We start from the raw sequence: 453151 nt of genomic DNA, 5'->3' as shown, positions 1-453151 counted from the left end.
CACGATCTTCATGACCGCGCCCATGGCCCGCGGCCCCTCGGCACCGGCCGCCTTCGCCTCCTCGACGGCCTGGGCGACGATCTGCTGGAGCTGCTGGTCCGACAGCTGCTGCGGCAGGTACGTGGCGAGGACCTCGCCCTCCGCCTTCTCCCGCTCGGCCTGCTCGGGACGACCACCCTGCGCGAAGGCGTCGGCCGCCTCACGGCGCTTCTTCGCCTCCCGGGTGATCACCTTCTGCACCTCGTCGTCGGAGAGCTCGCGCTTCTCCTTGCCCGCGACCTCCTCCTTGGTGATCGCGGCGAGCGTCAGCCGGAGCGTCGAGGAGCGCAGCTCGTCGCGCTCCTTGATCGCAACGTTGAGGTCATCCTGCAGCTTCGACTTGAGCGTGGTCATGGAGTCGATTGTCGCAGGTGCGGCGGGAACGGCGCCCCTCGATTTAGGGGGCCCCGGCCGAAGGACCGGTGCCGTCAGGGGATTTCGGGCACCGCCCGGACACGGGCAGCCGCCGGGGTCTGACACGATGGTCGTATGCGCGCGCGATACGGAGTCCCCCTGGGAATCACGGCGGCCGGTGCCGCCGGTCTGTTGTACGCGGCGGGCTTCGAGGCCCGCTCCTTTCGCCTCCGCCGGGTCACCGTCCCGGTCCTGCCCCCGGGAATGCGCCCCCTGCGTGTGCTCCAGGTCTCCGACATCCACATGGTCGGCGGTCAGCGCAAGAAGCAGCGCTGGCTGCGTTCCCTGGCGGGCCTGCGCCCCGACTTCGTGATCAACACGGGCGACAACCTCTCCGACCCGGAGGGCGTCCCGGAGGTCCTGGACGCGCTCGGCCCCCTGATGGAGTTCCCGGGCGCGTACGTCTTCGGGTCCAACGACTACTACGGCCCCAAGCTGCGCAACCCCGCCCGCTACCTGCTGGAGAAGGCCCAGGGCCGCCACGGGCTCAACGGCAACGCGCCGGCCGAGGGCGTGGTGCACAACCCGTGGGAGGACCTGCGGGACGGCTTCGACGCGGCGGGCTGGCTCAACCTGACCAACGCGCGCGGCGAGCTCAAGCTCGAGGGGGGCTCGGTGGAGCTCACGGGCCTGGACGACCCGCACATCAAGCGGGACCGCTACGCGCAGGTGGCGGGCGGCCCGTCCGAGGCGGCGGACTTCTCGATGGGCGTCGTACACGCCCCGTACCTGCGCACCCTGGACGCCTTCACGGCCGACGCCTACCCCCTGATCCTGGCCGGCCACACCCACGGCGGCCAGCTGTGCATCCCCTTCTACGGCGCCCTGGTCACCAACTGCGACCTGGACACGGACCGGGTGAAGGGCCTGTCCACGCACACGGCGCAGGACCGTACGGCTTACCTCCACGTGTCGGCGGGCTGCGGCACGAACCGCTACACACCGGTACGGTTCGCGTGCCCGCCGGAGGCCACGTTGCTGACCTTGGTCGGGCGCCGGGACCGGGAGGGGTAACCCGCACAGCCCCGCCCGCATCGCCCCCTATGTCCGTTTCTGCCAGCGTGGGGGCATGACCGCCCCGATACCCCGGGACATCCCGGACCTCCCAGCGATACCGTCCCCGCCGGCACTGAAGCCCTCCCCCGTGCCCGCCACGGCCGTCGTCACCCCGGTCCGCCGCCCCGCGGCCGCGGCCTTCCGCCTGCTGGTCGCCCTCGCGGCGGCCGCGGGCGTGACGCTCGAACTGCTCCTCGGCGACCCGTCCCGGGTCCTGAGCCACTTCGCGATCCAGAGCAACATGCTGCTGGCGCTGGTCATGGTCCTCTCGGCCCGCCGCGCATGGACCGCCCGCCGCCCCCTGCCGGGTGCCGTACTGGGTGCCACGCTGCTCTACATCGTCATCGCGGCCCTGGTGCACCACCTGCTCCTGGCGAACGAGGCGAGTCCGTTCTCCCTCACGGGCGAGGCCGCCGTCCCGACCGGCTGGCAGGCCCTCTCCCACGGGGTGCTGTACACGGTGACCCCGATCGCGGCGGTACTGGACTGGCTCCTGCTCACGTCCCCCGGCCGCCTGCACCTCCGCCAGGCCAGCACCTGGCTCCTCTACCCCCTGGTCTACCTGGCCTTCTGCCTCATCCGCGGCGAGCTGCTCCTCCCGGGCACGCCCGACCGCTACCTCTACCCCTTCCTGGACGCCGGCCAGGACGGCTTCAAGCGCGTCCTCGGCAACGCCCTCCTCCTGGGCCTCGCCTTCTACGCCCTGGCCGTGCTCCTCGTGGCCCTCGACCACGCCCGCCCGAACCCCATCCGCCACCGCGGGAAAACCGGATTTCGTCTCTAGCCACCGGTGGGCTAAAGTAAACGTCGTCGCCGCGACAGCAGCGACATCGGGGTGTAGCGCAGCTTGGCAGCGCGCTTCGTTCGGGACGAAGAGGTCGTGGGTTCAAATCCCGCCACCCCGACAGCTGAAACATCAGGTCAGGGCCGGTTTTCCTTCACAGGAAACCGGCTCTGACTCGTTCCTAGGGGCCTCTGGGGAGTGGATCAAGGAAATCCACTCCCCGAACGTCACACCTGACGCGCTCCCAGCAGCACATCGAGCGCGCGCACCGGTGACCGCGCGTGCATGGCAGACCGTGCCGCCAACGCCTCCTCCCACTGCTCGGTCAGCTCGCCCATGAGCCGGTTCCTCATCCGCGCCGTGATGTGCGAGTAGCGGGCTTGCACAGAGCCATCCTCGTGTCCCATGCGTTCATCCATGAGTTTGGATGGGGTCCCGAGTTCCTCCGTGATTGTCTTGTGGGAGTGCCTGAGCCCGTGCAGAGTGAGACCCCGTGAGATCGGCAGCCAAGATGCGTCGGTGCGGCCCGAGGCATTCCGTCCCCGCGCCGGCACCCCTGGCCACGGGTGCGCCAAGGCCCGCGCACGGCGCGGGCGCGCGCCGCCTCTGCGGCGCGGCCTGCCTTTGTCTTCGCCCCGACTGGCCGCGCCCGGCGGCGCGCTGGGTGCGAGCGGGCAGAGGTAGAGAAAACTCTCTGTGGCTGGGCCTTCGGCTCCACGCTTTAGGAGCCGCTCTCTTTCCGAACCTCGTGTGCGAAGTCAGCTGGTCAGGTATGGGATTGCAGCTGTCGCGAAGTTTCGGCTCGTTGCCGGTCGGGATGTTGCGAGGGTGTGGGGATGCCGTCGATGTGGGCGCTTCTGGAAGCGAGGCGGAAGGCCGCTGCGGTGCGAGGGGAGGAACTCGAAGCTGAACTGGAGCGGGTGCCGACGGACTTGGCGCACGCGGGAGAAACCTCAGGCGCCGGGTGATCGGTCTCGAGCAGTATCTGGAGGCGCTGCTGAGGAGGAAGCGCCCGCCGTGGCGGCTGTCGGGGCGTCGCGGAAGAAGCGGGTCGTACCGCGCCGTACCGTGCCTCACCGGGAGAACGCGGACTGTGTCGAGGACCTGTCGATGGACTACCAGACGGTGGCAGCCGCCGCGGCGGAGAGTGTCACCATCTGAGTCAACTTGGTTGCTGGCATGAGTCCTAGCGCTCGGCCCTCTACTAGGGTTTGGGTGACGAGGAACTCACCACAGTGGGGGACGATGGATGAGCGGCGGCAGGGCAATGAGAGTGGCAACGAGCACTCTTATATTTCGAACAGTCCTTTCTATGGCGATTGGTGCAGGGCTGGGCTTAGGTGTTTACGCCGTCAGTAATGCAGGAGGCACTTACCTTTTTGCCATCACTGGTGGGTTGACTGGAGCTGTTGTCGCTATAGGCCTCGATGCCTACCGCCGGGCTGGCCGCCTGACGGAAGTTCGCGTGACCGTACCTCAGCTCAGCGAACTTACTTTCGTAGTAAATAACGATGCACGTCAGGTTTCCTGGCAGCTATTCATCGAGTCCGTTACGCGCGTCTCGGTTCAGCCCCTAGATGACGATGAGGGACTACTGCGTGAAGCTCTCACTTCGCTTTACGGCCTTTTCGCGACAACGAGGGAGACGTTGAAGGTAAGTCGACCCTCCGTCCATGCGGGCGGCGGCCTCACTGTGGAGCATTTGGCGGTCAATTTTCTGAATGCGGAGCTGCGGCCCTTCCTGACCAAGTGGCACCCGCGCCTGCGTGCTTTCGAGGAGGGATTCCCACAGCGTCCAGAAAGCGAGTGGCCGCAGGCATCTGAGTGCCGCTCTGACCTGCGGAAAGTTCAGCTCAATGCCCGTCAGTACGTCCTTGCCTACGCGCGCCTGGCAGGCGTTCGGGATGCTCAAGCGATGATTGAAGGATCACAAATCGATATCTAAACCCAACCAACTGCCCATTCCAGGCAAGGTGAAGCACGTAGGTCGCCTAGGGTAATGATGTATGGCTGAGGGTGAGGTCACCCCCTTGGGTCTGGTCCTCCGATCGGGATGTCCAGTACCTAATGCTGCAGCACATATCAGGTGCCGCCTGTGTGTACACGAACCAGTTCGGCAACAAGCGTCTGAGTCGCTGGATCAGAGTGCCGCACCCGCATCCTAATTCGAGTGCCAGCTTTGAGGTGCCCCTTGAAGCTGCCGACAGGCACTGTTGTCATGGCGCTCCAAGGCTCCAAACGGACGCGCCAGACGTCGCCGACTCGACGCATGACGATGCCATCGACCTCAGAGCCGGCCCGCAAAGTGCGCAGGGTCACCTGTCCAGGGTCTTCGACTACCTGCTTCAGTGATAGGGCGACCTCGCCAGTGAGCTCATGGACCCCTACCACCACGAGTTCGCATCGGTCGCCGATCACTAGGCCGAACTCTCGGGCATCACCTCCGCCGTAGAACCACTTCCCATCCCAGGACAACTCGGTATTAAGGACCAGTCCTCGAATTCCTGAGGGTGATGCTGCCACCGTGTCTTCCTGTTGCGCTTCGATATCGAAGCGGATGCCATGGTAGAACTTCTCCACAACGGTTCCCCAAAGCCGCTGTCCCATCGAGAGGCCGTCAGGGAGCCGGCCGCCAGGGACATCACTTCGATCGGCGAGGCGAACTGAGATTCTCAGACCTTTGTCGCCCCCTGTGATGGTGGTGACGACGACATCGAGTTCCATATCTTCTTCGATCGCGTAACTTCTTACGCTGCGGTAACTGGGCACCCAGCCAGCGCTTGCTGGGAGGTCCTGTTTACCCAGCATCCCGAATACGCGTTCGTATTGAGGGACGGTTAGGCCTGCCGACTCGGTCAAGTCGAGCAGGAGCCCCGTCAGAGTCTTGGCAGTGATTTTGGCCCGTACCAACTGCCCTTCCACCAAGTTCCCTCTGCTGACGATTCCTCTGACCCGACTGACTGAGACACGCTGTTTCTCACGGTCGACTTGGGTTACCCGCACTCGCTGAAGCCCCGTAGGAACGCGTAGACCCGGACTCTCTGTCAAGCCAGGCATCTTGGCGGCACTGACGGGCATAAATGCAGTGACCGCGGGCTCCTCGCTGAGCCGTACCAGGTATCCATGCGGACCCACGTCAAGACGTATAGGCTTGGCCATCAGTTCGCGTCGACGCGTACGGGCGTCCTCAAGTCGGTCGAATACCTGCTGTTGCTCCCTAAGTTCGGGAGCCAGTTCATTTGCGTTCATCGCGCTCAGTTGGACAGCACGCCCATCGAGGCCCACGATTGTGACGGGGCCCTTCCCTGTGGTTACCGACTTGACCGTGCGGTCGATTTCGGAGATCACCTGGCCATCTGGTTTTCCGGACCATTCAACGCGGACGCTGACCGGGTGAGTAGCAGGTACACGGATGCCGATGGGGCGCAGCGCGGAGACCGGGCCAAGGGTCAGCCGGGTGCCATCGCGCGCGATGCCTATAATAGTCTGCGGCAGAAAATGCATAACATCGAGGAACAAGCCCTCGTCAGTCGCTCCGTCGGGCCAGCCGAGCTGGGGATGAGGAAGATCCTGAGCGCGGCAAAGTTGAGCCAACAGCCAGGCCGAGGGCGTACCGAGGAGTTCCTCGGGAAGACGTGTCATCGCTCCGGACGCCCATTCGAGCATGCGAAGGCGCCGCTCCTGGGTGATGCCCCGTACCACGCTGGCCAGTTCTCGGTCACAGGCGTCCAGGTAGTCGGCCTCGGTGATGTACTTCCACACAACGCGTTCCTCAAGGCGCAACAACGGAGATAGCAGATCCAGACCGTTTTGCATTGACGAGCGCAGTTGCGCCAGGTCGAGATCGACGCCCTCCTCCGTTAACGCCTCGCGCAGTGCATGGCGCAGTTCGGTTCTAGCTCCGCCGTGCAGTACGAAACCATCCGCGGCCACGCTCTCGACCAGATCGGACTCGCACAGCCGGGCTTCGACAGCAAGGCCGCCATGAGGCATCGTCGCGCGACGGACATCTCGTAGCAGAACGAATGGAACGAAGGATGCGGAGCTGATGAGGGCGGCCAGACATCTGACTTCGGGATCGCCTCGCATTGCTTCCGGAAAGCGGCGGACCAGGCCGTCGGCCAGAGAAAGTGTCACTGCTCGCACACCACCCACTGCTCTGGCCGGCGCAACATCGTTCGGTCAGGCAAGGCTCCGAACCAGACGGCGCGGGCATGGTGGCCATGCCTGTTCAGGGTGGCGATGAGGTGCTCGAACTCGTCAACTCTTCTGGCGGGATCAGGGCCGTAGAGCCCGGAGACGAGCACGACCGCGGTGGCGCGGCGAGGGAGTCGGTAATCTTCCCACTCCCACACAGGACCGGACCCGCACCCCTCAGAAAGCGTGTGGCGGAAGGAGATGCGGTCGAGACCAGAGTTGCCGTAGGTCAGCATGGCGTCGAGCAGGGCTTGAAGGTCGAGACTTAGTGGTCCGGTGAAGAGCCCGATGTCATGGACGATTTGAATCGGCAGAGCCACCCTGCTTCTTGACATGAGCGGTAACGTGCGAACTGGTTTCCGGGCGGCCAGTAGCCGTACGACCTTCGGCACGTCAATACGCCGGCCAGGCACCTTGCGCAGTAGAAGATCGCGAATCCGGCGCGCGTCCCAGGTCGCGGCGTACTCAGTAACGTGCTTTTGTAGCAGTGATGCGTGTTCTTCGGCGGTGAGCGGCCGTTCAATGCTGTCAGTTTGGGCATCGCGCGGTGTCTGGGAGACCTCCATACTTGGCAGGACATATGGGATTAGGCCACCGTTGCGCCCCACATTTTGTGCGGAGTTGGCGGCCGAAGCAGCGTGCCCCCAGTCCCAGGCGATTGCATCCTCAGAGGACCCATCGGTGATGGGATCCTCCCAAAAGTGATCAAGCGGCATCAGCCATGAGTCAGCTGACTCATCGACGTCACCCGATTCCGTCCTGGTTGGGCCTGCATCCACGATGAGTTGAGCCTCAAGGTCAGCATGTTCGTGGAGCACACTTTGATCGAGGCGATAGCCCAGGATTCGCAGAGCCGCCTCCAGATCCGCCAAGTGCCTGCGGGCAGCGAGTACGCGCACTGCATCGCCGTAGCTCATCTCCCCCTCCGCCCGGCGCTGCTCACCATGACGTAAATAGGTTTCTGCGGACGCTTGACTTCTCTACTACGAGCCTTTCGATGAGCTGCCACTGCTCCCTATCCGAGTCGTCCCCGAGCGTGAGCATGACGCTGATGAGGTCGAGGAACTCGGCGGTGCTTGCATGGTCCTTGGCGCTCTTGGCGAACCGACTTGCCAACTCCTGCACCCTCGCCGACAGTCCTGAATCCTGTGACACGGCAGGAAAGTGAAGTCTTGCGATCTCTTCGAGCCGTTCCGCGTCCGGCCCTTCGACTGCCAGTACCACGCAGCGGCGGACGAACGCATCGGGAAGGTCTCGTTCACCGTTGGTGGTGATGATGACCAGGGGGCTCTCCGGAGCCCGATCAGAACCATTTTCCACAGTTTCGTCTATATCTGTCACGTGGAACTGGCGGCTGCCCAGCGGAACGAGCAGACCATTGCAGAAAGAACTCTCCGCCTTGTCAATCTCATCGATCAACAGAACAGTTCCGGCCCCCTGCGGCTCATAGTCCTTGAGGTAGACAGGCATGCTGCACGGTCGGCTCACTGCCGCATCCTCGGCCGCCCCTCTCCTCGCGGCCGATGCGGGGTCCAACGCCCACCACAGGGGACCAGGATCGATGTAGTTGTGAAGAGGGGAAATTTGCTCCCCGACCGTGGCAAGCTGAGCGTCACGCAACCGAGCAATTACGTCCACATTCCAGAGGAGATCCTGGGGCGATGACTCGTCGGTGACCACGAACTCGAGGTAGGCGAAGTCGAGGATGCGTGCGACGAACCCGGCGAGGCTCGACTTGCCGCAACCTGGGGGGCCAGCCAGGAGTAATGGCCGGCCAGTGATCAAAGCTACTTGCACTGCTGTGATGATCTCGGGCGTGGGCGAGTAGACGGACCCGTCACGTCTGTCGCCTTTGCGTGGTTGTGGATGCTGAGGGACGTTCGCCATGTCCGCGACGGCACTCAGTAGTGCAGCGAGCTCGGGTGACACGTCACTCTTCACTGTCTACCTCGATCTTCTTACCGCCTGAGAGCTCTGACATTTCACTGACGAATCTCCTTGCTGCGCGCTCGTCCTCGGGGGGGAAAGGATCGAGCGCGGGCGTGATCGACGTAGCCGTCCACGCCGCTGACCCGGCATGATTCAACACGATCATAACGATCCCCGGAAATCTGTTCTGCAACTCCCGAGTGACTGCCAGAGTAGTCGCGGGATTGACGGTCTCGGAGCGTAGTACCGCGTACAACTGCTGGCCGGGACGCTGACGCAGCGCAGCCGTGACTTCTTCCGGCGGCGTCTCGACAGGGAAGTTCAGCTCCCTGCGCAACGTGGCATCGGACCGACCGACCAGGTCCTGGATGGTACTTTCGCCGTGGACATCGACTAGCCGTATGACACGCGCCCTGCGGTTGCCTGCTGAAGCTCGCCGCGCAAGCAGCTCTCCGAGCCAGAGACGACGGGTAGCAAGACTGACGGCCCGCCCTGTGCCCGATACCTCCACCGAAGCGGCCCGCACAGTGCGAGCTGCCTGCAGATGGGCCCAGAGAGGAAGCGCATGCTTCACGATCCGTTCCTGGAACTCTCGGGTGAGCTGATAGGCGATGTCTTCGACTACCTCGTGGACCAAGTCCCTCTCGGCAGACCAGAGAGCAGCGGCGATGTCCCACCCCGGTTCCGTCGACCGTTCCCACGCCGGCAGATCGAGACCCAGAGTCTCGGCTGCCCGCCGAAGTGCAGCGGGTGAGGCCTGCTCTAGGCAGAGAGCCACATCGTCAATCCATCTGTTCTCCGGAGAGTAGATGTCCCGCTCCCACGCAGCGGACTCCGTAGCCAGGTGCTTAACAATCATCTCAGCGGTTTCCCGCGCGGCCTGCTCGTTTTGGTCGTTCGAGGCATGAAGGGCCAGTTGAAGGTCGATGCCCGTATCTCGGCCTAGCGTGCTATCACGCACCTGCTCAGCTTCCACCTGCAGAAGCACAGGCACAACGTGCAGGTCATGCTCGACGTGTCGGAAGGTCAAGATATTGACCTCGCGGCGCATGTATCCCGCATCCAAGGCGTCACTATCAATGAGAACGACTGCTGCTCGACAGCTATTCAGTGCCCTGTAGATGGTGGGGTCGATGGAGTCGCCAGGACGAAGATCCCTGCGATCCCACCAAACAGAGAAGCCAGCGTCCTGTAGCAACTCCTCTAACTTCTTAAGAATCCCTGACAGATAGTCTTTGCGGATTCCCTGTGCTTTGAACCTCTCGGCCCCCAGCTCCTCCAACGTGCGTCGCCGGGAGGTGTGGCTCAGAAACACCATTCCGAGGCCGCCGGGCCGTGGAGCCCGCTCAGCGTTGCGCTGGGTAGGCAGCCCCTGTCGCAGACTGGAAGCCGTCACGAGTGTTCGACCAAGCTGCAGCACGGGACGATTTGCCCGACATACCATCTCACTCGCATACGCGACCCCCGTACCGTGTCATCCCGCGCGCCCGAGGCACACTCTCACCTCTGTGCGAAGTCTCCAGGGTAGCCATCCGGTCGCCTTGCACAAGCGATTCGACCAGATACGCACCTCCATGCGGGCCCCGCCCAACTAGGCACCTGTGACAGGACCCTAGCGAGCACTGGCCCGGTCGGGGGCCGGATGCACCAACCTCATCCAACTGGCGTTCGCCCTGACCTGAGCAGCGCATAGGCCACTCCCGGTGCACGGAGACCTGCGATGCAAGCAGCCGAATTAGTCGGCGGTCGGTAGCGCCGGACGAGCCGGCAATCATCAGTGGATAGGCCCGCGCCTGGACCTCTGCGGGACCCTCCGCGGGTTGCGGCACTGGGGGAACGCAGCCCGTCTGGCGCTCCGAGTGAGCACAGACCGCAGCTGGCTGTGGACCATTCGTGGACGGCCAAGGCGGGAACGAGCGCAGCAGCGCTGTTACCCGCATGAATGCTCGGGATGCAGGCAGCCTCCGGAGCCGTATGCAACCACGGCAGTGACAAAAGCCGTGACGGCAACGAGCACCAGCAGCGGATCTGTCCGGCCGTTAGTGGAGCCGAGACGGGCCGCGAGCGCATTTCCAGGCCCGTGCCCGCATCCCTAAACGCTTGGCCGATCTCGGGTCGGACTCTGCGTTGTGTCCCCCATATGCTCCCTGGCGCGAGGGCAGTGGTCTTTGGCCAGCTCAGCAAGTGGCGAGCTGGCCTGCTGTGGTCTCAATCCGCCCTCGATCCGAGCGCGTCCGATGTCGTCCGCTGAGGACCGCACCCCCCCCCTTGATCAGGTATGACGCAGGCTTTCGGACGCCCACGGACACCCCCGGACCAAGACCGGACAACTCGTAATGCGTAGGTCTAGTAGCGGACCGCACCTCAGGTCGAGCCCCGGGGAGTGGACGGGGAGTGGATCAAGAAAATCATGCCGCGCGGCTCCTAGGCCGACCAACGCACACCAAGCCCCTGACCTGCACATACATTCAGCGACCCTGGTCAGCGATCTTTCCGCATACTCTTCGGGACGAAGAGGTCGTGGGTTCAAATCCCGCCACCCCGACGCTGGTCAGAGACCACATACGGCTCTCGTATGTGGTCTCTGTCATGTTCGGGGGGCCAAACGAATTTGAGCAGGCCACCGCGTCGCCCTCTTCCTCGTCCTCCGCAGTCTCCCCTTCCTGCTCTTCGGCGAAAATGTCATCCATCGCTTCGGCACCCTGCGTGATCACGGTCCGGAGCTGCTTTCGGTAGACCGCCTCTGTGGTCGCCTGACTGCTGTGACCGACCAAGAGCGCGATCCGCTCCAGGGGGATGCCGTGGTCGGAGAGCAGGGACACGAAGCTGTGCCGGAGCTCCCGCGGGGTCCACTCAGGCTTCAGTCCGGCCTTCCTCACGACGGCCTTGAAGTCTCGCCGTGCTTGCGCACCGAACGCCACACCGCGACGTGGGGCGGGATGCCGGCCGTCGTCTCCAGGAAGACGTGATCCCAGGTGGGGGGCGCGCCTCTTCCGTGCGCACACCGCTGAGGAGCGAGAGCACCAGGTAGGCGTACAGCCGTGACGGACGCGCGGCGGTGAGCACGGCTTTCGCCTGCTCCAGGTTCAGTGCCTTGCTCGGCCGACCGGGGCGCCCCTCCGGCGCGGTGAGCAGTAGGGCGACGTTCCGCGCAGCCTTGTCTTCAGGTCCCGGATTTTCTGGCGAACTTCGGTCTTCGTCTTGCCGTACACCTTGGGTCGAGGTTCGCCAGTGGAAGCGCTGGGAGTCAGGCCAGATGCCGAACGAATTCTGCCAACCGATCATCGCGGCCCTCTTCGGCACCGTGACGCGCGCGCTCTTCCCGGCGCCCGCGCGACAGGACGGGGACAGGGAGATCCTGGCAGCGTCCGGCATGGAGACGCTGGAGATCGTGAGCCGCCTCAACCGGTCCGACGTCGACAACGCCACGCTCGATGCTCTGCGGATCACAGCGGACCGGCTCGCCTCGGAGTTCCCATTCATGCCGAGCGAACAGCTCCTCGTCTAGGGACGCCAGTGGCTCCGCCGTGTCGGCGAACTCCACACGAAGAGCCTCACACCCGCGCAGCACCGCGAGGTTCTCGCGTGGCTTGGTTCGCCCTCACGACCGGCGACTACCGCGGCGTCATCGCGGCGGCGATGGCCGGAGCCGAGACGGCGACTCACCACGGCGTGGCCGTGCAGCTCGCTGCCCAGGAAGCCAAGGCATGGGCGCGGCTCGGAGACCGCCGGCAAGTCGAGGCCACCTTGGACAAGGGGCGGCGAATGCTCGAGGGGATGCCGCACCCCGAGAACCTGGACGACCACTTCGTAGTGGACCCCGCCATGTTCGACTTCTACGCGATGGACTGCTACCGCCTGGTCGGTGAGGACAAGCTCGCGCGCACGCTCGCCGAAGAGGTGCTGAGGGTAGGAACGGACTTCGACGGCACCGACCGCTCGCCGATGCGTAACGCTGAAGCTTGCGTCACGCTGGGCGTCACGGCGGCACGTGAAGGCGACCTAGAGCAGGCATTGATTATGGGTGTGCGTGTCCTTGAAGGCGACCGCAAATCGGTGCCGCCGCTCATCATGACCAGCCGCAAACTCGCTGCCGAAATGCGGCGCCGCTACGCCGCAGAACCTGCGGCGCAGGACTACCTCAATCGACTCCACACCCTGGCAGAGGAGAAGCCCGGTTTCCTGCCGCGGTGAAGTCCTGACCGATGAGTTTTGCGCGCCGTGCTGGTCTGTACGCCGAATACCGACTCACGGGAGGCTGACGCCATGCGGAAACTGACCTTCGGCATGAACATGAGCCTGGACGGCTACATCGCCGCGCCCGGTGACGACCTCGGCTGGAGCGTGCCGAGCGACGAGCTGTTCCAGTGGTGGTCCGACCGGGTGGGCGCGACGGGCCTGGCGCTGTACGGCCGCAAGCTGTGGGAGACGAAGAGCTCCCACTGGCCGACCGCCGACAAGCAGCCGGGTGCCACACCGGCGGCGATCGAGTACGCCGGCCGCTGGCGGGACATGCCGAAGGTGGTGTTCTCCTCCACGACCAGCACGGTCGACTGGAACACCCGTCTGGTCACCGGCGACGCGGTCACCGAGATCACCAGGCTCAAGGCCGACGACGACGGCCCCATGGACATCGCCGGTGCCACACTCGCCGCGGCGGCCATGCGGGCGGGGCTGATCGACGAGTACGCGATCGTCACCCATCCGGTCCTGGTGGGCGGCGGCACGCCGTTCTTCACAGCCCTGGACAACTGGGTGAACCTGAGCCTGGTGGAAACCCGGACGTTTCCCGGCGGCGTGGTGCTGACCAGGTACGAGACCAGGCGCTGACCGCGCGACTGGCGTCCAGGGTCATGCCGCGTCGGAAGGTCGGTCGCCCTGCCTGATCACAGCTCTGACCAGCATCAAATGCAGCGTCACCGCAACTTCCCGGCGGGCAAAACAGGGGGCCGAACGTCACAGCCGCGATCGGACGGTCCTGGACCGTATTGGACAAGGTCGGAGCCGAATAGGCAGGCCGGCGACCCTCGAGGTGACCGGCTGGGCCCGGTCGCGGCGCAGGTGCGCGTGTGCTGTTCTGGAAGCAGCCGCAGGAGGCAACACCGATGCGTCGCAGCCGGACTTCCGCCTTCGTACCCACCCGGTCTCCCGCCCCCACCGGAGCGGGCGGGGGGTTGCTGCCCACGCGGGATCTCGCGGCCGCCTGGATCGTCGTCGTCCTGATCGCGGTGCCCGCCTGGGCGCTGACGATCGGACAGGCCCGGGACATGGGGGTCGAGCCCGGCACCATGGGGATGGCGCTGCCCCTGTTCCTGCTGCTCTGGGTGACGATGATGGCGGCCATGATGCTGCCGTCCATGGCACCGGTGGCCCTCACCTGGGTGCGGGGCATCGGGCGGCAGTCCTCGGGCTGGACCCGGGCCGCCCGCTCCATCGAGTTCGTGGGCGGATATCTGCTGGTGTGGACGGCCTTCGGACTGCTCGCCTACGCGGCCCTGGCCTTCACCGGCGGCGTGGTGGACGACCACCCGGCCGCCGGACGCTGGATCGGCTCGATCGCCTTCCTGCTGGCCGGCCTGTACCAACTCGGTCCCCTCAAGCACGTCTGCCTGCGGCACTGCCGCGACCCGCTGAGCCATCTGGTGCGCTACACCGGCTTCCGGCGACCGGCCCGCGACCTGCGGGTGGGCGTCCACCACGGCGCCTACTGTGTCGGCTGCTGCGCCGGACTGATGGTCGTCCTCATTCCGCTCGGCGTGATGAACGTGGCCGCGATGGCCGGACTGGCCTTGGTGATCTTCATGGAGAAGCTGTGGTCCCGGGGCTTGCTCCTCACCAGCGTCGTGGGCGTCGCCTTCCTCGTCCTGGCCCTGCTCGCCCCGTTCCAGGACTGGCTGCTGCCGGGGCTGCAGGGCTCGATGGCGTCGACGGACGGCATGTGATCACGCCTGTACGTGCCGGGACGAGAGGTGCAAGCTGGAGGGGAGGCCACCCTCCCGATCCCGGGAGCGGGCTCGGGATACGCGGTCTCGCCACTCCGAGTGAGCTCTTTCGGGCTCGGCAGGAGGGAAGCGAGATGACAGAACAGGCCACCACCGTCATGCGCTGGCACCTGGCCGGCGACTGGTTCGACGTGTGCAAGTGCGCCATACCCTGCCCCTGCACGTTCGCGCAGCCCCCGACCTACGGTGACTGCGAAGGCGTACTGGTCTGGCACATCCGGGAAGGCAACTTCGGCGACATACGGCTCGACGATCTCAACGTCCTGATGCTCGGCTCCTTCGAGGGCAACCCGTGGGCCGGCACGCATACCGATCCGTACGCCGCGGTCTTCCTCGACGAACGCGCCGACGACCGGCAGCGGGCTGCACTCGGGGCCGTCTTCGGCGGTGAGGCGGGCGGATGGCCGGCACAGTTCGGGGAGATGTTCCACCCCGAGATGCGTGGCATGGACATCGCCCCCATCCACGTGGAGATCGACGAGGACCTTGCCACCTGGCGAGCCGAGATCCCAGACCGTGTCACGGCGGCCGCCGAGGCTCTCACCGGCCCGACCACCCCGAACGGCGCACGTGTCCAGGTCCACAACGCCCCAGGCGCCGAAGTGGGGCCCGGCCAGATCGCCACCTGGGGCCGGGCCACCGTCGACCGCGCCGACGCATTCGGCTTCTCCTGGGAGCGCTCCGGCAAATCGAGCAAGCACTTCCCGTTCGACTGGAGCGGCCCTGGCTGAGGAGTCGGCTGCCCGGCCTCGTTGCGACACCGCTACTCCATCGACGCCCCTGTCACTATGCCCAGCAGCGTGAGTGTGACGAAGGCCGAGCCCCACGCCAGTGCGTGGCGTATGCAGCGGTACTTGGTCCAGGCCGTCTGGGACAGGACCGCCAGCTGGCTCAGGTCCCGGGAGACCGGGTCGGTGCGGCGGACCGTCCGTTCCAGCTGGGCCATCGACATCGCGAGTCTCGCGTCGCCGAAGTAGTGCGTGCGGGAGTGGTGGGGGTTTCCCAGCCGTGGGGTCACGGCCAGGCCCAGCAGGACGAGTGCCGGCACGCAGGCGGCGCAGCCCGCCCAGAGGAGGACCTGCGGGACCGCCGGGTACAGGCGCGGGACGATCACACCGCTGCCGATCGCGCCGAGCAGGGCGGTCAGGGCGGCGCCCAGGGACGCCAGCATCAGACCGGCCTTGTTGTCGGCCCTCACCAGTTCCTCACGAGCCTCGGACAGCAGGACCCTGGCGAGTTCCGCGCCGCGGTCGGTGCCGGTGGGTTCCGGGCCCGGGCCCGCATCGCCTCCGGGTGTGGTCATGTCCCCCTCCTCCTTGCCGTCGGTGTCGGGCGGCCGCCCCGGCGTGCGGGGCGGCCGTGGTGCGGAGTTCCTCGTGCGGGCGGGTGCGTCAGACCGCCGACGACCGGCGGATCTCGTCCTCCAGCGCGTTCACGGCCTGCCGGACCCGGATGTTCATCGCGGCCGTGTGCTCCCTGGACGCCGCCTCCGACTCGGCGCGGTGGCGCCGGACGTCCTGCTCGATGGCGTCCTGGGCGATCTCCAGGTTCGCCATGGCCCGGCGCTCGGCGAGCCGGACCTCCTCTCCGTGGATCTTGACCGCGCTGTTGCTCTCGCTGCTGAGCATCCGGTCGTACGCGGTGTCGCCGCTCATGTACTTCACCAGCACGGGAAGCATGTCGAGGAGCACGAACAGCAGGCGGACCAGCCAGATGCCCACGAACAGCACCGCGTTGCCACTCGCGAGTCCGTCGAGTGCCCGGATCCGTTCCAGGACACCGATCTCCTTCTGCTTCGCGCGTTCCTCGTCCAGGCGCCGCTCGATGCCGTCGGCGCGGTTTTTGAGGAACGCCCCGCGGGACGAGGTCAGCTGGGCCTCGATCTTCGAGATCCGGTTGTGCATGCCGGCGAGTCGCTTCTCGTTCTCGCTCGTGCGGTGCGTGGTCCGGTAGTCCTGTGCCTTGTCGCGCAGGCGCAGGCATTCCGAGGTCCGCTGGTAAAGGCCGGTCGCGGCGATGCGGATCAGCCGGCGGCACTCGTCGCGCACCTCGGAGTCGATGGCCTCCAGCCTGGTGGTGTCCCGGTCCACCCGCTTCTGCAGGGTGGCGGCGTCCGAGCGCAGGGCGCCCAGTTCCTCGCCCCGCTCGCCGGGCGTCGCACCGAAGGAGAGGACGTACGTCCTGTCGCACCCCTCGGGCACGACGGCCTGGGTCGTGGACGGCACGGGGTTGCAGCGGACCAGGTTCGTGCGCAACCGGTCGACGGCGTCCGTACGTTCGTCCGCGACGCGTTCCTCGATGGCCGTCTGGAAGATGCGCAGGACCAGCGGCTCGGCGATCACCACACCGAGCAGGAGCGCGATCAGCAGGCGGGTGAGGAGGGGGCCGGCCCGTCGCCGGGCGTTCGGCTGGGGGGTGACCAGCCAGCGGTCGAGGTTGAGTACGAACAGCATCCAGATGACCGTCGGTATCAGGGCCAGGAAGGAGACCCTGCCGAGCGCCTCGGTCGCGAAGTTCCACATGGAGAACGCCGCGATGACGGAGGTGCCGAGCACCACCCCGCCGAGGGCCGTGTACTTGCTCCGCTCGTACTTGACCCTGGCCAGCAGTTCCTCGTCGACACCGGTCAGGGCGCGCAGGCGTCGTGCGGTGTCGAAGCCGGAGAGGCGGCGGACGGAGCCGCCGACGGGGCCCTCTCGCCGATCGCCGCCAGCGGGTTCCTCCCGCCGATCGGCGGCAGCGGCCCCCTCCCGCCGATCGCGGGCGGCGGGCCCCTCCCCCGCGGTGCGGGCAGCGGTCCGGCCGTTCGCCGCACGAGGGGCGGCATCCTCGCCATGGGCCCGGTCTTCCGCGGTGCCGGAAGCCGTCACAGGGTTCGTCAGGAAGTCAGTCAACGAGATCGTCCTCGTCCGCGACGAAACCACCCTGCGCGTCGCGTGCCCCGGCCCGCCCCGCTGCCGCGCGACCGGGGCGCGCCGTCCCCGGCTCGACCATGCGGGTGCTGTCGGCGGCCGTTGCAATGCCGGGCACGGCCTGGCCGCCGGTCTCCCGCAGGACCTGGTCCAGGACCTGGTGATAGTCGACGTACTCGCTGCCGCCCATCTGCCGCAGCAGCGTCAGCAGCATGTCGCGGCGCATCTGCGCCTCCGCCGTTTCCCGCGCCTGCGCGTGGGCCCGGTCGGACGTCTCGGCCTTGTCGCGTCGGGCCGACTCCTCCTCGGTGATCCGGTGGATCCGGGCGGCCGCCTGCGTGACGTCGATCTCCTGCCGGGCGATGCCGAAGGCGTCGACGTGGTCGGACCCCTGGGAGAGCAGTTCCGCGATCCGCCGGGCGTCCTCGGTCTCGAAGTCGCGCTGGCCGCGCTGGAGTTCCCAGGCACGCCGCTCGTCGCGCAGCTTCTGCTCCCAGTCGCGCAGATCGTCCGAGGCGTGCACCTCGGCGCTGACGAACTCCACGCTCATGCCCGTGACCCGCGGCGGCACGATCGCGCTGTAGGCGGTCATACGGTGGCTGACCTCGATGCGTACGGCATTGACCTCCTCCACGCGGTGCCCGGCGCCCATCCTCGGCAGGTCGGAGTCGCCCATCAGGTAGGCACGCAAGGGAACGGCGACGTCGATGATGCCCTGCCGGGCGATCACGACCGGGTCGGTCACCTGGCAGGTGAAGGCCGCCCGCACCGTGAAGTTGTCCGCCTCGCTCATCGACGGGAGCGTGCGCTCGACCTCGACCAGTCGGGCCCGGGTGTCGACCAGGCTGACCGACGAGGCGTCGAGGACATCGGGGTGGGACGGGTCGAACACCATGCCCTCGGGGAAGGTGCGGTAGTTCCCGCCGACCCTGAAGACGTAGGCCGCGCCGGGCGGCAGGGGCGGCACGTCCTCGCGGCGGCGACGCCGAGACCACCAGGTCCCCTGGACCGTGGTCAGGATGTGCTCGGCGATGACCGGGTAGTTCACTTGCTTCGGCCTCCTTGAGCGGAAGGGAAGGGTGCGGTGGGTATGAGGCGCGCGGCGACCCGGCGGGGGTCCGCCGGCGCCCGTCCGCGCAGTGATCCGAGGAGCACCTGCGCCAGTTGGCGGGCGCCGGGGATCGCGTAGTCGGGGTGCTTCAGGGCGAGGGACAGGTGGTGGCACAGGGCGGCCCACTGCCGGCCCGTCATGGCGTTGCGCATGGCCTCGCCGAGTTCGTGTACGGCGCCGGTGACGGACGGGTCGTCCCGCAGTTGCACCAGCGTTCGGCACAGCGCACTGACCGCCCGGCTCCGATTGCCGCTGTGCAGTACGTCGGCCCACAGGGCGCCGAGGTGGCGGGCGCTGTCCGGGACGGTGCGCAGGAGGGCCGCGGTGACGGGCTCGGCGGTCTCCAGCCGGACGGCCTCCAGCAGTTGGACCGTGGTGTGCAGCGCGATCGATCTCTCCCGCGACCCCGGCCCCGTCCTGGCGATCACGGTCCGTACGTACCGGAGGATGAACAGGACGCGCTCGGGGTCGTGTTCGGCGGTCTGCAGGAGAAGGACCAGCGAACGGCGGGCCGAGAACGCGATCCGCTCCCCGCGCTGTGTCAGGAACCAGAGCCAGTTGAGCGCCTCCAGGCGGTACAGCGAACCCAGGCGGCCCGTCAGCGCCATGGCCGCTGTCAGGGCGCGGCCCTGGCCGCTGTTGTCCGTCCAGCTCAGGACGATGTTCAGAGCCTGCGGCGCGAGATGCTCGACGTCGCACATGAACTGCAGCGTCAGGGCGGCGGTGACCCGCTGGTTGGTGAGCCCCTCGGACCACACCTTCAGCAGGTTCTCGTCGACCTCGACGAGAGCGTGCCGGGCCAACAGCGCGACGCCGCGGGCCACCTCGGTGCGGGTGTCCAGATCGCCCCGCAGGGCGAGGTCGCCCAGCCACTGGCGCAGCGGGTACCAGAGCCCGTATCCGTACAGGTCGTGCAGTTCCGCGATGACGAGCTCGCGGACGCGCGACGAGGTGAAGACCAGGCGCCGCTCGCTGCGGCCGGCGTCCCGGCCCTGGCCCGGCCGGTGCTCGGTGGTCACGAGCCCCACCGCGCGCTCCTTCCACCGGGCCCGGGACTGCCGGGCCACGGCCCCGCCCGGCACCTTCCTCGTCTCCTCCTCCGCCTCGGCTGCGGGCCTCTCGCCGCTCTGCTCCCAGTTGCGCACATGAGCGGCGAGCGCGGCGCACTCCTTCTCGAACGTCCGCTCCGGCACTCCCTCCAGGAAGGCCAGGGCCGCGAGCGGGAGCAGGTCGTCGGCGGAGGGCTGCTGCCGGAACCACTCCTGGACCCGCTCCCGGTACCGGTCCCGGAGCGTGTCCAGCGCCTTCTCCGCACCCTCCCGGGGCAGGATCACGGCCGCGGCGACGACGTCCCCGGGCCGCCGCTGCTCACCGACCCGCTCCAGGAGTTCCTGCTCGGTCTCCGGTGCGAGGGGGGTGTGCGGCAGCATCTCCCGGCAGTGCTCGAACAGTTCCACGGGGTCCGGGGCACACCACGGCACGCAGTGGTCGCGCAGGGCCAGCCGCCGGCGCGTCGTGTCGGCCGCCGTGACGACCAGGTACGACCCCTTGCGGCGCAGTTCCTCGCTCAGCCGCCCGACCTCGTACGCCTGCACGGCCCGGTCGGGCAACTCGCCCACGTAGTCGAGGATGACGTATCCCTGACCCGGTCTGAGGTCACGCGACGCGGCGAGATCGGCGAGGGCGTTGGCGGGCGAGAGGCTGCGCAGCCTCGCCTCGTCGCCCAGGATCTCCCTGAGCAGGGCGAGGGAACCCGCGCCCCGGCCGCTGTTGTCCTGGCCGGTCAGCACCACGAGAGAGTTCTCGCGCAGCTTGTCGAGCGCCTCGTCGAAGCAGGGCTGCGGGGGCAGGTAGAACCGCAGGGCCCGGCCGGCTTCCTCGGGCTCGATGGTGCCCGGGGCGAGCCCCGGGGAGGAGGCGGCGCCGAAGCCGAACGCCGCTGCCGTGGCGTCGACGACGCCGTAGAAGTTGTTGTTGACGAGTTGGTGGACGCGGCGGAGGTCGTCGTAGCCGCGGTCGTCCTCCTCCCGTTCGTCCGGCTCCCTGCGCCGCCCGGGGGGCTGATCCGGGCTCACCTGGTCCGGGCTCACACCCTCGTCCCCGGTCTGCGGTGCGCTGCCGGTGTCGTCCGGCTCGGGCGGCTCGGCGTCCTCCTCGGGCGTGAGGACGGGCGGTATGCCCAGGCCGTCGTCCGGGGCCGCTGCCACGTCAGCCACCGGCACTCCCGAAGCCGAAGACGGCCCCTCGGGCGTCGACCGAGCCGGCGATGTTGGTGACGTTGATGTTGTCGCTGCGGTACTCGTTGCTGATGGCCGGCCCGCCCGCGGCGGCCGGCTCCGGCCGGTCCGCCGCGGGCTCCCCCGGCACCGGGGCCGCGTGCTTCCCCCGCTGCGCGGCCCCGGGCTCACGCGAGGCCACGGCCGGGGCGGGCACCCACAGCCAGGCAGTGGCCTCGTACTCCTTCACCTGCACGGTGACGCGGGTGAAGTCCTCGGTGGAAAGGCTCGTGTGTCCGCCCGCCACCGTGGACCGGAAGACGTCGTCGGACAACAACAGCGCCAGGTCGGCGTCGGGGCGGGCGGCCAGGGCGGCGTAGAGCGGCTGCGCGGCCAGCAGGCGCGCGGTGGCCACCACGGCCGTGCCGGCGAAGCCGTTGTCGGCCAGCTCCACCAACCCCTGGTGGACGACCGCCCGCAGCCGCATCCGGGCCTCGGGGACGCGCTGTGCGTTGTATTCGCGCAGTTCGGCGACGAGATGGCGAATGTAGTCGTCGACCAGCCGCGGCTCGGTGCCGTCCAGGGGACGCACCGCGAGCTGCTCGTCGCCCTTGCGCTGGATCTGCCACTGCGCGCGGTCCAGGCCGGCGCCCCTGGCGGCGGCATCGAGAATCCGCGGCAGGTCATGCTGGGTTTGGGACTGTCTACGGTCGTTCTTTCCGCCGTAGGCCTCTGCGTCCACGGCTATACAGGCGCAGGGGCAGAACCCGGACCACTCAACCACCCGATCATTCCTCTCTGGGCATGCCATGAGCGGACACCGCTCACGAAGTGCTGCCCGAGAGGCTAGGAGAGGGGGCGAGAAGTGATCCCGTACTAATACGGGTTGTCGGCCACGACTTTGGCGAATTCAAGCAGTTTCGGGACGTCACAGATGGTTATGTTGCGGTAACTGCGTTCCACCAGTCCCTTGGCTGTCAGTGCGGCCAGACTCTTTTCGGCCGTGTTGAGTGCGAGGCCGGCCAGCGACGCGAGTTCCCTCTGGGTGAGCGTCACGCCGAGGTCGCACCGTGTGCCGTCGCCGTCCGGCACGGGCTGGGCGTAGGCCTGGCTCAACTCGGCGAGGACCCGGGCCAGCCGGGTCATCGAGTCGTAGGCCTGGAAGTCGACTCGGCGCCGGTTGGCCCAGCGCAGGCGGGCGCACAGCATGTGGAGGATGGCCCGCATGGCGTCCGGGTGACGGGTGAGGAAGGTTTCCAGCGCCCGCATCTGGATGATGCGCGCGGTCACGTCACTGCACGCGACGACCGTGCCGGACCTGGGACGTTCCTCGAAGGCTGCCATCTCACCGACCAGGTCACCCGCTATACGGACGGCGAGCAGCATGTCGTAGCCGCTCTCCGCGCTGGCGACGACCTTCACGACTCCGCTCGTGATCAACAGGATGTGCCGGCTGTCGTCGCCCTGCTGCAGCAGCGCACGATGCGGTGGATAAGCGATCGGGGTGCCCTGCTCCAGGAGTTCTTCGCGTGTGACGTTCCGCAACCGGCCAAGAAAGGTGGACGGCGGCCACGCGTGATTCACCAGCACCTCCGACGGTCTCACTCCGCGGCGCGTCGCGCCGTTCAAGCCTGACCATGCTGCCGTCGAGTCGTGCCCCGGCGAACAGAAGGGAAGAGATGTGGCCTGTTCTCTCGCGTTCCAGCCTGAATTGACCGAACGGGCGTTCCTCACAGAACGACTGACCTGAATACCGGCGAGTAAATGAACTGCTGTCGGGCCGTTTTCGGCGCCTGGCGCTCGCGGCCCTCCTCTGGAGCTAGGACAGCAGCCCGGCCAGCGTCCCCGCCAGGGTGAGGGTGAGGAAAGCCGCGCCCCACGCCATCGCGTGGCGAATGCGGCGGTGCTTGGTGCCGGTGGTGCGGGTCAGGAGCTGGGGTGGGGTGTCGGCCGTCGCCGGGTGGACTCTGCCCGCCAGGCTCAGGAGGACCAGGGCCGGGGCGCAGGCCGCGCAGCCGGTCCAGAGGAGGAGTTGGGGGATCGGGGCGTACTGGGCCGGTGTGATGACGCCGGCGGCGATCGCGGTGAGGAGGGCGGTCAGGGCCGCGCCGAGGGTGGCCAGGGTCAGGCCGGCCCGGTGGTCGGCCTTCGCCAGTTCCTCGCGGACCGCCTCGGGCAGGAGCGGCCGGTCGAGTTCCGCCGTGTGCTCGCCTTGGAGTGTGGTCATGCGTACCTCGCTGGTCAGCGGTTTCTCCCGAGTACCCCAACGGGACTGTTTCACACGGCAGTTCAGGTGTTCCACGTCTCGTCGTACGGGTCGGGCGGTGTCGGGACCGGGCGGGAGCCGGTCACCTCCAGGTACGGGATCGGGCCGTTGTTGACCGGGTCCTTCGTGCGGCGGGGCGTGTAGGTGCCGGTGATCTCCAGCCAGGTGTCCGGGCGCAGGACGGGCGGGATGTCGCCCGTCAGGGCGATCTTGACCGGCTGGGCGTCGGCAGCGCAGCAGTTGAGGCCCATGCGGACCAGGTAAGGGGCGCCTGTCCGGTCCAGCGTGACGAAGCCGGTGATCTTCAGCTCGCGGTCGCGGAGGGAGCGGCCGTCGTCGTAGATCGCGCGGCCGGCGTAGTCGGCCACGGCGAGGCGCAGGGGCGCGTCGCCGGTGGGGAGGGCCGGGAAGCCGAAGGGTTTCGTCAGGGCCGTGCCCGTGTGCGCCGCGCTGTAGGAGCCCAGGGCCGGCGGGGCGACCAGGATCAGTGCGAAGACCGGGAGCGTGAGCAGCCAGGAGATGCGGGGTTCGCGGTGGTGGTGGTCGTGGGCGGGGGTGCTGCGGCGGTCGTACCAGAGGGTTGCCGCCGCCGTGGTGATGAGGGCCGCGCCTGCCAGGAGGACCAGGGGGCGCAGGCCTTCCTTGACGTAGCGCAGGTAGAGGTCGGTCGTGCCGGCGTGCAGGAGGGTCGCGCCGAGCAGGAAGAGGAGGGCCGTCTGGGCCAGGCGGTTCACAGCAGGACCGTTCCGGTCAGGGCCGATACGACGACGGCCAGGGCGAAGGTCGCGGGGGCGAAGCGCAGGGCGAAGGCGCGGCCGAAGGTGCCCGCCTGCATCGCGAAGAGCTTCAGGTCGATCATCGGGCCGACGACCAGGAACGTCAGACGGGCCGTCAGGGAGAACTGGGTCAGGGACGCCGCCACGAACGCGTCCGCCTCCGAGCAGATGGAGAGCAGGACGGCCAGGGCCGCGAGGACCAGGACCGACAGCACGGGGTTGTCGGCCGCGAGGCCCAGCCACTGCGCCGGGACCACCGCCTTCAGGGTCGCCGCGGCCATCGCGCCGACCACCAGGAAGCCGCCCGCGTGCGTCACGTCGTGGCGGACCGAGCCCCAGAAGGCCGGCCCCTTGCCCTGACCCTCGTACGACGCGCGGGCCGGGGTACGCAGCCAGTCGGTGCGGCCGAGGCGGTGCCAGAGCCAGCCCATCGAGCAGGCCACCAGCAGGCTCGCGACGAAACGGGCCAGGACCATCTCCGGGTTGCCGGGGAACGCCACGGCCGTCGCCGTCAGCACGATCGGGTTGATGGCGGGCGCCGAGAGGAGGAAGGCCAGGGCCGCCGCCGGGGTGACCCCCCGGCGGACCAGGGCGCCGGCCACCGGCACGGACGCGCACTCGCAGCCCGGCAGGACCGCGCCCGCCGCGCCCGCGACCGGGACGGCCAGGGCCGGGCGCTTCGGCAGGGCCCGGGCGAAGAACGACGGCGGCACGAACACCGCGATCGCCGCCGACAGCAGCACGCCGAGCACCAGGAACGGCAGCGCCTGGACGATGACCGCGACGAACACCGTCATCCAGCTCTGCATCACCGGTGCGGCCAGGGCCCCGCGGATCGGGTCCTGGAACATCACCGCCGTGAGCAGCAGAAGGGTCAGCAGGAGGGAGGAGTTGAGGTGCCGGCCCTCTTCTCCGCCGCCGTCCGCCTCGATGTCCTCGCGCTCAGCGCCGTCCTGCGGGGCGGTCTTCGTGATGGCCACGGGCCCGGTACCTCCGGTGGTGCGCGAGGGCATTCCCCATTCCCTCCCCTTGCGTACGGACGGCGACGGCGCGGCGTTCACGCAACACCGTCTTCTTCTGGAACCGGTGGTCCCGGTGAGGCAGTCTTCTCCTCGTGGGGAGCGTTCCGAACCAAGGCCAGCCGAGTGATCCGGCCACGCACATGATCGTGTGCGGTGACGACGGGCTCGCGCACCGGCTGGCCGCCGAACTCCGCGGTGTGTACGCCGAGCAGGTCACGCTCGTCGTACCGCCCTCCGGGAGACGGGTGCGTCAGCCCGTGGTCGGACGGGCCCGGGCCGCCTCGGCGGCGCTGCTCGACCGGGTGGTGAGCGCGGCCGCCGGCCGAGCGGGGGCGGGCGGTGGCGAACCGGCCTCGAGCGAGCAGGTCGTCGAGGCCGCCGAGGTCACCGAGGCGGTGCTCACCGAGGTGGGTGCCGACCGGGCGGCGGCGCTGGCGCTCGTCTACGACGACGACGAGACCAACATCCGCGCCGCGCTCACCGCCCGCCGGCTCAACCCCCGCCTCCGCCTCGTACTGCGGCTCTACAACCGGCGGTTGGGGCAGCACATCGAGGAACTGCTGGACCAGACCGCCGCCGTCGCCTCCGGGGACGGCCAGGGAGCGGGCCTCGACGCGTCGACGACGGTGCTGTCCGACGCCGACACGGCCGCGCCCGCGCTGGCCGCCACCGCCCTGGTCGGCACCAGCAAGGTCGTCCAGACGGAAGGACTCGTGCTGCGTGCGGTGGAACGGCAGCCGCCGCGGCCGGGCGAGGTGGCCGACCCGGGGCTGTGCACCCTGGCGCTGCTCTCGGCGACGAGCAACGACCCGGCCGGTGCGGACGGTTCCGAGGGCAGCGGGGAGCACGGGCCGCACCTGCTGCCGGACGAGGCGGCGGTGGCGTCGGCGACCGGCCGCGGGACCGTCGTCCTGGAGCAGGTGTCCTACTCCGGGCCGTCCCTGTCCGCCGGGCGGGGTGGTGTGCCGCCGTTCGCCTCGCTGTTCTCGCGGCGGCTGCGGTGGTCGCTGGCCGGGCTGGTGGGCTGTGTGCTCGCGCTCGCCGTCGGGTTGATGATCGTGACCGGCGAGCATCCGCTCTACGCCACGTACGTCACGCTGCTCGACCTCTTCGGCATCAACGATCCCGCGTTCCACAAGTCGACCGCGCGCCAGGTCCTGCAACTGCTGTCCGGGCTGGTCGGGTTGCTGCTGCTGCCGGTGCTGCTGGCCGCGGTGCTGGAGGCACTCGGCACGTTCCGCACCGCGTCCGCGCTGCGCAAGCCGCCGCGGGGACTGGGCGGGCATGTGGTGCTGCTCGGGCTCGGCAAGATCGGGACGCGGGTGCTGACCCGGCTGCGGGAGCTGCACATTCCCGTGGTGTGCGTGGAGTCCGATCCGGACGCGCGGGGGATGGCCACGGCGCGGCGGCTGCGGGTGCCGGTGGTGCTCGGGGACGTCACGCAGGAGGGGGTGCTGGAGGCCGCGAAGATCCACCGCGCGCATGCGCTGCTGGCGCTGACCAGCGCGGACACGACCAACCTGGAGGCCTCGCTGTACGCGCGGTCCGTGCGGCCCGATCTGCGGGTCGTGCTGCGGCTGTACGACGACGACTTCGCGACGGCCGTGTACCGCACCCTGCGGGCCGCGCATCCGTTCGCCCTCACGCGCAGCCGGAGTGTGTCGCATCTGGCCGCGCCCGCGTTCGCCGGGGCGATGATGGGGCGGCAGATCCTGGGGGCGATTCCGGTGGAGCGGCGGGTGCTGCTGTTCGCGGAGGTGGAGGTGGCCGGGCATCCGCAGTTGGAGGGACGGACGGTCGGGGAGGCGTTCCGGGCCGGGGCCTGGCGGGTGCTGGCGCTCAACACGTCACCTCCCGGGGGGCGGCGGGCAGAGGGCGAGGCGTCGGGTGAGGAACGCGCACCGGCGGCTTCGGGGCTGGTGTGGGACCTGCCGTCCACCTATGTGCTGGGGCCCGGGGACCGGGTGGTGCTGGCGGCGACGCGGCGGGGGCTGGCGGAGTTGCTGGGGCGGAGGAGGCGGGATCGGGCGGGGGCGTAGACGCCGAGCGGGTCCTGCGCTGCCCGGCGTCACGACATGCTCGGCGGTGCACTCAGGCCGGGGCGTTGCGCAACCCGGCGCAGCGGGGTGCCGCCCGCGCCCACCCGTGCCGCCCCAGGCGGCACGCATGCCCGCGGTTCACGGACGTCGGCTCAAATGCCTCTCCGCGAACTCCAGCTCCAGCCGCACCTGCTTGATCCGCTCGTCCACCACCAGCGAGCCGTGCCCGGCGTCGTAGCGGTAGACCTCGTGCACCGCGCCTCTCGCCTCCAGGCGCTTGACGTAGTTCTCGATCTGGCGGATCGGGCAGCGGGGGTCGTTGACACCGGCCGAGATGTAGACCGGGGCCTTGACCTCGTCGACGTAGGTGAGGGGGGACGAGGCCTCGAAGCGGTCGGGGACCTCCTCGGGCGTGCCGCCCATGAGCGTGCGGTCCATCGCCTTCAGCGCTTCCATCTCGTCGTGGTACGCCGTGACGTAGTCGGCGACGGGGACCGCCGCGATGCCGAGGGTCCACGCGTCGGGCTGGACGCCGAGGCCGAGGAGGGTGAGGTAGCCGCCCCAGGAGCCGCCGGTGAGGACGAGGCGGGCGGGGTCGGCGAGGCCGGAGGTGACGGCCCATTCACGGACCGCGGCGATGTCCTCGAGTTCGATGAGGCCGACGCGGTGCTTCAGGGCGTCCGTCCAGGCACGGCCGTAGCCCGTGGAGCCGCGGTAGTTGACACGGATCACCGCGTAGCCGTGGTCGACCCAGGCCGCCGGGCCCGCCGCGAAGGAGTCGCTGTCGTGCCAGGTGGGGCCCCCGTGGATCTCGAAGACCGTGGGGAGCGGGCCGGTGGTGCCCTGCGGCTTCTGGACGAGGGCGTGGATGCGGCCTCCCGGCCCCTCCACCCACACGTCCTCCACCGGCACCGAGCCGGGCGACTTCATGCCGGGCGGGTCGAGCACGACACCGCCCGTCGTGGAGCGCACCGCCGACGGCTCGGCCGACGAGGACCACAGGAACTCCACGCTGCCGTCGGGCCGGGCCGTCGCGCCGGACACCGTGCCCTTCGGGGTCGGGATCTCCGACAGGGTGCGGCCGGCCAGGTCGTAGCGGAACAGCTCGCTGCGGGCCTCGAAGCTGTGCGCGATGAGCAGGCCGCTGCCGTCCGGGTACCACTCGGCGCTGACGTCGCCCGGCAGCTCCAGCGCCAGGTCCGTCTCCTCTCCGGTGGCCACGTCCCACACCAGGGGCTCCCAGCGGCCGCGGCGCTGGTGGCCGATGAGCAGGCGGGTGTCGCCGTCGACGGGGGCGAAGCCGAGGACCTCCAGGCCCAGCTCGCGGGTGCCGCCCTCGGTGTCGTCGAGGTCGGCGACCGGCGTGCCGTCGGGGCGCAGGACGCGCAGCGCCGAGTGCATCGCGTCGCCGTGCTCGGTGTGCTCGATGGCGATGAGCGAGCCGTCGTGGGAGAGGTCGCCGACGCCGGCCGACTCGCGGTGGCGGTAGATCTCCACCGGGTCCTCGCCCGTGCGGACGAGGTGGATGGTCGTGCCGTCCTCGTCCGTGGAGCGGCCCACGACCGCCGTACGCCCGTCACGGCCGAGGGCGAGGCCGGCCGGGTAGGAGGCCTCCAGGCCCGCGGCGGCCGGTTCGTCCGCGCCGCCCGCGAAGGGCTGGCGGCGCCACACGCCGAACTCGTCGCCGTCCTTGTCATCGAACCACCAGATCCACGCGCCGTCCGGGGACAGCACGCCGTCCGTCGTGCCGTTCGGCCGGTCCGTCACCTGCCGCTGCTCGCCCGTCGACCGGTCCCAGGCGTACAGCTCGTACGTCCCGGTCGCGTTCGAGACGAACAGGGAGCGGTCCGGCGCGTCCTCCGCCCAGTCGGGCAGGGACACCCGGGGCGCCCGAAAGCGCTTCTCCCAGTCCGGCATCCGCTCCTGCTGTCCCGCCTGTACCTCTTGCTCGTGCTGGTCCCGCTGATCCCGCGCGTCGGACCCGTTGCTCTCAGTCATGGCCCCATACTGCACGCCCCGGCCGACAATTCGCTGGCGAGGTCCCCAGCCTGTGGATAACCTCCACCGGTCCCCCCTCCGAGCAGGCAGGAGTCGCACTCTTGTACTCACCCACCCCGGCGGACTGGAACGAGGCCAACCGCGCCCACTGGGACGAGCGGGTGCCGCTGCACGTCGCCGGTGATTTCTACGATCTCGACGCCTTCCGCGCCGGTCATGACCCCTTGCGCGACTTCGAGCTGGCCGAGGTCGGCGATGTCGGCAACCGCTCTCTTTTGCATCTGCAGTGCCACATCGGCCTCGACACGCTGTCCTGGGCCCGGCACGGCGCCGCCCGCGTCGTCGGCCTCGACTTCTCCGAACCGGCGATCGACCTGGCCCGCGGGCTCGCGCAGGACCTGGGTCTCGGCCCGGACCGTGCGGCGTTCGTCGCGGCGGACGTGTACGACGCGGCGGCCGCGGTTCCGGACCCGTCGTACGACATCGTGTACACCGGCGCCGGCGCGCTGTGCTGGCTGCCCGACATCGGGCGCTGGGCGGAGACCGTCGCGTCGCTGGTGGCGCCCGGGGGGTTCCTCTACCTCGCCGAGTTCCACCCGCTCACCGATGTCCTCGACGACGAGACCGGCACGCGGATCATGTACGACTACTTCGCCCGTGACGCCTGGGTCGAGGAGAGGGCGGGGTCGTACGCGGCCGAGGGCGCCGAGTTCACGCACAGCCGGCGGGTCGAGTGGCAGCATCCGGTCGGCGAGGTCGTCTCGGCGCTCGCGGCGGCCGGGCTGCGGATCGAGTTCCTGCACGAGCACGACGTGTCGCTGTTCCGGCGGTTCGGGAGCTTCGAGCGGCGGGACGGCTACTTCCGCTATCCGCAGGGCCGGCCGCGGATTCCGCTGATGTACTCGATCCGGGCCCGTAAGGACTGACCGCGGGCAGCGGTTCGCCGTCCGGAACCGGCCCGAGGCCCCGGCCCGTTGCCGACCCCCGCGGGCCGGGCCTGCCCGACAGCCCCGTACCGTGGGGGTGTGTACCGGTTTCTGCTGACGCCCCGATGGTGGGGGATCAACGTCTTCGTGCTGTTGTCCATCCCCTTCTGCATCTTCATGGGGTCCTGGCAGCTGGGCCGGTTCGAGGACCGTGTGCAGGACCATCGCACCGCGACCGAGCAGGTCTCCGAGGCCCGGCACGAGGCGCCCCGGCCGCTGACGGAGATGCTGCCGGTGACCAAGGCCACGTCCGGGAAGCTGGTCACCGCGCGCGGAACGTACGGCAAACAGCTACTGGTGCCCGGGCGGGAGCTCGACGGCAAGCCGGGCTTCTACGTACTGACGCTGCTGCGGACCGACTCGGGTGAGGCGCTGCCGGTGGTGCGGGGATGGCTGCCCGGGGCAGTGGACACGGCGAAGGTTCCTGCCCCGCCGGCCGGTGAGGTCACCATCACCGGGGCGTTGCAGGCGTCGGAGACGCCGGGGGACAACGGGGTCAGTGCCCAGGGCGGACTGCCGGCCGGGCAGACCTCGGCGATCAGTGCGGCGTCGTTGGTGAATCTGGTCCCGTACGACGTGTACGACGCGTGGGTCACCCTGTCCAAGGGTGACGCGGGGATGAAGGCGGTGCCGGCCGCCGCGCCGCCGGATTCCGGGCTGGACCTGAAGGCCTTCCAGAACCTGGGTTACACCGCCGAGTGGTTCGCCTTCGTGGGGTTCGTGATCTTCATGTGGTTCCGGTTGCTGCGACGTGAGGTGGAGTTCGCGCGCGACGCGGAGCTGGGACTGGTCCCGGACGAGGAGCCCGTCGCTGTGGACGCCGCCGTGAAGTGAGCGGCGTCTTCGCCCGGGCCGCCCATCGCCGCAGCGGCCCGAGACCAGGCGGTTACGACCCCGCCAGCACGCCCGTCCAGTACACCGTCCCCGCGCACGCGTTGGACACCGTCACCGAGCTCGCGCCCGAGCCCGTGGCCGGGGTGTACGTCACTGCCACGCTGCCGTCGACCGTGCCGTCCTCCGTGGCCAGCTGGGGGGCCGCGCCCGTGTCGCCGCCGGTGGAGGTGCCGGCCGTGGTCTCCGGGTCCTCCGACGGGGTCGGGTCCGGGGTGGGGTCGGGGCCGCCCACGCTGCCGCCGGGGGTGGGGCAGGTCTCGGAGGGGACCCAGGCGAACTTCACGTCGTAGCCGATGCCCGGCTGGAGCACCAGCTGGGCGGCCTCCAGGGACGGGTCGGGCAGCAGACCGGCCGCCGCGTCGCCGGCCGTGTGCCGGGCCGAACCGACCTTGCTGATGTCGGCCGCGCCCTGCGGCAGCGCGGTGACCGAGCCGGGGCCGGTGACCGTGCAGGCCGCGCCGGAGACGTTGGTGACGCGGAAGGAGCCGGAGACCGCGCCCGTGGAGTCGGGGGCGTTGCTGCTTCCGGCGGCGGGGCCGAGCTGGGCGGGGGTGCACGCCGGGATTCCTGCGGCGGTGGTGGAGGCGGGGTCGGCGCCCTGGGACGCGCCGGTGGAGGCGCCGGATCCCTTGCCCTTGTCCGTCTCCTTCTTGTCGCCCTTGTCCTTGTCCTCGGTCTTGCCGGAGGAGCCGCCCGAGGTGCTCTCGCCGCCGTCCGGGCCCTTGCCCTCGCTCGCGCCGCCCTGGGTCTCGGAGGCGTGCCCGGCGACCGACGGGTTGGCGTCGGAGCCGGTGGCGTTGGAGACGTGGACGAGGGCGGGGATGGCCGTGCCGATGAAGAGCGCGGCGGCGGCCATGCCGACGACGGCCTGGCGCTTGCGGGTCCGCCGCTGCGGCACCGCCTTCCGCAGATAGTCCAGGGTGCCGTCGCGCGGTTCCACCTCCTGCACCACTTGGTGCAGCATCCTGCGCAGGTCCAGCTCGTCCGAGTCGAGCCCGTCGGGGCTCTGGTCGTCGGGGCCGTGGTTCACAGTTCCGTTCCCAGCGTGCGATTGCTTCGGATCTTGCCCGTGCAGCCTTGTCGGCGCCTGCCACCCGTCGAGGCGCTCGAAGGGCTCGGGGCCGTCGCGCCCCTTGCCGCCCGCGCCGTTGCCGTCACTCATGCCGACGCCTCCATGGCGACCCTGAGCGCCGCGATACCGCGCGAGCCGTACGCCTTGACCGAGCCCAGCGATACGCCGAGCGTCTCGGCGACCTGCGCTTCGGTCATGTCCGCGAAGTAGCGCAGCACCAGCACCTCGCGCTGGCGGCGCTGCAGCCCCTTCATCGCCTTGATGAGGGAGTCGCGCTCCAGCTGGTCGTAGGCACCTTCCTCGGCGCTGGCCATGTCGGGCATGGGCTTCGACAGCAGCTTCAGGCCGAGTATGCGGCGGCGCAGCGCCGAGCGCGAGAGGTTGACGACGGTCTGGCGCAGGTACGCCAGGGTCTTCTCGGGGTCGCGGACCCGCTTGCGGGCGGAGTGGACACGGATGAACGCCTCCTGGACGACGTCCTCGCAGGAGGCCGTGTCGTCGAGGAGGAGGGCGGCGAGACCCAGCAGCGAGCGGTAGTGCGCGCGGTAGGTCTCGGTGAGGTGGTCGACGGAGGTGCCGGCCGCTACGCCGTCCTCTGCGCCGTCACGCTGATTGGGGATGCGGGCCGGCCGCGCTGCGGGCACGGGCGCGATCACCGGCATGCCACCGGGCGTACCGGCCATGCGGGGTCGGAGAGCCGCCGGACGGGGCGGTCGAAGGACCGTGCCGCGTGCCGCGCTGAAGTCGAGTACCTCTGCCACGCTTGTTTGACACGCTGACCCCCGTGAGGGTTGTACGTGCCGGGCGTCACTTTCACGCCGACCGTCTCCGTCGACGGTCTACCCGCGTCAGGCAGCACATCCGATGGTGCATCAAATGCCCTCATGCGTCCCGCTCTTCCCCTATGTCCAAATGTGAACGGACGTCCCCACGTCCGGTTCCAGGCGTCCCCACGCCTGATGAAGCGCTCCCACGGTCGACGGGCGACCGCAAAGACGCTCCCCGCCCTCCGCACGGTTGCGGAGGACGGGGAGGTAAATCCTCTGATGCCGAAGCGCCATGGACAAGTGGTCCGGACCATCGACCAGCTCACATGTCGTACACAGATCCTACAAACCGCCTATGACATCGGCCCGGGATTTCACGGCTCCGCGAAACTTCACGAAAACCCGGGCAGCCACCGGCTCAGGACAGCTCGGCGGCGACCAGCTCGGCGATCTGGGCGGTGTTGAGGGCGGAACCCTTGCGCAGGTTGTCCCCGCACACGAACAGTTCGAGCGCCGTGGGGTCGTCCAGCGCCCGCCGGACCCGCCCGACCCAGGTCGGGTCGGTGCCGACCACGTCGGCCGGGGTCGGGAACTCCCCCGCGGCAGGGTTGTCGAACAGCACGACGCCGGGCGCCGTGGCCAGGATCTCGCGGGCCTTGTCGACGGTGACCTCGCCCTCGAAGCGGGCGTGCACGGTCAGGGAGTGCGTGGTGATCACCGGCACCCGGACACAGGTGACGGCCACGGGAAGGTTGGGCAGGCAGAGGATCTTGCGGGACTCGTCCCGCACCTTCAGCTCCTCCGACGACCAGCCGTCCTCACGCGCCGTGCCGGCCCACGGCACGACATTCAGCGCGACCGGCTCCGGGAACGGGCCGGTGTTGTCCCCCACGGCCCGGCGCACGTCACCGGGATGGGTGCCCAGCTCCGTGCCGGCGACAAGGGACATCTGCTGGCGCAGGGTCGCCACACCGGCTCGCCCGGCGCCGCTGACGGCCTGGTACGAGGAGGCGACCAGCTCACGCAGGCCGAACTCGGCGTGCAGTGCGCCCAAGGCCACGATCATGGAGAGCGTCGTGCAGCTGGGGTTGGCGATGATCCCGCGCGGGCGCATCCGCACGGCGTGCGGGTTGACCTCGGGCACGACGAGCGGCACGTCGGAGTCCATCCGGAACACGCCGGAGTTGTCGACCACCACCGCGCCCTTGGCGGCGGCCAGGGGCGCCCACCGCTCGGCGACCTCGTCGGGGACGTCGAACATGGCGACGTCGACCCCGTCGAAGGCCTCCTCGCTGAGCGCCACGACCTCGGTCTCCTCGCCGCGCACGGCCAGCTTGCGGCCGGCCGAGCGCGGGGAGGCGATGAGTCGGATCTCGCCCCAGATGTCCGCCCGCTGGGACAGGATCCGGAGCATGACCGTGCCGACGGCTCCGGTCGCTCCCACCACGGCGAGCGTCGGACGTCCGGACCGGCCGGTTCGGTCGGGTCCGGCCATCAGCGGCCGGTGCCTCCGTAGACGACGGCCTCGTCGCTGTCGGAGTCGAGCCCGAAGGCGGAGTGCACGGCGCGGACGGCCTCGGGGACGTCGTCGGCGCGGGTGACGACCGAGATGCGGATCTCGGAGGTCGAGATCAGCTCGATGTTCACGCCCGCGTCGGACAGGGCCGTGAAGAAGTCGGCCGTGACGCCCGGGTTGGTCTTCATGCCGGCGCCGACGAGGGAGATCTTGCCGATCTGGTCGTCGTAGCGCAGCGAGTCGAAGCCGATGCCGGCCTTGTTCTTCTCGAGCGCGTCGATGGCCTTGCGGCCCTCGGTCTTCGGCAGCGTGAAGGAGATGTCCGTCAGGCCCGTGGAGGCGGCGGACACGTTCTGCACGACCATGTCGATGTTGATCTCGGCGTCGGCGATCGTGCGGAAGATCGAGGCCGCCTCGCCCGGCTTGTCCGGCACGCCGACGACCGTGACCTTGGCCTCGGAGGTGTCGTGCGCGACACCGGAGATGAGAGCCTGCTCCACCTGCTTTACCCCTTGCTTCGGCTCGCTGCTGACCCATGTGCCCTGAAGTCCGCTGAAGCTGGACCGGACGTGGATCGGGATGTTGTACCGGCGGGCGTACTCCACACAGCGGTGGAGCAGCACCTTCGACCCGGATGCCGCCAGTTCGAGCATGTCCTCGAAGGAGATCCAGTCGATCTTCCGGGCCTTCTTCACCACGCGCGGGTCGGCGGTGAACACGCCGTCGACGTCGGTGTAGATCTCGCAGACGTCGGCGTCGAGGGCGGCGGCGAGAGCCACCGCCGTGGTGTCGGAGCCGCCGCGGCCGAGCGTGGTGATGTCCTTGGTGTCCTGGCTGACGCCCTGGAAACCGGCCACGATCGCGATGTTGCCCTCGTCCACCGAGGTCTTGATCCGGCCCGGCGTGACGTCGATGATCCGGGCCTTGTTGTGGACCGAGTCGGTGATGACACCCGCCTGGCTGCCGGTGAACGACTGGGCCTCGTGGCCCAGCTTTTTGATCGCCATGGCCAGCAGGGCCATGGAGATCCGCTCTCCGGCGGTCAGCAGCATGTCGAGCTCGCGCCCGGCAGGCATCGGGGAAACCTGCTCGGCGAGATCGATCAGCTCGTCCGTCGTGTCGCCCATCGCGGAAACCACGGCAACCACCTGGTTGCCGTTCTGCTTCGCTTCCACGATTCGCTTGGCGACGCGCTTGATGCCCTCGGCATCGGCTACGGAGGAGCCTCCGTACTTCTGCACGACAAGGCCCACGTGCGCTCCTCGCTCAATCCGTCTCTGTCCGCTCATACGCATTCGTACCGCGGTCGGCTCAGTCTAACGAGCGTCCGAAAAACCCCTCCGCGATATCGCATGGTGAGATCTCGGACCGCCCGTCCAGAATCGCTCATGCCCATCTGGGCACACGCCACTCGGGAAAGTGCCCGGCGTCACAATCGCACCCGGTGCGCTCCCGGTCAGACAACTTTCAAGCACTAGGGTTCGGCTGTGCGCGTACTCCTGGTGGAAGACGATGAACCGGTCGCCGAGTCCCTGCGCCGTGGCCTCAAGCGCTACGGCTTCGAGGTCGAGTGGGTGAACACGGGCGAGGCGGCCCTCACGCACGAGGGTCCCTACGACGTCGTCCTGCTCGATCTCGGCCTGCCCGACACCGACGGCCTCGACGTCTGCAAGGAGCTGCGCGAGCGGGGCGACGTCCCGATCATCGTGATCAGCGCCCGCAGCGACGAGACGGACCGGGTGGTCGGCCTGGAGCTCGGCGCGGACGACTACGTCTCCAAGCCGTTCGGCGTCCGGGAGGTCATCGCGCGGATAAGGGCGGTCATGCGCCGCACGCAGCCGCGCACCCCCGCGGGGGCGCCCGACGCCGGCCCCGACCGCTACGGCACCCGCCTGACGATCGACCGCAAGGCGGCCCGGGTGCGCCTGGACGGCGAGGAGGTCGCCCTCGCGCCCAAGGAGTACGACCTGCTGGCCTTCCTCACCGAGGAGCCCGGGGCGCTGATGTCGCGCGAGCAGATCATGGAAGCGGTCTGGGACGCGAACTGGTTCGGGCCGACGAAGACGCTGGACGTGCACGTGGCGGCGCTGCGCCGCAAACTCGCGGGGGCGATCACCATCGAGGCGGTGCGCGGGGTCGGGTTCCGGCTGGAGATCACCGGAAGCACCGCCGCGGGCGGGAGCGGCGCCGTCTCATGATCCGCCAGCTCGTCCGCAGCTACGTCCTGCTCGTGGCGGTCGCCATCGCGCTGTTCACCGTGCCGGTGGCGTTCACGCTCACGGACCAGCTGCGGGGTGACACCAGGTCGGCCGTCCTGCGCGAGGCCGACGCCATGGCCCTGCTGCTGGGCGACGGCCGGGCCGCCTCCTGCCAGGCCCTGGAGGAGATGGCCAAGGCCTACGACGACGAGATCCAGGTGACCCGCACCGCGAACTGCCCGGCGGACCTGCCGCGGCCGGCGGCGGACGCGGCACTCACCAAGGCCCTGAAGGAGGGCACACCCACGACCGACTGGGGCTCCTCCGTCATCTGGGGCCCCGAGCTGGTGATCACGGTGCCCGCCCGCGCGACCGGCACGGACCGGGTCGTCGGCGCCGTGCGCGTCGTGTACTCGACCGACGAGATGACCAGCCGGCTGTGGAAGATCTGGGGCTTCCGGGCGGTCCTCGCCGTGCTCGTGCTCGGGGTGGCAGCCCTGCTCGGCGTCGCGGTGGCCCGGCGTCTGACCCGGCCGCTGCGCCAGCTCAACGACATGGCCAGCAAGTTCAGCGACGGCGATCTGACCGCCCGCTCCCCCGTGACGGGCCCGCCCGAGACCCAGACCCTGGCGCGCACCCTCAACCAGGGCGCCGAACGCCTGGACACCCTGATCGCGGCCCAGCGCATCTTCGTCGCGGACGCCTCCCACCAGCTGCGCACGCCCCTCACCGCCCTGCGGCTGTCCCTGGACAACATCGCCGACGGGGTGGACGACGAGTTCGTACGGGAGGACGTGGAGCAGGCGACGGCGGAGGTCGTGCGGATGAGCCGGCTGGTCAGCGGACTGCTGGTGCTGGCCCGGGCCGAGGCGAAGGTGACGGCGGCCGAGCCGCTCCCGCTGATGGACATCGTGCGGGAACGGCTCGCCGTGTGGAGGCCGGCCGCCGACGAGCGCGGAGTCACCATCGCGCTCAGGGGGAGTATCGACGGCCGGCCGTCTGTGCTGGCCAGCCCCGGTGCTCTGGACCAGATGCTGGACAACGTGCTCTCCAACGCCCTGGAGGTCTCGCCCGACGGCGGGACGATCACCGTGCGGGTGGAGCCCCGGGGCGATGTGGTGGGGGTGTCGGTCCTGGACGAGGGACCCGGCATGTCGGACGCCGAGAAGTCCCGTGCCTTCGACCGTTTCTGGCGTGGCCAGGGCCTGACCGGGAAGTCCGGCTCCGGCCTCGGTCTCGCCGTCGTCAAGCAGCTGGCGACGGACGACGGCGGCACCGTGGCGCTGACCGACGCTCCGGATGGCGGCCTGTGCGTGACGATCACGCTACGGGCGTCCCACCGGGGCGGCGGCTGACCCTGTTCAGCCCTGCGGCATCTTCGAGGAGTGGTGGTTCACGATCAGCCACTTCCCGTTCGGCTGCTTCTCGTAGGCGTAGGTGTAGCGGGCCTTGACCGTGCTCTTCGCGCCCGTGTCGTGGTCGGTGAGCTCGAACTCGTACACACCGGTGTCGATGACGGTGTCGCGGTCGAGGACGTTGACGACGGACTCGACCTTCGTGCCGAACGGCTTGTTCCGCAGGAAGTGCTCGAAGTAGTCGACGATTTCGGCTCTGTCCGTGCGGACCTGGTTGGAGACCGTCGGCAGCAGGACCGCGTCCTTCGCGTACAGGTCGGCGACCTTCTTCGGGTCTCCGGTCTGCAGCGCGGCGTTCCAGTTGTCGAACAGCCCGAGCACCTGCGCCTTGGTCACCGGCTTGGCGTGCTTCCCGGCCCTGCTCCCGGCGTCGGCTCCGGCGACCCCGGCACCGAGGGCGAAGGTGCCGGCGGCCAGGACCGCGGTGGCGGCGGCGACGGCTATGCGCCGGCGGGCGGGGTGAGAGTTCATGACATCTCCAGTGAGATCGAAGGGAGTCGGCTTGCCTCCGCGTCGGCTGCGGGGGAAGTGACTCCAGACTCGCGTCACACCGGCCAGGGGCCGTGCAGCCCGCATACAGGGGACGTACAAGGAGACTCCAAAACACACAGCGTGATGGGGAGGCCCGCCGCTACCGTCTGGGCATGGAGATATTGCGCTACGTGGCGTTCAGCACGGATCCCAAGGGCGGTAACCCCGCGGGGGTGGTGCTCGACGCGAGCGGGGTCGACGACGCGGTGATGCTGGCGACGGCGGCCGAAGTCGGCTACTCGGAGACGGCGTTCGTGGTGGAGTCCGGCGACGGCCCCCTGGACGTCCGGTACTTCAGCCCGCTCGCGGAGGTGCCGTTCTGCGGCCACGCGACGATCGCCACGGCCGTGGCGCACGCGGAGCGGCACGGCACGGGGCGGCTGCTGCTGCGCACCGCGGCGGGCCCGGTCACCGTCACCACGGACCGGACCGCGGACGGCGCCCTCGTGGCGACCCTGGTGAGCGTCGCGCCGCGTTCGGCACCGGTCGAGGAGGCCGACCTCGCCGAGCTGCTGGCGATCCTGGGCTGGTCCGCCGGGGACCTGGACCCGGCGCTGCCGCCCCGGGTGGCCTTCGCCGGGGCCTGGCACCCGGTCCTCGCCGCCGCGAGCCGGGCCCGGCTGGCGGACCTGGACTACGACATGGCCGCGCTCACCGCCCTCATGGCCCGCAGGGACTGGACCACGATCGACCTGGTCTGGCGGGAGTCACCCACCGTCTTCCACGCCCGCAACCCGTTCCCGCCCGGCGGTGTGACCGAGGACCCGGCGACGGGAGCGGCGGCGGCCGCGTTCGGCGGCTACCTGCGCGAGTTCGGCCTCGTCCCCACTCCGGCCACGCTCACCGTTCACCAGGGCGAGGACATGGGACGGCCGAGCACGATCACCGTGACGGTGCCGGCGGAGGCGGACACGGGAATCGGCGTGACCGGCACGGCCGTACGGCTCTGACCTACGGCGTCGCTCCTCGGGACCGGAGAGATGACGGGGTTCCCGGGAGCGGCCGAGGCACAAGTGCCGCCGCACGGAGCCTACGTGCGGCTCCCGGGCGTCAACCCGTGGAGCCGCACGGCTACTTCGCCGGGCGCAGTCCCAGCGGTGCGGCGATCTCCTCGGCCATGACGCGGCCCGCCTCGATCTCCAGCGTGTCGTCGCCCATGCCCTGGTCCGTGTCCAGGCCGTCGAGTTCGGCCAGGGGCTGGTCGAGGCGGACGTGGGCCAGGACCGACTGGAGGGCCCGCAGGCTCGCCGAGGCGGTGGAGCCCCAGTTGGAGAAGTAGGAGAACTGCCACCACCACAGGGCCTCCGAGGTGCGGCCGGCCCGGTAGTGGGCCATGCCGTGGCGCAGGTCCGTGATGACGTCCGTGAGGTCGTCGGAGATGCGGGCCGGGACCGGGGCCTTGCGGGGCTCGTAGGGGTCGAAGACCTCGGAGTAGACGTCGATCGGGTCCAGCAGGCGGGCCAGGTTCTCGCGGAGCTCGTCGACGTCCGGCTCGGGGCCCGAGTCGGGCTCGTAGCGCTCGTCGGGCACGATGTCCTCGTGCGCGCCGAGCCGGCCACCGGCCAGGAGGAGCTGGGACACCTCCAGGAGGAGGAAGGGCACGGCCGATTCCGGCTCGTCGCCCTTGGCGACCTCCGTGACGGCGACCAGGAAGCTCTCGATCTGGTCCGCGATCTGGACCGCGAAGTCGTCCGGGTTGTGGTCGGTCGCGTGCAGCGTGGCGTCAGACATCTAGGAGTCGTCTCCCCTCGAAGGCGCGGCCGAGGGTGACCTCGTCCGCGTATTCCAGGTCCCCACCCACCGGGAGGCCGCTGGCCAGGCGGGTGACCTTCAGGCCCATGGGCTTGATCATGCGGGCGAGGTACGTCGCCGTCGCCTCGCCTTCCAGGTTCGGGTCCGTGGCGAGGATGAGCTCGGTGACCGTGCCGTCGGCGAGCCGGGCCAGGAGCTCCCGGATGCGCAGGTCGTCGGGGCCCACCCCGTCGATCGGGCTGATCGCGCCGCCCAGGACGTGGTAGCGGCCCCGGAACTCACGCGTCCGCTCGATCGCCACGACGTCCTTCGGCTCCTCGACCACGCAGATGACGGCCGGGTCGCGGCGGGTGTCGCGGCAGATGTTGCACAGCTCCTCCTGTGCGACGTTGCCGCAGGTCGCGCAGAAGCGGACCTTCGCCTTGACCTCCATCAGCGCCTGCGCGAGACGCCGCACGTCCGTCGGTTCCGCCTGGAGGATGTGGAAGGCGATCCGCTGGGCGCTCTTCGGACCGACGCCGGGCAGCCGTCCCAGCTCGTCGATCAAGTCCTGGACCACGCCTTCGTACAACGGACTGCCCTTCCTGGGTCTTCGGGGTCGGTACGCACCGTCCCGTACGTACCGTAGTTGTCTGCCGCCTGTCCGAGGAAGGCGGTGCGCCGGGTCAGAACGGCAGGCCGGGGATGCCTCCGCCGCCCAGACCCTGCGCGAGCGGGCCCAGCTTCTGCTGCTGGAGCGTCTGCGCGTTCTCGTTGGCCGCCTGGACGGCCGCCACGACCAGGTCGGCGAGGGTCTCGGTGTCGTCCGGGTCCACCGCCTTCGGGTCGATCTTCAGGGCGCGCAGTTCGCCGGCGCCGGTCACGGTGGCCGTCACCAGACCGCCGCCCGCCTGCCCGTCGACCTCCGTCTGCGCCAGTTCCTCCTGCGCCTGTGCCAGGTCCTGTTGCATCTTCTGGGCCTGCTGGAGCAGCTGCTGCATATTGGGCTGGCCACCACCGGGGATCACGATCAGCTCCTTGCTCGGTACGGGTTTTCCCGCTCGGCACGAGCCTACGTGGTCGGGGCTGCCGTCGCCCCAGCACTCTTTCGAGTGAGTCCACCTCGCGCCCTATACCTGATCAAGGAATACTTCCGGGCGGAAAAGAGGCGAAAGCGACGCCTTCGCCACCCATTGGGAGGTAGGAAGGGTCGGGCGCGTTCCGGATGCGGGCTTTCGTCCATCGCGCAGCGTGATCGGTGGGTGAACCGTACGTGGTCATTCGTGGTCAGTGAGGAGTGCCGGGTGGGTCAGCCGGAGATGCAGCCCGAGGGGCCGCCTCAGGACGGGCGGGGCGAGCAGGCGGCGGCCGGGCTGCGGCCGGGCGATCTGACCGGGCGGGTCTTCCCGCTCGGGGACTGGGGCGAGCCGGCCCTCCGGCTGGACGAGCTGTACCGGTGGGTGGAGCGCGGGGCGCTGCGGACGGCGGCCTGGTATCTCGCGGACCGGGTGTGGAAGCGCCGGTGCGCGCGGGTGCTGCGCTGCGGAGCCGCTGCCGGGGCGGTCACCGGGGTCGCACTGCCCCTGCTGGATCTGACCGGGGTCGCGGGCGGCATCGCGCCCTGGGGGTGCCTGGCGCTGCTGCTGGGGGCGGCGTGCGTGGCCGTCGACAAGTACTTCGGGGTGACGTCCGGGTGGATGCGGGACGTGGCCACCGCGCAGGCCGTGCAGCGGCGACTGCAGGCGCTGCAGTTCGACTGGGCGGCGGAGAGCGTGCGCGAGGTGCTGGGACCGGCGGAGGGGACGGCCGGCGAGGCCGCCGAGCGGTGCCTCGGCGTGCTGCGGAGGTTCTCCGAGGACATGACGGAACTGGTCCGGGTGGAGACGGCGGACTGGATGGGGGAGTTCCGGGCGGGTGGCGCCGCGCCGGTGGGGTTGCAGACGGTGGTGTTCCCGGGGCCGGGGCGCGGGGCCGAGGTGGGGGTCAACGGACGGTTCGCGGTGCCTCCGGCGGGGGGTGCGCGGCCGAACATGCCTCGGCAGCGGCCGCCCGAGCCGCGGTGAGGAGCCTCAGCTTCCGCCGTCCTGCGCGCACAGCGTCAGGCCCTCCGGCGTCCAGCACGGCACGTGCCCGTGGGTGCGGATGACGTCCTGGCCGTTGCCTCGGGCGAGGTACGTGAGGAAGCTGGAGGCCAGGGAGTCGGCCGGGGGCCGGCCGTAGGTGTAGGCGTACTCGATCTCCCGGTACGGGTAGTCGCTCGTGCCGTGTTCGATCGCGTCGACCGAGGCCGGGTCGCCGTCCAGGCGCAGCGCGTGCAGGCCCTCGGCGCGGGCGGCGAGGTTGAGTTCGCTGTAGCCGACGGCGCCGGGGAGGTCGGCGACCGTCTCCAGCACTTGTTCGGTCGAGTCGAGCTCGCAGCGGATGACGGCTGCCGTGGGGTCGTCCTTGTGTACGCAGTCGACGGAGGAGTTGGCGATCTCGCCCCGGCCCAGCACCCGGCGCTGGAAGACCTGTCTCGTCCCGGAGTTGGCGTCCCGGCTGACGAGGTGCACGGGCAGGTCGGGGCCGCCGAGCAGGCGCCAGTTGCGGATCTCGCCCCGGTAGAGGCGCCGGACGTCGTCGGTCGACAGGTTCGTCAGCCGTACGTCGTCGTTGACCACGAGCGCGAAGACGGACACCGCCACCCGGTTCTCGCGCAGGTCGGGCAGGCCGGCGGGCTTGGGGCCATCGGACAGGGCCACGACCGGCGGGGCGCCCCGGGAGTCCCGTTTCGCCTGGGCACCGGCGGCCGTGAGCTCGCGTATCCCCGCCGTCGAGCCGTGCGCGTCCACCTCGATGACGGGGTCGCCGCCGCAGTCCCGCTCGTACTTCCCGGCCACCTCGCGCAGAACGGGCGCGAAGGCGGTCGAGCCGGTGAGGGTGAGGGTCCCGCTCGCGCAGCCGATCGGGGGCGGGGTGTCGTCCTGGGCGACGACGATCGCCGCCAGGGCGACCACGCTCGCCGTGAGCGCGATGGTGATCAGCCGCGCGGCCCGGCTGAACAGCGGGGGCGTGTCGTCCGGCGTGGCGCTGCGGTTGGGGTGCACCTCACCGTCGCGCAGGCCGCCGACCAGCCGGATCTCGTCACCGACGTCGCCGCCGGAGAGGAGGACGAGCAGCTTGAAGTGGTCGCCGCGGTTGAGCGGGACGCGCGGGATGCGCAGGGTGTTCTCGTCGTAGGCGAAGCCGCCGCCGGCGGTGAAGTGGTCCATGAGGTGGTCGGCGTCCGACGGCTGGGTGACGGAGACACCGCGGACGGTGCGGCCGGTGAACACCGCGGTCAGGCCGTGGAGTTCGGGGCCGGTGTAGTCGTCGCGGTCGATGCCCTGCGAGCCGTCGTTCTCGATGCGCAGCAGGACCAGGGTCGCGTCGGACATGTCGGGAGCCTCGTCGAACAGGCCGAGGCGGCGGTTGGCGCGGCCCGAGCGCACGTCGTCGCCGATGGGGTTGTCCATCTGCACGCGGTAGCCGACCCGTTTGCGGCGCGGTACCCGGCGTTCGTACCAGACCATCACGCCCGAGGCGATGATGCCGAGCAGGGCCGTGGCCACGGCCACGAGGTTCTCCGCGCTCAACCACTCCATCGTGGGTGCCCCCGCTGCCGCCCGGACGATTCGATCGTCCGGTCACCGTACGGCTGTGACCGCGCCTATCCGGTTTTCGTCGGCCGGAATTCGCCTGACGTTCAACGACCTCAGAGGCGAGGGGAGTTGGTCACTGCTTCGTGTACGTCAGCCGTTCCCCGCTGCCCGTGTTCACGCGCTGGAGCGTGCCGTCCGGGAGGAGGGTCACCTCGGTGGCCGCGCCCGGGGTGCAGGCGGTGCGGGGCTGGCCGACCTTCACGGTGGACGGGCCGATCTTCAGCGCACCGTCGGCGCCGGGTTCCGCGGTCAGCTTCCCCTCGAACACGCAGTGGTAGCTGCCGCCGCCCTTGGTCGGGCCGTCGGCCACGAGGGACAGGACCGTGTCGCCCGGTTCGCCCTGCTGGAGGGTGAGCGAACGGCTGTGCTCGCCGTCGGCGTTGTCGATGGTCGTGGTCCAGGTGCCGAGGTACCCGGTCGGGATCGTGCCGTCCGCCGGGGAGGGGGAGCCGTCCGGCTGCGAGGTCGTCGGCGAGGGGCCCGGTGTGGTCGGCGCGCCCGTGCCCTGTGTGGGGCCGGGGCCGCCGTCGGCCCGGTCGTCGTCGCCGCCCTGCATCAGCGCGTACACCGACCCGCCCGCGGCCAGCGCGACGACCAGGGCGATCACGACGAGCAGCGCGGTGGAACGGCCGTTCCCTCGCGGCGGCTGCGGCTGCGGGGGGCCGTACGGCGGGGTCGTGCCGTACGGCGGCGGGCCGTAGGGCGGGGTGGAGCCGAGGCCACCGTAGGCCGGGTGGGGCGGGGCGAGGCCCGGGGCGCCGGGCTGGGGGTGCTGCTGGGGGTAGCCGTACGCCGGGTACGGGGGCTGCGGCGTCTGCACCTGCGGGTGGGACGGGGCGCCCGCGCCCGGGAGTTGCCGGGGCACCGGAGGCGCGCTCTGCCCCGCGACCATGGTGGGCAGATGGTTCACCTGCGGACCCTCGCCCGGCAGACCCGGCGGGGGCGGGCCGGGGGCCGCGGCGGGCGCCGTCGCGGGGGCCGGGGGCAGCGCGGGGCGCGGCGACGACTCGTCGGCGGCGGGGGCGTGTTCGGGGGTGGGGCCGGGGCCGGGGTTCTCGTCGGGGCCGGGCCCCTGCCGGCCGGCAGCCGGCTCAGGAGCACCCGCTCCCCCGGCGGAGCCGGCCCCCTCCGGGTCCTCCGTGTCCAGCAACCGCACCGCGTGCCGACCCAGTTGGGCGACCAGTGCGCTCGGCAGCCACGGGTCGAGGGCGCGGCCGTCGGAGACGGTGTCGTCCGCGCCGGTGCGTTCCAGGACGCGGTCGAGGGAGGGCCGGGCGGACGGATCCTTGCGCAGGCAGTCCCGGACGAGGTCGGCGATGCCCTCGGGGACGCCCTCCAGGTCCGGTTCCTCCTGGGCGATGCGGAACATCAGGGCGTGCACGCCACTGTTGGCGGTGCCGAAGGGCAGGGTGCCGGTCGCGGCGTAGGCGAGGACCGAGCCGAGGCAGAAGACGTCGCACGCCGGGGTGATGCGGTCGCCGCGCACCTGCTCGGGCGCCATGAAGCCGGGCGATCCGACGAGCGCGCCGGTCCGCGTGAGCCCGCCGTCCGTCACGGTCTCCAGGGCGCGTGCGATGCCGAAGTCGATGACGCGCGGGCCGTCGATGGTGACCAGCACGTTGGACGGCTTGAGGTCGCGGTGGACGATGCCGGCGGCGTGGATGTCCTTGAGCGCGTGCGCGAGCCCGGCCGCGAGGATGCGGACCGTCCGCTCGGGCAGGGCACCGTGGTCGTGCCCGACGACCTGCTGGAGACTCGGCCCGGCGACATAGCCCGTGGCGACCCACGGCACCGCCGCCTCGGTGTCCGCGTCCAGCACCGGAGCCGTCCAGTACCCGCCGACCCGCCGCGCCGCCTGCACCTCCTGCCGGAACCGCTCCCGGAACTCCTCCTGCGCGGCCAGCTCCTCGCGCACGAGTTTCACGGCGACCGTACGGCCCCGCTCGGAGCGGGCCAGATACACGTGCCCCATCCCGCCGGCGCCGAGCCGCGCCAGCAGCCGGTACGCACCAATACCCGGTGGATCCCCGGGCCCCAGCTTCTCCATCGCTCAGCCGCCTTCCCCCCACACGTGAGCAACGGATCGAGAATAGTGCGGGGCCGAGGCGGGATGGCCTGGGCGAACTCTACGGTTCCGTAACAGGCGGACCCACCTGGTCGAGCACCTTGGACAGGCGTTCCAGCACCTGCACCGCCTCCGCCAGCTCCGTCTCCCCGAACGCCTCGGCCAGCCGGTCGGCGAACGCCGCGTGCCCGGGGTCGATCCGCGCGATCGCCGCACGGCCCTCCGCGGTCGGTGCGAGCAGCTTGGCGCGGCGGTGCGCCGGGTTCGGCCGGTACTCCGCGAGCCCCCGCTCCACCAGCAGGTCGGCGATGCGCTGCACGCTCTGCCGGGTGATGCCCATGGCGCGGGCGATGCCGGAGACGGGCAGCGGCTCGCCGAGGGCGGCGCCGAGCACCTGCCACCAGGCGGCGGTCAGCCCGGCGGGCCGGGCCAGCTCCTCCGCGATGCCGAGGAACTGGCCGTTGAGCCGGAACACCCCGAGGGCGCTGCGGCTGAGCAGGTCCTGACGCTCCCGGCTCACAGCGCGCCGGCCTTCTCCAGCACCGCGTACGCCGCCGCGTCGGAGTCGTGGAACAGCCGGTACCAGGCGTCCAGCACCTCACCGTCGTAGACCCCGAGCAGCCGGAGGATCTCCCGGGCGAAGGCGACGGGCTCGGTCGGGCCCGCGGTGATCAGGTCGCCGTCGGTGACGGCGTCGGCCTCGACGTAGCGGCCGCCGCCCGCGTAGCCGGTCGCGGCCAGATAGAAGGAGACCGCGCTGGTGTGGTCCCGGTCGTCGAGCAGGCCTTCCCGGGCGAGTCCGGCGGTGGCCCCGCAGATCGCGGCGACCGGGACGCCCGCGTCCAGGAAGGCCCGGGCCTTGCGGGCGAAGGGGGCGAGGTCGCCGGAAGTGTCCCAGAGGTCGGCGCCCGGCAGGATCAGCAGCGCGCTGTCCTCGGGGCGCAGGCCGTCCAGGGCCAGGTCGGGCTGGATGCGCAGGCCCCCGACACTCTTCACCGGGTCGGTGGACGGGCCGACGGTCCGGATCTCGTGGCCGGCGCGGGCGAGCTGGGCCGTGGCGTGGCCGGTCTCCCAGTCGGCGAGGGTGTCGTAGACGGCGAGATGGACGGGCTTGCGGGCGGTGGTGTTCATGGCTCCTCCTCGATTCCCGTGCGCTTATGACAGTATTCTGTCGAGAAGACAGCACGCTGTCAATACTGGCCACCCGCCTGGACAACCTGTCGGGGGGCCGCCGCCGACGCCAGACAGGCCGCCGATTTCACCGCCCTCTCCCCCGCACCTACGCTCGCCCGCATGACCCCTCAGCCGAACCCCGAAGCCGGCGCCGCCGTCAAGGCCGCCGACCGTGACCATGTGTTCCACTCCTGGTCCGCTCAGGAGCTCATCGACCCGCTCGCCGTCGCCGGTGCCGAGGGGTCGCACTTCTGGGACTACGACGGCCGGCGCTACCTCGACTTCTCCAGCGGGCTCGTCTACACGAACGTCGGCTACCAGCACCCGAAGATCGTCGCCGCGATCCAGGAGCAGGCGGCGCGGATGACGACCTTCGCGCCCGCCTTCGCGATCGAGGCGCGGTCGGAGGCGGCCCGGCTGATCGCCGAGCGGACCCCGGGCGACCTGGACAAGATCTTCTTCACCAACGGCGGTGCCGACGCCGTCGAGCACGCGATCCGGATGGCCCGTCTGCACACGGGCCGCCCGAAGGTGCTCTCGGCGTACCGCTCGTACCACGGCGGTACGCAGCAGGCCGTGAACATCACCGGCGACCCGCGCCGCTGGGCCTCCGACAGCGGCACGGCCGGGGTCGTGCACTTCTGGGCGCCCTACCTCTACCGCTCCCGCTTCTACGCCGAGACCGAGGAGCAGGAGTGCGCGCGGGCACTGGAGCACCTGGAGACGACGATCGCCTTCGAGGGGCCCTCGACCGTCGCGGCGATCATCCTGGAGACGATCCCCGGCACGGCCGGGATCATGGTCCCGCCGCCGGGCTATCTCGCCGGGGTGCGGGAGATCTGCGACAAGCACGGGATCGTCTTCGTCCTGGACGAGGTCATGGCCGGGTTCGGGCGGACCGGTGAGTGGTTCGCCGCGGACCTGTTCGACGTCACGCCCGACCTGCTGACCTTCGCGAAGGGCGTGAACAGCGGGTACGTGCCGCTGGGCGGGGTCGCCATCTCCGGCGCGATCGCGGAGACCTTCGGCAAGCGGCCCTACCCGGGCGGTCTGACGTACTCCGGGCACCCGCTGGCGTGCGCCGCCGCCGTCGCGACGATCAAGGTCATGGCGGAGGAGGGCGTCGTCGAGAACGCGGCCCGGCTGGGCGAGTCCGTCGTGGGGCCGGAGCTGCGGGCGCTCGCCGAGCGGCACAGAAGCGTCGGCGAGGTGCGCGGCGTCGGCATGTTCTGGGCGCTGGAGCTGGTCCGCGACCGCGAGACGCGGGAGCCGCTGGTGCCGTACAACGCGGCCGGTGAGGCCAACGCCCCCATGGCCGCCTTCGCCGCCGCCGCGAAGAAGAGCGGACTGTGGCCCTTCGTGAACATGAACCGGACGCACGTCGTGCCGCCCTGCAACATCAGCGAGGCGGAGCTCAAGGAAGGGCTCGCCGCGCTGGACGCGGCGCTGTCGGTGGCGGACGAGTACACCGGGTAAACACCTGTAAACCCGTCAGTAACCGACATCCTCGCGTCCCGTTCGAACGCGTAAGGTGGCGTGCTCGTAGACCTGCGTGTACGCGCACGCCACCCGAACGCGACGAGGGAGACGCCCTGACCATGCCCGCCAGCTCCGGCAACGGCGCCGTGACGCGCAGCACCCTGCGGCAGCAGATCGCCGACGCCCTTCGTGACGAGGTGCTGGCCGGGCGGCTCCAGCCGGGGCAGGAGTTCACGGTCAAGGAGATCGCCGAGCAGTACGGGGTCTCCGCGACGCCGGTGCGCGAGGCGCTCGTCGACCTGTCCGCGCAGGGTCTCCTCGAAGCCGACCAGCACCGCGGCTTCCGGGTCCACGAGTATTCGGTCGACGACTTCCGCGGCATGATCGAGGCCCGCGGGCTGGTCATCGAGGGGATGTTCCTCGCGCTGACCGAGGGGCGCCCCAACGCCGTGCGGCCCGACGATCCGCGGGCCGCCGCCGTCGTCGCCGGGGTCCGCAGGCGCGGCGAGGAGGCGCAGCGGGCCGCCGCGGCCGGTGATCTCACCGTCCTCATCGGCTACGACCTGCGCTTCTGGCGCGAGCTCGGCGCCTGCTTCGGCAACCCCTACCTGGCGGACTTCCTGCACCGGCTGCGTGTGCAGACCTGGGTCTGCGCAGTGCAGCACCTGCGCCGGCTCACCGATCTGCGCGGCGAGCTGTGGGCCGGTCACACCGAGCTGGTCGAGGCCCTGATCGCCGGCGACAACGACGCCGCCCGGGTGATCATCGCCGCGTACAACACGCACTCGCTCGCCCTGATCGAGCGGCTCGCTCCCGGATGACCCGCGTCGGCGCTGTCCGTATGGGTATGGGACATGCACGGCGGGAGCCGTGACCGTGCCGCACCGCTACCCTTCTTGACCACCGTGCTACCCGACCACCGCGCTGAGCGAGGAGCCTTCTTTGGCCTGTGACCTGTGGCTGGTACCGCTCGTCGACGTGTTGTGCCACACGCCGGACAACCCGTTCGCCGAGGAACTCGCGCAATACAACAAGGTGCTTGCCGAGGCCGGGCTCCCCCCGGTGCCGGTGTACCAGTACATGCCGGGCCTGTCCGGCGACGTCGCCCCCGTGGCGGGCTTCGACTACGACGCGCTGCACTTCCTGCGCCGCGCCTATCTGCTCCAGGTGTGCGGCCTGCCGGTGACGCCCGTGGACGAACTCGGCGGCGACTACGAGCAGTTGCTGGAGATGTTCGAGTCGACGGCGCAGCAGTCGCACCTGGTCTGGCACTACGACCACGCCGGCGCCTACGTACCGGTCGACTTCCCCAGCCCGCTCGCCGACGACGATCTCCTCGCCGGCGGTGGCCCGCTGGGTTCCTCGCACGCCCTGCTGCGGGAACTGGAGCTGGTCGCCCCGGTCATCGGCATCGACCCGGCCAACCCGCCGGCGGCCCCCCAGCCGCCGCTCGCCCCGACGGAGCTGGAGGAACCCGCGGTCCCCGCCCCGTACGACCCGAGTCCGTTCGCCCGTGAGCGGCACGTCTGGCTCGGCCTGCACGCGGCCGTGACCCGCAGCCTCGCCCAGGGGTCGATGATCGTCTTCAGCTGAGCCGACGGCTCAGCGCCCCAGCTGGGAAAGGCCCTTCTGCACGTCCTCGACGTTCATCACCGGCGTGTAGGTGATCTCCGCGCCGAGGTGGAGGAAGAACGGTTCGCTGAGCACCGGCATCTGCGAGCTGTCCTGCATGTCGAAGACCAGGAAAGCGGTGCGCTTGCCGTGGTCGGAGGTGAAGTAGGCCGCTTCGGGTTTGATCTGTTCCAGCGACTCCTGGAGCAGCTTCCCCATGGTGCCGTTCCGGATGGCCTCGTTGGCCTTCTCCGTGTCCATGCATGCCTTGAGCAGTACGCGCATCGCACTCACCTTCTCCTGGTCGACGCACGCGGGGGTATGGCTTCAGCGTATGCCCGTTCCCGGCAACTCTCCCTGCGAGACCACGCAGGCCGCCCCCCGTGTGCACGGGGGGCGGCCTGTGGATGCGGGTGCGGGTGCGGGTCAGATGAACGAGTTGATCTCGATCGTCTCGTCCCGGCCCGGGCCCACGCCGATCGCGGAGATCGGAGCACCGGACATCTCCTCCAGCGCCTTCACGTACGCCTGGGCGTTCTTCGGCAGGTCACCGAAGGACTTGGCCTTGGAGATGTCCTCGTTCCAGCCCGGGAGCATCTCGTAGACCGGCTTGGCGTGGTGGAAGTCGGTCTGGGAGTACGGGAGCTCCTCGACGCGCTTGCCGTCGATCTCGTACGCCACGCAGACCGGGATCTGCTCCCAGCCGGTGAGGACGTCGAGCTTGGTGAGGAAGAAGTCGGTCAGGCCGTTCACGCGGGTCGCGTAGCGGGCGATGACCGCGTCGAACCAGCCGCAGCGGCGGTCACGGCCGGTGGTGACACCGCGCTCACCGCCGATGCGGCGCAGCGCCTCGCCGTCCTCGTCGAACAGCTCCGTCGGGAACGGACCGGCGCCGACCCGGGTCGTGTACGCCTTGAGGATGCCGATGACCCGGCTGATCTTCGTCGGTCCGACACCGGCGCCCGTGCAGGCACCGCCCGCCGTCGGGTTCGACGAGGTGACGAAGGGATACGTGCCGTGGTCGATGTCGAGCAGCGTGCCCTGGCCGCCCTCGAACAGGACGACCTTGTCCTCCTCCAGCGCCTGGTTGAGGACCAGGACGGTGTCGGAAACGTACGGCGCGAGCTTGTCGGCGTACGCGAGCAGCTCCTCGACCACCTGGTCCACGGCGATCGCGCGCCGGTTGTAGAGCTTGGTGAGGATCTGGTTCTTGACGTCGAGGGCCGCCTCGACCTTCTGCGTGAGGATCGACTCGTCGTACAGGTCCTGCACGCGGATGCCGACGCGGTTGATCTTGTCGGCGTAGGTCGGGCCGATGCCGCGCCCGGTCGTACCGATCTTCCGCTTGCCGAGGAAGCGCTCGGTCACCTTGTCCACCGTCACGTTGTACGGCGTGATGATGTGCGCGTTACCGCTGAGGAGGAGCTTGGACGTGTCGACGCCACGCTCGTTCAGACCGCTCAGCTCGGAGAGCAGGACCGACGGGTCGACGACGACGCCGTTACCGATGACCGGCGTACAGCCGGGAGACAGGATTCCGGAAGGGAGGAGGTGCAGTGCGTACTTCTGGTCACCGACGACCACCGTGTGGCCGGCGTTGTTGCCGCCCTGGTAGCGCACTACATAGTCCACGGAGCCACCGAGAAGGTCGGTGGCCTTTCCCTTGCCTTCGTCACCCCACTGAGCACCGAGCAGCACAAGTGCGGGCACGCGCGTACACCCCTTCCGGGCGGGGCATGTCCATGGTCGAGGGCGAACGCGCAGGATCGCAGCCGCGTGCACCGCGACCGCCGTTGGCCGCCAACCGTCGGACCGGATGCCCCGGAATAGACGAAGCCCCTGGCGCAATAGCGCAAGGGGCTCTTGCACAAAGATGCTACCCGAGGAAGCGAGGCATGGCCGAGGTGGCGACTTCCGCGACGTCCGAGCAGCTGTTGGTGGTGGTCGATCCGGTCGCCCGTAAGTCGGACGGCGAGTCCGTTCGGATCGCGAAAGACGTGCTCGGCGCAGGTGCCGGCATGAAGCTGTGCCTGCCGGAGGGGCCGGAGGAATTCGCCCGGGCGCTGGCCCGGCGGGGCTCGCGGCGACCGGTGGTGGTGGGCGACGACCGGGCGCTGATCCGCGCGGTGGCGCTGCTGCACCGGCACCGGGAGCTGGCCGGATGCGCGCTGTCGGTGGTGCCGGTCGGGGGCACCCTGTCCCTGGCCCGGTCGCTCGGGGTGCCGACGGGGACGGTGGCGGCGGCGCGGGCGGTGCTCGACGGGGTCGAGCGGCGGATGGACCTGATGGTCGACGACAGCGACGGGGTGGTGCTCGGCGCGTTGCGGATACCGCCGCTGCGGCCCTTCCCGTCCGGGACGGGCCCGCGGTCCGCGCCGGATCCGGACGGGCTGCCGGGCCGCCCGTGGCTGCGGACCTGCCAGTCCCTGGTCCGGACGCTGGTTCCGGCGGGCCGCCCGTCCCGGCTCGCCGCCGCACCCGAGCCGGGGCCATCCCGGCTGCGGGTCGAGGTGGACGGGGAGACCCTCGTCGACCTGAACCAGCCGGTGGAGGCGGTGTCGGTGTCACCCGCCGCCGCGGGCGTCGCGTCGGTGGAGGTCAGACCGGTGTCGGTGGGCGCGGAGGCCTCGCCGCTGCTGGCGCAGGGCAGGACGGTGACGGTGTCCGGGGCGCACTTCCGCTACCGCGCGGACACGGTGGTGTCGGGACCGGTGCGGACCCGGACGTGGGTGGTGCGGGAGGGGGCGTGGGGGCTGACGGTGCCGGCGGGGCCGTGAACCGCACCGGCTGGTCATTCCTGCCCGAACGTCTTCTCCCGGTGCACGCGCCAGCGCTCCATCATCTCCACGATCTCGACCTCGATGAACTCGAAGAAGGCGAGCGTCTCGGCCATGCGGCGGCCGGCCGGGGTACCGGCGCCGAGGCTGGTGACGCCCTCGCGCAGGGCGCCTTCCCAGCGCTTGATGACGGCCTCGCGGTTGGTCAGCGCCTCGTACCACTGGTTGCCGTGCACCCGGTAGCGCTCCCGGCGCGAGCCCGGCTCCCGCTCGCGCGAGACCATGTGCGTCTGGGCCAGGTAGCGCACCGCCCCGGACACCGCCGCCGGACTGATCCGCAGCTGCTCCCCCAGCTCGGCTGAGGTCATCGAGCCCTCGTCGGAGGAGAGGAGCGCGGCGAAGACCCGGGCGGGCATCCGCTGCATCCCGGCCTCGACGAGCTGCGCCGCGAAGGACTCGACGAACCTCGACACAGCCTCCGCGTCCCGGTCCCTCCCGGCTGATTCCGTCATCCGCCCATCCTATCGATGATTTATAGGGTTCCTTAACTTCACAAATTTCTGAAGGAAGCGTACGTTCTGAAGCATGACGAAGGCCATCACCGTCTCCGGACTGCACAAGTCCTTCGGGCGGACGCATGCTCTCGACGGGCTCGACCTGGAGGTCGCCGCCGGCGAGGTCCACGGCTTCCTCGGCCCCAACGGCGCCGGAAAGTCCACGACCATCCGGGTGCTGCTCGGTCTGCTGCGCGCCGACTCGGGCGCCGCGCAGGTGCTCGGCCGCGACCCGTGGTCGGACGCGGTGGAGGTGCACCGCCGGATCGCCTACGTCCCCGGGGACGTGACGCTGTGGCGCAACCTCTCCGGCGGCGAGGTCATCGACCTCTACGGCCGGCTGCGCGGAGGGCTGGACGCCAGGCGCCGCGCGGAACTGATCGAGCGCTTCGAACTCGACCCCACCAAGAAGGGCCGCACGTACTCCAAGGGCAACCGGCAGAAGGTCGCCCTGGTCGCCGCGTTCGCCTCGGACGTCGACCTGCTGATCCTGGACGAGCCGACCTCGGGCCTGGACCCGCTGATGGAGGAGGTCTTCCAGGCTTGCGTCGAGGAGGAGCGCGACCGGGGCCGTACGGTCCTGCTCTCCTCCCACATCCTCAGCGAGGTCGAGGAGCTGTGCGACCGGGTGAGCATCATCCGGGGCGGCCGTACCGTCGAGAGCGGTTCGCTCGCCGAACTGCGCCATCTGACCCGCACCAGCGTCGTCGCCGAGCTCGCGGGCCCGCCCGACGGCCTGGCGGAGCTGCCCGGTGTGCACGACCTCGACGTGCAGGGGCACCGCGTCCGGCTCCAGGTCGACACCGACCGGCTGGACGGCGTCCTGCGGTCGCTGAGCGAGTCGGGCGTACGGTCGCTGACGTCGACACCGCCGACGCTGGAGGAACTGTTCCTGCGGCACTACCAGGAAGAAGCGGCCGAGGCCGGCGAGTCGAAGGCGGCGGCCCGATGACGGCCTTCGCGGTGCGGCCCGGCAGCTCGCGTCAACTGGCCGGGACGGGCGTCCTGTTGCGTTTCGCGCTGCGCCGCGACCGGCTGATGATCCCCGTGTGGATCGCGGTCAACGCCCTGATGGTCCTCTCCATGCCGGGCACGCTGGAGGGCCTGTACGGCACGGCGGCCGAACGCGCCGACCTGGTCCGGCAGATGGAGACCAACTCCTCGCTGCGCGCGATGGTCGGCCCGGTCTTCGGCGACTCGCTGGGCGCCCTGACGGCCTGGCGCGTCGGCATCTACGCCGGTGCCCTGGCGGCCGTGATGAGTCTGCTGGTCGTCGTACGGCACACCCGGGACGAGGAGGAGAGCGGCCGGCAGGAGCTGGTGGCGTCCGGGATGGTGGGCCGCCGGGCCTCCCTGACGGCGGCCCTGCTGGCGGCGGCGGTCGCGAACGCGGTACTGGCGCTGCTGGTGGCGGCGGGCCTGGCCGGCCGGGGCACGACCGGCGCCCTGGCCCTGGGGCTCGGGATCGCCGGGGTCGGGATGGTCTTCGCCACGATGGCGGCGATCGTCGCCCAACTGACGGAGAGCGCACGGCTCGCCCGCGGTCTGACGGCGGCGGTGCTCGGGACGGCGTTCGTCCTGCGTGCGGCGGGCGACTCGGCCACGGACGACGGCTCGTCGGTCCTGACCTGGCTGTCGCCGCTGGGCTGGCTGGAGAACGTGCGGCCGTACGCGTCCGAGCGCTGGTGGGTGCTGGCCCTGCTCGCCGGGGCGGTGGCCCTCCAGGGCTCGGTGGCCTACGCCCTGGCCGGCCGCCGGGACCTCGGCATGAGCTTCCTGCCGACCCGGCCGGGCCCGGCGTCCGGCCGCCTGGGCAGCGCGGGGGCCCTGGCCTGGCGGCTGCAGCGGGGCGGCGTGCTGGGGTGGAGCGTCGGCTTCTTCCTGGCCGGGGTCGTCTACGGCGGCATGACCGAAGGTGCGGCCGATCTGGTGGGCGACAACGACAACGCCCGGCGGATCTTCGAGCGGATGGGCGGCCAGTCGGGCCTGACGGACGCGTTCCTGGCGTCGATGGTCGGGATGCTGGGCCTGATCGCGGCGCTGTACATCGTGGCGTCGGTGCTGCGCCTGCACGGCGAGGAGACCTCGGGCCGGGCGGAACCGGTGCTGGCGAACGCGGTGGGGCGGCTCCGCTGGGCCGCGGGGCATCTGGTGATCGCCTTCGGCGGCGCCGCCCTGATCATGCTGCTGGCCGGGCTCGGCTTCGCCGTCGGCTACGGCAAGGAGGCCGGCCCGATCCTGGGGGCGTGCCTGGTGCAGCTTCCGGCGGTGTGGGTGATCGGCGGGGTGGCGGTGCTGCTGCACGGGGTCCTGCCCCGGGCGGCCCTGGCGGCGTGGGGCGTCGCCGGGGCGGTGCTTCTGATCGGCTGGGTCGGGCCCGCGCTGGATGCACCGCAGGCGGTGCTGGACGTCTCGCCGTTCGGGCATCTGCCGAAGCTGCCGGGCGGCTCCATGGCGTGGGGTCCGGTGCTGGTGCTGACCGGGGTGGCGGTGCTGCTGGTGGCCGGAGGGCTGGCGGGGTTGCGGCGGCGGGACATGACGACGTGATCGGTCGGCGTACCGCCGGTCATGGTGCCTCCCCTCGCAGGCGGGCGCCGGCGTGACGCGGTGCCCGCACCGATCGCGATCACCCCACCTCGACGGCCAGCCCCTCCAACCCCCTGATCACGAAGTTCGGCTTCCTCTCGGGCTCGGCAGCGAGCCGGAGCGTCGGTGCTCTCTCCAGCAACGCCCCCATCGAAGCGGCCAGTTCGATGCGGGCCAGGGGTGCGCCGATGCAGTAGTGGATGCCGGCGCTGAAGGAGATGTGGGGGTTGTCCGTGCGGGTGAGGTCGAGTCGGCCCGGGTCGGTGAAGACCTCCGGGTCGTGGTTGGCGGAGCCGAAGAGCATGGCGATCTCCGCGCCGCGGGGGATCGTCGTGCCGGCGATCTCGATCTCGTCCAGGACCCAGCGTTCGAAGAGCTGGAGCGGGGTGTCGTAGCGCATCAGCTCCTCGATCGCGGAGGGGACCAGGGAGTGGTCCGCGCGGAGGGCCGACAGCTGCGCCTCGTTGCGGAACAGCGCGTACCAGCCGTTGACCGTGGCGTTCACCGTGGCCTCGTGGCCGGCGTTGAGCAGCAGGACGCAGGTGGAGATCATCTCCTGCTCGGTGAGCCGGTCGCCCTCGTCGTGGGCCTCGATGAGCCCCGAGATGAGGTCATCGCCCGGCTCCTTGCGGCGGGCCGCGATCAGGTCGCGCAGGTAGTCGGAGAACTCGACCGACGCCCGGACCGCCCTCGCCGCCGTGTCCTCGGACGGGCTCAGCTCGTACATCCCGCAGATGTCCGCCGACCAGGGGCGCAGCGGGGCCCGGTCGGACTCCGGGATGCCGAGCATCTCGGCGATCACCGCGACGGGGAGGGGTTCGGCGACGTCCTTCAGCAGGTCGCCGCCGCCCGCCGCGACCAGCGCGGACGCCAGTTCGTCGGCCAGGCCCCGGACGTACGGCTTCAGCCGCTCCACCGTGCGCGGCGTGAACGCCTTCGACACCAGGCGGCGGATCCGGGTGTGGTCCGGCGGCTCCAGGTCGAGCATCCCGTGATCGTTGAGCGTGTGGAACGGCTCGTGTTCCGGCGGGGGCGCGGTGCGGCCGAACTCCTCGTGCGTGAACCGGTGCTGGTACGTCCGGCCGAGGCGCCGGTCGCGCAGCAGTGCCGAGACGTCCGCGTGGTGCGGGACGAGCCACTGGTTCGTGGGCTCGAAGTAGTGCACGCGGCCCAGTGCACGCAGTTCGGCGTAGGCGGGGTACGGGTCGGCGAGGAACGCCTGGTCCCACGGGTCGAATGCAGCCATGCCGGGACGCTAGCTCCCGAACCCCCTCTCTGACCAGGGGTGTTCCTTCACACGGCAGGGACACGACGGAGACGATCTTGCGACATCAAGATCATTAAGCTGGCCTGGCCGTGTGAGCGGCACGAGTCTTCGCAAGGAAATGAACTACATGACACAGCAGCGAGCCAAGCTCCGCACCCGCGTCCCCGCCCGTCTGGCCGCCTCGGCCGTGCTGGCCCTGTCGCTGACCGCCGGCGCGGTCGGTGTCGGCGCCCCGGCCGCCACCGCCGCCGAGATGCCCTGCAAGCCGAACGTCTACTACTACGTCTACAAGAGCAGCGGTGTGAACTTCCGCACGGGCGCCGGCACCGGCTACGCGTCCAAGGGCATCCTGCACAAGAACGACTGGGGCAAGAAGCTCGCCACCAAGGGCTCCTGGATCAAGCTGCAGCTCGGCCAGAAGTCCAAGAGCGGGCTGGCCAAGGGCACCACCGGCTGGGTCGCCAAGTCGTACGTCAGCGACTGCACGCCGATGCAGCTGGACTGATCCGTCCGCGTCGCCCCGGGGCCGAGGGCCTGCGGGGCGACGTCCCCCGGCTGTCCGGGACGGTTGCCCGCGCCGGGGCTGTCCCGCACGGCTGACCGAGGCCGGGGGCTATCCGGGCGTCACCAGCCGTGCCTCGTACGCGAACACCGCCGCCTGGGTGCGGTCCCGCAGGCCCAGCTTCACCAGGATCCGGCTGACGTGCGTCTTGATCGTCGACTCGGCGACCACCAGCCGCTCCGCGATCTCCGAGTTCGACAGGCCCTGCGCGATGAGGACCAGCACCTCGGTCTCCCGCTCGGTGAGATCCCCGTAGGCCCCCTGCGCCGAGGGCATCAGGCGCGGCTTCTCGGAGAGCTTGGAGAACTCGGTGATCAGGCGCCTGGTCACCGAGGGGGCCAGGAGCGCCTCCCCCGACGCCACCACGCGCACCCCGTCGGCGAGCTGGCGGGCCGAGGCGTCCTTGAGGAGGAAGCCGGAGGCACCCGCGCGCAGGGCCTGGTACACGTACTCGTCGAGGTCGAAGGTGGTGAGCACCAGCACCTTCGCCGCGCCGTCGGCGGCGACGATCTCGCGGGTCGCCTCGATGCCGTTCAGCTCGGGCATGCGGATGTCCATCAGCACCACGTCCGGGGTGAGCTCGCGCACCTTGGCGACGGCCTCACGGCCGTTCACCGCCTCGCCGACGACCTCGATGTCCGGCATCGCGTTCAGCAGGACCGAGAAGCCCTCGCGCACCATCATCTGGTCGTCCGCGATCAGGACCCGGATGGTCATGCGTCGTCCTCGCCCGGCAGGGCGACCGGCAGGAACACCGCCACCTCGTAACCTCCGTCGTCCGTGCCGCCCGCCGTCATCTCGCCGTTCAGCATCGACACCCGCTCCCGCATGCCCGTGATGCCGTGCCCGGCACCCGGCGAGGGCTTGACCAGGCTCGGGTTGGGCGGCGGGCCGTTGACTATGCGCAGCCCCAGGCCGCCGAGCACGTACCCGATCTCGACCCGGGCGGTGGCCCCCGGCGCGTGCCGCAGGGTGTTGCTCAGGGCCTCCTGCACGATGCGGTACGCCGACAGCTCCACGCCCTGCGGCAGCTCCCGCACGGCCCCCGTCACCGCCTTCTCCACGGTCAGCCCGGCCTCCCGGACGTTGGCCAGCAGCCCCTCCAGGTCGGCGAGCGTCGGCTGCGGGGCGTCCGGGACCTCGTAGTCCTCGGCGCGGACGACGCCCAGGACGCGGCGCAGTTCGGTCAGGGCCGCCACCGCGTTCTCCCGGATCGTGGCGAAGGCCTTCTCCAGCTCCGGCGGCGGGTTCTCCACCCGGTAGGGCGCGGCCTCCGCCTGGATGGCGACCACCGACATGTGGTGGGCGACGACGTCGTGCAGCTCGCGGGCGATGGTGGTGCGCTCCTCCAGCAGGGTGCGGCGGGAGCGCTCGTGCGCGGTGACCGTCTGCTGGGCGGTGACCTCCTGCTCGGCGTGGCGGCGGATGTGCCACACGGTGACGCAGAGCAGGATCATGGCCGAGAAGATCAGCATGGGGGCGGAGTTGGTGCCGTAGAGGTAGGTCGGGCCGATGCCGCTGTCCGCGATCAGGGCGTACAGGGCCGTCAGCGCCCACATCCACCCGGCCGTACGCGGCCTGGTGCGCATGGCCACGACCGTCAGCACGGTCAGGTGGCAGACGAAGCTGCCGGCGGCCCAAGGCCATTCGCCCCAGTTGCTGCCGAGCAGCACGGCCAGCGGCGTGGAGGCCATGGACGCCCAGAACGCTCCGACCGGACGGATCATGGTCAGCAGGACGGGGATCACCGTCAAGGGGCCGACCAGGAGCACGTGGCCGTCGGCGTCGGCGCCGGTGATGAGCAGGGTGATCAGGGCGGCCACGGCAATCAGGGCGTGCGGCGTCCAGGTCGCGTACTCCCGCAGGCGGCCGGGCAGCCGCCGGATGATCCGCCCGTCCATGCTCCTCCGCGGCAGCGGCCGGTAGGCGAACGCGTCGTGGATCAGGTCCTGCCGCAGTCCGCGCAGGGAGTCCACGGCCACCCGGTACTCCGGGCTGCGCGTTTTGGCCCCGGCCCCCGGCGGCGTGGTCTGCGTGTGAGTCGTCTCGGTCACGTACAGAACGGTATGCGGCCCCCGGCTCCCGGTCGTCCCCTTGGAGAGGGGTTCCTCGGCGTCCCCCTCAGGTACTACGGGGTCCCGTCGGCCACCCCTCAGTACCCCGACGGCCGCACCAGCCCCGACTCGTACGCGAACACCGCCGCCTGCGTCCGGTCCCTCAGGCCCAGCTTCACCAGGATCCGGCCGACGTGGGTCTTCACCGTCTGCTCGGCCACGAACAGGTGCCGGGCGATCTCCGCGTTCGACAGGCCCTGCGCGATCAGCGCGAGCACCTCCGTCTCCCGCTCGGTCAGATCGCCGACACGTTCCTTGAGCGGGGCGCGGGGCTTGCCGTCCAGCCGGGAGAACTCGGCGATCAGCTTGCGGGTGATGACCGGGGCGAGCAGCGCTTCCCCGGCCGCGACCACCCGGACCGCCTCGGCGAGCTGCTCCGACGACGCGTCCTTCAGCAGGAACCCGGAGGCTCCGGCGCGCAGCGCGTCGTACACGTACTCGTCGAGGTCGAAGGTGGTGAGCACCAGCACCCGCATGTCCGGGTGCGCGGCGGTGATGCGCTCGGTGGCCTCGATGCCGCCGATGCCGGGCATACGGATGTCCATGAGGACGACGTCCGGGGCGAGCTCCGCGGCCAGGGCGATGCCGTCCTCACCGTTCTTCGCGTCGCCGACGACCTCTATGTCGGGCTGGATGCCGAGCAGCACGGTGAAGCCCTGCCGGACCATCGCCTGGTCGTCGACGATGAGAACCCGGATGGGGTTGCCGGTGCCGCTCGTCATGAGGTCCCTTTCCTGGGGGCCGGGAGGTGGTCGGTGCCCGGGGCGTCGGCGGGCGGGATGTCCGGGAGGAAGGCGGTGACCTTGAAGCCGTCCCAGTGCCACGGGTGCGCCGTCATGGTGCCACCGAGCATCGCGACCCGCTCCCGCATGCCGAGCAGTCCGTGCCCCGCCCCCGTCGACGGTGGAGGCGGCCCGGTCGGGCGGCCGTTGACGATCTCCACCTCCAGGCCGTCCGCCTCGTAGGTGAGACGGACCGTGATCCTCGCGCCGGGCGCGTGCCGCAGGGCGTTGCTCAGCGCCTCCTGCACGATCCGGTACGCCGACAGCTCCACGCCGGGCGGCAGCGGACGCCGCTCGCCGTTGATCTCGGTGACGACCTCGCGTCCGGCCGCCCGGGTGTTCTCCACCAGCGCGTCGAGCCGGTCGAGCGTGGGCTGCGGGGCGTGCGGTGTGTTCTCGTCACCCGCGTCGGCGAACGGCTCCCCCGGCCCGGGGTGCTCCGAGCGCAGTACACCCAGCACCCGGCGCAGTTCGATCAGTGCCTCAAGCGCGTTCTGCCGGATGCCCGCGAGGTTCTCCCTGAGCTCGTCGGGCGGGTTCTCGACCAGGTGCGGGGCGACCTGCGCCTGGATGGAGATGACCGACATGTGGTGGGCCACCACGTCGTGCAGTTCCCGCGCGATGCGGCTGCGCTCCTCCAGCAGGGTGCGCCGGGTGCGTTCCTCGGCGGTGAGCGTGGTCTGCTCGACGAGCTCCGCGCGGGCCTCGCGCCGGCCGCGCAGGGCGGTGCCGAGTATCACGACGACGGTGAACAGGGAGACGGCGAGCACACCGGTGGTGTCGTAGGGTTCCCCGACCCACAGGCTCTCGAAGAGGTAGGTCAGGAGTGCGGTCACCGTCAGGGCCGCCACCGCCGCTCGGGTGGGCACCCGCAGCGCGAGCAGCAGCATGACGAACAACTGGGCGATGATCCCCGCGGCGGTCCAGGGCCAGGTGTAGGTCTCCAGGTCGAAGCCCATGCGGGTGCGCACCGTGACAGCGCCCAGGGCGAACGCCCCCAGGGACAGCCACCACGCCGGGACCGGCCGCCACAGCCCCAGGACCACGGCGCCGCCCTGACCGCCCGCGATCAGGAGGGCCAACCCGGAACTCAGGTGGCCGTTGTCCGTCATGTCGCCGCCGCCGCCGACCGTGATGCCGAACGCGGCCAGGCACAGCAGCCCGTGCGGCAGCCAGCGCACCCAGGTGGAGGGCGGCAACGGGTCCACCCGGACGGTCCACAGGTCCTGGCGCAGTATCCGCAGCCAGCCCATGACGCGCGCTCGCAGCGCGCGGCCCACCCCCGTGTCCGTCACGCGGCCCAGCCTAGACATGACGCGCCTTCGCCGCTGTTCCCCGGTCGGCGGGACGGTGTGCCCGCACCACCCGCGACCTGCGGCCCCGCCCGCCGCCGCCTGCCTCGAAGGAGCGGAAGGCGGACCGGCAGACCGCGAGGGCCAGCGCGAACACGGGCAGCCAGAGAAGGCGGGCCCCGACCCAGCCGAGGTCGTCGGGCCGGGTGTGCAGCCCGGGGAGCCGGCCGACGAAGAGGCCGGTGGCCGTGGTGGCCATCAGGGCCGTCTGGTGCCAGAGGAAGACGGTCATCGCGGAGAGGTTGACGCACGCCACCGCCGCCCACGCCACGGGCCCGCGCATCGCGTGCCGCAGCCGCTCGCGCAGCAGCAGGGCGAGACCGCACTGGGCCAGGCCGAACGTGACGACGGCCAGCGTCGGCGGATCCAGGTTGGACCTGCTCTCGCCCGGGACGCCGACCATGGCCGCCGGGTAGCCCGCCCACGCCACGAGCGCCGCGGTCACCGCCGCCCCGGCACCCAGCAGGACCCAGCCCGCACGGCGGCGCTCCAGTTCGCCACGGGTCCAGGCCCCGCCCAGCGTGTAGGGCACCATCCAGGCGGCCGCCACGTTCACCCAGCCCAGCCAGGAGGGGCCGCCGAGGCCGAAGCGCAGCAGGTCCACGTGCAGGACGACGGCCAGCGGCCAGAGCGGGTTGAGCCGGGCGAGCAGCGGGGTCGCCGCCGTCAGGCCCGCGAACACCACGAGGAACCACAGGGGGGACAGGGCCAGCTTCACCAGCGTGCGCACCGTGCCGAACTCGGTGCCCGACAGCAGCAGCGCGACGGCGGCGACCGTCCACAGGGTGAGGACGGCGGCGACCGGCTTGAACAGCCGGGACAGCCGGGCCGTCAGCCACTGCTGGTACGGGATCCCCCGGTCCCGGGCCGAAGCATGACTGCGGGTGGCGACATGGCCCCCGACCAGGAAGAACACGGCGAGTGTCTGGAACATCCAGGAGACGGGCGTCAGCCAGGGCATGTGCTGCAGCGGGCTCGCCGTGCGCAGGGCACGGCCGTCGGAGACCAGGGCCGTGACCAGCCAGTGCCCGAGGACGACGCCGAGGACGGCGGCGGCCCGCAGGGCGTCCACGGCCCGGTCGCGGCCGGGCGGGGTGGCCGCGCCGATGCGGCCGGCGCCTCGGCGCACTCCCTGCCGGATGGCGCGTACGCCGATGTCAGTCATGGGTCACCGCCTTGGTCTCGCCCAGGACGATCCGGGCCAGGTTGGTCAGGGAGGCCGTGCCGGGTCTGAAGTAGTCGCTGTGGCCGCCGTCGCCCGCCGTGAAGACCCGGGCGCCGAAGGCCGGGGAGACGGGGTCGGTGCCGAAGCCGACGGTGGTGCCGAACAGGTCCAGGTCGAGGTGCGGGACGTTCTCCACCCAGTCGTCACCGCCCCGGGCCGCCCAGACGCGGGCGCGGGTGTGCAGGGCGGCGGCGGTGTCCGCGCCGGTGCCGGGGCTGCCGACGAGCGCGATGTCGTCGACGGCGAGCCCGGCGGCCGAACGGCCGCAGACGACCGAGCCGTAGGAGTGGCAGAGCAGCGAGATGCGCGTCCCGCCGCCGGTCGTCGCGCGCAGGTCGGCGACCAGCGCGCGCAGGAGCGGGGCCGCCTGCTCCGCCCTGCCGGTCGTCGTGACCGTCGTGCTGACCGTGCCCGGCGTCTCGTAGCCCAGCCAGGCCACGACCGCGGTGCGCGTGCCCGCCGGGGCCTGCCGGGCGAGTTGCCGGTGCAGGGCCGCGGCGGCCGCGTGGAACCGGCCGTAGGTGTCGAGGCTGGTGTCGGAGCCGGGCACCAGGACGGCGACGCGGTCGGCCCGGGCGAGGTCGCCCAGGACCTCCGTCACCCGGCCGGAGCCGCGGCCGTCGAAACGGAGCAAGTGCCGGCGCGAGTGAGCCAGTTGACGGTCCGTCGCGGCGCGGTCCCGGTCGTGGTGGGCGGCGGCCGTGCGGGCCGCCTCGGCGGCGTTGGCCCGGTTGGCCGCGTACGCCCCGTCGAGCGTCGACGCGCTGAGGGGGGCGAGGGAGGCGGGGGCCGGTGCGGGGGTCTGCGGTCGTACGGCCCCGGACAGGGGGACGACCACCGCACCGGTGATGAGGGCGGCGAGCGCGCCTCGGCGCCATCGGCCGGCGCGGCGTCTCCCGCCGTCGGCACGGCGGTACTGCGGTGCGGACCCCATGGTCGTCCCTCTCCAGCGCACCCGGCCATCGGGTCTGCGTGGAAGGGAAGTTACGGAGCGGGGCGCCTCGTCCGCGTCCCACCGGGGAACTCACCTGCGGCGTAGCTCTCAGGTACTACGGGTATGACCGGGACCGCTGCTAGGGCTCCGTGGACGCTGTCGGGCAGCCGCTCGTGCCGCCGCTCACCAGGCCAGCTGCGCGATCTCCTCCACCACCACCGCGCACGCGTCCGCCGCCGGGTCGATGAGCGGGAAGTGCCCCACGTCCTCCAGCAGCGTCACCCCCACCATCTCTCCGGCCTTCGCCGCCGCCTCCGCGTACGACTCGGCGACCGCCTGCGGCACGTCGAGGTCCGTGCGGCCCTGGACGAGGGTGGTGGCGATGCCTGTGGGCAGCAGCAGCGCCGGGTCCGCGGACGGCTGGCGCTCCGCGAAGTGCTCGTCGCCGCCCAGGAGTTGACGTGCGGCACCGCGGCACACGTCCAGCTTGTCGGCGATCGCGAGATCCGCGATCGGGGCGAGGGCGACGACGCCGCGCAACGTCACCGGGCTGCCACCCCGCCAGGGCGAGTCGGCCGGCAGGACGTGCCGGGCGGCACCCCACAGCGCGAGATGCCCACCCGCCGAGTGCCCGGTGAGGACGGTACGGCGCGGGTCGGCCTGCGGCAGCAACTCCCGTACCAGCGCCGGAAGGGCGTCCAGCGCCGCGGCGATGTCGTCGAAGGTGTCGGGCCAGCGCCCTGCGACAGCGTCGTCGTCGCCGCCGCGGCGGTACTCGACACTGGCCACGGCGAACCCGCGGTGGGCGAGGAAGTCCGCGAAGGGGCTGATGTGACGCCGGTCGTAGGGCGCCCGCCAGGCACCGCCGTGCAGCACGACGACGACCGGGGCCGGCCCGGGGCCGCCCGCCCGGCGCGGCGCGAAGAAGTCGATCACCTGGTCCGGGTGGTCGCCGTAGGCCGCGGTGGCGTCGGGGTCGACGGGCGCGTGGGAGAAGACCGACTTCTCCTCGGCAGCGGCCCGTGCTGCTGCGACGTCGTCCGTCATGCTCCAACCTTCCAGCGATGAACCGTACGCGGCGGACCAGTTGAGGGTTCCAGCCGTTGGCCGGGACGGTACCAGGCGCGTGACGTGCGGGGACATGCGGATGTCACGCTCGGTGAAGGTCGGACGGGCCTGCCGTTCCGGTGACGGGGGCCGGGACACCGCACGGACGTCCCGGCCCCGCCGCCGCTCAGGCCAGCGTCTGCGCCAGCACCCGCGCCGCCCGCTCCACGTCGGCGAACCCGACGTACAGCGGTGTGAAGCCGAAGCGCAGCACGTCCGGCGCCCGGAAGTCGCCGACCACTCCCCGCTCGATCAGCCGCTTCATCACGTCGGCGGCGTCGTCGCAGCGCAGGGCGATCTGGCTGCCCCGCTCCCCGTGCGCCACCGGCGTCACGCACGCGACCCTGCCCTCGGGCACATGGGCCGCCACGCACTCCAGGAAGAAGTCCGTCAGCGCGAGGGACTTGGCCCGCACCGCCTCGACCGACACCCCGTCCCAGACCTCCAGGGCCGCCTCCAGGGCGAGCATCGAGAGGATGTCGGGTGTGCCGACCCGGCCGCGCAGGGCACCGGGGGCCGGTTCGTAGCCGGTGCGCATGCCGAACGGCTCGGCGTGCGAGTTCCAGCCGGGCAGCGGCGAGTCGAAGCGGTCCTGCAGCTCCCGCCGCACATACAGGTACGCCGGTGAACCGGGCCCGCCGTTCAGGTACTTGTAGGTGCAGCCGACCGCGAGGTCCACGCCGTGCTCGTCGAGCCCGACCGGCAGCGCGCCCGCACTGTGGCACAGGTCCCAGACGGCGATCGCCCCGGCCTCGTGCACGGCGGCCGTCAGGCCGGGCAGGTCGTGCAGCCGGCCGGTGCGGTAGTCGACGTGGTTGAGGAGGACGGCGGCTGTGCGGTCGCCCAGCGCGCCCGGCACGTCCGCCGGTGCCACGGGCCGCAGGGTGCAGCCGGTCATGCGGGCGGCGGACTCGGCGATGTACCCGTCGGTGGGGAAGGTCGTCGCGTCGACGAGGACCTCGTCACGGCCCTCCCCGGCCATCCGTACGGCACCCACGAGTGCCTTGAAGACGTTGACGCTCGTGGAGTCGCCCACGACGATCTGCCCGGGCGCCGCCCCGACCAGGGGGGCGATCCGGTCACCGATCCGCTCGGGCGCCGTCCACCAGCCGCTCTCCTCCCAGGACCGGATGCGCAGCTCGCCCCACTGACGGCGCACGACGTCCTCGACCCGCCCGGGGACCGCGGCCGGCAGGGCGCCGAGCGAGTTGCCGTCGAGGTAGACGACCGCGGCGTCAGCCGCATGATCAGGACCAGCGTCGAGAACGAACTCGGCACGCTTGCCGGCCAGTTCGTCGACGGCGTCCAGCTTTCGCGCGCGCTCCGCCGTCTCAGACATAGGACCGCGCCGTCCACAGCTCGGGGAACACGTTCTTCTGCGCGCGCTTCTCCAGCCAGGCCACCCCGGCGGAGCCGCCCGTGCCGGTCTTGGCGCCCATCGCGCGGCGGGTGGCGACCAGGTGGTCGTTGCGCCAGCGCCACACCAGCTCGGCGACATCGCTCAGCGCCTCGCCCAGCCGCGCGACCTCGTCGCTCTCGTCGCCCGAGTAGACGGCCGTCCAGGCCGCCTCCACCTGCGGCGACGGCTCGTAGCGCCGCGCGACGTCGCGCTGCAGCACGGCCTGAGGGATGTCGTGGCCGCGCCGCGCGAGCAGCCGCACGACCTCGTCGTACAGGCTCGGCTCGTGCAGCGCCTTCTCCAGCTCGGCGTGCACACGCGGCGCGCCCCGGTGCGGGACGAGCATCGACGCGGACTTGTCGCCGAGCAGGAACTCCATGCGCCGGTACATCGCCGACTGGAAACCGGAGCCCTCGCCGAGGGCGCTGCGGTACGAGTTGAACTGGGCCGGCGTGAGCTGGGCGAGCGGCTTCCAGGAGTGGTTGAGCGCCTCCAGCTCGCGGACGGACCTCTTGAGCGCGGCGATGGCGGTGGGGATGTCGTCACCCCTGAGCGCGCCTGCCGCCGTCTCCCACTCGTGGACGATGACGGTGAACCACAGCTCCATCACCTGGGTCGTCACCAGGAAGACCATTTCTCCGGGGTCGTCGGAGAGGGTGTGCTGGAGGTGGGTGAGCACGTCCGCTTTGACGTAGTCCTCGTACGGCGTCGTGCCGTGGAAGTCGAGATGCGGGGTCTCGGGCTCGTGAGCCTCGTGGGACATCGCTGTCTCCTGCGTATAACTCCGGGTAGCGGTCCGCCCCTGCCGAATCCGACACGGGGGCCCCGGTCCCCAGGGGCATCTTCCGCAATCGTCCCCCGAAACCGCAAGGCCCGCCTTTCGCGGACGGGCCTCGCGTACACGGACCGTGATCAGCCCAGGACCTGCGCCGCCGTCGGCGAGGAGTCCTTCAGGAACTGGGAGCAGCGCTCGTACTCCTCCTGCTCGCCGATCGCCTGCGCGGCGCGGGCGAGGGCGTGCAGGGCTCGCAGGAAGCCGCGGTTCGGCTCGTGCTCCCACGGCACCGGGCCGTGGCCCTTCCAGCCGCTGCGGCGCAGCGCGTCCAGGCCGCGGTGGTAGCCCGTGCGGGCGTACGCGTAGGACTCGACGGCCGCGCCCCGCTCGAACGCCTCGTCGGCGAGCTGCGCCCAGGCGAGCGAGGAGGTGGGGTGCGCACCGGCGACATCGACGGGCGCGGCACCCGACGCGAGCATTTCCCGCGGCCCGGGGTCGTCGGGGAGATGGGTCGGGGGCGGGCCCCCGAGAAGGTTCTCGTGAATGGACATGAGGTCAAGTCTGCGCCATGCCGACCGATGCAGCGCAGCGGGCGGGGGGATCGGCCGGACGGCTCTACGCCAGCCGCTTCCGCACCGGCTCACCCTCCAGCGGAGGCGCCGCCACACCGCCCTGCCGCAGGCACTCCGGCCGCTTGCAGTCCGGCGGCGGCCTGCGCACCACCGCGGCCGCGATCACCGCCCCCACCACCAGCGCCCCCGCACACCACCCCATCGCCTTCCCGAACGCCGCGTCGAAGGCGGCCGGCTCCCGGTACGCCTCCTCCCCCATCCCCGTCAGCAGCGGCAACGCCGCCACCGCCACCAGCCCCGCCGCCCGGGCCGCCGCGTTGTTGATGCCGCTGGCCAGCCCGGCCCGCGTCACGCTCACCGAGCCCAGCACCGTCGCGGTCAGCGGCGCCACCAGCATGACCAGGCCCAGCCCGAGCACCACCAGCGCCGGCAGCACATCGGCCGGGTAGGACGCCCCCGGCCCGACCCGCAGCATCAGCAGCATCCCGGCCGCGCACAGCAGCGGCCCCACCGTCAGCGGGATCCGCGGCCCGATCCGGTCGGCCAGTTCCCCGGACCGCGCCGACAGCAGCAGCATCAGCACGGTCGTCGGCAGCAGCGCCGTACCGGCGGCCAGGGCCGAGTAGCCCACGACCACCTGGAGCTGGAGCGCGGCCAGGAAGAAGAACCCGCCGAGGGCCGCGTACACGCACAGCGTGACGATGTTGACGGCCGTGAACTGCCGGGACGCGAAGATGTCCGGCGGCATCATCGGATCGGGCCGGCGCCGCTCGACGACCACGAACGCGACGGCCGCGGCCAGCCCGGCCACCGCCGAGACCGCCACCACCGCCCCGCCCCCACCGGCCTCGATGAGCGCGTACGTCACCAGCGCGAGGGCCAGTGCCCCCAGCACGGCCCCGAGCACGTCGAACCGCCCGTGCGCCCTCTGTCCCCCACTCTCGGCTTCGCTCGAGCGGGCGGTGCCCCCACCCGACTCGGGCACGTGCCGCAGGGCCACCGGCACGCACACCAGCGCCAGCGGCACGTTCAGCAGGAACACCCACCGCCAGCCCGGCCCGTCCACCAGCCAGCCGCCGACGAACGGCCCGACCGCCGCCCCGACCCCGCCGAAGCCGGACCACAGGCCCACCGCCCGCCCCCGGTCGTCGGGGTGGAAGGACGCCTGGATCAGCGCCAGCGACCCGGGCGTGAGCAGCGCTCCGCCCACCCCCTGCAGGGCCCGGGCGGCGATCAGCACGCCCGCGTTCGGCGCGATCCCGCACAGCAGCGACGCCACCGCGAACCACACCACACCGACGACGAACACCTTGCGTCGCCCGAACCGGTCCCCGAGCGCCCCGCCCAGCAGGATCAGCCCGGCCAGCGTGACCATGTAGGCGTTGACCGTCCACTGCAACGCGGACAGGTTCGCGTCGAGGTCGCGGCCGATGCGCGGCAGGGCGACATTGACGACGGTCGAGTCCAGCATGGCCATGCTGGAGCCGAGGACGGTGGTGAGCAGGACCCACTTGCCCCGCGGTGAGGCCAACCGGACATCGGGCATGCAGGGAGCATACGGAAGAGCCCGGCACCACAGGAGGTGCCGGGCTCGACGCGAGCGAACCGGGAACTACTTGATCTTCGTACCGGTCGAGCGCAGGTTGCCGCAGGCCTCGACGACACGCGCGGACATGGAGGCCTCGGCCAGCTTGCCCCAGGTGCGCGGGTCGTAGGTCTTCTTGTTGCCGACCTCGCCGTCGACCTTCAGGACGCCGTCGTAGTTGCGGAACATGTGGTCCGCGACCGGGCGCGTGAAGGCGTACTGGGTGTCCGTGTCGATGTTCATCTTCACGACGCCGTTCTCCAGCGCGGTGCGGATCTCCTGCTCCGTGGAGCCGGAGCCGCCGTGGAAGACGAAGTCGAACGGGGAGCCCTTGCCGAACTTGGCGGCGACGCCCTCGTTCAGCTCCTTCAGCAGCTCGGGACGCAGGACGACGTTGCCCGGCTTGTACACGCCGTGCACGTTGCCGAAGGACGCGGCCAGCAGGTAGCGGCCCTTCTCACCGAGACCGAGGGCCTCGGCGGTGCGGATCGCGTCGTCGACCGTGGTGTAGAGGGAGTCGTTGATCTCGTGGGTGACGCCGTCCTCCTCGCCACCGGTCGGGGTGATCTCCACCTCGAGGATGATCTTCGCGGCGCGGGCCTGCTCCAGCAGCTCCTGCGCGATGGAGAGGTTGTCGGCGAGGGTCTCGGCCGAGCCGTCCCACATGTGCGACTGGAAGAGCGGGTTCAGACCGGCCTCGACGCGCTTCTGGGAGAGCGCCAGCAGCGGACGTACATACCCGTCGAGCTTGTCCTTGGGGCAGTGGTCGGTGTGCAGCGCGATGTTCACCGGGTACTTCTCGGCGACGATGTGCGCGAACTCGGCCAGGGCGACCGCGCCGGTCACCATGTCCTTGCTGTACTGACCGCCCAGGAACTCGGCGCCACCCGTGGAGATCTGGACGATGCCGTCGCTCTCCGCCTCAGCGAAACCGCGCAGGGCCGCGTGCAGGGTCTGGGTGGAGGTCACGTTGATGGCCGGGTAGGCGAACTTTCCTGCCTTCGCCCGGTCCAGCATCTCGTTGTAGACCTCGGGAGTTGCGATGGGCATGCGTCCGCTCCTTGTATCTGCGGGTTGACGTACTGCTGTGTCTAACGGCCCTGACCTAGACCTTGGGGTGCGACGTCATCGTCGGCCCCATCTTTCCAGACTTGGCCGGAAGGTCCAGGCCACCGTCCACGCCCTGGTCAGTCGAGGCCCAGCTCGTCCTTCGAGAAGGCGAAGACATACGGCACTCCGGCCCCCTCCTGGATCTTCTCGGCGGCGCCGGTCGCCCGGTCGACGATGGTCGCGACGGCGACGACCTCGGCCCCGGCCTCGCGCACGGCCTCGACGGCGGTGAGCGGGGAGCCGCCGGTGGTGGAGGTGTCCTCGACGACCAGCACGCGGCGGCCCGCGATGTCCGGGCCCTCGACGCGGCGCTGCAGGCCGTGCGCCTTGGCGGCCTTGCGCACGACGAAGGCGTCCAGGCGCTTCCCGCGCGCGGCGGCCGCGTGCAGCATGGCGGCGGCGACCGGGTCGGCGCCCATGGTCAGGCCGCCGACGGCGTCGAAGTCCAGCTCGGAGGTCAGGTCCAGCAGCACCTGGCCCACCAGCGGGGCGGCCTCGCCGTCGAGCGTGATGCGCCGCAGGTCGACGTAGTAGTCGGCTTCCAGACCCGACGACAGGGTCACCTTGCCGTGCACCACGGCCTTGTCCTTGATCTGCTGCAGCAGCGCGCCACGAGTGTCCGTCATGGCGCCCAGCTTAGAGGCGGCGCCAGCTCCAGGTCGTCCCGGCCTCCAGCGGTTCCAGGGGCGTGACCAGGTGCGGCATGGTGTTGAGCCCGTTGGGCGGGCCGGTCTGCGGCTCCACGCACACGGCCGCCTCCTGCTCGTCGTAGACGACGACCCACTCCTGGCGGCTGGTCACCTTCAGCTCCAGCTGACCGGGCCAGGTCAGGGTCGCCTCGACGCCGCCGGGCATGCCGAAGCAGTCGTCCCAGGGGCCGGGCTTCGGGTCGAGGCGGTTGCCGGTGGGCAGGTGGTCCTCGCCGCGCTCCTCCTGCCAGGCGGGGGCGAAGTCGAGGGTCACGTCCTCGCCGCCGAGGTTCCGGTTGAACCAGGGGTGCCAGCCGATCTGCGCCGGGAAGGACGACTCGTACGTCTCGACGGACATGGTCAGCGTCAGGGCGTCCTCGGTGAGGGCGACGATCTGGGTGACGAGGCCCGGGTGGGGCCAGGGGTCGACGAGCTCGTACGTGAGGACGGCCTCGTCCGTGCTCCTGCGGGCGACGCGCCAGGCGCCGTCGCGGACGGTGCCGTGGATGGCGTGGGGCGGGGCGTTGAGGGGCATCTGCCGCACCGCGGCGCCGTCCAGGAACCGTCCGTCCCGGATCCGGCCGCACCACGGCACCATCGGGAAGCACCCGAACCGCTCACCCTGGCGGAGCAGTTCGACGCCGCCGATCCGCAGTCCTCCGACCCGGCCGCCGTTGCCCGGCTGCACGGTCACCTCCGCGTCACCCGCGGTCAGCGTGATGTCTTCGTCACTCACGGGACGACCCTACTGCGGTGATCAAGAGGGCCTCACCGGTTACGGGGTGCTTCGGCCATGTCCGCTCGGGAGGCGGGCAGGTCCGGATGCCGAGCGGCTCAGCGGCGTCTGCGCAGGGCCCGGACCGCCACGACGGCCGATGCCAGCGCCAGCGCGGCCGCCGGGGCTGCCCAGCGCAGCGGGCCCGGGGGCGTCACGGTCTGCGGCGCGGGCACGGGGGCGTACCGGCCGCGCGGCGGCGCGTGGTCCACTTCCTCGGCGCTGCGCCCGATCATGGTCCGCCGTGCGTGCGCCGCCTCGGCGATGTCCTCCTCGTCCTCCTCGTCCTCGGGTCCGAGAGAGGCGGGCGGGACGTCGGCGCCGAAGGCGGAGGGGCGTCCGGGGGCCGGGGGTTCCTCGGTGAGACCGGGGTCGGCAGGGGCCTTCTCCTCGGCCTCTGCCCCGGCGCCCTCGCCGGCCCCCACCGGGGGCGGCGGCGCCTCGTCGCCCGCGTCCGGTGCCGCCGCGGCCAGCTGCTCCGCGAAACGGTTCAGCAGCCGGGTGACCGCACCCTCCACCGCGTCCGCGGGGAGGTCCTTGATCCGTCCGTCCGCGGACGCCGTGCCGTCGTACACGACCGTGCAGCCGTCCTCGGCCTCGCGCAGGGTGATCCGCAGGGCGAGCTTGACCGAGCCGCTGCCGCGCGACTCCTCCGCCTCGCCCTCGACGGCGTACGCCCGGTCGTCCCGCCGGGACACCCGTACGGCACCCCGGTAGGTGACGGAGTGGCTGCCGACCCGGATCTTCAGCCGCCCGGCGACGGGCTCGGCGCCGGCGTCCTGCTGGAGCCCGGGAACAGCCCGGGCGACCCGCGCGGGGTCGTCCAGTGCCTCCCTGAGCCGCTCGGCCGGAACCGGAACGAACACCTCGTGCTCCATGTCGACGGACTCTACCCAGCACAGCCCGAAACGCACCCCCGCCTGAGGGATTCACCCCCGATCCACCCCCACCAGGCGTATCCTCCGGGCCCGCCCGACGCCGGACTCTCAGTACCGCGGGTGCACCAGCGTCGACGCCGGCAGCCCCCCGATCCGCGTCCTGCGCGCCGCCCGTTCCCCCGCGGCCAGGGACGCCTGTGTGAGGACACTCGGCCGCGGACCGTCCGGGTCGAGCCGCAGCCGCGGGTCGGTGCGGGCGGCCAGGACGAAACCCCAGCTCCGGGGCGCCCGGGCGCGGTCGGCGGGGGTGCGGCCCGGCCCGGCGGCGAAACCGGTGTGGCCGCTGCCCGTGCCGTACGGGGCGGTGCGGAGGCCTGCCGCGCGCAGTGTCGCCTCGACCGTCCAGTACGCCCGGGGGCCGTCCGCGACCGGCCCGGCGTGCACCACGAGCCGGCCGCCGGGGGCCAGCACGCGCCGCGTGAGGCCGTAGAACTCCTGCGAGTACAGCTTCGTACTCGCCGTGAGGCCCGGGTCCGGCAGGTCGGAGACGACCACGTCGTACGTCGCCGGGGTGGCTCCGCGCAGCCAGCCGAAGGCGTCCTCGGCCGTCACCCGCACGCGCGGGTCGCCGAACGCGTGCCGGTTCAGCGCGGACAGGGCCGGGTCGGTGCGGGCCAGCCGGACCACCTCCGCGTCGAGTTCGACGACGTCGACCCGGTCCACTCCGGGGTGGCGCAGCACCTCGCGGGTGGCGAGGCCGTCCCCGCCGCCGAGGATCAGCACGCGCGCGTGCGGCCCGCTCATCGCGGGGTGGACGAGGGCCTCGTGGTAGCGCAGCTCGTCGCGTCCGCTGACCCGCAGCCGGCCGTCGAGGAACAGGTCGAGGGGCCGCCCGTGCGTGCCGCCGGTGAGCACGACCTCCTGCACCCCGGTCTGGAGCGCCACGCGGACGTCCCCGCCGTACACCGCCTGCCGTGCGGCCCGTTCGAAGTCGTCGACCAGGAGGGCTGCCGAGGCGAGGGTCGCGAGGACGAGGGCGTTGCCGGTCAGCAGCAGCCAGCGGGCGCGCCGGGTCAGGTCGCGGCGGAAGAGGCCGAGGACCAGCGCACCGCCGACGACCGCGTTGACGGCGCCGGTGAGCAGCGCTCCGGTCAACTGCCCGAGGAACGGCAGCAGAAGGAAGGGGAAGGCGAGGCCGCCGACGAGGGCACCGACGTAGTCGGCGGCGGACAGGTCGGCCACCGCGCCGCCCGCGTCCTGGCGGCGGATGCGCTGGATCAGTTCCATGAGCAGCGGGATCTCGGCGCCGATGAGCAGCCCGGTGGCGAGGGAGAAGGCAACCAGCAGGCAGCGCGGCCCGTCGGCCCACCATCCGCCCCAGTCGCCGGTCCAGGCGAACACGGCGTACAGGGCCATCGCGCTGCACCCTCCGACGAGCGCGAGGGTGGCCTCGACGGCACCGAAGCCGGCCGCGGCGAGCGGGCGCAGCCGCTTCGCGGCGAGGGAGCCGATGCCCATCGCGAAGACCATGACGGACAGCACGACGGACGCCTGCGTGACGGAGTCGCCCATCAAGTACGAGGCGAGCGCGACGAGTTCCAGTTCGTACACGAGTCCGCAGGCCGCGCAGACGAACACGCCCGCCAGGACCAGGAACCGTCCGGTGCCGGGCCGCACGGGCAGTCGCGCCGGGGCGCCGGGGCCGCCCGGGGCGCTCCAGGACGGCGGGCAACCGGGCGGGGCGGGCGCGTGCGGCTCGATCACCCTGCGACGTTACGTCACGCCCCGACTGCGGTTCGTCACCCACACGTGTGGTGCTGGTTTACAGAGGCCGGAGAACGGTACGAGATTCGGTTCGCCGCATGCGGTTCGGTGGGCCGGGCAGCAGTCGGCCGGGGTCAGTTGAGGGAGACCGCCGCCGGCACCCGCACCCCCACCTTCGTGCGGGTCGCCACCAACTGCCCGTCCTGCGGGTAGGCGTGCCAGGTCCGCCAGTGCACCTGCCCCTCGTGGTGCTGGGCGAGCAGGGCCGTGAAGGCGTACGGGCTGCCGGGGAAGACGCCGACGAGGCCGTGCGGATGGTCGGAGACGAGGGCCAGCAACTCCTGGGCGCGGCCCGCGAAGGAGCCGGGCGAGAGGACCTCGACCCGGGCCGCGAACTCGTACTCCCAGTCGTCCACCCGCTTGGCGACGCCGAGCGGAAGCGGGGTGCTGCTGCCCGCGATGCAGGCCACCGTCTCGGAGCAGATGCCCCGCTCCTCCTCCAGCAGGACCTGGTGGGATGCGCCCAGGAGCCGCAACTGCAGTTTGGTGTCCGCCAGTTCGAGGTCGAGCGCGGCCAGTGCGGGAAGCGGCTCGCGCCCCAGGGCCCACGCGAGATCGGCCGCGCGCGTATCGGTGTAGGAGGTGTTCAGGGTCGTGAGCATGGATCAGGCTCCGCAAGCACACAAGGAGAGGGAGGTGGGTCCGCTGCGCCCCGGTCGCACCGGGGGAGGTCGGCCCGACGCAAGCCGGTCGGCCGGTTTCAGGAGGATGTGTCCGCAGGACGTCCGGGGGGCTGCGTCGGTGGCTTAGAGGGAATCATGAACGGTGGCGCTGCCACAGCGTTTTTACCCAAGTTCGTAGGGTTTCCATCCCTCAGAGGGCTCCACAGCTCACCTGTTCAACTACGGCGTGCGCCCGTGCCGGGGAGGCGTGCGCCGGTGCGCCGCGGCCCACGCCCGGAGCTGGGACGGACGGGAGCCTGGAGTCGGGACCTGCTCCCGAAATGACCTTTTGACGCCCGCAATTGCCGGAGGTACTGCCCGGGCCGGGGCTCGCGCGGCGGGAGTTGTCCTACAGGCAGGGGATATTGCCAGGATCCACCCGAAATCGCCCGACAGACATTCGACGGGTCGTCTGTCCGAGAACTCCGCACACGGCGACGCGGGGCCCGCCCAGGTGCGGACCCCGCGTTCGGTGGGTGCGGCTTCCCCGTCGTGAGGACGGCCGACGTCAGTCAGCTGCCTCCGCCACCGCAGCCACCGCCACCACCTCCGCAGGACGACCCGCCTCCGCAGGACGAGCCGCCGCCGGAGGAGCCGGAGTCTCCCCCGCCGGCCCACCAGCTGCCGCTGCTGCCGCTCGAACCGCTGGACGCCCACGCCCCGCGACGCGTCGTCCGTCCGGAAGAGTTCCTGCGGCCCTTGGAGACCAGCGCCCCGACCAGGACGACTCCGACCACCGCCAGGATGATGCCGACGACCATGGCGTCACCCTCCTTTCGTTTCCCCCGAAGCGGCCCCCCGTGGGCGCCTCGCTCTTGCGTGAGGCGGTGATGCCCGCCCCCCGAGCGACCCAAAGCAGAGTTGAGGAACTCCAGAGCTTCGGCGCAGGATGACCGGCATGACCTCCAGCGCGCGCCCCCTCCTGAACCGCCGGCTCGCCGAGTTCGGGACGACGATCTTCGCCGAGATGTCCGCCCTGGCCCTGAGCACCGGCGCCATCAACCTCGGGCAGGGCTTCCCCGACACCGACGGCCCCGAGGAGATCAGGGAGGCCGCCGTGCGGGCCCTGCGGGACGGCCGCGGCAACCAGTACCCGCCGGGGCCCGGCGTCCCCGAGCTGCGCACCGCGATCACCGCCCACCAGCAGCGCCGCTACGGCCTGGCCTACGACCCCGACACGGAGGTCCTGGTCACCGCCGGCGCCACGGAGGCCATCGCCGCCGCCCTGCTGGCCCTGGTGGAGCCCGGCGACGAGGTGATCGCCCTGGAGCCGTACTACGACTCCTACGCGGCGTGCATCGCCATGGCCGGCGGGCGCCGGGTCCCGGTCACCCTGCGGGCGCACGCGGAGGAGGGCCGCTTCCGCCTCGACCTGGACGAGCTGCGCGACGCCGTCACCGACCGCACCCGGCTGCTGCTGATCAACACCCCGCACAACCCGACCGGCACGGTCCTCACCCGCGCGGAGCTGGCCGCGATCGCCGAGCTCGCGGTGGAGCGGGACCTGCTGGTGGTGACGGACGAGGTGTACGAGCACCTGGTCTTCGACGACGCCGAGCACGTGCCGCTGGCGACGTTCCCGGGGATGCGCGAGCGGACGGTCACCATCTCCAGCAGCGGCAAGACGTTCTCCTTCACCGGCTGGAAGGTCGGCTGGGTGACGGCGGCCCCGGCGCTGGTCACGGCGGTGCGCTCGGCGAAGCAGTACCTGACGTACGTCTCGGCGGGCCCGTTCCAGTACGCCGTCGCCGAGGCCCTCTCGCTGCCCGAGTCGTACTTCACGGACTTCCGCGCCGACATGCTGGCCAAGCGGGACCTGCTGGCGGCGGGCCTGACGGAGGCCGGGTTCCGGGTCTTCCGCCCCTCGGGCACCTACTTCATCACCACCGACATCCGCCCCCTCGGCGAGAACGACGGCTTCGCCTTCTGCCGCGCCCTGCCGGAACGCGCCGGGGTCGTCGCCATCCCCAACGCGGTCTTCTACGACCACCGCGAGGAGGGCGCCCCGTTCGTACGATTCGCGTTCTGCAAGCGGACGGGGGTGCTGGAGGAGGCCGTGAAGCGGCTCAGCGCGGCGCTCTAGGCGCACCTGGCCGGCCCGACCGGCGACGGACGGTCAGGCCGGCCAGGTGCGCTCGATGCGGTCTTGTCGTACCGCGTAGGCGGCAGGACCGCCCCTGCTCACTGCACGGTGGATCGCCTCACGGTGGGCCTCGAGCCGTTCGACCATCTCGACACTGCGCAACTGCTGGTTGTCGAGGTAGAACAGCACAGCCTCACGCTCAAGGACGGGTCGGATCTCCAGATCCCGGCTCTTGATCCGGCCGTCCTTCGAAAGCGGCACCCATGACTGGTCGAGACCGTGCGCGATCCACTCCTCATCGGCGACGTCCTGTCCGTCGTCGGGGAAGACGTCACCGATGCGGTGAACGATCCAGCCGCACGCCCTCAACCCCTCCGCGACACGACGTCCGAGATTGCGGTCGAGGAAGAACTCAGGCGGCAAGGCGCACCACTGCCCGGCACAGCTCGTCAACCTGCTCGGGCGTCATGTCGAAGTCGTACGCGATGTCCTCGACGCTCTCACCGGCCTCCCAGAGGTCGGTGATGGCCTTGACCGCGACACGGTTCGCGGCCACGACGGGCGTCCCGTGTCCGAACCTCGGGTCGATCACGACGGGTACGGAGTCCGGGTACTGCCTCAGCCGCAGGCTGGAGGGGAAGTCGTCGTCGGGTTCCCAGTTCAGGTAGCGGAGGTAGTCGGAGACCACCTCGTGGATGGGCGCCTGACCGTCTCGGGCCCTGCGGAGATCCCCGAGGCCATGCTCGACGAAGATGTCCACGCCGTCCGTCGCGATCCGCTTCGACACGAGACCGTACGGAGTCGCGAAGGCGTCCCGTACGGCGCCGGCGGCTTCCCTGATCTCACTCATCCGAAGCCCGAGGGAGCGCAGCGACCGGAGGACGTGAGCCTCGGCGACCGCGATGAACGGCACCGAGGGCTGCCCCTTGCGCAGCGGCTCGACCTGATGGACCAGGGGCGCCCCGGCAGCCCTGCCCTTCAGCCAGGAATGGAGCGTCGACTGCGGGATCTCCAGGTAGGAGGCGGTTTCGGCGGGAGTCAGAAGTCCGTCCTTGAACCTGTCGACCATGCCCCACCTCCTCCTGCCGTATTGTCCGGTTCCGCGTTTCGCATCGTCGCACATCAAGCCTGCCACCCAGGGGCGAACGGCACACCCGCCCACCGGCTCAGCCCGCCGCACGCAGGCATTCCCCGGCGAGTCGGTCCCGGCAGCTCCGGCAGTGTCCGGGCCCCGGGGCGCGGAAGGCGCGCTCGCAGCCGTCGCAGGTCTGGAAGGGCAGTACGGCCGGGCGCTCGACGCTCGGGGGAAGCGGGGGCGGAGGCGGCACCGGCAGCGGCGTTTCCCGGAGGCGGAAGGCCAGGACGCTTGCCGGGCGGGCCCGGAAACGGTCGGGGAGCCGTACGGTCAGCAGCTCCGTGATCTCCCGCGGCCCGACACCGGCCGCCAGCCACTCGGCGACGGCCGGTGCCAGGCGGGCGGCCTCCTGCGCGGACAGGACCAGGCGGGGGTCGACCCGGCGCAGGGCGGTCAGTACGGCGACCGCCTCGGCGTCGGCGTCGGCGAGGGCGGGCGCCGGGCTGCCGGGCTCCTCAGGAGCGGGAGCGGGCGCCGCCTCCCGTCGGGCTTCCGGGACAGTGAGCCGCTTCCGTGGCCGGGGCTTCGGCGGCTCGGGCGGATCGTCCGGGCCCTCGCCGCGCGCTACGTCGTAGAAGTACGTCCGGGTGCGTACCTGCCCGGTGGGCGTGCGTTCGCGGCGGCGTTCCAGGTATCCGGCCGATTCGAGTTCTCTGAGCGCTCGCGAGATGAGGATCTCGCCCTCGCTGAAGTGCTCGCACAGAGCGGTGATGGTCACGGGGGAGCCGTCGGGCATCGAGGCGATGTACGCCGCGACGCCGATCGTGACCGCGCTGCCGCGTCGCTGGGCGAGGGCGTTGGAGATCACCGTGAAGTCGGCCGTGAGGCGGGTGCGTACGTGGATCACGCCGGTAGTCGGAGCTCCGGCGTCGGCGCGCAGGCGCGCGTTAGACTGCGGGTCAGCCATCGGGAAGTGCGTTCTTCCTGATCGGTCAGGCCCTCGTTCGGGATTGCCGTCCCGGCCGGGGGCCGTATCTGTTTGCGGTTGTCGCGGCGAACGTAACGGCCCGTTACCCGCCCCCGCAAGCCGGTCACTCGGACGGGTGACGCCCGCCTTCCGGCGCCGGGAGGGTGGGTGGGTGGGTAGTTCTTTCCCCGGTTCTTTCAGGAGGTCAGTGGCCTACCGGACCCTCGCGGACAAGGGCCCGGTGCGGCCTTCAACTCGCCTATGAAGGCGGCCCAGGAGGCGGCTTCGAAGCACAGCGTCGGACCGGCCGGGGCCTTGCTGTCACGGACGGGGACGACGGCCCGGAATCCGTCGGCCACCTCCACGCAGTCGCCGCCCGCCTGATTGCTGTAACTGCTCTTGCGCCAGGCGGCGTCGTTCAGATCGGGACGGGACATTCGAGCCACGGTAGTCGCCCTCCATCGTGGACCGGATCATGTCGAGTGACGTGACCGGGGGCAGGGCTGCCGCCCGCAGCCGATCGTAAATCACCTTGTAGCGACCGACGTTGACCGGTTCCTCGATGAGCTGGCCATAGTCCGCGCCCTCGGTGTAGGCCATCTCTGAGCCGTCCGGCAGGGTCAGGATCGTCAGCGAACCGCCCATTGCCTCGTGTCCGCCCTGGTCGAACGGCAGTACCTGTACGGCGATATGCCGCTCCATCGAAGCGTCGAGCAGACGCGCCAACTGCTTCCGCATCACGGCCTGGCCGCCGATCGGACGCCTCAGTACTGCCTCATCCAGGACCACCCACAGCTCTGGCCGTTCGGGCGAACTCAGCCGATCCTGCCGTCCCATACGGGCTGCGACGCGCTCCTCCAGTTGCTCTTCACTGTCCAGCAGGGCGTCCAGGCTGAGTACCGCCCGGGCGTAGTCCTCGGTCTGCAACAGTCCCGGAACCACGTGAGCCGCATACTGCCGGACGGCCACCGCCCGCTCCGCGTACTCCATGAACTTCCGCGACCAGTCCGGAAACGCCTCCCGGTACACATAAGGCCACAGCTCCACCAGCAGATCCTCCGCACCGAGTGCCGCGTCCAGCGCACGCGCCAGATCCAGCGTCGGCTTCGCTCCGGACGCGCGCTCGATCTGCGTGATCCGCGTGCTCACCACATGCGTCCGGTCGCCCAGCTCGGCCTGCGTCAGCCCCGCCGCCGTCCGGAGCCTGCGCACCCGCGCACCGAACAGTGCGGCCATCGACGCACTGGGGTCAATTCCGTTGGCCAAGGCATCACTTCCGTTCCTTACGGCTGCACAAGTAAGGCTGTGCCCTCTGTCGAGCGTAGGACGATCGGCCGACTCTTGAGCACGGAACGTGATGACTCGTGTGCGCAACGGAGCAGCTCGAGCTGACGGAAAGGGACGGACAGGCCGTGTTGACAGAAACCGCCACCTCGGGAGACATGCCGCAGCGTGAACTCCATTCGCTCTCGCTGCAGTTCCCCTCCTCCCCGCGCGGTGCGCAGCTCGCCCGGCGTCACGCCGTCCGATGGATGGGGGAACGGGGCCACCCGCCGGCGTCGGACGTCTCCTGCGCGGTCGCTCTCGTCGTCGGCGAACTCGCGGCGAACGCCGTACAGCACGGTCGGGTTCCCGGCCGGGAGTTCGGTCTCCGGCTCGCTCTGGACCGGGCCGCGGGCGTGCTGCGTGTCGAGGTCGCGGACGCCGCCTCCGCGAAGCGGCTGCCCACGGCCGCGCCCTCGTCGTCTCCCGATGGTGAGTCCGGCCGGGGGCTGCTCCTGGTGGACGCCCTGGCCGAGCGCTGGGGGTCGGTGTCCCGCCGCCCGGTGGGCAAGACCGTATGGGCGGAACTGTGTCTCGACGCTTGAACTCCCAGCCGGTTTTAGTGTCTCGCTGACGTCACCCCGTCGGCTTGGTGACAGGCCATGAAGTCACACTCTGCCAGGGGCCGCACTGATTGGTGTTCTGTGTGCCCTTGCACACGGTGAGGCTGCCGGTGGTCGTGAACGAGTAGGACCGCCGCACCTCGACGGGGACACTGCCCGGACCGCACAGCTCTGCCTGCTTGCGTGGAACGCCCGGCACGAGGTCGGCATGGAACTTCGTCCACAGCGAGTAGCAACCCTCGGCGGAGTTCGACAGCTTCCCTTTGATCACCAGGGTCGGAGTCGGGCCTGTCCCTTCGGTCCACCGCTCACCCGAGGCGGAAGCGGTGGCGTACTGGGCCGACCAGGGGACAGGACCCGACGCTCCGGCGCTCTCTGTGGCGACAGCCGAGGCCGCCGTGCCGAGCAGGACGGCGCTGATGCCCGTTATGACAGCAGCTCGGATATGTGCATGCATCGTGACCCCTTCTCGATTCACTGGGAGTGCGCTGTGCGTAGGTATTCCAGGCCGGTGCGGTCCGTCGCGTCGGGCGAACCGCTCAGGCGGTGGACCACCGTCCAGCGGCCGTCAGGCACGGCGCCGGCAAAGCAAGACGCCGTGCCTGTCGCTCCGTTGTGCCAGATCAGGGGCAGTGGCCCCGAACGTTGCCATCCGAGGCCGGGTTCCCCGAGCGAACGGTCGAGTACGAGGCCGGTCAGCACACGTGACAGCGTGCGGGGGCTCGCCCACAGGCCGCCTGCGGGCAAGATGGCTCCCGTCATGGTCCACGGTTTCACCCTGCGGCCGAACCATCCGGTCGGCAGCAAGCTGCTGTGCTGTGGCGGTCGGGCAGTCATGGCCTCTGGCGGCAGGCCGAGCGGGGACAGTACGTGCACGGCTACGAGCTCGTCGTATTCCTGCCCCGTTGCTGCGGTCAGTGCCGCCCCGAGCACCGCGTAGCCGAAGTTCGAGTACTCCTCGTGCTCCCCGGCGGGACCCTCGGTGAGCCGGTCGAAACCGGTGAGCAGTTGGCGCAGCCGGTCAGCAGTGAAATTCCGGTACGGGTCGAGGCGAGAGGTGCCCGGGGGCAGGCGAGGCAGACCCGAGGTGTGCTCGGCGAGGTGGCGCAGGGTGATGCCGGTTCCTGACGGGACGTCGAGCCATCGTTCGACGGGGTCGTCAACCGTGAGGACACCCTGCTTGGCCAGCTGCTGCAGGATGGTTCCAGTGATGACCTTGGTGAAGGAGCCCACCTCTGCGTACTTGTCGGGATCGTGTTTGCCGGTGACGATCGGAGCGGTGTGGGAGCTGCCGATGATGCAGGTGGGGACGCTGCGCATGGCCCTCACCTCGCAGCTTGGGGAACGGGGGCAGGGGCCGGGGTGTCACTTTCCGGTGCGTCCTGGTCGGTGACCGTCGGGATGCTCCCGGGCTGCTTCTGTGTCCAGCGTTCGCGGAGGGTCCGTGCCCTCTGGCGCGCGCGGGACAGCGCAGAGGAGAGGAAGATGAGGTCGCACGCGATCATCGTCAGGGCGAACGCGGTGAGGCCCATGAACACGCCGATGGATACATGGAACGCGATGGAGGCCGCCGCAGTCCACGGGCGCAAGCTGGGCACCAGGATCCCCATGGGGAAGTACACCAGGAACAAAGTGGTGCTGTAGGTGCCGAGAAAGACGAGTAGGTCGTTGTTGTAGACGAGGTTGGACAAACCTGGCAGCTCGAACTCGGGAACGCGCATGATGTAGAAGAGCGCGGTGCCGTCCTGCCACACATCTCCCTGCACCTTGTACAGACCACTCACCACGTACACGAGACACATCTGTACGGCGATCGCCACTACTCCGAGGTTGTGCAGCGGAACACCGAGTGCGCGCACGCTCCCTGGGAGTCGTCCGACGACACGGTCGGCGACTCCGCTCGAGAACGAGAAGTTCTGGTAGCAGTTCGTCAGGAGCAGAAACGGAATCACGAGTTGGGCGAGGTTGTCTCCCCCGTCCAGGAAGGCCGACTGCCGTTCGTAGAGCGACCAGAGGAGGATCCCGTGCGCCGCGAGAACCGCTCTGCCTCCCACTCCTACGGTCACAGCCAGGGCGGCGAGCACGCCGAGGTGGAAGACCGCTTCGAACCAGACTTCGGACGTGCTCCAGGCGTAGAGGCTGAAGCTTCCCTTCTCCTGGATTTGTTCGAGGAAGAGGCGGTGCGGCAGGACCGAATCGGCTCCCGGGCCGAAGAGGTAGCTCCGATCGCCGTAGTGGCTCAGGTAGTACATGAGCCCGACGAAGCCCAGCAGTGCACGGGTTCCTGAAACTCCCAGTGCGGCGACGGGTCGACTGGCAGCTGAGTCAATCGTCTTCCTGATGCTCACTGCAGTTCAACCGCCTTTTTCCACGGCAAGTCGTAAATGTCCAGCGTGCTCTTCGCTTGTGCGTTCTTTCGCTGAGACCACGGAGGAAGTTTCTTGATGTACATGCGCGCCTGGACAGCGGTCGGGCCCGCACCATCCGGGCAGACGTTGTTTATCCGGGTCAGCGCGAAACGAGACAAGGAGCGCTCGGCGTCCTTGTGCTGGCTCTTCTCGTAGGGCGTCAGAGGGATGTCACGCTTATCCTTTCCGCCCTTCGCCTCTGAGCCTTCGCCGTTCTCCTCTTTCTGCTTCTGACGGAGACGCCACAACAGGTCATCCGAATCGTTGAGCTGATTGAGCCCGTTGCTTACGAGCCGCACCGTACGAGAGGGGAAGAATCGGTCTTCCTGGGTCTCCTTGATCAAGGGGCCGGTCACATCGTAGTAATCCGTGACCGCACCGTCGGCGCACTTCGCGCGCACAACTATCCCTTGGTCGTCTTTCGTCGGATCAGGAGCGAACAGACTCCAGTTCTGCGTGAAGTACGGCTCCAGATAGCCGCTGATAACTCCATGCAGCTGAATCTTGGCTGGGCTGAGTGGCGCCTGAGAGAACGCCGCGATGGAGAAGTGGGCGCCCAGGAGGGCGGCACCAGCCAACAGTGCCGCCCTCTGGATGCGCCGATGGCGCATTGTCACCTGTCGAAAACAGTCGCCGCAGCGGAGGCACCGTCACCCGACACCTTGGCAGGCGGGGCGAACAGGCTGAAGTTGTTGGCAACCTGCCCCGCCTGGTTCGCGAGGGATCCCGCAGCGGCCCGCGCGTGAACGGTGGCCCGAGCGGCAGCACGGCCGGCAGCCGCGGCAGCACGGCCGGCAGCACGGGCCTGAGGCGCCTTCGGAGCGTCCTCGGTGGTGGCCTGAGCACTCAGGGCCCCGGTCGCCTGCGGCGGCGTGGAGGCCTGAGCGGAACCCTGCATCGACACGGTCAAGAACGTGCCGGCAATGGCCACGCCGATGACGGCAGCGGCATTCTTCTTCTTCATGTTTTCCCCTCTATTGTTTACTGCCTGATCGCCTGAGGGGAGAGCAGCGGTACACCCGAGATGTTGGTCAGACATCAATAGCGGCATGTTTGAAGAAGCTGGTCAGGCATCTTCGACCGCTCGCCCCCCGTGGACGAATCAGCCCTCCGACGAAGTCGGAAGATTCCTCGCGACACGCGCTCCGTATGTCAACCTGTTTTTGCAAGGTGATTCCCGGCGCTCGTCGCGATTCCTGATGATCTTATGGAGATTGACGCAGGCATCTCAAGGAGCGGTCACGTGATGATCATCACAGCGGCCTGGAATTAGACGTTCCGGAAGTCCCCGCCCGGCGGCCGCATCGGTCTGCACCTGTTGTCGCTGTGGCATGAGGTCAGGTGCCCGCATAAAGTCGCCGCGGATGACTTTTGCCGTCGGGTGGTTCCAAGTTCCGTCGGCTCTGAGTGGAAAATTTTGGGAGGACGCATGGAACACGATGCGATTGTGGTTGGAACCGGCCCGAATGGCCTTGCCGCTGCGGTCACTCTCGGGCGGGCGGGCCTCAAGGTTGCCTTGTACGAGGCCCGCACAACCATCGGAGGCGGGCTGCGGACGGAGCCACTCTTCGATGCCGAGATAGAACACGACATCTGTTCCGCCGTTCACCCTATGGCCGTTGTGTCCCCTTTTTTTCGTCAGTTCGACCTGGCGTCCCGGGGGGTGAACATGCTGTATCCATCCATCAGCTACGCTCACCCTCTGAAAAACGGACTCGCCGGCCTTGCTCACCGGGATCTGGAAGCGACCTGCGCCCATCTCGGTCCGGACGGTGAGCGCTGGCGTCGTCTCATGCAGCCGCTGGTCAACCACTCCCAGGAACTGGTCGACTTTGTCCTGTCGGGGCAACGAGGACTCCCGAGGAGCCTTGCCGTCCCAGCGCTCCTGGGTTCCCGCTTGCTTGCCCATGGCACTGCGCTGGCGCCCCACCGCTTCAGTACCGAGGTAGCCCGCTCGCTCCTCACCGGGGTGGCGGCGCACGCGGTCGGCAGACTTCCTTCCCTTGCCTCGGGCGCAGTCGCCATGCTCCTCGGACACCTCGCGCACGCCAGCGGCTGGCCGATCCCCGAGGGAGGCAGCGCTCGCATCGCCGACGCGCTCGCCGACGACATCACCGCCCACGGCGGAACCTTCCACACGGATCATCACGTGACCAGCCTCGATGAACTCCCCCGGGCGAAACTGGTGCTTCTCGACACAAGCCCCAAGACGTTCACGGAGATAGCGGGTGACCGGCTTCCGGCCGGTTACCGGCGAGGCCTGGCGCGATTCCGGTACGGGCCGGCAGCGGCCAAGGTGGACTTCCTCGTCTCTGAGCCGATTCCCTGGGCCAACCCTGACGTGGGGCAAGCCGCAACCGTTCATCTGGGGGGAACCCAGGCAGAGATGTTCGAAGCCGAGACGAAGGCTGCCGCCGGCATCCGACCTGAGAAACCGTTCGTTCTGCTGGTCGACCCCGCCTCGGCCGATCCGAGCCGCGCCAAACCGGGGCGACGACCTGTGTGGGCCTACGCACACGTCCCCAACGGTGACGCGGTGGACCCGACTGCGATGGTCACGGCGTGCATCGAGCGCTACGCGCCCGGATTCGCCGACACGGTGATCCATCGACGAGGGATCAGCGGTGCCGAGTATCAGGCCTACAACCCGAATTATGTGGGCGGGGACATCGGAGCAGGCGCGATGACTCTCTGGCAGTCCGTCATGCGCCCTGTTCCACGTTTCGATCCGTACCGCACACCGCTGACCGGTGTCTACATGTGCTCTGCGTCAACGCCACCCGGCCCGAGCGTTCACGGTATGTCGGGTTACCTTGCCGCGCTGTCAGCCCTCCGTCGCGAGTTCGGCATCCGTACTCCTCCGCACCTCGGGCCGCGGTGAGGATCCGCCGAGGCGGTGAGCAGGTCTCCCGCTCGCCGACGTCGGCCACCTCGTCCGGCCAGGACATCACCCGTCTGGGCCCGCACCCTGGCCGGTCGGTGTGCGGGATTATCCGGCGATCTCGCTCGGCTCGTCCTTGGATTTGTCGGGGTAGATCAACCGCACGCCACCGCCGATCACCAGGAAGCAGCTCAGCAACAGGGCGAAACGTGCGAACCTCGCACCGCCCTCCCAATCGGCTGAAGGACCCAAGACCAACCAGAACGCGAGACCTGCCCCCGCAATCAAAACCGCTACGCCCAGTAACCGGCGCACCCCTTGCCCCCTTCTTTGCGATCTTCAGTCAGCCGATCACTCTACTCACCGGAAACAACGGCGCAGGGCCGGGTCCGTCCGTGTGCGAAAGACAAACGGCGCGTACAGCGCGTACCTGCTCGTACGCGCCGACGCGCCGCTGCGGGGCCGGCTGAGGGTCTACTCCTCGTCCTCGGGCTTCTCCGCTTCGTTGATCTCCTCTTCAATACCGAGCTGCTCGACAAGCCACTTGTCGAACTCGATCGCGGCGCGCACCCAGCTGACCGTCGAGGAGACGAAGTGCTCCAGGCTGACGCCCATGCCGATCAGCATCTGGGCCTCGCCGATCAGGCGGACCGTGCCGTCGTCGTGCGTGTGGCTGTAGACCTTGGGCCACAGGGTCCGGCGGTTCCAGTCGTCGATCGACTCGAGGATCTGCGGCTTCGCCTCGATCTCGTGGGGCCGGTCGTAGAACGTCCGCACGGAGAAGACCTGCTGGTCTCCCTCTCCCCGGAACATGAAGTAGGTGCGGAACTGCTCCCACGGCGCCGCGAGGTCACCCTCGTCGTCGACGACGTACTTGAGCTCCATCTGGTCGAGGAGCTGCTTCACGAGGTCCTGATCCGGGACGACGGGGCCGGCCGGGCCGCCGGGCTGCGGCTCGGGCTGGCCCCCGAAGTTCGGAATCGAGGACGGGTCGATGGTCACCGTGAATTTCCCTTCGTACGGATTCCGCCATCCTCCCCCATGCGGGGAGGGGGGTGGCAAGCCCCGACAGACCCTGTCAGCCCTGGGCTGACACGATCCGGTCAACTGCAACCTCCGGGTACCCGGAACCGTCCTCCTGAGCAGCCGACGGAGGGGACGGTGCACATGCGGGCAGCGGACAGGGGCCATACCCGGTGGGGCATCGTCCTGCCGTTTCTGGCACTGCCGGTGGTGGTGCTCGGCGTCCTGATCATCGGCCTGTTCCTGTGGGCCTGGTCGGACGACGAAGACGCCACCCGTGCGGGCGCGAGGGCGACGGTCCCCTGTGCCGAGGCCCTGGCCTTCGGCGCCGCCGAGCGCCCCGCGAACGCCCGCGCCCACGACTGCACCGTGCAGCGGGGCATCGACACCGCGTACTCGGCAGTGCTGCGGATGCCGCGCGAGGACGTCCGCGACTGGCTGCGCGCGACGTACCCGAACGCCCCGAAGGCGCGCACGGGCGGCGGCTCCTGCGGGGCGCTCTGCCTCGACGTGACCCACGAGAACGGCCTGCCCGGCACGGCGGAGGCGCATGTGGTCCAGGTGAGGGTGGAGTACGAGAACGCCGAGACGGCGCTGGTGCGCTTCTCGGCGTTCACGATGTGACGTCCTACAGCGTCTTGCCCGTCCCGGGCCCGACCAGCAGTCCGTCCTCGAAGCGGTCCACCCGGACCGTGTCGCCGTCCTTGATCTCCCCGGACAGGATCTCCTTGGCGAGCCGGTCGCCGATCGCGGACTGGACGAGCCGCCGCAGCGGCCGGGCGCCGTACGCCGGGTCCATGCCCTCCTCCGCGAGCCAGGCCAGGGCCTCGGGCGTGATGTCCAGGGTGAGGCGCCGCTCGGCGAGCCGCTTGGCCAGGCGCTCCAGCTGGAGCTTCGCGATGCGCTCCAGCTCGGGCTTGGTCAGCGCGGCGAAGACGACCAGGTCGTCCAGGCGGTTGAGGAACTCCGGCTTGAAGGAGGTCCGCACCACCTCCAGGACCTGCTCCTTCTTCTCCTGCTCGCTGGTGATCGGGTCGACGAGGAACTGGCTGCCGAGGTTCGACGTCAGCACCAGGATGGTGTTGCGGAAGTCGACCGTACGGCCCTGCCCGTCGGTCAGGCGCCCGTCGTCCAGCACCTGGAGCAGGATGTCGAAGACCTCGGGGTGGGCCTTCTCCACCTCGTCCAGCAGGACGACGGAGTACGGCCGCCTGCGCACGGCCTCGGTGAGCTGGCCGCCCTCCTCGTAGCCGACGTATCCGGGCGGGGCGCCGACCAGCCGGGCCACGCTGTGCTTCTCGCTGTACTCCGACATGTCGATGCGGACCATCGCCCGCTCGTCGTCGAAGAGGAAGTCGGCGAGGGCCTTGGCCAGTTCGGTCTTGCCGACACCGGTCGGGCCGAGGAAGAGGAAGGAGCCGGTGGGCCGGTCGGGGTCGGAGATCCCGGCGCGGCTGCGGCGTACGGCGTCGGACACCGCGCGCACGGCCTCGGTCTGGCCGATGAGCCGCTTGCCGATCTCGTCCTCCATGCGCAGCAGCTTCTGCGTCTCGCCCTCCAGCAGCCGCCCGGCGGGGATGCCGGTCCAGGAGGCGACGACGTCGGCGATGTCGTCGGAGCCGACCTCCTCCTTGACCATGGTGTCCTTGGCGACCTCCTCCTCGGCCTCCGAGGCGGCCTCCAACTCCTTCTCCAGGGCGGGGATCTCGCCGTAGAGCAGCTTGGAGGCGGTGTCGAAGTCGCCGTCGCGCTGGGCGCGTTCGGCCTGGCCGCGGATCTCGTCGAGGCGTTCCTTCAGCTCACCGACGCGGTTGAGGGACTGCTTCTCCTTCTCCCAGCGGGCGGTGAGGCCGCGCAGCTCCTCCTCCTTGTCGGCGAGGTCGCGGCGCAGCTTCTCCAGGCGCTCACGGGAGGCCGCGTCGGTCTCCTTGCCGATCGCGAGCTCCTCCATCTTCAGCCGGTCGACGGCGCGCTGGAGTTCGTCGATCTCGACGGGCGAGGAGTCGATCTCCATGCGCAGCCGCGAGGCCGCCTCGTCGACGAGGTCGATGGCCTTGTCGGGCAGGAAGCGGGAGGTGATGTACCGGTCGGACAGGCTCGCGGCGGCGACCAGCGCGCTGTCGGCGATCTGCACCTTGTGGTGGGCCTCGTAGCGGCCCTTGAGCCCGCGCAGGATCGCGATGGAGTCCTCGACGCTCGGCTCGGCGACCAGCACCTGCTGGAAGCGCCGCTCCAGGGCGGGGTCCTTCTCGATCCGCTCGCGGTACTCGTCGAGCGTGGTGGCACCGACCATGCGCAGCTCGCCGCGGGCCAGCATGGGCTTCAGCATGTTCCCGGCGTCCATGGCGGAGTCACCGCCGGCACCGGCCCCGACGACGGTGTGCAGCTCGTCGATGAAGGTGATGATCTGCCCGTCGGAGTCCTTGATCTCGGCGAGGACGGTCTTCAGCCGCTCCTCGAACTCGCCCCGGTACTTCGCGCCCGCGACCATGGCCCCCAGGTCGAGCGCGACGAGCCGCTTGTCCTTCAGCGACTCGGGCACGTCACCCTTCACGATCCGCTGGGCGAGCCCCTCGACGACGGCGGTCTTGCCGACTCCGGGCTCACCGATGAGCACGGGGTTGTTCTTGGTCCGCCGGGACAGCACCTGCACGACCCGCCGGATCTCCTGGTCCCGCCCGATGACGGGGTCGAGCCGCCCTTCCCGCGCGGCGGCGGTGAAGTCGGTCCCGAACTTCTCCAGGGCCTTGTACTGGCCCTCGGGGTCTGCGGTGGTCACCCTGCGCTGGCCTCGCGTCTTCTGGAAGGCGGCCTGGAGCTTCTTGGCGTCGGCCCCCTGCTGGGACAGCACCTCGCCGGCCGCGCCGCCCTTCGCGGCGAGGGCGATGAGGAGGTGCTCCGTGGAGAGGTACTCGTCCCCCAGGTCCTTGGCGCGAGCCTGCGCGTCGGCGACGACGGCGAGCATCTCGCGGTTGGGCTGGGGCGGCGCGACGGTCGACCCGGTCACGCTCGGCAGCCCGGCGAGCACGCGCTCGGCCCCGGCGCGTACGGCGGCCTGGTCGGCGTCGACCGCGGCGAGCAGGTCGGTGATGTTCTCGTTGTCCTGGCCCTGGAGCAGCGCGAGCAGCAGATGGGCGGGCGTGAGGTCGGGGTGTCCCTCGGTCACGGCCCGGTTGCTGGCAGCGTTGATCGCGTCCCGGCTCCGGTTGGTCAGCTCGGCGTCCACGTTCGCGTTCTCCTCCTTGCACTGACCCGAACGGCTTGCACAAAGTTGAGTCTAGTGCACTCAAGGACGATTCCGGGAGGCTCGGGGGGCTAAGTTCCGGGGCATGGCGACCAAGTACTCCGTCGACCCCGGCGCTCCGGACCCGTCGTATCTCAGCTTCTGGCGGGAGCGGCACCTGTGCACCCTGACGACTCCCCGCCCGGACGGCACTCCGCATCTGGTACCCGTCGGGGTCACATACGATCCCGAGGCCCGTCTGGCTCGGGTGATCACGAACAAGGCGAGCGCGAAGGTGCGGTACGTGCGGGCGGCCGGGGAGCAGGGGGCGGCCGTCGCCGCCTGCCAGCTGGAGGGCCGCCGCTGGGCGACGCTGGAGGGCCGGGCCTTCGTCCACGACGAACCGGACCGGGTCGCCGAGGCGGAGCGGCGCTACGCGGAGCGCTACGGCAGGACCCCGTCGCCGAATCCGGCGCGCGTGGTGATCGAGATCCAGCTGACGCGGGCGATGGGGCGAGGTTGACCGAAGTGAATATCCACACCGGTGATCGACTGGATCCGGCCACCGGTGGATTGGGTCGATACCCGGAAATGTCCCTGGAAACTGCAGCGGCGTCACCGTGTTCAGGTCACGGTGACGCCGCTGCGGGGGGAAGCACCTGAGCGATCTGTTACGACGGGGGAATCGCGTCAGGCACTGCGGGGGGTGGCAGAGATGGTCCTCGGGGCAGGGGAGTCGGCCTCCACCTGCTGGTGGTCCCGTTGGTCCAGGTTCACAAAGATCATTCCGTACCGTACGGCACATCGCACTGGCTGCGGCGCCCCCCGAGGCCGCCGCAGACACCGGTACGCCCGTACGTCCTCGTCGTCGTCCCGCGTGACGACCACGGGCTCGCCGAAGACGGTCACCATCAACGAGTCACCACTGTGGGGGATGGCGGTGACCAGGTCGATGAAGTGCCAGCCGGAGCGGTAGGCGGTGGCCATTTCACGACGGAAGGAGCGATCGTCGGGTGGAGTGGTCACGGTCAGCTCCCGGATCCGGCTGCCCCGGAGCTCGGCCAGCTGCTGTTCTCCGCTCCGTGAGCGCTGTTCACGGCGACGGACGGCCAGCTGCTGTTCGCCCGAACATCGTCCTTCACATCGGAGAAGCCACTCAGCGCACCGAGGGCCACAACGGCGGAGAAGGCGGCGACAAGCACCGAGCGAAGCATTCTGTTACGCATAGTCGGCTTCGTCCTCACTTGAAGGTCCCCTTTTCCCCCGTCGAGTACGACGATGGCTCATTCGGGCACGTCATGGCCACACAATCGATGCATCATGTTCCTGCATGTTCAGGACCCTGGGGGGTGGAGATTTGGCATCGAATCGGACTAAGGAGACACATCCCCATGCGATGACCGAGTGGTGCGATGAGGGCGGCCGTCTGTATGCCGCCGCACTCCGCGCCGGACGCATCGCACGCGAGGACGTGGAGCCCGCTCCGTGCCTGATGGAGTTCGCACTTCTCCACCCCGACCCGGACGACCCGGGCTGGCTGCGGCCGGTGCCCCCCGCGGTCGCCCTGTCCCGGCAGCTCAACCCGCTGGAGCAGGAGATAGCCGATCGCCGGCGCACGGCGACCGGCCTCGCCGAGACCTTTGAGCCGTTCATGGCCCTGGGTACCCAGCTGGCCGCGAACAGTGACGCCATCACTGTGCTGGAAGGCGGCGAACGAATCAACGCCGCGCTCAACATGGCCACTTTGCAGTGCCAGGCGGAGATGCTCACCGTCCAGCCCACCGACCGGATGTCCGAGCGCAGCCTCCTGCGCGGTCTGGAGCGCGACCGGCCGCTGATCGAACGTGGTGTGCGCATCCGCACCCTGTACCAGCACACCGCCCGCTACAACCCCGAACAGCTGGCCTACGCCGCCCAGCTCTCCGACGGCAAGGCGGAGTACCGCACCATCGACGAACTCGTCGAGCGCCTGATCATCTGCGACGAGTCCGTCGCTTTCATCCCCGCCCGCGACGATCAGCAGGTCGCCCTGGAGCTGCGCCACCCCGGCCTGGTCCGCTACCTCATCAAGCTCTTCGAGTACTTGTGGGACCGGTCGGTTCCGCTCAGCACCGGCACACCGTACGAGACCGCCCGCGACGGCATCACGGAGATCCAGTACTCCATAGCCAAGCTCCTGGTCGAAGGACACGTCGACGAAGCCATCGCCCGGCGCCTCGGCATGAACGTGCGCACCTGCCGGGCCCACATAGCCAAGCTCGCGTCCGCTCTGGGCAGCGGCAGCCGTGCCCAACTGGGTTACCTCATCGCCCAGTCCGGCATCCTGAAGCAGCATCAGGAAGGAGCCGCCGGTTGACCTCGCGGACGCACCGGGAGCACGACGTCGACGACCTGTGCCCCGCGGGAACGGAGTTGTACGCACGGGCCCTGCGCGAAGGCCATGTGCCCGCCGAGGAGGCGCGCGCGGCACCCTGCCTGATCGACTTCGGCCTGCTGCACCCGGCCGCCCACGATCTGAGCCGCCTGGAGCCCGCCGCACCGGCTGTCGCGCTCCACCGCTTCCTGCGGCTTTCCGAAAGCCGGATCGCCCGGGAACGCCGGCGCGAGGAACGGCTCGCCGAGCTGTTCCAGCCGCTGATGCGGATCGACACCGGCCGTACCGGCACGGAGGACCCCCCGTCGCTCACCGTCCTCAGCGGCTCGGAACGCATCAACCGGGCCATCACCGAGGCCATGGCCGACGCGACGAAGGAACTGCTCTGCATCCAGCCCAACGCCCACTACAGCGACAAGCGCGGGCAGGCGGCCCACCCCGTCGCTCTGGCCCGTGACCAGGCACTGCTGGATCGAGGCGGCCGCATCCGCACGCTCTACCCGCACACGATCCGCCACGTGCCCATCGCCTTGGCGCGTTACGAGCAACTGCGCGGCGACGCCGAGGCACGCACAGTCGACGAGGTAACCGACCGCCTCATCCTCGTCGACAGCTCGGTCGCCTTCATCCCCGCCGACACGGACGCCGGCCTCGCCCTCGAGGTCCGCCACCCCGCCCTCATCTCCCACTTCACGACCACCTTCGACCGCCTCTGGCGCCTCGCCACCCCCATGCACCCGAAGGCCGCCCCCCAGCCCTCCCCCGACGGCATCACCCCCCGCCAGCACGCCATAGCCGCGCTCCTCGTCGAAGGCCACACCGACGCCGTCATCGCCGACCGCCTCGGCCTGAACATCCGCACCGCCCGCGTCCACATCGCCAAGCTCGCGGCGACGCTGGGGAGTCAGAGCAGGGCGCAGCTCGGGTTTCTCATCGGGCGGTCCGGGATTCTTGACCGGGAACGCTGAGAGGCGGGGAGGCGACGGCCCGCGGCGGTCCGTCCAGGCCCGCCTGGGCGATCCGCACGCCGAGCTGCGTACGGCTCGCGGCCCCCAGCGTCTCCGACAACCGGGCGATGTGCGCCCGGCACGTCCGCACGCTTATCCCCAGCCGCTCCGCGATCACCGCGTCCTGGTGCCCCTCCGCCAGCAGGGCGGCGATCGACTGCTCCCGGTGGGAGATGCCCTCGATGCCGGTGTCGGGGAGCGGGGCGGTGAGGGGAATGGCGAGGCGCCACAGTCGTTCGAAGACGGTGACGAGGTATTCGACGATCGCCGGGTGCCGTAGCTCCAGGGCCATCGTGCGGTCGGTGTTGGCGGGAATGAAGGCGACCGTGCGGTCGAAGAGGATCAGCCGGTCGATCACCTCGTCCAGCGTGCGCGCCTCCACGGCGTCGCCCATCAGCTCCAGATAGGTCAGCAACCCCTGCCCGTGCCGGGCGACATGCGTGTACAGGTCCCTCATCCGCACACCCCGGCCGCGGAGCGCCAGCGCCCGGTGCAGCCCCTCGGAGAGCTCCGCCTCGCGGCGGATGCCGCCGGGCTGGACCGTGAGCACCTCCGCCGTGCACGCCTGGGTCGCCTCGTCCATCGCGGCCTGGATCCGGGCGAGTCCGTCCAGGACCCGGATCGCCGGGCCCTCCGCCGCCGACGCGGCCGGCCGCACCTGGCGGCCCAGCCCCGCGTACCGCTCGACGGCCTCGACGGCCGAGCCCACCCGCCGCTGGCTCGCACTGACCTCGTCGTACATCCCGCGCAGCAGCCGGGTCATGACCTCCTGCGGGGAGGTCGGCACGAGCCAGTCCATGTCGTCGGGGTCCGGGTGCAGCAGGGCGAGTTCCAGCAGGCAGGGCACCGGTTCCGCGTCCCGGCGCGGCACCCGGCCGCGCCGTACGGCCCGGGAATACACGCGATCCCCGGTCTCGCACAGCCGGTCGGCACCATGGGGATGCTCATCCGCCCCGTGCCCGGCCATCGCCCATCCCACCCCCGGTTTCGCCGTCTTTCCGCAGCGCAACTATGCGCGGACCGGACGTGCTCCGCAACACGGCTTGCCGCGCCACGAGTACCGGAAACCACCGGTACGCACCGGTATCTCCGAGCCTCGGCCCGGCACATCGCGGCAGTAGACAGGGGTGGGTGAACCCGGCTCGCGACGCTGCTACTTCAGGCCGATGGCCCGGCACGCCGCCTTGTACTCGGCCGTGCAGATGTCCGACAGCTTGTAGACGTCGTCCGCGACCACCGTGTCCTTGATGTTCTCCTTGGTGAGCGCGACCACGGGCACGAGCTGCGCCGGGATGCCCTTGTCCGTGGGGCTGTCGACCTTGTCGCGGGTGAGGGCGGCGAACTGGATGTCGCGGCCCTGGACCTTGGCGACCGCCATCTCCGCGGCGTTCTCCGCCTCCTGCGGGTACGACTTGTACACGCTCATGTACTGCTCGCCGCTGATGATCCGCTGCACGGCCTGCAGCTCCGCGTCCTGCCCGGTGATGGGCGGCAGTTCGGTCACGCCCGCGGCCTTGAGCGCCTTGACGATGCCACCCGCCATGCCGTCGTTGGCGGAGTACACCGCCGCGATGTCGCCCTTGCCGATCTTCTGGATCGCGCCGGCCATGTTGGCCTCGGCGTTCTCCGGCTTCCAGTCCTTGGTGTCGAAGGACTCGGCGATCGTCACCTTGCCGTTCAGCTCGGACATCGCCCCCGCCTTGAACTGCTTGGCGTTCGGGTCGGTGGACGAGCCGTTCATCATGACGATCTTGTCGGAGAGGCTCGCGTTCTCGCCGATGGCCTCCAGCAGGGAGCGGCCCTGGACCTCGCCGACCAGCTCGTTGTCGAAGGAGATGTACGCGTCGATCGGGCCCTCGGCCAGCCGGTCGTAGGCGATGACCGGAATGCCGGCCTCCTTCGCCTTCGTCACGCCGCTCGCGATGGCCTGCGAGTCGACCGCGTCCAGCAGGATCACGTCGACCCGGTCGTCGATCATCTGCTGCATCTGGGCCGCCTGCTTGTCCGCACTCGCCTCGGCGTTGGCGTACTCGACGCGGCCCTTGTCGTTGGTGAGCGACTCGACCTTCGTCTTGATGATGGGGTAGTCGAAGTTCTCGTACCGCGTGTTCGCCTTCTCGGGCAGCAGCAGCCCCACGGTGATGTCGTTGCCCTTCGCCGGGCTCGCGTCGTCACTGCTCCCCGCCGCGTTGAGCACGCCGCAGCCGGCGAGCGTGACGGACATCGTGGCTGCTGCCACGGATATGGCGATACGACGCATGCGGAGCTCACTTCGCGTGTGATTCGGACGTGGGCACAGCTTTGGTGCCCATGTGACTGAAAAGCCAACGCGGCTGCGCCCCCCAGCGTCAAGCGGAACCACTTAACGAGATGGCAACACCACGCTCCGCAGCAGTTGTGAAGACTGTGCGGAATCGTCTTCAAGTGATGTGCACCACCTGGTCATCCACGGGAGACCCAGCGAAAACGGGCCAAGACATACGAAAAGGGCCGGGAGTTTCCTCCCGGCCCTTTCCCGGCCCTTTCACGGGCGCATGCGCGTCAGTCGGACTGCTGTTGCCGCTTCGGCCGCCACACCACCAGCGCGCTGGTCTGCTGCACCTCCTGGTACGGCACCAGGTCGCGGCGGTACGACGCGTGCACCGCGGCCTCGCGCTGGCGCATGGCCGCCGCCGCGCCGTCGAGCGCGTCCTGCATCTCGGCCAGCCGGGCCTGGAGCGCGGCGACCTGGTTCTCCAGTTCGATGATGCGCTTGATACCGGCCAGGTTGATGCCCTCGTCCTGCGACAACTGCTGGACGGTGCGCAGCAGCTCGATGTCGCGGGCCGAGTAGCGCCGGCCCCGGCCGGCGGTGCGATCGGGGGACACCAGGCCCAGCCGGTCGTACTGGCGCAGGGTCTGGGGGTGCAGGCCGGACAGCTGGGCCGCCACCGAGATGACGTAGACCGGGGTTTCCTCGGTCAGTTCATACGGGTTGCGTCGACGACCGTCCATCTGACTCATGCTCCCTTCGCGGCCTGGAACAGATCCGCCCGCGGGTCCTCACCCGCGGTCGCCTCGCGATACGCCTCGAGTGCGTCACGAGCCTTCCCCGTCAGGTCCTTCGGAACACTCACCTCCACGGTGACCAGGAGGTCGCCGCGGGTGCCGTCCTTGCGGACCGCGCCCTTGCCCCGGGCGCGCATGGTGCGCCCGTTGGGCGTGCCGGGCGGCAGCTTCAGCGTGACGGGCGGGCCGCCCAGGGTGGGCACCCGCACCTCGCCGCCGAGGGCCGCCTCGGTGAAGGTCACCGGGACGGTGACCGTGAGGTTGTCCTCCTTGCGGCCGAACACCGGGTGGGAGTCGACGTGCACGACCACGTAGAGGTCGCCCGCCGGCCCGCCGCGCTCGCCCGGCGCTCCCTTGCCGCGCAGCCGGATCCGCTGGCCGTCGCTGACGCCCGCGGGGATGCGCACCTGCATGGTCCGCGAGGACTTGGCCCGGCCGCTGCCCTTGCAGACCTCGCAGGCGTTCTCCGCGATCAGGCCGCGGCCCTTGCAGTCCGGGCAGGGGTCGGTGAGGGAGAAGCCCCCGCCGCTGCCCCGGGCGACCTGACCGGTGCCGACGCAGGTCGGGCACACGCGTGGTGTGCCGTTCTTGTCGCCGGTGCCCGAACAGGCCTTGCAGGGAGACTGCGACGACATCCGCAGCGGGACGGTCGCGCCCTCGATCGCCTCGGTGAAGCTGAGCGTGACCTCGGACTCGATGTCCTGGCCGCGCCGGGGGTGCGTACGCGTCCCCGGCCCGCCCGCGCCGCCGCGGTTGAACAGGCCCCCGAAAACGTCACCGAGTCCGCCGCCGAAGCCGCCGGCTCCCTGGCCGCCGCCCTGGGCGCCGCCTCCGAAGAGGTCGCCCAGGTCGAAGTTGAAGGAGCCGCCCGCGCCGCCCGGCCCCGGGCGGAAGCCGCCGTTGCCGAAGAGGGCGCGCGCGTCGTCGTACTCCTTGCGCTTCTTGGGGTCGCCGAGGATGTCGTTGGCCTCGGAGATCTCCTTGAAGCGCTCCTCCGCCTTGACGTTTCCCTTGTTGGCGTCCGGGTGGAACTCGCGGGCGAGCTTCCGGTAGGCCTTCTTGATCTCGGCCTCGGTGGCGTCCTTGGGGACGCCGAGGACCTTGTAGTAGTCCTTCTCGATGAAGTCCTTGGTGCTCATCCTCGACGCCCCTCCTTCCCTTCGTCTATGACGTCAGCCCTCGTCCGGGCCACCGCTCTCCTTGTCGTCGGCGTCGGCGGACTCGTCCGCCTTGACCGTCTGCGCCCCCGGCTGGGGTTCGGCCACGGCCACCCGCGCGGGGCGGATGGTGCGCTCGCCGATCCGGTACCCGGGCTGCAGGATCGCGACGCACGTCGTCTCGGTGACGTCCGGTGCGTAGCTGTGCATCAGGGCTTCGTGGATCGTCGGGTCGAAGGGCTCGCCCTCCTTGCCGAACTGCTGCAGGCCCATCTTCGCCGCGGTGCTCTCCAGCGACTCGGCGACGGACTTGAAGCCGCCGACCAGTTCGCCGTGTTCACGCGCGCGGCCGATGTCGTCGAGCACGGGCAGGAGCTCGGTCAGGAGGTTCGCGATGGCGATCTCCTTGACCGCGATCCGGTCGCGCTCGACCCGGCGGCGGTAGTTCTGGAACTCGGCCTGGAGGCGCTGGAGGTCCGCCGTGCGCTCGCTGAGCGCCGTGCGGGCCTGGTCCAGCTGGGCCACCAGAGCCACGTCCTGGCCCGTGTCCCCGGCCGGGGCCGCCCCCTCCTCAGCGGAGGGGGAGGCTGCCTTCGGCTCGGCGTCGTCGGAGGTGGCGCCGGAAGGGACGTCGGGCTGCTGCTCGTCGAAGCCCGGGGTCTCCTCCGTCACGCGGCACCGTCCTTCCGCTCGTCGTCCACGATCTCGGCGTCGACGACATCGTCATCGGCCTTGGCGTCACCGGCACCCGCGGCGCCGGCTCCGGCCGAGTCGCCTCCGGCGGCCTGGGCGGCGTTCGCGTCGGCGTACATGGCCTGGCCGAGCTTCTGCGAGACCGCCGCGACCTTCTCGGTGGCGGTGCGGATCTCGGCGGAGTCCTCGCCCTTGAGCTTCTCCTTCAGCTCGGCGACGGCTTCCTCGACCTCGGTCTTGATCTCGCCCGGGACCTTGTCCTCGTTGTCCTTGAGGAACTTCTCGGTCTGGTAGACGAGCTGCTCGCCCTGGTTGCGGGACTCGGCGGCCTCGCGGCGCTTGTGGTCCTCCTCCGCGTACTGCTCGGCCTCCTGGCGCATGCGGTCGACCTCGTCCTTCGGCAGCGAGGAGCCGCCGGTGACGGTCATCTTCTGCTCCTTGCCGGTGCCGAGGTCCTTCGCCGTGACGTGCATGATGCCGTTGGCGTCGATGTCGAAGGCGACCTCGATCTGCGGGACACCGCGCGGCGCCGGGGGCAGACCGGTCAGCTCGAACATCCCGAGCTTCTTGTTGTACGCCGCGATCTCGCGCTCGCCCTGGTAGACCTGGATCTGCACGGACGGCTGGTTGTCCTCGGCGGTGGTGAAGATCTCGGACCGCTTGGTCGGGATCGTCGTGTTCCGCTCGATCAGCTTGGTCATGATGCCGCCCTTGGTCTCGATACCGAGGGACAGCGGGGTGACGTCGAGGAGCAGGACGTCCTTGACCTCGCCCTTGAGGACACCGGCCTGCAGGGCGGCGCCGATGGCGACGACCTCGTCCGGGTTCACGCCCTTGTTGGCGTCCTTGCCGCCGGTCAGCTCCTTGACGAGCTCGGCGACGGCGGGCATACGGGTGGAACCGCCGACGAGGACGACGTGGTCGATCTCGCTGATGGAGATGCCGGCGTCCTTGATGACGTTGTGGAACGGCGTCTTGCAGCGCTCCAGGAGGTCCGCGGTCAGCTGCTGGAACTGGGCGCGGGTGAGCTTCTCGTCGAGGTGCAGGGGGCCCTCGGCGGAGGCGGTGATGTAGGGCAGGTTGATCGAGGTCTCGGTGGACGAGGACAGCTCGATCTTCGCCTTCTCGGCGGCCTCGCGCAGACGCTGCAGGGCCATCTTGTCCTTGCCCAGGTCCACGCCGTGGCCGGACTGGAACTGCTGGACCAGGTAGTCGACGACGCGCTGGTCCCAGTCGTCACCACCGAGGTGGTTGTCACCGTTGGTGGCCTTCACCTCGACGACGCCGTCGCCGATCTCCAGCAGCGAGACGTCGAACGTACCGCCACCGAGGTCGAAGACCAGGATGGTCTGGTCGTCCTTGTCGAGGCCGTACGCCAGGGCGGCGGCCGTCGGCTCGTTGACGATGCGCAGCACGTTCAGACCGGCGATCTCGCCGGCCTCCTTCGTGGCCTGGCGCTCGGCGTCGTTGAAGTACGCCGGGACGGTGATGACCGCGTCGGTCACCTTCTCGCCCAGGTAGGACTCTGCGTCCCGCTTGAGCTTCTGGAGCACGAAGGCGCTGATCTGCTGCGGGTTGAAGGGCTTCCCGTCGAGCTCGATCTTCCAGTCCGTGCCCATGTGACGCTTGACGGAGCGGATGGTCCGGTCCACGTTCGTGACCGCCTGGCGCTTGGCCACCTCTCCGACGAGCACCTCACCGTTCTTGGCGAAGGCGACGACGGACGGCGTGGTCCTGGCGCCCTCGGCGTTGGTGATGACGGTGGGCTCGCCGCCCTCCAGAACGCTGACGACGGAGTTAGTCGTGCCCAGGTCGATGCCGACCGCACGTGCCATGGTTGATTCCTCCAGCTGACTTGAGTGGAACGGACTCAAGTGTGCACGACGGCCCCCAACCGGTCAACAGAGCTGAGTCGGGCAGGCTCAACTCTTATCCGTTCCTTACACGCAATGGCGCTCCGACCTGCGGCGATACGCTGCGTCGAGGTCCGTACACAGGGACACGCGAAAGGGCGAACACGACCACGAGGGCCCCTCCCGCCACCCACCACAGGGCGCTGGCCCCGATCCGGCCGGCATGCGCGAGTACCCCGACGAGCATCGCGGACAACGCCCCGATTCCCAGCAGCAGACTCGCCCCCGGCGCGGTCAGCCCGAGCCGCCGCAGCCGATGCGCGAGATGGTCGGGCCCGCCGCGCAGCACGCCCCGCCCGGCCGACCGCCGGGACACCAGGACGAGCACGACATCGGCAGCCGCGACGGCGGTCAGCGCGAACAGGACCCCCGCGCTCTCCCCGACCCCGAACCCGGCCCGGGCGTGCACAGCCCCCACGGCGATCACGAACCCGGCGGCCATGGACCCGCAGCTCCCCAGCGCCACGCGCGCGGGGTACCAGTTGTGAAGCAGCAACCCGGTCAACGCGGCGGCCAGCACGCTCATCAGCCCCGCGATCCCGTCCATCACCTCGACGGCCGCACAGGCCGCCACCCCGAAGGCGGTGACGACCCCGACCGTACCCGCCAGCCCGTCGGCGTGATCGAGCCCCCGGAACCCGAACACCACCGCGACGACCCACACGACGGCCAGCAGTCCGGCCCCCAGCCCCGTCTCCCCGTACGGCACGACACACGCGGCCGCCACGGCCGTACCGGCGGCCAGCACCCGCCGCCGCAGCCGCCACACGTCACCGACGAGCCCGAGCAGAGCGACGGCACCCGCCGCGACGAGCACCCCCCGCGTCCCCTCGGGGGGCGGCGCGACTCCCAGCCACCCACCGGCCCCCACGACCAGCCCCGTGACGAGCACGACGGCCACGCCCCCGGACAGCGGCACGTCCCGCGTCCGCCGTCGCTCGACCAGCCGCAGCCGCAGCGCGGGGGCCCGCAGGACGGCCGCGAGCAGGGCGGTGAGGAGAAGGGCGGTGGCGGCGGCGGTGATCCCGTAGAGCACGGATATAAGTTAGGCGGGACTATGACATTTCGGTATGAATAACACGACGGGATCGCGATGAGATCCGACCGGATCCAGTCTGTTTCTGAGGCAACCCTCAGCGATTCAGATCACTGCCCACCCGGCTACAGTGCGGCGGAAGATGAGGGTAGTCTCAGACGGACTGCATAAGTTACCGCTTAGTAATTTCGGGGAACCCTGGAAAACACCAGGTCCCCCCGACGAAACCCCTCGCAGGCCCGAGGAGCCCCCATGCAACTCGCCGCGATCATCGTGTCGCTGGTACTGACCGTGATCGGCGTCGCGCTGCTCGCGCGCGCGATCGGCCAGTTCGTCCGGTATTTCAAGCTGGGCCAGCCGGTCCCGGCCGGTACCCGGACCGACAACCCCTACCAGCGCAGCGTGACCCTGGTGAAGGAGTTCCTCGGCCACACGCGCATGAACCGGTGGGGCATCGTGGGCGTCGCCCACTGGTTCGTCGCCGTCGGCTTCCTGACCCTCCCGCCGACCCTCGCCCAGGCGTTCGGCCAACTGTTCCAGGCCGACTGGGTGCTGCCGGTCATCGGTGAGTTCCTGCCGTTCGAGCTGTACATCGAGTTCATCGGCGTGATGACGATCCTGGGCATCGCGGTGCTCATCGTGATCCGCCTGCTGAACCTGCCGAGCCGCCCGGGCCGCAAGTCCCGCTTCGCCGGCTCCAAGGCGGGCCAGGCGTACTTCGTCGAGTACGTCATCCTCACCATCGGCCTGGCGATCTACGTGCTGCGGGGCCTGGAGGGCGCGCTCCACCACGTCGACCACTACGAGGCGTCGTACTTCGCGTCGTACCCGCTGGTGCTGGCCTTCAAGGGCCTGTCGGTCACGGCGCTGCAGAACCTGGTCTACCTGGTCGCGATGATCAAGATCGGCACCTCGTTCGTCTGGATGATCGTGGTGTCGCTCAACACCAACATGGGTGTCGCCTGGCACCGGTTCCTCGCCTTCCCGAACATCTGGTTCAAGCGCGAGGCGTCGGGCGGGACGGCCCTGGGGGCGCTGCAGCCCATGACGTCGGGCGGCAAGCCGATCGACTTCACCGATCCCGGCGACGACGACGTCTTCGGCGTCTCCCAGGTCGAGCAGTTCTCCTGGAAGGGCCTGCTGGACTTCTCCACCTGCACCGAGTGCGGCCGCTGCCAGTCGCAGTGCCCCGCCTGGAACACGGGCAAGCCCCTCTCCCCCAAGCTGCTGATCATGTCCCTGCGGGACCACGCGCACGCCAAGGCGCCGTACCTGCTGGCCGGCGGCGGCAAGACCATGGAGGGCGAGGAGAAGGCGTCCGAGGAGCAGCTGAAGGACGTGCCCGCGGCGGCGCTGGCCGAGGCCGAGCGCCCGCTGATCGGCACCGCCGAGGAGAACGGCGTCATCGACCCGGACGTCCTGTGGTCCTGCACCACCTGCGGCGCCTGTGTCGAGCAGTGCCCGGTGGACATCGAGCACGTCGACCACATCGTCGACATGCGCCGCTACCAGGTGATGATCGAGTCGTCGTTCCCGTCCGAGGCGGGCACGATGCTCAAGAACCTGGAGAAGAAGGGCAACCCCTGGGGCCTGGCGAAGAAGCAGCGCCTGGAGTGGCTCAAGGAGGTCGACTTCGAGGTCCCGGTCGTCGGCAAGGACATCGAGGACCTGTCCGAGGTCGAGTACCTGTACTGGGTCGGCTGCGCCGGCGCCCTGGAGGACCGCGCCAAGAAGACCACGAAGGCCTTCGCGGAACTCCTCCACATCGCGGGCGTGAAGTTCGCGATCATGGGCGGCGACGAGAAGTGCACCGGTGACTCCGCTCGCCGTCTCGGCAACGAGCCCCTGTTCCAGGAGCTCGGCATGGAGAACGTCATGGCGCTGAACATGGCGTTCGGCGAGGAGATGGACGACGAGGGCAAGGTGACGCCCGAGTCGGCGAAGCCGAAGTCCTCGAAGAAGATCGTCGCCACCTGCCCGCACTGCCTCAACACGCTCGGCAACGAGTACCCGCAGCTCGGCGGCGACTACGAGGTCATCCACCACACGCAGCTGCTCCAGCACCTCGTCGACGAGGGCAAGCTGATCCCGGTCACGCCGGTCGAGGGCATCATCACGTACCACGACCCGTGCTACCTGGGCCGCCACAACAAGATCTACACGCCTCCGCGCGAGATCATCGCCGCCGTCCCGGGCGTCCGCAACGAGGAGATGCACCGCCACAAGGAGCGCGGCTTCTGCTGCGGCGCCGGTGGTGCACGGATGTGGATGGAGGAGCGGATCGGCAAGCGCATCAACAACGAGCGTGTCGATGAGGCTCTGTCGGTGAACCCCGACATCGTGTCGACGGCCTGCCCGTTCTGCCTCGTGATGCTCACGGACTCCGTCAACGGCAAGAAGAACGACGGCAAGGCGAAGGAGTCCATCCAGGTGGTGGACGTCGCTCAGCTGCTGCTGGACTCGGTGAAGACGCCGGTCGTCCCGGAGGGCGACGACGACGGCGACGACGGCGAGCCGCCGGCGGGCACGGCGGACTCGGAGAACGCGCCGGAGCCGGAGCCGGTGAAGTAGGCGGTTCTCGCGGGTTGTTCTTGACGCCCCCTGTCCTGAGTCATCGGGCAGGGGGCGTCGGCATTCCCCCTACGGCTTACGGTCCCGGCTCTCGGCAACGAGGAGGATGTCCCGCAGCGCCTCGGTCAGCCGCTCGGCCAGGAAGCGCAGTTGCGTCTCGGTGGCGTTCGGGAGCATGTCGTCGGCGTGGGCGAGGAGCCGGACGCCCATGTCGAGTCGGGTCGCTTCGGCGATGTCGGCCAGACGGGACAGGCGCCCTCCACGGTCGTCGGTGATCAGGTAGCTCGTCTTGCCCTCAGGGCTGGACCAGGGCAGGAGACGCGCTTCGCGCAATCGCGGCCCCTCTTCCGGCTGTGTCGACTCGAAGCCCGCGCTCATCAAGCGGCCTCCGTCCGCTCGATCCAGTAGGGACCCGGCAGGTCCGGTCTCAAAGACACCATGGTCAGCTCACGACGCCTTTGGCGTTGTTCGTGAGCGGCGAGGTAGGGGCGCACGGTGACCGTGGAAGCGCCGTCGAGAAGGGTGTCCAGCCCGTACGGACTGCGCTGAGCGGGAAGTGGCGCCCGCTCCGGGAAAGGGGCGGCGGGCAGGGTCCGCGGTGGATAAGCGGTGGCGCAGCGTCTGCGGGAAGGCGGGGCCAAGAGGCCCACCCACACCAGGAGACGGCGGATAAGGTCGAGCACGTCATCAGCTCCGTTCGGCTTCGCTGGTGGCCACGCCCCCGGACGGCTCCACCCGTCGCGGGGGTTTTGCATTCCACCTCAAACGCGGTCTACCGCAGTCTACTGCGGTCGCGCGGTCTACCGCAGAGTTTTAGCGTCCACTGCATGAGTCCCGAGCTTGATCGCACCCGTCCCGTCTGGCGGCAGGTGGCAGCAGCCATCGCCGATCGCATCGCTGACGGGTCGTACCCCGTGGGCAGTCGGGTGCCGTCCGTTGTCGAACTGTCCACCGAGTTCGGCATCGCCGCCTCGACTGCGCAGAAGGCATTGACTCATCTCAAGACGGAAGGACTCGTCCGGGCCGAGGTCGGTCTGGGGTCGTTCGTCGCGGAGCGCCCCGAGAAGCCCGCGGACGAGGGAGCGTAGGCGGAGGCCCTGTTGCGCGCTCGGGCCTGGGGGCCTTGAATCTCGAACAGGCCTTTCAGGATCGTCGGTTGAGCCGGAGAGCATCGTGAGCACGAGCAGGTGGGTCAGCACCTCGATGCCGTATCTGACGCCCCGCGAGCGGGGGCAGGGCGACGCCTGGAGCGCGGACGCCGCAGCCCAGGGCCGACGCGGATCCCAGCGCGTCGTTCATGCCGGAGAGGTGCGAGCGCCTGCGGAAGTCGCCCGCCTCCTCGACGTTCCTGACGGCGAACCCGTCGTCGTACGACGTCGCCTGATCCTCCTCGACGACGAACCGAATGAACTGACCGACACGTACTACCCCATCGCCATCGCCCGAGGCACCCCGCTCGCCGGAACGGCGAAGATCCGCGGTGGAGCAGTCACCCTGCTCGCGGAGCTCGGCCATGTCGGCGCGCTGGTCAGGGAGGACGTAACGGCCGGCCTGCCGGATGAGCAGGAGCTGGAGGCTCTGCGGCTCGCACCTGCGGAGCCCGTCCTGCGCCTCACCAGGCTCACCTTGGACGGCGATGACAAGCCGATCCAGGTCGACCGTATGGTGATGCCCGCCCAGCGGCAGCAGTTGCGCTACGAGATCAGAATCGGCTGACCGGGCCCAAGGCCGAACCGGAGGCGCACGACCGCCGCTCAAGCACCAACGGATCGCGGCCGAGTCGCAGTACGAGTTCGTGCCGGAGTGACACCCCTTCCCGCCGGCTGGGAGAGCTCCGACCGTGCCGATCGATGAGGGCAGGAAGCCCTTCGGGCCGCGATGCGGGCTGGTACGCGAAGCCGGAGAACGGCGGCCCTCGCTGGGGGGTGCCGGCGCAGTGAGCGCGGCACCCCCGGGGCGTCAGCGGCCTACCCTCACGACCTCCGACGTCGCCGCGCGGAACGACTCCGTCTTGTCGAACTGCGCACGGTAGTAACCCCGCCGCCCGTCGGCGATGTCCGCCGAGAAGGCGTGCCCCTCACCGGACCAGTTGGCCCGCGCCGTCAGCAGGTCCGTCCACCGCTTGCCGTCTCGCGAGTACTGGATGTGTACCGGGATGTCTGCGGGCGTCCAGCCGTCGGGGAAGTCCATCGCGCCCTCGACGTGCACGCCGCGGTCCTGCGTGCGGGTGGCCGAGAACGACGTGAACACCGAGGCGCGCAGGACGGTGATCTCGGCGCTGTTCGCGGAGGCGGAGGCGATGAACGGGTCGTCGCTGTGCGAGGCCACGCGGAAGGTGCCGGTCTGCCCCGGGGTGTGGGTGAAGGTGGCCGACCTACCGTCGTTGTCGGTGGTGAAGTAGCCGACGCTGGTCCAGTCCGTGCCCGAGGAGGCCTCGTACAGGACACCACCGCTCTGGCCCTCGAAGGGCACCCAGCCCTTCGGGGTCTCGCGCTCCAGCGTGGCCGTGACGGTGACCTGCTGGCCGTAGTCGATCGTCCGGGCTTCCGCCGGGGTCTCGAAGGTCCAGCGCGTGGCCACCTGACGGATGTCGATCGGGGTCGACTCGGACTCGCCGTACAGGACGTACGGGTTGGCGGAGTCGTGCCGGTAGACGGCCTGGACCGGCACCGCGTCGTTCACGGTGACCGTGCCGGAGAAGCGGCCGTCCGCGTCGGTGCGGACGGTGTTCTCCGTCCAGAGGTCCACGTCGAGGTCAACCCGGTGGTCCGCCAGGGGCTTCAGCTCACGGGTCGCCGGCCAGCGTCCCTTCAGAGTGCCGTCGACGCGCACCTCGCGGTGGTCGGTGTCGATCTCCGTGCGGTCGGGACGCACGTCCTCGAACACCGCCGCGACGTAGTAGGCGAGAGTGCCCGCGGAGTTGTCGACGTCGCGGTCGCCGTCGGCGTCCGTGGCCTCGATGCGGACGGTGTAGCTGCCCAGGGCGGGAAGGTCGAGGGGCTTCTTCGTGCGCCATACGCCGTTGTCCGCTGTGCCGGAGACGAGGTCGAACGCGTCGTACTCCACGACGGCGACCTCCTGCTGCGTGGCCGCGGAGACGAGATGGGCCCTGATCCCCGTGATGGCGCTGTCGGAGCTGATGCCGACCTCCAGGGTGCCGAGATCGCCCGAGGCGCTGTGCGCGTACCGCACATCAGGAGCCTGCGCCTCCGCGGCGTTCGCCGCCGGAGTGCCGGTCACCAGGAGTGCCACGACACCGATGGCGGCCCAGGCCGCCCGAGTTCTGAACAAGGTCCCCCCCACAGGGATGCGTCGAAGCCGTGTCCACGGCTGAACGCCCTTTCTATCGCACCGCTTTGACGATGGTCGCGCGAGTTTCTGGCCTGGGATAACCACGGGTAACCGACGGCAGAGCGAAGTCGCGGTACAGGGGGCGCACACAGGGGCGCGCGATATTCGCGAATGCACGCGCGCCGAGGGTCCCGACAGGGCCGCCCCCTCCGGAGATTGTGAAGATCAGAAGCTCTCGCAGACCCTCACAACTTGCAGGTGAACCCGGCAACATCCCTCAATCAGCTGTGACTTCAACGGACTTCACATCTCAAATCAGTAAAGAGGGTTCCGTTCAGCGAATTATTGTTGAACCATGAAGGTCCACAAATAAGGGGGGTTTGTGAAGATCACCGGTTGCGCTTTGCGCATGGTCGGGCAAGGGGGCCCGGCACACCGGTGACGCGGTGATGGTGCAGTGACCCACGCCGCTTCTCACGCAGTACCACGCCACGGCCGCCTGCTTCAGGAACAGGCGGCCGTACTTCAGGGGTGAGGAATCCACCATGCACATATGTGTGCTGGGGCAGGGCTATGTCGGCCTGCCCCTGGCCGTGAGGGCCGCCGAGGTCGGGCACACCGTCACCGGCTACGAGCCCGACCGGGCGCGTTGCGCGGCGCTGGCCGCCGGGTCGTCGTACGTCGAGGACATCGGCGACGACAGGCTTCAGGCGGTGCTCGATTCGGATGCGTACTACGCGAGCTCCGACCCGCAGGACCTCAAGGGGTTCGACGTCGCCGTCATCACCGTGCCGACTCCCTTGACCGACCGCGCGCCCGACCTGAGTTGTGTCCGGGACGCCGGGCGCGTGCTCGCGGAGTACATCGAGCCGGGTGCCACCGTCGTACTCGAGTCGACGACCCACCCGGGCACCACCCGTGACGTGCTCATCCCGCTGCTGGAGGAGGGCTCCGGCCTCGTCGCCGGGCGGGACTTCCACGTCGGGTTCAGCCCCGAGCGCATCGACCCGGGCAACGCGGACTGGCGCCTGGAGAACACGCCGAAGATCGTCGCCGGGCTGACCGAGGGCTGTCTGCGGCGGGTGAAGGACTTCTACGACAGCGTCACCGACGTCACCGTGCCCGCCTCGGGGCTTGAGGAGGCCGAGCTGGCCAAGGTGTTCGAGAACACCTATCGGCACGTCAACATCGCGCTGGTCAACGAGCTTTCGCGGATGGCCCACACGCTCGGCGTGGACGTCTGGCACACGCTGGAGCTGGCCGCGACCAAGCCCTTCGGATTCACCAAGTTCCTGCCCGGGCCGGGCGTGGGCGGGCACTGTCTGCCGATCGACCCGGTCTATCTGAGCCACCACGTCAAGGCACGGCACGGGCAGACCTTCCGGCTGATCGAGCTGGCCCAGGACATCAACGAGAGCCAGCCGGACTATGTGGTGCGCCGGCTCCAGGACGCCCTCAGCAGGCGGTTCCGGCGGAGCGTGCACGGGGCGCGCATCCTCGCCCTCGGCGCCGCCTACAAGCCGGGCACCTCGGACGCCCGCCAGTCGCCGGCCGTCGAAGTCACGGACCGGCTGCGGCAGATGGGGGCGGACGTCACCGTCGTGGACCCCTATCTGCCGGTGGCGGACGGCGGTTGCCGGGACATCCCCTTCGGGTCGACGACCGCGGCGGCGACCGTCGGCGACTTCGACGCCGTCGTCCTGCTCACCCCGCACGGCGAGTTCGACCTCGTCCGGCTCGCCGCCGAGGCCGCCTACGTACTCGACACCCGCGGCGTCATGGCCGCCGCACCCCACATCGAACGGCTCTAGAGAGCCACGGAAGGAAAGAGGGACAACATGTACGGACAGAACGGTGTGGGCGCCGCGATCGGAACCGCCACGGGCGGAGCCGCCCTGGCCGCGACCGGAGGAACCGCGCTCGGGTGGATCGTGCTGGCAGCCATGCTCCTCGTGATCGGCGGTGTCGCGGCGTTCCGCATGGCGACCCGCGGCAAGCGAGTGACCGCTTGAGCGCGTTCCAGGGCCGTGCGCCGCGGGTGAGGCTCACCGTGGTGACCGCTGTGGTGGTGGCGGCTCTGGCCGCCGCCACCGTGGTGGTGCACATGCAGTCGAAGAGTCCGATCCTGACGTTCTACTGGTGGCTGGGCATGGCGGTGATCGTGCTCTGCCTGGTGTCGTTCCTGAAGGGCCGGTCCTTCACCCACCTCCCGGTCGCTCCGGGCCGGACGGTGGCGATCATCCCGGCGTTCGAGGAGCCCACCGAGAACCTGCACCGCACGGTGCGGTCGCTGCTGGCGCAGACCCATCCGGTAGACGAGATCCACGTCATCGACGACGGCTCGCGGCAGCACCCCGTCGAACCCTTCGAGCACCCCCGGGTCTTCTGGCACCGGCAGGAGAACAAGGGCAAGCGCGGGGCCCAGGTCACCGTGCTGCGGCACCTCCTGGAGCAGAACAAGCACTTCGAGTACGTGCTCACCATCGACTCCGACGGCGAGCCCTTCCCGGACGCGCTGGAGCAGCAGCTGCGCGCCATGAGCAACCCGCGGATCCAGGCCACCACCGGCATGATCTACATCCGCAACTTCGAGGAGACCTGGGTCTCCCGCGCCGCGGACATCGACATCGGCACCTCGTGCGTGATGATGCGCTCCTCGCGTTCCATGCTCGGAGCCCTGGAGACCACCTCGGGCGCCCTGGCCCTCTACCGGGCCGAGCTCCTCTACGACCACCTCGACGCCTACGAGGTGGAGTGCGGCACGGGCGACGACCGCTGGCTCGCCCTCAGGGCACTCATGCGCGGTGAGGTCGTGGCCGTCAACGAGGCCGGAGTCGTCACCGACATGCCGACAACCCTGGGGAAGACCTACCGGCAACGGCTGCGGTGGGCCCGCTCGTGGTGGTGGATGCTGCCGTTCGTGTACGCGCGGCTGTCGCTGAAGCAGCTCATATCGCCGACGTTCGGGCTGCTCCAGCTCGTCATCACGCCGGTGATGCTGGCCTGGATCGTCGTCATGTCGCTCCTGACGCTGGGCGGGCGGTACCACAACCCCGGCATCGCCCTGGTGTATCTCGCGGTGTACCTGGTGGTGCGCTTCGGCCAGTCCGGGCTCTACGTCCTGATGCGCCCGGACATGACCACCCGGCAGCGCTGGCACTCCTGGCTCGTCGGCACCCCGGCGGCCGTGTTCATGAACATCGTGCTGCTGTGCCCGACCCGCTACTGGGCCCTGTTCAAGCTGCGCGACAACGCCTGGCAGTCCCGGGGGCTGACGGCGAGGACGGCGCTGCCCGGGGCCGGTCGTCACCGTGCGGGTTCGAAGGACCTGCAGAACGCCTGAGGGGCACCCGTTCCCGTGCGCCCCGTCGGCGGGGCGATGAGTTTCGGGTGCGGGGGCGGTCCAAGGATGTGAGAGGGCCGCCCCGGCCCCCGCCCCATCGGCCCCAGGCCCCGGCACTGGCCCCGGCCCCGCTCCCCAGGAGCTGCGATGACCACCGTCGTGATGCACAGCGTCGTCTCCGTGGACGGCTTCATCGCCGACGCGAACGACGACGTAGGCCCCCTCTTCGACTGGTACGGCAACGGCGAGGTCGAGATCAACGAGTACGCCAGGGTGTCCCGGGCCTCCGCCGACTACGTGCAGCCCAGCATGGCCAGGATCGGGACGCTGGTCGTCGGGCGGCACGTGTTCGACATGACCAACGGGTGGGAGGGCGTCCCGCCGGCCGGTGAGCACCTGGTCGTCGTGTCGCACCGGCCTCGTCCCGTGGGGTGGCACCCCGAGGCGCCGTTCCACTTCGTCGACGGCGTGGCGGAGGCCGTCGCCAAGGCCAGGGAGCTGACCGGCCAGGACCGTGACATCGGGGTGGCCGCGGGCGACGTCGGCGGGCAGGCGTTCGCGCTCGGCCTGGTCGACGAGGTCGCGATGGACGTCGTGCCGGTCGTCTTCGGCTCGGGCAAGCGGTACTTCGGCTCGGTCGATGCCCCGCACCTGCTCGAGGACCCGCACGTCGTGATCCGGGGCGACCGGGTACTGCACCTGCGCTACCGGGTCCGGCGACAGCCGTGACGGTCTTTGCACAGTCCGAGCAGCCCCCGCACATTTACCGAACTCACGTACAACCCTTACGTCCCTCCGCGGGTCTCTTGATCGCCGACCACCCGTGAACGCCCGGACAACTCCCGGCGAACACGGACAGTCCGGCCCTCCATCGACTGTGGATGTCCGCCAGGCATCCCCCGCATGCAGCAGGAGACCCCGCATGCAGCAGCACGAGCGCCCCTCGGGGCGCCGGCACGCGCCCGCACACCCGTCCCGGCGCCGCCGCCTGCGGCTCGCCCTGGCGACCGCCGCCGCGGCCGCCCTGACCGGCACGCTGCTCTCGTCCGCGGCCGGCACGGCGACGGCCGCGGACGGCACGCACGCCCCACGGGCCGACTTGAACGACGGCAACGGCGCGGTCCTCTACCTGCCGTCCGACGGCGCGAAGATCACCGCCACCGGTTCGCGCTCCGTCTCCCCGAGCGACTCGGGCGTCTCGACCACGGGCTACCCGAACTTCGGCGCCAACTTCGCCGACTGAGCCACCCGGCACCCACCGAGCCACCAACGCTCGGCGGGCCACCCGGCACCGACCGAGCCACCGACGTCCGGCGGAGCCACCCCGCACCGACCGAGCCACCCGCGCCCGGCCGAGTCACCCCGCACCGCCCCAGCCACCCGCACCGGCGGAGCCATCCCGCACCCCGCTTCGGGGCCGGGCCTCCCAGGCCCGGCCCCTTCCCACCCGGAGCCCCACCTTGCGCAAGCGCACCCTCCTGCTGGCCGCCACGCTCACCACCGGCCTGCTCACCACCACCCCCGCCACCGCCGCCTCCGGTCTCGCCGGGGACTTCAACGGCGACGGATACCGGGACATCGCGGCCGGCGCCGCGTGCGCCGACGTCGGCTCGGCCTCCTGCGCCGGTGCCGTCGTCGTGCTGTACGGCTCGGCGTCCGGGGTCTCGGCCACCCGCAGGGCCGTCATCACCCAGAACTCCACGGGCGTGCCCGGCACCGCCGAGGCGGGCGACCTGTTCGGCTCCGCCCTGGCCACCGGCGACCTGGACCGGGACGGCTACTCCGACCTCGTCGTCGGCGCGAGCAACGAGAGCGTCGGGGACCGGGACGGCGTCGGCTCCGGCACCGTCCTGTGGGGCAGCAAGTCGGGCCTGACCAGCGGCAAGGGCCTGCCGCAGCCGTCGACGCTCTCCGAGTACGGCAACTTCTCCCGGGGCATCGCCACCGGCGACTTCGACGGTGACGGCGACACGGACGTCACGCTCACCGGCCAGAGCCACACCCGCATCTACAACGGTCCCTTCACCCGCACCGGCGGTCCGCTGAACAACCTCCGCGTCGGCGAGGTCGGCACCACCTTCGAGGTGTTCGCGGGTGACATGACCGGCGACGGAGCGGCCGAGCGCGTCTACCCGTTCAACGTGGACGGCGACACCGGCGGCCAGATCGACTACTTCAGCTGGACCGGCATGACGTACAAGATGGCCGATCTGCCGAACGCCGACGGCTACCCCGGCTCCATCGGCGACATCAACCGCGACGGCTACGGCGACCTCGTCCTCGGCGACTCCGCGGACCCGTACGACCTCAAGCCCGGCGGCCACAAGGGCGGCCAGATCACCGTCTGGTACGGCGGCCCGAACGGCCCCGACCCGGCCCAGCAGCCGACCGTCGTCCACCAGGACACCGAGGGCGTGCCCGGCGCGGGCGAGGCCGAGGACGGTTTCGGCGGCGCGGTGACCACCGGCGACATCAACGGCGACGGGTACGCCGACGTCGTGGTCTCCGCCCCGGGCGAGGACATCGGCTCGGCGACGGACGCGGGCTCGGTGACCGTGCTGTTCGGCTCCGCCTCCGGCCTGAAGACCACCGGCGTGAAGTCGTACACCCAGGACACCGCCGGGGTGCCCGGCTCCGCCGAATCCTCGGACCGCTTCGGTTCCGCGGTCGGCCTGACCGACGTGACCAAGGACGGCAAGGCGGACCTGGTCGTCGGCGTGTACGGCGAGAACTCCACGGGCGGCCTGTGGACCCTGCGCGGCTCCGCCTCCGGCCTGACCACGAGCGGCGCGCAGGGCATCACGACCACCGCCGTCTCCCTCAAGGGCAGCGTCGGCCTCGGCTCGGCCGTGGCCCAGTGACGCCCCGCCGACTCCCCCGTGAGGCACGTACACCCATGCGCACCCGCATCACCGCCGCCGTCCTCGCCGCGGCCCTGACCCCGCTCGCCCTCACCCTCTCCGCCCCCGCCGCGCACGCCGCGACCCCCGCCGCCCCCTACGACTTCAACGGCGACGGCCGCACCGACCTCGCGATCGGCGCGCCGGGCGCCACGGTCTCGGGGCAGGCGAGGGCGGGCGCCGTATCGGTGGTCTACGGCAGCACCAGCGGGCCGAAGAGCTCCACGCGCACCCTGCTGACGCAGAACACCGCCGGCATGCCCGGCGCCGCCGAGGCCGACGACGCCTTCGGCTCCGCGCTCGCCTCCGCCGACCTGAACACCGACGGTTATGCCGACCTGCTGATCGGCACGCCCGGCGAGGACGGCAGCGACAACAACGACGGCACCGTCACCATCGTCTGGGGCTCGGCGTCCGGCCTGTCCGGCGCCCGTTCGCTGTTCAGCTTCTTCAGCACCGACTACGACCGCTACGGCCAGACCCTGGCCGCGGGCGACTTCGACCACGACGGGGACACGGACGTCGCGGTCGGCTCCACCGGACCGGTGGTCCTCTCACTCGTCAGCGGCCCGATCACCCCGACGAGCACCCCCCAGGGAGGTTCGGGCTCGCACAGCAGCTGGTCCTCCTCGTCCGGCGTCACCCACCTCTCCTCCGGCGACATCACCGGCGACGGCCACCCCCATGTGGTCCTGCACGGCCGCGCCGCGAACACCGGCCACGCGACCACCGCCCTGGCCGACATGGAGATCAGCAACTACACCGACTGGCTGCAGAGGCTGCCCGCCGGCTACGTCTCCGCCGTCGGGGACATCGACGACGACGGCCACGACGACATCGCCGTAGGAAACGACCGGGAGACGTCGGCCGACCCGGCGGGCGCGCTCGGCGGCAAGGTCAGCATCGTCTACGGCGGACCGGAGGGCCCCGACCCGGACCGCGCCCCGCTCGTCCTCACCCAGGACACCGCCGGTGTGCCCGGCGCCTCCGAGAAGGGCGACCGCTTCGGCAGCGGCGTCTCGCTCGGCGATGTCAACGGCGACGGCTACGCCGACCTGGCGGTCGGCACCGCGGGCGAGAACAGCTCCGCCGGTGCCGTCACCGTGCTGTACGGCTCGGCGTCCGGCCTGACCACCAAGGGCGCCACGTCGTACAGCCAGAACACCGCCGGTGTGCCCGGCGACTCGGAGCAGGGCGACCGGTTCGGTGAGCGCGTCGCGCTCACCGACCACACCGGCGACCGCCGCGCCGACCTGTCCGTCTCCGCGCCGGGCGAGAACGCCGGCGACGGCGCCGTCTGGTCCCTGCGCGCCACGGCGACCGGCCCGACGACCTCCGGCTCGACGAGCTTCGGCCCGGGCACCACGGGCATCTCGACGGCCGGCGCCCCGGGCTACGGCACCGCACTCACCTCCTGATCACCACCACTTCCGACCGACGGGGATCCCGATGCGCAAGCGCACCCTCCTCCTGGCCACGGCCCTCACCACCGGCCTCATCGGCTGACGAACCAGGGAGACCCGCACGTGCGATCAGCCTGCCGGAACTCGGCGGGTCGCTTCCCGACCGACGTGCCCGGGGGTGAGGCCCGTACGGCCGAACCCTGACACCCCACGGACACCCAAAGTCCCTTCCCCTTAAGGGATGTCACAGCTCGGCCGCAAAGCCGGGCCCGGAAGCCCGGGCCCGGCACGCCACCGCCGGGGACCAGGTACGTTCGAAGACGTGGCTGGATTCAGGATCGGACGCGGCCGGAACAACGGCGCTCCTCAGACGCGACCGCACAACCCTCCGAACGGGCAGCAGACGCCGCAGGGGCCGTCGTACGGCTACCCGCAGGCGCCTCAGCCGTACCCGCAGGCGCCGCAGCCGTACCCGCAGGCGCCGCAGCCGTACGGCAACGGCGGCGGTCCCACGTGGCCGCAGCCGAACGCCGCGCACGGCGGGGGCTACGGCGGCCAGGGCGAGCCGGAGTACTTCGGCGACGGAGCGTACCCGCCCGGCCCGCAGGGTCCGCCCGACCCGTACGCGGCGAACAACCCGGGCCACACCCAGGCCTTCTCGGTCGGCGAGGATCCGTACACCCAGGGCGACACCTACCGCGCCGGCTCGGCGGCCGCGCCGTCCGGCCCGGTCGGCCCGCGCCTGCACTGGAAGGCCCTGATCCGGGGGATCGTCCTCGCCCCCAACCAGACGTTCCTCCAGATGCGGGACTACTCGATGTGGGGCCCGGCCCTCATCGTCACGTTCCTCTACGGCCTGCTCGCCGTCTTCGGCTTCGACGGCGCCCGCAAGGATGCGATAAACGCCACACTGTCGAACGCGGTCCCGATCGTCCTGACGACGGCCGTCGCGATGGTGCTGAGCGCGTTCGTCCTGGGCGTGGTCACCCACACCCTGGCCCGCCAGCTCGGCGGTGACGGCGCCTGGCAGCCCACGGTCGGCCTGTCCATGCTGATCATGTCCCTCACGGACGCGCCCCGCCTGGTCTTCGCGATGTTCGCGGGCGGCGACGCGATGTTCGTCCAGCTGCTGGGCTGGGCCACCTGGGTCGCGGGCGGCGTCCTGCTGACGCTCATGGTCGGCCGCTCCCACGACCTGCCCTGGCCGAAGGCCCTCGGCGCGTCGGCGATCCAGCTGATCGCACTGCTGTCGATCGTGAAGCTGGGCACGGTCTGAGAGACCGGCCGGCTACGCAGAAGGGGCTCCCCGTGGGGAGCCCCTTCTCCGTGTTTCCTGCCGTCAGGCGTCGAGCACCTGGTCGGCCCGCCGCACCACGGGCCGTTCGACACTCCACGGGAAGTTGATCCAGTCGTCGGTCCGCTTCCACACGTACTCGCACTTGACCAGCGACTGCGACTTCTCGTAGACGACGGCGCTGCGCACCTCGGCGACGGTGTCGAGGCAGAAGTCGCGCACCAGCTTGAGCGTCTTGCCGGTGTCGGCGACGTCGTCGGTGATCAGCACCTTCTTCTGCGAGAAGTCGATCACGTTGGGGACGGGGGCGAGCATGACGGGCATCTCGAGGGTCGTCCCCACACCGGTGTAGAACTCCACGTTCACGAGGTGGATGTTCTTGCAGTCGAGGGCGTAGGCGAGCCCGCCGGCCACGAACACGCCGCCGCGGGCGATGCTGAGGACTATGTCGGGCTCGTAGCCGTCGTCGGCGATGGCCTGCGCGAGCTCACGCACGGCGACGCCGAACTTCTCGTAGGTCAGGTTCTCCCGTACGTCACTCATGCTCGTGTCGCTCATCTTCGGGTCGCTCACACCTGGGTCCGGTGGAAGTTGAGGAAGGACCGGGAGGCGGTCGGCCCGCGCTGCCCCTGGTACCGGGACCCGTACCGCTCGCTGCCGTACGGGAAGTCGGCGGGCGAGCTGAGCTTGAACATGCACAGCTGCCCGATCTTCATCCCCGGCCAGAGCTTGATGGGCAGGGTGGCGAGGTTGGACAGCTCCAGGGTCACGTGCCCGCTGAAGCCGGGGTCGATGAACCCGGCGGTGGAGTGCGTCACCAGCCCCAGGCGCCCCAGCGAGCTCTTGCCCTCCAGCCGGGAGGCGAGATCGTCGGGCAGGGAGATGACCTCGTACGTGCTGGCGAGGACGAACTCCCCGGGGTGCAGGATGAACGGCTCGTCGCCCTCCGGCTCCACGAGCCGGGTCAGGTCGGACTGCTCGATGGCGGGGTCGATGTGGGGGTACCGGTGATTCTCGAACACCCGGAAGTAGCGGTCGAGGCGCACGTCGATGCTCGACGGCTGCACCATCGATTCGTCATACGGATCGATGCGTACGCGTCCGGCGTCGATCTCGGCCCGGATGTCCTTGTCTGAGAGAAGCACGCCCCGAGGATACGCAAGGCGCGCGGAGCGACCACAACCGGACGTCTCCGCGCGCCTTGCGCCTGGTGCCTATTGCTTTGTCCGTTACCGCTGCTACCGCTTCTGATAGCTGACGGGCACCACGCTCCGGAGCCGCGCACATCGCGGGCACCGAAGCAGCCGCCCGGGGCCGAGCCGCTCGGCCTGCTGCATCGGGAACGAAGCGGTGGTGAACACGTGCCCATCGGCACAACGGACGACGGTGCGCTCCATCAAGTCCAAGAGTCCCTTCCCCAAGAGCCGCGTCTGGCTGCTGCTTGCCTGACGACAAAAGCCACAGTACGGGATCAAAGGGACGGCCCTCGAGGCGGCACTCCGGTCCCGCCCGGACCCTCGCCGACGCCCCCACCGTACGCCCCAACTCCGGCGCCCCGCAGCCGCATCACCCCCCTGAAACGCCCTCAGGCCTCGCGGCACAAACACCGGAGGCCTGGCATGAGGTAGAGTGAGCGGGCATTCGGACACCGACTCCGATCGGCGTCTTACGCGGGTGTAGTTTAATGGTAGAACATCAGCTTCCCAAGCTGAGAGCGCGAGTTCGATTCTCGTCACCCGCTCCATGCGAAACCCCAGGTCAGCAGCCTGGGGTTTGTTTATTGTCAGACCAATTCGAGGGTTGCGTGCCCTCCATGTCCCCCTGAGTCGAAGCCAAGCGGCCCCCAGAGGGCTCCGAGGCGCCAATCCGGGCCCCTTCGCGTCGCGATGGCTCAAATGGCGAGACGGACGTTCAGCGACCTGGGTCACAGGGGGCGCGAATGGCGAACAAGTCGCACACGCAAAGGCCCAGTTCACGAACTGCCGCCCGCCACCGCGGTCAGGGGGTGACGCTCGCCGGCAGCCCCTTCGCGGCTCCTGCAGGCGCCGGCGTGCGCACCGCCCGGCTGCTCAGCGGTGCCAGGTGTTCGCCGTGGCCTTCTCGGCGGATGTGACCTTCACCGGCTCGGTGATCTTCACCGGTTCCGTGCCGACCGCGCTGTGTCGCTCCGCCCAGGACTCCAGGGCCGTACGGCAGGCGTGGTCGAGGTGGTGCAGGCCGGACAGGTCCAGCTCGACAGGGCGGTCCTGCGGAAGCGCCTCCAGACTGTCGAGAATCTTCGGCAGCCGCAGAAAGGTGGCGTTACCCGACAGGTAGACCTGGACCGGACCGGCGCCCTTGTCTATGACCTCCAGCTTGACGTGCGAAGCCTCCCAAGCGGTCTTGACGACCGCCAGCGCCAAACCGATGAGTACGCCTTCGAACATGTTCACGGCGACGATCGACACAGCCGTGACCACGAGGATGAGTGCCTCGCCCTTGTGGCCGCGCCACAGCGCCGCGATCTGACGGAACGGAATCAGCTTCCAGCCCGCGTGCACCAGGATGCCGGCGAGGGCGGGAAGCGGAATCAGGGCCAGTGCCCACGGCATCGCGGCGGCGAACAGCAGCAGCCATACGCCGTGCATCACACGCGACGCCTTGGTCTTCGCACCCGCGGCAACGTTGGCGGAGCTGCGCACGATCACCGCGGTCATCGGCAGCGCGCCGAGCACACCGCACACGGTGTTGCCCGCGCCCTGGGCGATCATCTCCTTGTTGTACTCGGTGCGCGGACCGTCGTGCAGCCGGTCCACGGCCGCCGCGCTGAACAGGCTCTCCGCCGAGGCGATCAGCGAGAACGCGATGATCGTGCCCCAGATGGCCGGGCCGGCCAGCTCGCCGAAGGCTTCGGCTCCGGGCGGCTGGATGACGCCGAGCAGACCATCCACCTGGACGGTCGCGACCGGCAGGCTGAGGGCAAGCGTGGCGAGCGTGGCCAGGACCACCGCCGCGAGGGCGCCCGGCACGGACTGCACGGCCTTCGGCAGCTTCTTCCACAGAACGATGACGGCGATGGTGCCCGCGCCGATCACGAGAGAGATCGGAGCCTCGGTGCTGCCCAGGGCGTCGGCGAACGCCCCCGGCAGGCCCACGATCTTGCCGATACCGCTCTCCGGGGCCTTCAGACCCGCCGCCGCGTAGATCTGCCCGGCGATGATCACCAGACCGATGCCGCAGAGCATGCCCTCGACGACGGAGACGGAAATCGCCCGGAACCAGCGTCCGATCTTCAGAATGCCCATGGCGAGCTGGAGGAGCCCGGCGAACAGCACGATCACGCCGAGCGTGCCCACGCCGAACTCGCTGACGGCCTCGAAGACGATCACGGTCATGCCCGCGGCCGGCCCGGACACCTGGAGGCTGCTGCCGGGCATGAGACCGGTGACGAGACCGCCCACGATGCCGGTGATCAGGCCGAGTTCGGCCGGGACACCGGAGGCGACCGCGATACCGACACACAGAGGTACGGCGACGAGGAAGACGACGACGGAGGCAAGGAAGTCCTGCCGCCGGTAAGGGTACTTGGAGAGCATGGTCACCGACTCCCATACAGGGCCGCCGTACGCAGTGCGAAAAGCTCGCAGGGCCGAGCACCCGTGATCGGAGCTGGTGCGACCCGGGAATCGGAGCAGGTGATGAACATGGCCTGGGGGGACTGGCCCTCGGCGGGGCGAGGGAACTCCTCGGGGCGCTGTCCGGATAAGCGGGCGTTGTCGATGAGAGGCTTCATGGTGGGGTGACCTCCTGGCGCGCCGTGGGGTACGCGTCGGACTTACCGGGCACGGGGGTGTGGGTGCTCTACGGCTCAGCAGCGGAAGACCTGCAGAGCGGCCGACGAGTGGGCTGCCGTCCATCTCGACGTGCCGTGGTCCGCGGGGCGGGGCGTGTTCGGCTTGGTCGCGGTCGACGTGCACGCCTTCATCAGCGGGCGTCCGGCGCTTCGAGGACACAACCGACGGCGCGGTGCCGGTCGCCGGTGCGCAGGGAAGCGGGCTTTGGCCTTGACGTGACGGGCTGTGCGCGCGGAGAGGAAAGGCGCCGTGGATTCGAAGCACTGGAGAGCGACCAGAGCGGCATTGAGAGCGAAACCACGGTCCGGAACTTCATATCTCGGAACATGAACCCCCCTCAAGGCAGCCCAATGCCTCTTGTATGTACCAATGGTCGGTCAAAGGCTGGTCAAGAACACGTTAACTGGACAAAGACGTTCGCGGGTTCAACTGAGCGTTTGCACGCCAAGAGAGCCTGAAAACAGAAGTGGACTGGCGCGAAGATGTCACTGTCAGGCAAGGAGCCCATCGCTGCACTGCCGGTTTCGTCACCGGGTCGCAGAGCGCTTGCGATGAGGGTCCAGTCGGTAGTCGGGACAGTCGCGGTTCTGACATGCGCCTGGGCCCCACACGGGAACGAATATGCCGAGGCTCTTGTGGCGATGGACTGCGGCCGGCACGGACTTCTTGCACGTCGGGCACACGTACGCTTCGGGCTTGCGCTTCGTTTTGACCATATTTTTACGATATGCCCGTACTGGCGGGTCGGGAAGTGCCCTTCTTCTGCGCCAACCCGAGCGCGAGCCGGCTCCGCCCTCCCCGCCCGGTGAACCGGCTGGAGGCTCAGGGGCATCCGTCACGGGCGGTGCGCTGGGCGTCTCGGGCTTCTCGGTGGCCGCGGAGGCGTCTTGTTCGTCGGTGGGTTCCAGATGGTCTGTGAGGGCCGGCCTCTTGAGGCTGAGCACCACGGAACCTGTCAGGACGACGACGATGACCGCGAGGCTGATCGGTGAGGGGATCTCCGGGATGCTGGGGCTGATCAGCTTGTGGGATGCCTGGAGGATGAGCTTGACCCCGATGAAGGCGAGGATGATCGCCAGGCCCTTGTTCAGGTAGTGGAAGCGGTCCAGCAGGCCGGCGAGCATGAAGTAGAGGGCCCGCAGGCCGAGGATGGCGAAGGCGTTGCTGGTGTACACGATGAAGGCGTCGTCGCTGACCGCGAGGACGGCGGGCACGCTGTCGACGGCGAAGATCAGGTCGGCGGCCTCGATCGCGGCGACAACCGCGAGCAACGGAGTCGCCATCCGTATGCCGGCTTCCTTGACGAAGAACTTGGCCCCGGCGTACTCGTCCCGCACCGGGATGAGCTTGCGGAGCATCCGTACGGCGAAGCTCTTGCCCGGGTCGAAGCTCTCCTGCTCGTCCTTGAGGAGCTTGTAGGTGCTGTAGAAGAGGACCGCCGCGAAGGCGAACAGCACCGCGGTGAAGCGGCTGACCACGGCCACGCCGAGGGAGAGGAAGATCCCGCGAAAGACGAGCGCGCCGATGACGCCGAAGAACAGCACGCGGTGCTGGTAGGCGCGGGGCACCTTGAAGTACGCGAAGATCACGGCGAAGACGAACAGGTTGTCGACCGACAGGCTCTTCTCCAGCAGCCATGCCGTCGTGTACTCGGTGCCCGCAGTGGTGCCGAGGACGAGGAAGACGACCGCGCCGAAGATCAGGGCGAGGCTCACCCACAGGCCGCTCCAGGCGGCGGCCTCCTTGAAGCCGATGATGTGCGCGGTGCGGTGGGACAGCAGATCCACCGCCAGCGACACGACCACCGTCGCGGCGAACGCCCCCCACAGCCAGAGCGGGACCTCAAGCACGCCGAACACCCTCACCATGGCCCGCGCGAATACGCCGGCCCTATACAGGAGTGTCCGGCATTGCGCCCCCGGGGGCATGCGGAGCGGGTGAGGCCGGCCGGAGCCCATGTGATCCGGACCGCGTCACCGGGACGGACGCGTTCCGGCCGTAGCGCACGCGCGGCATCACACCGCAGTCTGGAGTCCTCCGCCGGATCAGCCACGCCCCGAGATCGCCGGCAGTACCCGACGCCCCGGTGGCTGCAGGAAACGCGCCGGCAGGGCGTCCAGGCTCACCATGCCGGTGAGCCGCCGAGACCGTGGCCGTCACAGTGGTGGAGCCCGTCGACAACGCGATCATCGGAGCCCCTGGACCACCTCCGTATCGCCGAGCGGCTGCCCGGCTCGGCATCCGCAACGGCGACAAGCGCCCCCACCGTCCGCGGCTACGGGTGGAGGCCGGCCTCGCCAACGACGCGGATACCCGTCTCGTCCCCCGGGCGGACGGAGAGCCGGCCCGCGACCCGGATGCCGACCGAGGTGTCGTGGCCCTCGACGGCCACGGTGACCATGGCGTCGTGGCCGTAGTAGCAGACATCGGTCACCGTACCTCTGACCGCGCCCTCGGAGTGCGGGTCGGTGAGGCGGAGTTGTTCCGGACGGAGCAGGACCGTGCCGGCGCGCAGGCCGTCGGGTGGGGTGGCCAGGGGTACGGCGCCCAGAGCGGTGCGGGCTGTGCCGTCGCTGTCGACGGTGCCGGGGAGCAGGACGGCGTCGCCGACGAAGTCGGCGATCCAGGGGTCGGCGGGGTGGCGGTAGAGATTCTGCGGAGTGTCGCACTGCGCGACCCTGCCGTCCCGTACGACGGCGACGAGGTCGGCGGTGGACAGGGCCTCCTGCTGGTCGTGTGTGACGAGGATCGCCGTGGCGCCGGTGGCGCGCAGAGCCGCCCGGACGTCCGACCGCACTCCCGCCCGCAGCGCGCTGTCGAGTGCGTTGAACGGCTCGTCCAGGAGCACGAGTTGCGGGCTCGGGGCGAGCGCACGGGCCAGGGCGATGCGCTGTTGCTGGCCGCCGGACAGCTCGTGCGGCATGCGGTCGCCGTATCCGTCCAGGCCGACCAGTTCCAGCATGTCCTCGGTGCGGCGCCGCCGTTCGGACCGTTCGACACGGGTGAGTCCGAAGGCGACGTTGCGGGCCACGCTCAAGTGTGGGAAGAGGGCGCCTTCCTGGGGCACGATGCCGATGCGGCGCCGCTCCGGCGAGACATGGACGCCGGGCCCGCTCAGCAGCCGGTCCCCGAGCCGGACGGTGCCCGCCTCGCCGTGCAGGAATCCGGCGACGATCCGCAGCATGGTGGTCTTGCCGCAGCCGGAGGGGCCGAGAACGGCGGCCAACGCGCCTGATGGAACGGTGAGTTCGAGGCCGCGCAGGACGGGTTCGTCGGCTCCGTAGGACTTGGTGAGCCCTTCGACGTGCAGTTCGTTCATGTCCGGTGCCTGCCTAGGAGGTACGAGGGGACGGCGGCCAGCAGGATCAGCACGGCGGCGTAGGGGGCGGCGGCCGCGAAGGATCCGGCTCCGGTCTCGGTCCACAGCCGGGTGGCGAGGGTGTCCATGCCGGTGGGGCGCAGCAGGAGGGTCGCCGGGAGTTCCTTCATGCAGACCACGAAGGTGAGCGCGGCCCCGGCGGCCACACCGGGCGCGGCCAGTGGCACGGTGACCTCACGCAGTACCTGCCAGGGCCGTCGCCCGAGCGAGCGGGCCACGTCCTCCAGGACGGGCGGCGCCTGGAGCACGGCCGCGCGGGTGGCGGCCACCGCGACCGGCAGGAACAGCACGGCGTACGCACCGACCAGCAGCGGGAGTTGCTGGTACAGCGGGTACGCGTAGCGCACGGCGAAGAACACCAGCGCGAGCGCGACCGTGATGCCGGGCAGTGCGTGCCCGGCGTACGCCGCCTGCTCCAGCAGACGGGCGCCGCGGCCGCGATACCGGGCAGCGATCACTCCGACCGGCAGGGCGAGGACCGTGGTGAGGCCCGCGCCCGCCGCCGCGACCCCGAAGGTGGCCCAAGCCGTCTGCGCCAGTCCGCCCAGATCCCAGCCGGCCGAGCTGCCGACGGCCAGCCAGTAGCCGAGGGTGCCGAGCGGGAAGGCGACGGCAACGGCCACCACCGCCCCGCACCAGATCAGGGCGAGCGGTCGCAGGCGGCGGAGGCGGACCGGAACCGCCGGGCGGGCGGTGCCCGTGCCGGTCCTGGCGTGCCCGGCCCGGCCACGCGTGCGGGCCTCGGCGGCGACGAGCGCGATCGTCATGACCACCAGCACCACGCTGAGAGCGGCGGCGGGCGTGCGGTCGAAGGAGGCGCGGTAGGAGGTGTGGATGGCCCGGGTGAAGGTGTCGTAGCGCATCAGCGAGACCGCGCCGAAGTCGGAGAGCACGTACAGCGCGACGAGCAGCGCCCCGCCCGCGGCCGCCGGCCGCAGCTGCGGCAGCGTGACCCTGACGAACGTCCGCAGTGGCCCGTGCCCGAGGGATCGCGCGGCCTCCTCCTGTGCCGGGTCGATACCCCGCAGCGCGGCGGCGACCGGCAGATGGACGTACGGGAAGCTGACCAGCGTCAGGGCGAGCGCGGCGCCCCCGAACCCGGCGAGGTCCGGCTCGGCCGACAGCCAGGCGAAGGCGGCCACGTAACTCGGTACGGCCAGCGGCAGCGTGGCCAGCACCGACCAGGCACGGGCTCCGGGCAATGTGGTGCGCACGGTCAGCCAGGCCAGCGAGACACCCAGCACCAGACAGGCCGCCACGACCACGGCGGTCAGTCCGAGGCTGCGGCCGAGCAGGTCGAGCGTCCGCTCGTCGGCGACGACGTCCCAGGCGAAGGCCGGGCCGCGTTCCAGGGCGCGGACGGCGAGGTAACCGAGCGGCAGCAGGGCGAAGAGGGCGGCGACGCAGGCGGGGACGAGCAGGACCAGGGGCGGCCTGCGCCACGGCGACCGGAGCGAGCGCGCTGCGCGGGCGGGTACGCCCTCGCGCCCGGCCGGGGCGGCGGCTCCGATCGGGCCGGGGCCTCCGGTCGGGCCGGGGGCTCCGGTCGGGCGCGAGGGGGACGGCGGTGTGCGCACGGCCGGTCAGACCAGTCCGACGTCCTGGAGCATGGCCAGCGTCTCCTGGAGGGACTCCAGCTTGCCGAGGTCGATGTCAGGGGACTGGAGCGATTCGAACGCCGGCAGGCCTTCCACGGTGCTGGTCACCCCGGCGGCCAGCGGATACTCCTTCGTCCGGTCCGCGAAGTAGGTCTGCGCCTCCTTCGACAGCAGGTAGTCCACGGCCTTCTGGGCGGCCTCGCTCTGCCCGCCGTCCTTGAGGATGCCGGCGCCGGCGACGTTGATCAGCGCGCCGGGGTCCTTGCCGGGCAGGAAGTGCAGCTTGGCGTTGACCTTGTCCTCGCCCTTCTCCGCGACCCGCTCGTACCAGTAGTAGTGGTTGACCAGACCGAGGGAGACCTCGCCGGACTCGACGGCGTCCAGCGTGGCGAGGTTGTGGGCGTAGGTCTTGGCGCCGTTCGCCTTCAGGTCCTGAAGCCACTTACGGGTGACGTCGTCGCCCTTCAGGACCCGCATGCCGGTGACGAACGCCTGGAAGGAGGCGTTGGTCGGCGCGAAACCGACCTTGCCCTTCCACTCCGGCTCGACGACGTCGAAGACGCTGTCCGGGACCTCGTCCGCACCGACCTTGGCCGGGTTGTACGCGATCACGCGGACCCGCCCCGAGAGACCGACCCAGTCGCCGCCGGAGCCGCGGTACGTCTCGTCGACCTCGTCGAGGGTGCCCTGGGGCAGCTTCTGCAGCATGCCTTCCTTGGACAAGGCGCCCAGCGCGCCGGCGTCCTGGGAGAAGAACAGCCCGGCCTTGGTGCGGTCGCCCTCCTCCAGGATCTGCGCGGCGAGCTCCGCGCTGTCGCCGTAGCGCACCTCGACCTTGACGCCGACGGCCTTCTCCAACTTGTCCAAAAGTGGCTTGACCAGCTTCTCGTTGCGGCCGGAGTAGATGACGAGGGAGGAGTCGGCGCCCTCGTCCCCGCCGCCCTTGTCGTCGGAGCCGCACGCAGCGAGGGCGGGGAGCAGCAGTGTGGCCGCGACCAGCGCGGTTATCCGGCGAACCGAGGGGCGTCGCATGGTGTGTGCCTTTCTGCAGGGCTCGCCTTGACGCCGCCGGTCACGTCGGTGGAAGCGAGAGGCGCAGTCAATCTGTGGGTTTTCGGTGGCTTGATTGTGACCCCGCTATGAATAAGGTAAAGCTTACCTAAACGTCAAGGGTCCGTGGTAAGCGGACGTTGCTGCGGAAAGGCACGCCCCGTGCTTCACCCCTCCAGGTCCCTCCCGGCTCCGTCCCCCCGTCTCCCGCTCCTACCGGCTCCCCGCACGACGGGCTCACTCCGGCCGTCCGCCCTCCCGGACTCGCCTCCGGCGCCGCGAGTGCGGCCCGACGGCGTGCCGTTCGCGCGCGGACTCGCGGCGCACGGCGACCGCGTGGCGCTCATCACGCCGGAGGGAGGGCTGTCGTACCGCGAACTGGCCGAGCGGGTCGCCGTCACCGCCGAGCGCCTCGGGCCCGTACGGCGGCTGGTGCTGGTGGCCGGGGCCAATCGGGCCGACGCGCTCATCACGCATCTGGCCGCCCTGTCCGCCGGTCACCCCGTCCTGCTGGTCCCCGGCGACAGCGAGAGCACGCTCCGCTCACTGACGCAGGCGTACGCCCCGGACGTCGTGGCCCGCCCGGAGGCCGACGGGACGTGGGCCCTCGACGAGCGGCACCGCGGCAGCATCCACACCCTCCACCCGGACCTCGCCCTGCTGCTGAGCACCTCCGGCTCGACCGGCTCGCCCAAGCTGGTGCGGCTCTCCCACGAGAACCTTCAGGCCAACGCCGAGTCCATAGCCGCGTACCTCGGCCTCGACGACGCCGACCGGGCGGCCACCACGCTGCCCATGCACTACTGCTACGGCCTGTCCGTCATCCACAGCCATCTGCTGCGCGGCGCAGGACTGATCCTCACCGAGCGGTCGGTGTCCGAGCCTGCCTTCTGGGAGGAGTTCCGAGCCACCCGCGGCACTTCGCTGGCAGGAGTGCCGTACACCTTCGACCTGCTCGACCGGGTCGGCTTCGAGCGGATGGACCTGCCGTATCTGCGCCGCGTCACTCAGGCCGGGGGCCGACTGGCGCCCGAACGGGTCAGCCGGTACGCCGAGTTGGGGCGCCGCTCGGGCTGGCGACTGTTCGTGATGTACGGCCAGACCGAGGCCACGGCCCGCATGGCCTACCTCCCGCCGCAGCTCGCCGCCGAGCGACCCGAGGCCGTCGGTGTGCCGATACCCGGCGGCTCCTTCCGGCTGCAGCCGGTCGACGGCCATGGTCCGGACGTCGGTGAACTGGTGTACTCGGGGCCGAATGTGATGCTCGGTTACGCCGAGAGCCCGTCGGACCTCGCCCTCGGCCGGACCGTGGAGGAACTGCGCACCGGGGACCTCGCCCGGCGCGCCCCCGACGGGCTGTACGAGATCGTGGGCCGCCGCAGCCGGTTCGCGAAGATCCTCGGGCTGAGGATCGACCCGCAGCGCGTCGAGTCCCTGCTGGAGGAGCACGGGATCACCGCGTACTGCGCGGGGGACGGGGAGTCGCTCGCGGTGGCCGCGCTCTCGGACGCCGGTGAGCAGGCACGGATCCGGCGGCTGGTCGCGCGGGACTGCGGGCTCCCGGCCCGCGCGATACAGGTCTGGGCCCTCGACCGGCTCCCCCACCTGGCCACGGGCAAGCCCGACTACGAGGCCGTACGGCGACTGACGCGCCCCGTGCAGGAGGCGGCGCCCGACACGGGCGAGGATCTCCGCCGCCTCTACGCGGAGATCCTCGACCACGCCGACGTCACCGAGGACAGCAGCTTCGTCAGCCTGGGCGGTGACTCACTGTGCTACGTCGAGGTATCCCTGCGCCTGGAGGAGGCCCTGGGCCATCTGCCCACCGACTGGCACACGATGACGATCCGCCGGCTCCGGTCCCTGGCCGCGCCCGTGCCGCAGAGGGCGGAAGAACCCGGCGGCCAGGAGCCACGGCCGGTCACCCGGCCACCGTCCCCGGGACTCCGGGCGACGCTGCGATCCTGGACGACCCCGCAGTCCTGGAGGACCCGCCGGACTCTGGAGACCGGCATCGCCCTGCGCGCCGTCGGGATCGTCCTCATCGTCGGCTCGCACGTCCAGGTCTTCGACATCAAGGGCTTCGCCCACATCCTCATCTGCGTCGCGGGCTACAACTTCGCCCGCTTCCAGCTGACCGATGCGGGACGCCGCGAGCGTGTACAGCGCCTGGCGCGCAGCATCGCCCGCATCGCCGTGCCGAGCATGGTGTGGATCACCGGCGCGGTGCTCCTGACCGACTTCTACGACCCGGCCAACGCCGTGCTGCTCAACAGCCTGCTCGACCAGGGGAACGATCGTTTCGACTGGGCGTACTGGTTCGTGGAGGCCCTGGTCTACTTCCTCGTGGTCCTGGCCGCCCTCATGGCCGTACCGCTGCTGGACCGGCTGGAGAGGCGGTACGCGTTCGGCGTGCCGCTGGCGCTCACGGCCGTCGGACTGGTCGGCCGCTACGACCTGCTGGGCCTCGCATCCGCCCGCCCGCAGCTGAGCCCCACAGTGGTCTTCTGGCTGTTCACCCTGGGGTGGGCGGCCGCACGGGCGGGCACCGTGCGGCAACGGGCACTGCTGATGGCGGTGCTGCTGCTCACGGTGCCCGGCCTGTTTCAGGACCAGCCCCTGCGCACGACCATCGTGATCGCCGGACTGGTGCTGCTGATCTGGGTGCCGGCCCTGCCCAGCCTCGGCCCGCTCAACGCGCTCGCGGGCGTCCTGGCGAGCAACTCCCTCTACATCTACCTGACGCACTACCAGGTCTACCCCTCCCTCCAGGAGGACTTCCCCCTCACCGCCCTGTTCGCCTCCCTCGTGGTCGGCGTGGGCTACGCGGCGGTCGTGACCCGGGTGACGCGGACGGTCCGGTGGCTATAGCCGTGCCCCCGCGCCACGGGATGTCCTCGGCGGGACGAGCGTCCCTCCGGGCGAGACCAGACCCCCCGGCGCTCACCGGATCACGGTCGCATGATTCCGCACGTAAGCTCCGCCGTCGGCTGGCTCATACGTGCCTCGGTACGGGGTGGCGTGGCCGGGAGGCCGCATACTCGGTGATCGTTGCAGTGTCGTCAGGGCGATGGCTGCCGCGACCGATTCAGCGATCAGACGAGGAAGGGCATGGGGGACATGAGTAGTGCCAACCGGCCGATAATGCCGGAGTCGGTGGACAGTCCAGCTCTGCGGACGCCGCCGACGGGCAAGGCGGCGCGGTGGCTGCTGCGTCACCAGGTGCAGCCGGTGGGGCCGGCGGCCGGTGAGAGTCATGCCGAGCAGCACGCCTGGTGGAAGGTGATGTGCCTGACCGGCGTCGACTACTTCTCCAGCCTGGCCTACGTGCCGGCGATCGCCGCTCTGGCCGCCGGGGCCGTCTCTCCTCTGGCGACCCTGCTGATCGTCGCGCTGACGTTGCTCGGGATGCTGCCGATGTACCGGAAGGTGGCCAAGCAGAGCCCGCACGGCGCGGGATCGGTCGCCATGCTGGAGGATCTGCTGCCGTTCTGGTGGGGCAAGCTGTTCGTGCTGGTCCTGCTCGGGTTCGTGGCCACTTCGTGGATCATCACCATCACGTTGTCCACGGCGGACGCCTCCGTCCACGTGGTGGAGAACCCCTTCTTCCCCGCCGCGCTCCACGGCCACGAAGTCGCCCTGACCGTGGGACTGCTGCTGGTCCTGGGAGGCGTTTTCCTCCTCGGGTTCAGCGAGGCGGTCAGTGTCGCCATCCCGCTGGTCGCCGTCTTCCTGGCACTCAACGCGGTCGTCATCGCCGTCGGCCTGGTCCATGTCTTCACGACGGACGGCGCACTGTCGGCCTGGACCGACGCACTCGTCGACGGCGGGGGCGGCTTCGGCGACCTCGCCGGCCCGGCACTGCTGGCCTTCCCGCTGCTGGTGCTGGGCCTGTCGGGCTTCGAGACCGGTGTGAGCATGATGCCGCTCGTCGCGGCCGACGGTGCCGACGCCGAGCAGCGGCTGCGCGCCAGGATCCGCAACGCCCGCCGGCTTCTGACCACCGCCGCTGTGATCATGAGCGTCTACCTTCTGTCCGCCAGCTTCGTGACCACCGTCCTCATCCCGGAGAAGGAGTTCGAACCCGGCGGTGCGGCCAACGGCCGGGCGCTGGCCTGGCTCGCCCACGAGCATGTCAGTGAGGCGTTCGGCACCGCCTACGACATCAGCACCATCCTCATCCTGTGGTTCGCCGGCGCTTCCGCCATGGCCGGGTTGATCAACATCGTTCCCCGCTACCTGCCCGACTACGGTATGGCCCCCGAGTGGGGACGCGCGGTGCGTCCGGTCGTCATCGTCTACACCGCGCTCTGCATCCTGATCACCATTGCCTTCGACGCCGACGTCGACGCCCAGGCCGGTGCCTACGCCACCGGGATCCTGGCGATGATGGTCTCCGGTGCCTTCGCCGTGACCGTCTTCATGGCACGCAATCGTCGGCGCGCGAGTACGGTCGGCTTCGCCCTGCTCACCGCGGTCTTGCTCTACGCCTTGGTGGCCAACATCGTCGACAAGCCCGACGGCATCGCCATCTCCGGCTTCTTCATCATGGGCATCATCATCGTGTCGCTGATCTCCCGCGTCTCGCGGACCACCGAGCTGCGCGCCGACCGCATCGTCTTCGACGAGACCGCCCGCCGGTTCATAGCCGACACCCTCGCCCACGACGAGTCCATCAACATCATCGCCAACCGGCGCCAGGCCGGCGACTTCGCCGAGTACAGCGCCAAGGAACGCGAACAACGCGGCACCAACCCGGTGCCGGGACCCGCTGACGTGCTCTTCCTGGAGATCGACGTCGTCGACCCGTCCGACTTCAGCGAAACCCTCACCGTCCGCGGCGTCGAAGTCGACGGCTACCGCATCCTGCGCGCCGAGGCACCGGCCGCCCCCAACGCCATCGCCGCCATCCTTCTCGCCCTGCGCGACGCCACCGGCGTGCGGCCGCACTGCTACTTCGCCTGGGCCGAGGGCAGCCCCCTGGTGCACATGATCCGTTACTTCCTCCTTGGCCGCGGTGACACCGCCCCGGTCACCCGCGAGATCATCCGCAGCAACGAACCCGACCCCGACCGCCGCCCCGGCATCCACGTCGGCGGCTGAGCCCGTTCTCCCCCGCCGGGGAGGTGCGGCGGGCCGTCGGCCGAAAGGGAACAGGCGACTGACGCACTCTGACGACCCCGCCCGCCGTCTCCGGCGCATCCAGACGCACTGGAGCCGGCGGCGGGTGGTGTCGCGGATGGCGTGGGCGTCGTAGAGGCGGTGGAGTGCGGAGGTCTCGACGGCGGTCAGCCGCGGCGGAGCCGGGCGAGGACGACGCCCGGGCCACGACCGAGGGGGCCGGCGGCACCAGTGGCCGGTCGGCGAGGACGGCTCCCCTGAGCCAGGTGGCGTCAGGGTCCCGTCAAAGCCTTAGGTCTCGCCGTTAGAGAGCCGTCAATGACCGGCCCGGTACGGGCGAAGAGGCGCTTTCCTCGAATCGTCCGTTTCACCGAACCTCACTCCAGGAGTTCGCGATGGCCGATCCGGCCTTCGTCGTCACCGTGCTCGCGGCGTTCGCGCTGGTGGCTCTCGTCGCCAAGGGGGTGACGAAGCTGTGACCGCCGAGAACGTCGTCGGCCTGGTCGTGGCCGTCTCCCTGCTGGGCTATCTCGTCCTCGCCCTGATCTTCCCGGAGAGGTTCTGAGCTCCGATGAGTCCCGTACTCGCCGGCGTGCTCCAGCTGCTCTCACTCATAGCCGCCCTGGCTCTCGCCTACATCCCCCTTGGCACCTACATGGCCAGGGTCTACTCCTCCGACAAGCACTGGCGCGTGGAGAAGTGGATCTACAAGGGCATCGGTGCCGACCCTGACGCCGAGATGACCTGGCCCGCGTACCTGCGCGGCGTGCTCGCCTTCTCGGCCGTCGGCGTCCTCTTCCTCTATCTGCTGATGCGGCTCCAGGGCGTTCTGCCCGGCTCGCTGGGGTTCTCCTCGGTCGATCCGGCGCAGTCGTTCAACACGGCCGTGTCGTTCGTGACCAACACCAACTGGCAGTCGTACTACGGCGAGCAGACCATGGGGCACGTCGTACAGACCGCCGGTCTCGCGGTGCAGAACTTCGTCTCCGCGGCCGTCGGCATGGCGGTCGCCGTGGCGCTGGTGCGGGGCTTCGCACGCTCGCGTACCGGTGAGCTCGGCAACTTCTGGTCCGACCTGGTGCGCGGCACCGTGCGGATCCTGCTTCCGGGCGCGGCGATCGCCGCCGTCGTGCTGGTGGCGTGCGGCGTGATCCAGAACTTCTCCGGCATCCACGAGGTCGGACAATTCTTCCATGGGCACGGCATGGGCGGGTCGCAGCAGTGGAACGGCGGTGCGGTCGCCTCACAGGAGGCCATCAAGGAGCTGGGGACGAACGGCGGCGGCTACTTCAACGCCAACTCCGCGCATCCCTTCGAGAACCCGACGCCCTTCACCAACCTCTTCGAGATCTTCCTGATCCTGGTGATCCCGTTCGCGCTGACCCGCGCCTTCGGGGTCATGGTCGGCTCGGTCAGGCAGGGATACGCGATCCTCGCCACGATGTTCACCATCTGGCTGGGCTTCGTGGCCCTGATGATGTGGACCGAGTTCGCCCATCACGGCCCGGCGTTCCAGGCCGCGGGCGGGGCGTACGAGGGCAAGGAGGTCCGTTTCGGCGTCGGCGCGTCCTCGATCTTCGCGGTGTCGACCACGCTCACCTCGACCGGCGCGGTGGACTCCTTCCACTCCTCCTTCACCGGCCTCGGCGGCGGCATCACGATGCTCGGCATGATGCTGGGCGAGATCGCGCCCGGCGGTGTGGGTTCCGGCCTCTACGGCATGCTGATCATGGCGGTCATCGCGGTGTTCATCGCCGGGCTGATGGTCGGCCGCACGCCCGAGTACCTCGGCAAGAAGATCGGCACCCGCGAGATCAAACTCGCCGCCTGCTACATCCTCATCACGCCGGCGCTGGTGCTCGTCTTCACCGCCGTCTCCATGGCCCTGCCCACCCCGCCGCACTCGATGCTGAATTCCGGCGCCCACGGCTTCTCCGAGGTGCTCTACGCCTTCACGTCCGCGTCGAACAACAACGGCTCGGCGTTCGCCGGGCTCAACGCGAACACCGACTGGTTCAACACCATGACCGGACTCGCGATGCTGTTGGGCCGCTTCCTGCCCATGGTGTTCGTGCTGGCGCTGGCCGGCTCCCTCGCCGAGCAGAAGCCGGTGCCCGTGACCGCGGGCACCCTGCGCACCGAGAAGCCGCTGTTCACCGGCCTGCTGGTGGGCGCGATCCTCATCATCACCGGTCTGACGTACTTCCCCGCCCTCGCGCTGGGCCCGCTCGCCGAGGGGCTGGCGTCATGACCACCCGTACAGAGAAGCAAGAGGACTCCATGTCCACCGCCACCACTCCCACCCGGGCGCCGCACAGCGATGTACCCACCGGGCACAAGGAGGGCCGGATCGGCGCCGGCCTGTTCGACCCCGGGCAGCTGGTGAAGTCGCTGCCGGACGCCTTCCGCAAGCTCGACCCGCGGGTGATGATCAAGTCGCCCGTCATGTTCGTCGTGCTGGTCGGCTCTGTGCTGACTACGGTGTTCTCCTTCAAGGACCCGGGCGACTGGTTCGGCTGGACCATCAGCGCCTGGCTCTGGCTGACCGTGATCTTCGCCAACCTGGCCGAGGCGGTCGCCGAGGGCCGCGGCAAGGCGCAGGCCGACACCCTGCGCCAAGCCAAGACCGACACCGTCGCCCGCCGTCTCGTGGGGGACGCCGAAGAGCGGGTGCCGGGTACGGAGCTGCGCGTCGGCGATCTGGTGGTGTGTGAGGCCGGCGACATCATCCCGGGCGACGGGGACGTCGTCGAGGGTGTCGCCTCGGTCGACGAGTCGGCGATCACCGGTGAATCGGCCCCCGTCATCCGCGAGTCCGGCGGCGATCGCTCGGCGGTCACCGGTGGTACGAAGGTGCTGTCCGACCGCATCGTCATCAAGATCACGACGAAGCCGGGCGAGACCTTCATCGACCGGATGATCAACCTGGTCGAGGGCGCCGCACGGCAGAAGACGCCCAACGAGATCGCCCTGAACATCCTGCTGGCGTCGCTCACCATTGTCTTCCTGCTCGCGGTGGCCACGCTGCCGGCGTTCGCCGACTACGCGGGAACCCACCTGACCATGGTCGTGCTGATCGCCCTGCTGGTCTGCCTGATACCGACCACCATCGGCGCACTGCTGTCCGCGATCGGCATCGCCGGCATGGACCGGCTGGTGCAGCGCAACGTGCTGGCCATGTCGGGCCGGGCGGTCGAGGCCGCCGGTGACGTCTCCACCCTGCTCCTCGACAAGACCGGCACCATCACCCTCGGCAACCGGCAGGCCGCCGAGTTCGTCCCGGTGGGCGGCACGACGGAGGCGGACGTGGCGGACGCGGCCCAGCTGTCGTCACTGGCCGACGAGACGCCCGAGGGCCGTTCCATCGTCGTCCTGGCCAAGGAGAAGTACGGGCTGCGCGAGCGCCACCAGGGCGAGCTGGCACACGCCGCATGGATCGAGTTCACCGCTCAGACCCGGATGTCGGGCGTCGACGTCGACGGCCGCAGGATCCGCAAGGGCGCCACGGCCTCGGTCATCGCCTGGGTCGCGGAGCAGGGCGGCACGGTCGCAGAAGACGCGGACGGGATCGCGCAGCGTGTTTCCGAGGCGGGCGGGACCCCGCTGCTGGTCGCGGTGGACGACGAGCGGGGCGCCCGCGTCCTGGGCGTCATCCACCTCAAGGACGTCGTCAAGGACGGCATGCGGGAACGCTTCGAGGAGCTGCGCCGCATGGGCATCAAGACCGTCATGATCACGGGCGACAACCCGCTGACCGCGAAGGCGATAGCCGAGGAGGCCGGTGTCGACGACTTCCTCGCCGAGGCCACCCCCGAGGACAAGATGGCCCTCATCAAGCGCGAGCAGGCGGGCGGCAAGCTCGTCGCGATGACCGGCGACGGCACCAACGACGCCCCGGCCCTCGCCCAGGCCGACGTCGGCGTGGCGATGAACACGGGCACGTCGGCCGCGAAGGAGGCCGGCAACATGGTCGACCTCGACTCCAACCCGACCAAGCTCATCGAGATCGTCGAGATCGGCAAGCAACTCCTCATCACCAGGGGCGCGTTGACGACGTTCTCCATAGCCAACGACGTCGCCAAGTACTTCGCGATCATCCCGGCGCTGTTCGCGGCGGTCTACCCGGGCCTGGACAAGCTCAACATCATGGGCCTGTCGTCGCCGGACTCCGCGATCCTGTCCGCGGTCATCTTCAACGCGCTGATCATCATCGCGCTGGTGCCGCTGTCGTTGAAGGGCGTGCGGTACCGGCCGGTCAGCGCGGACCGCATGCTGCGGCGGAACCTCACCATCTACGGGCTGGGCGGTCTGATCGCCCCGTTCATCGGCATCAAGCTCATCGACCTGCTCATCTCCCTCATCCCCGGGATCGGCTGACCGTCATGAACAACTCCGCTGTGAACACCGCCCGGTTGCTCGGAGCGGGCTTGCGCGCCCTCCTCGTGCTGACCCTGGTCACCGGCGTGCTCTACCCGCTGGTCGTCACCGGCATCGCCCAGGGGCTGTTCCCCGGCAAGGCGAACGGCTCCGAGATCAAGGCGGACGGCAGGGTCGTCGGCTCGTCCCTGATCGGGCAACAGGGCTACAGCCTCGACTACTTCCAGCCGCGCCCGGCGAACGGGCTCGGCGAGAACTCGGTCAACACCCAGTACAAGCTGCTCCTTTCGGGCGCCACCAACCTGTCCGCCGACAACGACAAGCTCGTCAAGTCGGTGCAGGCGGCCAAGGCGAAGGTGGTCAAGGACAACTCCACTGCCGACCACAAGGTCGAGCCGTCCCAGGTCCCGGCAGACGCCGTGACGTCGTCGGGCTCCGGCCTCGACCCGGACATCTCCCCGGCCTACGCCGACCTCCAGGTCCACCGCGTCGCCGAACGCAACGGCCTGACCGTCGCCCAGGTGCGGAAGCTCGTCGACGACCACACCGAAGGCCGCACCCTCGGCTTCATCGGCGAACCCCGGGTCAACGTGCTCGAACTCAACATCGCGCTCAAGGACCTCGTGGCCAAGGCACGCCCATGACCCGGGTGCTCGTGGTGGAGGACGACCCGCAGCTCGTACGGGCCCTCGTCATCAACTTGCAGGCACGTCACTACGGCGTGGACGCCGCCCCCGACGGCGCCACGGCCCTCCGTCTGGCCGCCGCGCGTCAGCCTGACGCCGTACTGCTCGACCTCGGTCTGTCCGACATGGACGGCGTCGACGTCATCAAGGCCCTGCGGGGCTGGAGCCGGGTCCCGATCCTGGTCCTGTCCGCCCGGCAGGCATCGGACGAGAAGGTGGCCGCGCTCGACGCCGGGGCCGACGACTACATCACCAAGCCGTTCAGCATCGACGAGCTGCTGGCCCGGCTGCGCGCCGCGGTCCGCCGTACCGATGGCACCCCGCACGCGCCCGGGACGATGCTCGTCGAGACGACGGACTTCAGCGTCGACCTGATCGCCAAGAAGGTCGTCAGGGACGGGCAGGACGTGCGGCTGACCCCGACCGAGTGGCACCTGCTGGAGATCCTGGTGACCAGCCCTGGCCGGCTGATCACGCAGAAGCACCTCCTCCAGGAGGTCTGGGGCGTCTCGCAGAGCAGCAAGACCAACTACCTGCGCGTGTACATGGCCCAGCTGCGCCGCAAACTGGAGACGGACCCTTCCCACCCCCGTTATCTGATCACCGAGCCCGGCATGGGCTACCGCTTCGAGGGATGACATGGCACGCGGCAAGCTCCGGATCTACCTCGGCGCCGCACCCGGCGTCGGCAAGACCTACGCCATGCTCTCCGAGGCACACCGCCGTATCGAGCGGGGCACCGACTGCGTGGTCGCGTTCGTGGAACACCACCACCGCCCGCGCACCGAGGTGATGCTGCACGGCCTGGAACAGATCCCGCGCAAGGAGATCGAGTACCGGGGCGGCACCTTCACGGAGATGGACGTGGACGCCGTCCTGCGGCGCGCCCCCGCCGTCGCCCTGGTGGACGAACTGGCCCACACGAACGTCCCCGGCTCCCGCAACGCCAAGCGCTGGCAGGACGTCGAGGAACTGCTGGCGGCCGGCATCGACGTGATATCGACCGTCAACATCCAGCACCTGGAGTCACTGGGCGACGTCGTCGAGTCGATCACCGGTGTACGGCAACGCGAGACCGTGCCGGACGAGGTGGTACGGCGGGCCCACCAGATCGAGCTCGTCGACATGTCCCCGGAGGCCCTGCGCCGACGCATGGCGCACGGCAACATCTACAAGCCGGACAAGGTCGACGCCGCCCTCTCCAACTACTTCCGGCCCGGCAACCTGACCGCCCTGCGCGAGCTGGCGCTGCTGTGGGTGGCCGACCGGGTCGACGCCTACCTCACCCAGTACCGCAGTGAACACGAGGTCTCGGCCATCTGGGGCTCGCGCGAGCGCATCGTCGTCGGCCTGACCGGCGGCCCCGAAGGCCGCACCCTGATACGGCGTGCCGCCCGGCTCGCCGAGAAGGGCGCAGGCGGCGAGGTCATGGCCGTCTACATCTCCCGCAGCGACGGCCTCACCGCCGCCTCCCCGAAGGAACTGGCCGTCCAGCGCACGCTGGTCGAGGACCTCGGCGGCACCTTCCACCAGGTCGTCGGGGAGGACATACCGGCGGCCCTGCTGGACTTCGCACGTGGGGTGAACGCCACCCAGATCGTCCTCGGTGTCTCCCGGCGCAAGGGATGGCAGTACGTCTTCGGACCCGGCGTCGGAGCGACGGTGGCCCGGGACTCCGGCCCCGACCTCGACGTCCACCTCATCACCCACGACGAGGCGGGCAAGGGACGCGGGCTGCCCCTGCCGGGCGGCGCACGCCTGGGACGCTCCCGGGTCATCTGGGGCTGGCTCGTCGGAGTGCTGGGCCCCGCGCTCCTCACCGGGCTCCTCACCCGTGCCGTCCCGGACGTCGGCCTCGCCAACGACATGCTGCTCTTCCTGACCCTGACCGTGGCGGCGGCCCTGCTGGGCGGGCTCTTCCCGGCGCTGGCCTCCGCGGTGGTCGGCTCCGTGCTGCTCAACTGGTACTTCACGTCGCCCGTCCACACCCTGACGATCGCCGACCCGGAGAACATCGTCGCCCTCGCGGTGTTCGTCGGGGTCGCCGTATCGGTGGCGTCGGTGGTCGACCTCGCGGCCCGCCGCACCCACCTGGCGGCGCGGTTGCGTGCCGAGGCGGAGATCCTGTCCTTCCTCGCGGGGAACGTCCTGCGCGGCGAAACCACGCTGGCGGCGCTGCTGGAACGGGTCCGCGAGACGTTCGGCATGGAGTCGGTCGCCCTGCTGGAGCGGACCGACGAGTCGGCCCCCTGGACCTGCGCCGGCAGCGTGGGGCCCCGGCCCGCCGGGAATCCCGAGGACGCCGACGTCGACGTCCCGGTCGGCGACCGCATGGCCCTGTCCCTGCGCGGCCGCGTGCTGCCGGCCTCCGACCGCCGGGTACTGGCCGCGTTCGCCGCGCAGGCCGCCGTCGCCCTGGACCGCCAGCGCCTGCTGCGCGAGGCCGACCGCGCCAAGGAACTGGCCGAGGGCAACCGCATTCGGACCGCGCTGCTCGCCGCCGTCAGCCACGACCTGCGGACCCCGCTCGCCGGCATCAAGGCCGCCGTGTCCTCACTGCGCTCCGACGACGTCGAGTGGTCCGAAGAAGACCGGGCCGAGCTGCTGGAGGCCATCGAGGAGGGCGCGGACCGGCTCGACCACGTGGTCGGCAACCTGCTCGACATGTCCCGGCTGCAGACCGGCACGGTCACCCCCATCATCCGCGAGACCGACCTCGACGAGGTGGTGCCCATGGCGCTCGGCGGGGTGCCCGAGAAGAGCGTGGAGCTGGACATCCCCGAGACGCTGCCCATGGTCCATGTCGACCGGGGGCTGCTGGAGCGGGCCGTCGCCAACGTCGTCGAGAACGCCGTCAAGTACAGCCCTGAGGGAGAGAAGGTCCTGGTGTCCGCGAGCGCTCTCGCCGACCGGGTCGAGGTACGGGTCGTCGACCGCGGGCCCGGCGTACCGGACGAGGCCAAGGACCGCATCTTCGAACCCTTCCAGCGCTACGGCGACTCGCCCCGCGGCGCGGGCGTCGGCCTCGGCCTGGCGGTTGCACGCGGCTTCACCGAGGCCATCGGCGGCACACTGCACGCCGAGGACACCCCCGGCGGCGGCCTCACCATGGTGCTCACCGTGCGGACGGCACCAGGGCGGCAGCCACAGCAGCCGGACCTGCCGGTCGCGGCCTCACCCTGAGGGGCAGGGACTCGCTGTGGTCCGGCAGTGTGGCGGAAGGGCGGGCGGTTGACGAGGAACTTTCCCCGCTGAACGGAAAATCCGGCGACCCGAGGGGACCGCTCGACTAGGGTCGCGGGGGAGGTGGACACGTGTCCTGGCCATCCGTGATCGTTCTTGTCCCCGCGGAGCGACGCCCGTCGCTTGAAGGGCGAATCCGTTCCCTTGAGCTCGTGCCGGATCCCGCGACGGGCGACGAAAGGCTGCACCAACACGGGTACTCGTATTACATCGACCTCTCGGGCGGAATCCTGGCGGACTACGAGCCGGAGGAGCTCGAGCAGGTGAGGACCCGAATCGGCGAACCGTACGCGGTCTATGTGTCGTGCCAGTCCATGGACGCGGCCCGGGCCTTCCTCCGCGACGTCCTGCCTGGCGTGGACGGTCTTGTCGACACCAACCACCACGAGATCCTGCAGGCCAGGGACTTCCTCACGCTGGTGGACCGTTACCCCGGATGGGACTGGCGTCGCCAACCGAGCACAGACCTCCCATAGACCGGCTTACGTCGGCGTCCTGTCACATGCGAATCCGGAGGACAACTCCGATGGGGCGGCGTACGCCGACGCGGTGTCGGGGTACGCCGCCCTTGAGCGGGACGAAGTGCCGGAGGCAGTCCGCGCGGTCACTTCGGGTCGCGGTTGAACACCGCCTTCGACCAGCGGTAGCCGAGCGCCGCCAGGCCCAGGCACCAGACGATGGTGATCCACCCGTTGTTGCCGATCTCGGTGCCGAGCAGCAGTCCGCGCAAGGTCTCGATGGCGGGCGTGAACGGCTGGTACTGGGCGATCGGCTGGAACCAGCCCGGCATGGCGTCGACCGGGACGAAGGCGCTGGAGATGAGCGGCAGGAAGACCAGCGGCAGCGCGTTGTTGCTGGCTGCCTCGGCGCTGGGGCTGACCATGCCCATACCGACCGCGATCCAGGTGAACGCCAGGGCGAACAGCGCGAGCAGTCCGAACGCCGCGATCCACTCCAGGACCGTGGCATCCGTGGACCGGAAGCCGATGGCCACGCCGACGGCTCCGACGAGAGTCACGCTGACGACGGACTGCACCACGCTGCTGATGACGTGTCCGATGAGCACGGAGCCGCGATGGATCGCCATCGTGCGGAAGCGGGCGATGATGCCCTCGGTCATGTCCATGGAGACGGACACCGCGGTGCCGACCAGGGTGCCGCCGACGGTCATCAGCAGGATGCCCGGGACGAGATACGCGATGTACTCCGAGCGGTCGGCACCGCCACCTCCGATGCCCGCGCTCATCACGTCGCCGAAGACGTAGACGAACAGCAGCAGCAGGACGATCGGCGTGAGCAGCAGGTTCAGGGTGAGGGACGGGTAGCGCCGCGCGTGCAGGAGGTTGCGGCGCAGCATCGTGGAGGAGTCGCGCAGGGCGAGGGAGAGCCGGGCCGGGCGGGCGGGAGCCAGGGGGGTGCTCATCGGACAGCCTCCTTGGGCTGGTCGGTGCCGCCGGTGAGGGCGAAGAACACGTCGTCGAGGTCGGGAGAGTGCACGGTCAGCTCGTCGGCCTCGATGCCGGCGGAGTCCAGCCGGTCGAGGATGGAGCGCAGCTCGCGCTGGCTGCCGTCACTGGGGATCTGCAGCGCCAGCGCCTCGTCGTCCCGGGTGACCTCACGCAGCGCGGAGGCGGCTTTCTGGTAGGCGGACGGGTCGGTGAAGCGCAGACGGACATGCCCGCCGGGGATCAGCCGCTTCAGCTCCTCGGCGGTGCCCTCGGCGGCGATCTTGCCGTCGTTCAGCACCGCGATGCGGTCGGCTAGCTCGTCGGCCTCTTCCAGGTATTGGGTGGTGAGGAAGACGGTGACGCCGTCGGAGACGAGTTCGCGGATGATCTGCCACATGTTGTGGCGGGAGCGCGGGTCGAGGCCGGTGGTCGGCTCGTCGAGGAAGATGATCCGCGGGTTGCCGACCAGGGTCATGGCGATGTCCAGGCGGCGCTTCATCCCGCCGGAGTAGGTGGAGGCGGGCTTCTTCGCGGCCTCGGTGAGGTCGAACCGTTCCAGCAGCTCGGCGGTGACCTGCCGCCCCTCGCCCTTGGACAGGTGGTGCAGGTCCGCCATGAGGAGCATGTTCTCCTCGCCGGTGATCAGCCCGTCGACGGCGGAGAACTGCCCGGTGACACCGATCGCGGCGCGCACCCCGTCCGGTGCCGTGGCGAGGTCGTGGCCCGCGACCTGGACCTGTCCGCCGTCGGCGGTGATGAGCGTGGAGAGGATTTTCACGGCGGTGGTCTTGCCGGCGCCGTTGGGTCCGAGCAGCGCGAACACGGACCCGGCGGGGATATGCAGGTCGATGCCGTCCAGGACGGTCTTGTCGCCGTACGACTTGCGCAGACCGACGGTGGATACGGCGGCCGACGACTGCGGACCGTCACCCCGCCTAGGCGTGGGCATGACAGATGAAGGCATGGGGCCCTCCGATCGAAGGCTGAAGTGAGTGGGAGAAGGAGCCGGTTGACGATGTGGTGCTCAGGCCTTGGCGCGGCGGACGTCGATGTTGCCGTGCTTGGTGCGGGCGCGGAGCTTGACGGTGTCCTCGGCCTGCTCCGGGCTCTCGGACGCGGTCAGCGCGTTGCGCACCTGGCCGGAGTTCGAGCTGACGTCGAGCCAGGCGGCCGTGCCCTCACGGACGCCGACGTCGATGGCGCCGTAGTTGGTCTCCAACTGGACGGTGCCGCGGGCCACTTCACCCAGCCGCAGAGTGCCGTGGGCGGTGGTGGCGGTGACCGAGTCCTCGGCGCGCCGGATCTCGATGTCGCCGTTTGCGCCGCTCACCCGCAGCTCGCCGATCGCGGCGTCGATGGTCGTGGTGCCGTGCGAGTTCTTCAGGACGGCGGGGCCGTCGACGAGGCCGACGCGCAGACTGCCGGAGCTGGTGGTGATCTCGGCCCTGCCCTCGACCCGGTCCACGGTGATCGAGCCGTGCGACGCGGTCAGCTGGAGCGGACCCGTCGTGTCGAGACGGACGTCGCCGGACGAGGTCTTCACACTGACCTCGCCGAGCCGGCCCTCGCCGAGCACCTGGGCCCAGGCGCCGGTCATGTCGATGCGCGAGTCCGCGGGCAGTTCGACCGTCACATCGACCGTGCCGGTGCGGCCGAGCCCGAGCAGATTGCCCTTGGGCGTCCTGACGGTCAGTGCGCCGCCCGCGTAGGTGACCTCGGTCTGCTCGGCCGCCCGTACGTCCAGGTCCTTCTTCGGGTCGCGGGGCCGCACCTCGACGACGGTGTCGAGGCGGTCGCCCGCGGTGAACTGGATGGAACCGGCCTCCACGCGTGCGGTGACCGAGATCGGTTCGGGAGTGTCGAAAGAAGGCATGGCTGTCCCGTCCTCTTGAGTCCTTGAGCCGTCCCTGCTGGTGGGACGCGGTGTGGGTGAGGTGGTGCTGATGGGGGGCGCGGCTAGCGCACCCAGCCCGTGAAGCTCTGTCCGACCGTCTGAGCCTTCTCCGTCGCACGCGGCCGGGTGCCGCCGTCGACCGCGGCCGACACGGCGCGCACCAGCCACGCGTTGACCGACAGGCCCTCGCGGCTCGCGGCTTCCTCGGCGCGGGCCTTGAGGTGGGCCGGCAGGCGCAGGTTGACGCGGGCGGTGCCGCCCTCGTCGCCGTCGGTCGGGGCCGGGGCCTTGAGATGTTCGACGGGCGCGGCCGGCTCCGCGGGGGCGCCGCCGTCGGTGGGTGACGGTGTCACCACGAAGTCGGGGTCGAGCCCGCGCAGCCGTACGTCGACCGAGCCGGGGGCGAGTTCGCGGGTGATCTCGTCCATCGCGGCGGAGAGCACATTGAGCATGGTCAGGCGGGTCGCCGACTCCAGGGGCGCGATGAGCCTCTCGGCCAGCTCTCGGGCTTCCTCGCCGCCGGCTTCGGCGGCCACCGCGAGTTCGCGGCGGAGGTTGTCGACATACGGGGTGAGGTCCATGACGCCATCATGGCACCGCTATGGCATCACACGCAAGCCTGAGTGGCGCCTCATGCGGGGCGGGCTTGCGGATGATCGGCCTGAGCTGCGAAAACGCGGGTAGGGAGCCCCCGATTCATTGCGCGCCATGCACGCTCACGCGCTTCTGAGAACGCGGAATGGTGCCGGGTGACGCCGCCCGGCGCCACCGTGGCCTATATGGCGCCATGCGGATGATGCGCGAAGGCGCCCCGCCGCCTCTCGGTGCACGGCTGGGCCCAACTCAGTCCGGAACTCAGCGACATAGGGGCCCTCCGAGTCGCCGACGGGGCATCGGTGTCGGCCGGAGCGAATCTCAGAGCGGTGCCGGTCCGGTAGCAGCCGACGTTGATGCAGGCGCGCGCCGAAGCTGCAGCGAGCCCCTGGCCTGCACCTTCGCGACTGACGCCATCACGTGGCGCTATTCAGACTCGATATGACACCATCAATGTGCCATAGTGGCGCCATCGGCAGTGAACTCCTCGGCCGCGCAGGCCGAGGGGTGCGCGTTTTCGCGGAGTGAGCCATCAGAAGGGGCGGATCATGGAAACAGCACAGAGCCAGGAGCAGGCGGCGCCCGCCGCCTTCACCGCCTTCGCCCGCTTCGTGCTCTGCGGCGGCGGGGTGGGGATCACCTCCAGCTTCGCCGTGGCGGCCCTCGCCTCCTGGATCCCCTGGGCGCTGGCCAACGCCCTGATCACCGTGGTCTCCACGCTCCTCGCCACCGAGCTGCACGCCCGCTTCACCTTCGGCGCGGGCGGGCGCGCGACCTGGCGCCAGCATGCGCAATCGGCCGGGTCCGCGGCGGCCGCATACGCGGTGACCTGCGTGGCGATGCTTGTCCTGCATCAGATGGTGGCGGCGCCCGGTGCGGTGCTGGAGCAGGTCGTCTACCTGTCCGCCTCCGCACTCGCCGGTGTCGCGCGGTTCACGGTGCTGCGCCTCGTCGTCTTCACGCGGAACCGCGCGCAGGCCGCGCCCACCGTTCGCACCGCCCGTCCCGTGCACGCGACCGTGGCGGCCCCCACCGCGGCCCCGGCAGGCCCCGCGGTGCTCAGCTACGCCGCCTGACTGGTGCCACCGGGCGGCGTGCCGCGCGGGCCGTGGCCAGCGCGACCGAGGACCCTCGACCAGGTTCCACCAGGAAGGCAGCCCCCTGGTGCACATGATCCGCGTTCTGGCGATTGCCGGCACCTGCCGAGGGGAGCCGACCCCCTTGCGGGAGAGGGTGCTTGGCCGCAGAGGACCTCGTGTCAGAGCGGGAGGTCGTCGGGGAGAACCCGGAATGCCTTGTGCCGGCCCAAGGGACGTACGGCTCGGAAGTCCCGTCGGTCGAGGGTGAGGATCGCGTCGGTGTCGTAGTCGGCCGCGAGCGCCACGTTCACCGCGTCGGCGAGGTCCAGGTCGAGCGCGCCGTAGCGGCCTCGGACGGACTGGGCGGCGCCCAGGTGGTCCTCTGTGATCTCGGGCAGGACGACCCGGCCCCGGCTCATCCAGCGCCGCAGGTCGTCGACCGCGCTGACGGCGGCCTCGCGCCCCGACTCGCGCGTGGCCACGTGATCGAGTTCCGCCAGCAGGAGAGGTGACATGACCAGGAGACCGGCCGCAGTGTCTCCACGGCCGGGCCCACCCGTCGCTGTACGTCGTGAAACTTTCCGGCTCGTGGCAACCCTTTGCCGAGCCTGTGACCACAAGGAGTCGGATCCGGCCATCCCGGAGCTTGGATCCGCCTTCTTCTGGTGAACGGCATGCAAGGAGAACACCTCCCCATGAACAACCCCACGAACGGCGGGCGCCGCGGGCGTCACCGTCGTCGCTGGACCGCGACCGGTCTGCTGCTCGGCGTGCCCGCCCTCGTCGTGCCGTATCTCGTGTTCGCGCAGGAGGACTCGCAGGCCGCGACGGTCTACGGCGATGCCTACTACCGGCTCGTCTCCGTGCGCAGCGGCAAGGTGCTGGACGTCGACAGCTTCTCCACCGCCGACGGCACTCGTATCCAGCAGTGGACCGACCAGAACACCGCCAACCAGCAGTGGAGGCTCAGGCCCACCGGGGACGGCTACTACGAGCTGGTGAACCGCAACAGCGGCAAGGTGCTGGGCATAGCGGGCGGTTCGACCGCCGAGAAGGCCGCCGCCGAGCAGCAGACCGACAGCTCCTCCACCTCCCAGGAGTGGCGGATCGACGAGGTGAGCGGTTCCGACGCCGTCACCTTCACCTCCCGCAAGAGCGGCCTGGTCCTGGATGTCTCCGGAGGCTCCACGGCCCAGGGCGCGACCGTCATGCAGTATCCCGGCCGGCACAGCACCAACCAGCAGTGGAAGCTGGTGAGATCGGCCGGGACGCAAGCGGCCGGGGCCGGCACGGCGCAGACCACGGCCGCGGCCGGACCGTATGTGTGGAACAACGCCCAGGTCGTGGGCGGCGGTTACGTCACCGGGCTGGTGTTCAACCCGCGCGAGAAGGGTCTGCTGTACGCGCGTACCGACATGGGCGGCGCCTACCGCTGGGACGCCGCGGCCGAGCAGTGGATCCCGCTGACCGACTGGGTCGGCGAGAAGGACTGGAACCTGCTGGGCATCGATTCGCTGGCCACCGACCCCGTCGATCCCGACCGGTTCTACGCCGCGGCGGGCACCTACACCAACGGCTGGGCGGGCAACGCCGAGTTGCTGCGCTCCACGGACCGGGGCCGCACCTTCAAGCGCACCGCTCTGCCTTTCAAGCTGGGCGCCAACGAGCACGGCCGCGGGGCGGGCGAGCGGCTGGCGGTCGACCCCGCGGACAACGGCACCCTGCTGCTGGGCACCCGCAAGAACGGCCTGTGGCGCAGCACCGACCACGGCGCGACATGGAGCCAGGTCTCCTTGTTCCCCGTCAAGGACGGGGCGAGCAGCGGCGCGGGCATCGCCTTCGTGACGTACGGCCCGGCCGGCAGCAGGACGGTCTACGTCGGCGTCGCCGACAAGTCCACCTCCCTGTACCGCTCCACCGACGGCGGCAGCACCTGGCAGACGGTCTCCGGGCAGCCCACCGGCGAGATGCCGCAGCACGGTGTGGTCTCCGGTGACGGCTCGCTGTACCTGACGTACGCCGACTCCATCGGCGACGCGACGGCGGGTTCGGTGTGGAAGTACACGCCGGCCGGCGGGGCGTGGAAGAACATCTCCCCGTCCCAGGGCAACTACGGGTTCTCCGGTCTGGCCGTCGACCCGCGAAAGCCGTCCACGGTGATGGTCTCCACCCTCCACCGCTGGTGGCCGCAGGACGAGCTGTACCGGAGCACCGACGGCGGCACGACCTGGCAGGCACAGGCCGCGAAGTCGGAGCGGGACCCCTCCGGCGCGCCGTACGTCGGTACCGGCATCGGGCACTGGATGACCGCCATGGCCATCGACCCCTTCGACTCCGGGCACGTGCTGTACGGCACCGGCAGCGGCATCTGGCGCAGCAAGGACGCCGACGCCACCGACAACGGCGGCACCAGCCACTGGACCGTGGGGGCCCGAGGGCTGGAGGAGACCGCCCTGTTCGACGCGATCGCCCCGCCCGGCGGCGCCACCGTCATCTCCGCCATGGGTGACCTGGGCGGTTTCCGCCACGACTCCCTGACCAAGGTGCCCGCGGGGCGGCTGGACAACCCGATGATGATCACCAGCACCGACATCGACTTCGCCCAGTCCAACCCCTCGCTGATGGTCCGGGTCGGCCGTGGCGGCAAGCAGGACGGCGCCTACTCCACCGACGGCGGCGGCAGCTGGAACGGCTTCAAGTCCGAGCCGGCGGGCAGCGCCGACAGCGGCCAGGTCGCGCTCGCGGCGGACGGCTCCGCCATCGTCTGGACCCAGGCCGACCAGGCCCCGTACCGCTCGACCGACAAGGGGGCGAGCTGGTCGAAGGTCAGCGGCCTGGGCACCGGCGCCGCGGTCGTCGCCGACCGCTCCTCGGCCAGGACCTTCTACTCACTGGCCGACGGCACGCTCTACGCCGCCACCGACGGCGGCGCGACCTTCACCGCCCGCGCCACCGGCCTGCCCGGCGGCGAGCTCACGGCCGTCCCCGGCATCGAAGGGGACCTGTGGATCTCCGGCGGCGGCAAGGGGCTGCTGCACTCCACCGACGGCGGCCGGACCTTCACCACGCTCAAGACGGTGCAGTCCGCCTCCGCCCTCGGCTTCGGCAAGGCCGCGCCGGGCGCCGACTATCAGGCCCTGTACCTGATCGGCACCGTCAAGGACGTCACCGGAGTCTTCCGCTCCACCGACAAGGGCGCCACCTGGCTCCGCGTCAACGACGACGCCCACCAGTGGGGCAGCATCGGCGGGGTCGGCGTCGTCACCGGCGACCCCGACACCTTCGGGCGCGTCTACGTCGGCACCAACGGACGCGGCCTCCAGTACGGCGACCCGTCCTGACCCCAACGCACGAGCGGGGCCGCGGGCACAACAGCCGCGGCCCCGCCACGGCCCGGGCGCAGAAGTCGACCGGGCAGATGTCGTGCGGGAGTTGACGACCCTTCCGAGCGCAGGGGAACGGCGCGCGGAATCCGGGTCGGCCGGGGAACCCGACGCGCTGCGCCGTCGCGGTGTGAGACCTGCCCGGCGGGGAACCCGCCCGGAAAGAGGGCCTGCGCGGCCGCTGGCCGGCGAAGCAGACGTCGTTCTTGCTCCGCGGTCGCGCGATGCGCATCCGGCAATGGAAGAAGCGCATCCCTACCTACGGCCCGGTCCCAGCGGCTCCCGGGCAGCGCCGAGCCATCGGCCTCATCCGGGGAGAGCACCCTTCATGACCACGAATTCCATCGTCCGCCCCCCGCCCTCGGAGAGGTCAGGCAGCGACTTCGCCCGGCTGTCGAGGAAGATCGCCGATGCCGGCCTGATGGGCCGCCGTCCCGGCTACTACGCACTGCGGACCACCGTGGTCGCCGGGCTCTACATCGGCGGGTGGGCCACCGTCGCGCTCATCGGTGACAGTTGGTGGACGCTGACCGTCGCCGCTTTCCTGGCCGTCGTCTTCGGCCAGGTCGCCCTGCTCGCCCATGACGCGGCCCACCGTCAGGTGTTCCGCAGGCGCCGGGCCAGCGAGGTGTCCGGACGGATCGCCGGTGCCGGCATCGGGATGGGCTACGGGTGGTGGCAGGACAAGCACACCCGCCACCACGCCAACCCCAACCACGAGGACCTCGACCCCGACCTCGACCCCGACCTGCTGGTCTGGTCCCAGGATCAGGCGCGGGTCGCCACCGGGCTCCCCCGCCTGATCGGCCGCTGGCAGGCGTTCCTCTTCTTCCCGCTCCTGACACTGGAGGGCTTCAACCTGCACGTGTCGAGCGTGAAGGCGCTGGCCGATCGCTCGCTCAAGCACCGCGCGCTCGACGGCGTCCTGCTGTTCGCGCACTTCGCGGTCTACCTGACCGTCCTGTTCTGGTTGCTGCCCCTCGGTATGGCGATCGCCTTCCTCGCCGTCCACCAGTGCCTGTTCGGTGTCTATCTCGGCTCTCTCTTCGCGCCCAACCACAAGGGCATGCCGATCCTGAAAGGCGAAGACCGCCCGGACTTCCTGCGCCGCCAGGTGCTCACCTCGCGCAACGTGCGCGGAGGCCGGCTCACCGACGTCGCGCTGGGCGGGCTGAACCACCAGATCGAGCACCACCTGTTCCCCAGCATGCCCAGCCCCAACCTGCGCAGGGCACGGGCCATCGTCCGCCGCCACTGCGAGGACCTGGGCGTGGACTACGTGGAGACCGGCCTGGTCACCTCCTACCGGCTGGCCCTCGTCAGTCTCCATCAGGCCGGAGCACCGCTCCGGAACGCCCGGGTTCTCGCGTAGGGACGGACGTCGGGCGCGGATCGGCTCGCCGGTCAGCGCAGCCGGTCTCCCCTGGCCCGTCGCCGGTCGTCGCGGATCCGGTCCTGCCGGTCCCGGCGGCGGATGAAGTCGCCCGGTTCGAGATCGCCGTCCATGAGCCGCCCGATCACGAGACCGACGAGGCCCAGCCCCAGCACCAGCAGGAAAGCCCAGAAGTTGCCGAAATACGCGGCGAACCCCAGCGCCATTCCCGCGATCAAGCCCACCACGCCCCTGCTCATCACGCGCTCCTTCACCCTCCGGTCCGGCCATTCCTACTGCTCCCGCCTCAGCGCTCTCCGGATGAGCAAGTAGGCCCCAACAGCCACCAGAGCAATCCCTATGAGGATCAGCAGTGTGCCGAGGAAGATCAGGACCGTCCCGATCAGGATCAATATCGTCCCGATGACGATAAGAAACGCCGCGAGGACGGTCATGGTTGCCTCCTGCCCCCACTCGACTCTGACTCCTTCCCGTCCACTTTGTAAACAATTACGGATGAAATGGTGCAATAGGGCCTACGATGGCCAGTGGGTCAGTGCACTCTCACGTGCCAAGGCCCGGAAGGGCGGCCCCGGTGTGCAAACGCCGGGGCCGTTGCACACAGGCCCTGAAGGAGGTCCCCCTTCGGCCCGAGCCTTGTGCGGCGAGGGGCGCTCGGGGCGACATGCCGCCTAGGGCGTGATCGGCTCGCCATGACCCCGGAACGAAGGGAAGCGAGCAGCGATGACGGACGGGCGGCGGCCGGACAGGCTCGGGGTGGACCGGTCGGAGGGGTTCGGCGAGCGACTTTTGGGTGTGCTGCTGGACCGTGCCCACGAGATGCCGCCGGACTTGATCGCCCCACTCGTCGCGGAAGAGGTGGCCAGGGTCGGGGGGCGGGAGGTCTCCATCCTCCTGCAGGACTACGAACAGGTGCTGCTGGTGCCGCTGCCGGGCCGGAGGCTGAAGGTCGGCGGCCCCGAGCCGGTCGAGGGCTCCCCCGCCGGCGAGGCGTTCCTGAGCCTCAGAACGGTGGAGGTGCCGCAGGGCGGCAGTGTGCGGATGTACCTGCCACTGCTGGACGGCAGCGACCAGATCGGGGTCATGGCCGTCACCCTGGACAGCGTCGATGACGACGACCGGCGGCTGCTCCGCAGACTCGCCGGTCTGGTCGCCGACATGATCGTCACCAAGGACTCCTACACCGACCAGTTCTTCCAGGCCCGCCGCAGCGCCCCGATGAGCGTGGCCGCGGAGATCCAGTGGTCGTTGCTGCCCCCGCTGTCGATGACCGTTCCGCAGGTCGAGGTGGCCGGCATCCTGGAGCCCGCCTACGACGTGGCCGGCGACAGCTTCGACTACGCCCTCAACGGCGACATCCTTCACGTGGCCATGCTCGACGCGATGGGCCACGGGCTGGACGCGGCGACCATGGCGACGGTGGCCGTCGGCGCCTATCGCCACACGCGACGGGCCCACACCGATCTGTCCCAGGTGTACGCGTTCATGGACCGGGCCATCAACGACCAGTTCGGCCACGACCACTTCGTCACCGCGCAGATGATGATCCTGGACATCACCACGGGCCGGCTCCAGTGGGTCAACGCCGGCCACCCGGCTCCGCTCCTGATCCGGGACCGCGCCGTCGTGGACCGGCTGGACAGCCCCACCACACTGCCCGTCGGCTTCGGCGGCGAGGAGCCGGTGGTCAGCGAGCGGATGCTGCAACCCGGCGACCGGTTGCTGTGCTTCACCGACGGTCTGATCGAGGAGCACCAGGCCGGCGGGCAGCAGTTCGGCGAGGAGCAGCTCATCGACTGGACCAACCGGATCCTCCGCGACCGCACCGAGGTACGGGCGGTGGTGCGGGCCCTCTCGCACGCCCTGAAACACGAACGGGGCGGCACCACGACGGACGACGCGACCATCTTCCTCGTCGAGTGGCGAGGCGGCGGCGCCGACCACCTCACCGCCATCGACTGAGCCCGCCGTCAGGCGTTCCGGACGCCCCTGTCGGGCAACGCTGCCGGTCCGGTCCGACATCCGCGTCGCGCTGCCGGTCCGGTCAGTGCGGTCCGTCGGGTGACGGGCCGGGCGAGCCTGCCGGAGGGGTGGGGCTCGCTGTCTCACGGCCGCGCTGGCGGAGCCGCCCGCGTACGCCGGGCCCGGGAAGGTCGCGGCGGCCGGCGCCGCTCGACGCCGCCCTGCCTCGGGCCCTGCGCCGAGCCGACGGAGCCGGTCCCGTGACAGGCATCCCGGTATGGCCGTAGTGGACGCCGGCCATGCGGTCGCCGTGCTGCGAATTGAGCAGCCGGATGAGGAGCGCACCGACCACGATCATTCCCAGGATCACGGCCACGGTCACGAAGATCTCCATGGTCCTCACCTTCCCTTCGGCTGCTGCGGCATCGCGACGGTCATGGCCGACGCCTGTGGAGGCGCGGCCACGTCGCGGGACTCGTGCCCTCCTTCGGAGTCCCAGACCGCTTCGACGGCCCGGTCGGCGTCGCGCAGCATCCGCCGACGCGCCGCCTCCTCCATCAACCGGCTCGCGGTCGACATGCCCCGTGGGTCACTCGCGGCGGCCATCAGCCAGGCGGCCGTGTCGGGAGCCGTCAGCGGCGGGACGACCAGGAGGTTCCAGCGGCCCACGTGGTAGGAGAGCAACAGCAGTTCGTGCGGGTCCTGCTCGGCCAGGAACCAGCCCACGTTCACCACGTGCCCGGCGACGGGCACCTTGCGCGGGATGACCGGCCATGCGGTGGGATTCACCGTGACCCGGGTGATCCGCCCCCACAGCGGATCCAGTACGGCGGTCAGGGACGGCAGCTCCGCCTCGAGATCACGGGAGCGGGGCCACCAGGCGCCGTCCAGCAGGGCCGGTGCGGAGCCGACGGGTGCCAACGACAGTCGCGGAGAGAGCGGGGAGAGCCGGTCCTCGGCTTGGGTCGTCGGCGGGCGGGAAATGGTCGCAGTCATGACGCGAACCCTGCCCCGGGCCGACGGAGGTCGGCCCGGAATAGTGAATCGCCGAAAACGACACGGGCCTGAGAGCCGGTGTTCGAAATATCCTCGGTGATTCGAGCCTACTCCTCCCAGCGGCCCGACGGGCCGGGGTGCGCGGCGGAGAGCTCCTCTCACCCGGCAGGGTCGGAGGGCGCTCGCCGGATCGGCATACGAGCGGTCAACGAAGCTCCGGTGAAGGAGCGCCCGTCGGAGCGGCTCCTTCTTGTCCTCCGGACTGTCCTACGGCTTGCCCTACGACGATGGCGCCGCCCGGCGCAGCGTCCGCTTCCAGAACTCGGAGGGTTCCCGACCGCTGAGCGGGGATCCGGGTGGTCCTGACGTAGCCGTAGATCACTGAGGTCATCGCCAGGATGAGAAGGGGACCGGACACCTCCGGATATCTGGCCATCTCCATCGGCAGATAGCGGTACGACACCAAGAGCGCGGTGAAGACCGTGGTGCCGTAGACGACCAGCTGGATTCCCTGCCGGTCCCAGCCGCGCTCGAGCGAGCGCAGGGCAGCCTCGATGGTGAGCGCGAACACCACCCCGGCGACGAGATCCACGCCGTAGTGGTAGCCGAATCCCAGCGTCGCGGCGAGGGTGACGATCAGCCAGAACGTGCCCGCGAACCGCAGCATCCGTGGCGCCCTGCGGGAATGGATGAAGATCGCGACGGCCCACGCCGTGTGCAGGCTGGGCATGCAGTTGCGGGGGGTGATCCCGTCGTACGTCATCGGGTGCGGGACGGCGATCGACGGCGACGTGTGCGGCCACAGGTTGGCCGCCGCCCACTCCACACCGCCGGTGCCGGAGGCGCCCGGGCCGTAGGCGAAGACCGGTCCGACGACCGGGAACAGCATGTAGATGCCCGGGCCGAGAAGGCCGATCACCAGGAAGGTGCGCACCAGGTGATGGCTCGGGAAGCGGCGCTCGACCGCCACGTTGCGCAGCTGGTGGAAGGCGACGACCACCGCGGCCACCGCGAGCTGGCCGTAGACCAGTTGGAGAAGGTGGCTGCTGAACGGGTCGGTGGCCTCGACGATCCGGCCCGCCAGCCACGAGGGGTTGCCCAGGGCGTGGTCGGCGGTCGCCACGTACTGGTCGAGCACCGTCGGGCGGGTCTTCGCCGTGATGAACAGCCAGGTGTCGCCGGTCTTGCGGGCGGCCACCAGCAACAGGCCCAGCCCGACGCCCTTCAGCAGCAGGACGCGTTCTTGGCCGGTGCGGCGCGTGACGGCGACGACCGCGAAGCCCAGCATCACCCACAGCGCACCGGTGCCGAAGACGTGGCCGCCGTCCGTCCTGGCGCCGACAGCCCACCGCACCAGCAGGAGGACGATGTCGATGCCGATCGCGGCGCCGGCCGCCACGAACCGCTGGCGCCAGGTGAGCACCACCATCATCAACACCAGACCGCCGTACAGCGGCCCCGCCTTGGGGGCGAAGACCAGGGCCTTCACCTGGTTGGTGATCGGCCCCGGTTCACCGTAGCGACGTGCGGCGATCTCCAGCGCGATGAGGAATCCGCAAGCGACCACACCCGCCGCGACCCACAGCAGCGCGCGCCAATGGCGCCACGCGCCCCACGAAGTCATGCCGCTTATTCGCGAAAACACCCGCGATGCTCTGGCTATCAATCTTTTGGCCGATTCATCCGAATGGCTGGGCAGATGGAGAGCGATGGAGGGACCATCGCGAGTTCGAACATGCTATCGGAGCTCGGCGGCTGCTTCGGGGGGCATCGAGTGCACTGACGAGCCGGGTCAGCGAACTCGGTCGTAGACCATGGCGATCTCACCCAGCTCGCCGGTCTCCTGGCGGGTGAGCGTCCACGTCGAGGCCGGCAGGCCGTCGTCGAACAGCCGCTGCCCGCCCCCGGCGATCTCGGGCAGGATCAGGAGGTACAGGCGGTCGATCAGGTCCGCCGCCAGAAGCGGCTTGATGATGCTCGGGCTGCTGTTGACGAGGATGTCGCCCTCACCGGTGGTCCTGAGTTCGGCGACGACATCCGCGGCGGGGGCGTTCACCACGCGGGCGCGGTCCCACGGCGCTTCGGCCAAGGTGGTCGAGAAGACCACCTTTTCCGCGCCGGCCAGCCACTTCGCGTATCCGCGATCGCGGGGGTCGGCGGTCTCGTCTTCGGCGACCGACGGCCAATACCCCAGGAATCCCTCGGCATTGACCCGTCCGAGCACCGCCGTCGTCGCACCTTCCCAGATGCGGGCGAGGTGGTCCCGTGCGACCTCGGTGGTCACATAGGGCACGAACATGCCGAAATCACCGGGTCCGGCGGGACCGTGGTACCGCCCGTCGAGGGTGAGGCTCAGGTTGGCGGTCACCCGGCGGTCGGTCGAGTCGGTCATGTCGTGCCCCCCGTGTCGGTGATGTCGGTGTCGTGCGAGTCCGCGGCGAGGATCGCCGCGAGCTTGTCGAGGCTCTGGCCGAAGCCGATCTCGATGCCCGCGATGAAGTCCGCGGCCTCGACGGTGCTGCCGGTGAGCCGCCAGTGGACGTCGAGGTCGGTGCCGCTGCCGGAGGGCCGCAGGCCCAGTTCGACGTGGGCGGTGAAAGCGAGGCTGCCGTCGGGCAGCAGGGGGGAGAGCCGGTAGGCGAGCCCCTCATGAGGGCGCACCTCTTCGACCACTCCCTCGGCGCGCCCGGCGACCGGGCCGGAGCCGTCGGCGTCCTCGGCATCGCGGTACTCCTGGACGATCCGCCCGCCCTCTCGCGCCTCGAAGACCAGCTCGCCGACACGGAGGTCGTCGGGCGTCCACCAGCGGGCGAGAAGCGGGGCTTGCGTCAGGTGGCGCCACACCCGTTCGGGGCGCACCGGCAGCGAGCGGAGGAACCTGAACGAGCGGCCGTCGGCCCATCCCGGCTCCACCGCGGCGAGCCGTTCCGCGCGGAGGCCGAGCCCGTGACGGTCGTACGTCGCACGCGGATTTCCGGCCTCTTCCACGGTGTCGGCGAGTCGGCTCAGCACGGCCGCCAGCTCCCGCAAGGGAGCGGAGTGGAGGGCGTAGACGCGGCGCTGGCCGGTGCGCTGCGAGGTGACGACGCCTGCGCGCTCGAGGGTCTGCAGGTGCTTGGTCGTCTGCGGCTGGCGCGCCTCGGCGAGCTGCGCGAGCACACCGACCGGGCGGGGCCGCTCGGCCAGCAGCTTCACCAGCCGCCAGCGTGCCGGGTCGGCCAGTGCGGTGAGCAGTGCGTCCATGGCGGCGAGTATTCCTGACAACGAATATTCGCGTCAAGGAATATACCGACCCGCTAACGGGGTGGCCGCGTCGCCGGACGCAGTGGCGGATGAGGACCCGGCCCGCGCGAGATGTGACCTTCGTCGCGGGAGGGGCGCCACGGCACGTCCGCCGCCGTGCCGTCCGGCGACGGCGGTGACAGCGGCACATCTCCCGTCGGCGGAGGTCACAGGGCTGAGGCGCGGGAGTGCGACAGGAAGGTCCGTGCCCACGGAGACCAATATCTGTGCCAGCAAAATGAGAAATAGAAGCGGGGCCCGCCGAATATTCCTCGACCGCCGCCCGGGCCGGAATTTCCGGTCGGTGCATGGCCGATCGCACCGTGCTACTGTCGATCTCAGTTGCAGGTGTGGTTGCCAAAAGGTTCATTTCCTACGGGGTAATCATCACGGCGACACGGAATTCACGAAGGGTGAATTCCTGAAACCGCCTCCGAAGGAGAAACAAAATGGCTACTGGCACCGTGAAGTGGTTCAACGCGGAAAAGGGCTTCGGCTTCATCGAGCAGGACGGCGGCGGCGCTGACGTCTTCGCCCACTACTCGAACATCGCCACCCAGGGCTTCCGCGAGCTGCTGGAAGGTCAGAAGGTGTCGTTCGACATCGCGCAGGGCCAGAAGGGCCCGACGGCCGAGAACATCGTGCCCGCCTGACATCGGCGCTCGCGCATATTTCGCAGCTGGGGCCCGCACCTCTGGGGTGCGGGCCCCAGCTCGCTGTTTTTCACCGCCGGTCCGATCCGGCCGCATCTACTCCGGCTCGTCTCGAGATTCTCTGCGCCGCTCCTCTGCTGCGGGATTTCCTTGCTACGTGCCCATCAAGGAAGGTCCCGCATGAAGCGTGCCCACGCACCCCGCACATATGACCGTTTCGGAGGCGACGGCGCCGGCCGCCGCTCCGGTGGTCCGCGCCGCTCCAACGGCTACGGAAATCGCCGTCCCGCCCAGGGCGAGTTCGCCCTGCCGAAGACGATCACTCCCCCGCTGCCCGCCGTCGAGTCGTTCGCCGATCTCGACATGCCCGCACGGCTGTTGGCCACGCTCGGCCACGAGGGCGTGACCGCGCCGTTCCCGATCCAGGCGGCGACCCTGCCGAACTCCCTGGCCGGTCGTGACGTCCTCGGCCGTGGCCGCACCGGCTCCGGCAAGACCCTGGCCTTCGGCCTCGCCGTACTGGCCCGGACGGCGGGGCAGCGTGCCGAGCCGCGGCAGCCGCTCGCCCTCGTCCTCGTGCCGACCCGCGAGCTGGCCCAGCAGGTCACCGACGCGCTCACCCCGTACGCCCGCTCCGTGAGCCTGCGGCTCGCCACCGTGGTCGGCGGCATGTCCATCGGCCGGCAGGTCAGTGCGCTGCGCGGCGGTGCCGAGGTGGTCGTCGCGACGCCCGGGCGGCTCAAGGACCTCATCGACCGGGGCGACTGCCGCCTGGACGACGTCGGCATCACCGTCCTCGACGAGGCCGACCAGATGGCCGACATGGGCTTCATGCCGCAGGTCACCGCCCTGCTCGACCAGGTGCGCCCCGGCGGCCAGCGGATGCTGTTCTCGGCCACCCTGGACCGCAACGTCGACCGGCTGGTCCGCACCTACCTGCACGACCCGGTGGTCCACTCCGTCGACCCCTCCGCGGGCGCGGTCACCACGATGGAGCACCACGTCCTCCACGTGCACGACGCGGACAAGCACCGGACGACCACCGAGATCGCGGCGCGGGACGGCCGGGTGATCATGTTCCTCGACACCAAGCACGCCGTGGACCGGCTGACCACGCACCTGCTGAGCAGCGGTGTCCGCGCCGCCGCCCTGCACGGCGGCAAGTCCCAGCCCCAGCGGACCCGGACCCTCGCCCAGTTCAAGAGCGGGGACGTGACGGTCCTGGTGGCGACGAACGTCGCGGCGCGCGGCATCCACGTCGACAACCTCGACCTGGTCGTCAACGTCGACCCGCCCAGCGACCACAAGGACTACCTGCACCGCGGCGGCCGTACGGCCCGTGCCGGCGAGTCCGGCAGCGTGGTCACCCTGGTGACCCCGGCCCAGCGTCGCGGTATGAGCCGGCTGATGTCGTCGGCGGGCATCACCCCCCAGATCGCCCAGGTGCGTTCCGGCGAGGCGGAGCTGAGCCGCATCACCGGCGCCCAGGCCCCTTCCGGCATCCCGGTCGTCATCACGGCGCCGCGCGCGGAGCGCCCCCGTGGCGGGTCCGCTTCGCCCCGGGGCCGCCGGGGCCGCCGTCCCGCCGGCCAGGGCCGCCCCGCCGGCGAGGCGGCGCGCCCGAGGGCGCAGCGGCGGACCGGCTTCGGCTCGGCTGCGTAGGCAGAGCCCTGCGCCCGCCCGCCATCCCCTCTCGGCAGGAGACACCCATGACGCCGGTTCTGACGCAGCACCACGCCACGGCCCACGCACCTCGGATCCGTGACGACATGACGGTCGAGGTGGCGCTGTCGCTCATGGCCGGCGCCCGGGTCGACCACCTCGTCCTCTGCGACGGGGACGACCAGAGCACGGGCCTGATCACCCTGGCCCGGCTCACCGTCCTGAGGGACGCCCCCACCTACACGGACCGAGTCCGTCTCCGGGACATCCCGGAGGGGTGAAACACCGGCGGGTGACCGCCACCAGGAACAAGTGAGGGCCCTGCCGACGCGCGTCGGCAGGGCCCTCACTGTCGTGTCACCGCGCCATCCGTGTGACGACTGGTCCATCCGTGGACTCGTCCACGAGCTCGTCCTCGCGCCCGCCCGTGATCCGAGCCACAGGATGCCTGTGCCCACCGAACTCCAAAATCTATCTTTGTCAGGGTAGACATTGGCTCTCGCCGTGGTTAGCCTTCTTCTCGTAGACATGGTCAGACGAGACCCGAGGAAGGACGGAGGAGCAGACGCCATCAGGATCGCCCGGCCCGGCAAGCGCTCGGTCCGGGTACCGCAAGACCCCGGATTGGATGGTGGTCCCCGGTCACGCAGCCGCGATCCCCGCACCCCTCCCGAAGCCGGGCCGGGTAGCGGAAACAGAAGGTCGGCACAGCATGAGGGCCGACAGATGGTGTTGAATTTCCTTCGGGGCCCTGGTGCCGTACGGCACCAGGGCCCCTCGACGCGTTGTACTACGAGGTGACATGGCAGCAGCAGATACCCCGCTCAGCAATCGTCTGGACGACGACGACTACCCGGCCTACACCATGGGCCGGGCCGCCGAGATGCTCGGCACCACCCCAGGCTTCCTGCGGGCCATCGGTGAGGCCCGTCTGATCACGCCGCTGCGCTCGGAGGGCGGGCACCGCCGGTACTCCCGCTACCAGCTGCGGATCGCCGCGCGCGCCCGCGAGCTCGTCGACAGGGGAACCCCGATCGAGGCCGCCTGCCGCATCGTCATCCTCGAGGACCAGCTCGAGGAAGCTCAGCGCATCAACGCCGAGTACCGCCGTGCCGCGAACGAAGCCTCCGGCGGTTCCGCTCCCGTTTCGGGCTGATCACGTCGAAGCAGGCGGGGCCTGCCACCCGCTCCCCGAAACCCCAGGTCGGCGGCCTGGGGTTCGTTGTGGCCCCGGCCGACGCGGGATCCCCCGGGGTGAGTCGGCCCGTCCCCGTCATCAGGTCAACCGTCCCGGACTCTTGACTCGTAAAGCGGTAGTGGCGATTCTCGTCGCACACTTTGCGAGGTCATGACAAGGCACTGCGGGACCGGCTTCCGGCCCCGGAGCACCCGGTTCACCGACCGCGCGACCCGCCGACCGAGGGACGTGGGCTGTGACCAGTTCCGGACGCCCGTACCGCAGACGCAAACACGTCACCGTTGTGTCGCTGCTCCTGCTCGTGCTGTCGATCACGCTCGGCCCGACACCGAGTGCGGCGGCCGGGAACGACTGGTGGGAGCCGACCGCACGGCCCGCGCCGGACTCCCGGATCAACGTCACCGGCGAGCCCTTCACCGGCACGAACGCCCAGGGCGAGGTGCGCGGGTTCGTCGACGCGCACGACCACATCTTCTCCAACGAGGCCTTCGGCGGCCGTCTGATCTGCGGAAAGGCGTTCTCCGAGCAGGGCGTGGCCGACGCGCTCAAGGACTGCCCCGAGCACTACCCCGACGGCTCGCTCGCGATCTTCGACTTCATCACCAACGGCGGCGACGGCAAGCACGACCCGAACGGCTGGCCCACCTTCAAGGACTGGCCCGCGCACGACTCGCTGACCCACCAGCAGAACTACTACGCCTGGGTCGAGCGGGCCTGGCGCGGCGGGCAGCGGGTGCTGGTCAACGACCTCGTCACCAACGGCGTGATCTGCTCGGTGTACTTCTTCAAGGACCGCTCCTGCGACGAGATGACGTCCATCCGGCTGCAGGCCAAGCTGACGTACGACATGCAGGCCTTCGTCGACAGGATGTACGGCGGGGCCGGCAAGGGATGGTTCCGGGTCGTCACCGACAGCGCGCAGGCCCGCAAGGTCATCGAGCAGGGCAAGCTGGCGGTGATCATGGGCGTCGAGACCTCCGAGCCCTTCGGCTGCAAGCAGGTCCTGGACATCGCGCAGTGCAGCAAGGCGGACATCGACAAGGGCCTGGACGAACTGCACGCCCTGGGCGTGCGCAGCATGTTCCTGTGCCACAAGTTCGACAACGCCCTGTGCGGGGTGCGTTTCGACTCGGGCTCGCTCGGAACGGCCATCAACGTCGGGCAGTTCCTGTCGACCGGCACGTACTGGAAGACCGAGAAGTGCACCGGCCCGCAGGCCGACAACCCCATCGGCAACGCGGCGGCGCCCGCGGCGGAGGCCGAGCTCCCGGCGGGCGAGGAGGTCCCGTCGTACAGCGCCGACGCGCAGTGCAACGTCCGGGGACTCACCGATCTCGGTGAGTACGCCGTGCGCGGCATGATGAAACGCAAGATGATGCTGGAGATCGACCACATGAGCGTCAAGGCCACCGGCCGGGTGCTCGACATCTTCGAGGCCGAGTCCTACCCCGGCGTGCTCTCCTCGCACAGCTGGATGGACCTGGACTGGACCGAGCGGGTCTACGGCCTCGGCGGCTTCATCGCCCAGTACATGCACGGCTCCGAGGGCTTCATCGCGGAGGCGAAGCGCACGGAGGCCGTGCGCGACAAGTACGGCGTCGGCTACGGCTACGGCACCGACATGAACGGCGTCGGCGGCTGGCCGGGACCACGCGGGGCGGACGCGCCGAACAAGGTCACGTACCCGTTCAAGAGCGTCGACGGCGGCTCGGTCATCGACCGGCAGACCACCGGCGAGCGCACCTGGGACCTGAACACCGACGGCGCCGCCCACTACGGCCTCGTCCCGGACTGGATCGAGGACATCCGCCGGGTCGGCGGCCAGGACGTCGTCGACGACCTGTTCCGGGGCGCCGAGTCCTACCTCGACACCTGGGCGGCCTCCGAGCACCACGAGACCGGGGCGAATCTCGCGCGCGGCGCGACCACATCGGCCAGTTCCTCGGAGTGGAGCCTGTTCACGAGCTACCAGCCGCACCGGGCCGTCGACGGTGACAGCCGTACCCGCTGGGCCAGCGACTGGAGCGACGACCAGTGGTACCAGGTCGACCTCGGCTCCCCGCAGACCGTCGGGCGGGTCACCCTCGACTGGGAGCGCGCGTACGCGAAGTCGTACCGGATCGAGCTCTCCGCCGACGGTGTGAACTGGCGGACCGCCTGGTCGACGACGGCTGGTGACGGCGGGCTGGACACCGCGCGCTTCGCCGGCACAGCGGCCAGGTACGTCCGCGTCCACGGGCTGGAGCGCGGCACCGGCTGGGGCTACTCCCTCAACGAGGTCGGCGTCCACAGCGGCTGACACCCACGAGAGGGGCTCCATGGCACGGTTGCCGTCCGCCGAGCGGCGGCGACAGCTCACCGAAGCGGCGATCAGGGCGATGGCCCGGGACGGCGTCCCCAGGACGACGACCCGGTCCATCGCCGCCGAGGCGGGCGTCTCGCTGAGCGTCTTCCACTACTGCTTCGACTCCAAGCAGCAGCTGATCGAGTCCGTCATCACCACCATCACCGGGCACTACGTGACGGTGGTGAAGGAGGCCATACGTCCCAGAGCCACCCTTGAGGAGACCGTCCGGGCCGGGTTCCAGGCGTACTGGGACCACGTCCGGGCCCACCCCGACGAGCACATGCTCACCTACGAGCTCACGCAGTACGCCCTGCGCCAGCCCGGTTTCGAGCATCTGGCACGCCGTCAGTACGAGCTGTACGCCGAGGCGTACACCGAGCTCATCGAGCAGTTGCGGCAGACCATGGGCCTGCGGCTGCGGGTGCCCGTCCCCGTGCTGGCCCGCTATCTGGCCGCCATGACCGACGGACTGACGCTCAACTACCTGGTGCTCGGCGACGACTCGGCCTGGACGGGCATCCTCGACACCGTCACCGCGCACGTCGCCGGGCTGGTGCAGGAGAACTGACGGGAGCTTCTCCCGAATCGGTTGTCATGGGAACGCCCCGGAGGGGCATTCGAACAAAACAAGTCGAAAGTGAGGAGAGTGCGGCCCGTTCGGTCCGTGCCATCGACAACTGGGAGTTTCCCATGGCGAGTTACGGCAGTTCCTCTGCTGCGTCCTCCGGTTCGCGCACCAACGGCCTGGCGATCGCGAGCCTGTGCTGCGGCATCATCGGCCTGTTCTTCCTGAACATCGTTCTCGGCCCGCTGGCCATCGTCTTCGGCGCCGTCGCCCGCAGGCAGGCGTCGGTCAGGAACGGCGCCGGAATGGCGAAGGCCGGCATCATCCTCGGCATCGTCGACGTGGTCCTGTGGCTCGTACTCCTGGCCGTGGCCACCAGCAACGGCGGCTTCAGCTGGTACGTCGGCGGCTAGGACCTGACGTTCGGGTCAGGAGGCCGTCGTGGTCTTCTTGCGGGCCCGGTACGCGGCTGCCTTGATCTTGTTGCCGCAGGAGTCCATCCCGCACCACTGACGCCGCATGCCCCGTGAGCGGTCGATGTAGGTGCGGGTGCACTCCGAGTTCCCGCACTCCTTGAGCAGGGGCACGTCCGGACCGCTCAGGAGCTCCACGGCGTGGCGCGCCACCAGGGAGAGGGCCTCGTCCGGCGTCGACTGCGTCCATCGCCCCGCCGGAGTGAGCTGAGGCACGGCGGGCGGCGTGCGGGCCGCGTTGTTCACGACGGTCAGCGCCGTCCCGTCGTACTCCTCCCCCAGCCGGCGGGCGGTGACGAGCTGGTAGACCGCTTCCCGTACGGCCCTCGCCCGCTCGATGTCGGCCTCCTGGCCGGGGGAGACCGCGTCGACCAGGCCGGACTCCACGTACCACGCGGTCAGCCGGTCCGGCGTCACGAACATCTCGAAGCGCGCCGAACGGCGGGCTCGGAGCGTGGCGGCGAAGTCGAGTGCCGGGTTACCGCAGACGAAGACATGGTCGAGGTTCACGTCACCATTCTGACCGGTGACTCTGCCCCCGGCAAGCCTCAGAGGCGGTCGGCGTCGACGACGGCCCGCACGAAGGCGGCGGGCGCCTCCTGGGGCACGTTGTGGCCGCACACCGTGGCCTGGACCCCGGCCTTGTGCCAGGGCGAGCGCCGCGACGCCCTTCGGGTTTCGCAGGCCCGCGTCAGGTGTCGTACGGTCCGTCGCCGGTCGCGGTGTCGGGCCGGGCCAGGTCGGGGGCCAGGCGGCGGTAGGCGGCGCGGGCGTGGACGAGGCGGGCCAGGGCCGTGCCGATGAGGGCGGCGGTGAGCAGGCAGGCCAGCCAGGTGGTGTCGCGGTGACCGGCCCAGGTGAGGGCGCCTGCGGGCGGTATGGCGAAGCCGTTGAGGAACAGCCAGCACAGGACGGCTGTGCCGGGGGCGGCCGTGAAGCGTGCGCACAGACCCAGCAGGGCGGCCAGCACGGACAGCGCGGGCAGGGCCAGTTCCGGCCGGTCCGGCCCCACCACGGTGTTGAGGAGTGCCACCAGCACCAGTGCCCCGCCGCCGGCTCCGGCCCAGACCAGCGGCGTCGCCACGGGCTGCGGTACAGGTCTGACTCCGGTGCCCAGGGGCTTCCACTCGATCATGCTGGCGCTTCCTTCCGGTCCTCCTGGACGGAATTGTCCCCCGGTCTCCCCCAGCGGCTCCCGGGGTGCTCGCCAGGGTGCCAGCAAGCCCTCCTCCGGGAAACAGCCAATCCAGACAGCCGCCGGGGCCTCCGGCCGTGCGTGGTGGGGCGTTTCCGGGCTCCAACTGTGCGCTGAAGGCGCCTTCTTGGGCGGTTCGACGACGTTGGCCGGCGGTCGGCGGCCGGTGCGCCGGGGACGGGGGCGGCGAGCGGGTCACCAGCACGCCCGGGCCGTCGGCCGGACACCGCGAGGCGGCCCGGAACACCCCGGCGCGACGGGGCAACGGCGGGCAGGTGCCGTCCCCTTGGGCGCCTCGACGACCTGCCCGGTGCACCGGGCGGCGGGCTACGCGGCGCGCCGGCCCACAGTCAGAGCACCAGGACCGCCGGGCGGCCCGGTCGACGTCCTGGCGGGCACGCCGCCTGCCCAGGGCACCGCGGCATGCGGCTGTGGCTACCTCTTCTGCGCCCGGTAGCGCCTCATCAACGCGGTGATCCGCGCCTGGTCCGCCTGGCCGTTGAGCTCGGTCAGGAGGTCGTCGGGGCACAACTCGTAGAAGTCGCCCCACCAGCGGCGCCCCCGGTTGTCCCAGATGCGGTAGCCGCCGGGCACTCCCCTGGCCACGTAGCGTCTCCTGCTCACCGCGCCGACCGTACGCACCCCGGGGCCGGCGGGCCAGGCAATATCCGGACCGGCAGAACGAAACCCCGGGTGGAAGCCCGGGGTTGGTTCGTCCTCGCGTGCGCCGGTGATCAGACGAAGGCGCTCTCACCGGTGATCGACTTGCCGACGATCAGGGTGTTCATCTCGCGGGTGCCCTCGAAGGAGTAGATCGCCTCCGCGTCGGCGAAGAAGCGGGCGATGTCGTGGTCGAGGAGGATGCCGTTGCCGCCGAAGATCTCACGGCTCCAGGCCACGACCTCCCGCATCCGGGAGGTGACGAACGCCTTGGCCAGGGAGGAGTGTTCGTCGCGGAAGATGCCGGCGTCCTGGAGCCGGGCGAGCTGCACCAGCATCCCCCAGGACGCGGTGATGTTGCCGAGGCTCTTGACCAGCAGGTCCTGCACGAGCTGGAAACCGCCGATCGGACGGCCGAACTGGCGGCGCTCCCGGGCGTAGTCCAGGGCCAGTTCGTAGGCGCCGACCATGACACCGAGGGCCTGCCAGGCGACCCCGGCGCGGGTCGCGCGCAGGATCTCGGCGACGTCCCGGAAGGAGTTGATGTTCTGCAGGCGGTTCGCCTCCGGCACCCGGACGTCGGTCAGGGTGATCTCGGCGTTCTCCACGATCCGGAAGGCGAGCTTGTTCTCGATCTTCACCGGCTCGAAGCCGGGCATGCCCTTCTCGACGACGAATCCCTTGACGTGGTTGTCGTCGACGTCACGGGCCCACACCACGACGTAGTCGGCGAAGGTGGCGTTGCCGATCCACTTCTTGGCGCCGTTCAGGACCCAGGTGTCGCCCTCGCGCCGGGCGGTGGTGCGCATGCCGCCCGCGACGTCGGAGCCGCCGAGGGGCTCGGTCATCGCGAACGCGCCGATCTTGTCCATGGCCGCCATGGCCGGGAGCCAGCGGTCGCGCTGTTCCTGGTCGCCGCCGGAGTGGACGGAGTACATGGCCAGGCCGTTGTGGACGCCGAAGAAGGTCGACACGGAGGCGTCGGTGCGGGTCATCTCCATGGCGAGCATGCCGCTGAGGAGGTTGCTGACCGCGGGGCGGTGCTCGCCGTAGCCCTCGTACGACAGACCGGCCAGGCCGCTCTCGCGGAACAGGGAGATGAGTTGCTCGGGGAACTCGCCCTTGGCCCAGTTGTCGTTGACCAGCGGCTTGACCTCGTCGCGCATGAGCGTGCGGGCCTTGAGGAGGATCTTGCGCTCCTCGTCCGGCAGCAGCGACTCGTAGTGGTAGAAGTCCGCGGTCAGTTCGTCGGTGAGGGGGCCGACGGTCGGGGTGGTCATCTCAGTTCTCCTCCTTCTCGGTGCTGTCCAGGGCGGCCAGGACAGCGAGTTGCCTGCGGTCGCGCGTCTCGGTGAGTTCCGAGTACGTGGAGGAGCCGTAGGCCTTTTCCACGGCTTCGATGAGCCGTTCCTGTCGTTCCTCGTCGAGCGGCGGGGTGCCGCCGCCCGCTCCCGTCTGTTGCATCGACGCGCCGATGTGCGCGACCAGGTGCCGGTAGCCGCCCGGCCCACCGCCCAGGTGCGAGCCGAGGAACGGCCCGACCGTGGCCCAGCGCAGACCCAGCGAGTTGGTCATGACCTTGTCGAGGTCCTCGGGGGTGACCACGCCCTGGTCGACGAGGTACACCGCCTCACGGCTGAGCGCGTTCTGCAGCCGGTTGCCGACGAAGCCGGCGACCTCCTTGCGCTCGACGACCGGGGTGCGGCCGACCGAGGTGTAGAAGTCCACGGCCGCCCGCACAGCTTCCTCGCCGGTGCGTTCGCCGGGGACGACCTCGACCAGCGGGACCAGGTGCGGCGGGTTGAACGGGTGGCCGATCAGCACGCGGGCGGCGTCCTCGTCGGCCAGCTCCCCCGTGAACGCGGTCGAGGGGATCGCCGACGAGGAGCTGAGCAGCAGGGCGTGTGCGGGTGCCTCGCGGGCGAGGGTGGCGAACAGGTCCTTCTTGAACTCGGCCCGCTCGGGGCCGTTCTCCTGCACGACGTCCGCGTCCCGGACCGCGTCGGTGACGTCGGCCGCGATGTGCACCCGGTCGGCGAGGCCGGTCACGTCCAGGCCCCGGGCGGCCAGGTGCGGGGAGTACTGCGCCAGCGCCTCGGTGACCGCCTCGGCGAGGTCCTCGCGCGGGTCGCTCACCCGGACGGTCAGGCCGTGCGCGGCGAACAGGGCCGTCCAGGACAGTCCGATGGTCCCGGCGCCGATCACCGCGGCCGTACGGAAGGTGCGGGTCATGCCGCGGCTCCCTTCAGGTAGTCGTGGACCGGCTCGACGCCCGAGAGCGTCAGGTCGGTGAGGAGGTGGCTGGCTGAGACGACCTCGAGCACCGGCAGGTCGGCCAGCGGGGCCAGCACGTGCTGGAACAGCTGGAGCCGGGCGGGTCCGGTCCAGGCCTGCTTGACGGTGAGGTCGGTGATGCGGGTGCGGACGAGTTCCTGCACGCGCGGCACGCCGTCGTAGCCGGGGACGGTCTTGACCATGAACGTCGGCACGCCGATCTGCTCCTCGGCCTCGCGCCGGTCCAGCTCGTGGTGCTTGTAGCCCATGGTCGCGGTGGCGACCCGCAGGCTGCCGTGGTCGAGGGTGCCGACGAGCGCGCCGGAGTCCACGTACAGCGACGGGGAGCCGATGACCTTCGGGTAGGCGGCGACCTCGCGGCCGGAGGCGGTCGCCGGGAAGTTGTCGAGGTACATCGCGTGCAGGTACTCGCCCCGCTCGCCCTCGAAGCTGACGGGGATCGCCTGGCCGGCCTCGGTGTAGGGGCCGTAGCCGCTGACGTCGCCCATCTTCATGACCTCGAACCGGACCAGCGGCTCGTCGATCCGCAGCGGTTCGGGGACGACGGCCCGCAGGGCGTCGGGGTCGGTGCGGTAGACGACGTTGAGGTACTCGCGGTCGGTGAACCGCGGGACCATCGGCGCGAACGCCGGGCTGGTGAGCGGGGTGGTGAGGTGCTGTCGTACGTCCTCGGTCCTCATGCCGGTCTCACCGCCCCGTCCACCGCGCGGGCCGGCGCTCGGCGAAGGCGGTCATGCCCTCACGGACGTCGTCCGAGGACATCAGGGTCTTCATCTCCTCGCGCTGGAAGGCGAAGGCCTCCTCGTCGGACGCTCCGTCGGCGGCGCGGACGACGCGCTTGACGGCGGCCAGCGCGAGCGGGGCGTTGTCCGCGACCCGTTCGGCCAGCCGGAGCGCCTCGGCGACGGCCTGCCCCTGGGCGGTGACCCGGTTGGCCAGGCCCAGTTCGCCGGCCCGGCGCCCGTCGACGGGCTCACCGGTCAGCAGGAGCTCCATCGCGAGGTGGTGCGGGATGCGCTGCGGCAGCCGGATCACGCCGCCGCCCGCGGCGATCAGGCCGCGCTTGACCTCGGGCAGCCCGAACCGGGCGTCCTCGGCGGCGACGATCAGGTCGCAGGCCAGGGCCAGTTCGAAGCCGCCGCCCATGGCGAAGCCCTCCACGGCGGCGATGAGGGGCTTGACCGGCCGGGACTCGGTCAGGCCGCCGAAACCGCGGCCCTCGACCTCGGGCGACTCGCCGCGCAGGGCGGCCTTGAGGTCCATGCCGGCGCTGAACGTGCCGCCCTCGCCGGTCAGGACGCCGGCCCGCAGGGCGGGGTCGGCCTCCAGTGCGTCGAGTGCGGCGGCCAGCGCGGTGGCGGTCGCCGCGTTCACGGCGTTGCGGGCCTCGGGGCGGTCGAGGGTGATCAGCAGGGTGGAGCCGATGCGTTCGGTGCGCACGACGGGAGGTGTGGGGGTGCTCATGACTGTCCTCCTGTGGCAATCAGCGGGCGGTGGCGTCGAGTTCGGCGAAAACGTCCTCGGTGTCCTGGCCCGCGACCGGTGCGAGGCGGCGGATCGAGCCGGGGGTGGCGGAGAAGCGCAGCGGGATGCCGATGGTGCGGACCGTGCCCTCGGTCGGGTGCTCGACGGTGTCGAGGAGGTGGCCGTCGCGGACGTAGGGGTCGTCGTGGGCGCGGTCGAGTTCCAGTACGGGGGCCATCGGGATGCTGTGCTTGGCGCACACCTCCGCCCACTCCTCGGTGGTCAGCGCCGGGGCGCAGACCTCCAGGAGCGCGGCCAGGTCCTCGTGGTCGGCGCTGTCGATGGCGTCCCCGTTCACCCGCGGGTCCTCCGCGAGGTCCGGGCGTCCGGCGGCGGTGAGGAAGTCCCGGTAGTTCTGCGGGTTGTACGGCATGACGCAGGCCAGGCCGTCCTTGGTGCGCACCGCCTTGTGGCCCTTCAGCATCGACAGCGCGAAGCCGGTGGGGCCGGTCTCGGGCACGTGGGTGTGGCCCGCGAGGTGCTCGACCAGGTTGAACGCGATCAGGGTGTCCGTCATCGGGATCTCGATGAGCTGGCCCTGTCCGGTGTTGTTCCGGTGCAGCAGGGCGGCCAGCACGCTGTAGGCGATGGTCAGCGAGGAGACCTTGTCGCCGATGATGGTCGGCAGGTAGACGGGCTCGCCCAGCGCCCGGTCGGCGATGTCGACCAGGCCGGAGGCGGCCTGCACGGTCTCGTCGTACGCGGCGTTGCCGGCCCGGTCCGAGTCGCTGCGGAAGCCCTGGGCGTGCGCGTAGACGAGGCCGGGGTTGCGGGCGGCGATCTCGTCGTAGGACAGGCCGAGGCGGTGCAGGGCACCGGGGCGCATGTTGGTGATCAGCACGTCCGCGGTGTCGATCAGCCGCAGTGCGCGCTCGCGGTCGGTGTCGTCCTTGAGGTTGAGGGACACGCTGCGCTTGTTGCGGTTGACGTTGAGGTTCAGCGGGGTCATGCCCGGGGTGGTGCGGTAGTGGCCGACGCGCACGGTGTCGGCCGGCGACTCGATCTTGATCACGTCGGCGCCCAGGTCGCCGAGGATCTGGGCGGCGTAGGGGCCCATCACCACGGTCGAGAGGTCGATCACGCGGACGCCCTCCAGCGGGCCGGCGACGGTGTCGGTGATGTCCGTCATCGGTTTTCTTCACTCCTCGGTTCGCCATGTGTGTGTATCTGGAAACTAAGTTAGCGCGATACGCACGGAGAACGGAAGCGAATGGAATGACCGAATAACGAAAAGCGGTATGACCACAGTGGTCATACCGCTTTTCGTGAAGGTTTTCCGGTGATTATGAGTGGAGCGGTTCGGCGAACACCTCGCGGGCCGCCGCCACGACTTCCTCCAGGTCACCGCCGTGCGCCCGGTCCTTGCGCCAGATCAGCCCGGTCTCCAGACGAGGATGGAAATCGGAGAAGGGAAGAACGATGACATTGTCGAGACGGTAATTCTGCACGGGACTTCTGGGATCCAGCATCGAAATGGAGAACGCCAGGCCACTGGCCACTATTTCGGAAACTCCGTCGAGGGTGGCGCTGCCCAGTTCGACGCGCTTCTTGATGCCGAGTTCGGCGAGCTGCTGGTCGAGTCCGCGGAAGTACGCGTTGGTCACCGCCGTCGGGGATCCCGCGTAGGCGAGTCCGGCCAGTTCCGCGAGGGCGACGGACTCCCGCCCCGCGAACCGGTCCCGGGGCACGACCGCGCCGAGCCGCTCCGACATCACCGGCACCTGCTCCAGCGCCGGGTCGCCGCCGGCCGGGAGCCGGGCCAGGGTCAGCGCCAGTCTGCCGTCGCACACCGCGTCGACGAGCCGGTCGGTGCCGCCGGGCCAGCGCTTGATCTCGAACCGGTCGCTGACCCGCTCGGCGAGGGCGTCCATCCGTTCCCGCAGGTCGGGATGGACGCCGCTGGGGACGCCGAGCAGCAGGGTGGTCCGCGCCGGCCGGGCCGTCTCGTCCAGCCGCCACCGGATGGAGTCGACCTGCTCCAGCACCCCGCGCGCGATCGGCAGCAGCGCGCTGCCGGCCGGGGTGAGCCGCACGTGATGGGTGTCCCGGTCGAACAGCCGGTGCCCGACCTCGTTCTCGAGGTCCTTGATCCGCCGGCTCAACGGGGATGCGGCCATGTGCAGTTTGCGGGCCGCGGTGGAGAAGTTCAGTTCTTGGGCGACGGCGAGGAAGTAGCGCAGGTGCAGGAGCTCCACGGGATTCACCCTAACCGCTGTGACCGCGGGGCCTCGCCGCCCTGTCACCCGGGGAATTCGGAGATCCTGATCGGCGGCGGCAGGAGTTTTCGGGCGGGATCCGGACGCCACCGGGCCGTGCCCGTGCCGTCCCGTACGACCCGCCCGAAGGCCTGGTCGCCGAAGTGGAAGGCGAACGCGTGGGTGCGCGGCAGCAGGAGGCGGGTCAGAAGGGTCCGGCGGGCCTTCAGGACCGCGCCGGTGTCCGTGTCGGGGCCGGAGGGCCACTCGGGGTGGGCCAGCTGGGCGGGGGTGTGGAACGCGTCGCCGAAGACCAGGACATGGTGTCCGCCGGAGGCAGCGATCACGTAGGTGGTGTGTCCGGGGCTGTGGCCCGGGGTGACCAGCGCGGTGACGCCGGGCCAGATCTCCGCGCCGTCGCCGAACGTCCGCAGCACCCTCGACATCGGCACCATGAATCCGTCCCAGGACGGGGCACCGACCTCGATCTCGCGCCGCCAGAAGGGCTCCCATTCGGCGGCGGCCACCAGGTAGTCGGCGCGCGGGAACGCCTTGCGCGGTACCCGCTCGCCGTCCGTGCGGAAGCCCAGGCCGGTGTGGTCGGTGTGCAGGTGGGTGAAAGCCACGGTGTCGACGGACTCCGGGGGCACCCGCAGCCGGCGCAGGGTGTCCGGCAACGCGCCCGCGCGGGAGACACCGAGGGACGGGGAGAGCACGTTGCCGCCGAGTCCCGCGTCGATCAGCAGCCGCCGCCCGCCCCGCTCTACGAGCAGCCCGCCCGCCGAGGCGGCGATCCGGCCGGACCGGGTCAGCGCCTCGGGGTGGTCCCGCCAGTAGGCGGCGGGGACGGCGGGGAGGAAGCCCGTGGGGTCCAGCTCCATCGCGCCGTCGACGACGTAGGTGAGCCGGGTGTCTCCGACGGTGAGGGTACGGACCGCCGACTGGTCGTTCAGCGCGCCGGGGCCGGTGGAGGTGGAGTGGCCCGTGGCCGCGTGGGCGCTTTCCGAGGACGCGGCGTACGCGGCCGTGGCCGCCGTGCCGCGCAGGAGCGCGCGACGGGACATGCCGAGGGGGCGGGGGAGGTCGGTCATGAGCCTTCCTGGTACGGCGGTCAGGGCGCCAGCAGCGCTGCCGGGTTGAGTGCGGTGACGGCACGGACCTGGTGGGGCGTCAGCTGCGCCTGTTCGAACCAGCTCTCGCTGAGCGACAGCCACTCGGTGGGGTCCGGCTGGTCCGGCTGCCCGAGATCGGAGCTGAACACCACCCGGGGGTGGGCGCGTACGACGTCTCCCAGATGCCCGGCGTCACGGTGCCCCAGGAGCAACGTCAGGGCGGTGACCTCGACGTACACCTCCGGCACACCGGCGAGTTGGGTGAGGTCGGCGGGGGTGAGGCCGGTCATCGGATGCGTGGCGTGGGTCAGCAGCAACCGGGGCAGGTCCAGCCGGGCCGCCTCGTCGACCACGCGCAGGGTCTCCTCCCGGTCGCAGTGGCCCGTCGCCAGGACGACCGGGAGGTCCCGGGCCGCCCGGAGCACCTCGCGCACGGGACGCCGGAGCTGTCCGGTGTCGTCCAGGACCCGGTCGCCGCGCCACCGTTCGGTGTCCAGCAGCGGGTGGAAGGGTTGCCGGTGCAGCCGGGAGGGATGGGCGGGGCCGACGAGGGTGGGCAGGTGGACGACCAGCCGGGCGGGGCTGTCCTGGCCGTGGGTGTAGACGGCCTGTTCCACCACCCGGGGGTGCACGCCTCCGGCGAGGTCGTTGAGGACGACGGTGCCGGAGACGGGCAGCCCCTCCTGACGGGCCTCCCACGCGCTCGCCGCGGTGCAGCCCAGGTGGCTCTTGATCACCACCCAGCCGTCGATCCCGGCGTAGGCCCGGCCGGCGCCGCCGGTGGTGAGACGGCGCCGGTACAGGTCGGGGCCCGCGTGGTAGTGGACGTCCACCACCCGCCGCGCGAGGTCACGCATCGGCGGTCTGCCGCGCCGGGCCCTCCCACGGCCTCGCGTAGCCGAACGTCTTGCGGGCCTCGTCCAGCCGCAGTCCGGTGTCCACGGCCTCGGCGATCGCCGTCTCGGTCCGCTCGACGCGCTCGGCACGGCCCGCGACCTCGGCGGCGTGCGCCGCGGGCACGACGAGTACGCCGTTGTCGTCGGCGACCACGACATCGCCGGGGCGTACGGTCACGTCGCCGACGGTGATCTCCCGTCCGGTCGCGGCGAGTTCGACGCGGTTCTTGCCGCTGACCATCGTGGCGCCGGTGCTGAACAGGGGGTATCCGGCGGCCCGGATCTCGGCGATGTCCCGGGCCGAGCCGTGCACCGCGGTGCCGCGCACGCCGCGGCTGCGGGCCACGGAGGTGAGCAGCGAACCCCAGTTGGTGCAGTCCGTGCTGCCCGCGTTGTCGACCACGACGAAGGCGCCCTCGGGGACGTCGTCCAGGTAGTTCGCCGCGTTCCGGAAGCCCTGGCCGTCACCGTCCACCGGGCGGTAGGTGACGGTGTACGCCAGGCCGGCCGTACGGGCTCCGGGCACCCGGGCGCTCAGGCCCGCGAGGACTCCGCCGATGCCGAGGCTGTCCAGGGCGTCGGAGACGGAGGCGGTGTCGAGGCGGGCGAGCCGGTCGACGACGTCCTGGGGGACGAGGGTGCTCTCCGCCGATTCGGCTGTTCCCTCCTCCAGCCGGCCGGCGACGGCACGCGCCACCTCCCTGGTCCCCGACGTGCCGCCCAGGTCGTACGTGACGGTCTTACGGGCGCGGGCGACGGTGCGTACGGCGTTGCGCAACTCCTCGCCCGGCACGTCGAGTCCGAGGTGGCCGAGCATCTGGGCGATCGTGAGGAGCATCGCCATCGGGTTGGCCCTGTCCTTGCCGACCATGCCGGGGGCGCTGCCGTGCACCGGCTCGAAGTAGCTGCCGTGGTCGCCGATGTTGCCGCTCGGGGCGAGACCGAGTCCGCCCATGACACCGGCGCCGAGGTCGGAGAGGATGTCGCCGAACATGTTCTCGGCGACCAGGACGCCGAACCGTTCCGGCCTGCGGACCATCCACAGGGCGACGGCGTCGACGTTGAGGATCTCCGTCTCGATGTCCGGGTACTCCTGGGCGATCAGTTCGAGGCGCTCGCGCAGCAGGTTGCCGCTGTTGCGCAGGACCATCGGCTTGTCCGCGACCGTGAGCAGGCGCTTGCCGTGCGCCTCGGCGTGGGCGAAGCCGAAGCGGAGCAGGCGGTCGATGCCGTGGCGGGTCTGCAGGCGCAGGGTGAGGCTGGTGTCCTCCGGGCCCGATGCCGCCGCGTTCGGGTGGTGCCGTACGGCGTTCCAGAGCGGCTCGTCGAGGCCGTGGACGTCGATGCCGGCGTACAGGCCCTCCGTGTTCTCGCGGATGACGGTGAAGTCGAACCGGCCGCCGTCGAGGTCGGTGACCGGACGGATGTTGGCGTACAGGCCGAGGCGCTGGCGGAGTTGGAGGACCGGTGAGACGTACTGGAGTCCGGTGCCGCGCAGGGACGGGGCGAGTTCGGCCTCCGTCTCCCGCACGGGCTTGCTGGTGATGGCACCCAGGAGGCAGGTGTCGGTCTCCTCCAGCAGCTTCCAGGTGCGCTGCGGGACGGGGTCGCCCTCCTCGCGCCAGCAGTCCCAGCCGATGTCTCCGAACCGGAACTCCAGGGGCAGGTCCAGCTTTTCGACGGTGTCGAGCGCGGCGGAGACGACCTCCGGGCCGATGCCGTCGCCCGGGAGGACGGCGACGCTCTTCTTCGGGGTCGGCTTCATGTCAGTCCCTTCTCCCGCAGGAAGGCGCCGATGAGGGCGGACACTTCCGCGGGCTGATCGGTGTGGGGGCGCATGCCGGCCTCGGCGACGACATGCACCCGGTGGTGCGGGCCGGCGGCGGTGTGCCGCCGTGTGACGAGCTGCGAACGCCCGCCGACGATGTGCAGCAGGGGGCCGGGGTGCGCCTCGACGGCCGCGGCCAGATCGATGCCGCACAGCAGCCGGAGCCCCCCGTCGAGCCGCTGGGCCGGGGTCTGGTGGGCAGGGGGCGGGAGGTCGGCGGGGACGGCCGGGGCGGTGCCGCCTCGCACGAGACGGCCGAGGGCCGCCGGGGTGGCACCGGCACGCGCGAGGCGACCAAGGCCGTCGACCGCGCCGTCGACCACCACCCGCCCGTCGTTGCTCTCCGCGGGCCGATCACCGCCCGCCCGGCCGACAGCGGAGCCAACCCCCTCCGGGCGATCACCGCCCACCCCGTCGGCGGCGACTCCCGCCCGCGCGGCGGGGGTGTCGCCGGGGGCCGCCGGGGCGGTGCCGGCGCGCGTGAGGTGACCAAGGCCGTCGACCGCGCCGTCGACCACCACCCGCCCGTCGTGGCTCTCCGCGGGCCGATCACCGCCCGCCCGGCCGACAGCGGTGCCGACTCCCGCCGGGCGATCACCGCCCACCCCGTCGGCGGCGACTCCCGCCCGCGCGGCGGCTGCCGCCACGGCGGAGCCAACCCCCTCCGGGCGATCACCGCCCGCCCCGCCGGCGGCGACTCCCGTCCGCGCGGCGGGGGTGTCGCCGGGGGCCGCCGGGGCGGTGCCGGCGCGCGTGAGGTGACCAAGGTCGCCCACCGCGCCGTCGCTCCGGCACGCGGCATCGCCCTCGGCTGCCGTCCGCGCGGCGGTTGCCTTCGGGCCGGGGCCGGGGGGCGGGGGTGTGCCGTCCGGCTGGACCCTCTCGTGCAGCAGCGCGAGGGACGCCTCCGTGTGGCCGGTGGCCGCCAGGTCGGCGATCTCGGTGAGGCGGTGTTCCAGGAGCGCGTCCGAGCGGGCCGGGCCCGAGACGAGGAGGGCCGCCGTGCCGGGGGCGACGTACGGGAGGAGTCCCTGGGCCACGGCTCCGCCCAGGGCGTTCCCGCACAGCAGGTCGATGCGGCCGAAGGCGGGGAGCAGGGCCCGCCAGCGGGCGACGAGGTCGTCCAGGGTGCGTACGCGCTCGTCCCACAGGGAGAGCGTGTCGACCACCGTCACCCGGAGCCCGGCCCCCGCCGCCGTCAGCGTGTCGATGACCGGGGCGAAGAACGCTCCCTCGTCCCACGCCGGCGTGACGGGGGCGAAGACCAGGGCGTGGGCGTGCGCCGGGCCGGCGGCGGTCCGGGGTGGGTGGACCGCCGTCGGCACAGCAGTTCCGGTGTGGGTCACCGGGCGCCCGCGAGGGTGCGCGCGGTGGCGAGCACCTCGCCGTGCCGGCCCACCAGTTCCTTGCGGTGCTCCACCGGCAGGTCGTACCGGCCCAGCACCAGATCCGGCAGCGGCAGCGAGGGCGAGCCCTCGGGGACGTTCGCGAGGAGCAGGTCCGCCAGCTCCAGCACGGGCTCCAGGTTGAGGCGCGCGGCGGCCTCCGGGTCCGTGCGGTCCAGGTGCGCCAGCCACTGCTCGGCGATGAGGTTGCCCGGGCCCTTGCCCATGCCCTGGATCGAGGAGTCCATCCAGGTCGCGCCGGCGGCCTCGGCGCTGATGGCGTTGGACAGGGCGAGCCCCAGGTTGTTGTGGGCGTGCAGCCCGACCGGGCCCCCGGTGACCGACCTGGTCAGGGTGGTCAGGTGGGCGGTGTCCACCGGCGACAGGCTGCCGTTGGAGTCGGCGAGGTAGACGAACTCGGCACCCGCGTCGGTCGCGGCGGCCGCCACCTCGACCACGTCGCGGCCCGGCCACTGGCTGATCCGGGCGAAGTTGACGCCCACCGTGAAGCCGATGTCCCGGGCCTGGCGGATGTAGTCCAGGCCGGGCTCGTAGCCCTTGGCCGGCAGGATGATGCGGACGAGCCGCGCCCCGGCCTGGTACATGGCGGGCAGGTCGTCGCGGGTGATGTTCTTCGGGTGCAGGATCATCGCGACGTGCCGGGGGCCGACCTCCTGGGCCATCGCGGCGATGTAGTCGTCGTCGCCCCGGCCGGTGAGCCCCAGGCCGGGCATCGGGACGAGCGAGCCCTTGCGGTAGGCGATCTCGACCCAGTCGAACCCGGCCTCGACGCTCAGCTTCGCGTGCTTCAGGGCGTAGCCGAGCGGGAAGTCGAAGCCGTTGCGATAACCGCCGTCGCGGAGGGTGACATCGATGTTGACCATACTCATGGGGTCCTCCAGAAAGCTGACGTGAGGGTGTGTCAGGCGGACTGCCGGGCCTGGACCGCGTGGTGCGCGGCGAGCCGGCCGAAGATCAGCGAGCGCAGCACGGACGTGGCCGGCGGGTAGGCCTTGTAGAAGAGGCCGGTGGCCTCGCCGGCGGCGTACAGGCCGGGGATGGCCGTGCCGGACGGGGTGACGACGCGGGCGTCGAGGTCGGTGCGGACGCCGCCGTAGGTGAAGCAGATCGCGGCGGTCACCGGGACGCCGATGAACGGCGCGGTGTCCAGGGGCGTGGCCCAGTTGGACTTGGGCGGGGTGAGGCCGACGGTGCTCTTGCCGTCGAGGCGGGTCGGGTCGAACTCCCCTTCCCCGACACCCGCGTTGAACTCGGCGACGGTCTTCGCCAGTCCCTCGGCGTCGATGCCGAGCTTGTCGGCGAGCTCCTCCAGGGTGTCCGCCTGCTCCGGCGGTACGTCGCTGAGCAGCGAGTTCATGATGCCCGGGATGGCGAGGGTCTTGGCGTCGGCGATCCAGTACGCCTCCTGGTCCTGGTTGCGCCAGATCTCGTAGCCGACGTGCTCGAAGGTGTTGTCCCAGGTGTCGCGGCCCTCGTCGAAGAACCGCTGCATACGGCCGTTGACGAAGATGCCGCAGCTGAAGCCGTACAGCACCGCGTCGGCCTTGCTGGTGCGGCGGTCGACCGGCTCGGCGTGGATGCCGTCGAACTGGCCGGCCGTGTCGGCGCCGAGCTCCAGTGCCATGCGCAGGGCGTCACCGCGGTTGTTGGCGATGCCGGGCGCGATCAGCGGCAGGTCGCAGGCGCGGTCGCCGACGTAGCGGGTGAGCATCTCGGTGTTGCCCTGGAAGCCACCGCAGGCCAGGACCACCGCGCGGCCGGTCAGCCGCCGGGTGCGGCCGTCGGGGCCGCGCACCACGACGCCGTCGACGGCACCGTCCTCGGCGGTGGTCAGGCGCAGCGCCTCCGTCTCGTAGTGGATGTCGACGCGGGGGTCCTTCTCCAGGGCCGCGCCGAGGTGTTCGACGATGGAGGCGCCGCCGCCGCGGGGGCTGGCCGGCGGGGTCATGGAGGGGGTGCCGCCGTCGAAGGTGTGCGGCAGCGGGAAGTCGGCGTAGGCGATCTCGACCCCGTGCTTCTCCACGAAGGCGAGGGTCTGCGGGGACTCGCGCTCCACCGTGCGGCAGTACTCGACGTCGGCGAGGCCGCCGGAGACGCGGCCGACGTGCTCGGCCCAGTCGGTGTCGAGCCGCCGCTGCTCGTCGACGCGGAGGAAGGCACCGGTCCAGCGGGTGGCGCCGCCGCGTTCGTCCTCGGTGGACCGTTCGAGTATCGCGATCCGGGCGGGCGTCTCGCGCCCTTCGGTGGCCTCGGCGAAGGACAGGGCGGCCGACAGGCCGGCGGCGCCGAATCCGACGACGACGAGGTCGTAGGGGGCGGGCGTGGACGGGACGGTCATGGTTGCTCCTTGCGGTCGTGCGTGCCGGGCGGTGCGGTGCGGCGGGTTCAGCGGTTGGGGCTGATGACCCGGCTGGTGCGGTAGAGGCGGTACTTGGCGCCGGTCACGGTCTTCGCGAACTCCTGGTAGCGGCTGGTGAAGCCGGGGTCGTCGAAGATGGCGTTGAACCGCTTCTCGTCGGTCCAGGCCGCGAGGTTGATCACCGCGTCGCCGTCGACGCTGGTGAGCAGGCGGGAGCCGCGGAATCCGTCGGCGGTGGCGGCGACGTGCTCGACGGCACCGGCGAGGGCGTCGACCGTGGTGGGCGCGTCCTCGGTGGTGGCGACGTTGATGAGCAGGACGCTGTCGTCGGGGACGGCCGCGGTGACGACACCGGGGCTGGCGTTCTTCCCCTCGAAGGCGACCCGGTCGTACGAGGCGATGCCGAGCTTGTGCCACGGGTCGCTCTCGATGAGCTCCCGCACGGTGGCCTCGTCGAGGTCGGCGGTGACGATGACGGCACCGCCGTCGGGCCGGGGCCCGCTCAGCAGGATCCGTCCCTGGTCGGAGTGGTCCCGCAGCCAGGCCTTGTGCTCGGGCAGGTGCGCGGTGACGGTCTCGCGGGGCTGGAGGTAGGTGAGGGTGAGGACGTGGATCACGGGTTTTCTCCGGTGTGAGGAAGGACAGCCCGTCCGGCGGTCGAGGACGGGGCCGTTCAGGGCGATTCGGGTGGGGTCCGGGGCTGGGCCCGGGGGAGGTCAGGGCGTGATGCGCCCGGCGAGGCCGCGCAGGATGGACTCGGCCTCGGCGACCGTCTCGCGCACGACGCTCCCCGCCGGCCGGATGTCGTGGACCAGGTCGAGGACCTCACCGGCGAACAGCGCGCGCCGGCTCGTGTCGTCGCGGGCGACCGCCGCGGCCCACTCGGGCTCGATCTCGGCGCGCCGGGCGGCGAGTTCGGCGTCGCGGCCGGTCCAGGCGCGGGTGAAGTCGTTGCTCACCGAGCGCGCCTGGTAGACCTCGTCCCACGGGATGCCGCGTACGACGTCGAAGGCCCGGGTGTCGACGAGGTCCGCCGTGGCCCCGGAGACCAGCGAGGACTTGAAGCCGGGCGTGCCCAGCGACTCCTCGGTGACGGCGAAGCGGGTGCCCATCATGACGCCGTCGGCGCCGAGGGCGAGGGCGGCGGCCAGGCCCCGGCCGTCCGCGAAACCGCCCGCGGCGACGACGGGCACCACTCCCTGGGTGATGTCGAGCACGGCCGGGATCAGCGGCAGTGTCGCCTGTGTCTTGTGGTGGCCGCCGGCCTCGGCGCCCTGGGCCACCAGCACGGAGGCCCCGGCCTGCAGGGCCACGGCCGCCTGCTCGGGATCGTGCACCTGGACCACGACGTGGGCACCGCTCTCGGCGGCGGAGGCGACGTACCGGCGTACCTGGTCCGGGTCGCCGAACGACAGGGCGACGACCGGCGGGGCGTAGCCGAGCACCTTGTCCCACAGGCCCGGGCGCTCGTCGAAGGTGAACATCACGCAGCCGACGCCCCAGACGCCACCGGCCTGCGCGGCCTGCCCCACGTGTTCGTCGATGAAGGCGGGGTCGCCATAGCTGACACCGACGAGTCCCAGCCCGCCGGCGCGGGTGACGGCGGTGGTGAGCCGTCCTCCGGACACGGACCCCATGGGGGCACTGATGACGGGGTGGTCGATGCCGAGCAGTTCCGTCAGCTTGGTGGAGATCACGCTTCTCCCCTGTTTTCCCGGCCGCGGCCGAATGGATCAGGAATGAATCCGACGTCATTGGGAAATCGATCGGAAATTGCCGTGTGACCGAACCGCATTCGTGTCACATACAGGAGACTAGGTTCGGCGGATCTCGCCTGTCCAAGACCTAAACCGCGTAGTAGCCATAACGCTCCGGCTATGACGGAATGTGACCCTCCGGTAAGGTGACCTCGGAGTAAGTTTCCGCTTTCATTTCCTGCGGGGAAACACAGAACGGCCGGTCCGGAACAAGAAGTTCCGGACCGGCCGTCGGATGGGGCCGAAAAGGGAGATCAGGGGCGGTAGGGCCACCCGCACCGAGTGGCCACCCGGCCCAGGTACCGGGCCGCGCGGCTGCCGGCCAGGGCGGTCACGGCCAGCCGTTCACGGGGCGCGGAGGCGGTGGGCAGCGGGCGCCAGACGAGCCGCGGATCGTCCGTCACGGCCGCGCTCGGGCGCAGGGCCACCAGATCGCGGGTGGTCTGCAGGGCGTGCACGAACAGAGCCTGCTGGTCCTGGTCGACGGGATGCAGCACGGCCTTCCAGCCCAGCGCCGTCAGCTGCGCCGGCACGGCGTCGGCGTACCCGGGCGCGCATCCCTCGTCGTACCAGAGGAGGCGCTGCGTGGAGAGGTCGTCCCAGGTCAGGCCCGGTTGCGCGGCCAGGGGGTGCGCGGTGGGCAGGACGACGCCGAGCGGCTCGTCCCATACGACGGCGCGGGCGAGGTGGGGCGTGGTCACCGGCAGCCGCATGATCCCGAACACGATCTCGCCGTGCTCCAGCAGCTCGGGCTGCTCGGCCGCGCCCACCGAACGCATGCGCAGGTGCGGCCCGGGTCTGCCCCTGACGTGGTGGGCGCCCTGCCCGGCGAGGCCGTTCTGCACTTCCGCGAGAACCTCCGCCGGCACGCCTCCGCACACGCCGACGGACCAGAGCGCGGGGGTGGGGGCGGCGGCCGCGATGGCCGACCGGAGCTGGCCGGGGATGCTCTGGATCTCCCGGAGAAAGGCCCGGCCACCCGCCGTCAGTTCGACACCGCGGGAGCTGCGAACGAAAAGCGCGGCTCCTATTCGCTGCTCCAGCCGTTTGATCTGCTGACTCAGACTCGGCTGCGATATACGCAATTCTTTGGCGGCTGCGGAGACGGTGCCGGAGCGGACCACCGCCAGGAAATACCGAAGGTGTCGCATATCGAAGTCGTCGACATGTTCGGCATGGTTGACAGCGCGCTGAATCTCCTCCTGGTGCGACTCCTCGGGGGCCATGCCGAAGGCTGCCTGCCCGAGGGGGAACGGACCGATCCTTTCATCCAGCACACTCATCTGCTTCCCTCCGTCACTTCATGGCGACCGCGACCGCGGACCGGCCTGCGACCGGGCAGCGGGCGGCCCGGCGGACCGGGACAGCATCATCATGACAGAAAAAACCTTCGGGATGGAATTTTTTACGCGTCCGAAACGACAACCTCATCGCCCGGCCATGTCCCGGCAGCCCCCGCGATCACCGGCGAGCGCGTCGAGCAGGAGACGCCACACCGCCTCCCTGGTGGGGGCGCGGCCGTACTGGTCGTCACACTGCGAGGCGTGGAGAGCGCCGTGCAGTGAGGTCAGCAGCAGTTCGGCGACCAGGTCCGGCGGATAGGGGGCCATGCCGTCCTCCTGCTGCGCCCTGCGGACGAGGCCGACCAGATGACGCCGCACGTCCTCGAAGAGGTCCGGGGCCGCGCGGGCCAGACAGGGCAGGTCGCTGGCGAGCCGGAGGGCCGCTCTGAGCCGGATGTCCGAGCGCAGGCGCTGGGCGAGCTCCAGGACCAGTTCCTCCAGCACGGCACGGGCCGCGGCACCCGGCACGTCCCGGGCGTGCCGCATCTCCTCCCACGCCACGCGGGACTGGGCGAGCAGGGTCGTGGCGAGGATCTCCTTGGACGGGAAGTGCCCGTAGAGGGCCCCCTTGGTCATCCCCGTCCGCCTCGCCACGTCGTTCAGCGTGGCCTTGGCGTATCCCTGCGCCGCGAACTCCTCGGCCGCGGCGTCCAGCACCTTCTCACGTGTGCGCAGCGCCCTTTCCTGTTTGGCCATGGGGGGTGCCCTCCGGTCTTGATCGAGAGCACAAACATACCCCTGGGAAGGATTCCTTCGAGGAGACGAAAGTCGGCCGTACATCAGGGACTCAGGAAGGCCGGATCCTGCCGGTGGCCTGGGGCGGAACAGGGCGGTCGACCGGTTGCCGCGACGGCTTTTCCGGGGTGTGGACCGGTGTCCCCGGGGAGGGTCGTCCAGCCGAGCCTGGCGGCCTCCTGCCGCAGGGCGGGGGCGCCGCCGATCACGACCGGGTGGCCGACGGAGCGGAGCATGGGCAGGTCGCTGTCGTGGTCGCCGTACGCGTGACAGTCAGAGGCGCGGGCGCCGCGCTCCGCGAGGTGGGCCTCGACCGCGTCGGCCTTGGCCCGCCCGATCATCGGCCGGTCGATCTCGCCGGTCAGCAGCCCGTCATCGGTGACGGTCTGCGCGGCGCACCGTACGGCGGTGGCGCCGAGGTCCGCGGCGACGGCGTCCACGAGGGGGCGCAGGGAGCCGGAGACCAGCACGATCTCGTGCCCGAGGGCGCGGTGCCGGGCGAGGGCGTGCAGTCCGGCGGTCACGAAGGCGCGCTCGCCGCGGCGGTGGAGGGCGTACCAGTCGCGGGCGGCGGCCTGGAGGAGCGAGAGGGGCGTGCCCCTGTAGCGGCGGTAGTACTCGCGGTTGAGCCGGGAGCGGTCGGGCGGGCCGGCTGCCGCCGTGGACGGGGTCGCGGGCGGTGCCGGCTGCCTGCCCGTGCCCGCCGGGCGGCCCTGCCGAGTCGCCCAGAAATCCCAGAAGTCGAGCAGGCTCTTCGTGGCGACGAGGGTCTCGTCGACGTCGAAGAAGGCGACCGGGACGGCTGACGTCCGGGTCATGGCCGGTCACCTCCCGCCGGGGACAGGACCGCCTCCGCGTAGGCCCGGGCCGCAGTGTCCGGGTCCAGGGCGGCGTGGGCCGCGATGGCCGTGGCGTCCCGCCAGGCGCGTTGTACGGCGCTGTCCGGGGACTGGGCGCGCAGGCCGGAGGCGTGGAACAGCGCGTCGACCGCCTCCCGGCACAGGGTGGCCGCGGCCGTGGCGTCCCTGCGGTTCTCCGCGACCGCGAGCGCTGTGATCTCGCCCCGGTCGGCGCGCTCGGCCGCGCCGGTCAGGAGCAGACCGGCGGCGTGGATCCGCGCCGACGCCCGGGCCAGCACGGTGTGGGTCGCCGGGTGGGGGTGCTCGGCAGCGAGCCGTTCGCCGGTCCAGACGCGCAGGGCCCCGCGGGCGGCTCCGAGCAGCGGCGCGGCGAACATCAGCGCCGCGACCATGGGGTACGGCACGGTGTGGCAGCGGGCCGCGCCGGGCCTGCTCCGCAGGAGTGCGGCGAGCGTGTACGTCCGGTGCCGCGGAACGACGACCCCTTCGCACCGCACCGTGTTGCTGCCGGTGCCCCGCAGGCCCGAGGAGTGCCAGGTGTCCTCCACGGTCACCTGCGCGCGGGGGACGGCGAAGATCCGGTGCTCCCGCCCCTCCTCGCCGTCCGTCCAGGAGGCCAGCAGGACCCAGTCCGCGTGGTCGACCCCGCTGGCCGGCCGCCAGGCGCCGTCGAGGCGCCAGCCGCCGTCGACCGCCACCGCCGCGCCCTGGGGCGGTACCACCGCGGCGGCGATCCGCACGTCCGGTCCGTCCGCCCACACCTCGCCCTGCCCCTCGGGCGGGAGATAGGCGGCCAGCCGTCCGTGCGCGGCGAAGAGCGCGGCGCACCACGCCGTGGCGGCACAGGCCTCCCCCGCCTCCGCCACACCGGCCACCAGCGGGACGAACTTCCCCGCTTCTCCGCCGAACGGGCCGGGCACGAAGTGACGCGGAAAGCCCGCACGGGTCAGCGCGTCGACGACATCGGCCGTGAGGGCACGCCGCTCCTCCGCTGCCCGGGCGTCCCGGCGGGCGGTCTCCGTCAGGGCCGACAGGTCACGCAAGGGTGCGCGCCGGGCGGCGTGTTCCGGTTCGTCGATCAGCATGCGGCCCCCGTACGGCGGTGGGCACGGCCGGGCGTGCCGCACCGGATGCGGGCCCGGGCGAGCGTGCGGTCGCCTTGCGTGGCGGTCAGGCGGAGGAGGCCGGCGTGCTCGTCGTGCGGCTCCCCGGCCTCTGCCCCGCGGGGCTCCAGGCTGATGGCCACCGGCAGGTCCGGTTCCCCGAACGAGTCGTACGCGACGGCGAGTTCACCGATGTCCCGCACCCGGGCCGGGCCGGTGGCGCCCTGGGTGGCGGCGACCCCGGCCGCCTGGCGGAAGGCCTCCACGAGGGCCATGCCCGGTATGTGGTCCGACGGGTGGTCGAAGAGGACGGGGTGGCCGGGGTCCAGCCGCAGCCACCACCGGCCGGAGCGCTCCACGTCGGAGGCGAGGAGGACGTCGCGGTCGCGCCACAGCCCGACCCTGGCCGGTGGCAGCGAGGCGGCCCCGGCGGCAGCCGCGTGGGCCGGTCCGGACACCACGGGTGGCTGCGCGGCGCCGCGCTTGCGGAGGACCGCGTACCGGCGTGGCTCCATGGCCTCCCAGAGGACTCGCGCCCGGCCCGCTGCCCGGCCCGCCGCCCACACCGTCGCGTCCAGTTCCAGGCAGGCGCGGCGGGGGTTGCCGGTCGTACGCCGGCAACGCGCCAGAAGCGTCGCGTCGGACGAGGGCGGCAGCGGCTCGTCGAGTTCGACGGCGACCTCGCCGAGGACGAAGGGATGCCCGAGGGGGATGTCGTGGAAACGGTGGGACAGATGGATCGCCGCCTGCCGGGCCGTCTCGGCCAGCAGTACGGGGTCCAGGGTCCCCTCGTCGGGGCGGTCGGCGGTGATGAACTGCCCCCGGGGTAACCGGGCGGCGACCGCGAACCGGTCCTCGCCCAGGTGCCTCGCGTCGGTCAGGAGCACTTCCGTGGAGGCGGACTTGTGCACGGATTCGCGGGCTACGGGGCGGTCGTAGCGGAGCGCGCCACCGGGAGGTCCGGGGATGTGGAGGTCCGGCGGCGCGGCGGGGGACGGTACGCAGTGCAAGATTCTGTTCCCTTTCGGGTCGCGGAAGCAGGAGTGGGCCCGCTATGGTCCCGTCGTTCACGGGAAGCGACGCGAAAAAAGATACCTTCCAGAAGGTATAGAGCAGAGAATCGTTTTGAGCCAGTACGGCGGGAAACATTCCGTCCACCCCGGCCGAACACGTCAACCCGCTCCGGCTGAGGCCGCCGAGTCAGAGGAACCGAGCATGTCCGAGCCGCAGCCAGCCCTCGCCGGGTTCGCGCCGAGGAAATTCGTCACCAGGAGGGGGCCCGACCCCAAGCAGGAACGGTCCGCGCGCACCAGGTTGCTGGTGCTCACCGCGGCGTCCGAGCTCTTCGCCGAGCAGGGATTCCGGCACACGTCGGTCAAGGACGTGGCCGACCGCGTGAAGATGACGAAGGGCGCGGTCTACTTCCACTACCCCACCAAGGAGGCGCTGGCCGTGGCGGTGGTGGAGGAGCACTACGCCCGGTGGCCGGCGCTTCTGGAAGAGGTCCTGGCGGAGGGGTTCGGGCCGCTGGAGACGGCGGAGCGGATGCTGGCGCGCACGGCGGTGTCGTTCCGGGACGACATCGTCGTGCAGGCGGGGGCGCGTCTGCAGATAGAGCGCCCGCACATCGACGCCGAGCTGCCGACGCCGTACGTCGACTGGACCGAGCTCCTGGCCTCGCTGCTCGTCGCGGCGCGGGACGAGGGCCAGGTGCGGGAGGGCGTCTCGCCGGAGGCGGCGGCGCGGTCCCTGGTCTCGGCGTTCTTCGGCGCCCAGCACATCTCGGACGTGCTCAGGGGACGCGCGGACGTGGTGGAGCGCTGGACGGAGACGAGCGAACTGCTCTTCCACGCCATCCGGGCACACTGACCCGGGGCCTCGGAAGCGGCTCCGGGCGCCGGGGCGCACACCCGTGCGTGGCGGTGCTCCGCGGCCGAAGCCGTGGAGCACCGCCACGCGGGTACACCCGGGGACCCGGCACCGACGCCGTCCCGTCACGCCGAACCGTCACACCGGCTCGGACACCCGGCGGTGGCCGGAGAGCACGACGAGCCCGCCGACAACGGCGAGGCCCATCAGGACGGTGCCGAAGAGGGTCGCGCCGGTCGGCAGGCCCACCGCGTCCATGAGGTAGCCCGTGGACACCGGCAGGAGGCCGGCCGGGATGTAACCGCCCACGTTCAGCGCGGCGTTGGCCTCGGCGAGGCGCTGCGCCGGGACGGTGGAGTTGAGCAGCGACAGACCGCCGAGCTGGCCCATGCCCTGGCCGGCCCCGGCGAGCAGGGCGGAGGCGACGAGCAGCGCGACCGACGAGGTGTGCACGGCGGCGATCAGCGCGGCCATGCTGAGGGTGGTGCTGATCGCACCGGCGGTCAGGATGGTGCGCCGGGGCAGCTTCTGCACGGCGAACTGGACGCCGGTGGCGGCGAGGAACATGACGAACGCCATGGCTCCGGCGACGATCCGGCTGGTGGTGCCGAGCAGTTCGGTCAGCAGGGTGGGGCCGAGCGACAGCACGAAGGACGTGGCGGTGATGCCGGGGGCGAACACCGCGATGCCCAGGGTGAGGTGGATGCCGTTGCCGTGCGGCACGCCGGGCACGCGCACCCAGGCGCCCTTGCCGCGGGCGGCGGGACGGCGTACCGGCATGCGCAGCACGGCGAGGACGGCCGTCAGCAGCAGCAGCGCCTCGACGACGAAGACGGTGACGGTGGGGGCCGGCAGCGTCTCGGACAGCAGGCCGGCGAGCAGCGGGCCGAGGCCGGCCCCGAAGACCATCGCGCAGGAGGCCAGCAGCGCGGCCAGCCGCTTCCGCTCCGGGCCCGCCACGTCCGTCACGGCGGCCATGCCGGCGGAGACGACCGCGCCGACGGCGATGCCGGTGAACAGCCGGGCGACGATCAGCGCGGCGACCGTCGTGGCGGTCGCGAAGATCGCGCAGGCGGCCAGGGCGAGCGCGAGGGCGGGCAGCAGCACGGGCTTGCGTCCCAGCCGGTCGGAGACGACGCCCGACACGAGCAGCGAGCCGAGCAGTCCGACGATGTAGAACGCGAAGACGACGGTCAGGGTGCCCTTGGAGAACCCGATGTCGCGCTGCCACAGCACGTACAGCGGAGTCGCCGCGTTGGACAGCACGAAGACGGCGGTGACCGGCCAGGCCGCCAGCCACACCCACCAGGTGGGCGTGCGGGCCGCGGCCCGCTCCGGCGCCGCGGGCGTGACCGGCTCCGGCGGTGCGGCCTGCTGTTCGTCCACCGTCTCGGCGGACAGGGTCCGACTCTCCGACATGGGTTGCTCCCTCCGGCAAGCTAAGTACGAGTCCGTTCGAACTTAGCATGCAGTACGATTGAACTCGTACATAGGATTTCGGTTATAGGGAGCTGCCTATGTCTGCGACCGTTCGACAGGCGCCGGTCATCAAGGTGGTGCCGGAGCCGGAGAACCTGCCGGAACCGCTGCCCGAGCCGGCGGTCGGGGAGCTGCGGCTGGAGACCGTGCTGGGCGCGTTGAGCGACCCGCTGCGGCTGCGGATCGTGCGCAAACTCCTGCTGGAGTCGGAGGCGTTCGACCACTCCTGCGGCTGGTTCGGCCTCGACCGCCCCAAGTCCTCCCTGACCCACCACTTCAAGGCCCTGCGCGAGGCCGGCGTCACCCGCCAGCGCCAGTACGGCCTGGAACGCCGCAGCCATGTCCGCGTGGACGACCTCAACGCCCGGTTCCCCGGGCTGGTGGACCTGGTCGCGGCGTGGACACCGCCGAAGACGCCCTGAACCAGGGCTGGTTCACCCGGCGCGTGCGGCCGCCGGCCCGCTACGGTTCCGGGGTCGGGCAGCACGGGACGGGGGTCGTACGTCGCCATGGGCATACGCGGGGAAGTGCGCGGGTGGTGGGAGCGGGGGCGGGTGCTCGCGGCGGACAATCCGCTCCTGGTCGACATCGGTGTCGCGCTGCTCGTCCAGGGCGCGATGACCATGCCGTTCCTCGTGCCGCGCGCGCCGGGGATGCCGCCGGCGACCTGGGCCGCGTACGGGCTGAGCACGCTCACCGTCGTACCCCTGGTCTGGCGCAGGCGCGCTCCCGTCGCCGTGCTGTTCGCGGTGCTGGCCGCCAACGCGCTGTACCGGCTGACCGTCGACGGGCCCGGGCAGCCGCTGCCGTACACCGGGCTGGTCGTCGTCTACACCATCGCCGCGCTGTCCGCCCCGCGCAAACGGCTCCTCACCGGGCTCCTGATGGTGGTCGCCGTGCCGGTGGGGGTGTGGCTCAACACCCGCTCGGCGCGTGAACTGACCTTCTCCCTCTTCGTGTTCATCGCCGCCTACGTGTTCGGACGGCTGACCGATGCCCGGCAGCGGGCCCACCGCGTCGAGGCCGAACAGGCCGCCGCACGCGAACGGGCCCGGATCGCACGGGAGATGCACGACATCCTGTCCCACGCCGTGAGCCTGATGATCGTGCAGGCCGAGGCCGGACCGGTGGCCGTGCGGGCCGCCCCCGAGCGGGCCGAGGCGGCCTTCGACGCCATCTCCGCGACCGGGCGGGACGCCATGGCGCAGTTGCGTCACATGCTGGGGGTGCTGCGGGACGACGGTGACGAGAGCGACGGCACCGCCCCGCGCGAGCCGCAGCCCGGACTCGCCGCGTTGCCCGGACTTCTGGACCGGGTGCGCGACAGTGGGCTCGACGTGGCCTACCGGGCCGTAGGGGACGTCCGGCCCGTTCCGGAGGGCGTCGGGGCCACCGTCTTCCGGGTGGTCCAGGAGGCCCTGACCAATACCCTCAAGCATGCGGACGCGCGTACCGTACGGGTTCAATTGGCGTATAGGAGTGCTGAGTTGGAGGTCTGCGTGATCGATGACGGGAGCGGGTCGCGATCCGCGTCCCGTCGGGGCGGGCACGGGCTCGTCGGGATTCGTGAGCGGGCCGCGGCCCACGGGGGCAGCGCGGTCGCCGGACCGGGGGCGGGCGGGCCCGGGTTCGAGGTGCGGGTGCGGATTCCCGTCTCCGCGACGGCGGAGGTGGGGTCGTGACGATCCGTGTCGTGGTCGCCGACGACCAGGAGCTCGTGCGCAGCGGCTTCGCGATGATCCTGGACGTGCAGCCGGACATCGAGGTCGTCGCCGAGGCGGGTGACGGCGGCGAGGCCGTCGACGCGGTACGGCGGCACGCCCCCGATGTGGCGCTGCTCGACATCCGGATGCCCCGCACGGACGGCATCGAGGCCTGCCGCGCGATCAGCGCGGCGAGCCGCTGCCGGACGGTGATGCTGACGACCTTCGACTCCGACGAGTACGTGTACGAGGCGCTGCACGCGGGCGCGAGCGGCTTCCTGCTCAAGGACGTCCGCCGGGACGACCTGGTGCACGCCGTCCGGGTCGTCGCCCGGGGCGACTCGCTGCTCGCCCCCTCCGTCGCCCGGCGCCTCGTGGAGCAGTACACCCGGCCCGCCGCCGCCCGGGCCCGCCGGCCCGACCCCCGGCTGGACGTCCTGACCGCCCGGGAGCGCGAGACGCTGCTGCTGCTCGCGCGCGGACTGTCGAACGCCGAGATCGCCGCCGAGCTGGTGGTCAGCGACCACACCGTCAAGACGCACGTCGGCAACGTGCTGTCGAAGCTGGGCCTCAGGGACCGGATCCAGGCCGTGATCTGCGCCTACGAGACCGGACTCGTCGCGGCCGGGGATCCCCCGCCCGGGGCTCCCCCGGCCGGGGATCCCCCGCCCGGGGGAGCGGCCCGGGCCGGGTCCTCCCCCGCGTCGGCGAGGAAGTGACGCCGCAGGACCACCGGCGGGGGCGATCCGCGGGACGGCGCCGCTCCGGAGGATGAAGACGTCACCTCAACGTCGCTTCCTCGCAACGGAGTTCGCCATGAAGACCCGTACCGGCCTCCTGACCGCCGCCGCACTCGTCGTGGGAGTCGCCGTGGGGCCGTCCGTCCTCCCGGCGGCCGCCTCCGCGCCGGCCGCGTCCACCACCGCGCGACCGGCCGCGGGGCAGTCCCCGAACCCCGCCCTCGAAGCCGCCATCGCCGGCCTCCCCACCTCCGACGCCACCGCCGCGCTCGTCCGGGTCGGCGGCAAGGAGGGCACCTGGCACGGCAGTTCGGGCGTGCACGACCTGCGGAGCGGCCGGCCCGCAGATCCGGCCGCCCGCTTCCGCGCCGGATCCGTGACCAAGGTCTTCACCGCCGCGGTCGCCCTGCAACTGGCCCAAGAGGGACGGCTGGACCTCGACCGCAGCGCCCGCTCGTATCTGCCGGAGCTGATTCCCGCCTCGTACGAGGACGTCACCGTCCGGCAGCTCCTCAACCACACGCACGGCATCCCGGCCCCGGACTTCCCCGGCACCACCGTCGAGGAGGTGTACGCGAACCGCTTCCGCATCCACGACCCCCGGGACATGGTCCGCTCGGCGACGTCGAAGAAGCGTGAGTTCGCGCCGGGCGAGCGGCAGCACTACCTCAACATCGGGTACACCGTCGCCGGCCTGGTCATCGAGCGCGTCACCCACGACTCGTACGAGCGTCAGGTCGCCCGGCGGGTGCTCGGGCCGCTGGGGCTGCGGGGCACCTACTTCCCGGGGACGAACCCGCGCATCGTCGGGCCGCACAACCACGGCTACCAGACCATGCGGCTCGACGACGGCACGACCGGACTCCGGGACGTCTCCGTGTGGGGGTCGACGGACGCGTGGGCGGCCGGGGACATCGTCTCGACCACCGCGGACCTGGAGCGGTTCACCCGGTCCCTGTTCCGGGGGCGGATCGTGCGCGGGCCGCTGCTTCAGGAGATGTTCACGCTGCCGGACGTGACCGACTTCAAGACCGGCAAGCCGGCCGCCTACTCCGCCGGTCTGTCCATGAAGGTGCTGGGCGGGCGCGAGGTGTGGGGCAAGACGGGCGGGCGCTGGGGGTACAACGCCGCCGTCGCCTCCACCCGCAACGGCTCCCGCACCCTCGTCTACAGCGTCAACTCCACCGACGCCAAGGGCCAGGACATGAACAGGACCGCCGAGGCGCTCATGGTGGCCACCTTCGGCAGGCCGTGAGACCGCCACCTCACGTCGCCGGCGGCGTCGCCCGTACGAGGCCCGTCTGGTACGCGATGACGACCAGCTGCGCGCGGTCCCTGGCGTGCAGCTTGGTCATGGCCCGGTGGATGTGCGTGCGGACGGTGCGGCGATCGCGACGCCGATCATCTCGGCCGTGCCGCCCGGCCCGCCCTCGTCGGCCAGCGCGGTACCGCCCGCCTCGACGGTCAGCCCGGCGTCCCGCGCCTGGTCGACGGCCCGCTCCAGCCGGCTGCTGCTGGCGTCGGTGAGGTCATGGGCCCCGACCTTGTACGTGACCGTCGCGAAGGCCGTCGTGCCGTCCTTGCTGATCGTCTTCGCCCGGAACGGGTCGACGACGCTCGCGACCTGTGTGCCGTCGCCGAGGCCTGCCACGGTCTTCTCGATGGACTTCCTGTTCCCGGCGGCCGTGACCTTCTCGCCGCCCGGCGCGATGAAGACGACCCTGGCCGTCGCGCTGTCGGCCGTGGCCCCGGGGAAGCGCTGCTCCATCAGGTCGAACGCCTTCTGGGACTCGATGCCGGGCATCGAGAACTCCTCGTCGACGGCGCCCGGCGCCTTGAGGGAGCCCAGCCCCACGGCGGCCAGGACGGCCGCCCAGACCAGGGCGACGTACCAGCGACGCCGGTAGGCCAGACGGCCCGATCGATACAGGAAAGCAGCCACGGCAGGGGGTCTCCACATCTGGTGTCGGACGTCTGCCAAGCCTGTCCGTGGGCGGACTGTCCCGTCGTCGTGCGCCTGCCGACAATCCGCGGTACTCGGAACGCAGTACGAACGAGGGTCGGCTCCACCTCGGGTACGAGATTCCCGAGCCATCCGGCGCCGCCTGTGCTACCTTGGCTGGTGTTGCAGTTTTGGTTCCCAGAGACTTCGAGTGCTCTATCGACCTTTGTCGACGAGCACTCTTTTTGTTTCCGAGGATTTTCGGATCTCTCCGGAGGGTGATCATCACAGCGACCCCGAATCCGCAAAGTGCGGATCTCGGGTACTGCCCCCAAAGGGAGATACACATGGCAACTGGCACCGTGAAGTGGTTCAACGCGGAAAAGGGCTTCGGCTTCATCGAGCAGGAGGGTGGCGGCCCGGACGTGTTCGCCCACTACTCGAACATCGCCACCTCCGGCTTCCGCGAGCTTCAGGAAGGCCAGAAGGTTACCTTCGACGTCACGCAGGGCCAGAAGGGCCCGCAGGCCGAGAACATCGTTCCCGCCTGACGCGTACGCGAATGCCCTGAACCGGGGCCCGCACCCTCGCGGTGCGGGCCCCGGCTCGTTTTGCTCTTCTCCGGCTCAACTCTTGCGAATCCTGCGGCTCTTCGGTGCCGCCGCGCATTCCTCGACGCGTGCCGCATCGAGGAAGGTTCCTCTTGGACCGCACGGCTCGCAAGAACAACGGCTCCTCCCACTCCCGTGGCAACGGGTTCCGGTCCCGTAAGTCGGGCGGCGGGGGCACCGCTTCCCGTCCGGCGGGCGGTGGCCGCGGTGGGCGCCGCCCCGCCCCCAGCCGGGAATTCACACCGCCCGTCACCGTCACCCCGGCGCTGCCGGCCGTCGAGGCGTTCGACGACCTCGACCTGCCCGAGCGGCTGCTGGCCGCGCTGCGCGCCGAGGGGCTGACCGCGCCGTTCCCGATCCAGGCGGCGACGCTGCCGAACTCCCTGGCCGGCCGTGACGTCCTCGGCCGTGGCCGCACCGGCTCCGGCAAGACGCTCGCCTTCGGGCTCGCCCTGCTGGCCCGCGTCGAGGGGCAGCGCGCCGAGGCCCGGCAGCCGCTGGGCCTCGTCCTCGTGCCGACCCGCGAGCTGGCCCAGCAGGTCACCGACGCCCTCACCCCCTTCGCCCGCGCTCTGCGGCTGCGGCTCGCCACCGTCGTCGGCGGCATGCCGATCGGCCGGCAGGCGAACGCGCTGCGCACCGGCGCCGAGGTCGTCGTCGCGACGCCCGGGCGGCTCAAGGACCTCATAGACCGAGGCGACTGCCGCCTGGACCACGTCGACATCACCGTCCTCGACGAGGCCGACCAGATGACCGACATGGGCTTCATGCCGCAGGTCACCGCCCTGCTCGACCAGGTGCGCCCCGGCGGTCAGCGGATGCTGTTCTCGGCCACCCTGGACCGCAACGTCGACCGGCTGGTCCGCACCTACCTGCACGACCCGGTGGTCCACTCCGTCGACCCCTCCGCGGGCGCGGTCACCACGATGGAGCACCACCTGCTGCACGTGGAGGACGACGACAAGCACGCCACCACGACCCGGATCGCCGCCCGCGACGGACGCGTGATCATGTTCCTGGACACCAAGCACGCCGCCGACCGGCTGGCCAAGAAGCTGCTGGCCGTCGGCGTGCGCGCCATGGCCCTGCACGGCGGCAAGTCCCAGTCCCAGCGGACCAGGACCCTGGCCCGCTTCAAGGACGGTCAGGTCACCGTCCTGGTGGCCACCAACGTCGCCGCCCGCGGCATCCACGTCGACAACCTCGACCTCGTCGTCAACGTCGACCCGCCCGGCGACCACAAGGACTACCTGCACCGCGGCGGCCGGACCGCGCGCGCCGGCGAGTCCGGCACCGTCGTCACGCTCGTCCTGCCCCACCAGCGCCGCGAGATGACCCGGCTGATGGCCGACGCCGGCATCACCCCGCAGGTCACCCGGGTCCGCTCGGGCGAGGACGAACTGAACCGCATCACCGGGGCGCAGGAGCCCTCGGGCGTGCCCGTCGTCCTCACCCCGCCGGCCGAGAAGCCCGCCCCGCGCACGGGTACCGCCCCGAACGCACGGCGGGGCAGGCCGTCCAGGGGCCGCCGCCGCTGAACCGGCCCTCGGGCCCCAGCTGTATTGATCACGAGCGTCGTCAACGCGGGCTGGTCCTGATGGTGGCGAAGGCTTCCGTGTGTGGTGGAGGTGTCGAATCCTCACCGCACGGAGGCCTTCGTGTCCCACCGTGATGCCCGGCTGACCCGTTCATGGCAGACGGCTGCTGGTCGAACGTGTCCGCACCGGACGAGGCTGGGGGCGACCGGGCGACCGGAGAGGCCGGGTGGCGCGCGGCGCCCCCGGCTCCGCGGCCGGGAGGGCGGCGGTGCCGGGGGCGTCGAGGGCTGGACGGGGGGTCAGCTGCCCGTCACGTCCGTGATCTTCCAGCGCTGGTTGGATCCCGAGTTCGGCTGCCAGACGCCCACAGGGGCGCCGTCGTTCGTGGACTGGCCTCCTACATCCGGGAGTTGGCCGGTCGCCGCGTTCACGAGCGTCCACGTGCCGTCGCCGGTCGAGGACGCGATCCACTGCGCCGCCTCGTCGCGGCGGCCCTCGTCGGGTTCGGCGACCAGGGCGCCGTCGCGGATGGCCAGGCGCTTGTCCGCGCCGGTCTCGGTGAGGACGTAGCGCTTGCGGTTGTCCTCGCCGCGGATCTGCTCCACCCGCCACTGCTGACCGCTGGGGTCGGTGGCGTTCGGGGTCTTGATGACCAGGCCCGTGCCGTTGCCGGCGATGGTGAGGTCCTTGCCGCTCTGGACGCCGGTCAGGCGGTAGGTGTGGCCCTTGCGCAGTTCCGCCGCGTCCTTCGCGACACCCGAGACGCCCTTGACGAGGAACGACGTCACCGACTGTGCGGGCACCGAGAGCGTGGCCTGCTTGCCGGTGACGCGGACGGGCTTCTGCTTCTCCAGCTTGCCGTCGGCGCTGGTCACCACCGGGGTGACCGTGGCACGGGAGGAGACCCGGCCGAACTTCGACAGGTCGAGTGTGACCTCACGCGCCTCGGTGGCGCTGTTGACGTGGACGACGGTCGCCGCGTCGCCCTTGCGGGAGACCGCCGCGGTGCTGGACGTGTCGTTCGTCTTGATCAGCCGGTCGCCGGGCTTGATGAAGTGCGTGAAGTTGCGGGCCGTGTCGAACTTGGTGTTGGTGTAGATCGGGCAGGACTTCAGGGTGTCCTTCGAGGTGCAGCTGAACGGGAGCTGGATCTCGCCCCAGTTGCCGCCCTTGGCGGACTCCCCGCCCGGCTTCATGTTGTCGTAGTCCTCGACGGGCTGCCAGAACACCCAAGCCTTGGGCTCCAGTTCACGCAGGTCGTCCACCATGCGCTGGGCGAGGCCCAGGCCGGGCCGCATGTCCGTGAAGCTCTGGCCGTCGCCCCAGTCGCCCTCGACCTCGCTCATCCACAGCGGCTTGTCGGCGGCCTTGGCGAGGTCGCGGACGGTGGTGCGCTGGCTCGTGCCGTAGGTGTGGACGTTCATCTGGGCGACGAGGTCGCGGACCTCCTGGGGGTAGGAGTTCCAGTTCGTCGCGAAGGTGCCGGGGTTGGTCTCGTCCATCGCGGATATCTCCGCGCCGCTCCGGGACTTCTCCAGGACCGGGGCGAGCGCGCGGAGCACCTTCTGCTGGAGCTCGGGGCCGATGTGGGCGCCCTCCTGGCGGCCTCCGGTCGGCTCGCCGTCCGGGCCGAGCTTGGTGCCCCAGTAGTTGGTGTTCGGCTCGTTGAACGGGTCCAGCGTGTCGACCTTGATGCCGTGCGCCTTCTCCAGCCGCTCGGTCGCGCCCACCAGGTACTTGGCGAAGTCCTCGACGGACTCCGGCTTCAGCTGGTCCTTGCCCGCGTCGAAGTTGCCGGAGACGTAGCCGCTCTCGGTCATGAACCAGGGCGGGGAGTTGCTGAAGGTCTCCCAGTGGGTGATGTCCTTCTTGATGCGGTCGACCCACCAGCGCTGCGTCTTGTCCGCGTTCTTGTTCCAGTCGGCCGGGTCGTCCGGGTCCCACCAGTCGACGTCCTCGCGGGTGGTGCCCGCCGGGGCCTTCCACCAGCCCTCGACCGCGCCGCCGGCCCGCAGGTAGTCCTTGACGTCGGGGGCGTTGCCGCCGCCGATGTTGTACCGGGCGATGTTCAGGTTGAGACCGTCGTCGCCGAAGAGGAGCTTGTAGAGCTTCTCGCGGACCGCGGGCGGGTAGTCACCGGTGGCGTTGGCGAACCAGACCAGGCTGGTGCCCCAGCCCTCGAACCTGTCCCCGGCGTAGGAGGGGTCGGGCCGGACGGTGACGCCGGCCGCGGCGGCCTCGGCCGCGGCCGGCTCGGCGTGCGCGGCGGGCAGGGTGGCGGTGGCCAGGACGGTTCCGGTCGCCAAGGTGACGCCGATGGCCCCGAGGAGCCTTCTCTTGCGGGTGCGGTGTGCCATCTCGAGTACTCCAGCTCTTCTGCGTGCCGCGCGTCCCGGCGCACGCAGAGATCGGGGCCTACGTGGTGCGAATGATGCGGATCCGGCGCCTTCTCGTACGATTTCGACTAGGCAATGTTTACGTAAACATCCACTGGCGGGATGTCTACACTGTCCGAATCTCAGGGGTCAAGGAGTCGTTCCGGACCGAAATTTGCGCGCCGGTCGCGTAGGGAGGGGAATGTGGGCACAGTGGACGGCGAGAGCGAGTCGAGAGGCACGAGCCGTACGAGAAAGCGTGCGGCCCGGCCCCGCCAGGGCGCGTCCATGGCGGACGTCGCACAGCTCGCCGGAGTGTCGTCCCAGACGGTCTCCCGCGTCTCGAACGGCTTCCCGGGCGTCACCGAGGACACCCGCGCGCAGGTCCTGGCCGCCATGCGGGAGCTGGGCTACCGCCCCAACAGCGCGGCCCGGGCGCTGCGCCGCGGCGAGTTCCGCACCCTCGGCGTGATCACCTTCTCCCTCTCCACCATGGGCAACATCCGCACCCTGGAGGCCATCGCCACCTCCGCCGCCGAGCACGGGTACGCCGTCACCCTGCTGCCCGTGGCCGTCCCCACCCAGGACGAGGTGAACGGCGCCTTCTCCCGGCTGGGGGAGCTCGCCGTGGACGCCGTCATCGTCATCATGGAGATCCATCTGCTCGACGCGGCGACGGTCTCCCTCCCGCCCGGCGTGCAGGTCGTGGTGGCCGATTCCGACGCCGGCGACCGCTACACCGTCGTCGACACCGACCAGGCGGGCGGCGCCCGTGACGCCGTACGGCACCTCCTGGACCTCGGCCACGACACGGTCTGGCACCTGGCCGGCCCGGAGGGCTCCTTCGCCGCCCAGCGCCGCGCCAACGCCTGGCGCACCACCCTCACCGAGGCGGGCCGCACCCCACCGCCCCTGGTGCGCGGCGACTGGTCGGCCGAATCCGGCTACCGGGCCGGTCTGCGGCTGGCCGACGAGCCGGACTGCACGGCGGTGTTCACGGCCAACGACCAGATGGCGCTCGGCCTGCTCCGCGCCCTCCACGAACGCGGCCGCCGCGTCCCCGACGACATCAGCGTCATCGGCTTCGACGACATCCCCGAGTCCGCGTCCTTCCTCCCACCCCTCACCACGATCCACCAGGACTTCGCGGAGGTGGGGCGGCTGTGCGTGGAGGGAGTGCTCAGCAAGATGCGGGCGGACGGGGTGGAACACGGGACGACGTTGGTGCCCACGCGGCTGGTGCGGCGGGCGAGCACGGCGCCGAAGCCGAGTTGAGGGACGCGGGCGGCGGGTCCCGGGCCGCGGGGACGATCCGGCAGGTCCGCCGGGGTTCTCAGGGTGCGGCCGGCAGGAACTCCGGCTGATCCAGCACCCGCAGCCAGCTCCCGTCCGACTGCCGCCGGACCACCTGCGCCCGGGCCCCCGTCCCGTCCTTCGGCGGGGTGGAGGTGAGGGCGATGTCGCCGTGGATCAGGGTCGGCAGGGGCTGCTCCGGTTCGAAGTGGGGGCGGTTGGCGAGGACCTTCTCCCAGAGGGCGCGGATCGCTTCGCGGCCGACCGTGCGCCGGCCGGGCGGATAGGCCAGGACCGCGTCCTCCTCGTAGAGCGCGGCGACCCCGGCCGCGTCGCCCGCGTTGGAGCGTTCGACGAACAGGCGGGTGATGTCCTCGGGGCGCATGGCCTTCTCGTACTCCGGCATGGGTCCTCCTGGCGTCGGGATTCCTCGGTGCCTTCAGCCTCGTAGGGCGGCCATCAGAAGTCCAACAGATGGATGTGCTGGCATCTAGAATTGCCAGTCATGGAACTGAGGCAGCTGGAGTACTTCGTCACGGTCGCCGAGGAGCGGAACTTCACGCGGGCCGCCGAGCGGGTGCACATCAGCCAGTCCGGGGTCAGCGCCCAGATCCGCCAGTTGGAGCGGGAGCTCGGGGCCGAGCTCTTCGACCGGTCGGCGCGCACCGCGACGCTCACCGCCGCGGGCAGGGCAGCGCTCGACCACGCCCGTGCGGCGCTCGCGGCGGCCGCGGCGGTCGGGCAGGCGGTGGGTGAGGTGACCGGCCTGATCCGGGGCCGGCTCGTGGTCGGGATGGTCATCGGCTGCACCCTCACGCCCCTGTTCGACGCCCTCTCCGCGTTCCACCGGGCCCACCCGGGCGTGGAGATCTCGCTGCAGGAGGACAACTCCGACCGGCTCGTCGAGGCGGTGCGCCTCGGCACGGCCGATGTGGCCCTCGTCGGGACGGCTGCCGCCCCTGAAGGGCTGGAGGCGTTGACGATCATCAGCGAGCGGCTCGTCGTCGTGGTTCCGGACGCTCATCCCCTGGCGTCACGCCGGCGGGTCACACTGCGGGACGTCGCCGCCCATCCGATCGTGTGCATGCCCCCGGGCACCGGTCTGCGCACGGTCTTCGACGGGGCCTGCGCCGCGCAGGATCTGCGGCCCGGGATCGCGCTGCAGGCCAGCGCCGCGGACGCCGTCGCGGACCTCGCGGCCCGGGGACTGGGCGTCGCCGTTCTCAGCGAGTCGATGGCCGCGGGACACCGGGACCGGGTTGTCGTCCGCACCATCGACGACGTCGAGGACCCGGCGCTGCTCGCGCTGGTCTGGAGGAGCGGTCGGAGTCCCGCGGTCCGGGAGCTGCTTACGTACTGCGAGCGGGAGTTCGGCGGGCCCGGGGGCGGTCGGCCGTCGCCGGGGTCCGTTAGCGTGACCGGGTGATCATGTTGCTGGAGTGGGACGGCCTCACCGACCGCGAGCGCTTCAACCAGTGGTACCTGGACCAGCGGGACCAGTTCTCGGACATGGCCCGGGACGCCGACTGGAACCGTCTCTTCGAGGTGCTGGGCGAGAAGCCGGGGTGGGTCAATCTCCCCCGGCCCGGGAACCGCAGCGGCTTCTCCCCGCTGCACCAGGCGGCCTGGCACGGCGCGGACTTCGCCGTGGTGTCCCGGCTGATCGGCCACGGCGCCTGGCGCACGCAGCGCGCCCGGGACGGCCGCCGCCCCGTCGACGTCGCCCGGGAGCAGGGGCACACGCACCTGCTGGAGCTCCTCGAACCGGTCACGGTGCGGCCCCTACCCTCTCCGCCGGACGCCCTGGAGCAGCGTTTCCACACCCTGATGCGGGAGACGACCGGCCGGTGCTTCGAGGAGATCGAACACCTTCTGCCACCGCTCGCTCCCCTCACGGAGGGGCTCGCGGTGAAGGTCGTCTTCACGGTGGTCGGCATGATGGGCGGCTTCCGGTACCACCTGGAGCAGGACTACGTGCATGTGCACGCCAGTTCGCGGATGGACGCCGACGACGGAGCCCACTACAAGCTGACCCCGGCGGGCTGGACCAAGATCAAGTAGCCGTGCGTGCGGCCGCCACCCGCTCCGCGAACGGCCGCCGGCCCACCGCCTGGGCCACCTCCGTCAGCAACTCCCCCAGCGGCATGGACAGTTCCGCGTCCAGCTCCGCCATCGCCGCCTTCGTCGCCTCCCACTCCGCCTCGATCCGGGGCAGCAGCGCCCGGGCCTTGGGGGTGAGGCCGACCAGCCGGCGGCGGGCGTCCAGCGGATCGGGGGTGTGGGTGACCAGGCCCGCGCGGGCCATCTGGGCCGCCGTCTGGCTCGCGGCCGAGTGCGTGACGCCGATCGCCGCGGCCACGTCGCGCACGGAGAGCGGGCCTTCGGCCAGCAGCGCCCGGACGACCGGGGAGAAGCGGGGGCGGTACTCGGCGAGGCCCTGCTCCTCGTAGACCTTGGCCACATCTCCGTCGAGCAGTTCCAGGACGTGACGGAGCAGCGTCCCCACGGCTTCCGGATCCGGTTGATTCCTCACCCTGTTAATCTAACAGCGCTGTCACATCACGCTGTTCATCCGAAGCAGGCAGGTCAGGAGAGGACATCACGCATGGCCGAGCTCCATCCCGCCGGCATCGAGCCGTACGCGCACGGCATGCTCGACGTCGGCGACGGCAACCGCGTGTACTGGGAGGCCTGCGGGAATCCCGCGGGCAAGCCCGCTCTCGTGCTGCACGGCGGGCCGGGGTCGGGGGCGGGGCCGTTCTGGCGGCGGCTGTTCGACCCGGCGGCGTATCGCATCGTGCTCCTGGACCAGCGCGGGTGCGGGCGGAGCACTCCCGACGCCGCCGATCCGCGGACCTCGCTCGCCGCCAACACCACGCCCCATCTGATCGCCGACATCGAGCAGCTGCGGCAGTACCTCGGCATCGAGGCGTGGCTCGTCCTCGGCGGCTCCTGGGGCGTGACGCTCGCGCTGGCCTACGCCGAGCAGCACCCCGATTCCGTGTCCGAGCTGGTCCTCTTCAGCGTCACCAACACCACGCGCCGCGAGGTGGAGTGGGTCACCCGGGACATGGGGCGGATCTTCCCCGAGGAGTGGGCCCGCTTCCGGGACGCCGTACCGGAGGCGGAGCGCGACGGGAGTCTGGTGGACGCCTACGCCCGGATGCTCGCCGACCCCGATCCGGCCGTACGGGAGCGGGCCGCGCGGGAGTGGTGCCGGTGGGAGGACGTGCACGTCTCCACCCGGCCGGGGCACCAGCCCGACCCCCGTTACGAGGACCCGCTCTTCCGGATGCGCTTCGCCCGCCTCGTCACGCACTACTGGCGGCACGCCGCCTTCCTGGAGGACGGTGCGCTGCTGCGCGACGCGGGGAAGCTGTCCGGCATCCCCGGCGTGATGATCCACGGCCGGATGGACATCAGCGGGCCTCCGGACATCGCCTGGCGACTGGCCCAGGTGTGGCCGGACGCGGAACTCGTCCTGATCGGCGACGAGGGGCACGGGCTGTCGGGGACCTCCACGACGGCAGCCCTCCTGGCGGCGACGGCCCGCTTCCGGAGCGTGTGACCGGTCGGTGAGCCCGGACCGGTACACCGTCAGCTGCCGCCCGGGGCCCGCCTCGCCCCGCACGTGCCCAGGCTGCACCACCTGCGGCGGCCGCTTTCGTCGAGGAACAGCCAGCCGCAGTCACGGCTGGGGCAGCTGCGGACGGTGAAGCGGCGGGGGTCGGCGAGGAGTTCGGCCGCCGTGCGGGCCACCGCGTGCAGGGGGAGGCGCAGGCCTGCCGAGGGGGAGGGCCGCCAGCATCCCAGGCCGTCCTCGCGCCGGGTGAAGACCGAGCCGCTCGCGGACTCCTCCACCACGGCGGCGACCGCCTTGAAGGCCCGGCCGTCCTGCGGGTCGGTCAGGCAGGCGTACAGGTCCGTACGGAACCGCCGGGCCTCGTCGAGAGCGGCGGCTGCCTCGTCCGGCCGGTGCAGGGCCTGCTCCCGCAGCCGGGCGACCTGCCGCTCCTCGACCAGGTCCACGTGCCCGGCCCATACGGCGAGCGTGGCGTACCGGAGCAGCCACTCCGAGCCGGGCAGCCGGTCGCCGTCCCACCCGGCGTAGGTGTTGCAGAAGTCCAGCGCGGGGTGCCCGCTGGTGCTCCAGGGCAGCCACTGGTCGTCGACCCGTACCGCGTAGACGGGCCCGGGCGGCCGGTCCAGCCGGGGGTCGCCGCTCAGCATCCGCTCGTGCAGGGTGCGCAGTTCGCGGTTCGGCTCGATGCCGAGGTCTCTCGCGAGGAGGGTGCGCGTACGGCCGTACAACCGGAGCGCCTCCGCTTGGCGGCCCGCGCGGTGCAGGGCGGTCATCTGCGCGGCGACCAGCCGTTCGCGGGTCGGGTGCTCCTGGAGCACCGGTGTCAGGTCGGCGGCCACCCGCTCGTGCAGACCCATGCCGAGCTGCGCCTGTGCCCGTTCTTCCACGGCCGACAGCCGCAGTTCGCCGAGCCGGCCGTCGAGGCGTGTGCGCAGCCGGTCGTCGGCGACATCCGCGAGCAGCGGGCCGTGCCAGAGGGCGAGGGCACGGTCGTAGAGGCCGGTCCGCTCCGCCGGATCACGGGCGTCGGCCGCCTGCCCGACGAGCGCGGTGAACTCCTGCGCGTCGATCCGGTGAGGGCCCTGCTCCACGGCGTAGCCCTCGTGCCGGGTCTCGACGGACACCCCGTAGGGCCGGAGCGCGGCGCGGAGCCGGCCGACATAGGTGTGGACGGTGGCGCGGGCCGAGGCGGGCGGATCGGTGTCCCACAGGAGGTCGATGAGGCGGTCGGTCGCTACGGCGCGGCCCGCGTGCAGCAGCAGGACCGCCAGCAGGCACCGCTCCTGACGGCGGCTGCCGAGCAGCACGGGCCGCCCCTCGTGACGGGCGGCGAACGGACCGAGCAACTGGAAATCCATGGCTGCCCGGCAGCGTAGCCGTGCGGCCGGGGCCGCGGCCGGGCGTGGTGAGGCTTTGGTCAGGGGCAGGGGCGAGACTTCGGCGCAGCTTCCTTCCACCCCTCTGCCCAGGGAGAACCATGCGCCGAACCGCCCTCGCCCCGCTGGCACTTGTGGCCGTGCTCCTCGGCACGCAGCCCGCGTCCGCCGCGACCCCGCCCGGCTGGGAGCCCGCGCCCTCCGCCCCGTGGGACGTCGGCGCCGGCGTGCGGTGCGACTTCCCCGTCCACGGCGAGCCCGTCGTCGACGAGGTGGTGCGGCGGGTGCTGAGCACCCACCCCGACGGTTCCGCGCGGCGGGTGGCGTACCGGGGCGATCTCGTCGTGCGCGTCACGAACACCGACACCCGCGCCTCCTTCGACGCCGACGTGAGCGGCTCGGCCGTCGTCGAGTACCGGCCTGACGGCTCCCAGTTCTGGGCGGTGCGCGGACCGGTGCTGGTCGGCGTGGGGGCGGGCCAGGGCAGTCTGCCGCGCGGCCTGTACGTCGTCGACGGCGTCTACACGATGGACATCGGCGCCGGCGGATACAAGACCGTGCACCTCGTCCACGGGACGACCGACGACCTGTGCGCCCGCATCGGCTGACACCGCCCGAGGAGAGCTCCGGTGAACCCGGGGAGCGTGGGGTTTTCCCCAGGTGCGGGGTCCACCGACCGGTGGACGGCAGGTTCAACCGAGTACCTCTGTCCGACAACTTGCCTGTTCAGCAACGCTTTTGGGCATGAATTCATTCTCTGTGCGCGTGGCGCGCTGGAGTGCGCGGCACCCCTGGCGGGCGATCGTCGGCTGGCTGGTGTTCGTGGCACTGTGTCTGGGGGCCGGCAGTGCCGTCGGCACGAACAGCGCGAAGACGGCGGACTACCGGGTCGGTGAGGCCGGGCGGGCCGAGGCCCTCGCTACCGAGGCCCATCTGGAGCGAAGGCCCGCAGAGCAGGTGCTGATCTCCTCCCGCTCGGGCGGTGCTCTCGAACAGGGCGCCGCCCGGACCGCCGCGAAGGATCTCACCGACCGGATGCGGAAGCTGCCGGAAGTGGCGGGCGTGGCAGAGCCGTTGCTGTCCGAGGACCGCCGGATCCTGATGGTCGAGGTATCGCTCAAGGGCGAGGAGCGGGACGCCAAGGACAAGGTCGACGCGCTCGTGGCGCAGACTTCGGCGGTGCAGAAGGGACACCCCGGGCTGCTGCTGGAGGAGACCGGAAGCCCTTCCGTCAGCAAGGGCGTCGACCAGCAGCGCAGTGACGACCTGGCGCTCTCCGAGGCGATCACCCTGCCGGTCACGCTGGTGACGCTGCTGGTGGTGTTCGGGTCGGTGACCATGGCCGGGGTGCCGTTGCTGCTGGCGCTGTCGTCGATCGCGGCGGCGGTGGGGTTGTCCATGGTCGTCTCCCACCTGTCGCCCGACGCCGGGGTCGGCACGAACGTCATCCTGATGATCGGCCTCGCGGTCGGCGTCGACTACACGCTCTTCTATCTCAAGCGCGAGCGGGAGGAACGGGCCCGCTCCGGCGGGCGGCTGTCCTCCGAGGCACTGGTGGAGCTGGCCGCCGCGACCTCGGGCCGGGCCGTCGTGGTCTCCGGGCTCGCGGTGGTCGCCTCCACGGCGACGCTGTACCTGGCCTCCGACGTGATCTTCTCCTCCCTCGCGACCGGCACGATCGTGGTGGTCCTGGTGGCGGTGGCGAGTTCGCTGACGGCTCTGCCCGCGCTGCTCGTCAAGCTCGGGCAGCGGGCGGAGCACAGGGCGCGTCGGCGGCACGAGCGCGGGAAGCCTGAACACCGGGGGCGGGGTGAGAGCGGCGGCGGCCGGATGTGGGCCATGCTGCTACGGCCCGCGGCGCGCCATCCCCTGGCCACCCTGTGCGTCTCGGTACTCGCCCTGCTCGCCCTCGTCGTCCCGCTGGCCGGGCTGAAGATCACCGAGATGAGCCGGGACACGCACTCCCGCGACATCCCGGCGATGAAGGTGTACGACCGGCTCAACGAGGCGTTCCCGGAGCGGCGGGTGACCCACCAGGTCGTCGTCCGCGCCGACGCCTCGCGATCGGCGGAGGTCGCCTCGGCCCTGCGCGTGGTGACCGAGCGGGCCGCGAACGACCCGCTGTTCACCGGGGCTTCGCAGGTCCGGACCTCGGCCGACGACCGCACCAGCGCCCTCGAACTGAAGGTGCCGTATCTCGGCAACTCCGGCGAGGCGTACGACTCCCTCGACCGGCTGCGGGACGACTTCCTGCCCGCGACCGTGGGCCGGATCACCGGCGCCGAGTACGGCGTGACCGGGGACGTCGCCCGCTATGCCGACTATCCGGCCCACCAGAACGGCAAACTGCCACTGGTGCTGGGGGCGTTGCTGCTGGTGACGTTCGCGATGACCGTGTACGCCTTCCGCTCGGTCGTGCTCGGACTGCTCGGCGTCGTCCTGAACCTGCTGTCCGCGGGGGCGGCGCTCGGGCTGCTGGTCCTGGTCTTCCAGGGGACGTGGGCCGAGGGCCTGCTGGACTTCGACTCCACCGGGTCGATCGGGTCGCGCGTGCCGCTGTTCCTCTTCGTGATCCTCTTCGGACTGTCGATGGACTACCAGGTGTTCGTGGTCAGCCGGATCAGGGAGGCGGCGCTCGCGGGCGTGCCCACACGGCGGGCCGTGCTGGAGGGGATCCACTCCTCGGCGAGCGTGGTGACCAGTGCCGCGGTCGTGATGACGACCGTGTTCGCCAGTTTCGTCTTTCTCCACATCATCGAGATGAAGCAGATCGGGTTCGTCCTGGCGGCGGCCGTGCTGATCGACGCGGTCGTGGTCCGGGCCCTGGTCCTGCCGGCGGCGATGCTGCTGCTGGGCGAGGCGAGCTGGTGGCCCTCGCGCGCTGTGCGGCGGGCGACGTCCGCCCAGGAGAAAAGCGCCTCCTCCCGCGCGGCGGTCGACGTACGTTGATCGGTATGACCGCTCTCGCCGGGTCCACCGCCGACGCCTTCTGGGCCACGTCGCTGCGCCGCTGGAACGCGGTGTGCTGGCTGCTGTTCGCCGTGATGGCCGTCGGGTTGGTCGCCATGGACCGGCCCGGCGGGAGCAAGTACGCGGCGCTGATCCTGCTGGGCGGGGTGGTGCTGTGCTACGCGGTCCTGGACCGCTTCCCGGGCAACCCCGTCGTAGGGCCGCACGTGTACCTGTCGGTGCTGGTGGTGGCCCTGGGCGGGCTGGCGTATCTGCGCGGCAACTACGCGGCGCTGTTCATGGTGACGCTGCCGCACTACTGGATGTTCGGACGGACCCCGAGGGCCTCGATGGTGTTCCTGGGGCTCGCCACGGCAGCGACCCTCGCCGGGAGCGTGCTGCGGGAGGACGGCTGGACGGTGGGGTTCTTCACCGAGACGCTCGTGTCCACGCTGATCGTCGTCGCCGTGGGAGTGCTGATCGGGCTGTGGGCTCACTCGGTCGTCGCGCAGAGCGCCGAACGGGCCCGGCTGATCACCGAACTGGAGGAGACGCAGGCCCGGTTGTCCGAGGCGCATCAGCGGCAGGGCGCGGCGGACGAACGGGAGCGGTTGGCCCGGGAGATCCACGACACGCTCGCCCAGGGCTTCGCCTCGATCATCGTGCTCGCCGAGGCGGCCCGGGCGGGGATCGCAGCCGCCCCGGACCGAAGTGCCCAGCAGCTGCGGTCGATCGAGTCCACCGCACGGGAGAACCTCGCCGAGGCGCGGGAGTTGGTCGGCTCGCCCCAGAGCTCCGGTCAGGCTGCGGCCGGTTCGGTGGCGCAGACCCTCCGCCGCACCCTGGATCGATTCGTGGAGGACACCGGCCTCACCGTCGACGCCGAGCTGGCGGACCTGGAGTGCGACCAGCAGACCCGGATCGCGCTGCTGCGCTGCACCCAGGAGTCCCTGGCCAACGTGCGCAAGCACGCCCGCGCCTCCACGGTCGGCGTGGTCCTGGCCCGGCAGCCGTACGGCGTGGAACTCGAAATCACCGACGACGGGACCGGGTTCGTAGTGGAGGGGTCTTCGGGCTTCGGCCTGGACGGTATGCGCAAACGGCTGGCGGAGCTGGGCGGGAGGCTGACGGTGACGAGTTCGGTGGGTGACGGGACGCGGGTGCTGGCGCTGATACCACTGACGGCCGCGGTGAACGGAGCTCCGGCATGACCGAAGGACCGCTCCGCGTCATCGTCGTGGACGACCACGCGGTCATGCGAGCCGGAGTGATGGCCCTGCTGGCCTCCGAGACCGGCATCCGGATCGTCGGCGAGGCGGGTGACGGCCGCGCCGCACTTGCCCTCGTCGAACGCCACGCACCAGATGTCGCCCTGGTCGATCTGAGGATGGCCGTACTGGACGGGGTGGCGACGACGACCGAGATCGTTTCGCGCTTCCCCCGCACCCGGGTGCTGATCCTGACGACGTACGACACGGACGCGGAGATCGAGCGTGCGGTGGAGGCCGGTGCGATCGGCTATCTCCTCAAGGACACCACCCGTGAGCAACTGGCCGACGCGATCCACGCGGCGGCGCGCGGCGAGACCGTCCTGGCCCCCCGGGTCGCCGAACGGCTGGTCGCCCGCATGCGCCAGCCCGCCCAGGTCCCGCTCACGGCCCGTGAGGCGGACGTCCTGAACGCGGTCGCGGACGGCCTCACCAACGCCGAGATCGGCCGCCGCCTCGTCATCGCCGAGGCCACGGTGAAGACCCACCTGCTCCGGCTGTTCGCCAAGCTCGACGTCAACGACCGGACGCGGGCGGTGGTGGTGGCGATGGAGCGGGGGTTGTTGCGGAGGCCTTGATCCGTCACGAGCCGATGTCCACCACCCGGGCCCACTCCGGGGGCGAGTCCGGGACGTACTCGGGGTTGGACTCGTCGTAGTTCTCGTGGCCGCGGGGGAACAGGCCCACCACCGTGCGGCACGGGGGCCGGGTGCCCGGCCAGGGGGTCTGGCCGTCGGTGAGGGCGACGATGACGTCGGGGGACGGGCGGGTGCGCAGGGCGCGGGTGAAGCCGGCGCGGAGGTCCGTGCCGCCGCCGCCCGTGAGCGGGATGCCCTCGGCGCGGCACAGGCGTCGGGCGATCCCGGCCGAGGCGTCGCAGGGCACCACGGTGACCAGGTCGCGGCGGCCGCCCACGGCCCGGGCGATCGCGGCGACCTCCAGGAGCGCGCTGCCCAGTTCGGCGTCGCTGACCGAGCCGGAGGTGTCGATGACGACGGACACTCGGGGCGGGCGGCGGCGCAGGCTCGGCAGGACCGTGCCGGGCAGCGCCGTGGAACGCCGGGCGGGCCGGCCGTAGGTGTAGTCCTCGCCCGCGCCGGGGCCGGAGGCCGCCGAGCGGACCGCCGCGCCCAGCAGTTCCCGCCACGGCTGGGGCGGGTGAAAGGCCTCCTCGGCCCAGCGCCGCCAGCCCTGCGGGGCGTTGCCGGGGCGGCCGGTGATGCCCTGCGCCACCCGGAAGCGGACCGCGTCCCGCTCCTGCTCGCTCAGGCCGTGCGCGCCGTCCGGGCCGAGTTCCCACTCCCGGTCCAGGCCGTCGGCGCCGCTGCCGCAGTCCAGCCAGGCCAGGTCCTGCGACCGCGGGCCCAGGCTGAACTGCCGCAGGTACTCCTCCATCAACTCGTTCTCGGACAGGCCGAGATCACCCGGTTGCACGACGCCCTCCGGGCGGGCCAGGCCGTCGCCGTAGACGTCGTCGTTGATCTCGAAGTCCGCGGCGATGTTCATCCGCAGCCGCTCTCCCGGGCCGTTCAGGCCCCGCTCCCTCGCGACCCGGTCGCTGCGCCGGTGGTGGTCGCGCAGCAGGTGCGACACCTCGTGCACCCACACGCCCGCCAACTCCTCGACGGGCGTGCGGTCCACGAACACCGGCGACACATAGCACCGCCAGTACCGGTCGACGCCCATCGTCGGCACGCGCCGCGACTCGACGACGTGCAGGGCGAAGAGGGCCGTCGCGAGGTAGGGGCGGACGCGGGCGGCGTGCAGGCGGGCCGTGAAGAGCTTGTCCCGGTCGAGGGACCCGGGGGCGGCCTCGGGCAAGTCGCCGGGTCCCCGGCCGGTCGTCGTCATCGGCCCGCCTTCGCCGCGGCCGCGACCGCGGCCGTGGTTCGGTCCGCCCGGCGGGACAGGGACACCACGCCGGCCAGGCGCTCGATCGACGTCGGGACGTCCCAGTCGTCGCGGCGCAGGGAGGCCAGTGTGGTCGCCGGGACGACCACCACGTCCGGGGGGCCGGTCTCCAGGGCCTTGACCAGGAGCGCCCAGGCCGCGTCCCAGCGGGACCGCTCCGGGCGGTTGCGGACCGCGTCCACGACGCCGTCCAGCGCGGCCTGGCGCAGGTCCCCCCGCTCGGGCAGCACCGCACCGGCCGGGTCGGCCAGCAGTGTCTCGGGGTCCGGGAGGTCCATCCGGTCCAGGCTCGCCAGCAGTTCGAGACCGGGCCCGTCCCCGACGGTGCCCCGGACCAGCAGGGAGAGGACGTCACGGGAGGAGCCGGCCGCGGTCGCGAAGGCGATCAGGTGCAGCGTCATCTCCCAGCTGCGGGGCGACGGCCAGGGCCCGCCCCGGCGCGTCTCGCCACTGGGCAGGCGGTGCGCGAGCCCGGGGCGTGCGGTGAGCAGCCCGCACACGGCACGGCGGGCGAAGTCCACGGCCTCCGGCAGCCTCCGCGGGTCGAGCCGGGGCAAGGTCGCCCGGGGCCAGGTGCCGCCGAGGCCGCGGACGACGACGTCGGGGTCGTGCGTCCACTGCAGGTGGACGAAGCGGTTGGCGAGCGGCGGGCTCAGTTCCCAGCCGTCGGCGGCCGAGGCGCGCGGGTTGGCGGCGGCCACGATCCGCACGCCCGGCGGCAGCCGCAGCGCGCCGATCCGCCGCTCCAGCACGAGCCGGAGCAGGGCGGCCTGCACGGCGGGCGGCGCGGTGGAGAGTTCGTCGAGGAACAGCAGCCCCCGGCCGGCCCGGACCAGGCGTACGGCCCAGTCCGGCGGGGCCATCGGCACGCCCTGCTCGGCGGGGTCGTCGCCGACGATCGGCAGCCCCGAGAAGTCGGACGGCTCGTGCACGCTCGCGATCACCGTGGTGAGCGGCAGGTCCAGGGCCGTGGCGAGCTGGGTCAGGGCCGCGGTCTTGCCGATGCCCGGCTCGCCCCACAGCAGCACGGGCAGGTCGGCGGCCACGGCCAGCGTGAGGGCCTCCAGTTGGGTGTCGGGGCGCGGTTCGGTGGTGGTGTCCCGCAGCAGGGCCAGCAGGTCGCCGGCCACGTCGAGCTGGGAAGCGGTGCCGGGCTGGGAAGCGGTGCCGGGCTGGGAAGCGGTGTCGGGCAGGGGCGAGATGTGAGTGCGCATGTGTGATCACCTGTGTGCCGGTGGTGAGCCGTCTCGGTGGGAACGGGTGCGGAACGAAGGCGGGCAGGGCAGCCGGCCTCGGCCGGGCAAGCAAGATGGGGGTCGGGTCACATGTGGCGGGGGTGCGGGCCCTCGCCGCGGGAGCGGCGGCGGTCCCAGGGGCGCAGGCCGGCGGGCGAGGGGCCCTCCAGGCCCGCGCGGAACAGCCCATGGGCGATGCGCCGCCGCGCGGCCGTCTCCAGCGCGTCCCGCAACGGGCCGTCGCGCAGCACCGCCTCGGGGCCGAGCAGGCTCTCCACGGCGGCGAGCGCACCGGCGGTGTCGCCGTGGTGGAGGCGTTCGCGGACGCCGGGGAGGCAGTCGGGCCGGCGGTGTGCCTCGTCGACGGCCCGCAGGCAGGGCAGCGGCGGTCCGCCGAGGGCGGCGAGCAGTTCCTCCCGCCGGATCTCGGCCGGGTCGTGGTCGAGGGCGGCCAGGGCGCCGTCGACCAGGCCGATCCGGTGCCGGGCGCCCCGGCACTCCACCACCCGTGGATCGCCCGCCCGCTCCGGCAGACCGGAGGTGCGCTCAACCCCCAACGCCGAGGCGACCAGCGGATGCAGGCGCCCGGCGTCGATCGCCCCGGCCCGGACCAGCTCCAAGTCGGGCAGCACCCAGGTCGCCGCGTCGGGCAGCACGGGCAGCGAGGAGTCGGGGGCACGCGTGTACGACATGGCGGTCTTCTCACCGCCGTCGGACACGTCCAGGACGAGCCGGTGCCGTGCCCCGAGCCGTACGCAGACCCTGCCGCCGGAGCGTCCCTCGGCCCGCAGCAGGATCCCCGCCTCGGCCGCCCACCGGTCCACGGCACACCGGTGCCCGGGCGGCAGCAGCCCGGCGAACTCCGGGCCGCCCGCCGCACCGCCGTCGCCGGACCGCGCCCGCAGCTCACCGGCCCGGCGCGCGTCCCACAGGTGGCGGTGCAGGTCGAGCCGGAAACGCCGGCTGGGGCGGGGGTGCGGATGGCGCCGGCCGGTCTCCCGCGTGTGGGACGCGTCCCACAGGGCGAGGCTGATCCGCTGACCGGCGTCCGCCCAGGCCGGTGGCGTCCGCACCACGAGGTGCAGCGTGCCCGCGGTGCCGTACCGGGCCAGGGTGAGGGTCAGGCCCGGCCGCAGCAGCCCGTCGGGGGCGATCCTCGGCATGTGCCAGCGCAGTAGGTCGGGGGCGAGGTGCCGGAGGTCGGCGCGCAGCCGGGCGGCGACCTCCCGGCCGTGGCGCCGCGCCACGAGACGGGGCTGGAGGTCGACGTCGATGTGGGCGGCGGCGCAGGCGCCGGCCCAGTCCCCGGCACGGCGGCGCGCCGTAGCGGTCTCGATCATGGAGGGCGGCACGGCGTATTCGCGCACGCGCGGCCAGAAGGAAAGCGGGAAGTCCCCGTTCGCGAGGTCGGTGGGCATCAGCACTCACCTTGCGCGGACGGGTCCCCCAATCTGTTCATGGAGTGAGTCGTCATCGCGACGGATGCTAACGGCCCCGACTCCCGCGCGCAGCCGAATATTGCGCGCCTCAGACGATGTGCGACTCGGGCCGGATCCCGGCACCGGAGCGGAACCGGTCGGCGCTGAGCGGGCCGACGTCGACGCAGGGCGTGCGGTCCAGGCAGAGATCGCGGACGATCTCGCCCACCGCCGGCGCCTGGAGGAAACCGTGGCCCGAGAAGCCGGTGGCGTAGAGGAAGTTGACGACCTCGGCGGAGCGGCCGATGAGCGCGTTGTGGTCGGGCGTGACTTCGTAGAGCCCGGCCCAGCCGCCCGCCGTCGCCATGCCGGCGAGGGCGGGGGCTCGGTGGCGTACGGCCTCGCGGAACAGCTCCAGCCACTCCGGGGTCCAGGTGGTGTCGAAGCCGTCGGGCTGGGCGGGGTCGGCGAGGCCGAACAGGAGGCCGTCGTCGCTGTTGTGGAAGTACGCCGAGGACGAGAAGTCGATGGTGAAGGGGATGCGCGGGGCGGATGGCACGAGCGGGACGGTGAAGGCGAGTTGGCGGCGCACGGGCCGCACGGGGAGGGGCACGCCGGCCAGGTCGCCGATGTGTGCCGACCAGGCTCCGGCGGCGCAGACGACCGTGGCGCAGTCGATGCGACCACGGTCGGTGTGGGCGGCCGTGATCCGGTCGCCGGCGGTGTCGAGGCCGGTGACGGTGGTGTGCGTGGCGAGGACGGTCCCGGCCCGGGCCGCCGCCCGCGCGTAGCCCTGGACGACGAGTCCGGGCCGGGCGTGGCCGTCGGCGGGCGAGTGGGCGGCGGCGACCAGCCCGTCGGTGCTGACGTAGGGGCACAGGCGGCGGGCCTCTTCGGGGCTGATCATGCGGCTGGGGACGCCGAGGGAGTTCTGCAGCCGGACACCGGCCTCGAAGTCCGCTGCCTGCTTGGCGGTGGTGAGCAGGAAGAGGTAGCCGACGGTGTCGAGCCGGATGTCGGCGCCGGGGCGCTCGGGGAAGTCCCGGAAGGCGCGCAGACTGCGGCTGCCCAGTTCGATGTTGAGCGGGTCGGAGAAGTGCGCCCGTACGCCGCCGATCGGTTTGCCGGAGCTGCCGCGGCCCAGCTCGCCGCGTTCCACGACGACGATGTCCCGCACCCCGGCCTCGGCGAGGAGGAAGGCGATGGCGGTGCCCATCACGCCGCCGCCGATGATCACGACGTCGGCGGTGCGGGGGACGGTGGGGAAGACGGGGGAGGAGGTCAACGGGCCATCCCTTCCGGGGTCCTGCGCGTCGGAACCCCCGTGCACGCCATTGCACGCCATTGCACGCCATTGCACGCCATCGTGCGCCGCCGCGGCCTCCGGCGTCGACGGGCCGGACGGGGTCCGTCCACCCTCCGACGACTTTGCCATCTCTTTACAACCTGTCCGGGCTCCGCCTCGTCTCTCCGCACGATCTGTCACCCAGCCCGCCGACCGTCGGGCGGACCGACGAAGGAGTGCGATTCCCATGCGCCGAACTGTCCTCAGCGCCCTGGCCCTCGCGGGCACCGCCGTACTGATGGGCACGGGGCCCGCGTTCGCGGACGGGGCGGCGACCCCCACCCCGGCCCCGGCGTCCGCCGCGCCCACCACCCAGCCGGAGAGCGCCGAACCGACCAGGACGCCGGATCCGACCCGGGCGCCCGAGCAGACCCGCCCGGCGCCCAGCGCGGAGCCGACCCGGGCGCCGGCCGAGGACCAGGTCTCCGTCGTGCCGAGCGGCGCGCCCGACACCGGTGTGGCGGCGTCCGAGGCCTCCGGGACGGGCGGCACGGCGATCGGCGCGGGCGCCGCCGCGGTGCTCGCCCTGGGCGGCGGCACGGTGTTCGTCGTACGCCGCCGCCGGGCGACCGGGGCATGAGCTCGTTCTCCAGGCGCGCGTTCACGGCCGGGGCGCTGGCGTCCCTGCTGACGGCGTGCGGGGGCCACGCGACCACCGCACCACGGGCGACGGCTACGTCCCGGCCGAGTCCGGTCAAGGGGGCGCGGTCCCTCGGCCGTTCGGCCCCGGTCCGGCTGCTGATCCCGGCGATCGGCGTCGACACCCCGGTCATCCGGCTGGGCCTGGCGGCCGACGGCACGGTTCGGGTGCCGCCGGTCACGGCCCACGACCGGGCGGGCTGGTACCGGCACTCGCCGACGCCCGGCGAGACCGGCCCGTCGGTGATCCTCGGCCATGTCACGGTCGGCCCGTACGGCGACGGCGTCTTCCGTCATCTCGCCCGGCTGCACCGGGGCGAGAGGATCGTGGCGCGCCTGGAGAACGGCACGGCGGCGGAGTTCGCCGTCACGGCCGTACGGACCGTCCGGAAAACGGATTTCCCGGCGGACGACGTCTACGGGAACGTGGACCGCCCGGAGCTGCGGCTGATCACGTGCGGCGGAGCGCGGACCGGCGACGGTTACGCGGACAACGTGATCGTGTTCGCGGCGCTCAGCGGCACCGAGTCCCCCACCCCTGGAGAGCGTTGAAACGGTCCCGCGAGAAGGCAGCGTCCGAGCTGTTCGCCGCCCTCTACCCGCGCCTCGCCGGCTGGTGCCGCCGGCTCGTCGACGACGACGGGACGGCCCACGAGATCGCCTCGGAGGCGTTCACCCGGCTCTGGGCCCGCTGGACGTCCGTGGAGGAGCCGCGCGGGTTCCTCTACGTCACCGCGGCCAACCTGGTCCGGGACCACTGGCGCAAGCTGGAGCGCGAGCGCCGGGCCCTGCACCGCGTCACCTCGGAAGCCGCCGTACGCCCCCACCCGGAACAGGCCGACCCGTCGGTGCGGCTGCTCGTGCAGTCGCTGCCGGAACGACTCCGCGTCCCGATCCTCCTCCACTACTACGCTGACATGCCGATCCGGGAGGTGTCCGCACTGACCGGGCGCAAGGAAGGAACCGTCAAGGCCGACCTGCACGCGGCCCGGGAACTGCTCCGCGTCCATCTGAGGAGAAGCCTTGACCACACGCCTTGACGGCGACCCGGGCGACCCCGAGTTCGCCCCCGACGACCCGCTCGCCGTGATCCTGCGCCCCTCCTCCCCCGACTACCTGGGCGCGCCCCCCGGCCAGTACGAGACGATCCGGCGCCGGGCGGGCCGCCGCCGACTGCTGCGCACCGCGGCCGGGGCGGGGCTGTGCTGTGTCGCGGCCGTCCTCATCACGCTCCCGCTGCGCCACACCGCGCCCGAGCGCCCCACGACTCCGACGATCCCGATGGCCCCGCCCACCTCACGCACGGCACCGCCCACGCCCTCGCAGTCCCCCACCCAGGCGCCGTCCCCGTCCGCATCCCAGTCCCGCGTATCGCCCCCGGGCACGCCCCGCCCGAGCACCGACAACCCGCGCACGCACGGCCCCGGCACCCACGCCTCCGACGAGGCGACCGGCCCGGCGGCCGTGTCCCGCGCCCCGTCGGCCACACCCACCTCGCTGCGGCCCGTCCCGTCGGCGGCCCGCCCGAGCACGGATCAGCGGGCGGCGGACGGCAGCCGCTGACCGGCGCCGGCGGGGCCCGGTAGCCTGGCCGGATGGCACTGGCATGCAACGCCCTGCCCCACTGCTTCCTCTGACGCCGCGGTGAGGACGGCGACGTGAGTCGCTCACGTCGCCGTCCTCGGCGTACCCGCCCCCCGGATGCCGGTTCACGGCAGCCGGCCGGCGGGCGCCGACGTCTCACCGTCCCGCCCGCACGCGATGTGCCGCCTCACCGCGGTGCGCCGCGTTCCGAGGAGCACCCATGCCTTCCGAGCGACTCCTGTCCGTCCTGACCTGCCCCCTGTGCCCAGCCGCCCTCGAACACACCGGCGGCGCCCTGCGGTGCGCGGGCCGGCACACCTTCGACATCGCCCGCCACGGATACGTCAGCCTGCTGACCGGCCACCGGCGGGCCCCGAGCGCGGATTCCCCCGACATGGTCCGCTGCCGCGCCTCGTTCCTCGGCGCCGGGCACTACGACCGGCTCGCCCGCACCCTCGCGGACCTCGCCACGCGACTGGCCCCGCCCGACGCCACCGTCCTGGACGCCGGAGCCGGCACCGGCCACTACCTCGCGGCGGTCCTGGACGCCCTCCCCCGGGCCCTGGGGCTGGGGCTGGACAGCTCCGTGCCCGCCCTGCGCGCTGCGGCCCGCGCGCACGCCCGTGCGGAGGCCGCGGGCTGGGACGTGTGGCGGCCGTGGCCCGTGCGCACCGGCTGCGCCGACCTCGTGCTCAACGTCTTCGCACCCCGCAACGGCCCCGAGTTCCACCGCGTCCTGAGCCCGGACGGGGCGCTGCTCGTCGTCATCCCCACCGCCCGGCATCTGCGCGAACTGCGGGCGTCCGTGGGGCTGCTGGCCGTCGATCCCGCCAAGGAGGACCGTCTGCACCGGACTCTGACGGCGCACTTCCGGCACGAGCGCGCCGAGCCGCTGGAGTACGCGATGAGCCTCACGGCCGAGGAGGTCGCCGCCCTGGTGGCCATGAGTCCGGCCGCGCATCACGTCGACGCCGCGGAACTGCGCCGCCGGGTCGCGGAGTTGGAGGCACCGGTGCGGGTGACCGCCTCGTTCGTCGCGTCGGTGTACCGGCCGCGTCGGGGACCGCGTCAGGGGGCCTAGACCGCCTGGTCGGGCTCGGCCATGTGCCGCTGCTGGTCCGTCGTGAGCGTGTGGACCATGAGGGCGGCGGCCCCGGCCGCGGCCACGATCACCAGGTCGGCGGCGAGCAGAGGCAGGACACCCCTGTAGGCACGGGCGATGACCTCGTCCGTGTCGTCGGCGTAGATGAGTCCCACGCCGCCGGCCAGACCGGCCAGCCACAGGCCCCACCACCAGTTCACGACCGCGGGCAGCCGCCGCTCGGGGAAGACCGTGCGGTGGACGTCCGCGACGACGCCCCGGGGTATCCACAGGTTCACGACGGGCACGACCCAGCCCAGCCAGAGCCAGGGGTAGCTGTAGCGCGGGTCCAGGCCCGACAGGGCCTTGGCGTTGTCCCGCACCCGGTCCAGCCAGAACAGGAACGCGATCGCGCAGACGGCCGTGACGGCGCTGCCCACGGAGTCGACCAAGTGGTAGGAGTCCTCCAGGGCGTTCAGCGGACGGTGCACGCCGCCGCCCTGGTCGGGCGGGCCGGACGCCGGCTCTCCCGCCGCGGCGAGCCGGAGATGCCAGACCGCCCGGGCCACCCAGGCGATTCCGGCGAGGGCGAGGGCCGCGATGGCGCATCGTGCCGCTCGTCCGACGGGGCGCGGGTCGGGGGCCGGGGCGGCGGTGAGGGGGGTTTTCTGTTCGGTCACCCCGTCATCCTGTCGTACGCAGGTCCGAGGCCCGGCCCTCGTGGTCGAACCGCACTTCGAGGACGTGGTCGACGGCGTCCCGGTCGAGGGGGCCGAACACGTGCGGGAACAGGGTGTCCCCGGAGACCCCGGGCGGCGGGGCGGGGGCCGCCGCCTCCCACTCCACCCTGGAGGTGAGGCGCGCCTCGTCGAGGGCGAGCACCAGCAGGGGCCGGGGCGCGTCCCGGTAGAAGGCGTTGACGACGGCCAGCGTGGTCGCCTCGTCCGGGGAGCAGTGCACGAAGCCCTCCTCGGCGAGGGAGGCGGGCGCGTACGCCCGGTCGGTGGCGGTGGTCCAGACGGTGAGCGGTACGACGTGATAGATCATGGCCCCGTTATAGACGCCGACGGGAGCCCCGGGAGCTTCAGGGCGGCGACGGTCCGCCGGGTCGCCTCGGCGATCAGGGCGTCGGAGGGTTCGGTTGCGTAGCCGGGCCGGTCGGTCATGACGGCCAGGACGAGCGGCCCGGTGCGGGGCGGGTGGACGATCGCGATGTCGTTGGCCCGGCCGTAGTTGCCCGTGCCGGTCTTGTCGGCCACCTTCCAGTCCCCGGGGAGCCCGGCCCGGATGCGTCGGGCGCCGACGTCGGTGGCGTTGCGCGAGAGCCAGTCCATGAGGAGCCGGCGTTCGCGGGCGGGCAGGGCGGTGCCCAGTACCAGCTTGCGGAAGTCGGTGGCGATCGCCTGCGGGGTGGTGGTGTCGCCGGGGTCGTCCGGCGGTACGTCGTGCAGTTCGGGCTCGTAGTGGTCCATACGGCTCGCGGTGTCGCCCAGCCCGCGCAGGTAGGCGGTGAGCTGTGCGGGGCCGCCGATGTCGCGCATCAGGAGGTTGCCCGCGGTGCCGTCGCTGTAGCGGACGGCGGCGTCGCAGAGCTCACGGAGCGTCATCCCGGTCGCGACGTGCTTGCCGGTGACCGGCGCCGTGGAGCGCAGGTCGGCCTCGGTGTAGGTGACGCGGCGGTCCAGGCCGCTCAGGGAGCGGTAGTGGAGGACCGCCGCCGCGGCCAGCGCCTTGAACGTCGAGCAGAACGCGAAGCGTTCACCGGCCCGGTGGACGACCGTGGCGCCGGTGCCGGTCGCGAGGGCGTAGACGCCGACGCGGGCGCCGTACTCGCGCTCCAGATCCGCCAGCCGGGGGCGGTGGACCGGGGGGCTGGTCGACGGCCCGCCGCCGGGCGTGGGGGTCCGGCTCGCACCGTCGGCCGGCCGGTCGTCCGTGCCGCAGGCTGCGAGGGGAAGCAGGGCCGCGGCGGCCAGGAGGGCACGGCGGGTCGGGGCGGTCGGGTCGGACGCCGTCGCCGTCTTCACCCGCACGGCCCGCACCTCCGCGCTGCTGCCCGCCGCCGACGCCGTCATCGGCACGGCGGCCCGCCTGGCCGTGGACGCCCTGCGCTCCCTGAGCGGCACGGCCCGGCTCGCCGATCAGAGCTGGAACTCGGCCGGAGACACCCCCAAAGACGCGCAGGCCTCGCGCAGGACCATCTGCTCGGCCTGGGAGAAGTCGCCGTCGGAACCGGCGATGACGATGCCGGTCTGGATCACGGCCCTGGCCTCGGTGGGCTTCTTCGCGGCCTTGGCGATCTCCTGCATGGCCTCAGCCTTGCCGAGCTGGAAGTTGGCGATCAGCTGGTCCACATGCTTGTTGAAACGCTGCCGGAGCTGCTCCGGCGGGAAGTTCTGCAGCACGTCGTTGCTGAGGATCATCGACTCGACCTGCTGGCGCTCGGCCGGATCCACCTGCCCGTCGGCCGCCGCGACCAGGGCGCACATCGCCATGCTCGCGTCCCGGTACGCACCGCTCTTCAACTCGTTCTTCAGCGAACCGAGCTGCGTCTTCAGCAGACCGACCAGCTGGGCCTTGCCGCCACCGCCGGACCTCGTCCCGCCGCTGTGCCCACCGGTCGTCGCGCCCCGCCCGCCCTGCCCCTGCTGGAGAGCCTTGGCCTGGTCCTTGAGCCGGTCCCACACTGCCATTGAGGTCACCTCGGTACTAGTCGGTATCACCTGGCGCACCCGCTCACGCGCGCACACCCGTCCAACGTCCGACCCGCAGGCAAAGGTTCCGCAAAGGCGAAACGGAGACTGCCCGCACCCGGAAGGCGGGTGCGGGCAGTCTCCGTGACGGAAGCCGTGACGCAGGCCGTGACGGAAGCCGTGACGGAAGGTCAGGCGCTGTCGCGTGAGCGCGGCTTCAGGCGCGGTGCGAAGCGGAACGCCGCGAAGCCCACTGCGGCCAGGGCCGCTGCCGCCGCCAGCAGGAGGCCCATGCCGCCCGCACCGGTGGAGGCGAGGCTGCCGCCGTCGAGGTCGGTGGACGTGCCGCCCGTGGTCGAGGTGCCGTCGCCGCCGGTCGTGCCGGAGGTGCCGGCGCTGGTGGACGGGCTCGGCTCGGCGGAAGGGCTCGGGTCGGTCGTGGGGCTCGGGGACGGGGAGCCCGACTCGTCGCCGGGGCCGGGCTCCTCGGAGGCGTCGTCAGCGGGGACGACCTCGACCGCGAACTGGGTCATGGCGTCACCGACCGACGCGGCCACGGTGTACGTGCCCGTGCCCTCACCGGCGGTCAGCGCCGGGGCCGTCGCCTTGCCCGAGTCGTCGGTCTTCACACGGACGACCCGGTCCTCGCCCTCGAAGCGGGGAGCGTTCTCGGCCGTGTCCTCGACGCGGAACTCCACCTCCGTGCCGGCCGGTGCCGTCTTGCCCGACTTGACCACGCGGGCGAGCAGCGCGTCGGCGAAGTCCTGCCCCTGCTCGGCCTTCTGCTGGTCGCCGCCGGCGGCGCTCACGACGTACGGGGACTCCTTCACCCGCACGGTGAAGGCCGTCGTCGCGCCCAGAGTCTCGGCCCGGACGGTGAACGAGCCCTCCTTGCTGCCGCTCAGGTTGATCCACGGCGTCTGCGCACGGCCCTGGGCATCGGTCGCCACGACGGTCTCGTCGTCGTCGGGGCCGCCGGTGAGGTAGAAGAGCGGCTTCAGGCCGTCCGGGTCCTCGATGGTGTACGTCACGGACGCGTCCGCGACCGGCTTGCCGTCCTTGCCCCGGGCCACCACGGCCAGCGGCTTGACGTCGGTGCCCGGCTGGGTCGTCACGTCGGTGCCGGTGACCTGGGCCAGCCGGTCGACGGGCAGGCCCCGCCACTGCAGGACGATCCGGCCGGGGCCGCCGGGCGCGTTGGCGCCGCCCTCGGCCACACCGGAGTTGACCGGGTCGCCGGAGGGGGCCCAGAACGGGTCGTTCTTCTCCGGTGCCTCGTTGCCGCTGCCGACGACGAGCCGGGCGTCGTCCACCCGGGCCGGTTCGGCGTAGCTGGAGCCGCCGCCACCGCTGCCGGTGGTGGGGTCGTTGCCGGTGGACGAGCCGGTCTCGGCACCCGTGCCGCCGCCACCGCCCGCGTAGCCGGCACCGCCGCCGCCACCGCCGTAGCGGCCCGCGCCGCCGGCCCCGCCGGCCCCGCCCTTGGCGTGGTCGGCGCCCGCGGCGCCGTTGCCGGTGCCCGCACCGCCCTTCGCGCCGGTGGCGCCCTTGCCGCCACGCCCCTTCTCCAAGGCGTCCTGGCCGGACTCACCACCGGCGGCGCCCGCCTGGCCGTGGGCGATGTCGCCGCCCCCGCCGCCACCGCCACCGGCGACGACCAGCGCCGAGCCGCCGCTGGTGCGGATGGCGCTGCTGTTGCCGCCGCGGTCGGCGAGGTTGCTGCCGCCCTTGCCGCCGCGGGCGTCACCGGCGTTCAGCCCCGCGACGGCGATGCTCAGCGCCTCTCCGGGGCTGACCTTCAGGGTGCCGGCGACGAAGCCGCCCGCGCCGCCGCTCGTCATGGAGTTGCCGCCGCCGCCCTCTCCCCAGGCCCGTACGTCCAGGCCCGTCACGCCGGACGGCACCGTGAACTCCTGCTTCGCCGTCGTCGGATCGAACAGCCGGCAGCCGGAGAAGCCCTCCGTCGGTGTGCACGCCTTCCCGGCGAGCGCCGCGCTGCCGGCGGCCGTCGCGGCCGGCGCACCCGTCAGGGCGGTGCCGGCGGTCAGCGCCGCTAAGGCCAGGGCCGCGGCGCCGCGCCGGAATCCGGCGCGGCGCAGCACGGCAGAACCGTGATGCATCAAGGATCTCCCCAACTTGTCACAAGCTCCCCCCCGGGAGCCATGAATCACTCGATCAGAATCGAACACGACTAGTGGGACAGCTGATCAAACCTGAGGCTCTTGGTCAACCGAGAATGGTTGATTCCGGACGCGGGGACATCCGTGCAGAGCGCGCGGACGACATGCGCGGCGACGGCGTTGTCGATCGGGTGCGGCTTCGGGCGGCCGTTCTCGTCGAGCTCCTGATACTTCATCAGGTTCTGTGCGACGGCGACCTGGTGCTTGCCGTCACGGCTGGACAGCGCGATCGTGCCGGCGCCGAACACCGCCCCGTCGTGGCCCCAGAAGCGGCCGCAGCCCGGCAGTTCGAGGGAGTAGATGCCGAGGCCGTAGTCCACGCCGGAGACGGGGACCGTGCGCGTCATCTCGTCGAGGGACGCCTTGCCGACCAGCTTCCCGCCGAGCAGGGCGCGGTAGAAGCGGTTCAGGTCGTCGGTGGTGGAGACGACCGAGCCCGCGGTGGACGCCCACGACATGTCGTAGACGCTGAAGTCGCGGGGCGGGTCGAGCAGGCCGAACCACGACTCGTACATCCGCGGGTGCGGGCCCTTGATGTACGGGGTGCGCGGCAGGTACGTGTGGCGCAGTCCGGCCCGGTCGATGACGTGGCGGGTGAGGTAGGGGCCGGTCTTCTGGCCGGTTGCCTTCTCCAGCAGCAGCCCGGCGATGACGTAGTTGGTGTTGGAGTAGGAGCCCGGCACCGAGCCGGGGCGTCCGGTGGCGGGGGCCGCGAGGCCCATCCGGACCAGTTCCGCGGGGCGTATGGAGCGGAAGCGTTCCTCCTCCAGGCTGGCCGGTGAGTTCCGGGTGAGGGAGGGGAAGGCGCCCGCGACGTAGTCGCCGATGCCGCTGGTGTGGTTCAGGAGCATGCGGACGGTGATCTCCCGGCCGCGCTCCCCGGGTATCAGGTCCGGGAGGTAGTCGCCGACGGGCGCGTCGAGCCGGATGCGGCCGCGTTCCACCTGCTGCATGATGCCCACGGCGGTGAAGGTCTTGCTGATGCTGCCGACCCGCTGCCGCATGTCCGGCGTGACGGGCCGTCCGGTGGCCACGTCGGCCAGCCCCGAGGCGCCGGTCCACCGTTCGCCGCCGTCCCGGACGGACGAGAAGACGCCGTACATGCCCGCCTCGTGGACGGCGTCCAGCGAGTCGCGCAGGGCGGGTCCGTCCAGGGAGGCGGCGTCCCGGGCGGTGGCGGTGCCGGCGTGCGCGGGGGCGGTGAGTACGGCGGTGGTCGTCAGCAGGGTGGTGCCCAGGACGGTTCCCAGGAGCCGGGCGATGCGCAACTGCTCTTCCCTTCCTTGGTGTTCGAGTACGTCGGTTTTTGACAACGTCGTGTTCGAACAGGTCGGGATCATCGTCTTGGGCGGCGAACGGTCCTTACATCCTTCCGAGGGATGATCGAAAACCGGCCGCGGGGTGCGGCCGCGGCTGAACGGGCGGGCCAGGCCCTGCGGGCAGGTGAGACGGCCGAGGCGTGTGGGCGACCATGACGACGGCACGGTCTACGGCACATGGGCGGACGACGGGCCCATGGGCAAGCTGCCGGGGTCGCCTTACCGACGGCCGTGACCAGCCGCGCGGGCACAGCGCGGCGCGCCCGCGAGGCGGCGCAGGCGGAGGGAGCGGCCTCCGGACACGACAGCGGCGAGCAGCCGGACGGCGGCGGGTCACCGGCGGCAACGGGCCGGCCGAAGCCACTGCCCCGACCGCGGTCACCACCGGCGATCACGGCGACGGCGTGGCCTCCGGGCGGTCGGGCGGACGACGCGTTCTACGGGCAACCGGCCACGAGCAGGCAACCCGGGCGACGGAACGGTCACCGACGACCCGGCACCGGGCGGAACGAAGCCGGGGCACCACCCCAACGGCAGTCAGTCAGCCTCCGGGCACGAGCACCGCAAGCAGGCAACCGGTGCCCGGCATCGGGTGCGGGCAGCGCCGCGTGCTCGGTGAACGCCTGCGGATCCGCGGGGCGAACCCGCATCGCACTGGGGTCGTCACCGGCCGAGCAGCGGTACGGGGACGGGGCCCCGGCCTCGTCACCAGGGGCGGCCTGCGGGAAAGCCGGGTCCGGCTCCCGAGCGGCACACGCGGGGACGCGACGGCCGGACCCGGCCTTCCTCTGGGCGCAATCTGCCACCCGGCGACTGGCGGCGCCTCCCGGGAGGGCCCGAACGAGGACGGGCGGGGTGAGCCTGTGATGATGAGCGCATGTCGACCGTCGCCACGCTCGCGGTGCTGGCCCTCGCCGCGCTCCACGCCTACATCCTGGTGCTGGAGATGTTCCTGTGGACCACCCCGAGGGCCCGGGCCGCCTTCGGCACCAGCGCCGAGTTCGCCGCCGAGACGAAGGCCCTGGCGGCCAACCAGGGCCTCTACAACGGCTTCCTCGCCGCCGGTCTGGTGTGGGGCGCCGTGGCGTCCGACCCGGTGGGCTTCCAGGTCTCGGTGTTCTTCCTGGTGTGCGTCGCGATCGCGGGGCTCTACGGCGCCGCGACCGCCAGCCGGAAGATCCTCTTCGTCCAGACCGTCCCGGCGCTGGCCGCCCTGGCCCTGGTACTGCTCGCGCGCTGAGTCAGACGCCCTGCGTGACGGCCCGCTCCATGAGCCGGACGGCCTCCGCCTCCTCGGTGGCGGGCGGCACCACCAGCAGGTCCCAGCGGCCGCGGCCGGGCGTGAGCAGGCAGACGGTGTGCGGGGCGGTCGGCGAGTCCGTGCGACCCACGTGCACCTCCTGACCCGCGACGACCATCCGCTCGGGGCAGTCCGGCCACGTGTCCCCGTTGACCAGGACGCTGCTGATCAGGCCCCAGGAACCCGGCAGTCCGCCGAGCAGCCCGGGCAGTTCGGCGGCGAGGTCGTACGAGCGGGGCCACCACGCCCCGTCGATGCGGCGGGCCGTGCGGCCCTGGCGAGGCTGGTCCGCGATCCGTAGCCGGGCCTCGGACCGACGGACGGACGGCGGGGGTGAGGAAGCGGACGTCATCGTGGGGCTCCTGCTGCGGTGGGGGTGCGTGGCCAGGAGGTGGCTGAGCCGCGAGCCCGGTGGAGGGAGAGGTCCTGGGAGTGCGTGGAGCACCCGGGGCGAGACCGGTTCGGCCACCGGTGTGCGACATACCCTCGGTTCCTCCACCGTACCCCGCAGGGCGGTACGGAAGCCGGGGCCGCCCGCACCGCCCGTCGTCGGTCACGGGCCGTAGCGGCTCTGCGGTGGGGTGCCCGGTATGACCGGTGGGGCATTCCGGGCGCTTTATCGCATTCCGTCGGTGATACTTGGGGCATGAATACGGCAACGTATGCAGAACTGGCGGCGTCGTCAGATCACGCGGTCGCCGTGACCATCGCCTTCGTCGGCGGGCTGATCGTGGCCTGTGCTCTCATCTGGGCCGTACGGGTCGGGATGCGGGTCATGGACAAGGACACCCATCACCCCTCCCCGGAGGAGCAGCCGCACGTCCCGGACACCGGGCCGGTCCGCGAGATGCGGGAGATGCGGGAGCCGGATGACATGCCGGTCGTGACGCGCGAGGGCCAGCGGCTCATGCCGCACGAGCTCCACCACTCGAGCACCAGGACCGGGAAGGACCAGAAACCGCGCCGTTGGTCGCCCGGATCCAGCGGATCCTTCGGCGGCGGCGGACTCGGGCGCACATGACGCCGTGAGGGCGTGAGGCCGTCAGGACCAGGGAGACGACATGGCTGCCCGCCACCGGACGCGCTGGGCGTCGGGGGCGGCAGCCCTGGCGTTCTCCCTGGGTGTCGTCCTCGCGGGCTGCGGCGACGGCGGCCCCGCGGACACCACCCGCAGGGCGGAGTCCGCGGTCGGGTCGCTCGCCTCGCAGGCCTCCGAGGCCGGGCGCCGGCTCGGCGACATCAGGGACGGCATCGACGTGAAGGACGACGTGCGGCTCGGCACGCCCGGCGTCGGCTCCGACGACCGGGCCCGGGTCGAGGTCACCGTCGGCAACACCGACGACGCGACCCGATCCTTCGCGGTACAGGTCGACTTCACCGACCCCGGCGGCGAGCTGCTCGACACGGTCGTCGTCATCGTGCGCGACGTGCCGGCCGGCGAGTCCGCCACGGCCACCGCCCGCAGCACCCACGGCCTGGCCGGGGACGTCCGGGCCGAGGTGGCCCGGGCGCTGCGCTACTGACCGGAGCGGGCCTCCTCCGTCACCGAGATGTCGATCTGCTCGCTCATCGCGCTCACCCCGTTCAGGGTGGCGACCGCCTGGAGCCGGTTGGCGCCCGCCGGGAGGCCGAGGCCCGGGGTGCAGGTCCAGGTGCCGTCGGGGGCGGTGGTGGTCGCGCAGGCCTCCCTGTCGTCCTGGTCACGGACGGTGACCTGCGCGCCGGGGTGGGCGGTGCCGGAGATCTCCGGCCGGGCGGCCAGCGGTACGCCGGACAGCGGACGGGTCAGGGTCGGCCCGGCCAGACCCACGGTCACGGCACACCGGCCGACGGCCCGCGGCACACCCCGGGCGTCGGTGACCCGCAGGGAGCAGCCCCGCAGCCGGGTGCCCGGAACGGCATGCGCGGGTACGGCCAGCACGAAGGGGAACACCCGGTCCTGCCCGGCCGCGCCGCCGGAGACGGTGTATGTCGCGCTGCGTCCGTCGGCGGCGACCGAGCCGCGGTGGCCGGACGCGTCGAGCGGTGTGCCGGTCACCCGCGTGCCCCGGGGCGCGATCAGCGTCAGCGTGGCGCCCTCGGCGGCCTCCTGGACGCCCGCGACCTCGACGATGCCCTCCCGGCCGGGTGCGATGGTCGCGGCACCCCACGGCCCGCCGTCCCCGGCCGCCGCGGGCGCGCCGGGGAACGCGAGCACTCCCGCCAAGACGGCCCCCGCCACGGCTGCTGTCCTGCTGTACCTGTTCATCGCGGGCGGGGCTCCCTGTACGGACGTCGCCGGCACTCTGCCAGCGATTCTCCGGGGCGTTCCGCCCGACGGCGCGCACAGGTGGACCGCCCGGGTGGCGGGCGACAGGCGCCGTCACGAGCACGTCCGCCGCCCCGCGCCCCATGGGGGCTAGCGGCCGAGCCACACCGCAGCGTCCGGGCCGGCGCCGGGCGATTCGGCCGGTGGCGCAAAGGTGAGCCGCGAATGGCGGGCCAGCAGGCCCCGTCAGGACCCCACCGCCCCACGCCCAGGTCCGGGCCCAGACGGGCGATCCGGCCGATGGCACGCACAGATGGACCGCACAGGTGGCGGGGCAGCAGGCCCGTCAGGATCCCGCCGCCCCACGCCCGGGTCCGGGCCCAGACGGGACGACCCGGCCGACGGCGCGCACAGATGGACCGCCCGAGTGGCGGGGCAACAGGCACCACGAGGACCCCGCCACCGCCCCGCGCCCCCTTGCGGCCTAGCCTCGAGCCACACCGCAGCGTCCGGGCCGGCGCCGGGCGATCCGGCCCGTGGTGCGCACAGGTGAGCCGCGCGAGTGGCGGGCCAGCAGGCCCCGTCAGGACCCGCCGCCCCATGCCCAGGTCCGGGCCCAGACCGGGCGATCCGGCCGATGGCACGCACAGATGGACCGGGCGAGTGGCAGGGCGACAGGCGCCGTCACGAGCACGCCCGCCGCCCCGCGCCCCGTGCGGGTTAGCGGCCGAGCCACGCCGTGGTGTCCGGGGCGAGTCGGCCGTCCTCCAGGGGTGTGCTGGTCAGCAGGACCTCGCCGGCCGGCAGGTCGACCGGCGCGTCGGACAGGTTCGTGACGCAGCGCCAGCCCTCGCAGCGGTCGAACCGGAGCACGCCGTCCGGGGCGTCCGCCGCCCAGGTCAGCTCCTCGCCGTCGAGGAGTTTGCGGCGCAGCCGCAGGGCCGTGCGGTACAGCTCCAGGGTGGAGCCCTCGACCCCGTCCTGGGCCTCGACGGCGTAGGCGGCGAAACCGGGCGGCTGCGGCAGCCAGGCACCGCCGGGCCCGAAGCCGTACGACGGTCCGCTCGTCGTCCACGGCAGCGGCACACGGCAGCCGTCGCGGCCCTTGCGGACGTGGCCCGTCTGCTCCCAGATCGGGTCCTGGAGCACCTCGGTGGGCAGGTCGGCGACCTCGGGCAGGCCGAGTTCCTCACCCTGGTAGACGTACGCCGAGCCGGGCAGCGCCAGCATCAGCAGCGTGGCCGCCCGGGCCCGGCGCAGCCCGGCCGCCTCGTCGACGGCCGGGGCGTGGCCGCCGGCGAGCAGCCAGGCGTTGAGGTCGGTGCCGGGCGGCAGCATCAGTCGGGAGGCGTGCCGTACGACGTCGTGGTTGGACAGCACCCAGGTGGCCGAGGCGCCCGCCGCCCGGGCGGTGGCGAGCGAGTCGGTGATGACCTGCCTCAGCTCCTCCGCGTCCCAGCCCGCCTGCAGATACTCGAAGTTGAAGGCCTGGCCCAGCTCGTCCGGGCGGGCGTACAGCGCACGCCGGGCGCCGGGCACCCACGCCTCGGCGACGGCCATGCGGGGCGGGCGGTAGGCGTCGAGGATCTTGCGCCAGTCGCGGTAGATCTCGTGCACGTCGTCGCGGTCGTAGAAGGGGTGGGTGCCGGGCGGCATCGCGGTGAGTGCCTCCTCGCCGCTCAGCTCGGGGGCGCCGAGGTCGCGCAGAGGTTCGCTCAGGTCCTTGACCAGGGCGTGGGCGACGTCGACGCGGAAGCCGTCGACCCCGCGGTCGGACCAGAAGCGCAGGGTGGTGCGGTGGTCGGCGCGGACCTCCTGGTTCTCCCAGTTGAGGTCGGGCTGCTCGGGGGCGAACAGATGGAGGTACCACTGGCCGTCGGGCACCCGCTTCCACGCGCTGCCGCCGAAGACGGACTGCCAGTCGGTGGGCGGGAGTTCGCCGTGCTCGCCGCGGCCGTCGCGGAAGACGTAGCGGTCGCGGGCCGCCGAGCCGGGCCCCGCGTGCAGCGCCTCCTGGAACCACACGTGCTGGTGCGAGGAGTGGTTGGGCACGATGTCGACGACGACCTTCAGCCCGAGGCGATGGGCCTCGGCGACCAGGGCGTCGAAGTCGTCGAGGCTGCCCAGGCGCGGGTCGACGTCCCTGGGGTCGGCGACGTCGTAGCCGCCGTCGGCGAGCTCGGACGGGTAGAAGGGGCTCAGCCACAAGGCGTCCACGCCCAGGGCGGCGAGGTGGGTGAGGCGGCGGGTGATGCCGCGCAGGTCACCGAGTCCGTCGCCGTCGGCGTCGGCGAAGCTGCGGGGGTAGATCTGGTAGACGACGGCCTGGCGCCACCAGTCGGGGTCCCGGGACGACAGGTCGAGGGTGGAGCGATCAGTCACGCGGTCTCCTTCGCAGGGCATACGGGCGACAGCATTGAATCTGTCCAGAATGCCGGAAAAAGGAACCATCGCGTTGATCGGAGTGATCCATTCCTGCTGTGATGAAAGTGTGATGGCAGCGCAACTTCCTTTGCATTACCGCAGGTTGACAGCGTGCTGCGGCGCCGCCACGATGGGGTCCACTGAGGCGCATGTGACCAATGAGCCCAGTGTTTCTCAGACCACTCACCCCCCGGTGCGGCCCGGCAGCCGCGCGCCGCGCGCTGCCCGCATGCCGTCACCCGGGTTCGGCACACGCCAAGAAATGGGATACGCATGTCCATAGCGAGACGTGTCACCGCGCGACGCCTGCTGGGGACGGGCGCCGCGGCCCTCGCCCTCTGCGCAGCCTCCGCCACCACCGCGTTCGCCACCGGTACGCCCGGCGGGGACGGCTGGTCGTCCGGCGGCAGCTACAAGCCCGGCACGGGCGCGGGCACGGAGACCGGGACCGATCGCTGCCAGTTCTCGCTCGACGGCACGAGTTTCCACGACTCGGTCAAGGTCGACGACCAGAACCTGAAGCCGACCGACGACGGCAAGGTCCACATCAAGGTCCGCACCGCCGGTGACGCGGCCACCTGCACGGCCTCCCTCGCCTCCTACCTCGCCCACGGCCCGACGTTCGCGACCTCCGGCGAGCAGATCTTCGTCGACTTCGACACGGTGACGGTCAAGCCGGGCGCCACCGACTCGCTCGACATCGCCATCCCGGACAAGGGCTGCTTCGGGCAGATCGACCTCTACCGGGGCGCGGTGAAGTTCGACGGCGAGCTCGACGCGAAGGATGGCTTCGAGCACGGCGAGCTGCCCAAGGGCCCGGACCGCCCGGTCATCAAGGACAAGCTGATCGCGGCCTGGAACGGCGGCACGAAGGAGTGCACGACCCCGCCGCCGGCGGAGGAGGAGCCGCCCGCCTCCACGCCGCCCGCGACCCCGTCCGAGCCGGCCGAGGAGACGACGCCTCCGGCGACCCCGTCCGAGCCGGCGGAGCCCTCGACGCCGCCGTCCTCCGACACGGACACGCCCACCCCGAGCGCCTCCGAGTCGACGCCCGTCGCGCCCAAGCCGAACGGCGGTGGCGGCGACCTCGCCGAGACCGGCGCCGACAGCAGCACCGGCCCGATCGCCATCGGCGCGGCGGCCCTGCTGGCGGGCGGCGCGGCCCTCGTCGTCGCGACCCGGCGCCGCGCGGCCAAGCGCAACGCGTAGGACCTAAGGAACCCGAAGACGCCCGAGGTGCTGCCGTCCGGCGGCGACAGCACCTCGGGCGTTCTCATGCCCGCGGTCGGACCACGGCGGCCGTCTCGCTCCGCAGGCTCGTCGCCTTGCGCAGCAGACTCCGCATGACGGCCATCAGCATCGCGAACGCCGCCCCCACGGCGACGAGCGCGACCTGGACGTACGCGACCCCGGCGATCGCCACGTTCGCGTACGGCGTGGCGAAGGGCTCGTAGGCAGCTCAGGCCTCGACCGTCGCCAGGTACAGCTTCACGTAGCGCTCCACGTCCACGTCCAACCCCACGTCGACCAGGGGCTGTTCGCGTGTGCCCTCGTGGAGTTCCGACTCTCCGGGCCGGGGACGGCGGTCCACGATCGTCATGCCGCGCGTGGGTCCGGGCGCGAGGGAGACGTCCACCGGGAGGCGATGGGTGGTCAGGCCCTCCGGGTCGACGACCGCGCACACCGCACCCGCGTCACCGAGACCGCCGGACGTCTCGGAGGGGTCGTCGGGGCGGCTGTCCGGATGGGCCGGACGGTGGGCGAGCAGCTCCCCGGCCAGCCGCGCCCCCGGCTCACCGCTCGCGCGCAGCCTGCGCACATCCGCCGCGGGGACCACGACCCGCGTGAACACGTCCAGCCCGTACATCGTGATCGGCACCCCGGCGGTGAGCAGGATCGCGGCCGCCTCCGGGTCGTGCCAGACGTTGAACTCCGCGACGGGCGTGGCGTTCCCGACGGCCGCGGCGCCCCCCATGAAGACGATCCGCTCGATGCCCCGGACCACCTCCGGATGCGTGCGCAGGAGCAGCGCGATGTTGGTGAGGGGGGCCATGGGGATGAGGGTGACCGGACGCGGGGAGGCGAGGATCTCGCGCCGCAGCAGCGTCACCGCGTCGACGTCGGCCGGCCTGCGGGTGGGCTCCGGCAGGCCCAGGTCTCCCATGCCGTCGTGCCCGTGCACGTGCCGCGCCGAGCGGGGAGCCTCGATCAGCGGCCGCTCGGCGCCCCGGGCGACGGGGATGTCGGGGGCTCCGGCCTGCTCCAGCACGGTCAGGGTGTTGCGGACGACGCCGTCCACGTCCGTGTTCCCGGCCACGCAGGTGATCGCCCGCACGTCGAGCGCCGGGTGCCGTACGGCGAACAGCAGGGCGAGGGCGTCGTCGACGCCGGTGTCGCAGTCGATGATCACCGGGATGCGCTGACCGTCCGTCACGGCGGGGACTCCTTCCGGTTCCGCGGGAAAGCTCCGTGACAGCGACCTTACGGCCCGGGCCGCGGCCCGCCATGACGAGGTCGAGGACGATGCCGCCCCCGTCAGGACCGGCGTATCGCCGTGACGTCGAACTCCAGCGTCACCTTCCGGCCGACCATGCCGCGGGCCCCGCTGACGCCCCAGTCCTCGCGGTCGACGACCGTCCGGCCCGTGAAGGCGGCCCGGAAGGCGCCCTGCGGGTCGCGGCCGGCTTCGGTCAGTTCGAAGTCCACGGTGACCTGCCTGGTCACGCCGCGCACCGTCAGATCGCCGGTGACCTCGAAGCGGGTCCCGCCGGTCTGCTCCACGCGGGTCGAGGTGAAGGTGAGGGCGGGGTGGGCGGCCGCGGCCAGGAAGTCGCCGCCGCGCAGATGGTCGTCGCGCTTGCGGTTGCGGGTCTGCACGCTCGCCGCCCGGATCGTGAGCCGGACGGCGGACTCCGACGGGCTGCCCCCGTCCAGCCGGGCGCCGCCCTCGAACGCGTCGAACCGTCCGCGCACCTTGCTGACCATCGCGGCCCGGGCGGTGAAGCCGATGCGTGTGCGGGCGGTGTCGAGGACGTAGTCACCGGTCAGTTCGCCGAGTGCGGTCGCAGTGGTCATGATCGCTCCTGAAGGACGAGGGGTGATCCCCTGATATCGGTCTCAGCGGTCCGACGACGCAGCCCCGCGGAATGTGAGGCCGGTGCACGGCCTCACATTCCGGCGCGCTGTCTCGTCGGACCGGTGAGGGCACCTGCGACCGAGGGACACACCATGAGCACCCCGTCCGAACCGGCCGACGACCTGGACGCGATCACGCGTGAGCGGCGGCAGCTGATCAATCTCGCGTACCGGCTGCTCGGCTCGCTGGCCGAGGCCGAGGACGTCGTACAGGAGACCTACGCCCGCTGGTACGCCCTGTCCCCGGAGCAGCGGGACGGCATCGCGTCCCCCGGCGGCTGGCTGACGACCGTCGCCAGCCGGATCTGCCTCGACCTGCTCGGCTCGGCCCGGGCCCGGCGGGAGCGGTACGTGGGCGAATGGATCCCCGAGCCGCTGCCCGGCCGCACGGAGTGGGTCGGCGGTGCCACGGCCGGGCCGGCCGACCCCGCGGACCGCGTCACCCTCGACGAGTCGGTCACCATGGCCTTCCTCGTCGTGCTCGAGTCGATGACCCCGGCCGAACGCGTCGCGTTCGTCCTGCACGACGTCTTCCGCTACTCCTTCGCCGAGGTGGCCGAGATCGTCGGCCGTACCCCGGCCGCCTGCCGCCGGCTGGCCTCCTCGGCCCGGCGTCGCATCCGCGCGGAGCAGCCTCCCGCGACGCCGCCGGCCCGGCGCGCGGACGTCGTCAGGGCGTTCCGGCGGGCGTGGGAGGACCAGGACATCGACGGCCTCATCGGCGTGCTGGCCCCGGACGCGACCGCGACCGGCGACGGCGGCGGGCTCGTGCCGGCCGCGCTCCACCCGGTCGAAGGCGCCGAGCAGGTCGCCCGCTTCTTCGCCGAACGGGCCCGCGCGGTACCCGGGATCTCGCTCCTGGAGTGCGCGGTCAACGGCCAGCCCGGCCTGGTGGCACAGAAGGACGGCGTCACCGTGTCGGTGCTGGCCTTCGACATCGCGGGCGACCGGATCCAGCACGTGTGGGCCGTCCTCAATCCCGACAAGCTGCGGCCCTGGACGGCGGACTGACCGGCGCCGCCCCGGCCACACGAACGGACGCGGCGATGATTCCGGCCCCGGCAGCGGGTCGTTAGTGGTGAGGAGACGAGGAAGGAGTCCCGCCATGCCCGCACAGCAACCCACGACCGAGCTCGACGCCCGCTACAGCTCCGCACTCACCCCCCGCCCGGGTGCCTCGGAGGTCACCGCCACCGCATGGGCCGAGGCGCGGCGGCGGCTGGAGGCCGCCGAGATCTTCTGGGTGTCCACGGTGCGGCCCGACGGCCGGCTGCACGTCACGCCCTGCATCGCCGCCTGGCACGACGGGGTGCTGTACTTCTCCACCGGCCGTCAGGAGCAGAAGGCGAAGAACCTCGCGCACGACGCGCACTGCGCGCTGACCACCGGGGCGAACTCCCTCACCGACGGGTTGGACCTCGTGGTCGAGGGCACGGCCGAGCCGGTGGCCGACCGTGCACTGCTGGAGGAGGTGATCACCGCGTACGAGACGAAGTACGGCCCGCACATCACCTCCCCCGAGGGCACCTTCCACGGCATCGGGGACTCGTTCCGCCGCGGCGACGCGGTGGTGTTCGCGGTGGCCCCGGACACGGCGTACGGCTTCGGCCGGGACAACGGGGTCTACAGCCACACGCGTTGGACGTTCGAAGCCCCCTGATCCGTGGTGAACCCGTCCTACGACGGGTCCCACAGCGCAGTGCCGCGGGCCGCCACCCGGTCGCCGATGCGGCGCAGCAGCTCGGTGCCGGGCAGGACGTCCGGGCGGCGGCCGTCGCGCAGACGGGGGGCCACGAGGCCGGCGGTGGCCTCCCGCCCGCCGATCACCGCCTGGTACGGCACCAGCCGGGCCGCGCGGATGCGGGCGGCGAGGGTGCCCTGCTCGGGGCCGGCGACCTCGGCGCGCAGACCGAGCTCCCGGGCGCGTCCGGCCAGGTCGTGGGCGGCGTCGTACTGCTCTTCCGCCACCGGCAGGACCGCCAGCTGCACCGGCGCCAGCCACGGCGGGAAGGCGCCGCCGTGCTCCTCGAGGAGGTGGGCGACCGCACGCTCCACGCTGCCGATGATGCTGCGGTGCACCATGACCGGGCGGTGTTTCGCCCCGTCGGGGCCGATGTAGTGCAGGTCGAAGCGCTCGGGCTGGTGGAAGTCGATCTGCACGGTGGAGAGGGTGGCCTCCCGGCCGGCCGGGTCGGTGATCTGCACGTCGATCTTGGGGCCGTAGAAGGCCGCCTCGCCCTCGGCCGCCTCGTACGGGATGCCGGAGCCGTCCAGGACCTCCCGGAGCAGGGCGGTGGCGCGCCGCCACAGCTCCGGGTCGGCCACGTACTTGCCGCCCTCGCCGGGCAGGGACAGCCGGTAGCGGGCCGCCCGGATGCCCAGGTCCGCGTACGCGCGGCCGATCAGCTCCAGAGCGGCACGGGCCTCCTCCACCGCCTGCTCCACGGTGCAGAAGATGTGCGCGTCGTTGAGGGTGATGGACCGCACCCGGGTCAGGCCGCCGAGGACGCCGGACAGCTCCGAGCGGTACATGCCGCCCAACTCGGCCATTCTCAGGGGTAGTTCGCGGTAACTGTGGGAGCGGGAGCGGTAGATCAGGGCGTGGTGGGGGCAGAGGCTGGGGCGCAGCAGGACCTGCTCGGCGCCCACGTCCATCGGCGGGAACATGTCGTCGCCGTAGTGGTCCCAGTGTCCGGAGGTCTCGTACAGCTCGCGTTTGCCGAGGACCGGCGAGTACACGTGCCGGTACCCGGCCCGTCGTTCCGCGTCGCGGATGTACTCCTCCAGGGTGTGCCGCACGATCGCGCCGTCGGGCAGCCAGTACGGCAGCCCGGCGCCCATCAGCGGATCGGTGTCGAACAGGTCCAGTTCACGGCCGAGCCGGCGGTGGTCGTACATGGTGACTCCTCGCGGTGGGGAGGCGAGCACCACGCGACGAAGCCCCGTGGCACGCGCCCCGGGGCTTCGGACATCTGGGTCAGCTGTCAGCGCGCCGGGAGACTCTCCGGCGTCGTCGTGGAGGACGGGAACGACTGGGCGCGCTGCATGGCCGTGACGCTAACAGGAAGGACGGGAGCGGAGCGACGGGTTTCTGACGGGGTGGCCGGGCGTCTTCCGGCCGCTCACCCGGACGGACCGTATCGCTGGTGGGCGGGCGGTCGCGGTGGTGCCGTAAGAGCATCCGCCCGATCTTGGAGAGCCGCCCCGCCCGCGGACGCCTCCATGAGCCCCCCTGCAGGAGGCACTCCGATGACCCACCCCCCGGCCACCCGTGCCCTCCTCGCCTCCGCGCTGTCCGTGACCGCCCTGCTGGCCGGCACCGGCTGTACCGCCGAGGACGAGCCGCGGCCCCGGTGGTTCTCCGCCTCCGCGTCCGCCTCGGGCGCGTCACCCGCCGTCGAGCAGCCGTCCGGTTCCGGAGCCGCCCTCACCGAGGCCCAGGCCCAGGCGGCGCTGGTCACCGCGGCCGACCTCGGGGAGCCCTGGGGGCCGACCCGGGGCGCGCGGACCTGGCGGGACGGGCTGCTCAAGGCCACCACGGAGGACCGGGACTGCCAGCGGCTGCTGGACGTCCTCTACACGGAGGAACCCTTCGGCGCCCCGAAGGGCCCGCAGGCGACGTCCGCGCTCGACGACGGCGACACCGACGCCCAGTTGCGCTACCGGGTCGCCGCCCACCCCCCGGCCGACGTGGACCGCGCGCTGGACTGGATGAAGTCGCTGCCCGGCAGGTGCGGGGAGTTCACGGCCGCGACCACCCGCGGCGGCATCCAGGGCGTAGAGGTCCGCGAACTGCCGCTGCCGCCGGTGGGTGACGCGCGGCAGGGCCTGCGGGTCATGCTGGCCGGCGAGACGGAGGAGGGGGAGCTGACGTACCTCACCATGGACCTCGCCGCCGTCCGCGTCGGCGAGGAGGCGATCAGCCTCACCAACGCCGGCCTCGACGAGGTGTACGCGGAAGTCACCCGGCAAGCCGTGCAGCTCGGGGCGCAGCGCCTGGCCGAGATCAGGAAGCAGGGCAGGGCACAGATCTGACGCCCCGGCCCCGGCGTCGGTACCGGTCCCGTCAGGACCCGTCCCCGTCAGTACTCGGTCCCGTCAGTACCCGGTCCCGTCAGTACCCGGTCCCGTCAGTACCGGTCGAAACGCGTGCGGTGGGCGATCACGTCCCGCGCCGCGTCCAGGGCCGTACGCCCGCGCGCGAAGGCGTCCGCCCGCAGCCGCGCGAGTGCGTCGTCCGCGCCCACACCGAGCTGCGCCATGATCATGCCGACGGCCTGGTAGACCTCGTCGTGGTCCGTGGCCAGCCCGCTCAGCCAGTCCTCCCCGTCCTGCGCCTCGGGCTCGTCCCCGTGCGGCAGCGCCATCAGGGCCACGGTCATCACACCGGCCACGATCCGGGCCACGTGCAGCTGGCGGTCGGTGAGCGCGCCCGGGCGGTCGCGGTACAGGTCGAGGGTGCCCACGCACACCGTGCCGCTGCCCAGCGGCACCGCGTACACGGCCCGCACTCCGGCCTCCGTCGCCTGCTGGGCGAAGACCGGCCAGCGCCCGGCGTCCCGGCCCGTGGTCAGGTCGCAGGCGAGCACGGGCGCGCCGTCCGCCAGCGCGCTCTGGCAGGGGCCGTCGCCCAACGTGGCCTGGATCTGCGCCAGGTGGGCGGCCTGCGCGCTGCTCGCGCTCAGCTGCACGGGCATGCCCTCGCTGCGCAGCGACACGCTCGCGCCGATCACCGGCAGCAGCTCCACCGCCACCTCGCACAGCCGCCCCGGCACCTCCCCGGGCTCGGCGCCCTGTACCCCTCGGGCGATCACGTCGGCGGCCCGGACTCCGTCCGGGTCCGGGCCACTGCCCCCGGTGCGGCGGGGACCCGGGTCGCTTCCTGAGGCGCCTCGGGGATCGTCCCTGGGCCGCACGACCACCGCCTCCTTCGATCACCGCGCCCTGCACCGCCGGCGGTTTCCGGGGCGGGCCCATGGGCGAGGCAGGCCGCCGTGCGTCCGCTCCCGCGAGGCCGTCGTGCGCCCGGCCGGGGGTGTCCCAGCCCGGTGCTCGCCGCGCACCGGGCCCGGCACTCGCCCGGATCACTCCGGAACCTGCCGATTGGTGCCCCGACTACCCGAAGCCGGTGGGGCAAAACCCGTGCGCGGGGCCGTCGCCGCGGGGGTCCGGCCTCAGCGCTTCTCGTACGGGTTGTCCGGCTGCGGCACCCGTCGTACGGAGGTGGCGTCGAGGACCGGTGGCCAGGCGGCGGCCGAGCCGAGTCCGCCCTCGGGATGCCACGTGCCGGTGACCGTCACCCAGGTGTCGACCGGCGGATCCTGCGCACCGCGCACCTCGGCCTTGGCGGCCGTGGCGTCGGCGGCGCAGCAGGAGACGAGGAGGCGGGTGACGTACCAGGTGCCGTCGCCGTCGCGGGTGACGAAGCCGGTGAGCCGGACCGTACGGCCCTTCAGGGAGCGGCCGCTGTCGTAGACCGCCCGGGAGCCGAACTCTCCGAGGGCGAGGTCGACCGGGTTGCCGTCCGGCAGGGCCGGGAAGGTGCCGACGCCCCGGGCGGCACGCTGGGCCGCCTCGCGCTCCGCGCTGTAGGAGCCGAGGGCGGGCGGCGGGAACAGGAGGAGGGCGAGGGCGGGGAGCGTGAGGAACCAGGCGACGCGGGGACCGGCGGGGCCGTGACTGTGGCCCGCGTGACCGCCGTCGCCCCAGTGCTCCCCTTCCTGCTCCTGCTCCTGCTCCTCCTCCTGCTCCTGCTCCTGCTCCTCCTCGTGCTCGTGCTCGTGCTCGTGCTCGTGGTCAGCGGTCTCATGGGCAGCCGCCCCGCGTGTCACCGCCGCCACCGCCACCCCCAGCAGCACCAGCGCCACGCCGGACACCACCAGGTACGGCCGCAGCCCCGCCTGCACATACCGGAGATACAGCTCGCTGAAGAGCGACACCCGCAGGATCGCCGCGCCCACGAGCGTGAGCAGCACGGCGGGTCCGTAGCGCCTCACAGCAGCCACCACCCCACCAGGACGCTGCTCGCCACGGCCACCACCCACGTCGCCGCCGAGAACCGCACCGCGAAGGTCCTGCCGAACGTGCCCGTCTGGAGGGCGATCAGTTTCAGGTCCACCATCGGCCCGACCACCATGAACGCCAGCCGCGCGGTGGGGGAGAAGCCGCTCAGCGACGCCGCCACGAAGGCGTCGGCCTCACTGCACACGCACAGCACGACCGCCAGCACCGCGAGCAGCAGCACCGACAGCCAGGCCGACCCGGTGAACACCTCCAGCACCGACCGCGGCACGACGATGGCGAACGTCGCCGCGGCCGCCGCCCCGAGGACGAGGAACCCGCCCGCGTGCAGGAAGTCGTGCTGAAGGCCGGAGACGAAGGCGCGCGGCCCGCCGGCCGGCGTCCGTCCGGAGCTCCGTTTCGGCAGCCGCAGCCACTGCTCCTTCCCGAACCGCGCCCACAGCCAGCCCATCACCACGGCCGTGCCGAGGGAGGCGACCAGCCGGCCGAGGACCATCTCCGGCTGCCCGGGGAAGGCGATCGAGGTCGCCACGAGGACGACGGGGTTGATCGCGGGCGCCGACAGCAGGAAGGCGAGCGCGGCCGCCGGTGCGACACCCCGCCGCATCAGGCTCCCCGCCACCGGCACGGACGCGCACTCGCAGCCGGGGAGCACGACCCCCGCCGCCCCCGCGACCGGCACGGCGAACACCGTACGGCGCGGCAGCACCCGCTGGAAGACCCGCTCGGGCACGAACGCCCCGATCGCCGCCGACACGACCGTGCCCAGCAGCAGGAACGGCACGCCCTGCACGGTGATCGCGGTGAACACCGTCCACCAGGCCGCGACCGGCGGGGTGTAGAGGTCGAGCGCCAGCATGGGCCCGAGCACCGACGCCACCGTCGCGATGGCGAGCAGCGCGGCACCCCCGAGGACGGCGTACACCAGGGCCCGCAGGCCCAGTCGTATGCCGTCGGCCATCGTTCGTTGGTTCTCCACGCGGCCCGCCCCGGTCGTTCACTTCCCGGGAGGGAGGCTAACCCGCACGGCTGTGCGAGGTCCCTGCTTTCTCACAGAGGGGGCTGTGCGGGCGCGGGCCCGAGGGTGGTGGTGCCGGGAGCCGTACGGTGCCCGAGGCCCGTGCGGTAGGCGTCCAGGGCCGCCTCCACCCGCCCGGTCCGCCGCAGCAGGTCCCCGAGCAGCCGGCACAGGTCGGCCAGGTCACCGGCGGCACCGGCCCGCTCCAGCAGGCTCAGGGCGCGGACGTAGTGCTCCTCGGCGTCCTCCGTGCGGCGGGCGTCCTCGGCGATGATGCCGAGCAGCCGGTGCGCGGCGGCGGAGTGCACGGCGCCGCGGTCGGGGGACAGGTGCCCGAGGACGTCGTGCAGCAGGGCCGCCGCCTCGTCGGACCTGCCGCGCCGGTGCAGCACGTCGGCCAGCTCGACGGCGACCTGGCTGCTGTAGAGGGCGGCGCGCTTGGCCGACAGCATGCCGAGGGCCTGCCGCAGCTCCTCCTCGGCGCGCTCCAGCCGGCCGTCCTGGGCGTAGACGTAGCCGCGCATCCAGTGGCAGTTGGCCAGTTCGGTGCGGATCTGCAGGCCCCGGTACAGCTCGGCGGCCTTGGCCAGCGAGGCGTCGGCCTCGGCGAGGCGGCCCTCGGCGACCAGGGTGCGGGCGACGGACCGGTGCATGCGGGCGACCAGGGCGGGGTCACCGGACTGCGGGGCGAGGGCGAGGGCGAACTCGGCGGCCTGGGCGGCCCGGGCGTGCGCGCCCATGTCCATGTACGGGCCGATGGCGCTGGCGTAGAGCAGCAGCAGGGCGTCCGGGTCGTGCAGGCCGCCGCGGTTCAGTTCGTCGAGGGCGGTCTCCAGCAGGTAGACGGCGTACCGGAGTTCACCGGCGAGGTAGTGCGCCACGGCCCGGCCGCGCAGGGCCGGGACACGGGCGGGCAGCGGCGCGCCGGCCAGGCACTCCTCGGCCCGCTCGAAGTACTGCCGGCCCGCCACGAGCTCGCCCGTCTCCAGGGCGCACTCGCCGAGTCCGAGCAGCGCGGCGGACTGCTCCGCGGTCAGGTGGTGCGTCTCGGCCTCGACGAGCAGCTCGGCGTACTGCTCGGCCGCCGTCTCGGTCTCGCCGACGGCGAGGGTCCGCTGCGCCTCGGTCATCCGCAGCCGCAGCTCGGTCGCGAGTCGCGCGGAGTGCCCGCTGGCGAGCTCGTCGAAGGCGACGCCGAGCCGGTCCGCGAGATGCCGCAGCGCGTCGTCGGAGGGCCGCACCCGGCCCGACTCCAGGGTGGAGATGTAGGCCGGTGTGTACGCCGGTTCCGCCAACTGCCGCTGCGTCAGGCCGCGTTCCACACGCAACCGCTGCACCCGGCGGCCGATGGTCCCCGGATCGTCACGCTCCCCCACGCCAACTCCCCCTGTGCCTCTTGCCGTTCGGCCTGAACTGCCCCTAGGTTAAACGGAGTGTTAAGCCGAATTGTTGAAGACGCTTAATACGTTGCCCCCCGTAGCCACCGCCCCAGTTGCGAGGTCGCCGTGCTCGAACGCACACGCACCGCCGAGCGGTACGCCCGAGGCTTCGCCGCCGCCCTCGTCGCCGTGGCGACCCTGCTGCTCGCGGCGAACGCGGGGCCGGCGAGAGCGGAGACCCCGCAGCCCGAGCAGCGGACGGTCGCCGACTCCCGCTGAGCCCGGGGGGGGGCAGCGCCCGGCGCACCGAGCTGGTCGCGAACGCCACACGCCCGGCCGGCGCGCCGCGGTGCTGGTGCTGCGGCGGCCGGACGGGCGGGGACTGCGCGTGGAGGTCACGGACACGTGCCCACGGCCGCCGTTGTCCACAGCTGTGGACGAACTCGCCGAGGCGGGACGCGGCCAGGAATTCGGTCAGCGCGCATTCCCGCGTGAGCGAATACAGCGCCGGCCGAAATAGAGAATTCCAGCCGCACCGACGGCGGCGCCTGCCGCGCACACCACCGTCGCCCACGTGGCCATGTCCTGGGTGATCCACAACAGGCTCACCACGACCAGCGCTATGGAGAACAGCAGCCGTTCTCCATAGCCCGGACCGCGACGGCCGGTCAGTCCCTGTTGGCCGTGCACTTGTACGTGACGCCCTTCATCTTGATGTCGCGCCATCCCGCTTTCACCGACACGTTGGTTGGGGCGACATCGGTACCACCGCCGCCGCCGCTTTCCTTCCGGCAGTAGTAGCCGAGCGCATCGAGCTTCTTGATGTCGCTCATGGCCTGGTACTTCTTGTACGACGCGATCATGGCGGCCCGCTTTTCCGCAGGCGTGGCCTCCTTCGCCTTCGTGTACGCGTAGCACCCGATGCTCGCGCCGATCCCCACCCACGAGGCGCCCTTGGCCAGGGCCTTGGTGAGGCCTGCCGCGCCACTGCCGATCCCCAGGACCGCGCAGATCTCGTCCGCTCCGGCGCGCACTTCCGGCTGCGCCGGAGCCGCCTGTGCGGCCTGTGCTCCGACACCGCACAGCGCGCCGGTCATGGCGAAGGCGATTACGGAAGAAATTCCCTTGCTTCGTACGCTCACGAAGTCCATCCCCGTTTTCTTGAATTGTGTACTCGGATTGCATGGTCAGTGCGAAATTGAGGCTACCCACGGGGACAGACGTTCGCAATGGAGAAACTGTGAACATCACCGGGAGGAAATTCAACCGGGTAAAACCTTGCTCAATGCCTCGTCAAGACTTTTCGCCACCTGCGCGTCACCCGGCCGTGCCGCACCCGCCGGCCGGGGGCCGTACAGGGCGTCCAGTTCGGTGATGAGGGTCTGGGTGACGGCGCCGTACAGGGGCGTGCGGGGGCGCTGCACGGCCTCGCTCAGGGCGGGCAGCAGGATGTGCCGGGAGTAGCTGACGCCGTTCGCGAGCCGGTCGGGTGCCTTGAGCTCGGCGCTCTCGCCGGTGGGGGACGCCGAGGCGCTCTCGGAGTACGCGGCGGCGTGCCGGCACTCCGTCGCGTCGGCGCTGCCGGGAGCCTGGTAGGCGGAGGTGCGGGTCGCGGCGAACCCGGCGCGCAGCAGGCAGCGTTCGCTGTCCGGGTCGGTCAGGAACGCGATCAGCTCGGCGGCCTTGGCGGCCCGCTGCTCGGACGTGGACGAGGTGACGGCCAGGTTCTGGCCCCCGAGCACGGCCTTGCCGGGCAGCCGGGTCACACCGAGGTCCCCCTTGAACCTCTCGTACAGGGCCGGGTAGACGTACGGCCAGTGCCGCAGGAAGGTCGTGCGGCCCTCCGCGAAGGCGCTGAGCGATTCGGCCTCGCGGGACCCGGAGGCCTCCCCGAGCATGTACGGCGACGCCGTGCGCTCCCGCAGTTCGGTCACCCCGGCCGTCAACTGCGCCTCGTCGGCGGTGTACCGGCCGTCCTGGTCGGTCAGTGCGAAGTCCGGGACGGCCGAGGCGAACGCCTCGATCGCGTTGACCGTACGGCCCTCGTAGGCGGCGAGCTGCGTGGTCCACCCGTCCTTGTAACCCTTGGGCTTCGGCCGGTCGTTGACAGCGTCGATCAGTTCCCGCAGGTCGTCCCAGGTCACACCGCCGCCCAGTTCGGTCCGGGAGGTGCCGACGTCGCGCAGGTGGTCCTTGCGGTAGTACAGCAGGCCCACATCGCTGTTGAAGGGGACCGCGTACCGCTCGCCGTCCCAGAACGACGTGCGGTCGACGGACGGGATGATGTCGTCGGGCGACTTCACCGCCGCGCCGGTCAGCGGGCGGATCAGGCCGGCGTCGGCGAACTCCGGGATCCAGGTCACGTCCAGGTTCACCACGTCGTACTCGGCGCCGCCGGACTGGAGCGCGCCGAGCAGCTGGCTGCGCTGCTGGTCGGCGGAGCCGGGGAGTTCCACCAGGCGGGCCCGGTAGCCGTGCTCGCCCTCCTTGGCGTTCCAGGCGTCGATGAGCTGCTGGCGGATGCCGTTGTTGCCGGTGACGTCCTGTCCGCTGGCCACCACGATCCGGGGCGGGTCGGCGCCCTGCGGCTGCTCCCGCGCCTCCTTGCCGGTGCAGGAGGTGAGCGCGAGCAGGGACAGCAGCGACAGTGCCGTGGCCGTCAGGCGGCGGGCCGTCATTCCTCCCCCGTTCCGGTCCGTGCGACCTCGTCGTGCAGGGCGGGCACGAGGTCGTCCCCGGCGTCCAGGCAGCGGCCCCGGCCGGCCTCGGCGATGCGCGTGGCGGGGCGGTCCCGGTCGCAGCCCGAGTTGCTCAGGGACACCATGGCCACCGGGACGCCCGCCCCGCCGGCCCGGTCGAGGACCTCCTTCAGGGCCTTGCCGGTCAGGCGCCCGTCGTCCTCGCCGTCGGTGAGGTACACGATCAGCTGCGGCCGTTCGTCGTCGGCGCCGCGCTCCCGCATGAACGCCAGGGCGTCCCGCAGGGCGCCGGGCGGATCGGCCTCCGCGTCCCGCACCTCGGCGTCGTCCAGGGCGTGTTCGGCCTCGGAGGACGCGTGCGTGCCGAAGGGCAGCAGCTCCGTGTGCGTGCGGTCGCCGGTGCCGTGCACCGCCCACACGCCGTACTCGTCCTCCCCGCCGAGCCCGGGCAGGGACTGTTTCAGGATGCCCGGGCCGCCACTGGGGCCGTCCCACCGGCCCGCCATCGAGCCGGAGCTGTCGAGGAGGAACAGGACCCGGCCGGGTTGGTGCGCGTTGCCGTAGCGCTCCAGTGCCCGTTCCATCTTCGAGGGGTCGGCGCTCCCGGCCGGGCGGACGGACTCGATGAGGCCTCCGGGGGCCGGTGTCGCCTCGAGCAGGCCGCGCTCACCGGTCGCGGACCTGAAGCCGTGCTCGCCGAGCACCGTCCGGCCGTCCTCCCCGGTCAGCCATCTGTGGAAGCGGTCCACCGCGTCGTCCCGCGCGTCGGCGTCCCGGTCGCCGTCCTCCCAGCGCACCCGGACGAACGCCGGTTCCAGGCCGGGCACGTCGTCGGGGTAGGCGGCCACCCGCTGGGCACGGGTGACCGGGTGGCAGCCGATGCCGCTCCTCAGCAGGAACTCCGGGACCAGCGCCGTGCCGCGGTTGTCCACGGCCTCGTCACCGGGCAGCGCGCACAGCAGCCGCGCGGCCGAGGGTTCGGGCCGCCCGGTCCGGGCGAGGCCCAGCTCGGCGTCGCGCGCGTCGGCCGCACCGCGCGCGCCGGGCTCGTCGCCGTACAGGCCCATGGTCGCCAGCAGTGCCGAGTCGGTGAACTCCGGGTCGGCTCGGTGCAGTTCGGTCTTGCCGTCGGGCTGTCCGAGGGCGTCGAGCAGCCGGGACAGTGACCGCCCGGTGCGTTCGAGGCCGGCGCCGAGTGCCTTCGGTACGGCCAGCACGACCGGTGAGTACGCGATCGGCTCGGCCTCCGGCTCCAGCCGGGCGAAGACGCGGTCCTCCTTGGCTGCGGCCCGGGTGACCAGGTCGACGTCCGCGCGGGTGCCGGGGATCCACACGTCCGGCTGCGGGCCGATGTCCCGCTGCGGGTTGTCGTCCTCACGGGGCTGCTGCCAGGCGTCGGTCCGCTCCCCCAGGGCGGTCACCACGGCCGCGGCACCCGCGCTGTTGACGGTGACGCCGCTGCGCCGGCAGCCCTCTCCGGTGGTGTTGGCGTCCGAGGTGACATAGGCGTCCGCGGCCGCCCGAATCGCCGGCTCCAGGTCGGGGTCGGTGAGGACGCGCAGTTCCAGGGGCGGTCTGCAGGGGCCGGAGTCGCCGGTCAGGGCCAGGATGCCGTAGCCGCCGGCGCCGGTGGCGAGCAGGGCGAGCACAGCCGCCGGCGCGGTACGGCCGGACCGGGCGACGGCCTTCCGGGCGCGGGCGAGCAGGCTCCGGAGCCATGGGAACCAGCCGCTGTCCGCGGGGCCGGGCCCGTTGGTGACCGGGCCCGGCCCCGCCGCCAGCAGCACGTCGTCCGAGTCCCAGGGCGGAGCCAGTGCCTGCGGCCGCTGCGGGTCGTCGGCCTCCGCCTTGTACTTCGCCGCGGCCATCCGCTCCTTCACCGCGGCGTACAGCTGGGAGAGCCATACCTCGCCGCCCCCGTCGAGGACGCGCACCATCTCGCGGGTGAACGGTGTCGCCACGTCGGCGGTCCCGCCCAGGATGCAGCGGTTGGGCTGCACGCTCATCAGCAGCAGGATCTTGTGCTTCTTCCGCTTCGGATCGTCCAGGCGGTGCCAGATCCCCGCGGCATTGCCCGCGTAGCAGCAGTCGAGGATCACCACGACCTGCTCGGCGTGGCTCTCGGCGAGCTCGCCCAGCACCTGGCTGAAACTCACCGAGCCGGGCAGCCCATGGCCCGTGAGCACCCGCGCGGTGCGCATCTGGAGGTGCAGTTCGTTGCCGGAGGTGGAGGTGACGGCGTGCCCGGCGAAGTAGAGCAGCAGCAGCCCCTTGGCCTCACGGCAGGCGCGGCGCAGCGCCCCCGTGAAGTCGTCCGGGGCCGGCGAGGCCAGGGTCCTCACCTCGCCCGCGCCGAACACCCCGCCCCGGTTCAGCGCGTCCTCGAGTGCCGTCCGGTTGTGCCGGACGGCCGGGAGCTGACCGCTGACGCCCTGGGGATCCGGTGCCGTGTGGTCGTACTCGGACACACCGACCAGCAGCGCCCGGTTCCCCTTGTGGCGCGGGTCGAAGCGGCTCACCGGCCTACTCCCCGTCGGGGTCCAGTGGGCGGATCTGCGGATCGGGATGGCCGCCCTGCAGCCTGCGGCGGTTGTTCGTCCAGGTCTTCACCGCGCGTGCGGTGTACTCGGTCAGTGCCAGGACCGTGACGACGTCACCGAGCAGTCTCAGGACGAGTTCGAGGTCGGGCCCCAGGCGTCCCTCGGTCCCGTCCGCGCCGGTCTGCACCTCGATGCGCAGCTGCTCGTCGGCGAGCAGTTCCGCCAGCTGCTCCTCGCGCTCCAGCCACGTCTTCAGAGCTCTGACATCATCCACGGTCGCGTCGGCGCCCAGCCGGACGCGCACGCCTAAGACAGCCACTCGGTCCCCCTCTGTCATGCCCGCCATCATGACACCGGGTCAGGCCCCGGCGGCAGACCTGTGACGTGACCCGCGAAAGCGATTGCACGCCCCCTTCACGCCACGCGCACACGGCGCACGCGGCTCAGGCCTGGGTCTGCAACTGCCGCAACTGCCGCTGCACATGGTCCAGCGCCCCTTGGCGCCGCCCCGGCACCCTGCCGCGCAACGCGGCGAGGGCGGCGCCCAGTTCGCGGGCCGGGGTGGTGTCGCGGACCTGGCCCCACTGGTGGTGTGCCCGGTCCACGGCGGCCTCGACGGCGGGGGCGTCCGGCGCCTGCCCGGCGTTCAGACGGGCGGTGGCGATCATCAGCCAGGTGCGGCAGCTGCGGGCGGCGTCCCCGGCGAACATCGCCAGGTCGGCCCGTACCTCGGCCCAGTGCAGGGCCTCTTCGGACGCGGGCCCGTGCGCGGTGACGGCGGCCTGCTCGTGCCGGGCGGCGAGCGCGTCGGCGTCGGCGTGCCGGCCGGACTGGACGGCGGCGGTGATGGCGGCGTGCGGATCCCCGCCCGCCGGGCTCGGCGTGCTCAGCACCAGGTCGGTGCCCGCGCTCTCCGGCGCGATCCGGCTCAGCGCCTGCTGGTGCAACTGCTCGACGGGCGGCCGGAACCCGCTGCGCAGGATCGTCGCGACCGCCTTCATGTACGCCGGTGCCGCGACCGTGCGTCTGGACGGCGGTGGCGCGATGCGACCGTGAACGGCGTTGCCCCGTCCCGAGTCGAGCGGGGTGCCGCGCAGCAGCTCCCAGGTCTCGGCGTCGGCGTGCAGGTCGAGCAGGAGGGTGGTGGCGCCGGCGGGCCTGAGCCGCAGTTCCTCCCGGAACCAGTGCCAGGGGAAGGCCGTGTAGCGGGCGGTGGAGGCGGTGGTGCGGGCCAGCGCGAGGTGGGGCAGGCGCTGACGGCGGTCGAGCTGGAGCTGGCCGGTGACGTACACGGTGAGGGGTCCGGGGGCCGTCGCGGCGGCGCGGAGCCGGGTGAGTACGGCCTGCGGCTCCAAGGGGTCGGCGAGTTCGACGACGTTCGCGGTGTCGGTGCCGGACAGCACCGCGGGCGGTACGGCGGCGAGGACGGGGAGTACGGAGGCGGCGTCCACCAGGCGCCCCCTGCCCACCGGCGAGGCCGCCAGCAGCAGCACGGTTCCGGGCATCGCCCCACCCCCTGTGTCGATCACGTACGTCAGCACCGTAACCGCTGCGGCTGCGAAGGTGGGTCTCAGGACCGCAAACGTCCGCCTTCGGGGGCTTCGCCCCCGGGTCTCCTGCGGACGGCGAACACCGTGGTGTCATCGGCGAGGTGCCCACTCCCGTGCCGCAGGGTGCCGTCCCGTACGAAGGCGGCCAGGCGGGCCGGTTCGGCGGTGCCCGGGTCCTCGGCGACGGCCCGGGCCACCTCGTCGGCGAGCGGGTAGAAGGCCCCGTCGGCGTCGCGGGCCTCCGTCACCCCGTCCGTCACCAGCAGCAGCGTCTCGTCGCCGGCGACCCGACACCGCCGGGCATGAGGCGGCCCGGGCGCGAGGTCCCGGCAGCCGAGCGGCAGCCCGGCCCCGGCCGACAGGGTGCGCACCCCGCCCGGCCCGACGGCGAGCGGCGGCTCGTGCCCGAACAGCACGACGTCCACCGCCTCCTGGTCGTCGTCGGGGAAGGCGAGCAGCACGGCCGTGGCGAACCGGTCGCCGTCCGAGCGGCCCAGGGCGGAGGTGTGCCCGCGGTGCCGGATCATCCGCGTCTCCAGCCGCTCGGCGACCGTGGCGAGGTCCGCCTCGTGGTACGCGGCCTCGCGGAACGTGCCGAGCAGCGCGGCCGCCGCCTCCACCGCGCCCAGGCCCTTGCCCTGCACGTCGCCGACGAGCACGCGGGTGCCGTGCGGGCCGGGCTGGATGTCGTAGAAGTCGCCGCCGACGCGGGCGTGGGCGTCGGCGGTGAGGTAGACACCGGCGTGGTCGAGGCCGCCCCAGCCCGGCGGCAGCGGGCGCAGCACGGTGCGGCGGATGGTGTCGGTGACGTCGCCCATGTGCAGCGCGCGGTGCTCGTCGCGCACACGGATCACGCAGGCCAGGGTGGCGAGGATGCCGCCGAGGGCGACGAGGACGAAGTCGGCGCGTCCGGCCCGGTATTCGTGCGGCCAGGCGCTGTCGGCGACGACGTACGTCACCAGCGAGAGGACCGCGAACAGGGCCGTGCCCCACACCCCGCAGATCGCGGCGGCGATCCCCGGCACCAGCACGATCCAGGAGATCATGCGGAACTCGCCGATCGTGTGGTAGTCGGCCACCGCGATGGCGACGAGCAGCAGCAGCGGCGGCACCCAGGCCACGCTGCGGCCCCGTACCCGCAGCAGCTCCTGCCGCCGCACGACGTCGCGGGGCCCGGCCCGGGCGTGCCGGACGAGCGGGCCGTGCCCCCTGCGGTGGCGGCTCACGGCCCCAGCGAAACACGGGGCGGCACCGGCCGCATCCCGTTCCGGCCGCTGCGCCGACTTGCCAGGGGCTGCCCGCCGGTGTGCCCTGGATCCAGGGGCAGGGACAGAGAGGAGAGCTGTCATGGCTCATGCGGCACCCGCCTCACGCAGGATGATCACGCAACGCCGTAGGCCCGACGTGTTCGGCCCGCGGATCCACACCGCCGTGAAGGTCGGTCTGCCCGTGGTGCTCGGACTGGTCTACGGCTTCTGGGCCGCGGCCAACCAGCGTCACGGCGGGCCCATCACCGGCTGGAACCTGCTGTTCGGCTTCGTCACGGCGCTCGTGTTCGCCGTGCTGTTCGCCGCCGTGTGCGCGCTGGCACCGCTGCTGCCCCGCGAACTGCACGCGCTGTGCTGGTTCGTCTTCACCGGCTGCGCGGTCGGCTTCCTCTACAGCCAGACCGGTGCGTCCGTGTACAGCTCCAGCGGCCTGGGACTGCTGGTGGGGGCGGGCGTCCTGGCGATGGTGTTCTACCGCTACTACACGCACGAGGACGCCGCGGGCCGGCGGATCGGCTGACGGAGATCAGGACACCCGTTCGGGTGAGTCCGCCGAGGGGCCCGTGACAGCCGCTTCTCGCAGGTGGAGTGCGCTGCCGGGCGACCGATGTGCGGCCGGACCCCGTCGTTGCGCTCGCGGGCCGGGCCGCGGGCGCCTTGCCTGGAAGGGTGTCCGAACGCGACCGGGCGCCCGTACCCGAGAGGGCGCCTCCACGATGGCGGAACGCCCTGGCGGCCGTTCTGCTCACCCTCGCGTGCCTGCTCGTGCCGTTCGGGGCGCTCGCCTCCTGGGCGGCCCACGGGCTCACCGACACCGGCCGCTACGTGCGGACGATGGCGCCGCTCGCCGCCGACCCGGACGTGCAGCGCGCGGTCGCGGACGCCGTCGGGGAGGGCGTCATGCGGGAGGCCGGGCGCGAGGTCGACACCGGGGCGCTGCGCGGGGCGGTCGGGCCCTTCGTGCACGACGCGGCGCGATCCTTCACCCGCACCGAGGCGTATCGCACCGCCTGGGACGCGGCGAACCGGGCGGTGCACGACGCGGTGCTGCGCGCCCTGCGCGACGACGGCACCCACGGAGCCCCGGTGACCGTCGACGCCGCCCCTGTCATCGCCCAGGTCAAACAGCGACTCTCCGACGACCACATGCCGTTCGCCCACCGCATCCCGGTCACGCACACGCGGATCCCGGTGCTTCCGGCCGAGGACGCGGACCGCATGCGCAAGGGGTACCACGTGCTGGACACCGCCGCCTTCTGGCTGCCGCCGGCCACCGCCGTCCTCGCGGTCGCCGGGATCGCCGTCGCCGCGTGCCGCCGCCGTGCGGTCACCGCCCTCGGCCTGGGCACGGCCCTGGGCGGCGCGCTGCTGGTCCTCGCCGTGGCGATCGGCCGCCGCCTCACCCTCGCCGACCTGCCCGACGCCCTCCACCGCCCCGCCGCGGGCGCGGTCTACGACGCCCTCACCGCCACCCTGCGCACGGTGTCGCTGCTGTTGTGCGTGCTGGGCCTGACGGTGGCGGCCGGCGCCTGGGTCACAGGCCGGTACGGTCCCCGGCTCGCCGCGCGGCGACATGCGCGAGGGTCCGCAGTGCCCGTCGCAGATCCGGTTCCGGAGCCGACGCGAGCCCGAGCCTGACGGCGTCGGGCGTGTGCCCGGGGGCGACGGCGAAGGCGGGGCCGGGCGTGACGGCGATGCCGTGCGCGGCGGCGGCGGCCGTGAAGGTGTCCGCGCGCCACGGGGCGGGCAGCTCCCACCAGGCGAAGCAGGAACCCGGGTCGGACCGCACGGTGAAGCCCGCGAGTTCCTCGGCGAGGATCCGCTGCCGTCGGACCGCGTCCGCCCGCTTGGCCGCCACCAGCCGCGCCACCGTCCCCTCCCCGGTCCACCGCACGGCCGCCTCCAGCGCGAACCGCCCCGCGCTCCACCCGCCCGACCGCACGGCGTCGCCCACCGCGGCGACCCGGTGCGGCGGCACCACGAGGAACCCGGCGGTGAGCCCCGGGGCGACCCGCTTGGAGAGCCCGTCGACGACGTGAGTGAGAGCCGGGGCGTGCACGGCGAGCGGATCACCCGGCTCCCGGAGGAAGGACCAGATGCGGTCCTCCACCACCGGCAGGTTCAGGTCGTGGACCAGCTGGGCGAGTTGCAGCAGCCGCGGCCGGCTCGTCGTCAGGGACGTCGGGTTGTGCAGCGTCGGCTGCACGTAGAGGGCGGACAGCGGCGCCGAGCGGTGCGCGGCCGCCACGGCCTCCGGGAGCAGCCCGGCCGCGTCCCCGGCCAGCGGCACCAGCGTGATGCCGAGCCGCGCCGCGATCTCCTTGACCAGCGGATACGTCAGCTGCTCCACACCCACCCGGCCGCCCGGCCGGACCAGCGAGGCCAGGGCGGCGGCGATGGCCTGCCGGGCGTTGCCGGTGAACAGCAGCCGCTCCGGGACGGGGCGCCAGCCCGGGGTACTGAGCAGCGTGGCCGCGGCCTCCCGGGCGGCCTCGGTGCCGGTGGCGGCGGCCGGTAACAGCGCCTCGGCGAGCACGTCGGGGCGCAGCAGCGGCGCGAGAACGGGCGCGAGGAGCTCCGGCTGGCCGGGCGCGGCAGGGTAGTTGAGCTCCAGGTTGACGGGCGCGGCGGCCGGAGAGGGTTCGACGAGCGCCTGCCCCGCCGGCCCGGCCGGTGCGGCCCGTACGTAGGTGCCGCGCCCGACCTCCCCGACGACCAGCCCGCGCCGCACGAGTTCGCCGTACACCCGCCCGGCCGTCGACGGGGCGATGCCCCGCCGCCGTGCGAACGCGCGCTGCGGCGGCAGCCGTTGCCCCGGCCGCAGCCGCCCGGTGGCGATGTCGTCGGCGATGCGGTCGGCGATACGCCGGTAGTCACTCATCGGCCGGTCTCCCCCTTGGATTGCACCGAGAGCAAAGATCTTATTGCACTGAGTAGTTGGGCGGCCTAGGGTCGACGCCATGGCACCCTTCCTCGCATACGAGGACAAAGGGCCCGATACGCATCGGGTACCCCTGGTTCTCGTCCACGGCCATCCCTTCGACCGCACGATGTGGGCACCACAGCTCGAGAGGTTCCCGGGTACCCGCCGCGTCATCGCACCCGACCTGCGCGGCTACGGCGCCTCCCCCACGGCCCCGGCCGTCACGGACTTCTCCGGATTCGCCCGGGACATCGAGGCCCTGCTGGACGAGCTGAAGGTGGAGTCGTTCGTCCTCGCGGGCCTGTCGATGGGCGGGCAGATCGTCATGGACTGCTACCGCCTGTTCCCCGAGCGCGTCCGGGGCCTGGTCCTCGCGGACACCTTCCCGTCGGCGGAGACCCCCGAGGGCGTGCGCACCCGCGACGCCATGGCGGACCGTCTCCTCGCGGAAGGCATGCGCGGTTACGCCGACGAGGTCCTGGAGCGGATGGTCGCCCCGTACGCGTCCGCCGAGGTCAAGGCGCATGTCCACGGCATGATGACCGCCACCGCCCCCGAGGGCGCGGCCGCGGCCCTGCGCGCCCGTGCCCGGCGCCCCGACTACGGCGCTCTGCTGCCGCGCGTCCGTGTGCCGGCCCTGGTCGTGGTGGGAGCCGACGACACGTTCACGCCCGTCTCCGACGCCCTGGCCATGCACGCGGCCCTCCCGGACGCGGAGCTGCACGTCATCGAGGGCGCGGCACACATGCCGAACCTGGAACGCCCGGACGTGTTCGACCAGGCGCTGGAGGAATTCCTGGCCCGGGTCGATGCACGGCAACCTTCCCCCGCCCCACCCCGTCTTTGAGGGAGGATGCGGGCATCCCACCCCGCGAACGGAAGGCCGGGCCTTGGACACCGCCGCTGCCGAGTGGACCGCCAGGGACGACGGGCGGGAGCACCGTCCGCCCGGACGGCGGCCCGGCGCCTGGTGCGCCGGCCTGCTGCTCGCCGGGGTGAGCGTGGTCGTCGGCTTCCGGGCCGCCGACAGCGACGGCGTCACCCCCGTCACCCAGTTCCTCGCCTTCCTCCCCTGGCTGCTCGCGCCCACCGCCGTGGCGCTGCTGCTCACCCTGCTGTCCCGCTGGTGGCTCGGGACCGTCTGGGGCGTGGTCCTGCTCGGCCTGCTGGCCTGGTACATCGAGCCGTACGGCAAGGTCGGCGACCCCGTGGGCCGCCCGGTCGCCGAACTGCGCGTACTGACCTCCAACGTCGAGTTCGGCCAGGGCACCGGCTCCCTCGTCACCGCCGTCCGCCGGGAGAAGCCGGACGTGGTCTTCGTGGAGGAGTGCGACTACGAGTGCGACGCCCGGCTGAAGCAGGACCTCTCCCAGGACTACCCGCACCGCCGGGCCGTGGAGGGCGGCGGCTCCGAGGGCTCCGTCATCCTCAGCCGCTTCCCGCTCCGGCCCACCGAGGGCGTGCGCGGCACGATGGGCATGCCCGGGGCGGTCGCCGACGTCGACGGGCACCCCGTACGGCTGCAACTCGCCCACCCCATGCCCCCGCTGCCCGGCCAGGTGGACCTCTGGAACCGGGAGCTCGGCGCCCTGCGCGAGGCGGCCACCACCGACCCCGGCACCCCCCTCGTCCTGGCCGGCGACTTCAACGCATCCCAGGACCACGCGGCCTTCCGCCGCATCCTCGACACCGGCCTGCGCGACGCCTCCCGCCTGGACGGCGCCGACCGCACGGCCACCTGGCCGGCCCGGACGGCACCCACGCTCGGCGCGCAAATCGACCACGTCCTGGTGTCGGAGGAGTTCGGGGCGAGCCGCACCCGCATCCTCGACCTGGCCGACACCGACCACCGCGCGGTCGTCACGGACCTCACGCTTCACGAGGGCCGCTGACCCGGGCCCGGTGCGCGCACGGATACGGCCGCCCCGCACAGCAGGGCGGCCGTATCCGCATGAGGTGTCAACGGGCCGACTTCTTCGGGTTGGCGTTGGTGGACGGGCCGGGCCCGCCACCGGACATCAGCTCAGACGCCGATGTCGCACCCGTCGGCACGCCACACGGCCACCACGGCCGGGCGGACGTACGTGCCGGGCCCGTCGGGCCAGGTGCTCGCGGGCTTCTCCACGGACGCCCCGTCGATCTCGCCCGGGTGCTGCACGGCGACCAGGACGCGCCGGTCCTGGATGATCGGGCCGCAGGTCTCGGCCCCCTTCGGCACGGTCAGGAACTGCTTGAGCTCACCGCGCCGCTCGCCCCGCGTCGCCACCCCGAACAGGCCGTCGTGCGATCCGAGCTGGGCACCGTCGGTGGAGATCCACAGGTTGCCGTAGGGGTCGAAGGCCACGTTGTCCGGGCAGGAGATCTGGCTGACGGCGTCCTTCGGGAAACCGGCGAAGTAGGTCGCCGGGTCGTCCGGGTCACCGGCGACCAGGAACAGCGACCAGGCGAACTTCGTGCTCTCCGCCCGGTTCCAGCGCTCGGTGAGCTCCAGCACGTGCCCGTGCTTGTTGGCGTTGCGCGGGTTGGCCTCGTCCGCCTTGGCGTTGGAGCCGACGCCCCGGTTGCTGTTGTTGGTGAGGGCGACGTACACCTTGCCGGTCACCGGGTTGGGCTCGATGTCCTCGGGCCGGTCCATCTTGGTCGCGCCCACCTTGTCACCGGCGAGCCGCGTGAAGACGAACACCTCCTCGGCGCTCATCCCCTCCACGTGCGAGACGGCGCCCTTCGCGGTGGCGGTGGCCAGCGGGATCCACTCGCCGCTCCCGTCGAACTCCCCGTCCTTCGGCAGCTTGCCCGTGCCGTCGATCTCGATGGCGGGGGAGTCACCGGTGAGCTTGGCGACGTACAGCGTGCCCTCGTCGAGGAGGGAGAGGTTGTGCTCGCGGACGGCGCGGCTGGTCCCGTGCTTCATCCGCTTGCTGCCGACGAACTTGTAGAAGTAGTCGAACCGCTCGTCGTCACCCGAGTACACGACGGGCCGCCCGTCGTGCGTCAGCCGCACGGTGGCGGCCTCGTGCTTGAACCGCCCGAGGGCGGTGTGCTTGCGGGGCGTGGAGGTGGGGTCGTACGGATCGAACTCGACGACGTACCCGAACCGGTGCACCTCGTTCGGCTCCTGGGCGACGTCGAACCGCTTGTCGAACCTCTCCCACTTCCGCTCGCTGGCCCCGGTCCCGATCCCGTACCGCTTGTCGGTCGCCCGGCTGCTGTTGGCGAAGTACTGGTTGAAGTTCTCCTCGCCGTGCAGGGTCGTGCCCCACGGGGTGACACCGCCGGAGCAGTTGTTGAGGGTGCCGAGCACCTTGGTGCCGGCCGGATCGGCGGAGGTCTTCACGAGCTCGGACCCGGCGACGGGCCCGGTGAGCCGGAACTCGGTGGTGGCGGTGACGCGCCGGTTCAGCTGGTGCCGGGAAACCGCGGTGAGCTTCCCGCTCTTGCCGTCCCCCTCCACCACGACGGCGGACAGCCCGTGCGCGGCCCAGGCGACCTCGACCTGCTCACGGGTCGGGTTGGCGGCGTCGTACCCGCGGAACATGAGGATCTCGTCGGTGTACTCGTGGTTGGCGACGAGCAGCTGCCTGTTCCGCTCCCCGGGCAGCGGAAGGAGGGCGAGGAAGTCGCAGTTGTACCCGAACTGCGCGGCCTGGGCCTTGGCGGTCTGCTTCTCCGGGTCGAAGGCGGGCGCGCCGCGCAGGATGGGCTCGCCCCAGCGGATGACGACGTTCTGCCGGTACCCGTCCGGCACGGTCACGGCGTCGGCGGTGTTGGGCGCGACGGGCGCGAAGCGCAGTCCGCGCGCACCCTTGTGTTTGCGCCGGGCGGCGTCGGAGGCGGCACCGGCTGCCGGAGCGGCGGCCGGGGCGGCGGCGGCCTGCGGGGCCCGGGCGACATCCGCGGCGCCCGCTCCGGCGGAGGCCACGGTCACCACGGCCGCGGCACGCATCATCGACCGGCGGCTCAGCGCACCGGCGATCACGTCACCGACGTACTCGTTGGAGCTGGTGTTGGGCACCTCGTGGAAGCAGGCGTCACCACACCGGAAACGACAGGTCATGGCGGACCGGCCGCCAGGGTGCGAACCGGACGGTGTTCCGATCAACGGCAGCAGCTTGCGCACTTTGCTCTCCCCATGAATGCCCTTGGTGTCAGCGTGACCGTAGGGGCACATACGTGCGGTAGCCGGGCGCCCTGGTGAACAACGAGTGAATCTGCGGCTGACGTACGGGGGTTGGGTCGATTCAGCCCGGCGACACCTGCACAGGCCGGATGTCCCCCTTGACAGGGTGGACCGGGCACAACAGACCCTGCCCAAGATCACACAGGAGGGCCGCTAACCTTACGTGTCCGTCCTGGCCAGGGATTGACGGGCTTCAACTCACGCGAAGGGTTGCGCGCACATGGGCATTCTCACTCTCTTGCGGAACGCGTTCGGACGGTCACGCAAGTCACGGACCGCCGAGGCGGAGGGTGCGGCGCGGACGACGACCGCCGATGAGACCGGCGGGACCGAGGAACAGAGCGGCGGTCCCACCAGCGGCGACACCCTCGCGCCCGCCGACCGGACACCGGCAGCGGCCCCCTCCGCGGACCCGAAGGTCCCGTCGCCCTCCCCGGAACCCAAGCCCACACCCACGGCCAACGTCCCCGAGCCCCGCACGTCGGACTCCGGGGAACACGACCTGGTGTCGGCGGCCTTCGACCGTGTGTCGGTTCCGCGTCCTGCGCGGTCGGCGGAGGAGGAGCCGGCTGGGGAGAAGGCGACGGAGGCGGAGGCGACTTCGGCGGAGACGCCGGTCGCCGAGAAGCCGGCCGTGACGGACGAGGCCACGGCGCAGAAGCCGGAGCCGGAGCCGGTGGAGGAAGCGGCGGAGACGTCGACCGCGACCGCCGCGTCGACGACGCCGAACCCGGCGGAGGAGGCGCAGCCCGAGCCCGCGGCGAAGACGGACGCGAAGGCTGCGGCCGAGACCGACGCACCGGCGGAACCGGACGCGACGGAGACGGACGCGAAGGCTGCGGCCGAGACCAACGCACCGGCGGACGCGGACGCGACGGAGGCTGACGCGAAGGCCACGACCAAGGCCGACGCACCGGCGGAAGCGGACACGAAGCCGGAAGCCGAGCCCGAGCCGCAGGCCAAGGCGCCCGCGGAGCCGAAGCCCGACCCCACCCCGGCCGAGCCGAAGACACCGGAACCGGCAGCCGCAGAGACCCCCGCCCCGGAGACGGCCCCCGAGCCCGAGGCGAAGCCGGCAGCCGAGGCGAAGCCGGCAGCAGAGGCGAAGCCCGAGCTGAAGGCCGAAGCCGAGGCCAAGCCCACAGCCGACGCGAAGCCGAAGGCCGAGCCGAAGGCCAAGGCCGAGCCGACGCCCGAGCCCGAGCCGACGGCCAAGGCCGAAGCCGAGCCGACGGCCGACGCGAAGTCGAAGCCCGAGCCGACGCCTAAGCCCGAGCCGACGGCCGACGCGAAGCCGAAGCCCGAGGCCAAGGCGAAGCGGAAGGCCGCGCCGAAGGCCGCCGCCGACACGAAGGCGAAGCCCGAGGCGACCCCTGAGGCCGAGGCCGACGCCGTGCCCGCCGAAGAGGCGTCCGCAAAGGCGCAGCCGAAGGCCGAGCCCAAGGCGAAGCCGAAGGCCGCCCCGAAGGCCACGCAGAAGGCCGCGCCGAAGGTGGAGGCCGATGCGGCCCCCGAACCCGCGGCCGCCGACGGCGACCAGGCCCCACAGGGGCCACCCGCACCCGACGACGAAAGCAGCACGGGTGGTGCGGGTGGGAACAACACGGCCGAAGGCGAAGCCGAGGCCGGCCCCGCCCTCCCCCTCACCCGCGTCAAGACCCGCGCCCCCGGCCTCACCACCGCCTACAAGGCCGCCACCACCACCCTCGAGACGAACGACCTCACCGGCACCCGAGCCAAGGTCTACCTCGTCCTCGACCGCTCCGCCTCCATGCGCCCGTACTACAAGGACGGCTCCGCCCAGGCCCTCGCCGAGCAGACCCTCGCCCTCGCGGCCCACCTCGACCCCGAGGCAACCGTCCCGGTCGTCTTCTTCTCCACCGAACTCGACGGCACCGGCGAGATCACCCTCACCGACCACGAGAACAAGATCGACGACCTGCACGCGAGCCTCGGCCGCATGGGCCGCACCAGCTACCACGCGGCAGTGGAAGCGGTCCTCGCGCACCACGACAAGACGGCGGAACCCGCCTCCCCCGCCCTGGTGGTCTTCCAGACCGACGGTGCCCCGGACGCGAAGACCCCCGCCACCCAGGCCCTCACCGACGCCGCCAAGACCCACCCCGCCGTGTTCTTCTCCTTCGTCGCCTTCGGAGACCCGGAGAACAAGGCCTTCGACTACCTCCGCAAGCTCAAGACCCCCAACACGTCCCACTTCCTCGCCGGCGAAACACCCCGCGAGCTCACGGACAAGGAGCTCTACGAGGGCGTACTGGCGAACTGGCGCCCGTAGCCCTCCCCGGCCCACCTGACGCCGCCCGCTTCCCACCCCGTAAAAGGGGAGGCGGGCGGCGTACCCGTGTCAGCTACGATTTCAAGGTTCCGTAGACGACCGCGACCACGAGATCGTCACCCCACGTAGCGACTTGGGAGCAGCCCGCGATGGCTCGACACCTCATCACCAGCGCCCTTCCGTACATCAACGGGATCAAGCACCTGGGCAACATGGTGGGGTCCATGCTCCCGGCGGACGTCTACTCCCGGTACCTCCGCCAGCGGGGCCACGAGGTCCTCTACATCTGCGCGACGGACGAGCACGGCACCCCCGCCGAGCTCGCCGCCAAGGAGCAGGGCGTCCCCGTGGACGAGTTCTGCACGGACGCGCACCACCAGCAGAAGGCGATCTACGACGGCTTCAACCTGGCCTTCGACTACTTCGGCCGCAGCTCCTCGCCGCAGAACCACGAGATCACGCAGGAGATCGCCCGCGAGCTGAAGGCGAACGGCTTCATCGAGGAGCGTTCGATCCGCCAGGTGTACTCGAACGCCGACGGCCGCTTCCTGCCCGACCGCTACATCATCGGCACCTGCCCGCACTGCGGCTACGACAAGGCCCGCGGCGACCAGTGCGAGAACTGCACGCGCGTCCTGGACCCGACGGACCTGATCGACGCCCGTTCCGCGATCAGCGGCAGCAGCGACCTGGAGATCCGCGAGACCAAGCACCTCTTCCTCCTCCAGTCGGCCCTGGCGGGCGAGGTCGAGGCATGGGTCGACGAGCGAGCCGACAACTGGCCGGTGCTGGCCTCCTCCATCGCCCGCAAGTGGCTCACGGAGGGCCTGCACGACCGCGCGATCACCCGTGACCTGGACTGGGGCGTCCCCGTCCCCGCCGACACCTGGCCGGACCTCGCCGCGGAGGGCAAGGTCTTCTACGTGTGGTTCGACGCCCCGATCGAGTACATCGGCGCGACGAAGGAGTGGGCGGACCAGGACCCGGAGAACCGCGACTGGCGCTCCTGGTGGTGGGAGTCGGACGCGAACGTCCACTACACGCAGTTCATGGGCAAGGACAACGTCCCCTTCCACAGCGTGATGTTCCCGGCGACCCTGCTGGGCACCCGCGCCCCGTGGAAGAAGGTCGACGTCATCAAGGCCTTCAACTGGCTGAACTACTACGGCGGCAAGTTCTCCACGTCCCAGCGCCGAGGCGTCTTCACGCACGACGCCCTCGACATCCTGCCGGCCGACTACTGGCGCTACTTCATGATGGCGAACGCCCCCGAGTCGGACGACTCGTCCTTCACCTGGGAGCACTTCACCGCCACGGTGAACAAGGACCTGGCCGACACCCTCGGCAACTTCGTCAACCGCGTCCTGTCCTTCTCCAAGAAGCGCTTCGGCGAAGAGGTTCCGGCGGGCGCCGAGCCGGGCGAGGCGGAGACGAAGCTGGGCGAGGAGATCGCCCGCCTGCTCGCGGAGTACGAGTCCCAGATGGAGGCCATCCAGTTCCGCAAGGCGGCGGCCGCGCTGCGCGCCCTGTGGTCGGCGGGCAACTCCTACCTGGAGGAGAAGGCCCCCTGGCTGGAGATCAAGACCAACCCGGAGGGCGCCGCGCTCACCCTGCGTACGGCGATGAACCTGATCCACCTCTACTCCGTGGTCTCCGAGCCCTTCATCCCGACGTCGGCGAAGAAGATGCGCGAGGCGTTCTCCCTGGAGAACGACACCGCGGTCTGGGTCACCCCGGCCGAGGCGCGATCCCTGACCGCCGTCCCCGCCGGCACCCCCTTCACCATCCCGCCGGTCCTGTTCGCCAAGCTCACGGACGAGGACCTGGAGTCCTACAAGGAGCGCTTCGGCGGCGAGTCCGCGTAACGCCCGCCCCGCACCCGCCCCTAGGGGGATCTCCTCCTGGGGGCGGACGTGTTTCCCGATCGGCTCGTCCCCAGGATCATCGCCCTACGGAGGCCTCTGTTCGTAGGATGAGCGAGGCATCCGGCCAAGCAAACGGGGGGATCACCGATGGCACTCTTCGGCAACGCACACACCGTGAACCCGCAGTCGGCCCAGCAGGACTACGCCCGTCTCCTCGGCCACGGCGAACAGGTCCACGCCGCGTTCCTGCTGATCCGCGACACCATCCTCTTCACCGACCGCCGCCTGATCCTCATCGACAAGCAGGGCATCACCGGCAAGAAGGTCGAGTACCACTCCGTCCCCTACCGCAGCATCACCCACTTCGCGGTGGAAACGGCCGGCACCTTCGACCTGGACGCCGAACTGAAGATCTGGATCTCCGGCACCCCGACCCCCATCGAGAAGACCTTCACCAAGGGCGTCGACATCTACGAGGTCCAGGCGATCCTGACCCAGTTCGTGGCGCGCTAACGGCTTTCCGCGGCGCAGGGCAGGAAGTCCGCCCACGCGCGGGGCGTGATCGCCAGCCGAGGACCCTCGACGCTCTTGGAGTCGCGGACATGCACAGTGCCGGGGGTGACGGCAATCTCAACGCAGGAGTTGCCGTCATTGCCGCCGCTGTAGCTGCTCTTGAACCACGCCAGCTCGGACGTGTCCCCGGCGGTGCTCTTGCGGATCATGTCTCTCCCAGCAGTAGCTCGATAAAGGCCAGCGACTCCCGCGGAGAGAGCGCCTGAGCCCGGATGGTGCCATACCGCAACTCAAGGACGCGCAGGTGTTTGAATTCGGAGATCGGCCGGCCATTGAACGCACCGTCGGAGCGCCCCACGGCCGTGCCATCCGGGAACTTCAGCAACTCAATCCGACCGTCCAGGCCGGAGTGGGTGTCGCAGTCCATCGGCATCACCTGAAGCACGACGTTGTGCAACCGCCCCACCTCCAGAAGACGTTCGAGCTGCTGACGCCACGCCATTGTGCCTCCGATGGGGCGCCGCAGGACCCCCTCTTCCAGGACGAAGCTGAGCGCTGGTGCGGGTGACCGTTCGAAGACCGACTGCCGGGCGAGTCGAGCCGCCACCATGCGTTCCACATCGTCTGGTGAGTACGGCGGCTGCGCTGCCCCGATCACCGATCGTGCGTGTTCCGGCGTCTGCAACAGCCCAGGGATGATGTGGCACTCGTACAGAGCGATCTCGACCGCCTTGGCCTCCAACTTGCCCAGCTCCCGAACCCTCTTCGGATACCGGACCTTCTTCACGTCCTCCCAAGCCGCAGCGACAAGCCCGCCCGCGTCCAACACCTCGTCGGCCCGCTCCAGGTACTCCTGCCGCGGAATCCGCTTCCCGCCCTCGACCTTGTAGACCAGGTCCTCCCCGTACCCGACCGCCACCGCGAAGTCGGCGGCCCGCATCCCCACCGCCTCCCGCCGCAGCTTCAACTGCCTTCCCACCGTGGCGAGTACCGCCACGCCCCACTCGTCGTCCGGGTCCACCTCCCACCCCGGCTCATCGGCCTCACTCTTGAGCCGCTGCACCTCTCCATCGACCGACATACCGCACCCCTCCGTCGTACCGCCGTGCCGTGCCGCAACGTCCTTACCCGTAGGCCCGCTTCCGGCTGTCCGGACAACGGCCGACAAGCCCTGGACAGTCACCCTACGTATCGACGCTGTCACTGATCACGGTTTCAGGCGCCGGCACGCTCAGTGATGTGAACAAGGAATAGTCCACCCAACTCCTCGCGGCCACGGACCACTTCAGCGTCCGTGCGGAACGCGATCCAACACCTGGACCAGCGGAGACGGCGCAGGAACCGGAACCCGACCGCGTGCGCTCCGGTGCCGTCGGTGGTCTTCCCCAAGGAACACGAGAGGGAAAGAAGCCACACCAAGCCCCACCCCTCCCGCCCACGGCGCACGCTCACTCCCCCGAGTGAACATCACCAACTGAGCTGGATTCGGCACCGGTTGCCTGCCCTACGCTCAGCGCAACACCAGCAGCAACGGCACAACAACCCCAGACATGCAACGGCCCTCGCCGGGACTGGCATCCCAATGCGAGGGCCTGACCACCAAGGAAGAAGCACCTTCCCGATGGACACCCAAAACACTAGCGTGCGCCCGCACGCCCAGTCCCGTAACAGCGGCAAAAACCACCCGCACCGGCGGACTCAGCGCGCGCAGGCGAAGGCGCACCCCGGCGGCGTCATCCACGACAACACCCGCCACACCACCCGCTTCACGGTGGTCGGCAACCACCTCACCCAGCACCCGGACCTGTCGCTGCTGGCGATCGGCCTGGCCTGCCACATCCAGTCGCTGCCCTCCGGCGCCTCCGTCGACATCAAGTCCCTCGCCGCCCGCTTCCCCGAGGGAACGGCCCGGATCGCCGCCGCCCTGCGCGAGCTGGAGACCCACGGCTACCTGAGCCGCACCCGCGAACGCACCGAGACCGGCCGGATCGTCACGCGCACCGTCTCCTGCAACCAGCCCCGCCGACACCGCGACCGCGACACCCCCGAGGCGGCACCGCCCAAGCCCCGCGCCACGGCCACCGTCCCGTGGCAGAAACCCGCACGCCCTCGCGCCCTCCCGGCCGTACCGAAGCCCGCATACAGCTCCCCCACCCTTCTCCGGACAGCCATCGAGATCCTCGCCGGCCTCCGCCGCACGGACCCCCGCCTGCTGCTCTCCGCCACCGACGCCGAACACCTCGCCCCCGGTGTCGCCGCCTGGCTGGAACGGGACCTGCCCCCAACCGCCGTACGTCACGCCCTGACCGGCGACCTGCCACTGGAACCCCTGCGCCGCCCGGCCGCCTTCCTGGCCCACCGCCTCACAACACAGCTACCGCCCCTGCCGCCGTACCGCACGCCCGAGCCTCCACCAGCCCTCCGGCACCCCCTCCAGAACTGCCGCGGCTGCGACCGAGCCTTCCGCGCACCCACCCCCGGCCACTGCCGCGACTGCCGAGCCGACCTCGTCGAAGACCGTCCGGCATGAACGTGCCCTATCACCGGATGGACGAACAGGCGTTGGGTATACCTTCGCTGACAACTGGTCAGGCGGGTGGGGGGCGATGGGGGAGTCGGGGGAAGTGCGGCCGGAAGCGGTCGCCGTCCGGAACGAGTTCGCGCTGGAACGCTACCGGTACGTATTGCAGCAGATTCACGCCGTGAACGAGAACGCCCACCGGTTTCTCGCCATCTACCAGACCCTCGCCACGGCACTCGTCAGCGCGGCGCTCGCCCTGTTCGTCGGCTACCGCAAGTGGGAACTGGCCGCGGCCACCGCGCGGGGCGGAGTCATCGGCCTGTTGACGCTGACCACGATGGTCGCCGCCTTCACCGGCACGCTGATCGTGGTGGGTGCGCTCGCCTGGCTCGACTACCGCAACGAAGAGTGCGACATCACCGACGAGGTCGTCGGGCCCGGCTTCCGTAAGCGTCCTCGCCCCGGCAACTTCCTGCGCTGGTACGAGACGTACGTCCTGCTCTTCATTCTCGTGTCGGTGATCACCATGTGGGTGCTCGCCGCATCCTTCCTCCTGCCCTCTATGAGGTGATCTCGCCCGGTGCCCGAGCTCGACTACACCAGCACGACTCTCTGGCAGATCACCCTTGCCGGGCGCCCGGGCCACGACGCCCACTCCGAGCAGCGGGAACGACTGCGCACGTCGTACGCGGAGCTACGCAAGAAGGCGGCCGTTCTGCTCGAGGAGAACGCCCGCAGCATGCCCGACTTCACCGTGCACGACATCAGCCACGTGGACGCGCTGTGGGAAACGGCCGATCTGGTCTGCGGCCCCGAGGTGGCACTGAATCCCGCCGAGGCGTATGTGCTGGGCTGTGCCTTCGTGCTGCACGACGCGGCGATGGGAGCGGCCGCGTACGGGACGACCGTGCCCGAGGCGCTCGGTGAGAGGCGGTGGCGCGATCTCGTGTCGGTGGCCTACTACCATCGGGAAGGCTGCTGGCCGGACCGGGAGGAGCTGGACGCTCCCCCCGACGAGATCGCCGAAGCCTGCGTGGCGACCGCGATCCGCGAAACACACGCGGAGCAGGCCAAGCGTCTGGTGGACCAGCCGTGGCGGTCGAGTACCGGCAACGAGATCTTCCTCATCGAGGGGGTGCAGTTGCGGGAGGTGTACGGCCCGCTGATCGGAGAGCTGGCGGCCAGCCACTGGTGGCCCGTGGACCGGCTCGCCGAGGAGTTCCGCCACCCGATCGGTTCGCTGCCCTGGCAGCCCAGCGAGTGGATCATCGAGCCGCTCAAGCTGGCCTGCATCCTTCGCCTCGCCGACGCGACCCAGGTCGACAGCCGGCGTGCTCCCGGCTTCCTGTTCTCCCTGCGCGGACCGCAGGGCATCTCCCGCGAGCACTGGCGCTTCCAGGAACACATCAGCCGCCCCTATCTGAAAGGCGACCGGGTCACCTACAGCTCACTGCGGCCCTTTCCTCCGCACGATGCCACCGCCTGGTGGCTGGCCCTGGAATACCTGCGCGGTATCGACCGGGAGCTGAAGGCCGTCGACGCCCTGCTGCACGACCTCGGCCGGAGCCGGCTCGCGGCCCGGGCGGTCGCCGGCGTCGACTCCCCGGAGCGCTTCGCGGAACTCTTCCGTGTGCAGAACTGGCGCCCCATCGACGCGACCGTCAAGGTCTCCGACATCCCCGCCCTGGTCGGGACGCTCGGCGGGCAGCAGCTGTACGGGGACGTGCCCGAGGTCGCCGTACGGGAACTGATCCAGAACGCCCAGGACGCGGTGCTGGCCCGGCAGACACTGCAGCCCGACTTTCCGCTCGGGCGGGTGGAGATCCGGCTGACCGAGACCGACGGCGACTGGTACCTGGAGGTCCGCGACTACGGCACCGGCATGGACGAGGAGACCCTTGTCCACGGGTTGCTCGATTTCGGCACCAGCGGCTGGAGCTCCACCAGCGTCCGCAACCGGCTTCCCGGCCTCGCCGACGGCGGATTCCAGCCCAGCGGCCGCTTCGGCATCGGCTTCTTCTCCGTCTTCCTCCTCGGCGACCAGGTGGAACTGATCACCCGCCGCTACGACGCCTCCCTCGCGGACGCCCGCCGCCTCACCTTCGACGGCCCCTCCAGCCGCCCCCTGCTCACGCCCCACACCGGACAGGGCTGGGTACCCGAGGGCACGACCGTACGCGTGAAACTCCGGAAGAGCCCCTACGAACTCCAGGGCCTGTTCAGCCGGACCGACGACGAACGGCTCGCCCAGCTCGCCCAGCGCCTGGTCCTGGAGAACGCGGTGCCTGTCCACACCTGGGAGCCGGGAGCGGCCGACCCCGAGATCCTTCCACCGTTCTCCCTGGCCACCGGGTCGCCCGACGAGGTGTTCGACCGCCTGTACCCGCCCCAGGCGGCGAAGTGGCGTGCCGGAGAGGAGAAGCTGCGCCTCCAGATGCGCGACGACTTCGTCAGCAGGGCCACCGAGCTGCTGGACGACAAGGGACGGCGCATCGGGCTCGCCATGCTCTGGAACAGCATGCACTTCCAGAGCCGGCGCGCCTTCTGGGGCACGGTCACCGTCAACGGCTTCCTCGCCGACACGACGGTCTCCTTCGCCGGCTACCTCGCCGGCCGGCCCAGCCGCGCCTCACGGGACAAAGCCGAGTTGGTCGCCACCCAGGACCAGATGCGGCAGTGGATGCGCACCCAGGAACAACGACTGCGGGACACGGGCCTCTTCGAGGACTCACTCCAACTCGAGCTGGCCTACACCCTGCACAACGCATTCGGCGCGCTCGCCGACGACATCGCCTTCGCACTGACAGGACGGGGCGTGCTGCGCCTGGCCGACGTGCTCGAGTGGGCCGCAGCACGCAGCGAGATTTTCCTCGCCTTCGGCTGGCCCGTCACCTGGCGGACCCGTCCGCCGGAGCTCTACCACCACCTGTCCGGGAAACGGGTCGAGATCCCCGACAACTGGATCTTCATCTGCCAGATCGTCCCCAACCCACCCCTGTCACAGGTCTTCCCGGCCGCGGCCCATCGTGACACCACGTACGAGTTCGCCCGCGACCACACCACGCCGACCTGGCAGAAGCAGTGGTGGCGCACGTCGGGCGATCTGCAGGGCGTCTTCATTCGTCACCTGTGCGAGGCCTGGTCCTGCACCGTCGAGTCCCTGCTGGCCCCCGTCGAACAACGCAATTGGGCGGACACCTACGTCCTGGACGACGAAACCCTCGGCTCCGTCTCCGGCTATCTCCTCCGGCGGCCGTCGACCACATGACGTGAACGTTTCTGCCGCTCTCGAAAGAGTGAACGCAGCTCAACCGCCGAGTACACCGCACTTTGATGGACCTAGCTTGCGCACATGGTCACATCAACCCATGAGACCTCGCACCGGATCTTCCAGGACCACCCGGAGGTTCTCACTCCCGTCTTCGAGGCATTGGATCTGTCGCCGCCCGCAAAGGCCACCATCGAGGTCCTCACGCCCGACGCCACGGAGATCAAGCCGCTGGAGCGCCGGGTGGATACGGTGCTCAAGGTCGAGCCGTCCGAGGGAGACGGCTTTCTCATCGCCGTCGAAGCCCAGACCGTTCGGACCCCTGGCAAGGGATTCAGCTGGGCTGGCCCGCGGGATGCGGTCGTTCGACAGAGCCACAGCGAAGTACTGGTGCGAATGGCTGGAAGTCGGACTGGAGAACACTCCGGTCCGGGAGACATGGAGAGAGCTGGAGAAGATGGTCGCCACTTACTTCCCGGGCAGGGGAACCCTCTTCGAGGAGACGTACCTGGAGGGCAAGGCCGAGGGAAAGGCCGAGTCCATCCTGAGCGTGCTGGACAAGCGTGGCATCCCCGTCCCCGAAGCCACCCGCGACCGCATCACCACCTGCACCGACCTCGACACCCTCACCCTCTGGTTCGACCGCTCCCTGACGGCCACCACCGCTGAGGATCTGTTCGCCGACGGGTGATCGGAGCCCGCGGGCCGGGCCCGCCCCATCGCAGGGAGCGGGCCCGAAACCGCCGTCGAGACTCGGGTCAGCGGGCCTCCGGGGCAACCGGCTGCCCGGTCACCGCCAGGCCCTCCGCACCCGAGTCCGTCCGCGCACCCCTGTGGGTGTGCCGTACGAACGCCACCCCCAGCACCGCCAGGATCGACGCCGCCGAGAGCGTGTACAGGCCCCCGTTCGTACTGCCCGTCGTGTCTTTCAGGTAGCCGAAGAGCGTGGGGGATACGAACCCGCCCAGGTTTCCTATGGAGTTGACCAGGGCCAGACCAGGTGCCGCGATCTTCAGGTCGAGGCCCGACTGGGCCATCGGCCAGAACAGGGTGGCCGCGCACTTGCCGCCGACCGCGGCCAGGGTCAGGGCGGCGAGGCCGAACCAGGGGGAGCCGAGCGTGGCGAGGAACGTGCCCGTGGCGGACAGGAGCAGGGCGATCGCCAGGTAGGGGCGGCGGTCCGGGGCCCGGTCCGTGAAGTGGCTCATCGTGTACATCGCGATCACCGCACAGATCCAGGGGATCGCCGACAGCAGCCCGACCTGGAAGGGCGACAGCCCGCCGATCTCCTCCACCAGACTCGGCAGCCAGAACGTGATCGCGTAGCCGGTGAGCGCCATCGCGAAGAAGACCGCGGTCAGGACGGCCACCTGAGGGTGGAAGATCAGCTTCATGCGGGACACCGACGGCGCCCGGTCCCGGGCCTCCTTGTCCCGCGCCACCGCCTCGCCCAGAGCGTCCTTCTCCTCCTGCGTGAGCCACTTCGCGTCCTGGATGCGGGAGACCAGGAAAAACCCGGCGATGAAACCGACCAGGATGGAGAAGGCACCCTCCAGGGCGAACATCCAGCGCCAGCCCGCGATGCCACCCGCGCCGTGCAGTTCGAGGAGCGCGCCCGTGATGGGGCCCGTCACGATGTACGCCGTCGCCGAGCCGCCCAGGAAGATCGCACTCGCCCGGCCCCGGCTGGAGTCCGGCAGCCACTGGGTGAAGTAGAGCAGCACACCGGGGAAGAATCCGGCCTCCGCGACACCGAGCAGGAAGCGCAGGCCGTAGAACATCCACACGTTGTGGATGAAGCACATCGCCACGATCACCAGGCCCCAGGTGATCATGATGCGGGTCAGCCAGACCCGGGCGCCGAACCGCTCCAGCCACATGTTGCTCGGGACTTCGAACAGCGCGTACCCGATGAAGAACAGGCCCGCGCCGAGCCCGTAGGCCGTGGCACTGACTCCGACGTCGGCCCGCAACTCGTCCTGGACGAAACCCACGTTCGTCCGGTCCATCTGGTTGACCAGCAGCATCAGGACCAGGATGGGCAGCATGCGGCGCAGGAACTTGCCCACCGCCCGCTGCTCCGCCTCGGGTATCGCCGTCGCGGCTTCTGACATCGTTGTCTCCCTTGCTGTACACGTACATGAACAGCAATCACGTACGCGGTTTCGAAGGGACCCTAGGGAGGCTCACGTTCCGGGTCAACGGGTTGAGCAGAAGTCCATATATGTGAATGTGGGGCGGATGATCTGCACCCTCCGCCCCACACACCACCGTCAGCCGGTAAACCAGTCAGCCGGTCAGCCGTCAGCCGGTCAGCCGGTCAGCCGGCGGATGCCGACGCCGACGCACCCGGCTGGACCGAGTCCCCCGTGCCGTCCTGATTCGCCTCGGGATCGACGCCCATGGTGAGCGCGGCGACGACGCCCTTCGCGATTGCGCCCTTCTTGTACTTCAGCTTCAGCAGCCCGCCCTCGGTGCCGTTGCCCGGGTAGATGGTGTCCTCGTCGAGGGTCGTGCGCGCCGTGGTGTTGGTGGAGTACGGCTCGACCTCGGCCGTGGCCAGCACGGACGCCTCGTCGAAGAAGAGCTGCCCGGTGTGACAGGTCGTTCCGCCCTCGTAGCCCGCGTCGGTCCAGGTGCCGTTCACGTGCACCTTGGTGTGGATGTGCACGCAGCGGCCCTGGTACCAGCCGGGGAAGACCGTGCGGAACACGACCTCGCCCTTCCTGTCCGTCCGCCACGTGCCCCGCAGGTAGCGCTCGTCGTCGGTGGGCTCCTCGTGCACCCCGCCACCGCCACCGCCTCCCGGAGGGGCACCCGTGGGGGTCCCGGTCGGCGTGCCGGAGGGTGGCGTACCGCCGCCGCCTCCTCCACCGCCTCCGCTGCCCGTCGACTCGTACCCGGAGTACACGCCCAGCGCGTTGCAGTGCCAGATGTCGACGGCGGCGTTCGCGAGGGGCTTGCAGGTGTCGGAGTCGATCACCTTCAGGCGCAGGGTGAGCGGGATGCCCTCCTGGTCCTCGGTGACGTCCCGGCGGAGCTTGTCCGCGTCGATGTAGTAGGGGCCTTCGGTCGTCTCGGAGGTCAGCTTGTAGCAGGCCTCGGCGGAGGTCCCGGCCGTCTTCCCCTTGGCGGCCGTCGTCTCCTCGCCGGCGAACGCACCCGCCGCGAACGAACCGCCGACGCCCGCCGCCACCACCGCACCGGCGCCCGCGGCGACGACCTTACGGCGTGTCAGATCCCGCTTGTGTTTCGGCCCTCGGGCCGTCTCCTGTCCCGTCATGAGAAAGGAAGCTAGGGAGCGCGACTGTCAGGAGTCTGGGTGAGAGCTGGGTGAGAGCCCTGGGTACGAAAATGGCTCGGAACCGGTGCCGGTTCCGAGCCACTCCCGAGGGATCGCCTACTTCGGCTGCGGCTTGCGCACCGACAGGTGCAGCTCCTTCAGCCGCGTCTCCTCCAGCTCCGTCGGCGCGCCCATCATCAGGTCCTGGGCGTTGCCGTTGAGCGGGAAGGCGATGGTCTCGCGGATGTTGGGCTCGTCGGCGAGCAGCATGACGATGCGGTCGACGCCCGGGGCGATGCCGCCGTGCGGCGGGGCGCCGAAGCGGAAGGCGCGCAGCATGCCCGCGAACTTCTCCTCGACGGTCTCGCGGTCGTACCCGGCGATCTCGAAGGCCTTGAGCATGATCTCCGGCTCGTGGTTCCGGATCGCGCCGGAGGACAGCTCGACACCGTTGCAGACGATGTCGTACTGCCAGCCGAGGATGTCCAGCGGGTCCTGGGTCTCCAGGGCCTCAAGACCACCCTGCGGCATGGAGAACGGGTTGTGCGAGAAGTCGATCGCGCCGGTCTCCTCGTCCTTCTCGTACATCGGGAAGTCGACGATCCAGCAGAACCGGAAGACGCCCTCCTCGAAGTGCCCGGCGCGCTTGGCGGCCTCGACCCGCACCGCGCCCATGATCTTGGAGACCTCGTCGAACTCGCCCGCGCCGAAGAAGACCGCGTGGCCGGCCGCGAGCGACAGGCGCTTGGTCAGCTCGGCGACGTTCTCCTCGGTGAGGAACTTCGCGATCGGGCCGGTCAGCGAGCCGTCCTCGGCGACGCGGACCCAGGCCAGGCCCTTGGCGCCCTGCGAGACGGCGTAGTCGCCGAGCTGGTCGAAGAACTTGCGGGGCTGGCCGGAGACGTCCGGCACCGGCAGGGCGCGCACGTGCTTGCCGGCGAACGCCTTGAACTCCGAGCCCTCGAAGATGTCGGTGATGTCGACGAGTTCGAGCTGGGCGCGCAGGTCCGGCTTGTCGGAGCCGTACTTCAGCATCGCCTCGCGGAACGGGATCCGCGGGAACGGCGAGGTGACGTGGCGGCCGCCGCCGAACTCCTCGAACAGCTCGGTCATGAGCTTCTCGACGGGCTGGAAGACGTCCTCCTGCTCGACGAAGCTCATCTCGATGTCGAGCTGGTAGAACTCGCCCGGCGAGCGGTCGGCGCGCGCGTCCTCGTCGCGGAAGCAGGGCGCGATCTGGAAGTACCGGTCGAAGCCGGAGATCATCAGCAGCTGCTTGAACTGCTGGGGCGCCTGGGGCAGGGCGTAGAACTTGCCCGGGTTCAGGCGGGAGGGGACGACGAAGTCGCGGGCGCCCTCGGGGGAGGTCGCGGACAGGATCGGCGTCGCCATCTCGTTGAAGCCCAGCGCCGTCATCTTGTGGCGGATCGCCGAGATGACCGACGTGCGCAGCAGGATGTTGCGGTGCATGCGCTCGCGGCGCAGGTCGAGGAAGCGGTACTCAAGGCGCCGCTCCTCGTTGACGCCGTCCTCGGTGTTGATCGTGAACGGCAGCGGGGCGGCCGCGCCGAGCAGCTCGACCTCGCCGACCTCGACCTCGACCTCACCGGTCGGCAGCTCGGGGTTGATGTTCTCGGCGCCCCGGGAGACGACCTTGCCGTCGACACGGACGGTCGACTCCTTGGAGAGCTTGTCGAGAGCCTCGTAGGAGGGGGTGCCGGGACGGGCCACGAGCTGCGTGATGCCGTAGTGATCGCGCAGATCGATGAAGAGGATGCCGCCCAGGTCGCGCCGATTGTGCAGCCAGCCACTCAGCCGGACGTCGCTGCCGACGTCAGAGGAGCGGAGCTCGCCGCAGGTGTGGGACCTGTACCGATGCATCGTCGTTCATCCAGTCTTCGCTGATCGGGGTCTGTGTTTCACGTGAAACTGGTCCCCAGCGTACCGGGCAGGCGAAGATCGGCTCTCCACAGTTATCGATCGAGCACGCGGTCGTTGTTGATCGAGCACGCTCGCGTCGTCGTTCGGGCATGTGTCCGCTATCGGTGGCAGCGTTCGATCCCCTCTTCTTAAAGTAGGGCAATGCGCACTGGCGAGCCTCTGCCCGCCGTGGGGGAGGCTCTCGCCGCCCTCGCGACCGGCCTGTGGCATTGGGACACCGCCACCGGGCTGGTCACGGTCGATGCCGAGGCAGCCCGGTTGCTCGGGCTGCCCGCCGAGCAGGTCAGCCTCACGGAGGCCCAGGCCCGGGCCCGGCTGCACCCGGTCGACTGGAACGAGATCACCGGCGTGATCCAGCTGGCCGTGGCCGAGGGCACCCTCGCCGAGGTCCGGATCCGGATCATGGACGAGCAGGGCCGGGTCGTCCGGATCGTCCGCAGCCGCTCCAAGCCGTCCTACGACCGGGCCCGCAAGGCGTACCGGCTGATCGGCACCCTCCAGGAGGTCACCGAGCCGACGCCGGGCACCCCGGCCGGGCGCAGCGCGGTCACCGGGGACTGGCGGCGCTCGCGGGAGGCGTTCCTGCTGGACGCGGGCCGGGCCCTGGCCGAGGCGCGCTCCACCCAGGAGGTCCTGCGCGTCACGGCGAATCTGTCGATGCCCGGGTTCTCGCCGGACGGGCTGGCGGTGTTCGGGATCTCGGGCGATCGCCTGACGATCATCGGCCACCACGGGCAGCAGCGGGGCACCGAGAACCCCTTCTCGGACATGCCGCTGGACACGGACTACCCGGCCGCCGAGGTGGTGCGGACCGGCCGGGCCGTCTACCTGTCCTCCGCCGAGCAGTACCAGGCCCGCTATCCGCTGACCTGGCCGCTCGCCGAGCGCTTCGGCCGCCGCTCCTGGGCGTTCCTGCCGCTGACCGTGGCCGGGCGCACGATGGGCGCGTGGATGGCGGCGTTCACCTACCCGGTCGCGTTCACCCCGGACGAGCGGTCCGTGCTGGCGACGGTGGCACGGATGCTGGCGCAGGCCCTGACCCGGGCGGGCGTGGCCGAGAGCGAGCGGGCACTGACCGACGGCCTCCAGCGCACGATGCTGCCGAGGCTCGGACCGCAGCGCATCCCAGGCATGAGCGTCGCCGCCCGCTACGTCCCCACCGGCGGCGGGCTCCAGGTCGGCGGCGACTGGTACGACGTGATCCCCCTGCCCAGCGGGCGCTTCGCGCTGGTCATCGGTGACGTCCAGGGCCACGACGTACGGGCGGCGGGCCTGATGGGCCAGCTCCGCATCGCCCTGCGGGCCTACGCCTCGGAGGGCCACCGCCCGGACGCGGTGCTGTCGCGCGCCTCCCGCTTCCTGCACGGCATCAGCGACGAGGACCCGGCCGACGCGCGCTTCGCGACCTGCGTGTACGTCGAGGTCGACCCGGCGACGGGGGTGCTGGACATCGCCCGTGCCGGGCATCCGGACCCGGCGATCCGGATGGCCGACGGCACGGTGCTGACCCGGCCGACGTCGGGCGGTCTGCCGCTGGGCATCGACCCGGACGCCGACTACCCCACGACCCGGCTGACGCTGGAACCCGGCGAGACCATGCTGATCTGCACGGACGGCCTGCTGGAGACCGGCGGTCACGACCTGGACAGCGGCTGGCGGCGGCTGCGCGTGATCCTGGAGGACCACAAGGGCGATCTGGAGGAACTCGCCGACACCCTGGTGCAGGCCGTGCACGGCCCGTCCTCGCACCACACCACCGGCCCGCTGGCGGACCGTCGCGAGGACGACATCGCGATGCTGCTGCTGAGCCGGGAGGGCGGGGGCTGCGGCTGCGGCGACGCGATGACCGTACGGCCCCCGGCGCGGCGCTCGGTGCTGACCGTCGCGCAGGCCGAGCCCGAGCGGGTCGCGATCGCCCGGCAGCAGCTGCGCGAGCTGCTGCACGACTGGGCCTCGCCCGACCAGGTCGACTCGGCGGTGCTGCTGCTGTCCGAGATGTTGACGAACGTCCTCGTGCACACCGACTCCGACGCGCTGCTGGTCGCCGAGATGACGGGCGAGGTGGGCGGGCGGCGGCTGCGGATCGAGGTCACGGACGCCGGCGACGACCTGCCGCACAAGCGCAGACCCGGGGAACTGGCGTCCTCCGGCCGCGGCCTGGTGCTGATCGAACTCCTCGCGCACGCCTGGGGGGTGGATCCGCGCGGCCAGGGCAAGAGCATCTGGTTCGAGCTCTACGAGTCCGTGAACGGCTCGGACGACGGCTCCTGGTCCCCGTAGCGGGCCACTGCTTCCCGGCCGACGACGCGCAGCGGGCCACGAGGCCCTGGCGGTGCCGTGCCGCGCACCGGACGCCGCAGCGGATCACGCGGTCCGGTCGGCAACGCACACGGGACGCCGCGGGTGCCACGACTCCCCACCCGGCGACACACCCGGAACCCCGCAGCGGGTCACAACCCCCCGGCCGGAGGCGCCTCCTGCTCCCCGTAGCGGATGCGCAGCTCCTGGACGACGCCGAAGGCGGCGGCGGTGAGTGGAACGGCGAGCAGCATGCCCAGTACGCCGGCCACGGACGCGCCCGCCGTGATCGTCACCATCACCACCGCCGGATGCATCTGCACGGTGCGGCTCTGGATCATCGGCTGGAGCACGTGCCCCTCCAGCACCTGCACCGCGAGGACCACGCCGAGCACCCACAGCGCGATGACGAACCCCCGGTCGGCAAGCGCGACCAGCACGGCCAGGGCTCCCGAGATGAAGGCCCCGAGGTAGGGGATGTACGCGCCGACGAAGACCAGCGCGCCCAGCCCGGCCGCGCCGGGCACGTCGAGGACGAGCAGTCCCACGGTGATACAGAGCGCGTCGATGAGGGCGATGAAGGTCGTGCCGCGCATGAACCCCTCGACGGCCCTCAGGGCCCGCCGCGCCATGGCCTCCAGAGTGTCGGCCGACCCGCGGGGCGACAGGGACCGCAGTGTCCCGGCGGCCTTGTCGGAGTCGCGCAGGAAGAAGAAGACGAGCAGCAGCGCGAGGACGGCCATGGCGATGGACTCGCCGACCACGCTGACGCCGCTGATCACGCCGGAGGCGGCCGTACCGCCGAACTTGCCCAGCAGCTCCCGGGCGTTGGAGGCGAGGTCGTCCAGCGAGGTGCCGGCCGCCCCGAAGTGCTCGGAGACGCCCCGCGCGGCCTCCTTGAGCGAGGCGACGATCTCGTCACCCGTGTCGATGAGCGCGGCGACCACGATGTACACGGCCCCGCCGACCACGGCGACCACCGCGACACAGGTGAGCCCGGCCGCGACCGACCGATGCACCCCCGCCTTCACGAGCCGCCGGTGCAGCGGCCCGAGCAACGCCGTCCCGAGCAACGCGAGCAGCACGGGCACGACGGCGGTCCGGAACTCCACGACCAGCCGGATCCCGACGTAGACGACCCCGGCGGCGAGCAGCAGTACGGCACACCAGGCGGCGAAACGCCGGGCGGCTTCGGGAAGCAGCGGGGTGGGGACCTGCACCTCTCCACCCGACCACGGCTCCGGCGGGCCGTCCCGTCAGGGAGGCCCGCCAGGGTGACGGGGCGTCAGCCCCGGTGCCGCGTCAGTCCTGCGGACCGCTCGGCGTCATCCCGTGCACCGCCGGCACCGTGCCCAGGCGGCCCTTCTGGAAGTCCTCGAAGGCCTGCATGAGTTCTTCCTTGGTGTTCATGACGAACGGGCCGTAGTGGGCCATGGGCTCGCGGATGGGCTGCCCGCCGAGCAGCACGACCTCGAGGTCCGGCGTGTGGGAGTCCTGCTTCTCGTCCGCGCGGACGGTCAGCGAGGAGCCCGCGCCGAAGACGGCCGTCTGGCCCGTGTGGACCGGGCGGCGGTCGGGACCGACGCTGCCCCGGCCGGCCAGGACGTACGCCAGCCCGTTGAAGTCCTCGCGCCACGGCAGCGTGAGCTCCGCGCCCGGCGCGAGGGTCGCGTGGACCATCGTGATCGGGGTGTGCGTGATGCCGGGGCCCGCGTGGCCGTCCAGCTCACCGGCGATGACCCGCAGCAGCGCGCCGCCGTCGGGGGTGCTGAGCAGCTGGACCGAACCGCCGCGGATGTCCTGGTAGCGCGGGGCCATCATCTTGTCCTTGGCCGGGAGGTTCACCCACAGCTGCAGGCCGTGGAAGAGCCCGCCGGACACGACGAGATGCTCCGGTGGGGCCTCGATGTGCAGCAGGCCCGAGCCCGCGGTCATCCACTGGGTGTCCCCGTTGGTGATGGTGCCGCCACCGCCGTTGGAGTCCTGGTGGTCGAAGATGCCGTCGATGATGTAGGTGACGGTCTCGAAGCCGCGGTGCGGGTGCCACGGCGTGCCCTTGGGCTCGCCCGGCGCGTACTCCACCTCGCCCATCTGGTCCATCATGATGAACGGGTCGAGATGGCGGTAGTTGATCCCCGCGAACGCCCGGCGTACCGGGAAGCCCTCGCCCTCGAAACCGCTCGGCGCGGTCGTGACGGCGAGCACGGGACGTGCCACGGCGTCGGCCGGCGCGGTCACGCGGGGCAGCGTCAACGGGTTCTCGACGGTCACTGCAGGCATGTCGGTTCCTCCTCGTGTACGCCCAGTTTAGTTGAGCGTTGAACTTTCTGCCACCCCCAACAGAGAAAAGCCGGAGGGCATTCCCGCCCCGGGGGACGGCGCAGCGAACCACGGGAGACCGGCGTGGCGAAAGGCCGTCACCCGCAGCGGGGTGACGGCCTTCGGAGGTCCGGGACAGGTCAGGCGGCCAGCTCGCGCTCCTCGCGCTCCGCCCCGGCGGGCCCGGTCCTGCGGTCCCGCATCACCAGCGTGGCCACCACCGCCGCGGCCAGGACACCCACCGCACTGATCGTGAAGGTTGTCGACATCGAGGCGGCGAAGGCCTCCCGGGCCGCCCGCACCAGACCCGTGTCGCCACCGGCGACCGCCAGCGCACCGCCGATGGACTCCCGGGCCTGGTCGGGGGCGCCGGCCGGCATCTCGTCCGTGTAGCCGCCGGAGAGCAGGGAGCCGAGGATCGCGATGCCGAGGGCGGTGCCGGACTGCTGGATGGTGTCGTTGAGGGCCGAGCCGACGCCCGCCTTGTCCTCCGGGATGGTGCTCATCAGCGCGGCCACCGCGGCCGGCATCGCCAGACCGGCACCCAGGCCCAGGATCCCCAGCGCCACGGCCGGGACCGTGAACCCGCTGTCGGCGCTGAGCGTGGTGAGCAGCCCGAAGGACGCGGCCATGAGCAGCATCCCGCCGAGGATGACGAACCGGTTGCCGAACTTCCCGGCGAGCTGCGCCCCGGCCGCGTTGCCGGCCAGCGCCGCCACGGCCAGCGGCAGGAAGGCCAGGCCCGCCTTGACCGCGGACCAGCCGAGGACGAACTGGAGGTACTGGGTCAGCACCAGCAGCAGGCCGGCGTTGCCGATCTGGACGAGGGCCAGGGAGAGCGAGCCGCCGCTGAAGTTGCGGTGCTTGAAGAGGACCAGCGGGACCATCGGCGAGGGGGTCACGTTCTGCCAGATCACGAAGCCGGCCAGGGCGGCCACCGCGACGGCCAGGACGAGGAGGGAGCGGGCTTCGAACGCGCCGTGCTGCGGGATCTCGATGATCCACCACACCAGGGCCGTCATGCCCACCGCCGACAGCACCGCGCCCAGCGGGTCCGGCTTCTGCCACGGCGCCTTCGACTCCGGCATCAGCAGCACCCCGGCCAGCAGCGCGAGGGCGACGATCGGGACGTTGATCAGGAAGATCGCCTGCCAGGCGAAGTGGTCGATCAGCACGCCGCCGAGCACCGGGCTGCCGACCAGCCCCAGCATCGACACCGAGCCCCACGCGGCCATCGCCTTGGGACGCTCGTCCTCGTCGAAGACGGTGATCAGGATCGACAGCGTCGAGGGCATGATCAGCGCCCCGCCCACGCCCATCGCGATCCGCACCGCGATCAGCTCACCCGGAGTGGAACAGAACACCGCCCCCAGCGAGGCCGCCCCGAACAGCAGCAGCCCGATCAGCATCACCTTCCGGCGGCCGAAGCGGTCCCCGAGGCTTCCCGAGGTCAGCAGCAGCCCGGCGAAGACCAGGGTGTAGGAGTCGAGGATCCACTGCATGTCCTGTGCGCTCGCCCCGAGGTCCTCGGTCAGCGCGGGCACCGCGACCGTCAGCGCCATGTTGTCGACGACCAGGACCAGCGTGCTGAGGCACAGCACGATCAGGATCCACCAGCGCCGTGGATTGCGAGCGTCCATTTCCTCTTCCCCTCCTGCGAACACCGTTCCTTCGATGCGCACACTGTACGCACAGAGGAACGCTGTGCGCAACCCTTGAGTTCTGTACGCTGATTGCGCACGCTGTTCGCACGCAGAGGGTCATTCAGGAGGAGCGCCCATGAGCAGGAGCAGGACGACGGACAAGAACCCCATCCCGTCCGTCTGGACCCGTGAGCAGCGCCGGACCGACCAGCCCGCGCTCAGCCGGGACGTGATCGTGCGCGAGGCGATCGCGATGCTGGACGCCGAGGGCATCGAGGCGCTCAGCATGCGCAAGCTCGGCGCCCGCCTGAACGCCGGCGCGACCTCGCTGTACCGGCACGTCGCCACGAAGGACGAGCTGATGGAGCTCGCGGTGGACGAGGTCGCGGCCGAGATCCACGTGCCGCCGGCCGGCAGCCCCGACTGGCGCGCGGCCGTCACCGACGCGGCCGGGTCCTTCCGCACGACGGCGCTACGGCACCCCTGGCTGACCCTGGTCCTCGGCCAGGCCGGGCTCGCCTACCTCGGGCCCAACTACATGGCCTTCTCCGAGCGCCTCGCGGCCCTGTTCACCGCCGCGGGCTTCCCCGAGCCGAGCCGCGCGATCGACGCCGTCTTCTCGTACGTCATCGGCATGAGCACCACGGAGGCGGCCTGGCTCACCACGGTCGCCCGCTCCGGCGAGAGCGAGTCGGAGTTCGTGGCCCGGCTGCTGCCCGCGGCCCAGCAGGCCTCGGCCGGCTACGACCACCTGGCGGCCGCCGGGCCCGAGACCTCCGCGCAGGCCTCCGACCCCGCGAAGCTGCGCGACGACAAGTTCGCCTACGGCCTGGAGGTCGTCCTGGACGGCCTGGCGCTGCGCCTGCCGAAGCAGTAGAGGTCAGCCGCCGTCTGCGCAGCAATGGCGTCTAGCCATACATCCGGCGCATCGCGAACTCGACCATCTGCTCCACGGCCTTCGCGTCGAACACCATGCGGTGCTCGCCCTCCATGTCGAGGACGAAGCCGTAGCCGGTCGGCAGCAGGTCCAGCACCTCGGCGCCGGTGATCACGAAGTACTTGGACTCCTTGCCCGCGTACCGGCGCAGCTCCTTGAGCGTGCTGAACATCGGGATCACCGGCTGCTGCGTGTTGTGCAGGGCGAGGAAGCCCGGGTTGTCGCCGCGCGGGCAGTAGACCTTCGACGTCGCGAAGACCTGCTGGAAGTCCTCGGCGGCCATCTGCCCGGTGGTGAAGGCGCGCACCGCGTCCGTGAGGGAGGGCGGGGACGGCTCGGGGTACAGCGGCGGCTGCTGCCCGTACCCGCCGGACATCGGCTGCTGCGGAGGGGCGTACTGCCCTTGCGGGCCCGCTGTCTGGTCGTAGCCGTACATGAGCGCAAGCGTACCGAGATCGGATGGGCCGGCGGGCCGGTACCGCGGTCCCGGCAAATCGACAGCGAGTCGACAGCGCCCGCTCTGTGGATCGCCGCGGCCGCCGCTCGTAGCGTCGTGTCATGAACGTACGCCATGACGAGGGCCCGCCCGAGCACGACGGAGGCCTCTCCCACGACCTCCCCGTCCTCGCCCGCCGCCGGATGATCCGGCTGATGGCAGGCGCGAGCCTGGTCCCGCTGGTGGGGTGCACGCCGGACGGGGACACCTCGGCCTCCTCCTCCGACTCCTCCGCCCGGTGCGCGCGGATCCCCGAGGAGACGGCCGGCCCCTTCCCCGGCGACGGTTCCAACGGCGTGAACGTGCTGAAGGAGAGCGGGGTCGTCCGCAGCGACATCACCCGGAGCTTCGGCGACTCCGCGGGCGGCACGGCCGACGGCGTCCCCCTGACGATCACGCTCACGGTGGTGGACGCGGCCTCCGGCTGCGGGACGCCGAAGAAGGGCGCCGCCGTCTACCTCTGGCATTGCGACCGGGAGGGCGCCTACTCCCTGTACTCCGAGGGCGTCACCGACGAGAACTACCTGCGGGGCGTGCAGGAGACGGACGACAAGGGCCAGGTCACCTTCCGGAGCATCTTCCCCGGCTGCTACCCGGGCCGCTGGCCGCACCTGCACTTCGAGGTCTACGGCAGCCTGGCCGACGCCACCGCGGCCACGTCGATCACGAACACCTCGCAGCTCGCCTTCCCGAAGGACGTCTGCGACACGGTCTACGCCACGGACGGCTACGGCGAGAGCGTGCGGAACCTCGGCAGCCTCTCCCTGGAGGACGACGGCATCTTCAGCGACGGTCACGAACGGCAGCTGGCGACGATGACGGGCGACGCCGCGGACGGCTACACCGCGGCACTGACCGTTCCGGTGTGACCTGTCACAGATGACCGGATGGGGTTGCGCCTTATTACTGACGGGTAGCATCATCGTAGCTACTTGTTGGTACGTGAACTAGCGCGAGGATCCAGTGCCTCGCCGATCTCTCTACGGAGCCGGGAGCCGTCGCCATGGGGCACTACAAGTCGAATCTCCGCGACATCGAGTTCAACCTCTTCGAGGTACTCGGGCGGGACAAGGTGTACGGCACCGGTCCGTTCGCGGAGATGGACGTCGAGACCGCGAAGAGCATCCTTGAGGAGATGACCCGCCTCTCGGAGAACGATCTGGCGGAGTCCTTCATCGACGCCGACCGCAACCCGCCGGTCTTCGACCCGGAGACCAACACCGCGCCGGTCCCCGCGTCCTTCAAGAAGAGCTACCAGGCCTTCATGGACTCCGAGTACTGGCGCCTCGGCCTGCCCGAGGAGATCGGCGGCACCACCTCGCCCCGTTCCCTGATCTGGGCGTACGCCGAGCTCATCCTGGGCGCCAACCCGGCCGTGTGGATGTACTCCTCGGGCCCGGCCTTCGCCGGCATCCTCTTCGAGGAGGGCAACGAGGTCCAGAAGCACATAGCCAAGGTCGCCACGGAGAAGCAGTGGGGCTCCACGATGGTGCTCACCGAGCCCGACGCGGGCTCCGACGTGGGCGCCGGCCGCACCAAGGCCGTGCAGCAGGAGGACGGCTCCTGGCACATCGAGGGCGTGAAGCGCTTCATCACGTCCGGTGAGCACGACATGTCGGAGAACATCCTCCACTACGTGCTGGCCCGCCCCGAGGGCGCCGGCCCCGGCACCAAGGGCCTGTCCCTCTTCCTCGTCCCGAAGTACCTCTTCGACTTCGAGACCGGCGAGCTGGGCGAGCGCAACGGCGTCTACGCCACCAACGTCGAGCACAAGATGGGCCTGAAGGCCTCCAACACCTGCGAGATGACCTTCGGCGACCAGCACCCCGCCAAGGGCTGGCTGATCGGTGACAAGCACGACGGCATCCGCCAGATGTTCCGCATCATCGAGTTCGCCCGCATGATGGTCGGCACGAAGGCGATCTCCACGCTCTCCACGGGCTACCTGAACGCGCTGGAGTACGCCAAGGAGCGCGTCCAGGGCCCCGACCTGGCGAACTTCATGGACAAGACCGCGCCCAAGGTCACCGTCACCCACCACCCCGACGTGCGCCGCTCGCTGATGACCCAGAAGGCGTACGCGGAGGGCATGCGCGCCCTGGTGCTCTACACGGCCTCCGTCCAGGACGAGATCCAGGTCAAGGAGGCCGCGGGCGAGGACGTCTCCGCCCTGGAGGCCCTGAACGACCTGCTGCTGCCCATCGTCAAGGGCTACGGCTCCGAGAAGGGCTACGAGCAGCTCGCCCAGTCGCTCCAGACCTTCGGCGGCTCCGGCTTCCTGCAGGAGTACCCGATCGAGCAGTACATCCGGGACTCCAAGATCGACACCCTCTACGAGGGCACCACGGCGATCCAGGGCCAGGACTTCTTCTTCCGGAAGATCGTCCGCAACCAGGGCGCCGCGCTGAACTCCCTCGCCGAGGACATCAAGAAGTTCCTGGCGCTCGGCACGGGCGGCGAGGAGCTGGCCGGTGCCCGCGAGCACCTGGCCAAGGCCGCCGTCGAGCTGGAGGCCATCGTCGGCCTGATGCTCACCGACCTCGCCGCCACCGAGCAGGACGTCAAGAACATCTACAAGGTGGGCCTGAACACCACCCGCCTGCTGATGGCCTCCGGTGACGTCGTCGTCGGCTACCTGCTGCTCAAGGGCGCCTCGGTCGCCGCCGAGAAGCTGGAGACGGCCTCCGCCAAGGACAAGGCCTTCTACACCGGCAAGATCGCCGCCGCGAAGTTCTTCGCCGCCAACGTCCTGCCGGGCGTCACCCTGGCCCGCAAGGTCGCCGAGGGCGTCGAGCTGGACCTGATGGAGCTGGACGAGGCCGCGTTCTGATCCTCACGTCCTCTGGTCGAGGCCCGCTTCCGTCAGACCGGAAGCGGGCCTCGTCGTCCGTTGGGGGTGGTGTGGTGGGTGTGTCGTTAAGGTGAACCCTTGGCTTCTCCCTCTCCTGGAGGGTTCTCACGGCTTGCGCTGTGAGGGTTTCTGCTTCGTCGCCGACTGCCCGCCCGGAGTCTTCCGTTGAGGTCTCACACCGGCTCCACAGACTGTCACCGCCAGCCCGGCGGCCAGAAGGTTCTTCGCCGCGTTCACGTCCCGGTCGTGGGTCGTTCCGCAGCTGTCGCACGTCCAGGTGCGCACGTGCAGCGGCATGCTCTGGGCGAGTGTGCCGCAGGCGGAGCACAGCCTGGACGAGGGGAAGAAGCGGTCCACCGCGATCACTTCCCGTCCGTACCAGGCGGCCTTGTACTCCAGAAGGCTCCGGAACTCGGCCCAGGCGGCATCCGAGATGGCGCGAGCCAGCTTCCGGTTCCTGACCATGGTGCGCACAGTCAGGTCCTCGATCACGAGCGTTTGGTTCTCACGCACGAGTCGAGTGGTCAGCTTGTGCAGGTGGTCACGGCGTCGGCCGGCGATTTTGGCGTGGACCCTCGCGACCTTCTTGCGGGCCTTGGCCCGGTTGTTCGACCCCGCTGCCTTGCGGGACAGTTCCCGCTGGGCCTGTGCCAGGCGCGCACGATCACGGCGCTCATGGCGGGGATTGGCGATCTTCTCCCCGGTGGACAGAGTCAGCAGGTGATCAAGGCCGACATCCACACCGACGGCCTGACCCGTTGCGGGGAGCGGCGTGACGGAGGGGTCCTCCACCAGCAGGGAGACAAACCAGCGTCCGGACGCGTCCTGGGAGACGGTCACGGTGGACGGCTTCGCGTTCTGGGGCAGCGGCCTGGACCAGACGATATCCAGCGGTTCGGTCATCTTCGCCAGGGTCAGCTTCCCCTGCCGGAAGCGGAATCCGGACGTGGTGTACTCGGCGGACTTCCGGGACTTCTTCCGCGACTTGAAGCGCGGGTACTTCGCCCGCTTGCCGAAGAAGTTCGTGAACGCCGCCTGAAGGTGCCGCAGGCACTGCTGCAACGGCACCGACGAGACATCGTTCAGGAAGGCCAGTTCCTCGGTCTTCTTCCACGCGGTCAGCAGAGCCGAGGTCTGGTTGTAGTTCACCCGCTCCTGACGCACCCACGCCTCGGTGCGGGCCGCGAGGGCCATGTTGTAGACCTTCCGCACACAGCCGAACGTGCGCGACAGCTCGGCTGCCTGCGCATCGGTCGGATAGAAGCGGTATTTGAACGCCCGCTTCACACACACTGTGGGCACGTTCACAAAGTAGCATCCCTGCGTGTAAAGAACCCACCTGCGGTTCGGAGTACCATGATTCGCCTCGGCGGCACATCACAGCTCCCTGCCTGTTCCGCAGGAGTCCGATTCCCCCTCCGCCGGAAGGCGGGGGTCTCCTCGGAGGCGTCTGAATGAGCGAACCAGCCCGCTTCGACCGCGGCCACACCGACGACCTGATGACCTTCCTGGCGGCGAGTCCGTCGCCGTACCACGCCGTGGCCACAGCCGCCGAACGGCTGGAGAAGGCGGGCTTCAGGCAGGTCGCCGAGACGGACGCGTGGGACGGGACGAGCGGCGGCAAGTACGTGCTGCGCGGCGGCGCGATCATCGCCTGGTACGTGCCGGAGGGCGCCACGCCCCACACGCCGTTCCGGATCGTCGGGGCCCACACCGACTCCCCCAACCTGCGCGTCAAGCCGCTCCCCGACAGCGGGGCGCACGGCTGGCGCCAGGTGGCCGTGGAGATCTACGGCGGACCGCTGCTCAACTCCTGGCTGGACCGCGATCTGGGCCTCGCGGGCCGGCTGACCCTGCGCGACGGCTCGACGCGCCTGGTCAACGTCGACCGGCCGCTGCTGCGCGTCCCGCAGCTCGCCATCCACCTGGACCGCTCGGTGACGGCCGACGGCCTCAAGCTCGACAAGCAGCGGCACATGCAGCCGGTCTGGGGCCTCGGCCGTGACGTCCGCGACGGCGACCTGATCGCCTTCCTGGAGGAGTCGGCCGGCATCCCGGCGGGCGAGGTCACCGGCTGGGACCTGATGACGCACTCCGTGGAACCGCCCGCCTACCTGGGCCGCGACCGCGAACTGCTGGCCGGGCCGCGCATGGACAACCTGCTGTCGGTGCACGCCGGCACCGCGGCCCTCGCGGCCGTCGCCTCGTCGTCGTCGCAACCGGCCTCCATCCCGGTCCTGGCCGCCTTCGACCACGAGGAGAACGGCTCCCAGTCGGACACCGGCGCGGACGGGCCGCTGCTCGGCAATGTGCTGGAGCGCTCGGTCTTCGCCCGCGGCGGCTCCTACGAGGACCGGGCCCGCGCCTTCGCCGGCACGGTCTGCCTGTCCTCGGACACGGGCCACGCCGTGCACCCCAACTATGCGGAGCGGCACGACCCGACGCACCACCCGCGCGTCAACGGCGGCCCGATCCTCAAGGTCAACGTCAACAACCGCTACGCCACGGACGGTTCGGGCCGCGCGGAGTTCACGGCGGCCTGCGAGGCGGCCGACGTGCCCTTCCAGTCGTTCGTCTCCAACAACTCCATGCCCTGCGGCACCACGATCGGCCCGATCACCGCCGCGCGGCACGGCATCAAGACCGTCGACATCGGTGTGGCCATCCTGTCGATGCACAGCGCGCGCGAACTGTGCGGCGCCGACGACCCGTTCCTCCTCGCCAACGCCCTGACGGCGTTCCTGGAGAGGTAGAACGAGCCGTCACCGCATGGGTGTTCGCCTCGGGGGTACCCGGTGTTCCGGGACCGGAACGACCGGACCGTACAGGGAGGCGACACACATGGGCCTCGGCGGATGCATCATCCTCATCGCCGTGGGAGCCATCCTCACGTTCGCGACCGACTGGGACATGCAGGGGGTCAACCTCGACCTGGTCGGCATCATCCTGATGATCGTCGGACTGATCGGCGTCACCACGTTCAGCAGCATCGCCCGGCGCCGACGCGTCGTGGTGCCCCCCACGACGCCGGTCGTCGAAGACCCGGCGGCGCACCACCACCGCCGTGACGGCTACAGCGACGGATACGGGGTGTGACGGCCGAGGCTCTCAGGCGTCCATCCCGGCCAGCACCAGGGGAAGCCTGTCCGTCCCCGCCTCGGTGAGGCGGACGGGCACGCCCCAGTCCTGCTGGTGGACATGACAGGCGGGGTACTCGTTCGCCGGGTCGTCGTCGCAGGAGGCGGCCATCGCGGACACATGCAGCACGCCCTCCGGTACGGCAGGGTCGAGTTCGAGGGTGCGGGACAGATCGGTTCCCGCGCCCTCGCCGCCGCGCAGCAGCTCTGGCGGGGTGGACGAGACGAGCAGGCGCGTCGAGGGGCCGTATCGGTTGTCCGGCTTCTGCCCGGGCGGAGCCTGGAAGATCACGTCCAACCGGAGCCGCCCGGGCGCGACTTCGGTCGCTTCCCGCTGCGTACGGTGGGCCACGTCCGGCACCTTCACCGCCTCTTCCGGCAACCGCAGCCGGGTCAGCCGGTGCCGGGCCGACTCCACGACCACGATGTCGTCGCCGACGAGCACCGCGTCGCTGGGCTCGCGCAGATCCGTGGCGAGGGTCGTCACCTCACCGGTCGCCGGGTCGTAGCGTCGCAGGCCCCTAGGCCAGCGCGTGCCCCGTCGTGGCGTCCACGTGGTCCGGGACCGCCTCGTGACGGTCGCCGACCGTGAGGGTGCCGGTGGGTTCGAACATGAGGATCGTCGTGGGGACCGGGGCGTACGGCTTGTGTTCGGTGCCGCGCGGAACCGTGAAGACGCTGCCCTTGGGGAGGACGACCGTGCGCTCGCCCGCCGCCTCGCGCAGGCCGATGTGAAGTTCGCCGTCGAGCACGAGGAAGAACTCGTCGGTGTGGTCGTGGACGTGCCAGACGTGCTCGCCCTCGACCTTGGCGACGCGGACGTCGTAGTCGTTGACGGCGGTGACGATGCGGGGGCTCCACTGCTCGGAGAAGGAGGCCAGGGCGTGGGCGAGGGAGACGGGTTCCTTGGTCATGAGGGAATCCTGCGGGGTTCCGCCCGTCCCGCACGAGTGCTAGGAATCGCACATGCCGCAAGGATCCTCGCAGGCGCGGTCTGCGCACCGGGTCGCCGTGATCGTCGACGAGGGCACCAACCCCTTCGAGGTCGGCGTGGCCACCGAGTTGTTCGGGCTGCCGCGACCCGAGCTGGGTCTGCCGGGGCCGCTGTACGAGGTGACGTTGTGCGCGCCCACCCCGCAGATCCGGATGAACCACGGCTTCTTCACGCTCACCGGCCTCCCGGGCCTGGACACGGTGGACCGCGCGGACACGCTCCTCGTGCCTGGCCGGCCGGACAACGTCGTACCGCGCGGCCCCGACGTGCTCGACGCGATCCGGCGCGCACACGCGCGAGGCGCCCGGGTCGTGAGCTTCTGCACCGGCACCTTCGCTCTCGCCGAGGCCGGGCTGCTGGACGGGAGGCGGGCCTCGACGCACTGGCGCTGGGCGGACTCGTTCCGCCGGCTGCACCCGAAGGTACTGCTGGAGCCGGACGTGCTGTTCGTGGACGAGGGCGACATCCTCACGGCCGCCGGCAGCGCGGCGGCGCTCGATCTCGGGCTGTACATCTGGCGGCGCGACCACGGCGCCGAGACCGCCAACCACGTTTCGCGACGGCTGGTGTTCGCCGCGCACCGGGACGGCGGGCAGCGGCAGTTCGTGGAGCGGCCGGTGCCGGACGTGCGGGACGAGTCCCTGGCGCCGCTGCTGGCATGGGCGCAGGAGCGGCTGGCCGATCCGCTGACGGTGGCGGACCTGGCCGCACGCGCGCGTGTCAGCCCCGCCACACTCCACCGGCGCTTCCGCGCCCAGCTCGGGACGACACCACTCGCCTGGCTGATCGAGGAGCGGGTGGCGCTGGCCTGCCGGCTGATCGAACGGGGCGAGGAACGGCTGGACGTGGTGGCGGCCCGGAGCGGGCTCGGTACCGCCGCCAACCTGCGCACGCGCCTGCGGCGGGCGACCGGCCTCAGCCCGTCGGCCTACAGACGGCGTTTCGGACCGGGCGGCGGGGAAGCCCTGGTGTCATGAGATTCCTCGTGTACGACCGGCTCCTCGGCTTCGGTGACGACTACTGGATCGAGGACGAGCACGGCAGCAAGGTGTTCCTCGTCGACGGCAAGGCCCTGCGGCTGCGGGACACCTGGGAGCTGAAGGACACCCAGGGACGCGTCCTCGTCGACATCCATCAGAAGATGCTCGCCCTGCGCGACACCATGGTGCTCCAGCGGAGCGGGGAGCCGCTCGCGACGATCCGGCGGAAACGGCTGTCCCTGCTGCGCAACCACTACCGGGTGTCCCTGGCCGACGGCAACGAGCTGGACGTCAGCGGCAAGATCCTCGACCGGGAGTTCGCCGTCGAGTACGACGGGGAGCTGCTGGCGGTGATCTCCCGGCGGTGGCTGACCGTGCGGGACACCTACGGAGTGGACGTCGTCCGCGAGGACGCGGACCCCGCGCTGCTGATCGCGGTGGCCGTGTGTGTGATCCATCTGGCGGAGAAGGAGCGGGAGGGCTGAGCCGCCCGCGGGTGTGCTCTCAGGGCCGGCGAGGAGGCCGGAGTCCCAGCATCCGGTCCTTCAGCGCCGGGAACTGCTCCCGGGTCGTCGCGACCTTCCCCGGGTCGAACTCCACCGTGAGGACCTCCTCGCCGGCACCGGCCTGAGCCAGCACCTCGCCCCACGGGTCGACCACGATCGAGTGACCGGCCTGGGGAACTCCGGCGTGCGTCCCGGCCGTTCCACACGCGACGACGAACGCCTGGTTCTCGACCGCCCGTGCCTGGGCCAGCAGCGTCCAGTGGGACCGGCGGCGCTCCGGCCAGCCCGCCGACACCACGAGCGTCTCGGCACCGGCGTCGACGAGGCCGCGGAACAGTTCGGGGAAACGCAGGTCGTAACAGGTGGACAGGCCCAGGGTCGTCGCCGGCACCCGCACCGTCACCAGTTCGGTGCCCGCGCCCATCAGCACGGCCTCGCCCTTGTCGAAGCCGAAACGGTGGATCTTGCGGTAGGCGGCGGCCAGATCGCCGGAGGGCGAGAAGACGAGGGAGGTGTTGTACAGGGGACCGTCGGGATCGCGCTCGGGAATCGACCCCGCGTGCAGCCACACGCCCGCGTCGCTCGCGGCCTTCGCCATCGTCTCGTACGTCGGCCCCTCGAGCGGCTCGGCCTCGCGCCCGAACTCCTCGTAGGCGAAGGCGCCCGTGGTCCACAGCTCCGGCAGGACGACGAGATCGGCCCCGGCCTGCTCACGGACCATCGCCGCCACGCGTCGGCGGCGCGCTTCGACCGATTCGTCCTCGTTTACGGCGATCTGGATCACAGAGGCGCGCACACTACCACCGTCCTGGCATTCGAGCCGTCCACACGGGCCTACGATCGTCACACGAAAGCACTGCCGGGGTGCCTCACAGCAGCGTAACTTAGCTCGCAAGACGCCCACCGACAGCCGCCACCTCCCACTGGCAACGCCGCCGCCACCTGCCCGTGCAACGAACCGCCGAGGGGTCCCGTTCCGTGAGTCTGCATCCCACCCTCCAGCCCTACGCCGATGCCTGGACCCACTCCGTCGAAGCGATAGCCGAGCTGGTCCAGCCGCTCGCGGAGGCCGAATGGAACCGGCGGACGCCGTGCCCCGGGTGGTCGGTGCGGGACGTGGTCTCCCACGTCATCGGTCTGGACTGCGAGATGCTCGGCGACCCGCGCCCCATCCACAGCCTCCCGCGCGACCTCTTCCACGTCACCAACGAGCACCAGCGCTACATGGAGATGCAGGTCGACGTCCGCCGCCACCACACGGCGCCGGAGATGACCTCCGAGCTGGAGTACGTGATCATCCGCCGCAACCGGCAGCTGCGGAACGAGTCGCGTGACCCCGGCACGAAGGTGCGGGGGCCGCTCGGCAGCGAGCTCACCCTCGAGGAGTCGATGCGGCGGCACGCGTTCGACGTGTGGGTGCACGAGCAGGACCTGCGCACGGCCCTCGGCCGCCCCGGCAACCTCGACTCCCCCGGCGCACTGGTCGCCCGCGACGTGCTGCTCGGCGAACTCCCGCGCGTGGTGGCCGAGGACGCACAGGCACCGCGCAGCTCGGCGATCGTCCTCGACGTGCACGGGCCCGTCGAGTTCCTGCGCACGATCCGCGTCGACATCCATGGTCGCGGCACCCTGGAAACGGCCCCGGCTCTCGGCCCGGCCGCGACCCTCACCCTCGACTGGGAGACCTACGTCCGCCTGGCCTGCGGCCGGGTGAGCCCGGAGTCGGTCTCCGACCGCCTGAAGACGGAGGGCGACCCGGAACTGACGGCGGCGATCCTGAACAACTTCACGGTTACGCAGTAGGGACGTCCCGGCTGCGGGCATGCGCGCCGCTCCACTGCGGGCATGCGTGCCGCTGAGGGCGGCACGGGTGGGCGCAGCGGCACCCCGCTCCGCCGGGCTGCGGACCCACCCGGCCCCGGCACCAACGCCCAGGGTCCGAAAACCCCATGCCGCCGCCCCACCCCAACCCGTACCGTCGCTGGCCATGACCACCCCACCCCACCGCACCCGCCTCACCTTCCACGGCCCGCTGTCCGAAACCCGGGCAGGCGCGCTCGTGCAACGCCTCACGCGCCACCGCCCCACCACCGTCCTGGACATCGGCTGCGGCTCGGGCGAACTGATGCTCCGCGTCCTGGCCGCCGCCCCGGAAGCGACCGGCACCGGCATCGACCTGAACGCCGACGACCTGGCGCGAGGAAGGAAGGCCGCCGCGGACCGCGGACTGGCGTCCCGGGCCCGCTTCCTCGAGGAGTCCGCCACCGGCACCCCGCACGGCCCCGCCGACCTCGTCCTGTGCGTGGGATCGAGCCAGGCCCTCGCCGACCGCCTCCCCGAGGCGCTCGGCGAACTCCGCCGCCTGGTCGGCGACCGCGGCCGCGTCCTGCTCGGCGAGGGCTTCTGGCAGCGCACCCCGACCCCCGACGAGCTGTCCCGCATGTGGCCGGACGCGTCGGCCACCGACCACCCCGATCTCGCGACCCTCGTCGACCTGGCCGTGGCCGCGGGGTTCAGGCCGGAGTGGACGGAGACCGCGAGCCTCGACGAATGGGAGGAGTTCGAGTCGGGATACCTCGCGGACACCGAGGTGTGGCTCGCCGAGCACCCCGACCATCCCCTGGCGGCGGAGACCCGTGAGCGCGCCGACCGGCACCGGGCCAGGTGGCTCACCTACCGCGGCGTGCTGGGTCTGGCCTACCTCACCCTCGTACCGGTGGCGGCCCGCTGACCCAGGGCCTGTCGTTCGGATCAGGTCGCAGACGCGGGGCCTGGCACGGGCATCTGCGGCGTTGTCGTCGGTCGCCGACTCCCCCACGCTCGGCTGCGCTCGCGCGGGAGGGACCCCCATCGCGTCGACTCCCTCCTCCGCCTTGCAGCTACCCGCACCAGACCCCGCTCACCGGCGTCGAGAAGCACCGCCGATTCCCTGCGACCTGATCCGAACGACAGGCCCTACGCCGGCACGTGCACCGTCTCCACCCGGCTGGCCACCAGCCGCTGGCGCTCCCGTCGTGCCGCCCGCCTGCGCAGCCGCAGGATCTGGGAGACCCCGACCGCCTGGAGCACGAACACCACCGAGAAGGCCAGGGAGTAGTCGTCGCCGGTGGCGTCCAGGAGCACACCGATCGCGAACAGCGTGGTCATGGAGGCCACGAAGCCGCCCATGTTGGTGATGCCGGAGGCGGTGCCCTGCCGTTCGGGCGGGTTGGCCGGACGGGCGAAGTCGAAGCCGATCATCGACGCGGGTCCGCACGCCCCGAGCACCGTGCACAGCACGATCAGCAGCCACATCGGGGCGTGCGCGCCCGGGTAGGCGAGCGTCGCCGCCCACAGGGCCGCCGTCGTGCCGACCGTCCCGAGCGCGAGCGGCAGCCGCGCCCCGTGGTGCCGGGCGACGACCTGGCCGTAGACCAGGCCCACCACCATGTTCGACAGGACGACGAGGGTGAGCAGTTCGCCGGCCACCGCCCGGGACAGCCCCTGCGCCTCGACGAGGAACGGCAGGCCCCACAGCAGCAGGAACACCATCGCCGGGAACTGGGTGGTGAAGTGCACCCAGAGACCGAGTCGCGTCCCGGGCTCCCGCCAGGAGGCGGCGATCTGCCGCCGTACGTAGGCCGCGCCCTGGTGCGGGAGCGGCTCCGGCTCGTGGCCCTCCGGGTGGTCCTTGAGGAACAGCAGCACCAGGACGAGCACCACGGCCCCGGCCGCCGCACTGCCCGCGAACGCCGCCGTCCAGCCGATGCCGTGCAGCAGCCGGGCCAGGACGAGCGTGGAGACCAGGTTGCCCGCCATGCCGACCAGTCCCGCGAACTGGGCGACCAGCGGCCCGCGACGGGCCGGGAACCAGCGGCTGCCGAGGCGCAGCACGCTGATGAACGTCAGCGCGTCACCGCAGCCGAGCAGCGCCCGGGAGGCGAGCGCCGTGCCGTACGTGGGGGAGAAGGCGAAGCCCAGTTGCCCGGCGGTGAACAGCACCGCGCCGAGCGCCAGCACCTTCTTGGTGCCGAGCCGGTCGACGAGCAGGCCGACGGGGATCTGCATGCCCGCGTAGACCAGCAGTTGGAGGATGGAGAAGGTGGAGAGGGCGGAGGCGTTCACATGGAAGCGGTCGGCGGCGTCGAGGCCGGCCACGCCCAGGGACGTGCGGAAGATGACCGCGACGAAGTAGACGGAGACGCCCGTGCCCCAGACGGCCAGCGCCCTGCGGCCGCCCGGCGGATCGCCCGGCATCGCGGTGGCGCTCATCGGACCTCCCCGCGGGCCAGGTGCGAGAACCAGCCGACGTGCCGGTGGACGAGGCCGACGGCCGCCTCTGCGTCACCGGAGCGCAGCGCGTCGAGGATCTCCTCGTGCTCGGCGAGGGTCTTGGCGATGCGGTCGGGGTGGGAGTGCATGACGGCGACGCCCATGCGCAGTTGGCGGTCGCGCAGCTGGTCGTAGAGGCGGGAGAGGATCTCGTTGCCGCCGCTGCGGACGATCTCGGCGTGGAAACAGCGGTCGGTGACGGCGGCGCCGGCGAGGTCCCCGGCGGCGGCCTGCTTCTTCTGCCGGGCCAGCAGTTCCTCCAGGCGCTCGATGAGCCCGGCGGGCGCGGGCACGGCCTTGCGCGCCGCGTGCTCCTCGACGAGCAGCCGCGTCTCGACGACGTCGGCGATCTCCTGCGCGGAGACGGGCAGGACGAGGGCGCCCTTCTTGGGGTAGAGCCGGATCAGCCCTTCGGCCTCCAGCCGGAGCAGCGCTTCGCGGACCGGCGTGCGGGAGACTCCCACGGCTTCGGCGAGCTCGCCCTCGGTGAGGAGGGTCCCGCCTTCGTAGCGGCGCTCCAGGACGCCCTGTTTGACATGGGCGTAGACGCGGTCGGCGGCGGGCGGTTGCTTCACGGCCAAGGTCATGCCGACAGCATAGATACAACAGGTACGCATGAAGGGATACGTCCAGTATGCGGACTTGTATGTCACACATCTGTGGCAAAGCGGGGGTCCCCCTCGGCAACAGCACAACCACGTGTGCTAGTTACAAGTCAGACACGTGCGGCCCCTTTCCCCTCGTCCTCAACTCGGCCGCATCGTTGGGGCACTCGACGTAATCGGGGTACTTCACTTGATAACCGGCATTCAGGGCACTCGCCTCCGCAGAGCCGCGGCCGTCGCCGTGACCACCGGCGCCATGCTCGCGACCGGTGCCCTCACCGTCGCGCCGGCGCAGGCCGCCTCGGCGCCCTCCATCGCCGCCAAGGGCGGCTACGCGATGAACAACGCGACCGGCAAGTCGCTCTACACCAAGGCGGCCGACACCCGCCGTTCGACCGGCTCGACCACCAAGATCATGACGGCGCTGGTGGTGCTGAAGCAGTCGAACCTCAACCTGGAGAGCAAGGTCACGGTCCAGAAGGCGTACAGCGACTACATCGTCGACAACAACTACGCGTCCAACGCGAAGCTGATCGTCGGCGACAAGGTCACCGTCCGCCAGCTGCTCTACGGGCTGATGCTGCCGTCCGGCTGCGACGCCGCGTACGCGCTCGCCGACAAGTTCGGCTCGGGCTCGACGCGCTCGGCGCGCGTGAAGTCGTTCATCGGCAAGATGAACACCACCGCCAAGAACCTGGGTCTGAAGAACACCCACTTCGACTCGTTCGACGGCATCGGCCACGGCGCCAACTACTCCACGCCGCGCGACCTGACCAAGCTCGCCAGCTCCGCGATGAAGAACTCCATGTTCCGCACGGTCGTCAAGACGAAGAAGTACACGGCGAAGACGACCACCAAGACCGGCGGCACGCGGACGATGGCGCCGTGGGAGAACACCAACCCGCTGCTCAGCAGCTACAGCGGCGCGATCGGTGTGAAGACCGGCTCCGGCCCGGAGGCCAAGTACTGCCTGGTCTTCGCCGCCACCCGCAACGGAAAGACCGTCATCGGCACGGTCCTCGCCTCGACCGGCCTGGACGCCCGCAAGGCGGACGCCACGAAGCTGCTCAACTACGGCTTCACCAGGTAGGACGACCGAGGGGGCCCTGCCGCACACCGCGGCAGGGCCCCCTCGTCCGTCACGCGGCGGTGCGCTGACGGCGCTCCAGCGCCCGGGCCGCCTTGCGCCGGCCGCCCGACAGCACGTTCACCGCGGAGCCCGCACCGGCGCCCGGCTCCAGCTGCCAGCCGCGGATCCGCGCCGCGACCCGGACCAGCCTCTTGTCACCGGGCCGTACGTCCACGCTGAACAGCGACTCGTCGGGCGTACGGTCGTCGCCGCCCCAGCGGACCACGCCGTCGAGCTCGGCGAGGATGTCGCGGATCACGACCTCCTGGTGCGGGAAGAAGCCGCCCCTGGCGCCGCGCGGGTAGAAGCCGGGCCGGATCCGCACGGCCGTGCCGGACGCCAGATTGGACTCGGGCCTGCTCCTGGCGAGGCCGGCGGGGTCGTGCCATCCGACGACGTCGCCCCGGCGCAGCGGGTCGACCTCGTAGTGGAACCGGCGCACCAGGTGGACGAGAACGGTCTCCACGTCGCCCATGCGCACGGCGACGCCCTTGAGCGGGGTCCCGGGGACGGGGCGGGTGTAGACGGTGCCGCCGTCGTCGGCGACGTTCTCCATCTCCCAGCCGTTGTGGGAGCGCGAGCCCGCCAGCACGCGCCGGGTGCGGTCCTGCGCACTGCGCAGGGCGTCCCGTACGCGGGACGGGATGGGGTTGTTGGCGTCGGCGTACGCCTGGGACAGGAAATGGGACAGCGGCAGGGCGGCGACGCCCACGGCACCGCCGACGGCGGCGACACGGCCGAGCAGGGCACGGCGGGACAGGCCGCGGCGGTGCGCGGCACCGGGCGCCGACGGTCTGCGGGGGATGCGGGGGAGGCTGAGCTTCAACGGAGTCTCTTCCTGAAGTTCTTGCTGAGAGTTCTTGCTGAAGTTCTCTGCGCACACGCGCTCAGGCGTTGCGGACGATGCTGTTGTACTTCTCGAAGATCTGGTAGACGGCCAGGCTCTGGTGCGTCTGGGACTCCACGTCGGCGTCCCAGGCCCGGTAGCGGCGCAGGAGTTCGGTGATCTCGAACTCGGCGAGGTCGAGGCGCATGGACCGCGGGGTGGTGACGCGGTCTCCTGGGGGAAGTTGGCCGCCGGGCCTGCCCCGGGTGCCCCACAGATGGATCAGGGCCGCGGTGCGCACACTGAACGCGTTGTCCTTGTTCAGCTGCTGCCACACGGTCCACAGGTCGGAGTCCTTGGCCGGGTCGCGGTGGTCGCCGATGGTGAAACCCCAGCCGATGCAGTGGTTCCAGGCCTGGATGGCGTCGCTCGCGCTGATCTCGCCGATGCCGGTGTGCGAGTCCCTGACGGAGCCGGAGCCCGAGAGGTGGTGGTCGGCGACCTGCTGGTCGGTGGCCTGGTCGGCGAGGCCGTAGTCGCGCATGGCCCAGTACAGGACCGTCTGGATCAGTGCCTTGCGCATCGTGTACGTCTTCGACAGCTCGGTGATCAGCCCGTCCTGCTCCTGGATCGCCGCGACGGCCTGCGCGTTGGTGTAGAGCCGCGCCTCGCTGCCGATGCCGCCCGTGTCCGGGCGCCCGATCGACTGCATGTAGCGCGAGAGGTCGGCCCGCAGCGCCGGCACCTGGCGCGCGTCGAGGGCGACGTCCGGGACGGCGGGCCGCGGCCGGTCGAACGAGCCCTGCCCGGTGTCCCGCCCCGAGGCGATGTCGGCGTCGATCTCGAGCTGCCCGTCACCGGAGCCGAGGGTACGGATGACGAACTGGTCGTACGCCCAGTCCCGCGGCAGCGGGTGCCCGGCGTTGCCCTCGAAGCCCGGGGACATGTCGGCGACGAAGCTCGCGGTCGAGTAACCGGCCGCACCGACCCGCGCGCACACGTTGCGGGAGCCGTAGACACCGATCTCGTAGGGGTGGCCGGAGTCCGCCATCGCCTCCTTGATGCCCTTGAAGTGGGGCAGGACGCTCGCGGTGATCTCGGCGTCGATCGCGTCGAAGTCGACGGCGAAGAAGATCCGGGTCCCCCGCCTGAAGCCGTGGTCGCGGGCGGCGTTGACCGCCGCGTACCCGGCGGTCCGCCCCGCGACGTAGTCGAAGTCCGAGGCGTCGTTGTTGACGGTCTGGTAGATCGGGAAGCAGCGCAGGCCCTGCTGGGCGATGGTGGCGAGCTCGCCCGGCTGGATGGCCTTCTCCGGCAGGGAGGTGGCACTCGGGTTGGTGAGGTAGCGGCCGACGTACGTGATCCCGGCCGCCTTGAGCGACGCCGCCCGGGCGGGGGTGACCTTCGCGATGGTGTCGCAGGCCTTGGCGGGGCGGGACTGGTCGCCGAAGGACGCCAGCAGCGAGGCGAAGGTGGCGAAGTCGCCCTCGCCCGTGGCCGGGAGCGCGACGAAGGTCTGGAAGGCCCGGACGGCGGCGGCGAGGGAGGAGTCGAAGGTGTCGGTGAGGGCCGCCGGCCGCCGGTTGACGACCATCCCGGCGGAGAACAGCTGGACGAACACGCCTTGGTCGCCCTGCTTCACGGGGTGCGACTTCAGGCCCGACTGGGTACCGGGCCCGAAGTTGCCGTTGGCGGTGCCGTCCGCCATGCCCAGCTCGTACTGCACGCCGAGGAGCAGCGCCTTGAGCGTGCTCTTGGACACGAGCCCGTCGCAGGCGATGACGAAGAAGTCCTGCCGCTTCAGGTAGCGGCCGTTGAGCCACTGCTGGACGGCCCTGACCTGTCCGCTGCCGGAGGCGCCGGGGACGTAGGAGTCCATCGTCAGCAGAGCCTTGAAGACCTTGGGCGTCACGTCGCCGCCGGGGAAGGCCTGTTCGATGCCCATGTCGGTCTTGAGCCGGGTGACGGCCGCTCGCACCCGTGTGCCGTAGGTGCCGTCGAGGTCGCCGCCGTCGTAGCCCTTGCAGTAGAGGCCGGCCTGGATGATGCGGCAGAAGTCGGGCGAGGGGACGGTGTCCTCGTTGAGCTCCGGGTACTTGGTGGTCAGGGTGCTGAGCGTGGTGGGACCGAAGCTGTCGGAGAGCGCTGTGATGCCCAGCTCGTACTGCAGGGCACGGGTCAGGGCGTACATGGTCGCCCAGTCGGCCTCGCCGGTCTCCTCCACGGTCGTGCCGATACGGCTGCCGTAGACGGAGTTCACGAATCTCTGGGCCTTGAGCACCATCGCGTCGCGCATGGGGGGTTCACTCACTTTCGAGGGAGTGACCGCGCCCGTCGCAGCCCGGCAACGGGGCTCCCCCCGGGACGCCGGGCGAGTGGTCGATCTCGTGGTGAGGTTGATCGTATGTCCGGATAAACCGCTTACTGTGTGGTAGTTGGGGGAGTTCGAGGAGACTCTTGTGATCCTCCGCGAACCGCTGGTTCATCCCGGACACACGCCGGCGGCCCCCCGCCCGGAGGGGCAGGGGGCCGCCGCAGTCGGCTCACGCCCAGGTGATCAGGCGCTTCGGCTGCTCCAGGATCGCCGCCACATCGGCCAGGACCTTCGAGCCCAGCTCGCCGTCGACCAGACGGTGGTCGAAGGACAGGGCCAGGGTGGTGACCTGACGGGGCTTCACCTTGCCCTTGTGGACCCACGGCTGGAGCTTGATCGCACCGACCGCGAGGATCGCGGACTCGCCGGGGTTGAGGATCGGCGTGCCCGTGTCGACGCCGAAGACGCCGACGTTGGTGATCGTCACCGTGCCGCCCTGCATGGCCGCCGGGGACGTCTTGCCGTCCCTGGCCGTCGCCACCAGCTCGCCCAGCGACTCGGCCAGCTGCGGCAGCGTCTTGGCGTGGGCGTCCTTGATGTTCGGCACGATCAGACCGCGCGGGGTCGCGGCCGCGATGCCCAGGTTCACGTAGTGCTTGACCACGATCTCCTGGGCGGCCTCGTCCCAGGACGCGTTGACGTCCGGGTTGCGCCGGATCGCGACGAGCAGCGCCTTGGCGATCAGCAGCAGGGGGTTCACGCGCAGGCCCGCGAACTCCTTGTCCGCCTTCAGCTCCTCGACCAGCTTCATCGTGCGCGTCACGTCGACCGTCACGAACTCGGTGACGTGCGGCGCGGTGAACGCCGAGCCGACCATCGCCGCCGCCGTCGCCTTGCGGACACCCTTGACCGGGATGCGGGTCTCGCGGGTGGTGTCGTACGACGCCGGAGCCTGGGTCGCGGCCGGGGCGGACGCGGCCGAGGGCTCAGGGATCGCCGGGACGGCGGCGGCGACCGCCGCGTGCACGTCCTCGCGGGTGATGATGCCGTCCGGGCCGGTGGGGACGACCGTCGTCAGGTCGACGCCCAGGTCCTTGGCCAGCTTGCGGACGGGGGGCTTGGCCAGCGGGCGTTCCGTGCCCGCCGGGGCGGCCTGGGGTGCCGGGGCGGGCACGGCCGGGGCCGCCGGCGCATGGCCGTTCAGCTCGGTCTGGATCGCTGTCGAGGCCTGCTGGACCGGGACCTCCGGGCCCTTGCGGGGGCGGCGGCGGGTGGACGAGGTCGCCACCCCGTAGCCCACCAGGACCGGCTGGCGTCCCGAGCCCGCTGCCTTCGGCTCCTGAGCGGGCTCGGCTGCCGCGGGCTGCTCGGCGGCGGGCGCGGGTGCGGCGCTGCCGCCGCCCACGTCCACCGCGATGATCGCCGTGCCCACGTCGACCGTGGTGCCCTCGGGGAAGTGCAGGTCACGGACCACGCCGTCGTACGGGATGGGCAGCTCGACTGCCGCCTTCGCCGTCTCCACCTCGCAGACCACCTGGCCGTCGGTGACCGTGTCGCCGGGCTGGACGTACCACTTGAGGATCTCGGCCTCGGTGAGTCCCTCGCCCACGTCGGGCATCTTGAACTCGCGCACGGACGCTTCCGTCATCGTCGTCACGACCCTCTCCTCAGTACGCCAGCGAGCGGTCGACGGCATCCAGTACCCGGTCCAGGTTCGGCAGGTACTCCTCCTCCAGGCGAGCCGGCGGGTACGGCGCGTGGTAGCCGCCGACCCGGAGCACCGGGGCCTCCAGGTGGTAGAAGCAGCGCTCCGTGATCCGCGCGGCGATCTCCGCGCCCGACCCGAAGAACACCGGGGCCTCGTGGACGACGACCAGGCGGCGCGTCTTCTCCACCGACGCCTGGACCGAGTCGAAGTCGAGCGGGGAGACCGAGCGCAGGTCCAGGACCTCCAGGTTCTTGCCCTCCTCGGCGGCCGCGTCCGCGACCTCCTGGCAGAGCTTCACCATCGGGCCGTAGGCGGCCAGGGTGAGGTCGGTGCCCTCGCGGACCACCTGGGCCTTGTGCAGCGGGCCCGGGATCGCCTCCGTGTTGACCTCGCCCTTGTCCCAGTAGCGGCGCTTGGGCTCGAAGAAGATCACCGGGTCGTCGCTCTGGATGGCCTGCTGCATCATCCAGTACGCGTCCGACGCGTTCGACGGGCTGACGATCTTCAGGCCCGCCACGTGCGCGAAGAGCGCCTCGGGCGACTCGGAGTGGTGCTCCACCGCGCCGATGCCGCCGCCGTACGGGATACGCACGACGACCGGGAGCTTGACCTTGCCCAGGGAGCGGGCGTGCATCTTCGCGAGCTGCGTGACGATCTGGTCGTACGCCGGGAAGACGAAGCCGTCGAACTGGATCTCCACCACCGGGCGGTAGCCGCGCAGGGCCAGGCCGATCGCCGTGCCGACGATGCCCGACTCGGCGAGCGGGGTGTCGATGACGCGGCTCTCGCCGAAGTCCTTCTGCAGGCCGTCCGTCACCCGGAAGACGCCGCCGAGCTTGCCGACGTCCTCGCCCATGATCAGGACCTTGGGGTCGGACTCCAGGGCGCGGCGCAGCGACTCGTTGATCGCCTTGGCCAGTGCCATCTTGTCGGCCATCTCAGTTACCCCCCTCATCGGCGAACGACGCCTGGTAGGCGGCGAACTGGGCGCGCTCCTCGTCGACGAGCGCGTGTCCGTCCGCGTAGGCGTTCTCGAAGATCGCGAAGTGGTCCGGGTCCGGCATGGCACGGACCGCCTCGCGCACTCGTTTGCCCAACGCCTCGGACTCGGCCTCCAGTTCCTCGAAGAATCCCTCGTCCGCGTGGTTTGAGGCCTCCAGGTACCGGCGAAGGCGCAGGATCGGGTCCTTGGCCTCCCAGGCCTGGCGCTCCTCGTCGCCCCGGTAGCGGGTCGGGTCGTCGGAGGTGGTGTGGGCGCCCATGCGGTAGGTGAACGCCTCGACGAGGGTCGGGCCCTCGCCGCCGCGGGCCCGCTCCAGGGCCCAGCGGGTGACCGCGAGGACGCCGAGCACGTCGTTGCCGTCCACCCGGACGCCCGGGAAGCCGAAGCCCTGGGCGCGCTGGTAGATCGGGACGCGGGACTGCTTCTCGGTGGGCTCGGAGATGGCCCACTGGTTGTTCTGGCAGAAGAACACAACCGGGGCGTTGTAGACCGCGGAGAAGGTGAAGGACTCGGCCACGTCGCCCTGGCTGGAGGCGCCGTCGCCGAAGTACGCGATCACCGCGCTGTCGGCGCCGTCCTTGGCGATGCCCATCGCGTAGCCGGTGGCGTGCAGCGTCTGGGAGCCGATGACGATCGTGTACAGCTGGAAGTTGTTGCTGTTGGGGTCCCAGCCGCCGTTGTTCACACCTCGGAACATCCCCAGCAGGTTGGCGGGGTCGACGCCGCGGCACCAGGCCACGCCGTGCTCGCGGTAGGTCGGGAAGACGTAGTCGTCCTCGCGGGTGGCCCGGCCGGACCCGATCTGGGCGGCCTCCTGTCCCAGCAGCGACGCCCACAGGCCCAGCTCGCCCTGGCGCTGCAGGGAGGTGGCCTCGGCGTCGAATCGACGGGTGAGCACCATGTCGCGGTAGAGGCCGCGGAGCTCTTCCGGGGTGATGCCGGCGACGTACTTGTCGTACTCGGCGTTCTTGACGCGCTTGCCCTCGGGCGTCAGCAGCTGCACGAGCTGGGGCTCGGTGCCGGCGTCCTTCTTCGTCGTGCGGGTGCGCTTGGTGCCGGTGGTGCCGGCCTTGCTTCCGGCGCTGCGTCGCGGTGTGCGCGCGGCAGTGCTCTCCACGGTCACGTGTGCTCCTCCGTCGGTCCGGCCCCCGGGGTTGCCGGTAGGCCAGTGCGGCTCACCTGAACTCGACCACCGGGGCACGGGGTGGGTGCCACTCGGCCGGGAACAGGCGTGACAGGTGCCCCGGCGAGCGCCCTGCAACAAGCACGTTACCCAGTGCGCCACATTTCTGTGAAACCCCTCCTGACCTGCGATTTTGCTTGGATATCCAAGTAAATCGGAAAGGCGTGGAAGGGGCCCTGGTCACAGCCTTGCAGGAGGCCGGAGCAACCGCACGTTAACCCGGTGACCCAGGTCACGGGAAGAGTCATCTTGTCGGCGCGTCCAAACGGCACGCGCGCGTGGGCCCCGTTCCCGGGCCCCACGCGCGCGTGGATCATGCCTCTGAGCAGCGGGGTCAGCCTCCGCCGCCGCCCGCGCCGCCCACGACGCCTTCCGTGGTTCCGCCGTCGGCGCCGCCCGTGTCGTCCGGCGGCGTCTCCGGGTCCGTGGGCTCCTCGTCCGTCGGCTCGCCGGTCGGCTCCGCCGAGGTCGGCGGGTCGGACGGCTCGCCGGTGGGCGACTGAGGAGCGCTCTGCGTGGGCGTGTAGGACGGCGTGTACGACGGCGTCCAGTTGCCGTTGCCGTTGCCCGTGCCGGTCCCGTCGTCCGTGGACGTGTCGGTCGGCTCGTCGGTGGGCTCGTCGCTCGGCGTCTCGCTGGGCGTCTTCTTCTCGGTCGTCTGCGAGGTGGTCGGCGACTGCTTGGTGCCGGGGCCCTCGTTGTCGCCGCCGGTGTTCTGCAGCGCCAGGGCGACACCCGCCGCGACCGCGATCACCGCGAGCACGGCGAGGATCCACAGCTTGCCGCGGCCGCTGCCCTTGTTGCCGTGGCCCTCGAAGCCGCCGTCGTCACCGCCGCCGTAGCCGCCCCCGGGCAGGATCGGCGCGGGGATCTGCGTGGTGCCGGAGGCGTCCCCGGCCTGGCCCATCACGGCCGTGCCCGCGAAGCCGCCCGACGGGGTCTGGCGGCCCTCGTGCATATTGACCGGGCCGGTGTTCCAGGTGCCGGTGTGGCCGCCCTGGTCGTAGAGCATCTGGAGCGCGTACTGGACCAGCCCGCGCATCTCCTCGGCCGTCTGGAAGCGGTCGTCGGGCTCCTTGGCGAGAGCGCGCATGGCCAGGCCGTCCAGCTCCGGCGGGCAGGCGTCGGAGGCCTCGGACGGCGGCGTCGGGATGTCCTGGACGTGCTGGTAGACCACGGACAGCGGGGTCTCGCCGGTGAAGGGCGGGCGCAGCGAGAGGAGTTCGTAGAGCAGGCAGCCCGTGGCGTACAGGTCGGAGCGGTGGTCGACGGCCTTGCCGAGCGCCTGCTCGGGGGAGAGGTACTGCGGGGTGCCCATGACCATGCCGGTCTGCGTCATCGTCGTGGACGCGCCGTGCAGGGCGCGGGCGATGCCGAAGTCCATCACCTTCACGGCGCCGTTGTGCGTGATGATGACGTTGGCGGGCTTGATGTCGCGGTGCACGATGCCGTGCTGGTGCGAGTAGGCGAGCGCCTCCAGGACGCCCGAGACGATGATCAGCGCCTGCTCGGGGCCGGGGGCCTCCGCGTTCAGCAGCAGGTCACGGATGGTGCGGCCCTCGACCAGCTCCATCACGATGTAGGGCACGGACTGGCCGCCGACGAAGTCCTCGCCGGAGTCGTACACGGCGACGATGGCGTGGTGGTTGAGGCCGGCCACCGACTGGGCCTCGCGCGTGAAGCGCGCCTTGGACACCGGGTCCTCGGCGAGGTCGGAGCGGAGCAGCTTGACGGCGACGGTGCGTCCGAGGCGGACGTCCTCGGCTGCGAACACCTCGGCCATGCCGCCCCGGCCGAGTCTGTGGGTCAGCCGGTACCGGCCGTCCCCGACCAGCCCGCCGTTCCCCCAGGACTCCGGCGCGTCCGACATGCCGCTGCCAGTCGCCTCGGGGTCGGACGGGCCCTGAGCGCGCTGCTGCTGTGCCATCAGTCCTCGCCGTCGTTTCTGCCCGCGGTGCGCGCGGTGTTGTTACGGTCTCCGTCGGCCACGCTACAGCCTCCGCGCAAGCCTCCGGCCCGAGAAGGCGAGCCGGGACCGGCACGAGACGGACCGGCCATGAAACCTTCACTCCTTACCATCGTGCAAATTCTGTGTCCCGCCCGTACGCCCCCTGTAACGCTTACGCGACGCTTCTTTCGCGTACGGTCACGGAACGGGCACCGAGCTTGACGTGTCAGTGCCCTGGGGCAGACTTGGCCGGGAATGGCGGTTTGGATCAACGACGGATCAGCGGCAGTCGGCGGCGCCTGCAGGGGCTACGGGGGACGGGGAACATGAGCCAGGACGGCGCACAGGGCCAGTACACGGGGCGGGCACTCGCCAGTGGCCGCTATCAGCTGCGTGATCTCCTGGGCCAGGGCGGCATGGCCTCGGTGCACCTCGCGTACGACAGCGTGCTCGACCGGCAGGTCGCGATCAAGACACTTCACACTGATCTCGGCCGGGAACAGGCCTTCCGCGAGCGGTTCCGCCGCGAGGCCCAGTCCGTGGCCAAGCTCACGCACACCAACATCGTCTCGGTCTTCGACACCGGCGAGGACACCCTCGACGGCATGACGACGCCGTACATCGTCATGGAGTACGTCGAGGGCCGCCCGCTCGGCTCCGTCCTCGACGAGGACGTGCGGCAGCAGGGCGCGATGCCCGCCGACAAGGCACTGAAGATCACCGCGGACGTGCTGGCCGCGCTGGAGATCAGCCACGAGATGGGCCTGGTCCACCGCGACATCAAGCCGGGCAACGTGATGATGACCAAGCGCGCCGTGGTCAAGGTCATGGACTTCGGCATCGCCCGCGCCATGCAGTCCGGTGTGACGTCGATGACGCAGACCGGCATGGTCGTCGGAACCCCGCAGTACCTCTCGCCGGAGCAGGCCCTCGGCCGCGGTGTGGACGCCCGCTCCGACCTGTACTCGGTCGGCATCATGCTGTTCCAACTGGTGACCGGACGGCTGCCGTTCGAGGCGGACTCGCCGCTGGCCATCGCCTATGCGCACGTGCAGGAGGAGCCTCCGGTCCCGTCCTCGGTCAACCGCGCGCTGCCCCCGGCCGTGGACGCGCTGATCGCCCGCGCGCTGAAGAAGAACCCGAACGAGCGCTTCCCCAGCGCCGAGGCCATGCGCGACGAGTGCCTGCGCGTGGCGGCGTCCTTCCAGCCCGCGCCGCCGAGCATCGTCCCGGGCACCCAGGCCCCGAGCGGCGCGGGCGTCGGCTCGGCCGTGTTCCCGCCGGTCGACCAGGCGACCCCGGCGCCCTCGGGCCAGGTCCAGACGCCGTACCAGCCGACCCCGCCCCCGAACCCGTACGGCACGCCCGCCCCGACGGGGCCGTCCCCGGCGTACGGCTATCCGCAGCAGGGCGGCTACCAGACGCCCCCGGCGGCGTACTCCCCGCAGCCGGGCCCGTCGACGCCGCCGCCGTACAACCTGACGCCCCAGACCGCAGTGGCCTCCTCCGGCGGCGGCAGGAACAACAAGCCGGTGATCATCGGCTCGATCATCGTGTCCGTCGTCGCGGTCGGCGGTCTCGTCACGGCGCTGCTGCTGAACGGCGGCAGCGAGGACGACAAGGGCGGCGGCGGCAGCAGCGCGAGCGCCTCGGCCTCGGCGGAGAAGAAGCCCGGCTACCGCGGGCCGGACACCACGAAGACGATCGACACCGAGGAGTGCACGGAGCCGCGGGAGTCGTACAACGACCCCGACAAGATCCAGATCCCGGACTTCAAGTTCAAGAACATCAAGTCGGTCAAGGCCTGTCTCCAGGCGGCCGGCTGGGAAGTGAACGAGAAGAAGGTCGACGAGAACACCTACGGCGACGGCACGGTCATGAACCAGTTCCCGTCCGCCGACACCGACGTCGACCCGGAGGACATGCCCGAGATCGAGCTCAGCGTCTCGACGGGCAACCCGCCCTCCTGAGGTCCCCTGACGCGAAAGGGCCCGGCAGCCTCGGCTGCCGGGCCGTTCTGGTCTGTGTGGCCTGTGCCTGGGTGGCCTGGGCCGTCTACAGGTAGGGGCCGCCGGACCGGCCGCCCGGGTGCTGCTCGTCGAGGCCGTCGCCGACACCCGGCGGGAGGGCGCGGCGCATCTGCTCCAGCTGGGCGCGGGCCGCCATCTGCTGGGCGAACAGCGTCGTCTGGATCCCGTGGAAGAGCCCCTCCAGCCAGCCGACCAGCTGGGCCTGCGCGATACGCAGTTCCGCGTCGCTGGGGGTCGCCTCGTCCGTGAACGGCAGGGAGAGCCGCTCCAGCTCCTCGACCAGCTCGGGCGCCAGACCGTCCTCCAGCTCCTTCACCGAGCTGGCGTGGATGTCCTTGAGCCGGACCCGGCTGGCCTCGTCCAGAGGAGCCGCGCGCACTTCCTCCAGCAGCTGCTTGATCATGCTGCCGATCCGCATGACCTTCGCGGGCTGCTCCACCTGTTCCGTGACCGGGGTCTCGCGGGAGTCCTCGTCGGCGCTGCCGCCACCGAGCGCCATGCCGTCCTGGCCCACGACCAGGATCTGCGGGTTCTCCGGCGACCTTTCGTTCCTCGGCATCTCCATGTCGCCATTCTCTCGCACGCCTGCACCTCACCTCCGTGGTGCCCCCACGCGAGGCTGATCCACCGTGATGGAGGAGACGAGTTGGTCAGCCCTCGGGTTGCTCCGGCGCGGGCGGTTCCTCCTCGCGGGTGAAACGGAGCAGGCGGGCCTCGCAGTGGTCGAGCCAGCGGACCTCGGCCTCGTCCTGGAAGACGAGCTGCTCCAGGACGAGCAGCCGGGCCATCTCCTCGAGGTGCTCCGGCGCGCGGGCCAGGGCCTCGGCACGCTGCCGCACGTGATCGTGCAGCGCCCGCGCCACGTGCCGGCGCTGGGCCTCGACGATCTCCCGTACGTCGACGCCGTCCGCGCCGAGAGCCATGACCAGCTTGATCGCCAGCTCGTCGCGCGGCGGGCCCGGGCGCTCCACGGGGCGGTCGTACCAGGCGCGCAGCTCGGCCCGGCCGGACTCGGTGAGCGCGTACAGCGTCCGTCCGGCCGTGTCGACGTCGTCCTGGGCGACCAGTCCGTCCCGTTCCAGGCGGCTCAGCGTCGTGTAGACCTTCCCGATGTTCAGCGGCCAGGTCCCGCCGGTGCGGGCCTCGAAGTCGGTGCGCAGGCGGGAGCCGTAGCGGGGGCCGGCCGCCAGGAGGGCCAGCAGCCCGTGACGTATCGACATAACCGGATTGTGCAGCGATTCCGCCCGTCGGCCGAACCCGGAGTGCCGGGAGTCGGGGGCGGTGTGAGGCTGATTTTCTCGATATGACCGAACTTGCCGTTTTTGCCCTACCGGGCACGGCGGGAGGGGGTCACCCACGTGACTCCATGGCTACGCGCACTGCGGGCGACGGGACTGGTGCTCGCCCTGGGGGCCGGCGCGGTCGTCTCACCCTACGGATCCGTCCCGTCCCACGGGGCCGTTCTCACGTACGAGGAGGCGGCCGAGGAAGCGGCGGAGGAGGAGGCGGGGTCCGTGCCCGGCACCGCCCCGCCACCCAGACCCGCCCCATCGGCCCCGGCGGCTTCATCGGCCCGGTCCGCCCCGTCGCCTCTCGCGGCCCCATCGGCCCGGGCGGCTTCGTCGGCCCCGTCAGCCTTGGTGGTCCCCTCCGCCCCCGGTGAGCCCTCACGGGCCGGGAGCCGGGCCGGGGAGGGCCGGGTGCGGCCGGGACGGCCGGAGGACGCCGGGGAGAGGCCGGGCGTCGCGGACGCCCCGGCCGTCCGCGAGGAGGAGCCGCGGGAGACAGCCCCGGTGCCCTCCGCCCCGGCGGAGCGGCCCGTACGAGAGGCCGCGACCGCCGAACGCCCCATCGGCCCGGTGCTGCGGATCCTGCCGCTGGGCAGCGGCCTGGTCCTGATCGGACTGGGGCTGGGCCTGGCGTTCATCGCGCTGCGGCTGCGTCGGGCCTAGGGCCTGTCGTTCACAGCGAGCCCGGGGTGGGGCGTGCCACTGCCGGGGCCGGCGGGCCCAGCCGCACCCCCGGTCGAGAGGGGCTGCCGGGCCCATGCCGCACCCCCGGTCGGGCGGGGTGCCGCGGGCCCGGCGGCGGGTGTCAGGCGCCCTGGGGGGTGATCAGCAGGACCTTGCCGACGTGGCCGCTCTCCTCCACCACCCGGTGCGCGGCGGCAGCGTCCGGCATCGGGAGCTCGCGGTCGACGACCGGGCGCAGGTGGCCGCCGGTGAACAGCGGCCAGACGTGTTCGCGTACGGCCGCGACGATGGCGGCCTTCTCCTCCAGCGGCCGGGCGCGCAGGGAGGTCGCGCTGATCGCGGCACGCTTGGCCAGCAGGGCGCCGATGTTCAGCTCGCCCTTGACGCCGCCCTGCATGCCGATGATCGCGAGCCGGCCGTTGACGGCGAGGGCCTTGACGTTGCGCTCCAGGTACTTGGCGCCCATGTTGTCGAGGATGACATCGGCACCGGCGCCGTCCGTCGCCTTCCTGACCTCCTCGACGAAGTCCTGCTCGCGGTAGTTGACCAGGATGTCGGCGCCCAGCTCGGCGCACCGCTGAAGCTTCTCCTTCGTACCGGCCGTCACGGCCACCCGCGCACCGACGGCCTTGGCCAGCTGGATGGCCATCGTGCCGATGCCGCTGGAGCCGCCGTGCACGAGGAGCGTCTCGCCGGGCCGAAGGTGGGCGATCATGAAGACGTTCGACCAGACGGTGCAGGCCACCTCGGGCAGCGCCGCGGCCTGTGTCAGGCCGACCCCGTCGGGCACGGGCAGCAGTTGCCCGGCCGGGACGGCCACCTTCTCGGCGTAGCCGCCGCCGGAGAGCAGCGCGCACACCTCGTCGCCGACATTCCAGCCGGAGACCTTCGGGCCGATGGCGGCAATCCGCCCGGAGCACTCCAGGCCGGGGTAGGGGGACGCGCCGGGCGGCGGTTCGTAGAAGCCCTGCCGCTGCAGGATGTCGGCCCGGTTGACGGCGCCGGCCGCCACCTCGACCAGGACCTCGCCCTCGCCGGGCACGGGGTCAGGGACCTCGTCCCAGACCAGCGCTTCGGGCCCACCAGGTTCGGGAATCGTGATCGCATGCATGCAGGGGACGGTACCCGTCGGTCCCCGGACGGAGTCCCCTCGGTCCGCGGGCCCGCACCGCCTACGCCATTGGTCCGGTCCCGGTGAAATTCATTGTGCGGGACCGATGAGTTTGCGGGACGGTGAAGGTCTCCCCATGCGTAGCCCAAGCACGCGGAAGGACCCCCAGCATGAGCACGCATACGTCCGGCCTGGCGATCGAGACCGCGGGCCTGGTGAAAACGTTCGGTGAGACGAGGGCCGTCGACGGAGTCGACCTGGCCGTGCCCGCGGGCACGGTCTACGGCGTCCTCGGCCCGAACGGCGCCGGCAAGACCACCACGGTGAAGATGCTCGCCACACTCCTGCGGCCGGACGGCGGCGAGGCGCATGTCTTCGGCCACGACGTCGTCCGCGAGGCGGACGAGGTGCGCGGCCGGGTGAGCCTCACCGGCCAGTACGCGTCCGTGGACGAGGACCTCACCGGCACCGAGAACCTGGTCCTGCTGGGCCGGCTGCTCGGCCACCACAAGAAGGCAGCCCGTGAGCGCGCCGCCCAGCTCCTGGAGGCCTTCGGGCTCACGGAAGCGGCCGCGAAGCAGGTCAAGCACTACTCGGGCGGCATGCGGCGCCGTATCGACATCGCCGCGTCCATCCTCAACACCCCCGACCTGCTGTTCCTGGACGAGCCGACGACCGGCCTGGACCCGCGCAGCCGCAACCAGGTCTGGGACATCGTGCGGGCCGTGGTCGCCCAGGGCACCACCGTGCTGCTGACCACGCAGTACCTGGACGAGGCCGACCAGCTGGCGTCCCGGATCGCCGTCATCGACCGCGGGAAGGTGATCGCCGAGGGCACTAAGGGCGAGCTGAAGTCGTCCGTCGGCGCCGGGTCCGTGCATCTGCGCCTCCGCGATCCCGATCAGCGCGATCTCGCGGCCGACCTGCTGCGCCGCGCCCTCGACGCGCAGGTGCAGCCGGAGCCCGACCCGGTGGCCCTCACCGCGCGCCTCGGCAGTGCCGACTCCGCGGCCGAGCAGGCCGCCCGCGCGCTGCACGAGCTGGTCCGCGGCGGCATCACCGTCGACAACTTCTCGCTGGGCCAGCCCAGCCTGGACGAGGTGTTCCTCGCCCTCACCGGGCACGACACGCACGACTCCGCAGAGCACTCCGACGACCCGAAGGACGAGGTGGCGGCATGAGCACCACGACGACCACCGAGACCAGGGACCTCGCCCCGGTCAGCACCGAGTCCCTCGCCGCGCTGCTCGTCTCCCGGGAGCGGCCGCCGCGGCCCAGCGCGTGGTCGGCCTCGATGACCTTCGGCTGGCGGGCGATCCTCAAGATCAAGCACGTGCCGGAGCAGCTCTTCGACGTCACGGCGTTCCCGATCATGATGGTGCTGATGTACACGTACCTGTTCGGCGGGGCGCTGGCCGGCTCGCCGGAGAAGTACATCCAGTTCCTGCTGCCGGGCATCCTGGTGATGTCGGTCGTGATGATCACGATGTACACGGGTGTCTCCGTGAACACCGACATCGAGAAGGGCGTCTTCGACCGGTTCCGCAGCCTGCCGATCTGGCGGCCGTCCACGATGGTCGGCTATCTGCTCGGCGACGCCCTGCGGTACACGATCGCGTCGGTCGTGATGCTCACCGTCGGCATCATCCTGGGCTACCGGCCGGACGGCGGGGTCGCCGGAGTGCTCGCCGGGATCGCCCTGCTTGTGGCCTTCTCGTTCGCCTTCTCGTGGATCTGGACGATGTTCGGGCTGATGCTGCGCACCGAGAAGTCGGTCATGGGCGTCAGCATGATGGTGATCTTCCCGCTCACCTTCCTGTCCAACGTGTTCGTGGACCCGAAGACCATGCCGGGCTGGCTGCAGGCGTTCGTGAACAACAGCCCCATCACCCATCTGGCGTCGGCGGTGCGCGGCCTGATGGGCGGCGACTGGCCGGCCGACGAGGTCGCCTGGTCGCTGGGCTGGGCGGGGCTGTTCGTGCTGGTCTTCGGGCCGGTCACGATGCGGCTGTACAACCGGAAGTAGCTCTCGGACCCTCGGGCCCTGGCCGGCCGCACCGCACCGTAACGGGTGCGGGGCGGCCGGCCATTCGCTCTGCTCGTCAGTTGTTGCGGGGCATCGGGGGCATCGGGCGGATGTCCGGCGCGATCTGGGTGGCCGGTGTCTTCCGCACGATGGTGATGAGCCGGTCGGTCAACTCCAGTCTCCCGACGGCCACATCGTCGTAGCCGAGCACCCGATGACCGCGTATGACGCTCACCACCAGGTCGGCGACCTCCCTCGGCGTCTTGCCCACCTCGGCCTTGACGACCGGCCGCTCCACGATGTCGAGCCCGCTGCCCTGCTGGATGAGGTCCTCCAGCACCATGCCGGCGGAGGGGCTGAGCACGGAGAGGCCGAGCAGACGGCCGGCGGCGCTGGCGCTGGTGATGACGGCGTCGGCGCCGGACTGCTTCAGCAGCGGCGCGTTCTCCTCCTCGCGCACGGCGGCCACGATGTTCGCCCCGCGGTTGAGCTGCCGTGCCGTCAGTGCCACCAGGACCGCCGTGTCGTCGCGCTGGGTCGCGATGATGATCTGCCGCGCCTTGTGCACCTCGGCCCGTTTGAGCACCTCGCTGCGCGTCGCGTCTCCGACGATGCCCGCGTACCCCTCGGCGGTCGCGGCTTCGATCACCTTGGAACTGGGATCGACCACGACGACCTGTTCCTTCTTCAGTCCCGTCGCGCAGACGGTCCGGATCGCCGACCTGCCCTTCGTGCCGAAACCGATGACGACGGTGTGATCGCGCAACGTGGACCTCCAGCGGGTCAGTCGCCACTCATCCCGAGTGCGTTCGGTGAGAGCTTCGAGCGTGGTGCCGACCAGGATGATCAGGAACAGCACACGCAGGGGCGTGATGACGAGAATGTTCGTCAGCCGGGCGCCATCACTGGCGGGAGTGATGTCACCGTAGCCGGTGGTGGAGAGAGTGACGGTCGCGTAGTAGAAGGCGTCGAGGAGGTCGAGGCCGCCGCCCGCGTTGTCGTTGTAGCCGTCGCGGTCGGCGTAGACGATCAGCGCGGTCACGACGAGGACACCCAGTGCCATCGACAACCGCCTGGCGACCTGGCGGATCGGGTGCTCCACCACGGTCTTCGGGAGTTTCACCCGATGGGTCACCAGATGCTCGTCGGCCTGGCGGGCGATCGCGTCCTGGCCCGGAAGTTTCACGTGAAACACACCCCGATTCCTCCGGACGCCCAGGGCAGGTCCAGCAGTTCCGTCTCCTGCCCGGCTCGTGCGCCGCCCGGCGGTACGACGGCCAGCGCGTCGGCGGCCGCGATGCCGCGCAGCATGGCGGGGCCGTTGTAGTGCAGCGGCACGGCCTCGTCGCCGCGCAGGACGACGGGGACGAGCCGGGTGTCGTGCGGGTGCCCGTGCACGCCGTCCCGGAGCGGCATCGTGTACGGCTCCGGGGCCGGGCGGGCCGTGAGGATCCGCAGCAGCGGCTCGGCGAGCGTCAGCAGCGCGGAGACGGCGGCGAGCGGGTTGCCGGGCAGGCCGACGAGGTGCTGGGTCTCCGTGGTGCGGGCCAGCAGCATGGGGTGCCCCGGGCGCACCTCGACGCCGTCCACGAGGAGTTCGGCGCCGATCCGGCGCAGGGTCGGGTGGACGTGGTCGACGGGGCCCGCCGCGGTGCCGCCGGTGGTGAGGATGACGTCGGCGTCGGAGGTGGTGATGGCCTTGTGCAGGGCGTCGGCGTCGTCGCGGATGCGCCGGACGGCGGTGACCTCGGCGCCGAGAGCCCGCAGCCAGGGCGGCAGCATCGGGCCGAGCGCGTCCCGGATCAGGCCGTCGTGCGGCAGCCCCTGGGTGAGCAACTCGTCCCCGAGGACCAGGACTTCGGCGCGGGCGCGGGGGACGGCGGTGACGGTGTCGTATCCGGCCGCCGCCGCGAGCCCCAGGACGGCCGGGGTGACGAGGGTGCCGACGGCGAGGAGCTGGTCGCCGGTGCGGCACTCCTGGCCGCGCGGGCGGATGTCCTGGCCGGGGACGACGTCCCTGGTCGCGTACAGGCGGCCCTTGTCGTCGGTGCGGCCGTGCTCGCTGCGCAGGACCGCGGAGGTGTCCGGGGGGATGCGGGCGCCGGTGGCGATCCGGACGGCCTCGCCGTCGGTGAGGGGCGCGGGCGCGGCGTGCCCGGCCAGGACACCCTCGTCCCGTACGTGCCAGGGGGCGGGGCCGCAGACCGCCCAGCCGTCCATCGCGGAGGTGTCGAAGGAGGGGAGGTCGGTGAGGGCGTCGAGCGGGGCGGCGAGGGTCAGGCCGAGGGCGGTGTCGAGGGGCGCGGAGACGGGGGCGCGGCGGGCGGCCCGGGTGGCGTTGCGGCCCGCGCGTTCGGCGAGGGCCCGGGCCTCGGGCCAGGGGGTGGCGCGGTGGCGGGCGTCGGGCCGGGCGGAGGGGTCCGGCTGGTGAGAGGTGCGGGCGCTGTCCGTCTCACCTCGCGCGGCGGGGTCGGGCAGGTGGTGGCCGTTGCTGTTCTTCACGAGAGCGAGCACCTCCTCGACGTCGAGGTCCTCGGCGTCCTCACCGGCACGGGCGCCGTGCGGGGTCATCCGGCGTCCGGGCGGGTGTCGGGCGTGGCGTCGGGGGCCACATCGCCCTGAGCGGGCCGCGGCCCGCTGCCGGAGGGCTGGGCCTCGGAGGCGCCCTCCTGCTCCCAGCGGACGGCGAGGGCCGCGGCCTTGCGGGCGGCCTCGGCGACCGCCTCGGGGCCGCCGCCGGCCCGGGCGGCCGCGTAGCCGACGAGGAAGGTGGTCAGCGGGGCCGCGGGCCGGGCGACACCGTGGGCGGCGTCGCGGGCGAGGTCGAGCAGCCCGTGGGTGTCGACATCGAGGTCGATCCCCAGTTCGTCCTTGACGGCGGAAATCCATTCATCCAACACGTGCCCATGCTCCCTGATACGTGCCCTGGCGGTGGCGATGTCGTCCCAGGTGTCGCAGTCGAAGGACGCGACGGGGTCGGCGATGCGGGTGAGGTCCAACTCGGCGGTGAGTCGCCGCAGGGGGAGACCGGTGAGAGCGCCGTGCCGGCCGGCGAGGAGCGCGAGCTCCTCGCGCAGCCGCGGCGCGCGGTAGGCGGCCACGAGCGGCTGGTCACGGCCACCGGGGTCGGTCAGCAGCGCGCCGTCGCAGGCGCTCGACCGCAGCGCGCTCAGCAGGCGGCCCACGGTCGGCTCCTGAAGGAACGGCAGGTCGGCGGAGAGCACCACGACGTGCTCGGCCGTGGTGTGGCGGAGCCCGGCGTCGAGCGCGGCGAGCGGTCCGCCGCCGGGCGGGTCCTCGCGGGCCCAGGTCACGGGCCGTGCGGTCGGCCGGGGCGCGGCGACGACGACGGTGCTCCGGGCACCGCCGCAGGCGGCGAGCACACGGTCGAGCAGGGGCCGCCCGCCCACGCGCACACCGGGTTTGTCCGTGCCGCCGAGGCGCCGGGCGGCACCACCGGCCAGTACGACGGCGTCGTACCCGGCGGGGCCGCTGCCGACGCCGGGTTCACCGGGGGGCTCGTAGGCGGTCACCCCCCGAGTATGCGTGCCCCCGCGATCACAGGGAACGCGGGGGAACCGACACGATCACGAGGCCCGGTTCGCGGGCCGCGCAGGAATCACGGCGTCCGCCCGGCGGCCACGACGGCGGCCACGCGGGAAGCCCGGCATCCGCGCGGTCGACCGCACAGGAATCCCGGCATCCGCGCGGTGGCCGCACAGGCATCAGGGCGTCCGTCCGGCGACCGCACAGGAATCACGGCGTCCGCCGGGCGGCCGCACAGGAATCAGCCGGACGGGATCAGAGCGTCCGCAGCAGCACCGCCGGTTGTTCCACGCAGTCCGCCACGTACCGCAGGAAGCCGCCCGCCACGCCCCCGTCGCACACCCGGTGGTCGAAGGTGAGCGAGAGCTGGACGACCTGCCGCACCGCCAGCTCGCCCTCGTGCACCCACGGCTTGGGGACGATGCGGCCGACGCCGAGCATGGCGGCCTCGGGGTGGTTGATGATCGGGGTGGAGCCGTCGACGCCGAAGACACCGTAGTTGTTCAACGTGAAGGTCCCGCCGGTGAGTTCGCCCGGCGTCAGCTTCCCCGTCCGGCCCGCCTCGGTCAGCCGGGCGAATTCGGCGGTCAGCGACTCGGCGTCCCGCGCGTGCGCGTCCCGTACGACCGGGACGACGAGGCCCCGGTCGGTCTGCGCCGCGAAGCCCAGGTGCACGTGGCCGAACTGGACGATCTCCCTGGCCTCCGTGTCCACCGTGGAGTTGAGCTCGGGGAAGCGGGCGAGGGCCGCGGTGCAGATCCGGGCCAGCAGGGCCAGGAGGGAGATCTTCGGTCCGCCGGCCGCGTTCATGGCCGTGCGGGCCCGCATGAGCTCCGTGGCGTCGGCGTCCACCCAGCAGGTGGCGTCCGGGATCTCGCGGCGACTGCGCGCCAGCTTGTCGGCGACGGCGCCTCGGATGCCCTTGAGCGGGGTGCGGATCTCGCCGGGGGCCGCTGGCGCCGCGGGCCGGGACGCGAGAGCCGGGCTCGGTGCCTGCGGCACGCCCGGGTGCGGCTCGGCCGTCGGTGCCGCCGCGGCGCCCTGGCCGGCGGCGCGCAGGGCGTACTCCACGTCCGCCCGCAGGATCAGCCCGTCGGGGCCGGACCCGGTCAGCTCCCGCAGGTCCAGGCCGTTCTGCCGCGCCAGCCGGCGCACCAGGGGCGAGATCACGGGGACCGGACCGTCGTCCGTCCCGGGGCCGCCGCCCTGCCCGTTCACCGTCGTCGTGGAGCCGCCGGCCTGCGGGGTCAGCGCGGTCGCGGGGCCTGTGCCCTGCGTGTGCACCGGCGTCCCGGCGGCATCCGCCCGCCCGTTCACCGTCCCGGCGGCACCGGCCTGCCCGCCTGTCGCGGACGCGCCGGACACCGGCCGCTCCTGCCGCACCCGGCGGCGCCGCGCGGGCGCCTCGGAGGTGCCGTAACCGACCAGGACGTTGCCCGAGCCCTGGGAACCGGTGTCGCCGGTGCCGGCGGCGGGCTTCTCCCCCACCGCCACCGTGATCAGCGGCGCGCCGACGGGCAGTTCCGTGCCCTCCTCGCCGAAGCGGGCCGTGACCACACCGCCGTAGGGGCAGGGCACCTCGACCATCGCCTTGGCCGTCTCGACCTCGACGACCGGCTGGTCGATCGCGACCACCTCGCCGACCTCGACCAGCCAGCGCACGATCGCCGCCTCGGTGAGCCCCTCACCGAGGTCGGGCAGCTTGAACTCCAGCACCTGTGCCATCAGCTCTCGGCCTCCCACTGCAGACGCCCCACGGCGTCCAGGATCCGGTCCACGCCGGGCAGGTGGTGGCGCTCCAGCATCGGCGGCGGGTACGGGATGTCGAACCCGGCCACGCGCAGCACCGGCGCCTCCAGGTGGTGGAAGCAGCGCTCCGTGACCCGGGCCGCGATCTCCCCGCCCGGGCCCCCGAAGGAACCCGACTCGTGGACGACGACCGCGCGTCCCGTCCGCCGCACCGAGGCACACACCGTCTCGTCGTCGAACGGCACCAGGGAGCGCAGATCGACGACTTCGAGGTCCCAGCCCTCGGCCCGGGCCGCCTCGGCCGCCTCCATGCAGACGGGTACGGACGGCCCGTACGTGATGAGCGTGGCGCTCCGGCCCGTGCGCCGCACCACCGCGCGGCCGATCGGTTCGACGGGCGCCGGCTCCTCGGGGTTCCAGGAGTCCTTCGACCAGTACAGCCGCTTCGGCTCCAGGACGACGACCGGGTCGTCGGAGGCGATGGCGGCGCGCAGCAGCCCGTAGGCGTCGGCGACGGTGGCGGGCGTGACGACATGGAGCCCCGGAGTCGCCATGTAGTACGCCTCGGAGGAGTCGCTGTGGTGCTCGACGCCGCCGATGCCGCCGCCGTAGGGGACGCGGATGGTGATCGGCAGGGGCATCCTGCCGCGGGTGCGGTTGCGGGTGCGGGCCACGTGCGAGATGAGCTGCTCGAACGCCGGGTAGGCGAACGCGTCGAACTGCATCTCCACGACCGGCCTGAGGCCGTACATGGCCATGCCGACGGCCGTGCCGAGGATGCCGGCCTCGGCGAGCGGGGTGTCCGTGCAGCGGTCCTCGCCGAACTCCTTGGCGAGTCCGTCGGTGACGCGGAAGACGCCGCCGAGGGTGCCGACGTCCTCGCCCATGACGTGCACGGCGGGGTCGGCGGCCATGGCGTCGCGCAGCGCGCGCGTGAGGGCCTGCGCCATGGTGGCCGGCTTGACGGCGACGGTGGTCATCGGTGCGATCCGCCTTCCGGCTCGGTGTCGGCCTCGGCCTCCAGCTCGGCCCGCAGCTGAGCCTGCTGCTCGCGCAGTTGTCCAGTGGGCTCGGCGTAGACGTGGGCGAACAGGTCCATCGGGTCGAGCACCGGGTCCTGGTTCATGTGCTCGCGCAGGGCCGCGGCCATGGTCTCGGCGTCCTGGCGGGCGGCCTCGATGCCGGCCTCGTCGAGCAGGCCGCGCGCGGTCAGCTCGTGCTCCAGCAGCTGGATCGGGTCGTGCTCGCGCCAGGTCTCGACCTCGGCGTCGCCGCGGTAGCGGGTCGCGTCGTCGGCGTTGGTGTGGGCGTCGACGCGGTAGGTGATCGCCTCGACGAGGGTGGGGCCGCCGCCCGCGCGGGCGTGGCGTACGGCGTCGGAGAGCACCTCGTGCACGGCGGCGGCGTCGTTGCCGTCGACCAGGCGGCCGGGCATGCCGTAGCCGACAGCCTTGTGGGCCAGCGACGGGGCCGCGGTCTGCTTCGCCAGCGGGACGGAGATCGCGAAGCCGTTGTTCTGCACGAGGAAGACGACCGGGGCCTGCCAGACGGCGGCGAAGTTCAGCGCCTCGTGGAAGTCGCCCTCGCTGGTGCCGCCGTCGCCGACCATGGCCAGCGCGACCACGTCGTCGCCCTTGAGGCGGGCGGCGTGCGCGAGACCGACGGCGTGCGGCAGCTGGGTGGCGAGCGGGGTGCACAGGGGGGCGACCCGGTGCTCGTACGGGTCGTAGCCGGTGTGCCAGTCGCCGCGCAGCAGCGTGAGCGCCTCGACGGGATCCACCCCGCGGGCCACCACGGCGAGGGTGTCGCGGTAGCTCGGGAAGAGCCAGTCGCGCTCCTCCAGGACCATGGCGGCGGCGACCTCGCAGGCCTCCTGGCCGGTGGTGGAGGGGTAGACCGCGAGACGGCCCTGCTTGGTGAGGGCGGTGGCCTGCGCGTTGTAGCGGCGGCCCTTCACCAGCTGCGCGTACAGCGTCCTCAGCAGCTCGGGGTCGGCCTTCGCGGCCGCCTCGGTGCCGAGGACGCGGTACGGCTCGGCGTCGGGCAGCAGCGGCGCGGGATCCGTCCGGGGCTGCCAGGCGGGCGGCGGGGTCGGCTTGTACGCGCCCCGCTGCTCCATGACCGTCATGACGGCACCTCCTCGTGGGAGCGGCTCGAAGAGGCGCGTCGGCTGTGACCCGCCTCACCTACCGATTGTTCGGTCGACGGCACAATTTGGCTATGGGTGGCCTCAGGCTGTGGACAAACGGTTCTCCACAGCCTGAGATGGACGCAGTACGTCCATGGTAGGGAGGTCGGCGCAGGTGGCATCTGAACAAATGGCCGAGCGGCAGGACGACGGCGGCGTGCTGCCGCCGGCGCGGCCCCTGGACGTCATCGATCAGGACATCCTGCGCATGCTCCAGGCGGACGGCCGCGCCTCGATACGGTCGGTCGCCGAGCGGGTCCACGTCTCGCGCGCGAACGCGTACGCCCGGATCAACCGGCTCGTCGAGGACGGCGTCATCCGCGGCTTCGGCGCCCGGGTCAACCACGAGCGGGCAGGTCAGGGGACGTCCGCGTACGTGACGCTGAAGATCGTCCAGAACTCCTGGCGCACGGTCCGCGAGCAGCTCAGACAGCTGCCCGGCGCCTCCCACATCGCCCTGGTGGGCGGTGACTTCGACGTGCTGCTGCTGGTGCACGTGTCCGACAACCGGGCGCTGCGCGAGCTGGTGCTGACCCGGCTCCAGGCGATCCCGGAGGTGCTGAGCTCGCGCACGCTGCTGGTGTTCGAGGAGGAGGACCTGGAGCCGCAGAGCTGAGTCAGGCGGCCTTGCGCAGGCCCCCGAAGGCCAGCTGCACCACCGCGTCGGCCACCTCGCGCTCGCTCATGCCGCGGCCGTCCGGCCGGTACCACTCGACGATCGAGTTGATCATGCCGAAGACCAGCCGGGTCACCAGCCGGACCTCTATGTCGGCGCGTACGTCCCCGTCCGCGGCGGCCGCCTTGAGCAGGTCGGCGACCCGGTGGTCGAAGTCGCGGCGCCGCTCCAGGGCCCACCGCTCGGTGTCGGTGTTGCCGCGCACGCGCAGCAGGAGCGTCACGTAGGGCAGTTCGGTGAGGAGCACCTCGACCATGCGCCGGACGACGTACTCCAGGCGGTCCGAGGCGCGCCCCACGCGCGCGTGCTCCTCGTCGAGGATCCCGAAGAGGCCGTCCAGGGCCCGGCTCACGGCCCGGCGCAGCAGCTCCTCCTTGCCGGCGACGTGGTGGTAGATCGAGGACTTGGAGATGCCGGCCGCCTTGGAGAGGTGCTCCATGGAGGTGCCGTCGTAGCCGCGCTCGATGAACACCTGGACGGCGACGGACAGCAGTGTGTCCGGGGTGTACGTGTCGCGCTTGGCGGTGGTCATGAGGCTGTGCCCTCCCGCGGGTCGGAGGCGTGGGCGTGGCGGTACAGCGCCAGGGACGGCGCGTAGCGCCCCGAAGGATCGCGCCGGTGCAGGTCGTCCAGGAGCACGTAGGCCCAGGTGCGGCCGAGCCGGCGGCTCCACTCGAAGGGGCCGAGGGGGTAGTTGACGCCCAGGCGCATCGCGGTGTCGATGTCCTCCTCGGTGGCCACGCCCTTGGCGACCGCGTCGTGCGCCAGGTCGATGATCCGCGCGACCGTGCGGGCGACGATCATCCCGGGCACGTCGCCGATGAAGCTGACCTCCTTGCCGAGCGCCTGGAAGAGGCCGGCGGCCTCGGCGAGGGTCTGCGCGGAGGTGTCCTGAGAGGCGGACAGGGCGATCCGGGTGGCCCTGCGGTAGTCCAGGGCGAGGTCGAAGTAGACGAAGTCCGGGAACTCCACGGCTGTCTGCCCGTCGGCGAGGAGGAGCCGGCCGCCGCTCGGGAGCAGCAGACACGCCCCCAGTTCCTCGTCGTCGTCCTCGTCGCGGACCGGGATGCCCGCCTCGCGGATCAGCGCGAGCAGCTCGGCGGCCGGTCCGAGATCACCCTCGGCGACGACGTACGCGGGCGGCTGCCGCTTCTCGGCGGTGTCCGGCTCGGGGCGCTCGGCGCCGTCCCGGTGGTCGTACCAGCCCTGGCCGGTCTTGCGGCCGAGCCGGCCGGACTCCACCAGGCGCCGCTGGGCGAGGGACGGTGTGAAGCGCACGTCCTGGAAGAAGGACTGCCAGACCGACTGCGTGACCGACTCGTTGACGTCCTGGCCGATCAGGTCGGTCAGCTCGAACGCGCCCATCCGGAAGCCGCCCGACTCGCGCAGCACGGCGTCGATGGTGGCCGGGTCGGCGCCCTGTGCCTCGTACACCGCGAAGGCCTCGGCGTAGAAGGGCCTGGCGATGCGGTTGACGATGAAACCGGGGGTGTCCGCGCAGGCGACCGGCGTCTTGCCCCAGGCGCGGGCGGTCTCGTACGCGCGCGTGGCGTACGTGACGTCGGTGGCGAACCCGGAGACGACCTCGACCAGCGGCAGCAGCGGCGCCGGGTTGAAGAAGTGCAGGCCGACGAACCGGCCGGGGGTGCGCAGGGCGCCGCCGATGGCGGTGACGGACAGGGAGGAGGTGTTGGTGGCGAGCAGGCAGTCGTCGGCGACGACGTCCTCCAGCTCGCGGAACAGCCCCTGCTTGACGTCCAGCCGCTCCAGGACGGCCTCGACGACCAGGGCGCAGTCGGCGAGGTCGGCGAGGTCCTCGGCGGGCAGCAGCCGGGCGCGGGCGGCGTCCCGGTCGGGGCCGGTGAGCCGCTCCTTCTCGACGAGCCGGTCCAGACGGGCGCCGATCGCGTCGGCGGCCTCACGCGCCCGCCCCGGGACGGTGTCGTACAGCCGTACGGGATGGCCGGCGACCAGCGCGACCTGGGCGATTCCCTGGCCCATGGTGCCGGTGCCGACGACGGCCACGGGACTGCTGAGGTCGAGTGCTGTCATGTGCGCGATCCTCCCGCACGGGGTTTTCCACAGATGCGGCGGACCCCCTTGAACCGACCGATCGTTCGGTTACTCTAGCTCTGTCCGAGTGTTCCTGCCCAGGTTTCTGCCCAGGTCATGAACTCGACGAGGAGTTCTTGAGACGAGGAGTTGGTCACCCATGACCGCCGCACTCTCGGCGCACGAGCTGATCGCCCGGCACCGGTCCACCCTCGACCAGGCGCTGGAGGCGATCCGCACGCGCGCGTACTGGTCCCCGCACCCCGAGCACCCGAAGGCCTACGGGGAGAACGGCAGCCTGGACGCGGCGGCGGGCAAGGCCGCCTTCGACGCCCTGCTCGGCTCCCGCCTCGACCTCGGCCAGCCGGGCACGGACGACTGGGTAGGGGGCGAGACGTCCCCGTACGGCGTCGACCTGGGCGTGACGTACCCGCACGCGGACCTCGACGTGCTGCTGCCCGCCATGAAGGCCGGTCAGCGGGCCTGGCGGGACGCGGGCGCGGAGCAGCGCGCGGTGGTCTGCCTGGAGATCCTCAAGCGCATCAGCGACCGGACGCACGAGTTCGCGCACGCGGTCATGCACACCTCCGGCCAGGCCTTCATGATGGCGTTCCAGGCGGGCGGGCCGCACGCGCAGGACCGCGGCCTGGAGGCGGTGGCCTACGCGTACGTGGAGCAGGTGCGCACGCCCGACAACGCCGAGTGGACCAAGCCGCAGGGCAAGCGCGACCCGCTGGCCATGACCAAGCAGTTCACGCCGGTCCCGCGCGGCATCGCCCTGATGATCGGCTGCAACACCTTCCCGACGTGGAACGGCTACCCGGGCCTGTTCGCCTCCCTCGCCACCGGCAACGCGGTCCTGGTCAAGCCCCACCCGCGCGCGGTGCTGCCGCTCGCGCTCACCGTGCAGGTCGCGCGCGAGGTGCTCGCCGAGACGGGCTTCGACCCGAACCTGATCGCGCTGGCCGCCGAGCGCCCCGGCGAGGGCATCGCCAAGACCCTCGCGCTGCGCCCCGAGATCCGGATCATCGACTACACCGGCTCGACGGAGTTCGGCGACTGGCTGGAGGCCAACGCCCGCCAGGCGCAGGTCTACACGGAGAAGGCCGGCGTCAACACCGTCGTCGTGCACTCCACGTCCGACTACAAGGGCATGCTCTCCAACCTGGCCTTCTCGCTGTCCCTGTACAGCGGCCAGATGTGCACCACCCCGCAGAACCTGCTCGTCCCCCGGGAGGGCATCTCCACGGACCAGGGCCCCAAGTCCTACGACGAGGTGGTCGCGGATCTCGCCAAGTCGGTGGACGGGCTGCTCGGTGACGACGCCCGGGCGAACGCGCTGCTCGGGGCGATCGTCAACCCGGACGTGAAGGCACGCCTGGAAGCCGCGGCGGGACTGGGCGAGGTCGCCCTGGCGTCCCGGGAGATCACCAACCCGGACTTCCCGGGGGCGGTCGTCCGCACGCCGGTGATCGTCAAGCTGGACGGGGCCAAGCCGGACGACGAGGCCGCGTACATGAGCGAGTGCTTCGGGCCGGTGTCCTTCGCCGTCGCGGTCGACTCGGCGGCGGACGCGGCGGAGCTGCTGCGGCGGACCGTCCGCGAGAAGGGCGCGATGACCGTCGGGGCGTACACGACCGACCCTGAGGTCGAGCAGGCCGTGCAGGAGGTCTGCCTGGAGGAGGCGGCCCAGCTGTCGCTGAACCTGACGGGCGGGGTGTACGTGAACCAGACGGCCGCGTTCTCCGACTTCCACGGGTCGGGGGGCAACCCGGCGGCGAGTGCGGCGCTGTGTGACGGGGCGTTCGTGGCCAACCGGTTCCGGGTGGTCGAGGTACGGCGGGACGCCTAGAAGCTCGGGGGTGCGGCCCCGCGCCCCTAAAGAGGCGCTCCAGAACCCGCGCTCCAGTGGTAGAGCGTCATCGCCACGCTCGTCGCCAGGTTGTAGCTGCTGACCTGGGGACGCATCGGCAGGGACAGCAAGTGGTCGGCGCGGGCGCGGAGTTCCGTCGACAGGCCCGTGCGTTCCGAGCCGAACGCGAGGACGGCGTCGTCCGGGAGCTTGACGCCCCGGATGTCGTCGCCCTCCGGGTCCAGGGCGAACAGCGGCCCCGGCGGCAGCTCGTCGTTGGTCAACCGCTCCACCGTCGTCGCGAAGTGCAGGCCCGCCCCGCCGCGTACGACCGTCGGATGCCAGGGGTCGACCGTCCCGGTCGTCACCACGCCCGTCGCGCCGAAGCCGGCGGCCAGGCGGATCACCGCCCCCGCGTTGCCCAGGTTGCGCGGATTGTCGAGGACCACGACCGGGGTGGTGCGGGGCGTGTGCGCCAGCCGCGCGAGGTTGGACTCGCGGGAGGGACGTACGGCGAGCGCGGCCACGGCGGTGGGGTGCGGGCGCGGCACGAACGACGCGTACGTCTCGTGCGGCACCTCCGTCAGCAGCCCGGCCAGCCTGTCCCGTACGTCCGGGGCCAGCTCGTCGGCGAGGGCGAGGGCGGCCGCCCGGTCGGCGGTGACCGCCACCGGCACCTCGGCTCCGAAACGCAGCGCGTGCTTCAGGGCATGGAACCCGTCGAGCAGGACGGTGTCACCGGCGAGCCGGTGCCAGACGGTCACGGGGTCGGTCATGCCCCGAAGCCTACGTGCGTGGCCTCGGCGCTCTCGGGGGCGCGTTGCCCGGGAAGGATCGCCCGCCCGCCCCGGCGCGGGAACCGGTCACGCGCGCGTGCCGCCCGGCCGCCCAGACGGCGCAGGAAGCCCGTCGGCAGGAACACCGCGTCCGCCGCGATCATCGCCAGCGAGAAGAACGGCAGACCGAGGACCACGGCGATCACGGCGTGCTCGGTCATCATGACCGCCAGCAGGACGTTCTTCACCCGCCGGTTGAACAGGGTGAACGGGAAGGCGACCTGCACGAGGACCGTCCCGTAGGTCACCAGCATCACCATCGTGCCGCTGGCGGACAGCAGGTCGGCGAGCGCGGGCCAGGGCGAGAAGTACTCCAGCTGGAGCGGGTAGTAGACCGCGGTGCCGTCCTGCCAGCGAGAGCCCTGGATCTTGTACCAGCCGGCCGTCGCGTAGATCAGGCACGCCTCGGCCATGATCACGAGCAGGGCACCGTTGTGCACGATGTTGGCGACGACGTCCAGCAGGATCCGCGGCTCACCGGTCCCGGCCCGGCGCCCGACCAGCCACCACAGGGCCTGCACCAGCCACACCGTCCACAGCAGCGCGGGTATCAGCCAGTCGCCCTGCATCCGGCCGACCAGGGTGACCGCGACCAGCACGAACCCGAGCACGCCCCACAGGGCCGGGCCGGTCCGGTCCGTGACCCGCTCGCCGCGCGCGCGTGCCGCCCGGTCCCGCGCGGCCCGCCGGGCGTCCAGCGACCACACCTGGGCGCACCGCGTGAACACCAGGTAGATCGACATCAGGTGCAGCACGTTGTCGCCGCCGTCGCCCATGAACACGCTGCGGTTCTGCAGCGACAGCACGCCGACCATGAACAGCACCGACATGGTGCGGGTGCGCCAGCCCAGCATCAGCAGGGCACTGCAGAGGACGGCGAGCGCGTAGACGATCTCGAACCAGATGCGGCCGTCCGACCACATCAGGGCGGTGAAGGAGCCGTTGGACCCGATCAGCTGCTGGGCGAGATCCCAGCTCCAGGGGCCGTCGGGACCGTACAGCTCGCGGCGGTGGGGGAGCTCGCGGAGCAGGAACAGCAGCCAGGTGGCGCTGAAGCCGATACGGATGACGGCCGTCTGGTAGGGGCCGAGAGCGGCCTCGGTGACGCGGGCGATGCCGCGCGAGACGGCCAGGGAGAACTGGTTCACCGCACGCCTCCCCGGGCCTCGTCCTGCGGCACCGTCCACCACGGCAGCTCCCGGTAGGACGGCGTCATGGAGACCTTCTCCCGGCTCCACTCCGGCGGGGGCACATCGCTGGTCCGGCTGCGCACCTGTACGCGCTCGATGACACCGGCGCCCCCGGTCGCGGCGCGCACCGCGTCGTCGCGGTCGAGGCGCAGCACCATGATCCGGCGCAGATACGACTCCGAGAGCGAGCCGCGCAGGCCCACCGGCCGGTTCTCGCCGTCGTGCGTCGCGACGAAGAAGTCCCAGGCCCGGCGCAGCTCGTTCTGCTGGGTGTGACTGGGCAGCAGGTTGCCGTCGATGGCGTGGCCGTCCTCGGCGGACAGGTCGTACCAGCCGGTCGTCTGCGTCATGCCGTCCGGCCCGCGGACCCCGGCCCGGACCTGGATCGAGATGTTCTGCTGGAGCGGGTTCGGCGCGAAGAGCTTCCAGTTCTGCTCGAACTCCGGATAGATCCACTCGTCCACGGCCTCGCCGTGCGCCCTGGTGACCGTGTTCACCGGGGCGACGTGCAGGAACGTCATCCCCAGATGCACACACACCCCGATGGCGACGACCGCGAGCGCCAGGGCGACCCCGACCTGGTAGCGGAGGGAGAGCGCGGCGACGCCGGTACGGGGTTCACCTGGCGGGTACGGCTCGACGGGCCCGAGCGGCGCGACCGGCTCGGCGGGCCCGAGCGGCCCTGCAGGCCCGGACGGCTCGGCGGGCCCTAGCGGCGCGACCGGCTCGGCGGAGTCCGCCGGTGCACCCCGCTCCCCGGGCACGGCCGGCCGGCCCGGCGTGTCCGGACCGTGCCGGGCGTTCGAGCCCTCGTCGTACGCGTCCATTCCGCCCCGTTTCCACGATCCCGGTCCGTCGTTCCGTCCGCCCGGTCGCGAGGGCGTCGTACCGCCCGCGCAGTCCTGCGCGGCGTCGGCACGGGCACGGTACTCAGGACGCCCACCCCGGGCGCAGCCCCTGTCCGCCGGTCCCGGCGTGGCCGTCGCCACACCGCGGAGGCTGACCGCACGGCGAGTGCGACCAGGGCCGCGGTCCCCCTGCTCCACAGGGGACCCCCGCAGGTTATCCACAGGGCGCCCCGGCCGGTCGTCCACAGGAGTGACACCCTACGGCGCCCGCCCGTACACCCATTCCCTTCTTCTAGAACCTGTTCTATATTGACGCCCCGTCAGCTCAACGGGATCCGCCGGAAGGACAGGCACCGTGGACTTCACCTTCACCGAGGAGCAGCAGGCGGCGGCCGAGGCGGCGAAGGGCGTGTTCGCCGGGGTCGCGCCCGACGCCGTGCCCAGCCCGGCCCTCACCCCGGGCGCCGTCGCCGAGACGCACGACCGCGCCCTGTGGGCCAGGCTCGCCGACGCGGACCTGCTGAGCTTGCTGCTCGACGCCCGGTACGGCGGGGCCGGCCTGGACGCCGTCGCGCTGTGCCTGGTGCTGCGGGAGTCGGCTCGGGTACTGGCCAGGGTGCCCCTGCTGGAGAGCAGCGCGGCAGCGGCGGCCGTCCAGGCCTACGGCGGTGAAGAGGCGAAGGCGGACCTGCTCGCCCGGGCCGGCCGGGGCGAGACCGTCCTGACCGTCGCCGCGCACGGCCGCACCGGCCACGACCCGGCCGAGCAGGCCGTGACCGCCCGGCAGGACGGCGAGACCTGGGTGCTGGACGGGGTGCAGACGGCGGTTCCCTGGGCCTACGACGCGGACGTCACGGTCGTCCCCGCGCACACCGGGACCGGCCGGACCGTACTGGCCCTGGTGCCGCGCGGGCACGAAGGCGTCACCCTCGCCGAGCAGTTCTCCACCAGCGGCGAGCGGCTCGGCGAGCTGCGGCTGGAGTCGGCACGGCTCGCCGCCCGGGACGTGATCGACACCGACGGGGCGTGGGAGTGGCTGCGGGAGCTGCTGGCCACCGGGACGTGTGCGCTGGCGCTCGGGCTCGGGGAGCGCGTGCTGCGGATGACCGCGGAGTACACGGGCGAGCGGGAGCAGTTCGGGTTCCCGATCGCGACCTTCCAGGCCGTCGCCGTGCAGGCCGCCGACCGCTACATCGACCTGCGCGCGATGGAGGCCACCCTGTGGCAGGCCGCGTGGCGGATCGCCTCCGGGGCCCCGGGCCCGCTGCCCGCCGCCGCTGACGTGGCCGTCGCCAAGATCTGGGCGGCTGAGGGCGTGCGCCGGGTCGTGCAGACCGCGCAGCACCTGCACGGCGGGTTCGGCGCCGACGTGGACTACCCCCTGCACCGGTACCACGCCTGGGCCAAATACCTGGAACTGTCACTCGGCCCGGCCGCGGCACACGAAGAGGCCCTGGGCGACCTGCTGGCGGCCCACCCGCCGGCCTGAGCGCGTGGGCAGGGGGCGGGGTCCGGGTGGGTTGCTAGAGGACGAACCCCTGCTGCCCGTCGTCCGTCACGACGGGACGGCCCGCCGCCTCCCACACCTGCATGCCACCGTCGACGTTCACGGCGTCGACGCCCTGCTGGGCCAGGTACATCGTGACCTGGGCGGACCGGCCGCCTGAGCGGCAGATCACATGGACCCGGCCGTCCTGCGGGGCGGCCTCGGTCAGCTCGCCGTACCTGGCGACGAACTCGCTGATGGGAATGTGCAGTGCCCCTTCGGCATGACCGGCCTTCCACTCGTCGTCCTCCCGGACGTCCAGCAGGAAGTCGCCGTCCTTGAGGTCCGCGACCGCGACCGTGGGCACACCAGCTCCAAAACTCATGCGTCCGACGCTACCGGAACCGGCCGGAGCGTCGGCCGGGGCGCGGCTCAGCCCTGGTCTTCGCCCTCGCCGAGCAGCGCGGCCAGCTCCGTCTCCCGCTCGGTGACCTGGGCGAGCAGCCCCTGCCCGATCTCGTCCAGGAGCCGGTCCGGGTCGTCCGGGGCCAGCTGGAGCATGTGGCCGATGGCACTGTCCTCCAGTTCCCGGGCGAGCACGCCGAGCAGTTCCTTGCGCTGGGCGAGCCACTCGAGGCGGGCGTACAGCTCCTCGGCACGGCTCGGGACCCGCTTCAGCTCGGGTCCCTCGGCCCACTCCGCGGCGAGCTCGCGCAGCTCCGCCTCGTCACCCCGGGCGTAGGCGGCGTTGACCCGCGTGATGAACTCCTCGCGCCGCTCACGCTCCTTCTCCTCCTGCGCCAGGTCCGGGTGGGCCTTGCGGGCGAGCTCGCGGTAGAGCTTGCGGGCCTCCTCGCTGGGGCGGACCCGCTGCGGGGGCCGGACCGGCTGGTCCGTGAGCATGGCGGAGGCCTCGGGGAACAGGCCGCTGCCGTCCATCCAGCCGTGCAGCAGTTCCTCGACGCCGGGGATGGGGGCGAGCCGCGCCCGGGCCTCCTCCGCCCGCTGCCGGTCCGCGGGGTCGCCGCTGCGCGCGGCTCTGACCTCGAGGATCCGGGCGTCCAGCTCCTCGAGCCGGGCGTACAGCGGGCCGAGCTTCTGTTCGTGCAGCCGGGAGAAGTTCTCGACCTCGACGCGGAAGGTCTCCACCGCGATCTCGTACTCGATCAACGCCTGCTCGGCGGCCCGCACGGCCCGCTCCAGCCGCGCCTCGGGCCGTGCGGCGTCGCCGCCATCCTGCTCAGCTTCCGGGGTCGTCACCCGACCAGCCTAGGTGACGGACCGACCGCGCCCGCGCCCCGGAGGGCAGGGCCCGGGCCGTGGCGGACCCGGGCCCTGCCGGGCGCAGCCCGCAGCGGCCCTCAGTGCCACCTCAGGAGCCCTACACCCCCGTCTCCGCCGCGACCTTCCCCGCCCGCACGCCCGCCACCAGATCCGCGTGGTCCGCCTCGGTCCGGTCCGCATAGGCCACGGCGAAGTCCGCCATCGCCTCGTCCAGCTCCTCGTTCTTCCCGCAGTACCCGGCGATGAGCCGCGGATCGGCGCTGTGCGCGTGCGCGCGGGCCAGGAGGGCACCGGTCATGCGGCCGTAGTCGTCCAACTGGTCGACGGCCAGGGCGGCCGGATCGACGCTGCCCTTGCGGTTGCGGAACTGGCGGACCTGGAAGGGGAACCCGTCGACGGTCGTCCAGCCCAGCAGGTTGTCGCTCACGACCTGCATCCGCTTCTGGCCCATCACGACCCGCCGGCCCTCGTGACCGGCCTCCGGCGTCTCGAAGCCGGCCGTCACCAGATGCGGCACCAGCGCCGACGCCCGGGCCTCCTTCACCTGGAGCACCAGCGGCTCGCCCCGGTGGTCCAGGAGCAGCACGACGTAGGACCGGGTGCCGACGCTGCCCGTGCCGACGACGCGGAAGGCCACGTCCTGCACCGCGTGCCGGGCGAGGAGCGGCAGGCGGTCCTCCTGCAGGGTGCCGACGTACTCCTCCAGGGACGCGGCCACCGCCGCGGCCTCCGCGTCCGGGACGCGCCGCAGCACCGGCGGGGCGTCGACGAAGCGGCGTCCGCCGTCCTCGGTGGCCTCGGTCGACTTGGCCGCGAAGCGGCCGCTGGTGTTGTGGCGGGCCTTCTCGGAGACCCGCTCCAGCGTGCCGAGCAGATCATGGGCGTCCGTGTGGGAGACGAGCTCCTCGTCCGCGATGGCGTTCCACGCGTCCAGCGCCGGGAGCTTGGCCAGGAGCCGCATGGTCCTGCGGTAGGCGCCCGCCGCGTCGTACGCCGCCTTGCGGCACTGGTCCTCGTCGGCGCCCGCCACCCGGCCCGCGAGCACCAGGGAGGCGGCGAGCCGCTTGAGGTCCCACTCCCAGGGGCCGAGCACCGTTTCGTCGAAGTCGTTGAGGTCGATGACCAGGCCGCCGCGCGCGTCGCCGTACAGGCCGAAATTGGCCGCGTGGGCATCGCCGCAGATCTGGGCCCGGATCCCGGTCATGGGCGTGCGCGCCAGGTCGTGGGCCATGAGGCCCGCCGCGCCGCGCAGGAACGCGAAGGGGGTGGCGGTCATGCGGCCGACCCGGATCGGGGTCAGCTCGGGCAGCCGCCCGCGGCCCGACTCCTCGACGGCGCTCACCGCGTCGGGCCGGGACGCGTCCAGGTCGAGCGCGGCGTGCGCGCTGCGCGGGATCTGCTTGCGCAGGGCCTTGCCCTCGTGCTTGGGCGAGCCCTCGGCCGGCCACTCGGCGAAGCCCCGCACCCGGGGCAACCGGCGCGGCGCTCCGTCCTTCGCCATGGCCCCGCCCTCGTCCTGAGCTCCAGCCCTGGTCATCCTGACCGCCTCCCCCGCACGCGCACGAACATCGACTCGTGCCGACCGTACAACCGGCGGCCGAGACGCGCAGACCCTGGGGACAACTCCACAGCTGTGGACAAACCGTGCCGGGCTCGTAGGGCGGTGAGGCTGTGGGGCGACGGGGCGGTGGCTACGCCCCCGAGGGCACGGAGGCCTGCACCGGCACGGCCGCTTCCTCCTCGGTCCGCACCTGCGCCAGCAACCGCTCGGCCCGGTCCACCGCGATGTCGAGCCGGGCCAGCACCGCCGGCACGGTGATGCTGGGCAGGAAGTGCTCGAACAGCACGACGACACGGCGCTCCAGATCCTGCCGCTGGCAGCGCAGCTGGGACAGCAGCTGCACGCCGGAGAAGCTGCCGACCAGCAGCTCCGCCGTCTCCGCCACGTCGACATGCTGCAGCAGCTCGCCGCGCGTCTTCGCCTCGGTCAGCAGCTGCACGTTCTGGTCGATCCACATCTGGAAGGCCGGGGTGCGGTCGAGGTCCATGGCCCCCTGGTCGAGGGCGAGTCCCACACTGGCCCGCACCAGCGGTTCGGACTGCAGCCGGCGGGCCATCACCAGACCGGAGTCGACGAGCTCCTGGAGCTTGCTGGACTGCGGCGGGAGCGTGATCGCGAGCTGCTCCTCGAACACCCCCACCGCCAGCTCCTCCTTGGAGCCGAAGTGGAAGTAGAGCGCGCCCTTGGTGACGCCTGCCCGGTCCAGGATCTCGCCGATGGTCGCCGAGGTGTAGCCGCGTTCGTCGAAGACGGCCGCCGCCGCCTCAAGGATGATCCGCCGGGTGCGGATCGCGCGCTCCTGTCGCGCCATCGGGTGCCTCCTGATCTCCGTCGATCCCTGTGAAGTCGCTGTGTGGCGAGGTCGCGAGAGCCCGTTCCCAGCGGTTGGCTCACCCTTTGAAAAAAACCGGCTCGTCCGTATCTTAGTCAGGCGTCGACCGTGGCCAGGCAGCCGATCCTGGGGGTTCTCATGCCGCAGACAGGGCCTTTGAGCGCACTCACGGACGATCAGACCGGACGCGGGGGCCGTCCGGCAAACGCACCCGCTACGACCGTCGAGAACCCGCCACAGACCACCGCCCCCCGAGAGATCGTGCCACCGAGCCCCGTCACCGAAGAACCAGCGCCACCCGCCACCGTCGCCGACGAACCCGCCCCACCGGCCACTGTCGCCGAAGAACCTGTGTCCCCGGCCGCCGTGACCGAAGAACCCGCACCACCCGCCACTGTCGCCGAAGAACCCGCACCACCGGCAGCCGACACCGAACGCCCCGCCCCCCGTTCCCACACCGCCGTCACCAAGGAACTCGCCCATCGCACCACCGAGACGGACGTCTTCCCCGCCCGGTGGACCCGAATCTCCGACACCCGATTCCGGTTCCTCGCGCACTGGCCGGCCGACCACCCCTTCTTCGGTCCCGTGGATGACCGCCACCAGGACCCGATGATCGTGAGCGAAACGTTGCGGCAGGCCTCCATGGTGCTGGCGCACGCCGAGTTCGGCACCCCGGCCGACACGCATTTCGTCATGTGGGACCTGACGGTCCGCGTCGACCCGTCCGCGCTGCTGCTGGCGGACGCCGCCGAGCCGGTCGAGTTCGACGTCGTGTGCTCCGAGGTCCGCCGCCGCGGCCGCGGGCTGCACAGCATGCGGACCACGATGGAGTTCCGCCGCGCGGGACGGCTCGTCGCCCGCGGTACCGGCAGCACCGGCTGCACCTCGCCGCGCGCCTACCGCCGTCTGCGGGCGGGCAGGTTGAACAGCCTGGACACGCCGGTTCCGCTCCTGGCGGGCATAGCACCGCAGGCCGCGGGGCGGGCCCGCGCCGAGGACGTCGTCCTCGCCCCGGCCGACCGCCCCGGCGTCTGGAACCTGCGCGTCGACACCGGCCACCCGGTCCTCTTCCCGCGGCCCAACGACCACGTCCCCGGCATGGTCCTGTTCGAGGCGGCCCGCCAGGCCGCGACCGCCGCGACCGGCCTGCACCCCTTCCTGCCGGGCAGGATGACGGCCGGCTTCACCCGGTACGCCGAGCTGCACCGCCCGTGCCGGATCGAGACCGAGGTCTTCGAGGAGCGCCCCGGGGAGGTGAGCGTACGGGTGTCGGGGTGGCAGGACGGAGCGTCCGTCTTCACCGCCGGGCTGACCTCCGCCCGGCCGACGCGGGTACGGTCCCTTTCGTGACGGTCAAGATTCTGATCACGGGCGCGAGCGGCTTCGTCGGCAGCCGGGTCGCCGCCACGGCGGGACGGCAACCGGGCGTCCACGTCCGCCTGTTGTCCCGGCACGCACCACACGGCCCCGAGTACGTCCACGGCGACCTCTGCGCCCCGCCCTCCCTGCGCGGCGTCTGCGCCGACACCGACGTCCTGGTGCACTGCGCCACGCGGGTCGGCGGCGACACCGAGACCGTCCAGGCGGTCAACGACCACGGCACCCGGGCCCTGGTCGAGGAGGCCGTACGCGCCGGAGTGCGCCGGATCGTGTACGTCAGTACGGCCGCCGTCCACGGCCGGGGCCCCTTCCGCGGTGTAAGCCCCGGGGAGGTGCCGATCGCGCCCGCGTCGTCCACGAGCCGCACCCGGGCCGTCGCCGAACGGTACGTCCTCGACGCGGGCGGCCTGGTGCTGCGCCCGCACCTCGTGTACGGCGAGGGCGACCGCTGGGTGATTCCCGGGCTGGTGTGGCTGATGAAGGAGCTGTCGGCCACCCTGACCGGCTGCGAGGCGCTCCAGTCGATGATCGACGTCGACACCCTGGGCCGTGCGGTGGTGGCCGCCGCGCTCTCCCCGGAGTCCGGCGGCGGTGTGCACCACGTCAACCACCCCGAGCCGGTGGCGGTTGCGGATCTGCTGGCGGCCGTGTGCCGGGAGTTGGAGGAGCCCGGCGGCGGTGCGGCCGTGGACGTCGCCACGGCCCTCGACCGGGCCGCCGGGTCACCGCTCGCCCTTCATCACCTCGGCATGCTCACGGTCGACCACTGGTTCGTGGACGACGCGTTCTGGAAGGACTTCGACTGCTCGCCCGGCGAGGGGTTCACGGCCGCGTTCACCGGCGCGGCGCCCTGGTACCGCGCGTTCCTCCAGGGTCGGAGAGTTGCCTGATCGCCTCCGCCTCCTCCGGGCGCGGGGCTAATCCCGGCCGTGCAGCAGGACGGGCAGTTCCTCGTGGCCGGTGGAGATGATGGACCGCAGCCGCTTGGGCGGACGCGCCGGATCGGCCAGGGCCAGCCGCGGGAAGCGCGCGAACAGCGACGTCAGGGCCACGGTCGCCTCGGCCATGGCCAGGGGCCGGCCCAGGCAGTGGTGCACGCCGTGACCGAAGGACACATGGTCGCGGCTCGTGGCGCGCGTGACGTCGAACCGTTCGGCGTCCGGTCCGTGCCGCTCGGGGTCGCGCCCGGCACCGGCGAAGGAGACCACGAGCGGATCGCCCTTGGGGATGGTCAGGCCCGGCTCGACCTCGATGTCCTCGACGGCGTAGCGCAGGCCCGACATGGCGCCCGGCGCCTCGAATCGCAGCGACTCCTCCAGGGCGTCCTCCCAGGTCACCCGCCCGGAGCGGACGAGGTCGAGCTGGTCGGGGTGGGCCAGCAGGCTGTGCACGGTGTTGTCGATGAGGTTGACGGTCGTCTCGAACCCGGCGGTGAGCAGCAGGATCAGGTTGTCCATCAACTCCTGTTCGCTGAGGCTGCCTTCGTCGCGCGCGGCGATGAGCGCCGTCGTCAGGTCGTCGGCCGGGTGCTCGCGCTTGTGCTGGAGGAACGCGGTCAGCGTGCCGTAGAGGTCGACGGCGTTGGCCTGGGCGTCCTCCAGGGAGATCGCCGTGTCGAAGAAACGGTTGATGATGCGGTAGAGGGCCGCGCGCGGGCCGTCCTCACCGGGCGGTACGCCGAACAGCTCGCACACCACCTCGTGCGGGACCGGCGCCGCGAACGCCGCCCGCAGATCGACGACTTCGCCCTCCGGGACGCCCTCCAGGGCGTCCAGCGCCCGGTCGACGATCTCCTGGACGCGCGGCAGCAGCGCGTCGACACGGCGCTTGGTGAAGGCGGCGGCCATGGGCTTGCGCAGCCGGCTGTGGTCGGAGCCGTAGGCGGTGACCATGTTGCGCACCGAGACCCAGATGGCGAGCGGCCAGGTGCGGGAGATGTCCCCGTTGATCCAGGCCGGCCAGTGCTGGTAGGCGTCCTTGCTCGTCTCGGGGCCGGCCAGGAGCCGCTTGTTCAGCTCCAGGCCGGTGATCCACCACGCCCGTACACCGCCGGGGAGTTCGACCTCCACGGCCGGGCCCTGGGCACGGATCCGGGCTATCTCGCCGTAGAGGTCCTGACCGGACGGGTCGATCGACAGGAAGGGGCAGGCCTGCTGTGCCATGACTCATCGCTCCTCGGTCCAGAGGCTGGGGGACCATCGTGCGATCCGCGGGCCGAAAAAACTTGGTATCCGGTTTGTTTTGGCCACGGCTTCACCCACTGTCGGCCATGGCCGAGTGAACCACCGCAGGGCGAGCCCCACCCGGCCCGCCTCCGCCGGGACGCCCGGGGCGGCCGGTCCGCTCCCCGCCGGACCCTGCGTCGGCCGTCGTCCTCGCCGCCACGACCGGCATCGAGGCGCTGGCCCGGGAGGACCACGGCTGGCTCGCCCGGCCCTCGCTGACCGACTGGTGGCAGCTGCTGCTGCCGTGCCTGGCGGCGCCGTGTGTGGCCGGGGCGCTGGGTAGGTCCGTGAGACGGGTCCGAACGGCCCAGTCCTGTTCGGTCACCCGTGGCTCCCCCACAGGGCTCTGATGGCGACGCAAGGAAACCAACGCGCTGGTTCCTACTACAACGCGCCGACGGCGCACCGGCCTTGGGTCGGGCCTAGGCCCGCAGATACGCGAGCACGGCCAGCACGCGGCGGTGGGTCGCGTCCGCCGGCGGCAGGTCCAGCTTGGTGAGGATGCCGGAGACGTGTTTGCCCACGGCCGCCTCGGAGACGACCAGTTCGCGGGCGATCGCGCTGTTGGACCTGCCCTCGGCGATCAGTGCCAGCACCTCCCGCTCGCGCGGGGTGAGCCGCTCCAGCGGGTCGCGGCGGCGGCGCAGCAACTGCCGTACGACCTCGGGGTCGACGACCGTGCCGCCGTCCGCCACCTCGCCGAGCGCCTCGACGAACTCCTCGACCTGGCCGACGCGGTCCTTGAGCAGATAGCCGACGCCCGTGCCGTCACCGGAGTCCAGCAGGTCGGCGGCGTAGCGGCGCTGCACGTACTGGCTGAGGACCAGGACCGGCAGCGTGGGCCGCTCCCCGCGCAGCCGCACGGCCGCGTGCAGGCCCTCGTCCTGGAAGCCGGGCGGCATCCGCACGTCCGTCACGACCACGTCCGGGTCGTGCTCCCCGACGGCCGCGACCAGCGCCTCGGCGTCCCCCACGGCCGCGACGACCTCGTGCCCGCAGCGTTCGAGCAGTCCGACGAGCCCGTCCCGCAGCAGCACGCTGTCCTCCGCCAGGACGACCCGCAGCTGCCGCTCAACTCGCAGGGTCACAGGGGATCTCCACACGCAGCAGGGTCGGTCCGCCGGGCGGACTGGTCAGGGAGAGTCTGCCATCGAGCACCGACACCCGGTCGGCGAGCCCGGTCAGCCCGCTGCCCTGCCCGGCCCGTGCGCCACCGCGCCCGTCGTCGCGTATCCGCAGGATCAGCCGCCCGTCCCGGTGCCCGCCGCTGACCTGTGCCCTGCCTGCCCCGCTGTGCCTGCTCACGTTGGTGAGCGCCTCGCACACCACGAAGTACGCGGCGGCCTCTACCGCCGGGGAGAGCCGCCCGGGCAGCTCCAGGTCGATGTCCACGGGCACGGCCGAACGGTCGGCGGCGTCGGCGACGGCGGCTTCGAGGCCGTAGTCGGCGAGGACCTTGGGGTGGATGCCGTGGATGAGCTCGCGCAGTTCCGCGAGGGCCGTGCCCGCCTCCTGGTGGGCCTTGGTGAGCTGGTCGGCGAGCGGGCCGGCCGGGGCGTCGAGGCGGGCCAGTCCGAGCGTCATCGTCAGGGCGACGAGCCGTTGCTGCGCCCCGTCGTGCAGATCGCGCTCGATCCGCCGCCGCTCCGCCTCGAAGGCGTCCACCAACCGCACCCGGGACCGGGCCAGTTCGACCACCCGGGCCCCCAGGTCGGCCTCCCGCGGCGCGACCAGCAGCCGGGTCAGCCCGGCCCGGGCCCCGGCCACGACGCCCAGCAGCCAGGCGCCCAGGGCGAGGAGGAGCAGCCCGAGGAGGGCGAATCCGAAGGCGGCCGGCCAGGTGGTGACGAGCCACACCTTGAGCACCTTCGCCTCGCCGAAGGCGGCCAGGAGCGCCGGGGTGGCGACCACGGTCATCGGGCACAGCAGGCCGACGGCGAGCGCGAGGGCGTCGACCGGCCACAACAGCCCCGCGAACAGCAGGGCGTGGCCCAGCTCCCGCCAGGTGGCCCGTTCCCGCAGCCGGGTCGTCAGCCAGGCCCGCAGGCCCGGGTCGCCGGGCGGCTCGTGCGGGTCGGGCGCCGGCTCCGGGTCGACCAGTCGCAGCCGCAGCCGCTCCATCGCCGCCACCGGGATGCCCGCCAGGACCGTGCACAGGAGCAGCGGCAGCCCCACCAGCGCGAGCGCGAGCACCCCGCCCGCCACCGCCGACAGCACGATCCCCACGAGCACGACGACGCCGGTCACCGTGCCGGTGAGCAGGTAACCGGCCGACCGCCACGGCCACGCCGACAGCAGGTAGCCGGGGCGGGACATGGCCTGCCACACGTTCCGAGGATGCATGGGGATCACCGTAGAAGCCGGTCGGGGCCCCGGCCATGGGCTCAGGCGGAGGCCCGGGGTATGCCTGGCCCTACCCCAGGTCTAGGCCCCGCCGCACTGCGCAGACCCGCCCCGCCCGGTTTCGTGGAAGCAACACCGACACCAGGGGGAACCCATGACACACGACGCCGTCCGGCTGGACTCGGTCACCAGGGCGTACGGGCCCGTGACCGCACTCGACGGAGTCTCACTCGCCTTCCCGGCCGGGACCTTCACCGCCGTCATGGGCCCCTCCGGCTCCGGCAAGTCGACCCTGCTCCAGTGCGCGGCCGGCCTGGACCGGCCCACCTCCGGGTCGGTCACCGTGGGCGGCACCGAGCTGACCGGGCTGAGCGAGCGGCGGCTGACCCTGCTGCGCCGCGAGCGCGTCGGATTCGTCTTCCAGGCGTTCAATCTGCTGCCCGCGCTGACCGCCGAGCAGAACGTGGCGCTGCCCCTGCGCCTGGCAGGACGCCGCGTCCCCAAGACCCGGGTGCGTCAGGCGCTCCAGCAGGTCGGCCTGGCCGACCGGGCCCGGCACAGACCGTCCCAGCTCTCCGGCGGCCAGCAGCAACGGGTCGCCCTGGCCCGTGCGTTGATCACCCGGCCCGACGTGCTGTTCGGCGACGAGCCGACCGGCGCCCTGGACACCCGGACCGGCCGCGAGGTGCTGGAGCTGCTGCGCGGCATGGTCGACCGCGAGGGCCAGACGGTCGTCATGGTCACGCACGACCCGGTGGCCGCCGCGTACGCCGACCGCGTGGTCTTCCTCGTCGACGAGCGCGTCCACGGGGAGTTGACCGGTCCGGACCCCGAGGCCGTCGCCGCGCGCATGACCCGTCTGGAGGCCGTGCCGTGCTGAGCGTCGCCCTGCGCACCCTGCGCACCCGCTGGGTCACCTTCACCGGCAGCTTCGTCGCCCTCTCGCTGGGCGTGGCCCTGCTCACGGTGATGGGCCTGGCCCTGGCCTCGTCGGCCGCCGCCCCGGAGCGCGGCTCCGAACGCTTCGCCACCGCCCCGGTCGTCGTCAAGGGCCAGGACACCCTGCGCGTACCGACCCCGAACGGCGACCGCACGGCCCGGCTCGCCCACCCGCGCCCGCTGTCCGCCGCGACGGTCGCGGAGGTACGGAAGCTGGGCCCCGTCGTGGCGGACCGCTCCTTCGCCGTACGCGCCGCGGGCGCCCCCGCCGAGCTGGTCGGACACCCGTGGTCCACCGCCGCGTTCGCCCCCTACGACCTCGCCACGGGCCGCGCGCCCCGCACGGCCGACGAGGTCGCCGTCACCGGCGACTGGGCACGCCCCGGCCGGCAGCTCCGCATCGACCGGGGCACCGTACGCGTCGTCGGCACCCTGACCTCCCGCGGCTTCGAGAACGCCGTGTTCTTCACCGATGCCCGCGCCGCCGAACTGGCCCCTCCGGTACACCAGTTGACGGTCACGGCGGATCCGGCAGCCGTGCGGAAGGCCGTGGGCGACAGCGCCCAGGTCCTCACCGGGAACGCGCGCCGCCTCGCCGACGCCGATCCCGACCGGGACAGCGAGGCGCTCACCGCGATGAACGCCCTGTTCGGCACCGCCGGCGGCGTCACCGCCTTCGTGTCGGTCTTCGTCGTGGCGTCCACCTTCGCCTTCGCGGTCGCCCAGCGGCGGCGGGACTTCGCCCTGCTGCGCACCGCCGGAGCGACTCCCGGCCAGATCCGCCGGACCGTCCTCGTCGAGGCCCTCGCCGTCGGCACCCTCACCTCGGCCGCCGGCTGTGCCCTCGGCTCCTACGGGGCACCGCCGCTGGCCGACCGGGTGGCCGCCGAGGGCCTCGCCCCGGCCTGGTTCACCATCGGCGACCACACCTGGCCGTACCACGCGGCCTTCTGGACCGGCCTGCTCGTCGCCCTGTGCGGAGCGAGCGCGGCCTCCTGGCGGGCCGGCCGTACCGCCCCCACCGAGGCCCTGCGCGAGGCGGCCGCGGACAGCAGGACACTGACGCCAGGCCGCCTGTTGTGCGGTACGGCCCTCCTCCTGACGTCCGCCGTGACGCTGGCCTTCGCCCTGGGCGGCTCCCCGGGCGACCTCCTCCAGCGCAAGACGTACATCAGCCGCCCCATGCTGCTGATCACCGCGGCCGCCCTGCTCGCGCCCCTGGTGCTGCGGCCGCTGACCAGCCTGCTGACCTGCCTCCCCTCGACCGTGGGCATGCTGGTCCGGGAGAACACGGCCACCGGAGTACGCCGCACCGCCGCGCTCGCGGCCCCCGTCCTCGTCACGGTCGCCCTCGCCGGTTCACTGCTCGGCGCCACCGCGACCCTGAACCACGCGAAGACCACCGAGACGAGCGACCGCACCACAGCCGCCTTCGTCGTCACCCCGGCCGCCGCGGAGGGCTTCGACGCCGCCACCCTGCGCCGGCTGCGCGCGGTACCGGGCACGCGGATCTCACCGACGTCCTCGACGGCCGTGCACGTCCTGGAGGACGGCGTGGCCCTGATCCGCTCCGAGGCCCGCGCCGCGACCCCCGGCGACCTGGCGGCCACCGCACGCCTGCCGCTCGCCACGGGCGGGCTGAGCGACCTCGACGACGACTCGATCATCGTCAACGAGGAGTGGCAGCGGCACCGGGTCGGCGAACGGGTCCGGGTGTGGCTCGGCGACGGGACACCGCGCACCCTGCGCATCGCCGCGGTGATGACCACCGGCACCGGCGGCAACGGCGTCTACGTCACCCCGCGCAACGCCCCGCGCGCCACGGTCGACCGCGTCGACGTGGCACTCGCGGACGGCACCGCCCCGGACACCGTGGCCACCGCCCTGCACAAGGCGATCGGTGCAGATGGCGGCCGGGTCCTCACCCGGGACGCCTGGATCCGGGCCACCCACCCGGAAACCAACCGCACCACCCGCCTCGGCCTCTTCCTGGTCCTCGGCATCGCCCTGCTCTACACGGGCATCTCCGTGGTCAACACCACGGTCATGGCGGCCTCCGACCGGGCCCGCGACCTGGCCGTGCTGCGGCTGGCCGGAGCCACCCGGTGGCAGGTGCTGCGGCTGACCGCCGCCGAGGCCCTGACGGCCGTCGCGGCCGGCGCGCTGCTCGGCCTCCTGGTCACCGGCGTCAACCTGGCCGGCATGTGGAGCGCCCTCGCCCTGCTGTCGGTCCGGCCCACCGTCACCCTCCCGTGGCAGGCCCTCGGCGCGACGGCGACCGCCTGCGCGCTCCTGGCCGTCCTCTCCGCGACGCTCCCCGCCGCCGTCGCCCTGCGCCGCCGCCCGGTGGAACTGGCAGGCGTACGGGAATGACGTCCCGCGGGCCGGTGGATCTCATCATGAGACCAACCAGGGGAAGCCCCCTAAAGTGGAGCCATGAGACGGACCTCGTTCGGCAGCTGGCCCTGCTCGATCGCCCGCACGGCCGACATCCTGGGCGACGCCTGGACCCTGCTGGTGCTGCGCGAGGTCTTCTACGGCGAGTCCCGCTTCGACGGCTTCATCGGCACGCTCGGCATCGCCCGCAACACCCTCACCGACCGGCTGCGGCGACTGGAGGCCGAGGGCCTGCTGCGGCGGAGCGTCTACCAGAGCGACCCGGTCCGCCACGAGTACCTGCCGACGGACAAGGGCCGCGACTTCTTCGGCGTCCTGGCCGCGATCAACGCCTGGGGCGACCGCTGGCTGGCCGGCGACGCGGGCGCCCCGGTGGTCCTGCACCACACGCCCTGCGGCCACGACACCGAGGCCCGGGTCGTCTGCTCGGCCTGCGGCGAGCCCCTGCACCAGCGGGACATGGCCGCCCGCACCGGCCCGGGCTACCCGACCCGCCTCCTCGACGACCCGGTCGTGCGGGAACGCTTCGCCCCGGGGCGGTCCCTGGGGGAGGCCCGGGCCGGCGAGGGCTGAGCGTTCTCCCGAGACCTGGTCACGGTCCCGGTCACCGCGGCCGGCCAGGACGACCTCGCGCTGGAACCCTGGTCCGTGAGATAGCTCACGCACAGGTCCTGTGCAACGCCTCACACGCGGAAGCACAACGAGAAACGGGCCCCTGCTGGTGACTTCCGTCACCAGCAGAGACCCGTTCATCGGTATCTCTAGTGCGCGAGGGGGGAGTTGAACCCCCACGCCCTTGCGGGCACTGGAACCTGAATCCAGCGCGTCTGCCTATTCCGCCACCCGCGCATTGGGTGTGTCCTGGGCGTCTGCCCCTTGGGGCCGGGCGCCTTCCGACACGCAGAACATTAGCACGCTGGAGGGGGTGGGTTCACATCCCTTATCGCCGCAGGCAGACCCCCCGCCGAACCATCGGTGTCCCTGCCACGTATCAACGCGTACCGGTTCACGTATCAACCTCGTACCGGTACCCGCCGTCTCCGCAGGAGGGGGTCGGGGTCCACAGTCAGGTGCGGGACACTGGTCTTCGACCGCCTCTACGATCCTTGTCAGGCATACACGAGGCGGTTACGCGCAGCAGTACCACCGGAGGAGTTCGAAGAGGAGCTCCACAGGGAACTTCGTCAGGCGTCGACACCCGTCGGCGGGCCTGACAGGGGGAACCAGCCGATCGAGCGGCGCGTGGATACGATCAGTAAGCAGTACCAGGCAAGCGGCCCGCAGGGCAGTGCACAGAACGGCAGCGACGGAGGAGGTGCCCCATGGGAGTCCTGAAGAAGTTCGAGCAGCGTCTCGAAGGTCTGGTCAACGGCACCTTCGCCAAGGTGTTCAAGTCCGAGGTCCAGCCCGTGGAGATCGCGGGAGCTCTCCAGCGTGAGTGCGACAACAACGCCACGATCTGGAACCGCGACCGGACGGTCGTGCCCAACGACTTCATCGTCGAGCTGAGCACGCCGGACTTCGAGCGGCTCAGCCCCTACTCCGGCCAGCTCGGCGACGAGCTCGCCGGCATGGTGCGCGACTACGCCAAGCAGCAGCGCTACACCTTCATGGGCCCGATCAAGGTGCACCTGGAGAAGGCGGACGACCTCGACACCGGCCTGTACCGGGTGCGCAGCCGTACGCTCGCCTCCTCCAGCAGCCAGCAGGGCGGCCCGGGAGGCGGCGCCGCAGCGCCCGCCGCCCCGCAGGGCGGCCGCCCCGGTGGCTACGGCTACCCGCCGTCCGCCGCGCCCACCGGCGCCCCGCCCATGCCGGCCGCGCCGCCGCCCGGCGGCCGCCCCGGCGGATACGGCTACCCGCCCGCCGCGAGCAGCCAGCGGCCCCCGGCCGCCCCGGCCTCCGGTGGACGCACCCGCCACTGGATCGAGATCAACGGCACCCGCCATCAGATCTCCCGCTCGACGCTGGTGCTGGGCCGCAGCACCGACGCCGATGTGCGGATCGACGACCCCGGCGTCTCCCGCCGGCACTGCGAGATCCGGACCGGAACGCCCTCGACGATCCAGGATCTCGGATCCACCAACGGCATCGTGGTGGACGGGCAGCACACCACCCGCGCTACGCTCCGCGACGGCTCGCGGATCGTCGTGGGCAGCACCACCATCATTTACCGGCAAGCCGAAGGGTGAAGCGGGGGCAATGTCAGAGCTGACCCTCACGGTCATGCGGCTGGGTTTCCTGGCCGTACTGTGGCTGTTCGTGATCGTGGCCGTGCAGGTCATCCGCAGCGACCTCTTCGGTACGCGCGTCACCCAGCGCGGATCGCGCCGCGAGGCAGGCCGGCAGCAGCAGGCCGCCGCCCGCCAGGCGCCGCCGCCGCAGCGCCAGCAGTCCGCCGGCGGCCGACGCGGCCGTAACGCCCCCACCAAGCTGGTCGTGACCGAGGGCACCCTCACCGGCACCACGGTCGCGCTCCAGGGCCAGACCATCACCCTGGGCCGGGCGCACGACTCGACGATCGTGCTGGACGACGACTACGCCTCCAGCCGCCATGCCAGGATCTACCCGGACCGCGACGGCCAGTGGATCGTCGAGGACCTCGGCTCCACCAACGGCACGTACCTGGACCGGTCCCGGCTGACGACTCCCACACCGATTGCGCTGGGCGCGCCGATCCGCATCGGCAAGACCGTCATCGAGCTGCGGAAGTAGTGCTACATCATGGATAGGCGCGAGCGGAGCGAGCACGCAGTGGCGGGCCCCACCCCGGCCCCCCGCGCGCTCCCGACCGGAGGGTGGGCAGTGTGGCTCGACACGACCGGCTGTACCCGGAGCCGACAGGCGAGGTGCGCATGAGTCTGTCACTGCGCTTCGCGGCCGGATCGCACAAGGGCATGATCCGGGAGGGCAACGAGGACTCCGGGTACGCCGGCCCCCGCCTGCTCGCCATCGCCGACGGCATGGGCGGCGCGGCCGCCGGTGAGGTCGCCTCCTCCGAGGCCATCTCCACCATCGTGGCGCTCGACGACGACGTCCCCGGCTCCGACATCCTCACCTCGCTCGGCACGGCCGTGCAGCGCGCCAACGACCAGCTGCGCTCGATGGTCGAGGACGACCCCCAGCTGGAGGGCATGGGGACCACCCTGACCGCCCTGCTGTGGACGGGCCAGCGCCTCGGCCTGGTCCACGTCGGCGACTCCCGCGCCTACCTGCTCCGCGACGGCGTCCTCACCCAGATCACCCAGGACCACACCTGGGTGCAGCGCCTGGTCGACGAGGGCCGCATCACCGAGGAGGAGGCGACCACGCACCCGCAGCGCTCGCTGCTGATGCGCGCCCTCGGCTCCGGCGACCACGTCGAGCCGGACCTGTCCATCCGCGAGGTCCGCGCCGGCGACCGCTACCTGATCTGCTCCGACGGCCTGTCCGGCGTGGTGTCCCACCAGACCCTGGAGGACACCCTCGCCAGCTACCAGGGCCCCCAGGAGACCGTCCAGAACCTGATCGAGCTGGCGCTGCGCGGCGGCGGCCCGGACAACATCACGGTCATCATCGCCGACGTCCTCGACCTCGACACCGGCGACACCCTCGCGGGGCAGCTGTCCGACACCCCCGTCGTGGTCGGCGCCGTCGCCGAGAACCAGCACCAGCTGCACGACAACGGCATCATGCAGACCCCCGCGGGCCGCGCCTCCGGGCTCGGCCGCCACGGGCACGGCCAGGGCGGCGGCGAGTTCGGCCCGCCCGGCTCCGGAGACACCACCGGCTACATCCCGGCCTCCGGCTTCGACTACGGCGACGACGACTTCACCAAGCCCCGCAAGAAGGGCCGGTGGCTGAAGAGATCCTTCTTCGGCGCCCTCGCGCTGGCCCTCATCGGCGGCGGCCTGTACGGCGGATACCGCTGGACGCAGACGCAGTACTACGTCGGCGCCGAGGACGAGCACGTCGCGCTGTACCGGGGCATCAGCCAGGACCTGGCCTGGGTCTCGCTCTCGGAGGTCGAGAAGGACCACCCCGAGATCGAACTCAAGTACCTGCCGCCCTACCAGCAGAAGCTGGTCGAGGCGACCATCGCCGAGGGCGGCCTGAAGAACGCCCAGGCGAAGATCGAGGAACTGTCGGTGCAGGCCTCCGCGTGCAAGAAGCAGGCGCAGCGGCGCGAAGCCGAGAGCCAGAACAACTCCAAGACCGGCGAAGGCGAGGCCGGGGGCACCACGGGAACCACTCCCGCCTCCTTCACGTCCAAGGCCACACCGACGCCGAATCCGTCGAACCCGTCGGGCTCACCGTCGGCGCCGGAGAAGTCCACGCCCCCGACCACGACCGCACCCACTCCCAGCCCCGGCCCCAGCCTCTCGGAGGAAGAGCAGAAGGTCGTCTCGCTGTGCGGTAAGCAGTAGCCGTGAGAGGCCCTGTCACACGATGAGCGGTACGAATACGTCGCACTCGCCGACGCACCACACGTCCACGATCGGCGCCGTCGGCGCGCCGAGCCGACGCAACACCGAGCTCGCGCTGCTGGTGTTCGCCGTCGTCATTCCGGTGTTCGCCTACGCCAACGTCGGCCTGGCCATCAACGACTCGGTGCCCCCGGGCCTGCTGAGCTACGGGCTCGGGCTCGGGCTGCTCGCGGGCGTCGGCCACCTCGCCGTACGGAAATTCGCGCCGTACGCCGACCCGCTGATGCTGCCGCTGGCGACCCTGCTCAACGGGATCGGGCTGGTCGTCATCTGGCGGCTGGACCAGTCGAAGAAGCTGCAGGCGAGCTCCAACTTCGTCGAAGCGGCACCGCGCCAGCTGCTGTACTCCGCGATGGGCGTCGCCCTGCTGGTGGTCGTGCTGATCTTCCTGAAGGACCACCGCGTCCTGCAGCGCTACACGTACATCTCCATGGCCGGCGCGCTGTTCCTGCTGGTCCTGCCGCTCGTGCCCGGACTCGGCGCGAACATCTACGGCGCCAAGATCTGGATCAAGATCCCCGGCCTCGGCACGCTGCAGCCCGGCGAGTTCGCGAAGATCGCCCTCGCGGTCTTCTTCGCCGGCTACCTCATGGTGAAGAGGGACGCCCTGGCCCTGGCCAGCCGCCGCTTCATGGGCCTGTACCTGCCCCGCGGCCGCGACCTGGGTCCGATCCTCGTCGTCTGGGTGATCTCGATCCTCATCCTGGTCTTCGAGACCGACCTCGGTACGTCCCTGCTGTTCTTCGGGATGTTCGTCATCATGCTGTACGTCGCCACCGAGCGGACCAGCTGGATCGTCTTCGGTCTGCTGATGTCCGCGGTCGGCGCCGTCGGCGTGGCGAGCTTCGAGCCGCACATCCAGACGCGAGTGCAGGCCTGGCTCGACCCGATGCGCGAGTTCGAACTCTCCCGCGCCGGCGTCCAGGACGGCATCGTCCACTCCGAGCAGGCCATGCAGGCCCTGTGGGCCTTCGGCTCCGGCGGCACGCTCGGCACCGGCCTCGGGCAGGGCAACTCCGACCTCATCGGCTTCGCCGCCAACTCCGACTTCATCCTCGCCACCTTCGGCGAGGAACTGGGCCTGGCAGGCGTCATGGCGATCCTGCTGCTCTACGGCCTGATCATCGAAAGGGGCGTACGCACCGCCCTCGCGGCCCGAGACCCGTTCGGCAAGCTGCTGGCCATCGGCCTGTCCGGTGCCTTCGGCCTCCAGGTCTTCGTCGTGGCCGGCGGTGTGATGGGCCTCATTCCGCTGACCGGTATGACGCTGCCGTTCGTGGCCTACGGCGGTTCCTCCGTGATCGCCAACTGGGCCCTCATCGGCATCCTGTTGCGCATCAGCGACACGGCCCGCCGCCCGGCCCCCGCTCCCGCCGCCAACCCCGACGCCGAGATGACCCAGGTGGTCCGCCCGTCATGAACAAGCCCCTGCGCCGGATCGCGATCTTCTGCGGCCTGCTCGTTCTGGCACTGCTGATCCGCGACAACTGGATCCAGTACGTCCAGGCCGACGAGCTCAGGACCGACAAGAACAACCGCCGCGTCACCATCGAGCGCTACGCCTCCCCCCGCGGCGACATCATCGTGGACGGGAAGCCGATCACCGGCTCCGCCGAGTCTTCGGGCAGCGACTTCAAGTTCAAGCGCACCTACAAGGACGGCGCCATGTGGGCGCCGGTCACCGGCTACGCCTCGCAGGCCTTCGGCGCCACCCAGCTCGAGAACCTCGAGGACGGCATCCTCACCGGCAACGACGACCGGCTCTTCTTCCGCAACACCCTCGACATGCTCACCGGCAAGAAGCAGCAGGGCGGCAACGTCGTCACGACGCTGAACGGCGCCGCGCAGAAGGCCGCGTACAACGGCCTGAAGAAGCAGGGCGGCAAGGGTGCCGTCGTCGCCCTGGAGCCGTCCACGGGCAAGATCCTGGCCCTGGCCTCCTATCCGTCGTACGACCCGTCGTCCTTCGCCGGGAACTCCACGACGACGGACACCAAGGCCTGGCAGAAGCTGCAGAAGAAGGTCAACCCGAACGACCCGATGCTCAACCGGGCGCTGCGCGAGACCTACCCGCCCGGCTCCACCTTCAAGGTGGTCACCGCGGCCGCGGCGCTCGAGGACGGTCTGTACGACAGCGCCGACGAAAAGACGGACTCGCCGGACCCCTGGACCATGACGGGCACCAACACCAAGCTGCCCAACGAGGGCAACATCCCCTGCAAGAACGCGACGCTGCGGGTGGCCCTCCAGTACTCCTGCAACACCGTCTTTGGCAAGATCGGCGCCGACCTCGGCAACGACAAGATGCTGGACATGACCAAGAAGTTCGGCTTCGACGAGGAACACTTCACGCCGGTGCGCGCCAACGCCTCGGTCTTCTCCGACAACATGGACCCCTCGCAGACCGCGCTGTCCTCGATCGGTCAGTTCAACACCGCCGCCACCCCGCTGCAGATGGCCATGGTCGCCTCGGCGGTCGCCAACGACGGCAAGCTGATGAAGCCGTACATGGTCGACGAGCTCCAGTCGCCCGGCGTCGACCCGATCGAGAAGACCGACCCCGAGGAGCTGAGCCAGCCGATGTCGGCGGAGAACGCCCAGATCCTCCAGTCGATGATGGAGACGGTCGTCGACAAGGGCACGGGCTCGAACGCCAAGATCGACGGCGTCACGGTGGGCGGCAAGACCGGTACCGCCCAGCACGGCGTCGACAACAGCGAGAACCCCTACGCGTGGTTCATCTCCTACGCCAAGGGCGACGACGACAGCTCGCCGGTCGCCGTGGCGGTCGTCGTCGAGGACGACGACGCCGTCCGTGACGACATCTCCGGCGGCGGCCTCGCGGCGCCGATCGCGAGGAACGTGATGGAGGCGGTCATCGACAGCAAGAAGTGACCCCGCTCACGTCTGCTTCACATCGGTGCACGTTGCGATACCGGTCCTGTATCGGCTGACGGGCTTGGCCAGGTCACACAAAGCGAGCCGGGTACGGTAGGCCCGGACGGCAGCCCCGACCGTACAAGCGTGCCGGTCGGGACCGACGGAGAGGGCTGGTAGGTAGCTATGGAAGAGCCGCGTCGCCTCGGCGGCCGGTACGAACTGGGCCAGGTGCTCGGGCGTGGTGGCATGGCGGAGGTCTACCTCGCGCATGACACCCGCCTCGGCCGCACCGTGGCGGTGAAGACGCTGCGCGCGGATCTCGCGCGCGACCCTTCCTTCCAGGCCCGGTTCCGCCGGGAGGCCCAGTCGGCCGCCTCGCTCAACCATCCCGCGATCGTCGCGGTCTACGACACGGGCGAGGACTACATCGACAACGTGTCGATCCCGTACATCGTCATGGAGTACGTGGACGGCTCGACACTGCGTGAGCTGCTGCACTCCGGCCGCAAGCTGCTGCCGGAGCGGGCCATGGAGATGACCATCGGCATCCTCCAGGCCCTGGAGTACTCCCACCGCGCCGGCATCGTCCACCGCGACATCAAGCCGGCGAACGTCATGCTGACGCGCAACGGCCAGGTCAAGGTCATGGACTTCGGCATCGCCCGCGCCATGGGCGACTCCGGCATGACGATGACGCAGACCTCCGCGGTCATCGGCACCGCCCAGTACCTCTCGCCGGAGCAGGCCAAGGGCGAGCAGGTCGACGCCCGGTCCGACCTGTACTCCACCGGCTGTCTGCTCTACGAGCTGCTGACCGTCCGTCCGCCCTTCGTCGGCGACTCCCCGGTGGCCGTGGCCTACCAGCACGTCCGCGAGGAGCCGCAGTCGCCGAGCGTCTTCGACCCCGAGATCACGCCCGAGATGGACGCGATCGTGCTGAAGGCGCTCGTCAAGGACCCGGACTACCGCTACCAGTCCGCCGACGAGATGCGCGTCGACATCGAGGCCTGCCTCGACGGCCAGCCGGTCGCCGCCACGGCCGCGATGGGCGCGGCGGGCTACGGCGGCTACCCCGACGACCAGCCGACGACGGCCCTGCGCGCGGACTCCGGCGCCGGCGCCACGTCCATGCTGCCCCCCATGAACCCGGACGACGGCGGCTTCGGCTACGACGACCGCCCCGACCGGCGCCGCGGCCAGCAGCGCAAGTCCAACACCTCCACGATCCTGCTGGTGGTGGCGGGCATCCTCGTCCTGGTGGGGGCGATCCTGATCGGCCGGTGGGCGTTCAGCGGCGACGGCGGCGCGAGCAACGACCAAGTCGAGGCACCCAACTTCATCGGTGAGACGCTGGCCGACGCCAGGCAACTGGCGGAGAACAGCGATCTCAAGCTGAGCACCACCAACAAACCCTGCGACAACCAGGCCAAGGGCAAGATCTGCTCCCAGAACCCTGCGTTCAAGGCGAAGGTCAACAAGGGCGACACCATCTCCCTGGTCGTGTCGACGGGGGCGCCGAAGGTGACGGTGCCGGACGTCACGGGCCTGACCTACGACAAGGCCGCGGCCCAACTCGACGAGAAGGGCTTCAAGGTCGAGCAGAAGACCGAGGAGTCCGACCGCACCCCCGGAGTGGTCACCGACCAGGACCCGAAGGGCGACACGGAGCAGGAAAAGGGCTCCACGATCACCCTGACCGTCGCCAAGGAAGCGGAGAAGTCCACCGTCCCGGACGTGCTCGGCCAGAGCTGTGACGCGGCCAAGCAGCAGATGCAGGCCAGCAACCTGGTCGGCAACTGCACCGAGGTCGAAACCGACGACGACAACCAGGTCGGCAAGGTCATCCAGACCACGCCGCAGGCCGGTACGTCCGTTGAGCCGAATTCGACGGTCAACATCCAGATCGGCAAGAAGAAGCAGCAGCAGAAGGTCAAGGTCCCGCAGGTGGTCGGCCAGACGGTCGGCCAGGCCAAGCAGATCCTCGCGCAGGCCGGCTTCACGAACATCCAGTTCGCGAACGGCAGCGACCAGAGCGACAACGCCCTCGTCGCCGGCCAGAACCCCGGCCCCAACCAGGAGGTCGACGACCCGGCGGCCACGACGGTCACCCTCCAGACCGTCGGCGTCGGAGGCGGCAACAACGGCGGCAACGGCAACGGCGGCATCTTCGGCGGCCTGAGCGGCAGCAACGAGGACGACTGACCCGGACCTCACCCCAGCGTGACGCCCCAGAGCCCCCGGCCCTCAAGGCCGGGGGCTCTGCCGTGCACGATCGACGAGCATGTAAAGAACATGTCAAGAGTCGATCGTCCGGACATGAGACCACCCCACGATCACTAGCGTCAGGGACGACCAGACGTGATCAGAATGGGGAATGTTCTCGTGCGACTCCTGACCAAGAGCGCCGTCCGTGTGGCGAGTGTGGCCACACTCACTCTCGGTGGCCTCCTCTACGCGCCCAGCGCCCAGGCCGCCCCCAGCGCGGCGTCCGACTACTGCACCGGTTACTCGCTCATCGCCAGCTACCCGGTCAAGACCTCGGGCGGCACGTCCTACGGCACCGCGTACCTCTACTGGAAAGAGTCCTCGGGCTTCAACTGTGCCGTCGCGGTGAAGAACAGCGCGGGCGGCGCGGGCACCAAGAACTACATGTCGGTGACCTTGACCGCGTGCAAGGAGACGAAGCCCAAGGCCACGTGCCAGGAGTCGGACGACGTCTACAGCAAGTCCAATGACGGGGACAACTACGCCCACTACGCGGGCTGGGTGCAGGTCCACACCGGAAAGGGCCACTGCGTGAAGCTCGACGCGGTGATCTGGAAGAGCGGCACCTTCGCCCAGTTCAGCTCGGGCGCCTTCCACTGCGGCTGACCCACGACGGTCCGGGCCCGCCACCTGCCCAGGCTGGCGGGCCCGTTCGCCTACCCGGTCAGCCCAGTTCCTTCGGCGGTGTCCGGTCCGCGTCCACCTTCTCCACCCGCTCCAACTCCCCCCACACGACGTACCGGTACGTGCTCGTGTACAGCGGCGTGCAGGTCGTCAGAGTGATGTAGTGGCCCGGCTTCTTCTTGCCGGACTCCTTCGGGACCTGCGAGAGCACCTCGACGTTGTACTTCGAGGTCTCGGGAAGGATGTCGTAGACCTTGTAGACGAACCACTTGTCCTTCGTCTCGAAGACGATCGGGTCGCCCTTCTTGATCTTGTCGATGTTGTGGAACTTGGCGCCGTGGCCGTCACGGTGGGCGGCGAGGGAGAAGTTGCCGTTCTTGCCCGACATCGGCAGGGTCGCCTTGACGGGGTCGGTGTAGTAGCCGGCGACACCGTCGTTGAGGATCTTGTTCGACGTGCCCTTCTCGACCAGAACCTCGCCCTTGGTCATCGCGGGCACGTGCAGGAAACCGATGCCGCTCTTGGTGTCCAGCACACCGGGGCCGCCCCGGCCGTGGGCCCAGTCCTCACGGACCTTGTCGGCCTGCTTGCCGGCCGCGCGGTCGGCGACCACGTTCGTCCACCACAGCGAGTAGACGACGAAGAGGCCGAGGACCAGGCCCGCGGTGATGAGGAGTTCCCCGAAGAAGCTGACCGCCATGGCGATCGGGCCGGGCCTGCGACGTGCCGCAGGCGGCCGGGACCCCCCGCCGGTGTGCTTCTCGTGATCCGTGTCGGTGGTCGCTGCCACTGGTCATCTGCCCTTAACTGACGAGCGCATCCGGCTTGCCCTTGCTGCGCGGCCGTTCCTCGACCATCTTGCCCCAGACGATCATCCGGTACTTGCTGGTGAACTCCGGCGTGCACGTGGTCAGCGTGATGTAGCGGCCGGGCTTGGTGAATCCGGACCCCGTGGGCACGGGATTCAGGACGCTCGTATTGCTCGGCGGCGTCACCGGCAGGATCGACGCCATCTTGTAGACGAAGTACTCGTCCTGCGTCTCCACGACGATCGGATCGCCCGGAGCGAGCCTGTTGATGTACCGGAACGGTTCTCCGTGGGTGTTGCGGTGGCCCGCGAGCCCGAAGTTCCCGCTCTTGTCACCGGGCATCGCCGTCTTCAGCGCACCCTCGGCGTAGTGGCCGACCATGCCCCGGTCGAGCACACCCTTGCTGTTGGTGCCCTCGGCGATCGGGACCACCACGTCCAGCTTCGGAATGTGCAGGATGGCGAAGCCCTGCCCCGGCTCGAAGGCCCCCGGGTTGCGCTTGCCGCTCGCCCAGTCGTTCTGGAGGCTGCTGGCCTCCTTGCCGGCCTGGGCATGCGCCTGCACGTTCGTCCACCACAGCTGGTAGGTGACGAACAGCAGCATCAGCACGCCGGTGGTGATGAACACCTCGCCGATCGCCCGGCTCGCGACGACCGCCGGACCGGGTTTGCGCGCCCGGGCCTGCCGCCGCGCCTCGACCCGCGACAGCGGCGCCCGGGAGCGGCTCCCGGTCTCGGAGTCGGTCGGGGCGGCCGACGGGGAGTCCGACGCGCCGCCATGACGCCCGTGACGGCGCTTGGCGGCCTTTCTGCGGGCCGCGCGGCCTCCCTGGGCGGGTCCGGCCCGCCGCGAGGCGGACGAAGCCGGAGAGCCCGCTGTGGAGCCGCCGGTCCTCGACGGTGGCTCCGGTATCCGCAGCGCCACCGTCTCCTCGTCGACGGGCGGAAGATACCGATCGTCCGGGACGGACCCGTACGACGCGTACGGGTCCGGCTGCGGCGGGCTCGACTGCGGCTGCGGCTGCGCTCCCGGCCCCGGCGGATACGGCTCCGGCTGCGGGGACGCGCCGTACTCCCCTCCGCCCGACCAGTCCTCGAACGCGCCCGACGCCCCGTACGACTGCTGCCCGTACGAGGTGTCGGACTCGCGCTCGGGGCGCAGCGCCGTCACGCCGAGGCCCTGCCCACCACCGGGGCGAGCCCGGCCGACCTCGCCACCGCGCCCTGGTCGCCGCACTCCACCAGCCAGTTGGCCAGCATCCGGTGCCCGTGCTCGGTCAGCACTGACTCGGGGTGGAACTGCACACCCTCGACTGGCAGTTCACGGTGCCTGAGGCCCATCACGATGCCGTCGTGCGTGCGGGCCGTGACCTCCAGCTCCGCCGGGACCGTGGCCGGCTCGGCGGCCAGCGAGTGGTAGCGCGTCGCCGTGAAGGGCGAGGGCAGGCCCGCGAAGACACCGCCACCGCTGTGCTCGACCAGCGAGGTCTTGCCGTGCAGCAGCTCGGGCGCGCGGTCCACCACACCGCCGTACGCCACCTGCATCGACTGCATGCCGAGGCAGACACCGAAGACCGGGACGCCCGTGCCCGCACAGTGCCGGACCATGTCGACGCAGACGCCGGCCTGCTCCGGCGTGCCGGGACCCGGGGAGAGCAGGACCCCGTCGAAACCGTCCTGCGCGTGCGACGTCGACACCTCGTCGTTGCGCAGGACCTCGCACTCGGCGCCCAGCTGGTACAGGTACTGGACCAGGTTGAAGACGAAGCTGTCGTAGTTGTCGACGACGAGAATGCGCGCACTCACTGGTTGTCCACCGTCACATCGTTGAAGGGCAGCAGCGGCTCCGCCCACGGGAAGACGTACTGGAAGAGGACGTAGACCACGGCCACGACCAAGACGAGTGAGATCACTGCCTTCGCCCACGTGTTCCCCGGCAGATGCCGCCAGATCCAGCCGTACATGCCGTCCCTTCCGTCGTACCACGGCACCAGACCCACGCCGTACAGCCACCAGACTAGCGGCGCAGCGCCTCTGGTTTCCCGGCCTCCACAGGCTGGGTGGAGTCCAGGTGCGCCCAGACGATCAGCCGGTGACTGTGCCCCCACTCCGGTTCGCACGTGGTCAGCGTCAGGTACCGGCCCGAACGCGTGTACCCGGATGTACGTGGGACAGGGTCGATCACCTCGATGTCCGAGGGCACTGTTTTGTACGGGCCTTTGTCGATCCGATACGTGAACCAGGTCGTACCGTCGGTCAGCACCACAGCGTCACCGCGCCTGAGCTCGGGGAAGTCCTTGAAGGGGTCGCCGTAGGTGCGGCGGTGACCGGCGACCGCGAAGTTCCCCCTCTGCCCGAGCTGGGCGGTCTCGGCGTAGTGCCCGAGGCCCTTCTTCAGCGTGCCGGTGCCGGTGCCCTCAAGCACGGGCTTGTTCCACGTGAAACCAAGCCGCGGGATGTACATGATCGCGAAAGGCCTGCCCTCGGCGTAGGGCGCGGGTTTCGCGGGACCCCCGGGGGAGCCACCGGCCGGCGGACGGGGCTTCGACCACTCCTTGCGGAGCAGATCGATCTGGTCGTCCATGACGCCGTCGGCCCGCACCCCGGTCCAGAAGAGCACGTAGACCACGAACAGCACGATCACGCTGCCGACGGTGATGCACAGTTCGCTGACGGTCCTGACGATCACGCGCACCGGCAGCTCCCCCGGTCCGGCTACTGCTCCACAGGCTTCGCGTAATGCAGATCCACTGTGCCCGAGTAGCCGGGCAGAGTCACCGGGCCGTTCTCCTCGACTTTCCATCCGAGCCCGTAGACGTTGACGTAGACCATGTAATTCTGGATCGCCGGGGACGCCGCGAGCGCCTTCTGCAGCTTGCCCGGGTCACCGACCGCCGTGATCTTGTACGGCGGCGAGTAGACGCGACCCTGAAGGATCAGGGTGTTGCCCACGCAGCGCACCGCACTGGTGGAGATCAGCCGCTGGTCCATGACCTTGATGCCCTTGGCCCCGCCCTGCCACAGCGCGTTCACCACGGCCTGGAGATCCTGCTGGTGGATGACCAGGTAGTCGGGCTGCGGCTCGGGGTAGCCGGGGAGCTTGGCGGTGGCGTCCGGCGGGGCGTCGTTGAGCGTGACCGAGAGCGAGTCGCCCTTGAGCTTCTGCGTGCCCGCACGCTCCTCCAGCTCGGCGAGCTTGGCGTCCTCCGCCTTGGTGCTGCCGTCGTCGCGCTCGGCCAGGGCCTCTATGTCCTGGCGCAGGGTGCCGTTGGTCTCGTCCAGCTCGCCGTTCTCACGGCTGCGCTCGTGGATGAGGTCGGACAGCTTCAGCAGAGAGGAGTCCGTGCGGATATTGGTGCCCTTGGCGGTGTCGAAGCTGGTGAAGAAGATGAGCCCCGCGAGAGCGAACACGGCCGCCGTGAGGACGCGCACCGGCCGAAAACGGCGCGAGCGCTCAGGGGTGGATCCCGTCCCGGGGGAGTCGGCAGAATTGCTCAACGTACCCTTATCTCCTTCGGCGCGGCGGAAGCACTACGCTAACGGACGCCCGGGGGAGCAATCGGAGTCCCCTTACGCTGCCCCAGACCGACCCAGTTACCTGCGCGGCCACGCAGCGCATCGACAGGAGAGACCCTCGTGCCGAAGTCACGTATCCGCAAGAAGGCCGACTACACGCCGCCGCCCGCGAAGCAGGCGACCGCCATCAAGCTGACCAACCGTGCCTGGGTCGCGCCCGTCATGCTGGCCATGTTCCTCATCGGTCTGGCCTGGATCGTCGTCTTCTACGTGACCGACGGTTCGCTGCCCATCGACCAGCTGGGGAACTGGAACATCGTGGTGGGCTTCGGCTTCATCGCGGCTGGATTCGGTGTCTCGACCCAGTGGAAGTAGCGGTCACCGCACGGTGAACGCAGCTCTGCCCAGGGTTGTTCGCTGAGTTATCCACAGCGGTTTTCCACATGGGGATAATGAAGACGATCTGTGGATAACCCGTTGGACGTTGACGCCGGTATGACGGAAGTACCGGCACTCGAAAACTTGTTCGCCTCCTGTCTGACCTGCGGAAACGCGGGTCGATGACAGGGGGCACATGTGTTCCCGCACCCTATGCACAAGATCCGACACCCGCTGTGGACAACGCCTGCTCAGACGAGCTGCGCGGTCCTCAGAACGGTCATCAGGACGACCACGCCCAGGACCAGGGCGCAGGTGCCGTACTGGACCAGTGCGCGGCGCTCGCGCGGGGCGTGGACCATGGCGTATCCGACGGCGACACCGGCGACGAGGCCGCCGATGTGGGCCTGCCAGGAGATGTTGAACCCCGGGCTGAAGGTGAAGATCAGGTTGATCACCAGCAGTGCGATGATCGGCCGCATGTCGTAGTTGAGCCGGCGCATCAGGACGGCCGTCGCGCCGAAGAGGCCGAAGATCGCGCCGGAGGCGCCCAGGGTCGCGGTGGTCGGCGATGCCAGCAGGTAGGCCAGTGCGCTGCCTGCGAGTCCGGAGATGAAGTAGAGCGCGAGATAGCGGACGCGGCCGAGCGCCGCCTCGAGCGGGCCGCCGAGCCACCACAGGCTGAGCATGTTGAACGCGATGTGCCAGATCTCCTGGTGGGTGAACATCGACGTCACCATGCGGTACCACTCGCCTCCCGCCACGCCCTGTGTGGGCGTGAAGGGTGCCGGCGGCCAGGCACCGAGCAGGACGATGTCGTTCAGCAGCGACTCGTGGATCTGGACGGCGATGAACACGGCCAGGTTGATCCCGATGAGGATCTTGGTCAGCAGCCGGGGGTCGGCGGCGATGGAGCCGCCCGCGATCGTCCGGGGCATGGCGGCCGTGGGCGCGTGGCCCGTGCCGGAGCCGGTGCGGACGCATTCGGGGCACTGGAAGCCGACGGAGGCGTTGACCATGCACTCGGGGCAGATCGGGCGCTCGCAGCGGGTGCAGCGGATGCCTGTCTCGCGGTCCGGGTGGCGGTAGCACATGGGGACGCTGTGGGCGTCCTGCGGGCTGCCCGCAGCCTGGTCGTCCATGGTCTCCCCTAGGTCGTGTGAGAAAAGCCCGCCCCGCTCATCCTTACGGACGGGCGGGGCGATTGGTTCCCTGCGGGAGCCTCAGCGCTCAGCGGGTCTCGATGACGACCGACTCGATGACCACGTCGTTCAGCGGACGGTCGGTGCGCGGGTTCGTCTGGATCGTGGCGATGGTGTCCACGACCTTCTGGCTCGCCGCGTCGGTGACCTCGCCGAAGATGGTGTGCTTGCGGTTCAGCCACGCCGTCGGGGAGACGGTGATGAAGAACTGCGAGCCGTTGGTGCCCGGGCCTGCGTTGGCCATCGCCAGCAGGTAGGGCTTGTCGAAGCGCAGGTCCGGGTGGAACTCGTCTTCGAACTGGTAGCCGGGACCGCCGGTGCCGTTGCCCAGCGGGTCGCCGCCCTGGATCATGAAGCCACTGATCACCCGGTGGAAGACCGTGCCGTCGTAGAGCTTGTCCGTGGACTTCTGCCCCGTCTCCGGGTGGGTCCACTCCCGCTCGCCCTGGGCGAGCTCGACGAAGTTCTTGACCGTCTTGGGCGCGTGGTTCGGCAGAAGCCGGACTTCGATGTCGCCGTGATTGGTCTTCAGGGTGGCGTAGAGCTGCTCAGCCACGATCTGCCTTCCGTTGTCTTTCCGTGACTCCCTGATCCTCGCATGGACGGGCCCTGTCGTCGCCCGACCCCGGTGCAGCGGGGGGAAACCCTCGGCGGGCGTTCACAGAAAACCAGTCGAGTAGCCCCGGGGCGGGGGCGCTCGGCGGCGATCCGTGGCATTGTCGACGACAAGCTCCTGTTGCCCCCTATTCACCGCTATGGCACGTGATCGACGCTGGATGCCGGTTCGCGTGACCCGGATGCCCGCCCGCGCATGCCTGGTCGTGCACCGGGAGGCATGATCCGTAAAAGGGTGGAAAGTCGAAATACCGTACGCCACCGAGGAGGAGGAACCCGTGACCCGCATCGACAGCGTGCGCGCCGCGACTGGTTCGGCGAAGGACAGCGTGCTGCACGCCGCGGAAGTGGTGGCGCCCTACGCCGACACGGCCAAGGACAGGGCCGCGCACTACGCACACGAGGCACGCGTACGGCTAGCGCCCAAGGTGACGCAGGCCGCAGGGCAGGCGCGCGTCCAGTACGGCACCCATGTGCAGCCGTATCTGGAGCAGGCCCGCACGCATGTGCCGCCGAAGGTCGACCAGGCCGCCCAGGAAGCCGCCGAACGCACCCGCAAGGCCGCCCGTCAGGCGGCGCTGTACTCCCGGCCGAGGATCGAGCAGGCGATGGCTGCGGCCGTGCCCGTCACGACCGAGGCCACGGCACGGAGTGCGGCCGCCATGGCCGCGCTGCGCGGTCAGGTCTCGCCGAAGGAGATCCAGAAGCTGGTCCGTCGGCATGAACGGCGGGCGAAGGCCGGCCGGGCCATGAAGACGCTGGCGATTCTGGGTGCCGTCGCGGGCGGTGCTTTCGCCGCGTGGAAGTGGTGGGACAAGCAGGCCAACCCGGACTGGCTGGTGGAGCCGCCGGCCGCGACGGAGGTCCCCGAGTCGGGGCACCTGTCGTCCGTGGACGGCACGGGTCAGTCGGTTCTGGACCCGGAGGTCGAGGCGAAGCAGGCCGAGGACGAGGCCGCGCGGCGCGACGACCGTTCCTGAGGGCGCCGGATTCAACAGCACGGCGGGGCAGGAGACTTGAGGGTCTCCTGCCCCGCCGTGCTTGTTTCACGTGAAACAAGCGTCACCGACCTTCGACGGGTGCGCAAAAATGCCCTCCGAGACCGCGTTTCCGCAGCTCGGAGGGCATTTCCAGAGTGGAGCCTAGGGGAGTCGAACCCCTGACATCTGCCATGCAAAGACAGCGCTCTACCAACTGAGCTAAGGCCCCGTAAGGGGACGTCCGACCGGAGAAACCGCATCCCGGCGGGCGTCGGAGACCAGAGTACCGGGTCTCCCCCGTGGTTCCGCAAAAAGATTGGGGGTCCCCGTCGCCGACCACTCTCCGTAAGATGCTCGGCGTGGTTCGCTACCGCGAACCGCCGTACATGGGGAAGCGATGGGGAGACGCAATGGACGCCGCACAGCAGGAAGCGACCGCAAGAGCGCGGGAACTGCAGCGGAACTGGTACGGGGAGCCACTGGGGGCGCTCTTCCGTAGGCTTATCGACGATCTTGGTCTCAACCAGGCTCGTCTCGCGGGGGTTCTGGGACTGTCCGCGCCGATGCTGTCGCAGCTGATGAGCGGTCAGCGGGCGAAGATCGGCAATCCCGCTGTGGTGCAGCGGGTGCAGCTGCTGCAGGACCTGGCGGGGCAGGTCGCGGACGGCAGTGTGAGCGCGGCCGAGGCCACTGAGCGCATGGAGGAGATCAAGAAGTCACAGGGGGGCTCGGTGCTCAGCAACACCACCACGACGACGAGCAGTTCGGGGGCACCCACGGTCAAGCGCGTCGTGCGCGAGATCCAGTCGCTGCTGCGGTCGGTCGCGGCCGCGGGCGACATCATCGACGCCGCCGACACCCTCGCCCCGACCCATCCGGAGCTGGCAGAGTTCCTCCGGGTCTATGGCGCCGGCCGCACCTCGGACGCCGTCACGCACTACCAGTCCCACCAGAGCTGATCCCACTGCCCGGCCGCCGAAGGGGGTTCGGCAGCGGGCTGCGGGTGAGGTGACGGGGGACGCGTCGCGGTACGGACGGGCACGAGGGGGCGTGTTCCGTACGGGGGACCGATCGACGCGAGGGGGATGTATCGCTCATCGGGGGAGTCGGGGGGACGTTCATCGGGGGAGTCGGGGGGCGTTTCGCCCGTAGGGGAGTCGCAGCGCTCGCCGAGGGGGAAGCAAGGGGGGAAGCCACAGGGGGAGGAGCGACGTACAGCCATGGGTGAGGTCTTCGCCGGCCGGTACGAACTGGTCGACCCGATCGGACGCGGAGGGGTCGGTGCCGTCTGGCGCGCCTGGGACCATCGCCGCCGTCGCTACGTGGCCGCCAAGGTACTGCTCCAGAGCGACGCGCACTCGCTGCTGCGCTTCGTCCGGGAACAGGCCCTGCGGATCGACCATCCCCATGTACTCGCCCCCACCAGCTGGGCCGCAGACGACGACAAGGTCCTGTTCACCATGGACCTGGTCGCGGGCGGATCCCTGGTCCATCTCGTCGGGGACTACGGCCCTCTCCCGCCTGCTTTCGTCTGCACGCTGCTCGATCAGCTGCTGGCGGGCCTGGCCGCGGTGCACGCGGAGGGCGTCGTGCACCGTGACGTCAAACCCGCCAACGTGCTGCTGGAGGCCACCGGCACGGGTCGGCCGCGGCTGCGGCTGTCCGACTTCGGCATCGCGATGCGGCTGGGCGAGCCCCGTCTGACCGAGACCAACCTCGTGGTCGGGACGCCCGGTTATCTCGCGCCCGAGCAGATGATGGGCGCCGAACCGGACTTCCCCGCCGACCTGTTCGCCGTAGGGCTGGTCGCGCTGTATCTGCTGGAGGGCGCCAAGCCGGACAGCAAGGCGCTCATCCAGTACTTCGCCGAGCATGGGACGCCGGGTGCGCCCAAGGGCATTCCGGAGCCCTTGTGGCAGGTGGTGGCCACGCTGCTCCAGCCGGATCCGGAGGCGCGGTTCCGTACGGCCACGGGGGCGCGCAAGGCGCTCGCCGCCGCCGCGGAGCTCCTCCCGGAGCCCGGCCCGGACGACGAACTGATCGAGATCTTCGACCAACTGGGTCCGCTTCCCCGGGGGTTCGCCTCCGAGGGGCCGCTGGAGAGAGCGAAGGGGCTCGGCCCGAGGGACGAGCCGCCCGGCCCGGGGACGGGCGAGGAGCGCTCCCGGCGGGAAGAGGACGAGGGCGAGCTGTCGGTGTCCGGCGGACAGCACCCCGAGCCCCACCGGCAACGCGGCACGACGGGTCCGACCGACCCGTCGTCCGGCTCCGCCCGGCAGCCCTCCATGTCGGACACCGGCAGCTTCCATCTGCCGCCTCCGCAGACCACCGTCACCTCGTCACCCACGCCCGGACAGTCCCACCCCGCCCCGGCCCACGCCCCGCACCAGCAGGCTCCCGTCTCCCCCTACGACACCACGCACCGGCTGTCCCCCGCCCAGCCACTCCCACCGGTGTACTCCGGCCCGCCCCTGCCCCCTGCGGAGCAGTACCGCACGGACGCCTCCACAGCCTCGTACACCACCCGAACCCCGCAAGCCCCACCGATCGGCCAGACGCCGTCAAGGCACCGGGCGCAACGGCCCGTGCGCCCCGGGCCTCCGGCCAAGGTGGCGGTGCCGCTGCTGCTCCTCGCGCTGGCCTGCTACGCGGTGGGCTTCTGGGCCTTGACCCACATCTGAGCACGATCGGGCAGCGAGGCCGGGGAGCACCCGGGCCCGTCCGGCGCTCTTCCTACGCGACGCTCCTCCGCCGAGCCATCACGGTCCACACCCCGAGCCCCACCAGCAGTGCGCTCCCGGTGCCGATGCCGCCCACGGCGAGCGCCCTCATGGCGGTGTCGTCCCGCGCGGCCACACCCTCCGCCGCCGCCTCCCGGTCCTGGTCCGAGACCTCGAAGACGCCCCCGGGCTCGGACTCCCCCGCGTACTCGGGCCCGCTCCGCGCCTCCCCGCTCACCCGGACGCGCAGCGTCATCACGAACGGCCCGTTCCCGAAGGGGCCGGCGACGCCCTCCGAGAGATGGGCGACGAGGTAGTAGGAGCCGGCGAAGCGCAACGCGCTGACCTGTGCGGTGGCGGCGTAGCGGTTGGCGTGGTCGACCGGTGGCAGGGGAGGTAGGCTCCCGGACTTCTGGTCGCCGTTGTAGCCGACGCCCACGCCGGCGACGCGACCGCGTGCGGGGTTGTAGAGGGACAGGTCCAGCGCGTCGGTCGCATAGCCGGTGCCGCCGGAGCTCGAGCTGCCCAGGTCTGCGGTGACGGAGACCTGCTGTCCCCAGTCGACCGGCACCTCGTAGAAGAGTGTCTGGCCGGGCCGGATGTCGTCCCGCCAGACTCCCTGGTCGAGAGGGGTCGCCCCGGTGAATCCCGCGCCGCCCTTCCGGCTCTCGGCCTCTCCCTGGAGCGGCTGGGGCGTGGCGGAGTTCCACGCCTGGGGCGCGCTGGACGCCCCGGGCTTCGCCGTCCGCGGTTCCGTCATGGCGGCGAGCTCCAGATCCCAGGCTTCCGGCGAGGAGCCCTCGCCCTTCGGGTCGACGCGCTCGACGGACACGAAGTACGCACCGGCTTTCCGACACAGCGACTTGTTGGGCGAGATCTCGCGCATGCCCCACGCCGCGATGGGGTGGGGGCTGCGGGCGGCCCCGAAACTCGCGGTGTCGACGGAGCAGGAGTTGCCGTCGGCGTCCTGTACGGACACCTTGACCCCGTCGATGACGGAGACCGTGCTGCCGGGGGAGGGGACGGCGGTGACGGAGACGTACGCGTTCGTCGTGGTGTCGAGTTCGAGGCGGTAGCTGACCTTGCCGCTGCTCGGCAGGGAGCTCTTGTAGGTCCCGCCGGGCTTCAGGAGTGCGGCGTTCCCGGTGCTCCTCGCTCCCTCGACGCTCTGCGCCCCGTCGGCGAAGGCGTATGGGCTCGGACCGGAGGCCTCCCCGGCGGCGGCCCGTCCCGGCACCACGGCCGCTGTCGTTATCAGCACCACCGCCACAGCGGCGATGCGCACAGCCACCGCCGGACGGTGGCGCCACGCCCTCGCACGCCGCCCCCACGCCGTACGACACCGTCCCCTCACGCGCCACCCCTCACCGTCGCCGGACCACAAAGCCGCGAAGCCGTGGCCCATCCTGCCGCGCCGGCCGGGTCCGCGACCGGCCCTCGGCACACAAAACCCCGACCGCGAGGCGGCCGGGGTGTGCTCGGTCTGAGTTGTCGTGACTCACGAACCCGTGGGCACGGAGTCAGTCGCCTCCGTCCACAGATCCTGCTCGGCGCGATCCGCCTGGATCTGGCGGTACACGAGGAGCCCGCCGATGGCGGCCAGTGCGACCAGGAGAAGCTTCTTCACCGCGCGACCTCGTCTTTCGTTGACGTAGGGGACTTCTGGCGCCCGACTATACACACCGACCGAGACCGATCGGTGACCTGAGTCGGCCCTCAACTCCCGTCCCGGGAACCGGGATAGAAGCGGAGTTCACCGCTCCGATCGGAGGGTGATCACACCTCGACGGACGGTTACTTTGACCTCCCTTCGCCGCTCTCCTCACCATTTCACCCCTCTTGCGCCCATACGGGTGGTGTTCATCTGAACATCGACGCGCCACGGGCGTAGGTCCACCACTTCTCGGCCCGCATACACATCATGAGGAAAGTACGCAAATCGCCCAACCCGAAAGTGAGGGGCCATGGCCCGGAACAAGGTCATGAAGCTGTGGACCACCATCGTCACCGCCTTCCTCGCGCTGTGCACGGCGCTCGGACTCATCACCACGACCGCCGCCGCGGCCGTACCGCAGACCGAGCAGAAGAGCAACAGCAACGGCGCGAGCATCCCGCAGCAGCGGACGGCGGCACCGGCGGCGTTCCCCTGGTCCTCCCCCAAGGCCCTGCCCCCCACGATGAAGCAGCGCATCCGCGCCGAGGCCCACGGCAAGACCCCCCGCTGCCGGCACCGCTCAACCGCGGACACGGCGGCCTCCCCCGGCACCGACTGCACCGACGAGGACCCCGACGCCGAGGCGGACCATCTCACGCCCCTGCAGCGCTGAACTCCCGGAACGACATCCCCGGCGATCCTGCGTACAAAGCCCGGCAGCTCGGCAGAGCGGCCGGGCTTACGCATGTCCGTGCAGCGGCCTCGGGTCAAGGGCGTACCCGGCGGTGGGCCGTCCCGGCTCGGAGCCTGGTGCGGCCGTGCACTGCTGTCCGTGCAGGCCGTAGAGGTCAAGGACCGGCCTGAGAGACGTCAAAGACCCCCAGTCGCATTCGACTGGGGGTCTTTTCGCTGGTGGGGCTAACAGGATTTGAACCTGTGGCCTCATCCTTATCAGGGATGCGCTCTAACCAACTGAGCTATAGCCCCGCCGCGCTCTGCGGTGTGTCCCGCGCGCTGACTCCTGAAGATTAGCGCACGACGTGGGCAGTCCCAAAATCGGTTGTCGGGACAACGTCAAAGGACGTCACTCGTCCTCGGCGAGCGTCAGCTCGACACCGCCCACGAAGCCCGCGGACAGGTTGTAGATGAACGCGCCGAGCGTCGCGAGGGCGGTCGCCAGGACGACGTCGATGACCGCGATGATCGACGTGAACATCAGGACGTTGGGCAGCGACAGGAAGGCCTGCAGGTCGAAGCCGTTGGACTCGTTCGAGCCGGTGGCCTCGGAGATCGTGCCGCCGACCGTCGAGAAGACGCCCATCGCGTCCATGACCATCCACAGCACGGCGGACGCGACGATCGTGCAGATGCCCAGGGCGATGGAGAGCAGGAAGCTGACCTTCATCACCGACCACGGGTCGGCCTTCGCCACCCGCAGCCGCGCCTTGCGGACGCGGGGTGTGGTGCGCGCCCCCGTACGCGGCCGCCGTACGGCACCGGCATCGGCACCGGCGCCCGCTCCGGCCGCAGCCTGCTGCTGCGCGGGGTAGGCCTGCGGCGGGTGGTACGGCCCGGCCGGCTGCTGCGCCTGCCGTTCCCCGGGCAGGGGCGAGGCCGTGCCCGGCTCCTGTGCGGCCGGCTGCGGCTGCGCGCCGGAGGCGGACGGGCCCGCGCCGGCCTTGTGCTGCTGGGTCTGCGGACCTCGGGTGTCCGTCACAGTTCCCCCCTGGGATCCATGCGAGTCAGGCGAGGGCGCGTCCTTGGTCGGGGACTTGATCGCCTTCAGGTTGGTCGTGTGCGGGTCCGCCGCACGCGCGGCGGAGCCACGGCCGCCGTCGTCCGTGTCCGTACCCCTCGAGGTACCGCTCGGTCCGGCGCCCGTGGCTCCGCTCACGCTGACTCACTCCTCGTGCCTACTCGGCCGAGGGCGCCTCACCCTCGTCCGTGCCGGTGGTCACGGCACCCTCGGCGGTCTCGTCGACGACCACATCGCCGTCGACCTCCTCCGCCTCGCGCCCCGCCTCGGCGTTGCGAGCGATGCCCACGACGGCATCGCGCTTGCCCAGATTGATCAGTTGGACGCCCATGGTGTCACGGCCGGTTTCCCTGATCTCGTTGACTCGCGTACGAATCACACCGCCCGACAGCGTGATGGCGAGGATCTCGTCCGTCTCCTCGACCACCAGCGCGCCGACGAGAGATCCACGGTCCTCGACGATCTTGGCGGCCTTGATGCCGAGGCCGCCGCGACCCTGGACGCGGTACTCGTCGACGTTGGTCCGCTTCGCGTACCCGCCGTCTGTGGCAGTGAACACGAACGTACCGGGTCGAACAACATTCATCGAGAGCAGCTCGTCGCCCTCACGGAAGCTCATGCCCTTGACGCCCGAGGTGGCACGGCCCATGGGTCGCAGGGTGTCGTCCGATGCGGTGAACCTGATCGATTGCGCCTTCTTGCTGATCAGAAGCAGATCGTCGTCTGCCGAGACCAGTTCGGCTCCGATCAGTTCGTCGTCCGAACCGTCCTGACCCTCACGCAGGTTGATCGCGATCACACCGCCGGAACGGGGCGAATCGTAATCCTTCAGAGGCGTCTTCTTCACAAGTCCGGCCTTGGTGGCGAGCACGAGGTAGGGAACCGCCTCGTAGTCGCGGATCGCCAGGATCTCGGCGATCGCCTCGTCCGGCTGGAAGGCGAGCAGGTTCGCCACGTGCTGACCGCGCGCGTCCCGGCCGGCGTCGGGCAACTCGTAGCCCTTGACGCGGTAGACGCGGCCCTTGTTCGTGAAGAACAGCAGCCAGTGGTGCGTGGTGGACACGAAGAAGTGGTCGACGATGTCGTCTTCCTTGAGCTTCGTGCCGCGCACGCCCTTGCCGCCGCGCTTCTGGGCGCGGTAGTCGTCGGTCTTGGTGCGCTTGATGTAGCCGCCCCGGGTGACCGTGACGACGATGTCCTCCTCGGCGATCAGGTCCTCGATGGACATGTCGCCCTCGTAGGGGATCAGCGTCGTCTTGCGGTCGTCGCCGAACTTCTCGACGATCGCGGCCAGTTCCGCGCTGACGATGCCCCGCTGACGGACCGGGGAGGCCAGGATCTCGTTGTACTCGTTGATCTTCGCCTGGAGCTCGTCGTGCTCCTGGACGATCTTCTGGCGCTCCAGGGCGGCCAGTCGGCGCAGCTGCATCTCGAGGATGGCGTTGGCCTGGATCTCGTCGATCTCCAGCAGGCTCATCAGGCCGCCGCGGGCGATCTCGACGGTGTCGCTGCGCCGGATCAGCGCGATGACCTCGTCGATGGCGTCCAGGGCCTTCAGCAGACCGCGCAGGATGTGCGCCCGCTCCTCGGCCTTGCGCAGCCTGAAGCGCGTACGGCGGACGATGACCTCGATCTGGTGGGTCACCCAGTGGCGGATGAACGCGTCCAGCGACAGCGTGCGCGGCACGCCGTCCACCAGCGCCAGCATGTTGGCGCCGAAGTTCGTCTGCAGGTCCGTGTGCTTGTAGAGGTTGTTCAGCACGACCTTGGCGACCGCGTCCCGCTTCAGCACGATGACCAGGCGCTGGCCCGTGCGCGAGGAGGTCTCGTCACGGACGTCCGCGATGCCGCCGATCTTGCCGTCCTTGACCAGGTCGGCGATCTTCTGGGCGAGGTTGTCGGGGTTGACCTGGTACGGGAGTTCCGTCACCACCAGGCACTGGCGGTTCTGGATCTCCTCGACCTCGACGACCGCGCGCATGGTGATGGAGCCGCGGCCGGTGCGGTACGCCTCCTCGATCCCCCGGCGGCCGACAACGAGCGCGCCGGTCGGGAAGTCCGGGCCCTTGATGCGCTCGATGAGCGCGTCCAGCAGCTCCTCGTGGGAGGCCTCGGGGTTCTCCAGGTACCACTGGGCGCCGGCCGCCACCTCGCGCAGGTTGTGCGGCGGGATGTTGGTGGCCATGCCGACCGCGATACCGGCCGAGCCGTTGATCAGCAGGTTCGGGAAGCGGGCCGGCAGGACGGTCGGCTCCTGGGAGCGGCCGTCGTAGTTGTCCGTGAAGTCGACGGTCTCCTCGTCGATGTCGCGGACCATCTCCATCGACAGCGGCGCCATCTTGCACTCGGTGTACCGCATGGCCGCGGCCGGGTCGTTGCCCGGGGAGCCGAAGTTGCCGTTGGAGTCCACGAGCGGCATGCGCATCGACCACGACTGCGCCAGGCGGACCAGCGCGTCGTAGATCGAGGAGTCGCCGTGCGGGTGGTAGTTGCCCATGACGTCGCCGACGACGCGGGCACACTTGTAGAAGCCGCGCTCGGGGCGGTAGCCGCCGTCGTACATGGCGTACAGCACACGGCGGTGGACGGGCTTCAGGCCGTCACGGACGTCCGGCAGCGCACGCGAGACGATGACGGACATCGCGTAGTCGAGATACGAGCGCTGCATCTCCGTCTCGAGCCCGACGGGCTCGACGCGCATGGCCAGGGCGTCACCCTCGGGCGTCGTCACAGGAGTGTTCTCGTCGGTCATTGCTGGTGAAGATCCTTCCTGATGCGGTCAGCTGAGACCGACTCAGATGTCGAGGAAGCGGACGTCCTTGGCGTTGCGCTGGATGAACGCGCGGCGGGCCTCGACGTCCTCGCCCATGAGGACCGAGAACAGGTCGTCGGCCTGGGCGGCGTCGTCGAGGGTGACCTGGCCGAGGACGCGGTGCTCCTGGTCCATGGTCGTGATGCGCAGTTCCTCGGCGTTCATCTCACCGAGACCCTTGAAGCGCTGCACGGAGTCGTCCTTGATGCGCTTGCCCGCGTTGCGGCCCATCTCGATCAGGGCGTCGCGCTCGCGGTCGGAGTACGCGTACTCGAAGTCGTCCTTGCCCCACTTGATCTTGTAGAGCGGCGGGCGGGAGAGGTACACGTGCCCGGCCTCGACCAGGGGCCGCATGAAGCGGAACAGGAAGGTCAGCAACAGGGTGTTGATGTGCTGGCCGTCGACGTCGGCGTCCGCCATCAGGATGATCTTGTGATAGCGCAGCTTCTCGATGTCGAAGTCCTCGTGGACTCCGGTGCCGAAGGCCGAGATCAGCGCCTGGATCTCCTGGTTCTGCAGGATCTTGTCGATCCGCGCCTTCTCGACGTTGAGGATCTTGCCGCGGATCGGGAGGATCGCCTGGTACTGCGGGTTGCGGCCGGACTTGGCCGAGCCGCCGGCGGAGTCACCCTCGACGATGAAGATCTCGCACTTGGTGGGATCGTTCGACTGGCAGTCGGAGAGCTTGCCCGGCAGGGACGCGGTCTCCAGCAGCCCCTTGCGGCGGGTGAGGTCACGGGCCTTGCGGGCCGCCACGCGCGCGGTGGCCGCCTGGATGCCCTTGCGGATGATGTCCGCGGCCTCGTTCGGGTTCCTGTCCAGCCAGTCCGTGAGGTGCTCGTAGACGACCCTCTGCACGAAGGTCTTGACCTCGGTGTTGCCCAGCTTGGTCTTCGTCTGGCCCTCGAACTGGGGCTCGCTCAGCTTGACCGAGATGATCGCCGTCAGACCCTCGCGGATGTCGTCACCCGTGAGGTTGTCGTCCTTCTCGCGCAGCAGCCGCTTGTCGCGCGCGTACTTGTTGATCAGCGAGGTCAGCGCGGCGCGGAAACCCTCTTCGTGCGTACCGCCCTCGTGCGTGTGGATGATGTTGGCGAAGGAGTACACGCCCTCGCTGTAGCCGCCGTTCCACTGCATGGCGACCTCGAGGGACAGGTGCTTGTCCTTGTCCTCGGCCTCCAGGTCGATGACGGTGGGGTGCACCGCCTCGCCCTTGCGCGAGTTGAGGTACTTCACGAAGTCGACGATGCCGCCCTCGTAGTGGTACGAGACGGCCTTGACCTCGTGCTTCTCGTCCTCGCCCGCCTCGTCCGCCCCGGCCGTGGCCTTCGCCGACTCGCGCTCGTCGGTGAGGTTGATCCGCAGACCCTTGTTGAGGAACGCCATCTCCTGGAAGCGCCGCGACAGCGTCTCGAAGGAGTAGTGCGTGGTCTCGAAGATGTCCGGGTCGGCCCAGAAGGTGACCGTGGTGCCGTGCTCGTCCGTGGCCTCGTGCTTGGCAAGCGGGGCCGTCGGAACGCCCAACTTGTAGTCCTGGGTCCAGCGGTAGCCGTCGGTCTTGATCTCGACGGACACCTTGGTCGACAGGGCGTTCACGACGGACACACCCACGCCGTGCAGACCGCCGGAGACCGCGTAGCCGCCGCCGCCGAACTTTCCGCCCGCGTGCAGCACCGTCAGCACGACCTCGACGGCCGGCTTGCCCTCGGAGGGGACGATGCCGACCGGGATGCCACGGCCGTTGTCGACGACCCGCACACCGCCGTCGGCGAGGATCGTCACGTCGATGGTGTCCGCGTGACCGGCCAGCGCCTCGTCGACGGAGTTGTCGACGACCTCTTGCACAAGGTGGTGAAGTCCGCGCTCACCGGTCGAGCCGATGTACATACCGGGGCGCTTGCGGACCGCGTCCAAGCCCTCGAGGACGGTGATGGCGCTGGCGTCGTACGAGGCGGTGACCTCGCCGTTCGACGAAGTCACCGCGTAGCTCTCGCCGGCGTCGGTGGACGGAATGTTCTCGTTGGGGTTGCCGGAATCGGCCACGAAGCGCCCTTTCTGGCACAGCACGAGCCAGGCTCGTCGGCGGGTTGCCGGAGCGGCTGCGGCATGTTGCGTTGGTAAGCCTTGATCAGCGTTGCTCAGCTTTTCCCGGACGGTCCCCACGATTGGGGCGGGATTGCTTCCAGTCTACCGGTAGCACTGACACTGATGGGGGTTTGCCGGTACCTGAGTCCGCATGTGCCGCCCTCGACGGGTCTTGTCCGACTCCCGATATACGGATGGGGGCTCCAAGAGGCTCACGGAGGCACTCAGCGCTTCCGGCCGTCAACCCTTGGCTACTTCGGAGTCAGGTCGCGATTCGCAACCGTGTGCGGGCACACCACGGGAGGGCCGACGGCGCTCCGACAGAGCAGGTGGAAGCCCTCGATGTGATGTCAGTCACGTGCTGTCGACAGGTGGGAAACCGGTGCCGATCAGCCGTAGGTGTCGCCCGGACCGGTGCTGCCGGGAGCGCGCAGCGGGCCGTAGCGCCGGGCGGGCCCGGCGGGGCCCTGCACCTTGATCAGCTTCACCCTGCCGTGCCCCAGGTCCTCGTTGAGGCGCGCGACCAGTGTGGGCGCGAGCAGCCGGAGGTTCGTCGCCCAGGCCGTCGAGTCGCAGCGCACGGTCAGGACGCGCTCGTCCTCGTCGTACTTCTCCGGCTCACAGTGCTTGGCCACGTCCTCGCCGACGATCTGCGGCCAGCGGCCCATCACACCGCCCACCGCGGCCGGCGCCTCCCAGCCGCGTTCGGTGATCAGCCGGTTGATCGCGGAACCGAGCGCCATGGGGTCGCGCCCGTCGGCGCGCGCACCGGAGCGCAGACCACCGCGACGCGCCTGCTTCTTCTGCTGCGCCGCGTCCCCACGCGCGCGAGCGGCTTCCTTGGCGGCGCGCAGCGCCACGCGCGCGAGGTCGACGCCGGAGGGCTCGGGCGGCTTCGGGGCGCCATCGGGTGTGTTCTCCGTCATACGCGCTCCACCGTCCCCTCTGACACGGCGAACCGCGTCCCGGACAGCACATGCGGTACGTCGTCGTCGACCGCGGCCGTCACCAGCACCTGCTCGCCGGGCGCGACCAGTTCCGCGAGGCGCTCACGGCGGCGGGTGTCCAGCTCCGCGAAGACGTCGTCGAGCACCAGCACCGGCTCGTTGCCCTCGGCTCGGAGCAGGTCGTACGAGGCCAGGCGCAGCGCCAGCGCGTAGGACCAGGACTCGCCGTGGGAGGCGTAGCCCTTGGCGGGGAGCTGGCCGAGCTTGAGCTGAAGGTCGTCCCGGTGCGGGCCGATCAGGGTGACGCCGCGCTCGATCTCCTGCTTGCGGGCCTCGGCGAGCGCGGCCATCAGCTGTTCGAAGAGGTCCTCGCGGGTGTGCGCCTTGCCCGGCGCGGACGGCTTGTACTCCAGCGCGACCGGGCCGCCGCCGGGGGCGAGCTGCTCGTAGGCCTTGTCGGCCAGCGGCTGGATCGTGGCGATCAGGTCCAGGCGCTGGGCGAGCAACTCGGCGCCCGCGCGCGCGAGATGCTGGTCCCACACGTCCAGGGTGGACATGTCCATGGTGCGACCGCCGTGCCGGCGGGCCAGCGCCGCCGACTTCAGCAGGGTGTTGCGCTGCTTGAGGACCCGGTCGTAGTCGGAGCGGACCCCGGCCATGCGCGGGGAGCGCGCGGTGATCAGCTCGTCGAGGAAGCGCCGCCGCTCCCCGGGGTCGCCCTTGACCAGCGCGAGGTCCTCGGGCGCGAACAGCACGGTCCGCACGATCCCCAGCACGTCACGCGGCCTGACCTGCGAGGACCTGTTGATCCGGGCCCGGTTGGCGCGGCCCGGGTTCAGCTCCAGCTCGATCAGCTGCTGCCGTTCGCCCTGCCGGACCTGGGCCCGGATGATCGCGCGCTCGGCGCCCATGCGGACCAGGGGGGCGTCGGAGGAGACCCGGTGGCTGCCGAGGGTGGCGAGATAGCCGACGGCCTCGACGAGGTTGGTCTTGCCCTGCCCGTTCGGCCCGACGAAGGCCGTCACCCCCGGGTCGAGAGGGACCTCGACCCCGGGGTACGAGCGGAAGTCGGCCAGCGACAGATGCGTGACGTGCATGGTCGTTTCGCCGACCTCCCCGGACGTTCGTGGACTGCCGTGCAGCCCTGTGGACTACTTCTTCTCGACCGCGTGGCCGCCGAACTGGTTCCGCAGCGCAGCGATCATCTTCATCTGGGGCGAGTCCTCCTGGCGGGAGGCGAACCGCGCGAACAGCGACGCGGTGATCGCCGGCAGCGGCACCGCGTTGTCGATGGCGGCTTCCACAGTCCAGCGTCCCTCGCCCGAGTCCTGTGCATAACCCCGGAGCTCGTCCAGGTGCTCGTCCTCGTCGAGCGCGTTGACCGCGAGGTCGAGCAGCCAGGAGCGGATGACCGTGCCCTCCTGCCAGGAGCGGAAGACCTCCCGGACGTCGGTCACGGAGTCGACCTTCTCCAGGAGCTCCCAGCCCTCGGCGTAAGCCTGCATCATCGCGTACTCGATGCCGTTGTGGACCATCTTCGCGAAGTGACCAGCGCCGACCTTGCCGGCGTGCACCGACCCGAAGTCGCCCTCCGGCTTGAGGGCGTCGAAGACCGGCTGCACCTTGGCGACGTTCTCCTTGTCGCCGCCGTACATCAGCGCGTAGCCGTTCTCCAGGCCCCAGACGCCGCCGGAGACACCGCAGTCGACGAAGCCGATGCCCTTGGCCGCCAGCTCCTCGGCGTGCCTCTCGTCGTCCGTCCAGCGGGAGTTGCCGCCGTCCACGACGACATCGCCCGGCTCCAGCAGCTCGGCGAGCCGGTCGATCGTGGTCTGCGTGGCCTCACCGGCCGGGACCATCACCCAGATCACGCGCGGGCCGCTGAGCTTGCCCACAAGCTCTTCCAGGCTGTGGACATCGGCGAGGTCCGGGTTGCGGTCGTATCCGAGGACGGTGTGACCTGCGCGGCGGATCCGCTCGCGCATGTTGCCGCCCATCTTGCCGAGGCCGACGAGACCGAGCTCCATCAGTTGTGTTCCTTAGGTTCTGCGACGTGGCGTGGCGGCACGTGCGTACCGCGAGGCACTTTCGTACCCGCGTCCGAGCCTAAACCCGGACGCTCGCGCACATCTGTGGGCATACGCGCTCACTCGTACGCCCTCACCTGCGGGTTTGTCCTCAACCTGTGGACAACTGCCGTGATCCCCAGCCCGGCACCGGCCTTCGGGACGGGCTCAGCCGCTGAGGCGCACCGGCATGATCAGGTACTTGTAGGCCTCGTCCGCCTCGGCGTCCAGCGCCGGCTTGCCGCTGAGCAGCGCGGGCTTGGTGGACGTCGTGAACGACAGCTGGGCCACCGGGGAGTCGATCGCGCTCAGGCCGTCCAGCAGGAACGTCGGGTTGAAGGCGATCGAGATGTCGTCGCCCTCGAGCTGGGCGTCAACCCTCTCCACAGCCTGTGCGTCGTCGCTGGAACCGGCCTCCAGGATGAGCACGCCCTGCTCGAAGCTGAGCCGCACCGGGGTGTTGCGCTCGGCGACCAGGGCCACACGCTTGACGGCCTCCACGAAGGGGGCGGTCTCGATGACGGCGACGCTGTTGAACTCCGTCGGGAACAGCGTGCGGTACTTCGGGAGGTCGCCCTCCAGCAGGCGGGTCGTCGTACGGCGACCGGCGCCCTCGAAGCCGATCAGGCCCTCACCGGAGCCCGAGCCGGACAGCGCCAGGATCACCTGGTCGCCGCTGGTCAGGGCCTTGGCGGTGTCCAGAAGCGTCTTGGCGGGCACCAGGGCGACCGCGGAGGCCTCCGGGTTCTCCGGCTTCCACATGAACTCGCGGACCGCGAAGCGGTAGCGGTCGGTGGACGCCAGCGTGACGGTGTCGCCCTCGATCTCGATGCGCACACCGGTGAGGACGGGCAGCGTGTCGTCACGGCCGGCCGCGATGGCGACCTGCGAGGCGGCGGAGGCGAAGACCTCGCCGGGGACCGTGCCCGTCGCGTTCGGCATCTGGGGCAGGGCCGGGTACTCCTCCACAGGCAGGGTGTGGAGTGTGAACCGGGACGAGCCGCAGACCACGGTCGCCCGTACACCGTCTGTGGAAATCTCCACCGGCCGGTTGGGCAGCGCGCGACAGATGTCCGCGAGCAGGCGGCCGGAGACCAGGACCGTGCCCTCCTCGTCGACCTCGGCCTCCACCGACACCCGCGCGGAGACCTCGTAGTCGAAGCTGGACAGGCTCAGCTGGCCTTCCTCGGCCTTCAGCAGCAGGCCGGCGAGGACAGGCGCCGGCGGACGGGCCGGGAGGCTGCGTGCCGCCCAGGCCACTGCCTCCGCGAGTACGTCGCGTTCCACCCGGATCTTCACTGTTGCCGCCTCCTGCTGTTGCCGGCGCTTCTCGCTCTGCCTGGCCCTCGTCGTCTGTCTCGGTGTCGACGGTCCCTGTGACGGGGAGGACACCGGGGACCAGTCTGACGCACCGCACTGACAGTAGGTGCCTCTCGGGGTCAAGTCGTGACGAGGGGCAGCCGGGCACCGAAGAGCGAGTTGTGCACAGGGCCCTCTTCGAAACGGATTCCCAGCTCTCTCTAGTCGGGAGTAGTAGTAGGGCCTGTGGATACCGTGGATAACCCCGTTTGCCCAGCTCAGAGCAGGAATTTTGTCCACCGGTCCTGTGGGTGGAGGCGGTGGACAACCGGGCGTATCTGTGGAGAACAGAAAGTTCTGCACACGCCGTGCACAGGGTGAGGCGAGTTCTCCCCAGCGCCATCCCCAGCTTTACCCACCTTTCCCACAGACCAACCTGGCACCTTCGTGTGACGCCTTTCACTCGACCCGGTGACGAGGCGCGTCGCGTTGCCGAACAGTGGACAGGCATGTGGAGAAGCAGCCGATCGCTGGGGACAACCGCCCCCAGCCTGTGGGCAGCCAGTGGACAACTCGGTGCACAGCCTGTGGATCATCCCGTCGTCCACAGTCTGTGGAGATCCTTCGTCCACGAATCCACAAGCACCTGAGCTGCCCTGATGGTCTATCAACAGTGGCGGCTGTGGACACGATCTGGACAACTCCCCGGTCCCCAGGATGTGGACGGCAGAAAGTCCCCGAATCTGTGGAGGGAGGCCGTAACCCGGCGATTAATCGAACAGCGGGTTGCGGCCAGGTGCCCGGGGTGCGGGCCGGTGATCCGTCGTGGAGGCCGGTGATCCGTCGTGGAGGCCCGGAAACCGGGCCGTACGGGTCGTGGAAGCGACCGTGAGGACCTCAGAAGCCCGAGGCGCACATGAAGTCCGAGGCGCACGAGAAGACCTGCGGCGCACATGAAGCTGAGGCACACAAGAAGGCCCGGGGCGCACAAGACGAAGGGCGCCCACGGAATCCTCCGTGGGCGCCCTCAGCGGCGTTCTGCCGTCGCCGTCAGCCGTTCTTGATGCGGTTGGTCAGCTCCGTGACCTGGTTGTAGATGGAACGGCGCTCGGCCATCAGATTGCGGATCTTGCGGTCCGCGTGCATGACCGTCGTGTGGTCGCGGCCGCCGAACAGCGCGCCGATCTTCGGCAGGGACAGGTCCGTCAGCTCACGGCAGAGGTACATGGCGATCTGCCGGGCGGTGACGAGGGCGCGGCCGCGCGAGGTGCCGCACAGGTCCTCGACGGTCAGTCCGAAGTAGTCCGCCGTCGCGCCCATGATGGCCGTCGACGTGATCTCGGGCGCCGAGTCCTCACCGCCGGGGATGAGGTCCTTCAGGACGATCTCCGTCAGACCCAGGTCCACCGGCTGCCGGTTGAGCGAGGCGAACGCCGTGACCCGGATCAGCGCGCCCTCCAGCTCACGGATGTTCCGCGAGATCCGGGACGCGATGAACTCCAGCACCTCGGGCGGCGCGTTCAGCTGCTCCTGCACCGCCTTCTTGCGGAGGATCGCGATCCGCGTCTCCAGCTCGGGCGGCTGGACGTCCGTGATCAGACCCCACTCGAAACGGTTCCGCAGCCGGTCCTCCAGGGTCACCAGCTGCTTCGGCGGCCGGTCACTGGAGAGCACGATCTGCTTGTTGGCGTTGTGGAGCGTGTTGAAGGTGTGGAAGAACTCCTCCTGCGTCGACTCCTTGTCCGCCAGGAACTGGATGTCGTCGACGAGCAGGATGTCCATCTCGCGGTACCGCTTGCGGAAGCTGTCGCCCTTGCCGTCGCGGATGGAGTTGATGAACTCGTTGGTGAACTCCTCCGAGCTCACGTACCGCACTCGCGTGCCCGGGTAGAGGCTGCGCGCGTAGTGCCCGATCGCGTGCAGCAGGTGCGTCTTGCCGAGCCCGGACTCCCCGTAGATGAACAAGGGGTTGTACGCCTTCGCCGGTGCCTCGGCCACCGCGACCGCGGCCGCGTGCGCGAAGCGGTTGGAGGCGCCGATGACGAACGTGTCGAAGAGGTACTTCGGGTTCAGGCGGGCGGTCGGCTCGCCGGGGCCGGTCGCCGGCGCGGGCTGCGCGGCCAGCGGGCCGGGCGCACCGGTCGTCGGCAGGTTCGGGCCGACCGGGCCGCCCCGGTGCACGTGCCCCGAGCCGACCGGCGGCTCGGGCAGCTCCCGGCGCACCGCGTCGCGCTGGTCGTACTCGCCGCGTGACGTGTCGTAGTCGGAGCGCTGCTGCTCGTAGGAGGGGCGCTCCATGGGCTGCGGGCGGTAGTCCTGGGAGGGCGGGCCGTAGGAGTCCTTGGACCCGTACGTGTCCTGGGATCCGTAGGTGTCCTGCGAGCCGGAGCCGTACGAGTCCTGCGGGTTGTAGGAGTCCTGGGAGCCGTACGACTCCTGTCCGGGTGACGCGTACGGGTCACGCTCGGGAAAGCCGAGGCGCTGCTGCTGCCAGCCGTACTCGTCCTGCTGCGCCGGCCGCGGCCAGGCGCCGGGCTCGGGGCGCTGGTACTCGGACGGGTACGCGGGACGTGCTGTGGGAAGTTGATCTGCGCGCGTAGGCGGAAGCTGGTCGCCTGCCGGTCCGGGCCGCTGGTCGGCGCGGTGGCGGCCGTACCCCTCGTACCCGTCGCGGTCCTGGCGGTCGTAGGCGTCGCGCTCCGGACGGTCGTATCCGTCACGCTCGGAACGGTCGTATCCGTCGCGCTCAGGACGGTCGTATTTGTCACGGTCCTGGCGCGCGGCCGGAAGCTCGGGGTCCTCGTAGCGCGACTGAGGGCGGGCCGGGGGCGCCGGCGGGGCGGGGGGCTCGCCCGCGGAGTCGTCGACGGTGATCGCGATCCGGATCGGGCGGCCGCACTCGCGGCTCAGCGTCTCGCTGACGATCGGCGCCAGCCGGCCCTCGAGTACGCCTTTGGCGAATTCGTTCGGTACGGCGAGCAGGGCGGTGTCCGCGACCAGCGCGAGCGGCTGGCAGCGCCGGATCCAGTGCTCGTCCTTCCCTTCGACCCCTTGACCGCGGCCCTCCCCGAGGAGCTGCTCCAATACGCGTGGCCACACTGCGGCAAGATCGGCAGGTACGTCAGCCACAGGGCACGCTCTCTCACAGGTCCCACGAACGTGTGGTTCTGGGACGGCTCGGGATGTAAATCGGGTGGGGCAGGGATAAGGGAACGAATCGGAGTTCCGTCACGGTAGTCAGGGCGGCCGGTACGGTTCAAGTTGTTGTCCCCAGCCTGTGGACAAGTGTCTCCCGGCGACTCCTGGTTTGACCGGATGGCGTAGCCGCGCGTACCGTAACCAGGTCGAGTTGTCGATGGCTGCTGCCGCCTGCCTCCGATGGGCACAGATCATTTGGGTGATCGGTCAGCGGTGCACTCGGGCGTAACTGCGAGCTACTCGTGGGCGCACGGTGACAGCCAGGACGGCACCCCGCAACTACCGATTTCTTCTGGAGCCCCCGAGTGAGCAAGCGCACCTTCCAGCCGAACAACCGTCGTCGCGCGAAGACCCACGGCTTCCGCCTGCGGATGCGTACCCGTGCCGGTCGCGCGATTCTCGCGAACCGTCGCAGCAAGGGCCGCGCCAGCCTGTCCGCCTGATTCCGATCAGGTCATGACGTCGTGCTGCCCACCGAGAACCGGCTGAGGCGGCGCGAGGACTTCGCGACCGCGGTACGGCGAGGCCGCCGGGCAGGACGCCCGCACCTCGTCGTCCACCTACGAAGCGGTGCCACGGACCCGCATGCGCCTGGGGAGAGCGCTCCCCCGACGCGTGCGGGTTTCGTCGTGAGCAAGGCAGTGGGTGGCGCGGTCGTGCGCAACAAAGTGAAGCGCAGGCTTCGCCACCTGATGCGCGAGCGAGTCGCCCAGCTGCCCCCCGGTAGCCTGGTAGTCGTACGAGCATTGCCCGGATCGGGCGACGCCGACCATGCACAGCTGGCCCGAGACCTGGATGCCGCTCTCCAGCGGTTGCTGGGAGGGGGCGCGCGATGAAGTACCCGCTGCTGGCTCTGATCAAGCTCTACCAGTGGACGATCAGTCCGCTGCTGGGGCCGGTCTGCAAGTACTACCCGTCGTGCTCCCACTACGGCTACACGGCCATCGACCGGCATGGTGCCATCAAGGGAACGGCACTCACGGCCTGGCGCATCCTGCGGTGCAATCCGTGGTCGCTGGGCGGTGTGGATCATGTCCCGCCGCGCAAGCGTCCGCGGTGGCACGAAATGCTGCGTAACGCGTGGCGTGCACGCAAGGGCGGGCCCTCCGCCGCCGGACCGGCCACCGAGGGACAGACTTCTCCCACAAGTCAGTCGAGTCCTTCGAGCCCGGCCGCAGAGACACCGTCCCATGCCCAAGGAGCATGATTAGTGGACACGATTGCCAGCCTCTTCAGCTTTATCACCACACCCGTCTCCTGGGTCATCGTCCAGTTCCACTCGGTGTACGGCGCCCTTTTCGGCCCTGACACCGGCTGGGCCTGGGGCCTGTCGATCGTGTCCCTGGTGATCCTGATCCGTATCTGCCTGATCCCGCTCTTCGTGAAGCAGATCAAGGCGACCCGGGCCATGCAGACGCTGCAGCCCGAGATGAAGAAGATCCAGGAGCGCTACAAGAACGACAAGCAGCGTCAGTCCGAAGAGATGATGAAGCTGTACAAGGAGACGGGCACCAACCCGCTCTCCTCGTGCCTTCCCATCCTGGCGCAGTCCCCGTTCTTCTTCGCCCTGTACCACGTGCTCAACAGCATCGCGTCGAACGACACCATCGGCGTGATCAACAACAGCCTGCTGCAGAGCGCGCAGAAGGCCCACATCGTCGGTGCGCCGCTGGCGGCGAAGTTCACCGACAGCTCGTCGAAGGTGGAAGCACTCGGTGCCTCCCTCACCGACGTCCGCGTGGTCACCGCCATCATGATCGTCCTGATGTCGGCGTCGCAGTTCTTCACCCAGCGCCAGCTGATGACGAAGAACGTCGACACCACGGTGAAGACGCCGTTCATGCAGCAGCAGAAGATGCTGATGTACGTCTTCCCGGTCATGTTCGCCGTCTTCGGCATCAACTTCCCGGTCGGTGTCCTCGTCTACTGGCTGACCACCAACGTGTGGACCATGGGCCAGCAGATGTACGTCATCCGCAACAACCCGACTCCGGGTTCCAAGGCCCAGGCCGAGTACCTGGAGCGCCTGACCAAGCACGTCACGCAGCACAACAAGGTCAGCAAGCGCCGCGACCGGGCCATCGTCAAGGCGATCGTCGCCAAGGGCCGCGACCGCAACGAGTTCGAGCGCAAGTTCATCAACGGCCTGAGCAAGGCCGGCCTCGCCGCCCAGGCCGACGGCACCGTGATCAAGAGCGACACCGCGGCCGCAGCCCAGGCCGAGGACGGTACGCCGACCACCGCCGCCGGTACCCCGAAGCGCCAGCAGCCCAAGCGGCAGAGCAAGTCGCAGCGGCAGCACGGCGGCGCGAAGGCGGCCGGTGAGAACGAGCCGAAGACGTCGCTGACCAAGTCCGACGAGCCCGAGGACGCCAAGCCCGCCGCCGCTGCCAAGAAGGGCGGCGCGAAGCCCGCCGGCGGTACCCGCAGCAAGGCCCAGTCCGGACAGCGCAAGGGTCCGCAGCGGCCCAAGTCCCCGTCCAAGAAGTAAGAAGGAGTCCATCCCGTGACGGAAGGCACCACCTCCGCCGCTGCCGAAGGTGCAGACACCCTGACTCGCCTGGAGCAGGAAGGCGAGATCGCGGCGGACTACCTGGAGGGTCTGCTCGACATCGCCGACCTCGACGGCGACATCGACATGGACGTCGAGGCCGACCGCGCCTCCGTCTCGATCATCAGCGACACGGGCGGCCGCGATCTGCAGAAGCTGGTCGGTCGTGACGGCGAGGTGCTGGAGGCGCTCCAGGAGCTCACCCGTCTGGCCGTGCACCGGGAGACCGGTGACCGCAGCCGCTTGATGCTCGACATCGCGGGGTTCCGGGCACAGAAGCGCTCCGAGCTGTCCGAGCTGGGCGCGAAGGCCGCCGCGGAGGCCAAGAGCAGCGGTGAGGCCGTGAAGCTGGCGCCGATGACGCCCTTCGAGCGCAAGGTCGTGCACGACGCGGTCAAGGCCGCGGGCCTGCGCAGCGAGTCCGAGGGCGAGGAGCCGCAGCGCTTCGTCGTCGTGCTGCCCGCCTGATCGGCCCCTACGTTCCCCGGCCCCGTCTGTTGCGCAGGCGGGGCCGAACTTTGTCAGCCTGATAGTTCTGGTGGTTCTGGTGTCGGCGCCGGGTGCGCTGACGCGGTACGGAAGGACGGTCCCCCGTGACGGAGGCAGCGGAGCTTCCCCCCGCGCCCGAGCAAGCGCGCGAGGTGTTCGGTGATCGCTTCGCGGATGCGGTGCGGTACGCCGAGCTGCTCGCTGAGGCGGGCGTGCAGCGCGGTCTCATCGGCCCGCGTGAAGTGCCCCGCTTGTGGGAGCGGCACCTGCTGAACTGCGCGGTGCTCTCGGAGGTCGTGCCCGACAACGTGACGGTGTGCGATGTCGGCTCGGGTGCCGGTCTCCCCGGCATTCCGCTGGCGCTGGTCCGCACCGACCTGAAGATCACGCTCCTGGAGCCGCTGCTGCGGCGCACCAACTTCCTCTCCGAGGTCGTGGAGCTGCTCGGTCTTGATCATGTGACCGTCGTGCGCGGCCGGGCGGAAGAGGTCATGGGGAAGATCCAGCCCGTCCATGTGGTGACGGCCCGCGCCGTCGCGCCGCTCGACCGGCTCGCCACCTGGGGCATTCCGCTGCTGCGGCCGTACGGAGAGATGCTCGCGCTCAAGGGTGACACCGCCGAGGAGGAGCTGAAGGCCGCGTCGGCGGCGCTCAGCAAGCTGGGTGCGGTGGAGACATCCATCCTGCATGTGGGTGAGGGCGTGGTGGACCCGATGTCCACCGTCGTACGGGTCGAGGTCGGGGAGAGCCCCGGCGGTGTGCGCTTCGCCGCGAAGCGCGCGAAGGCGGCTCGCACGGGGCGGACGCGTCGTCGGCGCTGAGCTGATCCGTCCTGACAGCGCTGATCCGTCCTGACGACGAGACGTACTCCACACAAGCTGCCAAACCTATGCATGCCGGAGTGTCGCGACAGTCCGGCCACGCCTGCTGTGCATCGTGTTTCACGTGAAACGTCGCTCACTGCTGCACGGCATCATCAGTCGTGGCCGCGCTGCGGCCGAACCCCGCGACCGAAAGCCTCTTGGTTCACTCGATGAGGGACCTGAGGTATCCACAGAGGTGGATTTCTCCACAGAACGCCAGGCCTCACTGGTTCACGACCCCGAAGACATGGGAGGCTCTGTTCATTGCGAGCCTGAAGTCGAGGAGAGTGAATCCTTGCGGTCCGACGCCAACATCGCGGGACCGATGACCGATCCGGTCCCCGGTCCCCGTACCGAGTCGATGGGGGCGGATGTTTCACGTGAAACACCGCCTCCGATGGACGACACTCCCATCGGTCGTGCTGCCCAACTGGCGGTGGAGGCTTTGGGCCGTGCCGGCGAGGGCTTGCCACGGCCCGAGCAGACCCGAATCATCGTGGTCGCCAACCAGAAGGGTGGTGTGGGCAAGACGACGACGACCGTCAACCTTGCCGCATCACTGGCGCTGCACGGTGGCCGGGTCCTGGTGGTCGACCTCGACCCACAGGGCAATGCGTCCACCGCGCTGGGTATCGACCATCACGCCGAAGTCCCTTCCATCTACGACGTGTTGGTCGACAGTAGGCCGCTCTCCGAGGTCGTCCAGCCGGTCCCCGATGTCGAAGGTCTCTTCTGCGCCCCCGCCACGATCGATCTCGCCGGTGCGGAGATCGAGCTGGTTTCCCTGGTGGCACGGGAGAGCAGGCTGCAGCGTGCGATCCAGGCGTACGAGCAGCCGCTGGACTACATCCTCATCGATTGCCCACCCTCGCTCGGTCTCCTGACGGTCAATGCGCTCGTGGCAGGCCAGGAAGTCCTGATCCCCATTCAGTGCGAGTACTACGCGCTGGAAGGCCTCGGGCAGCTGCTGCGCAACGTCGACCTGGTGCGGGGGCACCTCAACCCCGCCCTGCATGTGTCGACCATCCTGCTCACCATGTACGACGGCCGGACGCGCCTCGCGTCCCAGGTCGCGGACGAGGTGCGCACCCACTTCGGTGACGAGGTACTGCGGACCAGCATCCCTCGTTCCGTCCGTATCTCGGAGGCGCCGAGTTACGGGCAGACGGTACTGACTTACGATCCTGGTTCCAGTGGTGCCCTCTCCTATCTTGAGGCGGCACGAGAGATCGCGCTGAAGGGCGTCGGCATCAGCTATGACGCGACGCACGCCCATATCGGCGTACAGCAGAACGACCCGAGCATGGTGGAGGGCATTCAGTGAGCGAGCGACGGAGGGGGCTGGGCCGTGGTCTCGGCGCACTGATCCCTGCTGCACCGACGGAGAAGTCGGTGGCCCAGGCTGCGGCGGGGAACGCTGCTTCCACATCCCCCGCGGCAGTGCCTGTGCTGCCGAACGATCGTGGCGTGGCCGCCGCGAAGGTAGCGACGCTGCCGTCTGTTTCACGTGAAACGGAGGAGCTGGCGCAGCCGAGTGCTCCCGCCACGCCGGCGGAACCCATCGGTGCGCACTTTGCCGAGATCCCTCTCGACTCCATCACGCCGAACCCGCGCCAGCCGCGTGAGGTCTTCGACGAGGACGCGCTGTCCGAGCTCATCACCTCCATCAAGGAAGTGGGGCTCCTCCAGCCGGTCGTCGTACGGCAGGTGGGTCCCGCCCGCTACGAGCTCATCATGGGCGAGCGCCGCTGGCGGGCCTGCCGCGAGGCAGGGCTGGAGGCGATCCCGGCGATCGTGCGGGCCACGGAGGACGAGAAGCTCCTCTTGGACGCTCTGCTGGAGAACCTGCACCGCGCCCAGCTGAACCCGCTGGAAGAGGCAGCCGCCTACGACCAGCTGCTGAGGGACTTCAACTGCACGCATGACCAGCTGGCGGACCGCATCGGCCGATCCCGCCCGCAGGTCTCCAACACCCTGCGTCTGCTGAAGCTCTCGCCGGCCGTGCAGCGTCGGGTCGCCGCCGGGGTGCTCTCCGCCGGCCACGCGCGGGCACTGCTCTCCGTGGAGGACTCGGAGGAGCAGGACCGGCTGGCCCATCGCATCGTGGCCGAGGGCCTCTCCGTGCGAGCCGTCGAAGAGATCGTGACCCTGATGGGATCGCGGCCCCAGAAGGCTCAGAAGCCCAAGGGCCCGCGCGCCGGTGCTCGGGTCTCCCCTGCGCTGTCCGACCTCGCTACGCGGCTCTCAGACCGCTTCGAGACGCGGGTGAAGGTCGACCTGGGGCAGAAGAAGGGCAAGATCACCGTCGAGTTCGCCTCGATGGAGGACCTGGAGCGGATCCTCGGCTCACTCGCTCCCGGCGAGGGGCCGGTTCTGCAGAAGAGTCTCCTGGAGGGCGACTCCGAGGACAGCGACTCCTGAGCCCCCGGCAAGGGGCCTCTGCTGTGCAGGAGACAGAGCGGGCCGTGTCCGGTGTGTGCCGGAACGTGGCCCGCTCTTTCCTTTCTGGCGGTATCGATGGAATCGCATCGTGGATACGATGCGTTCGGGTACGGCGCAACCACTCGGCAGCACCTCTGAGAGCGAGGCAGGGGACATGCGAACCATGAGCCGCACCGGACTGGTGAGCGCCGGTTTGGGGCTGGGAGCGGTCGGTGGGTTCATCGGCAGTCTGCTCAGGGAACGGAGCGCTCTGACAGCCGCCCGCGACGCGGCGGCGGGCGAAGGAAGCGAGGATCAGCCTTCATGGGCCGCCGGCTCGTACCGCTCACGCTGGACAACCTCCAGGACCTTCCCAAGCGTTGTCGCTCGTGTGTCTTCTGGGAACTCGACCCGGTCAGCGGTGAGGCCGCGCTAAAGGCGGGCACATCCGCCGCGGAGAAGGAAGCCTGGATCTCAGCGGTTCTGCTGGACTGGGGATCCTGCGGGCGGGTCGTGTACGTCGACGACGTGCCGGTTGGCTACGTGCTGTACGCCCCGCCCGCCTACGTCCCCCGCTCCACGGCGTTTCCCACGAGTCCCGTCTCGCCTGACGCGGTGCAGCTGATGACCGCGTTCATCGTGCCCGGCTACCAGGGGCAGGGACTGGGCCGGGTGATGGTCCAGACAGTCGCCAAGGACCTGCTGCGGCGCGGGTTCAAGGCGATCGAGGCCTTCGGAGACGCGCGCTGGAAGGAACCTGCCTGTGTGCTGCCCGCCGACCATCTTCTGGCGGTCGGCTTCAAGACGGTCCGCCAGCACCCCACCCACCCGCGGCTGAGGCTGGAACTGAGGTCGACGCTCTCCTGGAAGGAAGACGTTGAGATGGCGTTGGACCGGCTCCTGGGAGCCGTGCAGAAGGAGCCGGCGCTGCGACCGCTGTAAGAAGCAGTCAAACGAATGGGCCAACCCCTCCGGGTTGGCCCATTCGTGTTTCACGTGAAACATGCACCGCTGGTGCGGCGGTGCAGCCGATTCACTCGGCGATGAACTCCTCGAGGTCGCGAACGATCGCGGCCTTCGGCTTCGCACCCACGATGGTCTTGGCGACCTCGCCACCCTGGTAGACGTTCAAGGTCGGGATGGACATGACGCCGTACTTGGCGGCCGTACCCGGGTTTTCGTCGATGTTCAGCTTGACGATCTCGATCTTGTCGCCGTACTCGGAGGCGATCGCCTCGAGGGACGGCGCGATCTGGCGGCACGGACCGCACCAGGCGGCCCAGAAGTCCACCAGAACAGGCTTGTCGCTCTTGAGGACGTCCTGCTCGAAGGAGTCGTCGGTCACATTCTTCAGGGTGCCGGCCACGGCGGGCTCCTTAACTGGTTGGTGCGTGGGGCGGGTAGGGGAGGTCAGACAGCGGTCTTCTCGGGCTCGGGCTGCTCCTCGTCCGCCAGGGCGGCGAGGTAGCGCTCGGCGTCGAGAGCCGCGGAGCAGCCGGTCCCGGCCGCGGTGATCGCCTGACGGTAGGTGTGGTCGACCACATCGCCGGCGCCGAAGACACCGGTCAGGTTCGTGCGCGTCGACGGCGCGTCCACCTTCAGGTAGCCCTCGTCGTCCAGGTCGAGCTGGCCCTTGAAGAGCTCGGTGCGCGGGTCGTGGCCGATGGCGATGAACAGTCCGGTCACCGGCAGGTCCGAGATCTCACCGGTCTTGAGGTTGCGCAGCTTCAGACCCGAGAGCTTCGGGTCGCCCTGGATCTCGGCGACCTCGCTGTCCCACACGAACGAGATCTTCGGGTCGGCGAAGGCGCGCTCCTGCATGGCCTTGGAGGCGCGCAGGGTGTCACGACGGTGGACGACGGTCACGGACTTGGCGAACCGCGAGAGGAAGGTGGCCTCCTCCATCGCGGTGTCACCGCCACCGATCACGGCGATGTCCTGGTCCTTGAAGAAGAACCCGTCACAGGTGGCGCACCATGACACACCACGGCCGGAGAGGGCGTCCTCGTTCGGCAGACCGAGCTTGCGGTGCTGCGAGCCGGTGGCGACGATGACGGCCTTCGCCCGGTGCACGGTGCCGACCGTGTCGGTGACGGTCTTGATCTCACCGCTCAGGTCAACGGCCACGATGTCGTCAGGGACGAGCTCGGCTCCGAAGCGCTCCGACTGGGCGCGCATGTTGTCCATGAGCTCGGGGCCCATGATGCCGTCCTGGAAGCCCGGGAAGTTCTCGACGTCGGTGGTGTTCATGAGCGCACCACCCGCGGTGACGGCGCCCTCGAACACCAGTGGCTTCAGCGACGCGCGCGCGGTGTAGAGCGCCGCCGTGTAGCCGGCGGGCCCTGAGCCGATGATGATCACGTTACGGACGTCGCTCACGGCTGGATTCCTCGTCTCTGGACTGCGTCGTTCGACCGGTGGGAGCTTCTCTAGGAACTCTCACCCCACCCAACGGATCCTAAGGGGCGCGCATTCCCACTGTGTCCGGGCACACGGAGATGCGGCCCAAGCCCCTCGGGGTGAGACGAAGCGCTCACTCAGGCAGACGGGTAGGTGCGCTCCAGGAGCACGTCGCCGGCGGCGGTGGACGCCGCGTGATCCACACAGGTCGCGTCGACGATGTAGGCGGTGACCCGAGTGGCGTCGGAAGCGTCGGGAAGCAGCACGAGCATGGCCTTCTTCCCTTGGTAGGTGCCGTTCTCGGTGGCCAGGGCTGCCTCGTCGCGCCCGATGCCGTCGCGGACGCAGCCGGGCACCACGGCTTCCCTGAAGACCTTGGGCTGGTTGGTGCCGGGGGCGGTCGCCGCGCCGAAGGGGGTGCGGGAGCCGCCGCTCTTGGTCTTGTTCTCGGCCAGGAGATCGGTGACCTGCTTTTGCAGCTTCCCCTCGGAGAAGGTGTCCGCTGCGGTGGTCTGCCGTTCGCCCGCAGTGTCATGGGTCGGCTTGTTGTCGCCGAGCGACGAGAGCAGGACGGAGCCCAGCCCCAGGGCGGCCACCGTGAAGACGGTCCCCAGGACCGCGATCCTGCGGCGTCCGATGCGCGTGCGCCCCTTGCGGCCCGGGCCGGTCGTGGAGGAGCGGGGGCGGCCGGCAGGCCGGTCGGCGGGCGTCGATGTTTCACGTGAAACATGCGCACCGCTGTCGTCCCCGGAAGCGGCACGGGGAGCACTCACCCGCTCCGGGCTCTCTGTGGCCTCCGGGTCGGTGGCGTTCAGCAGGGCCTCGGCGGCGAGAGCGGCATCGATGCGGCCCGCGACATCGGCGGGCATGCGCGGTGGACCCGGCAGCGTGCCGAGCAGTCCGCGGATCTCCTCCAGGGAGGCGTACACGTCCGCGCAGAGCTCGCACTCGTCCAGGTGTCGGCGCAGGTCGGTGGTACGGGCCGGTGGGAGGAGTCCCTCCGCGAGGTCGGAGATCTCCGCGACGTCCGGGTGCCCGGCCATGTCTGTCGTCGACGTCACGCTCGTCCACCTCCGCCCTTCACTGCAGCTGAGTCGCTCGGTCCTGTGTCCGGGGGTCCCGCTCGGCGCGGTCCCGCTGCGGGTGGGACGGCTGGCCCCTGCGTCCGGTTCCGTTCTCCGCCCGGGTTCTTGCCCTCACCGCTGCTGTCCGGCCGTAGGTGGGTGAGCAGCGGCAGGAGTCTGGCTCTTCCGCGGGCACATCTGCTCTTCACTGTGCCGGTCGGCACGTCGAGAATGCGGGCCGCCTCCGCGACCGGGTAGCCCTGCATGTCCACCAGGACGAGCGCGGCACGCTGGTCGGCCGGCAGGGTTCCCAGGGCTTCGATGAGCTGCCGGTGGAGATCGTTGCGCTCGGCGGGGGCCGAGGCCGACTCGTGCGGCTCCAGCAGCTGTTCCAGACGCTCGGTGTCGTCGACAGGAGAGGTCTTCCGGGAAGCTGCCTTGCGGGCGCGGTCCAGGCAGGCGTTCACCGTGATCCTGTGCAGCCACGTCGTGACGGCCGACTGGCCCCGGAAGGTGTGGGCGGCCCGGTAGGCGGACACGAGGGCGTCCTGCACGGCGTCAGCGGCCTCCTCGCGGTCGCCGAGCGTCCGCAGGGCGACGGCCCAGAGCCGGTCACGATGCCGCCGCACGATCTCGCTGAAGGCGTCGGGGTCGCCCTCGACATGCCGGGCGAGCAGATCCTGATCGCTCACTCCGTCATATCCGGTGCCGTCTGCCATCGGCCTCCTTCCTCGAGGCAGATGCCGTCAGCTGGTCACCTTGATGTCCACGACCCGGCCGCGGTAGTTGCCTTCCTCCGTCAGCGGCAGCTTGGTCAACCACACCAGGAGGTACCGGCTCTTGAGTGACTGGCCGGGCTTGAGGGCCACCGTCGTACCGGACCCTTGGGCGACCTTGGTGAAACCGTCGAGGGACTGGGGTTGTGCAGCCGCGTCACCGGCGGCGCGCAGTTCCACGGAGGTGTCCCCCTTGAACGAGACCGTCACCCTCCCGACCTGTTGGACCTTGCCGAGGTCGAGAATGACGCCCACACCGGACTTCAGCCGACCGAAGTCGGCGCTGGTGTAGAAGCTCGTCTCCCAGTAGGTGCCGGGCGTGTTGTCGTAGAGACGGTCTATCTCATCCGGATTCTCGGAACCGTCATTGCCCAGCGGGTCGAAGTCCTGGGCGCCCTGGATGGTGATCGGCTTACTGATCGGCTTCTTCGGGCTCTTGTCGTTGCCGTCGTTCGTCTGCGTCTGGCCCGGGTCGTCGTTCTTGCCGCCCTGGTCCATCAGCGCGTCCGCCAGCTGCCAGCTGCCGAGGCCCAGCGCGGCGATCAGGAGTGCGGAGACGGCCCACTTCAGCGCCTTGCCCGTGCGGCTCTGGAGCGGGGGCGGCGGGGTCGGGATCGGCTGGGTGACACCGGGGCGCGGGTTCTGACGGCCGTACGTGCCCTGCTGGTACGTCGTGCGCTGGTACTCGGGCGGGGCGGTGAACGCCGGCTCCGGCGGGCGGATGCGCGGCATCTCGCCGATCGCCTTCACCAGCTCCTCCGGCGTGGTGCACGGCGACTCGTGCCGGGAGGCGGTGGCCCCGTCGTTGGCGAGCGCGCGCATGGAGAGCTCGGACAGACCGCGGTGCACACCGGCCCGCACCTGGTCGGGCGCGATCAGGCCGATGTCCTTCGGCAGGCCCGACAGGCCGTAGGCGTCGCTCTCGTACGGCCAGCGCTGCGTGAGCGCCGCGTACAGGAGGGCGCCGATGGCCTCGGTGTCGGTGCGCTGCGGGGTGTCGGACGCGACGCCGCGCAGGGCGGCGTTCACGGCGAGGCCGCGGATGCGCCACTGGCCGGTCGAGGCGCGCAGCACGGCGTTGGGGTTCAGCCGCAGATGGGCGAGGCCCTCGCGATGGGCGGCTGCCATGGCGGAGGAGACCTGACTGACCATCTGGTAGGCGTCGTAGGGCTCCAGGGGCCCGGAGGCGAGGAGCGCGGTCAGTTCCGTCGCGTCGGGAAGCCACTCGTGGACGACGTAGACGACGTCGTTCTCCTCCACCGCGTCCAGCACCTGGACGAAGCGCGGGTCACCCAGGAGCGCGGACGAGCGGGCGGCCGCCAGGACGGAGCGGGCCCGTGAGTGGTCGGCGGGGAGGATGTGCACGCCGACGGCACGGCGGAGCTTCTCGTCCACGGCACGCCAACTGCTGAAACCGTCCAGCCGGGTGACGCACTCCTCGAGACGGTAGCGTCTGGCGAGCTTGTGACCACTGTGCAGTTCGGGCGGCGAGGTCGTTCCGGCACCGTCGGTCCGGGTGCTCTCCTGTACCTCGTCGCTGTCCGTGTCCCGCTCCCGGTTCTGGGCCACCCCGTCGGCCGTGGACTGGTCCGCCTGTGCGGTCAGCGACGTCTCGTCGCTGTTGTCTGCCACGTCGACGGCAGCCGTACTCCGTTCCGCCACCGTCGTTCCTGCCTCCCCATCCATTACGCCTCGGACGGCATCCAGTGCGCGCCGTCCGACGCCGAAACCAATTGTGCCCACAGTCCGCCGCTATGCACGACACGCGGTGGCTGACGATGGTTGTGCGACTACCCCCCGACTCAGCGTCCCAGGCGTCCGCGGACCATGCCGACCAGCGAGTTGAGTTCCTCGATGCGCATGCGGCGGGCGGCGACGAAGAAGATTCCGAGCAGTACGGCGCCGCCTGCCAGGACCGCGGCGAGCGAGCCCGCGGGGCCCTGGCCGAGCGAGTGGCCGATGCCGTAGCAGGCCGCGCCGCTGAGCAGGGCCGCCGGGACCGACGCGATGCACAGCCGGGCGTAAGTCCGCAGGACACGGGCGCCGTCGAGGTCCCCGCCGAGCCGCTTGCGCAGCCGGCGCCAGGCGACGCCGACGCCGATCGCGTAGGCCAGGCCGTACGAGGCGGCCATGCCGACCACGGCCCAGCGGGACGGGATGACGAAGAAGCAGATCGCCGAGGCGCCCGCGTTGACCGCGGCCACGATGACCGTGTTGTAGAAGGGAGTTCGGGTGTCCTCGTAGGCGTAGAAGGCACGCAGGACCACGTACTGCACGGAGTACGGGATCAGTCCGAGACCGAACGCCATCAGCATGAAGCCCATGTTGGTGGCCTCGCTGGTCCCCGAGGAGCCGAACATCAGCGTGCACATCGGGATGCCGAGGGAGAGGAACCCGAACGCGATCGGCACGATCGCGACCGCCGTGGTGCGCAGGCCCTGGGAGATGTCGTCGCGGACGGCGCCCCCGTCGCCCTCGGCCGCCGAGCGTGACAGGCGCGGCAGCAGGGCGGCCATGAGGGAGACCGTGATGATGGCCTGCGGCAGGCCCCAGATCAGCTGTGCGTTGGCGTAGGCGGCGAAGCCGGTGCCGTCGACCGGTGAGGCCTTGCCCGCCGCGGTGGACAGCTGGATGACGATCATGGCGCCCGCCTGGTTGGCGAGGACGAACAGAACCGTCCACTTGGCCAGCGTGACGGCCTTGCCGAGGCCCTGGCCCTTCCAGTCGAAGCGCAGCCGCAGCCGGAAGCCGGTCTCGCGCAGGTAGGGGATCATCGCGAGCGCCTGCACCACGAGACCGAGCAGGACGCCGATGCCGAGCAGGCGCTGGCCCTCCGGCGGGATGTTCGCGGTCTTCATCCCGGAGTCGGCCGCGGTGCCGTAGACGTAGATGAACATGCCCAGCGTCACGATGATGACGATGTTGTTCAGGACCGGGGTCCACATCATCGCGCCGAACTTGCCGCGGGCGTTGAGGATCTGGCCCATCACCACGTGGATGCCCATGAAGAAGATCGTGGGCAGGAAGTACTGGGCGAAGGTGACGGCGACCTCGTTCGCCGCCGGGTCGCTGGCGACCGGGTCGGACAGCACGCGGATCAGGAGCGGCGCGCCGAGGACCGAGAGCGCGGTGAGTGCGCCGAGCGTCACGATGACCAGGGTGAGCAGGCGGTTGGCGTACGCTTCGCCGCCGTCGTCGTCCTCCTTCATCGCGCGCACGAGCTGCGGCACGAAGACGGAGTTGAGACCACCGCCGACGGTGAGGATGTAGATCATCGTCGGCAGCTGGTAGGCGACCTGGAAGGTGTCACCGAGGAGGCCGACGCCCAGCGCCGACACGATCAGCGCGGAGCGGATGAAGCCGGTGAGACGGGAGACCATCGTGCCCGCCGCCATCACGGCGCTGGACTTCATCAGGCCCGCGGCGCGGCCGCCCTTCTTCGGGGCGGATGAAGCATCGGGCTCAGGAGCCGGAGTCTCGTCCACGAGGGCCGGCGTCGCCGCGGTCTGTCCTGGCTCCGCGTACTGACCCTGCGGGGCGTACGGGCCCTGTGCCATCTGCCCCGGGGCCGGGGAGGGGCCGGGAACCGACGGCGACTCGTACGACGGGTGGCCGCTGCTCTGCTGCTGGTCCCGGAAGAGATGCGCGAACGCGTCCGGCTCCTGGCGCGGCTCGCCCGCCTGGGAGACGAGGTCGTCCACGCCCACGAACTGGGTGGTGCGGGGGTCGTCGCCGTACGGCAGATGCCGCGTCGGCCCCTCCGGCTCCGGCGCGGGCGTCTGCGCCCACACCTGCGGGTCGGGCGCGTACGGCGACTGCGGCGGCTGGCCGTAGAGCTGCTGCTGCGGCTGGTACGTGCCGGGAGCGGGCGGCGGGTGCGCGGCGCGGTCGTACAGTGCCTCGCCGACCGGGTCCTGGGCGGAGAGGTCCTGTGCCCGGTAGGGGTCCTGGCCGTAGGCGTCCTGGAGGTAGATGTCCGCAGGCGGCTGCGGCGGCACCTGACCGTGCTCGGGCGGTGAGCCCTCGGGCTCGCCCGCATCGGGGTAGCCCGAGCTGCCCGCGGCACGGCCGCGGTCACCGTCGTACGGCGCGTTCATGCTTACCCCACCTCATCGTCCCGGGCCCACCGGCCACGACTTCTCAACGGTCCACTCTCTCACCCGTGCCGGACGGGTCGGCGCTTTCCGCTGCGGTGTCCGGGGCCGGGTCACTCGGCTGCTCGGGGGCGTCTGCCCGTGAGCCGGCCTCGGACTCCTCCTTGAGACGTGCGTCGGAGGCCTCCGGGTTCTGCGGAGCGTCGACCTGGCTCTGCGGGCCGTCGATCTCGTCGTCCGTTTCGGCGGTGTCGTCCTCGTCGGCCTCACGGGCCGCGGCGCGCTTGCGCTGGGTGTACATCCGGAAGCCCGCGAGGACCAGGAGCAGGACGCCACCGCCGATGACCAGCATCACCGTGGGCGTGACCTCGGTGACCTTCACGTCGAAGGTGACCGGGGCGCCGTACGCCTGGCCGTCCTCCGTGTACAGCTGGGCGACGACTTTCGCCCGCCCGTTGGCATTGGCCGACGTGGTGAACTTCACCGACTGGGCGTGGCCGCCGTTGACCGTGACGCGCTGCTCCTCGTAGGCGTCTCCGCCGATCTTGAGTCGCGTGGGGTTCATCGACGTGAGCCGCAGCTTCAGGTGCTCGACGCCCTGGACCAGGTTGTTCTGGACGGTCACGGGGATCGTGGCGCTGCGGCCGGAGAGCTTGGTCTCCGACTTCTGGATCAGCTTGACCCCGTCGATGAGCCCGTTGAGGTACGTCTCGATGCCATCGCGGTAGCCCACCGCCGCGACGCCCCGGCCGCGCCACGACGTGGACATCTCGCGGTTCATGGCCCGCCCGAACGGGGTCACCACCCGGGACTGGCGGGTGAGGATCACCTTGAACTTGTCGAGCTTGCCCTGGGTCCTGGCGATCTGCTCGAAGGCGGCCCGCGGCAGCTCCTGCTTGGGCAGCGAGGAGGGGTACGCGGAGGCCGGCGGCACCTTCGTGTTGGCAGCGGGGTCCGGCTTGGCCTTGGCGGCGGCCGTGAGGTCCTGCGACTCGGACCAGGTCCCGCCCTGGAGGGTCCCCAGGGCCTCGGCCATGGCCTGCGCCTGGCTCACGGACGGCATGCGCTGTGGGGCGACGACGACGCTGCGCTGCTTGCCGGTCTGCAGGCCGAGCGTCAGGCTCTGGGCCAGGAAGCGCTGCACGGCGAGCGTGGAGGCGGAGGCCTTCGTCAGGTCGCCTTGGAACGCCGTGGACATCCGGGAGTCCGCGACGACGGCCGTGGTGCCGCCGCCGATGGGACGGGCGGCGGAGGGCGTGTACGACAGATCGTCCTGGAGGCTGTCGCTGCGGGTGATCACCTTGTCGGCGCCCGCGGATGTGGCGACCTTCACGATCGACGGGTCGACGGCGCCGTCCACCGGCCAGGCGAAGTCCGTGGACGGTTTCACATGGAGGATCGTCTCCACCGTCTTGTCGGCGACGTCGGTGGCCTCCTTGAGGTGGCTCAGCGAGCCGGTGACGTTCGTGCCGTTGTGGGCGAGGGAGGCCACGTCCGGGTCGCCGAACGGCAGGGCGGCGACCTCTTCGCCCGTGACCGCCTGCTGGAGCTCGGCCAGCCAGTGCTTTGCGGCCTCCTGGTTCCTGCCGGGAGTGATGGTGCCGTCTGCGGCGCGGACCTGGTAGCTCCGCGTCATCGCGTCGACGGATGCCAGCAGGTCCGGGTCGACCACCCAGGTGACGTCGAGGCCCTTGCCCAGCGAGACCATCTGGTCCAGGCGTCCGCCCGGAGCGATCTCCTCGGCGAGCTCGTCGTCGCGGAAGACCGGCGTCTGCTGCTCGTTCGACCCCGTCTCGGCCGCGATGTGGGCGCTGGAGACGAGCGGCCAGAGGAACGTGGTCTTCGTCCGGGTGCCGGCCTCCTCCGGCTGCCACGGCAGGAACGTGCGCTGGATGCCGAGAACCTGGTCCCAGGGCTGCGCCGCGGTCTCCCCGGAGAGCGCGACGGCCAGCTGGTAGACGCCGTCGCGGCCGAGATCCAGCTTGTCGGCCGGCACGGAGATGCTGAAGGGCTCCGCGACGCCGGGGGTGAGCGCGGAGAACTTCTCGGTGTACTTTCCGCCGACCTTCTCGCCGGAGGGCCCCTGGAGGTCGTCGCTCTTCTTGGCGAGGGTGTCGATCGACGAGCGGGTCTCGAGAGGGGGCCCCACCTGCAGGTCCACGTGGGCGCCGGTGACCGTCTGCTTGCCGTTGTTGGTCACAGTGCCCGTCACGGTCACCGTGTCCCCCTCGGAGGGCGCGCTGGGGCTGAGTGAGTCGACCGCGACCGACACCGAGCCCGCGCCGACGGCAGCCTGCGGGGACTCCTGCCCGGCCGCGTCCGCCGGCGGGGCGGCGGGCAACTGGAGGAGTCCGGCCAGCAGGGGCGCACCGGCGAGCAGTGCCCCGGTGCGCCGCAACCAGCGGCGGGCAGGTGAGGCACTGGTCCCCTGGAAGTCTGCCGCCTCGGCCACGCGCTCGTCCGTCCCTCGTCGTCGTCAGTGGTCGTCGGAATGTGCGTCCCCGCATGGTAACGATGCGCGCTGAGGGGAAGTGCCGCGGTCCGCTCCACAAGATCGCGGGCCCACTCAGTGCTGTCCGTTATGCGGTCCTATGCGAGGGAGCGGTTCTTTACAGCACAACAGCTGGGGCTTGTGCGCGCATAACGGACGTGTCCCCATGCTTCTGCGTGCGGAATAGGAGGAGCCCGCGGTGGCCCGGGCCACGTACCCTCTTCTGTTGTGCCGAACGCCAACGAAGAAAAGTCCAGTGCCCTGAGCCAGGTGCAGCACCGTGCGGTGAGTGAACTGCTGCGAGTCGCTCCTGTCGCCGATGACCTCGCCCGTCGCTTCCAGGAGGCCGGGTTCTCACTCGCCCTCGTCGGCGGCTCGGTACGGGACGCGCTGCTGGGCCGGCTCGGCAACGACCTGGACTTCACGACCGACGCCCGCCCTCAGGACGTCCTGAAGATCGTGCGTCCGTGGGCGGACGCCGTCTGGGAGGTCGGGATCGCCTTCGGCACGGTCGGTGTCCACAAGGACGGCTACCAGATCGAGGTGACCACCTACCGCTCGGAGGCCTACGACCGCACCTCGCGCAAGCCCGAGGTGTCGTACGGGGACTCCATCGAAGAGGATCTCGTCCGCCGTGACTTCACGGTGAACGCGATGGCGGTGGCGCTGCCGGAGAAGGAGTTCGTCGACCCGCACGGCGGGCTCGAGGACCTTGCGGCACGTGTGCTGCGCACTCCGGGCACTCCGGAGGAGTCGTTCTCGGACGACCCGCTGCGGATGATGAGGGCCGCGCGCTTCGCGGCTCAGCTCGACTTCGAGGTCGCCCCCGAGGTCGTCACGGCGATGACGGAGATGGCCGGGCGCATCGAGATCGTCTCGGCCGAGCGGGTGCGGGACGAACTGAACAAGCTGATCCTCTCCCCGCAGCCGCGCAAGGGCCTGACGCTGCTCGTCGAGACGGGCCTCGCCGAACGCGTGGTGCCCGAGCTGCCGGCTCTGCGCCTTGAGCGTGACGAGCACCACCGTCACAAGGATGTCTACGACCACACGCTGATCGTCCTGGAGCAGGCGATGGCGCTTGAAGAGGACGGTCCCGACCTCACTCTCCGCCTGGCCGCCCTGCTGCACGACATCGGCAAGCCGCGCACGCGCCGCTTCGAGAAGGACGGCCGGGTCTCGTTCCACCATCACGAGGTGGTCGGGGCCAAGATGACCAAGAAGCGCATGACGGCTCTGAAGTACTCCAACGAGCTGGTGAAGGACGTCTCCCGTCTGGTCGAACTCCACCTGCGCTTCCACGGCTACGGCACCGGCGAGTGGACGGACTCGGCGGTCCGCCGCTACGTCCGTGACGCCGGCCCGCTCCTCGACCGCCTCCACAAGCTGACCCGCTCGGACTGCACGACCCGCAACAAGCGCAAGGCGGCGGCTCTGTCGCGTGCGTACGACGGGCTGGAGGCGCGGATCGCCAAACTGCAGGAGCAGGAGGAGCTGGACTCGATCCGTCCGGACCTCGACGGCAACCAGATCATGGAGATCCTCGGCGTGGGTCCCGGCCCGGTCATCGGCCGTGCGTATCAGCACATGCTGGAGCTGCGCCTGGAGAACGGGCCGATGGAGCATGACGCAGCGGTGGCCGCGCTCAAGGAGTGGTGGGCCGGGCAGGAGGGCTGAGCTGTGAAACGGGGTCATGTTTCACGTGAAACATGACCCCGCTGGAGACAGGCGGCCTGCTGGAGACAGACCGAGGGGCGGTGTTTCACGTGAAACACCGCCCCTCGTCGTGTCTGCCTACTTCTTGTAGTCCTTCAGGCAGAGCAGGAAGTCCTTGCCGTCACCGCTCTCGGTGTACGTGTACTGGAAGTCCTTGGCCTCGGCCTCGCACTTGCTGGAAGCCAACGTCTCCGTGAGGTACGAGCCCTCGATCTTGGCCAGCACCTTGAACTGGGCCTTCGCGTCGTCGCACTTCACGACTTCGAGGTCCGGGTTGTTGTCGCTGGTGCTGCCGCGGTGCATGCAGTCGCCGACGGCGGCCGTGTTGGCGTCGTCCCGGCTCGTTATGTAACCGACGACGGCGATGGTCGCCACGGCGATGACGATGACGATGTTCTTGATGGTCTTGAAGCTGAGCTTGCGACCGGACGGCTGCGGGGGAACCGGAGCGTACGGAGCGGCGCCCTGGGGCGGAAAGCCGGGCTGCCCGGGCTGCTGGGGGTAACCGCCCTGGGGCGGGAACGGAGCCTGGGGTGCAGCCGCGGGCTGGCCCTGTGCGAATGGGTTGCCCTGGGGCGGCGGAGTAGTCACTTGGGTTCCCCCTGGAAGCATGGTGAGTGACGCGAACATGTCGCGAGATAAGACCCACGTAAGGTAGCGGTCTCCACTGACAACGCAGTAGTCAGAAGTGGCTCTGTGTCATTGATGTGACACTTACTGGCGACTAAATCGGGCCATAGTCACAGCTACTGCCGCGTAGATAACGGCGATCGTGATCACCAGCGGCACGGATCGGCCGTCCGGCGGCAGCATCAGGGCGGCCACGGCGGCCGCGCCTACGAAGAAGACGTTGAAGAGGACGTCGTAAACCGAGAAGATCCGGCCACGGAAGCCGTCCTCGACGGAGGACTGGACAATGGTGTCCGTGGCGATCTTCGCGCCCTGGGTGGTCAGCCCCAGGACGAAGGCCGCGGCCAGCAGCGGGGCGGTGGCGAACGGCAGCCCGAGAGCTGGTTCCAGCAGCGCCGCGGCCCCCGCGCACACGACGATCCAGCGACCCGGCCCGAGCCGCCCCGCAGTCCAGGGCGTCACCACGGCCGCAGCGAAGAATCCGGCGCCGGAGACGCCCAACGCCAGTCCCAACAGGGCGAGTCCGTCGTCCGTGGTCGAGGTGAGGGCGTACCGGCACAGCATCAGCAGCATGACCAGCAGGGCGCCGTAGCAGAATCGCATCAGCGACATCGCCGCGAGTGCCCAGGCGGCCTCCCGGCGCTGCGGCGCGGCCAGGTGACGTACGCCTGCCGCAAGGTCGCGGGCGGTGCCCGTGAGAGCCTCCCCGACCCGATCGCGCGCCAAGGGCCGGTCAGGGCCGAGGAGTTCGCGCGCCATGCTCAGTGACGCCAGTGCGGCGCACAGATACAGTCCGGCTCCCACGAGCACCACCGCGGCGTCCGAGTCAGCCACCGCCAGGCGTACGACGAAGGCGAGGCCGCCCCCCGCGGTCGCCGCCAGTGTTCCGGCGGTCGGGGAGAGGGAGTTGGCGATGACCAGGCGATCGGCGTCGACCACGCGCGGCAGGGCGGCGGACAGGCCGGACAGGACGAAGCGATTGACCGCGGTGACGCACAGAGCCGAGACGTAGAAGAGCCAGTCCGGAGCCGGACTGAGGATCAGCAGGGCTGTCGCGGAGGCCAGCAGAGCGCGCAACAGGCTGCCGTACAGCAGGACCTGACGGCGCCGCCAGCGGTCCAGCAGGACACCGGCGAAGGGACCGACGAGGGAGTAAGGGAGCAGCAGCACCGCCATCGCGGAGGCGACCGCGGCTGCCGAGGTCTGCTTCTCCGGAGAGAAGACCACGTACGCGGCGAGCGCGACCTGGTAGACGCCGTCGGCACCCTGGGACAGCAGACGTACGGCGAGCAGGCGCCGGAAGCCCTGGAAGCGCAACAGGACGCGCAGGTCACGGACGACGGCCATGGAGCCCAGCCTCACATATGGGGAGGGTCCCCGGGCCGCACGACCCGGGGACCCTCACAGCCCTGGCAGGAGCGACTGGTTGCGGCGCGTCAGCGCTCGACCTCACCCTTGATGAACTTCTCGACGTTCTCGCGGGCCTCGTCGTCGAAGTACTGCACGGGCGGGGACTTCATGAAGTAGCTCGACGCGGAGAGGATCGGACCGCCGATGCCGCGGTCCTTGGCGATCTTCGCGGCGCGCAGGGCGTCGATGATGACGCCGGCGGAGTTCGGGGAGTCCCAGACCTCGAGCTTGTACTCGAGGTTCAGCGGGACGTCACCGAAGGCGCGGCCCTCGAGGCGGACGTAGGCCCACTTGCGGTCGTCCAGCCAGGCGACGTAGTCGGACGGACCGATGTGGACGTTGCCCTCGCCCAGTTCGCGGTCGCGGATCTGGGAGGTGACGGCCTGCGTCTTGGAGATCTTCTTCGACTCGAGGCGGTCGCGCTCGAGCATGTTCTTGAAGTCCATGTTGCCGCCGACGTTCAGCTGCATCGTGCGGTCCAGGATGACGCCCCGGTCCTCGAACAGCTTGGCCATCACACGGTGCGTGATGGTGGCGCCCACCTGGGACTTGATGTCGTCGCCGACGATCGGGACGCCCGCCTCGGTGAACTTGTCCGCCCACTCCTTGGTGCCGGCGATGAAGACCGGAAGGGCGTTGACGAAGGCGACCTTCGCGTCGATGGCGCACTGCGCGTAGAACTTCGCCGCGTCCTCGGAGCCGACGGGCAGGTAGCAGACGAGGACGTCGACCTGCCGGTCCTTGAGGATCTGGACGACGTCGACCGGCTCCTCGGCGGACTCCTCGATGGTCTCGCGGTAGTACTTGCCGAGGCCGTCGAGGGTGTGGCCGCGCTGCACCGATACACCGGTGCTGGGTACGTCGCAGATCTTGATGGTGTTGTTCTCGGAGGCGCCGATGGCGTCCGCCAGGTCGAGACCGACCTTCTTGGCGTCCACGTCGAACGCGGCGACGAACTCGACGTCGCGGACGTGGTACTCGCCGAACTGGACGTGCATCAGGCCCGGCACCCTGGACGCCGGGTCGGCGTCCTTGTAGTACTCGACTCCCTGCACCAGCGATGCGGCACAGTTGCCCACACCGACGATGGCTACGCGAACCGAACCCATTCCGGTTGCTCCCTGTGTGTACGAGTGAGGCCCTGACTGGGCTCTCACGTGGCGGTGTCGTCGGGCGTATCCGGACGGGGGTCGCCCCCCGGCCGGGGCAGGCCGCCCGACGCTCCAGATGTGGTGTCACGCGAGGCGGGCTCCCCGGCGGCCGGACCTTTGAGGTCCCGCCCCGCCCGCTCGCTCTCGATCAGCTCGTTCAGCCAGCGCACCTCGCGCTCCACGGACTCCATCCCGTGGCGCTGGAGCTCGAGCGTGTAGTCGTCGAGGCGCTCCCGGGTCCGGGCCAGAGAAGCGCTCATCTTCTCCAGCCGCTCCTCCAGCCGGCTGCGGCGGCCCTCCAGCACGCGCATGCGGACATCGCGTGAGGTTTGCCCGAAGAAGGCGAAACGGGCTGCGAAGGTTTCGTCCTCGTACGCGTCGGGCCCGGTCTGCGAGAGCAGCTGTTCGAAGTGCTCCTTACCCTCCGCCGTCAACCGGTAGACGATCTTGGCGCGGCGCCCCGCGAGGGGGGCGGCGAGGGCGTCCTCGGTGGTGTTCCCCGTTTCCTCGATCAACCAGCCGTTGGCGACCAGCGTCTTGAGGCAGGGGTAGAGCGTCCCGTAGCTGAACGCACGGAACACACCCAGTGAGGTGTTGAGCCGTTTGCGCAGCTCATAGCCGTGCATCGGAGATTCGCGGAGCAGGCCGAGTACGGCGAACTCGAGGATGCCGGAACGCCGGCTCATCGTCGCCTCCTCTCGCCGCGGTGCGCATGTATCAGTCCGATGTGTCGGGCCGATGTGTCGAGCTGATGTATCGACTCGATACATCACGACGATAGAACGGCCTTCCGGATGCGACAAGAGGGGGTCGGGTGAACGGGATCACATCACCGATTCGTCCGACGTGAGTTGCCTGATTTGAGGTGAACTTCGGGGCTCGGCAGGTTTTGGCGGTGCGTAGTCTGTGCGCCATGCACATCACCGGGAACCAAGTGACGCCTGAGAGCGTCGTCGTCTTCGGTGTAGTACGGGTGCATGCGGGACCGATGAATGCGGAGCCGACCGCATCCGTACTTCGGGGGGACCGGAAACCAGCCGCCGTTTCCAGGCGCGCAGGGGTGCGCCTGCCCGAGGAGTAGTCGTTCGATGAGCGAGCACCGTCGCAAACCGCCGCAGCCGCAGGGAGGCGGACGTGCCGCGGCCCGACGCGGCCAGTCCGGTTCGTCCTCCGGCCGCCGCGCGGCACCGCGAGGCGCCACCGGGTCTCTGTCCGACTCCTATGGGTCGGACTCCTACGACTCGGGGGGTGAGGAGCGTCAGTACGGCGGCCGTGCCGAGGCCCGGCGTGCGGCGCAGAGAAGTACGGGTGGCGGCCGCCGCAGAGCGGCCGAACCGACCCGTGGTGGCCGACGCGCCGCCCCTGCTGGGAGAGGACGCGCGGCCCCCGTCCCCGACAGGAAGCGGCTGATCGACTACCCGCGGGCCGGCAAGTACGGCTGGCAGCGCTGGCTGCCCTCCTGGAGGCTCGTCTCCGGCCTGTGCATCGGCTTCTTCGGCAGCCTGGTGGCCGTGGCGGGCATCGGCTATGCCATGGTGGGCGTCCCCAACGAGGAGAACGCGGCCGCTCTGTCGCAGAACAACGTCTACTACTGGGCCGACGGCACTCAGATGGTCGCCGCGGGCAGTGGTCAGAACCGGCAGAACGTCACGATCGACCGGATCCCCAAGGAGATGCAGTGGGCGGTGATCTCGGCCGAGAACAAGAGCTTCTACCAGGACTCCGGCGTCGACCCCATGGGTATCGCCCGGGCCCTGGCGAACATGGCCCGGGGCGGTGACACGCAGGGCGGTTCGACGATCACCCAGCAGTTCGTCAAGAACACCTACCTGAGCCAGGAACAGACGGTCACCCGCAAGTTCAAGGAGATGTTCATCTCCATCAAGGTGGGCACCAAGCTCACCAAGGGCCAGATCCTCCAGGGCTACCTCAACACCTCGTACTACGGCCGGGGCGCCTACGGCATCCAGGCCGCGGCCCAGGCCTACTACGGCAAGGAAGCGAAGGACCTCACGCCGAGTGAGTGCGCCTTCCTCGCCGCCCTGCTGAAGGGGCCGACGTACTACGACCCCGCGGGCAACGACAGCATCGACCCTGGGGCGACCAAGGACAAGAACCTCAAGCGGTCCAAGGACCGTTGGGGCTGGATCCTCGAGCAGATGCACAACGACAAGAGGATCACGGACAAGCAGTACCAGGACGCGATCAAGGAATACCCCATGCCGGATGACCGCAAGGCGTCCAAGGGCATGACCGGCCAGATCGGCTACCTGGCGGACACCGCCAAGAAGTACGTTCTGAACCACTCCAACATCACCGAGAAGCAGTTCGACCAGGGCGGCTACCAGATCAAGACGACCTTCGAGAAGAGCAAGGTCGAGGCGCTGGCGAAGGCCGTCAAGAAGGTCGAGAAGGAGAAGCTAGACCCGAAGAACCGTGAGCTGGACAAGCACGTCCAGTTCGGTGCGGCGTCGGTGAAGCCCAAGGACGGCGCGATCGTCGCGCTCTACGGCGGTGCGGGTTACGAGAACGGCCACTTCAACAACAACGCGGACACCTCGGGTGTCCCCGTCGGTTCGACGTGGAAGCCGTTCGTGCTCGCCGCCGCGATGGAGCACGGCACTTATCGGAGCGACGGAGTCGGGGTCTCGCCGCTGAGCAAGTACAACGGCAACGACCATCTCAAGGTCAGGAACAACGACGGCTCCTATGTCCTGAAGAAGGACAACACTCCGTTCTTCCAGGAGAACGAGAGCGACCGCCCCTGGGGGTACATCTCTCTGCGCAAGGCGATGGAGCAGTCGGTCAACACCCCGTTCGTGCAGCTCGGCATGGACGTGGGGATGAAGAACGTGCGGGACGTGGCGGAGAAGGCCGGCATCCTGGACTCAAGCTTCGCCACGCTCAACCCATCGTTCGCGCTCGGTACGTCGACTCCCAGTGCGATCCGCATGGCCGACGCCTACGCGACGTTCGCCGCAGCGGGCAAGCAGGCCGCCCCGTACTCGGTGACCAGCGTCAAGGCCAACGGCCAGGAGATCGAGGGCTTTGACAAGCCAAGGATCACGCAGGCCATGCCCGAGAAGGTGGCCCGCAACGTCACGGACACTCTGGAGAACGTCATCCAGAACGGTACGGGCAAGAAGGCGCTGGCCCTGGACCGTACGGCGGCCGGCAAGACCGGTACCACCGACGAGAACAAGTCCGCCTGGTTCGTCGGCTACACCCAGCAGCTGTCGACCTCGGTCGCGATGTTCCGCGAGGATCCCAAGAGCGCCAGGCTGCTCTCCATGAACGGCACGGCGGGTGAGAAGTCCATCCACGGTGGTGACACTCCCACCCAGGTGTGGACCGAGTACATGAAGGCCGCGCTGAAGGGCAAGCCCGACCTCGGCTTCCCGGAGGCCGAGAAGATCGGCGAGATCCAGGACGAGGTGGGTGCTCCGACGCCGACCCCCACGCCCAGTGTCGAGCCCAGTGAGACCGTGACCGAGTCGCCGAGCGCCACTCCCAGCGAGAGCTCGACCCCGTCGCCATCGCCGAGCGACACCTGTGGATTCTTCGGGTGTGAGGAGGACGGTGGTGCGCAGAACGGCGGCACTGGCAACGGGGGCACTGACGGAGAGACGTCCCCCGAGCCCACGCCCACCGATACGAACCTGGACGGCGGCAACAGCAGGGGCAATGGCAACGGAGGCATCTTCGGAGGCCCCGAGGGATAGCCGCTGGCAGATCGTCCGGCTTGAGTGTTTCACGTGAAACGCGAGGAGTGTTTCACGTGAAACGAGGGCCGCCGTCCCCTTCGGGTACGGCGGCCCTCGGCGTATTGCTGGACACGTACGGCAGGATGTGCGGCATGGCCAGTGCAGAATCGACGCAAGCGAGCGTCCATGAGCGGGAGCCGGTGCGGCCGACCAAGGAGGACGAGGTCGCCGCGGCCGGCAGCGAGCTGATCGGCGGCCCGCTGGGGCGGCGTGCACTGCTCGGGTCGTCCTGGTGGACTCCCGTGCGGGTGATCGCGTTGGTGGCGATCGGCATGTTCGCCCTCGGCCTGGTCCAGAAGGCACCCTGCTACAACGGCGCCTGGTTCTTCGGGGCCAGCTCCCAGTACACGCACGCGTGCTACTCGGACATCCCGCACCTCTACCAGGGGCGCGGCTTCGCCGACGGGCTCGTGCCGTACTTCGACAGGCTCCCTGGCGACATGCAGTACCTGGAGTACCCGGTGCTCACCGGTGTCTTCATGGAGGTCGCCTCCTGGCTCACCCCCGGCAGCGGCACCATCCAGGACCAGGAGCAGTGGTACTGGATGGTCAATGCCGGAATGCTCATGGTGTGTGCGTCGGTCATCGCCGTGTGCGTGACCCGCACCCACGCCCGGCGACCCTGGGACGGCCTGCTGGTCGCCCTGGCGCCTGCCGCCGCGCTGACGGCGACCATCAACTGGGACCTGCTCGCGGTCGCTCTCACGGCCGCGGCGATGCTGATGTGGTCACGCGGCCGCTCCCTCGCGTTCGGCGTCCTACTGGGGCTCGCCACGGCCGCCAAGCTCTACCCCTTCCTGCTCCTGGGGCCGCTGATGGTGCTGTGCTGGCGAGCGGGCAGGTGGCGCGAGTTCGGGACTGCTCTGGGCGGCGCGATCGTCGCCTGGGTCGTCGTGAACGGGCCCGTGATGCTCTTCGCCTTCGAGGGCTGGTCGAAGTTCTACACGTTCAGCCAGGAACGGGGCGTCGACTTCGGCTCCTTCTGGCTGATCATGGCCCAGAACTCGGACGACCCGCTCAGCACCGACACGGTCAACACACTGGCCACGCTGCTGATGCTGGTGAGCTGTGCGGCTGTCGCCGCGCTCGCACTGACCGCCCCGCGCCGCCCGCGGTTCGCCCAGCTGGCCTTTCTGATCGTCGCGGCGTTCATCCTCACCAACAAGGTCTACTCGCCGCAGTACGTCCTGTGGCTGGTGCCGCTGGCCGCTCTCGCCCGGCCGAAGTGGCGGGACTTCCTGATCTGGCAGGCCTGCGAGGTGGCGTACTTCCTGGGAATTTGGCTGTACCTCGCGTACACGACCAGCGGAGAAGCTCACAAGGGGCTGCCCACCGACGGCTACCACTGGGCCATCGGACTGCATCTGCTGGGGACGCTGTACCTGTGCGTGATGGTCGTGCGCGACATCTTCATGCCGGAGCGGGACCCGGTACGACGGTCGGGCGACGACGACCCCTCGGGAGGGGTCCTTGACGGGGCGGAGGACGTCTTCGTCTTCGGTCCCGCGGCCCGGCCTCGGCGGCATGAGGCCGTCCAGTTCGAGGGGCCGACGGTCGAGTGGGGCAAGCAGGGCGCCACAGGCAGTTCGCTCTGAGCGAACTGCACCAGGGGCCGGCTACAGGAAGCGCGAAGGCCGTACACGGGGCACCGTGTACGGCCTTCCTGCTGAATGAACTGCGGTGGTCAGCGGTCCACGATCCGGTCGAACTGCGTGGTGGTGTGCCGCAGATGGGCTACCAGCTCCTCGCCGACCTTCGGTTCGGGCGCGTCCGCCGGCACGAACAGGATGGAGACCTGCATGTGCGGCGGCTCCGCGAACCAGCGCTGCTTGCCGCCCCAGACGAACGGAGAGAGATTCCGGTTCACCGTCGCGAGGCCGGCGCGGGCGACGCCCTTGGCGCGCGGCATGACGCCGTGCAGCGCCTTGGGGGCCTCCAGGCCCACTCCGTGCGACGTACCGCCCGCGACGACCACCAGGAAGCCGTCGGAGGCCGCCTTCTGCTGCCGGTAGCCGAAACGGTCGCCCTTGGTGACGCGCGTGACGTCCAGGACCGCGCCGCGGTACTCGGTGGCGTCGTGGTCCCCCAGCCACAGCCGCGTGCCGATGCGGGCGCGGAAGCGGGTCTGCGGGAACTGCTGCTGGAGCCGGGCGAGGTCCTCGGCCTTGAGGTGGCTGACGAACATGGTGTGCAGGGGCAGCCGAGCGGCACGCAGCCGGTCCATCCAGCCGATGACCTCCTCGACGGCGTCGGAGCCGTCGGTACGGTCCAGCGGCAGATGGATGGCGAAGCCCTCCAGGCGGACGTTCTCGATGGCGGCGTGCAGCTGGGCCAGGTCCTGCTCGCTGATGCCGTGCCGCTTCATCGAGGACATCACCTCGATCACCACGCGGGCACCGACCAGGCCGTACACGCCGTCTATCGACGAGACGGAGCGGATGACCCGGTCCGGCAGCGGCACCGGCTCCTCGCCGCGCCGGTACGGCGTCAGCACCAGCAGGTCCCCGCCGAACCAGTCCTTGATCCGGGCGGCCTCGTACGTCGTGCCGACGGCGAGGACGTCCGAGCCCAGCCGCGTGGCCTCCTCCGCCAGCCGCTCGTGCCCGAAGCCGTAGCCGTTGCCCTTGCAGACCGGCACGAGGCCCGGGAACTGCTCCTGCACGTGCTTGTGGTGCGCACGCCAGCGCGCGGTGTCGACGTAGAGCGTGAGCGCCATGGCCGGACCTGGAACCTTTCTCGGGGTTGCCGTGTATCGGCGGTTGCCGTCTATCAGAGGTATAGAAGCACTGAACGGGACATCAGCGACGCGACATGTACATGTCGAGCGCCTTGTGCAGCAGCTTGTTCAGCGGGAAGTCCCACTCGCCGAGGTACTCGGCCGCCTGGCCGCCGGTACCCACCTTGAACTGGATCAGACCGAAGAGGTGGTCGGTCTCGTCCAGCGAGTCCGAGATGCCGCGCAGGTCGTAGACGGTGGCGCCGAGCGCGTAGGCGTCGCGCAGCATCCGCCACTGCATCGCGTTCGAGGGCCGGACCTCACGGCCGATGTTGTCGGAGGCGCCGTAGGAGTACCAGACGTGCCCGCCGACGATCAGCATCGTCGCGGCCGACAGGTTCACGCCGTTGTGCCGGGCGAAGTACAACCGCATGCGATTGGGGTCCTCGGTGTTGAGGGCCGTCCACATGCGCTGGAAGTACGACAGCGGGCGCGGCCGGAAGTGGTCGCGCACGGCCGTGATCTCGTACAGCCGCTGCCATTCCTCGAGGTCCTGGTAGCCGCCCTGGACGACCTCGACGCCCGCCTTCTCGGCCTTCTTGATGTTGCGGCGCCACAGCTGGTTGAAGTTCTTGTGGACCTCTTCCAGGGAGCGGTTCGCCAGCGGCACCTGGTACACGTAGCGGGGCTGGACATCGCCGAAGCCGGCGCCGCCGTCCTCGCCCTGCTGCCAGCCCATGCGGCGCAGCTTGTCGGCCACCTCGAAGGCGCGCGGCTCGATGTGGTCGGCCTCGATGTCACGCAGGCGCTTGACGTCCGGGTTCTGGATGCCCTGCTTGATGGAGGGAGCCTCCCAGCGCCGGATGATCACCGGCGGGCCCATCTTCACGGAGAAGGCGCCCTGCTGCTTCAGATGCGCCAGCATCGGCTCGATCCAGTCCTGCAGATTCGGCGCGAACCAGTTGATGACCGGCCCCTCGGGCAGGTAGGCGAGGTAGCGCTTGATCTTGGGCAGTTGCCGGTAGAGGACCAGACCGGCGCCGACCATCTCGCCCGTGCGGTCGTCGAACCAGCCGAGGTTCTCGGAGCGCCACTCCGCCTTGACGTCAGCCCAGGCCGGGACCTGCATGTGGCTCGCCGACGGCAGGCTCTGGATGTAGGCCAGATGCTGCTCTCGACTGATGGTCCTCAGGGTCAGGCTCATTTCGGGGCGCTCCTCGGGCTGGTGTGTCCCCATGGGTTCAGGGGCTCCGGCTCTCGCGCGAAGCCTACTGCGCCTTGGGAGCGCGCCGGTTGGGCGTACGGGACCTTCGCCCCGGCCCGAGGCCGACCGGGGCGTGACCCGGTGTTCAGATGAGGGGGTGTCCTGGCGTCAGCCGATGAGGCCGCCGTGCGCCATGCCCAGGAAGAACCCGACGCCCGATGCGCCCAGGCCCAGGATCAGGCCGAAGCGCTCCCGGGTCGTCTCCGAGATCCACTGGCCGTACGCACCCGTGAGGATGCCCACCAGACCGGCCCAGGAGCTGAGCAGGTGCAGGTCCTCGTCGATGATCGCGGTGAGGAACGACATGAGGCCCAGCACCAGGGTCCCCGCGAGCAGGGCGTCCTGGAGGGGATGGGGCTTGCCGTCAGTGGCGAAGAGGCCGCCGGCGGTGTTGGGTCGCAATGCCTGTGCCATGGGGCACCTCCTGCGAAGTCGGCGCATCGTAGCGCCATACACACCCGATGTGTACAGATTGGCTGCCCTAGAGGCCGGATTTCAACCGCAAGCCGCTGTGCGGGTACTCTGTACCGTCCGCACCGGTGTCTGCCCATGTCATGGCAGGGGCTTCTCGCCAGAACCCCCGACTGTCAGTGGTGGCCGATACCGTTGCCTACGCATCACAACCCTCCTGCCACGGAACGACCGTGGCCGCTGAGTCCAAAGGAGGTGGGTTCCACATGCGTCACTACGAGGTGATGGTCATCCTCGACCCCGAGGTCGAGGAGCGCGCTGTCTCTCCGCTGATCGAGAACTTCCTCTCTGTCGTCCGTGACGGCGGCGGAAAGGTCGAGAAGGTCGACACCTGGGGCCGTCGTCGTCTCGCGTACGAGATCAAGAAGAAGCCCGAGGGCATCTACTCGGTCATCGACCTGCAGGCCGAGCCTGCGGTCGTCAAGGAGCTCGACCGCCAGATGAACCTGAACGAGTCGGTCCTCCGGACCAAGGTCCTCCGTCCCGAGATGCACTGAGCTTCCACGCTCAGCTGATCCCGGGATTCGAGTAGCAAGCAGCCAGAGCAAACCCGCCGAGAGGTTCCCCCATGGCAGGCGAGACCGTCATCACGGTCGTCGGCAATCTTGTCGACGACCCCGAGCTGCGCTTCACCCCCTCCGGTGCGGCGGTCGCGAAGTTCCGTGTCGCGTCCACCCCCCGCACCTTCGACCGCCAGACGAACGAGTGGAAGGACGGCGAGAGCCTCTTCCTGACCTGCTCGGTCTGGCGTCAGGCGGCGGAGAACGTCGCAGAGTCGCTCCAGCGAGGCATGCGCGTCATCGTGCAGGGCCGGCTGAAGCAGCGGTCCTACGAGGACCGTGAGGGTGTCAAGCGCACGGTCTACGAGCTGGACGTCGAGGAAGTCGGCGCCAGCCTGCGCAACGCCACGGCCAAGGTCACCAAGACCACCGGCCGCGGTGGCCAGGGCGGCTACGGCGGCGGTAGCGGCGGCGGCCAGGGTGGCGGCGGCTGGGGCGGCGGCCCCGGCGGCGGCCAGCAGGGCGGCGGCGCTCCCGCTGACGACCCGTGGGCGACCGGTGCTCCCGCCGGTGGCAACCAGGGCGGTGGCGGCGGCTGGGGTGGAAACTCCGGCGGCAGCGGCGGTGGCGGCGGCTACTCGGACGAGCCCCCCTTCTAGGGCGGGTTCGCACCCAAACTTCTTGATCACACAGGAGATACACCATGGCGAAGCCGCCTGTGCGCAAGCCGAAGAAGAAGGTCTGCGCATTCTGCAAGGACAAGGTCACGTACGTGGACTACAAGGACACGAACATGCTGCGGAAGTTCATTTCCGACCGCGGCAAGATCCGTGCCCGCCGCGTGACCGGCAACTGCACGCAGCACCAGCGTGACGTCGCCACGGCCGTGAAGAACAGCCGTGAGATGGCGCTGCTGCCCTACACGTCCACCGCGCGATAAGGGAAGGGTGACCGACTCATGAAGATCATCCTCACCCACGAGGTCTCCGGCCTCGGTGCCGCTGGCGACGTCGTCGACGTCAAGGACGGTTACGCTCGCAACTACCTGATCCCGCGGAAGTTCGCTATCCGCTGGACCAAGGGTGGCGAGAAGGACGTCGAGCAGATCCGTCGTGCTCGCAAGATCCACGAGATCCAGACCATCGAGCAGGCCAACACTGTGAAGGCCCAGCTCGAGGGCGTCAAGGTCCGTCTGGCCGTTCGCTCCGGCGACGCCGGTCGTCTCTTCGGTTCCGTCACCCCGGCCGACATCGCTTCCGCGATCAAGGCCTCCGGTGGTCCCGAGGTCGACAAGCGCCGCATCGAGCTCGGCTCGCCGATCAAGACGCTTGGCGCTCACGAGACGTCCGTGCGTCTGCACCCCGAGGTTGCCGCCAAGGTCAACATCGAGGTCGTCGCGGCCTGAGTGCCGCGCTTGCTGAAGCAGTAAGCGATGGGGCCGCACCCTCCGGGGTGCGGCCCCATTCGTGTCTGCTGGACGCATAGCTGCCGACGGTGTCCATGTTTCACGTGAAACACCGCGTTCTGTGGAGCACGCCGTGTTTCACGTGAAACAGCCAGCGTTTCACGTGAAACGGTCAGCGGGTCGCGCCCGTGACGAGCCAGCGTCCCGAGCGGGTGCGGAGCCACAGGGTCAGCATCCGCACAGTCATCATCAGCGTCATCGTGGCCCAGAGAGCGGTGAGCCCGCCGCCCAGTACCGGGACCAGCAGAGCGACCGGCGTGAACACCGCCAGGGTGACCAGCATCGCCCAGGCGAGATAGGGGCCGTCGCCGGCTCCCATCAGGACTCCGTCCAGGACGAAGACGATGCCGGAGATCGGCTGGGAGAGGGCGACGATGATCAGGGCGGGCAGCGCCACATCCTTGACCGCCGGGTCGCTGGTGAACAGGGGCAGGAAGACCGGTCGGGTGATGACCACCAGGACGCCCAGGACGACCCCGACGGCGATACCCCACTCGACCATGCGACGGCACGCGTCCCGGGCACCCTGGGCGTCACCGGCTCCGAGGTAGCGCCCGATGATCGCCTGCCCCGCGATGGCGATGGCGTCGAGGGCGAAGGCCAGCAGGCTCCACAGGGAGAGGATGATCTGGTGGGCGGCGATGTCGGCATCCCCGAGACGAGCGGCGACCCCCGTGGCGATCATGAGGATGGCCCTCAGAGAGAGGGTGCGCACCAGCAAGGGCACGCCGGCTTGCGCGGAGGCCCTGATCCCGGCGGCATCCGGGCGCAGCGAGGCACCATGCTTGCGCGCTCCCCGCAGAACCACCACGAGGTAGACCGCGGCCATGCCGCACTGGGCGATGACGGTGCCCCACGCGGAACCGGCGATCCCCAGATCGGCGCCGTAGACAAGCCCGGCGTTGAGGACACCGTTGGCGACGAAGCCCGCGATGGCGACGTAGAGCGGGGTCTTGGTGTCCTGCAGTCCGCGCAGGACACCGGTCGCGGCGAGCACCACGAGCATGGCCGGTATGCCGAGCACGGAGATGCGCAGATACGTGATCGCGTACGGGGCTGCCGCGTCAGAGGCGCCGAAGAGGTCCACGAGGTGAGGCGCTGTGGGCAGGGCGACCGTGACGACGGCGGCGCCGAGGAGCAGTGCCAGCCAGATTCCGTCCATGCCTTGTCGGATGGCGGCCTGAAGGTCGCCCGCTCCGACACGGCGGGCGACTGCTGCTGTCGTGGCGTAGGCGAGGAAGACGAAGACGCTCACGGCGGTCATCAGGAGGGCCGAGGCGACGCCGAGACCGGCGAGTTGGGCCGTGCCCAGATGGCCCACGATGGCGGTGTCGGCCATGAGGAAGAGGGGCTCGGCGACGAGGGCGCCAAAGGCCGGCACGGCCAGCGCGACGATCTCTCGGTCGTGCTGTCTCCGGCCGGCTCGGCGGCGCACGGGGGCCTGTGTCATGTGCAGCAATCTAATCGTCCACAGGTAAGAGATGCAAAGCTTTTGCGGTCCTTACTTTCCGTCTTGGGGTGCGCACTGCTGTGCACTGTTCGAGGCGATCTTGGGCCGGTTGGGAAAGTTTTTCTTCTGCACAGCCGGTGGACGGCAAAGATGCAGGTCAGGGTGGTTTCTCTCGTGAGGATCGCGGCTTGTTCACAGGCCTGTCCACCGGGTCGTGCACAGGTTTCGCGGAGTTCTCCACAGCATCTGGGCCGTCGTCCACATGGCCTGTGGATAACCAGATTGGCTGACGGTGCCGAGGGGCCTACGGTAGTCCGGCGCCCGCTCCGTCCGCCGGTTTTCAAAACGCCACAAAACCGGCGCGTACCAACCGGAGTTGGGCATCTTATTTGTCAGTGCCGTGCCGTAGAACAGAGGGGCACGGCTAGGTCTGCTTCGGCGGACGGGAGGAGGTGGCTCGGTGAGCATTTCCGAGCCCTTGGACGACCCGTGGGCCGACAGCGGGCCCAGTGATCGTCTGCCGGCCTCCCGCCGACGTGGTGACGGAGCCCGGGGCCGCGACGAACAGCACGACCGCGGCAGGGACAGCGGGGCGTGGGACGGCGGCTCGGCCCCGTCGTTCGAGCGGGTGCCCCCACAGGACATCGACGCCGAGCAATCCGTCCTCGGCGGCATGCTCCTGTCCAAGGACGCCATCGCCGACGTCGTCGAGATCCTCAAGGGCCACGACTTCTACAAGCCGGCCCACGAGACGATCTACCAGGCCGTCCTCGACGTCTACGCCAAGGGCGAGCCGGCCGACCCCATCACGATCGCGGCCGAGCTCACCAAGCGCGGTGAGATCAACAAGGTCGGCGGGGCCTCGTATCTGCACACCCTCGTCCAGACGGTGCCGACGGCGGCCAACGCGGCGTACTACGCGGAGATCGTCCACGAGCGGGCCGTCCTGCGCCGCCTGGTGGAGGCCGGAACGCGCATCACACAGATGGGATACGCGGCCGACGACGACGTCGACGAGATCGTCAACCGCGCCCAGGCAGAGGTCTACGCGGTCACCGAGCAGCGCACCAGCGAGGACTACCTGCCGCTCGGCGACATCATGGAGGGCGCGCTCGACGAGATCGAGGCGATCGGCTCGCGCAGCGGTGAAATGACCGGCGTGCCTACCGGGTTCACCGACTTCGACTCGCTCACCAACGGCCTGCACCCTGGGCAGATGATCGTCATCGCGGCCCGTCCCGCCATGGGCAAGTCGACGCTGGCCCTGGACTTCGCCCGGGCCGCGTCGATCAAGCACAACCTGCCGAGCGTCATCTTCTCCCTGGAGATGGGGCGCAACGAGATCGCGATGCGGCTGCTGTCCGCAGAGGCCCGCGTCGCCCTGCACCACATGCGGTCCGGCACCATGACGGACGAGGACTGGACGCGTCTGGCGCGCCGGATGCCCGAGGTCTCGTCCGCGCCCCTTTACATCGACGACTCCCCGAACCTGTCGATGATGGAGATTCGCGCCAAGTGCCGTCGGCTGAAGCAGCGCAACGACATCAGGCTCGTGATCATCGACTATCTCCAGCTGATGCAGTCCGGGGGCTCCAAGCGCTCCGAGAGCCGTCAGCAGGAGGTCTCGGACATGTCCCGGAACCTCAAGCTCCTGGCCAAGGAACTAGAGGTTCCGGTGATCGCGCTCTCCCAGCTCAACCGTGGTCCCGAACAGCGCACGGACAAGAAGCCGATGGTGTCCGACCTACGTGAGTCGGGCTCCATCGAGCAGGACGCCGACATGGTGATCCTTCTGCACCGCGAGGACGCGTACGAGAAGGAGTCGCCCCGCGCGGGCGAGGCGGACATCATCGTGGGCAAGCACCGAAACGGCCCGACGGCGACGATCACCGTCGCCTTCCAGGGCCACTACTCGCGGTTCGTGGACATGGCGCAGACCTGATCCGCCCCGCCCTCACCGGCCCTGCCTCCGAATGTGCTCGACGAGGGGATGCCGGGCCAGGTGGACTGGGCCCATGACGACATCTCAGGGAGAACTGCTTCCCGGTACACGTCGCGCCCTGCTGCACCGCATCGCCGTCGCACAGGCCGAAGGGCGGGCCCCGTCGCTCGTCGCGGCCGTGGTGCGGGACGGGACAACGGTGTGGACCGGCGCACGGACCTCAGTGGAAGGGCACGCGCCGGACGAGAACGTGCAGTACCGGATCGGCTCGATCACCAAGACCTTCACGGCGGTCCTCGTGCTGCGGCTGCGCGACGAGGGCGCACTGGATCTCGGGGATCCGCTCGAGAAGCATCTGCCGGGCACCGGCGTGGGGGAGGCGACCGTCGCCGAACTTCTCGCGCACACAGGCGGGCTGGCGGCCGAGACGCCGGGGCCGTGGTGGGAGCGGAGCCCTGGCTCCCTGCGGCCCGAACTCGACGACGTACTCGGCGAGCGGCCCCTGCTGACCCCGCCAGGCCGCCGGTTCCACTACTCGAACCCGGGATACGCACTGCTCGGCGCGCTCATCGAGAAGCTCCGAGGGGCTTCCTGGGAGGACGTCCTTCGGCGTGAAGTGCTCGAACCCCTGGGGCTGCATCGCACGAGCGTGCGGCCGCAGGCGCCCCATGCGGGTGGCTGGGCCGTGCATCCCTGGGCCGATGTGATGCTTCCCGAGCCCACCGAGGATCTGGGGCGCATGGCTCCGGCCGGTCAACTCTGGTCGACGACCGGTGACTTGGCGCGGTTCGCGGTTTTCCTGGTCAACGGCGACGAGCGGGTGCTGAGTGCCGACTCGCTGCTGGAGATGAGGACACCGGCCGCGCCCCACGAGGCGGCGGACGTGGCGAGCGGCTACGCCTACTGCCTGGGCATGGAGATCCGGCGACGGAACGGACGGTCGCTGGTCGGCCATACCGGTTCGCTGCCAGGCTTCCTCGCGTGCCTCATGATCAGCGTCGACGACGACGTCGCAGCGGTCGCCCTGGCCAACTCCACGTCCGGGCCGCTGCTCTTCGCTGTCGCCGCCGACCTGGTCCGTATCGTCGCCGAGGCGGAGCCGCGCATCCCCGCACCGTGGAAGCCGCTGGGTAATGTCGACCGGTCGCTGCTGGAGCTGACGGGGCAGTGGTACTGGGGGACGCACGCCTTCGCTCTGCGGCTGACGGCCGACGGGCTTGTCTCACTGGGACCGTTGACCGGCGGTGGCCGTAGCTCACGGTTCCGCCCGAACGGCGACGGCACCTGGACGGGGCTGGAGGGCTACTACGCCGGCGAGCTCCTGAAGGCCGTACGGCGGGCGGACGGGTCCGTGAGCCATCTGGACCTCGGCTCGTTCGTGTTCACGCGTCAGCCGTACGACGAGGGGGCTCCTGTGCCCGGTGGTGTCGACCCCGAGGGATGGCGTGGCGTCGGTTAGGCGGTGACGTGCGTGGGCGCTCTGTTTCACGTGAAACAGAGCGCCCACGCACATGGGTCACAGCTGGAGCTTGAAGCCCGTGTGGGATGCCGTGAATCCGAGTCGCTCGTAGAAGCGGTGGGCGTCGGTGCGCGTCTTGTCGGAGGTCAGCTGGACCAAGTGGCACTCCTGGTCCCGGGATTCGTCGACCGCCCACTCGATGAGCTGTGTTCCCAGACCGCTGCCGCGCTCGTCCGCGTGGATGCGCACTCCCTCGATGATCGACCTGGTCGCACCGCGTCGCGACAGTCCGGGAATGATCGTGAGCTGGAGTGTGCCGACGACCCGGCCCTCCCGGACCGCCACCACCAGACGCTGGTTCGGGTCGGCGCTGAGCCGCTCCAGCGCGGTCAGGTACGGGGCGAGGTCGTCCGGTGACTCGCGCTGTGCGCCCAGCGGATCGTCCGCGAGCATGGCCACGATCGCCGGGACGTCGTCGGCAACGGCGGCACGTATCTCAAGATCTCCCATGGACGCACCATACGCAGAGCCGCCGCCCGGTACGGAGATCCGCACGCGGTGATGCCCGGTGCGGAGGTGCTCTAGGCGGGCACCGGAGCCTTCAGCGTCTCCACGACCCGGACCAGCGGAGCCAGCTCGGGGTTCTTCGCCGCTTCGTCGAGGGCTTCGCGCAGGGCGGCGTCATTGGTCGGCCGCGCCGCCTCCAGCAGCTCGAGACCTGTCTTGGTGACGTTCGTGTAGATGCCGCGGCGGTCGGTGGGGCACAGGTAGCGCTCCAGGAGGCCGCGGTCTTCCAGCCGGGTGACCAGGCGCGTGGTGGCGCTCTGGCTGAGGACGACCGCGTCGGCGACCTGCTTCATCTGCAGATGACCTCCGTCGCCGTCGTGCTGCCGGCTGAGTACGTCCAGCAGGGAGTACTCGCGCGCGCTGAGGTCGTGCCCGGCCTGCAGGGCGCGCTCGATGTGGGCCTCGATCCTCCCGTGGAGCAGGGAGAGGGCGCACCAGCTCTGGGCGAGAGCGGTGAGCGCGGGGTCCGTCGCTGTCATTGGCGTTTCCTCCGTCCCGGAGCGGCTGACACCCAGGATAGAGCAGAGCCGCAATTGACGGCGGTTGCATATAGCCCGCGTCTGCAATTATTGTGGGCGCACGCTAAGCGCTCCTGCAATCGTCTGGGAAGGTAACCCCTCCATGCCTCTCGCGCTTCTGGCCCTCGCGATCGGGGCCTTCGGGATCGGAACGACGGAATTCGTGATCATGGGCTTGCTGCCCGAGGTCGCGGGCGACTACGGGGTTTCCATCCCCACCGCCGGATACCTGGTGACCGGCTACGCGCTCGGCGTCATGTTCGGCGCCCCGCTGATGACCGTGCTCGGCACCAAGATCTCCCGCAAGCGGATGCTGATGCTGCTGATGGGCCTGTTCATCGTGGGCAATCTGCTCTCGGCGCTCGCCCCGGCCTTCTCCGTGATGCTGATCGGCCGGATCGTCGCCTCGCTGGCCCACGGCGCCTTCTTCGGCATCGGCTCGGTCGTCGCGGCCGACCTCGTCGCCCCGGACAAGAAGGCCGGAGCCATCGCGATGATGTTCACCGGTCTGACCGTCGCCAATGTCGTCGGTGTGCCGCTGGGCACGCTCGTCGGGCAGTCCGTCGGCTGGCGGGTGACCTTCGGCATCGTCGCGGCCCTCGGTGTCATCGGCCTGGTCGGCATCGCCCGGCTCGTCCCCGACATGCCCAAGGCGGAGGGCGTGCGCCTGCGGCACGAACTGGCCGCCTTCAAGAACGTGCAGGTACTGCTCGCGATGGCCATGACCGTCCTCGGCTTCGGCGGTGTCTTCGCGGCCATCACCTACATCGCGCCGATGATGACCCACGTCGCAGGCTTCGCCGACGGCTCCGTCACCTGGCTGCTGGTCCTCTTCGGCCTCGGCATGGTCGGCGGCAACCTCGTCGGTGGCAAGTTCGCCGACCGTGCTCTGATGCCCATGCTGTACGTCTCTCTGGGCGCCCTGGCCGTCGTGCTGGCACTGTTCACCCTCACCGCCCACGACAAACTGCTGTCGGCGATCACCATCGCGCTGATCGGTGCCCTGGGCTTCGCCACCGTGCCGCCGCTCCAGAAGCGGGTCCTCGACCAGGCGCACGGCGCCCCGACTCTGGCCTCCGCCGTGAACATCGGCGCCTTCAACCTCGGCAACGCGCTGTCCGCCTGGCTCGGCGGCCTCGTGATCGCGGCGGGCCTCGGCTACACCGCGCCCAACTGGGTCGGTGCCGCCCTGGCCGCCGGAGCCTTGGTCCTGGCCTTCCTCTCGGCCGCCCTGGAACGCCGTGCCGGCGGCCCCAGCACCGTCGTCACGGGGTCCGCGCCGGCCGAGCAGCGGGCCGCTGTCCACCACTGAGCAACCGGACCACTCCGACCACCACTCCACGCCTCAGCACCACCGGCAAGTCCTCCAGGAGATCCCCTCATGAGCACCATCACCGCTGTCGCCCCGCTGACCACCCAGGACGCCGACGCCCTCGTCGCCGCAGCCCACCGGGCCGCTGAGGCCGCAGGCGTCACCGTCAGCGTCACCGTCCTGGACGCGGGCGGCCACCTGCTCGCCTTCCGGCGGGACGACCGCGCCGTGTTGATCTCCGGTGAGACCAGCACCCGCAAGGCCTACACGGCCCTCCAGATGAACGCTCCCACCGCAGACCTGGTCGACGCGGTGCAGCCCGGAGGCCTCTTCCACACGCTGCCCACCGCGCTCGACAGGCCGCTGCTGTTCATCGCCGGCGGAGTGCCGGTGCACCGCGACGGCCGCCTGATCGGCGCGATCGGCGTCGGCGGCGGGGCCCCGGAGCAGGACCACGGCTTCGCCACGGTCGCCGTGGAGGCCCTCGCCTGACCTGACCCCTTCAGCGCGACGACGCCGGTTCCCTGATCCATGGGGAGCCGGCGTCGTCGTATCGACGCTCTTCAGCCCGCCGCGACCGTGACCGGCGCGAACCGCCGACTCCAGTCACCGGGCAGATCCGTGATCCCGTACGTCATCACCGAGTTGAAGGCGACGGATTCCAGACCGCGTTCCTTCGCCCATGCGAGGAGTTCCTCGTGGCGTACGTCGATGTCGGTGCGCAGGGGACGGTCGGTGTGGGCGGCGAGGGAGGCGATGAGCGCCTGGGCCACCGATGTGTCGCGTGCGATGAGCGGGCCGACGACGTGGGTGTCCATGTTGGGCCAGGCGGCCGCGTAGCCGATGAGCCGTCCGCCCTCCTCGGCCACGCGCAACTGGTCGGCGAAGGCAGGGAGTCGCGTGACGATGTGCGTGCGGTCGGTCCCGAACACCTGCTCGTCGAGGCGGAGGATCGAGGTGAGGTCCTCGGCGGTCGCGGCGCGGGTGGCGACCCTCGGCTCCGGCCCGCCCGGAGTGAAGCGCCCGAGAACCATCTCGGCCCGCCCGGTGACCTTGAAGCCGAGTTCCTCGTACAGGGGGCGGCCGTAGGGCGTCGCATGCAGGGTGAGAGGCGTCGTGCCCATCGCCGAGATGACATGGCGCATCAGCCGACGTCCCACGCCCTGCCGAGCGTGCCGTTCGGCGACCAGGACCATGCCGATCGCGGCGAGGGCGGGGTCCTGCGGTCCGTACTCGGTGACGACACAAGCGCCCACCAGGCCGCCGTCGGGGTCGTCGATGCCGTAGCCCTTCCCGGCTGTGAGGAGGAAGCCCCACTTGTGCTCCTCCCGTGGCCACCCCCGGTCCTCGGACAAGTCGGCGCAGGCGGCTTGATCGCGGAGCGTCAGACGACGGATGGGCAAGGAGGCAAGGGAAGGAGTCGGCACGCAGGTCAGGCTGTCCGACAAGAGCCCCTGACGTCCACCTCTTTCGGCAGAGACATGCGAGCTTTTGGCCAGTTGTCGCCGCCTGCACAGGGCGCGGACCGGTGCTGGATGTTTCACGTGAAACACGTAAGAACACCGGGTGCCCGATCGAGGCCTAGAACGTGGCTTTCTTGCCCAATAGTTGACGGACTTGAGGGTTCGCGTCCTGCCCGCATTCGTGACGAGGGAAGGGGGGACTTGTGTGCACGGCGGCGGCCGGTAGGGTCGACTCCGGTTCGCATCCGGGGTGGGACGACCCGTCCCGTGTGCCGAGCGCAGGGCAATGCAGCCTAACGGGACGGAGAGATCGAAGACCCGCGTTTCCGGTTATGCGACGGAGGCGTCCAGGGGAGTGGGAAGCTCGATGAGAGTTACTGCGGTCAATGTCACACTCTCGCCTTACTTGTCCGTACGGAGCCGGAACACGGGTTGAATGTGGCCGCATTGGCCGCGACAAGGATGGGAACGCAGACCGTCCACGGGGGAAAGCAGGCACCTTCCGACCGAGGAAGTGCGCAGACCGACCGAAAGATGCTCGAGGCGAGGCACACCATGGACGCTCCGACCACCACGTCGGCCGACAACGGCACTTCTGGCGGCGGGGGCGGCTGGTTCACACCCCGCAAGAACCCGACGCCGGCCCCGGACGGCGACTCCAGGACGCCGGACGGCGACTCCAGGACGGCAGAAGGCCGTCGACCGGCCGCGATACGCCCGGTGGGCAGGCCCGCCGCCCCGGAAGCACCGGCAGACCACACATCCGCGCCGCCCACCGCCACACCCGGCAGTGCGAGCAACGGTGGGCCGGACCAAGGGAATGACTCCCCGGACGCGATACCCGCGCCCGCCCCTCCGGCCGCACAGCCCGCTCCGTCCCCCACCGCGGTTTCAAGCCTCGCCACCGCCTCGTCGCCGGGTCCCGTACCGACGGCGCTCACCCCGGCACCCTTCGCCTCCACCGTGGCTCCGCCCCCGGCTGCCGCCGAGCAGCGTGCTCCCGCACGGCGGCACGCACCGGTGTCGCCCTCAGGAGCAGCCGCCACTGCTCCGGCCGAATCGGGGTCTCCGGACGCCCTCCTCATCCGCCGCGCCATGGCCGAGGTCGCCCCGGTCTCCGACAAGGTCACGTCGTACTTCTACGCCCTGCTCTTCGTCCGCTACCCCGACCTGCGGTCGCTGTTCCCGGCCGCGATGGACACCCAGCGGGACCGGCTGCTCAGGGCGCTGCTCACGGCCGCCGAGCACATCGACAACAGGGACGTCCTCGTCGACTACCTGCAGAACCTCGGCCGGGGTCACCGGAAGTACGGGACGCGGGCCGAGCACTACCCGGCCGTCGGCGAGTGCCTCATCGGCGCGCTGAGCAAGTACGCCGCGGGGGTCTGGAGCGCGGAGATGGAGGCGGCCTGGATCCGGGCCTACACCACGATCTCCCAGGTCATGATCGACGCTGCGGCCGCGGACGAACTGCGCGCCCCGGCCTGGTGGTACGCCGAGATCGTCACGCACGATCTGAGAACCCCGGACGTCGCGGTCGTCACCGTCCGCCCCGACCAGCCGTACCCCTTCCTCGCCGGGCAGTACACGAGCCTGGAAACGCCCTGGTGGCCCCGGATCTGGCGGCACTACTCCTTCGCCTCGGCGCCCCGCTCCGACGGTCTGCTGTCGTTCCACGTGAAGGCCGTCCCGGCGGGCTGGGTCTCCAACGCCCTGGTGCACCGCGCCCGCCCCGGCGACATCATCCGGCTCGGCCCGCCGGCGGGTTCCATGACCGTGGACCACACAACCGACAGCGGTCTGCTCTGCCTGGGCGGCGGTACGGGCATAGCGCCCATCAAGGCCCTGGTCGAGGACGTCGCCGAGCACGGGGATCGCCGGTCGGTCGAGGTCTTCTACGGTGCCCGCACCGACCATGACCTGTACGACATCGACACCATGCTCCGTCTCCAGCAGACCCACCCGTGGCTCTCGGTCCGGGCGATCATCGACCAGCAGGCGCACCAGCAGCTGCCGGACGCGATACGCGCGTACGGGCCGTGGAACGAGTTCGACGCCTACCTCTCGGGGCCGCCCGGAATGATCCGCAGCGGTGTGGACGCCCTGAGGGACAGCGGCATTCCGTCGGACCGCATACGGCACGACTCCGTCGAGGAACTGGTCGCGGCCGGAGACTGATCAGGTGTCTCAGCCCAGATCGGGCGCGTGCATGGCGAGGACGCCCTCGATGTTGCCGTCCAGGTAGTGCCGCAGCGACAGCGGCACGAGGTGGACGGAGGCGATTCCGACCCGGGTGAACGGCACGCGCACGATCTCGTACTCGCCGATCGGCTCGTCCACCTCGGGACCGTGCCGGAGCGAGGGGTCCATGGACTCCAGGCGGCAGACGAAGAAGTGCTGCACCTTCACGCCCGTCGCGCCACCGTCCTCCCCGATGTGCTCCATGGTGTCCACGAAGCAGGGCACCACATCGGTGATCTTCGCGCCGAGCTCCTCGTACACCTCGCGGTGCAGGGCGTCGACGACGGTCGAGTCGCTGGGCTCGACTCCGCCGCCGGGGGTGAGCCAGTAGGGATCCACACCCGGCTTGGTGCGCTTGATCAAGATCAGGTCGGCACCGTCCAGCAGAACGGCGCGGGCGGTGCGCTTGACCACGGGTCGGACGGTCATGTGTGAAATGTGGCCCGGCTGGTTCCACGTGAAACATCGCGAAACGTCACCGGCCGCGCTCTCAGAGTGAGGCGCTGTCCCGAGCGCCCCGTCCCCACGCCAGGGCGCTCCCGGAATTCACGTCATTGCAGGCCCCGTCATGCGCGACGGTACGCCCGGTGACGAGGACCTCCACACGACCCGGTGGGCCTCAGCACCAGTCGGCCGAGGCCTGCTGCAACCACTCGTGAGCCCGCGCGATATGGGGCATCGCGAGCGTCCCGGTGCGGACCACCAGGAAATAGGTGCGCAGCGGCGGCACCGCCGGCTCGTGCAGGGCTACGACGTCGCCCCGCTCCAGCGCCGCAGCGCACAGATAGCGGGGCACGACGGCCAGGCCGGCGCCCGCGATCGCGCAGGCCAGGACCGCACGCAGGTCGGGGACGATCACGGTGCCCGGGGCGGCCGGGTGCGAGTCGAAGACGGAGGCCCAGTAGCGGGAGACGAAGGGCAGCGACTCGTGCACCTCCACCACGGGCACCTTCTCCAGGGCCGGTTCCGGCCTGCGGTCCGACTGCCCGGTACCGAGCTGCTCGGCCCAGCGCGGGGCGGCGACCAGGACGTGCTCCTCGTCGCAGAGCGCAGTCGCCGTGAGCAGCGCGCCACGCGGCTGGGCCGTGCTGATGGCCAGATCATGATGCCCGGCGGAAAGCCCTTCCAGCGTCTCCTCGGCGGTCCCGAACGAGACGCGCAAGGCGAAGCCCTGCCCGTCCTCGCCGGTCAGTTCCGTGAGGGCGGGCAGGGCTCGTTCGGCGGTGAACTCCGGAGGACCTGCGAGGTGCAGCGTCCGTAAGGAGGAGTCGTCGTCGAGGCCCGTCTCGGTGATCTCCACCAAGGCGTCGAGATGGGGCGCGGCCTTGTGGGCGAGTTCGTCGCCGATGCTCGTCGGGGTCACACCGCGGGCCTGTCTCAGGAACAGGGGGCGGCCCAGCTGCCGTTCCAGCGTCCGTATCTGCGAGGTGACAGCAGGCTGGGAGAGACCGAGCAGGGCTGCGGCGCGGGTGAAGGAGCCGGCCCGGTGCACGGTCACGAAGGTCCGCAGCAAGGCCAGATCCACCGCACACACTCCCCTCGTCGGCCCCCGCTGCCCCCGGCCGTGCCCAACTATAAATAAGTCGATAGGTCTCTGTCGCTACTGTGATTGGACACTGACAGAGAGTCAACTAGCCTTGGTCGCGCGGTTCTTGCGCGCGGAACCGGGGGACGGTCCGAGCCACGAGGGGGGAGGCTCGGACCGTCCGTGGGGGATGCTCAGGCCGACGCGTCCAGCGCACGCAGCACATCCGCCACCAAATCCTCGGGATCCTCGGCACCGACCGACAGCCGGATGAAGCCCTCCGGCACCGCGTCCCCGCCCCAGCGTCCACGCCGTTCGGCCGTGGACCGCACTCCGCCGAAACTCGTCGCGTCGTCCACGAGCCGCAGTGCGTCGAGAAAACGCTCGGCACGCGCGCGGGTGGGCAGCGTGAACGACACCACGCACCCGAAGCGCCGCATCTGCCGCGCGGCGATCTCGTGCGATGGGTCGTCGGGGAGTCCCGGGTAGCGCAGCCCCGTCACCTCGGGCCGTTCGCGCAGCGCCTCGGCGACCGCCAGGGCCGTCGCGCTCTGCCGGTCGACCCGCATCTGGAGCGTCGCGATCGAACGGTGCGCGAGCCAGGCCTCCATGGGCCCGGGAATCGCACCCACGATCTTGCGCCAGCGGCGTACGGCGGCCATGGCCTCGGCGTCCCGGCCGACGACGTAGCCCAGGAGGACATCACCGTGGCCGGTGAGCTGCTTGGTGCCGCTGGCCACCGCGAAGTCGGCGCCGAGCTCCAGCGGACGCTGGCCGAGAGGTGTCGCAAGGGTGTTGTCGACGGCCACCAGGGCGCCACGCGCGTGTGCCGCATCGGCGAGCCGCCTGATGTCGCACACGTCGAGCCCGGGGTTCGACGGGGTCTCGATCCACAGCAGCCTCGCGCCGTCGAGGACGTCGAGCTGGGCGTCGCCGCCCGTCGGCGCGGTGCGCACCTCGATGCCGTACGCCTCCAGCTGGGCGCGGACCAGCGGCAGCGCCTGGTAGCCGTCGTCGGGCAGGACGCACGCGTCGCCGGTGCGCAGCTGGGAGAAGAGCACCGCCGAGATCGCGGCCATGCCCGAGGCGAAGACGAGCGTCTCGGCACCGCCCCGGCCGGGCGCCTCCAGTTCACCGACGGCGCGTTCCAGCAGCGTCCAGGTCGGGTTCTCGTCGCGGCCGTAGGTGTAGGGGCCGGTGGGGTCGCCCGGCAGGTGGAAGTGGGCGGCGAACACGGGGCCGGGCAGGGTGGGCTCGTGCTTGACCGGCTCGGGCAGCCCGGCCCGCACCGCGCGCGTGCCGTCACCGGCGCCTGCGGCCGCCGGGCCCGTGTGGCCCGTCACCTCGTCTGCGGCACTCGTCACCTGATCCACGGCGTCCGTCACGTCGTCCACGGCACCCGCAGCCTGGCCCGCCGCACCCGTCACCCGGCTCGCGGCATCCTTCACCTGGTCCGCGTCGGCCGTCGCCCGGGCCGAGTCGCCCGTCGCTCCGCCCGCGTCACCCGTCGCGGAATCGCTCATGCCGCCCGTCCCTCCACGTCCTCGCGCACTGCGGCGAGCAGACCGGCGCTCGCCGCCTCCACCATCTCAAGGCACTCCTCGAAGCCGTCCACGCCCCCGTAGTAGGGGTCCGGTACGTCGAGGTCGTCGCCGGCGGCGGGGTCGTACGAGCGAAGCAGCCGTACCTTTTCCGCGTCCTGTTCCGTGGGCGCGAGGCGGCGCAGGGCCCCGAGGTGGCCGGAGTCCAGGGCGATCACCAGGTCGAGGCGGGAGAACCAGGACGACTGGAACTGCCGGGCCGTGTGGCCGCCGGCGTAGCCGTTGTCCTCCAGGACGGCCACTGTGCGCGGGTCGGCGCCGTCTCCCTCGTGCCAGCCCCCCGTGCCGGCGCTGTCGACTTCCACCACCCCGTCCAGGCCGGCCTCCGCCACCCGCGCGCGGAAGACGATCTCGGCCATCGGGGAACGGCAGATGTTGCCCGTGCAGACGAAGCAGACCCGGTACGTCATGTCTGCTCAGTCCCCGTCGGGCAGGACGACGTGCAGCGCCCAGGAGACGACCGAGATGATCAGGCCGCCCAGGACGGCCGTCCAGAAGCCCTCCACGTGGAAGCTCAGGTCGAGCTTGTCCGCCAGCCACGAGGTGAGCAGCAGCATCAGCGCGTTGACGACCAGCGTGAACAGGCCGAGCGTCAATATCAGCAGCGGCAGGCTGAGGAGCTTGACAAGCGGCTTGACCAGGAAGTTCACCAGGCCGAAGAGCAGCGCCACGATGATCAGGGTGCCGACTTCCTTGACCGTGCTGTCACCGGTCAGGGTGATCTTGTCGAGCAGCCATACGGCGACCGCCAGGGCGCCCGCGTTGGCGATCGTCTTGACTACGAAATTCATCATGTGTCTGATCGTGGCAGACCTGATCGGACGCGGGCACAAGAGGCAGGGGCGGACAAGGCGATGAAGGCATTCCGGCTGGACGAACTGGAGGCGGAGCGCGCCGCCAACGAGGGTGCCTACCTGCAGTTTCTGCGGGAGCAGAACATGTCGGTCGGTTTGTACGCCCTCGACGCGGGCGAGCAGGATCCACAGAAACCGCACAATCAGGACGAGGTCTACTTCATTGTGAGCGGCCGTGCCGCGATCACCGTCGGCCTGGAGACGACCCAGGTGGCGCGCGGCAGCGTGATCTACGTGCCGGCGGGCGTCGCGCACAAGTTCCACCACATCACCGAGGACCTGAGGGTGCTGGTGGTGTTCTCTCCGCCCGAGAGGTGACGGGCCGCCTCAGGGTTCCCTAGGGGATCGGTCAGGGGAGGACAAGGGATGCGAGGTCCCCGTTCGACCCCCTGCCGGACCTAGCATCGAGTGCAGGACATCAGAGATCCAGACGGACCGACAGGACCCGGCACTCGAACGGGCGGAGAGGTAAGGACGAGGGCGATGCGAGAGATCTTCACGGGACTGCCGTGGTGGGTGAAGTGGATCGCGGTGCCGGTCATCGCCCTGGTCGTGTTCGGCGGGCTGATCGCCAGTGTGGTGGGTTTCGTCATCGGACTGCTCTTCAAGGTGCTGGTCTTCGTGGCACTGGTCGGCGGACTGATCTACGTCGTACGGAAGTTCACGTCGAGTTCCTCGTCGCGCAGCGACTGGTGAGACCGGTGGGAAACCGGTGGGGGTAGCGGGCAACGCTCGGAATCACCGGTTCCCTCGGGCGGGGGAAGTTTCCCGGCGGGGCCGTCTGCGGGCGGTGGCAGGCGAATAGAGTCCGGAACTCGACGCGGGGACTTCCCCGCGAGCGGCATTCACCCCCACCCGTGTTCCTCCGCACGGTCTGCCCCCCTCGCGCTTCGGGAGAGCCCCTTGTCCCCGGTTGACACCGTCCCCGTCCAGCTCCACACCGTCCCCGCGCAACCCCGCTCGGCGACGCCCTCCGGGCCACCGCCCCCCTCCGCGCCCCCGCCTCCGCCGACCCTCATCGGATCCGTGCAGCGCGCGATGCGCCTGCTGGAGACCGTCGCCGCGCACGAGTACGGCGCCCCGGCCAAACAACTGGCCCGTGAGACCGGGCTGGCGCTGCCCACGACGTACCACCTGCTGCGCACACTCGTGCACGAGGGCTATCTGCGCCGGGACAAGGGCCTGTTCTTCCTCGGTGAGGCTGCCGAGCGGCTGAGCAGCAGCGGGGCGCGGCAGAAACGTCGCAGCACGGTCGTCGACGCGCTCGCGCACTGGCGGGACGTCCTGGGCGTCCCCGTGTACTACGCGGTGTACCGCGAGGGCGAGATCGAGGTCATGTGCGTCTCCGACACCCCCGGCAACCCGGCGGTCGAGGAGTGGGCCGACTTCCGGGAGACCGGGCACGCGCACGCCATCGGGCAGTGCCTGCTGTCCCAGCTGGACGAGGACGCCCGCCGTGACCACCTCGACCGCTACCCGGTGCAGCCCCTCACGCCGTACACGGTGCGCGACAACCACAGCCTGCTGAGGCGTCTGGAGCGGATCCGGCGGATGGAACCGGTGATCGAGCGTCAGGAGTACGCCCTGGGCGCGGTCTGCGCCGCGATTCCGCTCACCCTCGGCACCACGGCCGCGACGATGGCCATCTCCCTGCCCGCACACCAGGCCGACCGATTGCTGCCTGCGGCCCGCCAGTTGCAGGCCGAGATGGGGCGCCTGCTCGCCTCGCTCGGGCTCTCTATCAGTATGTGAAAACTCACTCCTTGTGATCTGCTGTGTACGTTCAGCAAGATTCCACCAAGTGTCAGAGGTTCGTTCCCGGCCAGTCACGGCGAATGACGGGGTTGTCGATGCGCGAGTCCGTGCAAGCAGAGGTCATGATGAGCTTTCTCGTGTCCGAGGAGCTCTCCTTCCGCATTCCGGTGGAGCTGCGCTATGAGTCCAGTGATCCCTATGCCGTCCGGCTGACGTTCCACTTGCCCGGTGATGCCCCGGTGACGTGGGCTTTCGGGCGGGAGTTGCTGATCGACGGGGTCGGCCGGCCGTGCGGGGAGGGCGATGTGCGGGTCACGCCCGTCGATCCCGACGCGCTGGGCGAGGTGTTGATCCGGCTTCAGGTGGGCAGCGACCAGGCGTTGTTCCGGTCGTCGACGGCACCGCTCGTCGCTTTCCTGGACCGTACGGACAAGTTGGTGCCGCTGGGCCAGGAAGGCTCGCTCGCCGACTTCGACGCGCACCTCGACGAGGCTCTGGACCGCATCCTCGCCGAGCAGGGCGCTGGTTGAGGCATGGGCCCGGCGGCACGGTGGAGTAACGCTTCACCGGGTGCCGCCGAGCTGCGCAGGAACGCTTCTTCCTGCGATCTTCGTATGACCGGGCGATCTTCTTGCATCGGAGGCGGCCGAGGCCGAGTCGAGGCCGAGGCCGAGGTCGAGTCGCTGGAGGCCGACGCGCCGGCGGCCGGGGTGCCTGAGGCTTTCGGAGGCCTCTGTGGCGCCGGGGCGTCAGCGCTTGCGGCGCCGGCCCCTCCCCCCGCGCGCCGGGACCGCGGAGGCCTCCACAGCGGGCTCCGTGCCGGGACGGTCGGCCGAGACCATCAGCGCCGCCAGGGCCGTGGTGACCGGCACCGAGGCGACCAGGCCGATCGAACCGACCAGCGTGCGCACGATCTCCTCCGCGACCAGCTCGCTGTTGGCGACCGTCCCCACACTGCTCTGCGCGATCGAGAACAACAGCAGCAGCGGCAGCGCGGCACCCGCGTAGGCGAGGACGAGCGTGTTGACGACCGAGGCGATGTGGTCGCGGCCGATCCGGATGCCCGCGCGGTAGAGCCCGCGCCAGCCCATCGACGGGTTGGCCTCGTGCAGCTCCCAGACCGCCGAGGTCTGCGTGACCGTCACGTCGTCGAGTACGCCCAGCGAGCCGATGATGATGCCGGCCAGCAGCAGACCGCTCATGTCGATCGTCGGATAGAGGCCGTGGATCAGCCCGGTGTTGTCGTCGGTGTTGCCACTGAGCGCGGCCCAGTCGATGAACACCGAGCCGAGGATGCCGATCAGCAACAGCGAGATGAGGGTGCCGAGCACCGCCACGGAGGTCCGGGCGGACAGGCCGTGACACATGTACAAGGCGATGAGCATTATGGCGCTCGCGCCCACCACCGCCACGACCAGCGGGTTCGAGCCCTGCAGGATCGCGGGCAGGATGAAGAAGTTCAGCACCATGAAGCTGATGGCCAGCGCGACCAATGCCATGACACCCCGCATCCGCCCGACGACCACGACGGCGAGCGCGAAGATGCCGGCGAGCAGGCTCAGGGGCAGGCGGCGGTTGATGTCGGTGACCGAGTACTGCAGGTCCTTCGGTGCCGAGGGCTCATAGGCGACCACGACCTTCTGACCCTCGTGCAGCTGGCGGGACTGGTCGGGCTGGACGATCTCGGTGAACGTACGGCCCTTGTCGTCGCCGCTGTCGACCCGGATCGTCGCCCGCTTGCAGGTGCCCTTCTCCTGCTGCACCGCGGAGGAGCCCTCGGCGGTGGAGGTGTCTCCGGTCGGCGGAACGCCCGAAGCGCCGGCCTCCTTGCAGCTCACCTCGACCACCTTGGTGACCGTGGCGTCCTGCGTCTGCCGGTCGAAGCCGACGCCGGTGCGCTCGTGCGGCGGGGCGCCGCCCGGCCACAGCACGGCGAGGCCGACCAGTACCGCCGCGGCGAACGGGATCAGGATCGCCGCGATGATCTTGCGCAGGTGCAGGGAGACGGGTGTGGCCGGGCCGTGGTTGTGAGAGTGCCCGTGGCCGCCACCCGGGGCGGAACCGGAGCCGTGCCCGTCACCTCCGTCGTGACCGTGGCCGTTCCCTCCGCCTCCACCGGACCCTGAACCGTGCCCGCCGCCACCGGGGCCGTGGCCGGGTCCCTGACCAGTGGGCGGGCCACCGTGGCCACCGGGAGAACCGGCACCCCGGCCCTCACCGGAGCCCGGCCCATATTCACCACCGGGACCAGAACCGGAACCGGGACCGGAACCAGGGCCGGGGCCGAAGCCCGCGTCACGGCCGTACCCGAACTCAGGACCCTGCCCCCTGGCCGGCTCATGCCCGGTCCCGGCGGCGAAATCATGGCCGTCACCACGGCCGTTGCCGCTTCCGGCGCCGGATCCTCGGGGCGGCTCGGGCGGTGGGTAGGGGGGACGCTGCGTCGTGGTCACCGCCCGATCATCGCAAGAACGAGGGGGGCCCTCTGTTCACCGCGCCAGAATTGCCGCTAGCGTGGAGCCACCTTTTGTACACGCGGGAGCTCGGAGCACCGGGCTGAGAGGGCGCTGACCTCCGTCCCAGCGATGTTTCACATGAAACATCGCCGGAGTCGAGTGATGTTTCACACGAAACGTCGCCGGACGGAAGCCGCTGCGTCGACCGCCGAACCTGTTACCGGGTAATGCCGGCGTAGGGAGTAGGTCTCATGACCAGCAAGGACGCACGCACGCCTGCCTCCGTTCAGGACGAGAAGTCCGAGGAGGCCGGGAAGTCCATCGGCTGGCACAAGGCGTACGTCGAGGGCAGCCGCCCCGACCTGCGCGTGCCGGTCCGTCAGGTGCATCTCACCAACGGCCAGTCGGTCACGCTGTACGACACGTCGGGCCCGTACACCGATCCACTCGTCGACACCGACGTGCGCAGGGGACTGTCGCCGCTGCGCGAGAACTGGATCATCGCCCGCGGCGACACCGAGGAGTACGCGGGCCGCCCCGTCCGTCCCGAGGACGACGGCATCAAGCACACCTCGCCCCGTGGCGGCCTCCGCAACCTGGACGCGGTCTTCCCCGGCCGCCCGCGCCAGCCGCGCCGCGGCAGGGACGGACAGGCGGTCACCCAACTCGCGTACGCCCGCCGCGGCGAGATCACGCCCGAGATGGAGTACGTCGCCATCAGGGAGAACGTGTCGCCCGAGGTCGTGCGGGACGAGATCGCCGCGGGCCGGGCCGTGCTGCCGGCCAACGTCAACCACCCGGAGATCGAGCCGATGATCATCGGCAAGCGGTTCCTGGTGAAGGTCAACGCCAACATCGGCAACTCGGCCGTGACGTCCTCCATCGAGGAGGAGGTCGAGAAGATGACCTGGGCGACCCGATGGGGCGCCGACACGGTCATGGACCTGTCCACCGGCCGCAACATCCACACCACGCGCGAGTGGGTGCTGCGCAACTCCCCCGTTCCCATCGGCACCGTGCCGCTCTACCAGGCCCTGGAGAAGGTCGACGGCCGGGCCGAGGAGCTGACCTGGGAGATCTACAAGGACACGGTCATCGAACAGGCCGAGCAGGGTGTGGACTACATGACGGTCCACGCGGGCGTGCGCTTGGCGTACGTGCCGCTGACGGCGAACCGCAAGACCGGCATCGTCTCCCGCGGCGGCTCGATCATGGCCGCCTGGTGCCTCGCGCACCACAAGGAGTCGTTCCTGTACGAGAACTTCGAGGAGCTCTGCGAGATCCTCGCCGCGTACGACGTCACGTACTCGCTCGGGGACGGCCTCAGGCCCGGATCGATCGCGGACGCCAACGACGAGGCGCAGTTCGCGGAGCTGCGCACGCTCGGGGAACTCAACCGGATCGCGAAGCGTTTCAATGTTCAGACCATGATCGAGGGCCCGGGCCACGTCCCGATGCACAAGATCAAGGAGAACATCGACCTTCAGCAGGAGATCTGCGAGGAAGCTCCGTTCTATACGCTCGGCCCGCTGACCACGGACGTCGCACCGGCGTACGACCACATCACCTCCGGCATCGGTGCCGCGATGATCGCCTGGTGGGGCACGGCGATGCTGTGTTACGTCACGCCCAAGGAGCACCTGGGCCTGCCGAACCGTGACGACGTCAAGACCGGCGTCATCACCTACAAGATCGCCGCCCACGCAGCCGACCTCGCCAAGGGACACCCGGGTGCGCAGGAGTGGGACGACGCGCTGTCCGACGCCCGTTTCGAGTTCCGGTGGGAGGACCAGTTCAACCTGGCCCTCGACCCGGACACGGCACGGGAGTTCCACGACGAGACCCTGCCCGCGGAGCCGGCCAAGACGGCTCACTTCTGCTCGATGTGCGGTCCCAAGTTCTGCAGCATGAAGATCTCGCAGGACATCCGCCGCGAACACGGCGGCACACGGACCGAGGTCGAGGAGGGCATGGCCCTGAAGTCGAAGGAGTTCGCGGCGAGCGGGAACCGCGTGTACCTGCCCATCGCGGACTGACCCGGCCGCGCACAGGCCCGGGGGCCGATGGTCCCCCGGCCTGTGGGAGGTGCCTGCTCGGACGGGCTCCGACGGCTACTCCGGCTGGTGCTCCGGTCCTCCGAAGTCCGGGCTGGTGTAGTCCGGGCTGCTGAAGCTGGGGCGCGAGCCGCGGTCGCCGTCGTCCGGGCTGGTGAACCCCGGGCGGCCGTAGCCGAGGTGCGGCATGCGGCTGACCGGCGTGGACGAGGGCGTGTCATGCAGCGCGGCGGCCGCGCCGGGGTCGACGAGGGCCTCCCGCAGGAAGGGCAGGATGCCGCGTTCCAGCAGGGCCTCGTGCCAGGCCTCCTTGGCCTGGGCCACCTCGCCCTGCAGTTCGCCGTACGGCCCGCCTTCGGCCGTGGGCTTGTTGCGCAGCGCGGTGAGCAGCAGCCCCACCGCGGCGACGAGGATCGCGACCGCGGTCACGGCGCCGAACACCCAGCCCGTGGTGAGCATGGTCCGGGCGAACCCCTGCTCGGGGTCGAGCATCTGCAGGATGTAGCCGACGAGCAGGAAGATCGCCGCGGCGGTTCCGGCCAGGACGGGTGCGAGGACGGCGACGACGGCGACGGCGCCCGCCCCGGCGGTTTCGGCGACCCCTCCCATGGTGGCGGCGAGCCCCGACGCGCCCGTGCCCGACTCGGAGGAACCGGACTCGCGCACGGCTGTGGAGCCGGCGGACGCCGGCTGACGCAGTTCGTCGCGGACCTTGACGTAGTGCTGGTACTCGGTCGACGCGGCCGCCGTGATGAGCGCGGTGGCGTTCAGCGCCATGGTGCGCAGCTGTTCGGGGTTGAGCCGCCGTCCTACAGCGGCCAGTTCCGGACGGTGTGGTGCGGAGCGCAGCGCCTCATCGAGGATCCGCTCGTATTCTTGGCGGTCCTCGCTCAGCAGGTGCTGCGGAACGCTGTTCATGTGCATCCCCCGATGCTCCGTAGGGCTTGGGGCTCGGCATGCTGACGAGCCGTCGGGCAGAAACGGAGGGGAGCCTGCTACGGATAAGCCGATGGTAGAGCGGTGACGGTATGCGGTGACAGGGGGTTTACCGAAATTGACCCCTCACCGGTCCGGTCCTCCGAAGGGGAACGCCTGCCCGGTGAACGTTCACGTCTCCAGCGGCAGTTGCTGGACCAGCAGCTTTCCGGCCATGGTCACGCCGCCGTCCATCGCGATGGCGAGTCCGTCGGCGTAGACGTGCGGACCCTCGATCACGGGGTCGCCGTTGTCCTCGTCCTCCTCGGCGCCGACCTCGCCCAGCAGATACGGAATCGGGCTGTGCCCGTGAACGATGCGGGTGCCCCCGTACGTATCGAGCAGGGAGCGCACGGCGTCCGCGCCGCCCTCGTCGCGGAAGGAGAACCGCTTGGTGAACTTGCGGAACAGGTCCCAGACCTCGTCCGCGTCGTTGCGGGTGATCGTCTCGCGGACGGTGTCGTTGACCTCTTCGATGGAACGGCCGTAGTCGAGGTAGGCGGTGGTGTCGGAGTGGACGAGCAGGTGGCCGTCGACCTCTTCGATGGCGTCCAGGCGGGACATCCACTGCAGGTGGTGGTCCTGGAGGCGGTCCATGTCGGTCTTCTGGCCGCCGTTGAGCAGCCAGGCCGCCTGGAAGGTGGCGGTGCCCGCGCCGGAGTTGACGGGGGTGTCGCCGAACCGCTTCGCGCCCAGCAGCAGGAGCTCGTGGTTGCCCATGAGCGCCTTGCAGTAGCCGCCGGCCGCGGCGGCCTCCGCGGACAGCCGCATCACCAGGTCGATGACGCCGATGCCGTCCGGACCGCGGTCGGTGAAGTCGCCGAGGAACCACAGCCGGGCGGTGCCCGCGCACCAGTTGCCGGCGGCGTCGAGCAGGCCCTTCTCCTGGAGGGCCGACACCAGCTGGTCGAGGTAGCCGTGCACGTCACCCACGACGTACAGCGGGCCCTGCCCGGTGGTGCCCTGCGGGGCGGCGACGGTCTCGGGGTCCACGGTCACCTGGACAGTGTCGCCCCGGTTCACGACGGGAAGGTCGCGCTGGGTCGGCGTGTATCCCTCGGGGTAGGTCTCCTCGGGCGGCGGGGCGACCTCGCCGGGGTGAACGCTGTGGACGTACGGACCGGCCTCGTGGACGTACGCGGGCACCCGGAAGTCGCGCAACGTCGCCGTCCGCTCCACCTCGGGTCCCTGACCGGCCCCCTGAGTCATCGACCCCTCCACCATCGCGCCGCATTGCACCGCATCGGACTGCCTGGTCGTAGCGGCCCGCGGGTGTCGTGGGCCCATCATAGGAATGCGGATCGCGCCATGTGATGACCCAGGGGTGGTGAATCAGAGCAAGAGTCCAGTTCACCGCGGCTTTCGCCCCGATTGAGCCGGGCTTTGACCACCGTGTGACCGTCCTCGCTCTTCTTCTCTTCGCGAGAACGATCCCTTCTCTCCGGGGGACCGGCCCTGTTTCTCCCCAGGAGGACGGAGTTCCTCTTACCCGGGTGCGGGACCTACGTCTCCTCGGGCGATCGCGGAGGGCTGACCGTCGTGCGCGGCGGGCGTCGCTGGGACGAGGTGCGCACGATCAGCTCCGTCGGTATCACCTGCTCCACCGGGCGATCGGATTCCACTCCCTCGATGGCGTCGATGAGGAGTTGCACCACCGCCGTGCCGATGCGGCGCGGCTTCAGGGAGAGCGTGGTGACGGGCGGCTCGGTGTTGGCGTACACCGTGGACTCGCTGCAGCAGACCAGCAGCAGGTCGTCGGGGACGCGCAGGCCGTAGCGGCGGGCGGCGGCGAGCAGGTCGGTGCCGTTCGGGTCGAACAGTCCGTAGACCGCGTCGGGCCGGTCGGGCCGGGCGAGGAGCCGGTCGGCGGCGACGGCGCCCGCGCACGGATCGTGCGCCGGGTAGGCCTCGTACACCGGATCCTGGCCGACACGCTCGCACCAGCGCAGGTACGCGGTGGTCGACAGGTGGGTGTACGTGTCCGTGCTCGTGCCGGTCAGCAGGCCGATGCGGCGGGCGCCGGCGTCGGCCAGGTGGTCGAGGATGCCGAGGACGGCGGCCTCGTGGTCGTTGTCGACCCAGGCCGTGACCGGCAGCGCACCGGCCGGGCGGCCGTCGGAGACGACCGGCAGCCCTTGCCGGACGAGCTCGCTGACCACCGGGTCCTGGTCGGAGGGGTCGATGACGACCGTGCCGTCCAGGGCGACGTTCGACCACACGTCGTGGCGGGAGGTCGCGGGCAGGATGACGAGGGCGTAGCCGCGGGCGAGCGCGGCGGAGGTGGCGGCCCGCGCCATCTCGGCGAAGTACGCGAACTCCGTGAAGGTGAAAGGTTCATCCCCGTACGTGGTCACGGTCAGGCCGATGAGCCCCGACTTGCCGGTACGGAGGGTCCGGGCTGCGGCCGAGGGCCGGTAGCCCAGCCGGTCGGCGACTTCCCGGACATGGCGCCGGGTGGCGTCCGGGAGCCGACCCTTGCCGTTGAGGGCGTCGGAGACGGTCGTGATGGAGACTCCGGCGGCGGCGGCCACGTCTCTGATACCGGCCCGACCCGGCCGACTGCCTCGCCGTGAGGTTTCCGCGCGGCTCACCTGGTGCTTCCCTGCTGCTGTCATGGCGAGCCGATAGTAGGGCTCATGAGGTGGGGTAGTGCGGACGCATATGCACGCGTTGACAGGCACGTTTCTGCATGATCATTCAACCCCAATTGCTTTGGAAACCATGGGTGTTGAGCGCTCTCATGGCAGTACGTGTCTTGTCGGCGCGCACGGGCCTGCCTAGTGGCCGATGTTGCGAAGAGGTCTCAACTCACCTGCACGGGGGATGCGCGCCACGGCGTGCACCACCGGCGCGTAGATATATGTGCGGCGCGCCCCCAGATTCGTACGCCTTGGTGTGGTGATGCCCCTGATGCCGGTGGGGTGGAGGCGGCCGCTCGGTCGTGGCTATACGCAGCGGCGCCGAATCCTCATAAGGTGAGGAGTAATGGATGTCGGCGGCGGTCATGGGCCGCCGGTCTTCACGAGGAGGACTGCGGTGAGCGAGACGAGCCCGAAGCTGCGCGCCGAGCTGGAGGGGATCCCGACCTACAAGCCGGGCAAGCCCGCCGCGGCAGGTGGTCCGGTGGCCTACAAGCTGTCCTCCAACGAGAACCCGTATCCGCCGCTGCCGAGCGTGATGGAGACCGTGACGGCGGCGGCCGGCAACTTCAACCGCTACCCGGACATGGCCTGTACGGCGCTGATGAACGAGTTGTCCGAGCGGTTCGGCGTGCCCCTCTCCCACCTGGCCACCGGCACCGGTTCGGTCGGTGTCGCCCAGCAGCTGATCCAGGCCACCTCCGGCCCCGGCGACGAGGTGATCTACGCCTGGCGCTCCTTCGAGGCGTACCCGATCATCACGCAGATCAGCGGCGCCCGGTCGGTCCAGGTGCCGCTGACGCCCGGGGATGTGCACGACCTCGACGCGATGGCCGACGCGATCACCGACCGGACGCGGCTGATCTTCGTCTGCAACCCCAACAACCCGACCGGCACGGTGGTGCGGCGGGCGGAGCTGGAGCGCTTCCTCGACCGGGTCCCGAGCGATGTGCTGGTGGTCCTCGACGAGGCCTACCGCGAGTTCATCCGCGACCCCGAGGTGCCGGACGGCGTCGAGATCTACCGTGACCGGCCCAATGTCTGTGTCCTGCGGACCTTCTCCAAGGCGTACGGACTCGCCGGCCTGCGCGTCGGTTTCGCCATCGCCCACGAGCCGGTGGCCGCGGCGCTGCGCAAGACGGCGGTGCCGTTCGGCGTGAGCCAGCTCGCGCAGGAGGCGGCGATCGCCTCACTGCGGGCCGAGGACGAACTGCTCGGCCGGGTCGGCTCGCTGGTGTGTGAGCGCTCGCGCGTGGTCGACGGGCTGCGCTCGCAGGGCTGGACGGTGCCGGAGACCCAGGCCAACTTCGTGTGGCTGCGGCTGGGGGAGCGCACGGTCGCGTTCGCGCAGGCGTGTGAGCAGGCGGGTGTGGTGATCCGGCCGTTCCCGGGCGAGGGTGTGCGGGTGACGGTCGGGGAGGCCGAGGCGAACGACATCTTCCTGAAGGTGTCGGAAGGGTTCCGCAAGGAGCTGTAACGCTCCGCGAGCCAGGTCAGGCGTCCAGGAGTTCCACGCGCACGGGGTCGCCGTCCCGCACGGTCGCGAGCAGTTCGGGGTCGCCGTCGAGGCGGCCCAGGACATTGCACGGGCTTGCGAGGCGGCACTCGTCGCCCTGTGAGATCGGCGTGGGCCCGTAGGGGAGGGCGAGAGCGTCGCCGTCGGTCCAGAAGGCGACGGTGCCCGGCTCGACGACTTCCCGGGCGCCTGTTTCACGTGAAACCGACACTCCTGTGTCGAAGTACACCTCCGCGCCCCAGGTGCGGGCTGTGGACACAAGGGGCAGTGCCGCGGCGAGGGCCTGACTGGTCGGGGTGTCGTCGAGCGACGCGGTGAGATGGCCCGTGGGCCAGGAGATCCGTATCTGGACCGATGTCGGTGTCTGCATGCCGTCGATTCAACAATATGTTGAAGTTCCGGCCAAGAGGTCGACTGTGACGGGGATGACGGGGGACCCCCTCCAGCAGTCGAAAGTCCGTGCTGCATAATGGCTTGTGAATGTGAACGCTTTCACAAGCGTATGTAAGGAGCGGCGACGTGGACCTGGCTTTGGCGCCGGAGACCCTGGCGCGATGGCAGTTCGGCATCACCACCGTCTACCACTTTCTGTTCGTCCCCCTGACGATCTCGCTGGCCGCGCTCACGGCCGGTCTGCAGACGGCCTGGGTGCGGACGGAGAAGGAGAAGTACCTCCGGGCGACGAAGTTCTGGGGCAAGCTCTTCCTGATCAACATCGCGATGGGTGTGGTCACCGGCATCGTGCAGGAGTTCCAGTTCGGCATGAACTGGTCGGACTACTCGCGCTTCGTCGGTGACGTCTTCGGGGCGCCGCTGGCCTTCGAGGCCCTGATCGCCTTCTTCTTCGAGTCGACCTTCATCGGTCTGTGGATCTTCGGCTGGGACAAGCTGCCGAAGAAGATCCACCTGGCCTGCATATGGATGGTCTCGATCGGGACGATCCTGTCGGCCTACTTCATCCTCGCGGCGAACTCCTGGATGCAGCACCCGGTCGGTTACCGGATCAACGAGGCGAAGGGCCGGGCCGAGCTCACCGACTTCTGGCTGGTGCTCACCCAGAACACCGCGCTCGCCCAGGTCTTCCACACGCTGACCGCGGCCTTCCTGACCGGCGGCGCCTTCATGGTCGGCATCGCAGCCTTCCACCTGGCCCGCAAGAAGCACGTCCCGGTGATGAAGACCTCGCTGCGGCTGGGCCTCGTCACCGTGGTCATCGGCGGTCTCCTCACCGCGATCAGCGGCGACGTGCTCGGCAAGATCATGTACCAGCAGCAGCCCATGAAGATGGCCGCCGCCGAGGCGCTGTGGGACGGCGAGAAGCCGGCTCCCTTCTCGGTCTTCGCCGTCGGCGACGTCGACAAGGGACACAACAAGGTCGCCATCGAGATACCCGGCCTGCTGTCGTTCCTGGCGAAGGACGACTTCACCTCGTACGTGCCCGGCATCAACGACATCAACAAGGCCGAGCAGGAGAAGTACGGCCCCGGCGACTACCGGCCCAACATCCCCGTCGCCTACTGGGGCTTCCGGTGGATGATCGGCTTCGGCATGACGTCGTTCGCCATCGGTCTGGCCGGTCTGTGGCTGACCCGCAAGAAGTTCATGCTGCCGCAGCACCTGAGGACGGGCGACGACGAGGTGCCGCATCTCGTGCTGCTGCCGAAGAAGGCGCTCGGACCCACCCTCACCAAGTGGTACTGGCGCATCGCGATCCTCACCCTGGGCTTCCCACTGATCGCCAGCTCCTGGGGCTGGATCTTCACCGAGATGGGCCGCCAGCCCTGGGTCGTCTACGGCCTGTTCCAGACGCGTGACGCGGTCTCCCCCGGTGTCTCCCAGGCCGAGGTCATCACCTCGATGGTCGTCTTCACCACGCTGTACGCGATCCTCGCCGTCGTCGAGGTCAAGCTGCTGGTCAAGTACGTCAAGGCGGGCCCGCCGGAGCTCACCGAGGCCGACCTCAATCCGCCCACGAAGATCGGCGGCGACTCCCGTGACGCCGACAAGCCGATGGCCTTCTCGTACTAGGCCGAGGGAGCTGCACAGTCATGGAACTGCACGACGTCTGGTTCGTCCTGATCGCCGTCCTGTGGACCGGCTACTTCTTCCTGGAGGGCTTCGACTTCGGGGTCGGCGTGCTCACGAAGCTACTCGCCCGCGACCGGCCCGAGAAGCGGGTGCTGATCAACACCATCGGCCCCGTCTGGGACGGCAACGAGGTGTGGCTGCTCTCGGCGGGCGGCGCGACCTTCGCCGCCTTCCCCGAGTGGTACGCCACGCTCTTCTCCGGCTTCTACCTGCCCCTGCTCCTCATCCTGGTCTGCCTGATCGTCCGGGGGGTGGCCTTCGAGTACCGCGTGAAGCGGCCCGAGGAGAACTGGCAACGCAACTGGGAGACGGCGATCTTCTGGGCCTCGCTCCTGCCCGCGTTCCTGTGGGGCGTGGCCTTCGCCAACATCGTGCGGGGCGTGAAGATCGACCGGGACTTCAACTACGCCGGCGGGGTCCTGGACCTGCTCAACCCGTACGCGCTGCTGGGCGGTCTGGTCACGCTGGCACTGTTCACCTTCCACGGGACGGTGTTCGTCGGGCTCAAGACCGTGGGGGAGATCCGGGAGCGGGCGCGGAAGCTGGCGCTGCGCGTCGGACTGGTGACCGCCCTGCTGGCGCTCGCCTTCCTGCTGTGGACGCAGGCCGACCGGGGCGACGGCTCGTCGTTCGTGGCGATGGCCGTGGCCGTGGTGTCGCTCCTCGTGGCCCTGGCCGCGGCACGGGCCGGGCGTGAGGGCTGGGCGTTCGCTCTGTCGGGGCTCACCATCGTGGCCACAGTGGCGATGCTCTTCCTGACGCTCTTCCCGAACGTCATGCCGTCGACGCTGAACCCGGACTGGAGCCTGACGGTCACCAACGCCTCGTCCAGCCCGTACACACTGAAGATCATGACCTGGTGTGCCGGGATCGCCACCCCGGTCGTCCTGCTCTACCAGGGCTGGACGTACTGGGTGTTCCGCAAGCGGATCGGTACGCAGCACATCGCCGAGACCGTGCACTGAGGTGTGTTTCACGTGAAACCAATCGATCCGCGTCTGCTCCGGTACGCCCGCTCCACCCGGCTCTTCCTGGTGGCGGTCGTGGCCCTGGGTGCCGTAGGGGCGGGCCTGGTCATCGCGCAGGCGATGCTCATCGCCGAGGTGGTGGTCGGCGTGTTCCAGCACCGCATGACGGTGTCCGAACTCGGCACTCCCCTCCTGCTGTTGGCCGCCGTCGCGGTCGGCCGGGCGTTGGTCGGCTGGCTCACCGAGCTCGCCGCGCACCGGGCGAGCGCGGCGGTGAAGTCCGAGCTGCGGGGACGGCTGCTGGAGCGTTCCGCTGAGTTGGGGCCGGGCTGGCTGAGCGGGCAGCGGACCGGTTCGCTGGTCGCCCTGGCCACCCGGGGCGTCGACGCCCTCGACGACTACTTCTCGCGGTATCTGCCGCAGTTGGGTCTCGCGGTGGTCGTGCCCGTGGCGGTACTGGCGCGGATCGTCACCGAGGACTGGGTCTCCGCGGCCATCATCGTCTGCACCCTCCCGCTCATCCCGGTCTTCATGGTGCTGATCGGCTGGGCGACCCAGTCCCGGATGGACCGTCAGTGGAGGCTGCTGTCGCGGCTGTCCGGGCACTTCCTGGACGTCGTCGCGGGCCTGCCGACGCTGAAGGTCTTCGGGCGGGCCAAGGCGCAGACCGAGTCGATCCGGCGGATCACCGGCGAGTACCGGCGGGCGACCATGAGGACGCTGCGGATCGCCTTCATCTCTTCCTTTGCCCTGGAACTGCTCGCGACGATCTCGGTGGCGCTGGTCGCCGTGACGATCGGCATGCGGCTGGTGCACGGCGAGATGGACCTGTACATCGGCTTGGTCATCCTGATCCTCGCGCCCGAGGCGTATCTGCCGTTGCGGCAGGTCGGGGCGCAGTACCACGCGGCGGCGGAGGGGCTCGCGGCGGCAGAGGAGATCTTCGAGGCCTTGGAGACACCCGTCCCGGCGTCCGGCTCCCAGGCCGTGCCGGAGGGCGCGTTGTCGTTCGAGGGCGTGACCGTCCGGTACCCGGGGCGGTCGGCGGACGCCGTGGCGAACGTGTCCTTCGGCGTCGAGCCCGGGGAGACGGTCGCGCTGGTGGGACCGAGCGGCGCCGGCAAGTCGACGCTGCTGAGCGTCCTGCTGGGGTTCGTGCGACCGGCCGAGGGGCGGGTGCGGGTCGGAGGTGTCGACCTCGTCGACGCCGACCTGGAGCAGTGGCGCTCCCGGATCGCATGGGTGCCGCAGCGGCCGCATCTCTACGCCGGGACGATCGCCGAGAACGTACGGCTGGCGCGGCCCGGTGCCGACGACGACTCCGTACGGCGGGCGCTGCGGGACGCCGGGGCGCTGGACTTCGTCGACGCACTGCCCGGGGGCGTGGACACCGTGCTCGGCGAGGACGGTGCGGGGCTGTCCGCCGGGCAACGGCAGCGGCTGGCGCTGGCCCGGGCGTTCCTCGCGGACCGGCCCCTGCTGCTGCTCGACGAGCCGACGGCGGCGCTGGACGGGGCCACCGAGGCCGAGGTCGTGGCGGCGGTGCGGCGCCTGGCGGCCGGCCGGACGGTGCTGCTGGTGGTGCACCGGCCGGCTCTGCTGGAGGTCGCTGACCGGGTCGTGCGGCTGGCGGAGCCCGAGACCACCGCTGCCTTGCCCGTGGCGTCCGCCGTGGCCAGGGGGGCGGAGACCCGGCCCGTCGAGGTCGAGCTGCCCAACCCGGCCGAGTCCGCCGAAAAACCGGTTTCAGGCGGTGTCCTCGCACGCGTCCGCGCCATGTCCGGTGCCCGCCGCGGGCGCCTGGGACTCGCGCTGCTGCTCGGGAGTCTCGCGCTGGGGAGCGCCGTGGGGCTCATGGCCACCTCGGGGTGGCTGATCTCGCGGGCCTCGCAGCAGCCGCCCGTGCTGTATCTGATGATGGCCGTCACCGCGACGCGGGCGTTCGGGATCGGACGGGCCGTGTTCCGGTACGCCGAGCGGCTCGTGTCGCACGACGCCGTGCTGCGGATGCTGGCGGACACCCGGGTCGCGGTGTTCCGCAGGCTGGAGCGGCTGGCGCCGGCCGGGCTGCGCCGGGTCCGCCGGGGTGATCTGCTCTCCCGGCTGGTCGCGGATGTGGACGCGCTGCAGGACTACTGGCTGCGGTGGCTGCTGCCCGCCGGGGCGGCCGTCGTCGTGTCGGCCGCGTCGGTCGGCTTTACGGCATGGCTGCTGCCCGAGGCCGGGGCGGTGCTCGCGGCCGGGCTCCTGGCGGCGGGGGTCGGCGTGCCGCTGATCACCGGCGCGGTGGCCCGGCGGGCCGAGCACAGGCTGGCGCCCGCCCGCGGGGTGCTCGCGACGCGGGTGGCCGACCTGCTCACCGGCACCGCGGAGCTGACCGTCGCCGGTGCCCTGCCCACCCGGACCGCCCAGGCCCGCGAGGCCGATGGGGCGCTCACCCGGATCGCTTCGCGTGCCGCCGCCGCCACGGCCCTCGGTGACGGTCTCACCGCGCTGATCTCCGGACTGGCCGTCACGGCCGCCGCCCTGGCCGGCGCGCAGGCGGTCGTCGCCGGGCGGCTCGACGGCGTGACCATGGCCGTCGTGGTCCTCACCCCGCTCGCCGCCTTCGAGGCCGTGCTCGGGCTGCCGCTCGCCGTGCAGTACCGGCAGCGCGTGCGCCGGAGCGCGGAGCGGGTGTACGAGGTGCTGGACGCCCCGGAACCCGTGGGGGAGCCCGAGCGGCCCCGGCAGGCGCCCGCGTCGCCGTTCCCGGTCGTCGTCGCAGGGCTGACGGCCCGGCACGCCGGGCAGGACCGGGACGCGCTCGCCGGGCTCGACCTGACCCTCGAGGAGGGCCGCCGGATCGCCGTGGTCGGACCCTCCGGCTCCGGCAAGACCACGCTGGCGCAGGTGCTGCTGCGGTTCCTCGACGTGGAGGCGGGCTCGTACACGCTGGCGGGCGTCGACGCGTACGCGCTCGACGGTGACGACGTACGGCGGCTCGTCGGGCTGTGCGCGCAGGACGCGCACCTCTTCGACAGCTCGCTGCGCGAGAACCTGCTGCTCGCCAGGAAGGACGCCACCGAGGACCACTTGCGCGCCGCACTCGGCCGCGCTCGGCTGCTGGACTGGGCCGACAGCCTGCCCGACGGACTCGACACGCTCGTCGGCGAACACGGGGCGCGGCTGTCGGGAGGCCAGCGGCAGCGACTGGCGCTGGCCCGGGCACTCCTCGCCGACTTCCCCGTCCTGGTGCTCGACGAACCGGCCGAGCACCTCGACCTGCCGACTGCCGACGCGCTCACCGACGATCTGCTGGCCGCCACCGCGGGCCGGACGACGCTGCTCATCACGCACCGGCTGGCGGGACTTGAAGCGGTCGACGAGGTGATCGTGCTGGACCAGGGACGGGTGGTGCAGCGCGGGCCGTACGCGGCGCTGATGGCGGTGGACGGGCCGCTGCGGGAGATGGCGGCGCGTGAGGCGGCATCGGAGTCGCTGGTGGGGGCGCGGTAGCCCCGGGAGGGACGCGCATTGGGCCGTTCGGCGCAGCCGGTCCCCCAGGCGTACGACGTGAACAGGGCCGGGGCGGCAGTGCTGGGCGACGATCGCTGACATGCGTTCATATCGCCGCCATCGGCTGCTCGTTCCGGTCCTGCTGTGTGCGCTGGCGGTGCTCGCGGCCCGGCCGACGGACGCGCACAAGGAACCCGGGAGCGGCACCGGGACCGGCGCGGACACGGGGCTCAGCGCCGAGGTGGCGCGGCTGTACGAGGAGGCCGCGGTGGCGACACAGCAGTACGAGGCCGGCCGCGAGGAGGCCGAGGAGCAGCGGGCCGAAGCCCAGCGGGCGGAGGCACTCCTGGACGCGCAGCGGCGGCACATCGCCGCCCTGCACGAGGACCTGGGCCGGATCGCCCGGGCCCAGTACCGCAGCAGTGGTGGTCTGCCGGTGGCCGCGCACATGATCCTCGCCGACAGTCCCGAGGGCCTGATGCGGGGTCAGCACGCCTTCTCGCAGGCGGATCTCGCCGTGAACAACGCGATCTCCAAGAACCGACGGGCCGAGGCACGGCTCGCGGCGGACGAGGCCAAGGCCGCGGCCCAGTGGCAGGCGCTGGAGAAGCGCAACACCCAACTCGCCGGTCTTAAGGCGGACATCGAGCAGAAGCTGGAGACGGCCCGCTCGCAGCTCCAAGGGCAGGCGGACGCCGCGGCCGCCGCCGGGGCGTGCCGCGGAGCCGTGCGGCTCGACCAGCCGGAGACGGGGTTCGCCGACGGCGAGTGGGTGGCGCCGGTCGAGACGTACGAGCTGTCGGCGTCCTACGGCAGCGGCGGTGCGCGGTGGTCGAACCGGCACACCGGGCAGGACTTCGCGGTGCCGATCGGCACACCGGTGCGGGCCGTGGGCGCGGGCCGGGTCGTGAAGGTGTCCTGCGGCGGTGCCTTCGGTATGGAGATCGTGCTCAAGCACGCGGGCGGCTACTACACGCAGTACGCCCATCTCGCTGCCCTGGCGGTCGACCAGGGGGAGCACGTCAGCCCGGGCCAGTGGATCGGCCAGTCGGGCACCACGGGCAACTCCACCGGGCCGCACCTGCACTTCGAGGCCCGGGTCACACCGGAGTCGGGCTCGGCGGTGGACCCGGTGGCGTGGCTGGCGGCGCGCGGGGTGTCCCTCTGAGACACCCCGGCCGGGCGGCTACGGCAGTTCCGTCAGCAACTGCTCGATCACGACCGCCACCCCGTCCTCGTTGTTCGCGACCGTCTGACCCGAGGCGGCGGCGATCACGTCCGGGTGCGCGTTGCCCATCGCGTAGGACCGGCCCGCCCAGGTGAGCATCTCCACGTCGTTCGGCATGTCGCCGAAGGCGACGACCTGCTCGTGCGAGATGCCGCGCTCGGCGCAGCACAGGGCGAGGGTGCTGGCCTTGGACACTCCCGGGCCGCTGATCTCGAGCAGTGCGCTGGGGCTGGAGCGGGTGACGTTGGCGCGGTCGCCGATGGCGAGGCGGGCCAGGGTCAGGAAGGCGTCGGGCTCGATCTCGGGGTGGTAAGCGAGGATCTTCAGCACCGGCTCCGCGGCGGCCGGGTGGTCCGGCCCCAGCAGCTCCTCGGCCGGGGCGAGGCTGTCCGGTATCTCCATGTGCAGCTTCGGGTACGCCGGCTCCTGGTAGAAGCCGTACGTCTGCTCCACCGCGTACACGGTGCCCGGCGCCGCGTCGCGCAGCAGCCGTACGGCGTCCAGGGCGTTCTCCCGAGCCAGCTCCCGCACCTTCACGAACCGGTGGGCACCGGGGCCGCCGTGCAGGTCGACCACGGCGGCGCCGTTGCCGCAGATCGCCAGGCCGTGGCCGTGCACGTGGTCGCTGACGACGTCCATCCAGCGGGCCGGGCGGCCCGTGACGAAGAAGACCTCGACCCCCGCCTCCTCGGCGGCGGCCAGCGCGGCGACCGTACGCGGTGACACCGACTTGTCGTCGCGCAGCAGGGTGCCGTCGAGGTCGGTGGCGATCAGCCGCGGCGGGAGGGTCTCGGCCGCGGTCTCGGGCTGTCGGGTCGCTGAGGTCACCCGGACATTGTCCCGCACATGCCTGCACGGGCGTGCGGGGCTCCGCACAGGTGAGTGGATACCGCCCTCACCAGCGGCCCCTCGCCAGGATCCGCGCCGCAGGAGCCCCTCACCAGAGGCTCCTCGGCACCTGCGTCCGTGCTCAGCGCAGCTGCGCCGGCGCCTCCATCGCGATCTGCTCGAAGACCTTCTCGTCGGCCGCGAACTGCGAGTCGGGGATCGGCCAGTGGATCACGATCTCCGTGAAGCCCAGCTCCACATGGCGTCCGGCGAAGTCCACGAACGCGTTCAGGGACTGGAGCGGGCCGCCGCGGTCCGGCGTGAATCCGGTGAGCAGGACCCGGTCGAGATCGGTCATGTCCCGGCCGACCTCGGCGCAGATGTCGTCGAGCCGCTCCGCCTGCCCGCGAATGGCCTGAATCGACTGTTCAGGCGTGCCGTTCTCGTACAGCTTGGGGTCGCCGGTGGTCACCCACGCCTGCCCGAACCGGGCGGCGAGCCGCATCCCGCGCGGCCCGGTCGCGGCCACCGCGAACGGCAGCCTGGGGCGCTGCACACAGCCGGGGATGTTCCGCGCCTCGTGGGCGGAGTAGAAGTCGCCCTCGTACGACACGGCGTCCTCGCTGAGCAGCCGGTCGAGCAGCGGGACGAACTCGGCGAAGCGGTCGGCGCGCTCGCGCGGGGTCCACGGTTCCTGGCCGAGCGCGGTGGCGTCGAAGCCGGAGCCGCCCGCTCCGATGCCCAGCGTGACCCGCCCGCCGGAGATGTCGTCGAGGGAGATCAGCTCCTTGGCGAGAGTCACGGGGTGCCGGAAGTTCGGCGAGGTCACCAGGGTGCCCAGCCGCAGCCGGTCGGTGATGCTCGCGGCGGCTGTGAGGGTCGGCACGGCGCCGAACCACGGGCCGTCCCGGAAGGTGCGCCAGGACAGGTGGTCGTAGGTGTACGCGGTGTGGAAGCCGAGCTGCTCGGCGCGCGTCCAGGCCGCGCGGCCGCCTTCGTGCCAGCGGCGGTACGGGAGGATCACGGTGCTCAGACGCAGACTCATGACATCGAGCCTAAGGGAGCGCCGACGGTCACCCGTGTTTCACGTGAAACACGTCACCGCGCGCCCGGGCGGGTCATGAGACACACTCCGCGGTCGGCCGGATGCGGCAGGTCAGTGCGGCTCGGCGAAGCGCAGATACCGGGCCGGTACGGCCTGGGTCAGCCACACCCCGTTCGCGCTCACCTGGAAGACATGGCCGTCGCGGTGCATGGCACCCGCGTCCACCGCCAGCACGACCGGCCGGCCCCGGCGGGCGCCGACACGGGTCGCCGTCTCCCGGTCGGGCGAGAGATGCACGGCGTGCCGGTTCATCGGGCGGAGTCCCTCGGCCCGGATCGCGTCCAGATGGCCGGCGATGGTGCCGTGGTAGAGGAAGGCGGGCGGAGCAGCCGGCGAAAGCCCGAGGTCGACCTCCACGCTGTGGCCCTGGCTGGCGCGGATCCGGGTGCCCTCGATGGCGAAACGCCGCTTGTCGTTGGTGGCGACGACACGGTCCAGTTCGTCGCGGGTGAACCGGAAGCCGTGTGTGGCGGCCGCGGTGATCAACGTGTCGATCTCCACCCAGCCGGCCTCGTCGAGCGTGAGCCCGATGCGTTCCGGCTGGTGGCGCAGATGCTTCGACAGGTACTTCGACACCTTCACGGTGCGTCTTTCATCCATCCCACCAGGGTGCGGGAGAGACGCGAATCACGCGATCGAGTTTCACTTCGGAGGTTTGATCCACAACCAAGTACGGTTATCCACAGCGGAATTGGCGGTTCTGTGGACAACTGGCCGCCACCGCAGGGGTTTTGAGGCCCAGGCTCATACCGGCGGCTTCACCCGCGCGATGCTCCGCAGTGCCCCCGGCGCCCACCGCGACAGCCAACGCGCACCCCGCGCCTCCGGCGTCACCGGCACCACCGCCTCGTTGCGCGTCACCGCCCGCAGGATCGCACGGGCGACCTTCTCCGGCGGATAGTTCCGCAGCCCGTACAGGCGCGCGGTGTGCTTCTGCAGCCGCTTCTCCTCCAGGGCGTCCACCCCGGCGAAATGCGCGGTCGACGTGATGGCGGTGTTCACGATGCCGGGACAGACCGCCGTCACGCCGATCCCCTGACCGGCGAGCTCCGCCCGCAGGCACTCGCTGAGCATCAGCACGGCCGCCTTGGAGGTGCTGTACGCGGGCAGCGCCCGGGACGGCAGGTAGGCCGCGGCCGACGCCACGTTGACGATGTGGCCGCCCTGCCCGCGCTCGGCCATCCGCCGGCCGAGGAGCCGGCAGCCGTGGATGACACCCCACAGGTTGACGTCGAGGACCTTCTTCCAGTCCTCCGGCGTGGTGTCGAAGAAGGAGCCGGACAGTCCGATCCCGGCGTTGTTCACGAGGACGTCCACCACTCCGTACTCGGTGGTGACCTTCTCGGCGAGCTTCTCCATGGCCTGCTCGTCGGAGACGTCGACCGTCTCCGCCCAGGCCTCGGGGGCGCCCAGCAGGCGGGACGACTCGGCGGTGCGGGCCGCCGCCTCCGCGTTCCGGTCGACGGCCACCACGCGCGCGCCGGCCTCGGCGAAGGCGAGCGCAGTCGCCCGCCCGATACCGCTGCCCGCTCCGGTGACCAGCACGAGCTGCCCGCCGAACCGTTCGGCGTGCGCGCCGCTCACCGCCACCGGAGACCGCCCGCTCTCGACGGACGTCACGAACTCCTCGATCCATGAGGCCAGTCGGTCCGGGCGGGTCCGCGGGATCCAGTGCCCCGCCTGGATCGTCCTGCGGGTCAACTGCGGAACCCACTGCTCCAGCTCGTCGTGGAGCCGCTCCGAGAGGAACCGGTCCTCCAGGGGCGTGATGATCTGCACGGGCGCGTGGGCGTGCGCGTCCGGGCGCGGCGTGCGCAGCCGGGGCCGGACGTTGTCCCGGTACAGCCAGGCCCCGTGTGCCGCGTCCGACGGCAGGGACGAGGTGGGGTAGTCGCCCCGGGGTACCTTCTCGACCCGCTCCAGGACCCGCGGCCAGCGCTTGCCGAGCGGGCCGCGCCAGGCCAGCTCGGGCAGCACGGGGGTGTGCAGCAGGTACACGTACCAGGACCGGGCGCCCTGCCCCAGAAGCTGGCCGACCCGGCGCGGGGTCGGCCGCTTCACGCGCCGGTCGATCCAGTGGCCGAAGTGGTCGAGAGACGGCCCGGACATCGAGGTGAAGGAGGCGATGCGGCCCTTGGTGCGCTGGACGGTGGTGAACTCCCAGGCCTGCACCGAGCCCCAGTCGTGCCCCACCAGGTGCACCGGTTCGTCCGGACTCACCGCGTCCGCGACGGCCAGGAAGTCGTCCGTCAGCTTCTCCAGCGTGAACCCGCCCCGCAGCGGACGCGGCGCCGTCGACCGGCCGTGGCCGCGGACGTCGTACGCCACCACATGGAAGCGCCCGGCGAGCCGCTCGGCGACCTCGGACCACACCTCCTTGCTGTCGGGGTAGCCGTGCACCAGGACGACCGTCGGGCGCCCCGGATCACCCATCTCGGCCACGCACAGTTCGACTTCGCCGGTCCGCACCCTGCGCTCGCGCGCGCCCGTCAGCAACGTCATCCGGCGAATCTGGCAGTTGTTAGAGAGTTCGTCAATAGGGCCTTCCCCGTCGTGGTAACCCTGAAGAACCAGCTCCCCTAGGGGCCCGTAATACTCAGGGCTGACCCCAAGACAGCTCTGCGGAGTGACGACCGCCACGCGCACGGCCCCTACCTTTCAAGGGTGACTGTGATCGCGACCGAAAGCCTGAGCAAGCGGTTCCCCCGGGTGACCGCGCTTGACCGGCTCTCCGTGGACGTCGGACCCGGTGTGACCGGACTCGTCGGAGCCAACGGAGCCGGCAAGTCCACACTGATCAAGATCCTGCTGGGTCTGTCCCCCGCCACCGAGGGCCGTGCCGAAGTGCTCGGTCTCGACGTCGCCACCAAGGGCGCCGCCATCCGCGAGCGGGTCGGCTACATGCCCGAGCACGACTGCCTGCCGCCGGACGTCTCGGCCACCGAGTTCGTCGTCCACATGGCGCGCATGTCCGGCCTGCCGCCCACCGCAGCACGCGAGCGCACCGCCGACACCCTGCGCCACGTCGGCCTGTACGAGGAGCGCTACCGGCCCATCGGCGGCTACTCGACCGGCATGAAGCAGCGCGTCAAGCTCGCGCAGGCCCTCGTGCACGACCCGCAGCTGGTCCTCCTGGACGAGCCGACCAACGGCCTCGACCCCGTCGGCCGCGACGAGATGCTCGGCCTGATCCGCCGCATCCACACCGACTTCGGCATCTCGGTCCTGGTCACCTCCCACCTGCTGGGCGAACTGGAGCGCACCTGCGACCACGTCGTCGTCATCGACGGCGGCAAGCTCCTGCGGTCCAGCTCCACCACCGACTTCACGCAGATCACCACCACCCTCGCGATCGAGGTCACCGACACCGACGAGCACCCGGACGGCACCCGCGCGGTCCGCGAGGCGCTGCAGGAGCGCGGGGTGAGTGCCGAGGACGGCAGCGGCCTGCCGGGCGCCGGGCACGTGCTGCTGCTCACCGCTCAGGGCGAGGAGACGTACGACCTGGTCCGGGACGTGATCGCGGACCTCGGACTCGGCCTGGTGCGCATGGAGCAGCGCCGGCACCACATCTCCGAGGTCTTCACCAGCAGCGACGAGCGCGAGCAGCGGAAGGAGGCGGTCGGCCATGGCGGTTGAGCACTCCACGGGGACATCCGCCCCGGCACCGGGTGACCAGACCCGCATCCACAACATCGGCTACCGCAACTACGACGGCCCCCGCCTGGGCCGTGCCTACGCCCGACGCTCCCTGTACTCGCAGTCCCTGCGCGGCTCCTACGGCCTCGGCCGCTCGGTGAAGTCCAAGGTGCTGCCGATGCTGCTCTTCGTGGTGATGTGCGTGCCCGCGGCCATCATGGTCGCCGTCGCGGTCGCCACCAAGGCCAATGCCCTGCCCCTGGACTACACGCGCTACGCGATCGTGATGCAGGCCGTCATCAGCCTGTACGTCGCCTCGCAGGCACCCCAGTCCGTCTCGCGGGACCTGCGGTTCAAGACCGTTCCGCTGTACTTCTCGCGGCCCATCGAGACCGCCGACTACGTCCGCGCCAAGTTCGCGGCGCTGGCCTCGGCGCTGTTCGTCCTCACCGCCGCTCCCCTGCTCGTGCTCTACGTGGGCGCGCTGCTGGCCGAACTGGACTTCGCCGACCAGACCAAGGGATTCGCACAGGGACTCGTGTCCGTGGCACTGCTCTCACTGCTCTTCGCCGGAATCGGCCTGGTCATCGCGTCCTTCACCCCGCGCCGCGGCTTCGGCATCGCGGCCGTGATCGCCGTCCTGACCATCACCTACGGTGCGGTCTCCACCCTCCAGGCCATCGCCGACGCCCAGGGCAGCGGCGACGCCGTGCCGTGGATCGGGCTGTTCTCGCCGATCACGATCATCGACGGGGTGCAGTCCGCGTTCCTGGGCGCGACGTCCGCCTCCCCCAGCGGGGTGGGCCCGAGCAACGCCGAGGGCGTCGTCTACGTCCTCGTCGCCCTGGGCCTGATCGCGGCGAGCTACGGCCTCCTGATGCGCCGCTACAAGAAGGTGGGACTGTGACCACGCTCAACATCGACCATGTCTCCCGCTGGTTCGGCAACGTGGTCGCCGTCAACGACATCACCATGACCATCGGCCCCGGCGTCACGGGCCTCCTCGGCCCCAACGGCGCCGGAAAGTCCACCCTCATCAACATGATGGGCGGCTTCCTGGCCCCCTCCACCGGCACGGTCACCCTCGACGGCCAGACCGTGTGGCGCAACGAGCAGATCTACAAGCACATCGGCGTCGTGCCCGAGCGTGAGGCGATGTACGACTTCCTCACCGGCAAGGAATTCGTCCTGGCCAACGCCGAGCTGCACGGCCTGGGTGCCAAGGCGGCCCAGAAGGCCCTCGCCACGGTGGAGATGGAGTACGCCCAGGACCGCAAGATCGCCACGTACTCCAAGGGCATGCGCCAGCGCGTGAAGATGGCTTCCGCCCTGGTTCACGACCCGTCCCTGCTGCTGCTGGACGAACCGTTCAACGGCATGGACCCGCGCCAGCGCATGCAGCTGATGGACCTGCTGCGCCGCATGGGCGACGAGGGCCGCACGGTCCTGTTCTCGTCCCACATCCTCGAAGAGGTCGAGCAACTCGCCTGGCACATCGAGGTCGTCGTCGCCGGACGCCATGCCGCCAGCGGTGACTTCCGCAAGATCCGCCGCCTGATGACCGACCGGCCGCACCGTTACCTGGTGCGTTCCAGCGACGACCGCGCCCTCGCGGCCGCGCTGATCGCCGACCCGTCGACGGCCGGCATCGAGGTCGACCACGCCGAGGGCGCACTGCGCGTCCAGGCCGTCGACTTCGGCCGCTTCACGGCGTTGCTGCCGCGGGTGGCCAGGGACCACGGCATCCGGCTGCTGACGGTCTCGCCGTCCGACGAGTCCCTCGAGTCCGTCTTCTCGTACCTCGTCGCGGCGTAGGAGGCCCTGATGTACGACCCCACAGTCGCCCGGCTCACTTACCGGGCCCTGCTCGGCCGGCGCCGGGCCCTCATCCTGGGCGCCCTGCCCCTGCTGCTGATCGTGATCGCCGTGGCGGTGCGCGGCCTGGCCGGGGCGGACGACCAGACGGCGTCCGACCTGCTGGGCGGACTCGCCCTCGCCACGATGGTGCCGATCATCGGCGTCATCGCCGGAACGGGCGCGATCGGGCCGGAGATCGACGACGGCTCGGTGGTCTACCTGCTGTCCAAGCCGATCAAGCGGCCGACCATCATCTTCACCAAGCTGATCGTCGCGATCGCGGTGACCATGGTGTTCTCCGCGGTGCCGACGCTCATCGCCGGCTTCATCCTGAACGGCAACGGCCAGCAGGTCGCCGTCGCCTACACGGTGGCCGCGCTGGTCGCGTCGATCGCCTACGCGGCCCTGTTCCTGCTGCTCGGCACGGTCTCCCGGCACGCGGTCGTGTTCGGTCTCGTCTACGCGCTGGTCTGGGAGGCCCTGTTCGGCTCCCTGGTGCCGGGTGCCCGCACGCTGAGCGTCCAGCAGTGGTCGCTGGCGGTCGCCCAGAAGGTGTCCGGTGGGGACCTCGTCTCCTCCGACGTCGGTCTGACCACGGCGACGGTGCTGCTGGTGGCCGTCACGGTGCTGGCCACCTGGTACGCCGGACAGAAGCTGCGATCCCTGACGCTCGCCGGCGAGGAGTGACGTGCCCCGGCCCTGACGGAGGCTTCACCTCTGTCAGGGCACACTGGGCGAACGGGATGTAGGGGAAAAACCACGGGAGTTGGACGGCTGGGAGGACGGGGATGGCGGGCGAGAGGGCTCAGTACGACGACGCCGGTGACGAGACCCGGGACGACCTCGACGGTGTCGTACTGGACGAGGACTTCATACGCTCCGCCGGGACCTCCGAGCCGTCCGCCCGTGCCCGGATGCTCGCCGCGAAGTGGCGGCGCGAGGAACCGGAGCCGCAGCCCTGGCGCTCCGACGAGCCGCCCGCGGGCTGGTTCTTCAGCAAGGCCCGGCGGCGCAAGTGGCGCAGGAAGTAGCCGGACCGCCGCCGATCGCACCGCCGATTTAATCGGTGGCGTCCAATTCGCCCGGCAGGCAGAGTGGTTGTCGTCACAGCCGGGCGCGGAGCCCGGCGCCACGTTCTGGGAGAGGAGCGGGACGATGTCCATGCACGGCAGTACGTCCAGCTCCCTTCAGGGCAGCCCGCGGCGGGATCCGGAGTAGTCGCTACCCCTCCGTAGAACCCGCCCCACACGGGGAGCTGCCCGGGGCGGCCGCTTCGAGCACGCGAGTCGCACATCGCGTGGGCCGCCCACCCGGAGGATTGGCCGAGTGGTAAGGCACTGGCTTGCGCTGTGTTTGATCAGAAGCGAGTCAAGGTCGGGCCTGAAAAGCCCGCGCACGTTCGATTCGTGCATCCTCCGCCGAGCACGAGCACCATCCAGCGCACCGGGCGACAAGCCCGCGCTCAGCCCAGCAACCGCTCCAGCACCACCGCGATGCCGTCCTCGTCGTGGGAGGACGTCACCTCGTCGGCCACCGCCTTCAGTTCCTCGTGGGCGTCCGCCATGGCGACGCCGTAGGAGGCCCAGGCGAACATCGGTATGTCGTTGGGCATGTCGCCGAAGGCGATCGTGTCGGCCGCCTTCATCCCGAGCCGGCGTGCCGCCAGGGACAGCCCCGTCGCCTTCGACAGGCCCAGGGGGAGGAGCTCGACGATGCCCTCGCCCGCCATCGTGACGGTGACGAAACCGCCGGCGGTCCGCGTGGCCGCCTCGCAGAGCTCGTCGTCGGTCAGCGTCGGGTGCTGGATGTACAGCTTGTTCAGGGGCGCGGTCCACAGATCCGACGCGTCCGTGAAAGGCGTGGCGGGCAGGGTGCCCTGGACCGCGTATCCCGGACCGACCAGCACCTCGCCTTCCAGGCCGTCACGGCTCGCCGCCAGGTACAGCGGGCCGACCTCCGCCTCGATCTTGGCCAGCGCCACCCCGGCCAGCTGCCGGTCCAGCGTCACCGACGTCAGCAGGCGGTGCGCGCCGGCGTCGTAGACCTGCGCGCCCTGGCCGCAGACGGCCAGGCCCTGGTAGCCGAGGTCGTCGAGGATGTGCCGGGTCCACGGGACCGCGCGACCGGTGACGACGATGTGCGCGGCACCCGTCGCGGTGGCCGCGGCGAGCGCGTCACGGGTGCGCTGCGACACCGTGTCGTCGGAGCGCAGCAGCGTCCCGTCGAGGTCGGTGGCGACGAGCCTGTACGGGAAGCCGCCCGGGGAAGCCGTGTCGCTCACTTGGCCACCGGCTCCAGGACCTCCCGGCCGCCCAGGTACGGACGCAGCACCTCGGGCACGCGCACCGAACCGTCGGCCTGCTGGTGGTTCTCCAGGATCGCCACGATCGTGCGCGGGACGGCGCACAGCGTGCCGTTCAGGGTGGCCAGCGGGCGGACCTGCTTGCCGTCACGGACGCGGATCGACAGGCGGCGGGACTGGAACTCGGTGCAGTCCGAGGTCGAGGTCAGCTCGCGGTACTTGCCCTGGGTGGGGATCCACGCCTCGCAGTCGAACTTGCGGGAGGCCGAGGCACCCAGGTCGGCGCTCGCCACGTCGATCACGCGGTACGGCAGCTCCAGCGACGTCAGCCACTGCTTCTCCCACTCCAGCAGGCGCTGGTGCTCGGCCTGCGAGTCCTCGGGAGCGACGTAGGAGAACATCTCGACCTTGTCGAACTGGTGCACGCGGAAGATGCCCCGGGTGTCCTTGCCGTGCGAGCCTGCCTCGCGGCGGAAGCAGGGCGAGAAGCCCGCGTAGCGCAGGGGGAGGCGGTCGGCGTCGAGGATCTCGTCCATGTGGTACGCCGCGAGCGGCACCTCGGACGTGCCGACCAGGTAGAGGTCGTCGTCGGCGAGGTGGTAGACGTCCTGCGCGGCCTGGCCGAGGAAGCCCGTGCCCGCCATGGACTGGGGGCGGACCAGCGCCGGGGTCAGCATCGGGGTGAAACCGGCCGCGGTGGCCTGCGCCATCGCCGCGTTCACCAGGGCGAGCTCCAGAAGGGCGCCCACGCCCGTCAGGAAGTAGAAGCGCGAGCCGGAGACCTTGGCGCCCCGCTCGACGTCGATCGCGCCGAGGATCTGGCCGAGCGCCAGGTGGTCCTTGGGCTCGAAGCCCTCGGCGGCGAAGTCGCGGATCGTGCCGTGCGTCTCGAGCGTGACGAAGTCCTCCTCGCCGCCCACGGGCACGTCCGGGTGGACGAGGTTGCCGAGCCTCTGGAGCAGTTCCTGGGTCTCGGTCGCGGCCGCGTCGCGGTCCGCGTCGGCCGCCTTGACGTCGGCGGCGAGCTGGCCCGCCTTCTTCAGCAGCTCGGCCTTCTCGTCGCCGGCCGCCTTGGGGATGAGCTTGCCGAGCGCCTTCTGCTCGGCGCGCAGCTCGTCGTAGCGGCCGCCGGACGACCTGCGCCGCTCGTCGGCAGACAGGAGGGAGTCGACGAGCGCGACGTCCTCTCCACGGGCACGCTGCGAGGCGCGCACACGGTCGGGGTCCTCACGGAGCAGGCGAAGGTCAATCACGCGCCCAAGGCTACCGGTGTGGGATGACCGCCCACGACTCACTATTCCGGCTGCGGCATACGTGCCGTTATGAGGGAATTGCGCACTGTGTCAATATAACGAGCACCTCTCCCCGGAACGAGGCATCCGCAGGGCGTCGCATTGACTCGAATCCCTTGTGGGGAACGGGACTTGAGGCTCGGTTGTCCACAGGGATCCACACCCGCCGAAAAGTTATCCACAGGCTGTGTGGAAGATCTGTGGATGCCGGAATTGATCACTCCGGAAGGTGCGGCCACACCTGAGAATTCCCGATACAAACCTGCCCTACCCTCACTTTCGAGTGGAAACAGGTCACTCCAAAGAGTTACGCAAGGGAAAACGGTGGACGAAGGGTGACCTGCCCGTCGATGGATGCATCAGGGGCCTGTAGGGCGATTTGTCGACTGACTCATGCTTCGTTGTCGACTTGTCCCCAGGTCGAGAAGCGGACCTGTGGATAACTTCTGTGGATAACGACAATCAGCAGGTACGACCGGCCTGGACGTCGGCCTAGAAGCGGCCGTCCTGGCATCGCGCGACCCAGTCGGCAGCCCCCGCGAACTCCTCGTCGGAGGTCCCCAGCCGCGGCGGCTGCACATCACCCGGCTCGATGCCCGCGCGCGGGTAGGAGCCGAGATAGCGCACCTGGAGGCAGATGCGCTTCAGGCCCATCAGGGCCTCGGCCACCCGGCGGTCGGAGATGTGGCCCTCCGCGTCGATGCAGAAGCAGTAGTTGCCGATGCCCGCGCCGGTGGGCCGGGACTGGAGCAGCATCAGGTTGATGCCGCGGGTGGCGAACTCGCCCAGCAGGTCGCGCAGGCCGCCGGGGTGGTCATCGCGCTGCCACAGGACG

Annotated in this window: 409 protein-coding genes, 6 tRNA genes, 7 pseudogenes and 1 riboswitch (2 of these 423 only partly in view); of the genes and pseudogenes, 174 read left to right on the top strand and 248 right to left on the bottom strand. The window is 70.8% G+C overall.

Annotated elements, in window-relative coordinates; all coding sequences use genetic code 11:
• Window positions 1-393 carry the 5' portion of a GatB/YqeY domain-containing protein gene (locus tag AB0G20_RS07650; RefSeq protein WP_361297306.1) on the bottom strand. Its footprint begins 72 nt before the window's first position, so the window shows 393 of its 465 coding nt (coding positions 1-393); its start codon is at window positions 391-393; the stop codon falls past the left edge of the window.
• A 135-nt stretch (window positions 394-528) separates the two neighbouring features.
• Here AB0G20_RS07650 and AB0G20_RS07645 point away from each other — a divergent pair, with 135 nt between their 5' ends.
• The 3 genes from AB0G20_RS07645 (at window position 529) to AB0G20_RS07635 (ending at window position 2414) form a co-directional block, all read left to right on the top strand.
• Window positions 529-1467: a metallophosphoesterase gene (locus AB0G20_RS07645; RefSeq protein ID WP_361297303.1), complete on the top strand. Its 939-nt coding sequence runs from the start codon at window positions 529-531 to the stop codon at window positions 1465-1467.
• A gap of 55 nt (window positions 1468-1522) precedes the next feature.
• On the top strand, window positions 1523-2293 hold the full coding sequence (locus tag AB0G20_RS07640; protein ID WP_361297300.1) for a Pr6Pr family membrane protein: 771 nt from the start codon (window positions 1523-1525) through the stop codon (window positions 2291-2293).
• A 47-nt stretch (window positions 2294-2340) separates the two neighbouring features.
• A tRNA-Pro gene (locus tag AB0G20_RS07635) sits at window positions 2341-2414 on the top strand.
• A 106-nt stretch (window positions 2415-2520) separates the two neighbouring features.
• Here AB0G20_RS07635 and AB0G20_RS07630 read toward each other — a convergent pair.
• A pseudogene (locus tag AB0G20_RS07630) lies at window positions 2521-2859 on the bottom strand (LacI family transcriptional regulator); the annotation flags it as partial.
• 451 nt (window positions 2860-3310) lie between these two features.
• Between AB0G20_RS07630 and AB0G20_RS07625 the strand changes: the two are divergent.
• Both AB0G20_RS07625 and AB0G20_RS07620 read left to right on the top strand, forming a co-directional pair.
• The gene (locus AB0G20_RS07625; protein ID WP_361297297.1) at window positions 3311-3454 is read left to right on the top strand and encodes a hypothetical protein; all 144 of its coding nucleotides are present in this window, start codon (window positions 3311-3313) and stop codon (window positions 3452-3454) included.
• Between the two features lie 151 nt (window positions 3455-3605).
• Window positions 3606-4238, top strand: a complete 633-nt coding sequence (locus AB0G20_RS07620) for a hypothetical protein (RefSeq protein ID WP_361297294.1) — start codon at window positions 3606-3608, stop codon at window positions 4236-4238.
• Between the two features lie 137 nt (window positions 4239-4375).
• Here the strand turns inward: AB0G20_RS07620 and AB0G20_RS07615 are convergent, their stop codons facing one another.
• From AB0G20_RS07615 to AB0G20_RS07595, 5 genes and pseudogenes are all read right to left on the bottom strand, one after another.
• Window positions 4376-6430, bottom strand: a complete 2055-nt coding sequence (locus AB0G20_RS07615) for a hypothetical protein (RefSeq protein ID WP_361297291.1) — start codon at window positions 6428-6430, stop codon at window positions 4376-4378.
• Window positions 6427-7407 carry a hypothetical protein gene (locus AB0G20_RS07610; protein WP_361297288.1) on the bottom strand — a complete coding sequence of 327 codons (981 nt, stop codon included), beginning with the start codon at window positions 7405-7407 and terminating at the stop codon, window positions 6427-6429. Before AB0G20_RS07610 ends, AB0G20_RS07615 begins: the two co-directional genes overlap by 4 nt.
• Window positions 7408-7429: 22 nt before the next feature.
• Window positions 7430-8419, bottom strand: a complete 990-nt coding sequence (locus tag AB0G20_RS07605) for a MoxR family ATPase (RefSeq protein WP_361297285.1) — start codon at window positions 8417-8419, stop codon at window positions 7430-7432.
• Window position 8420: 1 nt separating this feature from the next.
• A complete protein-coding gene (locus tag AB0G20_RS07600) occupies window positions 8421-9701 on the bottom strand; it encodes a toll/interleukin-1 receptor domain-containing protein (RefSeq protein ID WP_361297282.1) in 1281 nt (426 codons plus the stop codon).
• Between the two features lie 1393 nt (window positions 9702-11094).
• Window positions 11095-11581 (bottom strand): annotated as a pseudogene (locus AB0G20_RS07595) (tyrosine-type recombinase/integrase); the annotation flags it as partial.
• A gap of 94 nt (window positions 11582-11675) precedes the next feature.
• Between AB0G20_RS07595 and AB0G20_RS07590 the strand changes: the two are divergent.
• The 5 genes from AB0G20_RS07590 to AB0G20_RS07570 all read left to right on the top strand — a co-directional run bounded on the left by AB0G20_RS07590 (window position 11676) and on the right by AB0G20_RS07570 (window position 15152).
• Window positions 11676-11927 (top strand): hypothetical protein, encoded by a 252-nt coding sequence (locus tag AB0G20_RS07590; protein WP_361297279.1) that lies wholly within the window; start codon window positions 11676-11678, stop codon window positions 11925-11927.
• 77 nt (window positions 11928-12004) lie between these two features.
• Window positions 12005-12613, top strand: a complete 609-nt coding sequence (locus AB0G20_RS07585; RefSeq protein WP_361297276.1) for a hypothetical protein — start codon at window positions 12005-12007, stop codon at window positions 12611-12613.
• A 72-nt stretch (window positions 12614-12685) separates the two neighbouring features.
• Complete coding sequence (locus AB0G20_RS07580; RefSeq protein ID WP_361297273.1) at window positions 12686-13249, top strand: dihydrofolate reductase family protein; 564 nt, start codon at window positions 12686-12688, stop codon at window positions 13247-13249.
• A gap of 275 nt (window positions 13250-13524) precedes the next feature.
• Complete coding sequence (locus AB0G20_RS07575; protein WP_361297270.1) at window positions 13525-14361, top strand: DUF2182 domain-containing protein; 837 nt, start codon at window positions 13525-13527, stop codon at window positions 14359-14361.
• 134 nt (window positions 14362-14495) lie between these two features.
• Window positions 14496-15152 carry a DUF1326 domain-containing protein gene (locus tag AB0G20_RS07570; protein ID WP_361297267.1) on the top strand — a complete coding sequence of 219 codons (657 nt, stop codon included), beginning with the start codon at window positions 14496-14498 and terminating at the stop codon, window positions 15150-15152.
• Between the two features lie 32 nt (window positions 15153-15184).
• Here AB0G20_RS07570 and AB0G20_RS07565 read toward each other — a convergent pair whose 3' ends face one another.
• The 9 genes from AB0G20_RS07565 to AB0G20_RS07525 all read right to left on the bottom strand — a co-directional run bounded on the left by AB0G20_RS07565 (window position 15185) and on the right by AB0G20_RS07525 (window position 24682).
• Complete coding sequence (locus AB0G20_RS07565; RefSeq protein WP_361297264.1) at window positions 15185-15724, bottom strand: Pycsar system effector family protein; 540 nt, start codon at window positions 15722-15724, stop codon at window positions 15185-15187.
• Between the two features lie 88 nt (window positions 15725-15812).
• A complete protein-coding gene (locus tag AB0G20_RS07560) occupies window positions 15813-17315 on the bottom strand; it encodes a DUF4407 domain-containing protein (protein WP_361297261.1) in 1503 nt (500 codons plus the stop codon).
• A complete protein-coding gene (locus tag AB0G20_RS07555) occupies window positions 17308-18381 on the bottom strand; it encodes a hypothetical protein (RefSeq protein ID WP_361297258.1) in 1074 nt (357 codons plus the stop codon). Before AB0G20_RS07555 ends, AB0G20_RS07560 begins: the two co-directional genes overlap by 8 nt.
• Complete coding sequence (locus AB0G20_RS07550) at window positions 18378-20660, bottom strand: hypothetical protein (RefSeq protein ID WP_361297255.1); 2283 nt, start codon at window positions 20658-20660, stop codon at window positions 18378-18380. Before AB0G20_RS07550 ends, AB0G20_RS07555 begins: the two co-directional genes overlap by 4 nt.
• On the bottom strand, window positions 20653-21444 hold the full coding sequence (locus AB0G20_RS07545) for a hypothetical protein (protein WP_361297252.1): 792 nt from the start codon (window positions 21442-21444) through the stop codon (window positions 20653-20655). Before AB0G20_RS07545 ends, AB0G20_RS07550 begins: the two co-directional genes overlap by 8 nt.
• Window positions 21445-21536: 92 nt before the next feature.
• Window positions 21537-22205: a Crp/Fnr family transcriptional regulator gene (locus AB0G20_RS07540; protein ID WP_361297249.1), complete on the bottom strand. Its 669-nt coding sequence runs from the start codon at window positions 22203-22205 to the stop codon at window positions 21537-21539.
• Between the two features lie 274 nt (window positions 22206-22479).
• A complete protein-coding gene (locus AB0G20_RS07535; protein WP_361297246.1) occupies window positions 22480-22887 on the bottom strand; it encodes a hypothetical protein in 408 nt (135 codons plus the stop codon).
• Window positions 22888-22949: 62 nt separating this feature from the next.
• Window positions 22950-23660: a TIGR03943 family protein gene (locus AB0G20_RS07530; RefSeq protein WP_361297243.1), complete on the bottom strand. Its 711-nt coding sequence runs from the start codon at window positions 23658-23660 to the stop codon at window positions 22950-22952.
• Window positions 23657-24682 carry a permease gene (locus tag AB0G20_RS07525; RefSeq protein ID WP_361297240.1) on the bottom strand — a complete coding sequence of 342 codons (1026 nt, stop codon included), beginning with the start codon at window positions 24680-24682 and terminating at the stop codon, window positions 23657-23659. The genes AB0G20_RS07530 and AB0G20_RS07525 overlap by 4 nt, the downstream gene beginning before the upstream one ends.
• Window positions 24683-24864: 182 nt before the next feature.
• On the opposite strand from AB0G20_RS07525, the gene AB0G20_RS07520 reads away from it, so the two are divergent.
• The gene (locus tag AB0G20_RS07520) at window positions 24865-26763 is read left to right on the top strand and encodes an NAD-binding protein (RefSeq protein WP_361297729.1); all 1899 of its coding nucleotides are present in this window, start codon (window positions 24865-24867) and stop codon (window positions 26761-26763) included.
• A 138-nt stretch (window positions 26764-26901) separates the two neighbouring features.
• Here AB0G20_RS07520 and AB0G20_RS07515 read toward each other — a convergent pair whose 3' ends face one another.
• The gene (locus AB0G20_RS07515; RefSeq protein WP_361297237.1) at window positions 26902-28761 is read right to left on the bottom strand and encodes a prolyl oligopeptidase family serine peptidase; all 1860 of its coding nucleotides are present in this window, start codon (window positions 28759-28761) and stop codon (window positions 26902-26904) included.
• A gap of 101 nt (window positions 28762-28862) precedes the next feature.
• Here AB0G20_RS07515 and AB0G20_RS07510 point away from each other — a divergent pair, with 101 nt between their 5' ends.
• Together AB0G20_RS07510 and AB0G20_RS07505 are read left to right on the top strand one after the other, a co-directional pair.
• Window positions 28863-29687 (top strand): class I SAM-dependent methyltransferase, encoded by an 825-nt coding sequence (locus AB0G20_RS07510; protein ID WP_361297234.1) that lies wholly within the window; start codon window positions 28863-28865, stop codon window positions 29685-29687.
• Between the two features lie 99 nt (window positions 29688-29786).
• Entirely contained in the window at window positions 29787-30581 is a 795-nt protein-coding gene (locus tag AB0G20_RS07505) for an SURF1 family protein (RefSeq protein ID WP_361297231.1), read from the top strand.
• Window positions 30582-30633: 52 nt separating this feature from the next.
• Here the strand turns inward: AB0G20_RS07505 and AB0G20_RS07500 are convergent, their stop codons facing one another.
• The 4 genes from AB0G20_RS07500 to AB0G20_RS07485 form a co-directional block, all read right to left on the bottom strand.
• Window positions 30634-31803, bottom strand: coding sequence for a hypothetical protein (locus tag AB0G20_RS07500; protein WP_361297228.1), 1170 nt, complete (start codon window positions 31801-31803; stop codon window positions 30634-30636).
• On the bottom strand, window positions 31800-32375 hold the full coding sequence (locus AB0G20_RS07495) for a SigE family RNA polymerase sigma factor (RefSeq protein ID WP_031140479.1): 576 nt from the start codon (window positions 32373-32375) through the stop codon (window positions 31800-31802). The genes AB0G20_RS07500 and AB0G20_RS07495 overlap by 4 nt, the downstream gene beginning before the upstream one ends.
• A gap of 523 nt (window positions 32376-32898) precedes the next feature.
• Window positions 32899-33975 carry an aspartate-semialdehyde dehydrogenase gene (locus AB0G20_RS07490; protein ID WP_361297224.1) on the bottom strand — a complete coding sequence of 359 codons (1077 nt, stop codon included), beginning with the start codon at window positions 33973-33975 and terminating at the stop codon, window positions 32899-32901.
• Window positions 33975-35249: an aspartate kinase gene (locus tag AB0G20_RS07485; RefSeq protein WP_142161325.1), complete on the bottom strand. Its 1275-nt coding sequence runs from the start codon at window positions 35247-35249 to the stop codon at window positions 33975-33977. Before AB0G20_RS07485 ends, AB0G20_RS07490 begins: the two co-directional genes overlap by 1 nt.
• 234 nt (window positions 35250-35483) lie before the next feature.
• On the opposite strand from AB0G20_RS07485, the gene AB0G20_RS07480 reads away from it, so the two are divergent.
• Entirely contained in the window at window positions 35484-36194 is a 711-nt protein-coding gene (locus AB0G20_RS07480; RefSeq protein WP_361297220.1) for a response regulator transcription factor, read from the top strand.
• Window positions 36191-37549 carry a HAMP domain-containing sensor histidine kinase gene (locus AB0G20_RS07475; RefSeq protein WP_361297217.1) on the top strand — a complete coding sequence of 453 codons (1359 nt, stop codon included), beginning with the start codon at window positions 36191-36193 and terminating at the stop codon, window positions 37547-37549. Before AB0G20_RS07480 ends, AB0G20_RS07475 begins: the two co-directional genes overlap by 4 nt.
• A 6-nt stretch (window positions 37550-37555) precedes the next feature.
• Here the strand turns inward: AB0G20_RS07475 and AB0G20_RS07470 are convergent, their stop codons facing one another.
• Window positions 37556-38080 carry an SgcJ/EcaC family oxidoreductase gene (locus AB0G20_RS07470; protein WP_361297214.1) on the bottom strand — a complete coding sequence of 175 codons (525 nt, stop codon included), beginning with the start codon at window positions 38078-38080 and terminating at the stop codon, window positions 37556-37558.
• Window positions 38081-38253: 173 nt separating this feature from the next.
• On the opposite strand from AB0G20_RS07470, the gene AB0G20_RS07465 reads away from it, so the two are divergent.
• Window positions 38254-39090, top strand: coding sequence for a PhzF family phenazine biosynthesis isomerase (locus tag AB0G20_RS07465; protein WP_361297211.1), 837 nt, complete (start codon window positions 38254-38256; stop codon window positions 39088-39090).
• 121 nt (window positions 39091-39211) lie between these two features.
• Here the strand turns inward: AB0G20_RS07465 and AB0G20_RS07460 are convergent, their stop codons facing one another.
• The 3 genes from AB0G20_RS07460 to AB0G20_RS07450 form a co-directional block, all read right to left on the bottom strand.
• Window positions 39212-39871: a DUF5063 domain-containing protein gene (locus AB0G20_RS07460; RefSeq protein WP_361297208.1), complete on the bottom strand. Its 660-nt coding sequence runs from the start codon at window positions 39869-39871 to the stop codon at window positions 39212-39214.
• The gene (gene recR, locus AB0G20_RS07455; protein WP_003991835.1) at window positions 39864-40463 is read right to left on the bottom strand and encodes a recombination mediator RecR; all 600 of its coding nucleotides are present in this window, start codon (window positions 40461-40463) and stop codon (window positions 39864-39866) included. Before recR ends, AB0G20_RS07460 begins: the two co-directional genes overlap by 8 nt.
• Window positions 40464-40557: 94 nt before the next feature.
• Window positions 40558-40899, bottom strand: a complete 342-nt coding sequence (locus AB0G20_RS07450) for a YbaB/EbfC family nucleoid-associated protein (RefSeq protein WP_361297204.1) — start codon at window positions 40897-40899, stop codon at window positions 40558-40560.
• A gap of 276 nt (window positions 40900-41175) precedes the next feature.
• Between AB0G20_RS07450 and AB0G20_RS07445 the strand changes: the two genes are divergently transcribed.
• Entirely contained in the window at window positions 41176-41934 is a 759-nt protein-coding gene (locus AB0G20_RS07445) for an SLATT domain-containing protein (protein ID WP_361297201.1), read from the top strand.
• Window positions 41935-41940: 6 nt separating this feature from the next.
• Here the strand turns inward: AB0G20_RS07445 and AB0G20_RS07440 are convergent, their stop codons facing one another.
• The 4 genes from AB0G20_RS07440 to AB0G20_RS07425 all read right to left on the bottom strand — a co-directional run bounded on the left by AB0G20_RS07440 (window position 41941) and on the right by AB0G20_RS07425 (window position 46747).
• The gene (locus AB0G20_RS07440; protein ID WP_361297198.1) at window positions 41941-43494 is read right to left on the bottom strand and encodes a substrate-binding domain-containing protein; all 1554 of its coding nucleotides are present in this window, start codon (window positions 43492-43494) and stop codon (window positions 41941-41943) included.
• Window positions 43495-43624: 130 nt separating this feature from the next.
• Window positions 43625-45598: a protein kinase gene (locus AB0G20_RS07435; protein WP_361297195.1), complete on the bottom strand. Its 1974-nt coding sequence runs from the start codon at window positions 45596-45598 to the stop codon at window positions 43625-43627.
• Between the two features lie 79 nt (window positions 45599-45677).
• Window positions 45678-46136, bottom strand: a complete 459-nt coding sequence (locus AB0G20_RS07430; protein WP_361297192.1) for a MarR family transcriptional regulator — start codon at window positions 46134-46136, stop codon at window positions 45678-45680.
• Window positions 46133-46747 (bottom strand): type 1 glutamine amidotransferase family protein, encoded by a 615-nt coding sequence (locus AB0G20_RS07425; RefSeq protein WP_361297189.1) that lies wholly within the window; start codon window positions 46745-46747, stop codon window positions 46133-46135. Before AB0G20_RS07425 ends, AB0G20_RS07430 begins: the two co-directional genes overlap by 4 nt.
• Window positions 46748-46909: 162 nt before the next feature.
• Between AB0G20_RS07425 and AB0G20_RS07420 the strand changes: the two genes are divergently transcribed.
• The 3 genes from AB0G20_RS07420 to AB0G20_RS07410 all read left to right on the top strand — a co-directional run bounded on the left by AB0G20_RS07420 (window position 46910) and on the right by AB0G20_RS07410 (window position 49861).
• Window positions 46910-48265: an aspartate aminotransferase family protein gene (locus tag AB0G20_RS07420; RefSeq protein ID WP_361297186.1), complete on the top strand. Its 1356-nt coding sequence runs from the start codon at window positions 46910-46912 to the stop codon at window positions 48263-48265.
• 122 nt (window positions 48266-48387) lie between these two features.
• Window positions 48388-49089 carry a GntR family transcriptional regulator gene (locus AB0G20_RS07415; RefSeq protein ID WP_361297183.1) on the top strand — a complete coding sequence of 234 codons (702 nt, stop codon included), beginning with the start codon at window positions 48388-48390 and terminating at the stop codon, window positions 49087-49089.
• 121 nt (window positions 49090-49210) lie between these two features.
• On the top strand, window positions 49211-49861 hold the full coding sequence (locus AB0G20_RS07410) for a hypothetical protein (RefSeq protein ID WP_361297180.1): 651 nt from the start codon (window positions 49211-49213) through the stop codon (window positions 49859-49861).
• Window positions 49862-49870: 9 nt separating this feature from the next.
• Here the strand turns inward: AB0G20_RS07410 and AB0G20_RS07405 are convergent, their stop codons facing one another.
• On the bottom strand, window positions 49871-50164 hold the full coding sequence (locus tag AB0G20_RS07405) for a hypothetical protein (RefSeq protein WP_361297177.1): 294 nt from the start codon (window positions 50162-50164) through the stop codon (window positions 49871-49873).
• 141 nt (window positions 50165-50305) lie between these two features.
• Window positions 50306-51589, bottom strand: a complete 1284-nt coding sequence (locus tag AB0G20_RS07400; RefSeq protein ID WP_361297174.1) for an adenylosuccinate synthase — start codon at window positions 51587-51589, stop codon at window positions 50306-50308.
• 185 nt (window positions 51590-51774) lie between these two features.
• Here AB0G20_RS07400 and AB0G20_RS07395 point away from each other — a divergent pair, with 185 nt between their 5' ends.
• On the top strand, window positions 51775-52656 hold the full coding sequence (locus AB0G20_RS07395; protein WP_361297171.1) for a diacylglycerol kinase family protein: 882 nt from the start codon (window positions 51775-51777) through the stop codon (window positions 52654-52656).
• Window positions 52657-52670: 14 nt separating this feature from the next.
• Here AB0G20_RS07395 and AB0G20_RS07390 read toward each other — a convergent pair whose 3' ends face one another.
• Window positions 52671-53168: a MarR family transcriptional regulator gene (locus tag AB0G20_RS07390; RefSeq protein WP_361297168.1), complete on the bottom strand. Its 498-nt coding sequence runs from the start codon at window positions 53166-53168 to the stop codon at window positions 52671-52673.
• A gap of 73 nt (window positions 53169-53241) precedes the next feature.
• Between AB0G20_RS07390 and AB0G20_RS07385 the strand changes: the two genes are divergently transcribed.
• The gene (locus tag AB0G20_RS07385) at window positions 53242-54162 is read left to right on the top strand and encodes an ABC transporter ATP-binding protein (RefSeq protein WP_361297165.1); all 921 of its coding nucleotides are present in this window, start codon (window positions 53242-53244) and stop codon (window positions 54160-54162) included.
• Window positions 54159-55757: an ABC transporter permease gene (locus tag AB0G20_RS07380; protein ID WP_361297162.1), complete on the top strand. Its 1599-nt coding sequence runs from the start codon at window positions 54159-54161 to the stop codon at window positions 55755-55757. The genes AB0G20_RS07385 and AB0G20_RS07380 overlap by 4 nt, the downstream gene beginning before the upstream one ends.
• A 79-nt stretch (window positions 55758-55836) precedes the next feature.
• On the opposite strand, the gene AB0G20_RS07375 is transcribed toward AB0G20_RS07380, so the two are convergent.
• Entirely contained in the window at window positions 55837-57042 is a 1206-nt protein-coding gene (locus AB0G20_RS07375; protein ID WP_361297159.1) for a cytochrome P450, read from the bottom strand.
• 148 nt (window positions 57043-57190) lie between these two features.
• On the opposite strand from AB0G20_RS07375, the gene AB0G20_RS07370 reads away from it, so the two are divergent.
• A complete protein-coding gene (locus tag AB0G20_RS07370) occupies window positions 57191-57568 on the top strand; it encodes an SH3 domain-containing protein (protein WP_361297156.1) in 378 nt (125 codons plus the stop codon).
• Between the two features lie 108 nt (window positions 57569-57676).
• Here AB0G20_RS07370 and AB0G20_RS07365 read toward each other — a convergent pair whose 3' ends face one another.
• The 18 genes from AB0G20_RS07365 to AB0G20_RS07280 all read right to left on the bottom strand — a co-directional run bounded on the left by AB0G20_RS07365 (window position 57677) and on the right by AB0G20_RS07280 (window position 76169).
• Entirely contained in the window at window positions 57677-58342 is a 666-nt protein-coding gene (locus AB0G20_RS07365; RefSeq protein ID WP_361297153.1) for a response regulator transcription factor, read from the bottom strand.
• Window positions 58339-59679 carry a histidine kinase gene (locus AB0G20_RS07360; protein WP_361297150.1) on the bottom strand — a complete coding sequence of 447 codons (1341 nt, stop codon included), beginning with the start codon at window positions 59677-59679 and terminating at the stop codon, window positions 58339-58341. Before AB0G20_RS07360 ends, AB0G20_RS07365 begins: the two co-directional genes overlap by 4 nt.
• Window positions 59680-59777: 98 nt before the next feature.
• The gene (locus AB0G20_RS07355) at window positions 59778-60461 is read right to left on the bottom strand and encodes a response regulator transcription factor (protein ID WP_361297147.1); all 684 of its coding nucleotides are present in this window, start codon (window positions 60459-60461) and stop codon (window positions 59778-59780) included.
• Complete coding sequence (locus AB0G20_RS07350; protein ID WP_361297144.1) at window positions 60458-61834, bottom strand: sensor histidine kinase; 1377 nt, start codon at window positions 61832-61834, stop codon at window positions 60458-60460. The genes AB0G20_RS07355 and AB0G20_RS07350 overlap by 4 nt, the downstream gene beginning before the upstream one ends.
• Window positions 61827-63038, bottom strand: a complete 1212-nt coding sequence (locus tag AB0G20_RS07345) for an acyltransferase (protein ID WP_361297141.1) — start codon at window positions 63036-63038, stop codon at window positions 61827-61829. The genes AB0G20_RS07350 and AB0G20_RS07345 overlap by 8 nt, the downstream gene beginning before the upstream one ends.
• Complete coding sequence (locus AB0G20_RS07340) at window positions 63031-64032, bottom strand: alpha/beta hydrolase (protein ID WP_361297138.1); 1002 nt, start codon at window positions 64030-64032, stop codon at window positions 63031-63033. The genes AB0G20_RS07345 and AB0G20_RS07340 overlap by 8 nt, the downstream gene beginning before the upstream one ends.
• A 183-nt stretch (window positions 64033-64215) precedes the next feature.
• Window positions 64216-65079, bottom strand: coding sequence for an alpha/beta hydrolase (locus AB0G20_RS07335; RefSeq protein ID WP_361297135.1), 864 nt, complete (start codon window positions 65077-65079; stop codon window positions 64216-64218).
• Window positions 65080-65266: 187 nt separating this feature from the next.
• Entirely contained in the window at window positions 65267-66478 is a 1212-nt protein-coding gene (gene kynU, locus AB0G20_RS07330) for a kynureninase (RefSeq protein WP_361297132.1), read from the bottom strand.
• Window positions 66471-67301, bottom strand: a complete 831-nt coding sequence (locus AB0G20_RS07325) for a tryptophan 2,3-dioxygenase family protein (protein ID WP_361297129.1) — start codon at window positions 67299-67301, stop codon at window positions 66471-66473. The genes kynU and AB0G20_RS07325 overlap by 8 nt, the downstream gene beginning before the upstream one ends.
• A gap of 149 nt (window positions 67302-67450) precedes the next feature.
• A complete protein-coding gene (locus tag AB0G20_RS07320) occupies window positions 67451-67864 on the bottom strand; it encodes a DUF3151 domain-containing protein (RefSeq protein ID WP_361297126.1) in 414 nt (137 codons plus the stop codon).
• A gap of 64 nt (window positions 67865-67928) precedes the next feature.
• Window positions 67929-69431, bottom strand: coding sequence for an MFS transporter (locus AB0G20_RS07315; protein WP_361297123.1), 1503 nt, complete (start codon window positions 69429-69431; stop codon window positions 67929-67931).
• Window positions 69432-69497: 66 nt separating this feature from the next.
• Complete coding sequence (gene fbaA / locus AB0G20_RS07310; protein ID WP_030846331.1) at window positions 69498-70520, bottom strand: class II fructose-bisphosphate aldolase; 1023 nt, start codon at window positions 70518-70520, stop codon at window positions 69498-69500.
• 137 nt (window positions 70521-70657) lie between these two features.
• Window positions 70658-71206: an orotate phosphoribosyltransferase gene (gene pyrE / locus AB0G20_RS07305; RefSeq protein WP_361297120.1), complete on the bottom strand. Its 549-nt coding sequence runs from the start codon at window positions 71204-71206 to the stop codon at window positions 70658-70660.
• Window positions 71207-71216: 10 nt separating this feature from the next.
• Window positions 71217-72005 (bottom strand): aldose 1-epimerase, encoded by a 789-nt coding sequence (locus AB0G20_RS07300; RefSeq protein ID WP_361297117.1) that lies wholly within the window; start codon window positions 72003-72005, stop codon window positions 71217-71219.
• 98 nt (window positions 72006-72103) lie between these two features.
• Entirely contained in the window at window positions 72104-72922 is an 819-nt protein-coding gene (locus AB0G20_RS07295; protein WP_361297114.1) for an SRPBCC domain-containing protein, read from the bottom strand.
• A 108-nt stretch (window positions 72923-73030) separates the two neighbouring features.
• Window positions 73031-74686, bottom strand: coding sequence for a polyamine aminopropyltransferase (locus AB0G20_RS07290; RefSeq protein WP_361297111.1), 1656 nt, complete (start codon window positions 74684-74686; stop codon window positions 73031-73033).
• A gap of 134 nt (window positions 74687-74820) precedes the next feature.
• Window positions 74821-75348 carry a DUF2617 family protein gene (locus AB0G20_RS07285; protein WP_361297108.1) on the bottom strand — a complete coding sequence of 176 codons (528 nt, stop codon included), beginning with the start codon at window positions 75346-75348 and terminating at the stop codon, window positions 74821-74823.
• A 572-nt stretch (window positions 75349-75920) separates the two neighbouring features.
• Window positions 75921-76169: a hypothetical protein gene (locus tag AB0G20_RS07280; RefSeq protein ID WP_361297105.1), complete on the bottom strand. Its 249-nt coding sequence runs from the start codon at window positions 76167-76169 to the stop codon at window positions 75921-75923.
• Window positions 76170-76297: 128 nt separating this feature from the next.
• On the opposite strand from AB0G20_RS07280, the gene AB0G20_RS07275 reads away from it, so the two are divergent.
• On the top strand, window positions 76298-77491 hold the full coding sequence (locus AB0G20_RS07275) for a pyridoxal phosphate-dependent aminotransferase (RefSeq protein WP_361297102.1): 1194 nt from the start codon (window positions 76298-76300) through the stop codon (window positions 77489-77491).
• Window positions 77492-77524: 33 nt separating this feature from the next.
• Here AB0G20_RS07275 and AB0G20_RS07270 read toward each other — a convergent pair whose 3' ends face one another.
• The 5 genes from AB0G20_RS07270 to AB0G20_RS07250 all read right to left on the bottom strand — a co-directional run bounded on the left by AB0G20_RS07270 (window position 77525) and on the right by AB0G20_RS07250 (window position 80769).
• Window positions 77525-77914 (bottom strand): toxin-antitoxin system, toxin component, PIN family protein, encoded by a 390-nt coding sequence (locus AB0G20_RS07270; RefSeq protein ID WP_328412345.1) that lies wholly within the window; start codon window positions 77912-77914, stop codon window positions 77525-77527.
• Window positions 77904-78560: a DUF433 domain-containing protein gene (locus tag AB0G20_RS07265; RefSeq protein WP_361297098.1), complete on the bottom strand. Its 657-nt coding sequence runs from the start codon at window positions 78558-78560 to the stop codon at window positions 77904-77906. Before AB0G20_RS07265 ends, AB0G20_RS07270 begins: the two co-directional genes overlap by 11 nt.
• Before the next feature lie 97 nt (window positions 78561-78657).
• Entirely contained in the window at window positions 78658-79533 is an 876-nt protein-coding gene (locus AB0G20_RS07260) for a hypothetical protein (protein ID WP_361297095.1), read from the bottom strand.
• Window positions 79534-79730: 197 nt separating this feature from the next.
• Entirely contained in the window at window positions 79731-79970 is a 240-nt protein-coding gene (locus AB0G20_RS07255) for a DUF397 domain-containing protein (RefSeq protein ID WP_361297092.1), read from the bottom strand.
• Window positions 79855-80769 carry a helix-turn-helix transcriptional regulator gene (locus AB0G20_RS07250; protein WP_361297089.1) on the bottom strand — a complete coding sequence of 305 codons (915 nt, stop codon included), beginning with the start codon at window positions 80767-80769 and terminating at the stop codon, window positions 79855-79857. The genes AB0G20_RS07255 and AB0G20_RS07250 overlap by 116 nt, the downstream gene beginning before the upstream one ends.
• Window positions 80770-80975: 206 nt before the next feature.
• Here AB0G20_RS07250 and AB0G20_RS07245 point away from each other — a divergent pair, with 206 nt between their 5' ends.
• Window positions 80976-81401 carry an ATP-binding protein gene (locus AB0G20_RS07245; RefSeq protein WP_361297086.1) on the top strand — a complete coding sequence of 142 codons (426 nt, stop codon included), beginning with the start codon at window positions 80976-80978 and terminating at the stop codon, window positions 81399-81401.
• A 492-nt stretch (window positions 81402-81893) separates the two neighbouring features.
• Here the strand turns inward: AB0G20_RS07245 and AB0G20_RS07240 are convergent, their stop codons facing one another.
• From AB0G20_RS07240 to AB0G20_RS07225, 4 genes are read right to left on the bottom strand one after another with little or no spacing between them, the layout of a single operon-like run.
• On the bottom strand, window positions 81894-82739 hold the full coding sequence (locus AB0G20_RS07240; protein WP_361297083.1) for a serine hydrolase domain-containing protein: 846 nt from the start codon (window positions 82737-82739) through the stop codon (window positions 81894-81896).
• A gap of 5 nt (window positions 82740-82744) precedes the next feature.
• Window positions 82745-83767, bottom strand: coding sequence for an HTTM domain-containing protein (locus tag AB0G20_RS07235; protein ID WP_361297080.1), 1023 nt, complete (start codon window positions 83765-83767; stop codon window positions 82745-82747).
• Window positions 83764-84438: a DUF5819 family protein gene (locus tag AB0G20_RS07230; protein ID WP_361297077.1), complete on the bottom strand. Its 675-nt coding sequence runs from the start codon at window positions 84436-84438 to the stop codon at window positions 83764-83766. Before AB0G20_RS07230 ends, AB0G20_RS07235 begins: the two co-directional genes overlap by 4 nt.
• Window positions 84439-84440: 2 nt before the next feature.
• Window positions 84441-84791 (bottom strand): hypothetical protein, encoded by a 351-nt coding sequence (locus AB0G20_RS07225; protein ID WP_184848189.1) that lies wholly within the window; start codon window positions 84789-84791, stop codon window positions 84441-84443.
• Window positions 84792-85256: 465 nt separating this feature from the next.
• On the opposite strand from AB0G20_RS07225, the gene AB0G20_RS07220 reads away from it, so the two are divergent.
• A complete protein-coding gene (locus AB0G20_RS07220) occupies window positions 85257-86708 on the top strand; it encodes an NAD(P)/FAD-dependent oxidoreductase (protein WP_361297073.1) in 1452 nt (483 codons plus the stop codon).
• Window positions 86709-87182: 474 nt separating this feature from the next.
• Here AB0G20_RS07220 and AB0G20_RS07215 read toward each other — a convergent pair whose 3' ends face one another.
• Window positions 87183-87710: a YbjN domain-containing protein gene (locus AB0G20_RS07215; protein WP_031106386.1), complete on the bottom strand. Its 528-nt coding sequence runs from the start codon at window positions 87708-87710 to the stop codon at window positions 87183-87185.
• Window positions 87711-87875: 165 nt separating this feature from the next.
• Between AB0G20_RS07215 and AB0G20_RS07210 the strand changes: the two genes are divergently transcribed.
• Window positions 87876-88355 (top strand): hypothetical protein, encoded by a 480-nt coding sequence (locus AB0G20_RS07210; RefSeq protein ID WP_361297070.1) that lies wholly within the window; start codon window positions 87876-87878, stop codon window positions 88353-88355.
• 4 nt (window positions 88356-88359) lie between these two features.
• Here AB0G20_RS07210 and clpB read toward each other — a convergent pair whose 3' ends face one another.
• Window positions 88360-90957, bottom strand: a complete 2598-nt coding sequence (gene clpB, locus AB0G20_RS07205) for an ATP-dependent chaperone ClpB (RefSeq protein WP_361297067.1) — start codon at window positions 90955-90957, stop codon at window positions 88360-88362.
• Between the two features lie 103 nt (window positions 90958-91060).
• Between clpB and AB0G20_RS07200 the strand changes: the two genes are divergently transcribed.
• Window positions 91061-91477, top strand: a complete 417-nt coding sequence (locus AB0G20_RS07200) for a TIGR03618 family F420-dependent PPOX class oxidoreductase (protein WP_361297064.1) — start codon at window positions 91061-91063, stop codon at window positions 91475-91477.
• Between the two features lie 167 nt (window positions 91478-91644).
• On the opposite strand, the gene AB0G20_RS07195 is transcribed toward AB0G20_RS07200, so the two are convergent.
• A complete protein-coding gene (locus AB0G20_RS07195; protein WP_030846386.1) occupies window positions 91645-91980 on the bottom strand; it encodes a hypothetical protein in 336 nt (111 codons plus the stop codon).
• Window positions 91981-92350: 370 nt separating this feature from the next.
• Between AB0G20_RS07195 and AB0G20_RS07190 the strand changes: the two genes are divergently transcribed.
• Both AB0G20_RS07190 and AB0G20_RS07185 read left to right on the top strand, forming a co-directional pair.
• The gene (locus AB0G20_RS07190) at window positions 92351-93310 is read left to right on the top strand and encodes a helix-turn-helix transcriptional regulator (RefSeq protein ID WP_361297061.1); all 960 of its coding nucleotides are present in this window, start codon (window positions 92351-92353) and stop codon (window positions 93308-93310) included.
• Window positions 93307-94296 carry a helix-turn-helix transcriptional regulator gene (locus tag AB0G20_RS07185; protein WP_361297058.1) on the top strand — a complete coding sequence of 330 codons (990 nt, stop codon included), beginning with the start codon at window positions 93307-93309 and terminating at the stop codon, window positions 94294-94296. The genes AB0G20_RS07190 and AB0G20_RS07185 overlap by 4 nt, the downstream gene beginning before the upstream one ends.
• Here the strand turns inward: AB0G20_RS07185 and AB0G20_RS07180 are convergent.
• The 7 genes from AB0G20_RS07180 to AB0G20_RS07150 all read right to left on the bottom strand — a co-directional run bounded on the left by AB0G20_RS07180 (window position 94259) and on the right by AB0G20_RS07150 (window position 102182).
• Complete coding sequence (locus tag AB0G20_RS07180) at window positions 94259-95302, bottom strand: LuxR C-terminal-related transcriptional regulator (protein ID WP_361297055.1); 1044 nt, start codon at window positions 95300-95302, stop codon at window positions 94259-94261. The genes AB0G20_RS07185 and AB0G20_RS07180 overlap by 38 nt on opposite strands.
• Before the next feature lie 186 nt (window positions 95303-95488).
• Entirely contained in the window at window positions 95489-96595 is a 1107-nt protein-coding gene (locus tag AB0G20_RS07175; RefSeq protein ID WP_361297052.1) for a substrate-binding domain-containing protein, read from the bottom strand.
• A gap of 281 nt (window positions 96596-96876) precedes the next feature.
• A complete protein-coding gene (locus tag AB0G20_RS07170; protein WP_062928190.1) occupies window positions 96877-97329 on the bottom strand; it encodes a helix-turn-helix domain-containing protein in 453 nt (150 codons plus the stop codon).
• A gap of 5 nt (window positions 97330-97334) precedes the next feature.
• Window positions 97335-98522 carry a molecular chaperone DnaJ gene (gene dnaJ / locus AB0G20_RS07165; RefSeq protein WP_361297048.1) on the bottom strand — a complete coding sequence of 396 codons (1188 nt, stop codon included), beginning with the start codon at window positions 98520-98522 and terminating at the stop codon, window positions 97335-97337.
• 33 nt (window positions 98523-98555) lie between these two features.
• Window positions 98556-99212 carry a nucleotide exchange factor GrpE gene (gene grpE / locus AB0G20_RS07160; protein WP_184909565.1) on the bottom strand — a complete coding sequence of 219 codons (657 nt, stop codon included), beginning with the start codon at window positions 99210-99212 and terminating at the stop codon, window positions 98556-98558.
• Window positions 99209-101068 carry a molecular chaperone DnaK gene (dnaK, locus tag AB0G20_RS07155; protein WP_361297045.1) on the bottom strand — a complete coding sequence of 620 codons (1860 nt, stop codon included), beginning with the start codon at window positions 101066-101068 and terminating at the stop codon, window positions 99209-99211. Before dnaK ends, grpE begins: the two co-directional genes overlap by 4 nt.
• Window positions 101069-101162: 94 nt before the next feature.
• Window positions 101163-102182 carry an undecaprenyl/decaprenyl-phosphate alpha-N-acetylglucosaminyl 1-phosphate transferase gene (locus AB0G20_RS07150; RefSeq protein ID WP_361297042.1) on the bottom strand — a complete coding sequence of 340 codons (1020 nt, stop codon included), beginning with the start codon at window positions 102180-102182 and terminating at the stop codon, window positions 101163-101165.
• A gap of 252 nt (window positions 102183-102434) precedes the next feature.
• On the opposite strand from AB0G20_RS07150, the gene AB0G20_RS07145 reads away from it, so the two are divergent.
• The gene (locus AB0G20_RS07145) at window positions 102435-104753 is read left to right on the top strand and encodes a (Fe-S)-binding protein (protein WP_361297039.1); all 2319 of its coding nucleotides are present in this window, start codon (window positions 102435-102437) and stop codon (window positions 104751-104753) included.
• Between the two features lie 69 nt (window positions 104754-104822).
• Here the strand turns inward: AB0G20_RS07145 and AB0G20_RS07140 are convergent, their stop codons facing one another.
• Window positions 104823-105086 (bottom strand): hypothetical protein, encoded by a 264-nt coding sequence (locus AB0G20_RS07140; RefSeq protein WP_361297036.1) that lies wholly within the window; start codon window positions 105084-105086, stop codon window positions 104823-104825.
• Between the two features lie 494 nt (window positions 105087-105580).
• Between AB0G20_RS07140 and AB0G20_RS07135 the strand changes: the two genes are divergently transcribed.
• Both AB0G20_RS07135 and AB0G20_RS07130 read left to right on the top strand, forming a co-directional pair.
• Complete coding sequence (locus tag AB0G20_RS07135) at window positions 105581-105841, top strand: GntR family transcriptional regulator (protein ID WP_361297033.1); 261 nt, start codon at window positions 105581-105583, stop codon at window positions 105839-105841.
• A gap of 85 nt (window positions 105842-105926) precedes the next feature.
• Entirely contained in the window at window positions 105927-106469 is a 543-nt protein-coding gene (locus AB0G20_RS07130; protein WP_361297030.1) for a UTRA domain-containing protein, read from the top strand.
• 243 nt (window positions 106470-106712) lie between these two features.
• Here AB0G20_RS07130 and AB0G20_RS07125 read toward each other — a convergent pair whose 3' ends face one another.
• Window positions 106713-108044, bottom strand: coding sequence for a hypothetical protein (locus AB0G20_RS07125; protein WP_361297027.1), 1332 nt, complete (start codon window positions 108042-108044; stop codon window positions 106713-106715).
• Between the two features lie 545 nt (window positions 108045-108589).
• On the opposite strand from AB0G20_RS07125, the gene AB0G20_RS07120 reads away from it, so the two are divergent.
• The 8 genes from AB0G20_RS07120 (at window position 108590) to AB0G20_RS07085 (ending at window position 116966) form a co-directional block, all read left to right on the top strand.
• Window positions 108590-109855: a nucleotide sugar dehydrogenase gene (locus tag AB0G20_RS07120; RefSeq protein WP_361297024.1), complete on the top strand. Its 1266-nt coding sequence runs from the start codon at window positions 108590-108592 to the stop codon at window positions 109853-109855.
• A 27-nt stretch (window positions 109856-109882) separates the two neighbouring features.
• Entirely contained in the window at window positions 109883-110056 is a 174-nt protein-coding gene (locus tag AB0G20_RS07115; protein WP_361297021.1) for a hypothetical protein, read from the top strand.
• 41 nt (window positions 110057-110097) lie between these two features.
• The gene (locus AB0G20_RS07110; RefSeq protein ID WP_361297018.1) at window positions 110098-111387 is read left to right on the top strand and encodes a glycosyltransferase; all 1290 of its coding nucleotides are present in this window, start codon (window positions 110098-110100) and stop codon (window positions 111385-111387) included.
• Window positions 111388-111534: 147 nt separating this feature from the next.
• On the top strand, window positions 111535-112116 hold the full coding sequence (locus AB0G20_RS07105; protein ID WP_361297015.1) for a dihydrofolate reductase family protein: 582 nt from the start codon (window positions 111535-111537) through the stop codon (window positions 112114-112116).
• Window positions 112117-112309: 193 nt separating this feature from the next.
• Complete coding sequence (locus AB0G20_RS07100; RefSeq protein ID WP_361297737.1) at window positions 112310-112630, top strand: hypothetical protein; 321 nt, start codon at window positions 112310-112312, stop codon at window positions 112628-112630.
• Window positions 112631-112847: 217 nt separating this feature from the next.
• Complete coding sequence (locus AB0G20_RS07095; RefSeq protein WP_361297012.1) at window positions 112848-114248, top strand: FG-GAP repeat protein; 1401 nt, start codon at window positions 112848-112850, stop codon at window positions 114246-114248.
• A 35-nt stretch (window positions 114249-114283) separates the two neighbouring features.
• Window positions 114284-115705 (top strand): hypothetical protein, encoded by a 1422-nt coding sequence (locus AB0G20_RS07090; RefSeq protein WP_361297009.1) that lies wholly within the window; start codon window positions 114284-114286, stop codon window positions 115703-115705.
• A 226-nt stretch (window positions 115706-115931) separates the two neighbouring features.
• Complete coding sequence (locus AB0G20_RS07085; RefSeq protein ID WP_361297006.1) at window positions 115932-116966, top strand: Yip1 family protein; 1035 nt, start codon at window positions 115932-115934, stop codon at window positions 116964-116966.
• A 63-nt stretch (window positions 116967-117029) separates the two neighbouring features.
• On the opposite strand, the gene AB0G20_RS07080 is transcribed toward AB0G20_RS07085, so the two are convergent.
• Window positions 117030-117527: a phosphoribosyltransferase gene (locus AB0G20_RS07080; RefSeq protein ID WP_361297726.1), complete on the bottom strand. Its 498-nt coding sequence runs from the start codon at window positions 117525-117527 to the stop codon at window positions 117030-117032.
• A gap of 26 nt (window positions 117528-117553) precedes the next feature.
• The gene (dcd, locus tag AB0G20_RS07075) at window positions 117554-118129 is read right to left on the bottom strand and encodes a dCTP deaminase (protein WP_248510535.1); all 576 of its coding nucleotides are present in this window, start codon (window positions 118127-118129) and stop codon (window positions 117554-117556) included.
• A 525-nt stretch (window positions 118130-118654) separates the two neighbouring features.
• Here dcd and AB0G20_RS07070 point away from each other — a divergent pair.
• A tRNA-Gly gene (locus tag AB0G20_RS07070) sits at window positions 118655-118728 on the top strand.
• Between the two features lie 325 nt (window positions 118729-119053).
• On the opposite strand, the gene AB0G20_RS07065 is transcribed toward AB0G20_RS07070, so the two are convergent.
• The 6 genes and pseudogenes from AB0G20_RS07065 to AB0G20_RS07040 all read right to left on the bottom strand — a co-directional run bounded on the left by AB0G20_RS07065 (window position 119054) and on the right by AB0G20_RS07040 (window position 126826).
• Entirely contained in the window at window positions 119054-120559 is a 1506-nt protein-coding gene (locus AB0G20_RS07065) for a SulP family inorganic anion transporter (RefSeq protein WP_361297003.1), read from the bottom strand.
• Window positions 120560-120582: 23 nt separating this feature from the next.
• A pseudogene (locus AB0G20_RS07060) lies at window positions 120583-120756 on the bottom strand (carbonic anhydrase); the annotation flags it as partial.
• Window positions 120757-121737: 981 nt separating this feature from the next.
• Window positions 121738-122667: pseudogene (locus tag AB0G20_RS07055) on the bottom strand (TerC family protein); the annotation flags it as partial.
• 425 nt (window positions 122668-123092) lie between these two features.
• Window positions 123093-124136 carry an ABC transporter ATP-binding protein gene (locus AB0G20_RS07050; RefSeq protein WP_361297000.1) on the bottom strand — a complete coding sequence of 348 codons (1044 nt, stop codon included), beginning with the start codon at window positions 124134-124136 and terminating at the stop codon, window positions 123093-123095.
• Window positions 124133-125623 carry an iron ABC transporter permease gene (locus AB0G20_RS07045; protein WP_361297723.1) on the bottom strand — a complete coding sequence of 497 codons (1491 nt, stop codon included), beginning with the start codon at window positions 125621-125623 and terminating at the stop codon, window positions 124133-124135. The genes AB0G20_RS07050 and AB0G20_RS07045 overlap by 4 nt, the downstream gene beginning before the upstream one ends.
• A gap of 156 nt (window positions 125624-125779) precedes the next feature.
• Window positions 125780-126826 carry an iron ABC transporter substrate-binding protein gene (locus AB0G20_RS07040; RefSeq protein WP_361296997.1) on the bottom strand — a complete coding sequence of 349 codons (1047 nt, stop codon included), beginning with the start codon at window positions 126824-126826 and terminating at the stop codon, window positions 125780-125782.
• A 315-nt stretch (window positions 126827-127141) separates the two neighbouring features.
• Between AB0G20_RS07040 and AB0G20_RS07035 the strand changes: the two genes are divergently transcribed.
• The 9 genes from AB0G20_RS07035 (at window position 127142) to AB0G20_RS06995 (ending at window position 140747) form a co-directional block, all read left to right on the top strand.
• A complete protein-coding gene (locus AB0G20_RS07035) occupies window positions 127142-129715 on the top strand; it encodes an AMP-binding protein (RefSeq protein WP_361296994.1) in 2574 nt (857 codons plus the stop codon).
• Between the two features lie 285 nt (window positions 129716-130000).
• Complete coding sequence (locus tag AB0G20_RS07030; protein ID WP_361296991.1) at window positions 130001-131947, top strand: amino acid transporter; 1947 nt, start codon at window positions 130001-130003, stop codon at window positions 131945-131947.
• Between the two features lie 493 nt (window positions 131948-132440).
• Window positions 132441-132530 (top strand): K(+)-transporting ATPase subunit F, encoded by a 90-nt coding sequence (kdpF, locus tag AB0G20_RS07025; protein ID WP_037672136.1) that lies wholly within the window; start codon window positions 132441-132443, stop codon window positions 132528-132530.
• A gap of 6 nt (window positions 132531-132536) precedes the next feature.
• Window positions 132537-134216, top strand: coding sequence for a potassium-transporting ATPase subunit KdpA (gene kdpA, locus AB0G20_RS07020; protein WP_361296988.1), 1680 nt, complete (start codon window positions 132537-132539; stop codon window positions 134214-134216).
• Window positions 134213-136342, top strand: coding sequence for a potassium-transporting ATPase subunit KdpB (kdpB, locus tag AB0G20_RS07015; protein WP_361296985.1), 2130 nt, complete (start codon window positions 134213-134215; stop codon window positions 136340-136342). Before kdpA ends, kdpB begins: the two co-directional genes overlap by 4 nt.
• Window positions 136343-136347: 5 nt before the next feature.
• Window positions 136348-136986, top strand: a complete 639-nt coding sequence (locus tag AB0G20_RS07010) for a potassium-transporting ATPase subunit C (RefSeq protein WP_361296982.1) — start codon at window positions 136348-136350, stop codon at window positions 136984-136986.
• Window positions 136983-137666 carry a response regulator gene (locus tag AB0G20_RS07005; RefSeq protein WP_361296979.1) on the top strand — a complete coding sequence of 228 codons (684 nt, stop codon included), beginning with the start codon at window positions 136983-136985 and terminating at the stop codon, window positions 137664-137666. The genes AB0G20_RS07010 and AB0G20_RS07005 overlap by 4 nt, the downstream gene beginning before the upstream one ends.
• Window position 137667: 1 nt before the next feature.
• Complete coding sequence (locus AB0G20_RS07000) at window positions 137668-140211, top strand: sensor histidine kinase KdpD (protein ID WP_361296976.1); 2544 nt, start codon at window positions 137668-137670, stop codon at window positions 140209-140211.
• A gap of 323 nt (window positions 140212-140534) precedes the next feature.
• On the top strand, window positions 140535-140747 hold the full coding sequence (locus AB0G20_RS06995; RefSeq protein WP_361296973.1) for a hypothetical protein: 213 nt from the start codon (window positions 140535-140537) through the stop codon (window positions 140745-140747).
• A gap of 128 nt (window positions 140748-140875) precedes the next feature.
• On the opposite strand, the gene AB0G20_RS06990 is transcribed toward AB0G20_RS06995, so the two are convergent.
• The 4 genes from AB0G20_RS06990 to AB0G20_RS06975 all read right to left on the bottom strand — a co-directional run bounded on the left by AB0G20_RS06990 (window position 140876) and on the right by AB0G20_RS06975 (window position 144194).
• The gene (locus AB0G20_RS06990) at window positions 140876-141694 is read right to left on the bottom strand and encodes an ABC transporter permease (protein ID WP_361296970.1); all 819 of its coding nucleotides are present in this window, start codon (window positions 141692-141694) and stop codon (window positions 140876-140878) included.
• Window positions 141691-142683, bottom strand: a complete 993-nt coding sequence (locus tag AB0G20_RS06985) for an ATP-binding cassette domain-containing protein (protein WP_361296967.1) — start codon at window positions 142681-142683, stop codon at window positions 141691-141693. The genes AB0G20_RS06990 and AB0G20_RS06985 overlap by 4 nt, the downstream gene beginning before the upstream one ends.
• A gap of 60 nt (window positions 142684-142743) precedes the next feature.
• Complete coding sequence (locus AB0G20_RS06980) at window positions 142744-143592, bottom strand: DUF4097 family beta strand repeat-containing protein (RefSeq protein ID WP_361296964.1); 849 nt, start codon at window positions 143590-143592, stop codon at window positions 142744-142746.
• A gap of 83 nt (window positions 143593-143675) precedes the next feature.
• Window positions 143676-144194, bottom strand: coding sequence for a hypothetical protein (locus tag AB0G20_RS06975; RefSeq protein ID WP_361296961.1), 519 nt, complete (start codon window positions 144192-144194; stop codon window positions 143676-143678).
• Window positions 144195-144755: 561 nt separating this feature from the next.
• Here AB0G20_RS06975 and AB0G20_RS06970 point away from each other — a divergent pair.
• Window positions 144756-145283: a GtrA family protein gene (locus tag AB0G20_RS06970; RefSeq protein ID WP_361296958.1), complete on the top strand. Its 528-nt coding sequence runs from the start codon at window positions 144756-144758 to the stop codon at window positions 145281-145283.
• A gap of 182 nt (window positions 145284-145465) precedes the next feature.
• On the opposite strand, the gene AB0G20_RS06965 is transcribed toward AB0G20_RS06970, so the two are convergent.
• Complete coding sequence (locus AB0G20_RS06965; protein WP_361296955.1) at window positions 145466-145801, bottom strand: PIN domain-containing protein; 336 nt, start codon at window positions 145799-145801, stop codon at window positions 145466-145468.
• A 180-nt stretch (window positions 145802-145981) separates the two neighbouring features.
• Here AB0G20_RS06965 and AB0G20_RS06960 point away from each other — a divergent pair, with 180 nt between their 5' ends.
• Together AB0G20_RS06960 and AB0G20_RS06955 are read left to right on the top strand one after the other, a co-directional pair.
• Window positions 145982-148627, top strand: a complete 2646-nt coding sequence (locus tag AB0G20_RS06960) for an RICIN domain-containing protein (protein WP_361296952.1) — start codon at window positions 145982-145984, stop codon at window positions 148625-148627.
• A 370-nt stretch (window positions 148628-148997) separates the two neighbouring features.
• A complete protein-coding gene (locus AB0G20_RS06955) occupies window positions 148998-150041 on the top strand; it encodes an acyl-CoA desaturase (RefSeq protein ID WP_361296949.1) in 1044 nt (347 codons plus the stop codon).
• Between the two features lie 32 nt (window positions 150042-150073).
• On the opposite strand, the gene AB0G20_RS06950 is transcribed toward AB0G20_RS06955, so the two are convergent.
• Complete coding sequence (locus tag AB0G20_RS06950) at window positions 150074-150301, bottom strand: hypothetical protein (RefSeq protein ID WP_361296946.1); 228 nt, start codon at window positions 150299-150301, stop codon at window positions 150074-150076.
• Window positions 150302-150334: 33 nt separating this feature from the next.
• On the bottom strand, window positions 150335-150496 hold the full coding sequence (locus AB0G20_RS06945; protein WP_361296943.1) for a hypothetical protein: 162 nt from the start codon (window positions 150494-150496) through the stop codon (window positions 150335-150337).
• Between the two features lie 289 nt (window positions 150497-150785).
• Between AB0G20_RS06945 and AB0G20_RS06940 the strand changes: the two genes are divergently transcribed.
• A complete protein-coding gene (locus tag AB0G20_RS06940; RefSeq protein ID WP_361296940.1) occupies window positions 150786-152024 on the top strand; it encodes a PP2C family protein-serine/threonine phosphatase in 1239 nt (412 codons plus the stop codon).
• Window positions 152025-152106: 82 nt separating this feature from the next.
• Here AB0G20_RS06940 and AB0G20_RS06935 read toward each other — a convergent pair whose 3' ends face one another.
• The 5 genes from AB0G20_RS06935 to AB0G20_RS06915 all read right to left on the bottom strand — a co-directional run bounded on the left by AB0G20_RS06935 (window position 152107) and on the right by AB0G20_RS06915 (window position 156263).
• Window positions 152107-152418: a hypothetical protein gene (locus AB0G20_RS06935; protein ID WP_361296937.1), complete on the bottom strand. Its 312-nt coding sequence runs from the start codon at window positions 152416-152418 to the stop codon at window positions 152107-152109.
• A 5-nt stretch (window positions 152419-152423) separates the two neighbouring features.
• Window positions 152424-153020 (bottom strand): DUF5994 family protein, encoded by a 597-nt coding sequence (locus AB0G20_RS06930; protein ID WP_361296934.1) that lies wholly within the window; start codon window positions 153018-153020, stop codon window positions 152424-152426.
• Window positions 153021-153225: 205 nt separating this feature from the next.
• Window positions 153226-154644: a phosphatase PAP2 family protein gene (locus AB0G20_RS06925; protein WP_361296931.1), complete on the bottom strand. Its 1419-nt coding sequence runs from the start codon at window positions 154642-154644 to the stop codon at window positions 153226-153228.
• Window positions 154645-154812: 168 nt separating this feature from the next.
• Complete coding sequence (locus AB0G20_RS06920; RefSeq protein WP_361296928.1) at window positions 154813-155412, bottom strand: dihydrofolate reductase family protein; 600 nt, start codon at window positions 155410-155412, stop codon at window positions 154813-154815.
• On the bottom strand, window positions 155409-156263 hold the full coding sequence (locus AB0G20_RS06915) for a metalloregulator ArsR/SmtB family transcription factor (protein ID WP_361296925.1): 855 nt from the start codon (window positions 156261-156263) through the stop codon (window positions 155409-155411). The genes AB0G20_RS06920 and AB0G20_RS06915 overlap by 4 nt, the downstream gene beginning before the upstream one ends.
• A 488-nt stretch (window positions 156264-156751) precedes the next feature.
• Here AB0G20_RS06915 and AB0G20_RS06910 point away from each other — a divergent pair, with 488 nt between their 5' ends.
• The 7 genes from AB0G20_RS06910 to AB0G20_RS06880 all read left to right on the top strand — a co-directional run bounded on the left by AB0G20_RS06910 (window position 156752) and on the right by AB0G20_RS06880 (window position 163140).
• Window positions 156752-156955 (top strand): cold-shock protein, encoded by a 204-nt coding sequence (locus AB0G20_RS06910; protein ID WP_028799214.1) that lies wholly within the window; start codon window positions 156752-156754, stop codon window positions 156953-156955.
• A gap of 180 nt (window positions 156956-157135) precedes the next feature.
• Window positions 157136-158617 (top strand): DEAD/DEAH box helicase, encoded by a 1482-nt coding sequence (locus tag AB0G20_RS06905; protein WP_361296922.1) that lies wholly within the window; start codon window positions 157136-157138, stop codon window positions 158615-158617.
• Window positions 158618-158664: 47 nt separating this feature from the next.
• Window positions 158665-158898, top strand: coding sequence for a CBS domain-containing protein (locus AB0G20_RS06900; protein WP_361296919.1), 234 nt, complete (start codon window positions 158665-158667; stop codon window positions 158896-158898).
• 521 nt (window positions 158899-159419) lie between these two features.
• A complete protein-coding gene (locus AB0G20_RS06895; protein ID WP_361296916.1) occupies window positions 159420-159773 on the top strand; it encodes a MerR family transcriptional regulator in 354 nt (117 codons plus the stop codon).
• 277 nt (window positions 159774-160050) lie between these two features.
• Window positions 160051-162114: a discoidin domain-containing protein gene (locus tag AB0G20_RS06890; protein WP_361296913.1), complete on the top strand. Its 2064-nt coding sequence runs from the start codon at window positions 160051-160053 to the stop codon at window positions 162112-162114.
• A 19-nt stretch (window positions 162115-162133) separates the two neighbouring features.
• Complete coding sequence (locus AB0G20_RS06885; protein WP_361296911.1) at window positions 162134-162730, top strand: TetR/AcrR family transcriptional regulator; 597 nt, start codon at window positions 162134-162136, stop codon at window positions 162728-162730.
• Window positions 162731-162852: 122 nt separating this feature from the next.
• Complete coding sequence (locus AB0G20_RS06880) at window positions 162853-163140, top strand: DUF4190 domain-containing protein (protein ID WP_361296908.1); 288 nt, start codon at window positions 162853-162855, stop codon at window positions 163138-163140.
• A gap of 15 nt (window positions 163141-163155) precedes the next feature.
• On the opposite strand, the gene AB0G20_RS06875 is transcribed toward AB0G20_RS06880, so the two are convergent.
• The 22 genes from AB0G20_RS06875 to AB0G20_RS06770 all read right to left on the bottom strand — a co-directional run bounded on the left by AB0G20_RS06875 (window position 163156) and on the right by AB0G20_RS06770 (window position 185478).
• Entirely contained in the window at window positions 163156-163710 is a 555-nt protein-coding gene (locus AB0G20_RS06875) for a CGNR zinc finger domain-containing protein (protein WP_361296905.1), read from the bottom strand.
• Between the two features lie 181 nt (window positions 163711-163891).
• Window positions 163892-164335: a hypothetical protein gene (locus AB0G20_RS06870; RefSeq protein ID WP_361296902.1), complete on the bottom strand. Its 444-nt coding sequence runs from the start codon at window positions 164333-164335 to the stop codon at window positions 163892-163894.
• A 495-nt stretch (window positions 164336-164830) separates the two neighbouring features.
• Window positions 164831-165019: a hypothetical protein gene (locus tag AB0G20_RS06865; RefSeq protein WP_361296899.1), complete on the bottom strand. Its 189-nt coding sequence runs from the start codon at window positions 165017-165019 to the stop codon at window positions 164831-164833.
• 110 nt (window positions 165020-165129) lie between these two features.
• Window positions 165130-166335, bottom strand: coding sequence for an acyl-CoA dehydrogenase family protein (locus AB0G20_RS06860; RefSeq protein WP_361296896.1), 1206 nt, complete (start codon window positions 166333-166335; stop codon window positions 165130-165132).
• Between the two features lies 1 nt (window position 166336).
• The gene (locus AB0G20_RS06855; RefSeq protein WP_361296893.1) at window positions 166337-167287 is read right to left on the bottom strand and encodes a 3-hydroxyacyl-CoA dehydrogenase NAD-binding domain-containing protein; all 951 of its coding nucleotides are present in this window, start codon (window positions 167285-167287) and stop codon (window positions 166337-166339) included.
• Entirely contained in the window at window positions 167284-168030 is a 747-nt protein-coding gene (locus AB0G20_RS06850; RefSeq protein WP_361296890.1) for an acetoacetate decarboxylase, read from the bottom strand. Before AB0G20_RS06850 ends, AB0G20_RS06855 begins: the two co-directional genes overlap by 4 nt.
• Window positions 168031-168037: 7 nt before the next feature.
• A complete protein-coding gene (locus tag AB0G20_RS06845) occupies window positions 168038-168814 on the bottom strand; it encodes a crotonase/enoyl-CoA hydratase family protein (RefSeq protein WP_361296887.1) in 777 nt (258 codons plus the stop codon).
• A 19-nt stretch (window positions 168815-168833) separates the two neighbouring features.
• A complete protein-coding gene (locus AB0G20_RS06840; RefSeq protein ID WP_361296884.1) occupies window positions 168834-170003 on the bottom strand; it encodes a CoA transferase in 1170 nt (389 codons plus the stop codon).
• 154 nt (window positions 170004-170157) lie between these two features.
• On the bottom strand, window positions 170158-171069 hold the full coding sequence (locus AB0G20_RS06835) for a LysR family transcriptional regulator (RefSeq protein WP_361296881.1): 912 nt from the start codon (window positions 171067-171069) through the stop codon (window positions 170158-170160).
• 44 nt (window positions 171070-171113) lie between these two features.
• Entirely contained in the window at window positions 171114-172160 is a 1047-nt protein-coding gene (locus AB0G20_RS06830) for an MBL fold metallo-hydrolase (protein WP_361296878.1), read from the bottom strand.
• 20 nt (window positions 172161-172180) lie between these two features.
• A complete protein-coding gene (locus AB0G20_RS06825; RefSeq protein ID WP_361296875.1) occupies window positions 172181-173038 on the bottom strand; it encodes a DUF6282 family protein in 858 nt (285 codons plus the stop codon).
• Window positions 173031-174842 (bottom strand): isocitrate/isopropylmalate family dehydrogenase, encoded by a 1812-nt coding sequence (locus tag AB0G20_RS06820; RefSeq protein ID WP_361296872.1) that lies wholly within the window; start codon window positions 174840-174842, stop codon window positions 173031-173033. Before AB0G20_RS06820 ends, AB0G20_RS06825 begins: the two co-directional genes overlap by 8 nt.
• Window positions 174839-176251 carry a hypothetical protein gene (locus AB0G20_RS06815; protein WP_361296869.1) on the bottom strand — a complete coding sequence of 471 codons (1413 nt, stop codon included), beginning with the start codon at window positions 176249-176251 and terminating at the stop codon, window positions 174839-174841. Before AB0G20_RS06815 ends, AB0G20_RS06820 begins: the two co-directional genes overlap by 4 nt.
• Window positions 176248-177180 (bottom strand): hypothetical protein, encoded by a 933-nt coding sequence (locus tag AB0G20_RS06810; protein ID WP_361296862.1) that lies wholly within the window; start codon window positions 177178-177180, stop codon window positions 176248-176250. Before AB0G20_RS06810 ends, AB0G20_RS06815 begins: the two co-directional genes overlap by 4 nt.
• A gap of 32 nt (window positions 177181-177212) precedes the next feature.
• Entirely contained in the window at window positions 177213-178649 is a 1437-nt protein-coding gene (locus AB0G20_RS06805; RefSeq protein ID WP_361296859.1) for an FAD-binding protein, read from the bottom strand.
• A 47-nt stretch (window positions 178650-178696) separates the two neighbouring features.
• Window positions 178697-179287, bottom strand: a complete 591-nt coding sequence (locus AB0G20_RS06800; protein WP_361296856.1) for a YciI family protein — start codon at window positions 179285-179287, stop codon at window positions 178697-178699.
• 99 nt (window positions 179288-179386) lie between these two features.
• Entirely contained in the window at window positions 179387-180367 is a 981-nt protein-coding gene (locus tag AB0G20_RS06795; RefSeq protein ID WP_361296853.1) for a nitronate monooxygenase, read from the bottom strand.
• 314 nt (window positions 180368-180681) lie between these two features.
• A complete protein-coding gene (locus tag AB0G20_RS06790; RefSeq protein WP_361296850.1) occupies window positions 180682-181710 on the bottom strand; it encodes a LysR family transcriptional regulator in 1029 nt (342 codons plus the stop codon).
• A 144-nt stretch (window positions 181711-181854) separates the two neighbouring features.
• Window positions 181855-182466 carry a TetR family transcriptional regulator gene (locus tag AB0G20_RS06785; protein ID WP_361296847.1) on the bottom strand — a complete coding sequence of 204 codons (612 nt, stop codon included), beginning with the start codon at window positions 182464-182466 and terminating at the stop codon, window positions 181855-181857.
• A gap of 83 nt (window positions 182467-182549) precedes the next feature.
• Window positions 182550-183323: an HAD-IB family hydrolase gene (locus tag AB0G20_RS06780; RefSeq protein ID WP_361296844.1), complete on the bottom strand. Its 774-nt coding sequence runs from the start codon at window positions 183321-183323 to the stop codon at window positions 182550-182552.
• On the bottom strand, window positions 183320-184450 hold the full coding sequence (locus tag AB0G20_RS06775; protein WP_361296841.1) for an oxidoreductase: 1131 nt from the start codon (window positions 184448-184450) through the stop codon (window positions 183320-183322). The genes AB0G20_RS06780 and AB0G20_RS06775 overlap by 4 nt, the downstream gene beginning before the upstream one ends.
• Complete coding sequence (locus tag AB0G20_RS06770; RefSeq protein WP_361296838.1) at window positions 184444-185478, bottom strand: ScbA/BarX family gamma-butyrolactone biosynthesis protein; 1035 nt, start codon at window positions 185476-185478, stop codon at window positions 184444-184446. The genes AB0G20_RS06775 and AB0G20_RS06770 overlap by 7 nt, the downstream gene beginning before the upstream one ends.
• 205 nt (window positions 185479-185683) lie before the next feature.
• Here AB0G20_RS06770 and AB0G20_RS06765 point away from each other — a divergent pair, with 205 nt between their 5' ends.
• Window positions 185684-186337, top strand: a complete 654-nt coding sequence (locus AB0G20_RS06765; protein ID WP_361296835.1) for a ScbR family autoregulator-binding transcription factor — start codon at window positions 185684-185686, stop codon at window positions 186335-186337.
• 138 nt (window positions 186338-186475) lie between these two features.
• On the opposite strand, the gene AB0G20_RS06760 is transcribed toward AB0G20_RS06765, so the two are convergent.
• The gene (locus AB0G20_RS06760; protein ID WP_361296832.1) at window positions 186476-187756 is read right to left on the bottom strand and encodes an MFS transporter; all 1281 of its coding nucleotides are present in this window, start codon (window positions 187754-187756) and stop codon (window positions 186476-186478) included.
• Window positions 187757-187854: 98 nt separating this feature from the next.
• Here AB0G20_RS06760 and AB0G20_RS06755 point away from each other — a divergent pair, with 98 nt between their 5' ends.
• From AB0G20_RS06755 to AB0G20_RS06740, 4 genes are all read left to right on the top strand, one after another.
• Window positions 187855-188238, top strand: coding sequence for an ArsR family transcriptional regulator (locus tag AB0G20_RS06755; protein ID WP_361296829.1), 384 nt, complete (start codon window positions 187855-187857; stop codon window positions 188236-188238).
• Between the two features lie 87 nt (window positions 188239-188325).
• Window positions 188326-189498, top strand: a complete 1173-nt coding sequence (locus tag AB0G20_RS06750; RefSeq protein WP_361296826.1) for a histidine kinase — start codon at window positions 188326-188328, stop codon at window positions 189496-189498.
• Entirely contained in the window at window positions 189495-190238 is a 744-nt protein-coding gene (locus AB0G20_RS06745) for a response regulator transcription factor (RefSeq protein ID WP_361296823.1), read from the top strand. Before AB0G20_RS06750 ends, AB0G20_RS06745 begins: the two co-directional genes overlap by 4 nt.
• A gap of 97 nt (window positions 190239-190335) precedes the next feature.
• Window positions 190336-191514 carry a serine hydrolase domain-containing protein gene (locus tag AB0G20_RS06740; protein WP_361296820.1) on the top strand — a complete coding sequence of 393 codons (1179 nt, stop codon included), beginning with the start codon at window positions 190336-190338 and terminating at the stop codon, window positions 191512-191514.
• 10 nt (window positions 191515-191524) lie between these two features.
• On the opposite strand, the pseudogene AB0G20_RS06735 reads toward AB0G20_RS06740, so the two are convergent.
• A pseudogene (locus AB0G20_RS06735) lies at window positions 191525-191641 on the bottom strand (DNA-binding response regulator); the annotation flags it as partial.
• Window positions 191641-192201, bottom strand: a pseudogene (locus tag AB0G20_RS06730) (MMPL family transporter); the annotation flags it as partial. The pseudogenes AB0G20_RS06730 and AB0G20_RS06735, both read right to left, overlap by 1 nt.
• A 347-nt stretch (window positions 192202-192548) precedes the next feature.
• Here AB0G20_RS06730 and AB0G20_RS06725 point away from each other — a divergent pair.
• Together AB0G20_RS06725 and AB0G20_RS06720 are read left to right on the top strand one after the other, a co-directional pair.
• Window positions 192549-192752 carry a cold-shock protein gene (locus AB0G20_RS06725; RefSeq protein ID WP_030846597.1) on the top strand — a complete coding sequence of 68 codons (204 nt, stop codon included), beginning with the start codon at window positions 192549-192551 and terminating at the stop codon, window positions 192750-192752.
• Window positions 192753-192904: 152 nt separating this feature from the next.
• Window positions 192905-194350, top strand: a complete 1446-nt coding sequence (locus tag AB0G20_RS06720) for a DEAD/DEAH box helicase (RefSeq protein ID WP_361296817.1) — start codon at window positions 192905-192907, stop codon at window positions 194348-194350.
• Between the two features lie 299 nt (window positions 194351-194649).
• Here the strand turns inward: AB0G20_RS06720 and AB0G20_RS06715 are convergent, their stop codons facing one another.
• Entirely contained in the window at window positions 194650-196707 is a 2058-nt protein-coding gene (locus tag AB0G20_RS06715) for an RICIN domain-containing protein (RefSeq protein ID WP_361296814.1), read from the bottom strand.
• Window positions 196708-197013: 306 nt separating this feature from the next.
• Here AB0G20_RS06715 and AB0G20_RS06710 point away from each other — a divergent pair, with 306 nt between their 5' ends.
• Window positions 197014-198000 (top strand): LacI family DNA-binding transcriptional regulator, encoded by a 987-nt coding sequence (locus AB0G20_RS06710; protein WP_361296811.1) that lies wholly within the window; start codon window positions 197014-197016, stop codon window positions 197998-198000.
• A gap of 58 nt (window positions 198001-198058) precedes the next feature.
• On the opposite strand, the gene AB0G20_RS06705 is transcribed toward AB0G20_RS06710, so the two are convergent.
• Window positions 198059-198424 carry a nuclear transport factor 2 family protein gene (locus tag AB0G20_RS06705; protein ID WP_361296808.1) on the bottom strand — a complete coding sequence of 122 codons (366 nt, stop codon included), beginning with the start codon at window positions 198422-198424 and terminating at the stop codon, window positions 198059-198061.
• Between the two features lie 99 nt (window positions 198425-198523).
• Between AB0G20_RS06705 and AB0G20_RS06700 the strand changes: the two genes are divergently transcribed.
• Both AB0G20_RS06700 and AB0G20_RS06695 read left to right on the top strand, forming a co-directional pair.
• Entirely contained in the window at window positions 198524-199444 is a 921-nt protein-coding gene (locus tag AB0G20_RS06700) for a LysR substrate-binding domain-containing protein (RefSeq protein WP_361296805.1), read from the top strand.
• 2 nt (window positions 199445-199446) lie between these two features.
• A complete protein-coding gene (locus tag AB0G20_RS06695; RefSeq protein WP_361297720.1) occupies window positions 199447-200079 on the top strand; it encodes an ankyrin repeat domain-containing protein in 633 nt (210 codons plus the stop codon).
• Here AB0G20_RS06695 and AB0G20_RS06690 read toward each other — a convergent pair.
• The gene (locus AB0G20_RS06690; RefSeq protein ID WP_361296802.1) at window positions 200072-200551 is read right to left on the bottom strand and encodes a MarR family transcriptional regulator; all 480 of its coding nucleotides are present in this window, start codon (window positions 200549-200551) and stop codon (window positions 200072-200074) included. The genes AB0G20_RS06695 and AB0G20_RS06690 overlap by 8 nt on opposite strands.
• A 72-nt stretch (window positions 200552-200623) precedes the next feature.
• Here AB0G20_RS06690 and pip point away from each other — a divergent pair, with 72 nt between their 5' ends.
• Window positions 200624-201586: a prolyl aminopeptidase gene (gene pip / locus AB0G20_RS06685; RefSeq protein ID WP_361296799.1), complete on the top strand. Its 963-nt coding sequence runs from the start codon at window positions 200624-200626 to the stop codon at window positions 201584-201586.
• A 29-nt stretch (window positions 201587-201615) separates the two neighbouring features.
• On the opposite strand, the gene AB0G20_RS06680 is transcribed toward pip, so the two are convergent.
• Window positions 201616-202959, bottom strand: coding sequence for a BTAD domain-containing putative transcriptional regulator (locus AB0G20_RS06680; RefSeq protein WP_361296796.1), 1344 nt, complete (start codon window positions 202957-202959; stop codon window positions 201616-201618).
• Between the two features lie 119 nt (window positions 202960-203078).
• Between AB0G20_RS06680 and AB0G20_RS06675 the strand changes: the two genes are divergently transcribed.
• The 4 genes from AB0G20_RS06675 to AB0G20_RS06660 all read left to right on the top strand — a co-directional run bounded on the left by AB0G20_RS06675 (window position 203079) and on the right by AB0G20_RS06660 (window position 207772).
• Window positions 203079-203585, top strand: coding sequence for a hypothetical protein (locus AB0G20_RS06675; protein ID WP_361296793.1), 507 nt, complete (start codon window positions 203079-203081; stop codon window positions 203583-203585).
• A 136-nt stretch (window positions 203586-203721) separates the two neighbouring features.
• On the top strand, window positions 203722-205926 hold the full coding sequence (locus tag AB0G20_RS06670) for an MMPL family transporter (protein ID WP_361296790.1): 2205 nt from the start codon (window positions 203722-203724) through the stop codon (window positions 205924-205926).
• A gap of 5 nt (window positions 205927-205931) precedes the next feature.
• Entirely contained in the window at window positions 205932-207137 is a 1206-nt protein-coding gene (locus AB0G20_RS06665; protein WP_361296787.1) for a sensor histidine kinase, read from the top strand.
• Window positions 207134-207772, top strand: a complete 639-nt coding sequence (locus AB0G20_RS06660) for a response regulator transcription factor (protein WP_361296784.1) — start codon at window positions 207134-207136, stop codon at window positions 207770-207772. The genes AB0G20_RS06665 and AB0G20_RS06660 overlap by 4 nt, the downstream gene beginning before the upstream one ends.
• Window positions 207773-207776: 4 nt before the next feature.
• Here the strand turns inward: AB0G20_RS06660 and AB0G20_RS06655 are convergent, their stop codons facing one another.
• From AB0G20_RS06655 to AB0G20_RS06640, 4 genes are all read right to left on the bottom strand, one after another.
• Complete coding sequence (locus tag AB0G20_RS06655; RefSeq protein ID WP_361296781.1) at window positions 207777-209045, bottom strand: VWA-like domain-containing protein; 1269 nt, start codon at window positions 209043-209045, stop codon at window positions 207777-207779.
• Window positions 209042-210319 carry a MoxR family ATPase gene (locus AB0G20_RS06650; RefSeq protein WP_361296778.1) on the bottom strand — a complete coding sequence of 426 codons (1278 nt, stop codon included), beginning with the start codon at window positions 210317-210319 and terminating at the stop codon, window positions 209042-209044. The genes AB0G20_RS06655 and AB0G20_RS06650 overlap by 4 nt, the downstream gene beginning before the upstream one ends.
• Before the next feature lie 107 nt (window positions 210320-210426).
• Entirely contained in the window at window positions 210427-211758 is a 1332-nt protein-coding gene (locus AB0G20_RS06645; protein WP_361296775.1) for a hypothetical protein, read from the bottom strand.
• Window positions 211759-211867: 109 nt separating this feature from the next.
• A complete protein-coding gene (locus tag AB0G20_RS06640) occupies window positions 211868-213043 on the bottom strand; it encodes an FAD-binding oxidoreductase (RefSeq protein WP_361296772.1) in 1176 nt (391 codons plus the stop codon).
• A gap of 247 nt (window positions 213044-213290) precedes the next feature.
• On the opposite strand from AB0G20_RS06640, the gene AB0G20_RS06635 reads away from it, so the two are divergent.
• From AB0G20_RS06635 to AB0G20_RS06615, 5 genes are all read left to right on the top strand, one after another.
• Window positions 213291-213683, top strand: a complete 393-nt coding sequence (locus AB0G20_RS06635) for a sortase-dependent protein (RefSeq protein ID WP_361296769.1) — start codon at window positions 213291-213293, stop codon at window positions 213681-213683.
• Complete coding sequence (locus tag AB0G20_RS06630) at window positions 213680-214294, top strand: class F sortase (RefSeq protein WP_361296766.1); 615 nt, start codon at window positions 213680-213682, stop codon at window positions 214292-214294. Before AB0G20_RS06635 ends, AB0G20_RS06630 begins: the two co-directional genes overlap by 4 nt.
• Window positions 214291-214782 carry an RNA polymerase sigma factor gene (locus AB0G20_RS06625; protein WP_107456362.1) on the top strand — a complete coding sequence of 164 codons (492 nt, stop codon included), beginning with the start codon at window positions 214291-214293 and terminating at the stop codon, window positions 214780-214782. Before AB0G20_RS06630 ends, AB0G20_RS06625 begins: the two co-directional genes overlap by 4 nt.
• Entirely contained in the window at window positions 214766-215305 is a 540-nt protein-coding gene (locus AB0G20_RS06620; RefSeq protein WP_361296762.1) for a hypothetical protein, read from the top strand. The genes AB0G20_RS06625 and AB0G20_RS06620 overlap by 17 nt, the downstream gene beginning before the upstream one ends.
• Window positions 215306-215546: 241 nt before the next feature.
• Window positions 215547-216407, top strand: coding sequence for a putative RNA methyltransferase (locus tag AB0G20_RS06615; RefSeq protein ID WP_361296759.1), 861 nt, complete (start codon window positions 215547-215549; stop codon window positions 216405-216407).
• Here the strand turns inward: AB0G20_RS06615 and AB0G20_RS06610 are convergent.
• The 6 genes from AB0G20_RS06610 to AB0G20_RS06585 form a co-directional block, all read right to left on the bottom strand.
• Window positions 216404-217087 carry a DUF4328 domain-containing protein gene (locus AB0G20_RS06610; protein ID WP_361296756.1) on the bottom strand — a complete coding sequence of 228 codons (684 nt, stop codon included), beginning with the start codon at window positions 217085-217087 and terminating at the stop codon, window positions 216404-216406. The two genes, AB0G20_RS06615 and AB0G20_RS06610, sit on opposite strands and share 4 nt — an antisense overlap.
• Window positions 217088-217091: 4 nt before the next feature.
• Entirely contained in the window at window positions 217092-217454 is a 363-nt protein-coding gene (locus AB0G20_RS06605) for a DUF952 domain-containing protein (protein ID WP_361296753.1), read from the bottom strand.
• Window positions 217451-218533, bottom strand: a complete 1083-nt coding sequence (bla, locus tag AB0G20_RS06600) for a class A beta-lactamase (protein WP_361296751.1) — start codon at window positions 218531-218533, stop codon at window positions 217451-217453. Before bla ends, AB0G20_RS06605 begins: the two co-directional genes overlap by 4 nt.
• A 15-nt stretch (window positions 218534-218548) precedes the next feature.
• A complete protein-coding gene (locus AB0G20_RS06595; protein ID WP_361296748.1) occupies window positions 218549-219100 on the bottom strand; it encodes a TerB family tellurite resistance protein in 552 nt (183 codons plus the stop codon).
• Window positions 219101-219291: 191 nt separating this feature from the next.
• On the bottom strand, window positions 219292-221220 hold the full coding sequence (locus AB0G20_RS06590) for a hypothetical protein (RefSeq protein ID WP_361296745.1): 1929 nt from the start codon (window positions 221218-221220) through the stop codon (window positions 219292-219294).
• A 71-nt stretch (window positions 221221-221291) separates the two neighbouring features.
• The gene (locus tag AB0G20_RS06585) at window positions 221292-222548 is read right to left on the bottom strand and encodes a serine hydrolase domain-containing protein (protein ID WP_361296742.1); all 1257 of its coding nucleotides are present in this window, start codon (window positions 222546-222548) and stop codon (window positions 221292-221294) included.
• A 928-nt stretch (window positions 222549-223476) separates the two neighbouring features.
• Here AB0G20_RS06585 and AB0G20_RS06580 point away from each other — a divergent pair.
• On the top strand, window positions 223477-223839 hold the full coding sequence (locus tag AB0G20_RS06580; RefSeq protein ID WP_361296739.1) for a DUF1304 domain-containing protein: 363 nt from the start codon (window positions 223477-223479) through the stop codon (window positions 223837-223839).
• Between the two features lies 1 nt (window position 223840).
• On the opposite strand, the gene AB0G20_RS06575 is transcribed toward AB0G20_RS06580, so the two are convergent.
• Entirely contained in the window at window positions 223841-224251 is a 411-nt protein-coding gene (locus AB0G20_RS06575) for a DUF5994 family protein (protein WP_361296736.1), read from the bottom strand.
• 294 nt (window positions 224252-224545) lie between these two features.
• Between AB0G20_RS06575 and AB0G20_RS06570 the strand changes: the two genes are divergently transcribed.
• Both AB0G20_RS06570 and AB0G20_RS06565 read left to right on the top strand, forming a co-directional pair.
• On the top strand, window positions 224546-224920 hold the full coding sequence (locus tag AB0G20_RS06570; RefSeq protein ID WP_361296733.1) for a DUF6479 family protein: 375 nt from the start codon (window positions 224546-224548) through the stop codon (window positions 224918-224920).
• Window positions 224921-224960: 40 nt separating this feature from the next.
• Window positions 224961-225422 (top strand): hypothetical protein, encoded by a 462-nt coding sequence (locus AB0G20_RS06565; protein ID WP_361296730.1) that lies wholly within the window; start codon window positions 224961-224963, stop codon window positions 225420-225422.
• Here AB0G20_RS06565 and AB0G20_RS06560 read toward each other — a convergent pair.
• Together AB0G20_RS06560 and AB0G20_RS06555 are read right to left on the bottom strand one after the other, a co-directional pair.
• On the bottom strand, window positions 225416-226147 hold the full coding sequence (locus AB0G20_RS06560; RefSeq protein WP_361296727.1) for a carboxypeptidase regulatory-like domain-containing protein: 732 nt from the start codon (window positions 226145-226147) through the stop codon (window positions 225416-225418). The genes AB0G20_RS06565 and AB0G20_RS06560 overlap by 7 nt on opposite strands.
• Window positions 226148-226867: 720 nt before the next feature.
• A complete protein-coding gene (locus AB0G20_RS06555; protein ID WP_361296724.1) occupies window positions 226868-228550 on the bottom strand; it encodes a glycoside hydrolase family 13 protein in 1683 nt (560 codons plus the stop codon).
• 294 nt (window positions 228551-228844) lie between these two features.
• Between AB0G20_RS06555 and AB0G20_RS06550 the strand changes: the two genes are divergently transcribed.
• Window positions 228845-229780: an LAETG motif-containing sortase-dependent surface protein gene (locus AB0G20_RS06550; RefSeq protein WP_361296721.1), complete on the top strand. Its 936-nt coding sequence runs from the start codon at window positions 228845-228847 to the stop codon at window positions 229778-229780.
• A 250-nt stretch (window positions 229781-230030) separates the two neighbouring features.
• On the opposite strand, the gene AB0G20_RS06545 is transcribed toward AB0G20_RS06550, so the two are convergent.
• Together AB0G20_RS06545 and AB0G20_RS06540 are read right to left on the bottom strand one after the other, a co-directional pair.
• A complete protein-coding gene (locus tag AB0G20_RS06545; protein ID WP_361296718.1) occupies window positions 230031-231005 on the bottom strand; it encodes a nucleoside hydrolase in 975 nt (324 codons plus the stop codon).
• Between the two features lie 101 nt (window positions 231006-231106).
• A complete protein-coding gene (locus AB0G20_RS06540) occupies window positions 231107-231646 on the bottom strand; it encodes a YceI family protein (protein ID WP_361296715.1) in 540 nt (179 codons plus the stop codon).
• Window positions 231647-231799: 153 nt separating this feature from the next.
• Here AB0G20_RS06540 and sigJ point away from each other — a divergent pair, with 153 nt between their 5' ends.
• Together sigJ and AB0G20_RS06530 are read left to right on the top strand one after the other, a co-directional pair.
• Complete coding sequence (sigJ, locus tag AB0G20_RS06535; RefSeq protein WP_361296712.1) at window positions 231800-232717, top strand: RNA polymerase sigma factor SigJ; 918 nt, start codon at window positions 231800-231802, stop codon at window positions 232715-232717.
• A 94-nt stretch (window positions 232718-232811) separates the two neighbouring features.
• Window positions 232812-233366 carry a pyridoxamine 5'-phosphate oxidase family protein gene (locus tag AB0G20_RS06530; protein ID WP_361296709.1) on the top strand — a complete coding sequence of 185 codons (555 nt, stop codon included), beginning with the start codon at window positions 232812-232814 and terminating at the stop codon, window positions 233364-233366.
• A gap of 17 nt (window positions 233367-233383) precedes the next feature.
• Here AB0G20_RS06530 and thrS read toward each other — a convergent pair whose 3' ends face one another.
• Complete coding sequence (gene thrS, locus AB0G20_RS06525) at window positions 233384-234604, bottom strand: threonine--tRNA ligase (RefSeq protein WP_361296706.1); 1221 nt, start codon at window positions 234602-234604, stop codon at window positions 233384-233386.
• 351 nt (window positions 234605-234955) lie between these two features.
• Here thrS and AB0G20_RS06520 point away from each other — a divergent pair, with 351 nt between their 5' ends.
• Window positions 234956-235741: a hypothetical protein gene (locus tag AB0G20_RS06520; protein ID WP_361296703.1), complete on the top strand. Its 786-nt coding sequence runs from the start codon at window positions 234956-234958 to the stop codon at window positions 235739-235741.
• Window positions 235742-235836: 95 nt separating this feature from the next.
• Here the strand turns inward: AB0G20_RS06520 and AB0G20_RS06515 are convergent, their stop codons facing one another.
• The 4 genes from AB0G20_RS06515 to AB0G20_RS06500 all read right to left on the bottom strand — a co-directional run bounded on the left by AB0G20_RS06515 (window position 235837) and on the right by AB0G20_RS06500 (window position 240121).
• On the bottom strand, window positions 235837-236628 hold the full coding sequence (locus AB0G20_RS06515; protein ID WP_361296700.1) for a GAF and ANTAR domain-containing protein: 792 nt from the start codon (window positions 236626-236628) through the stop codon (window positions 235837-235839).
• Between the two features lie 252 nt (window positions 236629-236880).
• The gene (locus tag AB0G20_RS06510; protein ID WP_361297717.1) at window positions 236881-237702 is read right to left on the bottom strand and encodes a TIGR03943 family protein; all 822 of its coding nucleotides are present in this window, start codon (window positions 237700-237702) and stop codon (window positions 236881-236883) included.
• Complete coding sequence (locus tag AB0G20_RS06505) at window positions 237699-238688, bottom strand: permease (RefSeq protein WP_361297714.1); 990 nt, start codon at window positions 238686-238688, stop codon at window positions 237699-237701. Before AB0G20_RS06505 ends, AB0G20_RS06510 begins: the two co-directional genes overlap by 4 nt.
• 89 nt (window positions 238689-238777) lie before the next feature.
• On the bottom strand, window positions 238778-240121 hold the full coding sequence (locus AB0G20_RS06500) for a tetratricopeptide repeat protein (RefSeq protein WP_361296697.1): 1344 nt from the start codon (window positions 240119-240121) through the stop codon (window positions 238778-238780).
• Between the two features lie 129 nt (window positions 240122-240250).
• Here AB0G20_RS06500 and AB0G20_RS06495 point away from each other — a divergent pair, with 129 nt between their 5' ends.
• Complete coding sequence (locus AB0G20_RS06495) at window positions 240251-240403, top strand: hypothetical protein (protein WP_361296694.1); 153 nt, start codon at window positions 240251-240253, stop codon at window positions 240401-240403.
• 389 nt (window positions 240404-240792) lie between these two features.
• Here the strand turns inward: AB0G20_RS06495 and AB0G20_RS06490 are convergent, their stop codons facing one another.
• From AB0G20_RS06490 to AB0G20_RS06465, 6 genes are all read right to left on the bottom strand, one after another.
• Window positions 240793-241275: a hypothetical protein gene (locus AB0G20_RS06490; protein ID WP_361296691.1), complete on the bottom strand. Its 483-nt coding sequence runs from the start codon at window positions 241273-241275 to the stop codon at window positions 240793-240795.
• Between the two features lie 111 nt (window positions 241276-241386).
• Window positions 241387-242802 (bottom strand): extracellular solute-binding protein, encoded by a 1416-nt coding sequence (locus AB0G20_RS06485; protein ID WP_361296688.1) that lies wholly within the window; start codon window positions 242800-242802, stop codon window positions 241387-241389.
• Complete coding sequence (locus tag AB0G20_RS06480; protein ID WP_361296685.1) at window positions 242799-245342, bottom strand: substrate-binding domain-containing protein; 2544 nt, start codon at window positions 245340-245342, stop codon at window positions 242799-242801. The genes AB0G20_RS06485 and AB0G20_RS06480 overlap by 4 nt, the downstream gene beginning before the upstream one ends.
• A gap of 4 nt (window positions 245343-245346) precedes the next feature.
• The gene (locus AB0G20_RS06475) at window positions 245347-245682 is read right to left on the bottom strand and encodes a hypothetical protein (protein WP_361296682.1); all 336 of its coding nucleotides are present in this window, start codon (window positions 245680-245682) and stop codon (window positions 245347-245349) included.
• Window positions 245683-245806: 124 nt separating this feature from the next.
• Window positions 245807-246868 carry a hypothetical protein gene (locus tag AB0G20_RS06470; protein ID WP_361296679.1) on the bottom strand — a complete coding sequence of 354 codons (1062 nt, stop codon included), beginning with the start codon at window positions 246866-246868 and terminating at the stop codon, window positions 245807-245809.
• A 65-nt stretch (window positions 246869-246933) separates the two neighbouring features.
• Window positions 246934-248073: a PP2C family protein-serine/threonine phosphatase gene (locus tag AB0G20_RS06465; RefSeq protein WP_361297711.1), complete on the bottom strand. Its 1140-nt coding sequence runs from the start codon at window positions 248071-248073 to the stop codon at window positions 246934-246936.
• A 187-nt stretch (window positions 248074-248260) separates the two neighbouring features.
• Here AB0G20_RS06465 and AB0G20_RS06460 point away from each other — a divergent pair, with 187 nt between their 5' ends.
• Both AB0G20_RS06460 and AB0G20_RS06455 read left to right on the top strand, forming a co-directional pair.
• Window positions 248261-248701, top strand: a complete 441-nt coding sequence (locus tag AB0G20_RS06460) for a hypothetical protein (RefSeq protein WP_361296676.1) — start codon at window positions 248261-248263, stop codon at window positions 248699-248701.
• Between the two features lie 149 nt (window positions 248702-248850).
• Window positions 248851-249819 carry a hypothetical protein gene (locus tag AB0G20_RS06455; RefSeq protein ID WP_361296673.1) on the top strand — a complete coding sequence of 323 codons (969 nt, stop codon included), beginning with the start codon at window positions 248851-248853 and terminating at the stop codon, window positions 249817-249819.
• On the opposite strand, the gene AB0G20_RS06450 is transcribed toward AB0G20_RS06455, so the two are convergent.
• On the bottom strand, window positions 249716-251062 hold the full coding sequence (locus AB0G20_RS06450; RefSeq protein ID WP_361296671.1) for a PLP-dependent aminotransferase family protein: 1347 nt from the start codon (window positions 251060-251062) through the stop codon (window positions 249716-249718). The two genes, AB0G20_RS06455 and AB0G20_RS06450, sit on opposite strands and share 104 nt — an antisense overlap.
• A gap of 79 nt (window positions 251063-251141) precedes the next feature.
• Between AB0G20_RS06450 and AB0G20_RS06445 the strand changes: the two genes are divergently transcribed.
• Window positions 251142-251951, top strand: a complete 810-nt coding sequence (locus tag AB0G20_RS06445; protein WP_361296668.1) for an alpha/beta hydrolase — start codon at window positions 251142-251144, stop codon at window positions 251949-251951.
• A gap of 43 nt (window positions 251952-251994) precedes the next feature.
• Entirely contained in the window at window positions 251995-252996 is a 1002-nt protein-coding gene (locus AB0G20_RS06440) for an endonuclease/exonuclease/phosphatase family protein (RefSeq protein ID WP_361296665.1), read from the top strand.
• 131 nt (window positions 252997-253127) lie between these two features.
• On the opposite strand, the gene AB0G20_RS06435 is transcribed toward AB0G20_RS06440, so the two are convergent.
• Window positions 253128-255221, bottom strand: a complete 2094-nt coding sequence (locus AB0G20_RS06435; RefSeq protein WP_361296662.1) for a PhoX family protein — start codon at window positions 255219-255221, stop codon at window positions 253128-253130.
• 280 nt (window positions 255222-255501) lie between these two features.
• On the opposite strand from AB0G20_RS06435, the gene AB0G20_RS06430 reads away from it, so the two are divergent.
• From AB0G20_RS06430 to AB0G20_RS06420, 3 genes are all read left to right on the top strand, one after another.
• Window positions 255502-257574, top strand: coding sequence for a VWA domain-containing protein (locus AB0G20_RS06430; RefSeq protein WP_361296659.1), 2073 nt, complete (start codon window positions 255502-255504; stop codon window positions 257572-257574).
• A 149-nt stretch (window positions 257575-257723) separates the two neighbouring features.
• Window positions 257724-259439 (top strand): methionine--tRNA ligase, encoded by a 1716-nt coding sequence (gene metG, locus AB0G20_RS06425; RefSeq protein ID WP_361296656.1) that lies wholly within the window; start codon window positions 257724-257726, stop codon window positions 259437-259439.
• 147 nt (window positions 259440-259586) lie between these two features.
• Window positions 259587-259952, top strand: coding sequence for a PH domain-containing protein (locus tag AB0G20_RS06420; RefSeq protein WP_030846758.1), 366 nt, complete (start codon window positions 259587-259589; stop codon window positions 259950-259952).
• Here AB0G20_RS06420 and AB0G20_RS06415 read toward each other — a convergent pair.
• Window positions 259949-260161, bottom strand: a complete 213-nt coding sequence (locus tag AB0G20_RS06415; protein WP_361296653.1) for a DUF397 domain-containing protein — start codon at window positions 260159-260161, stop codon at window positions 259949-259951. The genes AB0G20_RS06420 and AB0G20_RS06415 overlap by 4 nt on opposite strands.
• A complete protein-coding gene (locus AB0G20_RS06410) occupies window positions 260158-261033 on the bottom strand; it encodes a helix-turn-helix transcriptional regulator (protein ID WP_361296650.1) in 876 nt (291 codons plus the stop codon). The genes AB0G20_RS06415 and AB0G20_RS06410 overlap by 4 nt, the downstream gene beginning before the upstream one ends.
• A gap of 540 nt (window positions 261034-261573) precedes the next feature.
• Between AB0G20_RS06410 and AB0G20_RS06405 the strand changes: the two genes are divergently transcribed.
• From AB0G20_RS06405 to AB0G20_RS06395, 3 genes are all read left to right on the top strand, one after another.
• A complete protein-coding gene (locus AB0G20_RS06405) occupies window positions 261574-262482 on the top strand; it encodes a helix-turn-helix domain-containing protein (protein WP_361296647.1) in 909 nt (302 codons plus the stop codon).
• 76 nt (window positions 262483-262558) lie between these two features.
• Window positions 262559-263044, top strand: a complete 486-nt coding sequence (locus AB0G20_RS06400) for a hypothetical protein (protein WP_361296644.1) — start codon at window positions 262559-262561, stop codon at window positions 263042-263044.
• Window positions 263045-263053: 9 nt separating this feature from the next.
• Window positions 263054-265741: an ATP-binding protein gene (locus tag AB0G20_RS06395; protein ID WP_361296641.1), complete on the top strand. Its 2688-nt coding sequence runs from the start codon at window positions 263054-263056 to the stop codon at window positions 265739-265741.
• Between the two features lie 93 nt (window positions 265742-265834).
• On the opposite strand, the gene AB0G20_RS06390 is transcribed toward AB0G20_RS06395, so the two are convergent.
• A complete protein-coding gene (locus tag AB0G20_RS06390; protein WP_361296638.1) occupies window positions 265835-266209 on the bottom strand; it encodes a hypothetical protein in 375 nt (124 codons plus the stop codon).
• Between AB0G20_RS06390 and AB0G20_RS06385 the strand changes: the two genes are divergently transcribed.
• Window positions 266199-266432 carry a hypothetical protein gene (locus AB0G20_RS06385; RefSeq protein ID WP_361296635.1) on the top strand — a complete coding sequence of 78 codons (234 nt, stop codon included), beginning with the start codon at window positions 266199-266201 and terminating at the stop codon, window positions 266430-266432. The genes AB0G20_RS06390 and AB0G20_RS06385 overlap by 11 nt on opposite strands.
• A 67-nt stretch (window positions 266433-266499) precedes the next feature.
• Here the strand turns inward: AB0G20_RS06385 and AB0G20_RS06380 are convergent, their stop codons facing one another.
• The 3 genes from AB0G20_RS06380 to aspS form a co-directional block, all read right to left on the bottom strand.
• On the bottom strand, window positions 266500-267855 hold the full coding sequence (locus tag AB0G20_RS06380) for an MFS transporter (protein ID WP_361296632.1): 1356 nt from the start codon (window positions 267853-267855) through the stop codon (window positions 266500-266502).
• A gap of 206 nt (window positions 267856-268061) precedes the next feature.
• Window positions 268062-269024, bottom strand: coding sequence for an intradiol ring-cleavage dioxygenase (locus tag AB0G20_RS06375; protein ID WP_361296629.1), 963 nt, complete (start codon window positions 269022-269024; stop codon window positions 268062-268064).
• Window positions 269025-269141: 117 nt separating this feature from the next.
• The gene (aspS, locus tag AB0G20_RS06370) at window positions 269142-270905 is read right to left on the bottom strand and encodes an aspartate--tRNA ligase (RefSeq protein ID WP_361296626.1); all 1764 of its coding nucleotides are present in this window, start codon (window positions 270903-270905) and stop codon (window positions 269142-269144) included.
• Between the two features lie 201 nt (window positions 270906-271106).
• Between aspS and AB0G20_RS06365 the strand changes: the two genes are divergently transcribed.
• Complete coding sequence (locus tag AB0G20_RS06365; protein ID WP_361296623.1) at window positions 271107-273245, top strand: SpoIIE family protein phosphatase; 2139 nt, start codon at window positions 271107-271109, stop codon at window positions 273243-273245.
• A 170-nt stretch (window positions 273246-273415) separates the two neighbouring features.
• On the opposite strand, the gene AB0G20_RS06360 is transcribed toward AB0G20_RS06365, so the two are convergent.
• The 3 genes from AB0G20_RS06360 to AB0G20_RS06350 form a co-directional block, all read right to left on the bottom strand.
• A complete protein-coding gene (locus tag AB0G20_RS06360; RefSeq protein ID WP_361296620.1) occupies window positions 273416-274483 on the bottom strand; it encodes an AI-2E family transporter in 1068 nt (355 codons plus the stop codon).
• 82 nt (window positions 274484-274565) lie between these two features.
• Window positions 274566-275543 (bottom strand): pirin family protein, encoded by a 978-nt coding sequence (locus AB0G20_RS06355; RefSeq protein WP_361296617.1) that lies wholly within the window; start codon window positions 275541-275543, stop codon window positions 274566-274568.
• Between the two features lie 179 nt (window positions 275544-275722).
• Window positions 275723-277222: an MFS transporter gene (locus AB0G20_RS06350; RefSeq protein WP_361296614.1), complete on the bottom strand. Its 1500-nt coding sequence runs from the start codon at window positions 277220-277222 to the stop codon at window positions 275723-275725.
• 139 nt (window positions 277223-277361) lie between these two features.
• Between AB0G20_RS06350 and AB0G20_RS06345 the strand changes: the two genes are divergently transcribed.
• The gene (locus AB0G20_RS06345) at window positions 277362-278102 is read left to right on the top strand and encodes a TetR/AcrR family transcriptional regulator (protein ID WP_361296611.1); all 741 of its coding nucleotides are present in this window, start codon (window positions 277362-277364) and stop codon (window positions 278100-278102) included.
• 31 nt (window positions 278103-278133) lie between these two features.
• Here the strand turns inward: AB0G20_RS06345 and AB0G20_RS06340 are convergent, their stop codons facing one another.
• Window positions 278134-278598: an SseB family protein gene (locus AB0G20_RS06340; RefSeq protein ID WP_030846788.1), complete on the bottom strand. Its 465-nt coding sequence runs from the start codon at window positions 278596-278598 to the stop codon at window positions 278134-278136.
• A 122-nt stretch (window positions 278599-278720) separates the two neighbouring features.
• Here AB0G20_RS06340 and AB0G20_RS06335 point away from each other — a divergent pair, with 122 nt between their 5' ends.
• A complete protein-coding gene (locus AB0G20_RS06335; RefSeq protein ID WP_361296607.1) occupies window positions 278721-279527 on the top strand; it encodes an intradiol ring-cleavage dioxygenase in 807 nt (268 codons plus the stop codon).
• A gap of 134 nt (window positions 279528-279661) precedes the next feature.
• Complete coding sequence (locus tag AB0G20_RS06330; RefSeq protein WP_361296604.1) at window positions 279662-281488, top strand: acyl-CoA dehydrogenase; 1827 nt, start codon at window positions 279662-279664, stop codon at window positions 281486-281488.
• Between the two features lie 126 nt (window positions 281489-281614).
• Here AB0G20_RS06330 and AB0G20_RS06325 read toward each other — a convergent pair whose 3' ends face one another.
• Entirely contained in the window at window positions 281615-282817 is a 1203-nt protein-coding gene (locus tag AB0G20_RS06325) for an RNA-guided endonuclease TnpB family protein (RefSeq protein ID WP_361296601.1), read from the bottom strand.
• 146 nt (window positions 282818-282963) lie between these two features.
• On the opposite strand from AB0G20_RS06325, the gene AB0G20_RS06320 reads away from it, so the two are divergent.
• Together AB0G20_RS06320 and AB0G20_RS06315 are read left to right on the top strand one after the other, a co-directional pair.
• On the top strand, window positions 282964-284262 hold the full coding sequence (locus tag AB0G20_RS06320; protein ID WP_361296598.1) for a M18 family aminopeptidase: 1299 nt from the start codon (window positions 282964-282966) through the stop codon (window positions 284260-284262).
• An 88-nt stretch (window positions 284263-284350) separates the two neighbouring features.
• Window positions 284351-284605 (top strand): DUF6458 family protein, encoded by a 255-nt coding sequence (locus tag AB0G20_RS06315; protein WP_361296595.1) that lies wholly within the window; start codon window positions 284351-284353, stop codon window positions 284603-284605.
• A 12-nt stretch (window positions 284606-284617) separates the two neighbouring features.
• Here the strand turns inward: AB0G20_RS06315 and AB0G20_RS06310 are convergent.
• Both AB0G20_RS06310 and AB0G20_RS06305 read right to left on the bottom strand, forming a co-directional pair.
• A pseudogene (locus tag AB0G20_RS06310) lies at window positions 284618-285163 on the bottom strand (alkyl hydroperoxide reductase); the annotation flags it as partial.
• 4 nt (window positions 285164-285167) lie between these two features.
• On the bottom strand, window positions 285168-285560 hold the full coding sequence (locus AB0G20_RS06305) for a cupin domain-containing protein (protein WP_361296592.1): 393 nt from the start codon (window positions 285558-285560) through the stop codon (window positions 285168-285170).
• 52 nt (window positions 285561-285612) lie between these two features.
• On the opposite strand from AB0G20_RS06305, the gene AB0G20_RS06300 reads away from it, so the two are divergent.
• Complete coding sequence (locus tag AB0G20_RS06300; RefSeq protein WP_361296589.1) at window positions 285613-286617, top strand: helix-turn-helix domain-containing protein; 1005 nt, start codon at window positions 285613-285615, stop codon at window positions 286615-286617.
• The gene (locus tag AB0G20_RS06295) at window positions 286614-287105 is read left to right on the top strand and encodes an LURP-one-related family protein (protein WP_361296586.1); all 492 of its coding nucleotides are present in this window, start codon (window positions 286614-286616) and stop codon (window positions 287103-287105) included. The genes AB0G20_RS06300 and AB0G20_RS06295 overlap by 4 nt, the downstream gene beginning before the upstream one ends.
• A 19-nt stretch (window positions 287106-287124) precedes the next feature.
• Here AB0G20_RS06295 and AB0G20_RS06290 read toward each other — a convergent pair whose 3' ends face one another.
• Window positions 287125-287922 (bottom strand): carbon-nitrogen family hydrolase, encoded by a 798-nt coding sequence (locus tag AB0G20_RS06290; RefSeq protein ID WP_361296583.1) that lies wholly within the window; start codon window positions 287920-287922, stop codon window positions 287125-287127.
• A gap of 182 nt (window positions 287923-288104) precedes the next feature.
• Here AB0G20_RS06290 and AB0G20_RS06285 point away from each other — a divergent pair, with 182 nt between their 5' ends.
• On the top strand, window positions 288105-288929 hold the full coding sequence (locus AB0G20_RS06285) for a maleylpyruvate isomerase family mycothiol-dependent enzyme (RefSeq protein WP_361296580.1): 825 nt from the start codon (window positions 288105-288107) through the stop codon (window positions 288927-288929).
• A gap of 184 nt (window positions 288930-289113) precedes the next feature.
• Window positions 289114-289857, top strand: coding sequence for a methyltransferase domain-containing protein (locus AB0G20_RS06280; RefSeq protein ID WP_361296577.1), 744 nt, complete (start codon window positions 289114-289116; stop codon window positions 289855-289857).
• A 224-nt stretch (window positions 289858-290081) separates the two neighbouring features.
• Here AB0G20_RS06280 and AB0G20_RS06275 read toward each other — a convergent pair whose 3' ends face one another.
• Together AB0G20_RS06275 and AB0G20_RS06270 are read right to left on the bottom strand one after the other, a co-directional pair.
• A complete protein-coding gene (locus AB0G20_RS06275) occupies window positions 290082-291377 on the bottom strand; it encodes an MFS transporter (protein WP_361296574.1) in 1296 nt (431 codons plus the stop codon).
• Window positions 291374-292024 (bottom strand): GntR family transcriptional regulator, encoded by a 651-nt coding sequence (locus tag AB0G20_RS06270; RefSeq protein ID WP_102908437.1) that lies wholly within the window; start codon window positions 292022-292024, stop codon window positions 291374-291376. The genes AB0G20_RS06275 and AB0G20_RS06270 overlap by 4 nt, the downstream gene beginning before the upstream one ends.
• Before the next feature lie 208 nt (window positions 292025-292232).
• Here AB0G20_RS06270 and AB0G20_RS06265 point away from each other — a divergent pair, with 208 nt between their 5' ends.
• A complete protein-coding gene (locus AB0G20_RS06265; RefSeq protein ID WP_361296571.1) occupies window positions 292233-293132 on the top strand; it encodes a serine hydrolase in 900 nt (299 codons plus the stop codon).
• A gap of 49 nt (window positions 293133-293181) precedes the next feature.
• Here AB0G20_RS06265 and AB0G20_RS06260 read toward each other — a convergent pair whose 3' ends face one another.
• The 6 genes from AB0G20_RS06260 to AB0G20_RS06235 all read right to left on the bottom strand — a co-directional run bounded on the left by AB0G20_RS06260 (window position 293182) and on the right by AB0G20_RS06235 (window position 302132).
• The gene (locus AB0G20_RS06260) at window positions 293182-293997 is read right to left on the bottom strand and encodes a twin-arginine translocation signal domain-containing protein (protein ID WP_361296568.1); all 816 of its coding nucleotides are present in this window, start codon (window positions 293995-293997) and stop codon (window positions 293182-293184) included.
• 61 nt (window positions 293998-294058) lie between these two features.
• Window positions 294059-296293: a glycoside hydrolase domain-containing protein gene (locus AB0G20_RS06255; RefSeq protein WP_361296565.1), complete on the bottom strand. Its 2235-nt coding sequence runs from the start codon at window positions 296291-296293 to the stop codon at window positions 294059-294061.
• A gap of 247 nt (window positions 296294-296540) precedes the next feature.
• Window positions 296541-297968 (bottom strand): dihydrolipoamide acetyltransferase family protein, encoded by a 1428-nt coding sequence (locus tag AB0G20_RS06250; protein WP_361296562.1) that lies wholly within the window; start codon window positions 297966-297968, stop codon window positions 296541-296543.
• Between the two features lie 10 nt (window positions 297969-297978).
• Entirely contained in the window at window positions 297979-298956 is a 978-nt protein-coding gene (locus tag AB0G20_RS06245; RefSeq protein ID WP_361296559.1) for an alpha-ketoacid dehydrogenase subunit beta, read from the bottom strand.
• Window position 298957: 1 nt separating this feature from the next.
• Window positions 298958-300145: a pyruvate dehydrogenase (acetyl-transferring) E1 component subunit alpha gene (gene pdhA, locus AB0G20_RS06240; protein WP_361296556.1), complete on the bottom strand. Its 1188-nt coding sequence runs from the start codon at window positions 300143-300145 to the stop codon at window positions 298958-298960.
• 394 nt (window positions 300146-300539) lie between these two features.
• Window positions 300540-302132: a protein kinase gene (locus AB0G20_RS06235; RefSeq protein ID WP_361296553.1), complete on the bottom strand. Its 1593-nt coding sequence runs from the start codon at window positions 302130-302132 to the stop codon at window positions 300540-300542.
• A 347-nt stretch (window positions 302133-302479) separates the two neighbouring features.
• Between AB0G20_RS06235 and AB0G20_RS06230 the strand changes: the two genes are divergently transcribed.
• Entirely contained in the window at window positions 302480-304123 is a 1644-nt protein-coding gene (locus tag AB0G20_RS06230) for a protein kinase (RefSeq protein ID WP_361296550.1), read from the top strand.
• Between the two features lie 85 nt (window positions 304124-304208).
• Here the strand turns inward: AB0G20_RS06230 and AB0G20_RS06225 are convergent, their stop codons facing one another.
• Complete coding sequence (locus tag AB0G20_RS06225) at window positions 304209-304748, bottom strand: bacterial proteasome activator family protein (protein ID WP_361296548.1); 540 nt, start codon at window positions 304746-304748, stop codon at window positions 304209-304211.
• An 85-nt stretch (window positions 304749-304833) separates the two neighbouring features.
• Complete coding sequence (locus AB0G20_RS06220; protein WP_361296545.1) at window positions 304834-305403, bottom strand: PadR family transcriptional regulator; 570 nt, start codon at window positions 305401-305403, stop codon at window positions 304834-304836.
• A 480-nt stretch (window positions 305404-305883) separates the two neighbouring features.
• Here AB0G20_RS06220 and AB0G20_RS06215 point away from each other — a divergent pair, with 480 nt between their 5' ends.
• Window positions 305884-306135, top strand: coding sequence for a hypothetical protein (locus tag AB0G20_RS06215; protein ID WP_361296542.1), 252 nt, complete (start codon window positions 305884-305886; stop codon window positions 306133-306135).
• 142 nt (window positions 306136-306277) lie between these two features.
• On the opposite strand, the gene AB0G20_RS06210 is transcribed toward AB0G20_RS06215, so the two are convergent.
• Window positions 306278-307267: an NAD(P)H-quinone oxidoreductase gene (locus AB0G20_RS06210; protein ID WP_361296540.1), complete on the bottom strand. Its 990-nt coding sequence runs from the start codon at window positions 307265-307267 to the stop codon at window positions 306278-306280.
• Between the two features lie 170 nt (window positions 307268-307437).
• Between AB0G20_RS06210 and AB0G20_RS06205 the strand changes: the two genes are divergently transcribed.
• Together AB0G20_RS06205 and AB0G20_RS06200 are read left to right on the top strand one after the other, a co-directional pair.
• Window positions 307438-308448, top strand: coding sequence for an ATP-binding cassette domain-containing protein (locus AB0G20_RS06205; protein ID WP_361296537.1), 1011 nt, complete (start codon window positions 307438-307440; stop codon window positions 308446-308448).
• Window positions 308445-309293, top strand: a complete 849-nt coding sequence (locus tag AB0G20_RS06200) for an ABC transporter permease (RefSeq protein WP_361296534.1) — start codon at window positions 308445-308447, stop codon at window positions 309291-309293. Before AB0G20_RS06205 ends, AB0G20_RS06200 begins: the two co-directional genes overlap by 4 nt.
• A 76-nt stretch (window positions 309294-309369) precedes the next feature.
• Here AB0G20_RS06200 and AB0G20_RS06195 read toward each other — a convergent pair whose 3' ends face one another.
• The 6 genes from AB0G20_RS06195 to pdhA (AB0G20_RS06170) all read right to left on the bottom strand — a co-directional run bounded on the left by AB0G20_RS06195 (window position 309370) and on the right by pdhA (AB0G20_RS06170) (window position 316716).
• Window positions 309370-310479: a potassium channel family protein gene (locus tag AB0G20_RS06195; RefSeq protein ID WP_361296531.1), complete on the bottom strand. Its 1110-nt coding sequence runs from the start codon at window positions 310477-310479 to the stop codon at window positions 309370-309372.
• The gene (locus AB0G20_RS06190; protein WP_361296528.1) at window positions 310476-311864 is read right to left on the bottom strand and encodes a molybdopterin molybdotransferase MoeA; all 1389 of its coding nucleotides are present in this window, start codon (window positions 311862-311864) and stop codon (window positions 310476-310478) included. Before AB0G20_RS06190 ends, AB0G20_RS06195 begins: the two co-directional genes overlap by 4 nt.
• Window positions 311861-312826 (bottom strand): NTP transferase domain-containing protein, encoded by a 966-nt coding sequence (locus AB0G20_RS06185; RefSeq protein WP_361296525.1) that lies wholly within the window; start codon window positions 312824-312826, stop codon window positions 311861-311863. Before AB0G20_RS06185 ends, AB0G20_RS06190 begins: the two co-directional genes overlap by 4 nt.
• 268 nt (window positions 312827-313094) lie before the next feature.
• On the bottom strand, window positions 313095-314564 hold the full coding sequence (locus AB0G20_RS06180) for a dihydrolipoamide acetyltransferase family protein (RefSeq protein WP_361296522.1): 1470 nt from the start codon (window positions 314562-314564) through the stop codon (window positions 313095-313097).
• Window positions 314564-315568, bottom strand: coding sequence for an alpha-ketoacid dehydrogenase subunit beta (locus AB0G20_RS06175; RefSeq protein ID WP_361296519.1), 1005 nt, complete (start codon window positions 315566-315568; stop codon window positions 314564-314566). Before AB0G20_RS06175 ends, AB0G20_RS06180 begins: the two co-directional genes overlap by 1 nt.
• Window positions 315565-316716 carry a pyruvate dehydrogenase (acetyl-transferring) E1 component subunit alpha gene (pdhA, locus tag AB0G20_RS06170; protein WP_361296516.1) on the bottom strand — a complete coding sequence of 384 codons (1152 nt, stop codon included), beginning with the start codon at window positions 316714-316716 and terminating at the stop codon, window positions 315565-315567. The genes AB0G20_RS06175 and pdhA (AB0G20_RS06170) overlap by 4 nt, the downstream gene beginning before the upstream one ends.
• A 190-nt stretch (window positions 316717-316906) precedes the next feature.
• Between pdhA (AB0G20_RS06170) and AB0G20_RS06165 the strand changes: the two genes are divergently transcribed.
• Window positions 316907-317392, top strand: coding sequence for an Lrp/AsnC family transcriptional regulator (locus AB0G20_RS06165; RefSeq protein WP_361297708.1), 486 nt, complete (start codon window positions 316907-316909; stop codon window positions 317390-317392).
• A 1-nt stretch (window position 317393) separates the two neighbouring features.
• Here the strand turns inward: AB0G20_RS06165 and AB0G20_RS06160 are convergent, their stop codons facing one another.
• Entirely contained in the window at window positions 317394-317984 is a 591-nt protein-coding gene (locus AB0G20_RS06160) for a TetR/AcrR family transcriptional regulator (protein WP_361296513.1), read from the bottom strand.
• Window positions 317981-319504, bottom strand: coding sequence for a 3-hydroxyacyl-CoA dehydrogenase (locus AB0G20_RS06155; RefSeq protein ID WP_361296510.1), 1524 nt, complete (start codon window positions 319502-319504; stop codon window positions 317981-317983). The genes AB0G20_RS06160 and AB0G20_RS06155 overlap by 4 nt, the downstream gene beginning before the upstream one ends.
• Before the next feature lie 160 nt (window positions 319505-319664).
• Between AB0G20_RS06155 and paaN the strand changes: the two genes are divergently transcribed.
• Window positions 319665-321356 carry a phenylacetic acid degradation protein PaaN gene (gene paaN, locus AB0G20_RS06150; protein ID WP_361296507.1) on the top strand — a complete coding sequence of 564 codons (1692 nt, stop codon included), beginning with the start codon at window positions 319665-319667 and terminating at the stop codon, window positions 321354-321356.
• 26 nt (window positions 321357-321382) lie between these two features.
• Here paaN and AB0G20_RS06145 read toward each other — a convergent pair whose 3' ends face one another.
• From AB0G20_RS06145 to AB0G20_RS06135, 3 genes are read right to left on the bottom strand one after another with little or no spacing between them, the layout of a single operon-like run.
• Window positions 321383-322132 (bottom strand): TrmH family RNA methyltransferase, encoded by a 750-nt coding sequence (locus AB0G20_RS06145; protein WP_361296504.1) that lies wholly within the window; start codon window positions 322130-322132, stop codon window positions 321383-321385.
• A complete protein-coding gene (locus AB0G20_RS06140) occupies window positions 322129-323340 on the bottom strand; it encodes an HTTM domain-containing protein (RefSeq protein ID WP_361296501.1) in 1212 nt (403 codons plus the stop codon). The genes AB0G20_RS06145 and AB0G20_RS06140 overlap by 4 nt, the downstream gene beginning before the upstream one ends.
• Complete coding sequence (locus AB0G20_RS06135; RefSeq protein ID WP_361296498.1) at window positions 323337-324209, bottom strand: DUF5819 family protein; 873 nt, start codon at window positions 324207-324209, stop codon at window positions 323337-323339. The genes AB0G20_RS06140 and AB0G20_RS06135 overlap by 4 nt, the downstream gene beginning before the upstream one ends.
• Before the next feature lie 376 nt (window positions 324210-324585).
• On the opposite strand from AB0G20_RS06135, the gene AB0G20_RS06130 reads away from it, so the two are divergent.
• Window positions 324586-325719 carry an acyl-CoA dehydrogenase family protein gene (locus AB0G20_RS06130; protein WP_361296495.1) on the top strand — a complete coding sequence of 378 codons (1134 nt, stop codon included), beginning with the start codon at window positions 324586-324588 and terminating at the stop codon, window positions 325717-325719.
• Between the two features lie 34 nt (window positions 325720-325753).
• On the opposite strand, the gene AB0G20_RS06125 is transcribed toward AB0G20_RS06130, so the two are convergent.
• The 4 genes from AB0G20_RS06125 to AB0G20_RS06110 all read right to left on the bottom strand — a co-directional run bounded on the left by AB0G20_RS06125 (window position 325754) and on the right by AB0G20_RS06110 (window position 329372).
• A complete protein-coding gene (locus tag AB0G20_RS06125) occupies window positions 325754-326083 on the bottom strand; it encodes a rhodanese-like domain-containing protein (protein WP_031137536.1) in 330 nt (109 codons plus the stop codon).
• Between the two features lie 65 nt (window positions 326084-326148).
• Window positions 326149-326976, bottom strand: a complete 828-nt coding sequence (locus AB0G20_RS06120; protein ID WP_361296492.1) for a hypothetical protein — start codon at window positions 326974-326976, stop codon at window positions 326149-326151.
• A gap of 121 nt (window positions 326977-327097) precedes the next feature.
• The gene (locus AB0G20_RS06115) at window positions 327098-328537 is read right to left on the bottom strand and encodes a DUF2252 domain-containing protein (RefSeq protein ID WP_361296489.1); all 1440 of its coding nucleotides are present in this window, start codon (window positions 328535-328537) and stop codon (window positions 327098-327100) included.
• Window positions 328538-328691: 154 nt separating this feature from the next.
• Window positions 328692-329372, bottom strand: a complete 681-nt coding sequence (locus AB0G20_RS06110) for a ScbR family autoregulator-binding transcription factor (protein ID WP_361296486.1) — start codon at window positions 329370-329372, stop codon at window positions 328692-328694.
• 387 nt (window positions 329373-329759) lie between these two features.
• Here AB0G20_RS06110 and AB0G20_RS06105 point away from each other — a divergent pair, with 387 nt between their 5' ends.
• Window positions 329760-330746: a ScbA/BarX family gamma-butyrolactone biosynthesis protein gene (locus tag AB0G20_RS06105; protein WP_361296483.1), complete on the top strand. Its 987-nt coding sequence runs from the start codon at window positions 329760-329762 to the stop codon at window positions 330744-330746.
• A complete protein-coding gene (locus AB0G20_RS06100; protein WP_361296480.1) occupies window positions 330743-331666 on the top strand; it encodes an NAD-dependent epimerase/dehydratase family protein in 924 nt (307 codons plus the stop codon). The genes AB0G20_RS06105 and AB0G20_RS06100 overlap by 4 nt, the downstream gene beginning before the upstream one ends.
• 27 nt (window positions 331667-331693) lie before the next feature.
• On the opposite strand, the gene AB0G20_RS06095 is transcribed toward AB0G20_RS06100, so the two are convergent.
• The 3 genes from AB0G20_RS06095 to AB0G20_RS06085 form a co-directional block, all read right to left on the bottom strand.
• A complete protein-coding gene (locus AB0G20_RS06095) occupies window positions 331694-332938 on the bottom strand; it encodes a cytochrome P450 (protein ID WP_361296477.1) in 1245 nt (414 codons plus the stop codon).
• Between the two features lie 485 nt (window positions 332939-333423).
• Complete coding sequence (locus tag AB0G20_RS06090) at window positions 333424-334083, bottom strand: response regulator transcription factor (protein WP_361297704.1); 660 nt, start codon at window positions 334081-334083, stop codon at window positions 333424-333426.
• A complete protein-coding gene (locus AB0G20_RS06085) occupies window positions 334073-335344 on the bottom strand; it encodes a sensor domain-containing protein (protein WP_361296475.1) in 1272 nt (423 codons plus the stop codon). The genes AB0G20_RS06090 and AB0G20_RS06085 overlap by 11 nt, the downstream gene beginning before the upstream one ends.
• A gap of 154 nt (window positions 335345-335498) precedes the next feature.
• Between AB0G20_RS06085 and AB0G20_RS06080 the strand changes: the two genes are divergently transcribed.
• The 3 genes from AB0G20_RS06080 (at window position 335499) to AB0G20_RS06070 (ending at window position 339253) form a co-directional block, all read left to right on the top strand.
• Window positions 335499-336224: an ABC transporter ATP-binding protein gene (locus AB0G20_RS06080; protein ID WP_361296472.1), complete on the top strand. Its 726-nt coding sequence runs from the start codon at window positions 335499-335501 to the stop codon at window positions 336222-336224.
• Complete coding sequence (locus AB0G20_RS06075) at window positions 336218-338656, top strand: FtsX-like permease family protein (RefSeq protein WP_361296469.1); 2439 nt, start codon at window positions 336218-336220, stop codon at window positions 338654-338656. The genes AB0G20_RS06080 and AB0G20_RS06075 overlap by 7 nt, the downstream gene beginning before the upstream one ends.
• Window positions 338657-338719: 63 nt before the next feature.
• Window positions 338720-339253 carry a helix-turn-helix domain-containing protein gene (locus tag AB0G20_RS06070; RefSeq protein WP_361296466.1) on the top strand — a complete coding sequence of 178 codons (534 nt, stop codon included), beginning with the start codon at window positions 338720-338722 and terminating at the stop codon, window positions 339251-339253.
• A gap of 192 nt (window positions 339254-339445) precedes the next feature.
• Here AB0G20_RS06070 and AB0G20_RS06065 read toward each other — a convergent pair.
• Window positions 339446-339529, bottom strand: a tRNA-Leu gene (locus AB0G20_RS06065).
• Between the two features lie 473 nt (window positions 339530-340002).
• On the opposite strand from AB0G20_RS06065, the gene AB0G20_RS06060 reads away from it, so the two are divergent.
• From AB0G20_RS06060 to AB0G20_RS06030, 7 genes are all read left to right on the top strand, one after another.
• Window positions 340003-340872 carry a DUF3662 and FHA domain-containing protein gene (locus AB0G20_RS06060; protein WP_361296463.1) on the top strand — a complete coding sequence of 290 codons (870 nt, stop codon included), beginning with the start codon at window positions 340003-340005 and terminating at the stop codon, window positions 340870-340872.
• Window positions 340873-340882: 10 nt separating this feature from the next.
• On the top strand, window positions 340883-341395 hold the full coding sequence (locus AB0G20_RS06055) for an FHA domain-containing protein (protein ID WP_031137561.1): 513 nt from the start codon (window positions 340883-340885) through the stop codon (window positions 341393-341395).
• 140 nt (window positions 341396-341535) lie between these two features.
• Complete coding sequence (locus tag AB0G20_RS06050; protein ID WP_361296459.1) at window positions 341536-343086, top strand: Stp1/IreP family PP2C-type Ser/Thr phosphatase; 1551 nt, start codon at window positions 341536-341538, stop codon at window positions 343084-343086.
• A gap of 22 nt (window positions 343087-343108) precedes the next feature.
• A complete protein-coding gene (locus AB0G20_RS06045; RefSeq protein ID WP_361296456.1) occupies window positions 343109-344566 on the top strand; it encodes an FtsW/RodA/SpoVE family cell cycle protein in 1458 nt (485 codons plus the stop codon).
• Window positions 344563-346041 carry a penicillin-binding protein 2 gene (locus AB0G20_RS06040; RefSeq protein ID WP_361296453.1) on the top strand — a complete coding sequence of 493 codons (1479 nt, stop codon included), beginning with the start codon at window positions 344563-344565 and terminating at the stop codon, window positions 346039-346041. The genes AB0G20_RS06045 and AB0G20_RS06040 overlap by 4 nt, the downstream gene beginning before the upstream one ends.
• A gap of 168 nt (window positions 346042-346209) precedes the next feature.
• The gene (gene pknB, locus AB0G20_RS06035) at window positions 346210-348228 is read left to right on the top strand and encodes a Stk1 family PASTA domain-containing Ser/Thr kinase (protein WP_361296450.1); all 2019 of its coding nucleotides are present in this window, start codon (window positions 346210-346212) and stop codon (window positions 348226-348228) included.
• A gap of 180 nt (window positions 348229-348408) precedes the next feature.
• Window positions 348409-348897: a hypothetical protein gene (locus tag AB0G20_RS06030; protein WP_361296447.1), complete on the top strand. Its 489-nt coding sequence runs from the start codon at window positions 348409-348411 to the stop codon at window positions 348895-348897.
• Between the two features lie 58 nt (window positions 348898-348955).
• Here the strand turns inward: AB0G20_RS06030 and AB0G20_RS06025 are convergent, their stop codons facing one another.
• From AB0G20_RS06025 to AB0G20_RS06000, 6 genes are read right to left on the bottom strand one after another with little or no spacing between them, the layout of a single operon-like run.
• Window positions 348956-349705: a class E sortase gene (locus AB0G20_RS06025; protein WP_361296444.1), complete on the bottom strand. Its 750-nt coding sequence runs from the start codon at window positions 349703-349705 to the stop codon at window positions 348956-348958.
• Between the two features lie 13 nt (window positions 349706-349718).
• Window positions 349719-350894 carry a class E sortase gene (locus AB0G20_RS06020; protein ID WP_361296441.1) on the bottom strand — a complete coding sequence of 392 codons (1176 nt, stop codon included), beginning with the start codon at window positions 350892-350894 and terminating at the stop codon, window positions 349719-349721.
• Window positions 350891-351529, bottom strand: a complete 639-nt coding sequence (locus AB0G20_RS06015; RefSeq protein WP_361296438.1) for an aminodeoxychorismate/anthranilate synthase component II — start codon at window positions 351527-351529, stop codon at window positions 350891-350893. Before AB0G20_RS06015 ends, AB0G20_RS06020 begins: the two co-directional genes overlap by 4 nt.
• The gene (locus tag AB0G20_RS06010; RefSeq protein WP_037668147.1) at window positions 351526-351723 is read right to left on the bottom strand and encodes a hypothetical protein; all 198 of its coding nucleotides are present in this window, start codon (window positions 351721-351723) and stop codon (window positions 351526-351528) included. Before AB0G20_RS06010 ends, AB0G20_RS06015 begins: the two co-directional genes overlap by 4 nt.
• A gap of 17 nt (window positions 351724-351740) precedes the next feature.
• Entirely contained in the window at window positions 351741-352418 is a 678-nt protein-coding gene (locus tag AB0G20_RS06005) for a class E sortase (RefSeq protein ID WP_361296435.1), read from the bottom strand.
• 20 nt (window positions 352419-352438) lie between these two features.
• The gene (locus AB0G20_RS06000) at window positions 352439-353221 is read right to left on the bottom strand and encodes a DUF881 domain-containing protein (protein ID WP_361296432.1); all 783 of its coding nucleotides are present in this window, start codon (window positions 353219-353221) and stop codon (window positions 352439-352441) included.
• Between the two features lie 138 nt (window positions 353222-353359).
• Here AB0G20_RS06000 and crgA point away from each other — a divergent pair, with 138 nt between their 5' ends.
• Window positions 353360-353614: a cell division protein CrgA gene (gene crgA, locus AB0G20_RS05995; RefSeq protein WP_030665812.1), complete on the top strand. Its 255-nt coding sequence runs from the start codon at window positions 353360-353362 to the stop codon at window positions 353612-353614.
• Window positions 353615-353868: 254 nt separating this feature from the next.
• Here crgA and AB0G20_RS05990 read toward each other — a convergent pair whose 3' ends face one another.
• Together AB0G20_RS05990 and AB0G20_RS05985 are read right to left on the bottom strand one after the other, a co-directional pair.
• The gene (locus tag AB0G20_RS05990; RefSeq protein ID WP_361296429.1) at window positions 353869-354759 is read right to left on the bottom strand and encodes a rhomboid family intramembrane serine protease; all 891 of its coding nucleotides are present in this window, start codon (window positions 354757-354759) and stop codon (window positions 353869-353871) included.
• Window positions 354760-354847: 88 nt separating this feature from the next.
• Entirely contained in the window at window positions 354848-355375 is a 528-nt protein-coding gene (locus AB0G20_RS05985; protein ID WP_361296426.1) for a peptidylprolyl isomerase, read from the bottom strand.
• 337 nt (window positions 355376-355712) lie between these two features.
• Here AB0G20_RS05985 and AB0G20_RS05980 point away from each other — a divergent pair, with 337 nt between their 5' ends.
• Window positions 355713-356414 (top strand): DUF5324 family protein, encoded by a 702-nt coding sequence (locus tag AB0G20_RS05980; RefSeq protein WP_361296423.1) that lies wholly within the window; start codon window positions 355713-355715, stop codon window positions 356412-356414.
• A gap of 156 nt (window positions 356415-356570) precedes the next feature.
• On the opposite strand, the gene AB0G20_RS05975 is transcribed toward AB0G20_RS05980, so the two are convergent.
• Window positions 356571-356643 (bottom strand) — tRNA-Ala (locus tag AB0G20_RS05975).
• 181 nt (window positions 356644-356824) lie between these two features.
• On the opposite strand from AB0G20_RS05975, the gene AB0G20_RS05970 reads away from it, so the two are divergent.
• A complete protein-coding gene (locus AB0G20_RS05970) occupies window positions 356825-357373 on the top strand; it encodes a DNA-binding protein (protein WP_361296420.1) in 549 nt (182 codons plus the stop codon).
• Window positions 357374-357634: 261 nt separating this feature from the next.
• Complete coding sequence (locus AB0G20_RS05965; RefSeq protein ID WP_361296417.1) at window positions 357635-359095, top strand: protein kinase; 1461 nt, start codon at window positions 357635-357637, stop codon at window positions 359093-359095.
• A 52-nt stretch (window positions 359096-359147) separates the two neighbouring features.
• Here the strand turns inward: AB0G20_RS05965 and AB0G20_RS05960 are convergent, their stop codons facing one another.
• Both AB0G20_RS05960 and AB0G20_RS05955 read right to left on the bottom strand, forming a co-directional pair.
• Window positions 359148-360425 (bottom strand): hypothetical protein, encoded by a 1278-nt coding sequence (locus tag AB0G20_RS05960; RefSeq protein WP_361296414.1) that lies wholly within the window; start codon window positions 360423-360425, stop codon window positions 359148-359150.
• A 207-nt stretch (window positions 360426-360632) separates the two neighbouring features.
• Window positions 360633-360761, bottom strand: coding sequence for a DLW-39 family protein (locus AB0G20_RS05955; RefSeq protein WP_003999697.1), 129 nt, complete (start codon window positions 360759-360761; stop codon window positions 360633-360635).
• Window positions 360762-361098: 337 nt separating this feature from the next.
• Here AB0G20_RS05955 and AB0G20_RS05950 point away from each other — a divergent pair, with 337 nt between their 5' ends.
• Complete coding sequence (locus AB0G20_RS05950; RefSeq protein ID WP_361296411.1) at window positions 361099-361461, top strand: DUF6344 domain-containing protein; 363 nt, start codon at window positions 361099-361101, stop codon at window positions 361459-361461.
• Between the two features lie 237 nt (window positions 361462-361698).
• On the opposite strand, the gene AB0G20_RS05945 is transcribed toward AB0G20_RS05950, so the two are convergent.
• The 9 genes from AB0G20_RS05945 to dnaA form a co-directional block, all read right to left on the bottom strand.
• Window positions 361699-361775 (bottom strand) — tRNA-Ile (locus tag AB0G20_RS05945).
• Between the two features lie 97 nt (window positions 361776-361872).
• Window positions 361873-362682: a DUF3566 domain-containing protein gene (locus AB0G20_RS05940; RefSeq protein ID WP_361296408.1), complete on the bottom strand. Its 810-nt coding sequence runs from the start codon at window positions 362680-362682 to the stop codon at window positions 361873-361875.
• Window positions 362683-362701: 19 nt separating this feature from the next.
• Window positions 362702-365296: a DNA gyrase subunit A gene (gene gyrA, locus AB0G20_RS05935; protein ID WP_097217923.1), complete on the bottom strand. Its 2595-nt coding sequence runs from the start codon at window positions 365294-365296 to the stop codon at window positions 362702-362704.
• Between the two features lie 42 nt (window positions 365297-365338).
• Window positions 365339-367399 carry a DNA topoisomerase (ATP-hydrolyzing) subunit B gene (gene gyrB / locus AB0G20_RS05930; RefSeq protein ID WP_361296405.1) on the bottom strand — a complete coding sequence of 687 codons (2061 nt, stop codon included), beginning with the start codon at window positions 367397-367399 and terminating at the stop codon, window positions 365339-365341.
• Between the two features lie 431 nt (window positions 367400-367830).
• A complete protein-coding gene (locus AB0G20_RS05925) occupies window positions 367831-368367 on the bottom strand; it encodes a DciA family protein (protein ID WP_361296402.1) in 537 nt (178 codons plus the stop codon).
• The gene (recF, locus tag AB0G20_RS05920) at window positions 368364-369485 is read right to left on the bottom strand and encodes a DNA replication/repair protein RecF (RefSeq protein WP_361296399.1); all 1122 of its coding nucleotides are present in this window, start codon (window positions 369483-369485) and stop codon (window positions 368364-368366) included. Before recF ends, AB0G20_RS05925 begins: the two co-directional genes overlap by 4 nt.
• Window positions 369486-369539: 54 nt before the next feature.
• Window positions 369540-370415: a phosphogluconate dehydrogenase (NAD(+)-dependent, decarboxylating) gene (gene gnd / locus AB0G20_RS05915; RefSeq protein WP_361114601.1), complete on the bottom strand. Its 876-nt coding sequence runs from the start codon at window positions 370413-370415 to the stop codon at window positions 369540-369542.
• A gap of 207 nt (window positions 370416-370622) precedes the next feature.
• On the bottom strand, window positions 370623-371753 hold the full coding sequence (gene dnaN / locus AB0G20_RS05910; RefSeq protein ID WP_361296396.1) for a DNA polymerase III subunit beta: 1131 nt from the start codon (window positions 371751-371753) through the stop codon (window positions 370623-370625).
• Window positions 371754-372803: 1050 nt separating this feature from the next.
• Window positions 372804-374882: a chromosomal replication initiator protein DnaA gene (gene dnaA / locus AB0G20_RS05905; protein WP_361296393.1), complete on the bottom strand. Its 2079-nt coding sequence runs from the start codon at window positions 374880-374882 to the stop codon at window positions 372804-372806.
• A gap of 374 nt (window positions 374883-375256) precedes the next feature.
• Between dnaA and rpmH the strand changes: the two genes are divergently transcribed.
• The 9 genes from rpmH (at window position 375257) to AB0G20_RS05860 (ending at window position 382217) form a co-directional block, all read left to right on the top strand.
• Window positions 375257-375394 (top strand): 50S ribosomal protein L34, encoded by a 138-nt coding sequence (gene rpmH / locus AB0G20_RS05900; protein WP_005482975.1) that lies wholly within the window; start codon window positions 375257-375259, stop codon window positions 375392-375394.
• Between the two features lie 21 nt (window positions 375395-375415).
• Window positions 375416-375787: a ribonuclease P protein component gene (gene rnpA, locus AB0G20_RS05895; RefSeq protein WP_078625383.1), complete on the top strand. Its 372-nt coding sequence runs from the start codon at window positions 375416-375418 to the stop codon at window positions 375785-375787.
• On the top strand, window positions 375784-376158 hold the full coding sequence (gene yidD, locus AB0G20_RS05890; RefSeq protein ID WP_361296390.1) for a membrane protein insertion efficiency factor YidD: 375 nt from the start codon (window positions 375784-375786) through the stop codon (window positions 376156-376158). The genes rnpA and yidD overlap by 4 nt, the downstream gene beginning before the upstream one ends.
• A gap of 3 nt (window positions 376159-376161) precedes the next feature.
• On the top strand, window positions 376162-377442 hold the full coding sequence (gene yidC, locus AB0G20_RS05885) for a membrane protein insertase YidC (RefSeq protein ID WP_361296387.1): 1281 nt from the start codon (window positions 376162-376164) through the stop codon (window positions 377440-377442).
• Between the two features lie 15 nt (window positions 377443-377457).
• The gene (locus AB0G20_RS05880; protein WP_361296384.1) at window positions 377458-377970 is read left to right on the top strand and encodes a R3H domain-containing nucleic acid-binding protein; all 513 of its coding nucleotides are present in this window, start codon (window positions 377458-377460) and stop codon (window positions 377968-377970) included.
• A gap of 125 nt (window positions 377971-378095) precedes the next feature.
• Complete coding sequence (gene rsmG, locus AB0G20_RS05875; RefSeq protein ID WP_361296381.1) at window positions 378096-378812, top strand: 16S rRNA (guanine(527)-N(7))-methyltransferase RsmG; 717 nt, start codon at window positions 378096-378098, stop codon at window positions 378810-378812.
• Window positions 378813-379101: 289 nt separating this feature from the next.
• Window positions 379102-380178, top strand: coding sequence for a ParA family protein (locus tag AB0G20_RS05870; protein ID WP_078625390.1), 1077 nt, complete (start codon window positions 379102-379104; stop codon window positions 380176-380178).
• Window positions 380175-381275: a ParB/RepB/Spo0J family partition protein gene (locus AB0G20_RS05865; RefSeq protein ID WP_361296378.1), complete on the top strand. Its 1101-nt coding sequence runs from the start codon at window positions 380175-380177 to the stop codon at window positions 381273-381275. Before AB0G20_RS05870 ends, AB0G20_RS05865 begins: the two co-directional genes overlap by 4 nt.
• 324 nt (window positions 381276-381599) lie before the next feature.
• Window positions 381600-382217, top strand: coding sequence for a GNAT family N-acetyltransferase (locus AB0G20_RS05860; protein ID WP_361296375.1), 618 nt, complete (start codon window positions 381600-381602; stop codon window positions 382215-382217).
• Window positions 382218-382308: 91 nt separating this feature from the next.
• On the opposite strand, the gene trxA is transcribed toward AB0G20_RS05860, so the two are convergent.
• From trxA to AB0G20_RS05825, 7 genes are all read right to left on the bottom strand, one after another.
• Window positions 382309-382641, bottom strand: a complete 333-nt coding sequence (trxA, locus tag AB0G20_RS05855) for a thioredoxin (RefSeq protein ID WP_030847066.1) — start codon at window positions 382639-382641, stop codon at window positions 382309-382311.
• A 44-nt stretch (window positions 382642-382685) separates the two neighbouring features.
• Entirely contained in the window at window positions 382686-383654 is a 969-nt protein-coding gene (gene trxB / locus AB0G20_RS05850; protein ID WP_361296371.1) for a thioredoxin-disulfide reductase, read from the bottom strand.
• Window positions 383655-383812: 158 nt separating this feature from the next.
• The gene (locus AB0G20_RS05845; RefSeq protein WP_361296368.1) at window positions 383813-384736 is read right to left on the bottom strand and encodes a hypothetical protein; all 924 of its coding nucleotides are present in this window, start codon (window positions 384734-384736) and stop codon (window positions 383813-383815) included.
• Complete coding sequence (gene sigM, locus AB0G20_RS05840; RefSeq protein WP_361296365.1) at window positions 384733-385458, bottom strand: RNA polymerase sigma factor SigM; 726 nt, start codon at window positions 385456-385458, stop codon at window positions 384733-384735. The genes AB0G20_RS05845 and sigM overlap by 4 nt, the downstream gene beginning before the upstream one ends.
• A gap of 27 nt (window positions 385459-385485) precedes the next feature.
• Window positions 385486-387177: a protein kinase family protein gene (locus AB0G20_RS05835; protein WP_361296362.1), complete on the bottom strand. Its 1692-nt coding sequence runs from the start codon at window positions 387175-387177 to the stop codon at window positions 385486-385488.
• Between the two features lie 140 nt (window positions 387178-387317).
• On the bottom strand, window positions 387318-389612 hold the full coding sequence (gene murJ / locus AB0G20_RS05830; protein WP_361296359.1) for a murein biosynthesis integral membrane protein MurJ: 2295 nt from the start codon (window positions 389610-389612) through the stop codon (window positions 387318-387320).
• Window positions 389613-389655: 43 nt separating this feature from the next.
• Window positions 389656-392061: a DUF6049 family protein gene (locus tag AB0G20_RS05825; protein ID WP_361296356.1), complete on the bottom strand. Its 2406-nt coding sequence runs from the start codon at window positions 392059-392061 to the stop codon at window positions 389656-389658.
• A 267-nt stretch (window positions 392062-392328) separates the two neighbouring features.
• On the opposite strand from AB0G20_RS05825, the gene AB0G20_RS05820 reads away from it, so the two are divergent.
• Window positions 392329-393774 (top strand): CCA tRNA nucleotidyltransferase, encoded by a 1446-nt coding sequence (locus tag AB0G20_RS05820; RefSeq protein ID WP_361296353.1) that lies wholly within the window; start codon window positions 392329-392331, stop codon window positions 393772-393774.
• Between the two features lie 117 nt (window positions 393775-393891).
• Here AB0G20_RS05820 and AB0G20_RS05815 read toward each other — a convergent pair whose 3' ends face one another.
• The 4 genes from AB0G20_RS05815 to AB0G20_RS05800 all read right to left on the bottom strand — a co-directional run bounded on the left by AB0G20_RS05815 (window position 393892) and on the right by AB0G20_RS05800 (window position 397690).
• A complete protein-coding gene (locus AB0G20_RS05815) occupies window positions 393892-394404 on the bottom strand; it encodes a hypothetical protein (protein WP_361296350.1) in 513 nt (170 codons plus the stop codon).
• A gap of 123 nt (window positions 394405-394527) precedes the next feature.
• Entirely contained in the window at window positions 394528-395790 is a 1263-nt protein-coding gene (locus AB0G20_RS05810; protein ID WP_361296347.1) for an MFS transporter, read from the bottom strand.
• Window positions 395791-395879: 89 nt separating this feature from the next.
• Window positions 395880-396962, bottom strand: coding sequence for an inositol-3-phosphate synthase (locus AB0G20_RS05805; protein ID WP_361296344.1), 1083 nt, complete (start codon window positions 396960-396962; stop codon window positions 395880-395882).
• Window positions 396963-397006: 44 nt separating this feature from the next.
• Complete coding sequence (locus AB0G20_RS05800; protein ID WP_361296341.1) at window positions 397007-397690, bottom strand: PadR family transcriptional regulator; 684 nt, start codon at window positions 397688-397690, stop codon at window positions 397007-397009.
• Window positions 397691-398092: 402 nt separating this feature from the next.
• Here AB0G20_RS05800 and AB0G20_RS05795 point away from each other — a divergent pair, with 402 nt between their 5' ends.
• Together AB0G20_RS05795 and AB0G20_RS05790 are read left to right on the top strand one after the other, a co-directional pair.
• On the top strand, window positions 398093-400726 hold the full coding sequence (locus tag AB0G20_RS05795; RefSeq protein WP_361296338.1) for a transglycosylase domain-containing protein: 2634 nt from the start codon (window positions 398093-398095) through the stop codon (window positions 400724-400726).
• A gap of 125 nt (window positions 400727-400851) precedes the next feature.
• The gene (locus AB0G20_RS05790; protein ID WP_361297700.1) at window positions 400852-402363 is read left to right on the top strand and encodes a glycosyltransferase 87 family protein; all 1512 of its coding nucleotides are present in this window, start codon (window positions 400852-400854) and stop codon (window positions 402361-402363) included.
• Between the two features lie 89 nt (window positions 402364-402452).
• Here the strand turns inward: AB0G20_RS05790 and AB0G20_RS05785 are convergent, their stop codons facing one another.
• The 3 genes from AB0G20_RS05785 to AB0G20_RS05775 all read right to left on the bottom strand — a co-directional run bounded on the left by AB0G20_RS05785 (window position 402453) and on the right by AB0G20_RS05775 (window position 405162).
• On the bottom strand, window positions 402453-403484 hold the full coding sequence (locus AB0G20_RS05785) for an alanine racemase (RefSeq protein ID WP_361296335.1): 1032 nt from the start codon (window positions 403482-403484) through the stop codon (window positions 402453-402455).
• 82 nt (window positions 403485-403566) lie between these two features.
• Window positions 403567-404688: a peptidoglycan bridge formation glycyltransferase FemA/FemB family protein gene (gene femX / locus AB0G20_RS05780; RefSeq protein WP_248503133.1), complete on the bottom strand. Its 1122-nt coding sequence runs from the start codon at window positions 404686-404688 to the stop codon at window positions 403567-403569.
• A 168-nt stretch (window positions 404689-404856) separates the two neighbouring features.
• Complete coding sequence (locus AB0G20_RS05775; RefSeq protein WP_361296332.1) at window positions 404857-405162, bottom strand: hypothetical protein; 306 nt, start codon at window positions 405160-405162, stop codon at window positions 404857-404859.
• Between the two features lie 263 nt (window positions 405163-405425).
• On the opposite strand from AB0G20_RS05775, the gene rpsF reads away from it, so the two are divergent.
• The 4 genes from rpsF to rplI all read left to right on the top strand — a co-directional run bounded on the left by rpsF (window position 405426) and on the right by rplI (window position 407124).
• Complete coding sequence (rpsF, locus tag AB0G20_RS05770) at window positions 405426-405716, top strand: 30S ribosomal protein S6 (protein ID WP_104779105.1); 291 nt, start codon at window positions 405426-405428, stop codon at window positions 405714-405716.
• A gap of 71 nt (window positions 405717-405787) precedes the next feature.
• Window positions 405788-406378: a single-stranded DNA-binding protein gene (locus tag AB0G20_RS05765; protein ID WP_361296329.1), complete on the top strand. Its 591-nt coding sequence runs from the start codon at window positions 405788-405790 to the stop codon at window positions 406376-406378.
• Window positions 406379-406422: 44 nt separating this feature from the next.
• Window positions 406423-406659 carry a 30S ribosomal protein S18 gene (gene rpsR / locus AB0G20_RS05760; RefSeq protein ID WP_003949403.1) on the top strand — a complete coding sequence of 79 codons (237 nt, stop codon included), beginning with the start codon at window positions 406423-406425 and terminating at the stop codon, window positions 406657-406659.
• Between the two features lie 18 nt (window positions 406660-406677).
• Window positions 406678-407124, top strand: coding sequence for a 50S ribosomal protein L9 (rplI, locus tag AB0G20_RS05755; protein WP_031137688.1), 447 nt, complete (start codon window positions 406678-406680; stop codon window positions 407122-407124).
• 172 nt (window positions 407125-407296) lie between these two features.
• Here rplI and AB0G20_RS05750 read toward each other — a convergent pair whose 3' ends face one another.
• Window positions 407297-408634 (bottom strand): MATE family efflux transporter, encoded by a 1338-nt coding sequence (locus tag AB0G20_RS05750; RefSeq protein WP_361296326.1) that lies wholly within the window; start codon window positions 408632-408634, stop codon window positions 407297-407299.
• A 460-nt stretch (window positions 408635-409094) separates the two neighbouring features.
• On the opposite strand from AB0G20_RS05750, the gene dnaB reads away from it, so the two are divergent.
• On the top strand, window positions 409095-410576 hold the full coding sequence (gene dnaB, locus AB0G20_RS05745) for a replicative DNA helicase (RefSeq protein WP_361296323.1): 1482 nt from the start codon (window positions 409095-409097) through the stop codon (window positions 410574-410576).
• 73 nt (window positions 410577-410649) lie between these two features.
• A complete protein-coding gene (locus AB0G20_RS05740; RefSeq protein WP_361296320.1) occupies window positions 410650-412035 on the top strand; it encodes a serine hydrolase domain-containing protein in 1386 nt (461 codons plus the stop codon).
• 57 nt (window positions 412036-412092) lie between these two features.
• On the opposite strand, the gene AB0G20_RS05735 is transcribed toward AB0G20_RS05740, so the two are convergent.
• Window positions 412093-412545 (bottom strand): GNAT family N-acetyltransferase, encoded by a 453-nt coding sequence (locus AB0G20_RS05735; RefSeq protein ID WP_361296317.1) that lies wholly within the window; start codon window positions 412543-412545, stop codon window positions 412093-412095.
• A gap of 71 nt (window positions 412546-412616) precedes the next feature.
• Window positions 412617-413081, bottom strand: a complete 465-nt coding sequence (locus AB0G20_RS05730; protein ID WP_361296314.1) for a MarR family transcriptional regulator — start codon at window positions 413079-413081, stop codon at window positions 412617-412619.
• A gap of 142 nt (window positions 413082-413223) precedes the next feature.
• Here AB0G20_RS05730 and AB0G20_RS05725 point away from each other — a divergent pair, with 142 nt between their 5' ends.
• Both AB0G20_RS05725 and AB0G20_RS05720 read left to right on the top strand, forming a co-directional pair.
• Window positions 413224-414432, top strand: a complete 1209-nt coding sequence (locus AB0G20_RS05725; RefSeq protein ID WP_361296311.1) for an MFS transporter — start codon at window positions 413224-413226, stop codon at window positions 414430-414432.
• 69 nt (window positions 414433-414501) lie between these two features.
• On the top strand, window positions 414502-414924 hold the full coding sequence (locus tag AB0G20_RS05720; protein ID WP_361296308.1) for a heme-binding protein: 423 nt from the start codon (window positions 414502-414504) through the stop codon (window positions 414922-414924).
• A gap of 71 nt (window positions 414925-414995) precedes the next feature.
• On the opposite strand, the gene AB0G20_RS05715 is transcribed toward AB0G20_RS05720, so the two are convergent.
• The gene (locus tag AB0G20_RS05715; protein ID WP_361296305.1) at window positions 414996-415859 is read right to left on the bottom strand and encodes a GNAT family N-acetyltransferase; all 864 of its coding nucleotides are present in this window, start codon (window positions 415857-415859) and stop codon (window positions 414996-414998) included.
• 591 nt (window positions 415860-416450) lie between these two features.
• Between AB0G20_RS05715 and AB0G20_RS05710 the strand changes: the two genes are divergently transcribed.
• A complete protein-coding gene (locus AB0G20_RS05710) occupies window positions 416451-418073 on the top strand; it encodes a globin domain-containing protein (protein ID WP_361296302.1) in 1623 nt (540 codons plus the stop codon).
• Between the two features lie 9 nt (window positions 418074-418082).
• Here AB0G20_RS05710 and AB0G20_RS05705 read toward each other — a convergent pair whose 3' ends face one another.
• The 5 genes from AB0G20_RS05705 to AB0G20_RS05685 all read right to left on the bottom strand — a co-directional run bounded on the left by AB0G20_RS05705 (window position 418083) and on the right by AB0G20_RS05685 (window position 422056).
• The gene (locus AB0G20_RS05705) at window positions 418083-418565 is read right to left on the bottom strand and encodes an NUDIX hydrolase (protein WP_361296300.1); all 483 of its coding nucleotides are present in this window, start codon (window positions 418563-418565) and stop codon (window positions 418083-418085) included.
• Window positions 418566-418755: 190 nt separating this feature from the next.
• Window positions 418756-419661: a LysR family transcriptional regulator gene (locus AB0G20_RS05700; protein WP_361296297.1), complete on the bottom strand. Its 906-nt coding sequence runs from the start codon at window positions 419659-419661 to the stop codon at window positions 418756-418758.
• A gap of 194 nt (window positions 419662-419855) precedes the next feature.
• Window positions 419856-421184: a cystathionine gamma-lyase gene (locus AB0G20_RS05695; protein ID WP_361296294.1), complete on the bottom strand. Its 1329-nt coding sequence runs from the start codon at window positions 421182-421184 to the stop codon at window positions 419856-419858.
• Window positions 421181-421672, bottom strand: a complete 492-nt coding sequence (locus tag AB0G20_RS05690) for a low molecular weight protein-tyrosine-phosphatase (protein WP_361296291.1) — start codon at window positions 421670-421672, stop codon at window positions 421181-421183. The genes AB0G20_RS05695 and AB0G20_RS05690 overlap by 4 nt, the downstream gene beginning before the upstream one ends.
• Window positions 421673-421678: 6 nt before the next feature.
• The gene (locus AB0G20_RS05685) at window positions 421679-422056 is read right to left on the bottom strand and encodes a phage holin family protein (protein ID WP_361296288.1); all 378 of its coding nucleotides are present in this window, start codon (window positions 422054-422056) and stop codon (window positions 421679-421681) included.
• A 60-nt stretch (window positions 422057-422116) separates the two neighbouring features.
• Here AB0G20_RS05685 and AB0G20_RS05680 point away from each other — a divergent pair, with 60 nt between their 5' ends.
• The 4 genes from AB0G20_RS05680 to AB0G20_RS05665 all read left to right on the top strand — a co-directional run bounded on the left by AB0G20_RS05680 (window position 422117) and on the right by AB0G20_RS05665 (window position 424401).
• Entirely contained in the window at window positions 422117-422434 is a 318-nt protein-coding gene (locus AB0G20_RS05680; RefSeq protein WP_097217849.1) for a cupin domain-containing protein, read from the top strand.
• A 165-nt stretch (window positions 422435-422599) separates the two neighbouring features.
• Window positions 422600-422812: a DUF5326 family protein gene (locus tag AB0G20_RS05675; protein WP_020271174.1), complete on the top strand. Its 213-nt coding sequence runs from the start codon at window positions 422600-422602 to the stop codon at window positions 422810-422812.
• Between the two features lie 321 nt (window positions 422813-423133).
• Window positions 423134-423868, top strand: a complete 735-nt coding sequence (locus AB0G20_RS05670) for an IclR family transcriptional regulator C-terminal domain-containing protein (RefSeq protein ID WP_361297697.1) — start codon at window positions 423134-423136, stop codon at window positions 423866-423868.
• Between the two features lie 98 nt (window positions 423869-423966).
• On the top strand, window positions 423967-424401 hold the full coding sequence (locus tag AB0G20_RS05665; protein ID WP_030849994.1) for an SsgA family sporulation/cell division regulator: 435 nt from the start codon (window positions 423967-423969) through the stop codon (window positions 424399-424401).
• 219 nt (window positions 424402-424620) lie between these two features.
• Here the strand turns inward: AB0G20_RS05665 and AB0G20_RS05660 are convergent, their stop codons facing one another.
• On the bottom strand, window positions 424621-426324 hold the full coding sequence (locus AB0G20_RS05660; protein ID WP_361296284.1) for a YibE/F family protein: 1704 nt from the start codon (window positions 426322-426324) through the stop codon (window positions 424621-424623).
• A gap of 72 nt (window positions 426325-426396) precedes the next feature.
• Window positions 426397-426586, top strand: a riboswitch (TPP riboswitch).
• On the opposite strand from AB0G20_RS05660, the gene thiC reads away from it, so the two are divergent.
• Window positions 426579-428363 (top strand): phosphomethylpyrimidine synthase ThiC, encoded by a 1785-nt coding sequence (thiC, locus tag AB0G20_RS05655; protein ID WP_361296281.1) that lies wholly within the window; start codon window positions 426579-426581, stop codon window positions 428361-428363. (Overlaps the previous riboswitch by 8 nt.)
• A 75-nt stretch (window positions 428364-428438) precedes the next feature.
• Here the strand turns inward: thiC and AB0G20_RS05650 are convergent, their stop codons facing one another.
• The 3 genes from AB0G20_RS05650 to AB0G20_RS05640 all read right to left on the bottom strand — a co-directional run bounded on the left by AB0G20_RS05650 (window position 428439) and on the right by AB0G20_RS05640 (window position 431971).
• Window positions 428439-429305, bottom strand: coding sequence for a hypothetical protein (locus tag AB0G20_RS05650; RefSeq protein ID WP_361296278.1), 867 nt, complete (start codon window positions 429303-429305; stop codon window positions 428439-428441).
• A 183-nt stretch (window positions 429306-429488) separates the two neighbouring features.
• Entirely contained in the window at window positions 429489-430580 is a 1092-nt protein-coding gene (locus AB0G20_RS05645) for a metallophosphoesterase (RefSeq protein WP_361296275.1), read from the bottom strand.
• Window positions 430581-430858: 278 nt separating this feature from the next.
• Window positions 430859-431971: a LacI family DNA-binding transcriptional regulator gene (locus AB0G20_RS05640; RefSeq protein WP_361296272.1), complete on the bottom strand. Its 1113-nt coding sequence runs from the start codon at window positions 431969-431971 to the stop codon at window positions 430859-430861.
• A gap of 421 nt (window positions 431972-432392) precedes the next feature.
• Between AB0G20_RS05640 and hisC the strand changes: the two genes are divergently transcribed.
• Window positions 432393-433472 (top strand): histidinol-phosphate transaminase, encoded by a 1080-nt coding sequence (hisC, locus tag AB0G20_RS05635; RefSeq protein WP_361296269.1) that lies wholly within the window; start codon window positions 432393-432395, stop codon window positions 433470-433472.
• Between the two features lie 16 nt (window positions 433473-433488).
• Here hisC and AB0G20_RS05630 read toward each other — a convergent pair whose 3' ends face one another.
• Window positions 433489-433881, bottom strand: a complete 393-nt coding sequence (locus tag AB0G20_RS05630; RefSeq protein ID WP_361296266.1) for a cyclophilin-like fold protein — start codon at window positions 433879-433881, stop codon at window positions 433489-433491.
• 149 nt (window positions 433882-434030) lie between these two features.
• Here AB0G20_RS05630 and AB0G20_RS05625 point away from each other — a divergent pair, with 149 nt between their 5' ends.
• The 4 genes from AB0G20_RS05625 (at window position 434031) to AB0G20_RS05610 (ending at window position 441233) form a co-directional block, all read left to right on the top strand.
• A complete protein-coding gene (locus tag AB0G20_RS05625) occupies window positions 434031-435539 on the top strand; it encodes a cytochrome ubiquinol oxidase subunit I (RefSeq protein ID WP_361296263.1) in 1509 nt (502 codons plus the stop codon).
• Window positions 435540-435559: 20 nt separating this feature from the next.
• Window positions 435560-436564 carry a cytochrome d ubiquinol oxidase subunit II gene (gene cydB / locus AB0G20_RS05620; RefSeq protein WP_361296260.1) on the top strand — a complete coding sequence of 335 codons (1005 nt, stop codon included), beginning with the start codon at window positions 435560-435562 and terminating at the stop codon, window positions 436562-436564.
• Window positions 436565-436576: 12 nt separating this feature from the next.
• Entirely contained in the window at window positions 436577-440065 is a 3489-nt protein-coding gene (gene cydD, locus AB0G20_RS05615; protein WP_361296257.1) for a thiol reductant ABC exporter subunit CydD, read from the top strand.
• Window positions 440066-440165: 100 nt separating this feature from the next.
• Complete coding sequence (locus AB0G20_RS05610) at window positions 440166-441233, top strand: M23 family metallopeptidase (protein ID WP_361296254.1); 1068 nt, start codon at window positions 440166-440168, stop codon at window positions 441231-441233.
• A gap of 18 nt (window positions 441234-441251) precedes the next feature.
• Here the strand turns inward: AB0G20_RS05610 and AB0G20_RS05605 are convergent, their stop codons facing one another.
• The 4 genes from AB0G20_RS05605 to AB0G20_RS05590 form a co-directional block, all read right to left on the bottom strand.
• Complete coding sequence (locus AB0G20_RS05605) at window positions 441252-442121, bottom strand: Cof-type HAD-IIB family hydrolase (RefSeq protein WP_361296251.1); 870 nt, start codon at window positions 442119-442121, stop codon at window positions 441252-441254.
• A gap of 142 nt (window positions 442122-442263) precedes the next feature.
• Window positions 442264-443166 (bottom strand): LLM class flavin-dependent oxidoreductase, encoded by a 903-nt coding sequence (locus AB0G20_RS05600; RefSeq protein WP_361296248.1) that lies wholly within the window; start codon window positions 443164-443166, stop codon window positions 442264-442266.
• Between the two features lie 111 nt (window positions 443167-443277).
• A complete protein-coding gene (locus AB0G20_RS05595; protein WP_361296245.1) occupies window positions 443278-443826 on the bottom strand; it encodes an RNA 2'-phosphotransferase in 549 nt (182 codons plus the stop codon).
• A 144-nt stretch (window positions 443827-443970) separates the two neighbouring features.
• Window positions 443971-445728 carry an SDR family oxidoreductase gene (locus AB0G20_RS05590; RefSeq protein WP_361296242.1) on the bottom strand — a complete coding sequence of 586 codons (1758 nt, stop codon included), beginning with the start codon at window positions 445726-445728 and terminating at the stop codon, window positions 443971-443973.
• Between the two features lie 168 nt (window positions 445729-445896).
• On the opposite strand from AB0G20_RS05590, the gene AB0G20_RS05585 reads away from it, so the two are divergent.
• From AB0G20_RS05585 to AB0G20_RS05560, 6 genes are all read left to right on the top strand, one after another.
• Complete coding sequence (locus tag AB0G20_RS05585; protein ID WP_361297694.1) at window positions 445897-446865, top strand: ABC transporter ATP-binding protein; 969 nt, start codon at window positions 445897-445899, stop codon at window positions 446863-446865.
• Window positions 446855-447772, top strand: coding sequence for an ABC transporter permease (locus tag AB0G20_RS05580; RefSeq protein ID WP_361296239.1), 918 nt, complete (start codon window positions 446855-446857; stop codon window positions 447770-447772). Before AB0G20_RS05585 ends, AB0G20_RS05580 begins: the two co-directional genes overlap by 11 nt.
• Complete coding sequence (locus AB0G20_RS05575; RefSeq protein WP_361296236.1) at window positions 447769-448680, top strand: ABC transporter ATP-binding protein; 912 nt, start codon at window positions 447769-447771, stop codon at window positions 448678-448680. The genes AB0G20_RS05580 and AB0G20_RS05575 overlap by 4 nt, the downstream gene beginning before the upstream one ends.
• Before the next feature lie 9 nt (window positions 448681-448689).
• Entirely contained in the window at window positions 448690-449409 is a 720-nt protein-coding gene (locus AB0G20_RS05570) for an ABC transporter permease (RefSeq protein ID WP_031137724.1), read from the top strand.
• 101 nt (window positions 449410-449510) lie between these two features.
• Window positions 449511-449753 (top strand): hypothetical protein, encoded by a 243-nt coding sequence (locus AB0G20_RS05565; protein ID WP_361296233.1) that lies wholly within the window; start codon window positions 449511-449513, stop codon window positions 449751-449753.
• Between the two features lie 281 nt (window positions 449754-450034).
• Window positions 450035-450140, top strand: a tRNA-OTHER gene (locus tag AB0G20_RS05560).
• Window positions 450141-450184: 44 nt separating this feature from the next.
• Here the strand turns inward: AB0G20_RS05560 and AB0G20_RS05555 are convergent.
• The 3 genes from AB0G20_RS05555 to pheA all read right to left on the bottom strand — a co-directional run.
• Complete coding sequence (locus tag AB0G20_RS05555; protein ID WP_361296230.1) at window positions 450185-451003, bottom strand: HAD family hydrolase; 819 nt, start codon at window positions 451001-451003, stop codon at window positions 450185-450187.
• Complete coding sequence (serS, locus tag AB0G20_RS05550) at window positions 451000-452277, bottom strand: serine--tRNA ligase (RefSeq protein WP_361296227.1); 1278 nt, start codon at window positions 452275-452277, stop codon at window positions 451000-451002. Before serS ends, AB0G20_RS05555 begins: the two co-directional genes overlap by 4 nt.
• A gap of 531 nt (window positions 452278-452808) precedes the next feature.
• Window positions 452809-453151 carry the 3' portion of a prephenate dehydratase gene (gene pheA / locus AB0G20_RS05545; RefSeq protein ID WP_361296224.1) on the bottom strand. The gene runs 590 nt beyond the window's last position, so the window shows 343 of its 933 coding nt (coding positions 591-933); the start codon falls outside the window, past its right edge; the stop codon is at window positions 452809-452811.

Origin of the sequence: Streptomyces sp. NPDC024017, assembly GCF_040638895.1 — a bacterium.
Lineage (GTDB): Bacteria > Actinomycetota > Actinomycetes > Streptomycetales > Streptomycetaceae > Streptomyces.
Note: the sequence above shows the minus strand (reverse complement) of the source record. Positions and strands in the feature narration are given on the sequence as shown.

Bases quoted from the DNA above. Each gene is read 5' to 3' on its own strand.
- AB0G20_RS07645 (WP_361297303.1), top strand. From the start codon at position 529: ATGCGCGCGCGATACGGAGTCCCCCTGGGAATCACGGCGGCCGGTGCC.
- AB0G20_RS07640 (WP_361297300.1), top strand. From the start codon at position 1,523: ATGACCGCCCCGATACCCCGGGACATCCCGGACCTCCCAGCGATACCG.
- AB0G20_RS07620 (WP_361297294.1), top strand. From the start codon at position 3,606: ATGGCGATTGGTGCAGGGCTGGGCTTAGGTGTTTACGCCGTCAGTAAT.
- AB0G20_RS07610 (WP_361297288.1), bottom strand. From the start codon at position 7,407: ATGAGCTACGGCGATGCAGTGCGCGTACTCGCTGCCCGCAGGCACTTG.
- AB0G20_RS07590 (WP_361297279.1), top strand. From the start codon at position 11,676: ATGCCGAACGAATTCTGCCAACCGATCATCGCGGCCCTCTTCGGCACC.
- AB0G20_RS07580 (WP_361297273.1), top strand. From the start codon at position 12,686: ATGCGGAAACTGACCTTCGGCATGAACATGAGCCTGGACGGCTACATC.
- AB0G20_RS07575 (WP_361297270.1), top strand. From the start codon at position 13,525: ATGCGTCGCAGCCGGACTTCCGCCTTCGTACCCACCCGGTCTCCCGCC.
- AB0G20_RS07570 (WP_361297267.1), top strand. From the start codon at position 14,496: ATGACAGAACAGGCCACCACCGTCATGCGCTGGCACCTGGCCGGCGAC.
- AB0G20_RS07565 (WP_361297264.1), bottom strand. From the start codon at position 15,724: ATGACCACACCCGGAGGCGATGCGGGCCCGGGCCCGGAACCCACCGGC.
- AB0G20_RS07535 (WP_361297246.1), bottom strand. From the start codon at position 22,887: ATGACCACACTCCAAGGCGAGCACACGGCGGAACTCGACCGGCCGCTC.
- AB0G20_RS07520 (WP_361297729.1), top strand. From the start codon at position 24,865: ATGATCGTGTGCGGTGACGACGGGCTCGCGCACCGGCTGGCCGCCGAA.
- AB0G20_RS07515 (WP_361297237.1), bottom strand. From the start codon at position 28,761: ATGACTGAGAGCAACGGGTCCGACGCGCGGGATCAGCGGGACCAGCAC.
- AB0G20_RS07500 (WP_361297228.1), bottom strand. From the start codon at position 31,803: ATGAGTGACGGCAACGGCGCGGGCGGCAAGGGGCGCGACGGCCCCGAG.
- AB0G20_RS07495 (WP_031140479.1), bottom strand. From the start codon at position 32,375: ATGCCGGTGATCGCGCCCGTGCCCGCAGCGCGGCCGGCCCGCATCCCC.
- AB0G20_RS07490 (WP_361297224.1), bottom strand. From the start codon at position 33,975: ATGGCCGGACCCGACCGAACCGGCCGGTCCGGACGTCCGACGCTCGCC.
- AB0G20_RS07475 (WP_361297217.1), top strand. From the start codon at position 36,191: ATGATCCGCCAGCTCGTCCGCAGCTACGTCCTGCTCGTGGCGGTCGCC.
- AB0G20_RS07470 (WP_361297214.1), bottom strand. From the start codon at position 38,080: ATGAACTCTCACCCCGCCCGCCGGCGCATAGCCGTCGCCGCCGCCACC.
- AB0G20_RS07465 (WP_361297211.1), top strand. From the start codon at position 38,254: ATGGAGATATTGCGCTACGTGGCGTTCAGCACGGATCCCAAGGGCGGT.
- AB0G20_RS07460 (WP_361297208.1), bottom strand. From the start codon at position 39,871: ATGTCTGACGCCACGCTGCACGCGACCGACCACAACCCGGACGACTTC.
- AB0G20_RS07440 (WP_361297198.1), bottom strand. From the start codon at position 43,494: ATGGAGTGGTTGAGCGCGGAGAACCTCGTGGCCGTGGCCACGGCCCTG.
- AB0G20_RS07435 (WP_361297195.1), bottom strand. From the start codon at position 45,598: ATGGAGAAGCTGGGGCCCGGGGATCCACCGGGTATTGGTGCGTACCGG.
- AB0G20_RS07425 (WP_361297189.1), bottom strand. From the start codon at position 46,747: ATGAACACCACCGCCCGCAAGCCCGTCCATCTCGCCGTCTACGACACC.
- AB0G20_RS07420 (WP_361297186.1), top strand. From the start codon at position 46,910: ATGACCCCTCAGCCGAACCCCGAAGCCGGCGCCGCCGTCAAGGCCGCC.
- AB0G20_RS07415 (WP_361297183.1), top strand. From the start codon at position 48,388: ATGCCCGCCAGCTCCGGCAACGGCGCCGTGACGCGCAGCACCCTGCGG.
- AB0G20_RS07405 (WP_361297177.1), bottom strand. From the start codon at position 50,164: ATGCGCGTACTGCTCAAGGCATGCATGGACACGGAGAAGGCCAACGAG.
- AB0G20_RS07395 (WP_361297171.1), top strand. From the start codon at position 51,775: ATGGCCGAGGTGGCGACTTCCGCGACGTCCGAGCAGCTGTTGGTGGTG.
- AB0G20_RS07390 (WP_361297168.1), bottom strand. From the start codon at position 53,168: ATGACGGAATCAGCCGGGAGGGACCGGGACGCGGAGGCTGTGTCGAGG.
- AB0G20_RS07385 (WP_361297165.1), top strand. From the start codon at position 53,242: ATGACGAAGGCCATCACCGTCTCCGGACTGCACAAGTCCTTCGGGCGG.
- AB0G20_RS07380 (WP_361297162.1), top strand. From the start codon at position 54,159: ATGACGGCCTTCGCGGTGCGGCCCGGCAGCTCGCGTCAACTGGCCGGG.
- AB0G20_RS07375 (WP_361297159.1), bottom strand. From the start codon at position 57,042: ATGGCTGCATTCGACCCGTGGGACCAGGCGTTCCTCGCCGACCCGTAC.
- AB0G20_RS07370 (WP_361297156.1), top strand. From the start codon at position 57,191: ATGACACAGCAGCGAGCCAAGCTCCGCACCCGCGTCCCCGCCCGTCTG.
- AB0G20_RS07365 (WP_361297153.1), bottom strand. From the start codon at position 58,342: ATGACCATCCGGGTCCTGATCGCGGACGACCAGATGATGGTGCGCGAG.
- AB0G20_RS07355 (WP_361297147.1), bottom strand. From the start codon at position 60,461: ATGACGAGCGGCACCGGCAACCCCATCCGGGTTCTCATCGTCGACGAC.
- AB0G20_RS07350 (WP_361297144.1), bottom strand. From the start codon at position 61,834: ATGTCTAGGCTGGGCCGCGTGACGGACACGGGGGTGGGCCGCGCGCTG.
- AB0G20_RS07345 (WP_361297141.1), bottom strand. From the start codon at position 63,038: ATGACTGACATCGGCGTACGCGCCATCCGGCAGGGAGTGCGCCGAGGC.
- AB0G20_RS07340 (WP_361297138.1), bottom strand. From the start codon at position 64,032: ATGGGGTCCGCACCGCAGTACCGCCGTGCCGACGGCGGGAGACGCCGC.
- AB0G20_RS07335 (WP_361297135.1), bottom strand. From the start codon at position 65,079: ATGACGGACGACGTCGCAGCAGCACGGGCCGCTGCCGAGGAGAAGTCG.
- kynU (WP_361297132.1), bottom strand. From the start codon at position 66,478: ATGTCTGAGACGGCGGAGCGCGCGCGAAAGCTGGACGCCGTCGACGAA.
- AB0G20_RS07325 (WP_361297129.1), bottom strand. From the start codon at position 67,301: ATGTCCCACGAGGCTCACGAGCCCGAGACCCCGCATCTCGACTTCCAC.
- AB0G20_RS07320 (WP_361297126.1), bottom strand. From the start codon at position 67,864: ATGTCCATTCACGAGAACCTTCTCGGGGGCCCGCCCCCGACCCATCTC.
- AB0G20_RS07315 (WP_361297123.1), bottom strand. From the start codon at position 69,431: ATGCCCGATGTCCGGTTGGCCTCACCGCGGGGCAAGTGGGTCCTGCTC.
- fbaA (WP_030846331.1), bottom strand. From the start codon at position 70,520: ATGCCCATCGCAACTCCCGAGGTCTACAACGAGATGCTGGACCGGGCG.
- pyrE (WP_361297120.1), bottom strand. From the start codon at position 71,206: ATGACGGACACTCGTGGCGCGCTGCTGCAGCAGATCAAGGACAAGGCC.
- AB0G20_RS07295 (WP_361297114.1), bottom strand. From the start codon at position 72,922: ATGGAGCACGAGGTGTTCGTTCCGGTTCCGGCCGAGCGGCTCAGGGAG.
- AB0G20_RS07285 (WP_361297108.1), bottom strand. From the start codon at position 75,348: ATGCTCACGACCCTGAACACCTCCTACACCGATACGCGCGCGGCCGAT.
- AB0G20_RS07280 (WP_361297105.1), bottom strand. From the start codon at position 76,169: ATGGTCGTCGGCATCATCCTGGCGGTGGTCGGAGTCGTCCTGGTCGGG.
- AB0G20_RS07275 (WP_361297102.1), top strand. From the start codon at position 76,298: ATGACCGGCATGACCTCCAGCGCGCGCCCCCTCCTGAACCGCCGGCTC.
- AB0G20_RS07265 (WP_361297098.1), bottom strand. From the start codon at position 78,560: ATGGTCGACAGGTTCAAGGACGGACTTCTGACTCCCGCCGAAACCGCC.
- AB0G20_RS07260 (WP_361297095.1), bottom strand. From the start codon at position 79,533: ATGGCTGACCCGCAGTCTAACGCGCGCCTGCGCGCCGACGCCGGAGCT.
- AB0G20_RS07255 (WP_361297092.1), bottom strand. From the start codon at position 79,970: ATGTCCCGTCCCGATCTGAACGACGCCGCCTGGCGCAAGAGCAGTTAC.
- AB0G20_RS07250 (WP_361297089.1), bottom strand. From the start codon at position 80,769: ATGGCCGCACTGTTCGGTGCGCGGGTGCGCAGGCTCCGGACGGCGGCG.
- AB0G20_RS07245 (WP_361297086.1), top strand. From the start codon at position 80,976: ATGCCGCAGCGTGAACTCCATTCGCTCTCGCTGCAGTTCCCCTCCTCC.
- AB0G20_RS07240 (WP_361297083.1), bottom strand. From the start codon at position 82,739: ATGCGCAGCGTCCCCACCTGCATCATCGGCAGCTCCCACACCGCTCCG.
- AB0G20_RS07230 (WP_361297077.1), bottom strand. From the start codon at position 84,438: ATGCGCCATCGGCGCATCCAGAGGGCGGCACTGTTGGCTGGTGCCGCC.
- AB0G20_RS07225 (WP_184848189.1), bottom strand. From the start codon at position 84,791: ATGAAGAAGAAGAATGCCGCTGCCGTCATCGGCGTGGCCATTGCCGGC.
- AB0G20_RS07220 (WP_361297073.1), top strand. From the start codon at position 85,257: ATGGAACACGATGCGATTGTGGTTGGAACCGGCCCGAATGGCCTTGCC.
- AB0G20_RS07210 (WP_361297070.1), top strand. From the start codon at position 87,876: ATGCGGGCAGCGGACAGGGGCCATACCCGGTGGGGCATCGTCCTGCCG.
- AB0G20_RS07200 (WP_361297064.1), top strand. From the start codon at position 91,061: ATGGCGACCAAGTACTCCGTCGACCCCGGCGCTCCGGACCCGTCGTAT.
- AB0G20_RS07190 (WP_361297061.1), top strand. From the start codon at position 92,351: ATGACCGAGTGGTGCGATGAGGGCGGCCGTCTGTATGCCGCCGCACTC.
- AB0G20_RS07180 (WP_361297055.1), bottom strand. From the start codon at position 95,302: ATGGCCGGGCACGGGGCGGATGAGCATCCCCATGGTGCCGACCGGCTG.
- AB0G20_RS07175 (WP_361297052.1), bottom strand. From the start codon at position 96,595: ATGCGTCGTATCGCCATATCCGTGGCAGCAGCCACGATGTCCGTCACG.
- AB0G20_RS07170 (WP_062928190.1), bottom strand. From the start codon at position 97,329: ATGGACGGTCGTCGACGCAACCCGTATGAACTGACCGAGGAAACCCCG.
- dnaJ (WP_361297048.1), bottom strand. From the start codon at position 98,522: ATGAGCACCAAGGACTTCATCGAGAAGGACTACTACAAGGTCCTCGGC.
- dnaK (WP_361297045.1), bottom strand. From the start codon at position 101,068: ATGGCACGTGCGGTCGGCATCGACCTGGGCACGACTAACTCCGTCGTC.
- AB0G20_RS07145 (WP_361297039.1), top strand. From the start codon at position 102,435: ATGCAACTCGCCGCGATCATCGTGTCGCTGGTACTGACCGTGATCGGC.
- AB0G20_RS07135 (WP_361297033.1), top strand. From the start codon at position 105,581: ATGAGTCCCGAGCTTGATCGCACCCGTCCCGTCTGGCGGCAGGTGGCA.
- AB0G20_RS07120 (WP_361297024.1), top strand. From the start codon at position 108,590: ATGCACATATGTGTGCTGGGGCAGGGCTATGTCGGCCTGCCCCTGGCC.
- AB0G20_RS07115 (WP_361297021.1), top strand. From the start codon at position 109,883: ATGTACGGACAGAACGGTGTGGGCGCCGCGATCGGAACCGCCACGGGC.
- AB0G20_RS07105 (WP_361297015.1), top strand. From the start codon at position 111,535: ATGACCACCGTCGTGATGCACAGCGTCGTCTCCGTGGACGGCTTCATC.
- AB0G20_RS07100 (WP_361297737.1), top strand. From the start codon at position 112,310: ATGCAGCAGCACGAGCGCCCCTCGGGGCGCCGGCACGCGCCCGCACAC.
- AB0G20_RS07090 (WP_361297009.1), top strand. From the start codon at position 114,284: ATGCGCACCCGCATCACCGCCGCCGTCCTCGCCGCGGCCCTGACCCCG.
- AB0G20_RS07085 (WP_361297006.1), top strand. From the start codon at position 115,932: ATGTCACAGCTCGGCCGCAAAGCCGGGCCCGGAAGCCCGGGCCCGGCA.
- AB0G20_RS07080 (WP_361297726.1), bottom strand. From the start codon at position 117,527: ATGAGTGACGTACGGGAGAACCTGACCTACGAGAAGTTCGGCGTCGCC.
- AB0G20_RS07065 (WP_361297003.1), bottom strand. From the start codon at position 120,559: ATGCTCTCCAAGTACCCTTACCGGCGGCAGGACTTCCTTGCCTCCGTC.
- AB0G20_RS07050 (WP_361297000.1), bottom strand. From the start codon at position 124,136: ATGAACGAACTGCACGTCGAAGGGCTCACCAAGTCCTACGGAGCCGAC.
- AB0G20_RS07040 (WP_361296997.1), bottom strand. From the start codon at position 126,826: ATGCGACGCCCCTCGGTTCGCCGGATAACCGCGCTGGTCGCGGCCACA.
- kdpA (WP_361296988.1), top strand. From the start codon at position 132,537: ATGAGTCCCGTACTCGCCGGCGTGCTCCAGCTGCTCTCACTCATAGCC.
- kdpB (WP_361296985.1), top strand. From the start codon at position 134,213: ATGACCACCCGTACAGAGAAGCAAGAGGACTCCATGTCCACCGCCACC.
- AB0G20_RS07010 (WP_361296982.1), top strand. From the start codon at position 136,348: ATGAACAACTCCGCTGTGAACACCGCCCGGTTGCTCGGAGCGGGCTTG.
- AB0G20_RS07005 (WP_361296979.1), top strand. From the start codon at position 136,983: ATGACCCGGGTGCTCGTGGTGGAGGACGACCCGCAGCTCGTACGGGCC.
- AB0G20_RS07000 (WP_361296976.1), top strand. From the start codon at position 137,668: ATGGCACGCGGCAAGCTCCGGATCTACCTCGGCGCCGCACCCGGCGTC.
- AB0G20_RS06990 (WP_361296970.1), bottom strand. From the start codon at position 141,694: ATGAGCACCCCCCTGGCTCCCGCCCGCCCGGCCCGGCTCTCCCTCGCC.
- AB0G20_RS06985 (WP_361296967.1), bottom strand. From the start codon at position 142,683: ATGCCTTCATCTGTCATGCCCACGCCTAGGCGGGGTGACGGTCCGCAG.
- AB0G20_RS06980 (WP_361296964.1), bottom strand. From the start codon at position 143,592: ATGCCTTCTTTCGACACTCCCGAACCGATCTCGGTCACCGCACGCGTG.
- AB0G20_RS06975 (WP_361296961.1), bottom strand. From the start codon at position 144,194: ATGGACCTCACCCCGTATGTCGACAACCTCCGCCGCGAACTCGCGGTG.
- AB0G20_RS06970 (WP_361296958.1), top strand. From the start codon at position 144,756: ATGGAAACAGCACAGAGCCAGGAGCAGGCGGCGCCCGCCGCCTTCACC.
- AB0G20_RS06965 (WP_361296955.1), bottom strand. From the start codon at position 145,801: ATGTCACCTCTCCTGCTGGCGGAACTCGATCACGTGGCCACGCGCGAG.
- AB0G20_RS06960 (WP_361296952.1), top strand. From the start codon at position 145,982: ATGAACAACCCCACGAACGGCGGGCGCCGCGGGCGTCACCGTCGTCGC.
- AB0G20_RS06955 (WP_361296949.1), top strand. From the start codon at position 148,998: ATGACCACGAATTCCATCGTCCGCCCCCCGCCCTCGGAGAGGTCAGGC.
- AB0G20_RS06950 (WP_361296946.1), bottom strand. From the start codon at position 150,301: ATGAGCAGGGGCGTGGTGGGCTTGATCGCGGGAATGGCGCTGGGGTTC.
- AB0G20_RS06945 (WP_361296943.1), bottom strand. From the start codon at position 150,496: ATGACCGTCCTCGCGGCGTTTCTTATCGTCATCGGGACGATATTGATC.
- AB0G20_RS06940 (WP_361296940.1), top strand. From the start codon at position 150,786: ATGACGGACGGGCGGCGGCCGGACAGGCTCGGGGTGGACCGGTCGGAG.
- AB0G20_RS06935 (WP_361296937.1), bottom strand. From the start codon at position 152,418: ATGGAGATCTTCGTGACCGTGGCCGTGATCCTGGGAATGATCGTGGTC.
- AB0G20_RS06930 (WP_361296934.1), bottom strand. From the start codon at position 153,020: ATGACTGCGACCATTTCCCGCCCGCCGACGACCCAAGCCGAGGACCGG.
- AB0G20_RS06925 (WP_361296931.1), bottom strand. From the start codon at position 154,644: ATGACTTCGTGGGGCGCGTGGCGCCATTGGCGCGCGCTGCTGTGGGTC.
- AB0G20_RS06920 (WP_361296928.1), bottom strand. From the start codon at position 155,412: ATGACCGACTCGACCGACCGCCGGGTGACCGCCAACCTGAGCCTCACC.
- AB0G20_RS06915 (WP_361296925.1), bottom strand. From the start codon at position 156,263: ATGGACGCACTGCTCACCGCACTGGCCGACCCGGCACGCTGGCGGCTG.
- AB0G20_RS06910 (WP_028799214.1), top strand. From the start codon at position 156,752: ATGGCTACTGGCACCGTGAAGTGGTTCAACGCGGAAAAGGGCTTCGGC.
- AB0G20_RS06905 (WP_361296922.1), top strand. From the start codon at position 157,136: ATGAAGCGTGCCCACGCACCCCGCACATATGACCGTTTCGGAGGCGAC.
- AB0G20_RS06900 (WP_361296919.1), top strand. From the start codon at position 158,665: ATGACGCCGGTTCTGACGCAGCACCACGCCACGGCCCACGCACCTCGG.
- AB0G20_RS06895 (WP_361296916.1), top strand. From the start codon at position 159,420: ATGGCAGCAGCAGATACCCCGCTCAGCAATCGTCTGGACGACGACGAC.
- AB0G20_RS06885 (WP_361296911.1), top strand. From the start codon at position 162,134: ATGGCACGGTTGCCGTCCGCCGAGCGGCGGCGACAGCTCACCGAAGCG.
- AB0G20_RS06880 (WP_361296908.1), top strand. From the start codon at position 162,853: ATGGCGAGTTACGGCAGTTCCTCTGCTGCGTCCTCCGGTTCGCGCACC.
- AB0G20_RS06870 (WP_361296902.1), bottom strand. From the start codon at position 164,335: ATGATCGAGTGGAAGCCCCTGGGCACCGGAGTCAGACCTGTACCGCAG.
- AB0G20_RS06860 (WP_361296896.1), bottom strand. From the start codon at position 166,335: ATGACCACCCCGACCGTCGGCCCCCTCACCGACGAACTGACCGCGGAC.
- AB0G20_RS06855 (WP_361296893.1), bottom strand. From the start codon at position 167,287: ATGACCCGCACCTTCCGTACGGCCGCGGTGATCGGCGCCGGGACCATC.
- AB0G20_RS06850 (WP_361296890.1), bottom strand. From the start codon at position 168,030: ATGAGGACCGAGGACGTACGACAGCACCTCACCACCCCGCTCACCAGC.
- AB0G20_RS06845 (WP_361296887.1), bottom strand. From the start codon at position 168,814: ATGAGCACCCCCACACCTCCCGTCGTGCGCACCGAACGCATCGGCTCC.
- AB0G20_RS06840 (WP_361296884.1), bottom strand. From the start codon at position 170,003: ATGACGGACATCACCGACACCGTCGCCGGCCCGCTGGAGGGCGTCCGC.
- AB0G20_RS06830 (WP_361296878.1), bottom strand. From the start codon at position 172,160: ATGACCGACCTCCCCCGCCCCCTCGGCATGTCCCGTCGCGCGCTCCTG.
- AB0G20_RS06825 (WP_361296875.1), bottom strand. From the start codon at position 173,038: ATGCGTGACCTCGCGCGGCGGGTGGTGGACGTCCACTACCACGCGGGC.
- AB0G20_RS06820 (WP_361296872.1), bottom strand. From the start codon at position 174,842: ATGAAGCCGACCCCGAAGAAGAGCGTCGCCGTCCTCCCGGGCGACGGC.
- AB0G20_RS06810 (WP_361296862.1), bottom strand. From the start codon at position 177,180: ATGAGTATGGTCAACATCGATGTCACCCTCCGCGACGGCGGTTATCGC.
- AB0G20_RS06805 (WP_361296859.1), bottom strand. From the start codon at position 178,649: ATGACCGTCCCGTCCACGCCCGCCCCCTACGACCTCGTCGTCGTCGGA.
- AB0G20_RS06790 (WP_361296850.1), bottom strand. From the start codon at position 181,710: ATGAGTGTGCTGGATGAAAGGATCGGTCCGTTCCCCCTCGGGCAGGCA.
- AB0G20_RS06785 (WP_361296847.1), bottom strand. From the start codon at position 182,466: ATGGCCAAACAGGAAAGGGCGCTGCGCACACGTGAGAAGGTGCTGGAC.
- AB0G20_RS06780 (WP_361296844.1), bottom strand. From the start codon at position 183,323: ATGACCCGGACGTCAGCCGTCCCGGTCGCCTTCTTCGACGTCGACGAG.
- AB0G20_RS06775 (WP_361296841.1), bottom strand. From the start codon at position 184,450: ATGCTGATCGACGAACCGGAACACGCCGCCCGGCGCGCACCCTTGCGT.
- AB0G20_RS06765 (WP_361296835.1), top strand. From the start codon at position 185,684: ATGTCCGAGCCGCAGCCAGCCCTCGCCGGGTTCGCGCCGAGGAAATTC.
- AB0G20_RS06760 (WP_361296832.1), bottom strand. From the start codon at position 187,756: ATGTCGGAGAGTCGGACCCTGTCCGCCGAGACGGTGGACGAACAGCAG.
- AB0G20_RS06755 (WP_361296829.1), top strand. From the start codon at position 187,855: ATGTCTGCGACCGTTCGACAGGCGCCGGTCATCAAGGTGGTGCCGGAG.
- AB0G20_RS06750 (WP_361296826.1), top strand. From the start codon at position 188,326: ATGGGCATACGCGGGGAAGTGCGCGGGTGGTGGGAGCGGGGGCGGGTG.
- AB0G20_RS06740 (WP_361296820.1), top strand. From the start codon at position 190,336: ATGAAGACCCGTACCGGCCTCCTGACCGCCGCCGCACTCGTCGTGGGA.
- AB0G20_RS06725 (WP_030846597.1), top strand. From the start codon at position 192,549: ATGGCAACTGGCACCGTGAAGTGGTTCAACGCGGAAAAGGGCTTCGGC.
- AB0G20_RS06715 (WP_361296814.1), bottom strand. From the start codon at position 196,707: ATGGCACACCGCACCCGCAAGAGAAGGCTCCTCGGGGCCATCGGCGTC.
- AB0G20_RS06710 (WP_361296811.1), top strand. From the start codon at position 197,014: ATGGCGGACGTCGCACAGCTCGCCGGAGTGTCGTCCCAGACGGTCTCC.
- AB0G20_RS06705 (WP_361296808.1), bottom strand. From the start codon at position 198,424: ATGCCGGAGTACGAGAAGGCCATGCGCCCCGAGGACATCACCCGCCTG.
- AB0G20_RS06700 (WP_361296805.1), top strand. From the start codon at position 198,524: ATGGAACTGAGGCAGCTGGAGTACTTCGTCACGGTCGCCGAGGAGCGG.
- AB0G20_RS06695 (WP_361297720.1), top strand. From the start codon at position 199,447: ATGTTGCTGGAGTGGGACGGCCTCACCGACCGCGAGCGCTTCAACCAG.
- pip (WP_361296799.1), top strand. From the start codon at position 200,624: ATGGCCGAGCTCCATCCCGCCGGCATCGAGCCGTACGCGCACGGCATG.
- AB0G20_RS06680 (WP_361296796.1), bottom strand. From the start codon at position 202,959: ATGGATTTCCAGTTGCTCGGTCCGTTCGCCGCCCGTCACGAGGGGCGG.
- AB0G20_RS06675 (WP_361296793.1), top strand. From the start codon at position 203,079: ATGCGCCGAACCGCCCTCGCCCCGCTGGCACTTGTGGCCGTGCTCCTC.
- AB0G20_RS06670 (WP_361296790.1), top strand. From the start codon at position 203,722: ATGAATTCATTCTCTGTGCGCGTGGCGCGCTGGAGTGCGCGGCACCCC.
- AB0G20_RS06665 (WP_361296787.1), top strand. From the start codon at position 205,932: ATGACCGCTCTCGCCGGGTCCACCGCCGACGCCTTCTGGGCCACGTCG.
- AB0G20_RS06660 (WP_361296784.1), top strand. From the start codon at position 207,134: ATGACCGAAGGACCGCTCCGCGTCATCGTCGTGGACGACCACGCGGTC.
- AB0G20_RS06655 (WP_361296781.1), bottom strand. From the start codon at position 209,045: ATGACGACGACCGGCCGGGGACCCGGCGACTTGCCCGAGGCCGCCCCC.
- AB0G20_RS06650 (WP_361296778.1), bottom strand. From the start codon at position 210,319: ATGCGCACTCACATCTCGCCCCTGCCCGACACCGCTTCCCAGCCCGGC.
- AB0G20_RS06645 (WP_361296775.1), bottom strand. From the start codon at position 211,758: ATGCCCACCGACCTCGCGAACGGGGACTTCCCGCTTTCCTTCTGGCCG.
- AB0G20_RS06635 (WP_361296769.1), top strand. From the start codon at position 213,291: ATGCGCCGAACTGTCCTCAGCGCCCTGGCCCTCGCGGGCACCGCCGTA.
- AB0G20_RS06630 (WP_361296766.1), top strand. From the start codon at position 213,680: ATGAGCTCGTTCTCCAGGCGCGCGTTCACGGCCGGGGCGCTGGCGTCC.
- AB0G20_RS06615 (WP_361296759.1), top strand. From the start codon at position 215,547: ATGCCTTCCGAGCGACTCCTGTCCGTCCTGACCTGCCCCCTGTGCCCA.
- AB0G20_RS06605 (WP_361296753.1), bottom strand. From the start codon at position 217,454: ATGATCTATCACGTCGTACCGCTCACCGTCTGGACCACCGCCACCGAC.
- AB0G20_RS06595 (WP_361296748.1), bottom strand. From the start codon at position 219,100: ATGGCAGTGTGGGACCGGCTCAAGGACCAGGCCAAGGCTCTCCAGCAG.
- AB0G20_RS06590 (WP_361296745.1), bottom strand. From the start codon at position 221,220: ATGCATCACGGTTCTGCCGTGCTGCGCCGCGCCGGATTCCGGCGCGGC.
- AB0G20_RS06580 (WP_361296739.1), top strand. From the start codon at position 223,477: ATGTCGACCGTCGCCACGCTCGCGGTGCTGGCCCTCGCCGCGCTCCAC.
- AB0G20_RS06575 (WP_361296736.1), bottom strand. From the start codon at position 224,251: ATGACGTCCGCTTCCTCACCCCCGCCGTCCGTCCGTCGGTCCGAGGCC.
- AB0G20_RS06570 (WP_361296733.1), top strand. From the start codon at position 224,546: ATGAATACGGCAACGTATGCAGAACTGGCGGCGTCGTCAGATCACGCG.
- AB0G20_RS06565 (WP_361296730.1), top strand. From the start codon at position 224,961: ATGGCTGCCCGCCACCGGACGCGCTGGGCGTCGGGGGCGGCAGCCCTG.
- AB0G20_RS06560 (WP_361296727.1), bottom strand. From the start codon at position 226,147: ATGAACAGGTACAGCAGGACAGCAGCCGTGGCGGGGGCCGTCTTGGCG.
- AB0G20_RS06555 (WP_361296724.1), bottom strand. From the start codon at position 228,550: ATGCCCTGCGAAGGAGACCGCGTGACTGATCGCTCCACCCTCGACCTG.
- AB0G20_RS06550 (WP_361296721.1), top strand. From the start codon at position 228,845: ATGTCCATAGCGAGACGTGTCACCGCGCGACGCCTGCTGGGGACGGGC.
- AB0G20_RS06540 (WP_361296715.1), bottom strand. From the start codon at position 231,646: ATGACCACTGCGACCGCACTCGGCGAACTGACCGGTGACTACGTCCTC.
- sigJ (WP_361296712.1), top strand. From the start codon at position 231,800: ATGAGCACCCCGTCCGAACCGGCCGACGACCTGGACGCGATCACGCGT.
- AB0G20_RS06530 (WP_361296709.1), top strand. From the start codon at position 232,812: ATGCCCGCACAGCAACCCACGACCGAGCTCGACGCCCGCTACAGCTCC.
- thrS (WP_361296706.1), bottom strand. From the start codon at position 234,604: ATGTACGACCACCGCCGGCTCGGCCGTGAACTGGACCTGTTCGACACC.
- AB0G20_RS06520 (WP_361296703.1), top strand. From the start codon at position 234,956: ATGACCCACCCCCCGGCCACCCGTGCCCTCCTCGCCTCCGCGCTGTCC.
- AB0G20_RS06505 (WP_361297714.1), bottom strand. From the start codon at position 238,688: ATGGCCGACGGCATACGACTGGGCCTGCGGGCCCTGGTGTACGCCGTC.
- AB0G20_RS06490 (WP_361296691.1), bottom strand. From the start codon at position 241,275: ATGGACTTCGTGAGCGTACGAAGCAAGGGAATTTCTTCCGTAATCGCC.
- AB0G20_RS06485 (WP_361296688.1), bottom strand. From the start codon at position 242,802: ATGACGGCCCGCCGCCTGACGGCCACGGCACTGTCGCTGCTGTCCCTG.
- AB0G20_RS06470 (WP_361296679.1), bottom strand. From the start codon at position 246,868: ATGCCCGGAACCGTGCTGCTGCTGGCGGCCTCGCCGGTGGGCAGGGGG.
- AB0G20_RS06460 (WP_361296676.1), top strand. From the start codon at position 248,261: ATGGCTCATGCGGCACCCGCCTCACGCAGGATGATCACGCAACGCCGT.
- AB0G20_RS06450 (WP_361296671.1), bottom strand. From the start codon at position 251,062: ATGAGTGACTACCGGCGTATCGCCGACCGCATCGCCGACGACATCGCC.
- AB0G20_RS06445 (WP_361296668.1), top strand. From the start codon at position 251,142: ATGGCACCCTTCCTCGCATACGAGGACAAAGGGCCCGATACGCATCGG.
- AB0G20_RS06430 (WP_361296659.1), top strand. From the start codon at position 255,502: ATGGGCATTCTCACTCTCTTGCGGAACGCGTTCGGACGGTCACGCAAG.
- metG (WP_361296656.1), top strand. From the start codon at position 257,724: ATGGCTCGACACCTCATCACCAGCGCCCTTCCGTACATCAACGGGATC.
- AB0G20_RS06420 (WP_030846758.1), top strand. From the start codon at position 259,587: ATGGCACTCTTCGGCAACGCACACACCGTGAACCCGCAGTCGGCCCAG.
- AB0G20_RS06415 (WP_361296653.1), bottom strand. From the start codon at position 260,161: ATGATCCGCAAGAGCACCGCCGGGGACACGTCCGAGCTGGCGTGGTTC.
- AB0G20_RS06410 (WP_361296650.1), bottom strand. From the start codon at position 261,033: ATGTCGGTCGATGGAGAGGTGCAGCGGCTCAAGAGTGAGGCCGATGAG.
- AB0G20_RS06405 (WP_361296647.1), top strand. From the start codon at position 261,574: ATGGACACCCAAAACACTAGCGTGCGCCCGCACGCCCAGTCCCGTAAC.
- AB0G20_RS06400 (WP_361296644.1), top strand. From the start codon at position 262,559: ATGGGGGAGTCGGGGGAAGTGCGGCCGGAAGCGGTCGCCGTCCGGAAC.
- AB0G20_RS06385 (WP_361296635.1), top strand. From the start codon at position 266,199: ATGGTCGCCACTTACTTCCCGGGCAGGGGAACCCTCTTCGAGGAGACG.
- AB0G20_RS06380 (WP_361296632.1), bottom strand. From the start codon at position 267,855: ATGTCAGAAGCCGCGACGGCGATACCCGAGGCGGAGCAGCGGGCGGTG.
- AB0G20_RS06375 (WP_361296629.1), bottom strand. From the start codon at position 269,024: ATGACGGGACAGGAGACGGCCCGAGGGCCGAAACACAAGCGGGATCTG.
- aspS (WP_361296626.1), bottom strand. From the start codon at position 270,905: ATGCATCGGTACAGGTCCCACACCTGCGGCGAGCTCCGCTCCTCTGAC.
- AB0G20_RS06365 (WP_361296623.1), top strand. From the start codon at position 271,107: ATGCGCACTGGCGAGCCTCTGCCCGCCGTGGGGGAGGCTCTCGCCGCC.
- AB0G20_RS06355 (WP_361296617.1), bottom strand. From the start codon at position 275,543: ATGCCTGCAGTGACCGTCGAGAACCCGTTGACGCTGCCCCGCGTGACC.
- AB0G20_RS06350 (WP_361296614.1), bottom strand. From the start codon at position 277,222: ATGGACGCTCGCAATCCACGGCGCTGGTGGATCCTGATCGTGCTGTGC.
- AB0G20_RS06345 (WP_361296611.1), top strand. From the start codon at position 277,362: ATGAGCAGGAGCAGGACGACGGACAAGAACCCCATCCCGTCCGTCTGG.
- AB0G20_RS06340 (WP_030846788.1), bottom strand. From the start codon at position 278,598: ATGTACGGCTACGACCAGACAGCGGGCCCGCAAGGGCAGTACGCCCCT.
- AB0G20_RS06335 (WP_361296607.1), top strand. From the start codon at position 278,721: ATGAACGTACGCCATGACGAGGGCCCGCCCGAGCACGACGGAGGCCTC.
- AB0G20_RS06330 (WP_361296604.1), top strand. From the start codon at position 279,662: ATGGGGCACTACAAGTCGAATCTCCGCGACATCGAGTTCAACCTCTTC.
- AB0G20_RS06320 (WP_361296598.1), top strand. From the start codon at position 282,964: ATGAGCGAACCAGCCCGCTTCGACCGCGGCCACACCGACGACCTGATG.
- AB0G20_RS06315 (WP_361296595.1), top strand. From the start codon at position 284,351: ATGGGCCTCGGCGGATGCATCATCCTCATCGCCGTGGGAGCCATCCTC.
- AB0G20_RS06305 (WP_361296592.1), bottom strand. From the start codon at position 285,560: ATGACCAAGGAACCCGTCTCCCTCGCCCACGCCCTGGCCTCCTTCTCC.
- AB0G20_RS06300 (WP_361296589.1), top strand. From the start codon at position 285,613: ATGCCGCAAGGATCCTCGCAGGCGCGGTCTGCGCACCGGGTCGCCGTG.
- AB0G20_RS06295 (WP_361296586.1), top strand. From the start codon at position 286,614: ATGAGATTCCTCGTGTACGACCGGCTCCTCGGCTTCGGTGACGACTAC.
- AB0G20_RS06280 (WP_361296577.1), top strand. From the start codon at position 289,114: ATGACCACCCCACCCCACCGCACCCGCCTCACCTTCCACGGCCCGCTG.
- AB0G20_RS06275 (WP_361296574.1), bottom strand. From the start codon at position 291,377: ATGAGCGCCACCGCGATGCCGGGCGATCCGCCGGGCGGCCGCAGGGCG.
- AB0G20_RS06270 (WP_102908437.1), bottom strand. From the start codon at position 292,024: ATGACCTTGGCCGTGAAGCAACCGCCCGCCGCCGACCGCGTCTACGCC.
- AB0G20_RS06255 (WP_361296565.1), bottom strand. From the start codon at position 296,293: ATGCGCGACGCGATGGTGCTCAAGGCCCAGAGATTCGTGAACTCCGTC.
- AB0G20_RS06245 (WP_361296559.1), bottom strand. From the start codon at position 298,956: ATGGCCGACAAGATGGCACTGGCCAAGGCGATCAACGAGTCGCTGCGC.
- AB0G20_RS06235 (WP_361296553.1), bottom strand. From the start codon at position 302,132: ATGGCACAGCAGCAGCGCGCTCAGGGCCCGTCCGACCCCGAGGCGACT.
- AB0G20_RS06230 (WP_361296550.1), top strand. From the start codon at position 302,480: ATGAGCCAGGACGGCGCACAGGGCCAGTACACGGGGCGGGCACTCGCC.
- AB0G20_RS06225 (WP_361296548.1), bottom strand. From the start codon at position 304,748: ATGGAGATGCCGAGGAACGAAAGGTCGCCGGAGAACCCGCAGATCCTG.
- AB0G20_RS06220 (WP_361296545.1), bottom strand. From the start codon at position 305,403: ATGTCGATACGTCACGGGCTGCTGGCCCTCCTGGCGGCCGGCCCCCGC.
- AB0G20_RS06210 (WP_361296540.1), bottom strand. From the start codon at position 307,267: ATGCATGCGATCACGATTCCCGAACCTGGTGGGCCCGAAGCGCTGGTC.
- AB0G20_RS06205 (WP_361296537.1), top strand. From the start codon at position 307,438: ATGAGCACGCATACGTCCGGCCTGGCGATCGAGACCGCGGGCCTGGTG.
- AB0G20_RS06200 (WP_361296534.1), top strand. From the start codon at position 308,445: ATGAGCACCACGACGACCACCGAGACCAGGGACCTCGCCCCGGTCAGC.
- AB0G20_RS06190 (WP_361296528.1), bottom strand. From the start codon at position 311,864: ATGACCCCGCACGGCGCCCGTGCCGGTGAGGACGCCGAGGACCTCGAC.
- AB0G20_RS06180 (WP_361296522.1), bottom strand. From the start codon at position 314,564: ATGGCACAGGTGCTGGAGTTCAAGCTGCCCGACCTCGGTGAGGGGCTC.
- AB0G20_RS06175 (WP_361296519.1), bottom strand. From the start codon at position 315,568: ATGACCACCGTCGCCGTCAAGCCGGCCACCATGGCGCAGGCCCTCACG.
- pdhA (WP_361296516.1), bottom strand. From the start codon at position 316,716: ATGACGGTCATGGAGCAGCGGGGCGCGTACAAGCCGACCCCGCCGCCC.
- AB0G20_RS06165 (WP_361297708.1), top strand. From the start codon at position 316,907: ATGGCCGAGCGGCAGGACGACGGCGGCGTGCTGCCGCCGGCGCGGCCC.
- AB0G20_RS06160 (WP_361296513.1), bottom strand. From the start codon at position 317,984: ATGACCACCGCCAAGCGCGACACGTACACCCCGGACACACTGCTGTCC.
- AB0G20_RS06155 (WP_361296510.1), bottom strand. From the start codon at position 319,504: ATGACAGCACTCGACCTCAGCAGTCCCGTGGCCGTCGTCGGCACCGGC.
- paaN (WP_361296507.1), top strand. From the start codon at position 319,665: ATGACCGCCGCACTCTCGGCGCACGAGCTGATCGCCCGGCACCGGTCC.
- AB0G20_RS06145 (WP_361296504.1), bottom strand. From the start codon at position 322,132: ATGACCGACCCCGTGACCGTCTGGCACCGGCTCGCCGGTGACACCGTC.
- AB0G20_RS06135 (WP_361296498.1), bottom strand. From the start codon at position 324,209: ATGGACGCGTACGACGAGGGCTCGAACGCCCGGCACGGTCCGGACACG.
- AB0G20_RS06115 (WP_361296489.1), bottom strand. From the start codon at position 328,537: ATGACCAGGGCTGGAGCTCAGGACGAGGGCGGGGCCATGGCGAAGGAC.
- AB0G20_RS06110 (WP_361296486.1), bottom strand. From the start codon at position 329,372: ATGGCGCGACAGGAGCGCGCGATCCGCACCCGGCGGATCATCCTTGAG.
- AB0G20_RS06095 (WP_361296477.1), bottom strand. From the start codon at position 332,938: ATGGCACAGCAGGCCTGCCCCTTCCTGTCGATCGACCCGTCCGGTCAG.
- AB0G20_RS06085 (WP_361296475.1), bottom strand. From the start codon at position 335,344: ATGCATCCTCGGAACGTGTGGCAGGCCATGTCCCGCCCCGGCTACCTG.
- AB0G20_RS06080 (WP_361296472.1), top strand. From the start codon at position 335,499: ATGACACACGACGCCGTCCGGCTGGACTCGGTCACCAGGGCGTACGGG.
- AB0G20_RS06070 (WP_361296466.1), top strand. From the start codon at position 338,720: ATGAGACGGACCTCGTTCGGCAGCTGGCCCTGCTCGATCGCCCGCACG.
- AB0G20_RS06060 (WP_361296463.1), top strand. From the start codon at position 340,003: ATGGGAGTCCTGAAGAAGTTCGAGCAGCGTCTCGAAGGTCTGGTCAAC.
- AB0G20_RS06055 (WP_031137561.1), top strand. From the start codon at position 340,883: ATGTCAGAGCTGACCCTCACGGTCATGCGGCTGGGTTTCCTGGCCGTA.
- AB0G20_RS06050 (WP_361296459.1), top strand. From the start codon at position 341,536: ATGAGTCTGTCACTGCGCTTCGCGGCCGGATCGCACAAGGGCATGATC.
- AB0G20_RS06045 (WP_361296456.1), top strand. From the start codon at position 343,109: ATGAGCGGTACGAATACGTCGCACTCGCCGACGCACCACACGTCCACG.
- AB0G20_RS06040 (WP_361296453.1), top strand. From the start codon at position 344,563: ATGAACAAGCCCCTGCGCCGGATCGCGATCTTCTGCGGCCTGCTCGTT.
- pknB (WP_361296450.1), top strand. From the start codon at position 346,210: ATGGAAGAGCCGCGTCGCCTCGGCGGCCGGTACGAACTGGGCCAGGTG.
- AB0G20_RS05990 (WP_361296429.1), bottom strand. From the start codon at position 354,759: ATGGACGACCAGGCTGCGGGCAGCCCGCAGGACGCCCACAGCGTCCCC.
- AB0G20_RS05970 (WP_361296420.1), top strand. From the start codon at position 356,825: ATGGACGCCGCACAGCAGGAAGCGACCGCAAGAGCGCGGGAACTGCAG.
- AB0G20_RS05965 (WP_361296417.1), top strand. From the start codon at position 357,635: ATGGGTGAGGTCTTCGCCGGCCGGTACGAACTGGTCGACCCGATCGGA.
- AB0G20_RS05950 (WP_361296411.1), top strand. From the start codon at position 361,099: ATGGCCCGGAACAAGGTCATGAAGCTGTGGACCACCATCGTCACCGCC.
- gyrA (WP_097217923.1), bottom strand. From the start codon at position 365,296: ATGACCGACGAGAACACTCCTGTGACGACGCCCGAGGGTGACGCCCTG.
- AB0G20_RS05925 (WP_361296402.1), bottom strand. From the start codon at position 368,367: ATGACGGAGAACACACCCGATGGCGCCCCGAAGCCGCCCGAGCCCTCC.
- recF (WP_361296399.1), bottom strand. From the start codon at position 369,485: ATGCACGTCACGCATCTGTCGCTGGCCGACTTCCGCTCGTACCCCGGG.
- gnd (WP_361114601.1), bottom strand. From the start codon at position 370,415: ATGGAGCTCGGTCTCGTCGGCCTCGGCAAGATGGGCGGCAACATGCGC.
- yidD (WP_361296390.1), top strand. From the start codon at position 375,784: ATGAAGTACCCGCTGCTGGCTCTGATCAAGCTCTACCAGTGGACGATC.
- AB0G20_RS05870 (WP_078625390.1), top strand. From the start codon at position 379,102: ATGGGAGGCTCTGTTCATTGCGAGCCTGAAGTCGAGGAGAGTGAATCC.
- AB0G20_RS05860 (WP_361296375.1), top strand. From the start codon at position 381,600: ATGGGCCGCCGGCTCGTACCGCTCACGCTGGACAACCTCCAGGACCTT.
- sigM (WP_361296365.1), bottom strand. From the start codon at position 385,458: ATGGCAGACGGCACCGGATATGACGGAGTGAGCGATCAGGATCTGCTC.
- murJ (WP_361296359.1), bottom strand. From the start codon at position 389,612: ATGAACGCGCCGTACGACGGTGACCGCGGCCGTGCCGCGGGCAGCTCG.
- AB0G20_RS05810 (WP_361296347.1), bottom strand. From the start codon at position 395,790: ATGGCCGTCGTCCGTGACCTGCGCGTCCTGTTGCGCTTCCAGGGCTTC.
- AB0G20_RS05805 (WP_361296344.1), bottom strand. From the start codon at position 396,962: ATGGGTTCGGTTCGCGTAGCCATCGTCGGTGTGGGCAACTGTGCCGCA.
- AB0G20_RS05800 (WP_361296341.1), bottom strand. From the start codon at position 397,690: ATGAGCCGGCGTTCCGGCATCCTCGAGTTCGCCGTACTCGGCCTGCTC.
- AB0G20_RS05795 (WP_361296338.1), top strand. From the start codon at position 398,093: ATGAGCGAGCACCGTCGCAAACCGCCGCAGCCGCAGGGAGGCGGACGT.
- AB0G20_RS05790 (WP_361297700.1), top strand. From the start codon at position 400,852: ATGTGCGGCATGGCCAGTGCAGAATCGACGCAAGCGAGCGTCCATGAG.
- AB0G20_RS05785 (WP_361296335.1), bottom strand. From the start codon at position 403,484: ATGGCGCTCACGCTCTACGTCGACACCGCGCGCTGGCGTGCGCACCAC.
- femX (WP_248503133.1), bottom strand. From the start codon at position 404,688: ATGAGCCTGACCCTGAGGACCATCAGTCGAGAGCAGCATCTGGCCTAC.
- AB0G20_RS05775 (WP_361296332.1), bottom strand. From the start codon at position 405,162: ATGGCACAGGCATTGCGACCCAACACCGCCGGCGGCCTCTTCGCCACT.
- rpsF (WP_104779105.1), top strand. From the start codon at position 405,426: ATGCGTCACTACGAGGTGATGGTCATCCTCGACCCCGAGGTCGAGGAG.
- AB0G20_RS05765 (WP_361296329.1), top strand. From the start codon at position 405,788: ATGGCAGGCGAGACCGTCATCACGGTCGTCGGCAATCTTGTCGACGAC.
- rpsR (WP_003949403.1), top strand. From the start codon at position 406,423: ATGGCGAAGCCGCCTGTGCGCAAGCCGAAGAAGAAGGTCTGCGCATTC.
- rplI (WP_031137688.1), top strand. From the start codon at position 406,678: ATGAAGATCATCCTCACCCACGAGGTCTCCGGCCTCGGTGCCGCTGGC.
- AB0G20_RS05750 (WP_361296326.1), bottom strand. From the start codon at position 408,634: ATGACACAGGCCCCCGTGCGCCGCCGAGCCGGCCGGAGACAGCACGAC.
- AB0G20_RS05740 (WP_361296320.1), top strand. From the start codon at position 410,650: ATGACGACATCTCAGGGAGAACTGCTTCCCGGTACACGTCGCGCCCTG.
- AB0G20_RS05735 (WP_361296317.1), bottom strand. From the start codon at position 412,545: ATGGGAGATCTTGAGATACGTGCCGCCGTTGCCGACGACGTCCCGGCG.
- AB0G20_RS05730 (WP_361296314.1), bottom strand. From the start codon at position 413,081: ATGACAGCGACGGACCCCGCGCTCACCGCTCTCGCCCAGAGCTGGTGC.
- AB0G20_RS05725 (WP_361296311.1), top strand. From the start codon at position 413,224: ATGCCTCTCGCGCTTCTGGCCCTCGCGATCGGGGCCTTCGGGATCGGA.
- AB0G20_RS05720 (WP_361296308.1), top strand. From the start codon at position 414,502: ATGAGCACCATCACCGCTGTCGCCCCGCTGACCACCCAGGACGCCGAC.
- AB0G20_RS05710 (WP_361296302.1), top strand. From the start codon at position 416,451: ATGGACGCTCCGACCACCACGTCGGCCGACAACGGCACTTCTGGCGGC.
- AB0G20_RS05705 (WP_361296300.1), bottom strand. From the start codon at position 418,565: ATGACCGTCCGACCCGTGGTCAAGCGCACCGCCCGCGCCGTTCTGCTG.
- AB0G20_RS05695 (WP_361296294.1), bottom strand. From the start codon at position 421,184: ATGAGCGATTCCGCGACGGGTGACGCGGGCGGAGCGACGGGCGACTCG.
- AB0G20_RS05690 (WP_361296291.1), bottom strand. From the start codon at position 421,672: ATGACGTACCGGGTCTGCTTCGTCTGCACGGGCAACATCTGCCGTTCC.
- AB0G20_RS05685 (WP_361296288.1), bottom strand. From the start codon at position 422,056: ATGATGAATTTCGTAGTCAAGACGATCGCCAACGCGGGCGCCCTGGCG.
- AB0G20_RS05680 (WP_097217849.1), top strand. From the start codon at position 422,117: ATGAAGGCATTCCGGCTGGACGAACTGGAGGCGGAGCGCGCCGCCAAC.
- AB0G20_RS05675 (WP_020271174.1), top strand. From the start codon at position 422,600: ATGCGAGAGATCTTCACGGGACTGCCGTGGTGGGTGAAGTGGATCGCG.
- AB0G20_RS05665 (WP_030849994.1), top strand. From the start codon at position 423,967: ATGCGCGAGTCCGTGCAAGCAGAGGTCATGATGAGCTTTCTCGTGTCC.
- thiC (WP_361296281.1), top strand. From the start codon at position 426,579: ATGACCAGCAAGGACGCACGCACGCCTGCCTCCGTTCAGGACGAGAAG.
- AB0G20_RS05650 (WP_361296278.1), bottom strand. From the start codon at position 429,305: ATGCACATGAACAGCGTTCCGCAGCACCTGCTGAGCGAGGACCGCCAA.
- AB0G20_RS05645 (WP_361296275.1), bottom strand. From the start codon at position 430,580: ATGGTGGAGGGGTCGATGACTCAGGGGGCCGGTCAGGGACCCGAGGTG.
- AB0G20_RS05640 (WP_361296272.1), bottom strand. From the start codon at position 431,971: ATGACAGCAGCAGGGAAGCACCAGGTGAGCCGCGCGGAAACCTCACGG.
- AB0G20_RS05630 (WP_361296266.1), bottom strand. From the start codon at position 433,881: ATGCAGACACCGACATCGGTCCAGATACGGATCTCCTGGCCCACGGGC.
- cydB (WP_361296260.1), top strand. From the start codon at position 435,560: ATGGAACTGCACGACGTCTGGTTCGTCCTGATCGCCGTCCTGTGGACC.
- AB0G20_RS05610 (WP_361296254.1), top strand. From the start codon at position 440,166: ATGCGTTCATATCGCCGCCATCGGCTGCTCGTTCCGGTCCTGCTGTGT.
- AB0G20_RS05600 (WP_361296248.1), bottom strand. From the start codon at position 443,166: ATGAGTCTGCGTCTGAGCACCGTGATCCTCCCGTACCGCCGCTGGCAC.
- AB0G20_RS05595 (WP_361296245.1), bottom strand. From the start codon at position 443,826: ATGGATGAAAGACGCACCGTGAAGGTGTCGAAGTACCTGTCGAAGCAT.
- AB0G20_RS05590 (WP_361296242.1), bottom strand. From the start codon at position 445,728: ATGACGTTGCTGACGGGCGCGCGCGAGCGCAGGGTGCGGACCGGCGAA.
- AB0G20_RS05580 (WP_361296239.1), top strand. From the start codon at position 446,855: ATGGCGGTTGAGCACTCCACGGGGACATCCGCCCCGGCACCGGGTGAC.
- AB0G20_RS05570 (WP_031137724.1), top strand. From the start codon at position 448,690: ATGTACGACCCCACAGTCGCCCGGCTCACTTACCGGGCCCTGCTCGGC.
- AB0G20_RS05565 (WP_361296233.1), top strand. From the start codon at position 449,511: ATGGCGGGCGAGAGGGCTCAGTACGACGACGCCGGTGACGAGACCCGG.